Here is a 461373-nt window from a genome sequence, read left to right as displayed (position 1 = left end):
ATGGTGCCCGCCAGTGGCTTCATCGGCGGAGTAAGTCACCTTGCCCTGTTTGACGATGGCAATGCCGGTAGTGCCGCCGCCAATATCCACCACGCCTGCATTATCAAGCGCCAGCAGATCCGCCACCGCCGTCGGCTCATCCAGTACGTGGCTGACTTCTAACCCGGCAGACTCCAGCACGTTGATCGAAATACGCGGGTCGGTGCCTGGCGGAAACGAGGTCGCCGCGTGGGTAAAGCGGCAGCCGAGCTGCTGTTCAAGGGTGTCGAGATGGCGGCGCACGAGGGTGACGGCGCCGAAGAAATCCCAGACGATGCCGTCACGCACAACGTCGGCCCAGTCAAGGCACACCGCCACCGGCTGGGCGTTGCCGTCGACCACCATCGACACCACGTCGCAGGTGCCCAAATCGATGCCCAGCCACAGCGGTGTATCGCTGGCGGCGGGCGTCTGGTTACACAGGGCCGCCGCTTTTTGCAGTCTTGGGGTGAGCCAGAGTTGTTCGTCGTGCGCCATGAGTCATCCCTTATACAATGCGAAACGCATCCACCAGCACGCATCGACGCAGCCGCACAAAGGTACGCGCGCTGGTCACGCCTTCGCCGGTTGGCGTGGTGATGGTCATGGTGGTCCAGCCTTCTCCGCCCAATCCAAGCCCGGCAATGCACGGCCCGTTTTTGACGAAAATGCTGGTGTCAATGGCGTTCGCCATCTGGTTCATGTTGTCGATATTGCGCGAGTGCATCGCCGCCGTATGGTGGCAACCGCCTTCAAGTTGTACCGCCAGGGCGATGGCTTCTTCGACGTTGGCGACCCGTACCACCGGCAGTACCGGCATCATCATTTCAGTGACGGCAAACGGATGGTTAGCTGGCGTTTCCACAAACAGCAGGCGCGTTTGATCCGGGACGTTCAGGCCGATGGCTGCGGCGATCTTGCCCGCGTCACGACCGACCCAGTCACGGCTGACGGTGCCTTTACCGCGTTCATCGATATTCTTCAGTAGCACCGGCTGGAGCTGTTCGGCCTGAGCGGCGGTCAGTTTCACCGCGTGCTGACCTTCCATCAGACGCATCAGCTCGTCGGCGACGCTATCCACCACAATCAGCACTTTTTCGTCAGCACAGATGATGTTGTTATCAAACGACGCGCCTTTGACGATGGATTGTGCAGCGCGAGGCAGGTCGGCGGTCTCATCCACCACCACCGGGGGATTACCGGCACCAGCGGCAATCAGGCGTTTATTAGTATGTTTGCGCGCCGCGTCCACCACCGCTTCGCCGCCGGTCACCACCAGCAGGCCAATACCGGGATACTTGAACAGCCGCTGGGCGGTTTCGATATCCGGGTTCGCCACGGTGACCAGCAAATTTTCCGGGCCACCGGCGGCGACCACCGCCTGATTGAGGAGGGTGATTGCCCGCTGAGAGACCTTTTTCGCCGCCGGATGCGGAGCAAACACAACGCTGTTGCCTGCGGCAATCAGGCTGATGGCGTTATTAATCACCGTCGCCGCCGGATTGGTGGACGGCGTGACCGAGGCCACCACGCCCCACGGCGCATTTTCAATCAGCGTCAGGCCGTTATCGCCGGTCAGCACCTGCGGAGATAAACACTCGACGCCCGGCGTGCCGCGCGCCTGCGCCACGTTTTTAGCAAATTTATCGTCAACGCGTCCCATGCCGGTTTCGCTGACGGCAAGTTCCGCTAATTCTCGGGCGTGTTTTTCGCCCGCTTCGCGAATGGCATGAATGGCAAGCTGGCGCATCGCCACGCTCTTCAGCCCCTGCTGGGCCCGTTTTGCTGCCGCCACTGCGTCATCCAGGGAGGCAAAAACGCCCATCTCATGAACAGTACTGGCCGGCTGGCTGCTGTCTTTCATTTTCAGCAGTACCGCTTTCACCACCTGTTCAATATCCTGTTGATTCATGATGTTCAGTCCTATTTATGGAAAACCACTTTCCCGCCAGCCACCACTTCATCGACGATGCCAATGACGCACAGATCGACCGGTGATAATTCGCTGCGATGCGCCTGGCGTGCGGAACTGCCGCTGACCAGCAGTACCCACTCTCCGGTTCCCGCCCCGATACTGTCGATAGCGACGGCACACTGCCCGTCGGGGTTGCCCTGGGCATCGATCATTTCCACCATCAGCAATTTGTCATGCGCCAGTCCCTGATGGCGGACGGTACATACGATTTGTCCTGTGACGACTGCCAGTTTCATATCCGCCTCCATGGATTGCCCGTTGGGTCGTAGGCCTTGAATCTGCGCACCATCAGGCAATGGCGCGCATTCATGCCGGATGGCGACGCTGCGCGTCTTATCCGGCCTACCATCAAATGTTGCTGTCGCCTTTGAAGCTGATCGGGAACACTTCTTCCAGATCGCCGTGCGGGCGTGGAATCACGTGTACGGAGACCAGCTCGCCAATGCGCTGCGCCGCAGCGGCGCCAGCATCGGTTGCGGCTTTGCACGCCGCCACGTCGCCACGTACCATGGCCGTACACAGGCCACCGCCAATCTGCTTCACGCCGACCAGCTTCACGCGTGCGGCTTTTACCATCGCATCTGAGGCCTCAATCAGCGCAACCAGGCCCCGGGTTTCAATCATTCCTAATGCTTCCATCGTGTTTTCCTCTCATTAAAGGGGTCCAGAACGGGACCGTTCATTCAACCAGTGTGTGTAAGCTGCGTTCGCGGCTCACGTCAGCCTGGCGCGGCACGGCTGCCACCAACGCCAGTTCGATAATTTCCTGCACGCTACAGCCTCGGGAGAGGTCGTGAAGCGGCGCGGCAAGCCCCTGAATTAGCGGCCCAACAGCGCGATAGCCTCCCAGACGCTGAGCGATTTTGTAGCCAATATTGCCCGCCTCCAGCGACGGGAAAATCATCACGTTGGCGCGGCCTTGCAGCGGGCTGTCAGGCGCTTTTTGCGCGGCGACCTCCGGTACGAAAGCGGCGTCAAACTGCAATTCACCGTCCACAAGCAGTTGCGGCGCACGTTCGCGAACGAGCTCTGTCGCCTGCTGCACGTTGGCAACATTGGGGTGACGGGCGCTGCCGTTGCTTGAAAATGACAGCATCGCCACGTGCGGCTCTTCGCCGGTAATGGCCCGCCAGGTGTCGGCGCTGGCGATAGCGATATCCGCCAGCTGCGCCGCCGTCGGCTGCGGCACTACGCTGCAATCGGCGAACCCTAATGCCCGACCGGCATACTGCGGCAGCATCAGGAAAATAGACGACAATGTTTTGCATCCGGGTTGCAGGCCAATCACCCGCAGCCCTGCGCGCAGCACATTCGCCGTTGACGACAGGTTGCCTGCGATACACACATCAGCCTCACCGGCGCTCACCATGGCGGCAGCGAACATTAGCGGGTCGCTAAGCTTTTCCACTGCGTCCGGCGGCGTTTTTTCTCCGGCACGGGCAAGCCAGCGTTGCGCAAAACGCTGGCGCATACTCAGGTTGCTGTGTGGGTCGATGACCTGAATGCCATCCATCGCCATACGATGACTCAGGGCAAACTGACGCAGCGCAAACGGACTGGCGACCAGAACGGGGCGAGCCAGACCGCACTGTTGCAGGTAATGCGCCGCTTTCAGCACGCGTTCGTCCAGCGCATCGGGAAAGACGACTCTGGCGGGGGCGCGTACCGCCAGTTCGCGGGCGCGTTCAATGATCATGGCTTCTCTCCCAACCGTTGTTGAATTTGGGCGACCGTCAGCGGATGTTTCGCCACGCTCAAAATCATCATCACGTAAACCGTGCTGGAGAGTCGGTTCAGCGCCTGTAAAATGTCCGGGCGCAAGACCTCAAAACTACGGGTAATAAACACTTGTGCGGCGAGGGTTTCCGTTTCGCGGACTTTGGTTCGCAGGAGATTAAGCAGCGCCGCATCGCGACCGTGGCTGGCCTCCGGCACCAGGTGATCGTGGTCGAGATAGCGCAGCGGCTGGTGGGAAAGCCGATGCAGCTCATCCTCGTTCAGCCCGACGATAGACTGCGCCGCCAGCGGTTCATCTATAGCGTCGGCGCGCATAATGTTGCCCAGCCGCGACCGGATATCGAAAAGCCACGGCTGCCAGGGTTCCGCCAGTTCGATTTGTAGCCACACGGTCAGCGCGATGGCGCTGTCGAGCGCGGCGCGAAAGCCGAGGCGCGGGTCGCTTTTGGCGACCATTTTGTCCGCCGTCAGATGGGTCAGCGTATCGGGCTTTTTCACCACCGGCTGGCGGCACAGTTCACAGCAGGCCTGTGGGTGCGTATCGCTACTGGTTAAGCCATGTACCGGCTGCGGCTGCTGTTCGTCATCATCGACAAACAGCCGGCCTTGCTGATCCAGAAACTTAATGCGCAAGCGGCGGCTTTCCAGCAGTTCCCGGGCCGAGGGCGTCAGTCGTGCATCAGCGGGCAGATGGATTTCCGATCCTTCGCTGAGCGTATGATTCGCTCTGAGCCACGTTTCGGTGATGAAATCGTTCATACGGATTGCCAGTTCGCAGGCCAGGCGACGTACAGAAAGCGCACGGACGTTGGCGTGCCAAATTCAATGCTGGAGCCTTTAGGGATGAACATGACATCTCCGGCTTTGGCAATCATGGTTTCGCCTTCATGGCGTACGTGCAGTTCGCCCTCCAGCACCATGTCGATTTCGTCGTAGTTCAGCGTCCACGGGAAAAAGGCGTTGTCCCACTGCATAAACCCGGCAGCCATGCTGCTGCCGTCCTGCTCTGTAACCAGATCGGTTAAGCCGACGCAGTGCGGTTCGGCGCCGTCGAAGCGGCCAAATTTCACGCTGCTGCCGTTAATGACTTTCACGCCGCCTTTACCCGTGACGGAGGTAAAGCTCGGCTGCATCGTCCCCAGTTCCAGCGACTGCTTTTCCTTGAGCACTTTTTCCATCAGCTGCGCCACCAGGCTTTCAGTAAACTGCCCTTCCGGGAGCTGCGCGATGATGGCTTCCCGAATGCGCTGGCTTTCGCTTTTACACGCCTGCGCCGATGTGGATGCCGGGACGGACTCGTCGCATTCGGTAATCGTGAAGCCCAGTAGTTCCGCCACTTCGCGAGCCTCCGGGGTAATAATGCTGGCGCGCAGCACTACCGACATCGCCTGTTCGCCGCGGGCGTGGGCCGCACGAATATCGTTAGCTGTGATAAGTTTTTTCACCTGCCTCTTCCTCCTGTTCACTGAGAGCCGCCAGATAATCCACCAACTGCCGCACGCTTTGCGGGTCGTGGCCGTTGAGCTCGAAAATCGGCTCCCGGAATCCAATCTCGCAAAGCAACTGCCGCGTAGCGGCGACGTCGGCATCCGGCATGTCCGTTTTGCTGATAACGGCGATATGTCGTTTACGGGTTCCAACATCCAATAACCCGGCAGGTAAGCGACTTTCTTTATCGTTTGCCGCGTGGACATAAATCAGCGTGTCCACATCCTGCAACGTGGTAATTAAGGCGTGATACCAACGGGGATGGCTAAAATATTCACCCGGCGTATCTATATCGCCATGATCATTAAATTCCACGGCCTGTGTTTTTCTGGCGAGGAAATAATTTCCCCGTAACGCGTTAAAAAGCGTTGTCTTTCCGGCACCGACCGCGCCGACAAAAGCAATACGTTTCATTACCGCCACCAATTAACTTTTTGTTAACTCACACAGGGTAAAGTTTAATAATCGCCCCAACCCGCTGACCGTCTGTAATAGCGCTTCTTCTACTGCACCGACGGTGCCATAAATCACCAGCGCGCCGCTAAATCTGTCGAGAAAACCGATGTGTACATCCGCAGCCTTCATCGCTAAATCGCCAGCGATCATGGCCGTTTCCCCCGGCGTTAAGGTCATAATGCCAATCGCGCCAGCATCGGGAACGCCGATCTTTTTCGCCAGTTCTTCACCAGGGTGCGCAATGAGATGCGCCAGCGTGACCTGTTTGCCCGGCACAAATTCCTGAATAATGCGTTCTTTATTCATTGCTCACCGTCTCCACTGAAACTGCCGTCATCGTGGCAATTTTTTGTCGGAGTAAATAACAAAATTCGGCAAGGTGATGTAAAAGGTGAGGTAGATCACTAAGAGAAAGAAAATAAAAGGGACTTCTGTCGAAGGTGTTAACGATAAATATCGTGGTGCATCACATTTTCAGGCGTCATTCTGAATTTAAGCTTATTCCGCAATAAATACCCACCGGCTATTCTTTGTATTACTACTATTGATAAAAATAATGCGTATCACTCGATTTGTGCATAGTACAGATTCAGTGAAATAAGTAGGGGTAACACAATAGGTTCCAGAATATCCCCACACGAGCCTTTCATGCCATGGCGAAGCCCAGCGGCGCATAAAAAAAGCGCAGGAGAACCTGCGCCAGAAGAGAGAGTAATGTGTTATTAAAGCGGCGTGGTTTGCGCTTCAACTACCGCTAACGCCACCATATTCACGATACGGCGTACAGAGGCGATCGGCGTTAATACATGTACCGGTTTAGACACGCCCATCAGAACCGGGCCGACCGTGACGCCTTCGGAGCTGGAGACGCGTAGTAAGTTGTAACTAATGCGGGCGGCTTCCATATTCGGCATCACCAGAATATTGGCGGCTCCCTTCAGCGGGCTATCCGGCATCCGGTCATTACGAATACTTTCCACCAACGCTGCATCACCGTGCATCTCACCGTCAATCATCAGATCGGGCGCTCGTTCGCGTACCCGCTCAAGGGTTTCGCGCATTTTGCTGGCGGACAGCGAATTTGAGGAACCAAAGTTAGAGTGCGACAACAGCGCGACTTTCGGCTCAATACCAAAGCGGCGAACGGTTTCCGCCGCCATTACGGTGATCTCCGCCAACTGTTCCGGCGTGGGATCTTCGTTAACATAAGTATCGGCGATAAAAGTGTTGCCGCTTGGCAGCAGTAAGGCGTTCATCGCCCCTGCCGTATGCACGCCGTCACGGTAGCCAAAGACGGCTTTCACGACGCTGAAATGCTCATGGTAGTCGCCGATAGTGCCGCAGATCATCGCATCCGCTTCCCCACGCTGCACCATGATCGCGCCAATGGCCGTATGGTTGCCGATCATCGCACGCTGCGCCTGTTCCTGAGTTACCCCGCGACGCTTCATGATCTGGTAATACTCGCTCCAGTACTCTTTGAAGCGCGGATCGGATTCATTATTCACGATCTCGAAATCAACGCCCGCTTTGATCTGTAGCCCCAGTTTCTGGATACGCATTTCGATCACGCTCGGACGTCCGATCAGGATGGGTTTCGCCAGCCCCAGGGTGATCAACTCCTGGGTTGCGTGCAGCACGCGCGCCTCTTCCCCTTCCGGCAGCACTACACGCTTCGGATCTTTGCGTGCCTGCGAGAAGATCGGCTTCATGAACAGGTTGGTTTTGTAGACAAACTCGGTCAGTTTATCGATATAGGCATCAAAGTCAGCAATCGGGCGCGTCGCCACGCCGGAATCCATTGCCGCTTTCGCGACCGCCGGAGCGATTTTGACAATCAGACGCGGGTCAAACGGTTTCGGAATAATGTATTCCGGCCCAAAGCTCAGGTCCTGATCGCCATAGGCCGAGGCCACCACTTCGCTCTGTTCGGCGTGCGCCAGCTCGGCAATCGCACGGACCGCCGCCAGTTTCATCTCTTCGTTGATCGCCGTCGCGCCGACGTCCAGTGCGCCGCGGAAGATAAACGGGAAGCACAATACGTTGTTCACCTGGTTCGGATAGTCGGAACGACCGGTACAGATGATGGCGTCCGGACGCACTTCTTTCGCCAGCGGCGGCAGAATTTCCGGTTCCGGGTTGGCCAGCGCCAGAATCATTGGCGCGCGGGCCATTTTCTTCACCATCTCCTGAGTCAGCACTTTCGGGCCTGAACAGCCGAGGAAAATATCCGCGCCGTCAATGACCTCATCCAGCGTGCGCTTGCCGCTGTCGTCTACCGCATAGGCCGCTTTGGTCTCCGCCATATTCGGCTCACGGCCTTTGTAAATAACGCCCTTAGAGTCGCACACCACGATGTTGTGCTTTTGCATCCCCAACGCGACCAGCAGGTTCATACAAGCGATTGCCGCCGCCCCTGCGCCGGAGACGACCATCCGCACGTCGGAAATATTTTTCTCTACGACTCGCAGGCCATTAAGAATGGCGGCAGTACTGATGATCGCCGTTCCGTGCTGATCGTCATGGAAAACCGGGATGTTCATGCGCTCGCGCAGTTTCTGTTCAATATAGAAACATTCCGGCGCTTTAATGTCTTCGAGGTTAATGCCGCCAAAGGTCGGCTCCAGCGCCGCGACCACGTTGATAAATTTGTCCGGGTCAAGCTCATCGACTTCAATGTCAAACACATCAATGCCGGCGAATTTTTTAAACAGAACGCCTTTGCCTTCCATGACCGGCTTGCCGGCCAGCGCGCCAATGTTGCCTAACCCCAGCACCGCTGTACCGTTGGAAATGACCGCGACAAGGTTGCCGCGCGCGGTGTATTTGTAGGCTGCCAGCGGATCTTTTTCGATTTCCAGGCAGGGCGCCGCCACGCCTGGCGAGTAAGCCAACGCCAGATCGCGTTGGGTGGCAAGGGGCTTAGTCGGAGAAACCTGAATTTTACCGGGTACCGGAAATTCGTGGAAATCAAGGGCGCTTTGTTTTAACTGCTCATCCATCTTGTTGTTCCTTTCACGTATCGTTCAAAAAGTGACGCGGCCTGGTGCGCCGCACATTATCACCGTACTGCGCAACACAAACTTTGAAGGTCTGCAAACTATCACGACGCGGCGCAAGAGTTTGTTATCAACTTATAACGGCCATGTTACCTGCTTATACCAGCAATACCATGCCTGTCTGCTATGCTTTTTGGTTATGTAGTGTATCAATCTTTCAGAAGTGTGAATCAACACACTCATCTAACACTTTACTTTTCAAGGAGTATTTCCTATGAACCAGCTAGACGGCATCAAACAATTCACTACCGTCGTCGCCGACAGCGGCGACATCGAGTCCATCCGCCACTACCAGCCGCAGGATGCCACGACAAATCCCTCTTTACTGTTGAAAGCCGCCGGGCTTGAGCAGTATGGTCATTTGATTGAGGATGCGATTGCCTGGGGAAAAAAACACGGCGGTACGCAGGAACAGCAGGTTGCAGCAGCCAGCGATAAACTGGCGGTCAATTTTGGCGCGGAAATACTGAAAAGTATTCCCGGTCGCGTCTCCACTGAAGTCGACGCGCGGTTATCATTCGATAAAGAAAAAAGTATCGAGAAAGCGCGCCATCTGGTGGATCTCTACCAGCAGCAGGGTATTGATAAATCGCGCATTCTGATCAAGCTCGCCGCAACCTGGGAAGGTATCCGCGCCGCCGGGCAGCTCGAAAAAGAGGGCATTAATTGCAACCTGACGTTGTTGTTCTCTTTTGCCCAGGCGCGCGCCTGCGCCGAAGCGGGCGTCTATTTGATCTCTCCGTTCGTGGGCCGAATTTACGACTGGTATCAGGCGCGTAGTCCGCTGGAGCCGTATGTCGTGGAGGAAGATCCCGGCGTGAAATCGGTACGCAATATCTACGATTACTTTAAACAGCATCGCTATGAAACCATCGTGATGGGCGCAAGTTTCCGCCGTACTGAGCAAATCCTCGCGCTAACCGGCTGCGATCGACTGACTATCTCCCCTAATCTGCTTAAAGAGCTGAAAGAAAAAGAAGAACCGGTGATCCGTAAACTGGTGCCTTCCTCGCAGATGTTCCACCGTCCTACGCCAATGACGGAAGCGGAGTTCCGCTGGGAACATAATCAGGACGCGATGGCCGTAGAGAAGCTGTCGGAAGGTATCCGTCTTTTTGCTGTTGACCAGCGCAAACTGGAAGACCTGCTTGCCGCCAAACTATAAACCTTGCATGGAGTGATTTATGTCCCGTAAAGACCTTGCCAATGCGATTCGTGCGCTGAGCATGGATGCCGTTCAAAAAGCCAATTCCGGGCACCCCGGCGCGCCGATGGGGATGGCGGATATCGCTGAAGTGCTATGGAACGATTTTCTTAAACATAACCCCACCGATCCGACCTGGTATGACCGTGATCGTTTTATCCTTTCCAACGGTCACGCCTCCATGCTGCTCTATAGTCTGCTGCATTTAACCGGTTATGACCTGCCGCTGGAGGAGCTAAAAAACTTCCGTCAACTGCACTCCAAAACGCCAGGTCACCCGGAGATTGGCTATACGCCCGGCGTTGAAACCACCACCGGACCGCTGGGCCAGGGGCTGGCGAATGCCGTCGGGCTGGCGATTGCCGAGCGTACGTTAGGCGCACAGTTCAACCGGCAGGACCACGAGATTGTCGACCACTACACCTATGTCTTTATGGGCGACGGCTGTCTGATGGAGGGGATCTCGCATGAGGTGTGTTCGCTGGCTGGTACGCTGGGACTGGGCAAACTGATCGGCTTTTACGATCACAACGGCATCTCCATTGATGGCGAAACCGAAGGCTGGTTTACCGACGATACCGCCAAACGTTTTGAAGCCTACCACTGGCATGTCGTGCATGACATTGACGGGCACGATCCGGAAGCGGTGAAAAAAGCCATTCTCGAAGCCCAGAGTGTAAAAGATAAACCTTCGCTAATTATCTGTCGGACGGTGATAGGTTTTGGCTCGCCGAATAAAGCCGGGAAGGAGGAGTCGCACGGCGCGGCGCTGGGCGAAGAAGAGGTGGCGCTGACCCGCCAGAAGCTGGGATGGCATCATCCGGCGTTTGAGATCCCAAAAGAGATTTACCGCGCGTGGGATGGCCGTGAAAAAGGCGAGAAAGCGCAGCAGCAGTGGCAGGAAAAGTTTGCTGCTTATGAGAAGGCTTATCCTGAGCTGGCCGCAGAGTTTACCCGCCGGATGAGCGGCGGACTGCCGGAGACATGGGAATCCGCCACGCAAAAATTTATTAACGACTTGCAGGCTAATCCGGCCAAAATCGCCACCCGTAAAGCATCGCAAAATACGCTCAATGCCTACGGTCCCCTGTTGCCGGAACTGTTGGGCGGATCGGCGGATCTGGCACCGAGCAACCTGACTATCTGGAAAGGTTCGACCTCGTTGAAAGAGGATCCGGCAGGTAATTACATCCACTATGGCGTGCGCGAATTCGGCATGACCGCCATTGCCAACGGCATCGCCCACCACGGCGGCTTTGTACCGTATACCGCCACGTTTCTGATGTTTGTCGAATATGCCCGTAACGCGGCGCGTATGGCGGCCTTAATGAAAGCCCGGCAGATTATGGTCTATACCCACGACTCCATCGGTTTGGGCGAAGATGGCCCGACACACCAGGCCGTGGAACAACTGGCGAGCCTGCGCTTAACGCCAAACTTCAGCACCTGGCGTCCCTGCGATCAGGTTGAGGCGGCGGTCGGCTGGAAGCTGGCCATTGAACGTCAGCACGGGCCGACGGCGTTGATTCTCTCGCGGCAGAATCTGGCGCAGGTGGAACGCACGCCGGAACAGGTGAAAGCGATTGCCCGCGGCGGATATATTCTCAAAGATAGCGGCGGCAAGCCGGATATCATTCTGATCGCTACCGGATCGGAAATGGAAATTACCCTCCAGGCGGCGGAAAAATTGACTGGCGAGGGGCATAACGTTCGCGTGGTGTCGTTGCCTTCAACGGATATTTTCGATGCGCAGGACGAAGCATATCGCGAATCAGTGCTACCAGCGCACGTGACCGCCCGCGTCGCGGTGGAAGCCGGTATAGCCGACTACTGGTATAAATATGTTGGCCTAAAAGGCGCAATTATCGGCATGACGGGATACGGTGAATCCGCCCCGGCTGACAAACTGTTCCCGTATTTTGGCTTTACCGTGGAAAATATTGTAGAAAAAGCCCGCCGGGTGCTGAACATCAAAGGCTAAGGCGAGCGTTAGCAACACAGACTTTGCGCAGTCTGCAGACCTGTTCTGTAGGCTGTGCAAAATTACTTCGTAGACTCAGGCGCATCTGACTGCCCGATGACGACCTCATCAATGGATTTATGGCACATCAGGCAAAAGGCCTTTTTTTTATGCGCCTGTAATGTTGAATCCCACGCCGCTGATCCGCCTTCTTTATTCACTTTTTCTCTTATCGCCGCCAGCCGATCTATTTCATAATAAGCGCTCAGGCAGCCACAATGGGGGCATAATACGGGGCCATTATTTATTTTCATACTATTTCCTGCTGTGGTGAGGCTATCGGGTAAAGTAACAATCCTACCGTAACGTAGCAATCTCTATACCATAAATGAAACCTCAATAGGTGTATCCCTATTCTGAAAAGGGGATAACAACCAGGATTCAACGCGTGATCCACAGCGTAGGCCAGGCATCCGGCCCGTGCCAGTTATCGCAGCTCGGTTCTTCGGCATAACGCACCAGACGAAAACGATCGCCATCATAACGCCAGCGCGTCTGGATACCGCAGTCGGTTAACCCCCGCCCTTTCGCCAACGTCACCAGCTCGCGCGTTTTCTCGTCAAAGAAGGCGTTCATCAACTCCATGTCATTACTTTCGACGCCGCGATTAAACGGCAGCCGCAAACGTACGGCGCGCGAGGCGAGCGTTTTTTTGCGTGAAACTACCCAGGCGAGATCAATAGTGTTATAGGCGCCGGCTTCGCAGTTAACAATCAATAACGCTTTATCATCCGTCAACGCGCTGACCTGCGTCTCGCGACGCAGCGGGTCAAGCGAACAGCGAATGCCGTTTACCCGCCATGCTGCGTAGTCCAGCAGATCGTCGCGTTCTTCCTCACTCAGCGGTACGGGCGTTGGATTAATCACGGCGATCCCCTTTAATGCCGGTGCCGGGGGCACGCTGAGCGGCGGTTCGTTTCCTTTTTCAATCCAGGCGGTTTCGCTGCCCACACGTTTTTGTTGCGCGTCGATAAACAGTAATGCCGCTTTTAATCCCGCCAGCGAAAGCGTCTGAACGCCGTTTTTTAAGGTGATGGCCTGCGCATCCTGAATCGTCTGTAAAAATGCGGTGATGGTGGCAGGATCGCCGGTCATGAGATGCCAGGGCGACACGCGCCAGTGTGGACTGTTGAACGAAAGCGGTTTGCCATCCAGCAATAAGCGAGGCGCAATTGCGGCTTCTTTAGCATCGGGCGGCGCCAAACCGCCGCGGTCGATACGCAGTACCGCATCGGTACGCGCCCCGGCGCTGCGGCTTAATGTCATCACCAGCCCATGATGTTCGCCAGTATTGCGCGCTACGCAAAAATTTTGGTTATTACAGGTGACCTGCCAGTCGGAAAAAGTCCGTTGCGCTGGCGCAGCCCACAGTAGCTGGACCGGCAACAGGCCAAACAGACAAAAAAGAATAACGCGGTAGCGCATGAACGGAACAACCCCAGATTCAGAACAACACAGCTAAGGCGGTATCTTCCTTGCGCGCCTCAGGGTTCTCAATCAGATTTATCGGATTGGTCTTTTTTGTGTAAAGAAATATATTTCTTTTTTTTCAGTCCATTAGATGAGACGTCTGTAAATAGTTAAGCAATAACACGGTCTTACCGTCCCGAATCTCACCTGAGCGCACCATTTCCAGCGCCCGGGAAAACGGCAGTTCAAGCACCTCAATCTCTTCGTCCTCCACGCCGCCGCCGATGCTGGCACGCTCGCTATCATGATATTCGGCAATGAAGAAATGAATCAGCTCCGTGACGCCGCCTGGCGACATATAAAGCTCAAATATCTTGCGTACCTCACCAACGTCATACCCTGTCTCTTCAATGGCCTCTTTACGGATACAGACCTCCGGCTCGTCGTTATCAAGCAGGCCAGCGCAGGTTTCAATTAACATACCGTCTTGATTACCGTTGACCCATGTCGCCACGCGAAACTGACGAACCAGAACCACGGTTTTTTTAGTTGAGTTGTAAAGCAGAATGGTTGCGCCATTCCCGCGATCGTAAACCTCACGCTTGTGACGGATAACCTCGCCATTACGACGGGTCAGGTCATAGGTAATGTTGCGCAGAGTAAAATAATTATCAGAAAGAATTTTATCCTTAATAAGCGTAATGGTTTGCGACATGCTGGCTCCAGGGTGTAAAAAGAGCATTAATATTACGCCGTGAGGTCGGTTTTGTCTGCTGAAGGGTTAATCCTTAACGCCGACTGAACAGATGTACAGCCATATTTTTCTGTCACTGCCATGACCATATTCTGCTTCTCCGGGCCGCAAAGTCCATGCTCGCGATATGATTTGACGGCCGGAGTGAGACTGAGGGAATCATCATGAAATTTACTCTCGTTGCGACGGTTCTACTGACGTTTTCCCTTTCAGCTTTTGCCGTTGAGTATCCGGTATTGACCACCGCGAGCCCTGATCAGGTGGGATTTGATAGCCAAAAACTTCACCGACTTGATGGCTGGATTCAAAATCAAATTGATGCCGGATATCCCAGTATTAATCTTCTGGTGATAAAAGATAATCATATTGTTCTACAAAAAGCCTGGGGCTATGCCAAAAAATATGACGGTTCCACGCTGTTAGCCCATCCCATTCGGGCGACCACTAACACGATGTATGACCTGGCTTCAAACACAAAAATGTATGCCACTAACTTTGCATTGCAAAAACTGGTGTATGAAGGGAAAATAGATGTCAATGATTTGGTATCAAAATACATCCCCGGCTTTAAGGATATGCCTGGGGATAAAATAAAAGGCAAAGATAAACTCCGCATTATTGATATTCTTCATCACGTCGCGGGCTTTCCTGCCGACCCACAATATCCCAATAAAAACGTCGCCGGTAAATTATTTTCACAGAGTAAAAGCACTACTCTGGAGATGATTAAAAAGACGCCGCTGGAATATCAACCTGGATCAAAGCATATCTACAGCGACGTGGATTATATGATTCTTGGTTTTATCGTTGAATCGATAACGGCAATGCCATTAGATCGCTACGTCGAAACCACCATTTATAAACCGCTCGGATTAAAACATACCGTCTTTAACCCGCTGATGAAAGGCTTCACGCCGCCGCAAATCGCCGCAACGGAACTACATGGCAACACGCGTGACGGCGTGATTCATTTCCCCAATATTCGCACCGGTACACTATGGGGCCAGGTGCATGACGAAAAAGCCTGGTACTCAATGGGCGGCGTTTCAGGACACGCCGGACTGTTTTCTGACACCCATGATATGGCTGTGTTAATGCAAGTCATGCTCAATGGGGGCGGCTACGGTAACGTGAAGCTATTCGACGACAAAACGGTTGCGCAGTTTACTCGCCGCTCGCCAGAAGACGCTACCTTTGGTCTGGGGTGGCGCGTTAACGGCAACGCCTCAATGACCCCCACGTTCGGGGTATTAGCCAGTCCGCAAACGTATGGACATACCGGATGGACCGGAACGCTGACGTCTATCGATCCGGTTAATCATATGGCGATTGTGATTTTAGGTAACAGGCCGCACTCGCCGGTAGCAAATCCTAAAGTGAACCCGAATGTTTTTGTCAGTGGATTATTACCTGCGGCGACGTATGGCTGGATTGTTGACCAGATATATGGTTCCTTAAAATAAAAATTAAGAGCCTATCTCACCAGGCGTTATTGGCGCAGCCAGTTTGGACACGGACAGCGCGCAAAAACCGGAGCGTACACGTAGTACGTGAGGTTTGACTCGCTACGCTCGCCCTTCGGGCCGCCGCTAGCGGCGTTCAAAACGCTAACGCGTTTTGGCGAGCACTGCCCAGGGCCAAAATGACAAGTAAAATAGTCGTAATGGGATAGGCTCTAAGAAGGGATTCTGATAGCGTCCCTTCCTTCAATTTACACTCTATTTTCAATACTAAGATTGGCCTCATCAGGCCTGTTAAACGTCGCCCCGACGGGAAAATGTTTATCGCAGGGCGTCCAGCCCTGCGAGCGTCAACATTTCTGCAAACGGAGTAAGGTTAGCCAATAAGTTTAAGATTTTTTATCACTCAATCATTTAACCGTTCCAGGCCTTAACCGGCCTACAAATACGCTTATTTAGCTAACCAGTCGAGTATCCCCTGCGCGGCATGTCGGCCTTCTGCCATCGCCGTCACCACCAGATCGGCACCGCGCACCGCATCGCCGCCGGCGAAAATTTTCGGGTTGGACGTCTGGTAACGAAACTCGCTCTCGACGCTGGCGGCAATACGTCCCCAGTTATCCACCTTCACGCCATGCGATTCCAGCCACGACATACCATGCGGATGAAAACCAAACGCCATAATGACCGCATCCGCCGGCATCACGAACTCGCTGTCCGGTACAGGTACCGGACGGCGTCGCCCCTGACCATCCGGTTCGCCAAGCCGCGTACGCAAAAAGCGAATACCGCTGACGCGCCCGTGCGTATCCAGCACCAACTCAACCGGCTGAACGTTAAATTCAAAGTTCGCGCCCTCTTCCCGCGCGTTTTTCACCTCTTTTTTCGACCCCGGCATATTGGCCTCATCACGGCGATAAGCGCAGGTGACGTTGGCAGCGCCATGACGCAGCGCCGTACGTACGCAGTCCATTGCGGTGTCACCGCCGCCCAGCACAACCACGTTAAGGCCCGCAGTATCAATAAACGGCTCGTCAGGCAACGCCGGAAGCCCCATCACCTGTTTGGTATTGGCGATGAGGAATGGCAACGCATCATATACCCCCGGCGCGTCTTCATTCGGTAAATCAGCCTTCATGGAACGGTAGGTTCCTACCCCGACAAAGACGGCGTCATAACTCTCCAGCAGCGTCTCCAGAGAAATATCTTTCCCTACTTCGCAGTTAAGCTCGAAACGAATCCCCATCGCGCTGAAGATTTCCCGACGGCGCGCCAGCAGAGATTTATCCAGTTTGAAAGCCGGAATACCAAAGGTGAGCAAACCGCCGATTTCCGGGTGGCGATCGTAGACGGTGGCGCTTACGCCATGGCGCGCCAGCACGTCAGCGCAGGCAAGACCTGCCGGCCCCGCGCCGATAATCGCCACGCGCTTATCGCTCTTCTGTACGTCCGACAGGTCGGGACGCCAGCCTTTGCTCAGAGCGCGATCGGAGATATAGCGCTCAATGTTGCCGATGGTAACCGCGCCATACTCATCGCGGAGTGTACACGCGCCTTCGCATAGCCGGTCCTGCGGACAGACGCGCCCGGTAATTTCCGGCAGGCAGTTGGTCTGGTGGGAAAGCTCTACCGCCGCATCAATATCGCCGGCTTTCACCAGTTCGATCCACTGGGGAATATGGTTATGCAGAGGACAGGTCCATTCGCAGATACTGTGTTCCCCGCATGTGAGGCAGCGGGACGCTTCACGCTCCGCCTGCGCGGCGCGAAACGGCAGATAAATTTCCTCAAAGGTGGTTTTACGCGCTTCAATCGCCAGTTTATCCGGTTCGCCGCGTGGCGGCGTCGCCTGCATACGCTCGACTTTGCTGCTTGCTGTCCCACTGTGTTGTGTATCCACGGTATGCCAGGGGCGAATCTCCTGCCGGGCGGTACGCAGCCGTCGCGTTTTAGCCAGACGGGTCAACGAGTCTTCGGTGACCAGTTGCAGCGCATCCGCCGGGCAATTTTCCACGCAGGCCGGACCCTGTTCACGTCCCTGACACAGATCGCATTTATGCGCGCTGGCTTTGAACTGGTTTGGCGCGACGGGCGTCAATACCATCTGCATGGTGCCGAATGGGCAGGCGACGACGCAGGATTTACAGCCGATGCACTTCTGCGCATTGACCTGCACGCTGTTGTTAATATGCGCGATCGCGCCGTTCGGACAGCTACGGGCGCAGGGCGCATCTTCGCAATGGTGACATGTGACCGCGCTGCGCTGGTGCTGATGTTTGATGACAGTAATTCGGGGCTGATAGCGCTGTGACGTCAGGACATGTCGCTCATCATTGTGAGCCATTACGCAGGCGACCTCGCAGGCATGGCAGCCCAGACACTGCTGGCTATTGGCCATAATAAAACGATTCATGGCATCCTTCTGTTTTGGTTGTAAAAACCTTATTCTTTATATGAGCATTGTTATTAACTGACGAAGGCGGGGTCGGCAATGTTCATCTGCCCAGGAAGCACAACTATCTGTCCAGAACCTGTGGCAGATCAATTTATTTCAAAGCAAATGCAATTGCGATTCAGCTAAATGCGGGGAGTGCCAGCGTGACGGTTAAACGCCCGGTCTCAGCCAGTCTGGCTAAGGCTTTTTTCTATATTGTGCTGTTGTCTATTCTGTCCACCGGCAGCGCATTACTGACGCTGACCAGCAGTTTACGGGATGCCGAAGCGATCAATATCGCCGGTTCGCTACGAATGCAGAGCTATCGGCTGGGTTACGATCTGCAAAGCCGTAGCCCGCAGATTAATGCGCATCGTCAACTTTTCCAGCACGCGCTCAACTCGCCGGTACTGCAAAATCTCAACGCCTGGTATGTGCCGCAGGCGGTGAAAACTCGCTACGCGCGCCTGCACGCCAACTGGCTGGAGATGAATAGCCGCCTACAGGACGGCGACATTGCCTGGTATCAGATCAATATCAACAATTACGTCGATCAAATTGATCTCTTCGTTCTGGCGTTACAGCATTACGCCGAGCGTAAAGTCATGCTGGTCGTCGCCATATCGCTGGCGGGCGGTATCGGCATATTTACGCTGGTCTTTTTTACCCTACGGCGTATTCGCCAGCAGGTCGTTCGCCCGCTGAATCAACTGGTCACCGCCAGTCAGCGTATTGAACATGGTCAGTTCGCCCCGCTGCCGCTGGATACCAGCTTACCCAATGAGCTGGGATTATTGGCGAAAACGTTTAGTCAGATGTCGAGCGAGCTGCATAAACTTTACCGTTCGCTGGAAGCCTCGGTGGAAGAAAAAACGCACGATCTGCACGAAGCGCATCGCCGCCTGGAGGTGTTATACCAGTGCTCCCAGGCGCTGAATACCAGCCAAATCGATGTCCACTGTTTTCGCCATATTTTGCAAATTGTCCGTGAACATGACGCCGCCTGGTATCTGGAGTTAACCGTGGGCGATAACTGGCGGATTAGCGAAGGCACGCAAAGCCCCGACCTGCCGATGCAAATGCTGCCAGTGACGATGCAGGACACGGTCTATGGCGAACTCCACTGGCAAAGCCCCAACGTTAATGCCTCTACGCCGCTGCTGAACAGCGTCTCCACGATGCTGGGGCGTGGTTTGTACTTTAATCAGGCGCAAAAACACTTTCAGCAACTTTTGTTAATGGAAGAGCGCGCGACAATTGCCCGTGAGCTACACGATTCGCTGGCGCAGGTACTTTCTTATTTACGTATTCAGTTAACGCTTTTGAAGCGCGCCATTCCAGAAGATAACGCCGGCGCGCAAAGCATCATGGCGGATTTTTCCAGAGCGCTGAACGACGCCTACCGTCAGCTTCGCGAGCTACTCACCACGTTCCGTCTGACGTTACAGCAGGCCGATTTACCCTCCGCATTGCATGAGATGCTGGAAGATTTACAGAGTCAGACCCCAGCCAAACTCACGTTGGATTGCCGTTTACCCACGCTGGCACTGGATGCGCAAATGCAGGTGCATTTGTTGCAAATTGTGCGTGAAGCGGTCCTGAACGCCATTAAACACGCCAACGCGAGCGAAATCGCCGTGAGCTGCGTCACCGCGCCTGACGGCGATCATACTGTTTATATTCGCGATAATGGCATTGGTATCGGCGAACCGCATGAGCCTGCCGGACACTATGGTCTGAATATAATGCGTGAGCGCGCGGAGCGCCTTGGCGGCACGCTGAATTTTTCGCAACCCTCCGGCGGCGGCACACTGGTCAGTATCAGTTTTCGCTCCTCCAACAAGGAAGAGAGTCAGTTAACGTAAAGAACGGCAAATCGCCGGAAGGCCAGATGTCAGGCTTTCCGGCGTTGGCACAAAAAGTATGCTGTAAAAGCGCATGATAATTTACATTATCTCCTTTATTTCTCCACGTTTGGCTCGTAGCTTGCCGCTACAGTGAAGCAGTTCAAATCTATAACGATATGTAGAAACACGAGGTTCCCCTTTAATGGCGAATTTTTTTATCGATCGCCCCATTTTTGCCTGGGTGCTGGCTATCCTGTTGTGTCTGACAGGGGCGTTAGCCATTTTTTCTTTACCTGTTGAACAATATCCCGATCTGGCGCCGCCCAACGTACGTATTACCGCGAATTATCCGGGAGCGTCGGCGCAAACGCTGGAAAATACCGTAACCCAGGTTATTGAGCAGAATATGACGGGCCTCGATAATCTGATGTACATGTCATCACAAAGCAGCGGAACCGGACAGGCGACCATCACCCTGAGCTTTATTGCGGGAACCGATCCTGATGAGGCGGTTCAGCAGGTGCAAAACCAGTTACAGTCCGCGATGCGTAAACTGCCGCAGGCGGTACAGGATCAAGGCGTCACGGTACGCAAAACGGGCGATACCAATATTTTGACCATCGCTTTCGTCTCTACCGACGGTTCTATGGACAAGCAGGATATCGCCGACTACGTCGCCAGTAATATTCAGGACCCGCTCAGCCGCGTCAACGGCGTGGGCGATATTGACGCTTATGGTTCACAGTACTCTATGCGTATCTGGCTCGATCCGGCCAAATTGAATAGTTTTCAGATGACCACGAAAGACGTGACCGATGCAATTGAGTCGCAGAATGCGCAAATCGCCGTCGGGCAGCTTGGCGGTACGCCTTCGGTCGACAAGCAGGCGCTGAACGCCACCATTAATGCGCAGTCACTGCTGCAAACGCCGCAACAATTTCGCGATATCACCCTGCGCGTTAATCAGGACGGTTCCGAGGTCAAACTGGGCGATGTCGCCACCGTGGAGCTGGGGGCGGAAAAGTATGACTACCTCAGCCGTTTTAACGGCAATCCGGCTTCCGGTCTTGGGGTTAAGCTGGCTTCCGGCGCGAATGAAATGGCGACCGCGAAGCTGGTGCTGGATCGCCTCAACGAGCTGGCGCAGTACTTCCCTCACGGCCTGGAATACAAGATCGCGTATGAAACCACCTCCTTTGTTAAAGCCTCGATTATCGATGTGGTCAAAACGTTGCTGGAGGCTATCGCGCTGGTTTTCCTGGTGATGTACCTGTTCCTGCAAAACTTTCGCGCCACGCTGATTCCGACGATCGCCGTGCCGGTGGTATTAATGGGCACCTTCTCCGTGCTTTACGCGTTTGGCTACAGTATTAACACATTAACCATGTTCGCGATGGTGCTGGCGATCGGGCTCCTGGTCGACGATGCCATCGTGGTGGTGGAAAACGTCGAACGTATCATGAGCGAAGAAGGGCTCACGCCGCGTGAAGCGACGCGCAAATCCATGGGGCAGATCCAGGGGGCGCTGGTCGGTATTGCGATGGTGCTGTCTGCGGTATTCGTGCCGATGGCGTTCTTTGGCGGTACCACCGGGGCGATTTATCGTCAGTTTTCTATCACCATTGTCTCGGCAATGGTGCTGTCGGTGCTGGTCGCCATGATCCTGACACCGGCGCTGTGCGCAACGTTATTAAAACCGCTGCACAAAGGCGAACAACACGGGCAACGCGGATTTTTCGGCTGGTTTAACCGTACCTTCAATCGTAATGCCGAACGTTATGAGAAAGGCGTAGCGAAAATTTTGCATCGCAGCCTGCGCTGGATTCTGATTTATGTTCTGTTGCTTGGCGGCATGGTGTTCCTGTTTTTGCGTCTCCCCACCTCCTTTCTACCGCAAGAAGATCGGGGCATGTTCACTACGTCTATCCAGCTACCGAGCGGTTCTACGCAACAGCAGACCCTGAAAGTCGTTGAAAAGGTTGAAAACTATTACTTCACCCATGAGAAAGACAACATTATGTCGGTCTTCTCGACGGTAGGTTCCGGCCCTGGCGGGAATGGGCAAAACGTCGCGCGCATGTTTGTTCGCTTGAAAGACTGGGACGCGCGCGATCCCACCACCGGCTCCTCGTTCGCCATTATTGAGCGGGCGACAAAAGCGTTTAACCAGATTAAAGAAGCTCGCGTCTTCGCCAGCAGCCCGCCGGCAATTAGCGGTCTGGGCAGCTCCGCCGGTTTTGATATGGAATTACAGGATCACGCCGGAGCAGGCCATGACGCGCTGATGGCCGCACGAGATCAACTCATTGAGCTGGCCGGGAAAAACAGTTCCTTGACCCGCGTGCGCCACAACGGCCTGGACGACAGCCCGCAACTGCAAATTGATATTGACCAACGAAAAGCGCAGGCGCTGGGCGTATCGATTGACGATATCAACGACACCCTGCAAACAGCCTGGGGATCGAGCTACGTCAACGACTTTATGGACCGGGGCCGCGTGAAGAAGGTCTATGTTCAGGCCGCGGCGAAATATCGTATGTTGCCGGATGATATTAATCTTTGGTATGTCCGTAACAAAGACGGCGGCATGGTCCCCTTCTCCGCCTTCGCCACCTCGCGCTGGGAAACCGGATCGCCGCGTCTGGAACGCTATAACGGCTATTCGGCGGTAGAAATTGTCGGAGAGGCCGCGCCGGGGGTCAGTACCGGGACGGCGATGGATGTCATGGAGTCGTTGGTGCATCAGCTACCGGGCGGTTTTGGCCTGGAATGGACAGCCATGTCTTACCAGGAACGGCTCTCCGGCGCGCAGGCGCCTGCGCTGTACGCTATTTCGCTATTAGTCGTCTTCCTGTGTCTGGCGGCATTGTATGAAAGCTGGTCGGTGCCCTTCTCGGTGATGCTGGTTGTGCCGCTCGGCGTCATTGGCGCGCTACTCGCTACCTGGATGCGCGGGCTGGAAAACGATGTTTACTTCCAGGTGGGGCTGTTGACCGTTATCGGCCTCTCGGCGAAAAACGCGATTCTGATTGTGGAATTCGCTAACGAAATGAATCAGAAGGGACACGCGCTGTTAGACGCCACGCTGTACGCCAGCCGCCAGCGCCTGCGACCGATACTGATGACTTCGCTGGCGTTTATCTTTGGCGTATTGCCGATGGCCACCAGCACCGGGGCAGGCTCGGGTAGCCAACATGCTGTCGGAACCGGCGTGATGGGGGGAATGATCTCAGCAACCATTCTGGCTATCTTCTTTGTACCCCTGTTTTTCGTGCTGATACGTCGCCGCTTCCCGCTGAAGCCGCGCCCGGAATAAGCTCCCGGCCAGCCTGATACGAGGTGTCGGGCACAAAAAAGGCGACTTTCGTTGAGTCGCCTTTTCTTATCCCCTATGGGAGCGCGGTGCCTTCCAGGCATTTATTTACGAAGCATGACTTCGATAAAATCTTTCCAGTTCCCCAGTTCACGTTCAATCATAATAGCCTCTCTTATTATTATGGGTATTCTACGTAGTTAGCGGTATAGAGAGAAGTTCATTTAACCGATTGTTGCGATATCCTCTGGTTACGCTGTCTATGATATTACTATGGCGCTGTAGCCGTAAATTTTATGTGACTTACTGCAATATTTAGCAACATTAATACCTTTTCTACTACTTTATCAAATCGGGTTAAAAAACAATCAATTGCATGTGCGCAAAATAGGATTTGTCCCGCGAATTATAAACAAGCCACATTTGGAACGTTTTGGAATCATTATTCACATTCACTCAACAATGTTATATTGATTGCCGATCAGCGCTGGATAAATAACCATTAACAGCCACACTTATTATCCCGCAGACGATACTATTGATTATTTATTCGAATTTCGCGTTAAAGGATTCAATATGATTACCCTCTATGGCATTAAGAATTGCGACACGATCAAAAAAGCGCGCCGTTGGCTGGAGGAGCATGGCATTGATTATCGTTTTCACGATTACCGTGTGGATGGCATAGACCTCCCTCTTCTTAATACCTTTATTGCCGAACTCGGCTGGCAGCCTTTACTGAATACGCGCGGCACAACATGGCGCAAACTGGATGAAGGCGACCGCAGCGGGATTACCGATGCCGACTCCGCCGCTGCTCTCATGGTTGAACAGCCGGCAATCATCAAACGCCCATTGCTCTGCGCGCCCGGGAAGCCTATGCTGCTTGGTTTCAGTGAATCCCGTTATCAGCAGTTTTTTGATGAGGTGTAGTCTATGTCGTGCCCGGTTATTGAGCTGACACAGCAACTTATTCGTCGCCCCTCCCTGAGTCCGGATGACGCAGGCTGTCAGGCATTAATGATTGAACGCCTGCGTAAAATCGGTTTTACCATTGAGCATATGGATTTTGGCGACACGCAAAATTTTTGGGCATGGCGTGGGCGTGGCGAAACGCTGGCGTTCGCCGGGCATACTGACGTCGTACCGGCTGGCGATGTCGATCGCTGGATCAATCCGCCGTTTGAACCTACGATTCGCGACGGAATGTTGTTCGGTCGCGGCGCGGCGGATATGAAAGGTTCACTGGCGGCCATGGTGGTGGCTGCTGAACGTTTTGTTGCGCAGCATCCTCATCACCGGGGCCGTCTCGCATTTTTGATTACCTCTGATGAGGAAGCCAGCGCAAAAAATGGCACCGTAAAGGTGGTTGAAGCGCTGATGGCCCGTAACGAGCGGCTGGATTACTGTCTGGTCGGCGAACCTTCCAGTACTGAAATTGTGGGCGATGTCGTCAAAAACGGGCGTCGCGGTTCCCTCACCTGTAACCTCACTATTCATGGCGTTCAGGGGCACGTTGCCTATCCGCATCTGGCGGATAACCCTGTTCATCGCGCCGCGCCTTTTCTTAATGAACTGGTCGCTATCGAGTGGGATCGGGGCAATGACTTTTTCCCGGCCACCAGTATGCAGGTAGCCAATATCCAGGCAGGCACCGGCAGCAATAATGTCATTCCCGGCGAACTGTTCGTGCAGTTTAACTTCCGTTTCAGCACGGAACTGACCGATGAGATGATCAAAGAGCGGGTACATGCGCTGCTTGAGAAGCATCAGCTGCGTTATACCGTAGACTGGTGGCTTTCCGGCCAGCCGTTCCTGACCGCACGCGGCAAGCTGGTGGACGCGGTGGTAAACGCCATTGAGCACTATAATGAAATTAAACCGCAATTACTGACGACGGGCGGTACGTCCGACGGACGTTTTATCGCCCGTATGGGAGCGCAGGTGGTAGAACTGGGGCCGGTGAACGCCACCATTCATAAAATTAATGAATGTGTGAATGCCGCCGATCTCCAGCTACTGGCCCGTATGTATCAACGTATTATGGAACAGCTCGTCGCCTGATGAGCGTTCCGGTAAGAGGAAATAAGCATGGACTGGCTGGCAAAATATTGGTGGATTCTGGTATTGGTGTTTCTGGTAGGCGTACTGCTGAATGTGATCAAAGATCTCAAACGCATCGACCATAAGAAATTCCTTGCCAATAAACCTGAGCTGCCCCCGCATCGCGATTTTAACGATAAGTGGGACGATGAAGAAGACTGGCCGAAGAAAAATCAGCCGAAAAAGTAACCGGATAACATGCCGGACAGCTATCGCTATCCGGCATGCTCCCCACCGCCGGGCATTACGTCGCGCAAACGCTGCGTTCGTCCGGCATCCAGCGCAATCAGCGCCTGCGCCGCCTGCGCACGCTGCAACGCCAGCAGAGCTTTACGGCCTGAAATGCGTAGCCGGGCGCACAGTTCGGCATCGCTGGCTTTTTCCTCCAGCCGCCCTCTCAGCGCCGGTAATGGCAATGCGCTGTATTGCAGTAAACGATGCAGGCAACCTAACGATGTCAGTAGCGGGCGGTGCGCGAACGCAAAACCGACCAGCTCACGCCAGTCTTCACCATTAAGCGCCTGTTCGCGTAACGCCGCCAGCGGTATCGCCTCGCCGTTCCACTGCGTCAGGATATCCGCATCGCGGCGCAAACGTCGGTGTTCCTGCTGCGCCAGCCGTGTTCCCGCGTCGCTCAGCGGCAATAACGCCATCGCCGTATAGCAACCGCTGCTCGCCTCCCGATGGTTGCCCATCCGTACCAGTACAAAGCCGCAGCGTTGCCAGAAACGCCACAGCTCCGGCGTATAGCCGAAGCTGACGGAAAGATAATCACACTGCGCCGCCTGCATGCACGCGCAGGCAATCAACTGCTGACCGATGCCTTCACGCTGGCGAGCGGGGTGCACTGCGATACGGCTTACGCGACGCCCGACCAGCGTCGCGGCTAAAGGGTCGCTACCGTGCGCCGCCAGCGACTGCGCCACCAGATTTCCACGCGGACGCCGGAAACCGGCCCATACAGCCTGACTGAGTTCTGCGGATAACCCGCCCTCTTCGACCAGCCAGAGGGCGCCCGCCACACGGTTATTCGCCGTGGCCTGCAAGAAATGCTGTCCTGGCGCATCCATCATTCGGCGCAGATCCAGCGGCGAAGTACGATAGTGCGCCCCCGACAGTAACTGATACACAGCCCTCGGCAACGCGGGCGTCTCCCCCCAAGCCTGTTGGTAAAACGCCGAGATTGCTATCGCGCCATGTGGCGCCTGCGCAAACGCTTCATCGTCGAATATCAGCGCCTCGCTGACGATATTTTCCAGCGGGCATTCTGGCGCCCAGCGGACAGGCTGACGAAGCGTGAAGCGGTGAAGCTGCGGAAAACGGGCGCAAAACTTAAGTAAAAAACCTCGTCCGGTGCCTTCGTAGCCCTGAACGGTGGTGGTGAGTAGTATGCGGGGAAAGCGCGAAACCAGTTGCAGCAGCAGCGGCGCGGGGATTGCCGCCGCCTCGTCAACCACCAGCCAGTCGGCTCTTGCCCCGCTCGCCAGCAGCGCATCCGGCGCCATAAAGCAGAACCGCTCACCGGCAAACGCTGCCAGGATATCCGTTGCCGTTTTCGCCGGTGCGGTCACGATAGCCGTGCCCGCCATCCGGGAGATGAATTGCCCGGCCAGCGCCGATTTGCCGCGCCCACGGGGGGCAATCACCGTCGCCACGCCGGGCGGCATTTCACGTAAACGCGATAAGATAGCCGCCTGCTCCGGCTGCGGCTCGCCGGTGGCGGGTCGCCAGCGTTCACGGGAAGGATAAGATGGCCAGCAAAACGGCTGGCGCTGTCGCCAAAGCAGCGTTTGCGGATCGCGGGAAAGAGTCCGTTTAAGATGCTGTGCAAACTGCGGTGTGGGGATAGGCTGCGCGCAGTCGCTCCAGCGCAGTGAATCGATATCAGGCCTGCTTTCCCACGTCTCATACGGCGGCATCAGCAGAAGCAGCCAGCTTCCGGCCTGCAAGGTCCCGCTCAGGGCGGCAAACGCTGCGGCGTCAAAGCCCTGCCAGGCATCAAATATCGCATGACGGAATTCACGGCCCAGCAGCGTTTGTAACGCCTGTGGCGTACAGCGCGGCTGGGCGGGCGCGTCAGGCGCGACCCACAGCCAGTCACCGGGCAGCGCAGCGCGTATCGCCTCGGCCCGCTCCCGGCACCACGCCGCATCGCCGCTGATGACCAGTAAACGGCGAATGCCTTCCTGTGTCATTTGCGACGTTAACGCCTGTAGCGCATCGATATCAGACATCCCTGCCCCGGTTTATCAAAAGTTTTTGCCAAACGTATTACATTGCGCCGGGTCGCCGCTGTCAAAGCCACGCTTAAACCAGCTGTAGCGCTGTTCTGAGGTGCCGTGGGTAAAACTATCCGGCACGACGCGCCCCTGCCCCTGTTGCTGTAAGCGATCGTCGCCGATAGCCTGTGCGGCATTGAGCGCCTCTTCCAGATCGCCCGCCTCCAGTACGCCTTGCTGCTGCATACTGTGTCCCCACACGCCGGCAAAGCAATCCGCCTGTAGCTCCATGCGCACCGAAAGGCGATTCACCTCTGTTTGCGATGCGTTTTGCTGCAACTGGCGTACTTTCGGCTCAATACCTAACAGTTTTTGTACGTGGTGGCCGACTTCGTGGGCGATGACATAACCCTGAGCAAAATCACCGTCCGCGCCCAGCTTATTTTTCATATCATCGTAAAATGAGAGATCGATATAAACGGTGCCGTCCGCCGGGCAGTAAAACGGCCCCATCACGGACTGACCCGCACCACAGCCGGTGCGCGTCATACCACGGTACATCACCAGTTTTGGCTGCTGATAGCCGCGCCCCATTTTTTGAAAGAGTTGCCCCCAGGTATCTTCGGTCGTCGCCAGAATCACCGAGGTAAATTTTGCCGCTTCATCATCATTGGGGCTTATCGAACGCGTCGACTGCTGCTGCGAAATCGGCTGACCGGTCAACAGACCGGTTAAATCCACCCCATAGTACCCTGCGACCAACACCACCACCAACAGAATGATGCCGCCTTTTCCGCGCGGAAGACGAAAGCCTGGGCCACCCAGCGAGGGGCCGCCTGGCCGATTACGTCTGTCCTCTACATTGTTGCTTTCACGACGCCCTTGCCAGCGCATAATCACCTCATTCTCTCTTTGTTATACAGATGATCGTAGGCGGTCAGGCGCAGGATTACCACAGGTAAACGCTATCAGAATGAGGAAAGGATGATACCGGAGAGCGGTTGCCCCCCGGTCAGAAGCGGAATTAATCTAATTTCACGCCCAGGCGATGCGCGACGGCTTCATAGGCTTCAATCAGACCACCCAGACTCTGGCGGAAGCGGTCTTTGTCCATTTTGTCCAGCGTCTCTTTATCCCACAGGCGGCTGCCGTCCGGCGAAAACTCATCGCCCAGCACCACTTCGCCTTTATACAGGCCAAACTCCAGTTTGAAATCCACCAGGATAAGACCCGCGTCATCAAACAGTTTTTTCAGTACGTCGTTGGCTTTGTAGGTTAGCTCTTTCATACGCGCCAGATTTTCCTGACTTACCCAACCGAACGTTTCACAGTAGGAACTATTCACCATCGGGTCGTGCAGCGCGTCGTTTTTCAGGAACAGATCGAATATCGGCGGGTTAAGCTCCATGCCTTCTTCCACGCCCAGACGCTTGACCAGCGACCCTGCCGCACGGTTGCGCACCACACATTCAACCGGCACCATCTCTAGTTTCTTCACCAGACACTCGGTATCAGACAGCAAACGTTCCATCTGGGTCGGGATGCCCGCCTCGGCCAGTTTGGTCATAATGAAATGGTTGAATTTGTTATTTACCATGCCTTTGCGATCAAACTGTTCAATGCGCGCGCCATCCCCTGCTGACGTATCATTGCGGAATTCGAGCACCAACAGGTCCGGGTTTTCCGTGCTGTATACGGTTTTCGCTTTACCACGATACAACTCAGCTTGCTTTTGCATCTTTAACACTCCTGGGTGTGAATTAACGATAAGTATTCATTTCCTGCTACGCCTGCCGGAGACGTCGGCCTGTAATTGTGGTGCGAAATAGCGGTTAAATCGCGTTTTTGTACCGACGCACACGTTTGCGTATCTTATCAGAAAAAAGGGCCGGATTACTCCAGCCCTGTTAAATTACTTGTTGAACGCTGCCTGGAAGACGGCAACCAGCGCGTCGTTCTGGCTTTGCGTCAGAGTATGCCCCTTAGGATCGATAAACTGCAAGCTGCTGCGGTTATCTAAATCGCCGACCTGCAATTTATAGTCTCCGGATGCCAGGCCCGGGTCGCTAGCGCCCAGATCCCGCCAGTCGCTGTCAGACAACGGTTTGTACGTTACCGCCATGCTGCCCTGAGAGCGAGTGCTGTCGGTGACTTTCATGCCCACTTTTTCCAACGCGGCCGGGAGGCGTTGCCACACGAGGTTGAACGGACCGCGAACGACCAGCATAGGTAAACCGGTATCATCAGCGGCGCTCTGCACATCCATCGTTGCGGCGGAACGGTTCTGCGCGGCATTTGCCGCATCCGTAGCGGTCTTATCCAGACCGGCGGAAATGACGTTCATCATTTCAGTGCTATAGCGCTGCAGCGACGCCGCGTCAGCGACCGGCTTGCCAGCCTGTTCCAGATTAACCAGTTTTACCGTTACCGCCTGCTGATAGCCCTGCGGCTTCACCGAGATTTGATAACGTCCGCGATACTGTTCGTCTTCATCCAGGCGGTTCCAGTTCACCCAATCGGTCGTCAGGGTCTGGCTGGCATCGTCACGTTTTTCAATCGGATAATTTTTCGCCTGAATCACGCTGACGACTTGCGGCCACAGCGTGCTGCTCCGGCCATTCTCCACAAATAGCGTAGCGGTATCGCCAGAGAACTGGGTACGCGCGCCGCTCACTAACGCTAACGGCTGCGCTGGCGGACGGATATCCAACGCCTTACCAACCGCGCCGCTCCCCTTCGTGACCGGAATAACGTAGTCGCCGGTCGTTATCGGCAGGATCATTCCTGCCGGGGCGTGAAGTTCAGCAAGCGGCGCGGCATCCAGATAGGATTCATCGCCGCTTACCTGGCGCTTGTAGCGCGAATCGGAACTACAGGCAGCGAGCAGCAAAACAAGCGAAACACCCGCAACCTTCGCCAGGCGCGACTTTTGTACTGAGTAAGCCATCAAATCTCCCTAAACTTTACAGCAGGCCAGCATGCTGAAGCGCTGCTTTGACGATGTCACGACCATGGTCCGTGATAGGCGTCATTGGCAGGCGCAGCGTGTCGGTCGCCACAAGACCCAATGCCTTACATGCCCATTTCACCGGGATAGGATTGGGTTCGACAAATAGTTTGTTGTGTAACGGCATCAGACGCTGGTTGATAGCGCGCGCCTCGGCAAATTGCCCTTCCGCCGCCAGTTTGCACATGTCAGCCATCTCGCGCGCCGCTACGTTAGCCGTAACGGAAATCACGCCATGACCACCCAGTTGCATAAAGTCCAGCGCAGACGCGTCATCGCCGCTAAGCAGAATAAAATCGTCTGAAACCAGCTCTTTGATCTGGTGAACGCGGGTTAAGTTCCCTGTCGCCTCTTTGATAGCGATAATATTTTTTATTTCCGCCAGACGACCCACGGTTTCCGGCAACATGTCGCAGCCGGTACGGGACGGCACATTATACAGAATTTGCGGCAAGTCAGTGTGTTCCGCGATGGCTTTGAAATGCTGGAACAAACCTTCCTGCGTGGGGCGATTGTAGTACGGCGTCACCGTCAGGCAGCCAACAATGCCGCTATCGTTAAAACGCTGCGTCAGGCTAATCGCTTCCGCGGTCGCGTTTGCGCCCGTGCCGGCGATAACCGGAATACGTCCGTCAGCCAGTTCCAGCGTCATCATCACGACATCGCCATGTTCATCATGGCTTAGCGTGGCAGACTCGCCGGTGGTGCCAACCGAAACAATCGCCGAGGTACCGTTGGCGACATGATAATCAATGAGTTTTTTCAGGCAAGACCTACTGACGTTACCTTTCTCATCCATCGGCGTAACAAGCGCGACAATACTTCCCGTGAACATGGGCCATCCTCTGTGCAAACAAGTCCCTCAATGGTACGTTTGGTATGGCAATAAAAGCAAGCGACCAAAGCCGTTCTGATTGTTGTATGCAGGTTTTTTTTATGGTTTCCTTAAGATTACCTCACCGCTCAAAGGAATAACTGGTTTGACACCGTCATCACAACACTATTTGGTTATCACTGCGCTGGGCGCCGACAGGCCCGGTATTGTGAATACCATTACTCGCCATGTCAGCAGTTGCGGCTGTAATATCGAAGACAGCCGACTGGCGATGCTGGGCGATGAATTCACGTTTATTATGTTGTTGTCCGGCACGTGGAACGCGATTACCTTGATTGAATCGACATTGCCGTTAAAAGGCGCGGAGCTGGATCTGCTGATTGTGATGAAACGGACGTCCGACCGCCCCCGCCCGGCAATGCCCGCGACGGTATGGGTTCAGGTTGAGGTCGCCGACTCCCCGCATTTAATTGAGCGATTCACCGCGCTGTTTAATAGTCATGAAATGAATATTGCGGAGCTGGTCTCCCGCACACAGCCGGCTGAAGGTGATAAAGCTGCGCAATTATTTATTCAAATCACCGCACATAGCCCGGCGTCGCAAAATTCCGCAAATATTGAGCAAGCCTTTAAAGCACTATGTACAGAACTCAATGCGCAAGGCAGTATAAACGTCGTCAATTACTCACAACATGATGAACAGGATGGAGTTAAGTAATGAATCCACTGAAAGCCGGTGATATCGCACCGAAATTTAGCTTGCCGGATCAAGACGGGGAACAAGTAAATTTGACCGACTTCCAGGGACAGCGCGTTCTGGTTTATTTCTACCCAAAAGCCATGACACCCGGCTGTACCGTGCAGGCCTGCGGCTTACGCGATAACATGGACGAGCTCAAAAAAGCAGGCGTGGACGTGCTGGGCATCAGCACCGATAAACCTGAAAAACTCTCCCGTTTCGCTGAAAAAGAGCTGCTGAACTTTACCCTTTTGTCCGATGAAAACCATCAGGTGTGTGAACAGTTCGGCGTCTGGGGCGAAAAGTCGTTTATGGGCAAAACGTATGACGGCATTCACCGCATCAGCTTTTTGATTGACGCTGATGGTAAGATTGAACACGTCTTTAATGATTTTAAAACCAGCAATCACCATGATGTGGTGCTGAACTGGCTGAAAGAAAACGCGTAAAAGCCTCAGGCCGCGCTGATGTGCGGCCTGGAAAGGGAATGCGCCGTCAGGCTTGCCGCGCCAGACGCCATATCGCCGCCACATTGCGCGCCGACAGGCTCAGGTTATATTCCGCCTCGTGTAAGGCTTCCGGCAGCGTAACGATATGCGACAAAATCGACAGCGCCGCATCGATACCCTGCTGATACACAACGTGATGATCGTGTTGCAGCCCACCGGCGAGCGCGATAACCGGTTTATGATACCGCTTCGCCACTCTGGCGACGCCAATCGGCGTCTTGCCGCAAATACTTTGGCTGTCCAGCCGCCCTTCTCCGGTAATCACCAGATCGGCATCTTTAACCGCCTGCTCAAGCTGTAGCGTTTCCACAACAATCTCTACGCCGGCGCGTAATTCCGCATTGAGCAATCCTAAAAGCGCGGCGCCCATTCCACCTGCCGCGCCCGCGCCGGGAGCATTAATCACCTCACGCCCCGTAGCCTGATAAATATGTCGGCCCCAGTTTTCCAGCGCCGCGTCCAGGGTGTTCACCATTTCCGCTGTCGCCCCTTTTTGTGGGCCAAAGATGGCCGATGCGCCCTGGGGACCACACAGCGGATTGTTGACATCGCACGCCACGGTTATCGATACCTTACGCAGCAATGGGTGACAACCGGACAGATCGATAGAGGCCAGCGCCGCCAGCGCCTCGCCGCCCGGAGAAAGCGAGCGTCCCTGTTTATCGCGCAATATAACGCCAAGCGCCTGCATCATCCCCGCGCCGCCGTCATTCGTCGCGCTGCCGCCAATTCCCAGAATAATACGCTTTACGCCACGCTCCAGCGCCGCGACGATTAACTCGCCGGTGCCGTAGCTGGTGGTATTAAGCGGGTTGCGCAATTCAGGCGAAACGTGATGCAGCCCGGATGCCGCCGCCATTTCAATCACGGCGGTATCGCTATCGCCCAGCATTCCCCAGCGCGCGGCCACCGGCTGCCCAAGCGGGCCTTGTACCCACTGGTCAACATAACGCCCGCCGCTGGCTTCCACCATTGATTGTACGGTTCCTTCCCCGCCATCCGCCATGGGCACTTTAACGTAGTCGGCGTCAGGATAAATTTCGCGGAACCCCTTTTCTATCGCCTCAGCGACCGCCATTGCGGACAAACTTTCTTTAAATGAATCAGGAGCAATAACAATTTTCATAGGGATTATCCTGCAAAACCAAAGAAACCGAACATCAGAGTAGAAATAAAGGTAATGGCTAACCCCACCAGCGTTTCATACGGCATTAGCTTTAAACGTTCATGAATTTGCATATTGACGCTGCCGCCCGTCGCGTGGAAAAAGCTGCCGTGCGGCAGATGGTCCAGCACCGTGGCGCCCGCATGGATCATAGCGGCTCCCGCCAGGGCGGAAACGCCAAGTTCAAGTAACGTGGGAGAGAAAACGCCGGACGCCACCGCCGTTCCCGCTGTGGTTGAGGCCGTCGCCATTGACATCATGGCGCCAGACACGGGTGCCAGCAGCCAGGACGGCAATCCCGAAGCGGTGAGGCCATGAATCAGGACATCTTTAAGTTCGGAATTAGCGATAATGCCGGCCAGCGTACCGGTTCCCAGCAACATAATAGCGACAGGCGCCATACGCATCAGACCGGCGACCATGTACTGGTTACAGTGGCGCGCGCGTCCCATCAACAGCAGACCGACCAATCCCCCTACGGGCAGGGCAATTAACGGGTCAATGGAAATGCCGGCAAACGGACGGAGAGAAAGCAGGAAAATAGCGACCAGCGGCGCGCTAATCGCCACCAGAAAGCCGGGTCTGGCGACGGAGTCATCATGGTGAGTCACTTCATGATCGGCGACGCCCGCGCCTTTATTATTCAGCCGTTTCGCTAACAGATAGGCGATAATAAGCCCAACGATGCCCGGAACCACGCCCGCCAGCATAATAGAGGTAAGAGGAACATGAAACGCATCAGAGGCGGCAATAGCGTTCGGGTTGGGTGACATCACGTTACCCGCTTTGCCGCCGCCAACCATCGCCAGCAGAATAGCGCTTTTTGACAGGCCAGCATTACGCGCAATCGACAGCGCAATCGGCGCGACGGTAATCACCGCCACATCAATAAATACGCCGACGGCGGTCAAACATAGTGTGGCAATGGCTAATGCCAATAATGCCCGGGTTTCCCCCACTTTGCGGACAATCGTCTCAGCAATCGTATTCGCCGCCCCGGACTCAATTAATACGCCCGCCAGTACGCCTGCGGCCAGAATACGCAATACGGCATTAACGATGCCCTGCGCGCCTGACACCATCAGCGACACGGTTTGCAGAAGATCGGCGCCGCCAATCAAACCGCCGACCAGCGCGCCCGCCATCATGCCGTAGGCTGGCGACACTTTTCTTAAAATTAATACGATGGCCACAACCAATGCGGCAATGGCTCCCAGGGTGGATATCGACGTCATATACTGCGCCTCCTTTAACATGGAGCGCGCAGTATGGAAAAACCCGCCTAAAAATCCGCTGGAGCTTTCAACAAATTTCGATTCGACCTGGCAGCGGTAACTTGTCGGACGGTACAGATTCGGCCTGGAGCTCCATACCGATATAAAGCCAAAGCGTACTTTTTAACTCGTTGATTTTTATGTGTGTAATATCCTCACAGCGCTGTAAGCGATAGCGCAATGTATTCACATGAATATGCAATGCTTTGGCTGTTTGCGTCAGGTCACAATTATGTTCAAACCAGGTCCGCAGCGTCTGTTGCAATACGCCTTTCGCGTCATGTTGCGCCAGTTGCAGCCACAGACGCGATAGCTCCTGCACTTGCCAACTTTCAGACAGCCCGCTTAGCAGCGCGGGAAGCGCATGGTCATGATAAAAAATGTACTGGCTGCGCAGCTTTTGTCTTTTCGCCATCGCCTGCGTGGCTCTCGCAGTGAGCAAAGATCGGTGCAATCCCGTCTCGCCGGCAAAATAACCCCCAACCAAAATACGGCTAAAGCCCGATGATGCAGCCCATGATTTAAAAATCTGCAATTCGCCCATTTCCTGGCGGGTATTCCACTTTCCCTCTTTTAACGTGATAGGCTTAATAATGATTAATTCATTAAATTCGGTAAACGTCACCAAATGGTTGCGCGCGTGATTCTCGAAATAATCCATTACATTGCGCAGCGCTTCGCGATCCGGCTGGGAAAGTTCAATAATCAGCACCACTCTGGGAACCGCCAGATCAATGCCCAGATAGGCCGCCATGGAGCGCAACGACTCTGTTGAATTTTCTCGCAAAATCAATTGGTTGATCAGCTCTTCGCGATAGCGTTTATCCCACTGTCGCTGTTCGATCAGCACCATATGCTCGATCACCAGCTCCGCCGCCATTTTAACCAGCTCGGCATACGCGCGAACCTCCTCCGGCTCGCCGGTAATGCCGACCACGCCGATAAGCTGTTCATGAAAAGAGATGGGAAGATTAATGCCGGATCGCACGCCTTTTAGCTGATTGGCGGTAGCGGAATCAATTTCTACAATACGGTTTTCCTTCAGCGCCAGAATGGCCCCTTCGTGACGCTGGCGAAGCCGCGAAGGTTCGCCAGACGCGATAATGACGCCATGTTCATCCATGACGTTTACCGAGTAAGGAATAATTTTCATGGCTCGCTGTACAATTTGCCGCGCGGTATACCCTTTCAAGTAATGTTTTCTCAACACACTCATTCCCTGTTTCGTTATCGCTTTACATTAAAAAAGCAATCTCGCATCAATGATGTCACTTATTAACGAATTTCTCAGAAGAATGCTTAGGTTAAGTCACCAAATTTTGGCGGCTTTACAGCGAGAATTTTGTAGGTTCCGACAATAAAAATGCCGCAACACGGCGCGGCATTAAAAAAAGAGCGGCTTTCTAAGCGCTTGTCCCTCATCAGGCGTGCGCAAAATGGCGGCAGGGCACTATGATGTCGTTCACGCTTTACAACTTTTGTACAGACCGCTCAGGATGAGGCATCTGTCACCTGACCATCCGGCCAGGCATGGACAACGGCTTTAATCAGCGTCGCCAATGGAATGGCGAAAAACACTCCCCAGAAACCCCACAGACCGCCGAAAATCACCACTGACAGAATAATCACCAGCGGATGCAAATTCACCGCTTCGGAGAAAAGTACCGGTACCAGCAAATTGCCATCCAGCGCCTGAATAATCAGATAAACGGCAAAACAGCTCCAGAATTCCGTCCCCAGGCCAAACTGAAACAGCGCGACGCCCACCACCGGAATTGTCACCACAAAAGCGCCGATATAGGGGATCAGGACCGAAAAGCCCACCAGTACCGCCAGCAGTAGCGAATAATTGAGGCCAAACAGCAAAAAGCCCAGCCAGGTCGCCACGCCCACCACCACCATCTCCAGCACTTTTCCGCGGATATAGTTGGTGATCTGCTGATTCATCTCATTCCACACCTGCCCCGCCAGCCCGCGATTACGCGGCAGCACGCGGCGCACGGCATTTAGCATCTGCTCTTTATCTTTTACCAGGAAAAAGACCATCAGCGGCACCAGCACCAGATATACCGCCAGCGTCAGTAGCCCGACTAACGAAGCCAGCGAATACTTCACCACCGAATCGCCCATGTTAAGCATCCGGGTACGCATGTTTTCCGCCATCGCATCAATAATGCCCGCATCCATCAGCGCCGGATAGCGTCGCGGCAAGGTCGCGGCAAAATCGGACAGTTTATTCAGCATACCGGGCATATCACGAATCAGGTAAATACCCTGCTGCCAGGCAATCGGCATCACCACAAACGCCATTAATAACAGAATGCCGACAAAGAGGATAAGGACAATGGAGGCTGCCCAGCGCCGGGAACAGCCAATCGCCTGCAGGCGCGCCGTCGGCCACTCCAACAGGTAGGCCAGTACGATAGCGACCAGCAGCGGCGCTAACAGGCCGCTAAAGAAAAAGAGGATGCTAAAACCAGCCACCAGAATGACCAGCAAGGCAATCGCCTCCGGGTCGCTGAAGCGACGGCGATACCATTGCATTAACATTTCGAGCATAAAACCCTTCCCAGAACTCAACTGCGGGATTGTGATGCCGAATTGTATCGAAATGTCACAAAAAAGACTTCGCTTTTTATCGTTGATTCAGGAAACTAAAATAGTGAGTCTGTGCTCATCACAGTTACACTTATGAAGTGTCGGAGCGTGGAACGATATTTCACGACGTTGGTCAAAGGGCTATCTCAAAACAACAGGATAGAGGTTATGTTCAGGCAGTTGAAAAAAAACCTGGTGGCAACCCTCATTGCAGCATTGGCTCTCGGTCAGGTCGCGCCCGCATTTGCCGACCCTGCCGACACGCTGCCCGATATGGGAACCTCGGCAGGAAGCACGCTTTCTATCGGACAAGAGATGCAAATGGGCGACTTTTATGTGCGCCAGCTACGCGGCAGCGCGCCGTTAATCAACGATCCGCTGCTGGTGCAATACATTAACGCGCTGGGTATGCGTCTGGTCTCGCACGCCGACTCCGTCAAAACGCCCTTCCATTTTTTCTTGATCAATAATGACGAAATCAACGCGTTCGCGTTCTTTGGCGGCAATGTGGTGCTGCACTCGGCACTTTTTCGCTACGCGGATAACGAAAGCCAGCTAGCTTCAGTCATGGCGCATGAAATCTCCCACGTGACGCAGCGCCATCTGGCGCGCGCGATGGAAGATCAAAAGCGCAGCGCGCCGCTTACCTGGGTGGGCGCGCTGGGTTCCATTTTGCTGGCCATGGCCAGCCCACAGGCCGGTATGGCGGCGCTAACCGGTACTCTGGCGGGAACGCGCCAGGGAATGATAAGTTTCACCCAGCAAAATGAGCAAGAAGCCGACCGTATTGGTATTCAGGTACTGCAACGCGCCGGATTTGACCCACAGGCGATGCCCTCTTTCCTCGAAAAACTGCTCGACCAGGCGCGTTACTCCACGCGTCCGCCTGAAATTTTGCTCACTCACCCCTTACCGGAAAGCCGCCTTGCGGATGCCCGCAACCGTGCCAACCAGATGCGCCCGGTCGTGGTGCAATCTTCCGCTGACTTCTATCTCGCCAAAGCGCGCGCCCTGGGAATGTACAATTCCGGACGTAACCAGCTTACCAGCGACCTGCTGGATCAGTGGTCTAAAGGCAACGTGCGTCAGCAACATGCGGCGCAATATGGCCGGGCGTTGCAGGCGATGGAAGCGAGCAAATACGATGAAGCGCGCAAAACGTTGCAGCCGCTGTTAAGCGCGGAACCGAACAATGCCTGGTATCTTGACCTCGCCACCGATATTGACCTGGGGCAGAAAAGAGCCAACGACGCGATTAATCGCCTGAAAAATGCCCGCGATCTGCGCGTTAATCCTGTGCTGCAGTTAAACCTCGCCAATGCGTACCTCCAGGGAGGCCAGCCGAAAGCGGCGGAAACCATTCTGAATCGCTACACCTTTAGCCATAAAGATGACGGTAACGGCTGGGATCTGCTTGCTCAGGCCGAAGCCGCGCTGAACAACCGCGATCAGGAGCTGGCGGCGCGCGCTGAAAGTTATGCGCTGGCGGGACGACTGGATCAGGCAATTTCACTGCTCAGTAGCGCCAGCGCCCAGGCAAAACTGGGTAGCCAGCAACAGGCGCGTTACGATGCGCGTATCGACCAGCTGCGCCAGTTACAGGAACGCTTCAAGCCATACACGAAAATGTAATCGCCGTTTATTAGCCGGATGGCGTCACAAGGAGAACTCATGACCGACACGATTAAAATCTACCATAACCCGCGCTGCTCGAAGAGCCGCGACACGCTGAACCTGCTGAAATCTAACGGCGTGGAACCGGAAGTGGTGCTTTATCTGGATACGCCCGCCGATGCCGCCACCGTGCGGGAACTGCTGCGTATGTTGGGCATGTCCAGCGCGCGCGAACTGATGCGCCAGAAAGAAGATCTCTATAAGACGCTTCACCTGGCGGATAGCCAGCTGAGTGAAGAGGCGTTAATCCAGGCGCTGGTTGAACACCCTAAACTGATGGAGCGCCCCATTGTGGTGGCAAATGGTCAGGCGCGCATTGGCCGACCGCCTGAGCAGGTGCTGGACATCCTCGGTTAACCGTTGAACGCCGCCGTCGCGGCGTATTACAGTTTCAGGATCTCTTTGACAAACGGGATCGTCAGTTTTCGCTGGGCAGTGATCGACGCATGATCGAGCTGATCCAGCGTCATAAACAGCGTGCGCATTTCGCGATCAAGACGTTTGAGTAAAAACCGCCCGACATCTTCCGGCAGTTCAAACCCCCGTAACCGGGCGCGCAACTGTAGCGCCTGAAGTTTGTCTTCATCGGAAAGAGGCTGGAGTTTATAGATTTGCCCCCAGTCCAGACGGGAAGCGAGATCGGGCAAGCCCAGATTTAACTGTCTTGGCGGACGATCGCCGGTGATCAATAACCGCGTCTTACCGGACTCCAGAATGCGGTTATAGAGATCAAAGATCGCCATCTCCCACAGTTCATCGCCAGCAACACACTCAATGTTATCAATACACACCAGCGAGAGGTGTTCCATACCGTCGAGCACTTCCGGCACGAACCAGGTGCGTTTATCGAGCGGGACGTAGCCTACCGCATCTCCACGCTGCGACAGTTCAGCGCAGGCGGCGTGCAGCAAATGGCTGCGGCCCGCGCCTTCACGCGCCCAAAGGTAGATATATCCACTATGTTCCTGGCGCAACACGTTTTGTAACGCGGCCAGTAGAGAGGCGTTATCCCCCGGCCAGAAACTTGCGAAAGTTTCGTCGTCAGGAAGATAAAGTGGCAAAGAGAGCTGTGCCGGTGTGTTCAGAGATACCTCAACCCAGGATGACATAAAATCGCGCTGAGTTTACCACATAATTCCCTTGAGATAGAACCGGGCAGCATCGCTGCCCGGCAACCCGTTACTGATGCGGAGACTCCGCATCATTTGCCTCCAGTACCACTTCTTCCGGACGCAACAGGCTAATCAGTTTAAAAATCAGGCTCAGGCCAATCCCGACGATGGTCGCCAGCGCCATCCCTTTCAATTCTGCCGCGCCGATATGCACTTTCGCGCCGCTCACGCCGATGATCAAAATCACCGAGGTGAGGATCAAGTTTTGCGCTTTGTTGTAGTCGACTTTTGATTCGATCAATACGCGAATCCCCGACGCGCCGATGACGCCGTACAACAGCAGCGAGACGCCGCCCATCACGGGTAACGGGATAATCTGAATCGCCGCCGCCAGTTTGCCGACGCAGGAAAGCAGAATGGCGAAAATCGCCGCGCCGCCGATAACCCAGGTACTGTAAACGCGGGTGATCGCCATGACGCCAATATTTTCCCCATAGGTGGTATTCGGCGTGGAGCCGAAGAAACCGGAGACGATCGTCGACAGTCCGTTAGCGAACATCGAGCGGTGCAAACCGGGATCGCGCACCAGATCTTTTTTGACGATATTCGCCGTCACCACCAGATGACCGACATGCTCGGCGATCACGACCAACGCCGCGGGCAGAATCGTCAGGATCGCGAACCATTCAAAACGCGGCGTATAGAAAGTCGGTAGCGCAAACCAGTGCGCCTGGGCAATCGGCGTGGTATCGACCACCCCCAACGCGAATGACAGCGCATAGCCCGCCAGCACGCCGATCAAAATCGGAATGATCGCCAGGAAACCGCGAAACAGTACGGAGCCGAACACCGTCACCGCCAGCGTGACCATGGAGATGATAATTGTTTTCGTGTCCGGCGACTGCCCTTGCGCAGGCAGCAATCCGGCCATCCCCGCCGCGACGCCAGCCAGCTCCAGACCGATAACGGCAACGATTGCGCCCATTGCCGCAGGCGGGAACATCACATCCAGCCAGCCGGTGCCCGCTTTTTTAACGATGAAAGAAACCAGACAGAACAACACGCCGCACATAATAAAACCGCCCAGCGCCACTTCATAACCCAGCGGCAACAGCAGTAGTACCGGGGAAATAAAGGCAAAGCTCGATCCGAGGTAGGCCGGAATTTTACCTTTGCAGATAAAGAGATACAGCAGCGTTCCGATACCGTTAAACAACAGCACCGTCGCGGGGTTGATATGAAACAGAACTGGCACCAGCACGGTCGCGCCAAACATGGCGAAAAGGTGCTGTAAACTAAGCGGGATTGTCTGTAAAAGCGGCGGTCTTTCACTCACCCCGATAGCACGGCGCGTCATAGTGTTTTCCTCTAAGTGTGTTTGTTATGAGTTGTTTTATTCAAAAAAAAGCCGACTCTTAAAGTCGGCTTTTAATTATTTATTCACTTACTTGGTACCAAAAATCTTATCGCCGGCATCGCCAAGCCCCGGAATAATGTATCCGTGCTCGTTAAGCCCCTGATCGATAGAGGCGGTGTACAGTTCAACGTCCGGGTGCGCTTTTTCCAGCGCCGCAATGCCTTCCGGCGCGGCGACCAGCACCAGCACCTTAATGCTGCTACAGCCTGCTTTTTTCAGCAGGTCGATGGTCGCGATGACAGAACCGCCGGTCGCCAGCATCGGGTCGACGATCAGCGCCATGCGCTCATCAATGTTCGATACCAGTTTCTGGAAATAAGGTACTGGCTCAAGCGTCTCTTCGTTACGGTACATCCCGACTACGCTGATACGCGCGCTCGGTACATTTTCCAGAACGCCTTCCATCATGCCCAGACCCGCGCGCAGAATCGGCACAACGGTAATTTTTTTACCTTTGATCTGGTCGATTTCCACCGGGCCATTCCAGCCTTCGATGGTGACTTTTTCCGTTTCCAGGTCGGCTGTCGCTTCATACGTCAGCAGGCTGCCTACTTCTGAGGCGAGTTCACGAAAGCGTTTAGTGCTAATGTCGTTTTCACGCATCAGACCCAGCTTGTGTTTGACGAGTGGGTGTTTGACTTCCACGATCTTCATACTCTTCTCCTATCCTCAGATGACTGGCAACCACAAAAAAAATCGCCGGATTATACCGCTTTTCCTCTCTGACGCAACACAATGTATGCTTGACCTGGATCAACCAAAAGCGCTGATAGCGGAAAAGTGAGTATAAATCACTCACGTTGAAACAGGCGATAAAGGCTAACAACCGTTTGAATCTTAGCAATTTTAAGGATGAATGGCCTGTCCAGACCACCCGTCGTAAACCAAGTGCTGGATATCCTTTTCTTTTTTACCAACAGAGAAATTTTCAAGCAGCGACCGAAACCATGCCAAAAAAATCGCCCGGATATCCAGGGCGCAGACCACGCTCGCAAACGTTTGCTTTCCCTGTTAGAATTGCGCCGAATTTAACTTTTACCGCAAGAAAAAACGTGGGGAACCAGGCAGTGACCGATAAGACCTCTCTTAGCTATAAAGATGCCGGCGTCGATATTGATGCGGGTAACGCTCTGGTTGATCGAATCAAAGGCGTAGTGAAGAAAACTCGCCGCCCGGAGGTTATGGGCGGTCTGGGCGGTTTCGGTGCGCTGTGCGCGTTGCCGCAAAAATATCGTGAACCGGTACTGGTTTCCGGCACTGACGGCGTAGGCACCAAACTTCGCCTGGCGATGGACTTAAAGCGTCACGACGCTATCGGTATTGATCTGGTGGCGATGTGCGTAAACGATCTGGTCGTTCAGGGCGCGGAACCGCTGTTTTTCCTCGATTACTATGCCACGGGTAAACTGGATGTCGATACCGCCGCCAGCGTGATCAACGGTATTGCCGAAGGCTGCCTGCAATCCGGCTGCGCGCTGGTTGGCGGCGAGACGGCGGAAATGCCGGGCATGTATCACGGCGAAGATTACGATGTGGCGGGTTTCTGCGTCGGCGTAGTCGAAAAATCAGAAATCATCGACGGCTCCCGGGTTGCCGAAGGCGACGTGCTGATTGCGCTCGGCTCCAGCGGCCCGCACTCGAATGGATATTCGCTGGTGCGGAAAATTATTGACGTTAGCGGCTGCGACCCACAAACCACTCTGCTGGAAGGGAAGCCGCTGGCCGATCATCTGCTTGAACCGACCCGTATCTACGTAAAATCGGTTCTGGAACTGATTGAAAACGTCGATGTGCACGCTATCGCCCACCTCACCGGCGGCGGCTTTTGGGAAAATATTCCGCGCGTTCTGCCGGAGAATACCCAGGCGGTAATTAATGAGTCGTCCTGGCAGTGGCCCGCCATCTTTACCTGGCTGCAAACCGCCGGTAATGTCAGCCGACATGAAATGTACCGTACCTTTAACTGCGGCGTCGGCATGGTGATTGCGCTCTCCGCTCCGGAAGCGGACAAAGCGCTTGCTCTGCTAAACGAGAAAGGTGAAAACGCATGGAAAATCGGTATCATCAAAGCCTCTGATTCCGAACAGCGTGTGGTTATTGAATAATGAATATTGTGGTGCTGATTTCCGGCAATGGAAGCAATTTACAGGCGATTATCGATGCCTGCGAAGCGAAGAAAATTAAAGGCACCCTCAGGGCAGTATTCAGCAATAAGGCCGACGCGTTCGGCCTTGAACGCGCCAGAGAAGCCGGCATTCCGGCGCAAGCGCTGACTGCCGATCGGTTTGACAGCCGCGACGCCTTCGATCGCGAGTTGATTCGCAAGATAGACGCGTATGCGCCCGATGTGGTCGTGCTGGCCGGTTTTATGCGTATTCTGAGTCCGATGTTTGTCGCGCATTACTACGGGCGTCTGCTGAACATTCACCCTTCCCTGCTGCCAAAATATCCGGGGTTGCATACCCATCGCCAGGCGCTGGAAAACGGCGATGAGGAGCACGGTACCTCGGTGCATTTCGTGACAGACGAACTCGACGGCGGCCCGGTCATTCTCCAGGCGAAGGTGCCGGTTTTTGCCGACGACAGCGAAGATGATATCACCGCACGCGTACAGACTCAGGAACATGCGATTTATCCGCTGGTGATTGGCTGGTTTGCGCAGGGGCGTCTAAAGATGCGCGATAACGCCGCCTGGCTGGACGGGCGTCGTCTGCCGCCGCAAGGTTATGCGTCTGACGAATAATACGTCATCGGACAGGACTGCGTCTGCTTGCCGGATGGTGGCATAAATGCCTATCCGGCCTACTCTTTTCCCTTCCTTTATGCTATCAGTTTATTGTCATATTTTTCTGGCGCAGTTGGACATTAACGCGTAATGCTCGCCATAATCATCAGGCAGTGTCCCGTGAATAAAACGGAGTATAGGTAGTAATGGGTCAGGAAAAGCTATATATCGAGAAAGAACTGAGCTGGTTAGCATTTAACGAACGCGTGTTACAGGAAGCAGCGGATAAATCCAACCCGTTGATTGAGCGGATGCGGTTCCTGGGAATCTATTCTAATAACCTCGACGAGTTCTACAAAGTGCGTTTCGCTGAATTGAAACGACGCATTATTATCAGCGAAGAACAGGGTTCAAATTCTCATTCACGCCATTTGTTAGGCAAAATTCAGTCCCGCGTGTTGAAAGCAGACCAGGAGTTCGACGGCCTGTACAACGAATTACTGCTGGAAATGGCGCGTAATCAAATCTTTCTGATCAACGAGCGTCAGCTCTCGGTGAACCAACAAAGCTGGTTGCGCCACTATTTTAAGCACTATTTGCGCCAGCATATTACCCCGATTCTCATTAACCGGGAGACGGATCTTGTTCAGTTTTTAAAAGATGATTACACCTATCTGGCGGTGGAGATTATCCGCGGCGATACCATCAACTATGCGCTGCTGGAGATACCGTCCGACAAAGTCCCACGCTTCGTTAATCTGCCGCCGGAGACACCGCGCAGACGCAAGCCGATGATCCTTCTGGATAATATTCTGCGCTACTGCCTGGATGACATTTTTAAAGGGTTCTTCGACTATGACGCGCTTAATGCCTATTCGATGAAAATGACCCGCGATGCCGAATATGACCTGGTGCATGAGATGGAATCCAGTCTGATGGAGCTGATGTCTTCCAGCCTGAAGCAGCGCCTGACCGCTGAACCTGTGCGCTTTGTCTATCAACGCGATATGCCCGCCGCGCTGGTCGACGTGCTGCGGGAAAAACTGACGATCTCCCGGTATGACTCAATCGTACCCGGCGGGCGCTACCACAATTTTAAAGACTTTATTAATTTTCCGAATGTCGGTAAAGCCAACCTGGTCAATAAACCGTTACCGCGGTTACGCCATCTTTGGTTTGATAAAGAGAAGTTTCGTAACGGTTTTGACGCGATTCGTGAACGTGATGTGCTGCTCTATTATCCGTACCATACCTTCGAGCATGTACTGGAACTGCTACGCCAGGCGTCGTTTGACCCAAGCGTGCTGGCGATCAAAATCAATATTTATCGCGTAGCGAAAGACTCGCGCATTATTGACTCGATGATCCATGCCGCCCATAACGGCAAAAAAGTCACCGTGGTGGTGGAGTTGCAGGCGCGCTTCGATGAAGAGGCGAATATTCACTGGGCCAAGCGGTTAACCGAAGCGGGCGTCCATGTTATTTTCTCTGCGCCCGGGCTGAAAATTCACGCCAAACTCTTCCTCATCTCACGAAAAGAGGGCGATGACGTGGTGCGTTATGCGCATATCGGCACCGGTAACTTCAACGAAAAAACAGCGCGGCTGTATACCGATTATTCGCTGCTGACCGCCGATGCGCGCATTACCAATGAAGTGCGTCGGGTCTTTAATTTTATTGAAAACCCCTATCGCCCGGTCACTTTCGATTATTTGATGGTTTCTCCACAAAACTCACGGCGTCTGCTGTATGAGATGATCGATCGTGAAATCGCCAATGCCCAGCAAGGCTTACCGTCAGGGATTACGTTAAAGCTTAACAACCTGGTCGATAAAGGGTTGGTCGACAGGCTCTACGCCGCGTCGGGTTCGGGCGTCCAGGTCAATCTGCTGGTGCGCGGTATGTGTTCTCTTATTCCGCAGCTGGAAGGCATTAGCGATAATATTCGCGCGATTAGCATCGTGGATCGCTATCTGGAACACGATCGGGTTTATATTTTCGAAAACGGCGGTGATAAGCAAGTTTGGCTCTCTTCAGCTGACTGGATGACGCGTAATATTGACTACCGTATCGAAGTCGCTACGCCTATCCTCGACCCGCGGCTTAAACAACGCGTCCTGGATATCATTGACATTCTGTTTAGCGACACGGTAAAAGCGCGTTTTATCGATAAAGAACTCAGCAACCGCTACGTGCCGCGCGGCAATCGCCGTAAAGTTCAGGCGCAGCTGGCAATTTATGACTACATCAAATCACTCGAGCAACCAGACTAACGCTATGCCAATTTACGATAAATCCCCTCGCCCGCAGGAGTTCGCTGCGGTCGATCTCGGCTCAAACAGCTTTCATATGGTCATTGCCCGCGTGGTTGACGGCGCAATGCAGATTATCGGGCGCTTAAAACAGCGCGTCCATCTGGCGGACGGGCTGGGCGCAGATAACAAACTCAGCGAAGAAGCCATGGAACGGGGGCTTAGCTGTCTGTCGCTGTTTGCTGAACGCTTACAAGGTTTCTCCCCTTCCAGCGTCTGTATCGTAGGCACCCATACGTTACGTCAGGCGCAAAATGCCGCTGATTTTCTCAAACGCGCGGAAAAGGTTATTCCCTACCCGATAGAGATTATTTCCGGTAACGAAGAAGCGCGCCTGATTTTTATGGGCGTAGAACATACGCAGCCGGAAAAAGGCCGCAAGCTGGTGATCGATATCGGCGGCGGGTCAACAGAGCTGGTCATTGGCGAAAACTTCGAACCCAAGCTGGTTGAAAGCCGTCGTATGGGCTGCGTGAGCTTCGCGCAGCTCTACTTTCCCGGCGGCGTTATCAATAAAGAAAACTTCCAGCGCGCCCGAATGGCGGCGGCGCAAAAACTGGAAACCTTAACCTGGCAGTATCGTATTCAGGGTTGGAACGTGGCGATGGGCGCTTCCGGTACGATTAAGGCCGCTCATGAAGTTCTCCTGGCGCTGGGTGAGAAAGATGGCTTCATTACGCCGGAGCGCCTCGATAAACTGAAGTCAGAAGTGTTGAAGCACCGCTCCTTTAATGCGCTCAGCCTGCCGGGTCTGTCTGAAGAACGAAAAGCGGTCTTTGTGCCGGGCCTGGCGATTCTGTGCGGCGTTTTTGATGCTCTGGCTATCCGCGAGCTTCGCCTTTCCGACGGCGCGTTGCGCGAAGGCGTGCTGTATGAAATGGAAGGCCGCTTCCGCCATCAGGATGTTCGCAGCCGTACCGCAAAAAGTCTGGCCAATCAATACAACATTGACAGAGAACAGGCCAGACGCGTGCTGGAAACCACCATGCAGATGTACGAGCAGTGGCAGGCCCAGCAGCCAAAACTGGCGCATCCGCAGCTTGAAGCGTTGCTCCGTTGGGCGGCAATGCTGCATGAGGTTGGACTGAATATTAATCACAGCGGTTTACATCGCCATTCGGCTTATATTCTGCAACACAGCGATTTGCCCGGCTTTAATCAGGAGCAGCAAATGATGATGGCGACGCTGGTGCGTTATCATCGTAAAGCCATAAAACTGGATGATATGCCCCGCTTTACGCTGTTTAAGAAAAAACAGTATCTGCCGTTAATTCAGCTACTTCGGCTGGGCGTATTACTGAACAACCAGCGACAGGCGACCACCACGCCGCCGACGCTGCGGCTAACGACCGATGACAGCCACTGGACGTTATGTTTTCCGCATGACTGGTTCAGCCAGAATGCGCTGGTACTGCTTGATCTGGAAAAAGAACAGCAGTACTGGGAAGCGGTAACTGGCTGGCGTCTCAATATTGAGGAAGAAAGCTCGCCGGAGATCGCCGCGTAAATTGTGGATCAGACGCCGCGCCGCGGCGTCTGCCTTTACTGAATCTCAGATAATAGCTGCGGCTCGCCAATTAAATATCCCTGAAGATAGTCGATCCCCAACGACAGCACGACGCTTCGTATTTCTTCGCTCTCGACATACTCCGCGACGACCTGCATTTTTTTCATTCGCGCTAAATGACAAATAGAAGCCACGATCTGATAATCGAGACTGTTTGACACTATATTGCGAATAAAACTGCCGTCAATTTTAAGAATATCGGCGTTAACGTTTTTCAGCCGCGCATAGCTGGCGTAGCCTGTACCGAAATCATCAATCGCTATCTGACAGCCAAACTGCTGTAGCTGTCCCAGCGTCAATTGCGCCTGCTCAGCATTGGTGAGAGAGTTGCTTTCCGTTACCTCAAAAACCAGTTGCCAGGGTTCAACCTGATATTGTTTAAGCAGTTGCTTAACTTCTGCAGGAAAACGGGCGCGACATACCGATGTTGGCGACAGATTAATGGCAAAACGATGCGCGGGCATATATTCCCGGCTGGCCGCCATAAACCGCAGCGTGTTTTCAATCACCCAAAGATCGATAGCGGAAGACAAACCAAACTCATGCGCCACGGGTAAAAAATTGTCCGGGTTGATAACGTCGCCGTTGTCATCCCTGAGTCGCAGTAAAATTTCATGGTAAACGTCCCCACGAACACCAAAAATAGGCTGCGCCATCAGGAAAAAATGATCGTGCTCCAACGCCTGTTGCAGCCGATTCATCATTGCAATTCTGCCCTTCAAATCGCGCTGCAGGTGCATTGCGCCACGCCGCTGTAAATCCTCCGGCGCGTTAGTCGTCAACGAAAGATCGGAACTGGTGCTTAATTCGCCCAACAGCAGATAAAGGTGGCTAACCGGAGAACGCACGCAGCAGTAGCTCACGCCGACAGGCGGCTGTAGCGGCAGTCCGTCCCAGATAAACCGAAACTGCTTAATATGTTTATCCAGCGCTTCAATACGCTGCTGATGCGACTCTGTATTAAGACGCAGCACCAGGTCGTGCCCTGACATCTGGTAGACGCACTCATTTGAGGCCAACATCGGCGTAATCCAGTGAGAGAGCTTTTGCTTATACTGGATGCGTAGCATGACGCCATAATTTTTACCCAATAGCTCCAGACCCGGCACGTGTAAAAAACAGATCGTAGACCAGGGCGCATTTTGGAGCGTGCGGTTTAACGCACGTAAATTGGGAAGATGTACAACCGGGTCAAGATAGGCCAGCCGCCGTGCGCGACTACTCACTACGCGCTGGCGCGTGGCCAGCACAGACATATAATTAACAATAAAAGAAAAAACCAGATAGCTCGAAGAGGTAATCGCTAATTGCGTATCATAACCTGAATACCAGGGCATATAACGCTGATAATAATGAATTGACGTAATTAGCACGACGGCCCAGATAATTGAAATAAACTTATAGCCATAGCGCATCGCGCCCCACAGCATGACCGGCAATAATAACGAAAGCGTATAGTTGGTACTAAATATTGAACTATTATCAGTCAATGGCATACACAGTATAAACATTAGTGTAGTCAATACGGCCAGCCAAATAACGATCTCTTTTTTAGTGGCCTTGCTATCAATCTGTAGCTTTAATTGCTGATAATACCCCCGCAGGTGCAGCGGATTGCGGAGAGTACGAATAATAAAATAGCACAATGGCACGCCGATAAGGTTACCGACCAGTAACGCCTGGTAATTAATCAGCGTGTTGATATTAAAGGGCATTACCCCCATCAGGCTGGCTTTACTTTCGTACATGCCAACAAAAGCGGCAAACTGGTAGATGACCAGAAATAATGTTGCTGAACAAAATACCTGCCAGAACATTCGTTGAAACAACAGGTGGGCGTCGCCGTGGGAAACATTATTTCGCCGGGGGGAAAAGACACGATAGCCGCCCCAACTTAGCACGATAGTAATGATAAAGTGCATCGTCACAGAAAGGGTTTCATACAGCCCTGTCTGCGGGTATCTGCGCCAGAAGATAGCAAGCACAATACCCGGCAGTGCTGCCCAGCCGAAAAAGAGCATCAGACTAAGCATAAAAGCTAACGGCAGGTAAAAAAGAACCACATTTCCAGTGCTGGTAGGCGCATAAGTATTTGCGCTACTTAAAACAGGTAGTAAAATCGAAGGGAGAATGAGCGGTAGTCCCCACCATTTATCTCTGATATTTATATAAGTTTTATTTAGTTTCATAGATGCTCAGCAGAACCCCCCAATCCCAAAGGGGCGTTAACAGACAGGCATCCCACCTGACTTTAAATTGATGATGCGATATACATCACACGATAGTCATCGATTGTAATTATTAAACAAAAGTAACATTTGATTTAAGTCAATTATTACCTTTCTCCTGCAGCCTTTATTCGTCTTTTTATTCTTTGTTATCATTAATTTATTATTAATGTAAATACTAAAATTATCTTCCATAACAATATAAGATAAATCAACTGACGCAATTTTACATTAAGAGGAATTGACCATCGGTTCGCAGTATGCCTTAATGTAGAGTGAACGCAGGCTTGTTACGTTCTTCGCCTTGATAATACCCTTGAAGAACCCGGCCTGATCCCGCCCATATCGCTGGGCCAACGTTAAGGAACCCTTTGTGAGTCAGGCCAACAGTATGCGAAAACGACATCGATTTAACACTCGCATGACCCGTATCGTACTGCTTATCAGTTTTCTCTTCTTCTTTGGACGTTTCGTCTACTCTTCTATCGGCGCCTGGCAGCACCATCAGGATAAAAAAGAAGCGCAACAGTCATCGCTTTCTGTCACCACGCCGGGACAACGTTAAGCTGTTATCCGTTGGCGATATTATCGTCACAGGCTTACTGTGTTATCCAGAACTCTGTTTTCCCTTCCCTGGCTTAGCATGAACCGATAAAAACAAAGCATCGTACTATCTAATGCTTTGTTTTTTAGTCTAAAAAAACAATCAACTACAAGAAACGATAGTTTACTTTTTTTAAGATTAGTCTTAAATACATTCCTTTTTGCGTTATTACCTAAACAAGGAATTGTGATGAATTTTAAAAAAAATGCTTTGCCTCTGGTTTTGTTTGCCTCTTTTTCTCTTGCCGGATGCCAGTCCAATGCGGATGACTATGCCGCAGATGTTTACCAAACCGGGCAGTTAAACGCGAAGCAAGAAACAAAGACCGTCAATATTATCTCTGTTTTGCCAGCGAAAGTTGCCGTAGATAACACCGCCAATAAAAAAACCGCTCAGACCTTCGGCGCAATTCTTGGGGCTGTAGCGGGCGGCGTTACTGGTCATAACGTGGGTTCAGGTAGCGGTTTGGGTACTACTGCCGGCGCGGTTGGCGGCGGAGCCGTTGGCGCAGCGGCGGGTTCATTAGTTAAAGATAAAACGTTAGTTGAAGCTGTATCTTTGACTTACAAAGAAGGAACGAAGGTTTATACCTCCACCCAGGTTGGAAAAACGTGCCAATTTACCACCGGTCTGGCGATGGTGATATCGACCAAAGATAACGAAACGCGAATTCAACCCAATACGAAATGTCCTGAGAAAAGCTAACTATCAGGAGATTTTATGAAGAAAGTTATTTTAGCCACTGTTTTATTCACCCTAAGCGGCTCGGTTTTATCTTCTTCTTTGCAGGATCAGCTTGCGGCGGTAGCCCAGGCTGAACAGCAAGGAAAAAATGAAGAAAACAGACAACGTGATGCTCTGCAAGCCAAACGAGATCAAGAGGCTCAACAGGAAAGACAAAGGCAAGCCAATGCGGCCGCGGTTGCTAAGCAGCGAGCAAAAGCGGCAGAAGCTGAACGGAAAGCACGGCAAGCAAAATTGGCAGCGGAAGCCGCGCAAGATAAAGCGCGCGATCAAAGCTACGAAGATGAGCTTCGTCGTTTAGAAATTCAGAAACAAAAACTGGCGCTGGCCAGGGAAGAGGCCCGGGTAAAAAGAGAAAATGAATTCATCGATCAAGAGCTGAAAAGTAAAGCTGCCCAGACAGATGTTATTCAATCTCATGCTGATGCAAATAGAAATCTATCTGAAGGCGGTCGCGATCTGCTGCAAAGCGAAGGTAAAGCCCGTGAGAAAAAGGCAAGCGGCTGGTTTAACTGATTTCGCTAATCATTTGTGTATTAGCTCAGATTTGACCTGACACAACTATGGCACAGACCTAAACCTAATCTGACAGGCAGGTCTGTGCCAGCAGCAGGACCGGTTTGCCATTCATCACGATAAGCCGTCCCTGCTGGTTATAGCGGGTCACAGGAACGATTTTTAGCGGCTCATTCACATCCGCCTTTGTGAAGTTGCGTAAGGTATTTCGAATACGTAACACCCGTTCTTCCGGCGTAGTGAGGCCAAATTTCTCCTGCAGCATCACAATCGGTTGATGGAAGATATAAACCGTACGGGCTCGCTCTGCGTCGGTGGGTTCCTGACGGGGTTCTGCGGCAAGAGAATAAAACGAGATAATCGATAACATCGTCGAGATAATTGCGAGCACAAGCTTATTCATACCCACCACCGAGTAATGTGAAATTATCATTATTATTCAAGCAACCAGCCGAGCGGCAGATCTTGTATTTTCTGAGCATAGACCAGTAGTTCACATCTGCAATATCTTGCAATCTACGAAACCGTCATTGCTCAAAGCCCGTATTGACGCCATCCAACGCCGCGCCGAAAAAACGCATGATATAACCAAATGATGCATACGCAATAATTTCAGTAACTTATAAATAACCAATTATAAAGATTACATTTTTGCAGATTTGACTATTCTTAAATGGGTTCCCTTTTTGATGTCAGATCACCCCCACAATTACTACTCTGGAAGCCATTTTTACCTCTGATTATTCGTCCTACTCACTCAGGAAAGGTTTATGAAAGTTAAAGTCATCACCAGCGCGGTTTTGCTGGCACTTATGGTGTCTCAGCCCGCAACTGCAGTCGACGCCCCACAATCGCCGCTAATGAAACAACTCAATAATGGCAACTGGCTTCCTCAGGAAGAAGCACAGTCGCTCAGCGATGAACTTTACTATCAGGACGCGATCCAGGCCTATATTCAGACGTTGCCGCTGTTGAACACTATTGGCCTGCGCGATGGTTCAGAGGCGGCATTTGGCAAAGGCTATAATGTCCTGCCTATCTGGAAAGAGCGGATGGACAGCCGCGCCGTGGTGCCAACGCCGAACGGTGACGTTATCTATTCAATGAGCTACCTGGATCTGAAAGAAACCGGTCCGCTGGTCATCAAAGCGCCACCGAACGTGATTGGCATGTTTACCGACTTCTTCCAGAAAACCATTACCGATGTGGGCGCTATTGGTCCGGATCGTGCTCGTGGCGGGCTGTACCTGTTATTGCCCCCGGACTACGACGGGCCGGTGCCTCAGGGGTACTACGCGTTTAAATCCTCGACCTACAATGTGTTCCTGTTCTTCAGAACCATTATGGGCAAAGGTGACGGGAAGCCTGATCCGGTTCCGGCGGTGAAAAGCGCGGAAACAACGCGCGTCTATCCGCTGTGGGATGTTGAAAAAGAAGTCAAACCGATGCAGTTCCCGGACGCCAGCGGTAAGCGTGTCAATATGATGTACCCGACCGACGCCAGCTACTGGCAGAAACTGAAAACCTTCGTGGACTATGAGCCGTTGACGGCAATCCCAGAAGAAACACGCAGCGCGTTACTGAGCATTGGGATGGTGAAAGGCAAACCGTTCAACCCAACGGCGAAGCAGCAAGAGATGCTGAAAAAAGCCGTCGAGACCGCGCCACGCATGATCCTTGCGCGTCGCCAGGTGGGCCGGGACGATCAACGCCAATTGTATTACAAGGACCGCCAGTGGGAAAACTCATGGGCGGGAGCAACAGCGGAGTGGATGCAGTACGGCACGCTTGATGCCAATCAGCGCGCAGCATTTTTCCAGATTGCCTATTCCAGCGCCGCGGCAATGGTGATGCACACCACGGGGGCGGGGTCTAAGTATCCATATGCGGTCAAGGATAATACCGGCAAATTCCTAGATGGTGGCAATACCTACAAACTCCATCTGCCGCCAAACCCGCCAGCGGCGCTGTTCTGGGCGGTCACCGCTTATAACATTACCGACGGTACCATGCCGGAAACTGACCAGTTACTGCCGTCGACCAATGGCTATTACAACATACCCAAGAACAAAGATGGTTCTATCGACCTCTGGTTTGGGCCGAATAAACCAGAAGGCGTCGCCGACAGCGCGTTTATTAAAACCGTTTCTGGCCGTAATTTCCTCGTGGCATTACGACTTTATGGTACCGAAGACGGTTTCTATGACCAGACCTGGGTGCCGGACGATCTGGTTCAGACCAATAAATAACAGTGAGACATAAGATGAAAATGAAACACCTGGCGATGTTGACTGCTCTGACGCTCAGCGCCGGAGCCTTTGCCCAGAGCGCGCCACTGACGATCCCGCATCCGACCAAGTTTGATGAGCTGAAGCAACCGTCACCGGACGTCACGATGCCGGAGAGCTATGTGAAGGCCATTGCACAGCAGGCCTACCTCTGGGGCTGGCCGATGGTGAACCAGTTCAACCGCCGTGAAACCATCACCAAAGCGCCATACCCGGCGCTTAACGGTGGGATGGTTCCGGTTGCGCCGATGGGTCAACTCAGCATGCTCACCGACTACATCAAACCGGAAGAGACCTTCGTTACCTGCCCGAACCAGGACGTAGCCTACGGACTTGGCTTCTTTGAGCTGGATAAAGAGCCTGTCGTTATCCAGGTGCCGGATTTTGGCGACCGATTCTGGGTTTATGCCATCTATGATGCCCGTACCGATCAGATTGGTAATGTGGGTAAACCCTATGGAACGAAGCCAGGTTTCTATTTGCTCGTGGGTCCCAACTGGAAAGGTGAAACGCCAAAAGGCTTTAACGGCGTAATTCAGTCTTCGACAGAAATGGCGAACGTCATTCCCCGTATTCAGATGGATGATACGCCGGAAGATCGCAGGGCGATTCAAGCGCCCATCAAAGAAGTGATGACTTATCCGTTGAGTCAATTTGATGGCAAGATGAAATCCTATGAGTACTCCAAAATCCCGGCGATCGGTGATAAACCGGATGCCAGCGCCGGAGAAACGCCTTGGGTCGTTCCGGAAAAATTCTTTGACCAGTTCGCTAACGTGCTGGAAAAAGTACCGCCACTTCCGGGTGAAGAGGCCCTGTATGCGCAGTTCCGCCATCTGGTAGACGCTGGCAAGAAAAACCCGGAAATCCGTAAATGGATGGATGCCGCCGCTGTCGAGACGGACAAAACCGTCATCGCGGATTTCTTTAAATGGAAGAACAACGGTGTGCCTGCAGGCAACGGCTGGAACCGTTCAAAAAATAACGCCGAGTTTGGTGTGGATTACTACAACCGTACCGGTACGTCCAAATCCAATATGTTCGACAACAAGCCGGACGAAACGCAGTATTTCTACACCGACAATGATGCCACAGGTAAGCAGCTTTCAGGTGAGCATGACTACACGGTAACCTTCCCGAAAGGCGGGCTTCCGCCGGTGAAGGGCTTCTGGTCACTTACGCTCTACAACAGCAAGCATCTGTTCAGCCCAAATGAACTGAACCGTTATTCGCTGGGGACGAAAAATAAAAACCTGAAGTATAACGAAGACGGTTCACTGACCCTCTACGTGAGCAAAAAGCGCCCTTCTGAGGATAAAGTGAATAACTGGCTGCCGGCACCTGACGGCAACCTGTCACTCTATATCCGAGCATATTGGGGGGAGCAACCAATTCTGGATGGTACCTGGCAGCCGCCAAAAATTGAAACGGTTAAATAAGCCGCCTGTAGCCCTCTGTTTATGACTGGGGGCTTTTTTCCTCCTTCCGTTTAGCGCACATAAGGAACAACCATACTTAAATCTCCCACATTGCAGGAGAGTTGAGTATGAACACGTCACCGTGGAACAAAGACCGTATCATCGGCCAAAAAAGGTCACTTCAGATATCTCATATCTGGGGGATCCGAATCCGGCTTGAACAGGAAGGTAAAACGCGTGATTTAGCTCTGTTCAATATGGCCCTGGACAGTAAACTACCAGGCTGTGATCTGGTCAAACTCAAAGTATCTGATGTTGCATATGGTGGCTCTGTTTCAAAAACCGGTAGCCCTGTGCAATTTGAAATAACCAAAGGGACAAGAGAAGCTGTTGCTGCTTTGATAGATGCCTGGCAATTTTCATAGCAAAGACTTCTTGTTTCGGTCTCGAGTCGGAACTAATCAGCACATATCAACCCGGCAATACAACCGAATTTTTCATGGATGGGTAGAAAAGCCTGGTCTCGAAGCTTCGCTTTACGGCACACATTCCATGAGAAGAACAAAACCTCACCTGATCTACGAGAAAACCAAGAGTCTCTGGGTGATCCAACTACTGTGGGCCATAAGAAACGGGAAAGCGCTGTCCGATATTTGGGCATTGAAGCCGATGATGCGTTCGAAATCCCTGAATCAATTGAAGTATAGGGTCGTCAGGGCTGCAACAGCAGCTCTGTGCAGAAGCCGACCTTTCTAAAGCAATTATGTGTCAACAAAGTGGTTGAAGATCAGCGAATTAGTTCATCACAGGGATATTATGATAGATTGTTTGTCAGTTAGAAAGCAGCCTAACCAAACAACCAGGGAAAGGAGAGTAATCGGTATGACGATTTTAGTGACGGTGCAGGCTCAGCTCATTACTGGAGAAGCGCAGATAATAAAAAGCCAGGCTCCTGAGGGGATGCTGGCCGCCGTATTTGAAGATGACGGCCAGACCGGGTATTTCTACGCGCTCGATGAATCCGTTGAAGGAAACCCGATTCAGGATGCAGTGCATATCTACAATGTCGAGGATATTTCAGACGGTCACATTCCTTCTGACGTTAAAATCGGCTGGTCAGAAGACAGTCAGAAGTGCGTGCTCCTTATCAACGGATATCCGCATGGAGCATTCGATTTCGTGGGGAAAAATGGGTACTGCAGAAGCGGATTTCCTCCTCCAATAAACAAGGTATGGTCTGTGTCCGGCCATGAGTGGAGCGATTCGGTAGATGACTTTTTCCGGTGAGTTATGGTGGGCTTAACGCCTGCCGTTATTTTCTACCCATATTGATAATGTCACTCTGAAAGGAGCGGACAGTTTCATGGGCTCTCAGGAGGTAAACTATGTACTCCGAATGACTATATTTCGCTCGAAGCCGACTGTCAGATTTGATTGTGTGCTGCCAGTGAAACCCGCTATTGTGTCGATGTAGTGCTTTACCGTCAGGAGCTGTGCGCTACACAGAAAACTCATCTATGCACATAAATAAAAACCCTCTGCAAAAACAGAGGGTTAAATTTTCTTTTACCTGTTCATGAAAACACAGGAAGGGTTATCGGCTTATTCCCACTCAATGGTAGCCGGTGGTTTACCGCTAATGTCATACACCACACGGGAAATCCCGTTGACTTCATTGATAATGCGGTTGGAAACACGACCCAGGAAGTCATACGGCAGATGTGCCCAGTGCGCGGTCATAAAGTCGATGGTTTCGACGGCACGCAGAGAGACCACCCAATCGTACTTACGACCATCGCCCATGACGCCTACGGAACGGACCGGCAGGAAGACGGTGAACGCCTGACTAACTTTGTCGTACAGATCCGCCTTACGCAGTTCTTCAATGAAGATGGCGTCAGCACGGCGCAGCAGGTCGCAGTACTCTTTCTTCACTTCGCCCAGTACGCGTACGCCGAGGCCCGGCCCCGGGAACGGATGGCGATACAGCATGTCATACGGCAGGCCCAGCTCCAGACCAATCTTACGCACTTCGTCTTTGAACAGCTCTTTCAGCGGTTCAACCAGCCCCATCTTCATCTCTTTCGGCAGGCCGCCGACATTGTGGTGAGATTTGATGACGTGCGCTTTACCGGTTGCAGACGCCGCAGATTCGATAACGTCAGGGTAGATGGTGCCCTGCGCCAGCCATTTCACGTCTTCCAGTTTCAGCGCTTCTTCATCGAACACTTCCACAAAAACGCGACCGATGATCTTACGCTTGGCTTCCGGATCGTTCTCACCAGCCAACGCGGACAGGAAACGCTCTTCTGCCGGTACGTGAACGATATTCAGGCCAAAATGGTCGCCAAACATGTCCATCACCTGCTCGGCTTCGTTGAGGCGCAGCAGGCCGTTATCGACGAATACACAGGTCAGATTTTTACCGATCGCGCGGTGCAGCAGCATTGCGGTGACGGAGGAATCCACGCCGCCGGAGAGACCGAGGATTACTTTGTCGTCGCCCACCTGCTCGCGGATGCGGGCTACAGCGTCGTCGATGATCTTCGCCGGCGTCCACAGGGCTTCACACTGGCAGATATCGCGTACAAAACGCTCCAGCATACGCATACCCTGGCGGGTATGGGTCACTTCCGGGTGGAACTGTACGCCGTAGAAGCGTTTTTCTTCGTTGGCCATAATGGCGAACGGGCAGCTTTCGGTGCTGGCGACGGTCACGAAGTCGGACGGAATCGCCGTCACTTTATCGCCGTGGCTCATCCACACGTCCAGCAGCGGTTTGCCGTCGGCGGTCAGGGAATCTTCAATACCGCGAACCAGCGCGCTGTCGGTCAATACTTCGACCTGCGCGTAACCAAATTCACGCTCATTAGAACCTTCTACATGACCACCAAGCTGCATCGCCATAGTCTGCATCCCGTAGCAGACGCCAAATACCGGCACACCTGCTTCAAAGACATACTGCGGCGCGCGCGGGCTGTTTTCTTCGGTGGTGCTTTCCGGGCCGCCGGAAAGAATAATGCCGCTTGGGTTGAAGTCACGAATTTGCGCTTCTGTCACATCCCACGCCCACAGTTCGCAGTAAACACCCAGCTCACGCACGCGGCGTGCAACCAGTTGAGTGTACTGAGAACCGAAGTCCAGAATGAGGATGCGATGCTTATGAATGTTTTCCGTCATTGACGCTTATTCCGAGGCAAGTGAAACAGATTAAATAAATCGCCCGACGCGAAGGTCGGGCGAAGAAAATCAGGAGCCCAGACGGTAGTTCGGGGACTCTTTGGTGATGGTCACGTCGTGAACGTGGCTTTCCTGGATACCCGCACCGCTGATACGCACAAACTCCGCTTTAGTACGCAGTTCGTCGATGGTAGCACAACCGGTCAGCCCCATACAGGAGCGCAGGCCGCCCATCTGCTGGTGAATGATCTCTTTCAGGCGACCTTTATAGGCTACGCGGCCTTCGATACCTTCCGGCACCAGTTTGTCGGCGGCGTTGTCGCTCTGGAAGTAACGGTCGGAGGAACCTTTGGACATCGCGCCCAGCGAGCCCATGCCGCGGTAAGATTTGTACGAACGGCCCTGGTAGAGTTCGATTTCGCCCGGGGATTCTTCGGTACCGGCCAGCATAGAACCCACCATCACCGCGCTCGCGCCTGCGGCGATGGCTTTGGCGATGTCGCCGGAGAAACGGATACCGCCGTCAGCGATAACCGGAATTCCGGTGCCTTCCAGCGCTTCTACCGCGTCGGAAACAGCGGTGATCTGCGGAACGCCCACGCCAGTCACGATACGAGTCGTACAGATAGAGCCAGGGCCGATACCCACTTTCACCGCGCTGCAACCGGCTTCCGCCAGTGCGCGAGCGCCTGCGCCAGTGGCGACGTTGCCGCCGATGATTTGCAGGTCAGGATATTTAGCACGAGTTTCACGGATACGTTGCAACACGCCTTCAGAGTGACCGTGAGAGGAGTCGATCAGCAGTACGTCAACGCCTGCCGCCACCAGCGCGTCAACGCGCTCTTCGTTGCCCGCGCCTGCGCCGACCGCCGCGCCGACACGTAAACGGCCCTGCTCATCTTTACAGGAGTTTGGTTTACGTTCCGCTTTCTGGAAATCTTTTACGGTAATCATGCCAAGCAGATGGAAGTTATCATCAACGACCAGCGCTTTTTCTACGCGTTTTTCGTGCATTTTTGCCAGCACGACTTCACGGGCTTCGCCTTCACGAACGGTCACCAGACGCTCTTTCGGTGTCATGTAGACACTCACCGGCTGGTTCAGGTCAGTCACAAAACGCACGTCACGACCGGTGATGATACCCACCAGCTCGTTATCTTCAGTCACCACCGGATAGCCCGCGAAGCCATTACGCTCGGTCAGAGCTTTCACTTCATGCAACGTGGTGGTTGGCAGGACGGTCTGCGGGTCGGTCACTACGCCGGACTCGTGTTTCTTCACGCGGCGAACTTCTTCCGCCTGGCGCTCGATGGACATGTTTTTGTGGATAAAACCAATGCCGCCTTCCTGAGCCAGGGCAATTGCCAGGCGCGCTTCCGTCACGGTGTCCATCGCCGCAGAAAGCATAGGAATATTCAGACGAATAGTTTTCGTCAACTGCGTGCTGAGATCGGCAGTATTCGGCAAAACGGTGGAGTGAGCGGGAACAAGGAGGACGTCGTCAAACGTCAGGGCTTCTTTAGCGATACGTAGCATGGGCAATATCTCACCTGGGAGGTTAATAAATATTGCCGCGGCATTATACAGAACGTAATCGGTTGCATCTACATTTTTTTGCAAATAGTGCTTGCGATCCCCCGTGAGCAGGTTACTATCGATTGAATAACCTGCTGATTTAGAATTTGATCCCGCTCACATGTTATCCTCTCAAACTTCCTCAATTTTTACCGTAAGCCGCCTTAACCAGACGGTTCGTCTGCTGTTAGAACAGGAGATGGGACAGGTATGGATCAGCGGCGAGATTTCTAATTTCACACAGCCTGCGTCGGGCCACTGGTACTTTACGCTCAAAGACGATACCGCTCAAGTGCGCTGTGCGATGTTCCGTAACAGCAACCGCCGGGTGACGTTCCGCCCGCAGCACGGGCAGCAGGTGCTGGTACGCGCCAATATTACGCTGTACGAGCCGCGCGGCGATTATCAAATCATCGCCGAAAGTATGCAGCCCGCGGGCGAAGGCTTGTTGCAGCAGAAATATGAGCAGCTAAAAGCCAAACTGCAGGCCGAAGGGTTGTTCGATCAGCAGCATAAACAACCGTTGCCCTCCCCGGCCCACTGCGTGGGGGTGATCACCTCGAAAACCGGCGCGGCACTGCACGATATTCTCCACGTGCTAAAGCGTCGTGACCCATCCCTGCCCGTTATTATCTACCCGACTGCGGTCCAGGGCGACGACGCGCCGGGGCAGATTGTTCGTGCTATCGAACTGGCGAACGCGCGGGGCGAGTGTGATGTACTGATCGTCGGACGCGGCGGCGGTTCGCTGGAAGATTTGTGGAGTTTTAACGACGAACGCGTGGCGCGGGCGATTTTTGCCAGCCGCATTCCGGTAGTCAGCGCCGTCGGTCACGAAACGGACGTCACGATAGCTGATTTTGTCGCCGACCTGCGTGCGCCGACGCCATCAGCAGCGGCAGAAATTGTCAGCCGTAACCAGCAGGAGTTGTTGCGTCAGATCCAGTCCGCCCAGCAGCGTCTGGGCATGGCGATGGACTACTACCTCGCCAACCGCAGCCGTCGTTTCACGCAGATTTTTCACCGTCTGCAACAGCAACATCCGCAACTGCGTCTGGCCCGTCAGCAAACCGCCCTGGAACGTCTACGCCAACGGATGGGATTTGCGCTTGAGGCCAGGATTAAGCAGGCCACTCAGCGCCAACAGCGCGTAAGTCAACGCCTGAGCCAGCAAAATCCGCAGCCGCGAATTCACCGCGCGCAGTCGCGCATCCAACAGCTGGAATATCGTCTGACGGAGAATATCCGCTCACGGTTAAGCGAACAGCGCGAACGCTTTGGCAACGCGGTCACGCATCTGGAGGCGGTCAGCCCGTTAGCCACGCTGGCGCGCGGCTATACGGTTTCGACGACAACGGACGGCAAAGTGCTGAAAAAGATCAAACAGGTTAAAGCAGGCGATATTATGACCACGAGACTGGAGGACGGCTGGCTTGAAAGTGAAGTCAAATCCGTCACGCCGGGCACGTAATCCAACATTCCCCCACCCTTTGCAGCGCGATGTTGGGGTTCGACTTCGCCTCAGCCAACCTACGCGCCACATCGGATAAGGTGTAGCCATAATCTGACGATCAACCGGTTTGTCACTCGCCTCAAAACCGGGCAGAGAATACCTGCCCGGTTTTGTCACTAACTTACCAGTTATAGCGCAGATTGAGGCTACCGTTCAGATCGCCAAAATCATTGCTGCCAGTCTGCCCGGCAACCTGAGCGCGAACGCTCCACTGCTTATCGATATCTGCCTGCAGACCTACTTTCAGCTCCGCACGGTTAGCCGGAAGATCCTGTTTCACCGTAGCATCATCAAACGATACCGACACATCATCGCTGGTGTGCAGCCAGTTAGCTTCAGCAAACGGCTGGATAACCGTACGACTGCCCTTGTACAGCTTGCCGTCAACTCGCAGACCCAGGCGCGTTGTCCAACTGTCACTATCCTGACCGTCGATCCGGGTGCCGTAGTTATCCTTCACGCTATCCGCTGAGTAATTCTGCCAGACAACCTGCGCCTGCGGCGTCAGACTGACAGTATTGCCGTTACTCAGCGCAATATCGTAGCGATAACCGGTTTCCAGCGAGACAGCGTTAGCGGTTGAATCGTAAGATTCAGAACCCGCATCACCGCTCTCTACGCTGTTGTTGTAGAAACCATATTGGTACCAGCTGTCGACATACGCGCCGCTATGCGTTTGGGCATCGGCAAACCAGGTGGCATAGACGCCAAGGTTGTAGCCGTCTACGTTGCTGCTGCTGGTGAACTGGCTACCGTCCGCGCCACGGTTACCGGTGCTGTCGGTATCGGCGTTGATGTAGCTCGCCATGACGCCAACGGTAACGCTCTGCTGGCCGTTGCCCCAGGCCAGAATGTCGCCGCCTAACTGGAACTGGGAGTAGTTGCTGTCCATATCGATATTGCCGCTGACAGCCTCGGATTCCGCTTTACCCGCTTTGAAGCGCGCCCATACGCTACCATCGGCGTTACGATACTGGCTACCCTCGCGGTCATAGAGGGTCTGCATTTGCAGGTTGCGCGCCATCCACTGGTTGCCCATGTACGCGCCGATATCCGCACGGTACTGCGGTGCGACATCGCCGCCATCGTCCGGAGGCGTGACATCACTGCCGCTGTCGTCATCATCAGACTGTGCTTTTGACGCCAGATACCAGTCGTTGTCACTTTCATTCCAGTACAGACGGTAGGTATACAGACTGGCGTTAACTTCATTTTTTAACACAAACGCATCGCTTGTCGATGTGCCGCCAACATCCACCACTTCGATACCGTTAGTGGTCTGCGCCCCATTGCCGATGCCGTTGATGTACAGATCGGTGGTGCCGGAGGCATCGCCGGTAATGACTAACTTATCGGTCGCCGAATCATCGTCGCCCAGGACGGTATTCAGGTAAAGCGAGCCGCCGTTGCCGGTGTAATCGCCATCGACATAAAGCGTATTGCCAGGCGTGCTGGAGGAGCTGCCGCTGGCGAGCGTCCCCATGTTGATCAGATCGCCATTGAGGGTGAGGATGGCGCCAGTTTCCTCGCTGTCGCCGAAGACCAGCGTCCCTTCGTTGGTCACCTTACCGTTAACGGTCGTACCGTTGCTGCCGCCGAAGGTCGCCCCGGAGGCGACGTTCACCGCCTGCTGGCTGCCCATTTCGCCAATCGTACCGTCCCCGGACAGCCACAGTGTGCCTTCCTGTACGTTGGTATCGCCGCTATAGGTATTCGCGCCGCTCAGCGTCAGTTTACCCGCGCCCAGTTTGGTCAGCGATTTACCGTCCCAGTCGCCGTTGCCGGTTTTATCGCCCAGTACGCTGGTGACTTCAAAACTGTCGCCTGCGCCCAGGGTAAACGTGCCGTGTGCTGGCGTCGCTGACGTGGCGGTCGCATTCCAGCTCAGCCCTTCGGTAAGCAGATATTCTGACGCATCTTCAGGATTGATTGCCCCGATTACGGTCAGATAGTCCGGCTTGTCAGTAAGGTTCATCGTCAGGCTGGTAAAGTCGCCGCTGATATCGCTGTCCATATCCATCAGTTTAAAGGACTGGAACTCCGCGTCGGAGGCGCGCGCTTGCAGGCTGGCGTCGCTGACGACCAGATCGCCGCCAAGCGTGGCGCTGCCGCCGGTAATCAGCGGTTGCACTGAGTCACTATTCAGCTCAACGTTCAGCGTACTGCCATCTTGCTGAATTAACGCGCTGTCGCCGAGATCCAACGAGGTGCCGAGCGCCAGTTGGGTCGTCGCGCCGCTATGAGTGGTGATGCCGCCCACCGCGCTGACTTCACCATCTGCGTCCAGCACCAGCGTGGCGTTATTGTCGACCAGGCCGGTGCCCAGCGCCGTCGTACTGGCGGCGACCAACGTACCTTCATTGATGGTGGTGCCGCCGCTGTAGTCGTTGTCGCCGGAGAGGATCAGCGTGCCTGCGTCTTCTTTGGTCAGCGATTTACCGTCCCATGTGCTATTCGGATCAAGCGTGTCGTCAACGTCTGTCAGATTAGCCGCAACGTTAAAGCTGCCGTCAGGGTCGCTAAGGGTAAAGGTACCGTGAGCATCGGTAGAAGCGTTGTCTCTGTCCGCATACCAGGAGAGGGAGGCCGTCAGATCATAGTGGGTGTTGTCTGCTTCGTCGACTTTTCCGTCGATAGTCAGGAAGTCAACATCTTCTCTATTCATTCCCGCGACGGTCAGATTGTCGAAATCGCTGGTAATGGCGCTGTCGCTGTCAATCAGCGTGTAGGTGTATGCCTCAGGCGTCCAGCTGTCTGTAACGCTGCCGATGCCGGTGACGTTCAGCGTGCCGCCCAGCGTGACGCTGTCGGCGGTAATGGCGCTTTCACCGTTGGCCTTACTGAGGTCAATATTCAGCGTACTATCGGCTTGCTGAGTCAGCGAGTCGACGTTGAGCGTCGTACCTTTGGCCAGCTCAGTCGTTGCTCCAGACTGGGTTGTGACATTCGCAAGGTTGAATTCGCCCTCCGCGTCCAGCTTCAGCGTACCCGCGTTATCGACATCACCGCCGCCCAGCGCGTTAACGTTGGCGGCAATCAGCACACCGTCGTCAATAGTGGTGCCGCCGGAGTAAGTGTTATCGCCGCTTAACGTCAGCTCGCCCGTACCGGTTTTCACCAGCGAGCCGCTGCCGGAAAGCGTATTTTCCAGCTCGCCTTCGCCGACCTGAAGCACGCCGCTGTTGGCAATAACGCCAGTGCCCAGTGAATCCGCATGGTCAGCCGTCAGCGTACCGCCGGTAATAGTGGTGTCGCCGGAGTAAGTGTTATCGCCGGTCACGATCAGCTCATCGTTACCGGTTTTGACAATTTGGCCCCCGCCGGTCACGTTGTTATCCAGCGTGCCCTGGCTCAGCGCAAGCGTTGCGCTTTCTGTAATCGTCACATCGCCAGTACCGAGCGAGGCGGCGTCTTTGGCGGCCAGAATGCCGCCGTCAATTTCAGTGTCGCCGTAGTCGTTGCCAGTGTTGCTGAGGATCAGCGTGCCGTCGCCCTGTTTGGTTAGCTTGCTGCCATCCCAGTTGGGGGTCGCCGTGGTTTCATCCAGTTCGCTGGTGACGGTAAAGGTACTGCATGCATCAACGGTAAAAGTGCCATGCGCAGCGCGCGTAGAATTTGCGCCCGCGTACCAACTCAAGCCCGTAGACAACTCGTAGTTGGTATTATCATTCGCATCAACGCCCGCGTTGATCGTAAGGTAATCCGGCATAGCAGAGATATCGGCATCCAGCGTTACGCTGTCAAAATCGGTAGTGATCGCAGTTTGCGAATCAATCAGCGTGAACGCTCCTAAGTGTTCGTCGGTTTCGGGCGCGACAAAGGTGGCCGTTGAGCTAAGGTTCAGCGTCCCGTCCAACGTGACGTTGGTGGCTTTGATAATTGGCGAGCTGTTGGCGGTATCCAGCGTCGCGTTTATCTGGCTGCCGTCCTGCAAGGTCAGGGTATTGTCCACCGTCAGCAGCGTACCTGTCGAACCGCTCGCGTTGCCCAGCGTAATGCCGCCGTCGTTGGTCAGGTTGCCGACGGTTGACGGGTCGGTCATGTTCCACTGGCTGGTTTCGTCAAGCGTCAATGAACTGTTCAGGCCGTTGACGCTCCCTTGCAGTGAGGATTTTTCGGCCAGCGACAAGGACGATACTGTGCTCCCCGCGTCAATGTTGCCATTCAGCGTTGTGTTGTTGGCCTCTACGGTTGCCGCATTATCCAGTTTAATAGCCGTTTGGCCAGTCAATGTGCTGTCGGTTAATGTAATGGGCTTTTCTATCACCGTGTTTTTATCAACGTGCAGCGCGGCGGCGTCGTCTGAGGTCACGTCCGCATTGTTGACCGTCAGCCCGGAGTTATTGCTGTAAAAACTGCTGCCCCCCGTGGTCATCAAAATGCCATCGCCTTTGGCGATGATGGTGGCGCCGTCAATGTTGACGGAAGATTTAGCGCTTTTAATGCCGATATCTTCGGACGTAATGACCATCGAGTTTTTATTATCGCCGGAAATGGTTACCGTTGAGGCATTACCAGCCTCAATGGCTGCGCCTTTGGCATTATCGTGCATGACGGTAGAGTTCGTAATATCAAGAACGCCCTTGTTGGACGCGATAACAGTACTGTCTGTACCCGTGGAACTCACTGTACTATCGCTCACATTCAGGAAAGCGTTGCCTGTTGTGCTGCCAACCACGCGCAGTTGTCCCCTCGTGAGCGTGATTTCACTCCCGTCCGTGATGTTCAGCGTGCTGCCTTCTTGCGAAACTACATCGCTGCCGGTTTCCGCTGTTGCTGTTACCTTGATGTCGCTCAATGTCGCTTGCGACTCGCCGCTGAGCGTCATGATGCCATAATTGCCTCCGGCCAGGAGAGTCCCTCCCGTTAGCATTATGCTGCTCTGTCCTGATAGCTCGATACCCATAGCATATTCTCCCGACGTCGTGATTACCGCGTCGGTAAGATTAAGCATCGCGCCGTTAGTAAGCTTAACCGCCGTGGCGGCTGCATGGCTGCTACCGTCCGGGAGGAGAGCGCCGCCGCCGTCCGTTTCAATCACAACGCCCGTGCCTGTGCCTGAGGTTGGCTGCCAGCCCTGGTTCTGTGTGGGCAAACCTTCGAGGTACAGTGCCGTACCCTGGCCGGTACCTGAATAAGAAATTGGCGACGTTTCTGCGTTCAGGTCGTGGTCGACTCCGTCAATGTAGGACACCGAATTATCGGCCATAGCCAGCGGACTGGCGAACCCAAGCGCGGCAACAATTGCGAAGGCCAGCGCATTGTGTTTTGCACTAATTATCCATCCTGACTCAGGCTTTTCAATAGAAAGGGCGACTTCATTAGCGTGCGCCTGTATTTTAACTTTGCTGTGGCCTCGCGCCAGTTCTGAAGCCACGACATACATATTTCGCACGGCGCTCCAGACGATACTGTAGGTCCTGTTCAATTTTTAAATTTCCTTTTAATAACGTTCACGAAGCAAACTTGATTTTGATTGGCTGTAAATAGCTTTTAAATGGTGTATATAAATGAGATAAATAATAAATAACAAAAATATAGTTCTATGAATGATTACAATCATCTGTAACAATATATTATCAAAGACAGATTATTAACTAATTTCAAGGCCTATTTCAATGCCAGGTCAACCTTTGATTAATTCATAATTGATATAAATATATCTATCCATTTTATAAATATTTATATTATGAATGATATTTAATGGTTTCATATATTGAGATAAATAGATGCGTGAGGAAAAAGGTGTGATTATCATGCGACACCTGGTGTTATTGTAAATATACTCGTCATACTTCAAGTTGCATGTGCTGCGGCTGCGTTCCTGCAACTCGAATTATTTAGAGTATATGGGTAGCGCCAGATGCCGGGTTGCAGAAGCGAGACGGCGCTTTTACACACTCGCGGCAAACGGTGGTGACTCCAATTAGCAGAACATATACTTTTCAATGAATGTGTCGATTACTTTTTCATGAAGCTCAATGGAACATGAAAAGCAGATTTTTTTCGTGCCAGACGCTTAATACGTTAATCCACGCACGTCGCATAACCTGCTGAACTTGCCGGCTTAATGGCGCAGTTTTGATTCCTGGTATTCTCATCCACGCCGCAATACATGCCGCCGCTCGAGGTTGATTTAGATAAATAGGGATAGCCCTGCGTCGGCCAGCCTAACGAGCTAATGGAATGATACAGCGTCAACAGGTCGTTATTATCTGGTGCTTTGCTAAGGCTACCGCACTGCTTGGCAATATCCCATTTAGTGTTGTCCACCGTATGCGCCATCGCCCAGTACTCGTTATTTGTATGCACTCCGTTGGTAAATACTGGCGTCACGCCTGACAGCAGCTCAGCCTGAAGCCACGGACGATGCAGCGTTTTTCCGTTAACGGATGTCGTATCCGCCATATTTCCCCAGAACAACGCTTTATCCGTATCCGGACTGGTAAGTACCATAAAAATCACATCCAGTGATGCGTGAAGAGTCGTATTGTCCGTCAGTTTCACCGTGAGTGGCGTTTTCAACCCCAGGCTTTTATCCTGATTAAGCGTAAACGTTGCCGTACCGTCGCTGCCGGTAGTGCCGGTAAAGACAATCCCGGTGGTGGTCATACTTTGGCTGGCGCTTGCGGGTGTCAGCGCTTTAAGCATGAGATCGTCTGCTCCGGCATCCGCTGCCACGTCGCCATCCGTTACCACCGTACCTGCCCGATTTTTCGAATCGCCACGCGACAACGTAAAACCGACGTTGGCGACCGGGTTACCGCTGCTATCTTTTACCGTCACCGTTAACGGCATCGCGCCTCCCTTCTCCACTACCGCCGCGTTTTTCGCGCTGTCCATCGCCGTTGAGGTCAGCGTGATACTGGCAGGAGTAGAAGTATGCGGCTCGACCAGACACACCTGAGCGCCGGTGGCAGTCGATGAACTGGCGGTGCCTTTATCGCCGCTATTCAGGTTTATAAATTGGTAATATCCGGTATTCGGCGCACGATCCGCCGCCCACCAGGATTTGTTCCCCGCCACCGGCCAGCCGTAGTTTGTACCGATTGCGCCGTCAGGATTGTCGCCATACAACGTTTGCAGATCGCCTGACAACGGCTGGTATTCGACATCACAGCCGGTTGCGCCCGCTTTTTCAGTGTTCGCTGCGGTGACTAAGGGCCATGTTTCATTGTTAACCAGGTAAGTACCGCTATTCGACGTCATCTCCGCCGCCAGTAGCGGACGCCGGAACTTCACGCCCGCGCTGTTAGTCACGGTTTCCGGCATATGTCCCCAGTATTTGGCTTTCTCGCTGTCCGGGCTGGTAATGACGGTGAAAATGACGTCCATATCGCTAACTGTCAGCGGATCGTCGACAAGCATCGCCTGCAGCGGTGTTCTCAGGCCACGGGAGTCATCCTGCGTCACTTCGAGTTGCGCTTTACCATCCTCATCCGTAATGCCATACCAATAACTTGTGCACGAAGATACCGTGCAGTTAAACGTCATTGAGCCCGTAGACGGCGCAACCGATGTGAGTACCATGCCTCCGCCGGAACTGCCATCAACGACACCCGCCCGGTCTATCGAAAGCGTTCGTCCCAAACGGATAGCGGTATTGGGCTGCGGCGTACCAGAACCATCCCTCACAGTGACGGTCAACGGCAGACTCTCGCCCTTCTTCGCCACCGGAGCGCCTTTATCCGCATCCATGGCGCTGGAGGTGAGTTCTATCGACAAGTCCCGGCGCTTTGCCAGACAAAGCTGCGCCGTGGCGGTATTGGCTTTGGTTGTCAGCGTATTATTATCGCTGAGTCTGACATACTGGAACTGACTGTCTGAGTGCGTGGCATCCGGTACTGAGTTACCCGCCCCCCAATATTTTCCTGATGCCACCGGTAGGCCAAGCGTTGTCGTGAGTGCGCCATTGGGATAATCGGTATATAGCGTCTGTAAATCATTTACCGTCGGCAACCCCAGCCGATCGCACGGGCTGGCGGTGTCCTGATACATATTCGGATAACGGCTCCAGGTATACCAGGACTCGTTATTTTCCGTATAACCCGACGTGTCCGCCGTTGAAGAAAGTTCAGCGCGCAGCAGCGGTCGCTTAAATTCAACCCCCTTACTGTTGGTAAAGGTTTCCGGCATATGGCCCCAGTATTTGGCCTTATCGCTGTCCGGGCTGGTCACTACGGTAAAGATTGCGTCTTTACTGTCCGTCAGGTTGCTGCCGTCCATCGTGGCGGCGCTGATAGTGGTCTTTAAACCTGTGGTACTGTCCTGAGCCAGGGTAAATGTCACCTGACCCAGTTCATCAGTTTCCACGTACAGATATTTCGCGGAGGTATCCAGCAGGGATGTCGCAAGGCCGGACGGCATCACATTACGTAGCGTAATATCGTCTGTGGCGCCTGAAGCCGATGCGGCGCTGTTGGCGCGATTGTACGACGTTCCCCGGCTGATTTTCACCATCACGTTTTTCATCGGCTGGCCTGCGGCGTCTTTCACCGTGACGGTGGCGGCAATCTGCTCGCCCTTCTTCGCCTTTGCGATTCCGGTGGCTTCATCCTGGCCTGCCAGCGTCAGCGTCAGGCTGGCAGCGGCGCGGCGCGCCGAGACAAGACAGGTCTGCATGTAGTAAGCCGTGGTGCTGGTCGTCGTTTTGACATCATTGCCGTCGTTAAACAGGTTGACCGCCGCGTAGAGCGACTGCGCGCCGTCTGACGATATCACGTAATCCCCCGCCCACCAGTAGCGGCTGACGTTGTTGTTGCCCGAACTGGTCATCGGCCAGCCGTTACGGCTACGCATGGCATTATCAGGCCAGGTATTGTACAGCGTCTGGAGGTTGCTGACGCTGGGCAGATAATCGCGCCCGCAGCCGCCGCTGACGCCGTTCCAGGCTTTATCGACGGTTATCATGCCCCAGGTTTCGCCCTTGTCGTAGTAGCCGTTGGCGATGGTCAGCGTTTTGCCGGGCGTAGCGCTGAACTCGCTCGCCAGCAGCGGACGTTTGTACGCCACGCCGCTGCTGTCGGTTAACGTTTCCGCCATATGGCCCCAGTAGCTGGCCTTCGGGGTGTCCGGGCTGGTAACCACGGTGAAAATAACCGGCAATGGCGCGGTCGTTGCGGCGTTGCTGTGCTCTATCGACGCCATCAGCGGCGTTTTAAAGCCAGCGCCCCCGTCCTGGCTGATATCCAGCGTCAGCGTACCGTCCGCGCCGGTAGCGGTGTAATACTCAACGCCGCTGTTGCGCGCGTCGCTGTGGTTAATCTGTATGGCTGCCGCCTGCGAACCGTTAACCTCCTGATTCGCCCGCCCAATGCTGTCGCCGCGCGTAAAGATAACCGGCGTGTCCGCCACCGGGTTGCCCTGGGCATCCAGCGTGGTGATGGTGACCGGAATCGTCTCGCCGACCTTCGCTTTAGCGAAACCATCGCTGTCGTTATACTGCGGCGAAGTCAGCGTTATCTGCGTCGCCACCGGATGGGCGTTTTGCAGGCAGACAAAATAGAGTTTTTCATCCCACAGCAGCGAACCGATGCCGCCGTCGCGCAGATTAATCGACTTAACGTAGCGGTTTTCCGATGTCCTGCTTAAATCGGCGGTGCTGTCCTGGTAGTTTTTACCGTCCAGCGGCCAGCCCTGCTGGGTATTCATGGCGCCGCCTGGCCAGGTGTCGTACAGCGACTGGAGATCGGCAAGCGAGGGAACAAATCCCGCGCCGCAGGCATCTTTCGCCACCTCAAAATTCACGCTGCCCCAGGTTTCGTTATTTTCCGTATTGCTGCCGTGGGTAATACCGCTGGCGATTTCAGCCGATAACAGCGGGCGCTTAAATACCTCGCCGTTGGCCGCCGCTACCGTTTCCGGCATATGGCCCCACATTTTAGCCTTATCGCTGTCGGGGCTGGTGACCACGGTAAAAATGGTGTCGATACTGGCCGTCGCGCTGGCGTTATCGTACAGCGCCGCCGTAATCGCGACCTTCGTACCGTGGGTATCCGGGCGGGTGACGTTGATAATTTTGCTGCCGTCCTCGCCGGTCAGTTCGCCGATTTTGGTGGCGGTATCGTTGAGCGATTCACCGTCGATGACCACCGCAGAAACGATGCCGTCGCCGCTACCGGCGATATGTTTTTCCCCCTGGCGGGTATAGCCGTCGCCGCGACTGAGCACAAACGGCGCATCCGGGACCGGATTGCCGCTGGCGTCTTTCGCCGTCACCTTGAGCTGAAGGGTGTCGCCTTTTTTCACTTTCACCGCGTGCTCGCCGCCGACGTCATACCACAGCGACGTATCTACCGGTTCGATGGTAATTGAGGCGGCCGTGGGATTGACGCCAACCAGGCAACTCACAAAATCGGAAGCGTCGCCGGAAGCGGTTTTGTCGCCGGAGGCCAGCGATACCGTCTGCCACGAACTGGCGCTGGCGAAGGTGGAAGACCAGTAGTTATACGACGTCGGCCAGCCGGATACGGTGTGAATTTTATTGCCATCGTTCGCGGTATAGAGTGCGCTAAGCTGCTGATCTTGCGGCAGATGATTAACCTCGCAGCCTCCGGCGTCGGGGTTGTTCAGCGCATCGGCATGGGTAACGCGCGCCCAGGTTTCGTTATTCTGATCTTCGGTCCTGGTCGCGGCAGTCGCTTCCGCCGCCAGTTTTGGCCGCTGGAATTCCATATTGTCCACGGTGAGCGTATCCGCCATATGTCCCCACATATGCGCTTTTGGCGTGTCGGGGCTGGTGGGTACGGTGAATTTCACGCTGCGGTTGACGGGGGCGGTGATCAGCGAGTGGAGCGGCAGTACGGTCAGCGGCGTCAGCAAGCCGACGCCCTGCGGCTGTTCAATCACCAGCGTGGCGTTCCCCTCGGCATCGGTGATGCCCTGATACGTCATCGACGCCTGGGAGGAGCCAAACGAGGTTCCCCCCATGACCAACGTTCCGTCGCTGGAGTCGGTAAAACCGGTCGTCGCGTTGTCGCGATTTTTGCCATGCGACATGGTCACGGTAAACGCGGCGTTAGGCACAGTCAGTCCGTTCAGCGCGTTGACGGAGTGCACGTTCATCGTTACCTGTTCGCCCACTTTGGCGACCGCATTGCGTAACGACTCGTTGCCATCGAAGTAAACGTTCAGGATGGTCACCAGTTCGTTGCCGGAACAGGAAAGATAGTTCGGTTCAGCGCCGCTGAACATGCTGTCCGCGCCGGTCGCCAGGTTGACGTGCGCGGTGGTAGAGCCATCGGTATCCGCCGCGATATAGCTGTGTTTCTGCGTCGGCCAGCCGTAGGTCGTTTCCATCGCGTTGCCGGAATGGGCCGCATACAGCGTATCCAGCAGCAGTTGCCCCGGCACCTGGCCCGCGCCGCACTGGTTTGTCGCCGCCGTTACCGAGTTAAACGTGGCCCAGTATTCGTTATTCTCAAATTCAGAGCCGGTGTCCTGCGCGGCTTCGTCCGCCAGCAGCGGACGTTTGTAGATATTGCCCGCCTCCACCACGCCCTGCATATGGCCCCACATGCGCGCCTGCGCCACGTCCGGGCTGGTGACTACGGTAAAAATGACGTTCTGCGTCGCTTCCGTCCCGTCGAACAGCACCACGCGCACCGGGGTTAACACGCCCGCGCCCCGATCCTGGGTCAGCGCCAGCGAGAACTGGCCGTTGGCGTCGGTGACGCCGTGATAGTGACCGTCGCTGCCTTCCAGATTGGTGATGACGACCGGTTCATCCGACCACTGATGCGCCGCGTCAATATCGGCGTTCTTTTGATTCTGGCGATTCTGTTCGTCGCCCAGATAGACATTAAAGTAGCGATAGGGCAGCGGTTTGTTGGTGGCGCTGTCGGTCACGCTGATCTTCATATTGATCTCATCGCCAACCTCGACTTTCGCGGCATTGACCGTTGAATCAAAACTGTCGGCGCTAATCACTAACTTCGGCGTAACCTCCGGCGAGGCTTTATCCACGCAGCTTACCAGCGATTGCGTGGCGTCCGGCATTTGCGTAAGGCTGCGGCTGCGCATATCAATGCTGATATGGTCGGCGGCGATCGACCCCTGGGAGGAGGACCAGTACTCTTCATCTCCGGATGTCAGCCCCACCGGCCAGCCGAGGGTGGTGGATAAATCGCCGCGCTCAATTTTTAACCCTTCCAGTTGGCGCGCATCCGGCAGAATATCGCAGTGTTTATCCGCATTAGCCCAGTTGAACTGCGCCCAGCTTTCATTGTTGATACTGACGGCACGATCTTCGCCGTCGGTTTCCGCCGCCAGTTTGGGGCGGCTAAAGGTGTAGCTTTCGCCGTCCACCGTGGCGGTGGAATTGTCCGCCATATGGCCGTACATATTGGCGCTGCCGCTGTCCGGGCTGGTGAGGGTGGTAAAAATCACGTCCACGTCGGCTTTCAGCGCAGGCGCACCTGACGGGTGCGCCACCAGTGGGGTTTTTACCCCCGGACCGTTAGCCTGGGTGACGGTCACCGTCGCCACGCCTTCCGCATTGGTGGTGCCGTGATATTCGGTGGCGGTGGTGGTCAGTTCGGTATTGCCGACGCGTACCGGCACGGTATTGTTCACCACGCCCTGGCGATTCAGCGCATCGCCGCGGGTAATCACGAACGCGATATTGCCCGCAGGCTCGCCGTTACAGCCTTTGGTATTCACCGTCAGCGTGATGCTTTCACCGGCTTTGACCTTCGCGGCGTTGAGCGACTCGTCCAGATGATCGGCGGCGAGCGTTACCGGGTCGCCCACGGCGGGGGCAATATCCACCGCAATCTTTTGATTGAGTATCTCTACCGCGCTGTCATAAGGCACGCCGGTGCGGGTAAGCAGCCACAGCGGCGGTACGGCGGTTGAGGTATCCAGTTGCGGCCAGACTACCAGGTGGCGGCCCGCCATATTTTGCTCACAGAACGTCAGGTTTGCCGATGGCTGCGGAGACAGCGGCGTATCCGGCGTGGCGGCGTCGGCCCAGACCAGCGTGACGGAAGGTATCCTGTCGCTCTGCCAGACCAGCGGCGGATTGGCGAAAATATCGCCTTCGGTATCGTGCGGATTGGTTAAGGTCAGCGCGCTGCCGGCATCGCTGGTGCTGAACTGGCTGGGTTTCGCGGAGTAATCAACAGAATTAGCCGCATCAGAGCGCAACTGAACGCTGCCCTGATAGACCGGGATCGTCACACTATCGGCCTGAGGGGGAGTACCGTTAATAGCCGCAGTTTGCTCAGTGAGTTCCTGCCATGCGCCGCTGCTTCGCACGGCCTGCGCGAAGAAAGGCGTTAAAATAAAGGCGCATAACAGCAACCAGGATAAAAAACCGACACACTTTTTCGATTTCACTGACGTACCTGAGAAAAGTCCATTTCGTTGCAGCTCATTCCATTAATACAAGGAATTAAAAATGCATCGCGACCGGCACAACGCCAGCCGCAAGGGATACACAGGTTGGGCGCGCCTCACCCAACCTACTGCACCCGGCACGAGGCATAAGCAAAACCTTGACTTGAAAGCGTACAGTTTTCCGTATTGGTCGTTTCGTTAAATGAGCAATACTTACCGCCAACCATCGTTTGCGATGCATAATCATATGTATACGACGACGCCGGCGCAGCCGTAGGCCAGTGCAGGTCGCCAATGATGTTCTTCAGCGCCTTCAGATCGTCCAGCGTCGCGGCGTTTTCCAGCGAGCCGCAAAGATAAGGCAGCGATGTCGTAGCATGAATGGATGTTTCACCATAATCAATATAGTTCGCCGCCCAGGTTTCATTATTAAGCGGCCAGGTGCCTGGCGGCATTTTGGACATCTCTGTTTTCAGGAATGGGCGGCGCAGCGTAACGCCGTTAACCTCAACGGTATCCGGCATATGGCCCCAGTATGACGCATACGGTGTATCCGGGCTGGTTGGTACCGTAAAGATCGCATCGACGCTCGCCGTCTCGCCAGCCAGCTCCGAAAGCGTCGCCGTGATGGATGTTCTCAAACCCAGCGATTTATCCTGGTTTAACGTGAACCGCAACTTACCGTCATCGCCGGTGACGCCATACCATTTCGTGCTGGTTCCCCTCTGGTTATTAAACACCACTGCCGCACCCGCAGGCGATACCGGCGTCAGGGTCATGTCTGATAACGCGCCTTTGGACGCAACCGGCTCGCCAATCACACCGGCCTGAATGTATTTGCTATCCACCGTGCCACGCGAATAAGAGTAATCACGCGTCAGCATAACCGTCGCCCCCGCCTGCGGCTGCCCGGCGCCGTTAGTCACCGTTACCGTCATCGGTATCGCCTCGCCTGTTTTCGCCACCGCCGCCGATTTATCCGCGTTCCACACGTCCGTAGATAACGCAATCTTCATCTGTCGCGGTTCCGTCAGACAGAGCTGGTAATAGAAATTCCCCGGAGTTTCCAACGTGGTGCCGCCATTACCCGTATTGAGATCGGTAAATTGCCAGTAAATGGATTGATTTTTTACCAGGCTGTCGCCTGCCCACCATTTTTTCTTGATGGGTAATCCAATGTCGGTCGTGATCTTACCTTTGGGGTGATCGCGGTACAGCGACTGGAGATCATCCTGCGTGGCCATCTGATTTATCGGGCACGCGCCATAATTCCCGGTATTAAAATTATTCACCGTAAACCAGGTTTCATTGGTTTCGAAGTAACTCGACGTATGATTCTGCGATGAGAGTTCGCCATACAGCAGCGGGCGCATAAACTCCGCGCCGTTGCTGGCGGTGAAGGTTTCCGGCATATGGCCGTACATATTGGCCTTGTCGCTGTTCGGGCTGGTGATGACGGTAAACACTGCCGGCAGCGACGAGGTTACTGTCGGCGTATCATACAGGCTGGCAGTCACCACGCTTTTCACCCCGACTCCGCCAGGTTCGTCAAGCGAAAGGGCCAACGTACCGTTCGCCCCGGTCGCCCCATAAAGAACCGATGAACTGTAGGCAAACTCTTGCGTCGCGCCACCAGACTGCGTCATCGTCATGGTGTAGCTGTTGGTAAACGGGTAGTCAGCTTTACGCGGCGTCCCGGCGTCGCGCTTAAGCGAAAACGTCGTATAAGGCACCGGATTACCCGCCGCATCGGTGGTGGTGACGAGCAGTGGGATCGACTCACTGTTTTTAGCCTTCACCGCCTGAATAGTGTCATCCGTCGCCAGCGTGGAGGTGAGCGTAATTTGCGTAGCCTGCGTCTTCGGCGTCGTTGCGCAAATTTGGTATTGCCTGTCGTTCACACCGTCATTAACGACGCCCCGGCGCGAATCATCATCCAGATCGACAATGTAATAGGATCGGGGCTTTCCGCCGGTTAACGACCCGGAACTGGAACCGCTCCAGTAAGAACGGTTGATCGGCCAGCCCTGGGCGGTTTTTATCGTGCGGTTTGGGTATTTGCTGTAGAGCGAATCCAGCGCCTCGACGGAAGGGAAATAGCCCGCAGCGCAGTTAACAGCGGGGTCGGTTTTTGAACTGTCTGGCCCATAAAGCCCCGCCCAGATTTCGTTGTCTTCGGTATATTGCGCGGCACTTGCCTGATTGGCTAATTCAGCGTAGAGCTGTGGACGCTGATACTCCGCGCCATCCGCCGCCGTGAGCGACGGCAACATATGCCCCCACATGCGGGCAACGTCGACATCCGGGCTGGTGATGACGGTAAAGATGGTGTCAATGCTGGCGCTCACGGCGGCATTTTCATACAGCGCGGCGATAATGGCCGTTCGGGTGCCGTGTGTGTCCGGGCGGGTAACGCTGATGATGCGGGTGCCGTCAGCGCCGGTCAGCATCCCCATTTTGGTGGTGGTCCAGGCCAGGGATTCGCCATCGATCACCACGGGCGTGACGATGCCTTGCTGATCGTTGCCCTCACTGGCGGTGTACTTCTCGCCCCTGCGATCGTAACCGTCGCCGCGGGTGAGCACAAACGGCGCTTCCGGGATCGGGTTGCCGCTGGCGTCCTTCACCGTCACCTTCAGTTGCATCGTGTCGCCTTTTTTCGCTTTGACCGCGTGAACGCCGCTGCCATCGTACCACTGCGACGCATCCACCGGTTCAATGGTAATCGAGGCCGCCGCCGGGTTATCGCTGGCCAGACAGCTGGCGTAAATGGAGACGTTGGCGTTGGCGAATTCACTGCCGCTAAACAGCGAGATCAGTTTCCACGTGGTAGCGCTCTGGAAGGTCGAAGACCAGTAGTTAAGCAGCGTCGGCCAACCCTGGGTGCTTTTCATCACGCCGTCGCTGTTGGCGTTGTACAACGCCTCAAGCTGATCGATGCGCGGCAGGCGGTTCGCCGCGCAGCCGCCCTTATCCGGGTTGCCCGCCGCGTCAGGGTGCAGAACGCGCGCCCAGGTTTCGTTAGCCTCAGCCTGAGTACGTTCCGGCGTCACTTCATCCGCCAGCTTAGGCCGCTCAAAGGTCAGATCGCCGACGGTGATGGTATCAGCCATATGGCCCCACATTTTGGCTTTTGGCGTATCCGGGCTGGTGGCGACGGTAAACTTCACGCTGCGGGAAACGGGCGTGCTGATTAATGAATCGACGGGCGCAATGCTTAACGGCGTCAGCAGCCCTACTCCCTTCGGCTGGGTGAGGATAATGGTCGCATCGCCGTTGGCGTCGGTGATCCCATGATAAGCCTGCCCGGCAAGGTAGCCCACGTCATTAAACAGCATCTGGCCATTGCTGGTGTCGGTAAAACCGGTCGTCAGCCCGTCGCGCCGTTTGCCGTTCGCCATGGTGACGGTGAAGTCGGTATAGGCGATCGCCATGCCGTTGAGGGCGTTGCGCGAATGAATGTTCAGCTTAATCTGTTCACCCACTTTGGCAACCATATCGCTGTTTTTGGTCGCCGGGTCATCGTTGAAGTAGACGTCCAGCACCGCCACCATTTCGTTGGCCGAGCAGGTCAGGTAGTTCGGTTGATTGGTAAATTTACCGCTATCGCCGTTTTCAAGGTTGACGTGCGCCGTTCCCGAAGCGTCGCTGTCCGCGGCGATGTAATAGTCTTCGGTTGGCCAGCCGTGTTCGCTTTCCATCTTGCCGCCAGCATGTTCGCTGTATAAATGCGCCAGCGATGACTGATCCGGCACCTGGCCGATGCCGCACTGCGCGGTGGCTTTTTCCACTGAATTAAACGTCGCCCACTCTTCGTTGTTTTCGCTGAACTGACCGTCTTTGTGGCTGGTTTCCACCGCCAGCAGCGGGCGTCTATACAGGTTGCCCGCGTCCACCACGCCCTGCATATGGCCCCACATGTTGGCGCCGTCCACGTCCGGGCTGGTTATCACGGTGAAAATTACGCTAAAGGGCAACTCGACGCTGCCGCCTTCATCATCCGGCATCACGATGCGGATGGGCGTTTCTACGCCCAGGCCGCTGTCGTGTTTTAACGTCAGGTGTACCTGGCCGTTGGCGTCGGTCACACCGGTATAGTGTTCCGGCGACGAGGCGCGCATATCTTCGGTGTTGATTGTAACCCGTTGGTTATCCCACGCGTCCTGATGCTCTCCTTTGCGGTTTTTCGCTGGGTCAATGAACAGCTCCATATAGCGATAAGGCAGCGGCTTTTGCGTGTCGCGATCCACAACGGTCATCACTAAATCAATCGATTCCCCCACCTGTGCTTTATACGGCCCCTCTGGAGAGAGCGTCATCTGCGGATGCGCCGCAGGCTGGGCCTTATCCACACAACTGACCAGTAGCGTGTCGCTGTTGGCGGCCCTGACGACCGACGCGCTGTTCATATGCACGGCAGCGTGGTAGTCGTTTATCTGATCTTTGGTTGACGACCAGTATTCCGCATCGCCCGTCACCGGCCAGCCGGTGTACGTTGCCAACGCACTATGCTCATGCCTTAGCGCCACCAGTTGTTCGGCATCCGGCAGAATGTCGCAATGGTTATCCGCGCCACTCCAGGTAAACTGCGCCCAGGTTTCGTTGGTGTCCACAACGGTGCCGTCATTTCCGCTGGTTTCCGCCGCCAGTTTCGGGCGGGTGAAAGTGTAGGTCGTACCGTTCAGCGTCGCCGTGGCGTTCTCAAGCATATGACCGTACATGTTGGCCTTATCACTGTCAGGGCTGGTGATGGTAGTGAAAATGACGTCGACATTGTCGGTCAGCGTGGGATAGCTTTGCGAAGAGACGATGAGTCGTGTTTTTACCCCCGGACCTTGCTCTTGCGTCACCACCACCGTGGCGTTGCCCTGCCCGTCCGTTACACCGTGATATTCTGTTTGCGTAGTCGTTAACTCGGTATCGCCAACGCGCACCGGGTTAGCGTTATTGACCACGCCCTGGCGATTGATTGCATCCTCGCGGCGGATCACGAAGGCAGCATTCGGCGCTACGTCGCCATTACAGGCTTTGGTGGAGACAGTGAGGGTAATGCTCTCCCCCGCTTTGACTTTCGAGGCTGCAAAGTTGGCGTCAATATGATCGCCGCTCACAGAAACAGGATCGCTCACCGCCGGTTTGATATTCAGCGTCACTTTCGGGCTAAGTAGCGGAATGACCGCACTGTTCGGCACCCCGGTACGGGTATAAAGCCACAGTGCGGGAACGCTGTTCTCATCTTCCACCTGCGCCCAGGCAACCAGTTGCCGCCCGGCGAGGTTTTGGGCGCAAAAGGTCTGGTTAAGAATCGGCTGCGGCGAGAGCGGTGTATCCGGCGTGGCGGCATCGGCCCATACCAGGCTCATGGTCGGCGGTTCTTGATTTTCCCAGGCGATGGAGGGCGGATCGGTAAAGAGATCGCCTTCCGTATCGGTGGAGTTGACCGCACGCATCGAGGTTGAGGAGGCATCAGCGCTAAAATCGCGCGGCATGGCGGTAAACTCGATATCGTAGGTCTTGGTAGGGTCAAGCAGCATACTTCCCTGATACAGGGGAATAGTGGCACCGTCGGCCAGCGGCGCGGTGCCGTTAACCGCGCCGGTCGTCGAGTTCAGCTCTTGCCAGGTCCCGCCCTTCAATAACGCCTGCGCAGGCGCGATCGACACTGCAAACATGATCAGTAATGTCAGTAAGAAATGTACCACTTTATTCACTTGCCGATTCCTGTTCATGAGCGATAGCCACCCGTATTCATTCTCTGTCGTGATTCAACCCACTTTGCTTAGCGTGCAGCTAAGCAAAGTGCGCGGAAAATACCACTCCCCGCGGGGAGTGGTATGTTGAGGACAACTTATTTGCGTCTGTAGTCGATGGACAAACCAAAGCCCTGGACACCGTCGGAGCCCACGGTAACGCCGCCTTCCGCGCCCTCGAACGCCGTTTTCGCTTCGGCGTTGGTGACAGGGATGACAAGGTCTTTATCGTTCCAGCTTTCGTTGACGATACCGCCAGTACCGGTACCTGCAATTTTACTGGTGCCGACGAATTTCCAGCGGTAGTCGTACTGGCTGGTAACCTCTTCACCGGTATCGTATTTACCTGCCGTACCACCCTCTTTATCTTTCCACAACAGAACCTTATAAGTTGTGTTGGTTTTGAGCGGAGTAGAGGTACCCAGCAGGTTGGTGGTTGAGCCAGACTCGTAGATAACCACATGGACGTTTTCATCCACCACCGGACCTTCCGGAATATCGTCACCATCCGCACCACCGCCCGCATCGGTCGACAGGTCTTTCAACAGCAGTTCAGCTGCCACGGCAGGATCACCGGTGGTGGTGGTTGGCGTGATTTTGATACCGATATAGTGGTCGGCGTCACCCGCCTGAATTTCATAGGTATCGCTACCTTTGGTGCCAATCTCTTCGGGATTGCTACCATTCTGGTCGCTGTATCTCATCCACTGTACCGTCAATTTCGTGGCGGCGTTGTCGGTATCCAGGTCGCCTTCCGTATCGCCAATCGCCCAGTTCACCGTGACCTTATCGCCAACGTGGAACTGCTTATCGCCTTCGGTCACAATTTTACGATCGCCGCGATCGATAGTTACCGTTACGTGATCTTTATCGGTATCCGCAGTTTTATCCGCCGCACGGGTAATCCACGGCACCGTACCCTGAATGGTGCCCGTCTGTTCAGAGACAATCTGCCACTGCCCCGATTTCAGATTACCGTTTGCCGCCACCGCTGGCGCGGCGCAATACCCGGCAACTACTAATGCTAAAGCGACCTTCGTCAGCCGCCGTTTTACTGTTGCTTGCATTCAGACTCTCCTTTTTCTCAAAATTCAGCGGCTGGCTGGTCAGCCACAACGCTGACGCTATTTCTGGCTATACGTAACGCGTATGCCGTAACCCTGAACGCCATCTTCCTCATTGGCGGCAAACTTCTGCGCCGCCTCTTTATTGGTTACTGGCAGGACAAGATCTTCATTCATGGTGTTGGCCAGCGCGCCGGTATGTCCGTTTGTACTCTGCCCGGTAAACTCCCACTGGTAGTCGTACAGCGCCATCTCTTCTTCCGTGAGCTGCTCGGACATCTGAAAAACATTGTCTTTATTCTTGTCGCGCCACAGCAGGAAACGGTAGGTATTATTGACCGTAGGGTGCTTATCTTCTTTGCCGATAAGGTTGACAGGGTTGGCGGCTTTGACCTGATAAATCACCGCATTCAGCGCGCTCAGGTTGTCGCCGATAAAAGTGACATCAACGTAGTTACTGTCGCCATAGGCGTCTGCTTTCGCCTTCCAGCGGAAAGTGCCCGGCAGGGTGCTGGAAAGCGTCACCGTCCCCGCTTCTTTGTCACGGCTGGCAATAAACACGCAGGGGGTTTCCGTAGTGCAGGGCGTCTGGGCCAGGGTGACTTTTTTATCATTGCTGTCGTACAACACGGGCATCATGGTATCGTCCACCAGTTCGTTACCATTGCGATCCGTGGCGTCGCCAAAGGAATCGGTGATCAGGAGATCCATCACCACGCCGTCTTCGCCATCGGCCAGCGCGCTGGCTTCATGGCTGTGATCGCTGCGATCGGTATCGGCAATGTTGTCGACGATCAGTTCAATTTTGCGATCCTGCTGGACGGTGATTTCAACCACGCCGGAGTTCTGCTTATTGCCCTTTTCATCTTCCAGCGTCATGCGTACTTTCCAGGTGTTCAACGCGGTGCGCTGCTCTTCGGTATCGGCGTTAACCCAAGCAGGAAGCACCAGATTCCAGCGGTTGTTGTTACCTTCGGTTAACGCATCCGCTTTCACCACCGGCATCACCAGCGTACGGGCGGCGTTGTTTTTCGCCTGCCAGGAAGCAGAAATAATTTTGTAATGGTGGTTAATCAGCGCGTTGACCGTCCACTTACATTTCTCCAGCCCCACCGCGGCCTCAGGCGTATCTTCAATCACGCATTCCGGGTGTTCGTTGGTGGCGTCGGCCTTCAGCCACAACGTGACGTCCAGCGGATCTTTCTCGCGATATTCGAGAACGATGAAATTGTTACGATCGACAAAATCGGTGCGGCTGCCCATTAAGGAGTGCTGAATTTTAACGTTTTCCGGATCGAGCTGCGCCGCCAGCGGCGTGCCTATCTGGTAGTTCACGGTCGCGTTAACGCTAAAATCGTTACTATCGCCAGTACCGGCTTTGTAATCCGTACCAACCGTGACCAGCGGTACCGGCGTGTAATTTAGTCCGACGGTAACGGCATGAGGATCTTTTTGCAGGTTATCGGTGCCAAACAGCGCCACTTCATCGCCGTAGTACTGTTCATAAACTAATTTAGCGCCAAGCTGCGGATAAAACGGCAGCCAGCTTTCCATGCGGATATCCCAGCCGCGCGCGGGTCGTTCTTCATAAAAGTCGAAATCTTTGGAATCTTTCCAGTCAGAAAGAGGATGGTAATAGTTGCCGGAGAATTTCAGGTAATCCGTCCAGGCTTCGGTTCCCAGGCCTAATCGACGGTGACCGCGCGTAAAATCGTAGTCATAGAATGCGTTGCCGCCAAGCAGCCAGTTGCCGACGTTCTGGCGAACGCCAAGCCCAACGTTACCAATGGTGCGGTCTTCCTTACGCTGAGCCGAAATCTGGCTAAAGAAAAGCGTGCTCTGGTTATCATACCAGGGAATAAAATAATCCAGCGAACTGCCGTCCAGATCGCCGCCTTCGCCAATAGATAAACTGGTGCGCACTTTACCATAAGGCGAAAGCATACCTTCGAGATAGGATTGCGCAGAAGACGTGACTTGCCCTTGAATATAACCGCGCGCCTGGGATTCCAGCGCTTCCGGGGTGAGATTATCAAAGCCCTGGGTGGCGGAATTAATAAAGTAGTCAGCGCCCTGTTCTTTAAAGGTCTTTCCTTTATTTTCCTGTTCTTCTTTTTTCGCGGATTCGCTGGCTAAATCAGGCAGGGAGGAGTGGCTTTCATCATTTGCAGATACAGAGTTATCTGCGCCGGAAGCCGCAACTGATACTCCAGACACTAATAGCAAAACCAGAATGCGAATCCTTCGCACCATATGATATCCCTGTCGTTAAATAAACACGCCGCTATGAAAAGATATTATATGGATGATTCAGATGGAATCATAACTAACAGACCTAAATATATTCCTAAAAAGAAAAGTTTAATATGAAACAGAGTTATAATATTGATATAATAAATAAAAAAGAAGGCTATTATTTATTTCTAATATTAATTTTCGGAAATAATATTCCCTATAAATAGTTGAATAAATAAAAAGAATAAAATAGCTGCCGGGCAGGATACGATGCTGATATTACGGGAGTATCGAATAACGCTTTTGTCCTTAGCCGGATAAGACGTCGGCGCCTCTGCTCTGCGGCGCAACGTCGACAGCGATTTTATTGATCGGAAATGACGAAGTTAACCCGTTTTTTTGAAATTAAACCATGACCGTTCTGGCAAAAATAGTCCACTGCGCCGCAGGCTTTCAAAACCTGTAATGGCTGGCGGCAATCAGGACACATTGCCTGTAACGAGAAATCTTTAGCGCATGTTTCGCAATGCGCTGTATCGCCATTGCGCTCCAGCGCGTGATGGCAAACGGGGCAGGTTATTTCCATAACATTCTCCTCAGGCGCGTGACTCACTTTTACTTGAAAGGCCTGATAGCGCAGCGCTTGTCAGGCCTGGAATATTACTGAAAAAGCATTACTTGCTTTTCTTGATATGTTTCATCAGACGCTTACGTTTGCGCATTTGCGTTGGCGTCAGTGTGTTACGCTTGTTCGCATACGGGTTCTCCCCTTCTTTAAACTGAATGCGAATCGGCGTCCCCATCACTTCCAACGACTTGCGGAAGTAGTTCATCAGATAGCGCTTATAGGAGTCTGGCAGATCTTTTACCTGGTTGCCGTGAATCACCACAATCGGCGGGTTATAGCCGCCAGCGTGGGCATATTTCAGTTTCACACGGCGACCGCGCACCAGCGGCGGCTGATGATCTTCCACCGCCATCGTCATGATACGGGTCAGCATCGCAGTGCTCACCCGGCGAGTGGAACTGTCGTAAGCCTCGCGTACGGACTCAAACAGGTTGCCGACGCCGCTGCCGTGTAGCGCAGAGATAAAATGGACGCGGGCAAAATCAATAAAGCCCAGACGGAAATCCAGCGTCTCTTTCACCTGCTCTTTGACTTCCTGGCTCAGGCCATCCCATTTGTTGACTACGATAACGAGTGAGCGCCCACTATTGAGGATAAAGCCCAGCAGAGACAAATCCTGGTCGGAGATCCCCTCGCGCGCATCGATAACCAACAGTACGACGTTAGCGTCTTCAATCGCCTGCAACGTTTTAATCACCGAGAACTTTTCTACCGCATCGGTGATTTTTCCGCGCTTACGCACCCCCGCCGTGTCAATCAGCACGTATTCCCGTTCGTCGCGTTCCATCGGGATATAAATGCTGTCGCGAGTGGTGCCCGGCATGTCGTATACCACCACGCGCTCTTCGCCGAGAATACGGTTAGTGAGTGTGGACTTACCTACGTTCGGGCGACCAACAATCGCCAGCTTTATCGGCAGGCTTTGCGGGTCAAAATCATCTTCCGGCGCATCTTCGCCATTTTGTTCCGCCTCGAACTGCGCCCAGTATTCCGCGTCTTCATCCACCTCTTCCTGCGGCGCGACATCATCCATCCACGGCAGAAGCACATGTTCCAGCAGGCTCAATACGCCGCGACCATGTGAGGCGGCGATAGGGTAAATTTCGCCTAATCCCAGCGAGTAAAAATCGACAACCGCCTGATCGGGATCGAGACCATCCGTTTTATTCGCCACCAGGAAGGTCGGTTTTTCACGGGAACGCAGATGTTTGGCAATCGCTTCATCCGCCGGCATCAGGCCAGCGCGCGCATCTACCATGAATAACACCACATCCGCTTCTTCAATCGCCAGCAGCGACTGTTCCGCCATCCGCGTTTCGACGCCGTCTTCGGTGCCGTCAATACCGCCGGTGTCGATACAGATAAACTCGCGGCCTTCAACTTCCGCACGACCGTACTTACGGTCACGAGTCAGACCCGGGAAATCCGCAACCAGCGCATCTCGGGTGCGGGTCAGACGGTTAAATAGCGTGGATTTTCCGACGTTAGGGCGCCCGACAAGCGCGACCACAGGTACCATGTTTAAAGCCTCATTAAAAAAATCATCAGACAACGCGCGCATTTTGCGCCATTGTTAAAAACAGGAAAACGGCCCCTACACCAGGAGCCGTTTTTTAAAACGCACAACCGTGACGATTAACGCGTAATCGCGTAGACCGTACCGTCTTTGGCCTGGATGAGCAGTTTACCATCCGCCACCGTCGGTTCGGTCAGAAAACCGGAACTGTCTACTTTTTGTTGGGCCACAAAACGCCCGTCATCAACATCAATCCAGTGCAGATAACCTTCGCTATCGCCGACGACTAAATCACCATTATACAGTACCGGGGAGGTCAGCAAACGGTGCAGCAGATCGCTTTGCGTCCACAGCGTTACGCCGCCGTCAGTGGTCAGCGCCAGCACGCGATCGTTCTGATCGACCAGGTAGATACGGTCGCCGTCGACGATAAAGTCATTGACCGAACCCAGCTCGCGTTTCCACATAATCTGACCACTGCGCAGATCCAGCGCCGTTAAGTTACCATTATACGCCAACGCGTAAACGACGCCGTTTACCACAACCGGCGTGGTATCAACGTCGCTCAGACGGTCAATTTCCGTTGGGCCAGTGGCCTGGGAGATACGCTGTTGCCAAATCATCTGGCCTTGTTGCATCAACACGGCGCTGACGCGGCCATTATCACCACCAACAATAGCCGCGCCGAACGCGGTTGCCGGCGCAGATTCGCCGCGCAGTGATAGCGAAGGCATATCCAGGTTCACCGTCCATTTAATTGCGCCATCCGCCTGATTTAGCGCCTGCAACTGACCGTTGCTGGTATGGATAAGGACGATTCCATCACTGACAACCGGGCGAGACAACGCTTCGCCTGCGACCTTCGTCTGCCATGCTGTGGTACCGTCGCTGGTATTCAGCGCATAAACCTCGGCCTTTTCACTGCCGATATAGACGTGACCGCCCGCGACCGTGACGCCGCCGGACAACAGCGCGGACGAACGAGAGAACCAGCCGTCTTTCTCGCCCAGATTCACAGACCAGATCTCTTTGCCATCATCCGCATTGAGCGCTTTTACCACGCCCGCGCGATCGGCTGCATAGACCACGTTATCTGCCATTACCGGATGAAGGTTAGAATAAAATTCGCCAATTCCGTTACCGACAGAGGTACTCCAGACAGTGGTCGGGGTAAACTGGTTTTCAACCTGCGGTAATGGAGACATCTTGACGACATCTTCTTCGCCGCTAAACAGTGAACAGCCGCTGAGCAGGGTAACGGAAAGCAACCCTGGCAGAAGTAATTTACGCAATTGCATCGGGTCCCTCTCAGATGGACAAATTATTGATTTTCATCTGCATCATTTCGCTCAACGCCGGAGAAGCATCGCTATTGACGCCCGCTTCCCATGCGCTGCGCGCGCCTTTTTTATCACCCTTACTCAGCAACGCTTCGCCGCGCAAATCCGCGACAATGGCCGTCCATCCTTCGCCTTTAACGGCATCCAGAGTTTTCAGCGCGGCATCAGCTTGCTTAAGCTGTAACTGAACGCGAGCGAGACGCAGATTAATCACCGCTTTGAGATTTTCATCGCTGGTGGCCGCCAACCCCTGCTGCAACTGGGCTTCGGCTTTTTTAAGTTCATTCTTATCCACAAACTGCTGCGCCAGTTCCATAGACGCCAGCGCACCATAGGTATTTTTATTCTCAGCCGCGAATTTTTCAGCGGCCGGAATGCTATCCGGCTTATCGGCGCTTACCGCCGTCACCGCATTTTGATACGCCAGAGAAGCAGCACGCGCGGACTCCGTCTGATGGCTGCTCCAGTAACGCCAGCCAACCAGCGCGCCAACCCCTAAAATCACTCCGACAGCCAGCGCTTTGCCGTTTTCGGCAAAGAAGCGTTTAATCGCATCCACCTGGTCGTGTTCGTTCTCGTAAATTTCCACGCTGTCCTTCTCCTTAGCCCAATAAAGTGCGCAAATGCGCGGCGACGCTGTCCTGCGCCACTGCCGTTTGCTCACCGGAGCGCAAATCCTTCACTACAACAGTCCCATCGGCGACTTCAGATTCGCCAAGAACCAGTGCAATACGGGCGCCCCACTTATCGGCGCGGGCAAACTGTTTCTTAAAGTTGCCGCCGCCGTGGTTTGTCATTAGCTTCACGCCTGGCATTTCATCGCGCAGCCGCTCCGCCAGCGTCATTGCCGCAGACTGCGTTTGTGCGCCGGCAGCCACCAGGTATATATCGACAACAGGAGAGGCAATAAATTCCGGATTAACTGCCTGAACTAACAAAACAAGTCGTTCCAGGCCCATCGCAAAGCCCACTGCCGGGGTAGCGCGACCGCCCAGTTGTTCCACCAGACCGTCATAACGACCACCCGCACAGACGGTGCCTTGTGACCCCAGACTGTTTGTTACCCATTCAAATACGGTGCGGTTGTAGTAATCCAGACCGCGTACCAGACGCTGGTTGACGGTGTAGGCAATCCCCGCCGCGTCCAGCAATTTACACAGGCCGGCAAAGTGCTCGCGTGAATCGTCATCGAGATAGTCGCCGAGAGCGGGCGCGTCGTTGAGCAGCGCCTGCACGTCCGGATTTTTTGAATCCAGCACGCGCAGCGGATTGGTATACATGCGGCGTTTGCAGTCTTCGTCCAGCGTCTCTTGATGCTGTTCGAGGAACGCGACCAGCGCATCGCGATAGTTCGCACGCGCCTCTAACGAACCAATAGAGTTCAGCTCCAGGCTAACGTGTTCAGCGATGCCCAGCGCGCGCCACCAGCGGGCGGTCAGCATAATCAGCTCCGCGTCAATATCCGGGCCTTGTAAGCCGAAGACTTCGGCGCCTAGCTGATGGAACTGACGGTAGCGACCTTTTTGCGGACGCTCATGACGGAACATCGGGCCGATATACCACAAACGCTGTTCCTGATTGTACAGGAGACCATGTTCGATGCCGGCGCGTACACAGCCCGCCGTACCTTCAGGGCGCAATGTCAGGCTATCGCCGTTGCGATCCTCAAAGGTGTACATCTCTTTTTCAACCACGTCAGTAACTTCACCGATCGCGCGTTTGAATAACGGGGTCTGCTCTACAATCGGCAAGCGGATTTCACTGTAACCGTAGCTGCCGAGCACGTTTTTGAGTGTGCCTTCAATGCGCTGCCAGATGGCGGTTTCGCCAGGCAGATAATCGTTCATGCCGCGAATGGCTTGAATGTTTTTTGCCACGTTTATTCTCTTTCTGAATATAAAAATGAACCCTCAGCGCTTCCCCGAACGAACCGGGAGCCATGCGGGTTCAATCATACACGGGAAGCGCGCCGCTTCCCATCACGTTCTTATTTTTCAACCTGCAGCACGTCAATCCGACGCGCTTCATCAAGTTGACTTGCTTTCGCGCGAATACGGGATTCAAGCTGCGCGATCATATCGTCGTTATCGAGTCTGTCCTTACGCACGCCGTCTTCATACAGGCCGCTTTTCTTATTGCCGCCCGTCACGCCCAGCGTCGATACCAGCGCTTCGCCCGGTCCGTTCACTACGCAACCGATGATCGAGACGTCCATCGGGGTGATGATATCTTCCAGACGCTGCTCCAGCGCGTTCACCGTGCCGATAACGTCGAACTCCTGGCGAGAACAGGTCGGGCAGGCGATGAAATTGATGCCGCGCGCGCGAATGCGCAGCGACTTCAAAATATCGAAACCGACTTTGATCTCTTCCACCGGGTCGGCCGCCAACGATACGCGCAGCGTGTCGCCGATGCCTTCCGATAACAGCAGACCTAAACCGATCGCCGACTTGACTGCCCCGCTACGCGCGCCGCCCGCTTCGGTGATCCCCAGATGCAGCGGCTGATCGATCTGCTTGGCTAACAAACGATAAGACTCAACGGCAAGGAATACATCGGACGCTTTTACGCTCACTTTGAACTGATCAAAGTTGAGACGATCGAGATGATCGACATGGCGCATGGCTGATTCCAGCAGCGCCTGCGGCGTCGGCTCACCGTATTTTTCCTGCAGATCTTTTTCCAGCGATCCGGCATTTACGCCGATACGAATAGGGATGTTTTTGTCGCGCGCGCAGTCCACCACCATACGAATGCGCTCTTCGTTACCGATATTGCCGGGGTTGATACGCAAGCAGTCAACGCCGTATTCCGCTACTTTCAGCGCAATGCGGTAGTCGAAGTGAATATCGGCAACCAGCGGGACGTTAACCTGCTGTTTGATAAGCTTGAACGCTTCGGCGGCGTCCATGGTCGGTACAGAAACACGAACAATATCTGCGCCAACGCGTTCCAGCGCTTTGATCTGATTAACCGTCGCTTCCACGTCAGTGGTACGCGTGTTAGTCATCGACTGAACGGTGATGGGGGCGCCATCGCCAATCGGCACATTCCCAACGTAAATACGTGTCGATTTTCTACGTTGAATCGGAGCCTGGTTATGCATGAAAAATCTCCCGCGTTACCCGTCTGTTACTGCGCCGGTGTCGGTTCGGCATTAAGGGTCAGACGCGCAACCTGATTAGTTCTGATAAAGCGGCTCAGATCGACAGGTTTTCCTTGATACTGGATCTGCACCGCGGCCGGTGCGCCAATTTTAAGTTTATAAGGCGCCTGACCTGTTAGGTTTAAATTACCATCTTTACGCTGCATACCGCTAAACAGCTTCTTACCCGTGGCGTCAGTGACTTCGAGCCAGCAGTCAGCGGTAAAATTCATCACCAGCGCGTTCGGATCGGCAGCAGGCGCCGCTACGCCAGCCTGACTGGTCGGCAGCGCGGACGGCGTTTCCGTTGCCGCTGGCGCGGCAGATGTCGCAGCCGTATCGACATTCGCCTGCGAAGGCGCGACTACCGTATTTTGCGTTGCCGTTGACGCTGGCGTTTGCGTCGCCGCTGTCGAATCAACCGGCGTCGCAGGCGCCGGAGCCGTTTGCGCTGGCGTCGTATCCTGACTTGTCGCGTCACGGGTGTCCAGCGGTACATTTTGGCCGCTGTCTTTATCTGCGTTCAGTTCAGCCGTGCTTTGATCGGCCATTGTCGTGATCTCTTCCTGCTGCGCCTTATGGTTCTGCCACCACCAGGCGCCGGTCAGCCCTACGACCACAAACAGTACCAGCCAGGTAAAAGACATTAACCAGCCGTCACGTTTTTTGCGACGCTTTCCTAATGAGAAACTCTGCATCGGAGCGACTTTGGCGGCGCGCAGCGGGGCCTGTTTTTCCAGCCCCGGCAGCAGTTCCTCTTCTGGAACATGCACCAGACGCGCATATGAGCGGATATATCCGCGCAGGAAGGTTGAAGCAAGATCGGACGGCGCCTTATCTTCTTCAATATCGCGTACCGTAGAAACCTTCAGGCAAAGTCGCTCAGCGACAGCCTGCTGGCTGAGTCCGAGTTGTTCACGGGCATTGCGCAGACGAACGCCGGTGGTTTGTGCTTCATTTTGGTCGTGCGTGGCTTCAGTATTCATTCGCTACAGCTACAGGTACGTGTAAATTAGGATTCAGGCGCCGACGAGCCGTAATGCCCGCCCACACCGCGAAACATCAGGTTAGTTAACCTTAGTCAGACAGTATAAGCCTGTCAGGCCGCAGATGACAAAACCGCGTAAGACACAAGGCTAAACTCTTGTTGCACCGTTACATACTGCCTTAAAGTCGACAAAAACGCACCGTTATTATTGACCAGACAAGTACAACGCCAGACATTATTCAACTGACATTGCGCCACGGTATAATGAATGCACCGTGGCGCAACTGCTATCAAATAGCCTTGATGTCAATCACCTCTCCCTGCATACGCTTACGCAGGGTACGTTTAGTACGGTCAATCACATCGCCTGCCAACTGTCCGCATGCCGCATCAATGTCATCGCCACGCGTCTTGCGTACGATGGTCGTGAAACCATAACTCATCAAAACTTTAGAAAAGCGATCGATACGGCTGTTAGAGCTGCGGCCATACGGCGCGCCAGGGAACGGGTTCCACGGAATCAGATTAATCTTACAAGGCGTCTCTTTTAGTAGCTCCGCCAGTTGATGCGCGTGTTCAGTGCCGTCGTTGACGTGGTCAAGCATCACGTATTCAATCGTCACGCGCCCCTGATTGGCGTTGGATTTCTCCAGATAGCGGCGAACCGCGCCCAGGAACGTTTCGATATTGTATTTTTTGTTGATCGGGACGATTTCGTCGCGAATAGTGTCATTCGGCGCATGTAAGGAGATAGCCAGCGCGACATCTATCATATCGCCCAGCTTATCCAGCGCAGGCACCACGCCGGACGTTGAGAGCGTGACACGACGTTTGGACAGGCCGAAACCAAAGTCATCGAGCATAATTTCCATCGCCGGTACGACATTGGTCAGGTTAAGCAATGGCTCGCCCATTCCCATCATGACTACGTTGGTGATCGGACGCTGGCCGGTGACTTTGGCCGCGCCGACGATTTTCGCCGCACGCCAGACCTGACCGATAATTTCCGATACGCGCAGGTTGCGGTTAAAGCCCTGCTGCGCAGTTGAACAAAACTTGCACTCCAGCGCGCACCCTACCTGAGAAGAGACACACAGCGTAGCGCGGTCGTCTTCCGGGATATATACCGTTTCAACGCGCTGATCGCCGACAGCAATCGCCCACTTGATGGTGCCGTCTGAGGAACGCTGCTCTTCAACGACCTCCGGCGCGCGGATTTCCGCGACCTCTTTTAATTTGCCGCGCAACACTTTGTTGATGTCGGTCATCTCATCAAAATTATCGCAGCAATAGTGATACATCCATTTCATCACCTGATCGGCGCGGAAAGGCTTTTCACCTAAGTTTTTAAAAAACTCGCGCATCTGCTGACGGTTGAGATCCAGCAGGTTGATTTTTGTTTCGTTGTTAAGAACTACCGGGGTACTGCTTTCAGGTGTGACAATTTGTTCAGACATATGCTATTCCGGCCTCGTTATTACACGTTATGGCCCCTGGAGGGTTGAAAAAAGAAACGCCCCGGTAAGCTTACTGCTCGTCCGGGGGCGTTGCATTGTACAAATTCTGGCGTAAGGATGCCACGTCTGCACGCGGCATTAGCAAAAATAATATTTGAACCGATAATTTATCGCCAACGCATTTACAGCGTGAAAGACGAAGGAGATTAACGGGTGCGCGGGCACACTTCGCCTTCACCGAAGAAAAAGGCGATTTCGCGCTGCGCGGATTCCAGCGAATCCGAACCGTGGGTGCCGTTTTCAGTTAAGCTATCAGCGTAGTCGGCGCGCAGCGTACCCGCCAACGCGTTCGCCGGATTGGTGGCGCCAAGCAGATCGCGGTGACGCTGTACCGCATTTTCACTTTCCAGCACGGAGACCACGATAGGGCCAGAGGTCATGAACTCCACCAGACCGTCAAAGAACGGCTTGCCGTCGTGCTCAGCATAGAAGCCGCGCGCCTGCTCAACGGTCAGGTGCAGCATTTTAGTGCCAACAATTTTGAACCCTGCAGCTTCAAAGCGCGCAAAGATGCTGCCAATAACGTTTTTTGCCACCGCGTTGGGTTTAATGATGGAAAAAGTCCGTTCAATAGCCATGTTTACCTCTGAAATATGTTCTGTTGTTATGTCAGGCGCGGATTATAAAGAGCATCCCATCAATTGCCTATGGATGCAGGTAACATTTTTTTAAAATAAAATGAGCATTAGCAACAAAAGTTAAAGGCGCACAGCAAACTCAGGGGACTGACACAGCACGCAGTGCGTGTGTTCAGGCGTGAGAGCATGGAAAGTACGTTTGCAGCTTTCGCAGGTGAGCGTATACGCCGCACTATGCCGCGTTGAGGCGGGTTCCACGTCAAACCGCAGCCGCAGCGCCTGATGCGGACATACCGCCGCACAGCCGCCGCATCCCGTACAACGCGCCGCCGCTATCGTCAGGGTATTGTCGTCAAACTGGATAACATTTTCCGGGCAGCTTCGCCAGCAGGCGCCGCACATCCTGCACTCTTGCGGACTGATTTCGGGTACGCATTCGCTGAACGCGGAAAACGCCTGTCTGAGACGCCGTTTCCCCGGCTCGACGGCGCACGGGGTAATGGCGTCGCGCGGAACATGAAACAGAGTGCGCCGCGAGGCGTTAATCTCCGCGCCGACAACGTGTTTGAAAGACCAGCCCGGCTCGCCGTAGCGGCGCAGCGCTAAATTTAGCCCCGCCAGCGCCATCAGCCACTGCGCCGATCGCTCCACCGCAATATCAATAAAGCGAATACCGTACTGGCTGTGCCAGAGAAGCAGTTCATCGACCGTTGGCGCCTGTAGCGAAAACGGCCCCACCAACGTATCCCCCTGCACAAAGCGTTTAACCGGTTTGATACCGGTAATGGCGTCAACAGGACAGACAAACAGACAGTCGCCACAGGCTATGCAGCGCGTCGTATCTATGCTGACCTGCCCCTGCGCCAGCGAAAACGCCTGCGCCGGACAAACATCGGCGCAGGCGCGGCAGGAAGAAAAACGAAAGCGACGACGGACGCAGGCCTGCGTCACGTCTACCGCCGGATCGATCGTCAGGTTAACCATCAGCCAATACTAAAGAAGACGTAGCGCAGCATAATCTCGCCGATAAGCAGCAATACGCTGCCCGCCACCAGCGTCCCTCTGGCGTTTCGCAGACCGCCTGCGGCAAAGCAGAGCATTCCCGCCGCTGAGACACACCAGCCGAGAAGATAGACGTCACGCAACTGCGCCAGCGCCTGTAGCGGATGATGCGGGAAAGTGACGACCGTCGTATCCACCGCATTAATATCCGCCAGCCATAGCGGCTGCATGATCAGGCGAATCAGCACCATCAGTGCGACCACCACCACAGCGCAGCGCATTGCGGTGCCAGCGTTGCGCAGATAAGCCAGCGCAATGACTACCGAGCCGATAATGCCTGACGTGCCAAAGAACAGCGCCAGCGTGTTGCTATGCTGCCAGGTCGCCACCGAGGCATGGATATAAACCTGCGCCATGCAGAATACATCCACCAGCCCGAACGCTGCCGCCAGCGCCAGCAGCGGCTGCCAGCCTGGCTTTCGGAAAAACAGTAGCACAACCCCCAGTCCCAGCGCCGCCAGATAAAGGCTGGCAAAGACGATTTCGCGACTCAGCCACGAACTGGCGACATGACGTAACGCGTTTAGCGCATTCAGGGGATAGCCCATGTGCAGCGCTGAAGCAAGCAGCCCCACGCAGGCCAGCACAAACGCCCCCGCCATCGCGGGAAGCGCGCCGCGTGCAGGCACGCGTCCCTCTACGGCGTACTGGCGGCCCAACGCCAGCCACAGAGTCACCCCCACAGACCCTTGCAAACAGAGCGTAAAAATCAGCAGCGGTAACTCATGCATGGCGTTTACCCTCTTTTTCTGCGCCCTGATGCGCTTTTACAACCAGATTAGGCTTGGTTATGGATGAATCTGGCAGCCCGTTAACGTCGCATACGCTACCGTACTTCGCACGCAGTTCATCAATCGGGCCAAACTTGATGGCCTCCAGCGGACAGGTCGCGACACAGACGGGCGGTTCACCTTTCGCCAGTAAATCAACGCACATGTCGCACTTGGACATTTGGCCGGTCTGCTCGTTAAGCTGCGGCGCGCCGTAAGGGCAGGACCAGGCGCAATAGCCACAGCCGACGCATTTGTCGGTATCAACGCGCACGATGCCGTCGCCCGGACGTTTATGCATAGCGGTAGTCGGGCAATTTTTGGTGCAGACAGGGTCCGCACAGTGGTTGCAGGAAATGGAAAGCGTATAAGCAAATACATTATTGCTGACCCCGCCCTGCCCGGTCGGGATGAAACTTCCGCCCTTGACTTCATAGACGCGGCGGAAACGACGGCCTACTTCCAGATTGTTTTTGTCTTTGCAGGCCACCTGGCAGGCTTTACAACCGGAGCAGCGTGAGGAGTCGATGAAAAACCCCAGTTGTTTATCGCTCACCGGCGGGTAATGTGTAAACTGACTCATGCTTTAGCCACCTCCACCAGCATGGTTTGATGTGAATTTCCCTTCGCCAGCGCGGTAATACGGGCCGAGCTGAGGACGTTCGCACAGCCGCCTTTATCAATACCGTTCTCATCCGGCTGCCACCAGGCGCCAGCCTGCATTGCGACAACGCCGGGAATAATGCGCGGCGTCACTTCCGCCGGGATTTCGCAAATCCCGCGTGAGTTATGAATGCGCACCATGTCGCCATGCGTAATGCCGCGCTTTTGCGCATCCTGCGGGTTGATCCACAATGTCTGCTGCTGCACTTCAATCAGCCACGGATTAGCGTATTGCGTTGAGTTGGCGCGGTTTTTTCCTTTCCACGTAATTAACTGAAGCGGAAAATCTTTCGCCAGCGCATCCTCCGGGCCTTCATGCGCGGGAACGTAGTGCGATAACGCCGGGATTTCCGGATGCTGCATGTCGTACAGGCGCTTCGAGAAGATCTCTATTTTCCCTGACGGCGTCGGGAACGGATGATTTTCCGGATCGCGAATATTGTCTTCAAAGGCGATAAATGGCGCGCTTTTGAACAGATGCTGACGGGTCTTTTGCAGCGTGGCGAAATCCGGCAGATTTTCGTCCGGCATCGCCAGGCGCGTCTGTTCCCAGATGTGTTCAATCCACGCTTTCTCATCGCGCCCCTGGCTAAATTCATTCTCAATGTCTAATTTCGCCGCCACCTCACGTAGCCAGTCGTAGTCGGAGCGCCGCTCAAATTCAGGCTCGATCAGTTTTTCAGAGAGTATCAGGTAGCTTGCCGTGCCCCAGGTTTCACCGATGTTCCAGCGTTCCATAAAGCTGGTTTCCGGCAGCAGTAGATCAGCGTATTTCGCGCTCGGCGTCATAAACAGATCGCTGGCGACAATAAACTGGATCTTTGATTCATCCTCCAGTACGCGTACCGCCTGGTGCAGATCGGGGTTCTGATTCGCCAGATAGTTCCCGGCCAGCGAGAACAGAATACGGATGTTACTGTCCAGCTTATCGGCATCTTTCAGTCCAATATCCGGCGTCACTTTGCTGGCGTCGTCTGCGGCCTGCACCCAGTTCATCACCGAAATTTTGGCTTTTACCGGGTTATCCGGCATCTCCGGACCCACGGCGAATTTACGGTTAGCGCAGCCGCCATAACCCGCAGCCCAACCGCCTTTGATGCCGACATTACCGGTAATGGTCGCCAGTAGAGTCGAGCCGCGCGCGGTGCGCTCGCCGCAGTTGTGGCGCTGTGGTCCCCACCCCTGAATCAACGCGGCGGGTTTGGTATTCGCGTAATCACGCGCTAACTGGCGTATGGTTTGCGCCGGCACATGGGTGATCTTTTCCGCCCACTCGGGGGACTTAACGACACCGTCTTTGGCGCCGGTCAGATACGCCACCAGCGATTCGTTAGCCGGTACGCCTTCCGGCATTGAGTCTTCGTCAAAACCGATAGCGTAGCGCGCAATAAATGCGCGATCGTGCAGATTCTCGCTGATGATGACGTACATCATCGCGTCCATCAGCGCATTGTCGGTGGTGGGCAGCAGCGGGATCCACTGATCCGCCAGCGACGAAACGGTGTCGGAATAGCGCGGATCGACCACGATAAACCGCGTACCGTTCTGCTTCATCTTCTGCAAGAAATAGTTGGTATGACCAAAAATGGTCTCCGTCGGGTTATGGCCCCACAGAATCACCAGTTTGGTCTCCAAAAGCGTATCCAGCGAACTGCCGCTGGCGGCAATGCCGTAAGTATAAGGCGTTGCGGCCGCCGTGTTGCCCATACTCACAGAATGGTAGCTTTCGAGATAGCCGCCGGTCAGATTCAGCAGGCGACGCGCCATTTTATCGCCGGAAAAGGTGCCGCCGGAAACGGCAGTGCCAACATGAACATAGCGCGAAGCCGGGCCATATTTTTCAGTAATCGATTTTAAATTATCGGCGATTAAGGTTGTCGCTTCATCCCAGGAAATTCGCTCGAATTTTCCTTCACCGCGTTTTCCTACGCGCTTCATGGGATATTTAAGTCTGTCAGGATGATAAACAAATTTACGGTATGCGCGTCCACGAACACAGGCACGCATCACCGGCATTTGCGCATCCAGCGCATTATCCGGTCGCGTTGAAATTCGCGTCACGATACCTTCACTGACATGCGCCCGAATATCGCATTTGCCCCCGCAGTCAAAAGTGCTGCATGTCTGGACGACTTTTTCCGCAGGCCTGTTTTCAGTTGCCGTCACAGCGCGCGCCTGAGCGGTAGCTGGCGAGGAGACAAACGGTAACGCAATAAGCGCGGAGCTGGCCTGGATAAAATGGCGGCGAGAAATAGCGGGCTGTTCGCCATTTCCCTGGCTTTTTATATTTTTCATGATCCGACTCGTCAAATAAAAACCCATTCTCACGTTTTTAAGTGTTAGATCTCTTGATATTTATCAAGCTCCCTCATTAAGGGTAATTCCGGAAAATTAATAATTCTCATTAACTTTAAATTAAATGAAATTCATAATTTATTCTGAAGAGTTGTTAACGTATTAATTCAAAATTAACCGCTGCAACCTGACCGGACTCATCCATTACGACAAGTTGATAACGTCCAGCGATATTGAGTAATAAAGAAAGACGATTATTTTCGCCATTAACAGGCTCGCCATTTAAAAACCACCAGCGACGCCCTTTACCGCCGGTAGTCGAGACGGGCAGCGTGACGTTTTCCTGGCCTGGCAATTGCCTGATCACCGCGCCATCCCTCACTCCTGACAGCATTAACGGCGCGGCATCATTGCCCTGTAGCGGCGGACAGTGAGCGGACGCCGCGGGCAAGCGGGCGCTACGTCTTTCCGCAGGCGGCAGCCACGGCTCCAGCGGCCGCGGCCAGACGATAAACGTATGCGCACGCGCCTGCGGACAGTCGGCAGCGACACGCCGCCCCGTATCATCCAGCCAGACCGGGAAACGAATACCGTTGATGTCTTCCTGCTCAGGTAACAGCAGCGTGGGCGGCTGGCTGTCATCAAGCAGCCATGTCGCCAGTCGGCGGCGACAGTTGCTGTCTCCGGCAGGCAGAGTCTGTCCGCCCGGCCAGCAAATGACGCCGCGGCTTACCGTCTGCGGACGCGGATCTTCCGGCAGGCGTCCCGTATGCGCCAGTAACAGATTATTGACCTGGTTAAGCAATGGCACCGCGCTGGCAAAACCAAATTGCCCCACCACAGGCGTGCCGTCGGGCCTGCCTGTCCAGATACCGATGATATAGCGCGCGTTAACGCCAATAGCCCACGCATCGCGATAGCCGTAGCTGGTGCCGGTTTTCCACGCCAACGACACAATGCGTGGCAGCGCGTTATCCGGCAAGGGTTGCGCTTCATCCGCCATAATCCGTCGAATGATCCACGCCGCTCCCGGCGACATTAATGGTCTTTCCGACAGCGGATCGTCCGGCTGTAACCGTAGTTTCGCCGCTTTCCCATGACGAGCGAACGCGCTGTATGCCGCCGCCATCTCGTCAAGCCGCGCGCCCGCGCCACCCAGAATCAGCGAAAGATTGGGCGCCGCGCCAGCAGGCAAATATAGCGGCAGGCCGACGTTACGCAGTTTTGCCGCAAATCGTTTCGGCCCATAGGCTTCAAGCACCTGAACGGCAGGCAGATTCAGCGAGCGTACCAGCGCGTCGCTCATGCTGACCGGGCCGTGAAATCCGCTGTCGAAGTTTCCCGGGCGGTAATCTCCGGTGCGGCGCGGAACGTCCTGTAATAATGATGCGGGATGGATCAAGCCGTCATCCAGCGCCAGACCGTACACAAAGGGTTTAAGTACCGATCCCGGCGATCGGATCGCCGTTACCATGTCGACATGACCAAAACGACTGTCGTCATTAAGGTCTACCGATCCTACCCAACCGCGCACGCTCATATCGGTATGATCGACGACGATCATCGCCAACGAACTGCGTGCAGGCAACCGCCCTTTCCATGCCCGCGCCAGATCTTCCAGTTGCCGCTGCAACCCGGCGTCCAGCGTGGTCACAATTTTGTCGTTCTGGCTTTTACTCAACATCATTCGGGCAAAAAGCGGCGCCAGTTGCGGCATTTGACGCGGCGCCAGCCAGACCGGCTCTTCACGCGACTCGCGTACCGTTTCGGCAGGCCAGACGCCCTGCGCCGCCATCCGATCCAGCACTTTATTTCGTGCCGCTTCAGCTCTCGCTGGCCAGCGGTCGGGACGTAACCGGCTCGGCGCCTGCGGCAATACGGCCAGCAGCGCCGCGTCAGCGTAGCTCAGGCGCGCGGGCGGCTTGCCGAAGTAGGCCCAGCTTGCAGCGCCAATACCCTGTAGCGTGCCGCCGAACGGCGCGCGGTTCAGGTACAGCGTCAGGATATCGCGCTTGGACAAATGCCATTCAAGCTGGAGGGCGCGCCAAAGCTGGCGGATTTTACCGCCGAACGTGCGCGAATGTGGGTCCAGCAGTCTCGCCACCTGCATAGTCAGCGTACTGCCGCCGGAAATAACGCGCCCGGCGGTAAGATCCTGCCATGCCGCGCGCGCGACGGAGAAAGGGTTAACGCCAGGGTGCCGCCAGAACCAGCGATCTTCGTAATTGATTAGGGCCTCCAGGTAGCGGGGAGAGACCTCTTCAATCGTCACCGGATAACGCCAGATCCCCCCGGCGTCGGCAAAGCGCCACAGCGGCGTACCGTCATGGGCTACCACGACCCGCGCAGGATGGACCTCATTGAGCGGCAGCGGCCAAAGTTTATCCGCCGCCCATAACGCCAGAAGAATAAAAAGCGGCGCGCCCGCCAGCCACAGCCAGCGGCCACGTTTACCACGCCAACCGTTCATTTAAGGCGTCACAATCAGCAGCCCCTCGCTCGCGCCGGTTGCCCGCCACTGAGGCACGTACATCGATTCCACCTGCGGTTGCGCAAGCTGGTACGTCCCCGGCGTTACCGCGCGCGCCAGGTAGACCAGCGTCACGGGCTGGCCCTCATTGACAACGACGGCAGCCACAAACCGATCGTCGCGGAATTCCATATACTGAATATCCGCCTGCTGCATCTGATTAAGCAGATTTTGCACTTCGCTACCGCTCTCCGGCAGGCTGGCGCTGCTGTCAGCCAGATTCTGGTTTTCCAGCTCCAGTCCGGCCGGGAGCAGGTCCACCACCAGCGCATCCGGCACATTGCGATCGGCCACTACCGTTAACCAGACCAGCACCAGTTCGCCGCTACGCAACGAGGACAGCGATTTGCGCTGACCATCGGTCCCCAGTATTTGTCGTTCAATCTGCAAAACGTTGCTGGCAGGCTCAGGCGCAGATGAGGGATAGCCGCTGCTATCCAGACGCAACCATAGCGGCTGGCTACCGGTGTTCGTCACCTCAAGGGCGGCCAACTGGTCAGCATCCAGATTACGGGTCAGCGCCTTGTCGCCCGACAGCGGCTGCGCCTCTAACGAGGTCTGCGCCTGCCAGGCGCCCGCACTGGCCTGTCGCGAATGCGCGGCGAGGAACAAGGCATTGTTCTCCTGGGTAGAGAGCCAGCGCTGACCGAAGGCCTGCTCAGAAAGCGAGCTTAATAGCGCATTTTGCGCGTCCGGTCTGAGGTTGTTCTCTTCCAGTAGCGACAACATCAGAGCGTTATCGCGCAGAGAACTGCCGTAATCCGCTATCCATTGCCGTTCGTCCTGACGCGGCGTATTCAGAGCCAGCGTAATGGCCTCTTCGCCGCGTCTGGCATCACCCATCGTGTTTAACGCGATGCCCAATTGCATCAGCGGCAGTCCTGAAGCCGCCTGACTACGGCGCTCCCAGATTTCGCGCAGCGCGCCGAGCGGCGCTTTCTGCTGACGCGCCAGTACCAGCGCGGCGTAAGCCTGAGCGGCAAAAGTACTGGCCTGGGTATTATCGCTATAACGAATCAGCATCGTACCGGGATCCTGCAGATAGCGCAGCAGTCGCTCATTGCCCCGGTTAATGGCCTCCGGCGGGACGCTATATCCCTGCTCGCCCGCGCGAATGAGGAAATCCATCGCGTAGGCCGTTAGCCAGGGCTCTTCCGCCCCATTTTCATCCCATAGCGCAAAACCGCCGTTATCACGCTGCATCTGTAGTACCCGTGAGATGCCGATATCCACTGCGGCGCGCCGTTTTTCATCGCTATCGCCGGTAATACCGAGCGACTGCAATTGAGCGGCATTGGTATACAGCGCCGGGAATAACCCGCTGGTGGTTTGTTCCAGGCACCCGTACGGATATGCTTTCAGCTCGCGAATGTAGCGCGCCAGATTGAGCGGCGGTTTTCCGCTTAATAGCAGTTGTCCCTGTAACGTGGCTGGCGAGACGTTTGCCAGATGCTGCTCTGGTACATGCCAGCTCTCTCCCGGCGCCAGCGCAATGCCACTATTTACCGTTTGGGCAGGCCAGGCCGGACGCACGCCGATTTGCCACTGCTTATGCTGCGCGCCGAGGGTTTCTCCCGGCAGATTCAGACCGCTAATGGTCGCCTGGATTTCGCCTTCGCCCAAACCTTCCAGCGCGCGTACCGGAACGAATAAGGTGGTGCGCACGCCCGGCGCCAGGTTGACCGGTTGCGGCTGCTGGCTAAGCAGTTCCAGTAACCCACTGGCGGCGAGCGCAATATTCAGCGTCTGCGGGCGGTCGGTCAGATTGGTGACGTCCAGCACCAGTCGCGAAACATCCCCTCCCGCCAGAAAACGCGGCATATTCAGCTCGGCAATCACTGGCGCGGCGACAACAACTTTGCTTTCGCCGCGACCAAAATCGTCCGCTGTCCATGCCTGCGCCATAACCCGCAGTTCGCCGTTAAAGTCGCCAATCGGCAGCGTTACGACCCCTTCGCCCTGCTCATTGAGCGTGATCGGCTGCGCCTGCTGCGCGATGATATTGACATGGTTTACCGGCGGTTTTCCGCCGCGCTTAAGGTCGTCGCCATCGCCGCCAAAACGCAACGCCGCCAGCCGCCCCTGCCCTTCAATGACCTGGCCGTAAATATCGTAGATATCCGCACCGTAGCGTTTTTGACCGAAGAACGCCTGCCACGGGTCCGGCGTCGCGTAATCGGTGATATTCAATACGCCGCTATCGACCGCGGAGACCAGCACGTTGATCTGTTTTGGCATTTCGCCGTGTTTAACGCTGGCTTTCACCCTGACGGTGAGCGGCTGATTCGGGCGCATTTTAGCCGGGCTTTCCAGCGCCAGATCGAGGCGGCGGTTTTCATCCCCCAGCGGTAGGTGTAGTAACCCTACGGCGCGTTTTGGCGTCGCGGAACGAGATTTATCGCCGGGACGCACCACCAGCGTACTGAGATAGAGATCGTGGCGATTCCAGGTTTTATCCACCGGAATCGTGAGCTCCAGACCTTGTGCCGGCACATCGATCGCCTGCCACCACAGCGGACCATCGCTGGACTCCACCATCGCATAACCTTTACCGGCGACCGGCGCGGCGATATGCAATTTCATGGTATCGCCTGGACGATAATTCGCTTTATCCAGTTTGAGGGTGACGCGATCCGGACGCGCCGCGCCGCTACCGTCGCTGTTATCCTGCCAGCTATAGCCGGCCCAGAAACGAACGCTGCTGACCGTCTCATTCGGCGCTTTGACCTCCAGACGGTACGCGCCCCATTCCACCGGGAAGCTGACTTTTCCGGTTTCATCCGCGTTCAGATCCAGCGTCTGCTCGCCCTCTACCAGATCTTTTTGATCAAACTGCGACTGCCAGCCTTCGCTTTCCGACCAGTTCCAGTAATAGTCGCGACGCTCGCGGATGAGCCGCACCTGTAAACCAGACACCGCTTTTTTCTCGCCCTGCGCGTTGGCGTAAACAATATCGAATGCGGCGTTGCTGTCTTCGTCGACAATCGGTTGATTAACGGTGGTATCCATACGGTAGTCGTATACCGCTTTGGCGGCGAACTGTGGACGAATTCCCGGTAACGTATCGGCAGGCCAAATCGCCTGCTCTACGCGACGAGTGACCGGACGACCGCCAGACTCCAGCAGGCTGGCCTGTAGAATTACCTGCAGCGGCGAATGCGCTTCTTGCCACTGGCTGGCAGCACTCACTTCACCACGTCCGCCTTTATCCAACGTCAGTTGAACTTCGTCCAGGCTGCGCGCAAGATTCTCTTCGGCAATATTGCCGAACTGGAAGCCAGGCAACGCCGCGACAGCGTCGCGCAGGGGACGCAGGAAAAGTTGCCCTTGCAGGGTATTGCCGTTAGCAGGCGCGCCATACAAGTAATAGCCGACAACGGAGAATTTCACCTCATCCGCAGGCGACAGCGGTGTTTTTTGCGCCGTCAGGTTGAGCGCCATCCGCTCCGGCATAAAGTCTTCCACGTGGAAATCCCAACTCCGCAGCAAATTATCGCCGGTGTTGGCGCGGACATGCCACAAGCCAGTCGGCGCGTTGATATCCAGCGGATAATTCAAACGGTATAGCCCGTTTTCCGGCTGGCTGACGACGGTACGCATCACCTGTCCGTCTGGTTTTACCACTTCCAGCTTAACGGGTTGATCGGGCAGCGTTTTACCGTCGCTATCGCGCAGTAATCCGTTGAGGATAACCGTTTCGCCCGGTCGGTAGAGATCGCGCGGGCCGAACATAAAGAACTGCTTGCTGTAGCCGGGCGCGCCAGCGACATTAAATTCCGACAGATCCAGAGCCGGAAGCGTGAGATCGAGCAGCGTAGTCTGCTCCTCTTTACGCGCCAGTAATAGCGCCGCCGCTTTATCAGCTTCCAGTTGCACATGTCCCTGCGCGTCGCTCGTCGCCTGCGCCAGCGTCTGACCTTTATCATTCAGAAGAACGATCTCAATTCCCGACTGCGCCGCGCCGTTTTCCAGGCTTTGCGTAAAGATATCCAGCCGATTATGGTAACGGTGCGCGGACACGCCGATATCGCTAAGGGTAAACAACGTAGCGGCATTACTATAGTTGTAGTGTCCAGCCTGATTCATTACCGCCACATATACGCCCGCCTGTTGCAGCGGCTTAATATCGCTTAATGGCAGCAGCAGTTTCTCACGCGTATTGCGCGCCGGATTAAGATCAAAACGACCGGTATAAACCAAATCCGCCATTTTCAGCAGATTGTCGGACTCCCAGTTAGAGAGAGAACTACGGTACTCCCACTGGCTGACAAATGACGCCAGCGATCCGGGCTTAACGCGGAAAAAGTTCACATCAACGTGGTTGACGTTAAGCGCCATGACCGGCAGTCCTTCCGCGATTTTCCCCGGTAGCAGCGATCCCCGGCTGGCAAAGCCGACGCTGGGCTGGACATCACGCGTGGTAATCGTTTTTTCATAAGACTTGCCGAAGGTGGCGTTATTCAGCGCTTTAACGGCGGGATCAACCGTGACCACCAGCACGCGTTCAGGTTCCAGATGACGTAACCTTAGCTCTTTTAAATTTGGCGCCAGCTCCCATGCGCCGTCAACGCTGCCGCTTTTCTTATCAACCACGTGAACCACACGGGAGAAATCCTGTTCAGGATCTAAAGGAATTGAAAACGTCAGCACCAGCGTCGCCGCGCCGTCGAGCTGCGCTTCGGAGGCGTCTAATAGCGTGAGCGCTTTGCCCTGGCTTTGCTGCGCCAACTTCTGTAGCTGTGCCGGGTCTTGCGCGGGCGAGGGCTGCGCTACGGCTGGCGCTTCGCTTTTAGTCGTCGGGGCGGTTTTATCGTTGTTATCGCATCCCGCCAGCGCCAGCATGATCATGCAGGCCACCACGCGTAAATGTTTCATCTTTCATCCCTGGCCTTAACGGCCTGTCAGCAACGGTTGATGAGATATTATGCGCGAGAAATTTTATTGTGTAAGTCCGTATTACTGTGATGATGCGAAAATTTTACGCAGAAATGTGGTTTCGCCAGCCAAAACAGCCTCTTCTACTTGTCCCTTTTCGGGAAACGTCCGACAATTTGATCATAATCAGGTAACAATGGAGATGCCCATGACCACCGCCTTTTTTGTCGCCGCCGACTGGCTTGCCGAACATATTGATGATCCGGAAATACAGATTCTTGACGCCCGTATGGCGCCGCCGGGACAGGAACATCGTGATATGGCGGGCGAATATCGCGCCGGACATATTCCCGGCGCGCTGTTTTTTGATATTGAAGCTCTTTCCGATCGCGCATCGCCGCTGCCGCATATGATGCCGCGCCCGGAAGCGTTTGCGGTGGCCATGCGTGAACTGGGTGTTCGCCAGGATAAACACCTGGTCATATACGATGAAGGCAATCTGTTCTCCGCTCCGCGGGCATGGTGGATGCTACGCACGTTCGGTGCCGAGAAAGTGTCCATTCTGGCGGGCGGACTGGCGGGCTGGCAGCGTGACGAATGGCTATTGCGCGAAGGCGAAGAAGCGCATGAAGGAGGCGAGTTTGAGGCGAAATTCGCGCCGCAAGCCGTGGTGCGTCTCACCGACGTATTGCTGGCAAGTCATGAAAAAACCGCGCAAATCGTTGATGCGCGTCCGGCGGCGCGTTTTAACGCTCAGGCTGATGAACCGCGTCCGGGGCTGAGGCGCGGACACATTCCTGGCGCGCTAAACGTCCCGTGGACGGAACTGGTGTATGAGGGCGAATTAAAAACCACTGACGAACTGAATGAGGTTTTTTTCAGCCACGGCGTGAGTTTCGACAGACCGATTATCGCCAGTTGCGGTTCCGGCGTGACGGCCGCGGTCGTGGTGCTGGCGCTCGCCACGCTGGATGTGCCTGACGTCACGCTTTACGACGGCGCGTGGAGCGAATGGGGCGCGCGTACCGATTTACCGGTTGAACCCGCTTAATATCTGCCATGCCGGATGGCGCTCACGCTTATCCGGCCTACCGTTCTGGCTGATTTAAAACGAATCTACATAAATTCTGTTTAAGCAGGTCACAAAAAAACCGCTCAATTGAGCGGTTTTTTTGTGCTGGTCCGGTTCGCGGCCTTTCCAGCAGGCTTTGTTGCCATAGCAACGCAGGCACACCACAGTAGGTAAATACTCCCTTTTAAGGAGAGCAAAGTCAAGTTAATTCACGACGAAACTATTCAGCATTTGAGGTATTATCTTTCCCGGCCCCCTCCGCCGTCTCGCAAACGGGCGCTGGCTTCAGGAGAGGATGTTCCATGGCCGTAAGCGCAGGCACACCACAGTGCCTGCTATCACGGCATTATCGCCAGCGGTACTGCCGTGATGCGGTCTTCGCAAGGACCGCAACATGGAGGTACGATGCTTTTGTGTCGTGCTTCTTGTTTCTGGCACGTTGTGTCTTCACGCAGACAGAAGCTACCCAGGTAATTCTGTTCCCGTAACGCTCAACGTCCAGAGCAGGTAAGCCAGGAGGCCGCCCTGTTGGGCGGCTTTCTTTTCTTCAGATGATGCGATTCTGTTTAAAATCGCGCAGGAACCCGCCCCAGCGGCGCTCGTAGAACGGTGCGATATGCTCGGTGATAAAGTGGCTGATACCCTGCTCGCCCTTCCTCACCTGACAAATATCGATCGGTTCGTCACCCGGTAACGTGTCGGTCGCCACATTGCCCGCTGCGTGAATGATCTCTTCAATATCGCCGTCAGCCTCAATGCCAATCAGTAGATTGGGTTGGGCGTCCGCATGTTCTTTAATCGCGCAGAGAAATGCGCGTTTCACCGGTTTGATGGTTTTAAACAGCGTAGTGAGGGAATCAATCATCTGCGACGGCGGCTCGGCCACTTCGGATAAAATAAGCGACTCGCCGCCTTCCAGCACTTCCTGCGTACTTAATGGACTGCCTTCCTCAGCGAGAAGCAGGCTGATTTCACGCGGCATAAACTCTTTGCCGGTCGGCAATTTAGCGTTGAGGAATAACGTTTCGCCAAGCGTCATTTCAAACAGCGTGCGCGCCGGCATCACCACAAACGCCTGTTCGTCTTCCACGGCCTGCTGCAGCGCCTCCAGAGAAGTAAAGAAGGGAATGACGGTCGTGCCGTCTTCTTTTTCCCAGTGCTGCAAATCCAGAGCGCTGTCTTCCACAATCGCCTCGCCTTCGGCAGCGCTGCCCGGCACCCAGACGGTGGACTCCAGTAAGGTACGGAAAAATGCCGGACGATGCGCGGGCTCAGTCGCCGCTTTCTCCAGCAAGATTTCTAATTCATTTTTAGTTTCGGACATAGGAATCACAAATTATGTATATGGGTTGTAGGCCTGATAAGACGCACGGCGTCGCCATCAGGCAAAATGCCGGGTGGCGCTTCGCTTACCCGGCCTACAAAAACACCGTTCAGGCGGTCAGCAGATTCGCGATGGTGCGCACACCCAGACCGGTTGCCCCGGCAGCCCACTGCTCAACCGGCGCTTTGCGATAAGTGGCGGAACAGTCAATGTGCAGCCAGCCTTCGCGGTAATTTTCAACAAAGTGCGACAGAAAACCCGCAGCGGTGCTTGCCCCAGCGGGATACGCCGCGCTGCCGGTGTTGTTCAGTTCCGCAAAGTTAGACGGCAGCTGGTTACGGTGGAACTCCGCCAGCGGCAGACGCCAGAACGGTTCATTCTCTTGCGCCGCGCTGGTCAGCAAGCGCCCCGCCAGCGTATCGTCAAAACTGAATAGCGCATGGTAGTCGTTACCCAGCGCCGTTTTCGCCGCGCCGGTTAACGTCGCCATATCAATGATTAGCTGCGGGTGTTGCGCGCTGGCGTCAATCAGGCCATCCGCCAGCACCAGTCGCCCTTCCGCATCGGTATTCATGACTTCGACATTCTTGCCATTACGGTAGCGAATAATGTCGCCCAGTTTAAACGCATTGCCGCTGATCAGATTATCGGCGCAGCACAGGAACAGTTTTACGCGTTTATTCAGCCCACGGGTAATGGCGAACGCCAGCGCGCCTGTTACTGTCGCCGCGCCGCCCATATCGGATTTCATTGAGTCCATAAAAGCGCTTTGTTTGATACTGTAGCCGCCGGAGTCAAAGGTAATACCTTTACCGACCAGGCAGGCATAAACCGGCGCATCTTTGTCTCCCGTCGGGTTGTAATCCAGCGCCAGCAGCACCGGCGGACGCTCAGAACCACGGCCTACGGTATGCAACCCCATATAGTTCTGCTCGCGCAGATCTTCGCCTTTGGTGATACGGTAAGTGACGCTATCGCACGCGACGCTACACAGCAGATCCACCGAGCGCTGCGCCAGTTGCTCCGGCCCAAGCTCTTCCGCCGGAGCATTAATGGTGTCGCGCACCCAGTCAATAATAGTCAGGCGGTTATCCAGCTCCTGACGTTGGGCATCGTCTAAATCCGGCCACATTACGGTACGGACGCCTTTTGGTCCTTTGTAACCCGCCCAGAATGCCCAACAACGCTCGGTATCCCATCCTTCGCCTGTCAGCGCGACCTGTTTTATTCCCAGGCCGTCGATTTTACGCGCCGCACGCTGGATCAACCCCAGATCGTCTTTACCGTTAAGATGCAAGGTAATACCGTCGTTATTAATACTGTAAGTGGCTTTATCGCCCCAGCGCGCATCGGCAGGCTGCGTGGAAAGCGTAATTTTCATGGCTTCTGTCATTGTTATTTTCCTTATTAGCAAACGGGCCGCCGTAGGGCAGCCCGTTATTTGACTTACTCTGCTTCATCCAACCAGACTAGCAGAATCGCCTCCAGAATTTTTTCATTGGATGCGTTAGGGTCGTCGTCAAAATCGTCCATTTCGCAGATCCACTGATGCAGATCGGTGAAACGAACGGTTTTAGGATCGACATCAGGATATGCGTCGTATAACGCTTCGCCGATCTCGCGGCTATCGGTCCACTTGAGTCCCATACTACCCTCTGTTAATGCTCACGCGCATGGTTGATTGTGTAACGTGGAATTTCGATAACCAGATCGTCGTCGGTAACGCGGGCCTGGCAGCTCAGTCGACTTTCCGGCTCCAGCCCCCACGCTTTATCCAGCATATCGTCTTCTTCTTCCGAACTTTCCGGCAAGGAGTCGAAGCCTTCACGTACAATACAGTGACAGGTGGTGCAGGCGCACGATTTCTCACAGGCGTGTTCAATCTCGATGCCGTTGCGCAGCGCAACGTCAAGAATGGTTTCACCGGTCTCAGCTTCCAGAACTGCGCCATCCGGACAAAGATCCTGATGAGGCAGAATAACAATCTTCGGCATGTTAAACCTCGTCTACGGAATGGCCTTTCAACGCGCGACGAACCGACTGGTCCATGCGGCGAGCGGCAAATTCCTGGGTTTGTTTATCTACGTTTTTAATGGCTTGTTCTATGGCGTCAACATCATCGCCTTGTGCGACCGCGCTTAAATGTGCGGCGGCATCATCAATGCATTGACGTTCTGCGGCGCTTAGCAGCGCGGCGTCGGCAGTTAGCGCGCCGGTCAAACTTTCCAGCACGCGCGCGGCTTCGACTTTTTGCTCCGCCAGCATACGCGCTTTCACGTCCTGCTCGGCAAAACTCATGGAATCCTTGATCATCGAGGCGATTTCGCTATCGGTCAGGCCATAGGAAGGTTTGACCTGAATGGAGGCCTCGACGCCGGTGGATTTTTCCATTGCGGTGACGCTCAACAGGCCATCGGCGTCTACCTGGAAGGTCACGCGAATATGCGCCCCGCCCGCCGGCAGCGGCGGAATCCCGCGCAGCGCAAAGCGCGCCAGCGAACGGCAGTCCTGCACCAGTTCGCGTTCGCCCTGCATCACATGGATAGACATCGCGGTCTGACCGTCTTTGAAGGTGGTGAAATCCTGCGCGCGCGCCACCGGGATAGTGGTGTTGCGCGGAATGACTTTTTCCACCAGGCCGCCCATCGTTTCCAGCCCAAGAGAGAGTGGAATCACGTCCAGCAGCAGCATTTCGCTGTCCGGCTTGTTGCCGACCAGAATATCGGCCTGAATCGCTGCGCCGATAGCGACCACTTTATCCGGGTCGATAGCGGTTAACGGCGTGCGGCCAAAAAATTCGCCCACCCGCTCACGAACCAGCGGTACACGGGTCGAACCGCCGACCATGACCACTTCCAGAACGTCCTGGGGCTCAACGCCGGCATCTTTCAATGCGCGACGGCAGGCCAATAGCGTGCGCTTAACCAGCGCGGAAATGAGATCGTTAAACTGCTCGCGAGTGATCTCCCCCTGCCAGCCCGCAACGTTAACGCGAACGGTATCGGCATCGCTTAAGGCGATTTTCGCCGCAATCGCGGCATCCAGCAGTTCGCGCTGAACGCGATTGTCGCTACGATCGGCAATTCCCGCCTGCTCACGAATATAGTCCGCCAGCAGATGGTCAAAGTCGTCGCCGCCGAGCGCAGAATCACCGCCCGTCGCCAGCACTTCAAACACCCCGCGGCTCAGGCGTAAAATAGAGATATCGAAGGTACCGCCGCCGAGATCGTAAACAGCAATAACGCCTTCTTTGCCTGAGTCCAGACCGTAGGCAATCGCCGCCGCCGTCGGTTCGTTGAGCAGGCGCAGTACATGCAGGCCCGCCAGCCGCGCGGCGTCTTTCGTCCCCTGACGTTGGGCATCATCGAAATAGGCGGGAACGGTAATCACCACGCCATCCAGCTCGCCGGAGAGCGATTCGCTAGCCCGCGCGGCCAGCGCTTTGAGAATATCAGCCGATACGCGTACCGGATTGAGCAATCCAGCCGCCGTGTCAATCATCGGCAGCCCATTAACGCTTGCCTTAAACCGGTAAGGCAGATGCTGATAGCGCGCCTGGATATCCGCCAGCGAGCGTCCCATCATGCGTTTCACAGAGCTGATAGTGTTGGCCGTATCCTGCGCGGCATTGTCACGCGCAGCGTAACCGACCGTATGGCCCTGCTGCTGATAGTGAACCACTGAAGGCAACAGGTGGCGCCCTTCGTGGTCAGGCAGAGTTTCCGCCTGGCCGCTGCGAACCGTCGCAACCAGAGAGTTGGTAGTGCCTAAGTCGATGCCCGCCGCCAGACGACGCTGATGCGGCGCGGCGCTCAGACCAGGCTCACTAATTTGTAATAAGGCCATGTTAGATTCCAGTTAAAAATCGAGCAGCTTTTCTTCGAGTTGTTCTGCGCTGCTTCGCAGTTTATCGAGAAACCGCAGTTTGCGCACCGTATCCGCCGCCGCGTCCCACGCGGCGTTGTCCAACTGTTCCACCATTTGCTGAAGACGAGCATCAAACATCTTTTGTACGCGTTTGATGAAGCTTTCCAGCCGCACGTCGTCTTTTGATTGTTCGATATCGTCCAGCTCTTCGCGAAGCGTGAGTTGTTCCATCAGAAACGCGGTGTCGCGTACCGTATGTTGCTCGCTGGCCAGATCGAACCCGTGTAAGGAAAGCAGATACTCCGCGCGCGTCAAAGGGTGACGCAGCGTTTGCCAGGCCTGGTTGATCGTGGCGGATTGCTGGACGGCGGCAAGCTGCTGCGCCTGAGTGCCGTTGGCAAATTTGTCAGGGTGATACTGGCGTTGCAGATCCTGAAAACGAAGGCTCAGCGCCTGGGTGTCAATCTGATAACGGGCTGGTAAGCCAAAGAGGGTGAAGTAATCCATAACATTCTCAGGGATAGCCTGTCAGAACAAACCCCACACGCAGGCGACCACGGTGGGGTTATACCTTCTTACTTCGCGCCGCAGATGCGTTGTCTGCGCGGGTTCCCCCAGACACTGACTCAAATAAGCGCCTGGGGATTCACTCGCTTGCCGCTTTTCTGCAGCACGAATGCTCGGTATAACAGCGGAACACGGTTACACGTGGAAGCTTTCGCCGCAACCACACTCATCTTTCACATTCGGGTTGGAGAATTTAAACCCTTCGTTCAGACCTTCTTTTACGAAGTCCAGCTGTGTACCGTCCAGAAATTGCAGGCTCTTGCCGTCAACCACTACCTTAACGCCTTTGTCTTCAAACACGGTGTCTTCCGCCGTTGGCTCGTCAACAAATTCCAGTACATAAGCCATACCTGAGCAGCCGGAGGTTCTCACGCCCAGACGCAGACCAAACCCTTTACCACGGTTGGCCAGGAAGGTATTAACTCGCGCTGCTGCACTGTCGCTAAGTGTAATCGACATAACAAAACCTCAATGTTAACGTTCTATTTTATTTCGCTTCGCGTTTGCTTTTGTAATCCGCAATAGCGGCTTTAATCGCGTCTTCCGCCAGAATAGAGCAGTGAATTTTCACCGGCGGCAGTTCCAGTTCGTCTGCAATGTCGGTGTTTTTAATCGCCTGCGCTTCGTCCAGGGATTTCCCTTTCACCCACTCCGTTACCAGAGAACTGGAAGCGATAGCGGAACCGCAGCCGTAAGTCTTGAAGCGCGCGTCTTCAATGATACCTTCATCGTTAACTTTAATCTGCAACTTCATGACGTCGCCGCAGGCCGGAGCGCCAACCATGCCGCTTCCCACGTTATCGTCGTTGTTGTCAAACGACCCTACGTTACGCGGGTTCTCATAGTGATCGATTACTTTTTCGCTGTAAGCCATTATAAATTCTCCTGATTCCGATACCGATTAATGATGTGCCCATTCGATGCTGTTCAGATCCACACCCTGCTTGTACATTTCCCACAGTGGAGAAAGGTCACGCAGACGGCCAATGGATTTACGAACCAGATCAATGGTGTAGTCGATCTCTTCTTCAGTGGTAAAACGACCTAAAGAGAAACGGATAGAGCTATGCGCCAGCTCGTCATTCATGCCCAACGCGCGCAGCACGTAGGACGGTTCCAGACTGGCGGAGGTGCAGGCGGAACCGGAAGAGACCGCCAGGTCTTTCAGCGCCATGATCAGCGACTCGCCTTCAACGTAGTTAAAGCTCACGTTGAGAATGTTTGGCGCGCCCTGCTCAAGGTCGCCGTTCAGGTAAACTTCTTCAATATCTTTGATGCCGTTCCAAAGACGGTTACGCAGACCGCGCAGACGGGCCATTTCGGTCTCCATCTCTTCTTTCGCGATACGGTAAGCTTCGCCCATGCCGACGATCTGGTGAACAGGCAGAGTACCAGAGCGCATACCGCGCTCGTGCCCGCCGCCATGCATCTGCGCTTCAATGCGAATACGCGGCTTACGACGCACATACAGCGCGCCAATGCCTTTCGGACCATAAATTTTATGACCGGAGAAGGACATCAGATCCACTTTCAGTTGGCTCAGGTCGATAGGCAGTTTGCCCACGCTCTGGGTGGCGTCAACGTGGTAGATGATACCGCGCACGCGGCACATTTCGCCGATGGTCGCGATATCCTGCACCACGCCGATTTCGTTGTTCACGTGCATGATGGAAACCAGAATGGTGTCGTCACGCATCGCTGCTTCGAGCTCGTTGAGATCGATGATGCCGTTGCGCTGCGGCGCCAGGTAGGTCACTTCAAACCCCTCGCGCTCAAGCTGACGGCAGGTGTCCAGCACCGCTTTGTGCTCGGTCTTGCTGGTGATGATGTGCTTGCCTTTTTTCTGATAAAAGTTGGCAGCGCCTTTGATCGCCAGGTTATCAGACTCCGTCGCCCCTGAGGTAAAGACGATTTCACGCGGGTCAGCGCCGACCAGTTCAGCAATCTGGTTACGGGCGATATCTACCGCCTCTTCAGCCTGCCAGCCGAAACGGTGTGAACGAGACGCCGGGTTCCCAAAGGTTCCGTCCAGGGTCAGAAACTGCATCATTTTCTCGGCAACACGCGGGTCCACCGGCGTGGTTGCGGAGTAGTCGAGATAAATCGGTAATTTCATTGCTCTTAAACTCCGTACATCACTCAATGCAAGGAATCAGGCAACCGGCTGGATGTACGACCGTGTTGACGGGACGTCCGCGTCCCGGCCTGATTCTGAATTCTTTTTTACGCTTCATCCTTCAGACGACCGCGGCATTCACCGCATGAGGCCGCCAGAAGAGATGGCGTAATATTTTAATTAAGCGCGTAATTTAACGTCGATAGCGTCCTGCGCACGACCGCTGGCGCGCGGCGCGTCATGCGTGTGCTGGCGACCAGACACATCCAGAACTTCCTGGTTATTCACCAGCTCGCCTAAAGTAATATTGTTGAGAAAACCGGTCAGACGATCGCTTAAATCACGCCACAGCGCATGGGTCAGGCATTTATCGCCGCCCTGGCAGCCGCCTTTGCCCTGGCAACGGGTCGCGTCAACGGATTCATCAACCGCGCTGATCACTTCGCCGACCGCGATACTGCCAGCATCTTTACCCAGCAGATAACCGCCGCCCGGCCCGCGTACGCTGGAAACCAGACCGTTTTTACGTAAACGGGAAAATAGCTGTTCCAGATAAGAAAGGGAAATCCCCTGACGTTCAGAAATATCAGCCAACGGTACCGGGCCCGCTTCGGAGTTGAGCGCAACGTCTAACATTGCGGTCACGGCATAACGCCCTTTAGATGTCAGTCTCATGTCTTACTTAACCTCAAACTCGCCCCTGCCCGGGGTTTTTTATTGTAAAATGGGGGTATTGCATAGCAGGGACAAGTCTGACATTCCCGAGTAATTTGGTCAACTATTTACTTGAGTAAATTAGTCAGGTATTTAGCGTTCCGTGCGGTATTAACGCGGTTACTTGCCTTTATTCTGCTGCTCAATAGACGCCAGAATCCCACGCAGAATATTCAACTCCTGGCTTTCCGGGCGGGCGCGGGTAAACAGACGGCGCAATTTATTCATCACCTGCCCCGGATGGTTTTCGCGAATAAAGCCAGTGGAGAGCAACGTCTGCTCCAGATGGCCGTAGAAACGTTCAAGATCGTCCACCAGCGGATACGGCGTCTCTTCATGATCTGCCGCGTCGCCGTTTTCCTGCGTCGCCAGCCAGGCCATGCGGACTTCATACGCGATGACCTGTACCGCCATCGCCAGATTCAACGAGCTGTACTCCGGGTTAGCGGCAATCGCGACGTGATAATGGCATTTTTGCAACTCATCGTTAGTCAGCCCGACACGCTCACGACCAAAAACCAGCGCAACCGGCGTATTTGCTGCTTCCGCCACGCTTTTTAAGCCGCACTCGCGCGGATCAAGCATCGGCCACGGCAGAGTGCGGGAACGGGCGCTGGTGCCGACCACCAGGCTACAGCCAGCTAACGCTTCATCCAGCGTATCGACGATCTGCGCATTACCGATCACATCGCTGGCACCTGCCGCCAGGGCGATGGCCTGGGAGTCCGGTTTCACCAGCGGGTTTACCAGCCACAGGTTAGTTAAGCCCATGGTTTTCATAGCGCGAGCCACAGAGCCCATATTGCCGGTGTGAGAGGTTTCCACCAGCACAATTCGAATGTTTTGCAGCATTGTCTTTCTTCAGCTAAAGATTATTCTGACATCTTACCATAAAACCAAGACAGATTCCGATCTCGCTGCTATACTCTGCGCCGTTTTCCCGTTCTTTAACATCCAGTGAGAGAGACCGATGCATCCGATGCTGACCATCGCCGTGCGCGCAGCGCGCAAGGCGGGTAATGTAATTGCCAAAAACTATGAAACTCCGGACGCTGTAGAAGCGAGCCAAAAAGGCAGTAACGATTTTGTGACCAATGTAGATAAAGCCGCTGAAGCGGTAATTATCGACACCATTCGCAAATCTTACCCGCAACACACTATTATCACCGAAGAAAGCGGTGAGCACGTTGGCACAGATCAGGATGTTCAATGGGTTATCGATCCGCTGGATGGCACCACCAACTTCATCAAACGTCTGCCACACTTCGCTGTTTCCATTGCTGTACGCATTAAAGGCCGTACTGAAGTGGCTGTCGTGTACGATCCGATGCGTAACGAACTGTTCACCGCCACCCGCGGTCAGGGCGCGCAGCTGAACGGCTACCGTCTGCGCGGCAGTACCGCTCGCGATCTGGACGGCACTATCCTCGCTACCGGCTTCCCGTTCAAAGCCAAACAATACGCGACCACCTACATTAATATTATCGGCAAGCTGTTCACCGAATGCGCCGATTTCCGCCGCACCGGTTCCGCCGCGCTGGATCTGGCCTATGTGGCTGCAGGTCGTGTCGATGGTTTCTTTGAAATTGGCCTTCGTCCGTGGGATTTCGCCGCGGGCGAACTGCTGGTTCGTGAAGCGGGCGGTATCGTCAGCGATTTCACCGGCGGTCATAACTACATGATGACCGGTAATATCGTGGCGGGGAATCCGCGCGTCGTTAAAGCCATGCTGGCGAATATGCGCGACGAACTGAGCGATGCGCTGAAGCGCTAAGTCTCTTCGGCGGATGGGGCCACTCATCCGCCGTGCCTTTTCAGGCGTTTTTCCTAAACACAGCCTCATCGCTTTACTTGCCTGCATGTTTTTGTACGATCGCTCCCTGTTCCGCTATTGGCATAAAGCGGCAAGGAAGCGAACATGACCCTTCAACATACCCGACGCATCGTCAAATCCCTTTTTATTCTGTTTATCATTGTGGTCTGTATTTACCTGCTACCCCGCGTAGCGATCAATGCCTTTTATTACCCGGACAATAAAGTCTATGGACCAACCCCTGCCGAAGCTGAATCCATTACCTTTACCGCCAAAGATGGCACGCATCTGCACGGCTGGTTTATTCCCACTGCTTTCGGCAGGCCGGAAAACGCCGTCGCGACGGTGATTCATGTCCATGGCAACGCCGGAAATATGTCGGCGCACTGGCCGTTAGTCAGTTGGCTGCCAGAACGCAACGTAAACCTGTTTATGTTTGATTACCGTGGTTTTGGCGAATCTGAGGGTACCCCATCACAAGAGGGGCTACTGGACGATACGAAAAGCGCGATAGATTATGTGCGGCATCGCGCCGACGTTAACCCCGAGCGCCTGGTACTGCTGGGACAGAGCCTGGGCGGCAATAATGTACTGGCCGCCGTAGGCCACTGCGTAGGTTGCGCAAATATGCGCTACGCCGACCAGGCGGGCATACGTGCGATTATCCTCGACTCAACGTTTTTATCCTATTCCTCCATCGCCAACCAGATGATCCCGGGCAGCGGCTATTTGCTTGATGACCGCTATAGCGCGGATCGCAATATCGCCAGCGTCAGCCCCATTCCGGTATTGATTCTTCATGGCACGGCAGACCATGTTATTCCCTGGCAGGACAGTGAGAAATTGTATGCCCTCGCCCGGGAGCCCAAACAAAAAATCTTCATTCCTGGCGGCGATCACATTGATGCTTTTTCCGGGCGTTATGAAAACCTTTACCGCGATGCAATGATTAATTTTATTCAGACCGCGCTATCCGCTAAATAGCGCGACGCTGTATATATGCATATTTTATGATTAAGAATATATTTATTATACCGATAGTAAAAACCATTTTTTCCCGTTAGCGAAGGCGGTGGATTAGCGCTAGCGTAACAGTAATATTCAACTGATTTTTATAACAATTTATTTTCATTTGTTTTTCCTGAATATTACTGTGGAGTATGTGATGGCTATCAAAATTACGCCTGACGAGTTTAGTCTGCTTATCCAGCGATTAAACAAAAAATGGCGCGTGTTTGCCCCGTCCGCAGAGTTTCGCGGCGGACGTTTTTCCGACACTGACAACATTATTTATCAACGAATTAGCGGCTGGCGCGATCTCATCTGGCACGAGAAATCGCACATGTCGCCGAATACCATTATTGCCCCTATCACCGAAACGCTCTTTTATTTCGATAAAGACACCATTCAAATTGCCGAGACAGACACCTCCCCGATAATCGTCTTTGCCCGCGCCTGCGACATTAACGCCATGTCGCGGCTGGATTATATGTATTTATCAAATGGGAATAATTCCGATTACAGTTATCAACTGCTACGGGAGCATATTCGTTTCGTCCTTATTGAGTGTGAAGAAAGCTTCGAAAATTGTTTCTGCGTCTCAATGGGTACTAATAAAACTGACTGTTATAGCGCCGCTATGCGTTTTAGCGATGAAGGCGCGCTTGTCAGCATCCGCGATCCCTTTATCGAGGCGGCGATACAAGGGCTGGGGCAGGAGGCTGACTATACCCCCTCTTTCGTCAGCGAAAACCGGGAAACCGTCGTCACGCCGGACAGCGTTTGCCGCGATCCGCAAAAAATTCGCGATATTCTCACCCGCCATCCGCTATGGGACGCCTACGACAGCCGCTGCATCAGTTGTGGTCGCTGCACTACCGGGTGCCCAACCTGTACCTGCTATAGCGTCTTTGACGTCGCCTATGATGAAAATCCGCAGCGCGGCGAACGCCGCCGCCAGTGGGCAAGCTGCATGGTGCCGGGCTTTAGCGACATGGCCGGCGGTCATGGTTTTCGCGAAAAACCCGGCGAGCGTCTGCGCTACCGCGCCCTGCATAAGGTCAATGACTACAAAGCGCGCAACGGCATTGAACATATGTGCGTCGGCTGCGGCCGCTGCGACGATCGCTGCCCGCAATACATCAAATTTTCTTTGATTATCAACAAAATGACCGCTGCCGTTCGGCAGGCGCTGGCAGAGGAGGCATAACGCATGTCACATTGTTCCTGTCATGATAAACCGCAGCACAGTTTGCTGCCTGCGGCGTACCGCATCCTCAGTATTACTCGCCACACGCCGCTGGAGTGGAATTTCCGCGTGGCCGTCGATTTTCCCGCGCACTGGGGGCAATTTGTTGAGGTGTCGCTGCCGCGCGTCGGCGAAGCGCCCATCTCCGTTTCCGACTATGGCGACGGCTGGATAGATCTGCTGATTCGTAATGTCGGAAAAGTGACCAGCGCCCTCTTTACGCTGAAAGAAGGCGACAACGTGTGGCTACGCGGCTGCTATGGCAATGGCTATCCGGTCGATACGCTGCGCCATAAACCCTTACTGGTTGTCGCAGGCGGCACGGGCGTCGCGCCGGTGAAAGGCTTAATGCGCTATTTCGTTGAGAATCCCCAGGAAATTGGTCAACTGGATATGATTCTCGGCTATAAAAATCGCGATTGCGTGCTGTACAAAGAAGAAATGGCGACGTGGCGCGGCAAACATAATCTGGTGCTCACGCTGGATGAAGGCGAGGCTGATGACCGTTACCAGATTGGTCGGGTGACCGATCGGCTTGCCGACATGACGCTTAGCGATATCGACACCATGCAGGCCATCGTCGTTGGGCCGCCAATAATGATTACCTTTACCGTAAAAATGCTGCTGCAAAAAGGGCTCAAGCCGGAGCAAATTTGGGTGGACTACGAACGCCGGATGGCCTGCTCCGTCGGGAAGTGCGGCCACTGCCGTATGGGCGAAGTGTATGTCTGCACCGACGGCCCGATATTTAACTACGCCGTCGCGCAACGTTTTGCCGATTAAAGGAGAACATCATGAGCATTGATATTGATATCATTAAAGCCCGTGCGAAAAACGAATATCGCCTGTCAAAAGTGCGCGGCGAAGCCATGATCAGCGTCCGCATTCCCGGCGGTATTTTGCCCGCGCATTTGCTAACGGTGGCGCGTGACATCGCCGAAACCTGGGGCAACGGACAAATTCACCTCACTACCCGCCAGAAGCTGGCGATGCCGGGTATCCGTTACGAAGATATCGACAACGTGAACGCCGCGCTGGAGCCGTTTCTTCGCGAGATTGAAATAGAACTGTGCGACGTCCAGGTTGAGGATACCAAAGCGGGCTATCTCGCTATTGGCGGGCGAAATATTGTCGCCTGTCAGGGGAACCGCATTTGCCAGAAAGCCAACACTGACACGACCGGTCTGTCCCGTCGTCTTGAAAAACTGGTCTATCCCAGCCCTTATCATCTCAAAACGGTCATCGTCGGCTGTCCGAATGATTGCGCGAAGGCGTCAATGGCCGATCTGGGGATTATTGGCGTGGCGAAAATGCGCTTCACTGCCGATCGCTGTATCGGTTGCGGCGCCTGCGTGAAGGCCTGTAGTCACCACGCGGTAGGCTGCCTGGCGCTGAAGAACGGCAAAGCGGTCAAAGAAGAGTCCGCCTGTATCGGCTGCGGCGAGTGCGTGCTGGCCTGTCCGACGCTGGCCTGGCAACGTAAGCCGGATCAGCTCTGGCAAGTCCGTCTGGGCGGACGCACCAGTAAAAAGACGCCGCGCGTCGGCAAGCTCTTCCTCAACTGGGTGACTGAAGATGTGATAAAGCAGGTGATCGTTAACCTGTATGAATTTGAAAAAGAGATGCTCGGCGGAAAACCGATCTATCTACATATGGGCCATCTGATCGACAAAGGCGGCTACCTGCGTTTTAAAGAACGGGTACTGCGCGGCGTTCAGCTCAATCCGGAAGCGATGGTCGCCGAACGCATTTACTGGGCCGAAGACGAATCCGTCGCGCGGATGCATCTCAAACCCGCCGGGCACTAATCAACCACGCCATGGCCGCAGCCCGCCCACAGGCTGCGGCACGCTAAACCACATGACCAGCGCCGCGACAAGCAGTATGACCCCTCCGGCCAGCGCCAGCGTTGACCAGCCTACCTGCCGCCATAACGCCGGCGCTTTGTTTCCACTGAGCTTCACCGCCAGAGCACGAAAAGTGTGTACCAGCAGCGCCAGCGAGGTAATCGTTAGCGAGGTTCCCGCCGCCATCGCCAGTACCGACGCCATTCCCCAGCTAAAAACGCCAATCACTTTACTGAATAACAGCACCATTATCGCGCCGGAACAGGGCCGCATCCCCATAGACAGTACGATCATGAGTCGCGCGCGCCAGTCATCGCCGCTATGCAATTGTTCCTGCGTCGGTAAATGCTGATGTCCGCAGCCGCATTTTTCATGGTGAACATGGCGCGGCGTAAAAGCGATAAAGACAGGTTTACGTAGCAGCGCGCGTAACCTTTTTATGGCCCGCCAGCACAGCAAGATGCCCAGGCCGCCAACTAACGCATAGCTCCCCTTTTCCAGCCAGAAGCCGCTCAGATGGAGCTGCCTGGCCGGAAGTTGCAATACGGTCAGCACGCCCACCACCAACCCGATAGCCACGAACCCCTGTAATAACGCGGCGGCGAGGGTTAACACGATACTCGATTTCAGCTTCGAAGGATGCGTCGCCAGCCATGTCGCGATCACCACTTTGCCGTGTCCCGGCCCCAGCGCATGAAGCACGCCATACATAAAACTCAGCAGAAGCAACGATCTGCCCGCCCGCTCAGGATGCGTCGACACCGCGTTAAGCAGCGCGCTCAACTGCTGATTTACGTCCCGCTGCCAAAGAGCGCTTTTCAACATCACCTGCGGCCAGGCCTGCCATATCCACAGACCGCCAACCAGCATCAGCAGCAGGAATAACGCCAATGGCCACAGCGAGAGCCAGCGCCACCCCGGAGTGCGTTGAGAAAAAATTACTGACATTGCAAGGTCACCGTTTGGGCAAACTGTTTACCTAAATCCATATCCTCCGGCGGCGCGTCCTCTTTATCCAGCGACTGGGCGAAACGTAGCGTCTCTTCGCCGGGCGCAGGAGTATAAACCTGAATCCGACACTTTTCGCGCAGCGGTTCCGGCATCGTGATATCGCTGTCCTGGTCATAATGCATATCGACATAATAAGAGGGATCAAACGTTGAAAAGGTATAAGTCTGTCCGCTTAACGGCTGCGGTTCAGCCAGCGGTAGCGTAAAGGTCAATACCGCCTGATGCACGTCACGCGTCATACCGTATTCTGTCGGCCTGTTTTTAAACTTCACTTTCGCGCCATTGCGCCACACTTCTGTAAAGTAGTGCTGCCCAAGTACGTTAGCCATCACTTCCGCCGCCAACTTTTTCCATATTTCTGACCCCGGAGCCGCGTTTCCGGCGTCATACAGCAGATCTGCGGATGTCAGCGCGTCCATTGTCCAGCGCATTTTTAACGCCACAAATTGCTCATTTTCACTGACCACCTGCGTTTGCAGACGGATGAAGCTGTGCGGATGCGCCGCCGCCACGAAAGATAAAACGGCAAGAAATAGTGTTAAGGCGCTGCGTTTCACTGACTTCATCTGTTCCTCGCGATAAAAATTCTGTGACGCTCCTCAGCATTCCTGACCTAAAAGCACGCTTATCACATTTTTCACACGCAAACTTTAGCTATCCTTACCAGACAAACTAACGGGAGACCTGACAGATGATGCCGACAATTGCCCCACCATCTGTACTTTCCGCTCCCCAGCGCCGCTGTCAGGTATTGCTGACGCTTTTCCAGCCGGAGCCAATTGCCACGGTGGAAATCTTCAGCGCGCTTAATGGCGTTGATGATGATACTGCCCGTGAGGATATCACTGAGACAAGCCTGGAGATCCAGCGCTATCATCGCCTTGCCATCACAACATGCCAGAACGGTTGCTATCGGATCGAAGGTACAGCACTCGATCAGCGCCTTTGCCTTTTACACTGGCTCAGGCGCGGCCTGCGTTTATGCCCGACCTTCGTCACGCAACAGTTTACCCCGGCCTTAAAAAACGCGCTAAAGCAGCGCGGTATCGCGCGTCCGCTGTATGACGATATTAATCTGCACGCGCTCATCAATCTGTGCGCCCGCCGGTTGCAAAAACCATTTGAACATCGCGACGTGCAGTTCCTGCGTCTCTTTTTACAGTATTGTCTGCTACAACACCATGCTGGCATCACCCCGGAATTCAACCCTGTACAGCAGATTTGGGCGCAGTCGTGCGCGGAATATCCACTCGCCCAGGAAATTGGTCGTCACTGGCAGCGCCACGTGATGCAGGCCGCACCGCTCAATGAAGCGCTGTTTATGGCGTTACTGTTTTCAATGATTCGCCTCCCCGACCCGATTCGCGACACGCATCAACGGGCGCAGCAACTGCGACTGGAGGTGGCGCGGCTGGTGCTGCGCTTTCGAGAAAAAGGGAACGTACGCTTCAGCGACGAACAAGGGCTTAACGATCAGCTGTATGTCCATCTCGCCCAGGCGCTGAACCGAAGTTTATTCACGATTGGCATCGATAATACGCTTCCGGAAGAGTTCAACCGTCTTTATCCGCGTCTGGTTCGTACCACACGTGAGGCGCTAGCCGGATTTGAAGCCGAATATGGTGTCCACTTTTCCGAGGAAGAGACGGGGCTGGTGGCAGTGATTTTCGGCGCCTGGCTGATGCAGGATAACGATTTGCATGAGAGACAGATCGTATTGTTAGCGGATAAAAATGATGCGCTGGAGACGCATATTGAGCAGCAACTGCGTGAACTGACCCTGTTGCCGCTGAATATCAGACGGATATCGCTCCAGGCGTTTCAAAAAGAGGGATGCCCGCGCGGCGTAGCGCTGATTGTTACCCCTTACGCCACGCCGCTACCGCTCTTCTCACCGCCGTTAATTCATGCGGATCGCGCCCTCACAGAGCACCAACAGCAGCAGATCCGCAAGATCCTGGAATCATGACGCGGCAACCACTTTGGGCCGAAGAAAGATAGCGGGCAATGCCACCAGCGCCATAATCCAGAATACGCCGCCGCCCAGATGTTGATACAGAAAACCGGCAAATACTGTCATAATCGCGATGCTGCCGCCCATCGCCACAGCGGAATAGACGGCCTGCAAACGAATCACCTCGCTTCCCTGACGCGCAGCGATATAACGCATGGCGGCCAGATGGCAAACGGTAAACGTGCCACAGTGCAGGATTTGTATCACAATCAGCCACGGCAGCGCCGTACTCCAGCCCATCAGCCCCCAGCGTACCACCCCGCACACAGCAGAAAGCAATAGCAAGTCGCGGGCGCTAAACCGGCGGAATAGCTTTTTACTCAGGGCGAAAATGATCACTTCCGCCACCACGCCCAACGACCATAAATAGCCGACCGCCGATGCTGAATAGCCAGCCCCCTGCCAGTAGATGGCGCTAAAACCATAGTAGGCGGCGTGCGCCCCTTGCAGCAAACAGACGCAGGCGAGAAAACGCCAACTTTGTGCCACCAGCGTACGCCAGGCGGGCCAGCCTGCGCTCTCCTGCTGACGGCTTTCCCCTTGCGGCGGCACGCTGGGACGTAACAACATACCCAGCAACATCGAGGCGACGCCGAGCGTCAGTAGCGCCAGAATCGCCTGGTAATCGTATAAACTCACCAGCTTACCGGTCAGCGCCGACCCTATCACGAAGGCGATGGACCCCCACAGCCGCACCCGACCATAGTCCAGGGTAATTTGCTTTTGCCAGGTATTGGCCAGCGCATCGGTCAGCGGCACCAGTGGTGAAAAGAAGAGGTTAAACCCAACCATCACCACCATTAGCCACGCGACATGCGTTCCTGCCCAAAATGCCAGCGCAAATACCAGCGTCAGCAATGCCAGTACGCGCAGCGCGGAGATCAACCGCGAAGGATCGCTTACGCGAGGCGCAATGAGCAGACTACCGAGAAAACGCGCGACCAGACCCACGCCCAGCAGAAGACCGATGGTTTCCGGCGTTAGCCCAAGACCTTTGAGCCAGACGCTCCAGAAGGGCAGAAAAATACCGTAACTAAAGAAGTAGGTGAAATAACTGAGCGCCAGCCAGCGCGTGGAATGCAATGCCATGATTCCCTCCCGTTTGGAGGCGATAGTCTGGCGGTAAACGGTTGCGCTGGCAAGGGTAACATAAGATTAACAAGCGGAGGGAGAAGTTCAAACGGCAACGCCGCCGGATAATGACTTCCGGCGGCGTCACGTTATGGCGCATAAGTAATGCCCGACAGACGCAGCGCCATCGGGCCATTTTCACAACATAAGCGCTTACGCGTAAACCGGGAAGCGGGCGCAGATATCCAGTACTTTCGCTTTCACGCGTTCAATGGTGGCTTCATCATTGATGTTGTCCAGCACGTCGCACATCCAGCCAGCCAGCTCTTTCACTTCCGCTTCTTTGAAGCCGCGACGAGTAACCGCCGGGGAACCGATACGGATACCGGAGGTCACGAACGGGCTCTTCGGATCGTTCGGCACGCTGTTTTTGTTCACGGTGATGTTAGCACGGCCCAGCGCGGCGTCAGCTTCTTTACCGGTCAGGTTTTTATCCACCAGGTCCAGCAGGAACAGGTGGTTCTCAGTGCCGCCAGACACCACTTTGTAGCCGCGGTTCAGGAACACTTCCACCATCGCTTTGGCGTTTTTCGCCACCTGCTGCTGGTAGACTTTGAACTCCGGCTCCATCGCTTCTTTCAGCGCTACCGCTTTACCGGCGATCACGTGCATCAGCGGGCCGCCCTGCGCGCTTGGGAAGACGGCAGAGTTCAGTTTTTTGTACAGCTCTTCGTCGCCGCCCTTCGCCAGGATCAGGCCGCCGCGCGGACCCGCCAGGGTTTTGTGGGTGGTGGTGGTGACCACATGCGCATGGGGAACCGGGTTCGGGTAAACGCCTGCGGCAATCAGGCCCGCCACGTGCGCCATGTCGACAAACAGGTATGCGCCGATGCTGTCAGCGATTTCACGCATTTTTGCCCAGTCAACCACGCCAGAGTAGGCAGAGAAGCCACCGATAATCATCTTCGGCTTGTGCTCTTTGGCCAGCTTCGCCATCTCGTCATAGTCAATTTTACCGGACTCATCGATACCGTAAGGTACGATGTTGTACAGTTTACCGGAGAAGTTAACCGGGGAGCCGTGAGTCAGGTGGCCGCCCTGCGCCAGGTTCATACCCAGAACGGTATCGCCCGGCTGCAGCAGCGCGGTGTAAACAGCGAAGTTAGCCTGAGAACCGGAGTGCGGCTGCACGTTAGCGTAGTCGGCGCCGAACAGTTCTTTCGCGCGGTCGATAGCCAGTTGCTCTACAATATCAACGTATTCGCAACCGCCGTAGTAGCGCTTGCCCGGATAACCTTCAGCGTATTTGTTGGTCAGCTGAGACCCCTGCGCCTGCATCACGCGCGGGCTGGTGTAGTTTTCGGAGGCGATCAGTTCGATGTGCTCTTCCTGACGTACTTTTTCCTGCTCCATAGCCTGCCACAACTCGGCATCATAATCGGCAATGTTCATTTCACGCTTTAACATCCGCATCTCCTGACTCAGCTAACAATAAAATTTGTGCCTGAAAAGGCAGTCCGTGGGACTTCGGCCAACAGTATAACCGAATCATTCTTCGATAACAGGTCTTGACAAAGGTTTTTACGCAAACGATTACCTATGCGTCAGATAAGGGTTTCCTGAACGAGAGCCTGACGAATTTCAACGGATTTCTTTTCAGCTTTGTGATGCAGATTTTTCACGTTGTTACCTCCATAACGTAAAGCAGAGAAGAACCATTTACAATGCAAGGGTATTTTTATAAGATGCATTTGATATACATCATTAGATTTTCACATAAAGGAAGCACGTATGCTTGACGCACAAACCATCGCTACAGTAAAGGCCACCATTCCCCTGCTGGTTGAAACAGGACCGAAACTGACCGCCCACTTCTACGACCGTATGTTTACGCATAATCCGGAGCTCAAAGAAATCTTCAATATGAGCAACCAGCGTAACGGCGATCAGCGCGAAGCCCTGTTTAATGCTATCGCGGCCTACGCCAGCAATATCGAAAATTTACCGGCGTTGCTGCCGGCGGTAGAAAAAATCGCGCAGAAGCACACCAGCTTCCAGATTAAGCCGGAGCAGTACAACATCGTCGGGACGCATCTGCTGGCGACGCTGGACGAAATGTTCAACCCGGGCCAGGAGGTGCTGGACGCGTGGGGCAAAGCCTATGGCGTACTGGCTAACGTCTTTATTCATCGGGAAGCCGAGATTTATCACGAGAACGCCAGCAAAGACGGCGGCTGGGAAGGCACGCGCCCCTTCCGCATCGTTGCGAAAATCCCACGTAGCGCACTGATCACCAGCTTTGAGTTTGAACCGGTCGACGGCGGTACGGTGGCGGAATACCGTCCCGGGCAGTATCTGGGTGTCTGGCTGAAGCCGGAAGGTTTTGCGCATCAGGAGATCCGCCAATATTCACTGACCCGTAAACCCGATGGCAAAGGGTACCGTATTGCCGTGAAGCGTGAAGACGGCGGCCAGGTATCAAACTGGTTACACCACCACGCCAGCGTGGGCGATGTGGTACATCTGGCTGCGCCGGCAGGTGACTTCTTTATGAATGTCGCCGCTGGTACCCCCGTTTCGCTGATTTCCGCTGGCGTCGGCCAGACGCCGATGTTGGCGATGCTCGATACGCTGGCGAAAGGACAGCATACCGCGCAGGTGAACTGGTTCCACGCGGCGGAGAACGGCGACGTTCATGCGTTTGCCGACGAAGTGAGCGAGCTGGGCCGTACACTGCCGCGTTTCACTGCCCATACCTGGTACCGCGAGCCGACCGAGGCCGATCGCGCCCAACGCCTCTTCGACAGCGAAGGGCTGATGGATTTAAGCAAACTGGAAGCCGCGATCAGCGATCCGGCAATGCAGTTCTATCTTTGCGGCCCGGTAGGCTTTATGCAGTTTGCCGCAAAACAACTGGTTTCACTTGGCGTGAATAACGAAAACATTCATTACGAATGTTTCGGCCCGCATAAAGTGCTGTAATTGCAAGAAATCCTCTGAAAAAACGGGCGTTATCGTTAAGGCGAACGCCCGTTTTCCTCCCCGTTCCCCTGCTTATTACACTGCTTTTTATGCCTTTCTTTTACAAAAAAGGGGAATAAAAAAAGTCTGTGCAAATCGTGTTATTATTAACGTTTGACTTAGCTCGTTAGGGCATCTTTTTATGCAGCAACCTGTTGTACGCATTGGAGAGTGGCTGGTTACACCTTCTGTTAATCAGATCAGTCGTCAGGGACGCCAGATTACTCTTGAACCACGGCTGATCGATCTTCTGATGTATTTTGCGCATCATCCGGATGAAGTGTTAAGCCGGGATAACATTATTGATCATGTCTGGATGCGCACCATCGTGACCAACCATGTTGTCACCCAAAGCATTTCTGAACTACGCAAATCATTAAGAGATGGCGGAGACAGCAATGCTGAATACATCGTTACCGTACCTAAACGCGGCTATAAGCTGACGGCGCCGGTTATCTGGTGCGAAGAAAATAGCGATGAGATCGATAATTCATCAACGTCGCCGCCGCCGCCGCCGATCGCAGCAACGAAAGCAGAACCGGCAGAGGGGGCTACTGCCGCTACGCCTGTGCCGCCCGCCTCTTTGCAAACGCCGACTAAAAAGGCGAAAAAGCCGCGTATCGCCGCTTTCTGGACGTGGGTAATGTTCCTACTCTCGCTGGCGACGCTGGTGGTGTTTATCGTGATGTCGGTGGTAGATCATAATGCCGCGGTAACAAAAACGCGGTTATTACTTAACCCACGAGATATAGATGTTCGTTTTGAAGGCGGCAATTCCTGTAATAACTGGGTCTCGCAGGAGTCCTACGCCATCGGTCTGGGCGGCTTAATCACCGACCTGCTGAACACCTACTCGACCTTTATGGTGCACGATAAAACCAATTACCGGGTTAATGAGCCAAGCAGCTCCGGTAAGACGTTAACCATTCAGTTTGTCAATCAGCGCCACTATCGGGCGCAGCAGTGCTTTATGTCTGTGGTGCTCATTGATAACGCCGATGGTTCAACCATGCTGGATAAGCGTTATTTCGTCACCAATACTAACCAGTTGTCCATCCAGGATGATCTGTTTAATAGTCTGTCTTTCGTTTTAACACAGCCCTGGCCTAATCGTATGCGAGAACAACTGGCCCTGTTCAGAACGCCGCAAAATACCGCGCTGATGCGTTTTTATGAGGCGCGCCAGCTTATTCTGAGCGGCGATGCGCAGGCGCTAGGTAAAGCCAGCGATATTCTGAATGGCATTATTAAGGAAACGCCTGATTTCAACTATGCCTATGAATATAAAGTGCTGGTAGATGTATTACGGCAATCACAGCAGCCGTTTGATAAAGAACAAGTGGCCGCACTGAACGAAGAGTTTAAAAAAATAGATCAAATTCCGGGCGTTGAGAAAACGTCTGTTTATTATAAAATCAAGACCGTCGATCTGTTAGGCAAAGGTGATATCGATGCAGCGTATGAGGAAATCAATAAAAGCATCGAGCTTGAAATGTCGTGGTTTAACTATGTCCTGTTGGGGAAAGTTTACGAAATGAAAGGTGAGAATCGTCTGGCCGCTGATGCCTATCTGACCGCCTTTAATTTACGTCCAGGTGAAAACACACTGTACTGGATCGAAAATGGCGTATTTCAGACATCCGTTCAGAAAATTGTCCCTTATCTGAATAGTTTTCTGGCAGAAGATTAAATTTAACGCTGAACCATGACAAATAAAAGCGAAAAGATATTAAATTTTTCGCTTTTATTTTGTGAAAAACATGTTGCCAAAAATAGCTTATGTTAATTTTGGCAACATGTTCATCGCAAAGAAATGTAAATATAACTCTTTGTAATTAAACAATGTTTATCCTTTCATGATATTTTCCATGATATTTATATGTTAATTCAAAAAAATCAATCTATCAGTTTTTTCATGTTTGTGTTTATTTCACTTTTTCTTTAGGACTTATCTCAACCCATTCGTTAATCTTGTCGACAGTTGAACGGGCACGCAGCATATATGAAGCATAAGCCCGGTTCTTAAAAATACAGCTCAGGAGAAATGAACATGAGTTCTGTCAAAAAGATCGGGCTATTTGCCTGTACTGGCGTCGTTGCCGGTAATATGATGGGGAGCGGGATTGCATTATTACCCGCCAACCTTGCCAGTATTGGTGGCATTGCCATCTGGGGCTGGGTAATTTCTATTATTGGGGCAATGTCGCTGGCTTATGTTTATGCGAGGCTGGCAACCAAAAACCCTCAACAGGGTGGCCCTATCGCTTATGCTGGGGAAATATCTCCGGCGTTTGGTTTCCAGACCGGCGTTCTTTATTATCACGCAAACTGGATTGGTAACTTAGCCATCGGTATTACCGCTGTTTCTTATCTTTCTACATTCTTCCCGGCATTAAATAATCCAATACCGGCAGGTATTGCCTGTATTGCTATCGTCTGGCTGTTCACCTTTATTAATATGCTGGGCGGGGCCTGGGTCAGCCGCTTAACAACGATTGGCCTATTCCTGGTGCTGATCCCGGTAGTCTTGACCGCAGTCGCCGGCTGGCATTGGTTCGATATCGCGACCTATCACGCGAACTGGAACACGTCTACGACGACCGACTCTCACGCCATTGTTAAAAGTATTCTGCTCTGCCTGTGGGCGTTCGTTGGCGTTGAGTCTGCCGCCGTCAGCACCGGCATGGTGAAAAACCCGAAACGCACCGTACCTCTGGCAACCATGCTGGGTACCGCGCTGGCAGGCATCATCTATATCGCTGCGACTCAGGTTATCGCCGGGATGTTCCCAGCTTCCGTTATGGCCTCTTCCGGCGCGCCGTTCGCTATCAGTACCTCCACGATTCTGGGTGGCTGGGCTGCGCCGCTGGTTTCCGCCTTTACCGCTTTCGCCTGCCTGACGTCTCTGGGCTCCTGGATGATGCTGGTCGGCCAGGCTGGGGTTCGCGCCGCCAACGACGGCAACTTCCCGAAAATTTACGGTGAAATGGATAAAAACGGTATTCCGAAAAAAGGTCTGCTGTTGGCTGCTGTGAAAATGACGGCGCTGATGATTCTGATCACCATCATGAACTCCAGCGGCGGTAAAGCGTCCGACCTGTTCGGCGAACTGACCGGGATTGCCGTACTGCTTACCATGCTGCCGTACTTCTACTCCTGTGTTGACCTGATTCGCTTCGAAGGGTTCAACATCCGTAACTCGGTAAGCCTGATTTGTTCTGTACTGGGCTGCGCATTTTGCTTCATCGCACTGATGGGCGCCAGCTCCTTCGAACTCTCCGGCACCTTTATCGTCAGTCTGATCATCCTGATGTTCTACGGTCGCAAAATGCACCAGCGCCAGAACAACGACAGCGACAACAATACGGCTGAAGCGCTTTAACCGCTAACTCCTTTTTCTCAAAGCCCCTTTCGTCACCTGCTATAGCGTAGCGGGAGGGGCCCACTTTACCAGGAACAAGACTATGAACGTTATTGCTATCATGAACCACATGGGCGTCTACTTTAAAGAAGAGCCTATTCGTGAACTGCATCGTGCACTGGAAGGTTTAAATTTCCGTATCGTCTATCCAAACGACCGAGAAGACCTGCTGAAGCTGATTGAAAATAACTCCCGCCTTTGCGGCGTCATTTTCGACTGGGATAAATATAACCTTGAGCTTTGCGAAGAGATTAGCAAGCTGAACGAGTATATGCCGCTGTACGCCTTCGCCAACAGCTACTCTACGCTGGACGTCAGCCTCAACGATCTGAGAATGCAGGTTCGCTTCTTTGAATATGCTTTAGGCGCCGCAGCCGATATCGCGGCGAAAATTCGCCAGAATACCGATGAATACATCGACAATATTCTGCCGCCGCTGACAAAAGCGTTGTTCAAATATGTGCGCGAAGGGAAATATACTTTCTGTACGCCTGGCCACATGGGCGGGACCGCTTTCCAGAAAAGCCCCGTCGGCAGCATCTTTTATGATTTCTTCGGCCCGAACACGATGAAATCCGATATTTCGATTTCCGTTTCCGAACTGGGTTCGCTGCTGGACCACTCCGGCCCGCATAAAGAAGCGGAAGAGTATATCGCCCGCGTCTTTAACGCCGAACGTAGCTACATGGTGACGAACGGCACCTCTACGGCGAACAAAATCGTCGGTATGTACTCCGCGCCGGCAGGCAGCACGGTACTGATTGACCGTAACTGCCATAAATCGCTGACCCATCTGATGATGATGAGCGACATTACGCCGATTTATTTCCGCCCAACCCGTAACGCCTACGGTATTCTTGGCGGTATTCCGCAAAGCGAGTTCCAGCACGCCACTATCGCTAAACGGGTAAAAGAGACGCCTAACGCAACCTGGCCGGTCCATGCTGTTATTACTAACTCAACCTATGACGGTTTGTTGTATAACACTGACTACATCAAGAAAACTCTGGATGTGAAGTCCATTCATTTTGACTCCGCCTGGGTGCCTTATACCAATTTCTCCCCTATTTATCAGGGTAAATGCGGTATGAGCGGCGACCGTGTAGAAGGCAAAATCATTTATGAAACCCAGTCCACGCATAAACTGCTGGCGGCGTTTTCACAGGCATCCATGATTCATGTTAAAGGCGACATTAACGAAGAAACCTTTAACGAAGCCTACATGATGCATACCACCACTTCTCCGCACTACGGTATCGTAGCGTCTACTGAAACCGCAGCGGCGATGATGAAAGGTAATGCGGGTAAACGCCTGATTAACGGTTCTATTGAACGTGCGATTAAATTCCGTAAAGAAATTAAACGCCTGAAAAGCGAATCCGACGGCTGGTTCTTTGACGTATGGCAGCCGGAACATATCGATGGGGCTGAGTGCTGGCCGCTGCGTTCAGATAGCGCATGGCATGGCTTCAAAAATATCGATAACGAACACATGTACCTCGACCCGATCAAAGTCACTATCCTGACGCCGGGGATGAAAAAAGACGGTACGATGGATGAGTTCGGTATTCCGGCAAGTCTGGTCGCCAAATATCTCGATGAACGTGGCATCATCGTAGAAAAAACCGGTCCATACAACCTGCTGTTCCTGTTCAGCATTGGTATCGACAAAACCAAAGCTCTGAGCCTGCTGCGCGCGCTCACTGAATTTAAACGCGCCTTTGACCTGAACCTGCGCGTCAAAAACATTCTGCCAGCACTGTACCGCGAAGCGCCTGAGTTTTATGAAAATATGCGCATCCAGGAACTGGCGCAGAATATTCATAAACTGGTCGAACATCATAATCTGCCGGACTTAATGTACCGTGCGTTTGAAGTGCTGCCGAAAATGGTGATGACGCCGTATACTGCGTTCCAGAAAGAGCTGCATGGCGAAACGGAAGAGGTGTATCTTGAAGAGATGGTTGGACGCGTCAACGCCAACATGATCCTTCCTTACCCTCCGGGAGTGCCGCTGGTGATGCCTGGTGAAATGATCACCGAGGAAAGCCGTCCGGTACTGGAATTCCTGCAAATGCTGTGCGAAATCGGCGCTCACTATCCGGGCTTCGAAACCGATATCCACGGCGCCTATCGTCAGGCAGACGGACGTTACACCGTTAAGGTGCTGAAAGAAAATACGAAATAAGTACCAAAGGGAAGTGGCTTGCCACTTCCCTTTTTTCACGCAGCAAGGAGACTTTATGAAAACACCCTCACAACCGCGCGCGATTTTTTACATCGTGGCGATTCAAATTTGGGAATACTTCAGCTTTTACGGCATGCGTGCCTTACTCATCCTCTATCTTACCCACCAGCTTGGTTTTAATGACAGCCACGCGATCAACCTCTTCAGCGCCTACGCCTCTTTAGTTTACGTTACCCCTATTCTTGGCGGCTGGCTTGCCGACCGCCTGCTTGGCAACCGCATGGCGGTTATCACCGGCGCCTTATTGATGACGCTGGGTCATGTGGTATTGGGCTTAGAATCTGATTCAACGCTGAGTTTATATGCGGCGCTGGCCATTATTATCTGCGGCTACGGCTTGTTTAAATCCAATATTAGCTGTCTGCTGGGCGAACTTTACGCCCCTGATGACAACCGCCGCGACGGGGGATTCTCGCTGCTCTACGCCGCCGGGAATATTGGATCGATAGCCGCGCCGATCGCCTGTGGTCTGGCGGCACAGTGGTATGGCTGGCATGTCGGCTTTGCGCTGGCGGGCGTGGGAATGTTCATCGGCCTGCTCATCTTTTTAAGCGGTCATCGCCACTTTCAGCAGACGCGCGGTGTTAATCGCCCCGCGCTGCGGGCGGTTAAATTCGCCCTTCCAACCTGGGGTTGGCTGGTATTAATGCTGTGTATCGCGCCGGTATTCTTCACCCTCCTGCTGGAAAATAACTGGTCTGGCTATGTGCTGGCCATTGTCTGCGTCTTCGCGGCGCAACTCATCGCCCGTATTATGGTTAAATTTCCCGAACACCGTCGCGCCTTGTGGCAAATCGTTCTGTTAATGATCACCGGCACTCTCTTCTGGGTTCTGGCGCAGCAGGGCGGAAGTTCGATCAGTTTATTCATCGACCGTTTTGTCAACCGCCACTGGCTAAACATGACCGTCCCCACCGCATTGTTCCAGTCGGTCAATGCGATTGCGGTGATGGCGGCGGGCGTGGTGCTGGCGTGGCTGAGCAGCCCGAAAGAGAGCGCCCGCTCGGTGCTGCGCGTCTGGCTTAAATTTGCCGTGGGGCTGGTATTAATGGGCGGCGGTTTTATGCTGTTGGCGCTAAACGCGCATCAGGCCCGGTTAGACGGGCAGGCATCAATGGGAATGATGATCGCAGGGCTGGCGCTGATGGGCTTTGCGGAGCTGTTTATTGATCCGGTCGCGATGGCGCAAATTACCCGCCTCAACCTGCCTGGCGTCACGGGCGTACTGACCGGTATTTATATGCTGGCGACCGGCGCGGTCGCTAACTGGCTGGCTGGCGTCGTCGCGCAACAAACCACGGAATCGCAAATTAGTGATACGGCGGTAGCCGCCTACGGACACTTTTTCTCGCAAATGGGCGAGTGGACGCTAAGTTGCGTGGCGCTGATCGTCGCCATTGTCGGCCTGAGATGGGTTTGCACCCGGACTACATCGGCGCTACCGCAGGGCGATTAAACGGTGGTTCGCTGCCCACAAGGAGGAGACGGGCAGCGAATCGGCACATCAGATAGCCGCGTCGTCTTCTTCGCCAGTACGGATACGAATAACACGGGCAACATCAAAGACAAAAATCTTACCGTCGCCGATTTTCCCCGTCTGCGCGGTACGAATGATGGTGTCAACACAGGTATCCACGATGTCGTCAGGCACAACGATTTCAATTTTTACCTTTGGCAGAAAATCCACCATATATTCCGCGCCGCGATACAGCTCGGTGTGGCCTTTTTGACGGCCAAAGCCTTTGACTTCAGTTACCGTCATCCCGGTAATACCTACCTCGGCCAGCGCTTCACGGACATCGTCCAGCTTGAAGGGTTTAATAATCGCATCAATCTTTTTCATGCTATTCCTTGAAAAGGTCGCCTGTGTTTTGATCGGTTAAACGTAACATATTTCGCGCTACTTTACGGCATGAAAACTACTCTTTGAAATCATTCGCATCCAGTTCGTGACGGGAGAGTAGCTTATAGAATTCCGTGCGGTTGCGCCCCGCCATCCTTGCCGCGTGCGTCACGTTACCTTTGGTAATTTGCAGTAACTTGCGCAGATAGTTCAGTTCAAATTGGTTTCGCGCTTCGGCAAAAGTTGGCAGCGCGGTGTTTTCGCCTTCCAGCGCCTGTTCGACCAACGCATCGCTGATCACCGGCGAAGAGGTTAACGCCACGCATTGTTCAATGACGTTGACCAGTTGGCGCACGTTGCCCGGCCAGCTTGCCGTCATCAGCCGTTTCATTGCATCAGTAGAAAAGGCGCGAACAAACGGTTTATGCCGCTGTGCCGACTGTCTGAGCAGATGATTAGCCAGCAGCGGAATATCTTCGGTACGCTCCGCCAGCGCCGGAATTTTCAGACTCACGACATTCAGCCGGTAGTACAAATCTTCACGAAATTCGCCCCGCGCCATCGCCTTCGGCAGATCGCGGTGCGTCGCGGAAATAATTCGCACGTCTATATCAATATCGCGATTGCTGCCCAGCGGCCTGACTTTGCGCTCCTGTAACACCCGCAGCAGCTTCACCTGTAACGGCGCGGGCATATCGCCAATTTCATCCAGAAACAGCGTGCCGCCTTCCGCCGCCTGGAACAACCCTTCACGATTGCTCACTGCGCCGGTAAAGGCGCCGCGCGCATGGCCGAATAATTCGGACTCCAGCAACTGTTCCGGCAACGCGCCGCAGTTGATGGCGACAAACGGCTTGTTATTGCGCGGGCTGGCATTATGAATCGCCTGTGCGAAAATCTCTTTTCCGGTACCGCTTTGTCCGTTAATCAATACGCTGACATCCGACTGCGCGACCATGCGCGCCTGTTCAAGCAGTCGCAGCATCAGCGGGCTACGGGTAACGATAGCGTTGCGCCAGCTATCGTCCGTCGCGGGAGCGGACTGCTCCAGCGCTTCATCTATCGCTTTATATAACGCGTCTCTGTCGATCGGCTTTGTCAAAAAGCTGAATACGCCCTTCTGGGTAGCGGCCACCGCATCCGGAATGGAACCATGCGCCGTCAGAATGATAACCGGCATTCCCGGCTGTACTTTCTGAATTTCTGTGAACAGTTGCATACCATCCATTTCATCCATGCGCAGGTCGCTTATTACCAGATCCACTTTTTCCCGATGCAGTACCCGCAGTCCTTCCTGACCGCTCTCTGCGGTCACGACACTGTATCCTTCACTGGTCAGGCGCATACCGAGCAATTTCAGTAATCCGGGATCGTCATCGACCAGCAACAGGTGCGCCGGTTTACGGCTTATCATGGCGTTACCTCATCTTGTGACGGCGACGGCGCCGCGCCATCTTCAGACGTCGCGGGTTTGTCATTCGTATGCGGCGTATCGGCGTTGTAATTCCCTGCCGGTTTTCGTGTCGAAAGCTGGCGCTCAATATCGGTTAAACTCTCCAGCTTACGGGTGGTAAGATCGAGCTGCGTTTGCAAGGCCTGTTGCTGCTGGCGCAGCGCATCCAGCTCACTATCTGACGTTTGCTGGAGTTTACTATAACGCTGACGTTCGGCAGAAAGCGCTAATTGCAGCGCCTGACCGTCATGCCAGATTTGGTAGACGGGCCGTACCTGAGCCGGTATTTGCGCGCTTAACGCCTCCAGACGGGTCACTATGGCGCGCCGCTCCGGCGGCGTAATTTTTGCATCCGCCAGTAAGATCCCGCGCCTGAAGGCATTCTGCCAGTTATCATCCGTCAACGCGCGCGCCTCTGCGCGCGACTGAACCGGCATCAGACGATCGGCGCAGTCAATCGTGCGTAGCCAGTACAGCGGATTCGTCTCTACCGCCTGCCCGCGTAGCGACCAGATATCCGCGCACGCCGTCGGGAGATAATCCGCCAGTTGATAATGGGGGAGCGTGTCCTGCGCTGCGCTATCGGGCAGTTGCTGTGAAGCATGGGGAACACATGCGGTCAGCGCCAGACACGATATGCCCACCGGTATTCCCCACCGCAAAAGGCATCGTTTAATAGTTTGGACTAAAACGTGTGACATACGCACCAGGCTTAAATTCATATTAGTGTTTGTCAGATGCAGGCAATGGCAGCGAGATGCGAAAACAGACTTCCTGCGCTTTGTCATCCACCAGTTGGATCTCTCCCTGCATTCGGCGAATACAATCTCTGGCGATACTCAGCCCTAACCCACTGCCTTTTACCGCCCCTTTTCGCTGGTGGCTTCCCTGGAAAAAAGGCTCAAAAATCATTTCTCTTTCGGTTTGCGGAATCGGCTCGCCGCTATTAACCACATCGATATAAACCGTGGAGCCCTGAGAGCGACTACGGATACAAATGTTACCGGATTCAGCGCCATAGTGCACCGCGTTGGAATAGAGATTATCCAGCACACTCATCAGCAACATGGGCTCTGCTATGCAGCGTTCGGCCTCCAGGTCGACATCGGTATGCATCATTTTAGCGCGGGCAGGCAAACTGTGGGCGGAAACCACCATATCCACAAGCGGCGCGATATCGACCGCTTCCAGCTCTGTGGCACTGTCTACCAGTTTCCGGTTGTAATCAAGCAATTGCTCAATCAATTTTTGTAAATTACGACTGCTGTCATCCAGAATATCGACCACCTCTTTTTGCTCCGGCGTCAGCGGCCCAACCACCTGATCGGCCAGCAGCTCTGTCCCCTCGCGCATACTGGCCAGCGGGGTTTTCAGCTCATGGGACAGGTGACGTAGAAACTGATGGCGCTGGGATTCCAGCCACGCCAGACGCTCACTCAGCCAGATAATGCGCTGCCCCACCGATCGTAATTCACGCGGACCGGTAAAGGTGACGGTATTCCCCAAAGAACGGCCTTCGCCCAGGCGATTAATCATCCGTTCAATTCCTTTCACCGGCCCGATAATCATGCGGGTAAAAAGTAGCACCATCGCCAGGCTCACCAGAAATAGCACCAGCGCCTGCCAGCCGAAAAATTGTCCGCGCTCGGCGATTTCTTGTTGTAACTGCTGCCCGCGCGAGTAAACCACAGTACGCGTCGCCTGCACCATTTCCGTATTCGCGTTGGCAAAGGCCTCCAGACGCGCGGCCGCTGCCGCTTCCGGGCCGCTATCTTTACACTGCAATTGCGCCAGCGCGTTTAAATCCTGGCGTAACGCCTGATACAACTTATCATCCGGCAAGACGCCGGCATGGGCGTCCAGCATATCGCTATAGCGCTTACGCTGGCTTTGATACACTTTTGCCAGCGTCGGATCGTCAAGCACACAATACTGTCGGTAGCTTCGCTCCATCTCCAGCGCGACGTTGGTCATCGCCTCGCTGCGCCGGGCGTCAATAAGCGTGCTGCGGTTAGTCACCGCAGCCTGATCGCTTAACGCGTTAAGGCTTTGCCACGCCTGCCAGGCCAGAACCAGCAACGGCAGCAGGATTAGCAAAAAGGCCAGCATGACCAATTGTCGTAAAGAACGGGGGAAAACAGACCAGCGCTTCAACGTGTCGCTCACATAAAAGAAGAATAAAAAAGATGCTAACCGAGGGGAGCGCCAGATACAACAAAGCCGGGCTAAACCCGGCTTTGTTATGGAATAAGGCGGTGCCTAACTCGACGTTTCGCCCGGAGGTTGATAAAGCTACGCTATTATCAGAAGTTGGACGGCAGGCACCTTGTTGTGCGTCATTCGAAGTTTATGTAGCGCGTCCCTAAGGGGCTGACATAAGAAGGTGAATGAGCCACTGGTTACCATTATGCAGTAATTGTGCCAACATTCAAAATACTTTGTTAACACAATGATAGATATGAAAAATATCGTTATTCATGCTCAAAATGGCTCTGCCTGTTTTTTGCCCTTTCTGTCGCCAATCAGCAACACCTGCAACACCTAAAAATAAAACAATTTAAAATCAAATAGTTAAACGTCTCTTTTTGGCGACAACCTATCCCCCACTCATGTCGGGATTTCCCGACACTTTAATCTTGCGGCATAAGCGCTAGTTTATTGCCGGATGGCGGCGTAAACGCCTTATCCGGCCTACCGCTTGACGTTCAAGACGATAGCTACAACCGCGCTTCCCCGTGGGCCTGATAAGCGCCGTCTACAAAAAAGCCCCTCGTGAAGAGGGGCTTAGTGGCTATCGGGCTAATTAACCAAGCTGCTTACGCGCATTACGGAAGATACGCATCCACGGGCTATCCTCGCCCCAGCTTTCCGGGTGCCAGGAGTTGGCGACGGTGCGGAATACGCGTTCCGGATGCGGCATCATAATCGTCACCCGACCGTTTTCGGTAGTCACCGCCGTGATGCCGTTCGGCGAACCGTTCGGGTTAGCCGGATAGGTTTCGGTCACCTTACCAAAGTTATCAACGTAGCGCAGAGCGACCAGGCCTTTGCTCTCAAGCGCGGCAAGATGCGCATCGTCACGCACCTCAACGCGCCCTTCCCCATGGGAAACCGCAATCGGCATCTGTGAGCCTACCATTCCTTGCAGCAGCAGCGATGGGCTTTGCGTCACTTCCACCAGGCTGAAGCGGGCTTCGAAGCGGTCAGAATGGTTACGTACAAAACGCGGCCACAGTTCGCTGCCCGGGATCAGCTCGCGCAGATTCGACATCATCTGGCAACCGTTGCACACGCCCAGCGCCAGCGTCTGCGGACGATGGAAGAAGGTTTCGAATTCGTCGCGCACCCGATGGTTAAACAGAATGGATTTCGCCCAGCCTTCACCCGCCCCCAGCACGTCGCCGTAGGAAAAGCCGCCGCAAGCCACCAGCGCGTGGAAGTTACCCAGACCGATACGACCGCCCAGCAGGTCGCTCATATGGACGTCAATCGCGTCAAAGCCCGCACGATGGAACGCCGCCGCCATCTCCACGTGAGAGTTCACCCCCTGCTCGCGCAGTACAGCGACTTTCGGTCGTGCGCCTGTCGCAATGTACGGCGCGGCGATATCTTCATTAATATCAAACGACAGCTTCACGTTGAGGCCCGGATCGGCATCATTCGCTTTCTCCTCGTGTTCCTGGTCTGCACATTGCGGATTGTCGCGCAGACGCTGCATCTGCCAGGTGGTTTCCGCCCACCAGACACGCAGCGTAGTGCGGCTTTCGCTGAATACCGTCTGGTCATTAGCGGTAATCACAAAGCGATCGCCAGCCAGAGCCTGACCAAGGTAGTGGACGCAGTCAGCAAGGCCGTACTGCGCCAACAGCGCTTCTACCGCGTCTCTGTCTTCAGCGCGTACCTGAATCACGCCGCCCAGCTCCTCGTTGAACAGTGCGGCCAGATGGTCATCGCCCAGCGCAGCGATATCGACCTGCACGCCGCAGTGGCCGGCAAAGGCCATCTCGGCCAGCGTCACCAGCAGACCGCCGTCGGAACGGTCGTGCCAGGCCAGTAATTTACGCGCAGCGACCAGCGCCTGCATGGCGTCATAGAAGCCTTTCAGTTGCGCGACGTCACGCACGTCCGCGGGTTTGTCGCCAAGCTGACGATAGACCTGCGCCAGCGCCGTTGCGCCCAGCGCGTTGTGGCCCTTGCCAAGATCGATCAGCAGCAAGGCGTTATCTTCCGTTGACAGCTGCGGCGTAAGGGTGTGACGCACGTCTTCCACGCGGGCAAACGCGGAAATCACCAGCGACAGCGGCGAGGTCATTTCGCGCTGTTCGTTGCCTTCCTGCCAGCGGGTTTTCATCGACATCGAATCTTTGCCCACCGGGATCGTCAGGCCAAGCTGCGGACAGAGTTCCTCTCCCACCGCTTTAACCGCGTCATACAAACCGGCATCTTCGCCAGGATGACCGGCTGCCGCCATCCAGTTAGCGGAAAGTTTGATGCGCTTGATATCGCCAATCTGCGTCGCGGCAATGTTAGTCAACGCTTCACCGACGGCCAGACGGGCGGAGGCGGCAAAGTCCAGCAGCGCCACCGGCGCGCGCTCGCCAATCGACATCGCTTCGCCGTAGTAGCTGTCGAGGCTGGCGGTAGTGACCGCGCAGTCAGCCACCGGGACCTGCCACGGGCCAACCATCTGGTCACGCGCCACCATACCGGTGACGGTACGGTCGCCAATAGTGACAAGGAAGGTTTTTTCCGCCACGGTCGGCAGATGCAGAACACGCTTTACCGCGTCGGTAATCGTGATATCCGCGCGGTTCAGCGCATCGCCTTTCGCCTTCAATGTTTGCACATCGCGGGTCATTTTCGGCGTTTTGCCCAGCAGGACATCCAGCGGTAGGTCGATCGGCTGATTGTCGAAATGGTTATCATGCAACGAGAGATGCTGTTCTTCGGTAGCGTCGCCAATGACCGCATACGGCGCGCGTTCGCGCTTACACAGTTCGTCGAACAGCGGCAACTGGTCAGCCGCGACCGCCAGCACATAGCGCTCCTGGGATTCGTTACACCAGATTTCCAGCGGGCTCATGCCCGGCTCGTCGCTAAGAATGTCGCGCAGTTCGAACTTCCCGCCGCGCCCGCCGTCGCTCACCAGCTCCGGCATCGCATTGGAGAGACCGCCCGCGCCCACATCATGGATAAACAGGATTGGGTTGGCGTCGCCCAACTGCCAGCAGCGGTCGATCACCTCCTGGCAGCGGCGTTCCATTTCCGGGTTGTCGCGCTGTACGGAAGCAAAGTCGAGGTCAGCGTCAGATTGGCCGGAAGCCATTGACGATGCCGCGCCGCCGCCGAGGCCTATATTCATCGCCGGGCCGCCAAGGACGATCAGCTTCGCGCCGACGACGATCTCGCCTTTCTGCACGTGATCGGCGCGGATATTACCGATCCCGCCCGCCAGCATGATCGGCTTATGGTAGCCGCGCAGCTCTTCGCCGTTGTGGCTGTTCACTTTCTCTTCATAAGTACGGAAGTAACCGGTCAGCGCCGGGCGACCAAATTCGTTGTTAAACGCCGCGCCGCCCAGCGGACCTTCGGTCATGATATCCAGCGCGGTGACAATACGTTCCGGCTTGCCAAAATCCTCTTCCCACGGCTGTTCAAAGCCCGGAATACGCAGGTTGGAAACGGAGAAGCCCACCAGCCCGGCTTTTGGTTTCGCGCCACGCCCGGTGGCGCCTTCATCACGAATTTCGCCGCCGGAACCGGTCGCCGCCCCCGGCCACGGAGAGATGGCGGTTGGGTGGTTATGCGTTTCGACCTTCATCAAAATGTGCGCGGGCTCCTGATGAAAATCGTAACGGCCGGTATTGTGGTCGGCGAAGTAGCGCCCCACCGCAGATCCTTCCATCACCGCGGCATTGTCTTTATAGGCAGAGAGCACATAGTCCGGCGTGGTTTCGAAGGTGTTTTTAATCATTTTAAACAGCGACTTCGGCTGCGGTTTACCGTCGATAATCCAGTCGGCGTTAAAAATCTTGTGGCGGCAGTGCTCGGAGTTCGCCTGGGCGAACATGTACAATTCGATATCGTTCGGGTTGCGCCCCAGTTTGGTAAACGCCTCCTGCAAATAGTCGATTTCATCTTCCGCCAGCGCCAGACCGAGACGCAGGTTGGCGTCAATTAACGCCTGACGGCCTTCTCCCAGCAGATCGACACTGGAAACCGGCGCAGGCTGATGGTGGATAAACAGTTTTTCCGCATCGGTTAAAGAAGAGAACACCGTCTCCATCATACGGTCGTGCAGCTCTGCGGCCACTTGTCGCCACTGTTCCGCCGTCAACGTCGAAGCCTCGATATAGTACGCTACGCCGCGCTCCAGCCGATCAACCTGTTGCAGGCCGCAGTTGTGGGCGATATCCGTTGCTTTTGAAGACCAGGGGGAGATGGTACCAGGACGCGGTGTGACCAACAGGAGTTTACCCGCCGGCGTATGGCTGCTAAGCGCCGGGCCGTATTGCAGCAGACGGGTAAGCTGCGCCTGCTCGCTATCATTTAACGGGGCGTTCAGGTCAGCAAAATGGACATACTCAGCGTATATATTGTGGACCTGGAGGTTGGCAGCCTGAAAGCGCGCCAGCAGTTTATTGATACGGAATGCAGACAGTGCAGGCGAACCACGCAGAATTTCCATCATAAGTCTCTCGTCTTCTAAGCTTTGGTGTGCGCAAGGGGGGAAACGGCCGTCATTATAAAGAATCTGACGCGCCGACGAAACCGTTTGCGTATAAATAAAATCACCGCTTTTTCTTGTCATACGGTGCGGCTATCGTTGCGAATAAGTTGCCAACTGGCGCATTGTTACGCAAAATGCCGCTCATTAATGACTTATCTATTGCAGCAAAACATCTTTTTCAGCCCGAGGCAACGCACGATCCAGAGAATTAACTAATTGAAAAAATTAAAGATTAATTATCTGTTCATCGGCATATTGACGCTGCTGCTGGCAGCAGCCCTTTGGCCCTCAATCCCCTGGTTCGGTAAAACCGAAAACCATATCGCCGCGATTCAAGCCCGGGGGGTACTGCGCGTCAGTACGATCGACTCGCCATTAACCTATTCCGTTATCAACGGTAAAAAATATGGTCTGGACTATGAACTGGCGCAGCAGTTCGCCAACTATCTCGGCGTGAAGCTGAAAGTGACGGTGCGCCAGAATATCAGCCAGTTGTTTGACGATCTGGATAACGACAATGCCGACCTGCTCGCGGCTGGGCTGGTCTACGACAGCGCGCGCGTTAAAAACTATCAGCCCGGCCCCATGTATTACTCGGTTTCGCAACAGCTCGTCTACCGGGTCGGACAATATCGCCCACGCTCGCTGGCGACCGTTAACGAGAATCAGCTTACCATTGCGCCAGGGCACGTCGTGGTCAATGATTTACAGCGTTTAAAAGAGACAAAGTTTCCCGACCTGAGCTGGAAGGTGGATGATAAAAAAGGCTCGACGACGCTGCTGGAAGAGGTCATCAGCGGCAAACTGGATTACACCATTGCCGATTCAGTGGCGATCAGTCTGTTTCAGCGCGTTCATCCCGAACTGGCCGTGGCGCTGGATGTCACGGATGAACAGCCCGTGACCTGGTTTAGCCGACTGGACGACGATAATACGCTCTCCGCCGCGCTGCTCGATTTTTTCAATTCGATCAATGAAGACGGTTCTCTGGCGCGGATCGAAGAGAAATATCTGGGGCATGGCGATGATTTCGACTACGTTGATACCCGCTCTTTCCTGCGAGCGGTGGATAACGTCCTGCCGGAGCTGGAACCGTTATTTAAAAAATATGCCAAAGAGATAGACTGGCGCCTGCTGGCGGCGATTTCTTATCAGGAATCACACTGGGACCCGCTGGCGACCTCGCCAACCGGCGTGCGCGGCCTGATGATGCTGACTAAAAATACCGCCCAAAGTCTGGGGCTGACCGACCGTACCGATGCGGAGCAAAGCATCAGCGGCGGCGCTCGCTATCTTGAAGATATGATGGCTAAAGTTCCCGAAACCGTTCCGGAAGACGAGCGTATCTGGTTTGCTTTAGCCGCCTACAATATGGGTTATGCGCACATGCTCGACGCCAGATCGCTGACGGTAAAAACCAAAGGCAATCCGGATAGCTGGACCGATGTGAAGCAGCGTTTGCCGCTGTTAAGCCAAAAACCGTATTACAGTAAGCTAACCTACGGTTACGCGCGTGGACATGAGGCTTATGCTTATGTGGAAAATATCCGTAAATACCAGATAAGTTTAGTGGGGTATTTGCAGGAAAAAGAAAAGCAGGAAGCGGAAGCCATGAAACTGGCGCAGGATTACCCGGCGGTGTCGCCGGAGGAGCTGAATAAAGCGCCCTTCCCCCTCCTGTCGTTTTTATCGCAGTCATCAGGCTACCTGACGCATTCGCCGTCTTTACTGTTTACGCCGCAGAAGAAAGAAGAAAAATAGCGTGATGGTCTTATCGGATGGCGACGCGTAACCTCTTATCCGGCATTGCGCTATACTGTCGGCCCCGCGCCTTGCGCACGGTCGGCTTTCTTCAGGGCTTTAATTTCCTGACGACGCATACGGAAAAAATCACTGAGCAGCGTCGCACATTCATCGCGCAGCACCCCTTCAATAATGTCGACCCGGTGATTCATTCCCGGATGGTGCAGCACATCAATTAGCGATCCGGCCGCGCCGGTTTTTGCATCGCGCGCGCCAAAGACAACGCGTCCAATGCGGCTATGCACCATAGCGCCTGCGCACATCACACAGGGTTCCAGCGTGACATACAGCGTGGTATCCAGTAACCGATAATTCTGCAATACCAGACCGCCCTGACGCAGCGCCATTATTTCAGCATGCGCAGTAGGATCGTGGCGGCCAATGGGTCGATTCCAGCCTTCGCCAATGACGCGATGGTTATGCACCAATACCGCGCCAACCGGAACCTCGCGTTCGTCCCAGGCGCGTTTCGCCAGCGTCAGCGCGTGGCGCATCCAGTATTCGTGATCTAATTCGACATCAGACAAAGAGATAACTCCGGTAATGAAAGCGGGCGGCATTATACACAGACGCTATGCGTTTCACTATTCGAGCTGCTGCAACTCGCCGTGCGGCGTCACCCGCCAGCGATGCTGGCAAAAATAAAGCAGCGGGTTATCCTGTTTGCTGTCGCTGTAGCCGCTATAAAGACGCAGCGGCGTACCGATTTTACGTTCCAGTTGCGCGACTTTTTCATGGCCCAGACAGCGCACGGTTAATACCCAGCCGCCATACCGTCGCGCCATCTGGCTGGCGATGAGGTTAACGCGCGGCAACCACGGCGTATCAAAATAGACTTGCTCTACCAATGATTGCGGAGAACCGGTAATAAGCCAGATATCCGCGTCAGAGCTCAATAGATAGGTGGTCAGACGCTCCTGTACAACCGGAAATGCCGTGACGTTAGCGCGAAACCAACGGACAAAATCCGCCTGATGCGCCTGCAAACGCGTTTCGCTATGGCCAAAAGTACAGCCCCACAACAACAGACTCATCGGCCAGCGGGCCGCACGCCCTTTTACCAGTAAACCGATACCGATAATGGGTAACAACGGCAGTACGAGCAGCGCATTTAGCGGCTGACGGCGCAGCAAATAACGCAGAAAACTGCCGAACATATCCTGTTGATGTAACGTTCCATCCAAATCAAAAAAGACGACACGACGCTCGTGGCTGACCAAACCTTACTCCTCTGGATCATTGAACCCCAGCAGCCAGGTAAAAATAAACCCGGCAATTACCGCTATTAAATAGCCTAACAGATAGAACAGGACTTTTCCGGCAACAATTGTTAATGCCAGCGGCAAACCGGAAATACCAAAGGTAATTACCGTCGCCACTTTCCAGTAGCTGATCAACGCCCCGCCTACCGCGCCGCCAAGACAAGCGCCAATAAATGGCTTACCCAATGGCAGCGTGACGCCAAAAATCAGCGGCTCGCCAATTCCCAGCAGTCCGACCGGAAGCGCGCCTTTAATCACCTTTTTGAGTCGCGCATTGCGGGTTTTCATCAGTACGGCAATGGCCGCGCCTATCTGACCAACGCCCGCCATCGCCAGGATGGGAAACAACGCGTTATAGCCGTGCGCTTGTACCAGCTCCACATGAATAGGCACCAGTCCCTGATGTAGCCCGGTCAGTACCAACGGCAGGAAGGTTCCGGCTAACACCGCGCCCACCAGAAAACCGCCGCGATCGATAGCCCAGGACGCGCCGTGAGCGATAGCGTCTGAAATCCAGCCGCCAAGCGGTTGCAGAGCGACAATCGCTACCGCGCCGGTGATAACAGTCGTCAATAAAGGGTTAAGAATTAACTCTAGCGACCCCGGCAGCAGCTTACGGAACTGGCGCTCAATCCAGCACATTAACGCCACCACCAGCAGGACGGCGATGACGCCGCCCCGTCCCGGCTGAAGCGCCTCGCCAAAGAGCGTAATCTGCGCCAGTTGCGGGCTGGAAAGGATCCCCGCCATCACGCCGCCTAACGCCTGCGATCCGCCAAAGACTTTCGCGGTATTGACGCCAACCAGAATGTTCATGATAGCGAATACCGCGCTGCCAAATATCCCCATCAGGCCCAGCAGGTTAGGATAGTGGACGGCAACGTCGCCGACGATATCCGGACGTTTAAGAATGTTGATAATGCCGGTAATCAAGCCGGATGCGATAAAGGCGGGGATAAGCGGAATAAAAACATTCGCCAGCTTACGCAACGCATCGCTCATCGGCGCTTTATACTTCGCTTTCACCTCGGATTTGGTACGCGCCATAGCGTCGTCCGGCTTTACACCACCTGCGGCAATCTGCACGCGCATCGCATCAACCACCTGCGCAGCCTTCCCCGGCCCAACGATCAGCTGATGTTGCTCCCCTTGCTTTACGTATCCACTGACGCCAGGCAACGCTTTTAAGCGCGGAATATCCAGTTGGCTGTCGTCCTGTACCTCCACCCTGACTCGCGTCATACAGTTTTCCAGGCGCAGAATATTTTGCTCTCCGCCGATACCACGTAAAATGTCGCTGGCGAGCGCTGCCGTCTTATCCATACACACCTCTTTAGTGTTCTAACGCCGCCCTTAAAAAGCCCTGATGAGCAGCGAGTTTTTCCCTGGCGGCTGCAGCATCCAGCCCCGTAAGCGCCATCAAAATGGCGGGCTTAACCTCAAAATCGGTCTGTTTCAGCAACGTTTCCGCCTCTTCACGACCTATCCCGGTCGCTTCAACGACCATCCGACACGCACGATCGACCAGTTTGACGTTGGTGGCTTTCATATCCACCATCAGGTTTTGATAGACCTTGCCGAACTTCACCATCGCGCCGGTAGAAATCATATTGAGCACCATTTTCTGCGCGGTGCCGGATTTCAGCCGCGTGGAGCCGGTAAGCGCTTCCGGCCCGACAACGGGCGAAATAGCGATATTAGCCTCCCGCGCAATAGGCGAATCTGGATTACAGGAGACGGCAACAGTGGTACAACCGGACTGTCGCGCATAGCGCAGGCCGCCAATCACATAGGGTGTACGACCCGACGCCGCGAGCCCCACGACCAGATCCTGTTCTTGCAGATTTAGTGCGACAAGATCGTCTTCGCCTGCCTGTTGGCTGTCTTCCGCGCCTTCGACCGCTTTCAACAACGCGCCCGGCCCGCCGGCAATCAGTCCGACGACCAGACCGTGCGGAACGCCAAACGTCGGGGGGCATTCTGAGGCATCCAGTACGCCAAGCCGACCACTGGTGCCCGCGCCCATATAGATGATACGTCCGCCAGACTTCAGCGCCGCCGCAGCGGCATCCACCGCACGCGCAACGTCAGGCAGAGTGGCTTTTACTGCTTCCGCTACCAGCGTATCCTGTTCATTAAAACGCTTAACTAATTCAGGAGTAGGCAACGCATCCAGATCCATCGTTTGCGGGTTACGGGTTTCAGACACTAAGGTACCAAGATTCATTTTTGTCCCTCTGGAATTTTTAATTCATAATAAGCGTCCATGATGGAATAGAATATTCCCCCGGGCGAGTGAAATTTCGTTTTGTCGTCGCCATCACGTTTCGCAGGAGCTGCCCATGAACTGTTTGATTCGTATTCGCCAGCGTTATCCGGATCTCGCGCAAAGCGACAGGAAACTGGCGGATTATCTGCTCGCGCAACCGGATACGGCGCGGCATCTGAGCTCGCAGCAACTGGCGGCTGAAGCGGGCGTCAGCCAATCCAGCGTAGTCAAGTTCGCGCAAAAACTGGGGTTTAAAGGGTTTCCGGCGTTGAAACTGGCTCTCAGCGAAGCGTTGGCCAGCAATCCTAATCCGCATTCCGTTCCCGTTCATAACCAGATTCGCGGCGACGATCCGATGCGTCTGGTCGGGGAAAAATTAATTAAAGAAAATGTGGCGGCGATGCACGCCACGCTGGACGTTAACAGTGAAGAAAAGCTGTTAGAAAGCGTCACGATGCTGCGCCACGCCCGCCGTATTGTGATCACCGGGATTGGCGCCTCTGGGCTGGTGGCGCAAAATTTTGCCTGGAAGCTACTGAAGATTGGCATTAACGCGGTGGTTGAGCGCGATATGCACGCCCTGCTGGCGACGGTGCAGGCGCTGGCGCCGGAGGATCTGCTGCTGGCGATCTCTTATTCCGGGGAGCGGCGCGAGCTGAACCTGGCGGCGGACGAAACATTACGCGCAGGCGCGAAAATCCTGGCCATTACCGGTTTTTCTCCCAACGCCTTGCAGCAGCGCGCCACCCGCTGTCTGTATACGATTGCCGAAGAGCAAGCGACGCGTAGCGCCGCTATCTCCTCGACACATGCGCAAATGATGTTGACCGACTTACTGTTTATGGCGCTGGTACAACAGGATTTAGAGCGGGCGCCGGAGCGTATTCGCCATAGCGAGGCGCTGGTAAAAAAACTGGTTTGAAAATGGCTCTTCCGCCTCATGCAGAAGAGCTATCAAGTTTATTGCGCTTCTTTAGCGTGAATCAATTGCGTCAGGAGTGTGTTAACCGGTACGGCAATATTGTTCTGAGCGCCGATTCGCGCAATCGCACCATTTAAATAGTCGATTTCAGTCAGTCGGCCTTTATGTAAATCCTGATGCATAGAAGGATAGTGGTGGCCGCTCTCACGCGGATCGAACACTTTCTTCACCGTATTCATCACCATTTGCTCAGTCAACGGAATATTCTGGCTGGCAGCAACTAACACAAACTCATCAACTACCGCTTGCGCTAAATCTAAAGCACCAGGCCGCTGACCAAATCCGCCGACATTACAATCCAGTAGCGCACAATAGGTGTTCATTACGCTATTAAAGGCTGCTTTCTTCCAGATCGATAATAATACGTCAGGGCTTATTTCAGCATTCAATCCAGCGCTATTAAGGGTGGCAATGACCTTAGCCTCTTGAGCCGCATCCTGGCTGGCAATCGGCTGCAGTTCAATCGTTCCGGTACCGGTGGCCATAATATGCCCAGCCCCCTCCAGTTCGCTGGACCATAACGTCACACCCGCATAGATTTTCTGCCGATCGACATATTTCTCCAGCGTTTCGATATTTCCCAGGCCGTTAGATAAAATCATCACTACTTTCGCGGCTGGCAGTAATGGCTTGATACGCTGTAACATGCTATCCAGCTGCATTGCTTTGGTAAACAGAATAACCAGCTCAAACTCCCCCTGGGATTCATCAGCCAACATAGCAGGGATGGGGTAATACTTCTGAGTCGTTTCCGTTTCGACAAACAACCCCTTGCTACGAATAGCGTCGACATGCTCCTGCCAGCTATCGATAAGCGTCACGTCGTGCCCGGCCTCCAGCAGCATATAGCCAAAACGACATCCCATAGCGCCTGCACCTGCGATTGCAATTTTCATTTTTATTTCCTTATTATCTGATTAATGAATTTTGGCTAAAACCGTTGCGACATATTTTTTCGTTATCAGGGTCAACACGACTCCAATAAGCAATAGCACCGTGGTCAAAATAAATACCGTATCGTAGCTTCCGGTATATTTTGCAATAGCGGACGTGACGTAAGGAGCAATAACCGCACCGACGGCAAAACCAAAATACATAAAGCCGTAGTTTAGTCCCTGGTTACGCATACCAAAATTCTGGCTGGTCAAGCCAGGGAAGATAACTAATATACCGGCATAAGCAAAGCCCACGCCCAGAGCGCTGAAATAGAATACCGAAGTATTGCCATTGAAGAAAAATAACAGCAGCATACACAAGCAAGTAAAGAGGTAAACAATAACCAGCGTATTATAGCCGCCTAATTTATCGGTTAACCCTCCCCAGAACAGGCGACCGATCGAGTTAAATATCGATACCAGGCTAACGACTAATGCACCGGACAGTAAACCGTACTGCGTCATACCAATTTGCGCAGAGCTTGAGCTAATTACCATCCCAGAGAACACGCCCAGCGCCAGAATCATAAACAGCAGCCAGAAGCGCAGATCTTTCAGCATGTGCCGATAGTCTTTATCCAGTGGCGACGCTTTAATTCCTCCACTATCTTTTGCTGGCGCGCTACGAATAAAGAACTGGACGATAAAAATAACCACCAGATAAACAATGCCCAGATATAACAACGCCCGACTAACATCGTGAGTTTGCGCCATAAAATATTCGGCCAGGCGGGTGCAAAGTAGCGTCCCGACGCCAACACCCGCCAGTACGATACCGCTAGCCAGACCGCGACGGTCAGGGAAAAATTTCAGAATATTATTAAGATTACCCGTAAAAGCCAGGCCCGATCCCAACCCGGCAATGACACCGTAGGTTAAAAATAGCATGGGCAAATTATCCACAAAGCCGGACAAGATAAAACCTAAAGAAAACAGGATACCGCCGATAACTATCGCCTGCTTTCCTTTACCGTTGTCGATCATTCTCCCGCCCCAAATCATCGGTAAAGGAATGATCCCCATATTGATAGAGAATGCTAACGCCAGCGTAGCCGGATCCCAGTGATATTGCGCCATGAGTGGTGTTTTGAAATAGCTAAATGCGTAGACGCCCCCGAGCACAAAATTGATGCACACGTGAGCGGCAAGCATTCCCCAGCGGTTGATTGATGCCGACATAATTTTCCCTTTTTAAAATGCACTGATCACAGTTTAAAAAAAGCAAAATAGGCAAACAATTTGGTATTTTTTATAATCGTTATAACAAAACCCAATCGATTGGCATTAAATTTTAATGAATATCAAACAACTACATTCCTTCCTGATATTGTGTGATGAATTACATTATAGTCGGGCAGCCAGTCGCCTGTTTATCACTCAGCCATCATTAAGTCAGCAAATCAAACAACTTGAGTCATCACTTAAAACAATATTATTTAAGCGAAAAGGTAGAGGAATTAAATTAACAAAAGCAGGCATTATTTTGCAACGACATGCTAACAAAATAATGCTGGATTTAAAAAATGCCGAAAATGAACTTCTTCCCTACCAGGATCAACAGCGCGATACTATTTCAATCGGGGTGTCAGGCAGCTACCTGGTCCTGCCCGCTTTTCGCAACTTTATGGCACACCATCCGGAAATATCTTTAAATGTTAAAGAGTTCTCAACTGAGCAAACCATTAAAAAGCTGACGGATAGCGCCGTTGATATTGGCATTGTTTATCGAACAGCGCTCCCTGCCCAGCTAAGCTCGACCATGCTGTTTGAAGATGAAATTATCGCTGCAATCCCACTTTCTCATCCTCTGGCGACACGCGAACGTCTGCAGCTAAAAGATTTAAACGACCAGCCCATTATCGTGCTTAATGACTCTCTGCTATTAAGAGGGATCATCACCACTGAATTTAATAACCGCAAAGTCGTTCCTAACGTCATCTGCGAACTGGATAACCACTACTCATGCCTTGAGTATGCCGAAGCGCAGATTGGCATCGCATTTATTACCCGCTCGCTAACCCATTTATCGACACCCAAAAATGTTCGCCTGGTTTCACTGGGCATCCCCGCATTCTTTATTCCTGTCATGCTGGTGCACAGTAATGACCTTTCACTGGATAACGCAACCATCTGCCTGCTCAAGCAGATCAAAAATTTTTACACTGTAGATAACAAATCAGCGCCAGAAAAGAGCTGGCCCGAGCAGAAAATAGGCGTATAATGCCCGCCCGATTTGTGTTGTTTCTGAGAATTTCCTGATGGCGCTGTTAATCACCAAAAAATGTATCAATTGCGATATGTGCGAGCCGGAGTGCCCGAATGAGGCGATTTCAATGGGCGACAGCATTTATGAGATTAACAGCGACAAATGCACCGAGTGTGTAGGCCATTACGAAACGCCGACCTGTCAGAAAGTCTGCCCAATCCCCAATACGATTTTGCAGGATCCCGCCCATGTCGAAAGCGAAGAACAGTTGTGGGATAAGTTTGTTCTGATGCATCACGCAGATAAACTGTAAGCGGGTTAACGCACTTCCAACGCAACAATGCCTGATGGCGCTATGCTTATCAGGCCGACAATATATCGGCCTGTAGGTCAGATAACGTGTTTACGCCGCCATCCGGCAAATCTAACTTTCCAGAATGACCGTAGCGCAGGCGTAATGGCGTTCATCGGCCAACGTGACATGCATGTGCGCCACACCGAGTTTTTCCGCCAGCGTTAACGCCTCGCCCCACAGCCGCAAACGTGGTTTTCCCAGCTCATCGTTAAACACTTCGAACTGATTAAACGCCAGACCGTTGCGGATGCCGGTGCCAAAAGCTTTCGCTGCCGCCTCTTTGACCGCAAAACGCTTGGCGAGAAAACGCACCGGCTGCTGATGCGTCTCCCAGATAGCCCACTCGTTGTCACTGAGCACACGCCTTGCCAGACGTTCGCCGGAACGGGAGATCACTGCCTCAATGCGGGCAATCTCTACAATATCCGTTCCCAGGCCGAGAATCGCCATTAGCCGCGCGCTTCCAGCATCAAACGTTTCATTTCAGCCACCGCCTCTTTCAGGCCCGTCATCACCGCCCGACCAATAATGGCATGACCGATATTAAGTTCGTGCATTTCCGGCAGCGCGGCAATAGCTTTGACGTTATGGTAGGTCAGGCCATGACCCGCATTTACTTTTAGCCCCAGGCGAGCCGCCAGGGTCGCGGCGCTGGCAATACGCGCCAGCTCTTTTGCCTGTTCCGCATCGGTTTCTGCGTTGGCGTAGCAGCCGGTATGGATTTCGATAAACGGCGCGCCGACTTCCGCCGCCGCGTTGATTTGCGTTTCATCGGCATCGATAAAGAGCGAAACCTGGATGCCAGCCGCCGCCAGGCGCGCACAGGCATCACGCATTTTATCGCGCTGTCCGGCCACATCCAGGCCGCCTTCGGTGGTGACTTCCTGGCGTTTTTCCGGCACCAGACAACAGAAATGCGGCCTGGTTTCTACGGCGATCGCCAGCATCTCTTCGGTCACCGCCATCTCCAGATTCATACGCGTATGCAGCGTCTGACGCAGAATGCGCACATCGCGATCGGTAATGTGGCGACGATCTTCGCGCAGGTGTACGGTAATGCCGTCCGCGCCTGCCTGTTCAGCAATAAACGCCGCCTGTACCGGATCCGGATAGTCGGTGCCGCGCGCATTACGTAACGTGGCAATGTGGTCAATATTGACGCCTAACAGTAATTCAGCCATGACAATCCTCGTTAATCTTTCTTCGTTTTTACTGTGCGTTTGGGCATAAATTGCCGGAACAGCTCCCGGCTTTTTAACGGTTTTCCCCCAAGATACGGCTTTAATGCCATACGGGTAAAGCGTTTAGCGGCACGCAGGGTATCTACATCCGGAAATTCCCGCGCCTCCAGCGCTTTCAGGTGCCGTCCGGTAAAGGTGTTGTTATCAATGACGACGCTGGCGAAAAAGCCTTTTTCTTCGCGGTAACGGTAGGTCATGGTGTCATCCACCCGTTCGCCGCTGCCTGCACAGTGGGTGAAATTGACGCCATACCCCAGATGTCCCAGCAACGCCAGTTCGAAACGTCGCAACGCCGGTTCAGGCGAGCCGGTGGTTCCCGCCAGCGCCTGAATACAGTTCAGATAATCAAAAAAGAGTTCGGAGAAGCGCGTTTCATATTCCAGTACGCGAGAGAGGAGTTCGTTGATATACAGGCCGCTATAGAGCGTAATACCGCTTAACGGCAGCGCCAGAGAAACTGCCTCGGCGCTGCGCAGGGTTTTCACCTCGCCGCGTCCGCTGTAGCGTAGCAATAACGGCGTAAAAGGCTGCAATGCGCCTTTCAGATTGGAACGTTTAGATCGCGCGCCTTTGGCGACAAGGCGCACGCGCCCCGATTCTTCCGTGAAGACGTCCAGCATCAGGCTGGTTTCGCTCCAGGGGCGACTGTGCAGGACAAATGCGCGCTGCCACCCTTCCACGCTGTGTTAACTCACAGATCGTCTACGTAACCGAGACTGCGCAGAGCGCGTTCGTCATCGGCCCAGCCGGATTTCACTTTCACCCACAATTCCAGGTGTACCGGCGCTTCGAACATCTCCTGCATGTCTTTACGCGCTTCAATACCAATGGTTTTGATCTTGGCGCCTTTGTTGCCAATCACCATCTTCTTCTGCCCTTCGCGCTCGACGAGGATCAGCCCGTTGATATCATAGCCGCCGCGTTCGTTGGTAACAAAACGTTCAATCTCAACGGTAACGGAATACGGCAGCTCGGCGCCGAGAAAACGCATCAGCTTTTCACGGATGATTTCAGACGCCATAAAGCGCTGAGAGCGATCGGTGATGTAATCTTCCGGGAAGTGATGAATAGCTTCCGGTAAATGTTTACGCACGATACCGGCAATGGTATCGACGTTCATACCCGTTTCAGCAGAGATCGGTACGATATCAAGAAAGTTCATCTGGCTTGCCAGGAACTGGAGGTGCGGCAGCAAATCGGCTTTTTCCTGCACGTTATCCACCTTGTTAACGGCGAGAATAACCGGCGCTTTGCCATCGCGCAGTTTGTTCAGGACCATTTCGTCGTCCGGCGTCCAACGGGTGCCCTCCACAACGAAAATCACCAGCTCAACGTCGCCAATCGAACTGCTCGCTGCCTTATTCATCAAACGGTTAATGGCGCGCTTTTCTTCCATATGCAGACCCGGGGTATCGACATAGATTGCCTGATACGGGCCTTCGGTATGAATACCGACAATGCGGTGGCGCGTGGTCTGCGCTTTACGGGAAGTGATCGAAATCTTCTGCCCGAGCAGTTTGTTCAGCAAGGTGGATTTGCCAACGTTCGGACGTCCGACGATGGCAATAAATCCGCAGTAAGTTTTGTCGGTGCTCATTCCAACTCCAGTTTTTTCAGCGCCTGTTCGGCGGCAGCCTGCTCCGCCTTACGACGGCTGGAACCCGTGCCAACCACCGGTTCGCTCAGGCCGCTGACCTGGCAGTGGATAGTAAATTCCTGATCGTGCGCCTCGCCGCGTACCTGCACAACCAGGTAAGATGGCAGCGGCAGATGGCGACCCTGCAAATACTCCTGCAAGCGCGTTTTAGGATCTTTTTGTTTATCGCCCGGACTTATCTCATCCAGACGGGTTTTATACCAGTTAAGGATTAACTGCTCGACGGTCTGGATATTGCTATCGAGAAATACTCCGCCGATTAACGCTTCAACGGTGTCCGCCAGAATGGACTCTCGACGGAATCCGCCGCTTTTTAATTCGCCCGGCCCTAAACGCAGGCACTCGCCTAAATCAAATTCACGGGCTAATTCCGCCAGCGTATTACCACGTACCAACGTGGCGCGCATACGGCTCATATCTCCCTCATCCACCCGTGGAAAACGGTGATAAAGCGCGTTAGCGATAACGAAGCTCAGGATTGAATCGCCTAAAAACTCCAGGCGTTCGTTATGTTTACTGCTGGCGCTGCGGTGAGTTAATGCCTGCTGCAACAGCTCCTGATGATTAAAAGTGTAGCCCAGCTTCCGTTGAAGCCGATTAATTACGATGGGGTTCATGCGATACCAATAAATGAATGCGTCAACAATCCAGCACACGAAACAGACCTGATACACGTCATCTGTCCTGCCGCATCGCTGCAGCGGAAAGAAGGTTGTCTATAACCAACGCTGTTTCGTGTGCCGTGGCGACCAAACGGCGCCAACCTAAAACTTCGGGGGAATATTCTATACACAACGACAGGGGATGTCGTTAGTCTGAGGGAATTTATCCAGGAAATAATTCACGCTGCCGCTAAAAAGACGGCAGCGTGAACGATCATTTCGTCACAGTTAGTGAATACCGCCGATACGACTCAGGCGTACGCCTGTCGGCCACTCCCCTTCCTGCTTGTCAAAGCTCATCCAGATAGCGACCGCTTTACCGACCAGATTCGCTTCCGGAACAAATCCCCAGTAACGGCTATCCGCACTGTTATCGCGGTTGTCGCCCATCATGAAATATTGTCCCGGTGGTACAACCCAGGTCGCCAGCGGTTGTCCTGGCTGTTGGTAATACATGCCCAACTGATCCTGAGCTATCGGCACCATCAGGATGCGGTGGGTCACATCGCCTAACGTCTCTTTACGTTCAGTCAGGCGAATGCCGTTTTCTTTTGTCTCGTTTAGCGGAACCTCAAAGAAACCGCTGGTCGCTTCTCCGCCGTTACGGCGGGCAAAGGTCTGTACAAAATCGCTCGGCTCAACGTTAGAGTAGGTAACCGGCAGCGCATTTTCGCACGCCTGACCGGAGCTACAGCCAGGCTGAATCGTCACCTCTTTCGCAACCGGATCATAAGTGATTTTATCGCCCGGCAAACCGACGGCGCGTTTGATGTAATCTAACTTAGGATCTTCCGGATATTTAAATACCACAATATCCCCGCGCTTTGGATGACCGGTCTCAATCAGGGTTTTCTGGTAGATCGGATCTTTAATGCCGTAGGCAAATTTTTCCACCAGAATAAAATCGCCGATAAGCAGTGTCGGCATCATTGAGCCTGACGGGATCTGAAAGGGTTCATAAAGAAATGAACGAACGATCAGAACGATCGCCAGAACCGGGAAAACCGACGCCCCGGTCTCCAGCCAGCCTGGTTTAGGCGCCACTTTATTGAGCGTAGCGTTATCCAGCGCATCTCCCGACGCCGTTTGCGCAGCAGCCTGGCGCGCCCGACGTTTTGGCGCGAAAACAAACTTATCAACGCACCATAAAATGCCCGTCACCAGTGTGGCTATCACCAGAATCAGGGCAAACATGTTCGCCATGCCAACTCCTTAGGGATTATTTATTGTCTTTACCGACATGCAGAATGGCGAGGAACGCCTCCTGAGGCAGCTCGACGTTACCGATCTGCTTCATGCGTTTCTTACCTTCTTTCTGTTTCTGCAGCAGTTTTTTCTTACGACTGATATCACCGCCGTAGCACTTCGCCAGCACGTTTTTACGTAACTGTTTTACCGTCGAACGGGCAATAATATGCGTACCAATCGCCGCCTGAATCGCGATATCAAACTGCTGGCGTGGGATCAAATCTTTCATCTTCTCCACCAGCTCGCGACCACGGCTTTGCGAGTTATCGCGGTGCGTGATCAGCGCCAGCGCATCGACACGCTCGTTGTTGATTAACACATCAACACGCACCATATCGGAAGCCTGGAAGCGCTTGAAGTTATAATCCAGAGACGCATAGCCGCGCGACGTCGATTTCAGACGGTCAAAGAAGTCGAGCACCACTTCCGCCATCGGGATTTCATAGGTCAACGCGACCTGGTTACCGTGATACACCATGTTAGTTTGTACGCCGCGTTTCTCAATACACAGCGTAATAACGTTACCTAAATAGGCTTGTGGTAACAGCATATGACATTCGGCGATAGGCTCGCGCAGTTCATAAATGTTATTCAACGGCGGCAGCTTGGAGGGGCTATCAACATAGATAGTCTCTTTCGCCGTTGTTTCTACTTCATAAACCACGGTCGGCGCAGTGGTGATCAGATCCAGATCGTATTCGCGTTCCAGACGCTCCTGAATGATCTCCATGTGCAACAGGCCGAGGAAGCCGCAGCGGAAACCAAAACCCAGCGCCGAGGAGCTTTCCGGTTCATAAAACAGTGAGGCATCGTTCAGGCTCAGCTTGCCGAGCGCGTCGCGGAAACTTTCATAATCGTCGGAGCTGACCGGGAACAGACCTGCATAGACCTGCGGTTTCACCTTCTTAAAGCCCGGCAACGCTTTTTCCGCTGGGTTACGCGCTGAGGTTAAGGTATCGCCAACCGGCGCACCGAGGATATCTTTAATGGCGCAGACCAGCCAGCCTACTTCGCCGCACTTCAGCTCGGTACGATCAACCTGTTTCGGCGTGAAGATCCCCAGGCGGTCAGCGTTGTAGGTCTGCCCGGTACTCATCACTTTAATTTTGTCGCCTTTACGCATGGTGCCGTTTTTAATACGCACCAGCGATACCACGCCCAGGTAGTTATCGAACCAGGAGTCAATAATCAGCGCCTGCAGCGGGCCGTCCGGATCGCCTTGCGGCGGCGGGATATCGCGCACCAGGCGTTCCAGAACATCCGTCACGCCGACACCCGTTTTGGCGGAGCAGCGTACCGCGTCCGTCGCATCGATACCGACAATGTCTTCGATTTCTTCCGCCACACGCTCCGGATCGGCGGCCGGCAGGTCAATCTTGTTAAGCACCGGCACCACTTCAAGATCCATTTCCATCGCGGTGTAGCAGTTCGCCAACGTTTGCGCTTCTACGCCCTGGCCGGCATCCACCACCAGCAGCGCGCCCTCGCAGGCGGCTAACGAACGGGAAACTTCATAGGAAAAGTCAACGTGTCCCGGCGTGTCGATAAAGTTCAGTTGATAAGTTTCACCATCAGACGCTTTAAAATCCAGCGTCACACTCTGGGCTTTAATAGTAATACCGCGCTCACGCTCAAGATCCATCGAATCAAGTACCTGAGCTTCCATTTCACGGTCAGACAGGCCACCGCAGATTTGGATAATACGGTCAGACAGCGTCGATTTACCGTGGTCAATGTGAGCAATGATCGAAAAGTTACGTATGTTCTTCATAGAGATAAATTATTATGCCTTACGCCTGGTTGACCAGACTTTAGAGGTCGCTGTTCTGAGCTTAACGTCTGTTTTAACTGAAACGCCGCATTCTACACTACAACGCTAAGGCGAGGAAATGTTCATAGTGTAAGGAGAACGGGAACTGGAAAACGCCTCGCTTTTTTCCTGTAAAACACCGCAACGCAGGAAAAGCGCATGCTTATCGGGACAACAACCCAACGCGGCAGGTGTACCGTTGGGCAAAACGTTTACTGGCGCGTTTCGATTGAGGTAGTTTCGACGCGAACAAGGTCCGGCGGGAGGGCAACGTTTAAAATCACCGGCTGCCAGGCGTCGCGCTCCGCCAGTTTTCGGGAATAGCCGCGGGCAACCAGAAAACCGCCCACGCCGCCCAACACGGCCCCGCTTAATGCGGCAAGGTCAGATCCAAACAGCATCTGAAAAAGCGCCGCACAAAGAAATAGCCCCGCTAAAGGCGACATATAGACCAGCATCGCCGAACCTAAAAGGCTTTTTTCGGCGATGCCCAACTCGACTTTCTGCCCCGGCGCCAGCGGCTCCGCGCTTGGCACAACAATGGTATGCGTGGTTTGCGGCCCTAATTTATTCAGCACGCGACTGCCGCATCCCGCACGGGAGGCGCAGCTGCTGCATGACGCTTTAACGTCGCAGCTCACCACCGCCTGACCATTCTGCCAGGAGACAACGGTTGCCCACTCTTTAATCATTGTACTGCCCTGAATTTGATACTGTCGGCAATGCGCTTCGCCGTTTGCGGCGGAAGCTCGCCGACAATGGTGATTTCCGCGTTGTCGCGAACGCTGCTATAAACCGTTCGGCGCCCGGTGCGCAGCATCTGATCGCTGCTGTTTTGCGTCGCCCGGTTCACATTGACGGAAAAGCTAAACAGACCGTCAGAATAAAGCCGCGATTCGATAGGCAGGTTATCCATCGTCGGCAACGGACGACGGCTGCTGGAAACTTCGCTAAAGCCTTGCGGCACCCAGGATGGACTCCAGTTAAATTTCGTTTTTTCGCCACCGGGAACAGAAAGCAGCGGCGGCAGATTCGCCTTCGCCAGCGCCTGCATGTTGCTGCCGATATCCTGACTCACCGTGAACGCAATAACGCGGAACTGCTCCAGCGTCTCGCCATCGCGATCCAGCAGATCAACGCGCATCGGTAGTTTGGTGTCCATGTCCATCCAGACGATATAGCTGTAACGCGTACCATCGCGCGCCACAACGCGGATAACTTCGCACAATCTGTCTGCGATACGGGTGCGTCCGACAGAAATAAAGTCGTAGTAAGGCGCCAGGCGCTTGAAGTCGGTGTAAATCAGGGAAGGCAGAGAATCGACAATATAATCACCGTTCAGGGTGAACGGCTCAAGGCCCGGTTCAAAATAACTGATTTCATTACCACGCTGTACGACCTCCCGGCGGGGACCGTCCAACTGTAGCAATTGCGCAAGCGGGCGACTATCCAGGCGTGCGTGTCGATAACGCAGAGATTCAACGCCTTGTTTCGTGATGCTGACGAATGACAGCTCGTAATTCAGTGACTGACTGGCGATGTTCATCTGCTGCAATAACGCCCCGGACGCAGGGTCGGCCGAGGCGTTTGCTGAGAAGAACAGGCTAGCCGCCACAAGGGACATGGCAAACCAAAGTTGCTTCATTACTGCGATTGCGTTCCTAAAGTTTGGATTCCTGGCACCTGTACCGCGGCTTGCTGGGTTTGCGCCTGCTCAAACTGAAGCTGTTCGGAGTGCAGTCGGCGCTGCAGTTCATAGTCCTGCAACATGGCATTAATGCGACGACGCTGCTCCTGTACCTGCTGTTGCTGACTGCCGACAGGCGCTGCTTCAGAAGGCACTCCCAGACTTACCGGGCTGGCTTTCCCCATCATAGGCAGGGTATTGAAAACCGGCGTTTCAGGTTGTTGGGATGTTTCAGATTGCCCATTATAGTGCTGGACACCGACGATAACTGCAAGTGAAACGCACGCCGCCACGCCCATTTGGGTAAGCTGCGCCGCCCACGGACGCACTTTTTTCCAGAACGGCATTTTCTGCCATTGCTGCGGAGCGGGTTGGGCCTCAGGGATTAATGGCGACACCTGACGTACTGGCTCGTTTTCAATAGCGGCCATCACGCGAGCGGATATATCGAAATGGAGAACGTCAGGCGTATCCCCCCGCATTGAATCGCGGATCAGGTGATAACTCTCCCAGGTTTTCTGCATTTCCGGGTCGTGCGTAAGCGCTTTGAGCAGCTCACTATCCAACGTTTCGCCATCCATCAAAGCGGAAAGTTTTTCTTTCTGCATGCCTAATACCTTTTCCAGTATCCCGCTATCGTCAACGCCTGATAAGCGGTTGAACTTTATTATCAATAGCTTCCCGCGCCCGGAAGATACGTGAACGCACCGTTCCCACCGGACAATCCATGATAGCCGCTATCTCTTCATAGCTCAGGCCATCCAGCTCCCGTAAGGTGATTGCCATACGTAAATCTTCCGGGAGGGACTCAATAGTTCGGAAAACTATCTGTCTCAGTTCTTCTGACAACATTAAGTTCTCAGGGTTCGAAATTTCTTTCAGCGCGCCGCCGCTTTCAAAGTTTTCTGCTTCAATCGCGTCTACATCACTGGAAGGCGGACGACGCCCCTGCGCAACCAGGTAGTTCTTCGCGGTATTGACCGCAATGCGATACAACCAGGTATAAAAAGCGCTATCCCCCCGGAAAGAATCCAGCGCGCGATAGGCCTTAATAAATGATTCCTGTACAACATCGGGAACGTCGCCCGATGGCACATAGCGGGAAACCAGACTCGCCACTTTATGCTGGTAGCGCACTACCAGTAAGTTAAAGGCTTTCTGATCTCCCTTCTGGACCCGTTCAACCAGGACCTGGTCCGTTAACTGCTCGCTCATCCGAGGTAATGTCTCCCCAAACCAAATTTCCACGCGCTTTCGAAACGCCACTCCATAAGCCGCACTATGAGCAAGCAACAGGTTAGAGTGTCTATGTTTCGTAAAGTTCCGTTACGCATTTGTTTTTGTTTGTCATGTTGTAGACAGGTCTTATCTTCCATTATAAGTCTACAGATGCTGAACAACGCACTATCTGTACAGAAATGCCCATTTCGTCGTTTGCAGAGTAACCTAACAGCATCTTTATTTCACTACAAAATCCGACGCTAACACCCTGCCCTATAAAATATTTTTTGCCGTTTATCTCTCGCCGTATTTTTATTTTATGTTTAATAAGCACAACACCAGCGAAATCATCACGTGCTTTTTAGCGCCATATAGTGCTAATCTGCCGCAACCGTGTTTAGTAAATTAAACAAAAACCATGATGACAACTCCTGAACTGTCCTGTGATGTGTTAATTATCGGCAGCGGCGCGGCCGGACTCTCGCTGGCGCTGCGTCTGGCTGAAAAACATAAGGTTATCGTCCTGAGTAAAGGGCCGGTGAGCGAGGGCTCCACGTTTTATGCGCAGGGCGGTATTGCCGCCGTGTTTGATGAAACCGACAGTATTGCGTCGCATGTCGAAGATACGCTGATTGCCGGCGCCGGAATTTGCGATCGCCACGCGGTGGAGTTTGTCGCCAGCAACGCTCGTACCTGCGTGCAGTGGCTTATCGATCAGGGCGTGCTGTTTGATACGCATGTCCAGCCAAACGGCAAGGAGAGCTATCATCTCACGCGTGAAGGCGGCCATAGCCATCGCCGTATCCTTCATGCCGCTGACGCTACCGGAAAGGAAGTCGAAACCACGTTGGTCAGTCGGGCGCAAAATCATCCTAATATTCAGGTGCTGGAACGCAGCAACGCCGTTGATTTAATTATCTCCGATAAAATGGGTCTGCCAGGGCCTCGCCGGGTCGTCGGCGCCTGGATCTGGAATCGCAATAAAGAGTGGGTTGAAACCTGTCATGCGAAGTCGGTGGTGCTGGCGACCGGCGGCGCCTCAAAGGTTTATCAATACACCACTAACCCGGATATTTCCTCCGGCGACGGTATCGCGATGGCCTGGCGCGCAGGCTGTCGGGTCGCTAATCTGGAATTTAACCAGTTTCATCCCACCGCCCTTTATCACCCGCAGGCGCGTAATTTTCTCCTTACCGAAGCGCTGCGCGGCGAAGGCGCATACCTTAAACGTCCGGACGGTTCACGGTTTATGCCGGACGTTGACGAACGCGGGGAACTGGCGCCGCGCGATATTGTCGCCCGCGCTATTGACCATGAGATGAAACGACTCGGCGCAGACTGTATGTTTCTTGATATCAGCCACAAGCCTGACGATTTTGTCCGCCAGCACTTCCCGATGATCTATGCGAAACTGCTCGATTTGGGTATGGATTTAACCAAAGAACCGATTCCCGTTGTTCCTGCCGCACACTATACCTGCGGCGGCGTGGTCGTCGATGATTATGGTCGTACCGATGTAGACGGCTTATATGCCATTGGCGAAGTCAGTTACACCGGCCTGCACGGCGCTAACCGTATGGCGTCCAACTCGTTGCTGGAATGCTTAGTGTACGGCTGGTCCGCAGCAATGGATATCGACAGGCGAATGCCTTCTGTCCACAGCGTTGACGCCCTTCCCGCCTGGGATGAAAGTCGCGTGGAGAACGCCGATGAGCGGGTGGTGATTCAGCATAACTGGCATGAACTGCGCCTGCTGATGTGGGACTATGTGGGCATTGTGCGCACGACGAAACGGCTGGAGCGCGCCCTACGGCGTATTACTATGTTGCAACAAGAGATTGACGAGTATTACGCCAACTTTCGCGTCTCGAATAATTTACTGGAGCTGCGCAATCTGGTGCAAGTGGCCGAACTGATTGTGCGTTGCGCGATGATGCGTAAAGAGAGCCGGGGGCTGCACTTTACGCTGGATTATCCGCAACCACTGGCTGAATCAGGCCCATCGATCCTTTCGCCGTTAACGCCTCACATAAACAGATAAAATGCCTGGGTCAGCGCCGTATAACTTTCAGAATAATGCTGGTCTGACCCGCGAATTACTAATCTGTCGCTAAAGCACTCCCCGGCTTGCGGGGAGAATGCGAGCAAAACCCGGTGCGGCAAGCGCGCTTCGTTTTCCGCAACGTCAGTACGTAATCGCAAATGCCATCCCATGTTGAGCGCTTGCTGCGTAAAAGCGTTACCTATTTGTTCCGGCAAGACTACGCAAAAAAAGCCATCTTCGGTAATACAATCCGCCGCAATAGCCAATAACGTCTGGTGATCCAGCGTAGCGGTGTAACGCGCCTGCTCCCGCTGCGGCGTGGCGCATTCCACACCGGGTTCGTAATAAGGCGGGTTGCTGATAATAAGATCAAAGCGTACCGTCTGGCGAGGCGCCCAACGCTGAATATCGTCAGTATGCACCGTTATTCGATGCGGCCAGGGAGAGTGAGCAACGTTTTCCTGCGCTTGCATGGCAGCCCCGGCATCCAGTTCCACGGCGTCAATAGGCACATTGTCATCCGTCCGCTGCGCCAACATTAACGCCAGCAGACCGCTTCCAGTACCGATATCCAGAATTCGCTTTACATCCGCGACCGGCGCCCACGCCCCAAGTAAAATACCGTCAGTTCCCACTTTCATCGCACACCGATCGTGTGCGACAAAAAACTGTTTAAACGTAAATCCGTTACGACGAAGAACGGAGCCAGACTGAGACATGTAAAAACAACCTTGCAAAAAACGGCGACAGCGCCGGGTGAAAACAATACCTGAGAAGGGATATCCATACAAACAGATGAAGATTGTGGCCGTAACGTCTATAATCAGCGCCCCACACAGAGGTAGAACATGACTGTAACGACTTTTTCCGAACTTGAACTCGACGAAAGCCTGCTGGATGCCCTCCAGGATAAAGGTTTCACTCGCCCGACCGCCATTCAGGCTGCCGCCATTCCGCCTGCGCTCGATGGCCGTGATGTACTCGGTTCTGCGCCGACAGGCACCGGTAAAACGGCGGCATATCTGCTGCCGGCGTTGCAGCACCTGCTCGACTTTCCGCGTAAAAAATCGGGGCCGCCGCGCATTCTGATCCTGACGCCAACCCGCGAACTGGCAATGCAGGTTGCCGATCACGCTCGTGAACTGGCTAAGCATACTCATCTGGATATCGCCACGATTACCGGCGGCGTGGCCTATATGAACCATGCTGAAGTGTTTAGCGAAAACCAGGATATCGTGGTCGCCACGACGGGCCGTCTGCTGCAATATATAAAAGAAGAGAACTTTGACTGCCGGGCGGTTGAAACACTGATTCTTGACGAAGCTGACCGGATGCTCGACATGGGCTTCGCTCAGGACATTGAACATATCGCTGGTGAGACCCGCTGGCGTAAACAGACGATGCTGTTCTCCGCCACGCTGGAAGGCGATGCGATTAAAGATTTTGCTGAGCGCCTGCTGGAAGACCCAGTTGAGGTTTCCGCCAATCCGTCAACCCGCGAGCGTAAGAAAATTCACCAGTGGTACTACCGTGCCGACAATTTCGAACATAAAGTTGCGCTGTTGAAGCACCTGCTAAAACAAGACGATGCAACCCGTTCTATCGTGTTTGTACGTAAACGTGAACGCGTCCATGAACTGGCTGAAACGCTGCGTCTGGCAGGGATCAACAATTGCTATCTTGAAGGCGAGATGGCGCAGATCAAACGTAACGAAGGTATTAAGCGTCTCACCGACGGTCGCGTTAACGTGCTGGTCGCGACCGACGTCGCGGCACGCGGGATTGATATTCCTGACGTCAGCCACGTCATTAACTTCGACATGCCGCGCAGTGGCGATACCTATCTGCATCGCATTGGTCGTACAGGCCGTGCTGGCCGCAAAGGCACTGCAATCTCGCTGGTAGAAGCCCACGACCATCTGTTGCTGCTGAAAATCGGTCGCTACATCGAAGAGCCGCTAAAAGCGCGCGTCATTGATGAGCTTCGCCCGACCACGCGTGCGCCCAGCGAAAAGCTGACCGGCAAACCGTCGAAAAAAGTGCTGGCGAAACGCGCCGAGAAGAAAAAAGAGAAAGAAAAAGAGAAGCCGCGCGTGAAGAAACGTCACCGCGATACAAAAAATATCGGTAAGCGCCGCAAGCCAAGCGGTACGAAGATGCAGGAGCAATCCAGCGAAGAGTGATGATAATGCCGGGTTCGTTAACCCGGCATTTTTTTATCTTCCACGGTAAAACACGCCTCCATACACTGCATAAATATCTGCATTGCCGGGCTGACCGCTTTCCCGGCATGATGGGCGCACAGCGCCATGATCGATAGCGACGGCGCGCCAAACGGCAGCTCTTTCAACTGACCGGTACTAAGTTCTCGTTCAACGGTAAAACGTGGTAAAAAGCTGATGCCCAGGTTAGCAGCCACACACTGTTTAATGCTTTCAATACTCCACAGTTCAATGGTGTTTTCCAGCGTAATCCGCCTCTGCCGTAGCGTACTTTCAAACAGCTGGCGGAAGACACATTGCGGTTCATTGATGATGAAGCTACAGGGAATATGCTGATCTGGCTGCGTAAAATCAGCATCCTGTAGCAGTGGAGAGGCCACCAGCGCCAGCGACTGCTCCCCCAGTTGCTGCATCGTGAGCGCATCATCATTACCTACGCGATAAAAAACGCCCAGATCGACCTCGTCATTCAGCAACGCATCACGTATTACATAGCAATTCAGCGACTGTAGCGACAATCTGACATTCGGCGCTCGCAGCTTAAATCGTTGTAAAACCTGCGGCATTTTGTACGCCAGTAAGGTTTCACCTGTCGCCACGCGCAGCTCTCCGCCGGGTTCCGCATCCTGTCTTGCGGCTTCACGAATCGACTCCATCACACGCGTCAGTTCATGGATATGCGGCATCAGCTTTTTCCCCTCATTGGTCAGGCACATTCGGCGCCCTATTTTCTCGAACAGTTGCAGGGAAAACTCACGTTCAAGCTGTTGAATATGAAAAGTTACCGTCGACTGAGTACAGCACAGCTTTTGCGAAGCCCGCAGAAACGAGCCCTCTTCCACTACCGTTTTCAGCGTAATAAACCGACGCAGATCCATAACCACCAACCTATCGAAAATCTCGAATTCAGAATTAAAAAACATTCATTTTTTTAAATATTTCATATCGGGTACTGTCTGCTAAAACAGAGGAGATGACAAGTGACACCGATGCTTTTAAGCGCTTTCTGGACTTATACATTAATCACCGCCCTTACCCCCGGCCCTAACAATATTCTCGCGCTTAGCGCAGCAACTGCACATGGTTTTCGGCAGAGTATTCGTGTACTGGCAGGTATGAGTCTGGGATTTTTGGTCGTCATGCTGCTGTGCGCTGGGATCGCGTTTTCCCTTGCGGTTATCGATCCGGCAATCATTCATTTACTCAGTTGGGTGGGGGCTGCGTATATCCTGTGGCTGGCGTGGAAAATTGCCACCAGTCCAGCGGCGGATGAGAATGTCAGACCAAAACCGGTTGGCTTTTGGGTAAGCTTTGGCCTGCAGTTTGTGAACGTCAAAATTATTCTGTACGGCATTACCGCTCTGTCTACATTTGTTTTACCGCAAACGCAGGCGCTGAATTGGGTCATCGGCGTCAGTATATTGCTGGCATTGATCGGCACGTTCGGTAATGTGTGTTGGGCGCTGGCGGGATATCTGTTTCAGCGGGCGTTTCGCCATTATGGTCGCCAGTTAAATATCATTCTGGCGTTACTGCTGGTGTACTGCGCGGTGCGGATTTTTTACTGACACAAATAAAACAAAAGCGGAAAAGGCCCGGCCTCTTCCGCTTGTTATTACCGGATAAGCCTTACAGGCTTTCGGTAAAGGTACGAGCGATAACGTCGCGCTGCTGTTCCGGCGTCAGGGAGTTAAAACGCACCGCATAACCAGAAACACGAATAGTCAGCTGCGGGTATTTTTCCGGATGCTTAACCGCGTCTTCCAGAGTTTCACGACGCAGAACGTTAACGTTCAGATGCTGACCGCCTTCAACGCGTACTTCCGGTTTAACTTCCATCGGAATTTCACGGTATTCAATCTCGCCCAGTTTGCTGACAGCCACAACTTCATCTTCAGCAAAGCCGGATTTTGCAACGATGCAGCGCGCTTCGCCTTTTTCGCTGTCCAGCAGCCAGAAGGAATTCAGCAGGTCGTCGTTAGCGGCTTTAGTAATCTGGATACCTGTAATCATGTGATGCCTCCCCAGGCAAAATTATTTGATTTCGGTCGGCCTAATCCCGGCCAATTGGTAAAACCATTGTTGCTTGAGTGTATATATACCCTTCGATCACCCTTCATTCTTTGATTTAAATCAATAAAAACCACACCATAAAAAGGGTAATGAAGGGAATTTATTGTTTTACATCAACTTACACCATTCAGACCTATAAACTTTTTACATAAATTTTCAACTATCTTTTGTAGGTAACCGTTTTTGTAGCACGCAGGATTTTGCACTGCAGAAAGAAGCAGTTAAGCTAAGGGAACTGGAAATTCGCAGGAGAGCGAGATGGCGACTGAGTTAACCTGGCACGATGTGCTGGCTGATGAGAAACAGCAACCTTACTTTATCAATACGCTTCACACTGTTGCTGGCGAGCGTCAGTCGGGTATCACGGTCTACCCGCCGCAAAAAGATGTGTTTAACGCCTTTCGCTTCACGGAACTGGGCGACGTTAAGGTGGTGATCCTGGGACAAGATCCTTACCACGGCCCCGGCCAGGCACATGGTCTGGCGTTTTCCGTGCGTCCTGGGATCGCTCCCCCGCCGTCATTAGTGAATATGTACAAAGAGCTGGAAGCCTCCATTCCCGGCTTTGTTCGCCCCGCGCACGGTTATCTGGAAAGCTGGGCACGCCAGGGCGTACTGTTACTGAATACGGTGCTCACGGTACGGGCAGGCCAGGCGCACTCTCATGCCAGCCTGGGGTGGGAAACCTTTACGGATAAAGTGATAAGCCTGATTAACCAACACCGCGAAGGGGTTGTCTTCCTGCTGTGGGGCTCGCACGCCCAGAAGAAAGGCGCGATTATTGATCCACAGCGCCACCATATTCTGAAAGCCCCGCATCCCTCGCCACTCTCTGCGCACCGCGGATTTTTTGGCTGTAACCATTTTGCGCTAACGAACCAATGGCTGGAACAACACGGCGAGAAAACTATCGACTGGACGCCAGTATTACCGGCTGAGAGTGAATAACGTTGGCGACTCGCCGTTTTATCGCCCGGATAACGGCGCGAAAGCGCCTTGTCTGACCGGGCGGTAGGAAGTACATCATTGGCCCGGCGCGCGTTGCGTCACCGGGCTGCAGCCCTTACGCTTTATTCTGTCGCCACCACTCGGCGAGCAGTACGCCTGTCGCAACCGACACATTCAGGCTTTCCACGTTCCCGGTGCCGTTAATTTTCACGCACAGATCGTCGGGTTCGCGCGCCGCTTCCGGCAGGTAGTCATATTCACGGCCTAAGACCAGCACCATCTTTTCCGGCAGGGTCGTACTAAAGAGCGCCTGACCGCGATCGCTGGACGTCGTCACCACGGTGTACCCCGCCTGACGAAAATCATCCAGTACGTCAACAATGCTTTCACCAGTGATCGGCTGGACATGCTCCGCCCCGCCTTCCGCGGTACGAATCGCCGCGCCGGACTCCAGCAACGCCGCATCCTGTACCACCACGCCTTTCACGCCGAAGTGCGCGCAGCTACGCATCATGCCGCCCAGATTATGCGGGTTAGCGACATCTTCCAACGCCAGCACGCAGTCTTGATCCGCCGCCTGCTTTACCCATTGCTTAACGGTCGTACCGTTACGCTTTTTAATCAGGAAGCAAACGCCGCCGTGGTGCTCGGTGCCGGAAGCTTTTGCCAGTTCGGCTTCATCCACCACATGGTAGGCTTTACGATTCGCCGCCATCCAGCGCAAGGCTTCTTTAAAGCGCGGGGTCACGCTTTGGATAAACCAGGCGCGAACGATAGCATCCGGGCGGCTCTGGAATAGCGCCTGGCAGGCATTTTCGCCGTAGACGCGCGTCTCTTCCGCACGCTGGCGACGCAAAACTTCAGGGTCGATAAAACTTTTACCGCTAATACCACCATGATCGACTTTCTCAGGCGTTTCATCGCCTGGCGCGCGGGACACGGTGCGCCACGGCGAAGTTTCATGTTTACGGTCACGGCTCTGATTATTTCGCTCATCACGGGCGGGGCGACGTCCACCGTCAGTGCGAGACTTTGCTGGGCGGCCTCCCCCTTTCCCGGTACGCGGGTTATGGGTGCGTTTATCAGAGTCATCATCACTACGGACATACATCACTTTGACTTTGCCGCTTTTGTTTTTTAATTCATCGTTCATGCTTTTCTCCACCAGCGCAGCGCGAAGCGCGAAGATTACCCGATGTGCATCCGGTTAGCCATGATTTCGTTTAAAAGCTTGCGACTATTGTACTCATTGAATAAAACACATTGTTGTTTAGCACAGACTCCTCGATAATATGTAACATTATAGAAACATCCCGCGCGTAGCGGGACGTCTTCCGACGTATTCAGAGGTTAGCTATGAACACCGTTTGTACCCATTGTCAGGCCATTAACCGCATCCCCGACGATCGGCTTCAGGATGCGGCAAAATGTGGACGCTGCGGTCATGAGTTGTTTGACGGAGAAGTCATTAATGCGACCGGCGAAACGCTGGACAAACTGTTGAAGGACGATCTTCCAGTGGTGATCGACTTTTGGGCCCCCTGGTGCGGCCCTTGCCGTAACTTTGCGCCAATCTTCGAGGATGTCGCAGAAGAGCGCAGCGGTAAAGTCCGTTTCGTCAAAGTAAATACCGAGGCGGAACGGGAACTCAGCGCCCGTTTCGGTATTCGCAGCATCCCGACGATTATGATTTTTAAACATGGACAGGTGGTCGATATGCTTAATGGCGCAGTGCCTAAAGCGCCTTTCGACAGCTGGCTGAACGAAGCGCTGTAAACGCCACGGGGCGCATCTTGTGCCCCGTTTTCACCTCTGCCACAATAGCGTTTTTCTCCGCAAACGCTTTCTATGACCAATAACGCTGTCCTTCAGTTACGCGCCGAACGGCTTGCGCGCGCTACACGCCCTTTTCTTGCCAGAGGCAATCGGGTTCGCCGCTGTCAACGCTGCCTGCTGCCGCTAAAATCTTGCCTGTGTGATACGTTAACGCCTTCTCAGGCGAAAAGCCGTTTTTGTCTGGTCATGTTTGACACTGAACCGATGAAACCCAGCAATACCGGCCGGCTGATAGCCGATATTTTGCCGGATACCGCGGCGTTTCAGTGGTCGCGTACCGAGCCGCCGCAGGCGTTGCTGGAGCTGGTACGGCATCCGGATTATCAGCCGATAGTGGTCTTTCCTGCGTCCTACGCTGGCGAAGCGCGCGAGGTCATTTCCACCCCGCCCGCCGGGAAACCGCCGCTGTTTATTATGCTGGACGGCACCTGGCCCGAAGCACGTAAAATGTTTCGTAAAAGCCCTTATCTGGATCATCTGCCGGTCATTTCCGTCGATTTATCGCGTCTTTCAGCTTATCGTCTGCGTGAAATCCATGCCGAAGGGCAATATTGTACCGCCGAAGTCGCCATAGCGTTGTTAGATCTGGCGGGAGATACCGAGGCGGCAACCAGTTTAGGTGAACATTTTACCCGTTTTAAAACGCGCTATCTGGCAGGAAAAACGCAACATCCGGGAAACGTCACAGCATAAAATAGCGAAAGCGTTTAAAATTATCCGGTCACTTCTGTGTAAGGGAAACCGGTATGAGCCAGCAAGGACTGGAAGCGCTACTGCGACCAAAATCGATCGCGGTGATTGGCGCATCAATGAAGCCCCACCGCGCGGGTTACCTGATGATGCGTAACTTGTTGGCGGGCGGATTCAATGGCCCCGTCCTTCCCGTGACGCCCGCCTGGAAAGCCGTTTTAGGCGTCATGGCCTGGCCGGATATCGCCAGTCTTCCTTTCACCCCCGATCTGGCTATTTTATGCACTAACGCCAGCCGTAACCTGGCGTTAGTGGACGCGCTTGGCGCGAAAGGGTGTAAAACGTGCATTATCCTTTCTGCTCCCACGTCGCAACATGAAGAACTTCTTGCCTGTGCCCGGCATTATAAAATGCGTCTGCTGGGTCCAAACAGTCTTGGGCTCCTCGCGCCGTGGCAAGGGCTGAATGCCAGCTTTTCTCCCGTCCCGATTAAACAGGGCAAGCTCGCTTTTATTTCCCAGTCTGCCGCCGTTTCCAATACTATTCTTGACTGGGCGCAACAGCGTGAAATGGGCTTTTCCTACTTTATCGCGCTGGGCGATAGCCTGGATATTGATGTCGATGAACTACTGGACTATCTGGCGCGCGATAGCAAGACCAGCGCAATTTTGCTCTATCTGGAACAGTTAAGCGACGCCCGCCGTTTTGTTTCCGCCGCCCGTAGCGCTTCACGTAACAAACCGATTCTGGTGATTAAAAGCGGCCGAAGCCCGGCAGCCCAGCGTTTACTTAATACCAGCGCGGGAATGGACCCTGCGTGGGATGCGGCCATCCAGCGCGCAGGCCTGCTGCGAGTCCAGGATACGCACGAGCTTTTTTCCGCCGTCGAAACACTAAGCCATATGCGTCCGCTACGCGGCGACAGACTGATGATCATCAGCAATGGCGCCGCGCCTGCCGCGCTGGCGTTAGATGAGTTGTGGTCGCGTAACGGCAAACTGGCGACGTTGAGCGAAGAGACCTGCCTGCAATTACGGCAGGCGCTTCCCGCGCACATTGATATTGCCAATCCGCTGGATCTGTGTGATGACGCCAGCAGCGAACATTACGTCAAAACGCTGGATATCCTGCTCGCCAGTCAGGATTTTGACGCGCTTATGGTTATCCACTCTCCCAGCGCTGCCGCGCCGGGTACGGAAAGCGCCCATGCCCTGATCGAGACGATTAAGCGCCACCCCAGAGGCAAGTTTGTTACGCTGCTGACAAACTGGTGCGGCGAGTTCTCGTCTCAGGAAGCAAGACGGCTATTCAGCGAAGCCGGATTACCAACCTACCGCACGCCGGAAGGCACGATTACCGCGTTTATGCATATGGTGGAATACCGGCGTAACCAGAAGCAACTGCGGGAAACGCCAGCGTTGCCGAGTAACCTGACGTCCAATACCGCTGAGGCGCATAATCTGTTACAGCGGGCGATTGCGGAAGGCGCCACCTCACTGGATACCCATGAAGTACAGCCGATTTTACACGCCTATGGGCTGCATACGCTCCCAACCTGGATTGCCAGCGACAGCGCTGAAGCGGTGCATATCGCCGAACAGATAGGCTATCCGGTAGCTCTCAAGCTGCGCTCGCCCGACATTCCGCATAAATCTGAAGTTCAGGGGGTCATGCTTTACCTGCGGACCGCAAGCGAGGTACAACAGGCCGCGAACGCCATTTTCGATCGTGTAAAGATGGCCTGGCCGCAGGCGCGGATTCACGGTTTGCTGGTACAAAGTATGGCTAACCGCGCCGGCGCGCAGGAGCTGCGTGTGGTGGTCGAGCACGATCCGGTGTTTGGTCCTTTGATTATGTTGGGTGAAGGCGGTGTAGAGTGGCGTCCGGAAGAGCAGGCGGTCGTCGCGCTGCCGCCGCTCAACATGAATCTGGCGCGCTATCTGGTAATTCAGGGCATTAAACAGCGGAAAATTCGCGCCCGTAGCGCGCTGCGTCCGCTGGATATTGTCGGTTTAAGCCAGCTGCTGGTCCAGGTTTCAAACCTGATTGTCGACTGTCCGGAAATTCAGCGTCTGGATATCCATCCGCTGCTGGCTTCCGCCAGTGAGTTTACCGCGCTGGATGTGACGCTGGATATTGCCCCGTTTGATGGCGATAACGAAAGTCGACTTGCGGTACGCCCCTATCCCCACCAGCTCGAAGAGTGGGTGGAGATGAAAAACGGCGATCGCTGCCTGTTCCGTCCGATCCTGCCGGAAGATGAGCCCCAACTGCGACAATTCATCGCCCAGGTCACCAAAGAGGATCTTTACTACCGTTATTTCAGCGAGATCAACGAATTCACCCATGAAGATTTAGCCAACATGACGCAGATCGACTACGATCGAGAAATGGCCTTTGTGGCCGTGAGGCGGATGGACAACGCTGAAGAGATCCTCGGCGTAACGCGCGCGATCTCCGATCCTGACAACGTAGATGCCGAATTTGCCGTATTGGTGCGTTCAGATCTCAAAGGGTTGGGTTTAGGACGCCGTTTAATGGAGAAATTGATTGCCTATACTCGCGATCACGGATTGAAGCGGCTGAACGGTATTACGATGCCGAACAATCGCGGCATGGTCGCGTTGGCCAGAAAACTGGGATTTCAGGTCGATATCCAGCTCGAAGAGGGCATCGTGGGATTGACGCTGAATCTGGCCAAATGTGATGAATCGTGAGTAATGTACTGGAAATGTTGACCACTTTAACGGGTACTGATGTTATTATTGCTCGCTTATGTCGTCTGCATAGCACAGAGGACCCTTCAATGAACAGAGAAGAAATGCACTGTGATGTTGTCAAAATTTAAGCGTAATAAACATCAACAACACCTTGCCCAACTCCCTAAGATTTCTCAGTCAGTTGATGATGTAGATTTCTTTTATACTCCTGCTACTTTTCGGGAGACACTGCTGGAGAAAATCGCCAGCGCGACGCAGCGTATTTGTATCGTTGCCCTGTATCTGGAACAGGACGATGGGGGTAAAGGTATACTCGACGCGCTCTATGCGGCTAAACGGCAGCGTCCTGAACTGGACGTGAGGGTGCTGGTCGACTGGCATCGCGCGCAACGCGGGCGCATTGGCGCAGCAGCCTCGAATACCAATGCAGACTGGTATTGCCGACTGGCGCAGGAAAACCCCGGCATTGATGTCCCGGTTTACGGCGTACCGATTAATACGCGAGAAGCGCTTGGCGTACTGCATTTTAAAGGCTTTATCATTGATGATAGCGTCCTGTACAGCGGCGCCAGCCTGAACGATGTCTATCTCCATCAGCATGACAAATATCGCTACGATCGCTACCAGCTGATTCGCAATCGGCAAATGGCAGACATCATGTTTGACTGGGTGACGCAAAATCTGATGAATGGCCGTGGTGTGAATCGTCTGGATAATACCCAGCGTCCGAAAAGCCCGGAGATTAAAAACGATATCCGCTTATACCGTCAGGAGCTGCGTGATGCGTCATATCATTTTCAGGGTGACGCTAATGACGAGCAACTCTCCGTTACGCCGCTGGTCGGGCTTGGCAAATCCAGTCTGCTGAACAAAACCATTTTCCATCTCATGCCCTGTGCGGAGCATAAGCTCACCATTTGTACCCCTTACTTCAATCTACCAGCGGTACTGGTGCGGAATATTATTCAGCTACTGCGCGACGGAAAGAAAGTCGAAATCATTGTTGGCGATAAAACCGCGAATGATTTTTACATTCCGGAAGATGAACCGTTCAAGATCATTGGCGCGTTACCCTATCTCTATGAGATTAACCTGCGCCGCTTCCTGAGCCGTTTACAGTATTACGTCAATACCGATCAGCTTGTGGTGCGTCTGTGGAAAGATGACGACAATACCTATCATTTGAAAGGGATGTGGGTAGATGATAAATGGATGCTACTCACCGGCAACAATCTGAATCCTCGCGCCTGGCGTCTGGATCTGGAAAACGCCATTCTGATCCACGATCCTAAGCAAGAGCTTGCCCCTCAGCGGGAAAAAGAGCTGGAACTTATCCGAACGCACACAACCATCGTAAAACATTATCGTGACCTGCAGAGCATTGCCGACTATCCGATAAAAGTGCGTAAATTGATTCGCCGTCTGCGCCGGATCCGCATCGACAGATTAATTAGCCGTATCCTGTAATCGAAGCCCCGTCCTGTACGGGGTTTTCTCTTAGGAGTGAACTGGTGCGCGTGTTGATTCCTTTTACGGTGTTGTTTCTCTCCGGGTGCAGCCATCTGGCTAACGACCGCTGGAGCGGTCAGGATAAAGCCCAGCATTTTATGGCATCAGCGATGCTATCGGCAGCCGGTAATGAGTATGCGCGTCGCCAGGGAGTAAGCCCTGACCGCAGCGCAGCGATAGGGCTGATGTTTTCTTTGAGTCTCGGAGCCTCAAAAGAACTCTGGGACAGCCGCCCGGAAGGCAGCGGCTGGAGCTGGAAAGATTTTGTCTGGGATGTCGCTGGCGCGACAACCGGTTACGCTATCTGGCAAATGGCGCAATACTAAAGGCGCAAGCCCTTTCCTTTACGGTGCAACATCAGCGAAACCAGGAAAGCCAGAACGGCCATCGCGGTAACATACCAGAAGAATGAACTCTCCATACCGACAGATTTTAGCGACAGCGCGACATATTCCGCAGAGCCGCCAAATAACGCGTTTGCTACCGCGTAAGATAAACCGACGCCCAGGGCGCGAACCTGCGCCGGAAACATCTCCGCTTTCAGGATCCCGCTAATCGAGGTATAGAAACTCACAATCAATAGCGCGCACATCACTAAAGCAAATGCGGCATAAGGCGACGTCACATTCTGCAACGCGGAGAGAATTGGAACGGTGAAAAGCGTCGCGAGCGCGCCAAAACATAGCATAGAAGTGCGCCTGCCAATCTTATCGGATAACGCGCCGAATAACGGCTGCACCAACATGAAAACACACAGCGCGACCGTCATAATGCCGCTGGCGACATTGGCATGCATACCTGCTGTATTTACCAGATATTTCTGCATATAGGTGGTGAAAGTATAAAAGCACAGCGAGCCTGCCGCGGTGAAACCAAGCACCATCAAAAAGGCTTTGCGATTACGCCACAAACCTTTCAACGAACCGGCTTCTTTTAACGCGCGAGTCTCATGCTTCGAGGTTTCATCCAGCTGGCGACGTAGCCATAATGCCACAACCGCCAGCACGGCGCCCAACGCAAAGGGAATACGCCATCCCCAGGCACGAAGCTCAGCATCCTCCAGAACCTGCTGCAAAATCACAACGACCAGCAATGCCAGTAGTTGGCCACCGATAAGCGTAACGTACTGAAACGAGGCGAAAAATCCCTTACGACCTTCAAGCGCAACTTCACTCATATATGTCGCGCTGGTCCCATACTCTCCCCCTACCGAGAGCCCCTGAAATAACCTTGCAATAAGTAGCAGCGCCGGTGCCCAGGTGCCGATGGTATCGTAACCAGGTAAGCAGGCAATCACCAGCGACCCCATGCACATCATGCACACCGAAATCAACATTGAGGCTTTGCGCCCGCGTCGATCGGCAATGCGTCCAAACAGCCAACCACCGATAGGTCGCATTAAAAAACCGGCGGCAAAGACGCCTGCCGTTTGCAAAAGCTGAGTGGTGGTATTACCAGAAGGAAAGAAGATATGTGCAAAATAGAGCGAGCAGAAAGAGTAGACGTAGAAATCAAACCATTCCACTAAGTTTCCGGAAGATGCCCCCACGATAGCCCATATGCGTCGCCGCATCTCCGGAGCCTCAGCGTTGTTTTTATCTATACGCTGAATAATTTCTGCCATACTGTTCTCCTTGTTGCCAGGCTTAATCGGCCTTTTATTTTGGAGATTCAGATTACGCGAGACCAAAAAGTAAATAAAGTGTTAATTATTTGTTTGCTAATTTTTATCCCCACCGTGCCTGATGCTGGCGTTTCCGTTTCAGATAGTCTTCGTCCTGACGAATTTTATCCCACCAACCTTTGAAAACCGTTGCCGCCGCGGCCTTAATAGGATCATTACCCCGTGTATTCAGGCTGCCGTCTTCTGCATACTTTTTACCGCCTTTATAGTTAGCGTATCGCCTGGCGCGGGTGTATCCCATCTGAATAAATTTACGCGCCATGTCCATACCAACGAAATCATCCTGCTGCCGGTAAGCTTCGAACAACTGGTAGATCTGCTCTGCGGATTTCATCGCCGATGCTTCATCTTTATAGCGCCAGAAAGGAAGAATTTCGCTTTTGTAGGGTTCAACCAGTAGCACCCCCTGCTCGCCTCGTCCAACCTGATACAATTCAGGCTGCTGGCGGAAGTCGATGCTGGAAAAGTCTTGCTGGTAGTTAAAAGGTTTGATAGCCAATGAAAATCCTCACTGCTTATATAAGCACGTGTAAAGGATAGTTCATCGTTAACGATTGGGTGGGTTGTGCTCTTATCGGTTCTACAAGAACACCAGCTTCGTAGGCGGGATAATTCCTGTGGGCCGAATAAGGCGGAGCCGCCATCCGGCAGAAACAGACAAAAACAAAAGGCCCTGTCTTCCGACAGGGCCTTTTGTTTTATTTGATGCCTGGCAGTTCCCTACTCTCGCATGGGGAGACCCCACACTACCATCGGCGCTACGGCGTTTCACTTCTGAGTTCGGCATGGGGTCAGGTGGGACCACCGCGCTAATGCCGCCAGGCAAATTCTTTTATGCTCAGTACGCAATTCTTTATCACATCAGCGGCGTTGCCTGCGCTCGCAAAGTCAGTCACATACTTCTGTATGCTCCTTCCTTTCCTTCGCTTGCCGCCTTGCTGCTGCGCAAATTATTGCGTACTCAACTCTGAATCAGTGCTGAAAATCATCTCTCAACCGCCAAAACATCTTCGGCGTTGTAAGGTTAAGCCTCACGGTTCATTAGTACCGGTTAGCTCAACGCATCGCTGCGCTTACACACCCGGCCTATCAACGTCGTCGTCTTCAACGTTCCTTCAGGAGACTCTAAGTCTCAGGGAGAACTCATCTCGGGGCAAGTTTCGTGCTTAGATGCTTTCAGCACTTATCTCTTCCGCATTTAGCTACCGGGCAGTGCCATTGGCATGACAACCCGAACACCAGTGATGCGTCCACTCCGGTCCTCTCGTACTAGGAGCAGCCCCCCTCAGTTCTCCAGCGCCCACGGCAGATAGGGACCGAACTGTCTCACGACGTTCTAAACCCAGCTCGCGTACCACTTTAAATGGCGAACAGCCATACCCTTGGGACCTACTTCAGCCCCAGGATGTGATGAGCCGACATCGAGGTGCCAAACACCGCCGTCGATATGAACTCTTGGGCGGTATCAGCCTGTTATCCCCGGAGTACCTTTTATCCGTTGAGCGATGGCCCTTCCATTCAGAACCACCGGATCACTATGACCTGCTTTCGCACCTGCTCGCGCCGTCACGCTCGCAGTCAAGCTGGCTTATGCCATTGCACTAACCTCCTGATGTCCGACCAGGATTAGCCAACCTTCGTGCTCCTCCGTTACTCTTTAGGAGGAGACCGCCCCAGTCAAACTACCCACCAGACACTGTCCGCAACCCGGATCACGGGTCCACGTTAGAACATCAAACATTAAAGGGTGGTATTTCAAGGTCGGCTCCATGCAGACTGGCGTCCACACTTCAAAGCCTCCCACCTATCCTACACATCAAGGCTCAATGTTCAGTGTCAAGCTATAGTAAAGGTTCACGGGGTCTTTCCGTCTTGCCGCGGGTACACTGCATCTTCACAGCGAGTTCAATTTCACTGAGTCTCGGGTGGAGACAGCCTGGCCATCATTACGCCATTCGTGCAGGTCGGAACTTACCCGACAAGGAATTTCGCTACCTTAGGACCGTTATAGTTACGGCCGCCGTTTACCGGGGCTTCGATCAGGAGCTTCGCTTGCGCTGACCCCATCAATTAACCTTCCGGCACCGGGCAGGCGTCACACCGTATACGTCCACTTTCGTGTTTGCACAGTGCTGTGTTTTTAATAAACAGTTGCAGCCAGCTGGTATCTTCGACTGACTTCAGCTCCATGAGTAAATCACTTCACCTACGTGTCAGCGTGCCTTCTCCCGAAGTTACGGCACCATTTTGCCTAGTTCCTTCACCCGAGTTCTCTCAAGCGCCTTGGTATTCTCTACCTGACCACCTGTGTCGGTTTGGGGTACGATTTGATGTTACCTGATGCTTAGAGGCTTTTCCTGGAAGCAGGGCATTTGTTGCTTCAGCACCGTAGTGCCTCGTCGTCACGCCTCAGCCTTGATTTTCCGGATTTGCCTGGAAAACCAGCCTACACGCTTAAACCGGGACAACCGTCGCCCGGCCAACATAGCCTTCTCCGTCCCCCCTTCGCAGTAACACCAAGTACGGGAATATTAACCCGTTTCCCATCGACTACGCCTTTCGGCCTCGCCTTAGGGGTCGACTCACCCTGCCCCGATTAACGTTGGACAGGAACCCTTGGTCTTCCGGCGAGCGGGCTTTTCACCCGCTTTATCGTTACTTATGTCAGCATTCGCACTTCTGATACCTCCAGCAACCCTCACAGGCCACCTTCGCAGGCTTACAGAACGCTCCCCTACCCAACAACACCTGAGTGTCGCTGCCGCAGCTTCGGTGCATGGTTTAGCCCCGTTACATCTTCCGCGCAGGCCGACTCGACCAGTGAGCTATTACGCTTTCTTTAAATGATGGCTGCTTCTAAGCCAACATCCTGGCTGTCTGGGCCTTCCCACATCGTTTCCCACTTAACCATGACTTTGGGACCTTAGCTGGCGGTCTGGGTTGTTTCCCTCTTCACGACGGACGTTAGCACCCGCCGTGTGTCTCCCGTGATAACATTCTCCGGTATTCGCAGTTTGCATCGGGTTGGTAAGCCGGGATGGCCCCCTAGCCGAAACAGTGCTCTACCCCCGGAGATGAATTCACGAGGCGCTACCTAAATAGCTTTCGGGGAGAACCAGCTATCTCCCGGTTTGATTGGCCTTTCACCCCCAGCCACAGGTCATCCGCTAATTTTTCAACATTAGTCGGTTCGGTCCTCCAGTTAGTGTTACCCAACCTTCAACCTGCCCATGGCTAGATCACCGGGTTTCGGGTCTATACCCTGCAACTTAACGCCCGGTTAAGACTCGGTTTCCCTCCGGCTCCCCTATTCGGTTAACCTTGCTACAGAATATAAGTCGCTGACCCATTATACAAAAGGTACGCAGTCACCCCACCACTAAGCCCCCTCTGCTTCTTTTGAGGTTGAACGTCGCTTTCGCTCCGTTAACCGTATCCTCAGCAAAGGATGCGTATGTGGAGTTCACCACTGGCTTAGTGGTGGGGCTCCCACTGCTTGTACGTACACGGTTTCAGGTTCTTTTTCACTCCCCTCGCCGGGGTTCTTTTCGCCTTTCCCTCACGGTACTGGTTCACTATCGGTCAGTCAGGAGTATTTAGCCTTGGAGGATGGTCCCCCCATATTCAGACAGGATACCACGTGTCCCGCCCTACTCATCGAGCTCACAGCACATGCGCTTTTGTGTACGGGGCTGTCACCCTGTATCGCGCGCCTTTCCAGACGCTTCCACTAACACACATGCTGATTCAGGCTCTGGGCTCCTCCCCGTTCGCTCGCCGCTACTGGGGGAATCTCGGTTGATTTCTTTTCCTCGGGGTACTTAGATGTTTCAGTTCCCCCGGTTCGCCTCATTAACCTATGGATTCAGTTAATGATAGTGTGACGAGTCACACTGGGTTTCCCCATTCGGGTATCGCCGGTTATAACGGTTCATATCACCTTACCGGCGCTTATCGCAGATTAGCACGCCCTTCATCGCCTCTGACTGCCAGGGCATCCACCGTGTACGCTTAGTCGCTTAACCTCACAACCCGAAGATGTTTCTTACGATTCATCATCGTGTTGCGAAAATTTGAGAGACTCACGAACAACTTTCGTTGTTCTGTGTTTCAATTTTCAGCTTGATCCAGATTTTTAAAGAGCAAATATCTCAAACGTGACTCGTAAGTCAGTTTTGAGATACTGATGGCAACGCCTTTCACACATTACCGCGCAAGTGGCGTCCCCTAGGGGATTCGAACCCCTGTTACCGCCGTGAAAGGGCGGTGTCCTGGGCCTCTAGACGAAGGGGACACTGAAGTCTCAATCGCAAGACGCCTTGCTATTCACTTTTCATCAGACAATCTGTGTGAGCACTTCAAAGACCGTTTCTTTAAGGTAAGGAGGTGATCCAACCGCAGGTTCCCCTACGGTTACCTTGTTACGACTTCACCCCAGTCATGAATCACAAAGTGGTAAGCGCCCTCCCGAAGGTTAAGCTACCTACTTCTTTTGCAACCCACTCCCATGGTGTGACGGGCGGTGTGTACAAGGCCCGGGAACGTATTCACCGTGGCATTCTGATCCACGATTACTAGCGATTCCGACTTCATGGAGTCGAGTTGCAGACTCCAATCCGGACTACGACGCACTTTATGAGGTCCGCTTGCTCTCGCGAGGTCGCTTCTCTTTGTATGCGCCATTGTAGCACGTGTGTAGCCCTGGTCGTAAGGGCCATGATGACTTGACGTCATCCCCACCTTCCTCCAGTTTATCACTGGCAGTCTCCTTTGAGTTCCCGGCCGGACCGCTGGCAACAAAGGATAAGGGTTGCGCTCGTTGCGGGACTTAACCCAACATTTCACAACACGAGCTGACGACAGCCATGCAGCACCTGTCTCACAGTTCCCGAAGGCACCAATCCATCTCTGGAAAGTTCTGTGGATGTCAAGACCAGGTAAGGTTCTTCGCGTTGCATCGAATTAAACCACATGCTCCACCGCTTGTGCGGGCCCCCGTCAATTCATTTGAGTTTTAACCTTGCGGCCGTACTCCCCAGGCGGTCTACTTAACGCGTTAGCTCCGGAAGCCACGCCTCAAGGGCACAACCTCCAAGTAGACATCGTTTACGGCGTGGACTACCAGGGTATCTAATCCTGTTTGCTCCCCACGCTTTCGCACCTGAGCGTCAGTCTTTGTCCAGGGGGCCGCCTTCGCCACCGGTATTCCTCCAGATCTCTACGCATTTCACCGCTACACCTGGAATTCTACCCCCCTCTACAAGACTCAAGCCTGCCAGTTTCGAATGCAGTTCCCAGGTTGAGCCCGGGGATTTCACATCCGACTTGACAGACCGCCTGCGTGCGCTTTACGCCCAGTAATTCCGATTAACGCTTGCACCCTCCGTATTACCGCGGCTGCTGGCACGGAGTTAGCCGGTGCTTCTTCTGCGGGTAACGTCAATTGCTGCGGTTATTAACCACAACACCTTCCTCCCCGCTGAAAGTACTTTACAACCCGAAGGCCTTCTTCATACACGCGGCATGGCTGCATCAGGCTTGCGCCCATTGTGCAATATTCCCCACTGCTGCCTCCCGTAGGAGTCTGGACCGTGTCTCAGTTCCAGTGTGGCTGGTCATCCTCTCAGACCAGCTAGGGATCGTCGCCTTGGTGAGCCGTTACCTCACCAACAAGCTAATCCCATCTGGGCACATCTGATGGCAAGAGGCCCGAAGGTCCCCCTCTTTGGTCTTGCGACGTTATGCGGTATTAGCCACCGTTTCCAGTAGTTATCCCCCTCCATCAGGCAGTTTCCCAGACATTACTCACCCGTCCGCCACTCGTCAGCAAAGCAGCAAGCTGCTTCCTGTTACCGTTCGACTTGCATGTGTTAGGCCTGCCGCCAGCGTTCAATCTGAGCCATGATCAAACTCTTCAATTTAAAAGTTTGATGCTCAAAGAATTAAACTTCGTAATGAATTACGTGTTCACTCTTGAGACTTGGTATTCATTTTTCGTCCGAGGACGTTAAGAATCCGTATCTTCGAGTGCCCACACAGATTGTCTGATAAATTGTTAAAGAGCAGGTGCGACGCGGCTTTCAGCTCACCGTCGCGAGGTGGCGTATATTACGCTTTCCTCTTTTTGAGTCAAGCCTTTATTTTCGCTTTCCTCACAGACTTCTTAACGAAGCCTTTCTGACCAGGCGGCCTGTATGCCGTTGTTCCGTGTCAGTGGTGGCGCATTATAGGGAGTTATTAGAGCCTGACAAGACCTAAATGCAAAAAAAAGCTCAACCGTTCACTTTTCAAACAACATTTGAACCAAAAGCCTATTTTCGCCTGGTTTTTAAACAAAAACGAGCCCGTCAGGGCCCGTTTTATTCAAATTTGTGACTTACTGCACTGCCACAATACGATCATCATTGGCTTCAAGGCGAATCACTTTGCCAGGAACCAGTTCACCAGACAGGATTTGCTGCGCCAGTGGGTTTTCGATCTGCTGTTGAATAGCACGTTTTAACGGACGCGCCCCGTAGACCGGATCGTAACCGTTGGCGCTCAACAGTTTCAGCGCCTCGTCGGAGATATGGATTTCATAACCACGTTCTTCCAGACGTTTGTACAGACGCTGCAGCTGGATCTGAGCAATAGAAGCGATGTGTTGTTCACCTAACGGATGGAATACCACAACTTCATCAATACGGTTGATAAATTCCGGACGGAAGTTTTGGCTAACCACACCCAGCACCATCTCTTTCATTCGACCGTAATCCAGTTCGCCAAAGCGCTCCTGAATGAGATCGGAACCGAGGTTAGAAGTCATAATGACCACCGTATTACGGAAGTCGACCGTTCTCCCCTGCCCGTCAGTCAGTCGACCGTCGTCCAGCACCTGCAACAGAATGTTGAATACATCCGGATGCGCTTTTTCCACTTCATCCAACAAGATGACGGAATAAGGGCGACGGCGCACCGCTTCCGTCAAATAACCGCCTTCTTCATAGCCGACATATCCCGGAGGCGCCCCGACCAAACGAGACACGGAGTGTTTCTCCATAAACTCAGACATGTCGATACGCACCATCGCGTCGTCGCTGTCAAACATAAAGTTAGCCAGCGCTTTACACAGTTCGGTTTTACCGACCCCCGTCGGCCCAAGGAACAAGAAGGAACCAATCGGACGATTCGGATCGGACAGCCCCGCGCGGCTACGACGTATGGCGTTCGATACTGCTTCAACGGCTTCATTCTGCCCGATCACACGGCTGTGTAACTCTTGTTCCATACGCAACAGTTTTTCACGTTCGCCTTCCAGCATTCTGGCGACCGGAATACCGGTCCAGCGCGCCAGCACTTCGGCAATTTCCGCATCCGTTACTTTGTTACGTAACAGACGCATGGTTTTACCTTCCGACTGGGTCGCGGCTTCCAACTGTTTTTCCAGCTCCGGAATTTTGCCGTACTGCAGTTCAGACATTCGCGCCAGATCGCCCACACGACGCGCCTGCTCAATGGCGATCTTCGCCTGCTCCAGCTCCGCTTTAATAGTTTGCGTACCAGAGAGCGACGCTTTTTCCGCTTTCCACTCTTCTTCTAACTCAGAGTACTGGCGCTCTTTATCGTCCAGTTCTTCATTCAGCATATCGAGACGTTTTTTACTCGCCTCGTCAGACTCTTTCATCAACGCCTGCTGTTCCAGTTTGAGCTGAATAATGCGGCGGTCGAGCCTGTCCAGCTCCTCCGGCTTAGAGTCAATCTGCATACGAATGCTGGATGCCGCTTCATCGATGAGGTCGATAGCTTTATCCGGCAACTGACGGTCGGCGATATAGCGGTGAGACAATGTTGCCGCCGCCACAATCGCCGGGTCAGTGATCTGCACATGGTGGTGCAGCTCGTAACGTTCTTTCAGGCCACGCAGAATAGCAATGGTGTCTTCCACTGAAGGTTCTGCGACAAACACTTTTTGAAAACGACGTTCCAGCGCCGCGTCTTTTTCAATGTACTGACGGTATTCATCCAGCGTGGTGGCGCCCACACAGTGCAGTTCACCACGCGCCAGCGCCGGTTTCAGCATATTCCCGGCGTCCATTGCGCCATCGGCCTTACCTGCGCCAACCATGGTGTGCAGCTCGTCAATAAACAGAATGACGTTGCCTTCCTGTTTCGCCAGATCGTTCAGCACGCCTTTCAGACGCTCTTCAAATTCGCCGCGATATTTCGCTCCGGCCACCAGTGCGCCCATATCCAGCGCCAGTACGCGGCGACCTTTTAAGCCTTCAGGGACTTCACCATTAATAATGCGCTGCGCCAGCCCTTCAACAATTGCCGTTTTACCGACCCCTGGCTCACCGATTAACACTGGGTTGTTTTTAGTACGACGTTGCAGCACCTGAATGGTGCGGCGAATTTCTTCATCACGACCGATAACCGGATCGAGCTTGCCCTGTTCGGCGCGCTCGGTCAGATCGACGGTATATTTTTTCAAGGCCTGACGTTGGTCTTCAGCCCCTTGATCGTTCACGCTTTCACCTCCGCGCATCTGTTCAATTGCCTGAGTGATATTGGCCGTGGTCGCACCGGCTGATTTCAGCAGATCGGTTAACGTGCCGCGAGACTCAAGCGCCGCCAGAACAAACAGCTCTGACGAAATAAAATTGTCCCCCCGTTTTTGCGCCAGCTTGTCGCAAAGGTTCAGTACGCGTACCAGTTCCGAAGAAGGCTGTACGTCGCCGCCGGTGCCTTCCACCTGCGGTAAACGGCTCAGCGCCTGATCGATAGCGGTGCGCAACTGGCCAGCATTAATGCCGGCGGAGGTTAATAAAGGACGTATCGATCCCCCTTCCTGGTTCAGCAAGGCGCTCATTAAATGAAGTGGTTCGATGAATTGATTGTCGTGCCCCAGCGCAAGCGACTGGGCATCGGCAAGAGCAAGCTGGAATTTATTAGTAAGACGATCCAGACGCATAACTCCTCCCATAACAGGTCAAAATTGCTACTGGAGATTAAATGAGGTCATCCCTCAATTATTCAAGGTGAATGACCTGAATTATGTGAAAAGAAAGTTACCCGTACCGGATCGTCTTGATTCTTTAGGTTATATCAGCCAAATAAAACTTGCCATACGACCTGTCGTCTTGTCGCGACGATAAGAGAAGAAAGTCTCACTTTCGCTAAAGGTGCAGCGATCCCCGCCATAGACATGTTCAACGCCGGTATTCGCCAGACGTTGGCGTGCAAGCTGATAAATATCCGCCAGAAATTTTTCCCCGTGCGGCAAAAATGCGCTATCGGCTTGCGCATCTTTTGCTAAAAATGCGTCACGCACTTCCGGCCCCACTTCAAACGCGGTCGGGCCGATCGCCGGACCTAACCAGGCGATGATATTTTCTGGTTTGTCAGCAAAGCAGGTGACAGTTTCCTCCAGTACGCCTTCACATAATCCGCGCCAGCCCGCATGAGCCGCCGCCACTTCTGTTCCCTCACGGTTACAGAATAGCACAGGCAGGCAGTCTGCCGTCATTACCGCGCAGACGGTTCCTGGCGTATTGCTGTAAGACGCATCCGCACGTTTGGAGGCATAAGGTTCCCCGGTAAGCCTCAACACATTTTTACCGTGAACCTGTTCAAGCCAGACAGGTTTCGAAGGCAGATTGCCCGCCGCAAACAGACGCTTGCGGTTCTCTTCAACATGCTCCGGGTTATCGCCGCAATGCGCGCCCAGATTCAGCGAGTCGTAAGGCGGTAAACTCACCCCGCCAATACGGGTAGAACTACAGGCTGCGACGCCTTTCGGCAGCGGCCACTGCGGGACAATCAGTGCATTCATAACCAGTCCACATCATCTTTATGATCTTCGAAATCGGCGCGCATCGCATCGATAAGGTCCACCATATCTTGGGGAATCGGCGCGTGCCACTCCATTTCGATACCCGATACAGGATGGTAGAGACGCAGCATCGTTGCATGAAGCGCCTGGCGGTCAAACTTACGCAGCGTGGAAATAAACTCTTCCGATGCGCCTTTCGGTGGACGTGGACGACCACCGTAGACCTGATCGCCCACTAACGGATGCGTAATATGCGCCATATGCACGCGGATCTGGTGCGTACGCCCGGTCTCCAGACGCAACCTAAGACGCGTGTGCACACGGAAATGTTCCATAATGCGGTAGTGGGTCACCGCCGGTTTGCCCATAGGATGCACCGACATATGGGTACGTTTGGTCGGGTGACGACTGATGGGTTCATTCACCGTTCCTCCCGCCGTCATATGTCCGATCGCGACCGCTTCATATTCGCGGGTGATCTCGCGCAGCTGCAAAGACTCCACCAGGCGCGTTTGCGCCGGAACGGTTTTGGCCACCACCATCAGCCCCGTCGTGTCCTTATCCAGACGATGCACAATGCCCGCGCGCGGAACATCCGCAATCGGCGGATAATAATGTAGCAACGCGTTCAGTACCGTACCGTCCGGGTTACCCGCGCCAGGATGTACCACCAGATCGCGTGGTTTGTTGATAACCAGAATATCGTCATCTTCATAAACAATATCTAACGGGATATCCTGCGCTTCAAAACGAATCTCTTCGTCGATCTCCGCATCAATAGCCACCCGCTCGCCGCCTAACACTTTTTCTTTTGGCTTATCGCAAAGTTGACCATTGACCAACACGCGCTGATTCAAAATCCATTCTTTTATACGCGAACGTGAATAATCCGGGAACATTTCGGCCAAAGCCTGATCTAAGCGTTGACCGAGTTGGTTTTCGGAGACCGTTGCGGTGAGTTGTACTCGTTGTGCCATATACAGCTTCTTCGTTTAACGTTGGGTTTTACGGCTTTGCCGTTTAATATAGTGTGCTATTGTAGCTGGTCTTAACCGGGAGCAGGAACAGAGAATCTCCCGTAAAACATTTTGAGGAAAGTCAAAACGTCATGACGCGCATGAAATATCTGGTGGCAGCAGCCACGTTGAGCCTGTTTCTGGCGGGTTGCTCGGGTTCAAAGGAAGAGGTGCCCGATAATCCGCCGAATGAAATCTACGCGACTGCTCAGCAAAAGCTGCAGGACGGTAACTGGAAACAGGCAATAACGCAATTGGAAGCGTTAGATAATCGTTATCCATTCGGACCGTATTCTCAGCAGGTGCAGTTGGATCTTATCTACGCCTATTACAAAAACGCCGATTTGCCGCTAGCGCAGGCCGCCATCGATCGTTTTATGCGTCTTAATCCAACGCACCCTAATATTGACTATGTCATGTACATGCGCGGCCTGACGAACATGGCGCTGGATGATAGCGCGCTGCAAGGTTTCTTTGGCGTCGATCGCAGCGATCGCGATCCGCAACATGCTCGGGCGGCGTTCAATGACTTTTCGAAACTGGTACGCAGCTATCCTAATAGCCAGTACACCACCGATGCCACTAAGCGTCTGGTATTCCTGAAAGACCGTCTGGCGAAATATGAATATTCCGTCGCAGAGTACTATACCGCGCGCGGCGCATGGGTTGCGGTCGTAAACCGGGTAGAAGGTATGCTACGCAATTATCCTGATACGCAGGCCACGCGCGATGCGTTGCCGCTGATGGAAAACGCCTATCGTCAGATGCAGCTGAATGCGCAGGCTGACAAAGTCGCGAAAATTATTGCCGCTAACAGCAAAAACACCTGAAGCAATACCAACAAGCAAAACGGCAGCCTTCCGGCTGCCGTTTTTTTATTCGGTATCTGATGCAACAGAAATGATTTCACTGCAACGCATCCAGTCAAATATGGCCTGCTTTCAGGCATTCCTCAAGTAAAAGATCGCTTCTTCCTGCGATGCCTCACAAAAAGTTCGCCTTGACAAAAAGTGACAAAATAATGTGATTTACATCACACATTTTGACATTAAGAACGGTATGCTGGAATCACCAAGACGGGAAAGACAAGAGGTAAAATTTATGACAATGAACATTACCAGTAAACAAATGGAAATTACTCCGGCAATCCGCCAACATGTCGCAGACCGTCTCGCCAAACTGGAAAAATGGCAAACTCACCTGATTAATCCTCATATCATTCTGTCTAAAGAGCCACAGGGCTTTATTGCTGACGCCACCATTAATACACCGAACGGACATCTGGTCGCCAGCGCAAAACACGAAGATATGTATACCGCTATTAATGAATTGATCAACAAGCTGGAACGGCAGCTCAATAAAGTGCAGCACAAAGGCGAAGCCCGTCGTGCCACCGCATCGGTGAAAGATGCCAGCTTCGTCGAAGCAGAAGAAGAGTAGTCCCTTACATTGAGTGTATCGCCAACGCGCCTTCGGGCGCGTTTTTTGTTGACAGGATTAAAACAGTACGAGTACTGTACTTACGTACACAAAGGAAACAGTTATGAAGCTAACCCGGTTTTTCTTCGCATTCTTTTTTATCTTCCCCTGACCGGGAGGCGTTTCGTCATGTGATAAAGAATGCGAAGACGAACAAGAAGGCCTCCCCCACCGGGAGGCCTTTTTTATTGATAACAAAAAAGGCAACACTATGACATCGGAAAACCCATTACTGGCGCTGCGAGATAAAATCAGCGCCTTAGACGAAGAGTTACTGGCCTTACTGGCAAAACGACGCGCGCTGGCGATTGAAGTGGGACAAGCAAAACTACTGTCGCATCGTCCGGTTCGGGATATCGATCGTGAACGCGCGCTGCTGGACAGGCTCATCCATCTCGGTAAAGCCCACCATCTCGACGCACACTACATTACCCGTCTGTTCCAGCTTATCATTGAAGACTCCGTGCTTACTCAGCAGGCGCTGCTGCAACAACATCTGAATAATACTCACCCTCATTCGGCACGTATTGCGTTTCTTGGGCCGAAAGGCTCCTATTCTCATCTCGCGGCGCGCCAGTATGCCGCACGTCATTTTGAGCAATTTATTGAGAGCGGTTGCGCAAAATTCACCGATATTTTTCATCAGGTCGAAACCGGCCAGGCCGATTACGCCGTGGTTCCGATAGAGAACACCAGCTCCGGCGCTATCAACGATGTGTACGACTTATTGCAACACACCAGTCTGTCAATTGTCGGTGAGATGACCGTCACTATCGATCACTGCGTGCTGGTTTCCGGCGCTACGGATCTGAATACCATCGAAACGGTGTACAGCCATCCGCAGCCGTTCCAGCAGTGCAGTAAATTTTTGAGCCGCTATCCGCACTGGAAAATCGACTATACCGAGAGTACGTCGGCCGCGATGGAAAAAGTCGCGCAGGCGAACTCTCCGCGCGTCGCGGCGCTCGGCAGCGAGGCAGGCGGCATGTTGCACGGTTTACAGGTGCTGGAACGCATCGCCGCAAACCAGACGCAGAATATCACCCGCTTTCTGGTACTGGCGCGCAAAGCCATCAACGTTTCCGATCAGGTTCCGGCAAAAACCACTCTGTTAATCGCCACCGGGCAGCAGGCTGGCGCGCTGGTCGAAGCGCTGCTGGTGCTGCGTAACCACAATCTCATCATGACGAAACTGGAGTCGCGCCCCATTCACGGCAATCCGTGGGAAGAGATGTTTTATCTCGATATTCAGGCGAACCTGGAGTCGCAGGTAATGCAAAGCGCGCTAAAAGAGCTGGGCGAGATCACGCGCTCAATGAAAGTGCTTGGCTGCTATCCCAGCGAAAACGTCGTGCCGGTAGAACCTGCCTGACGTTCAATAAAACGGCTTTTCTTCATCCCTGCGACGGCTACCTGCAGGGTGAAGATGGCGCCGGAGAGCGGATAATCCGCCACTTCCTGAGCAGACATATTTTCTCTGGTAGTTGTAATAAACAGCGTTTTCATATCTGCGCCGCCAAAGCAAACCATCGTCGGACAACGTACCGGCAACCGGTACTCTTCCAGCTGCTCTCCTTGCGGTGAGAAACGCGCCACGCGCCAGCCGTCAAACATCGCGCTCCAGTAGCACCCTTCACTATCCATCGCCGCGCCGTCGGGAAGTCCTTCTCCTTCGCCAAAATGGCGAAAAAGTTCACGCTTGCCCGGTTCGCCATGCTTATCAAGTAACGTGCGGTATATCACGCCATTCGGCGTATCGGAGGTATACATCCACTGGTTATCCGGGCTGAACGCCAGGCCGTTGTGTCCCTGGATATCGCACTGGATCACTTTTGCCGTCAGGTCATGATCGATCCGCATCAGCAACGCGCCATTATAGTCACCTGGCGCCCAGAACGTTCCGGCATAAAAACGTCCATCGCCATCAGTGCCGCCATCGTTGAAACGCGCCAGTTTCGTATTAGAGGGATTGTCGCAAACCTTACGCTGCAATAATCCATTTTTATCGGCCAGCCAGATAGCATGACGCATGGCCACAATAAATCCGCCCTGCTCACGCAAGGCAAAACAGCCCACTTCTTCCGGAAACGCCAGCACGCTATGCGTCCCGCTCGCCGAATGGTAACGATGGATCTCCTGTTCCAGGATATCGGTCCAATACAGCGCGCTTTCATCCTCGCTCCATGTGGGGCATTCTGGTAGATGTCCGACATAATCAAATAAAACGTGCGGTGTAGTCATAACGGTTCCTTAAACGAAAAAAGCCAGCAAAGCTGGCTTTTAGTATAGATGTCATCATTATGGTCGGCTGTCATTCGCCTGACGCAATAACACACGGCTTTCATTCTGGAAGCGTCTGGCATAATCGCCAAACCAGTGTTCAACTTTGCGAAAACTGTCGATAAAAGCCTGCTTATCGCCCTGTTCCAGTAACCCGATCGCATCGCCAAAACGTTTATAGTAACGCTTGATAAGCGCCAGATTGCGCTCCGACGACATAATAATGTCCGCATACAGTTGCGGGTCCTGGGCGAACAGACGCCCGACCATCGCCAGCTCCAGTCGATAAATCGGCGATGATAGCGCCAGAAGCTGCTCAAGCTGGACGTTCTCTTCCGCCAGATGCAGCCCATAAGCGAAGGTAGCAAAGTGGCGCAACGCCTGGATAAAAGCCATGTTCTGATCGTGCTCGACAGCGCTAATTCGGTGCAACCGCGCGCCCCACACCTGGATTTGCTCAAGGAACCACTGATACGCTTCCGGTTGACGCCCGTCACACCAGACCACCACCTGCTTCGCCAGGCTCCCGCTGTCCGGACCAAACATCGGATGCAAGCCCAACACGGGGCCATCATGGGCCGCCAACATTGCCTGCAACGGACCGCTTTTCACCGATGCCAGATCGACCAGAATACAGTCGGACGGCAGGGGCGGCAGTTGCGCTATGACCTGTTCAGTAACATGAATCGGCACGCTGACGATCACCATTCCGGCATCGGCGACAATGTCCCCGGCGCGCGGCCAGTCCTGTTGTTCCAGAATACGGACCTGATAGCCCGACAGCGTGAGCATTTTTTCAAACAGACGCCCCATCTGTCCGCCGCCACCCACAATGACGACCGGACGCAGAGAAGGACAAAGCGTTTTGAACCCCTTATCATTTTCGCTGGAGTAAGATTCACGCATTACCCGGCGCAGGACATCTTCAATGAGATCGGGCGGGACACCGATCGCTTCTGCTTCCGCCCGTCGTGAAGCCAGCATAGAGGCCTCACGCTCCGGCACGTAAATAGGCAGGCCAAAACGGCTTTTCACCTCGCCGACTTTGGCTACCAGTTCCAGGCGCTTAGCCAGTAAATTCAACAACGCTTTATCGACATCATCTATTTGATCGCGTAATGCGGTCAATTCAGCAACCATAACAACCTCTTATGCGACGCGCACCGCCAGCTGGCCGCTCAAATCTTTATGAATTTCACGTAACAGGGCATCGGTCATCTCCCAGCTAATACAAGCATCGGTGACGGAAACGCCATACTTCATTTCGCTGCGCGGCTGTTCGGAAGACTGATTACCCTCATGAATATTACTTTCAATCATTAAGCCAATGATTGAACGATTGCCATCTTTAATCTGCGCAACCACAGATTCGGCAACGGCTGGCTGGCGGCGATAATCTTTATTGGAGTTACCATGACTGCAATCTACCATCAGCGAAGGACGTAGTCCCGCCTGTTCCATCTCTTTTTCACACTGAGCGACATCTGCCGGGCTATAGTTTGGCGCTTTGCCGCCACGCAGAATTACATGGCCATGCGGATTTCCCTGGGTTTGCAATAACGCAACCTGACCGGCCTGGTTAATGCCAACAAAACGATGAGGTTGCGCAGCGGCGCGCATGGCGTTAATCGCTGTCGCCAGGCTGCCATCCGTGCCGTTTTTAAAGCCGACCGGCATAGAAAGACCAGACGCCATTTCGCGGTGGGTTTGCGATTCGGTTGTGCGCGCGCCTATCGCCGACCAGCTAAACAGATCGCCCAGGTATTGCGGGCTGTTCGGATCCAACGCTTCGGTCGCCAATGGCAACCCCATATTCACCAGTTCCACCAGTAGCTGACGCGCTATTTTCAACCCGGCTTCCACATCAAATGAGCCATCCATGTGAGGATCGTTAATCAGCCCTTTCCAGCCGACGGTAGTCCGCGGCTTTTCAAAATAGACGCGCATTACCAGATAGAGGCTATCGCTGACCTCTGCGGCAAGGGCTTTAAATCGACGGGCATATTCCAGAGCGGTTTCAGGATCGTGAATAGAACAAGGACCGCATACCACCAACAGACGCGGATCGCGCCCGGCAATAATGTCAGAAATGATTCCCCGGGACTGCGCTATCTGCGCTTCCTGCGCCAGACTCAACGGAAAGGCCGCTTTAAGCTGCTCCGGCGTCATTAATACCTGTTCATCGGTGATACGTACGTTATTCAGCGCGTCTTTTTGCATGATGGCGATCCTGTCTTTTCTTGTTTGCGATAGTTGATCCTCCACGAGGATGTTTAAACCATACCACAAAAAGTAAAGATTTCAATCCATATTACGTAAAATAAACTTTACACCATGCAAAATAGTCGATTAAACCCCTTTATTTTGTATCAAAAACTTTACACAACAAGTGAATTATTTTATTCCCAGCCTCAGAAAAGCGGTAAAATGAGCGATGCTCGCTATTTTTTGATTATTTTTTCTCCGCACACATATTTTTACTTTCTGATATAGGGTGATTAATACCATAATCACAAGAATTTAATATCAGGGACGCCAATTAAATTATTCATATTATCAATAAGACATAATGACGATATGGCAAAATAATGTTATTTTGCTACAAACAATCACGGATGTATTTTAATGCTTTACGACTGAAGATGGTGGGGACTTGTTAATGCGTTTTTCTCACCGATTTATCCTTCTGTTATCGCTATTATTAGCCAGCTTGCCTCTGTATGCTCAACGCGTCACGGAAGAAGAGAAATCCGTACGCGCCATCGTCTCCGGTATCGTCAGTTATACACACTGGCCGGCGTTATCCGGGCCGCCAAGGCTATGCATATTTTCATCTGCGCGTTTTGTCAGGGTACTTAGCGAAGAGGCTGACTGGGCTTTCCCTTATCAACCGCTTGTCATCCGTACCACACAAGAAGCCCTGAGCGCCCGCTGTGATGGTTTTTACTTTGGCAATGAATCGCCAGCTTATCAGGTGGAGTTAACGCGTCATTATCCAGTTAATGCTTTGTTATTAATTGCCGAGCAAAACACCGAATGTATTATTGGCAGCGCATTTTGTCTGATCATTAACAATGATGAAGTCAAATTTTCCGTCAACCTGGACTCCCTCTCGCATAGCGGCGTGAGAGTAAATCCAGAAGTATTAATGCTTGCACGGAATCAAAAGCATGAATAAGGAATTTTCTCTGTCCAGACCAACATTTAAACGCACACTTCGGCGGATTAGTATAATCAGCGTGCTGCTTACGATGACATTGATCTGGCTATTAATTTGCGTTGCGTCTGTCCTTACGCTCAAACAGTATGCGCAAAAGAATCTCGATTTGACCGCCGCCACAATGGCCCATAGCCTTGAAGCGGCACTGGTATTTTCCGATAACGCGGCCGCAGCGGAAACGCTCGCCACACTGGGACGCCAGGGACAATTTTCAGCGGCGGAGGTCCGCGATAAAAATGGCCGTACTATCGCCTCATGGCGCTATGATGCGCGAGCCGCAGACGATAAGCTCATCGGCTTAATTAGCCACTGGCTTTTTCCATTGCCGGTATCGCAACCCGTCTGGCACAACGGAAGGGCCATCGGCGAAGTACGGCTTGTCGCCCGCGACAGCCTTATTGGTCATTTTATCTGGCTATCGCTGGCAGTGCTGACAGGATGTATTCTGCTGGCATCCGGCATTGCCCTGCTGCTCACGCGTTATTTACACAATGGCGTTGTGGATGCGCTGCAAAATATTACTGAAGTTGTACACGACGTTCGCACTAACCGAAATTTTTCACGCCGGGTACCTGATGAGCGTATTGCGGAATTTCACCTGTTTGCGCAGGATTTCAATAGCCTTCTGGATGAGATGGAAGAATGGCAGCTACGGCTTCAGGCTAAAAATGCCCAGTTACTACGTACCGCGCTGCACGATCCGCTGACGGGGCTTGCCAATCGCGCGGCATTTCGCAGCTGTATTAACGCGCTGATGAAGGACAATTCCGCTCGTAGCAGTTCGGCATTGTTATTTCTGGATGGCGATAACTTTAAATATATTAATGATACCTGGGGACATGCGGCAGGCGACCGCGTACTTATAGAGGTTGCCAAAAGATTAGCGGAATTCGGTGGTAGCCGTTATCAAACTTACCGACTCGGCGGCGATGAATTTGCGATGGTGCTTTACGATGTACATTCGGAATATGAAGTACAACGTATTTGCGCAGCGCTATCCCAGGCATTTAATCGACCTTTTGAACTGCATAACGGCCAGCGAATAACGATGACCATGAGTATTGGCTTTGCGCTGACATGGGAACATGCCACTGCCGAAAAACTACAAGAACTGGCCGATCGAAATATGTATCAGGCTAAACACCGGCGTGCGGAACGCTCGCTAAACTAAGGAACGGGCCTGGCCGTTTCTGATTCAGCGTTGATACCACTGACCCGGCCTAATCATGTAACCGTCTATGGCGTGGAGCAACCCATAAAAAAGGGGCCAGCGTAATGCCAGCCCCTTCTTTTCTACAAGCTTTCGGATGTTGCGAAAGCGCGTTCTTAGTTAAGACGCTCTTTGATACGAGCCGCTTTACCAGTACGCTCACGCAGGTAGTACAGTTTAGCTTTACGAACAGCACCACGACGTTTAACAGCAATGCTGTCAACTACCGGAGAGTGAGTCTGGAAGACACGCTCAACGCCTTCGCCGTTGGAAATTTTACGAACAGTGAATGCAGAGTGCAGACCGCGGTTACGAATAGCGATAACCACGCCCTCGAATGCCTGCAGACGTTTCTTGGTACCTTCAACAACCCATACTTTCACTTCCACGGTATCGCCCGGACGGAAGGAAGGTACGTTCTGCTTCATCTGCTCTTGTTCAAGTTGCTTAATAATGTTGCTCATAATTTAATCTCTTATCCTGGGTAAACTGATATTCGGGGGCCTATGCCATCCCATCATGTTTATGCTGCTGTTGTGCGTGTTCTGTTTTGAACTCCGCCAGCAACCTTGCTTGCTCTTCAGTCAGAGCCAGGTTTTCCAGAAGTTCAGGTCTTCTAAGCCAGGTTCGGCCCAGCGACTGTTTCAAACGCCAGCGACGTATCTCGGCATGGTTTCCCGACAGCAATACTGGCGGTACTTCCATCCCCTCTAACACTTCAGGGCGCGTATAGTGCGGACAATCCAGCAACCCATCAGCAAACGAATCTTCGATTGCTGATGCTTCATGCCCCAGAACTCCCGGTATAAACCGGGCGACGGAGTCAATCAGCGTCATTGCCGGTAGTTCGCCACCGCTGAGAACGTAATCGCCAATTGACCATTCTTCGTCAATTTCGGTCTGAATTACGCGCTCATCTACGCCTTCGTAGCGACCACACACCAGAATAAGTTTCTGATTCGTGGCCAGCTCGCTAACGCCCGCTTGATCAAGCTTGCGTCCCTGAGGCGACAGATAAATCACTTTAGCGCCTTCACCTGCCGCGGCTTTTGCTGCGTGAATGGCGTCCCGCAAGGGTTGCACCATCATTAACATCCCCGGTCCGCCGCCGTAAGGACGATCGTCCACGGTACGGTGCCGGTCATGCGTGAAGTCGCGAGGACTCCAGCTTTGGATGTTCAGCAGGCCTTTTTTTACTGCCCGGCCAGTTACCCCGTAATCGGTAATTGCGCGGAACATTTCAGGAAACAGGCTAACGATGCCAATAAACACAAGCCAATCCCCATAACGCCATTTATTACCGTTTATTCGGTGGTTTAAAAACCAGGATCCCAGTCTACTTCGATAGTACGAGTAGCGAGATCGACTTTCTTGATAACCTGCCCATCGAGGAACGGTACTAGTCGTTCCTTGATACCAAATGCATCTTTCAGGTTCGCCTTAATGACGAGAACGTCATTCGACCCGGTTTCCATCATGTCGATAACTTTACCGAGATCGTAGCCTTCAGCGGTGACTACCTGGCAACCCATCAGGTCTTTCCAGTAGTAGTCTCCCTCCTCAAGCGCAGGAAGTTGCGAGGAATCCACGACAATTTCGCAATTCGTCAGAAGATTCGCGGCATCTCGATCGTCAACGCCTTTCAGCTTGATGATCAGATCCTGATTGTGGTGCTTCCAGCTTTCCAGCTGTACCTGCTGCCACTGACCCGCCTTCTGGATAAACCAGGGCTGATAGTCAAAAATGCTTTCGGCGTCTTCAGTGGAGGAAAACACTCTGAGCCAACCACGGATACCGTATGAAGAACCCATTTTCCCCAGTACAACCGGTTCAGCGGGTACTTGTGCGGCGAGTTGCTTGCTCATCATGACCACCGTGACAGATTAAGCTGCTTTTTTTACTTCTTTGATCAGCGCCGCAACGCGATCGGAAATGGTTGCGCCCTGGCCAACCCAGTGAGCGATGCGATCCAGATCCAGGCGGGTGCCTTCTTCTTTTTCGCTAGCGATTGGGTTGAAGAAACCAACGCGCTCAATGAAGCGACCGTTGCGTGCATTACGGCTGTCGGTGACAACAACCTGGTAGAACGGACGCTTTTTAGCGCCGTGACGAGCTAAACGAATAGTTACCATAACATCCTCTTGTGTGAATAAAACAACCGGGCCCCATCGAGGAACGGAGCCCGGCGTCATATTAAAAGCCCGAAAATTTTACTGATTTCTGGGAAAAAAGCAATCAACATGTGATGAAGCTTGATTCCAGGGCGTGACCGTTGCAGCCAGTTTGGCGTCGGCGTGCGCGCAGAAAGCGGAGCGTACACGCAGTACGTGAGCATTTCGAGCACACTCCGGCGTCAAAATGGCAAATAAGGTAGCCCGATATATTTATCTACCCGGGAAGCCTGGCGGCATCATCCCCTTCATACTCCGCATCATCTTCGCCATCCCGCCCTTCTTCATTTTCTTCATCATGCGCTGCATGTCGTCGAACTGTTTCAGAAGGCGGTTAACGTCCTGCACCTGCATCCCACAGCCTTGTGCGATACGGCGTTTACGGGAACCTTTGATGATTTCCGGCTTCGCGCGCTCTTTCAGCGTCATCGAATTGATGATCGCCTCCATACGCACCAGCACTTTGTCATCCATTTGCGATTTAACGTTGTCCGGAATCTGCCCCATGCCCGGTAATTTGCCCATCAGACTGGCCATACCGCCCATGTTTTTCATCTGTTTGAGCTGTTCCAGGAAGTCGTTCAGGTCGAAACCGTCGCCTTTCTTCAGTTTGGTCGCCAGCTTTTCAGCCTGTGCGCGGTCAACTTTGCTTTCGATATCTTCGATAAGAGACAGTACGTCGCCCATGCCGAGAATACGTGAGGCGATACGATCCGGGTGGAACGGCTCCAGCGCGTCGGTTTTCTCGCCGACACCGAGGAATTTAATCGGCTTGCCGGTGATATGACGAATAGAGAGCGCCGCACCGCCACGCGCATCACCATCGACCTTGGTCAGCACCACGCCGGTTAACGGCAGCGCTTCGTTAAAGGCTTTTGCGGTATTCGCGGCATCCTGACCGGTCATCGCATCGACGACAAACAGCGTTTCTACTGGCTTGATAGAAGCGTGGACCTGTTTGATTTCGTCCATCATCGCTTCGTCAACGTGCAGACGACCGGCGGTATCCACCAGCAGCACGTCGTAGAATTTGAGCTTCGCTTCTTTCAGCGCGGCGTTGACGATATCAACCGGTTTCTGGCCGACATCAGACGGGAAGAAATCCACGCCAACCTGTTCAGCCAGCGTTTCGAGCTGTTTGATCGCCGCCGGGCGATAGACGTCGGCAGAGACGACCAGCACTTTCTTCTTGTGCTTCTCGCGCAAGAATTTACCCAGCTTACCGACGCTGGTGGTTTTACCCGCCCCCTGCAGACCCGCCATCAATACTACGGCTGGCGGCTGCGCAGCTAAATTCAGCGTCTGGTTCTCTTCGCCCATCGCCGCAACCAGTTCGCTACGGACAATCTTGACGAACTCCTGCCCAGGGGTCAGGCTCTTGTTAACTTCATGACCAACCGCTTTCTCTTTTACGCGATTGATGAACTCACGCACTACCGGCAGCGCAACGTCAGCCTCCAGCAGCGCCATGCGCACTTCGCGCAGCGTCTCTTTAACGTTGTCTTCAGTAAGGCGCCCACGGCCACTGATATTGCGCAGCGTGCGCGACAAACGATCGGTTAAATTATCAAACATTGTCTCTCGCCTGGGGTGGAAACGGTTGGTCGCCGCAGCGACACAGTTACAGAATTTCGCCACAGTATACCATGAAGCCGTCTTTGTTGTTATGCAACGGTTGGAGCTGCGGTCACGTAACGCTATACTGCTTCTCTTTCTCACTGGTCAACTGTCGACACAACTATGCCCGTTTTTGCTTTACTTGCCCTTGTCGCCTACTCCTTCAGCCTCGCGCTGATCGTTCCCGGACTGTTGCAAAAAAACAGCGGCTGGCGGCGTATGGCTATTCTTTCTGCGGTCATCGCTCTGGTGTGCCATGCTGTCGCGCTGGAATCGCGTATTCTGCCCGGCGGCGACAGTGGACAAAACCTGAGCCTGCTGAATGTCGGTTCGCTGGTCAGCCTGATGATCTGCACGGTAATGACCATTGTCGCGTCGCGTAATCGCGGCTGGCTACTTCTGCCCATTGTCTATGCTTTTGCGCTGATTAACCTGGCCTTCGCCACGTTCATGCCTAATGAATATATTACGCATCTGGAAGCGACCCCAGGCATGATGGTGCACATCGGTCTGTCGCTTTTCTCTTACGCGACGCTGATAATCGCCGCTCTGTATGCGCTACAGCTGGCGTGGATCGACTATCAGTTGAAGAACAAAAAGCTGGCGTTTAGTAATGAAATGCCGCCATTGATGAGCATTGAGCGCAAAATGTTTCATATCACGCAGATTGGCGTCGTACTGCTGACCCTTACTCTGTGTACCGGCCTGTTTTACATGCATAACCTGTTCAGTACTGAAAATATTGATAAAGCCGTGCTCTCTATCGTGGCATGGTTTGTCTATATCGTTCTGCTGTGGGGGCATTACCATGAAGGCTGGCGGGGTCGGCGGGTCGTGTGGTTTAACGTCGCAGGCGCGGGTATTCTGACGCTGGCCTATTTTGGTAGCCGCATATTACAGCAATTTGTAAGCTAAGCTTTTAAAGGAGTTTCCCCTGGAACACATCTCCACCACCACGCTGATTATCATATTAATCATCATGGTGGTCATCTCGGCCTATTTTTCCGGTTCCGAAACTGGAATGATGACGCTAAACCGTTACCGTTTACGCCATATGGCGAAGCAAGGTAATCGCTCGGCAAAACGGGTAGAAAAATTACTGCGTAAACCCGACCGACTGATAAGCCTGGTGCTGATCGGCAATAACCTGGTCAACATTCTTGCCTCGGCGCTCGGCACGATTGTGGGTATGCGGCTTTACGGCGACGCCGGCGTGGCTATCGCCACTGGGGTACTGACGTTTGTCGTGTTAGTTTTTGCCGAAGTCCTGCCCAAAACTATCGCCGCGCTCTATCCGGAAAAAGTGGCCTATCCCAGCAGCTTCCTGCTGGCGCCGTTACAGATACTGATGATGCCGCTGGTGTGGTTACTTAACACCATCACCCGCCTGCTGATGCGTCTGATGGGAATTAAAACGGACATCGTGGTCAGCGGGTCGTTAAGCAAAGAGGAATTACGCACTATCGTGCATGAATCCCGTTCGCAAATCTCTCGCCGCAATCAGGATATGCTGCTATCGGTCCTCGACCTGGAAAAGGTCAGCGTGGATGACATCATGGTACCGCGTAATGAAATTATCGGGATCGATATCAATGACGACTGGAAGTCTATCGAGCGGCAGCTCACCCACTCCCCGCACGGACGCATTGTGCTCTATCGCGATTCGCTGGATGACGCCATCAGTATGCTGCGCGTGCGTGAAGCCTGGCGGTTAATGGCTGAGAAAAAAGAGTTCACCAAAGAGATGATGCTGCGCGCCGCCGATGAAATCTATTACGTCCCGGAAGGTACGCCGCTCAGTACGCAACTGATCAAATTTCAGCGCAATAAAAAGAAAGTCGGACTGGTCGTCAACGAATATGGCGATATCCAGGGGCTGGTCACCGTGGAAGATATTCTCGAGGAGATCGTTGGCGACTTCACCACATCGATGTCGCCGACACTGGCGGAAGAGGTCACGCCGCAAAACGACGGTTCGGTCATTATTGACGGTACCGCCAACGTCCGGGAAATCAATAAAGCGTTTAACTGGCACCTGCCGGAAGATGACGCGCGCACCGTCAACGGGGTGATTCTGGAGGCGCTGGAGGAAATTCCGGTTGCTGGCACGCGCGTGCGCATTGAGCAGTACGATATCGATATTCTCGATGTACAGGAAAATATGATTAAGCAGGTAAAGGTTGTACCGGTAAAACCGCTGCGCGAGAGTATTCTTGAATAACCCTCCTCCTTTCTTAAAACGGCAGCCAATGGTTTGCCGTTTTCCTTGTTAATTAAGATTTTATTCATTCATCTCCTCTCCGGAATAGTGACACAATAAAAGCTTATTAATGGAAAGGAAAACCATACTATGTACGATGATTACGTTGTTGAATGGGATCTGGCGTTTGCTGAATATTTAAAAAAGCTGGCCAGCATATTCTTAAAGGAAACGCCAGATTTATGGCCCAATATCGTCTCCCGCCTCGCCAGCGATCCTGCCAGTTTTGAAGACGACGAGGACGATGACTACGGGATAGTGGAAGTGCTTGATTGCAGTGGCGGTGATTTAGACAATCGTGCGTTGTTACAGGCATTCATGCAGGTTCTACGTACTGAAGGCGTTATTGAAGAAATCGATTACAAGGGGGAGGGTGAAGAAGGTCTGCTCGCCACTTTTGCGGCCAATCGTTATTATGACCTGACAAAAGATTTTGCCAGTACAGATGAACTAAAAACGCGACTACTGGCACTCACCAGATATGATGAAATAGGCAAGGTCTGCAAAAAAGGCGACCGTTACGTCGATGAGATATTTGAGCGCATTCAAAGCCAGCTCAACGAACGTGGCTTTCAGATAGCCAGTCTCAATGAAAGCACTGATGCCTATAATATATTTGTTTTACCTATGGATGAGTACGAACAAATAGCTGACTTCGACACTCCATGGCTCGAAGTACAGGATTTTTTAAGCTAAAAAAATGGCCGACTTTACATCGGCCATCAGACTTTTACTTCGCCTTCGCTACCGTCACCATCGCCGCGCGAATGGTACGACCGTTCAGCGTATAGCCTTTCTGCATAATACCCAGCACATTGCCTGCCGGAACCTCTTCCGACTCCACCATCGCAATCGCCTGATGCACGTTCGGGTCCAGCGGCACGTTGGTCTCAGCAATCACTTCCACGCCGAACTTACGCACCACATCCAGCATAGACTTCAGCGTCAGCTCAATCCCTTCGACCATTGCCGCCATATCCGGATTGGCTTTGTCTGCGACTTCCAGCGCGCGATCCAGGCTATCGATTACCGGCAGCAATTCGTTGACGAACTTCTCGAGAGCGAATTTATGCGCTTTTTCGATGTCCTGTTCAGTACGACGGCGCAGGTTTTCCATTTCCGCTTTGATGCGCAACACGGTGTCGCGTTCGCGAGTCTGGGCTTCTGCAAGCTGAACTTCCAGATTCGCAATTTTTTCATCGCGCGGATCCACCTGCTCAGCAGAATCGTTTGGTTCAACTGCCTCAACCTCTTCGTGCTGATCCATGATAATTTCTTCCGGGGCTTGCCCCTCAGGCGTTTTCTGTTCTTTACTACTCATGAATTTCTCCGCGTTTTTTTCGCATTCATCTCGCTAACTTCGCTTATTATGGGGATCAGATTCAGGGTTTCAAGGGAAGTACTCACATTGTCATCAATCTTCGCTACAAGGACCTCAGAAAAATGAATAATCATTTCAAGTGTATCGGCATTGTGGGGCATCCGCGTCATCCCACCGCACTCACGACACATGAAATGCTCTACCGTTGGCTATGCGATCAGGGTTATGAGGTCATTGTGGAGCAACAAATCGCCCACGAATTACAGCTAAAAAATGTGCCAACCGGCACGCTGGCGGAAATTGGTCAACAGGCGGATCTGGCGGTAGTCGTGGGCGGCGACGGCAATATGCTTGGCGCAGCGCGTACGCTGGCGCGTTATGACATCAATGTGATTGGCATTAACCGCGGTAATCTTGGCTTCCTGACCGATCTCGATCCGGACAACGCCCTGCAACAATTATCTGATGTGCTGGAAGGGCGCTATATCTCCGAAAAACGTTTTCTGCTGGAAGCGCAGGTCTGCCAACAGGACCGCCAGAAGCGTATCAGCACAGCCATTAATGAAGTGGTGCTGCATCCGGGAAAAGTGGCGCATATGATCGAGTTCGAGGTTTATATTGATGAAACCTTCGCTTTTTCACAGCGATCTGATGGTCTGATCATTTCTACGCCGACAGGCTCCACCGCCTATTCGCTCTCCGCAGGCGGCCCTATTCTGACCCCTTCACTGGATGCAATCACCCTGGTGCCGATGTTCCCGCATACCTTGTCGGCGCGCCCGTTAGTCATTAACAGCAGTAGCACGATTCGTCTGCGTTTTTCGCATCGCCGTAGCGATCTGGAAATTAGCTGCGACAGCCAGATAGCGCTGCCTATTCAGGAAGGAGAAGATGTGCTGATTCGCCGCTGCGACTACCACCTCAACCTGATACATCCCAAAGACTATAGCTATTTCAATACATTAAGCACAAAACTCGGTTGGTCAAAAAAATTATTCTAATTTTACGTTAGCCTCTTTACTGTATAAAAAACCAGTTTATACTGTATTTAATTACAGTCATGGTTTTTCATACAGGAAAACAGCTATGTTGGCGCAACTGACCATCAGCAATTTTGCTATCGTTCGTGAGCTTGAGATCGATTTTCAGAGCGGAATGACCGTCATTACTGGTGAAACCGGCGCGGGTAAATCTATTGCGATTGATGCCCTGGGTCTGTGTCTGGGCGGTCGCGCTGAGGCCGATATGGTCCGTACCGGAGCGACCCGCGCCGATTTGTGTGCCCGCTTTGCGCTGAAAGACACGCCTGCGGCATTGCGCTGGCTGGAAGAAAACCAGCTTGAAGAAGGTCGCGAATGCTTACTTCGCCGCGTTATCAGCAGCGATGGCCGCTCACGGGGCTTTATTAACGGCACCGCTGTGCCCCTGTCTCAATTACGCGAGCTCGGTCAGTTGCTGATTCAAATTCATGGTCAACATGCGCACCAGCAGCTTACCAAACCCGAACAGCAAAAATCGCTGCTGGATAGCTATGCCAACGAAGCCGCTTTAGCGCAGCAGATGGCTGCCCGCTACCAATTATGGCATCAAAGCTGCCGCGATCTCGCCCATCACCAGCAACAAAGCCAGGAACGCGCCGCGCGCGCGGAACTGCTGCAATATCAGTTAAAAGAGTTGAACGACTTTAACCCGCAGGCCGGCGAATTCGAGCAAATTGACGAAGAATACAAACGGCTGGCCAACAGCGGGCAGTTGCTTACGACCAGCCAGAACGCTCTGGCGCTACTCGCGGACGGCGAAGACGTTAACCTGCAAAGCCAGTTATATAGCGCAAAACAACTGGTTAGCGAGCTGGTGAGTATGGACAGCAAGCTTTCCGGCATCCTGGATATGCTGGAAGAAGCCACTATTCAACTCACCGAAGCCAGCGATGAATTACGCCATTATTGCGAGCGTCTGGATTTAGACCCCAATCGCCTGTTTGAACTTGAACAGCGCATCGCTAAACAAATTTCGCTGGCGCGAAAACATCACGTCAGCCCGGAAGCGCTGCCGCAGCTTTATCAGTCACTGCTCGAAGAACAGCAGCAGCTCGACGATCAGGCCGATTCGCTGGAAACGCTGACGCTGGCGGTTAATAAGCATCACCAACAAGCGCTGGAAACGGCGCAAGCGCTGCATCAACAGCGTCAGTTTTACGCCCAGGAGCTGGGGCAGTTGATCACTGAAAGTATGCATTTACTTTCAATGCCGCACGGTCTGTTTACTATCGACGTGAAATTTGATGAGCATCATCTGAGCAACGACGGCGCCGATCGCGTGGAGTTTAAAGTGACGACAAACCCAGGTCAGCCGCTGCAACCTATCGCTAAAGTCGCGTCTGGCGGTGAACTGTCGCGCATTGCGTTGGCTATTCAGGTGATTACCGCGCGCAAAATGGAAACGCCGGCGCTGATTTTTGACGAGGTCGATGTTGGCATCAGCGGCCCAACCGCCGCCGTGGTCGGTAAACTCCTGCGTCAGCTTGGCGAATCCACTCAGGTGATGTGCGTCACTCACCTGCCACAGGTAGCCGGGTGCGGTCACCAGCACTTCTTTGTCAGTAAAGAAACAGACGGGGCAATGACCGAAACACATATGCAACCTTTGGATAAACGTGCGCGTTTACAGGAACTGGCCCGCCTGTTGGGAGGAAGTGAAGTTACGCGTAATACGCTGGCAAACGCAAAAGAACTGCTGGCGGCGTAAACTTTTTTATCTCCCGAAGGTCTGAGTTCACAACAAAAACGCCGTAAGACCCGACAGCAAAAGGTTTTAAAGTGATGAAAGGTCTATTATCATCGGCATATTAATATGAGCCACGTACTGCTCAGGCCCGAAAAGGAACCCAATCACTATGCGCTGTAAAACGCTGACTGCTGCCGCAGCAGTACTCCTGATGTTGACCGCAGGCTGTTCCACTCTGGAGCGAGTGGTTTACCGACCTGACATCAATCAGGGGAACTATCTTACACCTACGGATGTCGCCAAAGTGCGTGTTGGTATGACGCAACAACAGGTTGCGTATGCTTTAGGCACGCCGATGATGACCGATCCTTTTGGTACGAACACCTGGTTTTATGTCTTCCGCCAGCAGCCAGGACATGAGAACGTGACGCAGCAGACTCTGACGCTCACCTTTAACAGCAGCGGCGTGTTAACCAATATTGATAACAAACCGGCGTTGACGAAGTAATTTTGTGATACCGCCTGATGAGGTTACGTTCATCAGGCCTGCAAACCTCTCCCCACCATTTGGTACGAATTTGCCTGATGGCGCTACGTTCATCTGGCTTACAGGCACACCTGTGCTTCAGGTGTGGTACGGCTTTCACACCGTTATCCGGCAAGGTTAATTATCTGCCAGCCGATTTTTCGGCGCGCTGGCGGCGTAATGCTTTTGGATCGGCGATTAAGGGACGGTAAATTTCAACCCGATCGCCATCCTGCACCGTATCGGTGAGTTTTACCGGACGACTATAGATGCCCACTTTATTTTTCGCCAGATCGATATCTGTGCGCAACTCCAGCAAGCCGGAAGCGCGAATCGCCTCTTCGACCGTCGCGCCCTCCTCCAGCGTTACGCGCTGCAAATACTGCTTTTCCGGCAGCGCATAAGCCACTTCAACCACAAGTTTATCCGGCACGGTAAACCTCTTTGGCGCGAACCGTAAACGCCTGCACCATGTTGGACGCTAACTCTTTGAATACACGACCAAACGCCAGCTCAATGAGTTTATTGGTAAACTCAAAATCAAGCTGAAACTCAATACGGCACGCCTCGGGGCTGAGCGGGGTAAATTTCCAGCCGCCGATCAGCTTTTTAAAGGGGCCATCCACCAGATGCATCAGAATGCTCTGGTTACGCGTTAGCTGATTACGCGTCGTAAACGTCTTGCTGATACCCGCCTTCGACACGTCAACAGCCGCCGTCATCTGTGCTGGCGATGACTCCAGGACGCGACTACCAACACACCCAGGCAAAAACTGGGGATACGATTGCACGTCATTCACTAACTGATACATCTGTTCCGCACTGTAGGGGACTAAAGCAGTCCGACTAATCTGAGGCATAGCAATTCCCATCAACATAAATCGTGTAAATAATACCACTTATCAGCGAGTAAAAAAAATGCTGTCCCCAACCGTCATGCCTTAATTGTGCGTGCATAGCCCAACTCATGCTAAGATAGATTTTTGCACCTCATCAGGACGTAATGGGGTGTTTTCGATATCAGATTACCTATGAATTCACGACACTTATGACGAAGAAAAAAGCACATAAACCGGGCTCAGCCACCATCGCGCTGAATAAGCGCGCCCGGCACGAATACTTTATCGAAGAAGAGTTCGAGGCTGGTCTCGCCCTGCAAGGCTGGGAAGTAAAATCCCTGCGCGCAGGAAAAGCCAATATCGGCGACAGTTACGTTATCCTCAAAGATGGCGAGGCCTGGCTGTTTGGCGCAAACTTTACGCCGATGGCGGTCGCCTCGACACATGTCGTATGCGACCCAACCCGAACCCGCAAACTGTTGTTAAATCAGCGTGAGCTTGATTCGCTGTATGGCCGTATTAATCGTGAAGGTTATACTGTCGTCGCGCTTTCTCTGTACTGGAAAAATGCCTGGTGCAAAGTGAAGATCGGCGTGGCGAAAGGTAAAAAACAACATGATAAACGTTCCGATCTTAAAGAACGTGAGTGGCAACTGGATAAAGCACGCATTATGAAAAATGCAGGCCGATAATAGACATTTTTTGTGACCAGCTTCTCAGTATGAAGCTGGTCAATATTCATATCTCATGCATGCCTCGAAAATATATTCTCTGTGTCTGACGCTTATCAATAGCAATAAATACCACAACAAGAATATATTCTTTGTTTAAAAAATTTTTATAGCCTAATAACACAATACTTCAAATGATTTTTATAAAATTTAATAATGCTGAATACCTTCACAAAAGGTATTGTTTTTATGTTAAAAAAGAAAAAGACGAAGAAATTAAAATTCATTATAAAACATAAAGATAAATAAAAAATCATCATGCGTTGTTAGCCCACCCACCTCTCCTTAACACAAACTCCGTTATATTTCAGACGCACTAACATCTTTATCAATAGATCTTAATTTGCAGAAAGATTTTTTTCTGACTATATCATCTAATACGAAAGCACTAGTCAGGCACAAAAAACAAAGGGTTATTCGGCGAGAAAACCAGACCTTCACCTACGCTCATAAAAAAGAATATGGCTACGGAAATTCATCTCTCACGATGAACGGGAAGGCTCGTCTACGCATTTTGCCCTGAACGTCGTGCCCGTTAATTAATACACAGAGCAAATCCATCAGGAGCTAATTTATGCGTCTACTCGCCGTGGTTTCGAAATTGACTGGCGTCTCCACCACTGTGGAATCCTCAGCGGTCACTCTTAACGCCCCGTCAATTGTTAAATTATCAGTGGCCCGGGAGGAAATTAGTCAACTTACGCGCATTAATCAGGATCTGGTGGTGACGCTCCATTCCGGCGAAACGATCACGATTAAAAACTTTTACGTTACCAACGATCTGGGCGCAAGCCAGCTGGTACTGGCGGAAAATGATGGCACGTTATGGTGGGTAGAAAATCCGCAAGCCGGGCTACATTTTGAACAAATCGCTGATATTAATGAGCTGCTGGTCACTTCCGGCACTTCCCATGAAGCAGGCGGCGCCGTTTGGCCGTGGGTACTGGCTGGCGCGGTGGCGGCTGGCGGCATTGCCGCTATCGCGTCTTCCGGCGGCGGCGATTCCCACCATCATTCGGATGGCGATAATCCGCCCCCCGATAACACCAATCCTGACGGTAATCCCCCTGATAACAGCAATCCCGGCGGCAGTAACCCTAACGGCAATACTCCAGGTAGCAGTAATCCTGTAGATACTACCCCGCCTCTCGCTCCCGGCAAGTTGCTGATTTCAGCGGACGGAAAAACGGTGAGCGGCGAGGCCGAAGCGGGCAGTACCATTACCATCAAAGATCCTTCAGGTAACGTCGTTGGCGAGGGCAAAGCGGATAGCGACGGTAAATTTAGTATTGATCTAACAGCGCCACAGATTAGCGGCGAACAACTTACCGTGACCGCGACTGACGATGCCGGCAATACCGGCCCATCCGCAACCATTGATGCGCCCAACATTCCTCTCCCCGATACACCAGCTATCACCGCCGCTATCGATGATGCCGCTCCCCTCACCGGCACGCTGAGCAATAACCAGTTTACGAACGACAATACCCCCACTCTGGAGGGAACCGGCAGCGCAGGCACAGTCATCCATATTTACGCCAATGGTCAGGAAATAGGCTCCACAACGGTTGATAGCAGCGGAAGCTGGCATTTTGCCATTACCAGCGCGCTAGCGGATGGGGAAAATCATTTCACCGCCATTGCGACTAACGTTAAAGGCGAAAGTAGCGAATCAGCCCGCTTTTCGCTGACTATCGACACACTCAGCCCCGATGCCCCACGCGTTGAACTGATTGCCGATAACACCGGTTTGCTCACCGGGCCGCTACAGAATAATGACCGGACTGACGAGGCAAAACCGCTATTTTCCGGGCAGGGAGAGGCTGGCAATACCATCACGATTAAAGAGGGTTCAACCGTTATCGGCAGCGCTACCGTAGACGAAAATGGGCGCTGGACCTTTACGCCGACTACACCGTTAAGCGATGGCGAACATACCTTTACCGTCGAACAAAGCGACAAAGCCGGAAACGTGAGCCGCGTGACGACAACGCCTACTATCATTGTGGACACCACGCCGCCTGACGCCGCTATCATTGATAATGTCGCGAAAGACGGCACAACCGTTAGCGGTACCGCTGAAGCTGGCAGTACCGTGTCGATCTATGACCCGGCGGGAAATTACCTGGGCTCCACGATTACCGGAGAAAATAACCACTTCAGCATCACGCTGAATCCGGCTCAGACCCACGGCGAGCGTCTGGAAGCGCGTATTCAGGACGCCGTTGGTAACATCGGCCCCGCCACGGAGTTTACCGCTTCTGACTCACAGTATCCTGCCCAGCCGACTATCCTTACCGTGACGGATGACGCTGGCACCGTTACCGGGCTGCTGAAAAATGGCGATGCCACAGATGATAACCGCCCAACCCTCAGCGGTACTGCTGAACCAGGCAGTACGATATCGATTAACGATAATGGCTTTCCTGTACCGACCTTTCCGCCCATTGTCGCTGACGCTGACGGCAAATGGAGCTTTACCCCCTCGCTGGCACTTGCCGATGGCAACCATGTCTTTACCGCTACCGCGACCAACAATCGCGGCACCAGCGGGCAGTCCGTCTCCTTTACCATTGATATCGACACGCAGCCGCCGGTGCTGGAAGGCCTGGCGGTTAGCGACGTCGGCGACAGACTTACCGGCACTACGGAAGCTGGCAGTACTGTGGTTATCAAAGACAGCCTGGGAAATACGCTCGGTAGTGGAACGGCAGGCGACGACGGCACCTTCTCAATAGGTATTAGCCCGGCGAAAATTAACGGCGAAACATTAAGCATTAGCGTTACCGATAAAGCCGCGAATAGCGGTCCGGTAGAAACGCTGAACGCGCCGGATAAAACTGCGCCTGCGGCACCGAACGGTCTTATCGTGGCGACCGACGGTCTGTCCGTAAGCGGTCAGGCGGAAGCCGGGGCAACGGTCACTATCCGTGACAGTAGCAACACCGTACTTGGCAGCGCCGTCGCTAACGGCAACGGACAATTTATCGTTCCGCTGAATACGGCGCAGACTAACGGCCAGGCGCTTATCGCTACCGCCACCGATGTTGCGAAAAACGAAAGCGCCGCCGCGACGGTTATCGCGCCGGACAGTACCGCGCCGGAAATGCCGAAAAACGTGGTAATTAGTGAGGATGGCACCAGTATTAGCGGCACCGCCGAACCGGGTAGCGCCATTACGATCGCCACGCCGGACGGCACGCCGCTTGGCAGCGGCAAAGCAGATGGCGAAGGTCATTTTACCCTTCCCCTCGTCCCCGCACAGACCAACGGCGAACAGGTTACCGTCACCGCCACCGACAGCGCCAACAACGTTAGCCCGCCAACCACAGCGCAAGCGCCCGATATCACCGCCCCGGATAAGCCCATTATCACTCAGGTGCTGGACGATGTTGAAAGCTTCACCGGGCCGCTGGTTAACGGACAAACCACCAATGACAACCGCCCCACCCTTAGCGGTACGGCGGAGGCTGGCGCGCGTGTCGAAATTTTTGATAACGGTGTTTCGCTGGGACTCGCCACGCTACAGCCCAACGGCACCTGGACGTTTACGCCGTCGCAAAATTTAGGTGAAGGCGCGCATCGACTGACCGTAATCGCAACCGACGCTAAAGGCAATGCCAGTCCGGCCGCGTCATTCGACCTGGTGGTCGATACGCAATCGCCGCAGCAACCGGTAATCACCTTCATTACAGATGATGCGCCGGGTATTCTCGGTAGCGTCGCGCATCTGGGGCTCACTAACGACAGCACGCCAACGATTAACGGTACAGGTGAACCGGGTTCCACAGTACACCTGTATCAGAATGGCGCACGGATAGCGGATATTATCGTCGGTAATTCCGGCGTCTGGAGCTACGCCTACACCACGGCCTCGCCACTGGCGGACGACACCTACACCTTTACCGTGACGGCCAGCGACAGTAACGGCAACACCACGCCTTTTTCGACCGATTTTACGATTACCATTGATACCCAGGCCCCTGCCGCCCCCGGCGTTATCGGCGTAACTGACGGCGACGGAAATACGATTGATACCAATCAGATTACCCAGGAATCCCAGCCCCGGTTGAGCGGTAGCGGCACCGCAGGCGACACAATCATCCTTTACGATAACGGCAATGCCATAGGTCAGGCGCTGGTCGGCACGGACGGGCGCTGGCAGTTTACGCCGCCTGCCGCGCTGGGCGACGGCGACCACCTTCTGACCGCTCGCGCCAACGATCCGGCGGGGAACGAAAGTCCCGAATCCCTCAGCTTTACCCTGCGCGTCGATACCCAGGCGCCGGATGCGCCGCAGATCGTGTCAGCCGCCATCACAGGCGGAGAAGGCGAGGTGCTACTGGCAAACGGCAGTATTACCAATCAGCGTATGCCGACCCTCAGCGGCACCGGCGAACCCGGCGCCATCATCACCCTGTACAATAACGGCGTAGAACTGGCTACCGTCCAGGTCAATCCACAGGGTAGCTGGACCTATCCGCTAACCCGTAATCTGAGCGAAGGGTTAAACATCCTGACGGCCACCGCCACGGATGCCGCAGGCAATAGTAGCCCCACCTCCAGCGTTTTCTCCGTTACCCTTGATACCCAGCCTCCAGCGCAGCCTGACGCGCCGCTAATCAGCGATAACGTCGCGCCGATTATCGGCAACATCGGCAATAATGGCGCAACGAACGATACCACGCCGACCTTCAGCGGCACGGGAGAGATCGGCAGCACGATAATTCTCTACAATAATGGCAGTGAAATTGGTCGCACAACGGTAGGCGATAACGGAAGCTGGAGCTTTACGCCTGCGGCACTGACGCCAGAAACCTATACCATTACCGTCACGGAAACCGATATAGCGGGCAATATCAGTCCACCTTCCGCCTCAGTCACTTTTACGCTAGACACCACTGCGCCCGCCAATCCAGTTATCACTTTTGCCGAAGATAACGTCGGCGAAGTCCAGGATACTATTGTCAGCGGCGCAACCACTGACGACAATACACCGGTCATTCACGGCACTGGCGACATCGGCAGCGTGATCACGCTCTATAACGGCAGTAGTGTCGTGGGCGTAGTCACCGTCGATGAGACCGGCACTTGGACGCTGCCGGTGACCAGCGCGTTGCCGGATGGCATCTACACCCTGACCGCCATTGCCGCCGACGCCGCCGGAAACAGCAGCGGCGTATCGAACAGCTTTACCTTCACCGTCGATACCGTTCCGTTGCAGCCGCCCGTCGTCAATGAAATCCTCGACGATGTTGCGCCAGTGACCGGGCCATTAACCGATGGCGCCTTTACTAACGATCGGACGCTGACTATCAACGGCAGCGGCGAAAACGGCAGCACCGTCACGATTTACGACAATGGCGTGGCAATCGGTACGGCGCTCGTCACCGACGGGGGCTGGACATTCAATACGCCCGAATTGTCAGAAGCCAGCCATGCGCTAACCTTCAGCGCGACTGACGATGCTGGAAATACCACGGCGCAAACCCAACCGATCACCATTACTGTGGATATCACCGCCCCGCCCGCGCCAACGATCCAGACGGTGGACGACGATGGCACGCGCGTCGCCGGACTTGCCGATCCTTACGCTACCGTTGAAATTCATCATGCCGATGGCACCCTGGTCGGCAGCGCTGTCGCTAATGGCACCGGTGAATTCGTCGTTACGCTCAGTCCGGCGCAAACCGATGGCGGTACGCTGACGGCAATTGCTATCGATCGCGCGGGGAATAACGGCCCGGCTACGAATTTTCCCGCTTCCGACAGCGGTCTGCCCGCCGTCCCGGCCATCACGGCGATTGAAGATGATGTCGGGAGCGTACAGGGGAATATTGCGGCGGGCGGCGCCACGGACGACACCACGCCGACGCTGCGCGGCACTACGGATATCGGCTCTACCGTTGAAATTTTCATTGATGGCGATTCGGCAGGCTTTGCCACCGTTGACGCCAGCGGGAACTGGATCTTTGAGATTGCGACGCCATTAAGCGAAAGCACACATTACTTCACCGTCCAGGCAACCAATGCGAATGGCCAGGGCGGCCTGTCCGCACCGGTCGGGATCACTGTCGATCTTAGCGCGCCGGCGCAACCGGTTATTACCAGCGCAACGGATGATGTCCCCGGCATGACCGGTACGCTGGATAACGGCGCGCTCACCAATGATTCACGCCCGACGCTCAACGGAACGGGAGAAGCAGGCGCCACCATCCGCATTCTGGATAACGGCGTAGAAATCGGTTCCGCTACGGTAGATCAAAGCGGCAACTGGCGCTTCACCCCGAACGCGCCGCTGGAGAGCAACGCGCACATCTTTACCGCCGTAGCGACCGATCCCGTCGGCAATAGCGGCCAGCCTTCGGACGGTTTTACGCTGAACATTGACGCGCAGGCGCCAGATGTGCCGGTTATCACGTCCGTGATTGACGATAACAATCAACCGACCGTTCCGGTGTTACCGGGGCAATCCACCGACGATCGGCAGCCAATACTGAACGGAACTGGCGAACCTGGCGCGACAATCACCATTTTTGATAACGGTACGCCGCTTGGCACGGCTCAGGTAGGCGAAAACGGTAGCTGGACCTTCCCGGTGCCCCGCAATTTGTCAGAGGGAAGCCATAATCTGACGGTTAGCGCTACCGATCCGGCGGGCAATACCAGCGCGGTCTCCGCGCCGTGGACGATCGTGGTCGATATTACGCCTCCGGCGATCCCGGTTCTCACCTCCGTCGTGGATGACCAGCCCGGTATTACCGGCAACCTGGTAAGCGGGCAGCTAACGAACGATGCGACGCCCGCCCTGAACGGGCGCGGAGAGGCAGGCGCGACGATTAATGTCTATCTTGACGGCAATCCAGCGTCCATCGGTACCACGACGGTGAATAGCGACGGCACATGGAGTTTCACGCCGCAGACGCCGCTTGCAAACGGTAGCCACACGTTCACCCTTAGCGCCACCGATCCGGCGGGTAATAGCAGCGCGGTGTCCAGCGGATTTGTGCTGACGATTGACGCCACACCGCCCGCCGCGCCGGTTATCGCCAGCGTGGCAGACAATACGGCTCCGGTGACGGGCATCGTCCCCAACGGCGGCTCGACGAACGAAACCCGACCAACACTCTCGGGTACCGGTGAGGCGGGTACAACCATCTCGATTTATAATGGCAGCACGCTGGTCGGCACGGCGCAAGTTCAGGCCAACGGTAGCTGGAGCTTTACACCGTCTACCTCGCTGGGCGCGGGCGTCTGGAACCTGACGGCGATAGCAACCGATGCGGCAGGCAATACCAGCTCCGCGTCCGAAATACGCTCGTTTACTATTGATACCACGGCTCCCGCCGCGCCTGTTATTGATACGGTCTACGACGGTACGGGCCCCATTACCGGCAATCTGAGTTCAGGGCAGATCACAGACGAGGCGCGCCCTGTCATTAGCGGCACCCGTGAAGCCAACACAACTATTCGTCTTTACGATAACGGCACGCTGCTGGCTGAAATTCCCGCCGACAATAGCAGTAGCTGGCGCTACACGCCCGATGCCTCTCTGGCGACGGGCAACCATGTAATTACCGTCATTGCCGTTGATGCCGCAGGCAACGCCAGTCCCGTTTCAGACAGCGTTAATTTCGTCGTCGATACCACGCCGCCGCTGACGCCGGTAATCACATCAGTCAGTGACGATCAGGCGCCAGGCCTCGGCACGATCGCGAACGGCCAAAATACCAACGATCCTACGCCAACCTTCAGCGGCACCGCAGAAGCCGGCGCCACGATCACGCTCTATGAAAATGGTACGGTCATTGGCACGACAACGGCTCAACCTGACGGCGCGTGGAGCGTCTCCACCTCAACGCTGGCAAGCGGAACACACGTCATCACCGCCGTCGCCACCGATGCCGCAGGAAACAGCAGCCCGAACAGTACGGCTTTCACCCTGACGGTCGATACCACCGCGCCGCAAACGCCAATCCTGACGTCCGTGGTGGATGACGTCGCGGGTGGGGTCACAGGAAATCTCGCTAATGGTCAGATAACCAATGATAACCGCCCCACGCTGAACGGCACTGCCGAAGCGGGCAGCGTGATCAGTATCTATGATGGCAACACTCTGCTTGGCGTCACCTCGGCTAACGCGGGCGGCGCGTGGAGCTTCACGCCGACGACAGGGTTAAACGATGGCACGCGCACATTAACAGTGACCGCCACCGACCCGGCAGGCAACGTTAGCCCGGCCACCAGCGGTTTTACTATCGTGGTCGATACCCTTGCGCCAACGGTTCCGCTTATAACCAGCATCGTTGATGATGTCCCGAACAACACCGGCGCCATTGGCAATGGACAATCGACCAATGACACACAGCCGACGCTCAACGGTACCGCGGAAGCCAACAGCGCGGTAAGCATCTTCGATAATGGCGCGCTGGTCGCGACCGTGAACGCCAATGCCAGCGGCAACTGGAGCTGGACGCCAACCGCCGCGCTCGGCCAGGGAAGTCACGCCTATAGCGTTAGCGCCGCCGATGCGGCTGGCAACGTTAGCGCCGCTTCGCCATCGACAACGATTATCGTGGATACCATTGCGCCCGGCGCGCCCGGCAACCTGGTCATCAATGCTACCGGTAATCGGGTGACGGGCACCGCGGAAGCAGGCAGTACAGTGACGATTACCTCTGAGACTGGTGTGGTACTGGGAACCGCCACCGCCGACGGTACAGGCAGCTTCACCGCCACACTCACGCCCGCGCAGACCAATGGTCAGCCGCTACTGGCATTTGCCCAGGATAAAGCAGGCAACACTGGCATTGCCGCCGGATTTACCGCGCCCGATACGCGCGTGCCGGAAGCACCGATCATCACCAACGTAGTGGATGATGTGGGTATTTATACCGGCGCTATCGCCAACGGTCAGGTCACTAATGACGCACAACCCACATTGAATGGTACCGCTCAGGCGGGCGCCACGGTGAGCATTTATAACAACGGGGCGCTGCTCGGCACCACCACGGCGAACGCCAGCGGAAACTGGAGCTTTACCCCGACAGGCAATTTGACCGAAGGCAGCCACGCCTTCACCGCCACCGCGACTAACGCCAACGGTACAGGCAGCGTCTCCACCGCCGCGACGGTGATTGTCGATACGCTGGCGCCCGGTACGCCGTCAGGTACGCTCAGCGCCGATGGCGGTTCACTTTCCGGACAGGCTGAGGCAAACAGCACCGTAACCGTCACGCTGGCGGGGGGCGTGACGCTCACCACCACCGCCGGCAGCAACGGCGCATGGTCTCTCACCTTGCCGACAAAACAAATTGAAGGTCAACTCATTAACGTGACGGCCACTGACGCTGCGGGTAACGCCTCCGACACGTTAGGCATTACCGCGCCGGTTCTGCCGCTGGCGGCAAGGGATAACATCACCAGCCTTGATCTGACCTCGACCGCCGTCACCAGCACGCAAAACTATTCGGATTACGGCCTGCTGCTGGTTGGCGCGCTTGGCAATGTCGCCTCGGTTTTGGGTAACGATACCGCTCAGGTTGAGTTCACCATTGCTGAAGGTGGTACGGGCGACGTCACCATCGATGCCGCCGCAACGGGAATCGTGCTTTCGCTGCTCAGTACTCAGGAGATTGTGGTACAGCGCTACGACACCAGCCTCGGCGCCTGGACGACGATCGTCAACACCGCCGTTGGCGACTTCGCGAATTTGCTTACCCTGACCGGGAGCGGCGTTACTCTGAACCTGAGCGGCCTGGGCGAAGGCCAGTACCGGGTACTCACTTATAACACCAGTCTGCTCGCTACCGGGTCATATACCAGCCTGGATGTCGATGTACACCAGACCAGCGCAGGTATTATTAGCGGGCCAACCATCAGTACCGGCAACGTCATGGCTGATGATACCGCGCCGACGGGCACCACGGTCACCGCCATCACCAACGCCAACGGCGTCAGTACGCCGGTCGGCGCGGGCGGCGTGGATATCCAGGGGCAATACGGCACGCTGCACATTAATCAGGATGGCAGTTACACCTACACGCTGACTAAGCCCACGGCAGGATACGGACATAAAGAGAGCTTCACCTACACCATTACCCAGAATGGCGTCGGTAGCAGCGCCGCGCAACTGGTTATCAATCTGGGTCCCGCGCCTGTACCGGGCAGCGTGATAGCGACAGACAATAACGCCTCTCTGGTCTTTGATACTCACGTTAGCTACGTCAACAACGGTCCCTCGACACAAAGCGGCGTCACGGTATTAAGCGTCGGACTTGGTAATGTACTGAACGCGAATCTGCTTGATGATATGACTAATCCGATCATCTTTAACGTTGAAGAAGGCGCTACGCGAACCATGACGTTACAGGGAACCGTCGGCGGCGTCTCACTGGTTTCCACGTTCGATCTGTACGTTTATCGCTTCAACGATGCCATTCAGCAATATGAGCAGTTTCGGGTGCAAAAGGGCTGGATTAACACCCTGCTGTTAGCCGGACAGTCCCAGCCGCTGACCCTGACGTTGCCTGGCGGCGAATACCTGTTCGTGCTGAATACCGCCAGCGGCATTAGCGTCCTCACTGGCTATACGCTGGCGATTTCCCAGGACCACACCTATGCCGTTGACAGTATCACCGCCAACACCACCGGCAACGTACTGACCAATGATGTCGCCCCTACGGACGCCCTCCTCACTGAAGTAAACGGCGTGGCGATTGCGGCGACCGGCACGACGGAGGTAAACGGGCTGTATGGCTCGCTCATCATTGACGCAAGAGGCAACTATACCTACACGCTGAAGAATGGCGTCGGCGCCGACAGCATTAAAACGCCGGACAGCTTTATCTATACGGTCAAAGCGCCAAACGGCGATACCGATACGGCCTCGCTCAATATCACGCCAACCGCCAGGGCGCTGGATGCGATTAATGATGTCAGCGATACCCTTAGCGTCGCCACGCTTCAGGATACCTCTGCCTGGCTGGACTCCAGCGTCGGCAGCGCCAGTTGGGGGCTACTCGGCAAATCGGGCAGCGGGAGCGGCACCTTTGACGTTGCAACGGGCACCGTACTTAAAGGCGCGTCACTGGTCTTTGATGTCTCCACGCTCATTACGCTGGGCAATCTGAATATTAGCTGGGCCATTCAGGAGAACGGGACCGTCATACGCAACGGAACCGTTCCGGTGGCGAATATCACGCTGGGCAGCGCGACGGTGACCGTCAACCTGAGCGGCCTGGAGCTGGATGCCGGAACGTACACGCTTAACTTTACCGGCACCAATACCCTGGCCGGGGCGGCGACGATCACGCCACGCGTCATCGGCACCACCGTCGATCTGGATAATTTTGAAACGTCCGGAACGCATACCGTTCTCGGCAATATTTTTGACGGCAGCGATGCGGCGGGGGCGATGGATCAGCTTAATACGGTGAATACCCGCCTGAGCATTAGCGGGTATAACGGCAGCGCCGCCACGCTGGACGCCGCGGCGAATACCACCAGCGCCACGATTCAGGGACATTACGGCACATTGCAAATTAACCTCGATGGCGCTTACACCTACACCCTGAATAATGGCGTCGCGATGTCGTCCATCACCAGTAAAGAGGTCTTTACCTATCAACTGGATGACAAGATGGGTCATACGGATAGCGCCACATTGACCATTGATATGGCGCCGCAAATCGTCAGTACCAACCAAAACGATGTTCTCATCGGCTCCGCCTATGGCGATACGCTGATTTACCACCTGTTAAACGGCGCGGACGCGACCGGCGGCAATGGCGCCGATCGCTGGCAAAACTTCTCCACCGCGCAGGGCGACAAGATCGATATCCACGAACTGCTGACCGGCTGGGATCATCAGGCGGCGACGCTGGGTAACTTTGTTCAGGTTCATACCAGCGGCGCCAATACGGTGATATCCGTCGATCGCGACGGCGTCGGCAGCGCGTTTAAATCAACCGACCTTGTCACTCTGGAGAATGTGCAGCTCACGCTAAATGATCTTTTGCAAAACAACCACCTGATAACCGGCGGTTGATAAAAAAGCCCCGAACGCCACGACGTTCGGGGCAACAAGCGGTGATATTTAAAAGGGATAAACTATGGGAAGAGTCGCGCCTGTCGCCATCGTACTGGCATTTGCTTTGTTTCATCACCAGCCCCGGGGCGCAGAAGCGCCGCCAATTATTACATCCGAAGGATTAGCAACGGACCAGATGCTTCCTTCGCTGGATGGCTCCGCCGCTGAGTTGCCGCTCAGCGCCGCCGCGCCGGGCAACCTGACGCTCAATGACGCGGTCAATCGCGCCGTTAACTGGCATCCTTCTATTCGCGAAGCCGTCGGCAAACTGCTCGCACAGAATGAACAAATAGAGGTCGCCAAATCGAAATATTATCCGCAAGTCAGCGCTGGCGTGAACAATGGGTACAGCAATACCTACACCGATCACGGGTATAGCCCCTCGCTGGTGCTGTCGGTATCGCAAATGCTTTATGACTTCGGCAAAGTGGCAAGCCAGGTTCGCGCCGAAACCGCAGGCGCAGCGCAGCAACAGGCCAATGTGTTGCTCAGTATTGATACCGTCGCGCACGAAACCGCCAACGCCATTGTACAAACGCAGAGCTGGCAGCAAATGGTAGAAGCGGCGGAAGAACAGCTCGTCGCGCTGGACAGCATCGGTAAACTTATCCGGCAGCGCAGCGATGAGGGCGCTACGTCGCTATCTGACGTAGTGCAAACCGAAGCCAGAATCGAATCCGCCCGCTCGCAACTGGCTCAGTATCAGGCCAATCTCGACAGTGCGAAAGCCTCACTGATGAGCTGGCTGGGCTGGAATTCGCTTAACGGCATCAATAATGACTTCCCGGCGAAACTTGCTCGCAGCTGTGAGACGGCAACTCCCGACGATCGGCTGGTGCCTGCGGTACTGGCCGCCTGGGCGCAGGCCAACGTTGCGCGGGCGAATCTGGACTATGCCAGCGCGCAAATGACGCCGACAATTTCGCTCGAACCTTCCGTTCAACATTATCTTAATGATAAATATCCCAGTCATGAAGTGCTGGATAAAACCCAGTATTCCACCTGGGTGAAAGTTGAGATGCCGCTTTATCAGGGCGGAGGGCTGACTGCCCGACGCAACGCCGCCAGCCATGCGGTAGACGCGGCTCAGTCGACCATTCAGCGCACCCGGCTTGATGTCCGCCAGAAACTAATGGAGGCACGCAGCCAGGCAATGAGTCTTGCCAGCGCGTTACAAATCCTTCGTCGGCAACAGCAGCTTAGCGAACGCACGCGCGAACTGTATCAGCAGCAATACCTTGACCTCGGTTCCCGCCCGCTGCTCGACGTGCTTAATGCGGAGCAAGAGGTTTACCAGGCGCGTTTTGCCGAACTGCAAACGGAAAGCCAGTTGCATCAGTTGCAACTGAACTGTCTGTATAACACCGGCGCGCTTCGTCAGGCGTTCGCGTTAAATCATCGCAGCATTCAATCCGTGGAGATCCAGCCATGACCCGCGCCGCCCCCGATGTAGAAGAGGTACTCAGTGAGCGCGCGCTAAGCCAATGGGCGCAGGCCATCAGCTATGTCGCCGGTCATTATCGCGTTGCCTGTTCTCCCGGTTCAATTCAGGCCAACGCCCCGTGGTTTAGGGGTAAAAGCAGAACGACCGCCTTAACGCAGCTCGCGCGGCAGGCGGGTTTATCCTTTCATGCGCCGGACATAGACAAAACGGCATTTAGTCAGTGGCGATTGCCGTTGGTTGTCGAGCTCCGGGACGGGCAGTTATTGGTCATCGAGCATGTTAATGGCGAAGATGCGGTAGACGTTTTTGTGATTGAAGAAGAGGGCCAGCGTAACCGCCTGACGCTCAGCGAGTTATTGCCGGAGATCCTCTATGTTGCCGCGCTACGCCCGCTATCGGCGCTCAAGGATAGCCGCGTCGACCGCTATATCTCCCGCTTTAAACCCGACTGGATGCGCGAGCTGGTTCTGCAGGATATGCGCCCTTATTTACCAGTAATGGTCGCCGCCTTTCTGATTAACGTGCTGTCGCTGGCCGGGATTGTGTTCTCTATGCAGGTTTACGATCGGGTGATCCCCGCTCAGTCATATCCTACCCTGTACGTTCTCTCCTTCGGCGTACTGGTAGCGGTGCTGTTCGGTTTTCTGCTGCGTGAAGCGCGTACGCACATTATGGATGTGCTCGGTAAACGCGCCGATATGCGCATTTCCGATCGGGTATTCGGTCATGCGTTAAGGCTGCGCAACAGCGCTATCCCCCGTTCCACTGGCAGTTTTATCTCGCAGTTACGCGAACTGGAGCAGATCCGCGAGATGATTACCTCTTCAACGCTGGCGACCATTGTCGATCTGCCTTTCTTTTTCCTGTTTATGGTAGTCCTGGCGATTATTGCCCCACCGCTGGCATGGATAGCGCCCGTGGCGGCGCTGCTGATGATCCTGCCGGGCGTCGCACTGCAAAAAAAACTGGCTGTCCTCGCCAACCAGGCCGCCCACGAAGCGACGCTACGCAATGCAGTCTTGGTCGAAAGCGTTCAGGGACTGGAAGATATTAAACTGATGCAGGCGGAGAACCGCTTTCTTCAGCAGTGGAATAGCTATATCCGTATCACCGGCGAGTCGGGTCTACGCACCCGCAAACTCACGCAAGGGCTTATCAGTTGGGGGATGTCGGTACAAAGTCTGGTGTATGCCGCAGTGATTATGTTCGGCGCGCCGATGGTCATTGAAGGCAGTATGACTACCGGCACCGTGGTCGCCGCGTCGATGCTCGGCTCGCGGATGATCGCGCCAATGGCTAACCTGTGCGGCGTGCTGGCGCGCTGGCAGCAGGTGAAAGCGGCGAAGATGGGTCTCGACAACATTATGCAACTGCCCACCGAGACACAGCATGACGATAGCCTGATACACCGCGACATCCTCCACGGGCATTACCTCTTTGAAAACGCTCAGTTTCGTTACCATAACGACGATCAACGCATACCGTTGCGCCTCGTGCGTCTGGAGATCATGCCAGGCGAGCGGATTGCGATACTGGGGCGTAACGGTGCGGGTAAATCCACACTTTTACAGGCGATGGCGGGTGGCCTGGAGATGATTCAGGGAGATGCCCGGCTTGATAATCTCAGCTTGTCGCACATCGATATGGCGGATTTACGCCGCAACATCGGCTTTCTTAGCCAGAACGCGCGGCTTTTCTTCGGCACCCTACGAGAGAACCTGACGCTCGGCGCGCCGCACGCCAACGATGAACAGATTTTTGACGCGCTCGAAGTCAGCGGCGGCGCCGTCTTCGTCAGGCGGCTGGCAAAAGGGTTGGATCATCCCATTATGGAGGGCGGTAACGGCCTGTCCGGCGGGCAGCGTCAGTCCCTGTTGCTGGCGAGAATGCTGCTGCGCTCCCCCAATATTGTGCTACTTGACGAACCCAGCGCCTCGCTGGACGAGCATACGGAGCGAGAGTTTATTCAGCGGTTACATCAGTGGCTTGGCAACCGTACCCTGGTCGTCGCGACGCACCGGGTACCAATACTGGAGCTGGTTGAGCGTGTCATTGTCCTGAAAGAAGGACAACTGGTGATGGATGCGCCAAAAGCGCAGGCGCTTAACGCGGATCGGATGCAAAGTCACCGTCGGGAGTGGAAAAATGAAAATCAATCAGCATGATGCCGCGATGGACGATTTCGATATTCAGCGTGAACGGGCGTTTTCCGGCGCGAGTCGTATTGTTCTGATCTGCTCACTGTTATTTCTCATTCTCGGCATCTGGGCGTGGTTTGGCCGGCTGGATGAGGTTTCCACCGGCAACGGGAAAGTGATCCCCAGTTCACGCGAACAGGTTCTGCAGTCGCTGGATGGCGGCATTCTGGCGCAGTTGACGGTGCGGGAAGGCGACAGAGTTCAGGCTAACCAGATTGTCGCCCGGCTTGATCCGACGCGTCTGGCGTCCAATGTTGGTGAAAGTGCGGCAAAATATCGCGCTTCACTCGCCTCCAGCGCACGGTTAACTGCGGAAGTCAGCGACTTACCTCTCGCCTTTCCCGCTGAGCTGAACGGCTGGCCGGATCTGATTGCCGCAGAGACGCGTCTCTATAAAAGCCGCCGCGCGCAGCTGGCCGATACCGAAGCCGAGCTACGGGATGCGCTGGCGTCGGTTAATAAAGAGCTGACCATTACCCAGCGGCTGGAGAAAAGCGGCGCGGCCAGTCATGTTGAAGTGCTACGCCTGCAACGACAAAAAAGCGATTTAGGCTTAAAAATTACCGATCTGCGCTCACAATATTATGTGCAGGCACGCGAAGCGTTATCGAAAGCGAACGCTGAGGTCGATATGCTCTCCGCCATTTTAAAAGGACGCGAGGATTCCGTCACCCGCCTTACCGTGCGTTCGCCGGTACGCGGCATTGTTAAAAATATCCAGGTCACGACGATTGGCGGCGTGATCCCGCCTAACGGCGAGATGATGGAGATAGTGCCGGTAGACGATCGTCTGCTGATTGAAACCCGCCTTTCGCCGCGTGATATCGCCTTTATTCATCCCGGCCAACGCGCATTGGTTAAAATTACTGCTTACGATTACGCCATTTACGGCGGGCTTGACGGCGTGGTGGAGACCATTTCACCGGACACCATTCAGGATAAAGTGAAACCGGAAATTTTCTACTATCGCGTGTTTATCCGCACCCACCAGGACTATCTACAAAATAAATCAGGACGCCGTTTTTCGATTGTTCCAGGCATGATCGCCACGGTGGATATCAAAACCGGTGAAAAAACCATTGTCGACTATTTAATCAAACCGTTTAATCGCGCGAAAGAAGCGCTGCGCGAGCGGTAAATCGTTGAAGATAAGAAGATACGGGGGCTGGTCACGCGTGTCACAAGTCTGTTATACTTACCTTACACATTGGGGCTGATTCTGGATTCGACGGGATTTGCGAAACCCAAGGTGCATGCCGAGGGGCGGTTGGCCTCGTAAAAAGCCGCAAAAAAATAGTCGCAAACGACGAAACCTACGCTTTAGCAGCTTAATAACCTGCTTAGAGCCCTCTCTCCCTAGCCTCCGCTCTTAGGACGGGGATCAAGAGAGGTCAAACCCAAAAGAGATCGCGCGGATGCCCTGCCTGGGGTTGAAGCGTTAAAACGAATCAGGCTAGTCTGGTAGTGGCGTGTCCGTCCGCAGGTGCCAGGCGAATGTAAAGACTGACTAAGCATGTAGTACCGAGGATGTAGGAATTTCGGACGCGGGTTCAACTCCCGCCAGCTCCACCAAATAAAACAAGGGGTTACGTGAAAACGTAGCCCCTTTTTCTTTGGTAGTGGCGGCAAAATGGCGACAGCGTGTCGGACTGGCGGCAACAAAAAACCCGCCATTAAAGCGGGTTCTGTTCAGAAACTCATGTGGCCTTGACCACCTTTTCCCGGATGTGGTGGCGCAGAAGAAATTAGATTCGGTTTTATAATGTGCCGTACAAACGTTTCATGAGTAACGAACGTACAGCCACAATTTATATTTTGGCACTGGTTGTAACGTTCTTTTGTCGTAGCTGATACCTGAAAGCTGCTTCTGGTATGTGCTGCATGACCGCACTCTGGACAGTTCATCATTGCTGTTATCCCACCACTTTTGCCGTAATCGCAATAATGATACATCATCATTCAATATTAAGAACTAATTATTCGATTTCAAGACCATCAATCTTTACTTCAAGCTCTATGCTGGTCGTAAATCCATTATCCGGGCTGACAGAATGCGTCAGGGTAGTAATGGTCCATTCTGCATCATCAATCGGCTGCTTAAATCCCGTCACCTTCACCGGCATTTCCGTATAGAGATCAGCCCGCCCCTCAGCGAGCTGCAGGGAAAATGAAGCAACCCCGCGCTGCAGGCGCTCCCACTGCATTTTTGCTGCGCGCTCTGCATTGCTCCGGTTGGCGTAGGTACGATTAAGAACCAACACGTTTTCATCCGTTCCCACCAGATAATCACCCTGTTTTGCTTCCGGCACTTTGGGGGTGGTGGCTTTCTTTCGACGACGCTTAACACGGGTTGTCTCTTTTTTCCTGGGTTCACGCGTATGCAACCAGCTGGCAATAACACCGGTATAGGCACCACGATCAGCAAGGGTGAACCGATGACCGTCACCGGCTTTGCGCGTGATGGTGATAACCGGCAGCTGCTTGCCGCTTGCCGTTCTTCCCTGTCCCTGCCGAATAAACAGCAAGTTCCCGTCTTTAACGGAAGCAATCGCCCCATACTGTCTCGCCAGTTTCATCAGAAAACTTGCATCGCTTTCATTGGTCTGGTCCATATGATCCAGCGCCTTATTCGTCAGGTCTTGACCCAGCGCCACTTTGAGGTTGTGCCGGGCGGCGATTTCCTTTACCACCTCCCCCACCGTTGTCTGATGCCATGATTTTTCGCGCCGTGTATTGAGGGTTTCACGAAAATCTGCGCTACGCGCCCTGATGGTCAGCCGGTCAGGGGCTCCGCTGTGTTCAATTTCATCTACGGTAAAAGCCCCTTTAGGGAAAAGTGGCTGGCCTTTCCAGCCCAACGCCAGCTGAATCACAGCCCCACGTCGCGGCAGGGCGATCAGCCCGTCGGCGTCGTCCAGCTCCAGATCAAGCTGGTCCGCTTCAAAGCCCCGGTTATCCGTCAGTGTCAGACTCATCAGGCGCGCGTCCATCACCGTCGTCACGTCTTTGCCTTCGATGGAGATACTGAAAGCCGGGCTTTTGCTGTTCAGATTCAGGAGATCAGAATTAACGTTCACTGCAGCAATCCTCCAACCGTGTTTTTAATCCCCCCAATAGCAGATGCTGCGGAGTCCTGCAGGTTGCTGAGCTGGTCACTCAGGCTCCCGAACATGTCAGAGAGCGACTCATCAACCCGTTTGAGGGTGATCGTAAACTCAATGCGCCTGGGCATTCCGCTGGCAAAAAACTCCGTCTTTGTCTGGCTCAGACTCTCAATAACAAACATGCCGTAAATGGTTCCACTACCTTCAATCAAAGGCCATGCCTTGCCCAGTTCAGCCATTTGTTCAAGCGCCAGTAATGACAGTCTGCCGCCGGTCACTTCCGGCAGCAGAACCCCGGACAGTGTCAGTGAATCGTTATCCGGGCCAAGAAACTGCGTTGACGGACGGCGGTTCACCCGGCTGTTGGCGGCGTGTCGCCAGCTGCGCTGATACTGCAGTTCCTGATAAGGGACAGTGCGCAGCATAAATACATATAAACCCAGTACCATCATCATGATTCATACCCCCCCTGATCGCTGAAATTGCTGCGTGCTTTTGCCCTGGCCCGGCGCTCCCGTTCGTCAAGCTGGCGTGCCACTTCACGGGCAATTTCCTGCGCGTTCTGCCCAGGCTGAGCGACAATATGAATGGGCGCATTTATCTCATAACGAATAACCGGCGGCGGGCTATCTGCCTTAGCAAGCGGGGGCTGGTATGCCCTCGCAGGCAAACTGAACGGATGAAGCGGAGCCGCTTCTGCAGGTGTCGCAGCTCCCCCCATCACGCCAGCAACGACAGAGGCCAGCGCAGCAGTACGCCGCCTGCTGGTAACATTTGCCGGTCCGTTCACAATTTCAGGGCCATTTTCTCCGACAATGCCAAACTGCCCGCGTGGAATGATCCCGCCCGTGTCGTACATCCCCGCGTAAGCCGGGAACCCGCCTGGCGGCAGCACCACTTTGCCGTCACTGTTCACTGTGGCGGACTGCTGCTGCGTAACCTGCGCAGGTAGTTTCGCCTTTGCCGCCTCCTTACTGACAATACCGAGCTTTTCCAGCAGCCATGACACACCGGATTTAAGTGACTCAAGTGGGTGCATCACCATATTCAGACCTTCCGCCAGCGCCTCACCAAACCGACGCCCCATTGCAGCTGCGCTGTTCAGTTCTTCGGAAGTGGATTTAACCGGGGTAAGTAAATCATTGAACCAGCCCCACAAGGCCTGCACCCTGTCACCAATCCACTGAAACACGGGTCTGAGCGGCTCAAAGGCGGCGCTGATGGGCGCAGCAGCGGCTCTGAACCCTTCCACCACGCCCCCCAGAAATGCACTAATGGGCTGCCAGTATTTCCAGATAACCAGCGCCACGCCTGCCAGTGCAGCCACAACCAGCCCTACAGGACTGAGCAGCGCCCCCAGCAGGCTACCAACAGCAAATAATGCCACGCGCAGCAAAGCCAGCGGACCAGAGATCAACAGACGCAGCACGCTACCTGTACGTGTGGCAGCGGCGGCTGCAGAAGGTAACGCTTTAACTGACAGCATGGACAGGCCAAACCGGATAACCGCCAGCGGTCCCAGCACAGCAGCCACCGCCACTGCCAGCGCCCCCAACCCAACAGTAATGGCTGCCGTAGCTGCCGCCACTTTCATCAGCGTGCCAGCCAGCACGGGATTCTGCTCAACCCAGCGACGCAACGCCCCGGTCACGCGCTTAACCATGCCCATAATATCCATCAGCGGCTGGCGCAGCGTTTCCCCCAGGCTGCTGAAAGCGTTTTGCGCGCCCGTCTTAACCAGCAACCACTGCGCAGACAATGAATCCTTGTTAATGTCGGATTCTTTCTGCATGGAGCCATTAGCACCACTGCCTGATGTGAGTTTCAGCTGGCGCTGCAGCTCCGGCAGGTTGTTAGCCAGCTTTGCCGCATCATCGCCAAACTCTTTGCCAAAAATCATTGTCATGGCTGACAGGCGTTTATCCTGCGGCAGATTGTTGACCTTCTCCAGAACCCGCTGAATTGTGCCCATGGCATCGGTGGTCATCTGCTTTTCAATCTCCGCCGGATTGAGTTGCAACAGATTCATGCCTTCAAAAAATCGTTTACTTTGCATGGTGGCAATGGACAGTTCACGCACCATGGCATTAGAGGCGCTGGCGGCGATTTCCGGGGCAGCCCCAAGAGAAAGGAATGTTGAACCCAGCGCCGCGGCCTTTCGGAAGTCAAGGCGGTCAGCCACGCCCCCCATACGCTGCAGGACGTTGATAATGTCCCCACCCTTTGACATGGCGTTATCGTCCAGGTAGTTCAGCGCATCGCCCAGTTGTTCAATATTGCGCGTCGGAACTTTATAGAGCTGCGCGATTTTCCCCAGCCCTTCTGCCAGTTCATCTGCGGGCAGCTCAAAGGCCGTTGCCGCTTTTGCCGCCGTGTATGCAAAAGCCAGCAGGTCACGTTTCTGCTCTTCGTAAGGATCGTCCTGATTGGTCACCCCCATGCGAGCACCACCTTCAACCAGCGCGGCATAGTCTATAGCGCCGTTCTCCATCGGCAGCTGTTCGCTGGCGGCCTTGATGGCATCCTGCATGTCATAAAACTGTTTTGTGCGGTTGCCATTATCGTCCCGTAGCCTGTTTACCTGCTTTGCCACGCCTTTCATGGCATCTTCCATGCTGGCGTAGCTCTTAACTGCCGCCACAACAGGTGCGCCCATTGCCACCCCCGCAGCCGTAGTGGTAGCCCCTGCCCCGGCGATGCGATCCCGCACCTCAAGACGGCGTGAATACTGATCGCGGACGGCGTTCATTCGCGCCTGCTGTTCGCCCAGGCGTTTAAGGGATTTCTGCTGCCGGTCCAGGGCCTGCCGGGTTTCGTCGGCATTCTGCCGCAGTTCCCGCTGCGCACTACTGAGCTTTTTCGTGTCCAGCCCGGCTTCATTGAGCGCAAGACGCTGGCGCTGCACCGACTGACGTAGACCGTTATATTTGCTCTGTAACTCCGTAACGCGGTTTTTTGCCTGCTCAAGCAACCGTGCCTGCGCCGCCGTCGGGCGGTTGGTGGCAGAGAATTGCGTGGCAAGTTTTGCAGCTTCTTCGCGTGCGGCTTTCAGGCTGTTACCGGTGACTGCCAGCTGCGCGCTGGCCTTGCGGAAACCGTCAATGCGGCCCGCCTGAGCATCTAATTCTTTTAAACGGGCGCGGCTTTGCTGAATCGCTGTAGCCAGCTCTTTTGAGCTGGCCTGCGCGGATCGAAATGGGCGGGTGAGCTTGTCAACCGCATTAAGAATCACCTGCAGACGCAGGTTATTGTCACTCATCGCTGGCCCCGCTTCGCTGAATTGCCTTATGCCGCCACGCCAGCACCTCAGTCAGCGGCATAACGTCAGTGATGGATGGCGACCAGTGAAAGATGGTGGCGATGTCCGCCACAAGATCATCAATCGTCAGGCTGTCGGTAAACCGGCAAGCACCGACTTCTTCAACAAAAAAGTCACCACCTCTACCGACAGCGCGGTGAGATCGGCGGGGTCCAGCTCTGCCATTTCCTGCGCGGTCAGCGTCGGGGTGGAGATTCGTGGGATCACAGTCATCATTGCGCCCACGTCCATATCCATAATGGCCTGCAGACGGGTGCCACGCAGTGCGCCGGACTGAGGCTTGCGCAGCACAATTTCGGTAATTTCAGCTTTACCGCGCATGATGGGGGTATCCAGTTTTACGGTCTTTTCAGTCAGCTTGTCGCTCATGTTCGTATCCTGTTAATGAAATACTGGCGCGGCTGCCCGCGCCGTTAAGGTTAATCAGAGGCCGAGGGCATTACGGTGTGCTTCCATCAGGTCCACGCCGCCAACGATTTCTACCATGTTGACCAGATCGACCTCATAGAGCACCTCACCATTAATGGTCAGCTTCGCGTAGCTGTTGGTACTGCTGACTTTGGTGGTGCTGCTCTCGCCGGTTTTCCACTCGCCGGAATCCACTTCTTTATGGCGCCCGCGCACAACTAGCTCAAGGGCCTGCACTTCGCCGGTATCGTCACGCTGAATGGAACCGGTGAAACGCAGCTGGATGCCGTCAACGGTTGCCTTGCCCATCTGCTTGAATAACAGCAGCTCGGTACCGCCGATTGAAAATTCCGTGTCCAGTGCACCGTCATCCAGCCCCATGTCCACATCCACTGCGCCCGGCATACCGCCGCCGCGATACTTCTCAAACTTGCGGGTAAATTTCGGCAGGGTCAGAGACTCAACGATCCCCTGCCAGTTGTTCCCGTCGTTGAACAGGTTCAGGTGTTTTAACTTGCGTGGTAAAGCCATGATTCCCCCTTATGCAGCGACACGGCTGGCAAAATCGACCAGGTAACGATCGGTGATGCGCTGGCGCAGCATCAGGTTTTCAAGCGGAGGCACCGGGGTGTAGTCATAATCGATGGTCAGTTTCCCGGCTTTAAGGGTGTCTTTATCGTTAACAGACTCATCCAGCCAGCAGTCACCACCAATCAGGTATCCCTGGTTGACCAGACTGCGCATCTTGGCGCGTAGTCCTTCAATAATGTCGCGGGCCAGCGACGGATTAAGCACGCCATCCACCGCCCACATGTGCGCCTCCGCCATAGTGTCAGCCAGCACCTGCGCCGTGCGGGTGTAGTTCTCAAAGGCAAACAGCGGATCGTCACTGAGACAACGGGAACCCCAGAAGCGGAAGCCGTCTTTGCGGATCAATGTGGTGACGTCATTTTTGTTCAGCAGTCCCGCATCGGTTGCCGGGTCCTGCAGATCCCAGAACACATCAGCGGAAATGCCGGTGACACCGTTCACACCCACATTGGACAGGGTTTTATGCCAGCCGATCTGCTCGTCGATTTTGGCACGCAGGCCGAGCGCACGGGCGGAGGCGTAAGCCGTCGCGTCTGCTTTCAGCACGGTGTCAAAGTTGATGAAGTCAGGCCAGATCAGCATTCCCTCGCGCTGACTGAAATTCTCGCGATAGGCAATAGCTTCCTCCACCGTTTTGCAGCCATTAGCAGCAAGGTAGGCAAACCCGCGCAAGCTTTGCGCCACGCCCAGCAGTTCAGTAGCAACGGCCTGAGTGTCATGTCCTGGCACCCCAAGAATGCGCGGCTTGACACCGAGCTGTGACTGCGCCGACAGTAGCGCTTTCATGCCCGTTTTCTTACCGTCAGAAGTTACGCCGCCGATAATATTGGAGGTGGTTTCCGCTTCGGTTTCGCCCTGCGCCACACGCACAACGACAGTCACGGGTTTTGCCTGATCTGCAATCGCGTCCAGCGAGCGGGCCAGCGTGCCGGACTCCCCCGCTTTACCGCTGGCGGTGAGCACATCAGTCAGCAGGACCGGCTTATTGAGGGGGAACACGGACGCATCAGCATCATCGCCGGTGCAGACCATGCCCACGATGGCAGTGCTCACCGTGGTAATAGGTCGGGTGCCCTCGTTGATTTCAACAACGCGCACCCCGTGGTGGTAATCCTGAGCCATAAGGCAGTCTCTCCGGTTGACAGGGATACCTTATGTTCTGGTTGATACGCACGCGGCGCACGCGATATACGTTGTACAGGAGATGGCACAATGGAAGGGATAAAAAGACCCCGCTAACGCAGGGACGGAGTTACTTTTTCGGATACACAGGCCAGTTAATATTTGGCGCAGCAGTTAAATCCATTCGTCTTAGTTTCGTACGATATTCACGCAGTGCTGAAAGTTCCAGCAGTTCTGTCGCCGTAATATCGCTATCGTCCTGAGCTTCCATAAGCTGATTGATTTTTATCGTGACCGCAGCCATACGCCTGTCGCGATCTGCCGTCGCTAAAGCAACATAATCAGTCTGAACAGGGGCGATAGTGCCGTTGCTGTAGGTGAAATTACCTGGCTGGAAATCATCAGGAATATCAGTATCAGCAAATTCCACAACAGAGCAATTCAGTGGAAATAGCTTTGTCACATCTTTATCTGCAGAAATAATCAGTCCTGTTTTGTCATACTGGATTTTCAGTGTACCGGAGTGGAATAATTTTTGTAATATATACCAGTCAATACCTGCTTCATCATTGATAAACTGGATGCTGCAGTTCTCTGATAATTCCTGCTGAACGGGTGTTAATTCCGTTGTTTTAGTGAAATTTTTAAAATGTTTCATTTTTATGCCCCCACCGTATACCACTGACCATTCACTTTAAGCTGTAACAAGCGTCGTTGGATCCTGTCTGGTGTTTCGTTCGAGTCTCCATTCTCAACACCTGTAATGACGTAACCTAATTGGTCTGCAAATCCGGGCGAACGATATACGTTTCCATGCTCAACGGCACCGAATCGAATTGACTGAACATACCCACTTAGCATGTCAGTTGTAGCAAGGAATACACCATAACCATCATCATGAAGCATAAATGGCTTTGTTTTGTCGTTCTGGTACACACCGACCATGGTGATGTATTGTCGTAACGGTCTGCCTGCAATATACGCACTCAACCAGCCAGGCCCGCTGCCTGTGCCCCATATATCGCCGTAAACATCGCCGTTTTTGTTGAATATCGCATTTCCGGCCTGCAAATTTTCAGCAGCTGCGATAACACCGAGTCGGGTGCTGATATATGCCCGGATAGCCAGGTCTTCTGAGTTCTGAAATCCGATACCATTCCATGACTTAATGTTCAGATTGTTACCATTAAAACCTGCACCATCAACGTCACCTTTAGCCATCCCACCAGTGCCATCCCCAACTGTAACCAGGGTATCACCACGCATATTTGGTGCAGAAATACCCCCCGTAAAGGCGCCTCCCTCCAGCATCGCCACTTGACGCCATGAGGTAATACCCGCTCCTGTGCCGTGACCAAACAATACGTTATTGCCACTGACTGCAAGAACATCCACAACAGTGGTCGGACTTATCACCTCGCTAAGGGTAATAATTTGCCAGAAACTTACCTGGTCTGGCGCATCAGGTGCCTGATGTGCGCGCATAAACTGACAGCCTGTAGCCGCTCTGGCACCAATTGATGTTCGGTCAATTGCGTCACTGACAAACGTTCCCGCAAGGAATCGCCCGTCACCTTTTAAAAGTGCGTCTTTTAAACCGAGGTATTGGAGAATCCCTGCATTGTCTTTTCCACTCAGATTCGTCAGCGTGGTATCGAGAGGTTGTTTTCCTGCCAGCGCATTCATCACTGTTGTCGCAAAGTTTGGATCATTCCCCAGCGCAGCAGCCAGTTCATTTAATGTATCCAGCGCCGCTGGCGATGACGCAACCAGTGCTGCTATCGCTGCCTGAACAAATGCCGTATTAGCAATCTGGCTGCTGTTATTTCCTGCCGCTGGCGTTGGCGCTCTTGGTGTACCTGTGAACGACGGGCTAACTTTAGGCGCGTACTGCGTATGTGGATCTACTGCAGCAAGATGTTTTGCCATCAGGTCGTCTACATATACCTTCAGCTCCAGCGCCTTATCATCCGCATATTTACGGGTTGCCAGCACTACTGCAGGGTCAATTTTCAGGGTGATGTTATCGGTGCTGCTGGTAATCAGTACCATGCGCACGGTCTGCGTACGTCCGCTCCCTTCTACCAGCTTCGGCTTGTAGCTCTCCGGGCAGTTACCCACAGCGATCAGCGCACCGGTTTCATCAAACAGGCCGACTTCACGAATCCACCACCCGCCCTCATTTTCCGGGATCACCTGCTCAGCAATAATCTGGCTGCTGTTCTGCGGGTCGATATACAGCATATTCAGCGCTGCGCGGCGCTCCTCAGCAACTAATGCGGTCTGTTGCGCGTTGGGTGTGGGCAGCACACCACCACCGCTACCCACCGCCATATGGGTAATTTTCAACGGGACACCGAGCGCGGCGGCGCTTGCCAGTTTCGCCGCGCCGATCTCCGTCAGCAGGGTATAAAATTTTGCGCTCATGGATTCACTCTCATCGTGTCAATAACATGGACTGCCCCGCCTTCATGTGCGGTGCCGCCGGAAACAATCGTTTCATTGATATACGGATACACCGTGATTTCTTCGCCAAGGTAGCTGGCAGCGCCAACCCAGTAAGGGCCGCTGGTCTGCATATTAATAGACATACCTGTCATGTGGCGGCTGCATGGCTTGGCATCGCTTATCAGGCGCTCCAGCTCCAGAAAGGTGTCTTCGGTGATACCATGATCCTGTACGCCAATATCCAGACGGAACGTCCCCGGCGTTTCGCCAGTCTGCCACCACTCAATGATGCGGATCAGGAAGCCGAACGGCTCCACCACGCGCCGCACGGCGCTGGTTGTCCCCTTGTGCTGATGGATATAAAAAGCGTCCTGCACAACGCGGCGCTTGACGCTTTCTGTCCAGCTCTCATCCCAGCGGTCAACAGAAAACGCCCAGGCCAGATAAGGCAGGAATCTGATCGGGCAGGTTGCCGGGTTCCACAAATCACGCAGCGATACCTGCAGATCGGAAATCCCGCTGCAGGTCTGCGCCAGTCGGCGCTCAAGCGGCGACGAACCCGGCGGCAACAGACTATTCATCCGTGCCCCCGTTGGTAACGCTCCATTCAGTACAGGATGCCGCCTGCGTCTTATCCAGCACCACATCCTCCAGAGGGGACGTTAGCTCCACACGCTGGACGCCCTCCACGTGCAGCGCGGCATAAATGGCGCTGCGGCGGATATCACGTCCCAGCCTCGTCTGACTGGCGATGTACTTCTGCAGGCTGGCTTTTGCCGCCGCCATAACAGGCTCCGCTTCCGGCCCCGGATAAAGAAAAATGGTAGCCTCCACCCGGTACGGTATGATCTCCGCACTACGAACCGTCAGACGGTCAGCCACCGGGCGTACACTCTCACTGTTCAGGGCTTTTTCAACCACATCCAGCAGGTCTTTTACTGCTGTACCGTCACCCTCCCGGCTCAGCACGGTAAGTACCACCTCTGCAGGAGCCGGACTGGTTGCGCTGGCATCTGCCACACGTCCGTCCGCACTTCTGGCGTGAAATTCATAGGCTCCCGTCGGGCCAGCAACGGACAGTCCCTCAAATGCTGCAGGGATGCGCTGGCGCAGCGCCTCATCATCTTCCATCACTGCGGCGACCGGCGGTACTGCATCATTATCAGCAGGCACTACCGTCAGACGTTTCACGTTGCAGTTGGCTGCCAGCTGCTCAAGATCATTTCCTATCGAATAGGCCACCATGACCGCCTGCGCAGCCTCGTTAATACGCTGGCGCAGCAGGATTTCGCGGTATGTGCTTTCCTGCAGCAGCTTGGTGACGGGTTCAGATTCCAGCGCCAGTGTGCGCCGCACCGCGTCCTGTTCATCCGCCGGATAAAGGAGCACAAAAGCGGCCTTGCGCTCAGCCAGCAGCGTCTCAAAATCCGGCACGTCCACTATCTGCGGCGCAGGCAACTGGGAAAGGTCAATTACTGCCATTGTCTGCTCCTGTTGATATGGAAAGGGAAACCGGCGCGCCGTTGTTGCGCTGCCCGGTAAGCTCAACCACCATGGAGCCATCAAAATTGCTGCTGATGGTGATGGAGTCCAGCGTGAGGCGCGGCTCCCAGCGGTTCAGCGCCACATAGACCGCAGACATAATCTGCAGGCGTAGCGCCGGGTTCTGCGGCTGGTCAATCAGTGCAGACAGCAGGGAGCCATATTCTCTGCGGGCAAGACGGCTGCCCTGCGGCGTCAGCAGAATATCCCGTACCGACTGGCGCAGATGGTCTGTATCTGCAATGGCCTGCCCGTCATTCCTGCTCATACCGATATACAACGTCATACCGGACCTCCCGATGTATCCCCGCCTGACTTAACGCCAGTGTGACCGTGTTTATCCATCACGACCCCGTTAGAACTCATTGCGCCGCCGCCCTGGGTGACGCCGCCGTTGATCACCACCTCGCTGTTAATGCGTGTTGTGTCAGCCTCCACCACAAACTCACCGGTTTTTAGGGTGATATTGTCCGCCGCCTCGATCACCATGGATTTGATACCCCGGACATGCCACCGCCCGGTGGCGGGTTCGTACTCAAACCAGCCCCCGTCCGGGTACTCCGTCACGCAGCCGCCCACAGAATCCGACGGTGGCGGAAACTGATTGGAGTAGATAGCGGGCAGCACAAAAGCGGTTTCCAGATTGCCGCCCATGCTCAGCACCACCACCTGCTCATCCGGCGACGGACACCACCATGTACGGGCACCACCGGCGCGCAGCGTCAGCCAGTTAATCCAGTTTGTTTCAAGCTCGCCCACTTTCACCCGGCACAGCCAGTTTTCCCGATCCACTTCGGTCACAATGCCGGTGCGGATGAGGTTGGTGATAAGGCGCATGATTTCGGTCAGTTGTTCGTTCATGTGGAGAGCATGATAGAAACAGCAAATGAGAAGTAGCATTGATATTTGTATGAGGCTTCATACAAAAAACTAGAAAGTTCAGATAAGCAGATATACATTATATAGACTTATCTCATTGACACTGGACTGGATATCAGAATGGAACATCTAAAGCAACTACTAAAAAAGACTGATTTTGTCGAGAAATATGGCGTTGGAAACGCGCACCTATTATGGTCCCTAGGTCTATACTTGGACGAATCAGACTTTGATAAATTAGCCTCAGATGGTTTAACTGATGGTGGTAATGATAAAAAAATAGATTTTATTACTGTAATAAATTCAACACTATTTATTGCGCAAGGTTATTACTGCAACCAAGAAGCTTTGAAAATCGTTGCGCCCGCGAATAAAGCATCCGATCTCAACACTGCTTTAGCATGGATAACTTCAGGTTCTGGTCAATCTCCTAATGAAAAATTAAGAGCGAAAATTGCCGAGGTCAGAAAACTTATTGATGATAATGAAATAGAAGCTGTAGAGCTTTTATATATTCACAATTGCGCTGAGTCAGAACAGGTAAGAGTTGAATTAGAAACATGTCGTGACTATCTGGCAGGTCGCTTTACTGATAAAGAAATCGAAGTAACGTACAAAGAATTGGGTGTATATAGTCTTGAAAAATTATATATAGCACTTTCTCAGCAAATCGTTGTGAAAGACGATATAGTTTTTGATGGTATTCTTGTCGATTCAGTACAAGGAGACGGATGGACTTCCCATGTAGGGTTCGCTAATGGCAGTTGGCTGAACTCTCTTTTCAAAACACATGGTGCTGAACTATTCTCAGCTAACTACCGCGGTTTTATGGGGCTAAGCAAAAGAAGAAAAATAAACTCATCAATTAGAAGTACAGCCGAAACCACTCCTAAAGATTTTTTTGTTTTTAATAATGGCGTATCAATTCTTACAACGAAATTCAAAAAGAATAAAAATGAAGGAATTTTAGAAGGCATATCGATCATCAACGGAGCGCAAACCACTGGCTCTATAGGCTCTGTGCAAGATATACAAAAACTTGATGGGTTGAAAGTATTATGTAAAGTTATTGAGTGCAATGATGCTGATAAAGTAAAAAAAATAGTTCAGTTCAATAACACTCAAAATCATATAACGACTTGGGATCATTATTCAAATAGTCCAGAACAAAAACAAGTAGGAGAGGAGTTTTCAACCTTAGGTTATAGTTATTCTTTAAAACGAGGCTTTGAGAACACCAGTTCTTTATTTGGCATTGAGTCAGTTGCACAACCCTTAGTAGCTCTACATGGCGATTACGCCAGCGCAAATAGAGGCAAAAACTATGTTTTTGATACTAAGACTGCTTATGACAATGCATTTCATGAATCAAAAGCTCAACATATTTTATGTGCATACACTATTTCGAAAGCAATAGAAAAAGTTAAGGCACAGATTAAAAATAAAGAAAACAAAATAAAATCTGATGAGGATAACTTACTATTCTTACAAAACCTTAAATCTCGTTTCTTTTTGATTGCTATAGTAGGCGAAATTCTTGAGGAATTAACAGACAAGCCATTGAATAAGAAATTTGTTAAATACAAATATAATACATCCCTTGCAGCAAACAATTCGTTAGACGACTTAATTAACTTATGGACGCCAGTAATCGCTGCTATACTGCCATTTGTCATTAGATTTGCTGGTCAAGATCTAACCACATACTTATCTGAAACAGAAAATCCTTTGCATACTGTCGCTACAGAAGTTAAAAACACTTTAAGCTCCTTAAAAGCATTTCAGCCTATAGAACCGTTAAGAGTCTTAGCTGAAAACTTAGAATAAATATTTTTGGGCGGTTTTAAAACGCCGCCCAACCATTTATATATGAATTATTATTTTAACCACTCTACTAAGACATCATAAATTTGTTTTTCAACCTTATCGTTATTACCAAGTAATCGCCTCTCCTCATATCGAATCCAAGGCCCCTTGTGGCTTACACGATCACGCAGTCCGTAATGGTGAACACGAGCAATGCGCTGCACCTTACCTGCAAACTGCACGCTGGCAGAATCCACGTTGGCTGCAGTTTTCAGGTATTTCGCCGTGCGCAGCTTCGAAAACATCTGCCGCTTGATACGCCCCTTTTTGGTTCGGGCCGTAACTTTTCGCGGCTCGTACCCGCTGCCATCAGGATTACGCTGCAGCCGAATATTGTTTTGCTGGTTCCGGCGTAATTCCTGCGCCAGTTCGCGCATCATACGCTGGCGTTCGGTAGGCTCCAGATTTGCCAGCAATGCCGTCAGCCAGTCATCCACCCTGTGCAGTTCATCCACGTTTCACCGTCCACATTTCTTCTGGTTCGTCAGGTTCTGGCTCCGCCTCAACTGTCGAGATTCCACCTTCGGTACTGACCAGTACACGCTCCGTCAGTTGCAGATTCAGACTGATATCGCATACATCATTGCGCAGAATGTCTACTTCAAAGGTGAACAGTTTTTCTCGCAACTCCGGATTGTTGATGGCGTCCGGCTGGTTATCTCTGAGCCACAGCAACACGGGAGCCATCAGCAGATTCTGGTCGCCGCTGAAATCCTCGATCACCACGTTCAGGGTGTATCGGTATTCCCATGACATAGAGCTGGCACCGGTTGCCACCAGTGAGCCGTTATCAACGAAAAGGTGCAGCTTGTCCGGGTTATTGCGGACATACGTTACCGCTTTATTCAGGGCGCTGCGCAGGGACTGCGGTTTGTTCACTGTTTCGCTCCTGACACGCAACTATCGTGTCTACTTTGTCAGCACAGGCCGACCAGGCGGCCTCTGTTTCATCCAGCGCCGCATTCAGATCACCGTTACTGCGCGGCGCTGACCTTTCCAGACGGCACTGCGTCACTCTGGGACAGCCATTCACGGTAAGCTGCACCTCCGGCAAGGGCCGGACGTTCGCGCAGCCTGATAATGTCAGTTGGCAAAGGAGCGTCAGCCCAGCGGCGTAAATCCTCGTTTTCACGTTTCAGTTCCTCGATCCGGCGCTGGCGGCTTCGCAGCAGTGCGGTGGTCTGTTCCGCTGCCGCATAAAGCCGCGTCTGTTCCCGGCTGTTGGTTTCGGTCAGAATGGACAGACCAATCAACTGACTGTTTTTCTTCGTCAGTTCCTGCCCTTTCGTTTCCAGTTCACGCCCCTGTGTCTCGATGGTGTGACTGGCATTGTTAAGCCGCCACGACTGCCAGCCCAGCGCCGCAAAAACCAGCGCCAGCACTACCGCCAGCAAGCGCGTCATGCCCCAATTCCTTTCAGACACCAGGCCAGTTCCCGCGCGCGGCGATTCTCCAGACCTTTATTTTTCACACCGTTAACGTAAATCCAACGCGGTAGCTGGTTGCATGCCTGCCACCACTGCTGGCGATTGATATATGACACCATGGTTGACCTGCAGATCGCGCCGGTCCCTACATTGAAACCAATACTCACCAGCGCATCGTAGACATGCTGTGGGGGCTTAACCGTCAGGCAGGCATCCAGCCTTTTTTCAGTCAGTAGTACATTGTTTATTAACCCCTGCGCCGCCTGCCGTTCCGTGATGGTTTTCCCCGGCACCACACCGGAAGTATTGCCGATCCCGTCAGTCCACACGCCTGCACTGCACTGATACGGCTGCAGGCGGCATCCCTCGTAATCGGCAATCAGTTTCAGCCCCTCGACGGAGGTATGAAGCGACTGGAAACCGGGCAGCGTGGCGGCGATAGCCAGCACCGCCCCGACAAGGCAGCGCTTAACGATTGAAGGATTCATATTCCCCCCGCGAAATTTTGCCGCCACGTAACAATTTGAAAGACTGGTGTTTGTAGTACCAGTTGATAGCCAGCATCAGCACACCAATCAGTACGCCGCCAACCGTTGACGCATCCTTGAGCGACAGATCGCCCAGCCATGCCAGCAGTACGGCGATGCAGTAAGTGATAAAGGCGCTGATTCGTTCAAGCGTCATAATTCAGTCCCATAGCTGGACGGTCTGCGCCGTGGTTGACGCCGTAATGTCCGGCAGCTCCACCTTCAGCCCGTGCGGTAAAAATGGGCCGTACTCTGCCAGCCCCGGATTTGCCTTCAGAACCTGCTCAGTGACCCCCTGCGTGCGCCCGTAATGACGCCAGCAAAGCGCGTCCACCGTGTCATACTGATGCGCTCGCACTTTCATCAGATAAGCTCCACCGTACAGTGCGGTGCATCCTGCACCCGGCTGATAGCCCAGCGGGCATCACGCCACAGATCACCACTGGCTTCCGCCAGTTCCTCCCCTCGCTTCACACCTGACGCCGTGGCGTCATAGTCCTGATAACGCTCATTGAGCACAGCGCGCGCCCAGCAAAAAACGGCGTTGTGGTAGTGCCGGATACGCTCGCTTTTACCATCCAGCATGTCCGCCGGAACCTCAGCCAGTGTCCGCCAGCCCAGCAACTGCTGGCGGTTGCGGAAATCGTACAGCTCAGCGTTAACCTCAGAAATAGCCGTCAGTACAACCTGCTTTAAACGCGGCTGCGTCACCGTGCCGTCAGTGCGCATCACACTGCGAAATTCCGACAGGTCCACATCAGGCCAGAACGGCGTATTTTTGATGACCTCCGCCTGTTCCGGTGCCTGTTCGGGCGCAACAAACTTCATGCGGCTTTCTCCTGAATAAGTGGGCGGTGGACGGAATTTTGATGTGGCAGTGCCTTTCGCCATCCCGTGCCGCCCGTGCGCGGGGCACGTTCTTTAGCGACTGTCATTGCGCAGTCTGCGCTCCAGTTGCTGCTTTTCTTTTTTCACACCGCAGCGGGGATCAAGCTGCAGCGCATGGTTAAGGTGATTCAGGGCAGACGCCGGGTTGCTTTCGCTCAGTACAGCACCGATGGCTTTATGCAGGCGCGCCCGCGACTGGTCCGGCATATCCAGATCGGTGGTCAGGTCCAGCGTCTGCAGAAGCAGATCGGCATCAAAACCGGCAGCGGCAAGCAGAGCGCTTTGCGCCGCGTCTGCCATTTCTTCTGCCAGCACGGTCTGCACGTTACGGTTGCCCAGTGGCATCACCCAGCCATGGCGCAGCGCATGGCGCCCGATTTCGAGCGCACCGGCATAATCACCGGCGTCGATACGCCACAGCATCACGTACATCAGCACGTCATCCTGCTGCGCACCTCCGGCAGCCAGCACGCCCTCCGCCCAGGCGGAATATTTCGGCAGCAGTTCCACCTTGATTTCCGCCTTTTTCACCGTGGACTGGACGCCCTTGAGGCGGCGGCGGTCTTCTGCCAGCTGCAGCAGCATCAGGTCATAGCCCGACGCATGGCGAACACTGCCGCCCTCACGGGTGGCCTGTTCAGCCTGAATGCGCAGGCGGTGCTGCCGTGCGGGACTCAGGCTCATGCGTTATTCCCCACTTTCCGGTGCGGCAGGCGCGCTGAAATCACCGATTTCGATGTTTTCTACCAGCGCCGCGCAGCGGTAGTCCTCGACCACATACGCCTCGTTGACGGACTCAAAGTTTTCAATCCGGTCACGTTTCGGGTTGTCGATAACAGAACGGCGGCGGGTATCTTCCTGCCAGTAGATGGACAGGTTATCCAGACGGGTGATCAGCAGGGCATTTGCCGGGAAATAAGGCGCACGCACGGCCTGCAGGCCGCCCATACGTTTCTGGCTGATGATCAGATCGGCGGCAATTTTCTCGCTGTTGTCCTGCTCTTTGTTGACCAGCGGGAAATACTTGTCAGACAGCAGTTCACGTCCGCAGACGACAACCAGATCGTCATCATCCTGATAAACCGCGTCGATCAGCTCGTTGACGGCATCCATCACCACGGCGTCCAGGTTGGCATAGTCGCCGCCCTTGCCCACTTTGACCGTGCCTGCAGTCGTTGCACCGTCTTTTGTGGTGCTGCCCATAACATGATCCGGCGCGTCTTCGCGGATTTTCTGTAACCAGCCTTTATTGACGTCCTGCAGCAGCGGGTTTTCAGCACGATTTGAGGTTTTGGCGCGCTTCACGCCGTTAAAGCCGATCATGATGCGGTCCAGCGCCTGACGCTTGACGATGGCGTTGCGGATACGCACCTGGAAGTCCTGGAACTTGGCCCACAGGTCCAGTTTTGCGTAGGTCAGCACCGTATCAAAGTTGGTCTGTTCGCATTTGTATTCCACGTCTTCCATCAGCGTCGGATCGGTAGGCTCGCGCTCTTTGGTGGTGGTATCGGTGGTTCCGGCAATGGTGCTGCCAACGCCCAGCCCCAGCAACTGTCCTGACTGTTCAGTGACCGGCGTGATGTTAATCAGCGTCAGGAAAGCGGCGGACTGCTGGATCTGGTCTTCCAGCGTCTGCTGCACGGACGGCTCCACGGTAAACTTGCTGGAGAGTTCTTCAACCTCCACACTGTTCAGGCGCGCCAACTGCTGCAGGTAAGCGTTAAAGGCAAAGCGGGTTTTCTTTTTCATCGGGTTTTATGCTCCATCAGCAATTGGTCAGGGTGCCTGCCGGTGCGTCACCGCCCGGCGCGCGCTGGCGGTAGTCTTTACGGCTGTCTTCGCTGCTAAGCTTCTGCTCTAGCTCGGCAAAGGCGGCCAGCTGTTCCTGCAGGGAGGACTCCAGCTCAGAAAGGCGCTTGTCCTGTTCGGACAGGGATTTATCAGTGCGCTCGCTCAGGTTCTGCTGCTCGGAGGCGACCAGTTCCACGGCTTTATGCACATCGGAGAAACGCGCCTCATCGGTCTGCTCTTTTTTGGTGAACAGCGCGGTGACGCGGGCAAAGAGGGACGGCTTTTCGTCCTGGACCTCTTCCAGTTCGATCAGCGTTTCGACAGCTTCCGAAAACAGGTTTTCAGGGTTCTGCTTACGGTTTGCCAGCGGATTATGTGCGGCGCTGGCGCTGAAAGCCAGCATTTCGGTGCCAAGGCTCGCAGGATCGTCCGTCGCACCCAGCCCCACAAGGTAGGCTTTGCCGGTGTCGGCAAACTTCGTGCTGACCTCCATGGAGGTGAAAAGCTTCTGGCCTTTTTTCACCAGTTCCACCAGGGCGTCAGTGGGTTCGATATCGGCATAAAGTGCCATCTTGCCCGCCAGCGGGCCGTCCTGGATTTCTTCTGCAACCAGCCCCGTCACCCTGCCATAGCGGTTAAAAGTGCTCTCCGGCAGATAAGATTTGATGTGCTCAAGGTTAATCAGCGCGGTATAGACCGTCGGGTTGTAGCTGGCAGCCATCTGTACCAGCCATTCACGCTGGATCTCGCGCCCGTCAGTGGTGGCACCTTCCACCCCGATGCGGAAACGCTTTGCTTTCACTGTCATGAGCCGTGCTCCGTTAGAAATAACTTACTGGAGCCTTATGTTTGCGGTGATAGGGGGAGTGAGACAACGCGCTGTATTTGTACGGTAAACCACACAAACCGCAGCCGGGGAAAGCCGCCATCCAAGGCCGTATGTTTGGGCCATGAACACGACACTGACCCCCGCAGACCTCGATCCCCGTAGGCAGGCCATGCTGCTGTACTTTCAGGGATACCGCGTAGCCCGCATTGCTGAAATGCTGGGCGAAAAAGTTGCAACCGTTCACAGCTGGAAAAAACGCGACAAGTGGGGCGACTATGGGCCGCTGGATCAGATGCAGCTCACCACCGCCGCACGCTACTGCCAGCTCATTATGAAGGAGCATAAAGAAGGGAAAGATTTCAAAGAAATTGACCTGCTGGCGCGCCAGTCGGAGCGCCACGCGCGGATCGGCAAGTTTAACAATGGTGGCAACGAAGCCGACTTAAACCCTAACGTCGCCAACCGCAACAAAGGCCCACGCCGTCAGCCGGAAAAGAATGTTTTCACTGATGAACAGATCGAAAAGCTGGAAGAAGTCTTCCACGCCTCTATGTTCGACTATCAGCGTCACTGGTTTGAAGCAGGGAAAACAAACCGCATCCGCAACCTGCTCAAGTCGCGCCAGATTGGCGCCACGTTTTATTTTGCCCGTGAAGCCCTTATTGATGCCCTGCTGACCGGACGCAACCAGATTTTCCTTTCTGCCAGTAAGGCACAGGCACACGTCTTTAAGCAGTACATCATCGACTTTGCAAAAGAAGTGGATGTTGAGCTAAAAGGCGATCCCATGGTGCTACCCAATGGCGCAGCATTGTACTTCCTCGGCACCAACGCCCGCACGGCGCAGAGCTACCACGGCAACCTGTATCTTGATGAATATTTCTGGATACCGAAATTCCAGGAACTACGCAAGGTGGCCTCCGGCATGGCCATTCACAAGAAATGGCGACAAACCTACTTTTCCACGCCGTCCAGCCTGACCCACAGCGCCTATCCGTTCTGGTCCGGCGCGCTGTTTAACCGGGGCCGAGCCAAAGCGGACAAGGTGGATATTGACCTGACCCACAGCAACCTGGCCCCCGGCCTGCTGTGTGCAGACGGGCAATATCGCCAGATCGTCACCGTGGAGGATGCGGTGCGCGGCGGCTGTAACCTGTTCGACCTCGACCAGCTGCGCATGGAGTACAGCCCGGACGAATACCAGAACCTGCTGATGTGCGAATTTATTGACGATCTGGCGTCAGTATTCCCGCTCAGCGAGCTGCAGGCGTGCATGGTGGACAGCTGGGAAGTCTGGACCGATTTTCAGGCTCTGGCGCTGCGCCCGTTTGGCTGGCGCGAAGTGTGGATCGGTTATGACCCGGCAAAAGGTACGCAGAACGGTGACAGCGCAGGCTGCGTGGTTATGGCACCGCCAACTGTACCTGGCGGGAAGTTCCGAATTCTGGAGCGTCATCAGTGGCGCGGGATGGACTTTCGCGCCCAGGCTGATGCTATCAAAAAACTGACGCAGCAGTACAACGTGACCTATATCGGCATCGACTCGACCGGCGTCGGGCACGGTGTTTATGAGAACGTAAAAGCGTTCTTTCCTGCCGTGCGGGAGTTTGTCTACAACCCTAACGTCAAAAATGCCCTGGTGCTCAAGGCGTACGACATTATCAGCCACCGCCGTCTGGAGTTTGACGCTGGGCACACCGACATTGCGCAGTCCTTTATGGCTATCCGCCGCGCCACCACCGCCAGCGGCAACCGTCCAACCTATGAAGCCAGCCGCAGCGAAGAGGCCAGCCACGCAGATTTGGCCTGGGCAACGATGCATGCACTGTTTAACGAACCGCTGCAGGGCGAATCCGCCAATACCAGCAACATTGTGGAGATTTTTTGATGAGTGAGCTCGAAGCCTTAACCAGCACAACGCCAACAGAAGATATGGCGCCTAAAAACGCAGACGTAACTGCCGAGGCTTTCAGCTTTGGTGATCCAATCCCGGTGCTGGACCGCCGCGAGCTGCTGGACTATGTGGAATGCGTGCAGATGGACCGCTGGTATGAACCGCCGGTCAGCTTTGACGGGCTGGCGCGAACCTACCGTGCCGCAGTGCATCACAGCTCTCCCATTGCGGTAAAACGCAACATTCTGACCAGCACCTTTATCCCGCATCCACTTCTTAGCCAGCAGGCGTTCAGCCGGTTTGTGCAGGACTATCTGGTATTCGGTAATGCCTATCTGGAGAAGCGCACCAACCGACTCGGCGGCATTCTGTCGCTGGAGCCATCACTGGCGAAATACACCCGCCGCGGGATCGATTTAGACACCTACTGGTTTGTGCAATACGGCCTAACCACGCACCCCTACGAGTTCACCAAAGGCAGCATCTTTCACCTGATGGAGCCGGATTTAAACCAGGAGATTTACGGTCTGCCGGAATATCTGTCAGCTATCCCTTCCGCCCTGCTGAATGAGTCCGCAACACTGTTCCGCCGGAAGTACTACATTAACGGTAGCCACGCAGGCTTCATCATGTACATGACTGACGCCGCGCAGAACCAGGAGGACGTGAACAACATCCGCCAGGCAATGAAAAGCGCCAAAGGGCCGGGCAACTTCCGCAACCTGTTTATGTACTCGCCCAACGGTAAAAAGGACGGTATCCAAATCATTCCACTTTCGGAGGTTGCAGCTAAGGATGAGTTTTTGAACATCAAGAACGTGAGCCGCGATGACATGATGGCAGCACACCGCGTTCCGCCGCAGATGATGGGGATTATGCCGAGTAATGTTGGGGGGTTTGGGGATGTGGAGAAGGCAGCGAAAGTATTTGTACGCAATGAACTATTGCCTTTACAGAAGCGTCTAACTGAACTTAATTCTTGGCTAAACGATGAAGTAATTAAATTTGAAGCATATTCATATGATATAACCTAGATAACATAAAGGTTGAATTTAAAGACCATCTTATTCATATTTAAAACATAATAATTAAATCTCTCGCTAAGCCTGAAAATTCAAGCTTAGCGAACTCTGCACTTTACAAACCTTTTTCCATACCCTGAATATAAGCAGCAATCTTGGTTTTAGTCTTTGCGTCTTTGAAGTACCTATTAAATGAAAATGAAGCATCATCACGCTGGGCTTTTTCGACCATTGCACTTATATATTTTATCGCGGCAGGAACAAACGTAATTGCTTTTTGATAATTCAATCTATCAACGCCTTTAGCATCACAGATTTGTCCTACCGCAAATAACACATGATAAGCACCATCAATTAAAAACATATGCGCAGAATTGAACTTCTCCTCTTTCCTGATAGAGGATTGCAATAATTTCTTCTTATTTTCAATAACTGAAAGTACTTTGATAGAAGCCAAAAGCTCATCAGCCATTAATTCATCTGTAAATACAGTTTCATAAAGATCTGAGAAAATCCTCCCCCTATCCTTTTTAGCTACTTCAGGTAAATCTAGCGAATAAGCTAAATGAGCTTGTCCGGCACTCAAAGCATCAACTCTGACACTTTTAGGCTGGTTCGAATGCTGCCCATCCTTTCTATCATAAAAAAGCCCCATGCCCTCAAAAGCTTCCTCTAATTTTTTCTGAATATCATCATTTGAACGAAGGTCTCGACTTTTAATTGGAGTTTGACTGTTCGTTGACTCAGCAATAGCCAGACTAACTGGTTGAGATTTAGTTTCAATTATCCTTACTAATATTAAAACATCTTCCAGTCTTTCTTCGGAATTTAAGCTAGCTTCAAATAATGCATTAGATGTCTGCCCTCCATTCACGATTTGGATATTTTTTAATTCTACCAATGGAGCTCTTTTCCCTTTTATATAAGAAAAAGAGTCACAAGTTACAGTAATTCCATTATTCAAATACCAAAATAATGGGCTGCGATCTGATAATGCAGTTTCAATTATGCGTCTGTTTATTTTATTTGTTCGACTTAAATAAACTCTTACATTATCATTAAAAATTTCTTTCCTAACCTCCTTTGGATTTTCAGGGTTTGTAATTATCCTTACAATTTCAGAAGCTTCAACAGTACATATTAACCCTCTAATACTGCCATCGGTACGGTCAAAATAGTCCTTATCCACTATCTGTAACTGCTCATCAATAACGCTATTCTTTCTTTCAACAAAATAATTAACAATAGTGTCCAAACTATGATGGTGAACATTGAAATATTTATATTTACTTAATGACGCATTGGCTCTTTCTTTTTCTCCGTTCTGCATTTCCATTGTGTTACCACAAAAGTGAACTTCAATGGAAGGATTACTTTTCTCAAGTGCAGCCCAAATTTCTTTAATTTTATTCCATAATATCGGATTGCAAGTTTTCTCGAGAGATTTATTTAAATCCAACAAGTCATCAAAGAATGACACTAACTTATCGATTTCATTGCTGGGAAAATTCTTTTTAGTATTCTCAAAGGTATCAGCATATTTAAACTGAAATATATGGATAGAATTCCTGCCATCACGGTCATCGACATAAACAGCATCAACACCTCTATCCATTGAACCATCAGTTATGGCATCTTCAGCTTCTTCATCAGATACATTTAGTAACGTTGCCACCATCAAAATTGGAAAAGCTTTTTGTGGTTTATCGATTCCATTCTCAGGATCCAAGTATGCTTGTACTTTGTGATGAAGTGTATTCCAATCTAACAAATTAGCCATCGAATCACTCTTACTTTTGGGATAATAGAAGTTAAAGAAATTTTACTGATTTTATACCCTGTGATTCGTATGGAGCAACTGAAACAATATTTGTTTATACAATTATACATATCAGCGCGCGCTCGTATCCCCGCCACGCCTGCCCGCTTTCTGTAGTGGTTTTCATGCACCTGCATGATCTACGCAGAAGCCCACCAATTCTGGCGGGCCTTAGCAAAAACGATCCTCAAACGATTATGCGATCTCATGCGGCATAGACATGCATGACATGGAAATCGGTAGAACAGTGAAACGAGTCATAGCACATCAGCCATCTTATATGCACTAGCGTCAGCTCTTTCGGGTAACTGATTCCATCTTAAAGCGAACAGGATTTTCAAGTTTCAACATGAGGATCCGTACAGGTTTTCTCAGACCAGTAGCTTGCACAGCACACCTTGGCACATGATATGGCTACGGGTTTGTCATGCCAGATAATCCTGTTAGGATTAGTCTTGTTTGTTTACGATTGGGATAGGGATATGAAGAAATTAACTGGCGTAATTGTTCTTGCACTGCTGCTTACTGCTTGTGACAAACCGAAGATCGATGCATCAAGCGATCAGTCGATGAAAGAGTCCATTCAAAAGGTAAGAGAGTCCTTACCTGCAGATAAAAAAGCTCAGTTTGATGATGCGGTTAAAGTCGTTGCCTTTAGCCAAATCAACATGAGAGAGCTAATGCAAGCTGGAGCGTCTTCTGGGGACGTTTACGAAACAAAAATTAAGACAGCGCTGGAAGGTAAAACTGGTGATGAGGTTATAAATTACGCAGAAACTATTCGCCTTGAGCGTGAGAGGAGGGAGAGAGAACAGGCTCTGCAAGAAATAAAAGAACTGGAAGCCAAACAAACCTCGGCGGCACAGGCAGCTGAAAAAATGAAAGCCTTCAAGGTCGAACGCTCCCGTTTTTATTTCCAGAAAGAGGATTACGGCAATGACCAACCAATTCTGGATATTAGCGTTGAAAACGGAACAGACAAAGCGGTTGCTAGAGTATTCTTTAAAGGAGTTATTGCAAGCCCTGGAAGAAGCGTCCCTTGGTTCTCTGACGTCTTCAACTATAAAATTTCTGGAGGTCTGGAACCAAGTGAGAAAGCCAACTGGAAATTAGCCCCTAACAGGTACTCTGATTGGGGAAAACTTGAGGTTCCGGCTGATGCAGTATTTACCGTCACAGTCACTGGCCTTGAAGACGCAGATGGAAAATCGATCTATGGTGACGCCGAGTTTTCAGAACGCGATGCTGATAGACTGAATCAACTTAGAGAAAAGTACCTTTCTAAATAAGGTCGTAATTAAAGCTGATACAGCATAGTCCCTGAGAATATATCTTGGGGACTACTAGGCACTCGTAAGTAATCCTTAATTAAATAATACCAAACGCTTAGAAAGATACCATGAAAAATATAACTCTCCCCTTTACGTTAGTAGCAATCATCATAGCTCTGGCTGGATGTGCTTTTCCGGATAAAGACGGCGACTTCGGAGCTTATGTCCATGCCTGTCAGCAATACGCATACGGAAAATCCTATGCCTTTGAGCATAGAGACTTCGCGTATAAAGTCTGCAAGGATGCGGCTAAACTATGGGGTGATGAAGTTCCTAGCTATGTCATTAGGCAGATCCAATTACATCCTGAAATACCTGCCGATGAAATTAAATATGCTGCGATGGCAGGCTCACTGGGGAACAACTAAATCGACGTATGTGAAAGGGGCCTTATGCCCCTTTTGGATTATCCAATCAAGGGCCATCAGGACACTGATCAACTGGTTACATCCATAGACCTGCTGTATTCATGGCTGCGAATTTTTGCCATCAGTTCGTCTGTCAGTTCGGATACCCACTGGATAGCCAGCCGCTTCTCTTCGTCGCTGCACTCACTAGCCGCCACAAGCTTGATAAAAAAATCAATGCGCTGGAGCTTCAACGACTCCAAAAGATAGTCCTGCATCTTCCCTCCTTTCACTGCTACGGAACACAATGCTGTATATATAACCACTGTTTATAATTACAGTATATTAGGAAGCTAGAAATGTAAAACTCTTTTTATCTGTCAATTAGATAGCCCTGACACCGATCAATAACCGCATAAATTATTAACCCGCGTCAGCCGTACCATTGCCGCCATCTATCATCTTCCTGCAACCGCTGGTTACGGTAAAAAATACGCAACCCAGCCCCGGATGGAATACTGCCGCCACGCAGAAGCAAATCAATCTCCGATGCACTACCTTCAAACCCTCTGGCAGTCAGTTCTGCCTTAAGCTGCAGGCGCTGCTGCTCCGAAATATTCTGTTTGTATACTGTTTTCCGCTTCGGTTTTACCAGTCTCAACCTGGCGGTAAGTTCCCGCCGTTCCTTCTGGCCCATATTGTGGAGATAATCCTGCAGTTCCTTCTCATTCATGGTTTTAATATCGGGCAGATCTCCCCCTGATTTGTTCGTATTTTCAACAGGGGGACAGTTATTGCCACGAGTCCAAGGGGCGCAAGCGCCCTGGTCGGCTGTCGCCTCCTGAACGTCAACGGCCTTACGAACCTTTTTCCACTTCATCGCGTGCGTGCAAATCTTGCCCTCTATAATCGGGGACCAGATGCCATAGATACGGATACCGTGATCGCCGTAGGCGCTCGGTTCGTCGTTAAGCTCATAAGCCGTACGGACAAGGTGATGTTTGCGGGGAACCAGTACACCGCCCTGCTTCATGATGTAAGTGGCAAAGCAACCCGCATCTGCAGCTGCCAGTACCGCATCCAGACGCGGGTTATCCAGTACCGGTGCACCCGCTTTGCGCTCGCCCTGCACTCTCGCCGCCTGACCAGCCAGCAAGCGCAGCTCACGGTATGCCTGACGCCCCGGAATACCAAAGAAACGGAATTGCTGGACACGGTGCAGTGACGCCCAGGCACAGACATGCTCGGCGCTGTCACGCAATGATCTGCCGGTTTCTTTGCTGATTTCTTTAGCCAGCCCGCGCCCGTCGATGTTTTTACTAATGTATTTGGCGATGTAGCTGGTCGGTGTACCCTTGCGCGGGTTGATTAGCTCGGACTTGAAGCGCGGGCCGGTATTGGTGCCCAGTTCCTCGCGGTCTTCACGGATGGCGAACTTACGCAGCAGCGCGGTGATGGAACGACGGTCTTTTTTGCGCATAAAGCACAGAAGATGCCAGTGCACGGTGCCGTCATGGTGCGGCTCTGCAACGCGGACGCCGTACCAGCGCAACCCGGCCTTGTGCATGGCCTTGCGGAAAGCGGCGAACGTATCAACCAGATAATCACTGCTCTGCCGAACAGTGGCACAGGTCCACTTCGGATTAGGTCTGCCGTTGTTGAGGGTTGCGTGGAAGCGTGACGGGCAGGTGATGGTATAGAACACCGCGCAGTCTCCGCGCATTTCCGCTATCAGTTCCAGCCCCTTAACACAGGCCATCATTTCATTACGGCGGTGTGCCGGGTTGCTGTTGCTGGCGTTCACCACATCTTCCATGTCCAGCGTGTCGCCGTCTTCATTGACCAGCTCATGCGAGCGGAAGAACTCCAGCGATTTTCGGCGCTGCTCGCGTTTGTGGATCACAGCTTCATAGCTGACATACGGGGACGCTTTCTTGTTTACCAGGCAGACGGCGCGCAGCTGTTCCTCCCGCCACTCGCAGCGCATCTGCCACAATTTGCGATACCACCAGTCCGCGCACAACATACGCGCCAGCGATGGTGGGATCAGTTCATAAGGCACCGGCTTGCGGCGGTACTTTTTGCGGCGTAGCTTCTCAAACGCTGGCGGGATGACCTCAAGGCGCATGGCTTCTGCAGCAACCCTTTCCCATGCCTGGCGGATTTCTTCTGGTTTTACATCATCGCTGACGAACAGATCACCGCAGGACGCATCGAGACACATGCTCATATGTGCCGCAACCAGCGTGGATAGGCGTTTGACCTGATCCTGATTCATTTCAGGGAGTACCAGCAGCCCCTCCAGCCCGTCGTGGCTCGCCATGAACCGGAAAGACGCAGACACCTGGCTGTCACGCACGCGCTCCAGCCGCTCAAGACACGGCCTGATTGTTTCGCGCAGGTAGCGGGAATAAGCTTTTGCTCTGCCCAGGCTATGGAAATATTTAATCCGTTCAAGTAGCGGCTTGCTGATATGCGCCGGTTGGGCGCCCACATCGGCAATAATGACCAGATCGGGATTAAAACGCTGCTGCTCACGCGCCGTTTTGGCATGGCTAATCAGCCGATCCTGCTCCATTTCACGCTGGACAGGATCACGGGATTCATTGAAGAAATAGCGTTCCCAGACCTCATCGCTCAGCCTCTCACGGCGCAACTGCTCCTGCTCGTTATCCGCAGCGTAAAGAGCGATCAGGTTTGAAAGCGCAGACTCCGGCGCAACTTCCGCCGTGTCCAGATACGGGTTAACCGCTTTTTTTGGGGTATTCCATGGAAAGGCTGCGGCGGCCTCATTCGAGCCGCCGGTGGTTTGTACATAATGTAATGTGATTTTACTCACTGCCACGCCCGCACCTCAGTTTCCACCGAGATATCAGGACCAGACGCCAAATCAACACCAAACCAGCATGCTGATTTTGTGGCGATGATTTCTACTTCAGTTTTACTATCACCGGCAGCCACGCCCATGCTGCGCTTAGAGGTTATACGATGGCGAGTAAAATCACGATAAAGCGAACGGGTCAGAGACGTATCGCTGTTGGACACGATAACCGGATGACCTTCTGATGACCGGTGTTCAAGAATAGACGCCAGATGGAACTGATCATTCTCTGTAAAACCAGCTGTGTGATATCCGTTAAACGTGCCGTCATATGGTGGATCGCAATAGACAACATCACCCGTTTGCAGCAGTGCCAGTGTCTCGTCATAGCTGGCGCAGATAAACGTTGCGCGTTTTGCTTTTTCTGCAAATGCACGTATTTCGTTTTCAGGGAAGTACGGCTTTTTATAATTACCGTAAGGAACATTAAAATAACCGTCCAAGTTATAGCGACACAGTCCGCGATAACCATGGCGATTTAAATATAAGAAATACAATGCCCGTTCAATTGCGCCACCATGGCGCAAGTTAAACTCCTGTCTCGTCTTATAATATGCCTCTGGATCATTACGGGCTTCAAAAAGATATCTGCCCTCTTTGATGAAGTATTCAACATCATTCTTAATCACCTGATAGAGATTAATCAGGTCTGGATTAATATCCGCGACAAGATAATGAGGATAGTCTGTCTCTATCATCACAGCGCATGAACCCGCGAAAGGTTCAACCAGTCGCGGGCCTGCTGGGAGGTGTTTTTTCAGTTCTGCCATGATGGCGGTTTTATTACCCGCCCATTTCAGGATGGTGCTCATACAGCACCTCCGTTGTAGTGTTTGCCTTTCAGCTCTGCGATTTCCTGACAGGTGATGCAGCACTGCACGCCCGGAATGGCGCGGCGGCGTGCTGGCGGGATCGGTGCATCGCAATCAATGCAGAGAACACGGGAAACGCCCGGCGTTTTATTGCGGGCGGTATGGATGTGGCGCTGGCGTTCTTCTTCAACGCGCTGCTGTACGAGGTCCATTGAATCAGCCATCAGTGGATCTCCTGCGCTTCGTTCTGAATCTTCACCGCTTCTTGACGCAGCAGCTCAGCCGCTTCCGTGTGGTTAAGCTGACGTGACACGATATGGGCAGCCAAAGAGTCCAGACGTGCTGCCATCAAATCAGCGCGTCCACGGCGTTCTTCCATGCGCGCATCAGTCAGCAACTGATTAAGGCCAGCATCATCTGGTCCGGTTTTAGTGATACGGGTTTCAATATTTCGCATTGTTGTTTCTCCTGAATTTGGGCAATAAGAAGCCCGGCGGGTTTACGCCATTAATTTCTGTTGTGGGTTAATTCGGCATGGTTAGCCGTTTTGGAAATAAGCTCACCACTGCACGAAAATGATTCATTGCTTTAATCAGTTCCCGCTTTTCGTCAGTAGTCAGATCACTAATATTGACGCTATGACGTTCTGCTGGAATCTTTGCCATATAGAATATGGCTGCCAGTGCCCTCTCATTTTGTTTATTGTTAACATCCCTTTGGTCGCGCATATCTTCAATGAACCTTTCAAGCTCCGACTCAATATTCAGGCCGAACACTTTTGCGCGTAATTCAGCAATATGATTCAACCCATCCAGGCGTTTGCCGGGGCTTAATGGAACTGTCGCCACCGGGCCATCAATAGCCATTCCCCCTCCTATCTCGTCGTACATATACCTATTTGAAGTTGTGCCGGGAATTTTTTCACACGCCCGGCGCGTGCCTTAGTGGTAGACTATTTGCGCCAACAATCACCTACCCCTCGAAGGAGAAACCTGATGTCAGACTCTGACAACTTCCATGTATTGCCTCGTCCTGCCCCTGCACCTAAGCCAGAACCGGGGCAAGATAAAAAATAGGAATCCGGCATGACTAAACAAAGCTCCGAATATTTCCAGTTGCATTACTGCTATTACCTTGAGCTTATGACAGCGACACTTCACGGTAGGGCTGACAAATTGATGACTGCTATTCAGATTATTAGCGGTACTGCTGTCATAGCCGATACCGGGCTGGAATGGGTATTCGCTTTGCCCGTTGTTGTAATCGCAACAATTCAACTTGTGTGGCAACCCGCAATTATTTCCGAGCGTGCTAGCGTACAAAGCCGTCAGTACGGTGAATTGCTTTATGCTGGGGATGAATTGACCCCGGAGCTGATTGCACAAAAATTGAAAACACTGCATCACTCTGATTCCGCACCTTTCGGTTCTTTGTTAAATCCAGCCTACAAAAGAGCAGCTATTGCATGTGGTCGGTCTGACGACACTAAGCTCAGCTTCCAGGAAAAGCTTTTCGCCTGGTTTGCAGGATGCCTGCCACGTTAAAACTTAGACGTTGTAGCAATCTCTTTTTACCTATTCCCCGGACAGCCTGCTGCCGGGGAGACAGTTCAATACATGGATGCCACTTTTTTCCGCAAGGTAAATAAATCCAGCCGTGACCGTAGTGCATTGCTGGGCTTTGCTTAACGAGAAGTGATGCAAAAGATGGTTCTCTAGTCAGCATAGCCACCTCAGATCAGACCGAATGAAGCGCCGAGGCCCGTCACGCTATCCACCGCGCTTGCCATCACCGGGTTAGCCTGCAAACGTGCCTGTATGGAAACGGCAGCCAGTGCCATTAGGCGAGTAACAGAGTTGATGCTACTGATAACATCGCGGCGGCCTGCAGTAGTTTTCACATCACCCGATACAGCACCGGCAGCAATACGTCCGATTTCAGCAGTAGCGCTCATGACGTAATGTGGCAACTTCTCTTTTGCCACTTCGTTCATCGGTACGCATGGCAGGCAGTGAATCTGAGCCAAAAAACCGTCAACGAGCGTAGAGTCCTCAGTAAGATCGGTAAGCAGCCAGATCTCCGACGGCGTGAGCTGATGCGGTTGTTCCGGGTTCAGCTTGTTACGCAGCGTCTGGACTTTCATTCCCGCGCGTTCTGCCAGCTTCGCCATGTTGTGACGCAGCGCGAAAACCCGGCAGGCTTCGTCAAAGTGTGGATGTTTGGAAATCTTATAATCAAACATGCAAGCCCCTTAGAAAGTTCTCATAATCGAACTTACTAACCAACAATGACGCGGAAGTTGGAATGACCAAGAGACTCACGAACCTGGTCGGTTTTGTACATCAGGTACCGCAGGCTTACACGTCCTTTATTTTTTTCTTTCTTCACCATGTACTTAGCAAGCTGACCATGGTGAATTTTTTGATACACAGAGCCACGGGAGATACCTTCCCACTCCGCGAACTCAGCAGGCGTTGCCATCTCTTTTGGTACACGAATTGAAATATCAGTACTCATAGTGCAGTATCTCTTAGTTTGGGTTCGTTTTATCTTGTTTTATGTGGTTTGGTTTTGCTTTTCAAACCATGAATGGATATTAAGATCACTTTTTATATACGTCAAGAGGTTTGATTATGAGTTTAATCAAGGCGGGGAATGATAGTGGTGGGCGCGATGCGATTAACAGGCTTATTAAGGCTTACAATTTCAGCTCACGACAGCAGCTCTGCGAACATCTGGAAGTATCAAAAAGCACTATGGCTAACAGATACTTAAGGGATAGTTTCCCTGCTGAATGGGTAATTCAATGCGCTCTTGAAACAGGAATTTCCCTTCTATGGCTGGCTACGGGACAAGGAGATATGTATGCGTGTGAGAACGAAGAAAGAAATCTCAAAAACGAAACCTCCGTCACGGTAAGACCACTTTCTAAAATTGTTGCTCCTAGCATCAAACATGTTGAACTGAAGAACGGTGAACTGCAGCCAAGTGATGAAATTCTTCTTGATAGCAGACTGCTCGATGGTGACTCATCCAACTCTTTATTTGTAAAAACAGCTACTGATAGCTTTGTTGTGGATACGTCTGTTAAACAAGTCAGTAATGGCTTCTGGTTAGTCGATATGGACGGAGTTAAAAGCATCGTCAAAATCGCTCGCGTTCCAGGCAACAAAATTGTAGTTCACCAAGATGAAACATCATTTGAATGCTCGGTCGACGACATTGAAGCTATCGGGCGTGCAGTCAAAGTAATCAAGAGCCTCTAACTTATGAGCATCAGAAAACAGCCTAACGGAAAATGGTTGTGTGAATGCTACCCGAACGGACGGGATGGCAAACGTGTACGCAAGCAATTTGCGACTAAAGGCGAGGCCATAGCATTCGAAAACCACACCATGGATGAGGTGAACAAAAAACCGTGGCTGGGGGAGAAGGAAGATCGGCGGCATTTGTCAGAAGTGATTGATCAGTGGCATTCACTTTATGGGCAGACGCTGGCAGACCCCAAACGCCTGATGGCAAAACTCAGCATTATTTGTAATGGCTTGGGCGATCCCATTGCCTCAGAGTTAACCGCAGGCGATTTTACGAAATACAGGGAAGCACGGTTAAAAGGTGAAGTAAAAAATGAAGATGGCGTGCTTATGTCGCCAGTTAAGCCCCGTACGGTAAACCTTGAACAACGTAACCTATCATCTGTTTTTGGCACACTGAAAAAGCTGGGCCACTGGTCAGCACCCAACCCGCTCGCTGGGCTACCAACATTCAAAATCGCAGAGGGCGAACTGGCGTTCCTGGCACCGGAAGAAATTAAACGTCTACTGGATGCCTGTGCTGATTCTCAGAGTCCCAGTTTGCTGATGATTGCAAAAGTATGCCTGGCAACTGGCGCCCGATGGAGTGAAGCTGAAAACCTGCAGGGCCATCAGCTATCAAAATACCGCATCACTTATACCAAGACGAAGGGCAAGAAAAACCGTACCGTGCCAATATCTCAGGATCTGTATGACGAACTCCCCAAAAACAGAGGGAAGCTATTCACGCCATGCAGAAAAGCTTTTGAGCGTGCAGTAAAAAGAGCTGGTATTGAGCTACCAGAAGGCCAATGTACCCACGTGCTGCGCCATACCTTCGCCAGCCACTTTATGATGAACGGCGGAAACATACTGGTACTGCGCGATATTCTGGGCCACGCAGATATAAAAATGACGATGGTTTACGCTCACTTTGCCCCTGACCACCTCGAAGACGCAGTGACAAAAAACCCGCTTCACAACCTCAATTGGAAACGCTAATTTATGGCGGCATTTTGGCGGCAGGGCATTAAAAATGCGTAAAACGGACGAACACTGAATAATACTAACTCGCTGTTTTTAAACGCAATACACTGTTTTTACTATACTAAAAATGGTATGTAGGAATTTCGGACGCGGGTTCAACTCCCGCCAGCTCCACCAAATGATGATCCGGATACGTCCGGTGAAGTACAGAAATCCCGCACGACACAAGCCCTGCGGGCTTTTTTGTGTCTGTCGTTGTCCGAGGGCATCCGGCTAAATCCGATGATTATTGGTATACGTTTAGGTATACGATAGGATGTATACCTAAACGCGTATACCAATTCATGAAGGAGCGGCCACAGTGGCACGGACAACACGCCCCCTGACCAACACCGAAGTTCTGCGTACTAAGGCGTTAGAGAAGGATCTAACGCTACATGATGGTGATGGGCTTTTCCTGATAGTGAAAACCAGTGGGAAAAAGCTCTGGCGTTTCCGTTATCAACGTCCGGCAACAAAGCAGCGGACAATGATGGGACTCGGTGCCTTCCCCGCCCTTTCACTTGCTGATGCCCGAGGATTAAGAGCGGATTATCTTGCCTTATTAGCCAACGGAATTGACCCACAAATTCAAGCTGAAGCCGTAGAGGAAGAGCAAAAAATCGCTCTGGACAGTATTTTTTCGACAGTCGCCGCTAACTGGTTCCAGCTCAAAAGCAAAAGCGTTACTCCTGATTACGCAAAAGACATTTGGCGTTCACTGCAGAAAGATGTATTCCCTGCCATCGGTGAGATCCCTGTTCAGCAAATCAAAGCCCGTACATTGGTTGAAGCGCTTGAACCAATCAAAGCTCGTGGGGCGCTTGAGACTGTACGTCGACTGGTGCAGCGTATTAACGAGATAATGATTTATGCCGTAAACACTGGTCTGATTGATGCCAACCCTGCATCTGGTATTGGTATGGCATTTGAGAAGCCTAAAAAGCAAAACATGCCGACACTGCGGCCAGAAGAATTGCCGAAACTGATGCGTTCTTTAATCATGTCAAATCTGTCTGTTTCGACTCGCTGTCTTATTGAATGGCAACTCCTGACTCTTGTGCGCCCTTCTGAGGCCTCCGGTGCCAGGTGGACAGAGATCGATCTCGATACAAAGCTCTGGACGATTCCAGCCGAACGAATGAAGGCCAAGCGTGAGCACGTTGTTCCTCTATCTCCTCAGGCATTAGATATTCTAGAGGTTATGAAGCCTATTAGCGCACATCGAGAATATGTTTTTCCGAGTAGGAATAATCCAAAGCAGCCAATGAATAGCCAGACAGCTAATGCAGCCTTAAAGCGGATTGGATATGGGCAAAAATTAGTTGCTCATGGCTTGAGATCTATTGCAAGCACAGCAATGAATGAGGCTGGTTTTAACTCAGACGTTATCGAAACTGCACTTTCTCATGTTGACAAAGACGAAGTCCGCCGAGCATATAATCGTGCTTTGTACATTGAGCAACGTAAGGAACTCTTATCTTGGTGGGGTGCAATAATTACGAGTTCTAAATGACAATATTTAGCGAATATATTATTATTTAAGGCTTTCAATCATGAAAGCCTTCTGTAGCGACTATAGGCTCATCTAGCAAATATTGTTTTGCAACATACAACGGAAAGAAATCAGAGGTGTAAAACTTATAAATATCCCATTGAACATAAAACCACAATAATAATAAAGAAAATATCGAGACTATATTCACTGCAGATATATGAAAACTCCAAAGTATACAAAACAAAAGAGAAAAAATAATCTCGGAGTTAATTACCTTAACACGAAGACAAGCCTTTTTATCTGTTATTTTGTTATCTATCTCCTTGATGAGAAAGAAATCATAGGCATCATTTCTTTTTAAACTCTTATATTTTTCATGAATTTTTGCAATATACCCATTAGAATTACCGATTAAAATCAATCGATTGAAAATAGAAAAATTTATTTTTTTATGCGAACTATTCAAAATCAAAGAAATGATGAGAGCTTGCATTAGTTGCAACATTGAAAGCCCTGACAACACGCCGCCCTGAAAATCAAAGACTTCCTTAAGCGATGTTTGGTTCAGAATATTGTAAATATCAACATTACCATTTTGATAAGTTAGCATAAAGAAAATTACCATGAACAATATCAAAAAACGATGTAGAGGATACTTACTAGTAAGATCCTCTATATATTTTTCTTGGACTTTTTTTGCTAACTCATCCATTAATACACCTGTATAAAATATACATCTCCGCAAGCTGGATCAAAAGCACCATATTCTATATAAGGCGCACCCAAAAACACCATTTCTTTTTCACCTTGAAAATAAGGGAAAACTTCTTGAAAATCTTCCTTTGAGGCAAATCTCAGCGTGCTTACCGAGTTATTAAAATTATTCTTCATTTTAGCAGAAAGATATTGTAAGTCCATCTCGGTGACTTTCACTCGATAAATTACGGGGTCTCCCAATTTCTTTCTTGTTATAACTCTATGGAAATCATTAGCTTTAGCTCTATTGAATTCAAATACCTCTGTGCGATCTGCTGTCAACGATATTTCTAACGAGCTATCACCAGAGTGATTCGATCTAATAATTGCCAGCATTTGATCTATGTCTCTTACAATAGCCCGATCACCATACCGCCGATTAACTGCCGGATCAGGATTTTCTAAAAGTTTTTGATAATCACGTGGAAGAACTTTTTGAGCAGCGATTTGCGCACGTTTAGTTTCCAAACTTTTACTGATAGTGTCAGCATTTTCAAGACCTGCTTGCTGTGCTTCTACTACAGCATTATTTATTGCATTTGAAACCCTTTCGACAACTTTTTTTGTAATTTCTTTCTTTGAGAAGAAGTCAATAATGTATCCGCCTTCTCTAGGAGGCTGTACCAACATTTCAACATCTTTATAGTAGTCATGGTGCATCTTGGCATATTTCCAAAGATTACCATGCCTTATGTCAAGATAAGCCCGGTCTAAGGCACTTTGCAAGTGACCTAAACTTTTAGAAAGAGTTCTTAGAGATACTTGGTGATCAGGTGCAATATCGCCATCAAAATGCAATTCAACAATCGCCACTTCACTTTGCTCCATGTGAAAAAACAATTCATCAAGAATAACATTTTATGTTCATACGAAGCCTAGATCTACCTCTTAAAACTAACTACCAATGATCAAACTGAATGCGATTGGAGAAAACTTTACTACAAATTTTTTATGTAATGTCGCGCGCAATGCTCTCCCCGCCACGCCTGCCCGCTTAATGGGCCGCTTTTAATGCAGGTGCAAAGATGGTCTCAGGCCGCGCCACGACTGGCGCTGGTCTGGCATGCCGGAGCGAGAAAACGCATGCAAAACCATGCACCTTATGGATGCATGGCTTATTTGGTTAAAAATAGCGGGATTTACAGGGATTTTTTGACAGTCTACTGCGCGGCCAGTCCGGCGCGTCGACGGGCGTAAATCATGTTCTGTGCAGGGGTGAATTTTTCACGATTATCATCCCGCGAAGGCGCATCAGGCCTGTATCCTATGGCCGTTAAAATATCTTTATCCTGTGCAGAATAATTAATTTCATTTCCTGCGGTCAGCCAGACGGAAAGGGCTTCACGGAGATATGCCATCGAACGGTCAAGCGCGCGGTTTTTTATCATCGCGGGCTGGTTTTTAATCCCCATCAGCTCCGGTGCCAGTGCGGCGGCCAGCTCCGCTCCGTTCTGCTGCATAAAATCATGCAGCCGGTTACGGATGCTGATGCGCTGCACCTCCTCATGCGAGAAGATGTAGCGACCGGCGGCCTGATTAACTTCCCATTTTTTTACGTCAATCAGGTCACGCAGCGTCTGTAATCTGCGGGAGCCTGATGCATTGTCATCCAGCAATAATTCCTGATATTCCTGCATTGCGGCGGCCAGTTCGCTTTTACGGTTCAGCCACGCGGTTTTGTTCGTCTGACAGGCGTCACAGGCCTGCTGTAACGTCAGAGTGGTCACGGGTTGTTTCTCCTTATTAATGGCGGAACGGCGAGCTGTAGCAGCCTTTTACCCGACGGGGTGCAACGGGGGCTGTCGGCACCGGCGCGGTTTTCTCATCGACGCCCGGCGAGCGTATCACTTCAAAAATCGACTCATGCGTTTTAAATGTCGCCGAGCAGTGTACATTCTGGCACTGCAGGTAACTCTCTTTGACGCTGTCAGACATATAGCGGCTGGTGCGAACGTGTGCCGCTGTGCGGCAGAAAGGGCAGCGCATCATGACAGTAACCCCCGTGCCTTAAGGTCAGACTCACGTTTTTTCATTTTCTCAAACCATACCTGACGCTGGCCGGGCGTAACCGCAACATCATGCTCCATATGTGGCAGCGTGGAGGATGAGAGCCCTGTTTTAAACAGCACCGGTTCATCGGTCAGACGGATATTGCAGCCATTCACGGCCTGTTCAAGCCACGCTTTCACCTGCTGCATAACGGCCTGCTCTGGCTGGATATAGCCCTGATGGCCGGCGGTATTGGCAAGCGGGTTATTCAGTACCAGTATGTTGAGTTTCATTGCCCTGACCAGCGCGCTACAGGTTTCACGCAGGGCAGCATTTAGCTCATGCTCTGCGTACTGGCTGAGGACGCTGTGATGTGCCTGACGATACGCTTTGGCCGTCCGGTCACACGCTCCTTTAAGGCTGTCCAGCTCAAAAGACAGTACCTCGTTCATGCTGTCACATTCCTGCGCCAGTTCCCGCCGTGCCACGCGCGCCAGATGGCGTTGTTTCAGCTCGTCGGTAATGACAGCACCACCGGCACGAAAGGCGGCGCGCCATGCGCCGGAATCATTGCCGTTTTCCTGCTCCAGCTCCTTTTTTTGTGCTTTCACCTGGCTGATGGCCGCCGTGGTTTCATCCATGCGTCGGGCATTAATGAGATGTTCCTCTCTGGCCGTCTCAAGCCGTTCCATCGCGGGTTTAAGGTAGTCGGGAATAACAGCGGTATGAGTCATGTCGGGTCTCCTCTTCGTTTCAATCTGAGGAGATTCTGCCGCGCCGGACACAACAACACGATTCATTGCCGTTGTGGCAAAAATGGCACAAACAGACCTTAAAACCCGGCTGGCCAGAGAAAGGTCTCAGGAAAACCTTACTCACTGTTTGTTTTTTTACTTATAACTATTCACTACTGTTCACTGAAAAGAAAAAGATAAGTAATACAGTCAGATAAAGGGTGAACAGTTGAGGGTGTAACTGTTCACCGACTGTTCACTACTGTTCACCGCTACCGGCAATCTCCCTCCGAATGATTCATTGTTTTTTTATTTTTATTTTCTGTAATTAATAGAAGAATCCAATCAGCCGGATTTTATGAGCGTCTCAGCGCGTCGTGTGCCGATTATTTTTCGCCTTTTCATTTCACTGCTCAAATAACAGACAAAACCGCTCCACGACACAACATGCACCTGTTGCACTGGAGAAAAATATTCACAAAATAAAGAGCTACCCGAAGCCGGACGGACACGACCGGCGCTGTATGGATTGTTACGAGGTGGCTTAATGCAAACTGCTTTTTCTTCTCCGTCTTCTGCTCCAGCGGCTCCCCTGATGCCGGTATCTGATGCCACTCAGGAGCGATTTTTACGCCTGCCTGAAGTGATGCATCTGTGCGGTCTGTCCCGCTCCACGCTTTACGATCTCATTAAGAAAAATGCCTTTCCGCAGCAGATAACCCTCGGTGGTAAAAATGTTGCTTGGCTGCAATCCGAAGTCACCGCATGGATGGCCGACCGTATTGCACAACGCAAGCGGGGATATGACGCATGATGCGACCTGTTCAGCAAAAAGCCCCTTTTTCTGGCTTGCATCTTTTGTATGTTTCCTGGTACAGTTTTGCTGTTGCCGCAAAATCGGCAACCGGGCGTGAGAACCCGAGCAATCCATCGGCGATACCAGACGCGCCATGCGTCTTTTTTTGTGTCGCAATCAACGCCACAGAGCACCAGATAATGGTGTGGTGTGCGGACATTCGTGCAGGTGTGACTTTCCGTCGCCTGCCCGTATTCGTACATTATGTCATCATGTCAATGGTAGCTCAGGCGGGGCAGCCCTCGGGCTGGCCGGTATTCGATGGAGCCGGTATTCTCACCCCCGTCTGGGCTATCGCCACTGAGCGTGAGAACTCCGGCGATAGCAATTATCAGCTATCCATCGGAGGTTGCCTTATGGCTACAACCCTCACCCCGTCTCACCATGAATTTATTTTTGTGTTTGCGGCCGTTCGCCGCACTGAGCGTAAACCACATATCTGCATGCTCCGCACCGTTGCCGGTGACGAGCGCACCGCACGCAGTTCCCTTGTCCGCGACTATGTCCTTTCTCTTTCCGCCCGTCTGCCGCTTGCGGAGGTGTCACATGCACACTGAAAACAGCATTCAGACCGTCTCAGCGCGTCGTGATGACCTTAACACTCTTCGCGAGCACCTCAGCATTGAGGCATACCATAAACTCAACCGCGCCAGCACTATAACGCAGTTTGTCGGGCTTGATTTGGGGCAACGTGAATTAACCGGCCTGCATCAGCTTTGTATGCCACATATTTTCAGCTATCTGCACGATGACATCAGTTTTGTTCTGGAGGAACTGAAAGGCAAAGGCCTGTGCCGTGACTTTCTCACTCAGCAAGGCCTGCGGGAGGAAGAAGACCATGTTTGATTTTCCTCAGCCCGGTGAGATTTATCGCTGCACAGGCTTCCCTGATGTGGTCGTGGTCGGCGTTCTGGCCGCTGGCATTCCATGGGATATGCCGTACCGTTGCCCGGCGCTGGCCTGGAATCCGTACCGCCGGACGTACAGCATTCTTGTCCGTACAGAAAATGATGACCATTTTACGGAAATACCGCTCGGTCGTTTTTTGCAGGAATTTACCTGTGTGAAACCAGATCTGTTTAAACGCTGCCGCGAAAATCGTTATGCCGTACTGAAAGAAGTCACTTTCGACCCTGAATTACAGAAGTGGCGGGCGAAAAATATCGATATTTACCAGAAAGATATAACGACTCCCAAGCGAACAGTACCAGCGGCGCGTAAATGGCGGGATATTCCGCGAGCGGATCCAGAAATAAAACCGGATAACAGTTACCGCCATTATCTGTAATTAAAAAACGACATTCCCAAAATTAAATGTGCGTATTCGCGCAGGGATACGCACACCTGCAGGAGAAGAAATTATGCCTGTTTACAGTACGGAACGGCCGCAGAATAAACACCAGCCCGCCATCAGCCGGGCAGACCTCGAATGTCTGGAACATATGCGCAACGTCGGCCTGCTCGTCGGCGATCTGATGCAGGTGCAGGACTGCGCCACCGTTCGCCGTGACCCGGTGCAGCAGTTACAGCTCACCTCCGTGATTTACCTTATGACCGCCCAGCTCGACGGCGTGGTCGAGCGCTGCAATCAGCACTGGCTGACCGGGGAGGGCAATGTATGAAAAAACCATTACCACCCGTATTACGCGCCGCGCTGTATCGTCGCGCCGTGGCCTGTGCCTGGCTGACCCTGTGCGAACGTCAGCACCGCTACCCGCAACTCACCCTCGACACACTGGAAAGCGCCATTGCTGCCGAGCTGGAGGGCTTCTATCTGCGCCAGCACGGCGAGGAAAAAGGCCGCCAGATTGCCTGTGCACTGCTGGAAGATTTAATGGAAGCCGGACCACTCAAGGCCGCGCCGTCGCTGTCCTTTCTCGGGCTCGCCGTGATGAATGAACTTTGCGCCCGTCATATCACCGCACCGGTACTGCACTGAGGGAGAAAATAACGATGAAAATGAACGTAACGGAAACCGTAAAACAGGCCTGTGGCCACTGGCCGAACATTCTCCCTGCGCTGGGTGTGAAGGTGATTAAAAACCGCCATCAGTCCTGCCCGGTGTGTGGCGGCTCTGACCGTTTCCGCTTTGACGATAAAGAGGGGCGCGGGACGTGGTTCTGCAATCAGTGTGGCGCAGGTGACGGGCTTAAGCTGGTAGAGAAAGTGTTTGGCGTGACCCCGTCAGAAGCTGCCGGGAAGGTGAACGCCGTGACCGGCAATCTGTCGCCGGTTGCCCCGGAAGTGATTGCGGCCGCAGAGGCTGAAACGGAGGCCGACCGCAAAGCGGCGACCGCGCTGGCTGTCAGGCTCATGGAGAAAACCCGACCGACCACCGGCAACGCCTACCTCACCCGCAAGGGTTTCCCCGCTCTGGAATGTCTGACGCTCACCGTCATGCATAAAACCGGCGGCGTGACGTTCCGCGCCGGGGATGTGGTTGTCCCGCTGTCTGACGATACCGGCGCACTGGTTAACCTTCAGTTTATCAATGCTGATGGTCTCAAACGCACCTTGAAAGGCGGTCAGGTCAAAGGGGCATGTCATATCATCGAAGGGAAAAAACAGGCCGGAAAACGCCTGTGGATTGCGGAAGGTTATGCGACCGCGCTCACCGTGCATCACCTGACCGGGGAAACCGTCATGGTGGCGCTGTCCTCCGTGAACCTCCTTTCTCTGGCGAGCCTTACCCGTCAGAAGTCCCCGGCCTGTCAGATTGTGCTGGCCGCCGACCGTGACCTGAACGGCGACGGCCAGAGCAAAGCCGCTGCGGCCGCAGATGCCTGTGAGGGCATTGTTGCCCTGCCGCCGGTGTTCGGTGACTGGAATGATGCGTTTATGCAGAAAGGTGAAGAGGCCACGCGGAAAGCCATTTATGACGCTATCCGGCCACCGGCGCAAAGTCCGTTTGATACCATGAGCGAAGCGGAATTTACCGCCATGAGCGCCAGCGACAAGGCCTTGCGGGTGCATGAGCATTACGGCGAAGCGCTGGCGGTGGATGCGAACGGCCAGCTCCTGTCCCGCTATGAAAACGGCATCTGGAAAAATATCCCTGCCGCCACTTTTTCACGGAATGTGGCTGATTTATTCCAGCGCTTACGCGCCCCGTTCTCGTCGGGGAAAATCGCCTCAGTGGTGGAGACCCTGAAACTGATTATTCCGCAGCAGGACGCACCGGCGCGCCGTCTGATTGGTTTTCGTAACGGGGTACTCGATACCGCCACCGGCACTTTCAGCCCGCATCATAAATCGCACTGGCTGCGCACGCTATGTGATGTTGATTTCACCCCACCGGTGGAGGGCGAAACGCTGGAAACCCACGCCCCTTATTTCTGGCGCTGGCTTGACCGCGCTGCCGGTAGCAAACCGGAAAAACGCGATGTGATTCTGGCCGCGCTGTTTATGGTTCTGGCGAACCGTTACGACTGGCAGCTCTTTCTCGAAGTCACCGGCCCCGGCGGGAGCGGAAAAAGTATTCTGGCCGAAATTGCGACCATGCTTGCCGGGGAAGATAACGCCACGTCGGCTACCATCGAAACGCTGGAATCACCACGTGAGCGCGCGGCGCTGATTGGCTTCTCGCTGATACGGCTGCCTGACCAGGAAAAATGGAGCGGTGACGGTGCAGGACTTAAGGCCATCACAGGCGGTGATGCGGTATCGGTCGACCCGAAATACAAGGATGCGTACTCCACCCATATTCCGGCGGTGATTCTGGCCGTGAACAATAACCCGATGCGATTTACCGACCGTAGCGGCGGTGTTTCCCGTCGCCGGGTGATCCTGCATTTCCCGGAACAGATTGCCCCGGAAGAGCGCGACCCGCAGCTCAAGAACAAAATCGCCCGCGAGCTGGCCGTGATTGTACGCCAGCTAATGCAGAAGTTCAGCGATCCGATGATCGCCCGCACACTGCTCCAGTCACAGCAGAACTCCGACGAGGCGCTCAGTATTAAACGCGACGCCGACCCGACATTTGATTTTTGTGGTTACCTTGAAGCACTGCCGGAGCCTGAGGGGATGTATATTGGCAATGCCAACATCATTCCGCGTCAGCCGCGCCTGTATCTGTATCATGCCTATCTGGCGTATATGGAAGCCCACGGCTACAGGAATACCCTGAGCCTTACCATGTTCGGTAAAGGACTGCCAGCCATGCTGAAAGAATACGGGCTAAGTTATGAGAAGCGCCGGAAAAATCAGGGCATACAGACCAATCTCGCGCTAAGAGAAGAAAGCAACGCCGACTGGCTGCCAAAATGCGATGACCCCATAGCGAAATAACCTGACCTGACCGGCAATTGCCGGTCTTTTTTTACCTGCAAAACGGCAAAAGTGAACAGTAAAGTGTTCACTGTTCACCAACCATTCACCGTGTAACGTAATGATTTCAATAAACAAAAATACACAGTGAACAGTGTGAACAGTTTTTCTAAAAAAAAAGTTTTTTTCTTGATGTGATCTATCCAAAAACAGGTTCACTTAACCACAGGAAGCGCTGCAACAAATCTCCATTGGTATACGCTTAGGTATACCAATGAAAGTTGAATTGGATAAAGTCACATAATAACAGATAGTTACGTGAATTATTCAGACTCCGCCAGCCCACCAAATAATGATCCGGATACGTCCGGTGAAGTACAGAAAGCCCGTACGGCACAAGCCCTGCGGGCTTTTTTACATCTATTGCCGCCTGGTGAGGATTGCTGAGAGCCTCACGGGCATTGACGTCAAATGACGCAATGGGTGACAGGGCAAAACGCCAAAAGTCTCACCAATAACTCCCGAAAGAATTGGAATACGAGAGTCAAAGAAAATGGAACTCCAGCCTGGCTGGGGCAAAGCTCTCAGTCAGGCTGTCGAACATAAAGATAAGCAGTTGCCCGTGAGACGCCAGGATGTTGGGCTACAGTATCCATAGATTTGCAAAAATTCAGCAGACCTTCTTTGCGAAGCTTTAATGATCAATTCTTTTCTGTCAGCTGCTTTAAGCGTCCTGGCCGTAGTGGCACGAGCAGCGGCGAAACTATCTATGCGCTGTCGAATGGTCTCTGTTCCTCCAGGATCAATATTTTCTCACGGAATTTTTTATTACCGTATGCGTTATTCAGCGTAGTCCGAAGACGTGATCCTGCTCACCCAGTCAAACATAACTTGCATATGATTGCCATTGGGTTTCCTCACACCAACCTGACACGCATTTACGCCTGTCGTTTTGCCAGTCAAAACCTGTCCATACTTCATATAGATTTTGATACCGACTCCCTGTTTATAGCACTTATTGCAAATCGAGAAATAATCTCTTCTTGATGGAGTATCTTGCTGAAGATTAAATTCGTCAGCCGGCACCAGCGAAAGATTAAAAGCGTCATTACCTGATAATTCTTCAAGAATTGCCAGAGACTCTAATTTAACTTCAATGCGCTTATTTCCTTTAGGTTTATCCGAAGCCAGAATCAAATTTTCCCTCGGATTAAACTTCGCAATGTAGCCTGTGATTATCCGGGCATTATTACTCACCAATCGAACAGGGATATCATTAAAACGTAGAAATTGAACTCGACGAGCAAGCATAGAATAATCCCGCGGCCATATTTCAGCCTCTCGCCCGTAGGAAATATCATTTACAGCCATACATTCCATAAAGATATATTCATCTATGCTGAATGAAAAAGCCCCGAATTCACGGGGCTGAATAAAACGAAATAAATTAACGTAACAGAGACAGCACGTTCTGCGGGACCTGGTTAGCCTGCGCCAGAACGGAAGTACCAGCCTGCTGCAGAATCTGCGCGCGAGACATGTTGGAGACTTCAGTCGCATAGTCGGAATCTTCGATACGGCTACGCGCTTCAGACAGGTTGTTTACGGTATTGCCCAGGTTGGTGATAGCGGAGTTGAAACGGTTCTGTACCGCACCCAGGTCAGAGCGCAGCGCATCCACCTGCGCCAGCGCGGCATCAATTTTCTGCAGCGGGTTTTCGGTGGTTTTAGCGGCTGCTTCAGCCAGCTCTGGTTGTGCTTTGAAATCATGACCAGCGGCTTTGCTGGCATTATAGGTTTTACCGTCGATAGTAACGACTTCGGTTTTACCGTCTACGCCACCCAGTTGGTTAGCCGCTGTTTTGGTAGTGCCGTCAGCAGCGGTATAACTTGTGGTTTTAGCTTTAATTGCTCCTGTCGCTTCATCGTAATCTGCGGCGTAATACTTATCGCCAGCTTTAAGCGCATAACCGCCTTCAATTGTCTTACCATTTTTATCGGTATAAGACATTTTGACCAACTCAGCGCCATTAGCATCGGTAGCGTCAACGCCGCCAGCAATTAAGGCATTTTTAGCATCTGCGGAAACAACTGCCGGTGTATCTTTTAACTCCTGTACTTCTGTTTTAGTTGTCGCACCAGCAGGCATTGTGGTTTTAGTTGCGCCAGCCGCAAGGGTTACTGTACCGTCAGTAGCAACGTTAACTTCATAATCGCCATTTTTGTCGAGATCAGCACCAGTAAAGCCACCAATAGTAACAAAGTACTTGTTATTATCTGCGTCAAATTTAACCGCACTACCTGTTACACTAGGTGCACCATTCGTACCACCCGTAGCCGCTTTAATAGCTGCATCATCAAGACCCGATACATCCAGTGTAGTACCATTATTGGCATAAGCTTTCGTTGTTACTGCTGTATCTTTCACATCATACGCTTTCTACACGTTCAGTGAATCCAGACCCAGGGTCTGAGAGTTGATCTGCTTCAGATCGATATCGATAGTTTCACCATCGTTGGCACCAACCTGGATGGTCAGGGTGTTGTCCTGCGCCAGGACTTTCACGCCGTTGAACTGAGTCTGGCCGGATACACGGTCGATTTCGTTCAGGCGCTGGGTGATTTCAGCCTGGATGGAGTCGAGGTCAGACTGGGAGTTGGTGCTGTTAGCAGACTGAACCGCCAGTTCACGCACACGCTGCAGGTTGTTGTTGATTTCGTTCAGCGCGCCTTCAGTGGTCTGCGCAATGGAGATACCGTCGTTAGCGTTACGGGAGGCCTGAGTCAGACCTTTGATGTTCGCGGTAAAACGGTTAGCAATCGCCTGACCTGCCGCATCGTCTTTCGCGCTGTTGATACGCAGACCAGAAGACAGACGCTCGATAGCGGTGCCCAGTGCGGACTGGGATTTGTTCAGGTTATTCTGGGTCAGCAGCGACAGACTGTTAGTGTTGATTACTTGTGCCATAAAATTTTCCTTTTGGAAGGTTTTTGATAAAGCAATCTCCCATGAGAAAAGCGACTAAAATTCTTCTTTATCTGATGTAAAGGAGAAAATCATGGCTACTATTGGGTATATTCGGGTGTCAACAATTGACCAAAATATCGATTTACAGCGTAATGCGCTTACTAGTGCAAATTGTGACCGCATTTTTGAGGACCGTATCAGTGGCAAGATTGCAAACCGCCCCGGCCTGAAACGAGCGCTAAAGTATGTAAATAAAGGCGATACTCTTGTCGTCTGGAAATTAGACAGACTGGGCCGCAGCGTGAAAAACCTGGTGGCGTTAATATCAGAATTACATGAACGTGGAGCTCACTTCCATTCTTTAACCGATAGTATTGATACCAGTAGCGCGATGGGGCGATTCTTTTTTCATGTAATGTCAGCACTGGCCGAGATGGAGCGAGAATTAATTGTCGAGCGAACCCTTGCCGGACTGGCTGCCGCCAGAGCGCAAGGACGACTGGGAGGGCGCCCTCGGGCGATCAATAGACATGAACAGGAACAGATTAGCCGGCTATTAGAGAAAGGCCATCCTCGGCAGCAATTAGCTATTATTTTTGGTATTGGCGTATCCACCTTATACAGATACTTTCCGGCAAATCGTATAAAAAACGAATGAATTAAAATAAAAATCACAACAGGATGGATATAACATTTTTGTAATACAGACGTATGGCATGAATAAACCGAAAGGGTATACGAAAAAGACAGCATCTAATAAAAAAGAGAAAAAATTCAACGCATTAACATATATAGTATAACACACTCACGATAAAGCCTATGTTATATCCAGCTATAGACGACATCGCTCAAAACACTACCAGACGCAGTGTTCACATAGAAAGGCTTTTTAATCAAACTGTTAGATGTAAGCATTTACGGATAGAAAAAGTAGTAAAGTTTATGCCTTAAGTGTCGATAACCTGGATGACACAGGTAAGCCTGGCATAACATTGGTTATCAAAAACCTTGGTTTTCAAGAACCAATAAATCGTGTGGCTGATGCGCTATAAAAATCGCAGAGCGGTGACGATATTCCGCATAAGGAGCTGTTCGTTCGCAACATTCGAACGGTGACGTTAAAGCCGGTTTCATTGGCTAATGAAGACGAAGGGGACAAAATTACTACAGAGTTGATACCACAGAGATAGTCCAGGCTCGCAGGTGATACGGGATTTAACGCCGGAAAGTCTGCACAGAACACGATCTGCCGCCGGACACCATTAAATTGCCCCGCAACGCGTTATCAATACTACTACCTACGCTTCCCGTTACCTTGTTGTCGGTACGTTTACCTCAGTGTCTGAAAGGTTATTTGCAAAGTTATCATTAATAATCCACGGGCGTCTGGTATGCGAATCCAGTTCCCCAATCCTGGCGCTTTGCCTGTGCGACCATACGCGCGTAAATAAGCCTGAAACCAAACTTCACCGCTTAACGCTCTCCTCTTTCCCGATTTTTACGCAAAAAATCATCACATGATCAAGTGTCGTATTAGTTATTGCATTTTACAAATGATATTGGTAATTATTATCATTCTCATTAACGACTTGTTCGATTTATGACGTGGAGAGAGAGGATTTCTCATGCGTATTCTGTTTGTCGGTCCACCACTGTATGGACTGCTATACCCTGTGCTGTCCCTGGCGCAAGCGTTTCGTGTTAATGGCCATGAAGTGCTGATTGCAAGCGGTGGAAAATTTGCACAGAAAGCAGCCGAAGCTGGGTTGGTGGTATTTGACGCTGCGCCTGGTTTCGATTCGGAAGCGGGTTATCGCCGTCAGGAGGCATTACGAAAAGAAAATAACATTGGAACAAAAATGGGGAACTTCTCATTCTTCAGCGAAGAGATGACTGACCCGCTGGTCGCGTTCGCCGGGCAGTGGCGACCAGATCTCATCGTCTACCCTCCCCTTGGGGTCGTTGGACCACTGATTGCCGCTAAGTATGACATTCCGGTAGTGATGCAAACCGTCGGCTTCGGTCATACGCCCTGGCACATCAAAGGCGTGACGAAATCACTTTCTAACGCCTACCGCCGCCATGGGGTCAGCGCGCCACCAAGAGATCTGGCGTGGATAGACGTCACACCGCCCAGCATGAGCATACTGCAAAATGACGGAGAGCCGGTTATCTCCATGCAATACGTCCCGTATAACGGCGGCGCCGTCTGGGAAGAATGGTGGGAACGTACACCTGATCGCAAGCGTCTTCTGGTCAGCCTCGGCACCGTCAAACCGATGGTGGATGGCCTGGATCTGATTTCCTGGGTAATGGATTCTGCCGGCGAAGTAGATGCCGAAATCATCCTGCATCTTCCGGCAAACGCCCGCTCGGATTTACGTTCACTGCCGCCGAATGTCCGTCTGGTCGACTGGCTTCCGATGGGCGTTTTCCTTAACGGTGCCGACGGTTTTATCCACCATGGCGGCGCAGGCAACACCCTGACGGCGCTGCATGCCGGCATTCCGCAGATAGTCTTTGGTCAGGGTGCCGACAGACCCGTCAATGCCCGCGCCGTGGTCGAGCGCGGATGCGGAATTATTCCCGGTAAGAGCGGGCTTACGAGCAGCATGATCAATACCTTCCTCGGTAATCGCGCGCTTCGCGAGGCGTCGCAGGAGGTCGCGGCGGAAATGGCGGCCCAGCCTTGCCCGACCGAGGTGGCAAAAAAACTGATCGCCATGCTGCAACACAGCTAACCGCGGCAGCGCAATGACAATGTGGCGGCTGAACCCAGCGTGTGTCGCCATATCTCATCTTTCACCGATAAGGAGGCTTAATGCCCGCGACTCATTCCCCCATGCCCGCTCGTGCCTGGATAGTTCGCCTTGCCCGCGTGTGTTGGGAACGTAAAACACTGAGCATCATTGTCATCGTAGCATCAGTATCGACTATTTTACTGGCTGCGCTGACGCCGCTAATAACGCGTCAGGCCGTCAATGACGCGATAGCAGGCGATACGACCCACCTGCCGTTACTTGCCTGCGGCCTGCTATTAATTGCCCTTTTTGATTTTATCGGGAATTACGTGCGCCGCGGCTATGCCGGGGAACTCTCGCTGTGGGTTCAGCATACGTTACGTAGCCGTGCGTTCGACAGTATTCAAAAACTGGACGGCGCAGGCCAGGACGCCTTGCGTACCGGGCAGGTCATTTCGCGTACCAACAGCGATCTTCAACAGGTACACACCTTGCTACAGATGTGTCCGGTGCCGCTGGCGGTGCTCACTTACTATGTGGCCGGTATCGCGGTGATGCTATGGATGTCGCCATCCATGACGCTTATCGTGATTTGCGTACTGGCCGCCCTTGCTATTACCGCCCTGCGCGCCCGTCGCCGTGTTTTCGCGCAAACGGGGCTTGCCTCAGACCGGCTGGCGCACATGACGGAACATATGCGCGAAGTATTGGAACAGATCTCAGTGGTGAAGTCCTGCGTGGCGGAGTTACGCGAAACGCGTTGGCTCGATGGTCAGTCGCGGCAGATGGTGCGGGTACGCATCGGTGCCGCTATCTCGCAGGCGATGCCGGGCGCAACCATGCTGGCGCTACCGGTGATAGGGCAGATCGTCCTGCTGTGCTATGGCGGCTGGTCGGTAATGAATGGGCGCATCGATCTGGGAACCTTCGTTGCGTTCGCGAGTTTTCTCGCTATGCTGACCGGCCCCACCCGCGTACTGGCATCGTTTTTGGTTATTGCACAGCGCACACAGGCGTCGGTAGAGCGCGTCTTCGCGCTTATCGACACGCGTTCTCGCATGGAAGACGGTACTGAGTCGGTTGAGGGTCAGATTATTGGGCTGGACGTGGAGAAGATGAGTTTCCACTACGACAACGGTAACCGTATCCTCAATGAGATCTCCTTTTCCATTCACGCCGGTGAAACCGTGGCAGTGGTTGGCGCATCCGGCTCCGGGAAATCAACATTGCTGATGTTGCTGGCGCGCTTTTACGATCCCACCTCCGGCGGGGTGTGGCTCAACACCACTGCGGGTCAACAGAATATTCGCGACCTGAAACTGACGGCGCTTCGTCGTCGCGTTGGCGTAGTGTTTGAAGACGCGTTTCTGTTTGCCGGTACGGTGGCGGAAAACATCGCCTATGGGCACCCGCAAGCGACTCAGGACGACATTCGACGCGCCGCCGATGCCGCAGGCGCCAGCGGGTTCATCAATGCGCTACCGCAGGGGTTCAACACCCGACTGGCCGAACGCGGAAGCAACCTCTCCGGCGGCCAACGCCAGCGTATTGCGCTAGCCCGGGCACTGATTACCGCGCCGGAACTGCTGATTCTCGATGACACCACCTCGGCGGTCGATGCCGGTACTGAAGCGGAAATTAACACGGCTCTTGGTCGTTATGCCGATAATGAGCATATGCTGCTGGTGATTGCACGTCGCCGTTCAACACTGCAGTTAGCCGATCGGATCGTCGTGCTGGATAAAGGCCGCGTCGTGGATATCGGTACCCAGGCGGAGCTGGATGCAAGGTGTCCGACGTTTCGCTCGCTGATGAGCGGCGAGGGGGATTTTCTCGCCCTCGCCCCGGCGGAACAACGTGCGCTATGGCCAACAACGCAGGCGGCAAAATCCGACGACGCGCATGAGCGCCAGACACCCGCCGGAAAAGGTTTTGTCGACCGGATGACGCGCGTTCCGGAACGCGCCGTACAGATGGCGCTGGCAGGCCACGGGCGTCAAGTCTCATCGTTGCTGACGCCAGTAGCCTGGATGTTCGTCATCGCCGCCCTGCTTATCGCGCTTGATTCCGCCGCAGGCGTTGGCGTGCTGGTGCTTTTGCAGCGCGGTATTGACTCAGGCGTTGCCGCAGGGGATATGTCGACTATTGGCATATGCGCCCTGCTCGCGCTGTGCCTGGTGGCGATCGGTTGGTGCTGCTATGCGCTGCAAACGATCTTCGCCGCCCGCGCGGCAGAGTCGGTACAGCATACGGTACGCTTACGCAGCTTCAGCCACCTGCTACGCCTGAGTCTTCCCTGGCACGAGAAGCACATCGACTCGCGTCTTACTCGCATGACCGTCGACGTTGATTCACTCGCCCGATTTCTGCAAAACGGTCTTGCCAGCGCGGCCACCAGCATCGTGACGATGGTCGCTATCGCCGCGGCAATGTTCTGGCTTGACCCCATTCTTGCGTTAACGGCATTAAGCGCCGTGCCTGTAGTGGTGCTGGCGACGTGGATTTACCGCCGTTTGAGCTCGCCTGCCTACGCCCAAGCACGGCTGGAAATTGGTAAGGTGAACAGTACGCTTCAGGAAAAGGTCTCCGGTATGCGGGTAGTACAGTCACACGGCCAACAACAGCAGGAAGCCGCCAGGCTACGGGCGTTATCAGACAACTTCCGCGCCACCCGCGTGCGGGCGCAAAAATACCTTGCCGTTTATTTTCCGTTCCTGACCTTCTGCACCGAGGCTGCCTATGCCGCCGTGCTTTTAATCGGAGCGACCCGGGTCGCCGAAGGCGAAATGACGCCCGGGATACTGGCGGCGTTCTTCCTGCTATTGGGACAATTTTATGGCCCGGTACAGCAGTTGTCAGGCATTGTTGATTCCTGGCAGCAGGCGACCGCCAGCGGCAAACATATCAATGCGCTATTGGCGACTGAGGAAACGGAGAATATTGAACCGTCATCCATAACGCCTGGCACTGGCGGCGCGCTACGTCTGGAGGCATTGACATTCCGCTATCCCGAAAAAACGCAACCTGTGCTTGATAAGCTCTCGCTCACCATTCCGCCAGGAACGGTAGTCGCGGTGGTCGGACGTAGCGGCGCCGGCAAATCGACGCTGATCAAGCTGCTGGCCGGGCTCTACTCTCCCGGCAGCGGGCAAATCCGTGTCGGTGAGCGCCTAATTGATGCCGCGTCGCTTAGTGATTATCGTCGCCAGACGGGGCTGGTCACTCAGGATGTCGCATTATTTAGCGGCGATATTGCCGAAAATATCCGCTATTCGCGGCCAGACAGCAGCGACACGGAGGTGGAGATCGCGGCGCGACGGGCGGGACTCTTTGAAACTGTGCAACATCTGCCGCTGGGGTTTCGTACTCCGGTCAATAACGGCGGCACGGATCTGTCCGCGGGCCAGCGTCAGTTGATTGCCCTCGCCCGCGCCCAACTGGCGCAGGCGCACATTCTGCTGCTCGACGAGGCGACAGCGCGTATCGACCGCAGCGCCGAGGAGCGCTTAATAACCTCGCTTACCGGAGTGACGCATACCGAGAAACGCATCGCGCTTATCGTCGCGCACCGACTGACCACCGCTCGCCGCTGCGATGTTATTGTCGTAATCGATAAAGGATGTATCGCTGAATATGGCAGCCATGAGCAGTTGATAGCGGCTCATAGCCTGTATGCTCGTCTGTGGCGGGACAGCGTCGGCCAGACACGCGATACGAAAGGAGAGGTCACAGGATAGTTTTTATCGCCACGATTTACGCAAAAGAAAGCCCGCAAGCGGCTGTTCCTGTAACAGCCGCTTTAGCTATTGATACTGACCGAAATATAAATGAGATGGAATACAGAAAATGAGACTGAGCCCGCCCGTCGCTCCTGTCGCTATACAGACCGCTACGCGCCTTCGCCGCCAACTCGCCGCCGGAAGCCAGGTTGACGCTTCTCACTTCTGGCGAGAAGCAAACTCGCTCGCGCTGCCGCTGGTGACAGCCATTAACGACGCAGACGATGAACGGGAAGTCACCTTCCTGTGGCGTGCCGCCTCTCCTCTGCGGGGGGTTTATGTCCGCCTGAACCGTGTCACCGATAAAGATAACGTGGCGAAAGGTATGATGACGCAACTGCCCACAACGGATATCTGGCATCTGACGCTTCGCTTACCGGCATCCTACTGCGGTTCCTATACGATGGTCGAAATACCACCGGAAACCCCGGACGAGACGGTGTTGCAGCTTGGAAGCCGTTTCGCCTCCCTTGTCGGGAAGGCGGACCCGCTGAACAGCACGCCGGGAATAAATGTTCGGGGCAATGCGCAGGAATCCGTTCTGGCGCTGGATCACGCCCCGGCACAGGAGGAGTGGTCAGGCTGTCGCGCTTACGCCGGGCAGCTTTTCACCTCAGAACATCGGCTCGCCGGACAACGTCGCCGTGTGCGGCTGTATCTTCCTGACGTTCCTGTCGTACAACCGCTGGGCTTACTGGTACTCACGGATGGCGAGATCTGGTTCGACCATCTTGGGGTAAGTGCCGCCATTGACGCTGCCATCCGCAGCGGACACATCGCGCCGGTGGCCGTACTCGGCATTGATAACATCAATGCGCGTGAACGCGTCGCAATCCTCGGCGGTCGCCGCGAGCTGGTGCTCGACATTGCCGAACGCCTGCTGCCAACCCTTCGCGCCAAATACCCGGAACGGCGGTGGGCGGACCGTACACAAACGGTGCTGGCAGGGCAAAGCCTCGGCGGCGTGACCGCGCTGATGGCGGCCCGCCACGCGCCAGAGAGCTTCGGCCTGGTGCTGAGCCACTCCCCCTCAATGTGGTGGACGCCGGACAACCGCAATCGCCCGGACCATTTCAGCGCAGAAGAGCGTTCATGGGTCAGCGAACATGTGTTATCCGCGCCCTCGCCAGCCGTACGTACGCATCTGTGCGTGGGATCGCTGGAAGGTTCGACGGTCCCGCAGGTCAAACAGTTGCATGAAAAATTGCGCACCGCCGGCGTCGAAAGCCATTGCAGCGTGTACACCGGCGGTCACGATTATGCCTGGTGGCGCGGCGCGCTGATTGACGGATTACGTCTACTACCCCGATAAAACTTCACCTGCCAAAAAGGAATCACATCCGATGTATGGTCGCCAGTACCACAACAAGTGCTATCGCATGGCGCTATTTTTAGTGAGTTTTTGTTCTAGCGCGCTGAGTTATGCGCAGCCGGATATGCAGCCATTAGGGCCGAATATCGCTGATAAAGGTTCGGGATATTACCATTTTAGGGTCAATGACTTTCAATCTGCCGATGGCGCAAGACATTACCGGGTATGGACCGCTATTCCCAATAAAGCCGCCCCGCCGTCGGGTTATCCTGTCTTATATATGTTGGACGGCAACGCAGTGATGGACAGGCTGCCGGAGGCGTTGCTCAAACAACTGGCAGACCACTCGCCGCCGGTGATTGTGGCGATTGGCTATCAGACTAACCTGCCGTTTGATCTTAACGGCAGAGCTTATGACTATACGCCGGCGCCGGGAATCGATCGCGAAGGCAGTGAAAATAACCCGCGTTTTCATCGTAAAACCGGCGGCGGGCCAGCGTTCCGCCAGCTACTGGAGAGACATATCGCGCCGCAGGTGGAACAAGGAATAACCATCAACCCCGAACGGCGCGGGGTATGGGGACATTCTTATGGCGGCCTGTTCGTTTTGGACTCCTGGCTGTCGTCATCCTTCTTTCATATCTATTACAGCGCCAGCCCGTCACTCAGCAGGGATAACTTTGCTCTGTTGAATCGCCTTACGACAGTGAAGCCGTCGCCGTTCTGCCATAAAAAACTCATCATAATGGAAGGTTCAGCGTCGAATGGGGATAGCAGGCAACGCCAGATGGCCGAGCTCCTGCAAAAAGTTCAGGAGACCGTGAGAACGCTTGAGAACAACGGCGTTAACGCGGCCCTGCAGCATTACCCGGGCCTGGGCCACGGGCCCATGTTTAACGCCTCTTTTCGCAGTGCATTGCTGGATATCAGTCGCGAACCGGCAAGCCAAAAACCACGCTGCCATTAACCCGCCGCCAGAATATGCCCGCCAGCGGCGGGCATAATCCATCAAAACGAGGCCGTCACACCGGCATAATAAGCCCGACCCGGTTCGTTATAGGTATTTGCCCCTTCGGCGGAGCGATAGATCTGTTTATCGAAGATATTGCTGATACCGACATTAAGACGCAGGTTCTTGTTGATATCGTAATTAACGTTAGCGCCGACCAGTGAGTAAGCCCCCAGCGCTTTCCCGGACAATCCTTTGGTCTCTTCACTACGCGACTCCGCATGTGTTCGCGGTTTTTGCTTGCCGTATAACGTCCAGTTGACGTTAGCGGAGAGCGCGCTGGTAATAGTCCAGTCGAGGAAGGTATTCACCGTATATTTCGGGATTATCGATAAGGGATTGCCGGTATCTTTTTGCTCAGAAGCGATCATATAAGTCGCATTGGTATTCCAGTTCAGACGGTCCGGCATCAGCGGAACAGCCATGCTGGCTTCAATACCTTCAATCAGCGCTTTACCGCCGTTCTGCCATTGCAATACATAAGCGCCAGATGCGCTTCTGCCAATAATTTTATCACCTGCGACAATCTTATTCTGATAATCGTTACGGAAATACGTGACGCTTGCGTGGTAATCGTCTACGGTAAATTCCAGCCCAATCTCTTTATTAATGCTAATTTCAGGATCGAGGTTCTTATTACCGACCAGGTAACAGCCGCCCGACGTAATATCTTTTGGACAACCGTTTCCTTTCGAATAGAGTAAATACCCCTCACTGGTTTGATACAAGTTCGGTGCCTTAAAGGCACGGGCAATACCGGCTTTCACCTTGACGTATTCACCTAACTCCTGGGAAAGGTTAAGACTGGGACTAAAATTACTCCCGGATTCGCTCAAATAGTCAAAACGCAGACCCGGAATAATATTGGTACCGGCCATGGGTTCGATATTATCTTCAACGTACAGCGCACTGATTTCCGATTTATTTTTGCTGCTACGGTTAGCCGCCGAACCGGATATCCCGGCGATATTGCTATCCTTAACCGTCAGACTGGTAGAGGAAGGATCGTTCAGTTCATCGCGGTTCCACTCCGCGCCGACGGTGAGCGTTTGCTCAAATAGCCATATCACCGGGACATTCACCTCGCCGCTGGTGCGATACGAGGTCAGGCGGTTAGTGGTGAACGTCTGGTCGTTGGTAATACGCCCCTCGCCGCCGCCGGAGAGCCCCTCATTCATGCGGGTATTATCGGTTTTTTCATAGTAGAACCCCAGGCGGCTTTGCCCCCAGTCCCAGATGCCGTTATGAGTTAGACCGTAATTCTGCCGGTACAGGCGATTGGTCTCCCGCCCGGACTGCGCGAGACTTTTAGTAACCGCGTTCGAAGTACTGTTTTGCGTATCGCCGGCATAGATATTCCCCTGCCGACTGTATCCCGCTTCAAAATCAAGGATTTGCTGCGGGGTCATTTTCCATGAGAAGACGCTATTAATATCTTTATTGGTGACCCCCTCCCGTCCGGCGGCATTTTTGGTACCGGCGGAGGAGTTAATATCCCAGCTGTCGGCATCGGTTCTGTTGAGATTACCGTACAGGCGCATCGTCAACGTATCACCAGCCAACGGGCCGCTAAGGCTAAAGTTACCCCGCCGGGTGTCACCTTCTTTGCTGCTTTCCGGCTGGTTGGTATAGAGCGACAGCGAGCCGTGCCAGTCGTTAGTCGGACGTTTGGTGATGATATTCACCACCCCGCCAGCGGCACCGGAGCCATAGCGCGCGGCGGCGGGCCCACGGATCACTTCAATACGTTCTACCATCTCCGGCGGTACCCAGTTCGTATCGCCACGGGTGTCGCGTTCTCCGCGCCAGCTATAGCGAACCGAATTTCGCGACGTCACCGGCACGCCGTCAATCAGCACTAAGGTATTTTCCGGCCCCATACCACGAATATCAATTTGTCGGTTATTTCCGCGCGTCCCCGAGGCGCTATTGCCGGTAAGATTAACCCCAGGCATCTTACGAATAATATCGGCAAGATCGTTAACGGGAGGATTCTTTTGAATATCGTCACGAGTAATAATCGAAACGCCCGGCTGTTGCTTTAATACTTGCTCGGCGGTGGATTCAACCACCATCGTTTCGCCGTTGTCGTCAGTAGATTCTGCTGCTGATAATGGACTATTAACCCCTGTAGAAACCACGGTTATTAACCAGATGAACTTCTTAACTCTCATACCCATTCCCTAAATAATGTCTAAAGTAGCGCTGTTGCCCTCAAGCTCACATCCTTGCCAGGTTACGTCTATATAGTAATTATTATCATATGCTAATAATAATAATTATCATTCAATTAAGGAAAAGGCAATCTTTCGACCACAAAAATCTGGTAATAAAAAAACGGAAACGGGATTTTGCAATATGACTCTCTGTCCGGGCTCCGCTTTGCCAGTAAATCCGGGAAGGGGGCAGAATGCGCCTACTGAACGGAGGTTTTACAAAACAGAAATAGATAAAATAAAACTATTTTTCAGATCGTTAATCACAAGAAACACCCAGGTAAGATGGTATAGCACGGTTCAGGGTTCACCGCCGCTTCCCTGCCGACGGCGAACCATTCTTACAGTTTGCTAGCGACTTTCCGTCTGGGTAATGGTGGGATCGGATACGATTGTAGTCATTCGATATATGACGATGAAAGTGATGTTGGCGCCAAAATACAAAGCGCCTGGTAATATTTATCAGGCGCTTTGCAGACTGAAAACCATCAAACATCGGTTTCTCGTTCCCCAGGATCTACCGGGAAAAATGGCAACCCACAGTTAGTGGATTTTACTGTCGGGTCTTGCCAGGGATGTTGTGTTACCCCCAGATCTTTTAAAAGACCTCGTAACAGCACTAACTCGCTGGGTGTCATTTTTTGCTTTGATTCACCCCCTTTAGGTGGACGAATATCCTCCTGACTAGTACATGTAACACAATAACCTTTTAACTCTATCCATTTAGGCGCGGGGGGGCCCTTAGGATCGGGAGGCGTCGGGCTGGCAACGCACGAACAGGCACTTATACATCCAGGCATAACGTTTTCCTTTTCAAACAATTCACTTTAGTTGGAAGTTCTACTTGAGAAAATAGAAATAGTTATTCAGATATTTTTACCGTCGCATACTCCTGTAATAATAAAAGATACTTTAAATAATTTACTCCCAGCTACTATTCAGTAGCAGATTGTTATTCTTACATTGCTTTTATTTCAGATTTACGTCAAATAGGGCTAAATATTTTCACTATAAAATACGTTAAAAAGTGTTTGTGTACTCGTAGACATTGTGGCGTCTTCAGTACGCAAATCGGTTAGTGTACAATCTTTAAAACAGGTATTGTTTAAATTAGCCTCAGCCAAATCAGCCCCGTCCAGGTTCGTAGAAATGAAACTAGCCTTTCGCAGGTTTGCCCGGGTTAAGACAGCGCCTTCCATAATTGCAGCCATTATAGTAGCACCCTGTAATGTCGCACCGCTCATATCAGCACGTATAAGGGTTGCGCCTGAAAGATTAGTGTGATCCATATTTGCACCGGAGCAATTACATTCTATCATGCTACAGCCTAACAGACTCGCGTGTTGTAAATTGGCGCCAGTAAGATTAGCGTGATCGAGGGTAGCGCCACACATAATGCTATCTTCCAGACAGGCGTTCTTGAAATTACTGTCGCCTAGTGATGTTCCCGATAGATTTGCGCCCTTAAAATTTGCACCTTCACAATCCGCCATAAACAGCACTGCCCCCTCTAAATTTGCGCCGCTTAAGTCTGCGTCACATAAATTTTCTGCCGTCAGATTTGCTCCGGTAAGGACAGCGCCTTTAAGATTCATGCCTCCCTGGGCAGTTAATATTACAGAATCCTGAGGGAGAGAAAATTCGCATCTGAATAGTAAAGCTCGGCATATTTTTTCAAAAGAGGCAAGCGGAATTTCTCTTGTCTCAGAATGGTCGCCTTTACTGACTCGTACAATAACTTGTCCAGCTTCGTTATTCTCACCAGGAAGATTAAATTCGACACGACACCCATCCATATCATCCAGGATGATGTTTTCTGGCAACGGAGCACCTCTGTCAGGCATTGTACTTTTCAATGTCTCAGCCATAGTCTCTATCAATTCCTGATATTGTGTTTCATTTCTCCGACGTATCCCACCACAGGTAAAAAAGTTAATGATATATTCCAGAATGGTTTTGGGAGAGGTGGCTTGCCGCATAGCAGCAGAAGTCCCCGCGCCAAAAGCAGATGTAGCCATACCAGCCAGACTATCGAGTGAACGCTCCATAATATTTTCTCCCAGAGAGAGCAACACAGTATATGATAAAATTTATCATATAGATTTGCATTTAGAGATAAGGTGAATACCCCCTTTGCGTCTGGTTACATAATCACGCATCACGACGCTTTGCTGTCTGACTTACACAATACCAGCCAAATAAATATATTGGCTTATACTCGTCATACTTCAAGTTGCATGTGCTGCGGCTGCGTTCCCTCACCCCAGTCACTTACTTTAGTAAGCTCCTGGGGATTCGCTCGCTTGCCGCCTTCCTGCAACTCGAATTATTTAGAGTATAAACATTATTTAAAATAATAAACACGGCATTCGTTTTAATACTACGTTCAGGACTCATCCCACTCATTAGCAGAAAACCTATTAAAAAGCGTGTTCAGGCGTTTTATTGCTGCCATTGATAAACTGTTTAACAACATCGTCTGTACAGGCCTTCTTCGTTGCCTTTACGTTTAACTCAATCAGGCTACCGTCTCGGTTATAAGTCTATCGAGTAGTAGGGACGTAGTATGACGATGCAGCAAAGTGATATGGAAAGATATAATCCATTATTAATGTTAAAAGAAGTCATGGCGCAGACGCCTTATCGCCATAAACGCTGGGGAGAGCGTAAGTTTCGCTATAAATTTGTATTACGTTGCCTTATTAACCCCGTAACGACAATTAAATACTTCAATGAATTATGCCATCTGTCTCAGCCCAGAACGCTGATCATTCATCGTCCCCTATTGCCGGCAAAAATCCAGCGGCCCTATTTGTATACCGGGCTTAGCATACGTTGCCGGGCAAGAGCTATTCTGGAACACTACCAGTTCGTTCAGTCCTTTCCGGAAAGTAAAATTAAAAAGATCCTTCTGTCCGAGGAACAAATCTTACTCGCTCACCTGGAAGGAAAAAACGGTGCTCTGGTAGATATCTACTGCGGTCCCTGTGGCTATGACAGAGAAGGTGAGCTGACATTAACGCTGTGCTTCAATGATACGCCGTTGGCACGTTTATCATTTTCCTTTATCCGCCATGAAGGGAAGCAAATAGCGCTGGTTGCCGGGTTACAAGGGCCCAGTAAACATATCGGCCCACAAGTCATACGTAACGCCACCAAAGATTGTTACGGTCTCTTTCCTAAACGGATGCTGTATGAAGCATTTGCGACATTGATGCAGGCCTGTAATGTCGACGAGATTTATGCGGTAAGTGAAAACAACCATGTTTATCGTCAACTCAGGTACTTATTCCAGAAGAAAAAAACTTTTGTGGCCAGCTATAGTGAATTCTGGGAGTCGCTAAACGGCGTTAAGAAAGGTGCCTTATATCATCTGCCATCACAGGTGATGCGTAAAGCGCCTGAAAGTATCCCCAGCAAAAAACGCGCAGAGTATCGGAAACGCTATCATATTCTGGATACAATAATACAAGAGGTTAACAGCCTCTCCCGGTAGAACTATTTCATACGCGGATGTGCAGATCCTGCTACCGTTCAGCGGATCTCTTTGAAATCTGTATCGCTACTGGATGGTTAAATACAGAATGGCTTGCGAGTGAAAAGCGCGGCATTAAACCGTCGCTTTCACTCATGCTATGATCAACATCTTAATCTTATTCCCTTCACCATAACGTCATCGATTAGCATGTTAACCATTAAATACAAGCTAAACATTTGTCACATTTTTATTTGGTTAAGCAAAAAAATAATACAAAATAGAATTTTCAGTAAGCCAAGTCAGGAGTTTTGGTGAAAATACAAGAAGTTAAGCGTATATTAACCCGCTGGCAGCCGTCTTCCTTTACCCTATACCGGGAGGTGTTTGCGCAATACGGCGGTAGTATCAATATGCACCCAGATATTGTTGATTATTTTATGAAGCGCCATAACTGGCATTTTAAATTCTTCCACTATGAAGAAGATGATAAGATTAAAGGCGCCTACTTTATTTGTAATGATCAGAATATTGGCATCCTGACGCGCAGAACCTTCCCGCTATCGTCAGACGAGATACTTATTCCGATGGCACCAGATTTACGCTGCTTCTTACCCGATCGTACTAACCGACTTTCGGCGTTACATCAGCCACAAATACGCAATGCCATATGGAAACTCACCAGAAAAAAACAAAATTGTCTGGTCAAAGAAGCGTTCTCTTCTAAGTTTGAAAAAACACGCCGTAATGAATATCAGCGATTTCTTAAAAAAGGCGGAAGTGTAAAAAGCGTTGCTGATTGTTCTTCTGATGAACTGACTCATATTTTTATCGAGTTATTTCGGTCTCGTTTCGGCAACACTTCATCCTGCTATCCCGCTGATAACCTTGCCAACTTTTTTAGTCAACTGCATCACCTTCTGTTTGGGCATATTCTTTATATTGAAGGGATACCCTGTGCATTTGATATCGTACTGAAATCTGAAAGCCAGATGAACGTCTACTTTGACGTATCTAATGGTGCAATTAAAAATGAGTGCAGGCCACTCAGTCCCGGCAGCATACTAATGTGGCTAAATATTAGCCGCGCCAGAAATTACTGCCAGGAAAGACAAAAAAAATTACTTTTTTCCATCGGCATACTAAAGCCTGAATGGGAATATAAGCGCATGTGGTCGACCCCCTATTTTACCGGGAAATCGATTTGCTAAAAAGAAAGCCTGGACGTAAATATGTTTTTTACGTCCAGATTTTTCATAAATCCTGATGAACTGATAAAAAACTAAAATTTAATCAGAATTTAAAAAATAAGTTAACCACCATATAATCATAATGACAATTACTCGAAATTCACTTACACTATACTCGGTTTTATGGAATTGATTAACACGGTATGTTACAGATAACGTGCTAAAAAGCGTGCAGCGGTTATACATTTTCATATGTGTGTGTCATTAACCTGGCGTCAGGAACAGATGATGATGACAACCACCATTTTATCTCTTCTGGCCTGGCATACCGTCAGTAGATTAAAGGTGTAGCCTTGCTTTATGGCATTACAAAAATGCGGGTGGGGTCTATGCTCAATGCATACGTTATTTGTAACAACGCTCTTGTGCATAAACAATACGTTATTGTCAACAGCACTGAACGGGTACAGTGGTTCTTGCTGACAACAGGCTTAAAGATCGCCTTAACACGGGATACCTGATAACTGGATTATATTATGACACATGCAGACTGGCTGATTCTTGGGTATACAACTGTTATTATTATTTTTGGTATTGTATGTTATATCGGATTGCTTAAATTGATAACGAAAGGCAAGCATGAAAAATAACGCACTTACCGGGAAGAATATACTCTCAGGAGATAAAATGCTTCGGCAATGATATGACACCACTGCCGAAATGTTATTTTTACAGAAATCAATCAGGTATTGAGGGTGATTTTATCATAGCCGCGCCAGCGATAATTCAACAACGAGAGCAGCCAGAATAGCACAAAAGCGCCCACTACCCAGAAGCCCACATTCCCCATATGATCGTTAAGCGTGCTTACGGTCTGCCAAAATGTTCCGCTTAACTGTAACGCATCATCAATCAACCCCAGCGCCTCAAGCCCGCCAATCGCCAGCGCGACAATGACAGATGCGGCGGTAATGGTCATATTATAATAAAGCTTACGTAATGGATGCGAGAAAGCCCAACCGTAAGCGCCGACCATGACAAAGTTATCCAGGGAATCCACCAGCGCCATCCCGGCGGTAAACAGCACAGGAAAAATCATCATCGACCAGAGAGATAGCCCCTGGTTAGCTGCTGAAGCGGAAATGCCCAGCAACCCAACCTCGGTTGCGGTATCAAATCCCAGACCAAACAGAAAACCGACAAAATACATATGCCAACTGGAAGTGACCAAACGAAACGTACGCTGAAATATACGCGTCATCAGCCCGCCAGGTATCGCCTCGTCATGCGCCCTCACTGACTCGCCGCGGGTAACCGAGCGAAATTGCCGCCAGACGTTGAACAAAATAAACAGGTTAAGCAGGGCCATCGCCAGCAGAAAAAAAGCGGAAACAGCCGTACCAATCAACGAACCATATTGATGCAAAACATCAATACGATCGCGAAATGCCATCGACGTCACAACAATCGCCAGACATGCCAGAACGACAATGGTCGAATGACCCAATGAAAAAAACGCCCCCACGCCTAAAGGCGTTTTACCCTGCTGCATCAGTTTACGGGTGACGGTATCGATGGCTGCGATATGATCGGCATCAACCGCATGACGCAGCCCAAAGCTATACGCCAGTATGGCTGCGCTTAGCATGACGGCATGGTGATGAAAAACACAGAACGCCCAAATCCAGGCCAGGATGTTAACCCCAACAAGAAAGACGGTTAATGCTATTCCCCGTCGTTTAGTATGATTATTCATGCCCCTGAACCCACTATATTTTTAATTAACGCTACGGTTTGTAGGGGAAATGTATGATCATTTGATTAAAACGTCACACCTCAAGATGCGACTTTTTGTAAACGTGCTTTACCGCTGACACATTTGTGCGCATTACTGCGGAACAAGGCTTAAAAAGCGTATCCGAACGTATAACCCTCCCAACGCTTCGCTACGGGAAAAATGGGGATGAGTACGGTGCAGGCGTGCGATATCATTGACCAAAGCCAGACCAATGCCCGCCCCGGCCACATTTCCTACATTATCGAGCCGGTGGAACGGCTGTAGCGCCAGATGGATGTGTTCATCATCAATACCGGGGCCGCTATCTTCGACAACCAGCGTCACGGCATCACTATCCCGTTCAAGCCGCGCGGTGACGATGCCTTGCTCAGGCGTGTATTTCAGCGCATTATCCAGCAAGTTTCCGCACAGCTCGCTAAGCAGTACCTCATCCCCCTCGATCCACATCGCTTCCTGTTCGCCTTCGTAGCCCAGGTCGATATGTTTACTCCGCGCCTGCGCCAGGCGGGTAAAACAGCCGCTCTGTACGATATCGTACAGATTCACCGGGGAAAAACGCCGCTCGCCCTGCTCTTTATGCTTTACCGCAGAAAGTTGCAACAATCTTTCCGTGAGCTGAATGGTGCTATCCAGCGTTACGCTCATCGCCTGCAGACTTTCGTACCAGTGATGAGGGTGCTGGCTGGCTAACGCCACCGCCGCCTGCGTTTTTAACACCGCCAGCGGCGTTTTTAACTGGTGAGAAGCATCGGCGCTAAAGCGTTCCTGCCGGGAGAGGATGCCGCGGAGCCTGTCAATGTAGCGATTAAACGCCACGATTAACAAGCGTGTTTCCGACCACGGCAGCAGTTCCGGCAGCGGCGTTAGCAGACCCGGTTCGCGGCGTACCATTAATGACGAAAGTTGACGCATAGGGCGCAGGATCCGGCGTAATAACCAGCCAACCAGCACCAGGGTCAGCAACACCAGCAGCCCCTGTGAGATCCAGGAAGAGAACAGCAGTTGGCCCGCCAGATAACGACGGGACTGCAGCGTCTCTGCGACATAAATCTCCGCCATGCCGATAATGCCGCCTTCGTTGATCGGCTGTAGCAAACGCGCCACGCGGATCGCCTCGCCGCGATACTCGGTATGATAGAACCACGCCAGCGCCGGATAAAGCCGGGTACGAGGCGTAGCAGGCGGCATGGCGGGCAGATCGTCATAACCGGAAATGACCTTTCCGGAAGGGTCGACGACTTTGTAATAGAGTCGATCATTCATATTAAGCTCGAAGCTATCCAGCACCACCCAGGGCACGTTAACTTCCAGATGGTTATTGCGCACCACCAGCCGTTCCGATACCGTTCGCGCCGAGGAGAGCAACGTACGGTCATAAGCCTGAGTGGCGGCCTGTAGCGCATTGACATAACTGTTAAACGCCGATAGCCCCCATAGCAGAATCAGCGGCAACCCCAGGAACAGTAAGAGTTGCAGGTATAACGATTGCGGCTTAACCCACTTCATCGCCGCGCTCCAGCACATAACCCAGGCCGCGCAGCGTCGTAATTCGTACATCGCTTCCCTGGAGTTTTTTACGCAGTCGATGAATATAAAGTTCGATGCTTTCAGGGCTTACCTCATCGTTCAGGCTGAACACCTGTTCAAAAAGCTGCTGACGCGAAACTGGTCGCGTTCGTCGGTACATCAATACGGTTAAGAGCGCCTGCTCACGCGGCGTCAGCGCTAACGGCTGTCCCTGTAACAGAAAATACCCTTCATCATGAAAGATCAATTCACCCAGTTGCTGAACTTCATGAACCTGCCCAGCGCTGCGTCGGAGCAAGGCCCGTAAACGGGCATCCAGCTCCTCCAGTTCAAAGGGTTTCGGCAGATAGTCATCGGCGCCGACGTTGAGACCTTTTACGCGATCCGCCACCGCGCTTCGCGCCGTGAGCAGCAAAACGGGCAAGGTCTGACCGCGTTTACGCAGCCGTTGCACCACCTCCAGTCCATCCATTCCCGGCATATTGATATCCAGCACCGCCAGCGCGTACATTTCACTGTGCAGAAGATGGTCAGCCGCCAGGCCGTCAAATACGCAGTCCACGGCAAAGCCGTTTTGCACCAGCGCTTTCTCCAGCCAGTGAGCCAGCTCACGGTTATCTTCCGCCAATAAGAGACGCATATCACATCCTGTAAAGTTTCTGCCGCATTGAAAGGGAATTGAAAGGTTATTGTTTTAACAATCACGCAACCGAACTGCTACATGTCGGCTCACATAATCACAAAAATCTTCTTCCGAACCTGAAAAATCCGGACGTCCGGCGTGAGGATAAAAAATGAAAAAACAATTACTTCGTACCCTTACTGCAAGCATTTTATTAATGAGTACCTCTGTTCTGGCGCAGGAGGCGCCGTCGCGAACGGAATGTATCGCACCAGCCAAACCTGGCGGCGGTTTCGACCTTACCTGTAAGCTGATTCAGGTGAGTTTGCTGGAGACTGGCGCTATCGAGAAACCCATGCGGGTAACGTATATGCCCGGCGGCGTCGGCGCTGTGGCCTATAACGCGATAGTCGCCCAACGCCCTGGCGAACCCGGGACTGTGGTCGCCTTTTCCGGCGGTTCGCTGCTCAACCTGTCGCAGGGGAAATTTGGTCGCTACGGCGTGGATGATGTGCGCTGGCTGGCAAGCGTGGGCACTGATTACGGCATGATCGCCGTGCGTGCGGATTCCCCGTGGAAAACGCTGAAAGATCTGATGACGGCGATGGAAAAAGATCCCAACAGCGTGGTCATTGGCGCTGGCGCCTCTATTGGCAGCCAGGACTGGATGAAGTCGGCGTTGCTGGCGCAAAAGGCGAACGTCGACCCGCACAAGATGCGCTACGTTGCCTTTGAGGGCGGCGGCGAGCCGGTGACGGCATTAATGGGCAACCATGTTCAGGTTGTCTCCGGCGATCTCAGTGAAATGGTGCCTTATCTGGGCGGCGACAAAATCCGCGTGCTTGCCGTCTTTTCAGAAAATCGTCTGCCGGGCCAGCTTGCCAATATCCCTACCGCTAAAGAACAGGGCTACGACCTGGTGTGGCCGATTATTCGCGGCTTCTACGTCGGGCCCAAAGTCAGCGATGCCGATTACCAGTGGTGGGTGGATACCTTCAAGAAGCTTCAGCAAACCGACGAGTTTAAAAAGCAGCGCGATCTGCGCGGCCTGTTTGAGTTCGACATGACCGGCCAGCAGCTCGATGACTACGTGAAAAAACAGGTTACTGATTACCGTGAACAGGCGAAAGCCTTCGGACTCGCGAAATAATCGCGGAGGCAATGATGAGCGATCGTATCTTTGCGGGTATCTGGCTGTTGCTCTGTATTGCCGGGCTATTCATCGCCTGGCAGATCCAAAGCGAATACAGCTATGAACCCGTCGGCCCCCGCCCTTTTCCGCTGGGGATTATCGGCCTGATGGCGCTCTGCGCGCTGGCGCTGTTATTGCGCCATCCCGACACGGTGAGCTGGCCGCGCCGCCATGTTCTGCAAAAGCTAGTTACCATGATCATCATCCTGTTGATGTATGCCTGGGGATTCGAATGGCTGGGTTTTCCCATCGCCACCGCGCTTCTCACCATGGTTATCGGGATGCTGTTCGGCGCCACGATTCCAGCGGCGGGTATCTCCGGCGCGGTATTAGGCATTCTGCTGTGGTATGCCTTTGACCGGCTGCTTGATGTCACCTTACCTCTCGGCGCCTGGCTGAGTTAACGGAGCAACGATGGATACCTGGATATATCTTTCTCAGGGCTTTGCGGTGGCGATGACGCCGGAAAACCTGGTTATCGCGTTGATTGGCTGCTTCGTGGGCACGATCGTCGGTCTGCTGCCGGGCCTGGGACCGATCAACGGCGTGGCAATTTTACTGCCGCTGGCCTTTGCGTTGCATCTGCCTGCGGAGTCGGCGCTAATTCTGCTGGCGACGGTGTACATTGGCTGTGAGTATGGCGGCAGGATCTCCTCCATATTGCTCAACGTCCCCGGCGATGCGGCGGCGATCATGACGGCGCTGGACGGTTACCCGATGGCGCAGCAAGGGAAAGGCGGCGTAGCGCTGTCGATTTCCGCAGTAAGCTCATTTTTCGGTTCATTAATCGCTATCGGCGGCATCATTCTGTTCGCCCCTTTACTGGCGCAATGGTCGCTGGCCTTTGGTCCGGCGGAATATTTCGCCTTAATGGTTTTTGCCATCGCCTGTCTTGGCAGCATGATGGCGCAAAACCCGCTTAAATCATTTCTGGCAGCGCTGATCGGTCTTGGCCTTGCGACCGTCGGCGTGGACGCCAACACCGGGGTTTATCGCTTTACCTTTGACAGCGTTCATCTTTCCGACGGCGTACAGTTTATCGTCGTGGTGATCGGCCTGTTCTCGGTATCAGAAATACTTTTAATGCTGGAACATACCAGCAGCGGGCAAACAATGGTCCGCAAAACGGGTCGAATGTTGTTCAACCTGAAAGAAGGCGCGCAGTGTATCGGCACCACCCTGCGTTCTTCGGTAATCGGCTTTTTTGTCGGCGTATTGCCCGGCGCCGGGGCGACCATCGCCAGCGCCATTACCTATATGACCGAGAAAAAACTCAGCGGCAACAGCGATAGCTTCGGCAAAGGTGATATTCGCGGCGTCGCGGCGCCGGAGGCGGCAAACAACGCCTCTGCCTGCGGCTCCTTCATCCCGATGCTGACGCTGGGCGTTCCCGGTTCCGGCACTACGGCAGTGATGATGGGGGCGCTGACGCTGTACAACATCACGCCAGGCCCGGCGATGTTCACCGAACAGCCGGATATCGTCTGGGGACTCATCGCTGCGCTGCTGATTGCGAACGTGATGCTGCTGATCATGAATATCCCGTTGATCGGTCTGTTTACCCGTATGCTCACCATTCCGCTGTGGTTCCTGGTACCCGCCATCGCTGCCGTATCGGCGGTAGGGGTGTATGCGGTACACAGCACCACCTTCGATCTGGTGCTGATGGTCGCGCTCGGCGTGTTAGGGTACATTTTACGTAAAATGCACTTCCCCATGTCGCCGCTGATCCTGGGATTCGTACTGGGGGAAATGCTGGAGCAGAACCTGCGCCGCGCACTCTCCATCAGTAACGGCAATATGGCGATTTTGTGGCAAAGCGGCGTTGCCAAAGCCCTGCTGATCATGGCGATCATGGTCATTGTCGTACCGCCAGTGTTACGTCTGATCCGTAAACACAGCCGTAAACCGCAGGTTGACGCCGGTTAATTGACTGCTGAAATACATTGTACTTGTCCGGCCTACGCGCTCATTTGCCAGGCCGGGCAACCCCGCCAGCATCACTCTCCCATAACTCGCTCATTTTACCCCCCTTCTTGCCGTTGTCAGGCTCGTGGCGCCGTTAACCTCACCTTTCGCATTGTTAAATATTTGTTGTTTTTGATCACAATAATTAAACAAAAGCGGTTATTTCATACGCGTTCCTGAAAAATGTCGATATTTTTAATTTATGGCTACGAAATGAGCATCGCCATGTCTCCCTGACCATCTACCGAGAGGAATGATTCTGATGAATGCACTGACTGCCGTAAAAGCGAACACAGATGATTTAGCCCAACGCCATACTGGTTTCACCCTTGCCCCTTCGGCGCAGTCGCCGCGCCTGCTGGCGTTAACGTTTACGGCGGATACCACAAGACAATTTCTCCATCAGGTTGCGCAGTGGCCGGTGCAGGCGCTGGAATACAAATCTTTCTTACGTTTTAAAATCGGCAAGATCCTCGACGATCTGTGCGGCAATCAGCTACAACCTCTGTTGATCAAAACGCTCCTCAACCGTGCACAAGGCGCGCTGTTGATCAGCGCCGAAGGGATCGATGATGTCGCACAGGCAGAAGAGATGGTCAAACTGGCGACGGCGGTGGCGCATCTTATTGGTCGCTCCAACTACGATGCGATGAGCGGCCAGTATTACGCGCGTTTCGTGGTCAAAAACGTCGACAACTCCGACAGTTATCTGCGCCAGCCCCACCGCGTAATGGAACTGCACAATGACGGTACCTATGTTGAGGAGGTGACCGACTACGTGCTGATGATGAAAATCGACGAACAAAATATGGAAGGCGGTAACTCGCTGCTGCTGCACCTTGATGACTGGGAACATCTGGAGTCGTTTTTTACCCATCCGCTGGCGCGTCGCGTCATGCGCTGGGCGGCGCCGCCAAGCAAAAATGTTAGCCATGACGTCTGGCACCCGGTGTTTGATGTCGACCAACAAGGCCGCCCGGTCATGCGTTATATCGACCAGTTCGTCCAGCCAAAAGACTTTGAAGAAGGCGTCTGGCTCAGCGAGCTTTCAGACGCGCTGGAAACCAGTCAAAACATCCTCTCCGTACCGGTACCGGTCGGCAAATTCCTGCTGATTAACAATCTGTTCTGGCTACATGGACGCGATCGTTTTACGCCGCATCCTGACTTGCGTCGCGAACTGATGCGCCAGCGCGGTTACTTCGCCTACGCCGCCAGCCATTATCAAACTCACCAATAAGCGCCACGGCGAAGGAATTACGCGGATGTATGATTTTGTGATTATCGGCGGCGGCATTATCGGCATGTCGACCGCCATGCAACTTATTGATGTCTACGCGGATGCGCGCATCGCGTTGCTGGAAAAAGAGTCCGCGCCAGCCTGCCACCAGACCGGGCATAACAGCGGCGTGATCCATGCCGGGGTGTACTACACGCCCGGCAGCCTCAAAGCGCGGTTTTGTCTGGCAGGCAATCAGGCGACCAAAACCTTTTGCGATCAAAACAACATCCGCTACGACACCTGCGGCAAAATGTTGGTCGCCACCTCGGAGCTGGAAATGGCGCGGATGCGCGCGCTATGGGAGCGGACGGCGGCCAACGGCTTAGAGCGCGAGTGGTTAAGCGCGGCGGAGCTGCGTGAACGCGAACCCAATATCATTGGCCTGGGCGGGATTTTTGTCCCTTCCAGCGGGATTGTCAGCTATCGCGATGTCGCGACGGCCATGGCGAACCGCTTTCAGGCCAAAGGCGGCGAGATCATCTACCATGCCGAGGTCAGCGCGCTAACAGAACATGCCGCTGGCGTTGTCATTCGCACCTCGCAAGGTCGGGAAATCGAAACCGCTACGCTTATCGGCTGTGCAGGACTGATGGCGGATCGGCTGGTCAAAATGCTGGGCGTGGAGCCCGGTTTTATTATCTGCCCTTTCCGCGGCGAGTACTTTCGTCTGGCCCCGCGACACAACCGGATCGTTAACCATTTGATCTACCCGATCCCCGATCCGGCAATGCCGTTTCTCGGCGTCCATCTTACCCGCATGATCGACGGCAGCGTTACGGTCGGGCCGAATGCGGTGCTGGCGCTTAAACGCGAAGGCTACCGTAAGCGCGACGTTTCCTTCACCGACACCCTGGAGATTTTCCGCTCCGCCGGCATTCGCCGCGTACTGCAAAACCATCTGCTTTCCGGACTGGGCGAGATGAAAAACTCGCTGTGCAAAAGCGGCTATTTGCGGCGAGTACAAAAGTATTGCCCCAGCCTGACCGTCAACGATCTCCAGCCCTGGCCGGCAGGCGTGCGGGCGCAGGCGGTTTCGCCGGACGGCAAACTGATTGATGATTTTCTGTTTGTCACGACGCCGCGTTCCATTCACACCTGTAACGCCCCCTCCCCGGCGGCGACATCCGCGATACCTATCGGCGCGCATATCGTCAGCAAAGTTCAGGCGCTACGCGCAAGCCAGAGCAACCCCGGACGTACGCTGCGTGCGGCACGCAGCGTGGACGCATTACACGCCGCATTTACCCGTTAACCCTTCAGACAGGAAGCAATTATGCAACTTAACGACTCTACCCTGTTCCGCCAGCAGGCCTTTATCGATGGCGACTGGCGCGACGCGCGCGGCGGCGATGTCATCCCCGTGAGCAACCCCGCCAACGGGAAACCGCTCGGCAATGTGCCCAAAATGGGGGCGGAAGAGACGCGCGACGCCATCAACGCCGCCAATCGCGCCCTGCCCGCCTGGCGCGCGCTCACCGCCAAAGAGCGAGCCAATATCCTGCGTCGCTGGTTCAATCTGATGATGGAACATCAGGACGATTTGGCGCGTCTGATGACGCTGGAACAGGGCAAACCGCTGGCGGAAGCGAAAGGCGAAATTAGCTACGCCGCCTCGTTTATTGAATGGTTCGCCGAAGAGGGGAAACGTATCTATGGCGACACGATTCCAGGTCATCAGGCCGATAAACGGCTGCTGGTGATTAAGCAGCCCATCGGCGTCACCGCCGCGATTACCCCGTGGAACTTTCCCTCGGCAATGATCACCCGTAAAGCCGGCCCCGCGCTGGCCGCAGGCTGCACAATGGTACTCAAACCCGCCAGCCAGACGCCGTTTTCCGCGCTGGCGCTGGCGGAACTGGCCCGGCGCGCCGGAATTCCCGCAGGCGTATTTAACGTCGTTACCGGTTCGGCAGGCGATATCGGCGGCGAGCTGACCAGCAACCCGCTGGTACGCAAACTGTCGTTTACCGGCTCGACGGAGATTGGCCGCCAGCTAATGGAACAATGCGCCAAAGACATTAAAAAAGTGTCGCTGGAGTTGGGCGGCAATGCGCCGTTTATCGTCTTTGACGATGCCGATCTGGATAAAGCCGTCGAAGGCGCGCTGGCTTCGAAGTTTCGCAACGCCGGGCAGACCTGTGTCTGCGCCAATAGATTGTATGTTCAGGACGGCGTTTACGATCGTTTTGCGGAAAAACTCAACCAGGCGGTAAATAAGCTCGCGGTCGGCGACGGTCTGCAAGCCGACGTTGCTATCGGGCCGCTGATTGATGAAAAAGCCGTGGCGAAAGTCCAGGAGCATATCGCCGATGCGCTGGAAAAAGGCGCCCGCGTCATCACGGGCGGTGAAGCGCACAAATTGGGCGGCAACTTCTTTCAACCGACCATTCTGGCGGATGTTCCTGATAACGCGAAAGTCGCCAAAGAAGAGACATTCGGGCCGCTCGCGCCTCTGTTCCGCTTCAGCGACGAGGCGGATGTCATCAGGCAGGCTAACGATACCGAGTTCGGCCTGGCAGCCTATTTTTATGCACGCGATTTAAGCCGCGTTTTCCGCGTCGGCGAAGCGCTGGAATACGGCATCGTCGGTATTAATACCGGCATTATCTCCAACGAAGTCGCGCCTTTCGGCGGTATTAAGGCCTCCGGATTAGGCCGTGAAGGTTCCAAATACGGCATCGAAGATTATTTAGAAATCAAATATATGTGCATCGGCCTTTAACAGGAGAGTCGCTAATGAATACCAATAACGCTTTAATGCAGCGCCGTCATAACGCCGTTCCTCGCGGCGTGGGCCAGATTCACCCGATTTTCGCCGAGCGGGCGGAAAATTGTCGGGTCTGGGATGTCGAAGGCCGTGAGTATCTCGATTTCGCGGGCGGCATTGCCGTCCTGAACACTGGTCATTTACATCCGGGCATTGTTTCAGCGGTCGAAGCGCAGTTGAAGAAATTGTCGCATACCTGTTTTCAGGTGCTGGCCTATGAACCGTACCTGGCGTTGTGCGAACGCATGAACCAGAAGGTACCGGGCGATTTCGCCAAAAAAACGTTGCTGGTCACGACCGGTTCAGAAGCGGTTGAAAACGCCGTGAAAATCGCCCGCGCGGCGACAAAACGCAGCGGTGCTATCGCGTTTAGCGGCGCTTACCACGGTCGTACCCACTACACGCTCTCTCTGACCGGGAAAGTACACCCGTACTCTGCTGGTATGGGATTGATGCCAGGCCACGTCTACCGCGCGCTTTATCCTTGCCCGCTTCACAACATCAGCGATGACGACGCGATCGCCAGCATTGAACGCATCTTTAAAAATGATGCCGCGCCGGAAGATATCGCCGCCATTATTATTGAGCCGGTACAGGGCGAAGGCGGATTTTACGCCACCTCTCCCGCGTTTATGCAGCGACTGCGCGCGCTATGCGACCAACACGGCATTATGTTGATTGCCGACGAAGTGCAAAGCGGCGCGGGCCGGACCGGTACGCTGTTCGCCATGGAACAGATGGGCGTTGCGGCAGATATTACCACGTTTGCGAAATCGATCGCCGGCGGCTTTCCGCTGGCAGGCGTTACCGGCCGGGCAGACGTGATGGACGCTATCGCGCCGGGCGGTCTGGGCGGCACCTATGCCGGAAACCCGATTGCCTGCGCCGCCGCGCTGGCGGTACTGGACATTTTCGAGCAGGAAAATCTACTGCAAAAGGCAAATACGCTTGGCAAAACGCTGCGCGATGGCCTGATGGAGATAGCGGAAACGCACCGTGAGATTGGCGACGTGCGCGGACTGGGCGCCATGATCGCCATTGAGTTGTTCGAAAATGGCGACCCCGGCAAACCGAACGCGACTCTGACCGCCGACATTGTGGCCCGCGCCCGCGAGAAAGGGTTAATTCTGCTCTCCTGCGGTCCTTACTACAACATCTTGCGCATCCTCGTTCCACTCACTATTGAGGCCTCGCAGATTCGGCAAGGCCTGGAGATTATCGCCCAGTGCTTTGATGAGGCGAAACAAGCGTAATGTCCAATAAGCAGCGTCGGATGGCGACGTAACTGTCTTATCCGGCCTACAAAAACCGTTTCGATTGTAGGCCGAATAATTAAGCCAGGCGCCATCCGGTAAACGAGCGCAATAACAATAAAGAGGTTTTAGGATGGGGCAATTGTCAGAATCACATGCATTAGGGGGCGGGCTGAAATCACGCCACGTCACCATGTTATCGATCGCCGGCGTCATCGGTGCCAGCCTGTTTGTCGGCTCCAGCGTGGCGATTGCGGAGGCCGGCCCTGCGGTACTGCTGGCCTATCTGTTCGCAGGATTTTTAGTCGTCATGATTATGCGAATGCTGGCTGAAATGGCCGTCGCCACGCCGGATACCGGTTCTTTTTCCACCTATGCGGATAAAGCGATCGGCCCCTGGGCCGGGTATACCATCGGCTGGTTATACTGGTGGTTTTGGGTGCTGGTTATTCCGCTGGAGGCCAATATTGCCGCCATTATTCTGAATTCATGGATACCGGGTATTCCGGTGTGGCTATTTTCATTAGTGATTACGCTTGCCTTAACTGGAAGCAATTTATTGAGCGTCAAAAATTACGGCGAATTCGAATTCTGGCTGGCGCTATGTAAAGTGATTGCTATCCTGGCGTTTATCGCGCTGGGCGCGACGGCGATTAGCGGTTTTTATCCATATGCCGAGGTAAGCGGTATCTCCCGGCTATGGGATCACGGCGGTTTTATGCCTAACGGCTTCGGCGCGGTGTTAAGCGCCATGTTGATCACCATGTTCTCTTTTATGGGCGCGGAAATCGTCACTATTGCTGCCGCGGAATCCGATACGCCGGATAAACATATCGTACGCGCCACCAATTCTGTTATCTGGCGAATTTCCATCTTTTACCTGTGTTCCATTTTTGTGGTGGTGGCGCTGATCCCGTGGAATATGCCGGGTCTGAAAAGCGTAGGTTCGTACCGTTCGGTACTGGAGCTGCTTCATATTCCGCACGCAAAATTCATTATGGACTGCGTGATTTTGTTGTCGGTGACCAGTTGTCTGAACTCCGCATTATATACCGCCTCCCGGATGCTCTATTCCCTTAGCCGCCGCGGCGATGCGCCTGCGATAATGGGAAAAACTAACCGTAGCAAAACGCCCTGGGTGGCGGTTCTCCTCTCTACCGGCGCGGCGTTTTTAACCGTTGTCGTCAATTATTACGCCCCGGCAAAAGTGTTTAAATTTCTTATCGACAGTTCCGGCGCCATCGCGCTGTTGGTCTATCTGGTGATTGCGATTTCGCAATTGCGGATGCGTAAAATTCTGCTGGCGCAGGGCGGAGAAATTAAGTTGAAAATGTGGCTTTATCCGTGGCTCACCTGGCTGGTTATCGGCTTTATCTGCTTTGTCCTGGTGGTGATGCTGTTTCGACCGGCACAACAACTAGAAGTCATTTCGACGGGGCTGTTAGGGCTGGGCATAATAGGTACTGTACCCATTATGTCTCGCTGGAAAAAACTGATAAGGTGGCAAAAAGCCCCCCTGCAAAACCTACGTTAGTTATTCCCGGCGTCAGCCGGGAAGCTTCTCAGGAGTAAAAGATGACCGCCCTTTCCCAACCGACGGCCATAGATGGCTATCGCTGGCTTAAAAATGACATTATTCGCGGCACTTATCAGCCGGATGAGAAACTGCGGATGAGTTTATTAACCGCCCGCTATGCGCTCGGCGTAGGGCCGCTGCGCGAGGCGCTGTCGCAACTGGTGGCGGAACGGCTGGTCACCGTGGTGAATCAAAAAGGCTATCGCGTGGCATCCATGTCAGAGGCGGAACTCCTCGATATTTTTGACGCGCGCGCCAATATGGAAGCGATGCTGGTACGCCTGGCGATTGAACGCGGCGATGATGCGTGGGAGGCGGAGATCCTGGCGCGAGCGCATATGCTCAGTAAACTGGAAGCCAGCGATGCCAGTGAACATATGCTCGATGAATGGGACCAGCGCCACCAGGCGTTCCATTCCGCCATTGTCGCCGGGTGCGGCTCCCACTATCTGCTACAGATGCGTGAACGCTTATTTGACCTGGCGGCCCGCTACCGCTTTATTTGGTTACGTGAAACCGTTCTGTCCGTCGAGATGCTGGAAGATAAACATATTCAGCATCACACGCTAACCGAAGCGATACTGGCGCGCGAGGCGGCACGCGCCAGCGAATTAATGCGTCAGCATTTGCTGACGCCGATTCCCATTATTCGCCAGGCGATGGCAGGAAAAATGTAGCCTGGCGCGGCCTGATAGCCATTATTCTTCAGGAATACGCAACACTTGTCCCGGATATATTTTTTCCGGGCTTTTCAGCATCGGTTTATTTGCCTCGAAGATTTTATTATACAGATTGGCGTTACCATACACTTGCTTTGAAATAGCGCTCAGGGTGTCGCCTGATTTTACGGTATAAAACTGACTTTCAGCCGCTGGCGTCGTGGTTTTAACCTGATCGTCAACGCTGCTAATCCCGGCGATATTCCCCACGGCAACCAGAATTTTTTCTTTTGCCTCCTGACTCAGCCCATCACCCGTCACTGTCGCTTTTCCATCCGCAATTTGCACATTCACTTTGTCAGCGTCGGGTATTCCCGTTTTATTTAAATGTTCCTGGACTTTTTTCGCCTGATCGTCCTTATCATGATTAGCGGTTACCGCGTCCCAGAGTTTTTCACCTGCATCTTTTACAAAATTGAAAAGTCCCATATTCACCTCGCTTGTCAAAAATACACACAAAGAAAAGTGTAGCAGAGGGAATGAGGTTATCCTGATAAGCGGCGCTTATGCGCCGCCGGTGGCCGGTAATTAATGACGCATCTGAACCCAAAATGCGTGGATAAGCCCCGGAATATATCCGAGTAATGTCAGCAGGATATTAAGGATAAATGCCCAACCGAACCCTTTTCCTAAAAGTACGCCGAGCGGAGGCAAAATAATCGTAAATACAATTCTCCAGAAACCCATATACACTCCATACAAGCAAAATTAGTCATTGTTTAAAAAGAGATTTTATCTCTAAGCATAGTCAGTTTACCTGAGCCTGCCAGTCGCGCGCCGCGCTTTTACCCTCCTTTACGCTTTTTACGCTGGCATCAGGTTGACGTTTATTTTAGAATTAACTAAATTTAGAAAATGCTTAAATAACTATGACAGAGCTTGAACAACTTCAGGCCAGCGCAGAACAGGCGGCGGCCCTGCTCAAAGCGATGAGCCACCCAAAAAGATTACTGATTTTATGTATGCTTTGCGGTTCGCCAAAAACCAGCGCAGGCGAACTGGCGCGCATTACCGGGCTAAGCCCCTCCGCGACATCGCAACATCTGGCGCGGATGCGGGAAGAAGGGCTGATTGATAGTCAACGCGATGCCCAGCGCATTCACTATTTCATTAAAAATAAGGCGGTTAATACGATTATCGCCACGTTAAAGAATCTCTATTGTCCATAAGGAGGCACGATGTCCATTGGGATAGTTTCCCCCCGTGAGGCGCAAGCGCTGATAGCGCAAGGCGCGAAACTGATTGATGTGCGCGACGCCGATGAATATCTGCGCGAGCATATTCCACATGCGCAACTGGCGCCGCTCTCCCGGCTTGAACAGGGCGATTTGCCCGCCAACCTGCGAGCGGAACAGATTATTTTTCACTGTCAGTCAGGTAAACGAACCAGCAGCAATGCAGCAAAACTACAGGCCATTGCCGCCCCTGCTCAGGTCAGTCTACTGGAAGGCGGTATCGACGGATGGAAAGCGGCAGGATTGCCCGTCACAGAAGACAAATCGCAACCGTTGCCACTGATGCGTCAGGTGCAAATCGCCGCCGGCGGGTTGACGTTGCTTGGGGTGATTCTGGGCTATACGGTCCACGGCGGCTTTTTCCTCATTAGCGGTTTTGTCGGGGCCGGGTTAATGCTGGCAGGCATGACCGGCTTCTGCGGAATGGCGCGACTACTGGAAAAAATGCCCTGGAATACCCGTACTCATTAAGCGGTACCTTCACCACGCGTCGGTAAGTGTGTAGTAGACTGAAGGCGGGTTTATAGCATTGTTCAACAGGAGGGCGTGATGTTCACACCAGGCGATTTTGTACAGCCCCGAATGGGGGGGCCGAAACTGAAAGTGATTGAAGTCAACGAGGATCATATTGTCGCGGTACAGGCCAGCAATGAGCAGGGCGAAAAATTGATCCTCAAAGCGGAAGATGTCACCCCCTATTGCGAAGAGGGCGATTTTGGCGTGTGCTGATTTATCAGAATGAGCATGGCGCAACGTTCCCTGAGTCCCGGTTAATAGAGACAGGAAACGAAGCGCCATCCGTTAAAGGTTATCCGTGATTAGATTAAGAAATCATCCAGAGATTTCCCCGCCGCCAGCGCCTGGGCAATCGGTTTAGGCGTACGACCTTGTCCGGTCCAGGTTTTTTCTTCGCCATTGAAATCAGTAAAACGATATTTTGCCGGACGCGGCTGGCGCTTTTTAGCAGAACGCGGCATTGCTGAATCCATGGCAAATAACTCTTCCGGGTTAATACCGTCTGCTTTCATCAGCTCCAGAAAGGCATTAATTTTCTCCTGCTTCTCGGCAAGCTGGCGTTGCTGCAATTCTTCTTCTTCGCGTCTTTCTTTAGTGACAACCCTGAATTTTTCGAGCATTTCTTCAAGAACGTCAATGGAGAATTCGCGAGCCATAGCACGCAGCGTGCGGATATTATTTAAGTTCTGTAACATCAAATTCATATCAATAAAAACCTTTTAACGCAGAAAACAAAAAACTATTACAGGCGGTATTGTATGCGATTATTGATTATATTTCCAGATCCTAAAGTTCATACAGATATACTCAGTATAACTCCATTAATTATATTAATCTGTTAACCAGAAGGTTATATTCATTACCCCCTGTGTATTTCAGGTTATTCTGCCTACGGTATATCTGTAGGTTTCCCGTTCAGCTGTTTATACCCTTCATACTTCAAGTTGCTTATGTGTTGGCTACGGATTACCCGGCCCATCCATGGGCCTCGCCCTGACGGGCCGTCGCACGCGACGTTCAAATCTGCTCCCGGCAGATTTGCCGCTCACCCCAGTCACATCGTTATCTATGCTCCTGGTGACTCACTCTCTTGCCGCCTTTAAGCAATTCGAAATCCATAGAATATATAGCGTATTGCGTATCTCAGTAGCCACGGTGACCCTCACGGTGGCTGACCTTATACAGAAGTGAATATTTCATCATAATAAGAGATTAACCATTCAAAAATTATCATCAGAGCTTTATGCTAAAAATCACCCTGCAATAGCTATGATTATGCTGAGAAAAGTAGAACGCGTGCCGTTAGCCGAGAATAGATCGCATCTGACAACATTTGGAATGTGGCTGAAAATCGCCAGAAAAACAATGCATTATAATACATTGATTTAAAAGTAATTAATGACTAACAACAACGAAAATCTCGCCGCGAGCAAAAAACACACAATCGTAGAGTATTTTATCGACAAAAAGCCTATAAATAAAAATATTACACTAGTTGATAGTTATTATATAGGGATATACTCTATGCAAAGACAAAAGTGCTTTATGATTTCACTACCAACCATCACTTCATTCTGATCGATACGCTACAAGGAGCATTAACATGTTCTCTCCACAGTCACGCTTGCGTCATGCCGTAGCAGACACGTTTGCGATGGTTGTTTACTGTTCTGTTGTGAACATGTTGATCGAGATATTCCTCTCCGGAATGAGCTTTGAGCAGTCGCTTTCTTCCAGGCTGGTGGCGATACCTGTCAACATTTTGATTGCATGGCCATACGGCGTTTACCGCGATCTGATTATGCGCGTCGCGCGTAAGGCAAGCCCGGCGGGATGGGCCAAAAACCTGGCGGATGTATTGGCTTATGTCACCTTTCAGTCACCCGTTTATATTATCATCTTGCTGACCGTCGGCGCCGGCTGGCATCAGATAGTGGCCGCCGTGAGTTCAAACATTGTTGTTTCAATGTTAATGGGCGCGGTTTATGGCTACTTCCTGGATTATTGTCGTCGCCTGTTTAAAGTGAGCAGCTATCATCAGGCTAAGGCATAAGTTAACGTCGCGACTGGCATTGCCAGTCGCGCTTTTAGTCGCTTTTTTCGTCGCCAAAAAGCCCGTTCAGATAACGTTCTAACGCTATTCGGGAGCTAAAGCCGTGGGGAATACCGTAATGTTCGTGGGTCTCGCCGCCTAAATAGAGCGGAAAATTTTGGTAGTGATCGCAGGTTTTAATATCCGAAGCCGGGTCAGCCAGTGATGAGCTACGGTCTTTTAATCTGGGGTGAATGATCAGCGCGGTACGCCCCATACGCGCCTCGCGGTTAACATAAACATAATTCTCGCCGCGTCGATAACCATACGTCTTATTCGTCACCACATCGACGGTAAACCCTGCCTTTTCCAGTACCCGCGCCACCTCGTCAGGTCGTAAATACATATTTTATCCTCATTCTCTTTTACTGCGGGCTTACCTTACCCGATAGCGCGTTATCAACGCTTTCAGAAAAGTCCAGAAACGCATGATATCGCCGTAACAAGCCTCAGCAGGTAAAAATATGAACTACACTGAAAGCTACATCGAAATCAATGGAGGATCATATGCTTAACAAACCGAACCGAAACGACGTCGATGATGGTGTTCAGGATATTCAGAATGATGTCAATCGATTAGCCGACAGTCTGGAAGATGTCCTTAAATCCTGGGGAAGCGATGCGAAAGACGAAGCCGAGGCTGCGCGACGTAAAGCACAGGCGTTGTTGAAAGAGACCCGGGCGCGGATGCAGGGTCGTACTCGCGTAAAACAAGCCGCCTGTGATGCGATGGGGTGCGCGGATACGTTTGTGCGTGAAAAACCCTGGTGTAGCGTAGGAACCGCCGCAGCGGTAGGGATTTTTATCGGGGCGCTGCTCAGCCTGCGTCGCTAACGACGTGCGCTGCCGGATGGCGACATACTTTATTGGGCCTGCATCATTGCCGCAGGCCCAGGTCGCGCCATTCGGCGAAACGGTTACTGTATCGCCTGTCGAAGCTGCCATGCGACCTGTTTCGCCATGCCAGCGGAAGTAATATTGGTAAACGACAGTAAAATGCCCCCCTTTCCTGACGAAACCACTCGCCAACGGCTTAGCGCCTGTACCGCCAGTCCGGCCTGATTCGCTTTCGCTACCTGCGCTTTATCATCGCCTTCAACCTCAATAACCAATTGAATACCGCCTTTCTGTAATGTCACGACAAATCCCTGTTCTGCCAGCGCCTCTTCAATCCATAACCGTCGCTGAGCATAATGTTGACGCATCTTTTTCAGATGCCGCCAGAAATGGCCATCACGGATAAAATCAGCCAGCGTGTGCTGCCATAACAACGGTACGCTACAGGGCATCAGCGACGCCTGCTGGCGGAAATGCTCAATCTGCTTTATCGGCACCACCAGCCAGGCGGTACGTAATGCCGGAAAGAGCGACTTACTGAACGTTCCGGCGTAAATCACTCGCTGCGGGGCATCCAGACTCTTGAGCGGCGGAAGTGGTTTACCGTGATAACGAAATTCGCTGTCGTAATCATCTTCAATAATCCAGGCCTGCACATTCGCCGCCCATGCCAGAAGTTGCCGTCGGCGAGTTAACGACAGAGCTACCCCCAAAGGACTTTGATGGGCGGGCGTCACCAATGCAAAGCGCCCCTGCGGGCAATCCCGCATCCCCGCCGCGACATTCAGCCCATCGGCATCGACCGGAATCGGCGCCAGCGTAATCCCCTCCTGCGTTATCACCGGGCGAATTAACGGAAAGCCGGGATCTTCCACCCACATGCTGTCTCCCGGCACAGACAATGTACGCAGGATCAGCCGCATAGAATCCGCATATCCGGAGGTAATAAGTACCTGTTCCGGCAGGCATTCAATGCTACGCGAAACCCGCAGGTAATCGACTATCGCCTGGCGCAAAATCGCCTCGCCGCAGACGTCGCCTAATGCCAGATCGAAGCGCGTCTGCGTGCGCAACCGACGCCCCATCACTCGCGCCCACTTCTCGCGCGGAAAGAGATCCAGCGCCGGTAACCCCATCTGAAAGGGTTTCGGTTCCGGACTTTCTCCGGCAAAAACAGCGGGTATCGGCGGCGCCGTCTCAAACCGTAGAGCGTTGCTCACAAACGTGCCTGCCTGGCCACGTCGCTCCAGCCAGCCCTGCGCCACCAGCTCGCCATAGGCATTTTCCACCGTGGCGCGAGAAACGCCCAGTTCCTGCGCCCACGTCCGACTGGACGGCAAACGCGTTCCGGGCGCGAGTTCTCCTTGCTCAATGGCCGTTTTTAACTGACGAGCGATGTGTTGATAGCGCGGCATATGGTCTGCTTTTTCTGTAAAAATATGGCTCTCTTTTACAGACCATTATAGTGCTACAGTGCTCGTCATCAACACGAGGAGAAACATGATGACGACGTTACGCCAACCCTATTATGAACTGAGCCCGGAGGTTTACAGCGCTCTGGTGCAGGCGAAAAACGCGCTGGAAAAGAGCACGCTTGACCCCACGCTGATGGAGCTGATTTACCTGCGTGTTTCGCAAATAAATGGCTGTGCATTTTGCCTGGAGATGCACAGCAAAGCGCTGCGTAAGGCTGGCGTGAATCAAGCTAAATTAGATGCGCTGGCAGGATGGCGGGTAAGCCACCATTTCAGCGAGCAAGAGTGCGCGGCGTTAGCCTGGGCGGAATCGGTGACGCACATTGCTGAAACCCACGCCGAAGATAATGTTTACTTGCCGCTGCTCGATCATTTCAGCGCGCGTCAAATCAGCGATCTGACCTTCGCCATCGGTTTAATGAACTGCTTTAACCGTCTGGCGATCGGTATGCGAATGTGACGCATTGTTGCCGGATGGCGCTGATGTCAGCCAACTCTGTTATGCGTGAACCTGCAGGCCGGATCGGGCGTTCACGCCGCCATCCGGCAAAAATTAGCCATGCCGCCCCTACCCCGCTGCGTTCATCAGCGGCGTTAGAATTAATCGAAAATTCCCATATCTTGTATGGTTGAATCTTAATTCAACTACATCTAGTATTTCCTGTATCAACATCCGACAATCCGACGCGTTTCATCGCGCCGTTTTCTCATTTTAAATGGAAATACGAATCATGAGCATTACTATTTACACTCGCAATAACTGTGTTCAGTGCCACGCCACAAAGCGGGCGATGGAAAGCCGTGGATTTGAATTTGAGATGGTGAACGTCGATCTGGTGCCGGATGCAGCGGATACGCTCCGGGCGCAAGGATTTCGTCAATTACCGGTAGTGATGGCGGGCGATTTGAGCTGGTCTGGCTTCCGCCCGGACATGATTAACCGTCTGCACCCGATACCCCACGCGGCAAACGCATGAGCGCGCTCGTCTACTTCTCCAGCAGCTCTGAAAATACGCACCGTTTTATGCAGCGTCTGGGGCTGCCTGCCACGCGTATTCCGCTCAATGAACGGGAGCGAATTCAGGTAGACGAACCGTACATTCTGGTTGTGCCGTCATACGGCGGCGGCGGGATGGCCGGTGCGGTGCCGCGACAGGTGATCCGCTTTTTAAATGATGAACACAACCGGGCGCGCATTCGCGGCGTTATCGCCTCCGGTAATCGCAATTTCGGCGATGCCTGGGGATGCGCTGGCGATGTGATAGCACAAAAATGCGGCGTCCCCTGGCTGTACCGCTTTGAGCTCATGGGCACACAACGCGACATCGATAACGTCCGAAAAGGAGTAAATGAATTTTGGCAACAACTACCCCGGAGCGCGTAATGCAGGAAACCATGGATTACCACGCCCTGAACGCGATGCTGAATCTTTATGATAAAGCAGGCCATATTCAGTTCGACAAGGACCAGCAGGCGATCGACGCCTTCTTTGCCGCCCATGTCCGCCCGCATTCCGTGACGTTTGCCAGCCAGCATGAACGTCTGGAGACGCTGGTTCGGGAAGGGTATTACGATGACGCCGTCCTCGCGCGTTACGACCGCGCCTTCGTCCTCCGCCTGTTCGAGCACGCCCACGCCAGCGGCTTTCGCTTCCAGACGTTTCTTGGCGCCTGGAAGTTCTATACCAGTTACACGCTGAAAACCTTCGACGGCAAACGTTATCTGGAACACTTTGAAGATCGGGTGACAATGGTGGCGTTGACGCTGGCGCAGGGTGACGAAACGCTGGCCACCCAACTGACCGATGAAATGCTTTCTGGTCGCTTTCAGCCTGCTACCCCGACTTTTTTAAATTGCGGTAAACAGCAGCGTGGGGAACTGGTCTCCTGCTTCCTGCTCCGTATCGAAGACAATATGGAGTCGATCGGGCGAGCGGTGAATTCGGCGCTGCAACTCTCCAAACGCGGCGGCGGCGTCGCGTTTTTACTCTCCAATCTGCGCGAGGCGGGCGCGCCGATCAAACGCATTGAGAATCAATCTTCCGGCGTGATCCCGGTGATGAAAATGCTGGAAGACGCATTTTCGTATGCCAACCAGCTTGGCGCGCGCCAGGGGGCCGGCGCGGTTTATCTCCATGCGCACCACCCGGATATTCTGCGTTTTCTGGATACCAAACGGGAAAATGCTGACGAAAAAATCCGGATCAAAACGCTCTCTCTCGGCGTGGTGATCCCGGATATCACCTTCCGGCTGGCGAAAGAAAACGCGCAAATGGCGCTCTTTTCGCCCTATGACGTACAACGACGCTACGGCAAACCGTTTGGCGATATCGCCATTAGCGAACGGTACGATGAATTAATTGCCGATCCGCACGTGCGTAAAACCTATATTAACGCCCGTGACTTTTTTCAAACACTGGCGGAGATTCAGTTCGAATCCGGGTATCCCTACATCATGTTTGAAGATACGGTAAACCGCGCGAATCCCATTGCTGGTCGCATTAATATGAGCAATCTGTGCTCGGAAATTTTACAGGTCAATAGCGCCTCCCGTTACGACGATAACCTTGACTATACCCACATCGGGCATGACATCTCCTGCAATCTCGGCTCGCTGAATATCGCTCACGTCATGGATTCACCGGACATTGGTCGTACCGTAGAAACCGCTATTCGCGGCCTGACGGCGGTGTCGGACATGAGCCATATACGCAGCGTGCCCTCAATAGCCGCCGGTAATGCCGCCTCTCATGCCATCGGTCTGGGCCAGATGAATCTGCATGGCTATCTGGCGAGAGAAGGCATTGCCTACGGTTCGCCGGAGGCGTTGGATTTCACCAATTTCTATTTTTACACCATTACCTGGCATGCCGTGCATACTTCAATGCGGCTGGCCCGCGAACGCGGCAAAACCTTCGCCGGATTTGCGCAGTCGCGCTATGCCAGCGGCGACTATTTTACGCAGTATTTACAGGACGACTGGCAACCGAAAACGGCGAAAGTCAGGGCGCTATTTGCCCGCAGCGGCATTACGCTGCCCACACGAGAAATGTGGCTAAAGCTGCGCGACGATGTGATGCGCTATGGCATCTATAACCAAAATTTGCAGGCGGTGCCGCCGACCGGTTCGATTTCTTACATTAATCATGCGACTTCCAGCATTCATCCGATTGTGGCCAAAATTGAGATTCGCAAAGAGGGCAAAACCGGGCGTGTGTATTACCCCGCGCCGTTTATGACCAATGAAAATCTGGACATGTATCAGGATGCCTACGATATCGGTCCGGAAAAAATTATTGATACCTATGCCGAGGCCACGCGCCACGTCGATCAAGGACTGTCGCTCACCCTGTTTTTCCCCGATACCGCCACGACCCGCGATATCAACAAAGCGCAGATCTATGCCTGGCGAAAAGGTATTAAGTCACTGTATTACATCCGGCTTCGCCAGTTGGCGCTGGAAGGTACTGAAATTGAAGGCTGCGTATCCTGCGCGCTATAAGGAAAGCCATATGAAATTATCTCGTATTAGCGCCATCAACTGGAACAAGATCCAGGACGACAAAGATCTGGAGGTGTGGAACCGGCTGACCAGTAACTTCTGGCTGCCGGAAAAAGTGCCGTTGTCGAATGATATTCCGGCCTGGCAGACGCTAAGCGCCGCCGAACAGCAGCTCACCATTCGCGTGTTTACGGGTCTTACGCTGCTCGACACTATCCAGAACATCGCAGGCGCGCCGTCGTTAATGGCAGATGCCATCACGCCGCATGAAGAGGCAGTACTGTCGAACATCAGCTTTATGGAAGCGGTACACGCCCGCTCTTACAGTTCTATTTTTTCCACGCTGTGCCAGACGAAAGAGGTTGATGCCGCCTACGCCTGGAGCGAAGAAAACCCGCCGCTTCAGCGTAAGGCGCAGATTATTTTGGCTCATTACGTCAGCGATGAACCGCTAAAGAAAAAGATTGCCAGCGTCTTTTTAGAGTCTTTTCTGTTCTATTCCGGCTTCTGGCTGCCGATGTATTTCTCCAGCCGCGGTAAGCTCACGAACACTGCCGACCTGATTCGTTTAATCATTCGCGATGAAGCGGTTCACGGTTATTATATTGGCTATAAGTATCAGATAGCGCTACAAAAACTATCGGCAATCGAGCGTGAAGAGTTAAAGCTTTTCGCGCTGGATTTGTTGATGGAACTGTACGACAACGAAATCCGCTACACAGAAGCGTTATATGCGGAAACCGGCTGGGTTAACGACGTCAAAGCCTTCTTGTGCTACAACGCCAATAAAGCCTTAATGAACCTGGGTTATGAGGCGTTATTTCCGCCGGAGATGGCAGACGTGAATCCCGCAATCCTTGCCGCGCTCTCGCCGAATGCCGACGAAAACCATGATTTCTTTTCCGGCTCAGGTTCATCTTATGTGATGGGGAAAACAGTCGAAACCGAAGACGAAGACTGGAATTTTTAACCTTACGGGCATGGGAAATAACGTTACATTCCCCATGCCTTTATTTCAAGCAATAGCGGGTTAAATCGCGCAAATATTACAACATGTCCTACACTCAATACGAGTGAGATTATTCACCTGGATTCCCCCAATTCAGGTGGATTTTTGCTGGTTGTCCCAAAAAATATCTCTCCCTCTCCATTCGCGTTCAGCCCTTATATCATGGGAAATCACAGCCGATAGAACCTCGCAATATTCATGCCAGAAGCAAATTCAGGGTTGTCTCAGATTCTGAGTATGTTAGGGTAGAAAAAGGTAACTATTTCTATCAGGTAACATATCGACATAAGTAAATAACAGGAATCATTCTATTGCATGGCAATTAAATTAGAAGTGAAGAATCTGTATAAAATATTTGGAGAGCATCCGCAGCGTGCCTTCAAATATATTGAAAAGGGACTATCGAAAGAGCAAATACTGGAAAAAACGGGGCTATCGCTTGGCGTTAAAGACGCCAGTCTGGCCATTGAAGAAGGCGAGATATTTGTCATCATGGGATTATCCGGCTCGGGTAAATCCACAATGGTACGCCTTCTCAATCGCCTGATTGAACCCACCCGCGGACAGGTACTGATTGACGGCGTTGATATTGCCAAAATATCAGACGCTGAGCTTCGCGAGGTGCGCAGGAAAAAGATTGCGATGGTCTTCCAGTCATTTGCGCTCATGCCGCATATGACCGTGCTGGATAATACGGCATTCGGTATGGAATTAGCGGGCATCGCGGCGCAAGAGCGTCGCGAAAAAGCGCTGGACGCCTTGCGTCAGGTGGGGCTTGAGAATTACGCTCACGCCTACCCGGATGAACTTTCCGGTGGGATGCGTCAGCGTGTTGGGCTTGCCCGCGCGCTGGCAATCAACCCTGATATCTTATTAATGGATGAAGCATTTTCCGCCCTCGATCCATTAATTCGTACCGAAATGCAGGATGAGCTGGTGAAATTACAGGCGAAACATCAGCGCACCATTGTCTTTATTTCCCACGATCTTGATGAGGCTATGCGTATTGGCGACAGGATTGCCATTATGCAAAATGGCGAGGTCGTACAGGTTGGTACGCCGGATGAGATCCTGAATAATCCGGCAAATGATTATGTCCGCACGTTCTTCCGTGGCGTGGATATTAGCCAGGTCTTTAGCGCCAAAGATATTGCCCGTCGCAGTCCGGTCGGATTAATTCGTAAAACGCCAGGTTTTGGTCCCCGTTCGGCACTGAAATTATTACAGGATGAAGACCGTGAATATGGTTACGTCATTGAGCGTGGCAATAAATTCGTGGGCGTCGTGTCCATCGACTCATTAAAAGCGGCATTAAGCCAGGCGCAAGGGATTGAAGCGGCGCTTATCGACGACCCTTTAGTCGTTGATGCGCAAACCCCACTCAGCGAGTTGCTCTCTCACGTCGGCCAGGCGCCCTGCGCGGTGCCGGTTGTCGATGAAGAACACCAGTATGTTGGCATTATTTCAAAACGTATGTTGCTACAGGCTTTAGATCGCGAGGGGGGTAACAATGGCTGATCAAACGAATCCGTGGGATACCGCACAGGTGGCCGATACGACGACGCAAACGGCTGATGCCTGGGGAACACCGGCAGGCGTAGCCACGGACGGCGGCAGTACCGACTGGTTGAACAGCGCGCCCGCGCCAGCCCCTGAACACTTTTCTCTTCTGGACCCGTTCCATAAGACGCTGATCCCGCTGGATAGCTGGGTCACAGAGGGAATCGACTGGGTCGTCACCCATTTCCGTCCCCTTTTTCAGGGGATTCGTGTGCCGGTGGATTACATTCTTAACGGCTTTCAGCAACTGCTGCTGGGAATGCCCGCCCCTGTGGCGATTATTCTCTTTGCGCTGATTGCCTGGCAGGTTTCCGGCGTGGGCATGGGGATCGCAACGCTGATATCGCTGATCGCGATCGGCGCGATCGGTGCCTGGTCGCAGGCGATGATTACCCTGGCGCTGGTGTTGACCGCCCTGTTGTTCTGCGTCGTGATCGGATTACCGATGGGAATCTGGCTGGCGCGCAGCCCGCGCGCAGCCAAAATAGTTCGTCCGCTGCTGGATGCGATGCAGACCACGCCCGCGTTTGTCTATCTGGTGCCGATTGTCATGTTATTCGGCATCGGTAACGTGCCGGGCGTGGTGGTGACGATTATTTTTGCTCTACCGCCGATTATACGCCTGACGATCCTGGGCATTAACCAGGTGCCTGCCGACTTAATTGAAGCGTCGCGCTCGTTCGGCGCCAGCCCGCGCCAAATGTTGTTCAAAGTGCAACTACCGCTGGCGATGCCCACCATTATGGCAGGCGTTAATCAGACGCTGATGCTGGCTCTCTCAATGGTCGTCATCGCCTCGATGATTGCGGTCGGCGGGCTTGGCCAGATGGTATTACGCGGCATTGGTCGTCTTGATATGGGGCTGGCAACCGTGGGCGGCGTCGGCATTGTGATTCTCGCCATCATTCTGGACCGTCTGACGCAGGCCGTCGGGCGCGACTCGCGTAGCCGCGGTAACCGTCGCTGGTATACCACCGGTCCTGTTGGGCTAATCACCCGCCCTTTCGTTAAGTAACTCTCCTGACGCCCGGTGACATTGCGCTTACCGGGCTTACAACTCCCTACCATAATTAAAGGAACAACGATGCGACATACTGTGATATTTGCCTCAGCGTTTGCCACCCTTGTCACCGCCAGCGCTTTCGCTGCCGACCTGCCTGGCAAAGGCATTACCGTCCAACCAATCCAAAGCACGATTTCTGAAGAGTCCTTCCAGACGTTACTGGTCAGCCGGGCGCTGGAAAAGTTGGGTTATACCGTAAATAAGCCGAGTGAAGTCGATTACAACGTAGGCTATACCTCCATCGCCTCTGGCGATGCGACGTTTACCGCCGTGAACTGGCAGCCGCTGCATGATGATATGTATGCCGCAGCAGGCGGAGACAAAAAGTTTTACCGCGAGGGTGTCTTCGTCTCCGGCGCTGCGCAGGGCTATCTGATCGATAAAAAAACCGCCGAGCAGTACAACATCACCAATATCGCTCAGCTAAAAGATCCGAAAATCGCCAAAATCTTCGATACCAATGGCGACGGCAAAGCGGACATGATGGGCTGCTCGCCGGGCTGGGGCTGCGAAGCCGTGATCAATCACCAGAATAAAGCGTTTGATCTGCAAAAAACCGTTGAGGTCAGCCACGGTAACTATGCGGCGATGATGGCTGATACCATTACCCGTTTTAAAGAAGGCAAGCCGGTGCTGTATTACACCTGGACCCCGTACTGGGTGAGCGACGTAATGAAGCCGGGTAAAGATGTCGTCTGGCTACAGGTGCCGTTCTCCTCCCTGCCGGGCGAACAGAAAAATATTGATACTAAACTGCCGAACGGCGCGAACTATGGGTTCCCGGTTAATACCATGCATATTGTCGCCAATAAGGCATGGGCGGAGAAAAACCCGGCGGCGGCGAAACTGTTCGCCATCATGAAGCTGCCGCTGGCGGATATCAACGCGCAGAACGCCATGATGCATGCCGGTAAATCGTCTGAAGCCGATGTTCAGGGCCATGTGGACGGCTGGATCAACGCCCACCAGCAGCAGTTTGACGGCTGGGTGAAAGAAGCGCTGGCCGCGCAGAAATAAGATCGTTTTTTATGCCGGATAAGGCGCAGTTCATGCGCCGCTATCCGGCCAACGCAATCTCTCCTCAAAGCGCACGATTCATCACGTCACCGTTCCCCTTTATTCATCAACATCCGCTATGATTGTTTTCCCAGGAAATAATTATCTGAATCACGATTACCATCATGACGAAACCCACCCATGGGCTTAGCCCGGCGCTGATCGTTTTAATGTCTGTGGCCACGGGTCTGGCGGTCGCCAGCAACTACTACGCCCAGCCGCTGCTTGATACCATCGCGCATCACTTTTCGCTTTCCGCCAGCTCCGCAGGGTTTATCGTTACCGCCGCGCAGTTGGGCTATGCCGCTGGCCTGTTGTTTCTGGTGCCGCTCGGCGACATGTTTGAACGCCGAACGCTGATTGTCTCCATGACGTTGCTGGCGGCTGGCGGAATGCTGATCACCGCCAGCAGTCAGTCGCTTAGCATGATGATACTCGGAACGACCTTAACCGGACTGTTCTCCGTGGTGGCGCAGATTCTGGTTCCGCTGGCCGCCACGCTTGCGACGCCCGCCACCCGCGGTAAAGTGGTCGGCACCATTATGAGCGGCCTGTTGCTGGGGATCCTGCTGGCGCGAACGGTCGCCGGACTGCTGGCAAACCTCGGCGGTTGGCGCACCGTATTTTGGGTAGCGTCGGCGCTGATGGCGCTGATGGCCGTCGCGTTGTGGCGCGGACTGCCAAAGCTCAAATCCGACACCCATCTTAACTACCCGCAACTGTTGGGTTCTGTATTCAGCCTGTTTATTCACGATAAGCTGCTGCGTACCCGCGCGCTGCTGGGCTGTCTGACCTTTGCTAATTTCAGCATCCTCTGGACATCAATGGCCTTTTTGCTCGCCGCGCCGCCGTTTAGCTATTCCGAGGGAATGATTGGCCTGTTTGGCCTGGCGGGGGCCGCCGGCGCTTTAGGCGCGCGTCCGGCTGGCGGATTTGCCGATAAAGGTAAATCTCACCTCACCACCACGTTCGGCTTACTGCTGCTGTTACTCTCCTGGCTGGCTATCTGGCTTGGGCACACCTCGGTACTGGCGCTGATTATTGGCATTCTGGTACTGGACCTCACCGTTCAGGGGGTACATATCACCAATCAGACGGTCATCTATCGTTTGCATCCGGATGCGCGTAACCGGCTCACCGCCGGCTATATGACCAGCTACTTTATCGGTGGCGCTGCAGGGTCGCTGATTTCCGCCTCCGCCTGGCAACATGCCGGCTGGGCCGGCGTTTGTCTGGCGGGTGTCACGGTAGCCTTACTTAATTTACTGGTCTGGTGGCGAGGTTTTCACCGACAGGAAGCCGTAAATTAAGCGGATAGTGAGCGTTTACCTTTGTTTAAGCTCCTTAGGGTGTTAAGGAGCTCCCCAGTCTGTTAAGGTTATGCTATTCATTTATCATGGTTATTTTTATACCGGTGAAGAATAATATAATTCTATGGAAAGCCCTGCATCCCCATCTGCTCCCAGGCCAATAGCGCCCGTTCAAGGATTCGAAGGTCGTTCACCGATAGCTATCCGTGATATTCCGGTGGCTTTTGCATCGGGTTGTAAGGCCGTTTACCCGGCTTTCGCCCCTCCCGCTTATCGTTCTCTCCTGATTTTTTCATGCAGGCACTCACGCTTTTCTCGTCATTCCTGGATTTGCCGCAGGCGGCGCTTTACCGGGCCCAATGTTCCCGCTGGCGTCTCAGTCTGCGTATCATTGGTTGCTTTATAGCCTGAAAGAATGATTTTGTATTAATAATACATTTACTTTATTTGTCACTGTCGTTACTATATCGGCTGAAATTAATGAGGTCATGCCCAAATGGATAGTTCGTTTACGCCCATTGAACAAATGCTAAAATTTCGCGCCAGCCGTCACGAAGACTTTCCTTACCAGGAAATTCTTTTGACTCGTCTTTGTATGCACATGCAAGGCAAGCTCCTGGAAAACCGCAATAAAATGCTGAAGGCTCAAGGGATTAACGAGACGTTGTTTATGGCGTTGATTACGCTGGAGTCTCAGGAAAACCACAGTATTCAGCCGTCTGAATTAAGCTGCGCGCTGGGTTCATCTCGCACCAATGCGACACGCATTGCAGATGAGCTGGAAAAACGCGGCTGGATTGAGCGTCGTGAGAGCGATAACGACCGCCGTTGCCTGCATCTGCAATTAACGGAGAAAGGCCAGGCATTTTTGCAAGAAGTGCTTCCACCTCAGCATCATTGTCTGCATCAACTCTGGTCATCACTTAGCACAGCCGAAAAAGATCAACTTGAGCACATCACTCGTAAACTCCTGACGCGTCTTGATCAAATGGAGCAGGAAGGCACTGTTCTTGAGGCGCTGCGCTAAAGCGCCGACCCGCTCAAAAATCCAGATTAATAACAGGAAAGCGGACAGGCCGGCACGCGTTACTGCTGGCCTTTCTGACAACAGGTCGGCTCAGCCGATGTGAATAATAAGATCGTGGAGAACAACATGAGCGCAAATGCGGAGATCCAAACCCCGCAGCAACCGGCTAAGAAGAAAGGCAAACGCAAAACAGCGCTGCTACTTCTTACCTTGCTCTTTGTTATTATTGCCGTGGCATATGGAATTTATTGGTTTTTAGTATTGCGTCATATTGAAGAGACAGATGATGCTTACGTGGCAGGGAACCAGGTTCAAATCATGGCGCAGGTGTCAGGCAGCGTGACGAAAGTCTGGGCTGATAACACCGACTTTGTAAAAGAGGGCGATGTTCTGGTCACGCTCGATCAGACTGACGCCAAACAAGCGTTTGAAAAAGCCAAAACAGCGCTGGCCTCCAGCGTGCGCCAGACGCACCAGTTGATGATTAACAGCAAGCAGTTGCAGGCGAATATCGACGTGCAAAAAACCGCCCTGGCGCAAGCGCAAAGCGACCTTAACCGTCGTGTGCCGCTGGGTAATGCCAATCTTATTGGCCGTGAAGAGCTGCAACACGCCCGCGATGCCGTCGCCAGCGCGCAGGCACAGCTGGATGTCGCCATTCAACAGTACAATGCCAACCAGGCAATGATTCTCAACAGTAATCTGGAAGATCAGCCTGCGGTTCAACAAGCGGCGACCGAAGTGCGTAACGCCTGGCTGGCGCTGGAGCGTACTCGCATCGTCAGCCCAATGACTGGTTATGTCTCTCGCCGCGCCGTCCAGCCTGGCGCGCAAATCAGCCCCACCACGCCGCTGATGGCCGTGGTGCCTGCAACCGATCTGTGGGTGGACGCTAACTTTAAAGAGACCCAATTAGCGAACATGCGCATTGGGCAGCCAGTGACGGTGATTACTGATATTTATGGCGACGACGTAAAATACACCGGTAAAGTCGTCGGTCTGGATATGGGAACAGGCAGCGCCTTCTCCCTGCTGCCCGCGCAAAATGCGACGGGTAACTGGATTAAAGTGGTTCAACGTCTGCCGGTACGCGTCGAACTGGACGCCCGCCAGTTAGAACAACATCCGCTGCGTATTGGTTTATCGACGCTGGTCACCGTGGATACCGCTAATCGCGACGGTCAGGTACTGGCCAGCCAGGTACGAACGACGCCGGTTGCCGAAAGTAACGCACGCGAAATTAATCTCGCGCCGGTCAATAAACTGATCGACGACATCGTACAGGCTAACGCGGGTTAATCCTGAGGTGCGTGTGATGCAACAGCAAAAACCGCTGGAGGGCGCGCAGCTCGTCATCATGACGATCGCGCTGTCGCTGGCGACATTCATGCAGGTGCTGGACTCCACCATTGCCAACGTGGCGATTCCGACCATCGCCGGGAACCTGGGTTCTTCCCTAAGCCAGGGGACATGGGTTATCACCTCTTTCGGGGTGGCGAACGCTATCTCGATTCCCTTAACCGGCTGGCTGGCGAAACGTTTTGGCGAAGTCAAACTGTTCATGTGGTCGACGGTCGCCTTTGCCGCAGCCTCCTGGGCCTGTGGCGTATCCAGCAGCCTGAATATGCTGATCTTCTTCCGCGTGGTGCAGGGCGTGGTCGCCGGGCCGCTGATTCCGCTCTCGCAAAGCCTGTTGCTGAATAACTATCCGCCTGCAAAGCGCTCCATTGCGCTGGCGCTCTGGTCAATGACCGTCATTGTCGCGCCGATTTGCGGCCCGATTCTGGGGGGCTACATCAGTGATAATTACCACTGGGGATGGATTTTCTTCATCAACGTGCCGATTGGCATCGCCGTCGTCCTGATGACGTTACACACGCTGCGCGGGCGTGAAACGCATACCGAACGGCGACGTATTGACGCCGTCGGGCTGGCGTTACTGGTGATTGGCATCGGCAGCCTGCAAATTATGCTCGACCGCGGTAAAGAACTGGACTGGTTCTCCTCGCAGGAAATTATCATCCTGACCGTGGTCGCCGTCATCGCCATCAGTTTCCTGATCGTCTGGGAACTGACCGACGATCACCCTATCGTCGATCTTTCTCTTTTTAAATCGCGTAACTTCACGATTGGCTGCTTGTGCATCAGCCTTGCCTATATGCTCTATTTCGGCGCCATTGTTCTACTGCCGCAGCTTTTGCAAGAGGTGTACGGCTATACCGCAACGTGGGCAGGTCTGGCGTCGGCGCCAGTCGGTATTATTCCGGTAATTTTGTCGCCGATTATCGGACGCTTCGCGCATAAACTGGATATGCGCAGGCTGGTCACGTTCAGCTTCATTATGTACGCCGTCTGTTTTTACTGGCGCGCCTGGACGTTCGAACCGGGTATGGATTTCGGCGCTTCCGCATGGCCGCAGTTTATTCAGGGATTTGCCGTCGCCTGCTTCTTCATGCCGCTGACCACCATTACGCTCTCCGGGTTACCGCCCGAACGGCTGGCGGCGGCATCAAGCCTGTCGAACTTCACGCGAACGCTGGCAGGTTCAATTGGCACCTCGATTACCACCACTATGTGGACCGATCGTGAGTCGCTACACCATGCTCAGCTCACGGAGTCGATTACGGCGTATAATCCAAACGCTCAGGCTATGTACGATAAACTGGAAGGCTTAGGGATGACGCACCAACAGGCGTCAGGCTGGATAGCCCAGCAAATCACGAATCAGGGGCTGATTATTTCCGCCAACGAAATCTTCTGGATGTCGGCGGGGATCTTCCTGGTGCTGCTCGGCCTGGTGTGGTTCGCCAAACCGCCCTTCGGTGCGGGCGGCGGCGGCGGCGCGCACTAACTATCTGATAAAAGGGATCTGCGGATCCCTTTTTTAGTAGACCAACAATCAGAAGAAATATTTGAATCTCAGACGCCCGCCGTAACGCGCATCTTCACTGTTATCGCCATTATTCGGATTGGCCTCTACCCATGAAGCATAGGCACCGAGGTAGATGTTAAAGTTTTTCATATCCATCACGTTGGGGAATAAATATGAGGCATGAATAGTGTGAATGTCATAATTGCCGGGATCGGTAATCCAGCAATCGTCCTCACAAACGGCATCGATATTGGTAGCATTGAAGGCTTCGATTTTGTTATGCGCATAGATATAACCCAGTTCAAATCGATGCCACAGCGCATTCACCCCAGCGGTAAAATCTGTCTCATCGGTCGCATCCATATAGGCGGTATTCAGGTTAATCACTGCGCCATCTTCCGGGTCAGTTTTTTGACCATTCCAGGTCATGGTAAAACCATAGCCCGTACGATCTGACTGATCGATCCACTTCCCATTCTCATAATAGCCATAGGCGTTGTTAACGACGTTACTTTCCATCGCTATCGCCGTTGAAAAACGCCCGTTTTGCCAGGCGATAACCGGACGGACGTAAGCCACGTTTTTATCGTTGCTAAAATCCATTCCATGGTACTGCTTCTCGGTATATAACGTACTGCCATTTTCCAGCAATGTGTTAACTTCGAAATACCAGTTGTCGATGGTTTTACTCAGCAGGAAGTTACCCCCACTGTCGCTACGTCCCCGTCCTTCTTTCATCATATAGATATAGCCGTAACCGTCACTGTAAAGATCGTTCGCTGTATTCCCCGAATATTCAATAAACGTATCCTGATTCAGCGGGAACATATCGTAGGCTTCAAAACGACCAACCTTAATTTTCCAGTCATTCTCACGACCAAAGAAGAAAACGGCATCATCAAGGTTCATTTTTCCGGTCAGGTCCGCCAGAGGCTGTACAGAGAATCCGGCAAAATTACCGTTGTCCAGCCGCTGGTAGCCATCAAAGCCCAGCAACAGGCGTCCGTTAATATCCCAGCGTTCATTGGTTCCTGATGCCCAATCTTTATTCGCTGACGTTCTCATCGAGGTCAGGCTACCGGAACGGCTTGCCGCATCCATATTAAATTCGACATCGCCATAGAACTTAATATCGCTGAATCCGGATAAGGTCAGCTTCGGCGGCGTTTTATCTGCTGCAATGGGCTCGGCGGACTGGACATTCACCGTCGGCGTAGCGGCGACCTGCTGCTGTTTCAGCGAGCGAATTTGCGCCTCGGCATCGGATGCCCGTTTTTCAGCATTAACAACACGTTGCTCCAGTTCAGCCAGACGCTGCTCAATAGTGATATTATTCGCTGCCCAAAGGTTATGAGAAAAGCAAGCACCGATCATCAGCGCCAAATATTTAGCCTTCATTTTTTATCCCTTAAGTTTGATGTATACCAGATAAGATTTGCTAAAAACCCCATCGACCGGCTATTAGTAGAGTCTTGTTATTACCTGGATATCTGGCGCATTCCATTATGTTTTTCTATTAATTATTTATGATTTTTAGTTTATGTGATCAATACACTCTGGCATCGTGAGTTATCCGCCTTTTCTGTTTGCCAGATCACATTTTATTATTTAACAGGCCAGGCATTACTTAATTTAAAACGTATTCTCGCCGCAAATATAATAAACGCAAATTATATTAAGCAATAAAAAACCCCGGCCATAAACCGGGGTTAATTTAAATACTGGAACCGCTTACCAATAAGACTAAATATGCAGTTCCTGCAGTTTTTCTTTCGGTAGCGCCAGCTCTTTATTGCTGTTCACGCGTACATCACGCTCCAGAATATGACGGGCAATGTCCTGCGCTTCACTGAGCGAGTGCATCTGATACGTACCGCACTGGTAAACGTTCAGCTCCGGGATCTGGTTTTGATCCTGCACTTTCAGCACATCCGCCATCGCCGCTTTCCACGCGTCGGCAACACGCTGCTCGTCCGGCGTGCCAATCAGGCTCATGTAGAAACCGGTACGGCAGCCCATCGGCGAGATATCGATAATCTCAACGCCGTTACCGTTGAGGTGGTCGCGCATAAAGCCAGCAAACAGATGCTCAAGCGTATGAATCCCTTTTTCCGGCATCACTTCTTTGTTCGGAATGCAAAAACGCAGATCAAACACGGTGATTGCGTCGCCATGCGGGGTGTTCATCGTTTTTGCAACCCGGACCGCCGGCGCTTGCATCCGGGTATGATCGACTGCGAAGCTATCTAATAATGGCATTTAGTCACCTCCGATAATTTTTTAAAAATAAACTGAACTCTTTGTTCCGGGGCGAGTCTGAGTATATGAAAGACGCGCATTTGTTATCATCATCCCTGTTTTCAGCGATGAAATTTTGGCCACTCCGTGAGTGGCCTTTTTCTTTTGGGTCAGGCGTGTTTCGCAAGCCACGCGGCAAACGGCTCGGTATCCGCCGCCTCAATCTCCTGCTGACGACGTACTGAAGCGTCACGTTCAGCAATAAACTCTTCTTCCTGTAAAATCTCCAGCGGCTCTTCGCGTAACAGATTACGGTAAGCCTCACCGAACGCTTTCCCGGTGCCGCCAATGCCTTCATCAATCATAGACCGTAGGATCCGGGCGGAGAATGTCAGTTCAGGATTATCAAAGCAGGCGACCAACTCATCACACACCTTTTGATACTCCTCTCCCCCGTGGATACTGTCCAGCGTTTGCGCCACACGTTTCAGATCGCGGAAGAGATCTTTCCCTACTTTGGGCAGCGGGAACTGCGCAGTTTCACAGCCAATGCCTAACGTCAGGCCCGGCTTACGCCCTTCCAGAATAACGCGATTCCAGTTTGTACGCGTACATAACAGCTCATCGCTACTCATTTCCGGCGCATCGGCCAATACGCACCAGACCATAAACAGATCGAGGAAGCGCACCTGTTGCTCGTCTACGCCGATCGGTGAGAACGGGTTAATATCGAGAGAACGAACTTCAATATACTCAATACCACCACGCAGAAGCGCGTCAGAAGGCGATTCGCCGCTGCGCGTCACGCGCTTGGGACGAATGGGCGCGTACAGCTCATTTTCAATTTGCAGAACGTTGCTGTTAATCTGTAGCCGCTTACCGTCTTTTTCCACACCAATCCGCGCGTACTCCTCGGAAGGGGTTTTAATCGCGCGCTTCAGACCTGCCACATACTCATGCAAATCGTTAAACGTAATTCCGAGATTGCTTTGCGACTTATTGGTATAACCCAAATCGCTCAGACGTAGCGACGTCGCGTACGGCAGGTAGTACATGCCGCAGTCCGTTTTTTCAAACGGTAATGTGGTTGGCTTTCCTTGCAGGAAAGAGGAACAAATGGCCGGAGACGCGCCAAACAGATAGGGGATGACCCAGCCAAAACGGTAATAGTTGCGAATCAGACGAAAATAGCCGGCAGAAATTTTTTCTTTTGCCGCTTCGCCTTCCGTAACGCCGCATTTCGCCTGCCAGAACGCCATCGGTAATGAAAAATTGTAATGTACGCCGGAGATGGTTTGCATCAAGGCGCCATAACGATTTTTCAGCCCTTCGCGATAGAGCGTCTTAAAGCGCCCGGTATTTGATGTGCCGTACTGCGCCAGCTCTATGTCCTGCCCTTCCGCAATATAGCAGGGCATACTTAATGGCCACATCCGCTCATCGCCCAGTTTCCTGGCCGTATACCGATGGAGATCGCGCATAAAAGTGAGCATATGCTGGATATCGCCATCGACTGGCGTAATAAACTCCAGTAGGGCTTCCGCAAAATCCGTGGTAATCCATTTATGGGTCAGCGCTGAACCTAACGCTTCAGGATGACCTGTTGTCGCCAGCGTGCCATCAGCATTGACACGCAGCGTTTCGCGCTCTAACCCGCGCTGTATCCCCTTTAACGCCTGAGGATGTTTTTCCAGCCAGGCCAGAGCCTGTGATACGTCCGGGATCAAATTGACCTCCCGCCTGTCCAAATCGTTTTAATAAGCATAACTGTAATGGCGGCCATACATGCCAAACCTACAATTATTACCACCACATCATGCCCTGAACCGTCGCCGCTGCGAGCGCAACATAGCGCAGCGCCTTACCAAGACACAAAAAAAAGATCGTCCGCCCCCACGGGATGCGCATCCATCCCGCTAACAGGCACAACAAATCACCGATGACCGGCATCCAGCTTAATAATAGTGTGGCTGCGCCATAACGCTTTAGCCAGCCAGTCGCTTTTTCCTGCCAGCGCGACGTTTTGCGCAGCGGAAAGAAACGCCCAAGAATAACGTTAGTTACCCCTCCAAGGCTATTACCCATTGTTGCTGTTAAGACTAAGACCCAGGGATGACTGACGCCGGAGACCAGCATAGCAACCAAAACCACCTCAGAATTACCGGGTAACAGCGTTGCGCTGAGAAAACTACTGGCAAACAGAGACAGGAGCGACAGTCCGTCACTCACAATAGTCGAACATCCACGGCATCCATTCCCGCCGTCCGCGCCGCCTGTAAACCAAAATCGGCATCTTCAAATACCACGCACTGCGTCGGCATGACGCCCATCCGCTGGGCGCACAGTAGGAAGGTGTCAGGCGCGGGTTTGTGATGCTGTACGTGATCTGCCGCCACAACCGCATCAAAATAACGACGCAGCTCCAGATGCGCTAACAAGGCTTCCGCGATAGCGCTTTCGCTACCGGTACCGACCGACATGGGGCGCCGCCCATGCCACGCTTTAACCACCTCAACCAGCGGCAGCGGTTCTACGCAGTCCAGCAGGATGCTTTTTACCGCGTCGGTTTTCTCACGCGCCAGTGACAGGGGATCAAGATCGGCATGGTTAAGCTCAATGATTGACTGGGCGATAAGCCAGGTTGGCGAACCGTTAAGCGCGACCATTGCCTGTTCATCAAAACGAAGACCATAGCGCCCCAAAACCTCACGCCACGCTTTGCGATGCGTGGGTTCGGTATCCAGGAGAGTACCGTCCATATCAAAAATCAAACCAGCATAACGTGCGTACATCGTGTTCTCGCAAACCGAATAACCAGACAGTACTTTATCGCAATTGGTTGATTTTGTCGCTAATAGAGATGAAGAGGTATATTCAGGATAAGGGGAAAAGCGATTGCAGGGCAGTGACGTATCCGGGAGGATTATTCGCCTTATGGGCCGTTGCTGACGCAACGTTATCCTTCTGATGCCAGCGGTGATTACCGCTATCTTATCTGCATCTTCATCGCTGAAAGTATGGAGAATAAAGTATGGAGAATATGGTGCATCCGGGAGGATTCGAACCTCCGACCGCTCGGTTCGTAGCCGAGTACTCTATCCAGCTGAGCTACGGATGCATTGGAAATGATGTTTACTACAAGATTTGATGTCGCATTTACTGCCACACTAAATAAAATGGTGCATCCGGGAGGATTACTCGCCTTACGGCTCGCCCTTCGGGCCGTTGCTGATGCAACGTTATCCTTCCTGGTGCCAGCGGTGATTACCGCTATCTTATCCGTATCTTCATCACTGAAAGTACGGGGAATATGGTGCATCCGGGAGGATTCGAACCTCCGACCGCTCGGTTCGTAGCCGAGTACTCTATCCAGCTGAGCTACGGATGCATCGGAAAACTTGCTTTACTGCCGATATTGATACCGCGGTGAAAGCCGTATCAAGTAAGAGATGGTGCATCCGGGAGGATTCGAACCTCCGACCGCTCGGTTCGTAGCCGAGTACTCTATCCAGCTGAGCTACGGATGCATCGGGAAACTTACTTTACTGCAGATTTTGATACCGCGGGAAAGCCGTATCAAGTAAGAGATGGTGCATCCGGGAGGATTCGAACCTCCGACCGCTCGGTTCGTAGCCGAGTACTCTATCCAGCTGAGCTACGGATGCAAATGGCGGTGAGGCGGGGATTCGAACCCCGGATGCAGCTTTTGACCGCATACTCCCTTAGCAGGGGAGCGCCTTCAGCCTCTCGGCCACCTCACCACACGCCTCTTACGAGTGCTTCGAAGAACTTGTTCTGCTCATCGTCGCTGCGTGGCGCACATATTACTTTCTGGGACTTATAAGTCAAACAATTTTTCCAGAGCTTTTATCGTTTGCACACTTCACGCTCAATTAGTCTGTAAAAAAGCCAAAAAGAGTGTTTTATCAACAGATAATTTGATGACACGCTGGCCGCCAAAAGCGCACCATATCAACAGTGGGGTTGAAAAAAGTCATGAAGGGACAACGAGGGCGAGCGAGAAGAGAGGCTGCGTCTCACCCGAAAAGTGAGACGCGAAAACCTTAGTAACTGGACTGCTGGGATTTTTCAGCCTGGATACGCTGGTAGATCTCTTCACGATGGACAGAAACTTCTTTCGGGGCGTTCACGCCGATACGCACCTGGTTGCCCTTCACCCCTAAAACTGTCACGGTGACCTCATCGCCAATCATGAGGGTCTCACCAACTCGACGAGTCAGAATCAGCATTCTTTGCTCCTTGAAAGATTAAAAGAGTCGGGTCTCTCTGTATCCCGGCATTATCCATCATATAACGCCAAAAAGTAAGCGATGACAAACACCTTAGGTGTAAGCAGTCATGGCATTACATTCTGTTAAACCTAAGTTTAGCCGATATACAAAACTTCAACCTGACTTTATCGTTGTCGATAGCGTTGACGTAAACGCCGCAGCACGGGCTGCGGCGCCAACGAACGCTTATAATTATTGCAATTTTGCGCTGACCCAGCCTTGTACACTGGCTAACGCTGCAGGCAGAGCTGCCGCATCCGTACCACCGGCTTGCGCCATGTCCGGACGACCGCCACCCTTACCGCCCACCTGCTGAGCGACCATACCAATCAATTCCCCTGCTTTAACCCGGTCGGTCACATCCTTCGACACGCCCGCAATCAGAGAAACCTTACCTTCAACAACCGTTGCCAGTACGATAACGGTAGACCCCAGTTGATTTTTCAGATCATCAACCATGGTTCGCAGCATTTTCGGCTCAATACCAGCAAGCTCGCTGACCAGGAGCTTCACGCCGTTGAGATCGACCGCTTTACTGGAAAGATTTGCACTCTCCTGCGCTGCGGCCTGGTCCTTCAACTGCTGCAACTCTTTTTCCAGCTGACGTGTACGTTCCAGCACGGCACGCACTTTGTCGCCCAGATTCTGGCTGTCGCCCTTCAGCAGATGCGCAATATCGTTTAAGCGATCGCTTTGCGCGTGAACGGTGGCCATAGCGCCTTCACCGGTTACCGCCTCAATACGACGAATGCCCGCTGCGGTGCCGGACTCAGAGATAATACGGAATAGACCGATATCACCGGTACGACTGGCGTGAGTACCGCCGCACAGTTCGGTAGAGAAATCGCCCATGCTCAGAACGCGTACACGTTCGTCATATTTCTCGCCAAACAGCGCCATGGCCCCTTTCGCCTTCGCCGCGTCGAGATCCATGATGTTCGTTTCAATCGGCAGGTTGCGGCGAATTTGCGCATTCACCAAATCTTCAACCTGACGAATCTCCGACGGCTTCATCGCTTCATTGTGCGAGAAGTCGAAGCGCAGCACTTTATCGCTAACCAGCGAACCTTTCTGCGCAACGTGTGTCCCAAGCACCTGGCGCAACGCCGCGTGCATCAGGTGCGTGGCGGAGTGGTTCAGACGGATACGTGCGCGGCGCGCTTCATCTACATCAGCCTGTACCGCATCGCCCACTTTCAGAGCGCCCGCAGACAATTTGCCGAGGTGACCAATCGCCTGACCATATTTTTGCGTGTCGTCCACAGCGAAAGTAAATCCAGCGCCTTTCAGCTCGCCTTTATCGCCAACCTGACCGCCTGATTCCGCATAGAATGGGGTCTGATCCAGCACGACAACTGCTTCCTGTCCCGCGTTAATCGCTTCAACCGCTTTACCATCGACAAACAGCGCAGTCACTTTGCCGTTCAGTTCCAGATGGTCATAGCCTTTAAATTCAGAAGCGCTATCAACGCGGATCATCGCGTTGTAGTCCGCGCCAAAACCGCTAGCTTCGCGCGCGCGACGGCGTTGCTCTTCCATGGCTGCTTCAAAACCGGCTTCGTCGACTTTGATATTGCGCTCACGGCAGACGTCCGCCGTTAAATCGACCGGGAAACCATAAGTATCATACAGACGGAAAGCGGTTTCGCCGTCCAGGGTATCACCCTGCAATTTCGCCAGTTCTTCATCCAGCAGCGCCAGACCGCGCTCCAGCGTACGGGCGAACTGCTCTTCTTCCGTTTTCAGAACCTGCTCGACCTGCGCCTGCTGACGTTTCAACTCTTCGCCTGCGGAGCCCATTACCTCAATTAGCGGCCCAACCAGCTTGTAGAAGAAGGTCTCTTTCGCGCCCAGCATGTTGCCGTGACGAACCGCGCGACGAATAATGCGACGCAGCACATAGCCACGGTTTTCATTCGACGGCAGCACGCCATCGGCAACCAGGAATGCGCAAGAACGGATGTGGTCGGCGATAACGCGCAGCGATTTATTACCCAGATCGGTGGCGCCGGTGACTTTCGCTACCGCTTCAATCAACGTGCGGAACAGGTCGATATCATAGTTAGAGTTAACGTGTTGCAGTACCGCGGCAATACGCTCCAGCCCCATACCGGTATCTACAGACGGTTTCGGCAATGGTTCCATAGTCCCGTCAGCCTGACGGTTGAACTGCATAAAGACGATGTTCCAGATCTCAATATAGCGATCGCCGTCTTCTTCCGGGCTTCCCGGGGGGCCGCCCCAGATGTGGTCGCCATGATCGTAGAAGATTTCGGTGCACGGACCGCAGGGACCGGTATCGCCCATCTGCCAGAAGTTATCCGATGCGTATGGCGCGCCTTTATTGTCGCCAATACGGATAATACGCTCGCGCGGGATGCCGACTTCTTTTTCCCAGATCTCATAGGCTTCGTCGTCGGTTTCATAGACGGTGACCCATAAACGCTCTTTTGGCAGAGCAAACCAGTTTTCACCGGTCAGTAATTCCCATGCGAACTGAATGGCGTCGTGTTTGAAGTAATCGCCGAAGCTGAAGTTGCCCAGCATTTCGAAGAAAGTATGGTGACGTGCAGTGTATCCGACGTTTTCCAGATCGTTGTGTTTACCCCCCGCGCGTACGCAACGCTGGGAAGTGGTTGCACGGGAATAATTACGTTTATCGAGCCCAAGGAAAACATCCTTGAACTGGTTCATCCCGGCATTGGTAAACAACAGAGTGGGGTCATTGTTAGGCACCAGGGAACTGCTGGCAACTACCTGATGCCCTTTACTATGGAAAAAGTCGAGAAACGCCTGACGGATCTCAGCGGTGCTCTTGCTCATAATTATCCTGAAATCAAGCTACACTTCATCCTTCAGGCCGCCTCTGCGTTGGCTGCGAGTTTCCCGGTCACGCGTTCCCGAGGCTCACTTGCCGCTTTGATGCGGCTTGAATGATTTTGTGTATTTAAGGAATATTCGTCGCAGACGCTGTTCGCCGTTAAGCAACCCGCGTCCAGACGGAAAAAGTGGGAATAAGATAAGTTTTCTTTACCGGGAAGTAAAATCCCGTATGCGCTCAATCTGCAAAATTTCGCCATATTTGCTGGATATCGTCCATCAGATACCCGCGATAGAGCAAAAAGCGCTGTACCTTAACCTTTTCTGAAAAGTTTGAAGGGAGCGGCTCGCCATATTTGCGAATGGCCTGTTCACGTGCCATTTCACTCCAGTCAATTTCACATTCTCGCATTGCTTTTTCAGTCGATTCACGGGAAATGCCTTTCTGATTCAACTCCTGGCGAATACGCGCCGGGCCATAGCCTTTGCGGCTACGACTGGCGATAAAGCGCATCACGAAGCGCTCGTCATCAAGATAGCGATGTTCGTGGCACCAGGCGATCACGCGTTCATAATCGTCTGCCGTCGCATCAATCTCTTCCGGCCCATTTTTGCCCATCACCGGCGCGGAGAGTTTACGCCGTAATTCCTGCTCGCTGTGATCGCGGACAGCAAGAATACGTACCGCACGATCAAGGAGACGAGCATAAGCGGGACGGCGCGATGTGGGTTCACTCATAAAAAACCTTAACAGGGAGAAATGCCAAAAGGGCCGCATAAATGCAGCCCTTGATGGTAATTTAACGTTTTGCTGAATGGCGGCTTCGTTTTGTCCGACCCACCATCACCTGATGATTAAAAATCTTCGTTGGTTTCTGCAACGCCTTCGCTATCGTCAACGGCGAAATCGGGCGTGGCATTCTGATTACTTAACAGTAATTCACGAACCCTTTTCTCGATCTCTTTCGCTGTCGCCGGGTTCTCTTTCAGCCAGGTAGTCGCGTTCGCTTTGCCCTGGCCAATCTTCTCGCCGTTGTAGCTGTACCATGCGCCCGCTTTCTCGATCAGCTTCTCTTTCACGCCCAGGTCAACCAGTTCGCCATAGAAGTTGATGCCTTCGCCGTAGAGGATCTGGAACTCGGCCTGCTTAAACGGCGCGGCGATTTTGTTTTTCACCACTTTCACACGCGTTTCGCTACCCACGACATTATCGCCCTCTTTCACCGCGCCAATACGACGGATATCAAGACGAACAGAGGCGTAGAATTTCAGCGCGTTACCGCCAGTAGTGGTTTCCGGGTTACCGAACATCACGCCAATCTTCATACGGATCTGGTTAATGAAAATCAACAGCGTGTTGGACTGTTTCAGGTTCCCCGCCAGCTTACGCATCGCCTGGCTCATCATACGCGCCGCTAGGCCCATGTGAGAGTCGCCGATTTCGCCTTCGATTTCCGCTTTCGGCGTTAGCGCCGCTACGGAGTCGACCACAATGACGTCCACCGCGCCTGAACGCGCCAGCGCGTCACAGATTTCCAGCGCCTGCTCGCCGGTATCCGGCTGAGAACAGAGCAGGTTATCGATATCGACGCCCAGCTTGCGTGCGTAAACAGGGTCAAGCGCGTGTTCCGCATCGATAAACGCACAGGTTTTACCTTCACGCTGCGCAGCGGCAATCACCTGTAGCGTCAGGGTCGTTTTACCGGAAGATTCCGGCCCGTAAATTTCGACGATACGCCCCATCGGCAGACCGCCCGCACCGAGTGCGATGTCCAGTGAAAGCGAACCGGTGGAGATAGTTTCCACATCCATAGAACGGTCTTCACCCAGACGCATGATGGAGCCTTTACCAAATTGCTTTTCAATTTGGCCCAGTGCTGCCGCCAACGCTTTCTGTTTGTTTTCGTCGATAGCCATTATTACTCCTGTCATGCAACTTGGTATTGAACCGGATAGTGAATTCGTACTGCTGAAGCAATTATACTGTATGCTCATACAGTATCAAGTGTTTTGTAGAAATTGTTGCCACAGGGTTTGTAGCGCGTACGTCGTCGCCTGTCGACGCACCGATTCACGGTCGCCGCTGAAGCATTCCCGACGCGTAATCCCTTCTCCACTGACGCTGGCGAAAGCAAACCACACCGTACCAACCGGCTTTTCTTCACTGCCGCCATCCGGCCCGGCAATTCCGCTAATAGCGACAGCAAAATCGGCGCGAGCGGCCTTCAGCGCCCCGATCGCCATTTCGACCACTACGGGTTCGCTGACCGCGCCATGCTGCGCCAGAGTCTCTTCACGCACGCCAATCATCTGCGCTTTGGCTTCATTACTATAGGTGACAAAGCCGCGTTCAAACCAGGCGGAGCTTCCGGCGATGTCGGTAATGGCTTTCGCCAGCCAGCCGCCGGTACAGGACTCTGCTGTCGTTACGGTCGCCCCGCGCGCTTTTAACGCCAGCCCGACCTGCTCGCTAAGCCGCATCAGTTCACTGTCAGTCATCATGACCTCTGTCAGTTAGAAATCTTGCCGCACAAGATAGCACTTTCTCACCAGAGATGGGGACGAGCAGTCGATTTTACGAGTCGGATTCCGAAAAAATGCCAGCAGGTTATTTATGCAGAATGAAAGAGGTAGCACATGACTAAATAGCAGTACCATGTTGCTAAATTTACACGCACGGAGACAAAGCAAGGATGTCACTCAAAAAAACGGAAAGCACACAGCACAAACTGAAACAAACCTGTCAACTACGGCTGTGGTTAATTGTGGGTGGAGTATGTTCATTAGGAATGGGAGTACTGAATATATTGTCGTCAGGCTATTTTGAACCGTATGATGGCGGTCAAATTATCTTAGGCCTGGGATGTCTGGGATATAGTCTGGCACTATCAAAGAAGATATCCCACTTGCAGGCAGAGAATCAGCCCAAAAAGCCATAATAATAGCGGAGGGGGTGCTCCCCTCCCTAAGCGTAAATTAGCGCACCCGCGCCAGCGCTACCGCCTGGCCCAGTTGCCAAACCGCCATCGCATAATGCGTGCTGTGGTTATATCGGGTAATGGTGTAGAAGTTCGGCAGGCCGTACCAGTACTGGTAGCCCGTACCGATATCCAGACGCAGCAGGCTGGCTTCCTGATGATTGCCCAACGATTGCTGCGGCGTTAAGCCTGCGGCGGCAAGCTGAGAGAGGCTATATTTTGTTTTGAAACCATTCGCCAGCCCAGGCGCCTGACCATTCGCCGGCACCGCAACCGTATCGCCTTTCACCCAACCATGCGCCTTGAAGTAGTTCGCCACGCTGCCGATGGCATCAACCGGGTCCCAAAGGTTGATGTGATTGTCGCCATTGAAATCGACCGCATATTCTTTATAGGAAGATGGCATAAACTGGCCGTAGCCCATCGCGCCCGCAAAGGAACCTTTCAGATTGAGCGGATCGTCTTGCTCATCGCGCGCCATGAGCAGGAAGGTTTCCAGCTCGCCGGAGAAATATTCCGCCCGACGCGGATAGTTAAATGACAGCGTCGCCAGCGCGTCCAGAATCCGCGTTTTCCCCATGATACGTCCCCAGCGGGTTTCCACGCCGATAATCCCCACGATGATTTCCGGCGGTACGCCGTATACCTGCCAGGCGCGGTTCAGCGCGTCTTCATACTGATTCCAGAACGCGACGCCGTTTTGCACGTTATCCGGCGTAATAAATTGTTTGCGGTAGCGCAACCAGGCGCCATTTGGTCCAGCGGGCGGCTGAGTGGTCGGCGCTTGTCTGTCCATCAGACGCAGGACGTAATCCAGTCTTTTAGACTGCGAGAGGATCTCCTGCAGTTGCTGACGGTCGAAACCGTGTTTACTGACCATTTTATCAATGAACTGCTGCGCATTAGGGTTGTTGGCGAAGTCGCCGCCCATTTGCATGACGTTATGCTGCGGCTCAAGCAGGAAGCCGCCGGAAGGCGTGCCCGTCGTCGCTTGAGTCTCGGAAGATTTTGGCTTGCTGCTACAGGCAGCAAGCAATACGCAAAGTGGAAGTAACGCTACATAACGACGCTTGAACATGAGACATCCATTAAACAAATTCAGCCAGGGAGAAGTATGGTAAAGCATCCCCCGCCGCACAAGGAAGCGGCACAAGAGAATAAAATCACCTTTCTCCTCTTTTCAATTTGTATCTGCTCCCCCACCCCACAAACTTTCAAGTTAAAATATTTTTCTTTTATTTTGCGATCACAATAACACTTTTGAATCTTTCAACATGATTAAAATGAACAGGAAATTAGCAAGAAAACTAAAAACCCTACAGGAGAGAACAATGATCGAAACCATTACACATGGTGCGGAGTGGTTCATCGGGTTATTCCAGAAAGGCGGAGAGGTGTTTACCGGTATGGTGACAGGTATTCTTCCGCTACTGATAAGCCTGCTGGTTATCATGAATGCGCTCATCAATTTTATCGGCCAGCAGCGTATTGAGCGTTTTGCCCAACGTTGCGCCGGAAATCCGCTATCTCGTTACCTGCTTTTACCGTGTATCGGGACATTTGTTTTTTGTAATCCGATGACCCTGAGTCTGGGACGCTTTATGCCGGAGAAGTACAAGCCGAGCTATTACGCGGCGGCCTCCTATAGCTGTCACTCCATGAACGGTCTGTTTCCGCATATCAATCCCGGCGAACTGTTTGTTTATCTGGGTATCGCCAGCGGACTCACCACGTTAGGGCTTCCTCTCGGCCCGCTCGCAGTGAGCTATCTGCTGGTAGGTCTGGTGACGAACTTCTTCCGCGGTTGGGTAACCGATCTCACCACCGCTATTTTTGAGAAAAAAATGGGGATTCAACTTGAGCAGAAAGTTCATCTGACAGGAGCGGTATCATGACACGGGTTCGTATTGAGAAAGGCGCCGGCGGCTGGGGCGGCCCGCTTGAACTGGACGTTACGCCAGGCAAAAAGATCGTCTATATCACAGCCGGTACGCGCCCGGCGATCGTCGACAAACTGGCGCAACTAACAGGCTGGCAAGCGGTGGACGGCTTTAAAGAAGGCGAACCGCCGGAAGCGGAAATCGGCGCGGCCATTATCGACTGCGGCGGTACGCTGCGCTGCGGTATCTATCCGAAACGCCGGATTCCAACCATTAATATTCACTCGACGGGTAAGTCCGGCCCACTGGCGCAGTATATTGTTGAGGATATTTATGTCTCCGGCGTAAAAGAAGAAAACATTACTCTTGTCGGCGAAACGCCTGACAGTCCCCAGCCTGCCAAAACGACATTAGGACGTGACTACGACACCAGCAAAAAAATCACCGAGCAGAGCGACGGGCTGCTGGCAAAAGTTGGTATGGGAATGGGCTCCGCCGTGGCGGTACTGTTCCAGTCCGGTCGCGACACCATTGATACGGTCCTGAAAACAATCCTGCCGTTTATGGCGTTCGTTTCGGCGCTGATCGGCATCATTATGGCCTCAGGTCTTGGCGACTGGATCGCCCACGGTCTGGCGCCATTAGCCAGCCATCCACTGGGGCTGGTGACGCTGGCATTGATCTGCTCTTTCCCACTGCTGTCGCCCTTTCTCGGCCCTGGCGCGGTTATCGCTCAGGTCATTGGCGTCCTGATTGGCGTTCAGATAGGCCTGGGCAATATCCCCCCGCATCTGGCGCTTCCTGCCCTGTTCGCGATTAACGCGCAGGCGGCCTGCGACTTTATCCCGGTCGGCCTGTCGCTGGCAGAAGCGAAACAAGACACCGTTCGCGTCGGCGTACCTTCCGTGCTGGTCGGACGCTTCCTGACTGGCGCGCCCACGGTACTTATCGCCTGGTTTGTTTCCGGCTTTATCTATCAATAAGAGGTTCAGACATGAGCGTGATTTATCAAACCACCATCACCCGTATCGGCCAGAGCGCGAAGGAGGCGCTCGGCGAACAGATGCTGATTACGTTTCGGGAAGGCGCGCCGGCGGATATCGAAGAATTTTGCTTCATCCATTGTCATGGCGAACTGACCGGCGCGCTGCAGCCTGGCGCGCGGTGTGAATTGGGCCAACATTGCTATCCGGTCACGGCGGTCGGCAGCGTAGCCGAGCAAAACCTGCGTGAACTGGGGCATATCACTTTGCGCTTCGATGGTCTGCGCGAAGCGGAATTTCCCGGCACCGTACACGTTGCGGGGCCTGTACCGGACGATATCGCGCCGGGCTGTATTTTGACGTTTGTCGCTTAAGGAGAAAAAACATGAATCAAGTTGCCGTTGTCATTGGCGGAGGCCAGACCCTGGGGGCATTCCTTTGCCGTGGGCTTGCAGAAGAAGGATACCGCGTGGCGGTCGTTGATATTCAAAGCGATAAAGCCGCGAATGTCGCCCAGGAAATTAACGCCGATTTTGGCGAAGGTATGGCGTACGGTTTTGGCGCCGACGCTACCAGCGAGCAGAGCGTGCTGGCGCTGTCCCGCGGCGTAGACGAGATTTTCGGGCGCGCCGATCTGCTGGTTTACAGCGCGGGTATCGCCAAAGCGGCGTTTATCAGCGATTTCCAGTTGGGCGATTTTGACCGCTCGCTACAGGTGAATCTGGTGGGCTATTTCCTCTGCGCCCGTGAGTTTTCCCGCCTGATGATCCGCGACGGCATTCAGGGGCGCATTATTCAGATTAACTCTAAATCCGGCAAAGTGGGCAGTAAACACAACTCCGGCTACAGCGCGGCGAAATTCGGCGGCGTGGGGTTAACCCAGTCTCTGGCGCTGGATCTGGCGGAATACGGCATTACCGTACACTCGTTGATGCTCGGCAACCTTTTGAAATCGCCAATGTTCCAGTCACTGCTGCCGCAATACGCCACTAAACTGGGCATTAAGCCCGACGAGGTGGAACAGTATTACATTGATAAGGTACCACTCAAACGCGGGTGTGATTATCAGGATGTGCTGAACATGCTGTTATTTTATGCCAGCCCGAAAGCGTCTTATTGCACCGGGCAGTCGATCAACGTAACCGGCGGTCAAGTGATGTTCTGACCGTGAATTGCCGGATGGCGCCGTAGGCCGGATAAGACGGTTACGCCGCCATCAGGCAAAACAACAGGAGCACATTATGGTTTCCACTCTGATTACCGTCGCCGTTATCGCCTGGTGCGCGCAACTGGCGCTGGGCGGCTGGCAGATTTCCCGCTTTAATCGGGCTTTCGATAAACTTAGCCAACAGGGGCGGGTCGGCGTCGGGCGCTCCGGCGGGCGTTTTAAGCCCCGGGTGGTGGTTGCTGTGGCGCTGGACGAACAGCAGCGGGTGACGGACACTTTATTGATGAAAGGCCTTACGGTATTCGCCAGACCGGTTAAAATTGCCGCAATGCAAGGAAAACATTTGCATGAATTACAGCCTGATGTGATCTTTCCCCATGATTCGCTCGCGCAGAATGCACTATCATTGGCGCTTAAACTGAAACATGGGTAATTTCGTTGTGAATGCGTATAGCTTGCGAAATTATCATTTTGCAACCAATACCCTAAATAATTCGAGTTGCAGGAAGGCGGCGACGCAGTGAATCCCAGGAGCGTACATCAGTACGTGACCGGGGTGAGCGAGGAAAGCCAACGCACATGCAGCGTGAAGTATGACGGGTAAATACATAAGTCAGGGTAATCACGCCTATGAAACCTCGTCAGCGTCAGGCCGCGATTCTGGAGCACCTGCAAAAACAGGGAAAATGCTCGGTTGAAGAACTGGCCCAGTACTTTGACACGACAGGCACCACTATCCGTAAAGATCTGGTCATTCTGGAAAATGCCGGAACCGTCATCCGCACCTATGGCGGCGTGGTGTTGAATAAAGAAGAGTCCGATCCGCCTATTGATCACAAAACGCTTATCAACACCCACAAAAAAGCGCTGATAGCCGCAGCCGCTGTGAAATATATCCATGATGGCGATTCCATTATTCTGGACGCCGGAAGTACCGTGTTACAGATGGTGCCGTTGCTTTCGCGTTTTAGCAACATCACGGTGATGACCAACAGCCTCCATATTGTTAACGCGCTATCGGAACTGGACAACGAACAAACTATCCTGATGCCCGGCGGCACCTTCCGTAAAAAATCGGCGTCGTTTCACGGTCAACTGGCGGAAAACGCCTTTGAGCAATTCAGCTTTGATAAACTTTTCATGGGAACTGACGGTATTGACCTGAACGTCGGTGTGACCACGTTCAATGAGGTTTACACCGTCAGTAACGCAATGTGCAATGCAGCACGCGAGGTGATTCTGATGGCGGACTCCTCAAAATTTGGTCGTAAAAGCCCCAATGTGGTGTGCAGTCTGGAAACCGTCGACAAACTGATCACGGACGCGGGGATCGATCCGGCATTTCGTCAGGCGCTGGAAGCAAAAGGGATTGAAGTAATCATAACCGGAGAAAGCAATGAGTGATGCACTACTAAACGCGGGCCGTCAGACCTTAATGCTGGAGCTACAGGAAGCCAGCCGTCTGCCGGAGCGTCTGGGCGATGATTTTGTCCGCGCCGCCAATATCATTATTCACTGTGAAGGCAAAGTGATCGTTTCCGGCATTGGTAAGTCAGGCCATATTGGTAAAAAAATCGCCGCGACGCTTGCCAGTACCGGTACTCCCGCTTTTTTTGTTCATCCGGCGGAAGCACTGCATGGCGATCTGGGGATGATTGAAAGCCGCGACGTGATGTTATTTATCTCCTATTCCGGCGGCGCAAAAGAACTCGACCTCATCATCCCGCGTCTGGAAGATAAATCCGTCGCGCTGCTGGCGATGACCGGTAAACCTCACTCTCCGCTGGGGCGAGCGGCAAAAGCCGTTCTGGATATTTCCGTCGAGCGTGAAGCCTGCCCGATGCATCTGGCGCCGACGTCCAGTACCGTCAATACGCTAATGATGGGCGATGCGCTGGCGATGGCGGTCATGCAGGCGCGCGGTTTTAACGAAGAAGATTTCGCCCGTTCGCATCCGGCTGGCGCACTGGGCGCGCGTTTGCTCAATAATGTGCATCACCTGATGCGCCAGGGCGATGCAATACCGCAGGTGATGCTCGCCACCAGCGTGATGGATGCCATGCTGGAACTTAGCCGTACCGGACTGGGGCTGGTGGCGGTTTGCGATGAGCAACATGTTGTGAAAGGCGTCTTTACCGACGGCGACCTGCGTCGCTGGCTGGTGGGCGGCGGCGCGCTCACCACGCCGGTAAGCGAAGCCATGACGCCCAACGGTATTACGCTCCAGGCGCAAAGCCGCGCCATTGACGCCAAAGAGATCCTGATGAAACGCAAAATTACCGCCGCGCCAGTGGTCGATGAAAACGGCAAACTCACCGGCGCCATTAACCTGCAGGATTTCTACCAGGCAGGGATTATCTAATCCTTCAGTCCCAGACGCTTCGCCAGCCGATGCAGGTTGGCGACGTCGGTTTCCAGCGCCCGCGCGCTGGCCGCCCAGTTATGATTATTTTGCGCCAGCGCCTGGCGAATCATCTCTCGCTGGAAGTTCTCCGTCGATTCGCGCAAATTGCGGCAGGTTGGCAGCGCCAGAAAGCTTTCCGCAGGCGGCGCGGGTAAAACGTCCTCTGACAAGGCAAAATGCTGCGCCTCCAGTATCACCTCATCCCCTGCCCGAGTCGCTCTCGCCAGCACAACCGCACGGTGAATGGCATGTTCCAGCTCCCGGACGTTGCCCGGCCAGCCATAGTTGAGCAAATGGCGGCGCGCGTCGGGACTCAGCACCACGCGGGACAGCCCCAGCCGCAGTCGGCACTGCTCGCAAAAATAGCCCGCCAGCAGCACCACATCATCGCCACGCTCGCGCAGCGGCGGCACAAAGAGCGGAAAAACGCTCAGGCGATGGAACAGATCGGCGCGAAAACGCCCCGCCAGCACCTCTTCACGCAGGTCACGGTTGGTCGCCGCCAACACCCGCACATCCACGCGCAGGCTACGATCGTCGCCGACGCGCTGAATATCGCCATACTGCAACACGCGAAGTAGCTTGGCCTGTAGCGCCAGCGACAGTTCGCCAATCTCATCCAGAAACAGCGTACCGTTATCTGCCATTTCGAACTTACCGCTACGATTACTGATAGCCCCGGTAAAAGCCCCTTTTACATGACCAAACAACTCGCTCTCCGCCACGCTTTCCGGCAGCGCGGCGCAGTTGAGATAGACCAGCGGATTGACCGCTCTGGGGGAGCCCTGGTGAATAGCTTTCGCCACCAGCTCTTTACCGGTCCCCGTTTCACCGCCGATCAGCACGTTAAGATCGGAGCCCGCCACAATCTCGATCTCTTTTTTCAACTGCGTCATCGCAGGCGACAGGCCGATCATGTGCGTCTCTTTTATCGGTTCAAACACGCCTGACGACCCCGGCAGCATGTTCTGGCTTTCCAGTTGTTCAATTAACAGCGCATTACTCAATGCCCCGGCGGCCAGCGCGGCGACAAGCCGTAGTTCTTCATCGCTAAATACCTCGAACTGCTCCGGCGTCATAGCATCAAGGGTCAGCGCACCGATGAGGTTCTGTCCGGCAAACAGCGGCAGACCAACACAGGCGTGGACTTTCAGGCTTTCCTGTCCGGGAATTAACCCGTCATACGGATCGGGCAAATCGCTATCAGCCGGAAAACGCACCACGTCCCCCGCGCGGGCGATGGCTTCCAGGCGCGGATGCCCTTCCAGGGTAAAACGTCTGCCGAGGACGTCCTGCGCCAGGCCATCAATCGCCAGTGGAATAAATTGTCGTGATTCATAACGCAACAGCGCCGAGGCGTCGCACGCCAGCACCTGACGCAGCGTAGTAATCAGCCGCTGAAAACGATCCTGATGCCCAATACCGCGTTGTAACTCAATGGCGATGCCCGCCAATACCTCCACGGAAAAACTCATGGTTACCTCATTGTCATTTTGACAATCTATAGTGTCATATTGACAGCATCATTTATAGTCTTTTTGACTATATCAAAAATACAAACTTATTATAAATTCATATAAATCAATAAGATGTAAAGTTGGCACACTACCTGCAATAAGCAAAACAACTTTTTGCAAACGTTGAATGAATTGAGGTGGTTATGTCTATCCTGGTTAAAAATAATATTCATTGGGTTGGCCAGCGCGACTGGGAAGTTCGTGATTTTCACGGCACTGAATACAAAACGCTGCGAGGCAGCAGCTATAACAGCTATCTCATTCGTGAAGAAAAGAATGTGCTGATCGATACCGTCGATCATAAGTTTAGCCGTGAGTTTGTGCAAAACCTGCGCAGTGAAATCGACCTCGCGGACATCGACTACATCATCATTAACCATGCCGAAGAAGACCATGCAGGCGCGCTGACCGAACTGATGGCGCAGATCCCGGACACGCCTATCTACTGTACCGCCAACGCCATTGATTCTATCAACGGCCATCACCATCACCCGGAATGGAATTTTAAGGTGGTGAAAACCGGCGATACGCTGGATATCGGCAACGGCAAGCAGTTGATCTTCGTGGAAACGCCGATGCTGCACTGGCCGGACAGCATGATGACCTATATGACCGGCGACGCGGTGTTATTCAGCAACGACGCCTTTGGTCAGCACTACTGCGACGAGCGTCTGTTCAATGATGAAGTGGACCAAACCGAACTGTTTGAACAATGCCAGCGCTACTACGCCAATATCCTGACGCCGTTCAGCCGTCTGGTAACGCCAAAAATTACCGAAATCCTCGGCTTCAACCTGCCGGTGGATATGATTGCCACCTCACACGGCGTGGTATGGCGCGACAACCCAACGCAAATCGTGGAACTGTATCTGAAATGGGCGGCAGATTATCAGGAAGATCGTATCACTATTTTCTACGATACCATGTCGAACAATACTCGCATGATGGCGGATGCCATCGCACAGGGTATCAATGAAGTGGACCCGAACGTGGCGGTCAAAATCTTTAACGTCGCCCGCAGCGATAAAAATGAAATACTGACCAATGTCTTCCGTTCGAAAGGCGTGCTGGTCGGCACTTCTACCATGAACAACGTGATGATGCCGAAAATCGCTGGTCTGGTGGAAGAGATTACCGGCCTGCGCTTTCGCAACAAACGCGCCAGCGCCTTCGGTTCTCATGGCTGGAGCGGCGGCGCGGTGGATCGACTGTCCACGCGCTTACAGGATGCCGGTTTTGAAATGTCCCTGAGTCTGAAAGCAAAATGGCGTCCGGATCTGGATGCGCTGGAGCTGTGCCGTCAGCACGGTCGCGACATCGCGCGTCAGTGGGCGCTTGCTCCGCTGCCGGAAACCACACAGAAAACCACGCCAGCCGAAGAAACCACAACCTGCGCCGCCGCAGACCTCGGCCCTAAAATGCAATGCAGCGTATGCCAGTGGATTTACGACCCTGCGCAGGGCGAGCCGTTGCAGGATGTCGCGCCGGGTACGCCGTGGAGCGACGTGCCGGATAACTTCCTGTGCCCGGAATGTTCATTAGGTAAAGACGTGTTCGACGTACTGGCGACGGAGGCAAAATGAGTCGGGGAATCATCATTATTGGGTCGGGCTTCGCCGCCCGCCAGCTCGTCAAAAATATTCGTAAACAAGATGCGCATGTGCCGTTAACTCTGATTGCGGCGGACAGCATGGATGAGTACAACAAGCCCGATCTCAGCCACGTTATCAGCCAGTCGCAGCGCGCCGATGATCTCACCCGCCAGTTAGCGGGGGAATTTGCTGAACAGTTTAATCTGCGACTGTTCCCGCATACCTGGGTTGCTGACATTGATGCCGATGCCCATGTGGTGAAAAGTCAGGATAAGCAGTGGCAGTACGACAAGCTGGTACTGGCGACCGGGGCGACAGCCTTTGTACCGCCGATTACAGGACGTGAGTTAATGCTTACTTTGAATAGCCAGCAGGAGTACCGCGCCTGTGAGACACAACTGCGCGACGCGCAGCGAGTGCTGATTGTCGGCGGCGGTCTCATTGGCAGTGAATTAGCGATGGATTTCTGCCGCGCCGGGAAAACGGTAACGTTGATGGATAACGCCGCCAGCCTTCTCGCCTCACTGATGCCACCGGAAGTGAGCAGTCGCTTACAGCATCACCTGACCGATATAGGGGTGCATCTGCTGCTGAAATCGCAGTTGCAAAAACTGGAGAAAACCGAAGCCGGTATCCGCGCTACGCTGGTAAGCCAGCATAGTATTGAGGTCGATGCGGTGATTGCCGCCACCGGCTTACGCCCGGAAACCGCTCTGGCGCGCCGCGCCGGGGTAGCCGTCAACCGCGGCGTCTGCGTGGATAGCTATCTACAGACCAGTCACCCGGATATTTATGCGATCGGCGACTGCGCGGAGATCAACGGTCAGGTGCTGCCCTTCCTGCAACCGATCCAGTTAAGTGCGATGTACCTGGCGAAAAATCTGCTCGGCGGCAACGCGCCGCTGAAGCTACCGGCGATGCTGGTCAAAGTCAAAACGCCGGAACTGCCGCTGCATCTGGCGGGAGAAACTCAGCGCCGCGATTTGAGCTGGCAGATTACCGCAGAATCTGACGGTATGATTGCCAAAGGCATGAGTGGAGAAGGCCAACTACGCGCCTTTGTGGTGAGTGAAGACCGCATGAAAGAGGCCTTTGCACTGCTGAAAACGTTGTCCGTATAAGCCTGTGATGCCGGATGGCGCCGCTTCGCGTCTTATCCGGGCTACGAGTGAGCATCTGTTTACAGGCCGAATAAGGCGCAGCCGCCATCTGGCACCCTACACTTCCCTTAATGCTCGCGCTGCGGCAATCACGCCCTGTCCAAACGACAGCCCGCCGTCGCCCGCTGGTAACCGCTGCGGAAATAACAATTTAAAATCAGAAAGATAAAAGGCAAGACGCGCGCGCAGTAAGCGGTTGTGTATCACCCCGCCGCTGAAGACCAGAGTGGTTATCCCCCGCGCCGTAGCCTGCTGGCGCATTAGCGTGGCAAACCCGCACGCCAGCGCATCATGAAAAGCCCAGGCGCGTTGCGCGGGCGTGGCCTGCCAGTTCAACCATTGCCGCCAGAAAACAGCGACGTCCAGTTGAGCGCCGTTAAGCGGCATCGTTACCGGATGCTCAACGTTAGCGCATTGAGAGGCCAGCGCCTCCAGCGCGCAGGCGGCCTCGCCCTCATAGCTAAGCGATGCTGGCGCGCAGCGAAGCGCGGCAGCCACCGCGTCAAACAACCTCCCGCAGGAAGAGGCCAACGGGGCATTGACGCCGCGCTCAATGGCACGCGCCAGGACACTCCAGTTTTGCTGTTGCAGCCCCGCTGTCTCCGGGTAATCCTGCCAGTCCGACACAAAGCGCAGGCACTGCGCTAACAGATTACGCCACGGCTGTTTGGCAGCCAGATCGCCTCCCGGCAGCGCCACGGCGGGTAAACCACCTAAATGTTCGCATTCGCGATAATTGACCCGCAAACATTCTCCGCCCCATAGCGCGCCATTCTCACCCATGCCGATACCGTCTACCGTCAGGGCAATCACCTCTCCGCCGTCCAGCGGCCAACCATGCTCGGCCAGGCAAGCCGCCGCATGGGCATGATGGTGTAACACCGTCTCTGTCGGCAGACGCATCTCACTGGCCCACTGACTGGAAACATAGCCCGGATGCGCATCACAGACGATACGCTCTGGCGTAAAATCGTAGATTGACTGGATCAGACGCAATGCCTCGCGCCACTGCGCCTGGATACCGTCATCGCTGAGATCGCCCAAATGTTGGCTGACAACCGCCTGTTCGCCGCGTACCAGACAGAACGTGTTTTTCAGATCCGCGCCCAGACAAAGTATCGGCGGCACATCGCGAAATCCGGGCGGCAACGCAATCGCGTCCGGCACGTATCCCCGCGAACGACGCAGCATTTCGCCGCTGTCGCGCACGACAGAGTCGTCCATGCGCTGTACAATGTCGCGATTGTGCAACAGAAAACCATCGGCAATATCGTGTAAATCGTCCAGCGCCTGTTCGTTGGTGATGGCGGGCGGTTTGCCGCTCAGGTTGCCGGATGTCATCACCAGCGGGTAATTGAGCGCCTGCAACAAGAGATGTTGCAATGGGTTGGCTGGCAGCATCACACCCACTTCCGTAAGTCCTGGCGCGATGCCTTCACCCAGCGAAGGCACATACTGCTTATCCACCAGCACAATCGGGGCCGCTGGCGTGGTCAGCAGCGAACGCGCCGCGCTCGGCAGCGTTTGCGCCGTGGGCAACATCACCGCCAATGGTTTCGCCGGGCGATGTTTACGCGCCCGCAGCATCGCCACTGCGTTATCGTTGCGCGCATCGCAGGCCAGATGAAAACCACCCAGCCCTTTAACGGCAATAATGCCCCCGGCGTTCAGTTGGGCGACCGCCGCCTGCAAAGCCGCCTCTTTTTCCGCTCGTTCATGTTGGCTCCGCCACTCAAGATGCGGCCCGCATGACGGACAGGCAACGGGCTGGGCATGAAAACGGCGATCGTACGGATCGCGGTATTCGCTGTCGCATTCCGGACACAAGGGAAACGCCGCCATCACCGTAAATGGTCGGTCATAGGGCATAGCACGAATAATGGTGAAGCGTGGTCCGCAGTGGGTGCAATTGATGAAAGGATAACGGTAGCGCCGCTCGCCTGGGGTATTCATCTCGGCAAGACATGCCGGGCAGGTCGCCGCATCCGGCACGATTTGCGTGTTCATCGAACCGCCTGCGCTCTGACGAATGGTAAAATCCGTCGGTGCGCGCTCCCATATCAACGACGCGTGTTCAACGCTGTCAATCCGCGCCAGCGGCGGGCAATCCTGATAAAGCGCGGCAATAAATTGCGACGGCTCTTCCAGTAGCCGAACGACGACGCCGTCGCCGTCATTACACACGTCGCCGTGTAATCGCAACTGCTGCGCCAGCTGCCAGACAAAAGGACGAAAACCGACGCCCTGTACTTTGCCCCGAATGCGTAGCTGTACGCCGGAAGGTGTGTCTATCGCCATCTTATTTTCCCGCCATCATCGAACCCGGATGCCTGATGGCGCGACGCTTATCAGGCCTACAACCGCACGGACCGTAGACCGGATAAGGCATTGATACCGCCATCCGGCAATGCTTTGTGGCGTATTCTACGCGCAATCGCAGAAATCAGAAAAGCAGCGATGCCGTTGAATCCAGCGCCGCACGACGGCGTTTTTCCGCGCTCAGCTGTTCAAGCTTATTGCGGTCCACGCAGATGAGGGCGTGCGTTGGGCAAGCGGCCATACAGGCCGGACCGGCTTCACGGTGGTGACACAGATCGCACTTGTTGGCTTCGGCTTTTTCGGCACGCACGTTCAGCCCCGCGCCGCTATTGCGAACCACCGGACGTACCACCACTTCCATGGCGCCGTAAGGACATGCCACTACGCAAGTTTTACAGCCAATGCAGCGTTCCTGCATCACATGAACAAAACCTTTGTCACGGCTGATGGCGCCATTCGGGCAAACGTTGGCGCACGGAGCGTCTTCACACTGGCGACACAGCGTTGCCGTGGAAACATTCACGCCTTTGATGACATGGATACGAGGTAAAAAGGTTTCAGGGGTCAGCGATGCGCAATCCTGATTTTCCTGATGGGATACGACGCAAGCCACTTCACAGGTACGGCAACCAATGCACTTACTCGCGTCTGCAATGATGAAACGGTTCATCAAATTCTCCAGCAATAACAGATGATGTGCCGATATATACACGAATCGTGCCAATTTTTATTTCATTGTTATTTAAGAATATTATTTCTATTTTCGTGAGCATTTACGTGTCATCGTCACAAGTGTCGATGACACGTAATGTCGCCAGTGGTGGTCAAGATTTGCAGTGATAGCCAGCCAACTCTGCACCGCAACTGGCATCAATCCTGATTAACGCCTGGCAATACGTTACCGCGTATTAAACAGAGCTGCGTAAGGGAAAGATCGTCCGTTTGCGGATTCCTTCCGGCAATAGGTTTGATAATTAATTTACGGCCAGGATAGTGATTAAAACGGGTCAGCGCCGGATAACTCAACCGGCCAAACCAGCCGTGTACGCGCTGCCAGCGGGCGTCCTTCACCTGATATAAATTGGTTATCCAGTAGCCTGAGTCAAACTGCATATCCAACAGTTGCGTGCGCCCATTGCCCTGTAAATCAAGCAAATCATCGACGCCAGTATCGGTCGCGGTATAAAACCCCCACGGTTCAAAGACGCAGGGGCGGCCATTCTTGAGAAAGGTGAAAATGATGTATTGCGCGCTCGGCGCCAGGCCCAACCCAGGATTGCCCAACCAGATAACCAGGTCCTGAATGCCGTTACGATCGAGGTCAGCGCGATAAAATTGCGCATTACCCGCCAAATTAATCAGCCTTCCCACCGGGACAACCCACGAATTACCGGCTCTGTCTTTTCCGCTAATCCGCCATTCGTTATCTTTTTTCGGCTCCGGCAGTAGCGTCACGCCACTGACTCCGACCTGGCGAAAATGCCAGGTCTGGTCGGGCGATACAGAATAAGGCAGGGTCAACAGCGGCTTCAGCGCACGCTTTTGCGCATATTCACCGTCGCTCATCGGCAGGTAACCGACAAAATCGGTGGCCAGCGCGCGCACGGCGAGGCAGAGAAATAGCAGTCCGCTCCATACGATAATCTTCACGTCCTTCTTACAACCGTTGCCGGGTAACTCAAATTCTCCCTAAATATGTGCGCATTTTACGCCTCCGGCGCTTCCAGCGCGGCAAATCCGCCGTTTCCCTGCCATCCTTCCAGGCGCTGATAGACGATGTTTACCGCGTCCTTAATCGGTTGAGTCATCGGATAATAAAACCCGACGATATCCGGCTGGATACCAAGAAAAATCACCTCGCCGACATCCTCTTTGAGCTGATCGACCAGGTAGTTCAGCGGCATATTGTGGGTGGTCATCATAAACATTTCGGCGATATCATCCGGATCGATAATGCGGATCTCGCCCGGATTAAGTCCCATGTCGGTGGCGTCGACAATCAACAGACGCTGCGGGCGCAGTTCGCGAATCGCCACAATGTCGTTTTCCGGCACGCTGCCGCCATCAATCACCACCCAATTACCCTTCGGCTGCGCCGCGCACATTTCCGCCAGTAGCGGGCCTGCGCCGTCGTCGCCCATCATGCTGTTGCCGACACAGAGTAAAACGTCAGTCACGAAGCCTCCTCACCATCAGGTAGATGGCGCTTTCCTGATGAATGTCATGCAGCATACTGAGCATCAGTTTGCTCCATTCTTGCTGCTGCGGGGTCTGCGCGGCGCGCGCCTCATCAAACGCGCGCGCCAGCATTTGCACATGGTTGAAATCGATGACGATCTCGCCATACTTCGGCACGCCTTCCATTTTACGCCGGGCATCGCTACCGGCTTCCAGGGTGGCGATCCACGCCAGATACTCATCCCATGGGCAGGTGAGCGCGGCCTCCAGACAATCGATAACCCCCAGGTGGTGACCAATCGCCAGGCTGTAATAGACAACCTGCTGCGCCTCGGCGGGCGTCGCATCGTTCTCATCAATAAACTTACGGCTCAGTTGACTGAACACCACCTGTTCGCTCATCGGATACGCGCCTCTTCAACAACATGATTGAGATGGGTGACAATTTCGGTTAAACGCGGATCGTTTTCCGCTTCCAGCCAACGCGCCACTTGCTGCTCGCCCTGCCCCAACTGTGTCAGGTAATCATCAGCGATCTGACGACCATAGCGATAACCCGCCAGCCGGCGCGCCGCGCGATCCACCTTCACGCGCAGCGGCTGCACCATATCCGGATGCAGGATCTCTGCGGGCTGCTCGTCCAGCTCACCCGGCGCGCGGGCGTGGATTTTCTGCTCCAGCAGGCCAAGCGCCATTGCAAATCCGTACAGCGTGGCGGCAGGCGTTGGCGGGCACCCCGGAATGTACACATCCACCGGGACGATTTTGTCGGTACCGCCCCAAACGCAGTACAGATCATGGAAGATGCCGCCGCTGTTGCCGCAGGCGCCGTAAGAGATACAGATTTTCGGGTCCGGCGCCGACTGCCAGGCGCGCAGCGCCGGAGAGCGCATGGCGCGGGTCACCGCGCCGGTAAACAGCAGAATATCGGCATGACGCGGCGACGGTACTACTTTGATGCCGAAACGCTCGGCATCAAACAGCGGCGACAGCGTCGCAAAGATTTCGATTTCACAGCCGTTACAGCCGCCGCAGTCCACGCGGTAAACGTATGCCGAACGCTTAATATTTTTCAGTAGAGACGCCTTCATGCTGGCGATGGATTCATCCACCGTCATCGGTACCGGAATGCCGTTGGCGTCACGCGGGCCTAATAAATTGCTCATTAGCTGACCTCTTTCATATGGCGAGTCAGTTCAATACGGTCGGACGGCACCAGGCATTTCTGACGCTTACAGTCCGGGCAGGTCTCAAAGCTTTCGCGGTGGTTTTCCGCGCGGCTGTCGCCGTTGTGCGCAAGCAGCGCAATGGCGTAGTCAATCTCTTTCTGTACCGCGAAAGGACGATTGCACACGCGGCAGTTGCACAGCGCAAAGCGGGACTGTTGCAGGAAATCTTCTTTCTTCCACACCGCCAGTTCGTACTCTTGCGACAGTTTAATCGCCGCCGTCGGGCACACCTCTTCGCAGCGACCGCAGAAGATACAACGGCCAAGATTGAACTGCCACGCCAGCTCATTGGTTGCAAGATCGGTTTCCACCGTCAGCGCGTTCGACGGGCAGGCATTAACGCAGGCGGCGCAGCCGATGCACTGCTGCGGATTATGTTCCGGCTTGCCGCGGAAGTTTTTATCAACCGCAATCGGCTCCAGCGGATAAGACGAGGTCGCCGTGCCGGTTTTGATAACTTTTTTGATAAAGGTAAACATGGCGATTCCTTATTTCAGCGGCGAGTTTTTACGCTCAATGCTGTAGCGCTCAAGTTCTTTGTACGGCACGACTTTGCTCTTCTTCTTACGCACATCGACCACGGTCATCCGGTCGGTACAGGAGTAGCACGGGTCGAGGCTGCCGATAATCAGCGGCGCGTCGGAGACGGTGTTGCCGCGCAGCATATAGCGCAGCGTCGGCCAGTTGGCGTAGGTCGCCGCACGACAGCGCCAGCGGTAAAGCTTTTGGTTGTCGCCGGTCATGCTCCAGTGGATATCGTCACCACGCGGCGCTTCGGCAAAGCCGAGCGCAAAACGGTGCGGAATATAGGTAAAGCCTTCCACCATCAGCGGGCCGCCCGGCAGATTATCCAGACCGAAATCGATCATATTCAGCGAGGTGTAAACTTCGTTGATACGGACTTTCAGACGAGAAATCACATCGCAGCCCTGCTCGCTGTGCACTTCCATCGGCAGCAGGCCATAGCCCACAAACGGGTGGTCGGCGCGGGTGTCGCGGGCGTGACCGCTGGCGCGCACCATCGGGCCGACATTACTGAAGTCACGGGCAATTTCCGGGTCCAGACGGCCGATACCCACGGTACGCTGTTCCATATTCGGCGTGCTCAGCAGCATGTCCACCAGCTCCTGCACGTCACGACGCATCTGCTGCGCCAGTTGACGGGTCTGGATCATGTCCTCTTTGAGCAGATCGCGGCGAATCCCGCCGATCAGGTTCAGTCCGTAAGTTTTGCGCGCGCCGGTAAGGATCTCTGCCATTTTCATGGAGGTTTCACGCACGCGGAAGAACTGCATAAAGCCGGAGTCAAAACCGGTAAAGTGGCAGGCGAGGCCTAGGTTCAGCAGGTGCGAGTGCAGGCGTTCCACTTCCAGCAGAATAGCGCGGATCATCTGCGCACGTTCCGGCACCTGAATGCCCATCGCGTTTTCCACGGAAGTGGTGTAGGCGGTGCTGTGGGCGAAGCCGCAGATACCACACACGCGATCCGACAGGAACGTCACTTCGTTATAACCCATACGGGTTTCCGCCAGTTTTTCCATGCCGCGGTGGACATAGAACAGACGGTAGTCGGCGTCGATGATGTTCTCGCCGTCAACAAACAGACGGAAGTGTCCCGGCTCATCGGAGGTCACGTGCAGCGGGCCAATCGGCACCACGTTATTTTTCTTGTCACCCAGCTCGTTAATGAACTCGTAGGTTTCCGCATCGGTGGTCGGCGCCGGGCGCTGACGATAATCCATACTGTCTTTACGCAGCGGATAGAGTTCATCCGGCCAGTCGTCCGGCAGCACCAGACGGCGCTCGTCCGGCAGACCGACCGGGATTAAACCGTACATGTCGCGTACTTCGCGCTCACCCCACACGGCAGCCGGCACGCGCGGCGTAACGGATGGGAATTCCAGCTTATTGGCATCCACTTCAACGCGGACGGTGATCCAGCACTTGGTGCCCTGCTCCATCGACAGCACGTAATAAACGGCATAGTGGCCGCACAACTGGCGTTCGTCATTACCGAACAGCACCGACAACCACCCACCCTGCTGGTAGTAAAGAAACTCCACCACTTCCGGCAGATAGTTCACTTTTACCGTAATAGTCAGCTGATCTTTGGTCTGCCAGGCTTCGTCCAGCACGACGCCCGGAAAGGCCTGGTGCAGCGCCGCAAGGTATTGTTGACCTAATTTTTCTTCAGACATGCTCAAACTCTCTTAAATCACGCCGCCAGCAAGGAGACGAAGGCTAAAAACGCAAACCCAAAACCGGCCCAGGTCACGCGTGAAGTGGCGCAAAAACGCAGTCGCGCCATGCTGTTTTCAAACAGGGCGATCACCAGTACGCCGACAATCAGCTTGACGACGGCAATCACCAGCGCCAGCAACAGTCCGCCTGCGCTGAAGGTTTCCATCTGTCCCCACGGCAGAAACACGCCGACGAACATTTGCAACACCACCAGTTGTTTAAGGCTGATGCCCCATTTCAGCACCGCAAAGCCGCTACCGCTGTATTCGGTCAACGGCCCTTCCTGCAACTCCTGCTCCGCTTCCGCCAGGTCGAACGGCAGCTTGCCCATTTCGATAAAGGTGGCGAAGGCGCAGGCGCACAGCGCCAGAATCAGCGGAATACTGCGCGCGACAGGCCAGTGATAAATGGTATCGGCGATATTGCTGATATGAGTTGAACCCGCCACCTGCGCGGCGACCCACAGACCCAGCAGCAGAATCGGCTCCACCAGCACCCCGAGCATCGCTTCACGGCTGGCGCCGATCGCGGTGAACGGGCTGCCGGTATCCAGGCCTGCAATAGAGAAGAAGAAGCGCGCAATCGCGAACAGGTAAATCAGGGTGATTAAATCACCCAGTTGCGGCAACGGAGATCCAACGGTGACAACCGGCAGCGCGGTGGCGATAGTCAGCATCACGCCGACCATCACAAACGGCGTCAGGCGAAAAACCCAGCCGGAATCCGCAGGCGCAATACTCTGACGACCGAGCAGTTTGATAATGTCGCGGTACTCCTGCAACACACCCGGCCCTCGGCGATTGTGTAGACGGGCGCGCGCCACGCGAGTAATACCGGACAGCAATGGCGCAACGGCAAATAGCACCAGCGCCTGAATTAACGGATAAAACACACTCATTTTCAGGCTCCTCGTGAAACCACAATCACCACCAGCACCGCCAGCTCAATCAGCGCCAGACGACGGAACAGCACCGCGGCCGCCGCGTTCTGCCAGCCCGGCACCAGCGATACCGGGTTCAGCCATTTACGCAGTTTGAGTACCGGGGCAAAGGCCTCTTTCACCGGCATGGCAAAACCGTGCGCGGTAATCACCATCGACTGCTCATGGTCGTAGCCGCACACCCAGGCCGCGCCGCGAGAACGCGACGGCAGACGGTTGCCTTTGAACATCGCCATAATGATGAACGGCAGTAGCGGACAGGCGACCAACAGCAGCGTGATCATCGGCTGCGATACGGTGGTGTGCGCGGTTTCCAGCGGCAACGGTACCGCAGTGGAAATCATCGGCAGCAGCCACGGCGCGGCAACCCCGCCCAGTACGCAGCAAATCGCCAATGCCACCACGCTGACGCCCATCAGGATCGGCGCGCAGCTGGCATTTTCAGCTTCCTTCGTGCGCGGCGCGCCAAGGAACGTCACGCCGTAAACTTTCGCCATACACATCACCGCCAGCGCGCCGGTAATCGCCAGGCCAACCGCCAGCAGCGGTCCTAACAGACGACCAACAAACGCGCCGCTGTTGCCCAGTTTGAAGAAGGACTGGTAAATCACCCACTCGCCGGCAAAGCCGTTCAGCGGCGGCAGCGCCGCCATCGCCATCAGACCGACCAGCATGGCGATAGAAATAACCGGCATCCGTTTACCAATACCGCCCAGTTTTTCGATATCGCGATGACCGGTACGGAACCAGATGCTACCCGCGCCCAGAAACAGCACGCTTTTAAACAGGCTATGGTTCAGCAGGTGATAGAGCCCGCCGGTCAGACCCAGCGCGATCAGTACCGGCTGATTGAGAGCAATCCCGGTAACGCCTGCGCCCAGACCGAGCAGAATGATGCCGATATTCTCCAGCGTGTGATAGGCCAGCAGACGCTGAATGTTATGCTCCATCAGCGCGTACAAACCACCGACAAAGGCGGTGATCATCCCAAGTACCAACAGCGCCACGCCCCACCACAGCGGCGCATTGCCGCCAAGCAGAGATAGCGTGAGAATGCCCAGCAGCCCGATTTTCATCACCACGGTCGAGAACAGCGCGGCGGCGGGAGCGCTGGCGTTGGCGTGCGCCTGCGGCACCCAACCGTGTAGCGGGATAATCCCGGCCAGCAGACCAAAACCGATAACGCCGAGCAGCCAGATATCGGAGCCCAGCGGCAGTTGCTGAGCGCGTTGATCCAGCACCCCCAGATCCAGCGTGCCGTAGCGCTGCCACACCAGCCAACAGGCGATTGCCAGCAGCAGCGTACCGAGACGGCCCAGCGCAAACCACAGTTTGCCCTCTTTGCTACCGCCGGTGAGGAACACGGCGCAGAGCGCCATGATTTCCGCCATCACCACCATCGTCCCCAGATTACTGGCGACCACGGCGCAGACGGCTGCCGCCATCAGCAGGTTGATCAACAGTCCGTTGGCTTTTACCTGTGGATGGCGATGCCAGTCGATATTGAACAGGCTGACGAACAGGCCGCACAGCCCCAGCGTAATCAGCCAGATAGCATTCAGCGGCGTAATTTGCAGCATGTGGCCGGTAAACGGCATCACGCCGCTCACCGTAACGGCGCTGGTCAGTGCGGTGAACCCCGCGCCAGCCGTACACAGGCTGCCGACCGCGCCGCCGATACCGGCAATCCAGCCGCTCAGCGCTTTATGAAACGAAAACAGAAACGCCAGAACGGCGGCGGCGGCAAACCACGCGACGCCGCTAGTAATCAGTGAAAGTGAACTCATTATGCATCCCCACTCTGAGCCTGCTGAAACAAGGTGAGATCGCCAAAATCGGTATTAAACGTCAGCTCACGTTTACGTTTGCTGGCGCGGGCGATATCCGTGTTCTCCACCAGGTGTAGCGCTTTAGTCGGGCACATCCGCACACAGGCCGGGCCTTGCTCGTCAAAGCTGCACAGGTCGCATTTCACCGCGATAGCGCGTACGCCCGGCACCCAGTCGAGCAACGTACTGACGCGCGCAGGCGCTGGCGGCGCTGGCGGCGCTTTCGGCGTATTGGCGTTCGCCGGAATATGCAGCGGACGGCTGCCGGAAAACTCAATAGCGCCAAACGGACAGGCAATACCGCACAGTTTACAGCTCACGCACAGGCTTTCATTAAGCTGGACAGCGCCGTCAACGCGATTAATCGCGTTAACCGGGCATACCGTGGCGCATGGCGCATCTTCACAGTGGTGACAAAGCTGCGGCGCAGATTCTTTTTCATTCAGCATCACTTTCAGGCGCGGCATTGACTGCAGGCCATGCTGGCGATGCGTCTCTGAACAGGCGGCCTCACAGGTGTGGCAGCCGATACAGAGAGTGGAGTCAGCAATTACAAAACGATTCACCAGGCATTCCTCAGGTGATTGTCATTTTTGACGAAAACATGCCGTTGAAATGTCATTTTCGACACTTATCGACACGCCCATCCCCAAAACATTCATGACATGGCGCAACGCCACATCGCGAATCAAAGCGGGCAACGCCTCAGGCTTATACCGCCGGGCTGTTTCCCTTTACCAATTGACGCAAATTAACCGGCGAGTTGGTTTCTACAGCGGTATAGAGGCTGTCGTAAACGCTGGCGATTTTTTCCAGATAGTGCTCCAGCACCTGCTCGCGATCGCGGTTGTTAACCCGTTCGTCAACCTTGCCGTCGATATCGAGCTGCGCCTGTGCAATCAATTGTTTATCTTCGCCATCTTTGGTTTCAACGTAGTACTCAATGGTGTGGCTGTTAAAACCATCCGCCAACGCGACGTAAATACGAAAGTGCTCAAACAGGACAAAGCAAAGATCCCTTTCCGGCGCGCAGCTCATTGCGTGATGCAGGCGCGCTTTCGAGAGGGTGATCCCCTGAACCAGCGAATTGCAGTAAATATGCCACTGGTCCTGTAGGCGACGATGCCGTTGCGCGATGTAATCGGCCTTTTCGCTTATTTCCCAAATAGTCATGTCAGGTTACCCGTTTAACAGAGATGCCTGCGTTAAGCATTTTCCATGCCAATTTTTAACTTATTGTTTTTAATGGCAGACGCGCACAGTAACTGCCGTTTCGACGCGGTGACGACATGTCATTTCGTCATCGTCGACATTAAACTGCCAGGGGATAAAAATATTGGCATAAATATTGCTTTACAGGGGCAACCACTACGGGAGGCGATATGCACGAAATCACCCTCTGCCAACGGGCACTGGAATTGATTGAACAACAGGCTTCAGCATACGGTGCAAAACGTGTGACAGCCGTCTGGATCAAAATTGGCGCATTTTCTTGCGTGGAAACCAGCGCTCTTTCCTTTTGTTTTGATCTGGTATGCCGCGGCACGATAGCAGAAGGTTGTAAACTGCACCTCGAAGAACAGGAAGCCGAATGCTGGTGTGAGCATTGTCAACAATATGTCACGTTGTTAACCCACCGTGTACGTCGTTGTCCGCAATGTCATAGCGATACGCTGCGAATTGTGGCCGATGACGGCTTACAAATTCGGCGCATAGAGATTGATGAAACTGAAGATTAATGCCGGATAGGCGCTCGCGTCGCCATCCGGCAGAAAGCCTGTAACAAGAAAAAGATCAGGAGTAAGCGATGTGTACGACTTGCGGTTGCGCTGAAGGCAACCTTTATATAGAAGGCGATGAACATAATCCGCACTCAGCGTTTCGTAGCGCGCCCTTTGCCCCAGCGGCTCGCCCGGCGCTGAATATTACCGGCATTAAAAAGCCTGACTTTGCCCCAAGTCAGACCGCAGAAGGCGATCTGCATTACGGCCACGGCGAAGCCGGAACCCACGCGCCTGGTATGAGTCAGCGGCGGATGCTGGAGGTTGAAATCGACGTGCTGGACAAAAATAATCGTCTGGCTGAGCGCAACCGCGCCCGTTTCGCCGCCCGCCAGCAACTGGTGCTCAACCTGGTGTCCAGCCCCGGGTCCGGTAAAACCACCCTGCTGACCGAAACGCTGATGAAATTGAAAGACCGTGTACCGTGCGCGGTGATTGAAGGCGACCAACAGACAGTGAACGACGCCGCCCGCATCCGCGCTACCGGCACGCCCGCCATTCAGGTCAACACCGGTAAAGGCTGCCATCTTGACGCGCAAATGATCGCCGACGCCGCGCCGCGCCTGCCGCTGGATGACCACGGTATTCTGTTTATCGAAAACGTCGGTAATCTTGTCTGCCCGGCCAGCTTCGATCTGGGCGAAAAGCATAAAGTCGCAGTGCTTTCCGTGACCGAAGGTGAAGATAAGCCGCTGAAATATCCCCATATGTTTGCCGCTGCGTCGCTCATGCTGCTCAATAAAGTCGATCTGCTGCCCTACCTCAATTTTGACGTTGAGAAGTGCATCGCCAGCGCGCGTGAAGTGAACCCGGAGATTGAAATTATCCTGATTTCCGCCACCAGCGGCGAAGGCATGGATCAGTGGCTGGCCTGGCTGGAGGCGCAGCGATGTGCATAGGCGTGCCGGGTCAAATCCGCGCCATTGACGGCAATCAGGCAAAAGTTGACGTCTGCGGCATTCAGCGCGACGTCGATCTCACATTAGTTGGCAGTTGTGATGAAAACGGTCAGCCGCGTCTGGGTCAGTGGGTGCTGGTTCATGTCGGATTCGCCATGAGCGTCATTAACGAAGCGGAAGCGCGCGACACGCTCGACGCGCTACAAAATATGTTTGATGTTGAGCCGGACGTCGGCGCACTGCTGTATGGTGAGGAGAGATAATGCGTTTTGTTGACGAGTACCGTGCGCCGGAACAGGTAATGCAGCTCATTGAACACCTGCGTGAACGCGCCGCCCTTCTTCCTTACACTGCCGAACGTCCGTTGCGCATTATGGAAGTCTGCGGGGGTCATACCCACGCGATTTTTAAATTTGGTCTCGATCAGTTACTGCCCGAAAACGTGGAGTTTATTCACGGCCCCGGTTGTCCGGTCTGCGTGCTGCCGATGGGACGCATCGACAGTTGCGTGGAAATCGCCAGCCATCCGGAGGTGATTTTCTGCACCTTTGGCGATGCCATGCGCGTGCCGGGGAAACAGGGGTCTCTGTTGCAGGCTAAAGCGCGCGGCGCGGATGTCCGTATTGTTTACTCTCCGATGGACGCGCTGAAGCTGGCGCAGGATAACCCGACCCGCAAAGTGGTATTTTTCGGGCTGGGCTTTGAAACCACCATGCCGACCACCGCCATCACGCTGCAGCAGGCAAAACAGCGTGACGTGCGAAACTTCTACTTTTTCTGCCAGCACATTACGCTGATCCCGACGCTGCGTAGCTTACTGGAGCAGCCGGACAACGGCATTGACGCCTTTCTTGCGCCAGGCCACGTCAGCATGGTCATCGGCACCGAGGCGTACCAGTTTATCGCCGCCGATTTTAATCGCCCGCTGGTGGTGGCTGGATTCGAACCGCTTGATCTACTGCAAGGCGTGGTCATGCTGGTTGAGCAGAAAATAGCGGCCCTAAGCCAGGTTGAAAACCAATACCGTCGCGTGGTGCCGGATGCCGGAAACATGCTGGCGCAGCAGGCCATCGCCGATGTGTTCTGCGTTAATGGCGATAGCGAGTGGCGCGGTCTGGGCGTGATTGAATCCTCCGGCGTCCACCTGACGCCAGAGTATCAGCGCTTTGACGCCGAAGCGCATTTCCGCCCAGCGCCGCAGCAGGTCTATGACGATCCGCGCGCCCGCTGCGGCGAAGTGCTGACCGGCAGATGCAAGCCGCATCAGTGCCCGCTATTTGGTAAAACATGTAATCCAGAGACCGCGTTTGGCGCGCTGATGGTCTCTTCCGAAGGCGCATGCGCCGCCTGGTATCAGTATCGTCAGCAGGAGTGTGAAGTTTGAACAATATACAACTCGCCCACGGTAGCGGCGGCCAGGCTATGCAACAGTTGATTAATAGCCTGTTTATGGAGGCCTTTGCCAACCCGTGGCTGGCGGAACAAGAAGATCAGGCGCGTCTGGAGCTGGCGCAACTGACGGCGGAGGGAGACCGTCTGGCGTTTTCTACCGATAGCTATGTGATCGATCCGCTCTTTTTCCCCGGCGGCAATATCGGCAAACTGGCGATTTGCGGTACGGCGAACGACGTAGCGGTGAGCGGCGCGATCCCCCGCTATCTCTCCTGCGGCTTTATCCTTGAAGAAGGGCTGCCGATGGATACGTTAAAAAGCGTGGTCAATAGCATGGCGGCGACCGCGCGGGAAGCGGGTATCGCCATTGTAACCGGCGACACCAAAGTTGTGCAGCGCGGCGCGGCGGATAAATTGTTTATCAACACTGCCGGCATGGGGGCGATTCCCGCCGATATTCACTGGGGCGCGCAAACGCTGAGCGTTGGCGATGTGCTGTTAGTCAGCGGTACGCTTGGCGATCACGGCGCCACTATCCTCAACCTGCGTGAGCAACTGGGGCTGGATGGCGAGCTGGCGAGCGACTGCGCAGTATTAACGCCGCTTATTCAGACGCTGCGTCATATTGACGGAGTGAAGGCATTGCGTGACGCCACGCGCGGCGGCGTGAATGCGGTCGCCCATGAGTTTGCGGCGTCCTGCGGTTACGGTATTGAATTGTCCGAATCCGCACTGCCGCTCAAACCTGCCGTGCGCGGCGTCTGCGAGCTGTTGGGGCTGGATGCCCTGAACTTTGCCAACGAAGGAAAACTGGTGATTGCCGTTGAACGGCAGGCCGCAGATCGGGCGTTGGCGGCATTACGCGCGCATCCGCTGGGACGTGATGCGGCGCTGATTGGCGAAGTCGTGGAACGCAAAGGCGTTCGCTTAGCCGGACTCTATGGCGTGAAGCGAACCCTTGATTTGCCACACGCCGAACCATTACCTCGTATATGCTAGCAGCCTGTTGGCAGCATACTGTAGGCCGGATAAGACGCATTTGCGTCGACATCCGGCATTAACGCTGCATTAACGCCTGATGGCGCTTTGCTTATCAGGCCTACGGAGTGTGTGACCAGCGAGTTTGCGGTCAGCCATCCGGCAATAACTTACGACTTATACCTATAATTCATTTACCGTTTTCGCACCGTTTTGCGGTATTTTCCTGGAAAAGCAACATGTCGTATACACCCATGAGCGATCTTGGACAGCAAGGCTTGTTCGATATCACTCGTACCTTATTGCAGCAGCCCGATTTGGCGTCGCTCAGTGAAGCGCTTTCGCAACTGGTAAAGCGCTCAGCGCTCGCCGACAGCGCCGGCATTGTGCTATGGCAGGCGCAGTCGCAACGCGCACAATATTATGCGACGCGAGAAAATGGCCGTCCTGTTGAATATGAAGATGAAACCGTACTGGCGCACGGCCCGGTACGTCGCATCCTTTCTCGCCCCGATGCATTGCACTGTAATTTCCATGAGTTTACCGAAACCTGGCCGCAGCTTGCCGCGAGCGGCCTCTACCCTGAATTTGGTCATTACTGTCTGCTTCCTTTAGCCGCGGAGGGCCGTATTTTCGGCGGCTGCGAATTCATCCGTCAGGAAGATCGCCCCTGGAGTGAAAAGGAATATGACCGTCTGCATACGTTTACCCAAATTGTCGGCGTGGTCGCCGAGCAAATTCAAAACCGGGTAAACAATAACGTCGATTATGATCTGTTGTGCCGCGAACGCGATAACTTCCGTATTCTGGTTGCGATTACCAACGCCGTCCTGTCGCGTCTGGATATTGATGAGCTGGTAAGCGAAGTCGCAAAAGAGATCCACCACTATTTCAATATCGACGCAATCAGCATCGTGTTGCGCAGCCATCGCAAAAATAAGCTGAATATCTACTCCACCCACTACCTTGATGAGCATCATCCGGCGCACGAACAGAGCGAAGTCGACGAAGCCGGCACGCTCACGGAGCGCGTCTTTAAAAGTAAAGAGATGCTGCTTATCAACCTCAACGAACGCGATCCGCTTGCTCCCTACGAACGCATGCTGTTCGATACCTGGGGCAATCAGATCCAGACGCTTTGCCTGCTGCCGTTGATGTCCGGCAAGACGATGCTTGGCGTGCTCAAACTGGCCCAGTGCGAAGAAAAAGTGTTTACCACCGCCAACCTCAAGCTGCTGCGTCAGATTGCCGAACGGGTAGCCATTGCCGTGGATAATGCGCTGGCCTATCAGGAAATCCACCGCCTGAAGGAACGCCTGGTCGACGAAAACCTGGCGCTCACGGAGCAGCTTAATAACGTCGACAGCGAGTTTGGCGAGATCATCGGGCGCAGCGAAGCGATGTACAACGTGCTAAAGCAGGTTGAGATGGTGGCGCAGAGCGACAGTACCGTACTGATTCTGGGCGAAACGGGAACCGGTAAAGAGTTGATTGCCCGCGCCATTCACAACCTGAGCGGACGTAGCGGGCGCAGGATGGTAAAGATGAACTGCGCCGCGATGCCGGCGGGGCTGCTGGAAAGCGATTTGTTTGGTCATGAGCGCGGCGCGTTTACCGGCGCCAGCGCGCAGCGGATTGGCCGTTTCGAGCTGGCGGATAAAAGCTCGCTGTTTCTGGATGAAGTGGGCGACATGCCGCTGGAGCTACAGCCTAAGCTGCTGCGCGTCCTTCAGGAGCAAGAGTTTGAACGTCTCGGCAGCAATAAACTGATCCAGACCGACGTGCGGCTGATCGCCGCGACTAACCGCGATCTGAAAAAAATGGTCGCCGATCGCGAATTCCGTAACGATCTCTACTATCGGCTGAATGTATTTCCGATCCAGCTTCCTCCGTTACGCGAACGTCCGGAAGATATACCACTACTGGTCAAAGCGTTCACCTTCAAAATCGCCCGCCGAATGGGGCGTAATATCGACAGCATTCCCGCCGAAACACTGCGCACGCTCAGCAGCATGGAATGGCCGGGGAACGTTCGCGAGCTGGAGAATGTCGTCGAGCGCGCCGTGCTGCTGACGCGCGGCAATGTGCTACAACTGTCGCTGCCGGATATTACCGCCGTAACGCCCGATACCTCGCCTGTTGCAACTGAAAGCGCCAAAGAAGGCGAAGATGAATATCAGCTTATTATACGCGTGCTGAAAGAGACCAATGGCGTAGTGGCTGGACCAAAAGGCGCGGCGCAGCGTCTGGGGCTTAAACGAACCACCCTGCTGTCGCGTATGAAGCGATTGGGTATTGATAAAGACGCGTTAGCGTAACGGGTTGCCGGATCTGATCCGGCCTGGAGATGATGCGCGCCGTAGGCCTGGCGCTTCCCCTTCACTTCTTGCGCTGATATTTTTCCGGCAATTCCGGAACGGGGCGCTTATCGTCGATAAGGTGCCGCACGGTCAGGACAGGGTGTCGCCAAAGCATTCGCGGACCTGCCCAACGCATAATCTGCTTCATCTCCTCGCGTTTAGCCGGCTGATAGCAGTGCACCGGGCACTGCTTACAGGCGGGTTTTTCCTCGCCAAATACGCATTTATCAAGACGTTTTTGCGCGTAGGCGAACAGCGCGTCGTAATGCCCCTGCACCGCTGACGCCTGTGGGCACTGGCTTTCATACAGCGCGATCATTTTTTTGATCGTCAGTTTTTCACGAGCGATACGTTTACCAGGCATCGTGCTCTCTCCGAACATTAAGATGTATTTATTTTACACCTTATCCCTCTTTAGCACTATCACTGCATATCGTCGCCATTTCGCAAATAAGAATTATTTTCATTTATTCATACCTTGTGCTATATAACATAGCAAAGGCTATATTCGATGATTAATTAACCACATTGTTGCGAGGGATACTATGACGAATCTACATCGTCTGAAAACACTCCTGATTGCCGGTATTGTTGCAATACTCGCGCTATCGCCAGCCTATGCAAAAGAGAAATTTAAAGTCATCACCACGTTTACCGTTATTGCCGACATGGCGAAAAACGTGGCGGGCGACGCAGCGGAAGTCAGCTCAATTACCAAGCCCGGCGCTGAAATCCATGAGTATCAGCCAACGCCCGGCGATATTAAACGAGCGCAGGGGGCACAGCTTATCCTCGCGAATGGTCTGAACCTGGAGCGATGGTTCGCCCGCTTTTATCAGCACCTTTCCGGCGTGCCGGAAGTCGTCGTCTCCACCGGTGTCAAACCGATGGGCATTACCGAAGGCCCGTATAACGGTAAACCGAACCCGCACGCCTGGATGTCGGCAGAAAACGCGCTGATTTATGTCGATAACATTCGCGACGCCCTGGTGAAGTACGATCCGGATAATGCGCAGATCTATAAGCAAAACGCCGAACGCTATAAAGCGAAAATTCGCCAGATGGCCGATCCGTTGCGTGCCGAGCTGGAAAAAATTCCCGCCGATCAGCGCTGGCTGGTCACCAGTGAAGGCGCGTTCTCTTACCTGGCGCGCGATAATGACATGAAAGAGCTTTATCTCTGGCCAATTAACGCCGATCAACAGGGGACGCCAAAACAGGTGCGTAAAGTGATTGATACCATTAAAAAGCACCATATTCCCGCCATCTTTAGCGAGAGTACGGTTTCCGATAAACCGGCCCGTCAGGTCGCGCGTGAATCCGGCGCGCATTATGGCGGCGTGCTGTATGTCGATTCTCTGAGCGCCGCTGACGGTCCTGTGCCAACCTATCTGGATCTGCTGCGCGTCACGACCGAAACCATCGTCAACGGCATTAACGACGGACTGAGGAGTCAACAATGAGTCAATGTGCGATTACCGTTGATCAGGTCACGGTGACGTATCGCAACGGTCATACCGCCCTACGGGACGCCACTTTTCAGGTGCCTGGCGGTTCAATCGCCGCGCTGGTAGGCGTAAATGGTTCCGGTAAGTCTACGTTATTTAAAGCGTTAATGGGCTTTGTGCATCTTGCGCAGGGCGATATCACTATCCTGCAACAGTCAGTCAACAAGGCGCTGAAAAAAAACCTCATTGCTTATGTTCCGCAATCGGAAGAAGTGGACTGGTCATTTCCGGTGCTGGTAGAAGATGTGGTGATGATGGGACGCTACGGCCATATGGGCTGGCTACGCCGTCCCACTGCGCATGATCACGCCTGTGTTGACGCCGCGCTGGCGCGGGTGGATATGCAGGAATATCGTCACAGGCAGATTGGCGAGCTGTCCGGTGGGCAGAAAAAACGTGTGTTTCTTGCCAGGGCCATCGCTCAGGATGGACAAGTAATCCTGCTGGATGAACCTTTTACCGGCGTGGATGTAAAAACCGAAGCGCGAATCATCGATCTACTGCGGGAACTGCGCGATGAAGGCCGCACGATGCTGGTCTCAACGCATAATCTCGGCTCCGTCACCGAGTTTTGCGACTATACGGTAATGATTAAAGGAACCGTACTAGCCAGCGGCCCTACCGAAACCACGTTTACCGCCGCGAATCTGGAACAGGCGTTTAGCGGCGTTCTACGTCATATCGCGCTAAGCGGAGGTGAAGAGCACATCATCACCGATGACGAGCGCCCCTTTATTTCCCGGCGCGTGGCCAGCGGAGGAAAATCGTCATGAACTGGCTTGTTGAGCCGTTTGGCTACCAGTATATGCTCAACGCGATGTGGGTCTCCGCGATGGTGGGCGGTCTGTGCGCGTTTCTCTCCTGCTATTTGATGCTCAAAGGCTGGTCGCTCATTGGCGATGCGCTATCTCACTCTATTGTGCCTGGCGTCGCTGGCGCCTGGATGTTAGGGCTGCCCTTCTCGCTCGGCGCGTTTCTTTCCGGCGGACTGGCGGCAGGCAGTATGCTCTTTCTTAACCAACGCTCACGCCTGAAAGAAGACGCGATTATCGGGCTTATCTTCTCCTCTTTTTTTGGCGTCGGCCTTTTTATGGTGTCGCTCAATCCGATGTCGGTGAATATCCAGACGATTATTCTCGGCAACGTGCTGGCTATCGCGCCAGCGGATATTGCGCAACTGGCGATTATCGGCGCGGTCTCGCTGACTATTCTGCTGTTAAAATGGAAAGATTTAATGGTCGTCTTTTTCGATGAAACTCATGCGCGTTCTATCGGGCTTAATCCGGGTCGACTAAAGCTGTTGTTTTTCACTCTGTTGTCCGTCTCCACCGTGGCGGCCCTGCAAACCGTTGGGGCGTTCCTGGTGATCTGTCTCGTCGTCACGCCGGGCGCGACGGCCTGGTTACTCACCGACCGTTTTCCACGTCTGCTCATGATTGCCGTCGTGATTGGCAGCCTGACCAGTTTTCTGGGCGCATGGCTTAGCTACTGGCTGGATGGCGCCACGGGTGGAATTATTGTCGTCATGCAAACCTTACTGTTCATCACAGCCTTTATTTTCGCCCCGAAACACGGTCTGTTAGCCAACCGTCGACGCGCCCGCCTGCAGAAGGAGCCGACATGTTCTTAACAACGTTACTGGAACCCTTTCAGTTTGATTTTATGGTGAACGCCCTTATGGTTTCGGTCATTGTGGCGATTCCCTGCGCCTTACTGTCCGTGTTTTTAGTGTTAAAAGGCTGGGCGTTAATGGGCGACGCAATGAGTCATGCGGTATTCCCCGGGGTCGTGCTGGCATATATTGTGGGGATCCCCCTGGCGATTGGCGCTTTCATTGCCGGATTATTTTGCGCTATCGCGACCGGCTATCTGGACGATAACAGCCGCATCAAACGTGATACGGTGATGGGCATCGTCTTTTCCGGGATGTTTGGCGCAGGTCTGGTGCTCTATGTTTCTATTCAATCGGAAGTGCATCTGGATCACATCCTGTTTGGGGATATGCTGGGCGTATCGCTGGGGGATATCGTACAAACGTCGGTTATTGCACTGGGTATTGCGTTAATCATAGGGCTGAAATGGAAAGATCTCCTGCTACACGCTTTTGACCCGCACCAGGCGAAAGCCAGCGGGCTAAATACGACGCTACTGCATTATGGCCTGCTATGTATGATTGCGCTGACTATCGTCGCCACGCTGAAATCGGTGGGCATTATTCTGTCGATTTCATTGCTTATCGCCCCCGGCGCAATTGCCATTTTGCTGACGCGACGCTTTGCGCGCGCGCTGGGATTAGCGGTGAGTCTGTCAGTTATTACCGCTTTTGCGGGCGTCTATCTGTCTTTTTATCTTGATAGCGCGCCAGCGCCGACCATCGTGGTATTATTTGCCATCGTGTTTATTGCGGTATTTATTTACGCAACATGGCGCGACAGGCGTAATGAAATCGTACCAGAGGCGCAAGGTTAACACTTTTTTGCCTGCTATTCAGGAAACATACAGTCATAATATAGAGTAGTCTTATGGCGCTGGAAGGATTACCTCTGGCAGGCAACCTTATAACTTCATTACGGTTTAAGTAAAGACTTATATTCAGCTATCCTTTTTTTATGAGCGGATATAGAGAGTTTTTTATCGTTTAGCATAACGGCATTGTTATCGAATCGCTCATAAAGCGTTTCATTCTTTTTGTTTACTATACTGCTTCCCGCCGCCGGATTGGCCTGCACATATTCATTTAATCGTTGTACGCCTTGAGTATGTTTGTAAAAACTCACCGGCAGATAGCGGTCTGCTTTATCGGACGGGAGAAAAGGTTCTTCACCACACAGACGTTCACAAATATTATCTTCATGAATTTTTACTAAGTTCATAAATTCAAGATGAAGTTTTTTGGCGAGCGCCAGGCTAAAAATACCGCATTCAGAAGAGCTTCGTTGAATGTCCAGCTCGACCATAGCAAAATAACAATCAGGCAATTGTTCACGTTCAAGAGCTGCTTTGGTCCTCAATGCCAGTAAAGCAGGTCCAAAAGCGCTACACGCTGCTGGTTCGAACAAAATCACCGATGTCTTTCCGTCCATAACTCTAAAATCGACGACTGAAACATGGATACCTGAACTTCCCATATTTACGATAAATCGGGCAGATTCAACGCCTTCCATTCTGGTCTCCTTTATAGAGGAAACAAGCTCATGGACTGACATAACAAATTTAAGATTTAACTCTGGATACTTCTTATTGGCCTGTGCAACAAGAAAAGGCATCATTTCGAGATCGGTTTCCTCGTAACTGATATGAATCCAGCTGCCATCTATAATTTCACTTTCCAGACGCTCAACAATACAGGTCAATGCTTCGGTGTTTAGCTCCCCGCTGACGTCAGACTGAGGCGATAAACTCGCCCCCATATTACGAGTCGTAGGACTTAGCATACTTTTCCCTCCACATGATAGCTCCTGCACCGAAAATATCATCTTTAACTTTTCAGATTCAATATATTGCCTGCAAAAATATGCCTCAATGATTGAGCCAGGCTACCAACCACCTCCGGATGATTATATATAAGAATTACTACTCAAAAAATCTTTTTTATAATAAAAGCTCAACACATGGTCATAAATGATAAAAAATATTTTAATTCATTCCTACCGCAATCGGTAACGCGCAATTATCGTCAGGTACAGCAGGGTTATGTGCAAAAGCAGTGCGCTGTAAATGCGCGTCTAGTTTCAGTCCCCGGAACAGCGATAGCGGTGAAGAGTCCATCCCCAAACGATACATAACCTTCTTACGATAAATACTAACGGTTTTTGTTCCCAGACCAAATTTTTTCGCCAGTTCAATTGCTGGATGTCCGGAGGATAATAATATCAGCAGCGCATATTTCGCCTGAGTGACGCCGGGAGGTAGATTCCACCAGGCGTATTGATTGATATTAAACAATACCTCTTCCGGCGTCTCGCCGGCATTAAAAGCATACGTAGCAGCCACGGTTTTCTTTTGTGGCCTGTGGCAGAAACGCAGCCAGGCTTCCGGAAGACGGAGCTTCTCTCGATCCGAGCGGATAGCGCAGGATAGTTCGTCTTTTAAAACATAATCCATAACGCCAAAATATTGCAGCACACAGCGATCGATATAATACAAGCGATCTGCCATTACCAAAACTTTACGGTTCTGCAACCGCGCCTGCAACGCATGAAAAAGATAAACATGCTCATGCGGGTTCAAAGCTAAAATCAGCCCGGCGTCCGGCATATCGGATAGAGAATGCAAAAGTGCAGTTAATGAGTTACACGTTTTAACGCACTTTTCCGGATATTTTTGCTTAAAAATAGACTGAAGGGCATAACAATTAGTCCAGTTAATACCGTATATAATTACATTTCTCATTTATTTATCCTTTTTTGAAAACTGACCACAGCTTCGGTAATGATTTTTCTTCCTGGGCGACTACTGCGCAAGTAGATAACGCCTTCTTACTACAAAGGTAATAAGACCAGATACGTTATTACATGCGCAATGTCGTTACCGAAATGAATTCCTTTTACAAATCTGATAATGATTAAATTTGCTGTTTTACTTTACAGTAATCTCTTAGAGTACAACGATTGCCCGGCGCCTGGTGGCCATGTATGTCTGACAATGAACGCTTTCGATTCCCTTTCATTAACTACATATCACTGGTGTAGCGATACTGAAATATACACTACGATTAAAAAAATATTTGGTATCTGTAACGCAAACAGATAGTAACGTTTAAAATAATTTCACAAATCAATGGTTCATCGTACGCATAAAGCTAAGCGGTGTAATCTTAAAATGCCGTTTAAAAATAGCGATAAAATAAGAAGGCGTATCATAGCCACACATCGTCGCGACTTGTGAAATATTTCCAGCCCCCATACGTAATAATTTTATAGCCTGATTCATACGAGCATCCAGGTATATTTTGCTAAAACTCACCTCTTCAGCGGCCAGTTTTCGCTTCAGACTTGATACGCTCATAAACAGCTTTCCTGCCACCTCAGCCTGTGACCATTTGCGGGTGAGATCGCTGATAATAATGTTATAAACTTTCTCTTTTGTCGTAATTTTTATTGCTCGCTCAAGGAAATCAAACCCACCGGGCTTACGTACAAATGCCGATATAAGATACATCAATGAGAAATATGAATAATCATGATCATCAATACTCACATTACTACAAACCCGTGGACATGCCACACCATGCAAAATAGAGTCAAAAGTATCACTCATCCCTGGCAACAAGTCCGCATGAAAAAAATACTTTGGTTTCGTTTTTAATGATAGCTCTCGATCATTATAGTTTCTTGTACTGTAAAAAACTTTGTAGAATTTTTGCATTAAGTCATAGGAAACTTCCAGTGAAGAAAAATCAATATGCCCTTCTATTTCGCTCATACTAAGCGTGATTGTTTGATCTTTTTCCAATAAAAATAAACACGGCGCAGATTGTTCGATGAACTCCCCAAATTCGTTTTCAATTCGCAAACTACCTTTATTAAGTTTAAACAATAAGCAGTTTGCGACATAATAGTCTCTTACGTCAGCTAATCCATTTATTAATGGAAATTTGTTCGGCTGTTGAAGGTGATTATTGCTAATGGCCTCAACTGATTTATTCATTGAAGGCAATACCATATTTTATCCTGTGTGCTATAAGGAACTCAAAATCGTTATATTCTTATAAACAAATAATTAAAACTCACAGAGATGATTTAAATCCGATTTTTTTATTATTATAGCCAATAATTACATTCCAACGCGCGTTCATTTCGTCACAAAAAGATACTCTTACAAACTTTATGCACAATTTTGTAATGGAAGCTTACAATATTAATATAATCATTTCAGAATAAAACGCCTGGCAGATACCTTAATAATCCATATACATCAATAAGATAGACACACTGACATGGTGCATTTTCTGCATTATTTGCTGATATATACACCATACCTTATCACAAATCGCCAGCAATGGGGGGTTCACCAGTCAATTGCCTCTTTGTTTTCCCCGCCCGATAAAATAATCTCCTGCATCCAGGAGGTCATTTGTGACTGTGCATTCATTGTACCAACTAATACCCCGTTTAAAGCCTCATATAAATGGGTGCCCGGTTCAACTTTTGCTAACATGTTTTGTAGCATGGCTGTTTGCTGCTCAAAAGAAACAAAAGCCGAATCACCACTTTTAGGATCTTTGAAGGCATTCATCTCTTGATAAATGCTATCTTTAAGCGTTTCAGAAGAGGCTGACTCAGGAAGCGCCAAAAGTTGTTGGTAGAATGCATCATAAAGATCAACGTCGCCGCCATTGCTTAAAGGCGCGCTATCCACATTATTCAGCATAGCGGCCCTGGCACTCAACGAAACCACACCCGTCGCTTCAGTATCCGCTGTCGGGACCAAATAAGAAGTCGGAATCGTACCCGGTATCACCTTATAACCTCCATTTTACAATGCTTGCGTTTTTGTCTTCCATTCATCAATAAGTGCGTTAATGGCGTTATCAGAAATTGTCCGGCAGTCTTGTGGAAGTTCATCAAGATGATGCTTAATGACGCCTACTGCCGTTTCAACAAATTGTTCAGGTGAAAATTCTGCGATCTGATCGCCGCAACTCATGATAAAGCGCTGTTCCTGATGATATTTAAGATTAAAAGTGCCTGGCCAGTTCTCCATAAGCAACACCATCAGTTTTTGGTGATCTTTTTTCGCATTAACTGGCAGTGTTAAAAAAAGTTGCCCCTCCGGCTTATCGAAATCCCTCAGCCACTCATCCAGGACGGTTAAAAGCGTTTCGGGATGATCGACCGCAGCTGAAAATAACTCGCGGGCATAAATCTGTATTTTTTCCATCCACTTCCAGGCCATTGTCTGATTATCAGTAAGATAAGCGGCGACCTGCTGTAACGCGTCTATCATTCCCTGCTCGTAACCTTCCTGATAGGCGTACATCCGCAAGGTCTTTGCCTCTTCTTCCGCCTCTCGCAAAATACGCTTAGCCCGTTGATGCGCCTGCTGTTCTAATCTTTCAATAGAGAAATAACGTTCCAGCGTTTTACGCTTTATCAGTATCCCCTCAACAGGAGAAAGCGGGGACGGAATTGGGATATTTTTGAGCATATTGTAAGGCCAGTAGCAAAATTGACATTTCTACAGCATCCTGCTTCGATGCCTCCTCAATAAATGGAGGAAAAAGCAAAGGAAAACGCTGTGCTAAAGATTCAGGTAAAAATTCATTCAGGGCATTTAACTGTGCATACCCGACGCTAAGTAAAAACCGGTGATTCGGCGCCTTATTGCAGACAGATAAACTTGTTCCCTGATGCATTGCCAAAAATGCTTGCGCCCAATCCGGCAGGCCAAGCAAGGCTCCCTGCCTTGCCAGATCGGCTCTCAGTTTATGGCAACCGAGTAAATACGCTACTTGCGGCAGTCGGCGCCACTGACGCAGCCACAGCTGCGTCAGTGAGTTTTGAATACACTCCTTTTCTCCGTTCTTAAGCCGCCATGCCGCCAGTATTAACTCATTTGCCGCCGCCCTGGCGGCGGGTCTGACAATCATTTCCGGCGCTATCTGCAACCGCTGAGGATGGATATACGATAACGGATCAAAAATGATTCTTTGCCAGATAATGGGTAATGGCTGCCTATTCATTTGACGATTTCGCCTTATCATCAACCGTTATGCCTTTCTTATTGCGGGCATAATGGTTTTTGTAATACCAGACGCCAAAGCCTGCTGACATCACGGATAACAAAATAATCAACACAATCCAACTGGTTGCAAAAGAATTACGTTTTACTGGTGTGCCGGGAGCCTGTAATTGGGCATCAGAACGTTCTGACAACACAACAGAAATGTTGTCATAATCCACATCGGCAAAACTATTCTTTAAGAAACGCTTGATATCGCTGATCTGATGCGCAAGCGGCGAACCTCGTTCATATACGGCTAATGCCGACAGATGAACAGGTTTTGGCGGACGGCCATTTTCACCAGCATCAATATCATAACTAATATGGACCCTGGCGGAGAGCACGCCCTCCATCGTCTGTAATGACTGTTCCAGTCGCTGTTCAATAGCCGAATATAACCTGGCCTTTTCAGCTCGCGGAGACGATACCAGCGAATCCGCCGGGAACATCTGCGCTATTTCCACCCGTGGCCGGGGAGGAAGCTGATAAGTTTTAATCCAGTACACCGCAGCGGTAAAATCAGGCTCAGCAACGGTAATGCTATAGCCCAATTTTCCGCTATCAATTTTATTCGCCTCTATATTGTGCATTTGCAGAACGGCAATGACCTCATTAGCCTGTTCCTGGTCCAGTCCTTTTAAAAGATCCTTATCCTTACAGCCGGCAAGGGTCATTACCAGCAGAAAGGTATATAGATATCGACGAATCATGAGCGTAATAGCGTTTCAACAGCCCCGACTCCTTTACGAGTAAGGGTACTTACCATAGAAACATACAGGTTATAATCTGAAATCATCTCTTGCGAAATAGCCAGCTCTTTAGGATCCGTCACCAGATTAGGGTCCTCAATCCTGTTGGTAATCGTCTGTTTATCCACAGCCGTGGCAATCGCCGAACCAGAAAAAGCCTGGAGTAGCCGGTCATCCAGCGAGACAATGTCCGTCTCCATAGACCTGATATTGACCGCCTGCCCTATAACGGCATTCTCAGGGACAATAGTTGCAATCGACATAATCCACCTTATAACTGATTAACGGAAGTTCTGAATAATGGCAGCATCAATATCCTTAAAGACTTTTACCGTGTTCGATTGCGCGTTACGGTACAAGTTATATTCCGAGAGCTTACTCTGATACGCCGCTAGTAGCGCCGGATCGGAGGGTTTTGCTGCTAATTTATCCAGCGCCTCTGTTACCTGCGTTTGTAGATTATCAACGCCCGTATCAAATTTTGCTGAAACTTCATCCAGATAGCCTGACCAAGGTGTTGGCATAATGACTTCCTTATTTGCGTTAAATTAAAGTGGGCTTGGGAAATACCAATGGCCTGGGCTCATTTTGATATAACCTTCCGCCCCGTACTGAAATGAGCGCCCCTTGAGCCAGTCATCTTTTAATTCGATCGCAAACTGCACATAGCGTCCTCCCCATGTGCGGTAATAGCTATCGACAAATTGACGGGCTCTGAGTATTTCTACATCATCGAGCGCCCCCTGAATAACAAACGTTACGCCCCCCTTATGATTCCTGCGGGAATAAGGTAACGCCTGCTGTTTTAGCCCCGCTTCCGCCTGGCCTGCGGCGGTAACATCGTCCATCAACGTGATGTTAACCGAATCCGCGTAAGGCATTAGCGCTCTCAGCTTTTGACTTAACACCTCGAGCTCTTTCTTGCTCATCGTGTTTCGCTGGCGGCTTAGCCAGAAAACGGGTTTACGCGGCTCATCGAAATGAAGCCGATAATAAGCCAGCTGCGGATAATAGGTATCCAGCCAGGTAGAGATACGCTTATTTTCTTCGTTTTCGTTAATCACTCGCGCATTTTTATCATAATCGCCCCTCGCTAAAACCTGACGAGCCCACAGCGTATCTCTTTCATTTTGCGCAGCGACATAGAGCATTTTGTCCCGTCCTGGCAACACCTGAAAGCGCTCCTTCTCCTGCCCCAATAACGAATCGAGCTCTGCGGCCTGCCGCTGCGGCGAGTTAAGTATCCATAACGTCCCCACCGTCCCAATTCCCAATATAAAAAACCCGGCCAGTGCTGCTACAATTCCGTTTTTAAAACGTGGCTCGTTCTTTTTTGCAGACGTTTCTAACTTCTCAGGCTGCTCGGGCACCCACGGCTCGCTTTCCGGGCGAATCAGGATAAGCAATTCACCGACCTGTATTGGCGTATTTAATTGCACCGAACGAGATTCAGAATTTCCTTCTTTCAGCTCATGGAGTATAATTTCGGTCGCATCCGTATCCACCTGGATTTCAAAATTTACTCCGCCATGGTCCAACGGGATAAAAAAGCTATCGGCAGGTATATCAGGGAGTTGGCCTGAAGCAGTGAGCGCATCACTCTGACCTACCACAAAGAGTGTTCGGCCTGTCAGCAATGGAAACTCACAGCCGTTCAGTGAGCTGTTAAGTAATCGAACTATGTATGGCCCTGGGCTTGTTATCGTCTTCTCTTTTGATGTTTCCATATATACTGTTAGCGATGTCTGTCGTTCTCGATAGCAGCAGATTACCGCACAGGACACAGGGATTCCTGATGAAAATAGAATGAAAAGTGAGAAATAAAATCAATTTATTCTGTATAATGCGTCTCAACACATATTAAAAGAACCATCATCCCCATTGGGACTTAAACTACTGTAGATAAATTACCCAAATTTGGGTTCTTTTGGTGTAACAATCAGACCATTGCCAACACACGCTAATAAAGAGCATTTACAACTCAGATTTTTTCAGTAGGATACCAGTAAGGAACATTAAAATAACATCAACAAAGGGATAATATGGAAAATGTAACCTTTGTAAGTAATAGTCATCAGCGTCCTGCCGCAGATAACTTACAGAAATTAAAATCACTTTTGACAAATACCCGGCAGCAAATTAAAAGTCAGACTCAGCAGGTTACCATCAAAAATCTTTATGTAAGCAGTTTCACTTTAGTTTGCTTTCGGAGCGGTAAACTGACGATTAGCAATAATCACGATACGATTTACTGTGACGAACCTGGGATGTTGGTGCTCAAAAAAGAGCAGGTAGTTAACGTGACGCTTGAAGAGGTCAATGGCCACATGGATTTCGATATACTCGAGATACCGACGCAACGACTTGGCGCTCTCTATGCACTTATCCCAAACGAGCAGCAAACAAAAATGGCGGTACCCACAGAGAAAGCGCAGAAAATCTTCTATACGCCTGACTTTCCTGCCAGAAGAGAGGTATTTGAACATCTGAAAACGGCGTTCTCCTGTACGAAGGATACAAGCAAAGGTTGCAGTAACTGTAACAACAAGAGTTGTATTGAAAATGAAGAGTTAATTCCTTATTTTCTGCTGTTCCTGCTTACTGCTTTTCTCCGACTCCCGGAGAGTTATGAGATCATCCTTAGCTCGGCTCAGATAACGTTAAAGGAGCGCGTTTACAACATTATATCTTCGTCACCCAGTAGACAGTGGAAGCTTACGGATGTTGCCGATCATATATTTATGAGTACGTCAACGCTCAAACGGAAACTTGCAGAAGAAGGTACCAGCTTTAGCGACATCTACTTATCGGCAAGAATGAATCAGGCAGCAAAACTTTTACGCATAGGCAACCATAATGTTAATGCTGTAGCATTAAAATGTGGTTATGACAGCACGTCCTACTTCATTCAATGTTTCAAAAAATATTTTAAAACTACGCCATCGACACTCATAAAAATGGCGAACCATTAACATTTTTTGTATCTGTCATTCAAGTAAAGATTTTTATTAAAATTGTAATAATTTAAAATTCAGACTGCGCATTAACACGCTATATCAGAATGGGAGGCTATTCAATATCATTGTTCTGTCCGGAAGACAGCTTATACTGATATCTCTGGTAATTTAAAGTAAGGCTGATTATATAACACGATTTTTGTGAACTTGTCATCGCTATGATGACTGGTAAACCGATATTGCCTTATTCACAGCGTAAGAATTCGTCCAGATGACACTATCTCCTTCCGGCTTTAACCCTGTGGATTAAGGCCGGCATTTTATTCCTATATATACATCATCCGTTCCCTCTGAGAACTATTTGCCTGAACGGTCTACACCGAAACAGTCACGCTTGTTAGCTTTCTGCCAGGCATACCTCTTCTCTTCCTCCTGATATCGATATAATGCCTGGGGGCCAGCCTGAGGATGATACTGCTCATAACCCCCCTGCCTTTTTGACGCTATAGCTGAAGGGAGGAAAGAAAAGACGATATCATTATTTTGCAAAAAAATATAAAAATAAGCGCACCATTAAAAACAGTCTTTCATTTATATTTTGGCACCTAAGACAAATTACACTCTTAAACTTTCAACGAATGGTCATTTAGTGGAAATCTTCGAGAAAAATGGTTCTGATGGTGTAATTATCAGACCATTAACCATGAAGATATAATAAGCAGCATTTACACCCAAAAAAAATGCAGTAAGATAGCTACAAAACTAATCTCTATTGCAATGAGGCCAAGTTAAATATGTAAATATTTAGATGCCCGGCGCTGACTCTCTGCACCAGGATATACGACAGCGTCCATTCGATAATCACGGTTAGTTATAACAATATTATTACCAACATGTCAGTTATTTAAAGCACAGGCATAAGCTAAATAATCAAATGTTAAAAACATATAAACCCGAGCCCGTACAATATGACATTAAGCTCATAATAAAAGCTCAACCTGACCGTTAGTACTAACAGCAGAATTACTGAAACAGTAGATTCTATCCTAACGACTTGTATTAGCTATTATAACTTTTCACCCTGTAAGAGAATACACTATTATCATGCCACATTTTAATCCTGTTCCTGTATCGAATAAAAAATTCGTCTTTGATGATTTCATACTCAACATGGACGGCTCCCTGCTACGCTCAGAAAAGAAAGTCAATATTCCGCCAAAAGAATATGCCGTTCTGGTCATCCTGCTCGAAGCCGCCGGCGAGATTGTGAGTAAAAACACCTTACTGGACCAGGTATGGGGCGACGCGGAAGTTAACGAAGAATCTCTTACCCGCTGTATTTATGCCTTACGACGTATTCTGTCGGAAGATAAAGAGCATCGTTACATTGAAACACTGTACGGACAGGGCTATCGGTTTAATCGTCCGGTCGTAGTGGTGTCTCCGCCAGCGCCGCAACCTACGACTCATACATTAGCGATACTTCCTTTTCAGATGCAGGATCAGGTTCAATCCGAGAGTCTGCATTACTCTATTGTGAAGGGATTATCGCAGTATGCGCCCTTTGGCCTGAGCGTGCTGCCGGTGACCATTACGAAGAACTGCCGCAGTGTTAAGGATATACTTGAGCTCATGGATCAATTACGCCCCGATTATTATATCTCCGGGCAGATGATACCCGATGGCAATGATAATATTGTACAGATCGAGATAGTTCGGGTTAAAGGTTATCACCTGCTGCACCAGGAAAGCATTAAGTTGATAGAACACCAACCCGCTTCTCTCTTGCAAAACAAAATTGCTAATCTTTTGCTCAGATGTATTCCCGGGCTTCGCTGGGACACAAAGCAGGTTAGCGAGCTAAATTCGATTGACAGTACTATGGTTTACTTACGCGGTAAGCATGAGTTAAATCAATATACCCCCTATAGCTTACAGCAAGCGCTTAAATTGCTGACTCAATGCGTTAACATGTCGCCAAACAGCATTGCGCCTTACTGTGCGCTGGCAGAATGCTACCTCAGCATGGCGCAAATGGGGATTTTTGATAAACAAAACGCCATGATCAAAGCTAAAGAACATGCGATTAAGGCGACAGAGCTGGACCACAATAATCCACAAGCTTTAGGATTACTGGGGCTAATTAATACGATTCATTCAGAATACATCGTCGGGAGTTTGCTATTCAAACAAGCTAACTTACTTTCGCCCATTTCTGCAGATATTAAATATTATTATGGCTGGAATCTTTTCATGGCTGGTCAGTTGGAGGAGGCCTTACAAACGATTAATGAGTGTTTAAAATTGGATCCAACGCGTGCAGCCGCAGGGATCACTAAGCTGTGGATTACCTATTATCATACTGGTATTGATGATGCTATACGTTTAGGCGATGAATTACGCTCACAACACCTGCAGGATAATCCAATATTATTAAGTATGCAGGTTATGTTTCTTTCGCTTAAAGGTAAACATGAACTGGCACGAAAATTAACTAAAGAAATATCCACGCAGGAAATAACAGGGCTTATTGCTGTTAATCTTCTTTATGCTGAATACTGTCAGAATAGTGAGCGAGCCTTACCGACGATAAGAGAATTTCTGGAAAGTGAACAGCGTATAGATAATAATCCGGGATTATTACCGTTAGTGCTGGTTGCCCACGGCGAAGCTATTGCCGAGAAAATGTGGAATAAATTTAAAAACGAAGACAATATTTGGTTCAAAAGATGGAAACAGGATCCCCGCTTGATTAAATTACGGTAAAATCTGAGAGAGGAGATATGCATTATTTTTTTATCATCGTAATCTGGTTGCTTAGCATAAATACTGCATGGGCTGATTGCTGGCTTCAGGCTGAAAAAATGTTCAATATTGAATCCGAACTACTTTACGCTATCGCCCAGCAGGAATCGGCGATGAAACCAGGCGCCATTGGTTATAACCGAGATGGTTCAACCGATCTTGGCCTGATGCAAATTAACAGCTTCCATATGAAAAGGCTGAAAAAAATGGGGATTAGTGAAAAACAGTTGTTACAGGACCCCTGCATTTCTGTCATTGTGGGCGCATCCATTTTATCAGATATGATGAAAATCTACGGTTATAGCTGGGAGGCCGTTGGCGCTTATAATGCCGGGACGTCACCAAAACGATCGGATATAAGGAAGCGTTATGCTAAAAAAATTTGGGAGAATTACAGAAAATTAAAAGGGATGTCAGCAGAAGAGAAAAACAAAAGACTTTCTATCGCGGTAAACAAATAATTATACAGAAATAGCTTACTTTCAGATAGTTCTAAAAGTAAGCTATGTTTTTATCAGCTTGCCGTCGTCATAAGCAACTGGGCTTGCATTGCTTTTAGTTGTACAAACTGTGAGGCGTCTTCCAGCATTCTATTGTTCCGTGAATCCCGGAAATCTGCACGTACCTGCTCCAGATTACTATGAGGATTATCCTTAAGTACAAGAGCCGCCGCCATCGTTCCGGTTCTCCCCACTCCGCCCAGACAATGAATCATCGGTAAATGCTTATCTGATGAACTACGCCCCGGCGCGCCATTTTGGTTACTATTTTTCACCCTATCCGCCAGGTATTCTAACTGATCAGTAGACGGTAACGGCTGGTGATCTGGCCAATTTTTCACATGCAATACCGGGATTGTATACTGCTTTTCCCCGCAGGACAGGTGCATATTGTATTGGTCTATCGCTCCTCCCTGACTGGCTGAGCTCACTTTTTGGCTGTTGGTATGCACCTCGCCAAAAGTGTAGCTCCCTCTGAAATAGGCTGGTAATTGTTTTGCCTGCATCTGATCTTCCGACGTTAACACCACCAGGCACGAGCATTCTTTTTCAAGAAGCATTTTCATATGCGCTTCCAGCGCGTCCGGCGTATTTTTTGGGTACGAACCGGCTAATGCCACAGGCTTACCGTCAAAAGTTAACGTATTCACTGGCACAGGCATTCCATCGCTCAGTTTCACTTGGGTTTGCTGATTAATTGGAATGCTGCTGACCGCAAACCGTGCCAGGCCCAGTGTCGGTCCGCTCATCGTCTGTGGCATTGGCGCGCCGGCTTTTATTTTCTCAAGTTCAGCTGTAACGTTTTTCAGTTCTTTAGCAATAACGTGAATTTTTTTTACAGCCTGGGTTAATTCATGGGTAGAGGCTTTATCAATCCACCTCTCAACCACTCCCCCACAGGTTCCCCATTGTGAGAACCTGTCTGCTCCTATCTGAATATTTTTTAACGTTGTAACATAATCATTAAGTTGTTTAGCCTCTGGAATTTTATTTAAATTCTGTAAATTCGTCATTAATGAACGTAGCGGGCCGTTACCTGAAGCCATCTCCTGGAAGTTTTCTCGCAGGCTATTTCCATCCATTTGTTCCAGTTGCGGTATTGTTCTCTTAAGTCCTTTTAGCGCGATATCGAGTAAAGGTTGCTTACTTTCTGCTCCAACATCGTTATTTTTTTCTGCCACTTTTGTATCGCCGCCTTTTATGACTAAAGCGGCATTCATGACACCAACATTATCCTTGCTCTTAATAAGGTTTATAAACCCTTCGTCAGCAGCTTTTACACACTCCGTGATCTGCACTGCTAAACGTTGGGTAAGGGGTTTGTTCATATTTATACGGGACATTAACAGTGCGTTATTGACCGCTGTTTCCCCATATTTTTCCGTTAGTGCCTGGAGAAATGTTTGTAAAATTTTCTGATCCTGTCCCTTGATGTTTTCCGTATGTTTTTGCACCACTTCAGTGTTTTTAAATAACGGCATTTTTCCAAGCCAGGTTAATACTTTTGACGAAAATTTTTCAGGCGCAACATATGCCTTATCCGTATTTTCCTTAGCAATATAAAGTCGGGCATCATTCGACACACCAACTTTTGAAAACGAAGACAACGTTAAATTATTCAATTTTCTCTCCTCATACTTTAGCATATTCCTGCAGTATGTTTTTGAGCGCTTCCTGCTGATTCACAAATGACTCAAGCTGCGATATAATATGGTAAGTATTTGTCAGATCGGTAATTGCATGTATAAACAACAACGTCTCAGCAGCCTCAATATACGCTAACGTACCTTCATTATTCGCAGCCAGTTCACCATTAATCACCATAATCTGCCGCCAGATAGAATCGCCACAAACAGGCGATAACGGTATAATCATACCGTTCAATAACCAGATATCATCTTTAGCTTCAATAGACGTAAAAATATCGCTATCGAGTAGTAATAAGCACTGATTGTTGTCGTCAAAAGTGAGCGGTAAACCCAATTTCTCACCAATATTAGCGATAATATCCTGGTGTGCTTGCAATTTACTTTCCTCTTGAATTATATCTTTTATAAGATTGCTTCTTCAAATTTAATCTGGTTACACAATGTCTTGATACTTTTTCGCGCCCATCGCCGGGCGCAATATTTCTCTCCTTTAATCCAGTAGAATAGCCATTCACTACGCATCGGAACACATATCAGCAGCTCCTTCGGATCATTTTCAACATGACGTAACTTGCCTTTAATAACAAAACGCGGACTGTCAGCAATATCATCATATATTGCAGCCATACCTGAACCGGGTACTACGTGTGTGATGATTTTCATAACAATTAATCTTGTTCAATTGTTGTCGAGCGAGAGAAAAATACTACACCCTGGACTCAAGACTTTTTTTAACAACACGGCATATATCCGCAAAGGTCGTCATATCAGGAAGATCGTTTTCATTGCAACTAATGTCAAACTCCTCACTAAGACCAAATACAATATCAATTAAATCCAATGAGTCAGCATAAAGATCCTCAACCAGATGGGTCTGACCATTGATACTATCAACATCAACGGCAATACAGGAGGTGATCACTTTTTTGACTCTTGCTTCAATATCCATATTCATCGCATCTTTCCCGGTTAATTAACGCTGCATGTGCAAGCCATCAACGGTAGTAATAACCCGATCTACGCCAGGTTTATTCAGGTATGACTCGTAAGCCGGGCCAGCTCGCCAGCTACCGTCTCCGATAAGGCCGTCCAGCACATTACTTAACACATAGTCAGTTTCCCCTTTTTGCCTGGTCAACCCCGCCTCTCTGGCAAACTGCAGTGCAATCTCAGCCAGTTTTTCTTTTTGTGGATGATGAGTAATGACCTCTTTAAGCGTATCCATTTTCGCTTTCAATTCTGGGTGCTTGTCAATATCGCTACATTGCGCTTTCAACGCTGCACTCTTTATCGTGTCATTGGGTAATATTTCCGCACGCAAGCCGTCAAACGCTCTGCGTACAGGGAACGGTGTGGAGGTATCCGGCTCCAGGGCTTTACGTATCACACCCAAAAACGCCTCACGGGCGTTGAAATGCATTGAATGCATATTCGTAACGCTCGGTACTGTTGAGAGGAAACTATTTTGCTTAAACTTCAAACCAGAAAATGGGCCAGTCTTATCTGTCTGGCTATTATCATTATCGGTCGTACCGGCTTTATTACCTGTAATTACCGTCGAGTCTGATTGTAAGGTATCGATTTTAACATTCTCAATGCCAGCCAGTTGACTGGCAAGCGGCTTCACATTCACAATCTCTGCCGTCTGGCTTTGCTGTTTATTATCATCAACGCCGTGCACCGTGGCCTGTACCGGCTTGCCGATAATGCTCTTGCTGGTTACGCCATCAACTTCATCAAAAGAGGTTGTTTCACCCGTAGTGCCCTTTTCTGACGTGACCACCTTTCCATCTTTACTTTCGGATGAAGAGTTGGTCACAGCCTCTGCCGTCGCATGAGCCGTGATGTCAATTTTACCTGCGATGCCATGGTCAATTGCCCCTGTGTTGGCGCTGTGTGCCGTCTCCGTTTGATGCGTAGTCGAATCCACACGCGAATGACTATGACTTACGTTGCTGCTGTTAGTCGAATGGTGTGACTCGCCATGGCGTTGGCTGTTATCAATAAATGTTCGGCTATTATCAATCGTCTTCCGGCTATTATCATGGTTGCTATTATCGATATGGCGCTGGCTATTATCGACATGGCTTCGGCTATTGTTAATATGCTTACTGTTATCCACGCTATGGTTACTGCTATCAATATTAATATTGATATTAATACCCGTAGGTTCTGCTTTTTTCCCACCATCAGGTACTGGTCCAGCCGCAGGTTCCGGAATTTTAGGGTCAGGCAGTTTATCTGCAGGAATTTGTGCAAAAACATTACGTAGCAGCAGGGGTATCAACGTTTGCATTTCAAGGTGCCGGGCTTCCCGTCCTACGCTGGTACCCTGCTCTTGCGTTAATTTTTGGTGGCACATATCAAGCGCCTTAACCGCCTTCGCCGCCGCGGCGTCAACAAGCTGCGTAAGATTGCTACGGGTTAACGGATCTAACGTACAGCCAAAGTTATGTTCAATGCAGCTGGCAATATAGGGCATCACCTCCTGCATAACAAGATTCGTCGATAATTTACTTAATTCACCGCCAGTGTTATTTTTGATGATATCTAACAGCTGCTTTTCCAGGTTTTCCAGCTTCGCTTCCGCTTTCTTTGTTTCTGGCAGCCATGGCCCAAAAGCTGACTTTTCTTTCAGGCCATCTTTTATGATTTGCGTGGTATACTCTGCCCCCACCTTCATTAGTAGCGTCTTCGCCTCAGGAGAATCACTGGTGGCGTTGAGCGCTGAACGAAAGAGCCCGGCAAATTCCATTATCGCTTTCTTACCGGCGACATTATTTGAATTGGTGAAAATTTCTTTTAACGCCTCAGCGTCTTTCCCGCATTTAAACAACGCATCCAGACTCGCCTGTTTGATCAGCGCGGGAAAATCTTCCAGTTGCGGGCCTTTAATTTCCCCTGACAGCGTCGCTGTGGCACTTTCTCTGACTGCGGAAAGATTCGCCGCAAGATTCGTGGCCTGCGTTTTGATCTCGGTCTGCATACCTGGCATCATGACGGGGGGCTGAGTTCTTACACTTGTAACCATTATTAATATCCTCTTCTATTATCCTTGCAGGAAGCTTTTGGCGGTTTCCAGGCTGCTACTTATCGTACTGCTCAGCACTTTTACCAGGTTGTCGTACAATGAATTGGCATTGCTGTATTTTTGCGTCAGCGTCTGTAATGTGGTTTTCAGATTTTCTTCCTGTGCTTTAAAACCCGACTGCCAGGCTTGATATTTGGCGTTATCCAGTTCAAGGGCTGAACCCGATCCTATTCCATTAAGATCGCTAACCATTTTGCTCAGTGGCCCCGTATCTACCAGTACGACATAACCAGAACCAGACGCCTTTAGACAGCTGTCCGGTAAATTCAATTCTTTAATCCACTGCTCAGCTTCCGCTTTCGTTGCTGTTGTCACTCCGCTGCCAGTTTGCGAGGGAAATAAAATCGTATTTTTATTTATTTGAGTGTATTTATTAATTAAACTACTTATTTCACTTTTAAGTGAGTCAACATTTAGCTTAATGGTATTTCCATCCTTACCAGGCGATAACCAGCCTCCCATTTTGGAAAGAATATCACTGAAGGCCTGATAAAAATCGGTATAGACTGCGACAACGTTTTCATAAACGCCCAGATAGCTGTCACCTATCGCCGATATATTTTGGGAAACCATATCCCAAATCTCAGCATCAGAAATGGTTGTTCTCGGCTGCGCCATAGGCGAAGCGCTAAATAAGGCCGACGTCGGCGCAGAAAACGCGCTCCGCAGGTTCTCATTTTGTTCTGCGGATAATGACACGCCAGACTTCGCCAGCGCATTCAGGCTGCTGGTCAACTGCTGGCGCGCCAGCGTGCGCTCGTCATTATTCTCTTCAGAGATCGGTGGCGTTGACTGCAGCGTCTGCTGTGCCTGCTGGATTTTAGTAGCCGCCTGCGATAATGAAATGATATCTGTGCCGCGATGTTCTGTGGTAGACGGTACCACGGCAGTCTCGACGTGCTCGCTCGCCGAGGGAGTCTGCGGCCGTTCGGCAACGATCCCCGGATGAGGAGAAGCGGAATAATTTTGAATATTAAGCATAATATCCCCAGTTCGCCATCAGGAGCGCGATTAAATCCCCCCCATGATGGCGTATAGATGACCTTTCAGATTAAGCGCGAATATTGCCTGCGATAGCAGCAAGTGCGGATGCTTTCGACTGGTTAATGCTCTCCATTGTTTTCAGCATTTCCTGAATCAGGCTGGTCGATTTACGTGAACTTTCACGGGCTTCGTCCGATGCGGTGCTGGCAACACGGTTATTCACCTGGCTAATTTGCTGCTCAGAACGTTCCTGAGTAGCGGCGTACTGCCCGGACGCCCCTGCAATACCACCGACCGTGACCGAGTTCTTCATAATCAGATCGCCCGTCATCTGCATCTTGCGCGCATCAATTCGGGTCATATCCATGGTATTCTGCTCAAGACGAATATCGGATTCGACAGACTCAAGACGTTTCGACAGAATAGCCTGATGTTCAGGGGAGATTTGTTTATTACTGTCTTTAATACCCAGACTTTCCGTGGCGCTGGTTCCGGCATTAGATTTAAGCGTCGCATCATTAAGATTTTTCGTCGCATCGGTACCGGTTTTCTTCATATTTAACGATTTCAGAGAATCGACGCCTTCAGCACCGAGTTTGACGCTATTCTGCCCGTTCAGCACGTTTTTAATACTGTGGCTTTCAGTGGTCAGTTTATCGATCTTCGCGGCATTATGTTTAAGCGCGCCTCTTTCATTCTGCAGCCCCTTATATTCCAGTTTGGCGCCCACGCCAGTGATCCCCAACTGAAGCGCGCTCTGGGAAATACTACCGGACAACGCATTCATCCCTTCGCGCATCATGGAGCTTGCCGTCGTTTTAGCTGCATCAAAACTGACTAATGACAACTTACCAGACAGTTTGCTATCAGCCTGGTTCAACGTCAGCATTAACGTATTCGCGGCAGCCAACAGCGCAACGGCACTGGAAGACATTCCGCTAATATCAAAAAACTTTCCGACTTCTGCCTGCTGCTCGCGTAACTGGGTTTGCACAACCTCATTCGCTTTAGTCGTGACATTATTTGCCAGGGCATTCAAATCCTGATTCATGTCGGTATTTTGAATACTGGCTTTTAAAAAGGACGTGATCGTTCCGGGGGTTTGCGTTAATACCCCTGGCGCAGGCGCGCTCAGTGTAGGACTCAACCCCAGGTCACTGACTTTACTGCTGCTAATACCAATACTATTCAGAATATCTTTAGCGCTAACGGATTGCGAAGCTGTCTGTGAACTATTCTCAACAGAATGATTATTTAAATAAGCGGCGGGATTTATTCCCACATTACTAATTAACATATTTTTCTCCCTTTATTTTGGCAGTTTTTATGCGCGACTCTGGCGCAGAATAAAACGCGAAGCATCCGCATTTTGCTGTACCGCAGAAGACATGGCTTTTTGCAGTTCCGCCGTTACCTTCTGGTTTTCACCAAATATTTCTACGGATTGTTTAAGCCACTGCTGAATCTGATCCATGGCAAAACGGGCGAGCATAAAATCAGCAAGCGCCTCGCTGGCATTTTTAATAAATACGCCCTCGGCAACACCACCGGCTGACTGGGCTGCGGTATTCGTGACTTCCATGCCCAACGCCACTTTATTTAGGGTATTACCTACCAGCTCTTTACTTAAGGCATTCGTTTGCAGGCCCATCTTGCTACCCACATTACCCAGACCGCTAGTAATACGTTGCATCCCCTGGGTAAAGAGTTTGCTGCCGTTTTGTGCCAACTGTTTCAGCACGTTAGGCACCAACTTCTTAATCGTTTCGCCCATCATTTTGCTCAGCGCGTTACCCAGTTTCGCCGCCGCGCCTTTCCCGACAACTGCGACCACCACAATGACCGCTACCATGGCAATAGCGGCGACAATCGCACCAACAATGCTGCCGGCCATCTCTGCCGTTTTCTTATCGACGCCTAATCCTTCCAGCGCTTTGGTAATCGCCTTGCCAATCAGCTCCATTAACGGCTTCAGCACATGCTCCATAATCGGGTTTAGCGCCTGCTGAATAAACGACACCCCCGTCGCCGCCTTCACAATTTCATCGGCCACCATTACCGCAAGTCCCACCGCAGCCAGCGCCAGACTCGCCCCACCGGTAAAAACAGCGGCCACAACGCTGACAATGGTTAGCAGCGCGCCGAGGACTTTCCCGATACATCCCATAATGCGGTTCGTTTCCTCGGCTTTGCGCGTCTCTTCCTGGAATTCAGCCGATTTCTTTTCCATCTCCGCCTGACGCCCTTCCTGCAAGGCGTTGAAAAGCGCAAGATCGTTTTGCAGGCTTTCTTCCGTATTTTTGCCCACAATCTCAATAAACATGGCCATGAGCATAGTGAGGCGGGCGACATTTGACAGATTATCCTGCTCACCCTGGGAAACCTGATTCTGAGAGGCGGCATTAGCCGTTCCCTGGAATTTGGTCAGAATGTTATCCGCTTTCTCGGCTTTCGCTTTGGCGTCTGTGCCTGCTTTAACCGTCGCATCCGTGGCCTTATCTAAGGCCTCTTTCGCCTCTGTCGCTTCTTTTCCGGCCTGTTCTACCGCGGCTTCAGCTTGTGCATAGCCGGGGTCAGCCGGGTCCAGCGATTGCAATTTATTTTGCGCCTGCGTCAGTTTTTTGGCCGCAGCGTCATAAACACTCTTGGCGGTATCCGTCTTTTTGATGCTGGCTTCATAGAGATCCGTCGCCTCCTGAGCCTCTCCCAGAGCCGTCTGGAATTCTTTCGATACCTGAATCCCCATCTCTTTTTGTGACTCAATCATCGCCTGCCATACCGCCAGACGAGACTCCAGTTGAGACAGCGAAACATCGCCCAGTAGGGTCATTAACTTGCCAAGCAGTAATGTCAATTGCCCTTCGCTGGAGAGTTTTTCCCGGGCGGCGTCCGTAGGCGGCTTTAGACCCACCGTATTAATAGCGCTCTCGCCGGACTTTGTTCCGGCTTTAAGGTCGCCCGCTTTCGTTGCCACCACATCTTTAAAAGCTTTATCCGCCGCTTTTAAAAAGTCCGTGTTCTTACGAACGCCTTCAAAAGCCGCCTCAGCGAGGCGCGGATTTTGGGTATATCCGCTACGGCTAATGCTACTTGCGTCATTTACCATAATTATTCCTTTTCTTGTTCACTGTGCTGCTCTGTCTCCGCCGTTTTTAGCGCCTCCAGATAGACCAACGCTTTTGCCCGCAGAGACTCATCTTCAGTACGTTCATTGACAAGTTCAAAACACTGTCTGGCTTTTGCCGCCTTACGCATTAATAATTGACACTGCCCGGTAAAAAAAACGGGGCGATAATCATTTTTAAGTAACGTAAACGCTACTGCATAAAGGTCACATGCTTTCTGAAATTGTTTTTTCAGTTGGCATACCGCCGCCAGTCCCATGGTGTAATCGGGATTGTAAAAATCATAAATGCATAAGAAACGAAAGAACGTCTCAGCTTCATCCAGTCGTCCCTGGTTATAAAACTCATAAGCATGAGCATATAAACCGTCCATCATATCTTGAGGGATCCCGTGAACGTCTTTTAGCGTGGCGCCTTCACTAACGGCATCCCAAATCATTTCCGCAACACGTTCTTCGCTGACATTATTTTGATAATCCATTACTTACTCCTGTTATCTGTCACCGACTTTGTAGAACTTAACGACTGCGTTTATCTGATGCAGTTATTAAACCCCGACGGTGGTTAGTGAACATTCAAAAAACGCCCAATGAATACATCGCTACTGCTTTACGCGGCTCAATGTCGTACTTCATTTTCTTGTGGCTGAATAACGTCTTTGCCCGCGTTTTCTACCTCTTCCAGCCAAACCAGAAGACGTAAAACTTCATCAATTTCTTCCAGACTCACCAGATCATAACGGCGATGGGTTTTGAAAAGACTGCGCGCCAGTTTGATATCGACGATCACAGGTACGCCAACCTTCTCCGCATAGGCGCGGACGGCCAGTGCGCGCTGATTCGTTTCATACACCGAGATCATCGGAATCGGCATCAGTTCGGGTTTAAAATAAATCCCGATCGTAATATGCGTGGGGTTGGCAACAATCAGGCGTGAGTTTTCAATATCGGATTTCACCTGTTCAGACAGAATTTCCATATGAACTTCACGTCTTTTAGATTTAACCTCTGGGTTCCCTTCCTGCTCCTTCATTTCACGCTTCACTTCTTCCTTATCCATTTTCATATCTTTCATGGTCAGGAAATATTCCGCAATAGCATCCAATAATAAGACAATCAATGCGCAAGCAAGGCAAGTTAATACCAACGCGAGAAGAAGCTCACGCCAAATGACGGCAATACCTACAATATTGCCATTTAGCTGAGAAAAGATTTCAACCTTATATTTCTTCCAGCAAATGATGGCGGCCACCACAAAGGATGAGAGATACAGTAGGGTTTTGACCGTATCTTTAACCGTTCGCATACTAAAAAGTTTTTTCGCCCCTTCTACCGGGTTTAACGCCGATAAATTAGGTTTTAATGCTTCTGTCGCCAGCACAAAACCGGCCTGTAATAACGCCGGTAATGCGGAACACACTAAGCAGAGCAGCATAAATGGAATCAGATATTTTAACCCTATCCCAAAAACGGCCAAACTGTAGTCAGCCATGCTCTGATCAAAATTATCCGCAATAATGATCTTAATTATCCCCATAAACTCATTAAATGAGCCATACGACACCAGATAGGCAATTCCTCCCAGCGTCAGGCAGGCGATAATGAGATCTTTACTTTTAAATGATTGGCCTTTTTTAGCGGAGTCTTCCAGCCGTTTTTTAGTCGGTTTTTCTGTTTTATTCGAGGACATGCGTCGCCCCTCGCTCGTAAAACCAACTGCTTAATCCTGTGGCCTGGAAAGAGAGTCGCAGTACATTGTCCGGTAGCACCGGAGAGAAATAAAGCAGCATAATTAAAACGGCAATGCCGCTTTTTACCGTCAGTGAAATCGCAAAGGCGTTCATTTGCGGAGCAAAGCGCGACAATAAACCCAGGAATACTTCTGACAGCAACAGCACTAATACCACCGGACTGGCCAGAACCAAGGCGTTTTGAGCCACCTGATTAATAAACGTTAATAGCGGCGGTAATGAAGGCGTGCACTCGTTCATCGGATCGCATAGCTGATAGCTTTTATTTAACACGTCAACCATCGTGACCAGACCGCCGTTTTGTAAATAAACGACAGCGGCAAACATATTCAGGAAATTAGCCATTTCCGAGGTATCAATGCCGTTTGCCGGATCGATACTGCTACTTAGCGTTGCCCCTCGCTGGTTATCGATAATACAACCCAGTGCATGCATAACCCAAAAAGGCCATGACAGCAGACAGCCCAGCATGACGCCTACCGCCGCTTCTTGCAGAACTAACGGGATCATCGCCACCGATAAAAACGGCGGCGCCTCGTTCAATGCATGCGGCCATACTCCCAATGTCACCAGGATGATAATGGCGTTTCTCGGCGCGCCGCTTAATACCCCGCTATTCAAAAACGGCAGGAAGAAAAAAATCGGCGCCACGCGAGCAAACCCTAGTGCCGCAGACGCAACCAGGTGATGAATTTCAAAGTACAACGCGTAAAACATTTTTTACCCCTTAGCCAACGCCAGGAATATCACCTGACGCCCGTAAGAGAGTAAAACTTCGCCATACCAGCCAGACAGTAAAAACAAGCACAAACACACGCCAAGTAATTTAATGCCAAAAGGCAGCGTCTGTTCCTGTAATTGCGTTACCGTCTGGAATAACCCTACCAGGAGGCCGATAATCGTTGCGACAATCGTCGGCCACCCTGACAGGATCAAAACAAGATAGAGCGCCTTATTACCTGCAAACACTAAATCATCCATTTAACTATCCCGTCTCGTAATGATGTCATGTTGCAATGTCCATATACTGTAAAATCAATCCCTTAGACAGTAATGTCCAGCCATCAAGCGCGACAAAAAGCACCAGCTTAATAGGTGTAGATATCGTCACCGGACTCATCATCATCATCCCCAGCGCCAGTAGCACGCTGGATACCACCAGGTCGACGACAACAAAGGGCAAATAGAGATAAAAACCAATTTTAAACGCGCTTTTTATTTCGCTCAGCGCATAAGCAGGTAATAACGCAAATATTGATGGTTTTTCAATTTCATCTTTGTCACGCTTTACCGTCTCGGTCTCTTCTCCATACTGACGCTTCAGTTGCGCGTTTTCAAAAAACTGAACTAACTCGCGATCTGAATATTTGATCAGATAATCGCGATAACCATCCAGACCTTCATCAACGTGCTTACTTAATGACGAAATATCATTAAAGGTGACATCTTCGTCCTCAAAATAGACGTAGGCATCATGCATTATGGGCCACATAACAAACATAGAAAGCAGCAATGCGACGCCGTTAAGCGTCATATTTGAAGGTATCTGCTGCAATCCCAGGGCGTTACGCACCATGACAAATACAATAGAAAATTTAACGAAACAGGTTCCTGACGCAATAATAAATGGCAACAGGGTGGAAAATGCCAGTAAGGCAATTAATGAGATATCATTCCCCATTACCAGACTCGCTCAGCCATTCATGGATCTCAACGCCTAAGGTGTCATTCATCTGTACCAGTTCGCCATTACCCAGCAAAACACCATTCGCCATAATTTCAACGTTAAGTTCAGCATTGGTCGGCAGTGATAATAGCTGCTGCTGCCCCATGGTTTCGAGTTCGGCGAGGGTAACGTTCTTACGATACAAAACAAATTCCAGTTTGACGGGCAATTGGTTCAAGCCAGGCAGAGTTTCTGCAGTTTCAGTTGTATTATTTTCTTCTTCGATATGTTGAATATCTAACGTTTCCACAATAATTCCCCCTTCAACACGGTTGAAATGACCTAACTTTTTCGCGTAGCAATAAACTTCCGCACGGGAAGTACGAATCAGGAGTACATCTCCGATCCCGATTCGGCCCAGCAACGAACGCTGCGTATCACTGCTACCGATTACAAAGCGCAACGGCCAACGCAGCATTTTCGGCCTGCCGCCCCCGACTGCAGGCAGTTCAGGAAGATATTCAAACCACAGGCCGCCCCGATCGCTCATAATGTGCAACAATTTCCCTTCCGGCAGCGCACTTCCCGGCACGGGGTTCTCTACGCATAAACGCCGACAGGACAAATGCGGCACGGGCAACTCAAACGGTCGCTCTGTTGCAGCAAGCCAGGGAACGACCAGGTGCTCAGCGCCAGCAGAAACCGCCGCCCCCGCCAGAGCGGGAGAGACATGCTCAAGCCAGTCCCCAGGTTTAATCCACGCCGACCACCGTTTTTCTGCATCGCTCAACCGAACCCACATTCCCTGTCGCGTCGGATATTCCAGCGTAGCTTCCTGGCCATGGCGCTGGCATTCTGTCGCGGTTTGCGCCAATAGCCATTCGCGACGATCAATCTGTCTCACACGCAATGACATCAGGCGTCATCCTCCTCGCCAGATTGCTGTCTGTGCTGTTGCTGCTGCGGATTTTGTTGATCGTCTCGCGTCAGGTGCCAGCGCTGGGGATTACCGTTTTGCCATTGATCATGCAAACGATGTTCAACCTGCGTATTTGACGGTATTAACGAAAACTCCCCTGCTTGCCGCGCCTGAATATTGACGGAATAGTCATTTCCCCAGCGCTGAAAACGGTAAGTCAGCGAGCTATCCTCCCCTTTCACGCCATCGGCAGTGGGAAAAATAGTCATCATCGGCTTTGATTGCGCCGCTAAAGGCATTTTTTCATCGCCGCCGGTTAATTGGCTAAGATCGGCGATAGTGGTTGGTTGCAGCGGAAGCTGAGAAACATCTTTAACCTTTTTATGATCTTTATCGTCAGGCTTACCGGTATTGGCTGCGGCCATTCGGGCAGGTGCGACATCCCGCGCCAGCGGCGCGCCCTCTTTACGAACGCCTTCGCCCGCGATGGCTTTATTATCCCCAGGCAATGCCTTGATATTATCGTCAGAGATTCCCGTGGCGTTATCGGCTACTTCACTAACGGATTCCACAGCTTTTAAATCAGCAGATAATTTTTTACCGCTTACGTTTTCTAACGGCCTATTTTTAGACGATAGCAACGCTGCGGATTTATCTACTTTGGCCTCCGCAGAGATCAAACCGACAGATTTTTCAGCAGTGACTTTCAACAGTTTTTCAGCAATCCTGAGTTCGCCTTTTCCGTTATGATGCAGACCAGAAACATTACCATTGTGATGTTCTGATTTCGCTGGCGCGCCATGTCGCCATGCCGCCAGCAATACCGGTAAAGCCGTTTCTTTATGCATTACGAAAGCATCGCCATAGTCGCGATCTTTTTTATGATCGGAATATTCTGTCTTATGTTTTTCCACCGCTTTTTTTAATGCTTCTGATAAACCGCCAACCTCATCCTGCTGCGGCAGTAAAATGTTCCCGGATGAACTGACAGCTGACACATCGCCCATTAAATTATCTCCTCTGACTCGGCCTCTTCCTGCTGTATCTCTCGCTGGATATAGTGTCTTTTCTGACGGATTATCCAGCGTTGATAGTTCCCTTCTTTGCGCAACCAATATTTACTTTTTTTCTGAAACTCTTCCCTTTTCTTTTCCAGCTCGCTCCGTTTTTCCTGAATTTGTATAATCTGGAGTTCTAAATCTTTTATCTGCCGGCGAACAATAGACTGCTTACGTAATAACGTATAAATTTCCTCACGACTGAGCTGTCTGTTTTCTGCACGCAGCGTATCTAATAACAATTTCAGACCCGCTATTTGTTCAAGGATCGCCTCCTCCTCGGCCTGCAGCCCGCGGTCCTCATCCTGATAGCGAAGTAATATCGACTCACACTGTGAATGAAATACCGTACAGCGCCGCTGCAATACTTTAATTCTGGTCAGCGAATGCATTCATACCGCTCAACGTGTCATCAAAGGATGAATACTGCGCTACCGGCTGGCATAACCAGGCTTTCAGGCTATCCCGCATCTGCATCGCCCGATCGTTATCGATATTTTCGCCAGGACGATATTCTCCCAAGTCAATGAAAAGCTGGAGCTCTTCCAGACGCGTCATTAATTTACGCACGGCAGATGCCTGTTCAGCATGTGTCGGCGTCGTGACTTGTCCAAAAACGCGGCTTACGCTTTTCAGTACATCGATTGCCGGGTAATGTCCCTGCCCGGCCAGCTTTCTGCTCAGATACAGGTGACCGTCAAGGATAGAGCGAATTTCATCCGCCATCGGGTCCGCCTCTTCCTCGCTTTCCAGCAGTACCGTATAAAAGGCAGTAATGCTTCCCTCGCTGGTCGCCCCGGGGCGTTCCAGCAAGCGGGGCAAATTATCGAATACGGAGGCGGGATAACCTCGACGGGCCGGACGCTCTCCCGACGCCAGTGCCACATCTCGCAAAGCACGCGCATAACGGGTCATGGAATCGATAAAAAGCACGACCCGTTTTCCCTGGTCGCGAAAATATTCCGCTACGGTTGTCGCCAGTTGCGCCGCATTGCAGCGATCGACCGAGGGGAAATCGGAAGTGGCAAAAACCAGCACGCATTTTTCTTTCTTATGCGAAGCGCGCAACATATCCACGAATTCAGTGACCTCGCGGCCTCGTTCACCGATAAGACCAATAACAAAAACATCCGCCTCCGTTTGCTCGATCAGCATATGCATCAGCATGGTCTTACCGCATCCTGCGGAGGCAAAAATGCCCATTCGCTGGCCTACGCCACAGGTCAATAACCCGTCAATCGCGCGCACACCGGTAATCAGCGGTTCACGGACGCCAACGCGCGAAGCGTAAGAAGGCGGTGCGACATCAATAACGCGTTCTTCGCTAATCGGCGCCACTTCAGGGGTAAAACGCTCAACGATTTTCCCTGTCGGATCCAACACCGCGCCTAATACCGAGTATCCCACCCACGCCGATAACGCACGTCCAGTGGGATAAAGCACGACATCGCGGCTCAGCCCCTGGGCATTGCCGATAAGGCTCAGCACGGTGCGTTCCCGCTGTAAGCCAACCACCTGCGCACGTGCAACAACCTGTTTTTGGTGCCAGCCACGGCGTATTTCACACAGCTCGCCAATGGCCACATCGCGCAATTCCGCCTCAATAATTGGGCCGGTTATTTTTTGTGGGTAGGCCAGATATTGCAGTAAACGAGGTGTTTTCATCTCATTAGCGACCGACTAAAAACTTCCAGATAGTTGTAAAACCCATTCAAGGCATTAGAGAACTTTTCACCGTCAGATAAAAAATCCGGATGCACTAAGGCTTTAAGCGTTAGCTCCCCATTCTGCTCCCCCAGTAGTAATTGCCCGCCGCGGACAAACTGGCATCCTTCCATTATGGTCATTACGATTTCATAAGCCCGCTGTTGTAATACCACCATGCTGTCAGCACCCAATTGCGCCCAGATCCATACATCATCGTCCTTGACGCTGATACAGATACTTGGCAATGCAAATAAATCCAGAACAATTGTTGAATGGCTATCTATTCCTCCGATGAGTGAAGGATCGCAACCACTTACTTCCAGTGCGGAACGAACTAATTCAGCGATATCCAAATGTTGCATAGATCTTTTCCTTAATTAAGCCCTTATATTGTTTTTATAACATTCACTGACTTGCTATCTGCTATCTCACCGAAAGATAAAACCTCCAGATCCGGAAAACGACCTTCAATCATTTTCTTAATAAATCGACGGACATCGACAGACGTAAGGAGGACAAGATCTTTATGTGCAATCAATAAATCATCCAACTTAAGTGTAATGAGATCCATCAAATTAGCGGAGGCTTCCGGGTCAAGGCTGAGGAAGGTACTGCCAGAGGTCTGACGGATCCCTTTGCGAATAACATCCTCAACTTCAGCAGATACCATTACTGCTCGTAATTCGCCGCCATTGGCGAATTTATGGCAAATATAACGCGCCATTGCCCCACGAATATGCTCCACAAGGTTAATGACATCTTTTTCTCTTGGCGCCCACAATGCGAGCGCTTCCATAATTAATTTCATATTACGCACGGAAACACGTTCGCTTAACAAACGCTGCAAAACTTCAGATATACGTTGTACCGTGGCATGTCTGAGCACTTCTTTAAGTAAATCAGGAAATTTCGCTTCCAGTTGGTCCAGCATATGTTTTGTTTCCTGAATACCGAAATATTCATTGACGTTGCGCGCCAGCGTCACCGCCAGACAGTGGTAAAGCTCATCAAGCGCGTTCCGCAACACATAGCCAAGCTCCCGCAGTTTCTCCCCCTCTTCATGCGTTACCCAGAAATACTGACTGCTACCTTGCTGATGGATTGTTGGATTAATGCCAAAGGAAACAACTTCATCGGAATAATTTACCACTCGCATCAAATCAAAATAGACCGTAAATTGTTCAACACGGATCTCATTAATCAACAATACGATGCTGTTATCGTCCAGACCCTCGCCATCGCGTAACAATACTTCCGGCAGGCGCACGCCATAATCAATAAAGAACTGACTACGTAGACGCTCCGCAAGTTGAGCTTTTTCCAGATCTTCACGCCGGCTCTTCGGCACAAGTAATATCAACGGTACGGTTTCTGTAGAGACTTTATCGAGATCGCCAATCAGTCCCAACGACGACCCTTCTTTTTCCTCAATACTGAGCGGCTGCTCGCCTTTGCTGGTTTTAGGTTTGGCGGCGCTACGTTTTGCTTCACGGAATTTAAAATAGAAGAGTACGCTTAAAACCACCGATAAAATAACAAATACCGGCAGCGGGAATCCCGGCAGAGTTCCCATTGAAATGGTCAAAATAGCCGTAACAACCAATACAAATGGGTTGTTCAACAGCTGCGTCATGATATTCCGCCCCATATTATCGCTATCGCCATTTACGCGAGTCACGATAAAACCGGCACTAATCGCAATCAACAATGCGGGGATCTGGGCGACAAGACCATCACCAATGGTCAGCATGGTATAAGTAGACAGAGCGGAGGACAAATCCATACCATGGCGGGTCATCCCCACCGAAATACCGCCAATAAAGTTCACAAAGATAATAATGATGCCGGCAATAGCGTCACCTTTGATAAACTTCATCGCACCGTCAAAGGAACCGTAAAGCTGGCTTTCCCTTTCCAGTACACTTCGCCGTTCGCGCGCGGCATCCGCATCAATAATACCGGCCTTCAAATCGGCATCAATACTCATCTGTTTACCGGGCATACCATCCAGAGAAAATCGGGCCGCGACTTCCGCGACGCGTTCTGAACCTTTGGTAATAACGATAAACTGGACCACGGTGACAATAGAGAAGACAACAAAACCCACCGCCAGGCTATCGCCAATAACGAATTGCCCGAACGTGGCGATAATTTCACCGGCATCGGCTTCAATCAAGATAAGACGGCTGGTACTGATCGATAATGCCAGACGAAAGAGCGTGGTAATTAACAGTACCGCAGGAAACGTTGAAAAACTGAGGATTCTGTCAATGTAGAACGACCCCATAAACACCAATATCGCCAGTACGATATTCAGTGCGATCAGGAAATCAACCAGATAGGTAGGTAATGGAATGACGAACATAGAAATGATCATCACCATTAGTACCAGAATCAGTAATTCAGGTCGTAAACGAGCACTGTTAAGTAGAGAAAGCAGCACTATAGGTATCCTGTTAATATTAAATTAAGACAGCTTTTCAATAGTACGACGCTGTTCTGCCATTTCATGCTTGTAGGCAATATCGGTCATACTACGTAACGCCATTAACAATTCTTCCTGCCAATATTCTTCATAAAAGAGTGAAGAGGGTATGGCTTTACATACTTGATAAAATATCTGCAAAAAGGATGCATGTTCCTTATGACTAAGCAATAACGCATTCAAACCTATAATATCGGCTAACAGCGAATCCACTTCATGTGGCTGTTGCAATAGTGAAAGCATCAGTAGTAGCCACGACGACTCCTCCGCATTAAACGCTTTGGTAAACGAATACGACAACAATGTACTCACAAACAGTAGGTCAGCGGAGCGCAACATTTTAAGTTGCGTCAGGCGTCGTAAAAGCTGGCCAAACTCCAGACGCGAACAGCTGGCGTCATTCGCGTCAATATCGGTTAATAGCGAACCCTCGATAAAATCCAGTACCACCAGTCGACGTTGATAGCCATAACTGGCTATCCAGTCAGAGTAAATCTCCACTTCATGTGATTCACTCTGGATAAATTGCCGATAGCTGGCGCGCAATAAGCCTGGTTTTAACGATAATGTTTTCCCAAAAAGCCGGGCCTTCAACGCACAATTAATCCCTGCCTTGAGGGTCTTCGGATCGGTTTGCTCTTCAACGTGCTTAAGTAACGACTCCAGCTTTTTCCGCACGATCTCTTCCAGATCTTTACGACGAAGCAATTCGCGTAACACAAGGACTAAATCACTGGGGTCAGGAAATAAGCTACGCGCCTGACGTAAAAAATCTTCTAACGCGCCGCCATGTACGCTAATTAGCTTTAATATTTGCTTCGCCTTCGGTAAAGCCTCATCCTCCAGCACGCGTTCAAAACTATTAGATAAATTACTGGATTTTTTTTCATAATCGCGACGGTTACGAAATTGCGCCAGCGCCGCTGACATTTCGTCCGTCGACTGGACAAATTTTTGTACTTCCGCCCCTGGAGATGAATCCTCTGCGGCCTGTTGTATTTCCGCCTGTTGCGCATCAGTATGCTGGGTCGCATCCTGGTGAGATGTCTGCCGGGACAATATTCTGGAAAATGAAATACCGGAGGTTGAGCCAGGAATCATTTAATTGCCTCCTGACCTCTATCCAGATAAACACGAACCCATTTCTGTAACTTATCGTCCCCACTCCAGGCACCGCTTTGTTTCAGAATATTGTTTACCGATTCGCTGGCATCCGGCGTTAACGGGTCGACAATTTCTTTTGGTTCAATCATGAATACACGAACAACATTACTTTTATTCTTACTGGAATAACGAAACAGGCTACCAATAAGCGGTAATTTGCCTAAAAACGGAATACTTTGGACAGTATCGGTATTTGCATCCCGTGTATAACCACCGACCAGCAAACTTTTTCCGTGCGGAACTCTCGCAATAGTGCTAATTAACGTTCGTCCGACTTCGGGTAACGCATCTACGGAGGTGGTAGTATCGGATTGCGGCGTCTTATCGTTACCATCTTCAATGTCCAGCGACATTTCTATCTGACCATCTGCGGAAAAACGGGGCAGCACTCGGATCATTGTTCCGTATGTTACATGCTCAAGCGCCACATTACGTTCCCCAATCAGCTTGGTGTAAAACGTTCTGTTGTTATCAAAAATAGCGGGAACATTTTCCTGAGTCAGTAATACCGGGCGCGAAACCACCGTCGCCTGTTTCTTCTCTTCTAACGCATTTACCGCGGCGATGAATCGACTGCCATCGAGGGTACTTATTGAAGCCTGGTTTAATGACACGCCAAGTTTGTCCCCAATAGTAATGCTGCCGCTCCATGAAGTGCCCAAACGCTCCAGATCGCTTTTATTAAGATCGACAATCCACAGGGATAATTCTACGTGACGTTTGGCGACATCCAGCGCTTTAACCAGCATTTCGATAAAATGCACCTGCTCAGCCGTTCCTTTTACTAACAAACTGTTGGTATCCGGATAGGCCACGATTTTAATATTGCCCGCCGCGGCATTTTGCTTTAAAGCTTCCTGCAGACTCATGCCACCGGCATAATTTGCTGCTTTACCTTTTTCTCCATTCGCTGAAAACGCTGGCATCGCCGGAGGTTCGCTACTGACAATATTACCTAAGGGTTGCTCTTCTCCCTGCAATAACCTTTCAATCGCCGTAGCAATACCGGGGATAACCATTTTCTGATCGCGCAGATTGTAGGTACGATCGCCCACGAAGGTATTGTTCAGACGCATCACCCCTATTTTCTGGCGTCCCAGCTCAATACCATCGTTTTGCTTGTCCATCATGGTGGCGGCGTTGACCACCATATCAACATAGACGGGTGGCCCTGAAACATAGAATGTTCCTTTACGGTTATCGCCACGTAGCGGGTAATTTTTGTTATATAAACCTGAGCGTTTTAGAAAATTGTTGAACTCATTGAGTGAGACGTTGCGTAAAGAAACCACGGCATTGCGCATTTCACTGGCGTCATAAATATAGATAGCCTGCCCATCGAAATACCAAATCAGCCCCAGTTGTAGGGAAAGCTTCTCCAGTAATGCGTTAGGATCGTGAAACTCAAAGTTGCCCGTAATTTTTTTTCGTGCCGCCATTTTGCTAACAATGACAGGCTCCTTTAGCTGTAGCGCCATTGCATCGAAAAATGTCCGCAGGCTATCGTCTTTCGCAACAAACCCACTTCCCGTTACAGGTATTTTTTCACTAGAATAACCAGGTGCAACCAGAACAAGCGCGGCACATGCCAGCACTCTGGCCAAAAGAATATGTGTCTTCATTTGTCTGCCAATTGAATAATATTTGATAATTTCCGCGGCGAAACGCCGATCAGCTCTTTGATCTCACTAGAAAAATGTGAAGGCGATGAGTAACCATGATTAACGGCTAATTGGGTGATGTTCTCGCGGCCTTCTACACTATTCAGCAACGATTGCGCCATACGCCAGTTTCGTAATTCACTCTTCGCTTTTCCGCCCAACGCTCTGCTGCACAAACGACGAAAATGGGTATAAGAAACGCCATAGTCTTCTCCCAGCATTCTCATCGTGTTGCCGCTGGTTGACTGAGCGAGTAAATAGCCAACCAACCAGTAACTCTCGCTTTTTCGTAACAGCGCCAGTACCTTATTGAAGGCCGGAGAAGGCGTAATAATTTGCTGCAAAAACCAGTACTCGCAGCGTTTACGATCTTGCCAAATAGCGCGAAACTCAGGACTCAGCAAAACCCATTTATCGGATTCAGCATATGTCGTGTCCACTAATCCTGCGCCATCGATAAATGCCAGTAATTTGCTGAGTACTTCAATTTTTAACGGTCGAAAAACCACGTCTCCTGATACTGGTGCGACAACAGCCTGCTCGCAAAAAAGCAGCGCGCCTTCCTGAATCAGGCAGTTTTCATTGTGTCGGCCTTCAGAAAATGACATATGCAGCTTTTGCGCGGAACACGTCTGTATAAACCATGCTTCCGGGCTGCGGATTTTCCGCTTCTCTCCTTCTTTAAGTACTTCCTGCGTATTTAGCATAGTTGTCAGCACCAGTTAAAAATCATTTTAATATGTAAACAATACCGGGAGCGGGTGGCAAAAACCTGATGCAATCATTATGAAACTGATGCCACCCGCTAATTAAATTGGCCCACTTGCACAGCGCTTGATAATTTAAAATAGAAAATCAGCTCATAGTGTATAAATTCTGGCTTATTATTCTGCAGCAGCAAAAAATCAAATATTGTCATCGGGATGAAGAATTAATTATTTATATCAGGAGTTTTTTTTGCTAGCATTCCTGAAACGCATTCGCCCCCTTATAACTATTGTCAGATAACGTTCTGACGGTTGTGTAAAAACATTGTGCCTCATTCTTCTGTAGTTGGAGTTAATATGAAAAAATTTTATAGCTGTCTTCCTGTCTTTTTACTGATTGGCTGTGCCCAGGTGCCCCTCCCTTCCTCCGTGAGCAAACCTGTACCGCAACCTGGCGCTCAGAAAGAGCAACTGGCCAACGCAAATAGTATTGATGAGTGTCAGTCTCTTCCGTATGTGCCGTCAGACCTTGCGAAGAATAAATCATTATCAAACCAGAACGCTGATAATTCCGCATCAAAAAATAGCGCAATCAGCTCAAGCATTTTTTGCGAAAAATATAAACAAACCAAAGAACAGGCGCTCACCTTCTTCCAGGAACATCCACAATACATGCGTTCGAAAGAAGATGAAGAGCAACTCATGACCGAATTTAAAAAAGTTTTGCTTGAACCCGGAAGTAAGAATTTAAGCATATATCAGACGTTACTTGCTGCCCATGAAAGACTGCAAGCCTTATAAGGCTATATCACCGTTGGCTGAACTCATCATGATATAATTAAGACCATATTTTGCATTGCCACTTAATATCAATATAATTATTATAGCTATGGTCACTTTTACGGTTGGCCATTTGTCTCTTACGTTGCATTTATCAATCTGCTTTTGATACAGCAGCACCTCGCTGCTGCTTTTTTTATTTGCGATAAAGAACGGCCTCCCAGACTTGGGAAATAGCCGAAACTTATACTGACAAACTATCATCTCGTATATCGCGGTAAACTAACATCCCCCTCTTGCCCCACATGTTGGCATTCTTACGATACCCCATCCACTTTTCGCGAATAACGTTCTTTTTACCTGTGACAGCGTATTGACTACCAGGCTAGTATAGCGGCAGAAACGTCCCGATGTCTGGAATGAATGGCAAACAGTCTATAAGGTGATTGAATGGATACGACAGAAGAACTAAACGGAACCTACTTCTACCACGGACAATCGAACCTGTCAGCAGGTGAACTATTTGATGTAATTTTCCTTGAGCAATTTTGTGATGAACCTGGGATTGGCATTGAGTCAGGTGCTGCTATCCTCGCCGGGCAACCGTGGTTAAAAACCAGAACGAAACCGGGAGAGGCAATCAAAGGGACAAGTGTTATCTCCAGGTATGGGAGAATGCTTTTACGAAATGCACAAACTCCTTTCGGTATTAGAGTTCCTACACCCGTTGGTATAAGAATGCGAAAAACAAATAATCTTGCCGCAGTCATAGCACGATATGTTCCATGGTTAGGTTGGGTTGGTCTTGTGAATTCAATTTACCAGGTATCAAGGAGAACTCAGGCAAAATACAACCTAATAGCACGCCCTAAAGATCGTATACAATGGACATCCTTTTGATGGACACAATTCAGCAAGAGGTGTTAACACTCTTCCGTGAAGAGATTCCCGGATATTTAGACAGCAATTGGAAAGAAATCCCTTTAGAACTTGATTCTGATTTATTTGAAGCTCCAGGCGATGACCTGCATGAAGCTTTGGATAAATTTGAAAAAAAATTTAATGTAGATTTATCACAAGTTAAATGGTCGTGTTATTTTCCTTGGGAGAATACTCCACTGCTTACACGATGGCTTAAATTAAAACGGGAAGATATAGAACGAACTCGTAAGCCTTTAACAATCAGAATGTTTTCTGAATCAGCGAAAGCTGGGAAATGGCTTTATGATTAATGAAAAATATGTCGAATTAAACAGGAGTTAATTACTATGAATTTTGTTATTTGGCGCAGTATCATTAAACGATCAACCCCTTTCCTTGTTGCTGTCGTTTAAAACGCTTTATGCTACTTTATCTGCATCTGGTAGGTTATGACAACATGAGGCTTGGTTGAATAATTCAGAATCGGCCAACGATAAGGATACAGGACTCCCACCGGAGCACTCGTTATACGAGCCTGACGCTGGTCGGCATTGCCAACAACGTCATCCAGTTCAGCGCCTTGAGCATCGCCATCGCTTCACCCACCTGCGCGTCATAGTTCCGCAGACTCAGATAGCCGCCCAGCAAGGTTTTAATACGAAACATCGCTGTTTCCACTACTGAACGACGGTGATAGCCCACTTTCTTTTCCAGACCTCATTGCTGCCGCTCCGATGTTGATTCGCCACCGCGTGGTTACGCTCATGGTACTACTTGTCCGGCCAGTATCGCGCACCGCTTCGTGGCGGGATTAGCGGCCTGATTTTTTTCCTCAATAACACATCATGGCAATAGCGCGTGTCATAAGCGCCGTCAGCCGAGGCTTCCCTGATTTTACAGTGAGTCTGGCTAATCAGCCCCGGCAGTGCCTGCGTATCCGTCGTGCCGCTGAGCGAGAAAGTATGCCTTTGCAATTAATCAGTAAAGTGTTGCGCGAGAAATCGTGCATCTTTCAAGCACATCGTCTACTTTAATTAACCGATTCATAAAATATATATTATCTGTTGATTTCTAGCTTGTAGGTTATTTTAATAACTGTGTATTTTAAAGAATAAAAATTAATATCACCCTACTTCTTTGTTATAATACCAGCCTCCAAAGTTGTGCTATAGGAACATCATGGAATTAATTCGTTATGCTGACATCAACAGCGATCTCTATCGCCACATTTGGGTCGTTGGTGATATTCATGGATGTTACTCCTTATTGTTAACCAGACTGGCTCAATTAAATTTCTCTCCTGATACCGATCTCTTGATCTCCACTGGAGATAACATTGATCGAGGAAAAGAAAACCTTGAAACACTGAGACTGTTAAATACCTCATGGTTTATTTCTGTAGTGGGTAATCATGAAGCTATGGCACTTGACGCTTTTGAAACACAGGATGGCAATTTCTGGTATGTAAACGGTGGTTACTGGTACGACTCGGTCACCGAAAAAGACAGGCAAGAAGCCACTGAACTATTACTAACTTTTAAGCAGCGTCCTCACATCATACAGGTTGAAACGTCCTCAAAGAAGTACGTGATTGCCCATGCCGATTATCCAGATGACAGCTACGATTATGAGAAGCAAGTTGATATTGATAGCGTTCTATGGTCACGCGATCGTCTGCTTGGTTCGTTACAGGGGAATATCCATCCAATACGCGGTGCGGATACTTTCATCTTCGGCCATATGATTGTTGACTACACAACAACATTCGCCAATCAAATCTACATTGACACCGGTTCTTTCTGTTCAGGCAATCTGTCTTTTTTTAAAATAAAGTAATCTGGAAATAGAATTATATAATATTAACCCTCCCTGCATTATGGGCAATGATATAGCCTTCAATAAGTACCATTGCCCATTCGTAATAGCGTCTAAATTTCGCGTTTTTCTGCCCATATCATCATTAAGATCGCAGATCAAAAAACGAAGCCGTAATCCGACGCAGGTAGTTACTCGATCGCCTGAGAAGAGTAAAGATCGCACAGCTCAAGATACCTATCGGAAGAAAGCGCAATAACCGTGGTGGCGAAATGGATCGGCTTACCTTCATGCAACACAATCTTGATAGCTGTGGCCGTCGGGATGAAGTTAATGCTCTGTGAATGCCAGGTGTTTTTCGTCCATAAAGCAACCAGCTTTTGATGTTGAATCGAACATATCAAAATCAGGCAATTACACAATTTTAATTACAGTCTCATTTTGAGTTCGGAAGCATCCGTTTCCCTCTTAATTTTGTTGGGATTTCTCTTTGTTGCGAGCATGGTCTGAACTAATTGCCTGGTTACTTGCCTTGTTTCGTCAATATTTGGAAAATCGAACACATTTCCAACTTTTACTTTCAAGACAGAACTTGGCTTCCTACCCTCACTGACATTACGATCTGACGAGGCTACTCTTCGCTGGATTACGTAGGTTTTTTTCGTCAAACTGGCTTTTACCCCGAAACCAGCAGGAGCTTCTCTGTGGTCATCGAAAACAATGTAGAGTTTTTGAGCTGGGTTAGCTTCGAAAACGATTTTTCCAGAGCGACTGAGCGCAGACTTAACATTGATACTTAACTTGTTGATAATGAAAGGCTGGCTGAGAGTTGTTTTCAAAGTATCACCCCTGTTGTAGTCCAGGAATGATGAGAATGTAACCTGTCACATTTTAGGCTACAGGTGAGCTACAAATTTATGGGTTTATGTGAGTTTATAAGGGTTTTCCCCGGGGCCACATGAGCACTTGAAAGAATAAAAAACGAGTAAAATCAATATGAATGAGTCATTTGATAAGGACTTCTCCAACCACACACCGATGATGCAGCAGTATCTCAAGCTGAAAGCCCAGCATCCGGAGATCCTGCTCTTTTATCGTATGGGAGACTTTTACGAGCTGTTTTATGACGACGCAAAGCGTGCGTCGCAGTTGCTCGATATTTCGCTGACCAAACGCGGCGCATCGGCTGGCGAACCTATCCCTATGGCGGGTATCCCGCACCACGCCGTAGAAAACTACCTCGCGAAACTGGTCAATCAGGGCGAATCCGTCGCTATTTGCGAACAGATTGGCGATCCGGCCACCAGCAAAGGTCCCGTTGAACGTAAGGTCGTGCGTATCGTTACGCCTGGCACTATCAGTGATGAAGCCCTGCTACAGGAGCGTCAGGATAACCTGCTGGCGGCTATCTGGCAGGATGGTAAAGGCTACGGTTACGCCACGCTGGATATCAGCTCCGGGCGCTTTCGTCTGAGCGAACCCGCCGACCGTGAAACGATGGCCGCAGAGTTGCAGCGCACCAATCCCGCCGAACTGTTGTATGCCGAAGATTTTGCTGAAATGGCGTTAATAGAGGGACGCCGGGGTCTGCGCCGTCGCCCGCTGTGGGAGTTTGAGATTGATACCGCCCGCCAGCAGCTAAATCTGCAATTCGGTACGCGGGATCTGGTCGGTTTCGGCGTCGAAAATGCCTCGCGTGGATTATGTGCGGCAGGCTGCCTGTTACAGTACGTAAAAGATACCCAGCGCACCTCCCTGCCGCATATTCGTTCCATTACGATGGAACGCCAGCAGGACAGCATCATTATGGATGCCGCCACCCGCCGCAATCTGGAAATTACCCAGAACCTGGCCGGCGGCGTCGAAAATACCCTCGCCGCGGTGCTTGACTGTACCGTGACGCCAATGGGTAGCCGAATGCTTAAACGCTGGCTGCATATGCCGGTACGAAATACCGACATATTGCGTGAACGCCAGCAGACCATCGGCGCCTTGCAGGACACCGTCAGCGAACTGCAACCGGTGCTGCGTCAGGTCGGCGATCTGGAGCGTATCCTTGCGCGTCTGGCGCTGCGCACCGCGCGTCCGCGCGATCTCGCCCGAATGCGTCACGCCTTCCAGCAGCTGCCGGAGTTGCACGCTCAGCTTGAAACCGTTGACAGCGCGCCGGTACAGGCGTTGCGTAAAAAAATGGGCGATTTCGCCGAGCTGCGCGACCTCCTGGAACGCGCCATTATTGACGCGCCGCCGGTACTGGTCCGCGACGGCGGCGTTATTGCGCCCGGCTACCATGAAGAGCTGGACGAATGGCGCGCGCTGGCGGACGGCGCCACCGATTATCTCGATCGTCTGGAAATTCGCGAGCGCGAGCGTACCGGGCTGGATACGCTGAAAGTCGGCTATAACGCGGTACATGGTTATTACATTCAGATTAGCCGTGGTCAAAGCCATCTGGCGCCCATCAATTATGTGCGTCGCCAGACGCTGAAAAATGCCGAACGCTACATTATTCCTGAGCTTAAAGAGTACGAAGATAAAGTTCTGACCTCGAAAGGCAAAGCGCTGGCGCTGGAAAAACAGCTATATGACGAATTGTTTGATCTGCTGTTGCCGCATCTGGCCGATTTACAGCAGAGCGCCAACGCGCTGGCGGAACTGGATGTGCTGGTTAACCTGGCCGAACGCGCCTGGACGCTGAATTACACCTGCCCGACATTTACCGATAAACCCGGTATCCGTATTACCGAAGGTCGCCACCCGGTGGTTGAACAGGTACTGAATGAGCCGTTTATCGCTAACCCGCTCAATCTGTCGCCGCAGCGCCGGATGTTGATCATTACCGGCCCCAATATGGGCGGTAAAAGTACCTATATGCGACAAACGGCATTGATCGCCCTGCTGGCCTATATCGGCAGTTACGTTCCGGCGCAAAACGTGGAAATCGGCCCCATCGACCGTATTTTTACCCGCGTCGGCGCAGCGGACGACCTGGCTTCCGGGCGTTCGACCTTTATGGTGGAGATGACCGAAACCGCGAACATTCTGCATAATGCCACGGAAAACAGTCTGGTATTGATGGATGAAATCGGGCGCGGTACCTCCACGTATGACGGGCTGTCGTTGGCCTGGGCCTGCGCGGAGAATCTCGCGAATAAGATTAAAGCGTTAACGCTGTTCGCTACCCACTACTTCGAGCTGACCCAATTACCGGAGAAAATGGAAGGCGTGGCGAACGTCCACCTGGATGCGCTGGAACACGGCGATACTATCGCGTTTATGCACAGCGTGCAGGACGGCGCGGCAAGTAAGAGCTATGGCCTGGCGGTCGCGGCGCTTGCGGGCGTCCCTAAAGAAGTCATCAAACGCGCGCGCCAAAAACTCCGCGAGCTGGAAAGCATCTCGCCCAATGCGGCGGCAACGCAGGTGGACGGCACGCAAATGTCGTTGCTTGCGGCCCCGGAGGAGACATCGCCTGCCGTTGAAGCGCTGGAGAATCTCGATCCGGACTCCCTGACGCCACGCCAGGCGCTGGAGTGGATCTATCGGCTGAAAAGTCTGGTGTAAACGTGTCGGGCCCGATAGCGGCGCGTTATCGGGCCCACGCGCCGGAACAGGCTTTTCAGGCTGTGACTGTCGTTTCATGTAAATGACGCCAGACTATCCGTCCTCTTTCCCTTTTTAAAATGACCGTCGACCAGCGTACCGTCTCAGCCTGGCCCGGCAGTTGCTGTCGCTCACGATAACGCAGCGCGGCGCCTTCCGGCCACTCCGCCACAAGGTCAATATGCTCAACCACGATAACCAGCCCCGGGCGACACCCGCGCTGCGCCTGGAAAAAAGCGCCGAGCGCCGGATAATCCAGACAAACACCGCCTGGCGTTATCATCGTAAAATCAGCAGCGAAACGCGCTATCAACGCCTCCAGGCTACCCATCCCCTTACTAAGCCAGCTCTCAATCGCCGCATGGGCGTGAATAATTTCATCTTTATATGGATTCATGATCTTTCCTTTTTCAGGCACAGAAGTGCCTGTCTATTGTTTAGACAGACAGCGTAAATAAGGGGCAGCAGGGTGATACCGGCGGCGGCAATAAAGGTCCAGCGATAAGCAACCTCAAGCGACATAACGCGCTGGAGCGCATTTAACAGCAGCGTCAACAGCGTCGCGCCAAGGAAAAAGCTGATCTGACGATTAAGATTCCATAGCGCGCTGGCGTCAGGCATGTCCCGGCGAGCAATAGTCAGGAAAGCGCCACTCTGCGCGGTACTGCTGCACAAACTGCCGCCAGCGCCCATTAAGGCGAATATCATCATCAGTACACGGTGCGATGTCGCAGGCGTAACGTTAGTTAAAAGCAGTATCCCTGCGGCCTGAAGAAGACAGCCGACGATAATCAGCGGACGCGGCCCAAGCCGATTGAAGTAACGTGCGGTAAGCATAATGGCGACAAATGAAGCGATCGACCAGGGGAGCATCAGCGACCCCGCCGCCGCAGGCGATAACTGCGCGACGTTCTGTAGATAAAACATCCCGACCACGCTGATACCAATGAACATACCCGGCACACACAGATAGACGATCATGGCAAAACGCAGCAGCTTGTCCATCAACAACGGCAGATGGAGCAATCTTGCTGACGCCATTGTCGTCGGCGCGGCGTTCAGCCAACGATAAGCGAGCAATAAAGTGAGAACGGCCACCGGCAGCGTGGCAAAGAATATCCAGCGCCAGCCCCACGTTTCCACCAGCAGCCCGCCAATCGCAGGCGAACATGCCGGCGCCAGTAGCGCCACCATCATGACAACCGATGACACGCCAGCGCGTTCATGCGGTTTAAACTGTTGCCAGGTTAACGCCTGACCAACCGGGATCAATAAGCCACCGCCCGCCCCCTGCACAATACGCCAGAAAACAAGGCTGTGTAAGGAATCGGCAAAACCTGCGGCAGCGGCGGCAACGCTAAACAGGATGAGCGAAAATATGATCAGCCGTCGAGCGCCAAGATAACGCGCAAGAAACGCGCTAAACGGAATGATCAGCGTTAATCCTGCGATATAACCGTTACTCACCCATGCCAGCGCCGATATGGACGTATGCAGATCCACGGACATCGCAGGAAAAGCCACGCTGGCAATAAACAGATTAATCAGATCAAGAAAGAAGCCGAGCAGGTAAACCACTGCCACTTTACTGCGATACGTCATTATGCATCCTCCGTCAGAGGCGCTAATGTAGCCGTCCGGAGAAAGCCAGATAAGTCCGCGCTTCAACGATATACTGTCAAAATAATTTTGACAGTAAAGGAGCTCGCCATGCTCAATTTGCAGCGTATGTCGCTGTTTATCGCCGTGGTAGATAGCGGCAGCTTCACGGCGGCGGCGGCCGCATCGGGCCAAACAAAAGCGGTAGTGAGTTTTAATATTCGGCAGCTTGAAAAAGAGCTTGGCGTAACGTTACTGCTACGTTCCACCCGACGACTGACGCTCACAGACGCCGGCGTCCTCTTTTACCAAAAAGGCGTGAATTTACTCAATGCAGCGAAAAATTTGCAGGATGAAGTGCGTGCCAGCCATAGTGGGCTGGGCGGCGAGTTACGTATTACCACTACGCCCGAGTTTGGCGAACAGGTGGTCATTCCGGTACTGGCGCAGTTTAGTCAGCGCCATCCCGATCTCCGTATTCGGCATATGTCCTCATCACATCATGCCGATTTAATTGCCGAGCGCTTTGATGTGGCGATTCGGCTTGGCTCGCTGGCGGACTCCCGCTATCGCGCCGCGCTGATATCCCGCTTTACCATTCTGCCGGTCGCCGCGCCGCAGTGGCTCGCCCGCCACCCCGTGTCGTCACTGGAGTCGTTGGCCCATGCGGAATGGATTATTCATGAGCGATTACCTACGCCGCTACGGTGGACAGTAACGAATAATCATGGCCAACACTCACGCCTGGAGATAAGCAAAGCCGGCAAAATTTCTGTCGACAGCGCGCGCTCGCTGATGGCCTTCGCTCTCGCGGGAAGCGGCGTCGCATTACTGCCGCAATGGTTAGTCAACACCGCACTGGAGGATGGAACGTTAATTCACGTGTTACCCGACTATCATTTTCCCCGTCAGGGCATTTATGCCGTTTACCCCGACGCCCGCCATGTATCGACAAAAGTACGCGCATTTATTGATTTTTTACGTTCGCAATGGGATTGCGGGGAGCACGCCCCATCATCGTAGCCAGTCCGGGAGCATTGCGCTCCCGGACGGATAATACCGTCTTAATCCTTAACTACCAGCTTGTCTTTGATCCCCTGCGCCTGCCAACGCACCCACAGCATAATTGCCGCCAGAACGACGATCGGCAGTAACGGATCGAGCCAACTGCCGCCGGAACCAAACAGCAGGTTAATCAGCGCCACGCCGGTGCCGCCAATCGCCCAGGCAATGGTCGTCGGTACAGACCAAACCACCATCTGCTGTTTGACATCAGAGACGCCCATCATGCGGTTAACCACCCAGAACAGGCTATCGTTGAAGTAGCCGAAGAACAGCGACCCCATCGTTGCGGCCTGAGCGGCAAGCAACATATTGATGCCGGGGATCTGCGCCAGGATCGGCGCGGAAATCGAGGCGGCAGTGATCATCGCCACCGTCCCCGATCCCTGAATCAGGCGTACCAGCGTCGCCACGATAAACGGGATCAGGATCGGCGAGATCGGCAGGTTGGCAACCTGCTCCGCCAGCTGTTGCCCCGCGCCGCTGTCGCGCAGGATCGCGCCCAACGCGCCGCCAGCGCCCGTGACCAGTAAGATAATCCCGGCGCTTTGCAAGCCCTCTTCCAGACGCTCTGCGGTGGTATGTTTATCCATGCGCGGCACCAGCGTATACACCGCCAGCAGAACGCTGATGGCCAACGCGATCACTGGACTTCCCACAAAGTTGATTGCCTGTACCACCGGATGCGTCGCCAGGCCGGACCATCCTTCTACAGTGGCGAGGGTGGAACAGATAGCCTTCAGGAAGATCAGCACGATCGGCACCACAATAGGCAGCAGAGAGAGCGTCAGGCTCGGCAGATCCTTTTGCTCTTTCTCTTTATTGTACTGCTCCAGCGCGGCATTGACTTCATCGGCGTTCAGCGTGCGCGGCACGAAATCAGGGTAGCGTTTATCCAGCCACTGCGCATAGAACACAATGCCGATCACACAGGGCACCGCCAGCGCCATCCCGGTCAATAACATTGCGCCGATGTCGACGTTAAAAATCCCGGCTACCCCCAGCGGGCCTGGCGTGGGAGGTACCGTATGGTGAGTGACCACCAGCCCGCCCGCCAGCGCGACGCCCAGCGTCAGTAGCGAACGTTTACCGCTTTTCGCCAGCGCTTTCGCCACCGGATAAAGAATGACAAAAGCGGAATCGACGAAAATGGGAATGCTGACAATATAACCCGTGATCGCCAGCGCCCACTCTTCACGGCGTTTCCCCAGCCATTTGATAAAGCTCCAGGCGATACGCTCCGCCGCGCCGGAAACCTCCAGCAAGCGCCCCATCATTACGCCGAGACCAATCACCAGGCCAATGCTGCCCAGCGTCGTACCGAATCCGCTGGTGATGACAGAGAGCGTTTTATCAATGCCCATTCCCCCCAACAGACCGGCGATACAGGCCGCCGCCAGCATCGCGATCAGCGCATGAACACGGGTGCGTAACACCAGCCATACCAGAACGAAAACGGCAACGATCAGGCCGATAATTGGGGTCGGTAAACTTGTCATGACCTCCCCTCCATATCATCTTGTCGAAAGCGTTCGATAATGTCATCGAAGCGTTTATCGGCGACAAAACCTAACGCCAGCGCACGCTGGTTATCGATACGTCCCGGCCAGGAGGCGACAATTTTCTCGACGCCTTCGTCGCGCTGATGCGTAACCCGATCGCGCGCCGCCTGACCGCCCGCCTGACGCAACGTTTCCAGCATCTCGCCCACGGTTACGCTGATCCCCGGTAAGTTGATGCTGCTCGCCTCGCCAGGCGCGGGTAACGTTGCGGCCAGCGACAGGTTATGGATCACCGTCGCCGGGCTGGAAATCCACAGCCGCAAACTTTCCGACACCGGGCAGATGGTCGTCTCGCCCTGCAACGGTTCACGAATAATCGCACTGACAAAAGAAGAAGCGGCGCGGTTTGGTTTACCCGGGCGAACACAGATCGTCGGCAAACGCAGCGCCAGCCCATCCACATAGCCTTTGCGGGTATAGTCGTTGACCAACAGTTCACAGGCAGCCTTCTGCGCGCCATAAGACGAGCGCGGCGTGAGCGCGGTGGTATCGGTGACGCATTCCGGCAGCGTACCGCCATAAACGGCAAGCGAGCTGGAGAAGACAAAACGAATTTTCTGCGGTTGCCGACGACACGCCTCAAGTAACTGGCGGGTAAGATCCAGGTTAACTTTCCATCCCAGATCGAAATCGTCTTCCGCATGGCTGCTGACAATCGCAGCGAGATGATAAACAACAGAGGTATTAGCGGTAATCACATTCTCCAGCACGCCCGGCTGGGTTAAGTCAGCCTCCAGACAGCGTAAACGTGGGGAGTCTGATAACCGCGCAGGCATTTTTAAATCAACAAGAAGCAGTTCGTTAAACGCCAGCGATGAGTTTAATAAGGCGCTTGCGAGTTTCTGGCCTAAAAAGCCGCCCCCGCCAGTAATGATAATCTGCATCCGGATGTCCTCTTTATTGTTGTGTAGGGTAGTTCAGGGTTAGCGCCAGGCGTTAAACCAGCCAAGCCCGTCCTGCGTGGTATTCCGTGGTTGGTATTCGCAGCCTATCCAGCCGCGATAACCTACGTCATCGAACAGCCGGAACAGCCACGGGTAGTTGATCTCACCATCATCCGGTTCATGTCTGTCCGGTAGCGAGGCGATTTGTACATGGGCATAGCGGCCCGCGTACTCGCGAATCAGGTGACTCAAATTGCCATCCACTTTTTGCGCGTGGAAAGTGTCGAGCTGGATGAACACATTCGGACGGTCAACCTCTTCTGCGATGCCCAGCGCCTGATATTGGCTGGAAAAGAGGTAGCCGGGTTTAACGCCAGGACTCAGCGCTTCGATCAAAATACGTTTATCGTGGGCGGCAAACCGGTCGGCGGCATAACGCAAATTATCGATAAACGTGGCGCGATAACGTGCGCCATCAGCGCCATCCGGCACTACACCCGCCATGATGTGAACCTGCTCGCATTCCAGCGCCAGAGCGTATTCCAGAGCCAGATCGATATCGGCGCGCGCGTCGTGTTCGCGCCCCGGTAGCGCGGCACGTCCCCACTCGCCCGCCGCGGTATCACCCGCCGAAGTATTAAACAGCGCCAGCGTCAGATCATGACGCGATAGCTGGGCTTTAATCTCGCTGGCGGCAAAGCCGTAGGGGAACAGAAACTCAACGGCCTGAAAACCGGCTTCGGCAGCAGCGGCAAAACGCTCGATAAACGGCACTTCGGTAAACATCATCGACAAATTGGCGGCAAAACGCGGCATCGGGTTATCTCCTTAACTGCGCAATTTCTTCGGTGGTTAAATAACGAATCGGGCGTTCGCCAAGGATAAAAATCAGCTTTGCCGTCTCTTCCAGCTCCTCGGTATTATTAGCGGCTTCCTGCAAATTCTCCCCGCACACGACCGGCCCATGATTAGCCAGTAAAAAGGCCTGATGCCGGGCCGCCAGCGCAGCCAAATCGCGAGCAATTCGGTCATCCCCCGGGCGATAGTAGGGAACCAGCGGAATGTCTCCCATCCGCATCACCACATAGGGGGTAAACGGGCGAATCACATTTTGCGGGTCCAGCCCTTCGAGACAGGAAAGCGCCGTTGACCAGGTGCTGTGCAGATGTACCACGGCCTTGCAGCAAGGATTATTGCGATACAACGCCAGATGAAAACGCACCTCTTTAGACGGTTTATCGCCGCTGAGCCATTCGCCCTGCGGGTCCACTTTGGATAGCCGCTGCGGGTCGAGATTACCCAGACACGAACCGGTGGGCGTCGCCAGAATATTGCCGTCCGGCAGTAACAGCGAGAGGTTGCCTGCCGAGCCGGTGGCATAGCCGCGCTGGAAAAACGAGGCGGCTATCCTGACCATCTCTTCTCGCAAAGCGTGCTCTTCTTTTGCCAGTATCGTCATACCTGAAACTCCCTTTGAGCGCGGATGAAAAAGGATTCATCGCCAAAATTACCTGACTTTAGCGCCAGCGAGACTGGCGCATGGAGCGCGTTGACCCACGGCACGCCGGGTGAAATGCACGGTCCGATGTGAAAACCGGTAATACCGAGGCTTTGCGTCACCACGCCCGAGGTTTCGCCGCCCGCCACGATAAACCGGGTGATACCGCCTTCCGCTAAGCGAGCGGCCAGCAGGGAAAAGAGCGCCTCTACCGCATGGCTGGCTTCAGTAGCGCCATATTGCTGCTGGATGGCGGCCAGCGCCTGCGTGGAGGCGGTGGCGCTAATCATTGGCGCCAGTTCGCTGTCCTGACTGAGCACCCACTGCGCCAGCGCTTCAGCGTAGGCCTCGCGCGTCTCGGATGACAGGCAGCGCGCCACATCAACGTCGCGTGTGGGAGCATGTTGTCGATAGAAGGCCACCTGCTGATTCGTCATTTGCGAACAGGAACCGGAAAGCACCACCGCGCGACCGCTCAGCGGATAGCCTGCGGAACGGGCCTGAGAAACGCCGTGCTTCGCCCACTGACGCGCCAGCCCCATTGCCATCCCGGAACCGCCGGTCACCAGCAGGGCATCACGCAAAACCTCGCCCTGAATTTCCAGGTGCCGCTCATTGAGCGCGTCAAGTACCGCGTAGCGATATCCTTCCTGCTGTAAACGCGACAGCGCCGCACGGGTCGCGGCAACGCCTTCATCAAGCGTCTGAGCCGGAATAACGCCGCAGCGCCCTTGCGCCTGCGCTTCCATCAGACGCGGCAGGTAGCTGTCGGTCATCGGATTGATAGGGTGGTGGCGCATACCGGACTCCGCCAGCAAGTGGTTCATGACAAACAGATAGCCCTGATAAACCGTGCGTCCGTTAACCGGCAGCGCGGGAGAAATCACGGTAAATAAGGTATCCAGCGCCACCATCAGCGCATCGGTGACCGGGCCGATATTGCCTTCGGCGGTACTATCGAAAGTCGAGCAATATTTGAAATAGACTTGCTGGCAGCCCTGTTTTTTCAGCCATACCAGCGCCGCCAGCGATTGTTTTATCGCCTCTTGCGCCGGGCATGAGCGGGTTTTCAGGCTGATAACCACCGCGTCGCATCCTTCCGGTTGCGTCCCGGTTGGGACATCATTGATCTGCACTGTCGGCATCCCGTTTTCGACCAGAAAACTGGCGATGTCGGTCGCGCCGGTAAAATCATCGGCAATGACGCCAATTTTTAACATGACGGCTCCTCAGGCGTGACGCCAGGCAGAGTAATCCCCGAGAAAATTTTGATCACAGCGCTGTCATCCTCTTTGCCATAACCGGCGTTACTGGCGCTGGTGAACATATTTAACGCCGTAGAGGCCAGCGGTAAGGGGAAGCGCAGCGCTTTCGCCGTGTCGGCAACCAGCCCCAAATCTTTGACAAAAATGTCGACGGCCGAACGCGGGGTATAGTCGCCGTCAACGACATGCTGCATACGGTTTTCGAACATCCAGGAGTTGCCGGCGGCATGGGTCACGACGTCATACATCACGTCCAGAGGAATACCGGCCCGCGCGGCCAGCGCCATCGCTTCGGCCGCCGCCGCAATATGCACGCCAGCCAGCAGTTGATGAATGATTTTGACGGTTGAACCTGCGCCCGGCGTATCGCTGATGCGATAAACGTTGCTGGCAACGGCCTCCAGCACAGGCTTCAGGCGGGTAAACGCCGCCTCGCTCCCGGAGGCCATCACCGTCATTTCGCCCTGCGCCGCTTTTACCGCGCCGCCGGAAACCGGCGCATCCAGCATGTTAAGATTCAATGCCGTCAACGCCGCGGCGATCTCTTGCGCGTCGGCGCTTGAGATCGTGGACGAAACCATCACCGCGCTTCCGGGTTTCATCAGATGGGCGGCGCCATCCTCACCGAATAACACCTGTCTGACCTGGGCGGCATTGACGACCAGAATGACTAACGCATCCACGACGCCGGCGAACTCCCTGGCGCTGGCGGCAGCCCCACAAGCCCCTTCAGCAAGAAGATTCGCGCACGCTTGCGGGTTAAGATCGGCCCCCCATGTGGAAAGCCCGGCGCGCAGGCATGAACGCGCAGCGCCCATTCCCATTGAGCCAAGCCCCACAATGCCGACATGAAAATCAGTTCCTGTTGTCATTATCACTCCATGTTAATTTACGTGATATTATGTTTTGTTATGTGAATATAGGCGTTTTTGTAAACAATTGCGGTGAGTTGTTTCACAAAAAATAACAAAATGTGTTATTTTTTGTGAAGGCAATCCTCATAGAACTTCACACGCTGTGACGAGAAATCGCGTAAAATCGCGACAGGACTAAAGAAAGGAGCAGACGTTGATACCTACTGAGCGTCGACAAATCATTCTTGATATGGTGGCGGAGAAAGGCATCGTCAGTATCGCTGAGCTGACCGAGCGCATGCATGTATCCCACATGACTATCCGCCGTGATTTACAAAAACTGGAGCAGCAAGGCGCGGTAATCCAGGTCTCTGGCGGCGTGCAATCATCGACTCGCGTGGCGCACGAGCCCTCGCATCAGATCAAAACCGAACTGGCGACGCCGCAGAAAGCGGCGATTGGCAAACTGGCCGCCAGCCTGGTACAGCCAGAAAGCTGTATCTACCTTGATGCAGGTACTACCACGCTGGCGATTGCCAGGCAGCTGGTTACGATGAATAAACTTACGGTGGTGACGAATGATTTCGTTATCGCCGATTACCTGATGGACAATAGCGATTGCACAATTATTCACACTGGCGGGGCGGTATGCCGGGAAAACCGGTCGTGCGTCGGTGAAGCCGCGGCGACGCTCTTGCGCGGGTTGATGATTGACCAGGCCTTTATTTCCGCCTCTTCCTGGAGCGTGCGCGGTATTTCAACGCCGGCAGAAGATAAAGTCACGGTGAAACGGGCCGTCGCCAGCGCCAGCCGCCAAAAAATTCTGGTGTGCGACGCGACCAAATACGGCCAGGTCGCTACATGGCTGGCGTTACCGCTGGCGGAATTCAACCAAATCGTCACCGATGACGGCCTGCCGGAAAGCGCAATTCGGGCGCTGGCCAAAGTGGATATCTCACTGCTGATGGCCAAACAATAGCGAAGCGGCGCAAGCCGCTTACGTCATCATCTTGCGTACCAGTTGCGTAAACTGTTCGCGTTCTTCAGCGCTCAGTCGCCCCAAAAATTCATCGTCAACGCGATCCCCCAGTGGTATCGCGGCGGCGAGCAACGTTTGGCCCTGAACGGTGAGATAGACAAAACGCCGGCGTTTATCCAGCGGATCGTTTTCTCGCTTTACCAGCCCACGATTTTCCATCCGGCTTAACATCTCCGCCAGCGTCGCTTTAGTGCTAACCGCCGCTTCGGTCAGATCGACCTGTTCAATACCCGGATGTTCAGCAATAACGCGCATCACCGCATATTGAGGTTTGGTGAGCTCCGGTAGTTCATGCTGCCAGCGTGCGGTATGTTGCTGAAAAAGTTGGCGTAACAGATGAAACGCGGTGTTTCGTAACTCCATGAGCGCTCCGGATAAATTAACTTTTTCTATCATAACGACTTATGCACGGTTTTTTAATGACGAATGCTTTAGCTAAACGTGCGCAGGCGTCGGGAGCGATCTTGTCGTAAAGGCCGTGTGGGCGTATTTTGATCAAAATGTTCGTATACGAACGATATTTGAGGTAAGAAATGAGATTGATTGTGGGGATGACCGGTGCGACCGGCGCGCCGCTTGGCGTCGAGCTACTCCAGGCATTGCGGGCGATACCTGATGTTGAAACGCATCTGGTGATGTCAAAGTGGGCGAAAACCACTATTGAACTGGAGACGCCCTACACGCCCGCTGAGGTAGCCGCCCTGGCAGATTATTGTCATAGCCCGGCCGATCAGGCGGCGACCATTTCCTCCGGCTCATTTCGTACCGACGGCATGATTATTATCCCCTGCAGTATGAAAACACTGGCGGGAGTTCGCGCCGGCTATGCCGAGGGGCTGGTGGGACGCGCTGCCGATGTCGTGTTGAAAGAGGGTCGCAAGCTGGTGCTTGTACCGCGGGAAATGCCGCTCAGCACGATTCATCTGGAAAACATGCTTGCGCTTTCTCGTATGGGGGTGGCGATAGTGCCGCCCATGCCCGCGTTCTACAACCTGCCGCAAACCGTTGACGATATTATCCAGCACATCGTAGCGCGCGTTCTCGACCAGTTTGGTCTGGAGCATACGCGCGCGCGTCGCTGGCAAGGACTGCGACAGGCAGCAAATTTTTCACAGGAGAATGGATAATGGCATTTGATGATTTGCGCAGTTTTTTACATGCGCTGGATCAGCAGGGACAACTGCTGAAAATCAGCGAGGAAGTGAATGCGGAGCCGGATCTCGCCGCCGCTGCCAACGCAACGGGACGAATCGGCGATGGCGCGCCCGCGCTGTGGTTTGACAATATTCGTGGTTTTACCGACGCCCGCGTGGCGATGAATACCATCGGTTCCTGGCAGAACCATGCCATCTCACTGGGTTTGCCGCCTAACACGCCGGTTAAAAAACAGATCGATGAATTTATTCGCCGCTGGGACAATTTTCCGGTAGCACCGGAACGACGGGCGAATCCGGGCTGGGCGGAAAATACCGTCGACGGCGACGCAATCAACCTGTTTGATATCCTGCCGCTGTTTCGTCTGAACGACGGCGACGGCGGATTCTATCTGGATAAAGCCTGTGTGGTATCACGCGATCCGCTCGATCCCGATAACTTCGGCAAGCAGAATGTCGGTATCTACCGTATGGAAGTTAAAGGCAAGCGTAAGCTGGGTCTGCAACCAGTGCCGATGCATGATATCGCATTGCACCTGCACAAAGCTGAAGAGCGTGGCGAAGATCTGCCGATTGCGATCACGTTGGGTAACGATCCGATCATTACCCTGATGGGCGCAACGCCGCTGAAATACGATCAGTCAGAGTATGAAATGGCAGGCGCGCTGCGTGAAAGCCCCTATCCTATCGCCACCGCGCCGCTGACCGGTTTTGATGTGCCGTGGGGATCTGAAGTCATTCTTGAAGGGGTCATCGAAAGCCGTAAACGTGAAATTGAAGGACCGTTCGGCGAATTTACCGGCCACTATTCCGGCGGTCGCAACATGACCGTGGTGCGTATCGATAAGGTCTCTTACCGCAGCAAACCCATTTTTGAATCGCTCTATTTGGGGATGCCGTGGACGGAAATCGACTACCTGATGGGGCCGGCGACCTGCGTGCCACTGTATCAACAGTTGAAAGCCGAATTTCCGGAAGTGCAGGCGGTAAACGCCATGTACACCCACGGCCTGCTGGCCATCATCTCAACCAAAAAACGCTACGGCGGCTTTGCCCGTGCGGTGGGCCTGCGAGCGATGACGACGCCGCACGGTCTGGGATATGTGAAGATGGTGATCATGGTCGATGAAGATGTCGATCCATTCAATCTGCCACAGGTGATGTGGGCGTTGTCGTCGAAAGTGAATCCGGCAGGCGATCTGGTACAGCTACCGAATATGTCCGTCCTGGAACTGGATCCGGGCTCAAGCCCGGCGGGGATTACCGACAAGCTGATCATTGACGCCACCACGCCGGTTGCGCCAGATAACCGTGGTCACTATAGCCAGCCGGTTGTTGATTTACCGGAAACTAAAGCCTGGGCTGAAAAGCTGACCGCCATGCTGGCCAACCGTAAATAAGGAGCAACCGATGATTTGTCCACGCTGTGCCGATGCACATATTGAACTCATGGCGACTTCGCCGGTAAAAGGAGTCTGGACGGTATATCAGTGTCAGCATTGTCTGTATACCTGGCGCGATACCGAACCGTTACGCCGTACCAGCCGCGAACACTATCCACAAGCGTTTCGCATGACGCAAAAAGATATTGATGACGCGCCAATGGTGCCGAGTATCCCGCCGTTGCTGGCAGAAGACAAACGGTAAAAAAAAGGCCAGTCTGTCGACTGGCCTTTTTTTGACAAGGGTACTTACTCGCGGAACAGCGCTTCGATATTCAGCCCCTGCGTCTGCAGAATTTCGCGCAGACGGCGCAGGCCTTCAACCTGAATCTGACGAACACGTTCACGCGTAAGACCGATTTCACGGCCTACATCTTCCAGTGTCGCAGCTTCATATCCCAGCAGACCGAAACGGCGCGCCAGCACTTCACGCTGTTTGGCGTTCAGTTCGAACAACCATTTGACGATGCTCTGTTTCATATCGTCATCTTGCGTGGTGTCTTCCGGACCGTTCTCTTTTTCATCGGCCAGGATGTCCAGCAACGCTTTTTCGGAATCACCGCCCAGCGGGGTGTCTACCGAGGTAATGCGCTCGTTGAGACGAAGCATACGGCTGACGTCATCAACCGGTTTATCCAGTTGCTCTGCAATTTCTTCCGCACTCGGTTCGTGGTCCAGTTTATGCGACAACTCACGTGCGGTGCGCAGGTATACGTTCAGCTCTTTAACAATGTGAATCGGCAAGCGAATCGTACGGGTTTGGTTCATAATCGCCCGTTCGATTGTCTGGCGAATCCACCAGGTTGCGTATGTTGAGAAGCGGAACCCGCGTTCCGGGTCAAACTTCTCGACTGCACGGATAAGCCCCAGGTTGCCCTCTTCAATCAGGTCCAGCAACGCCAGTCCACGATTGCCATAACGGCGGGCAATTTTTACCACCAGACGCAGGTTACTCTCAATCATGCGACGGCGAGAAGCGACATCTCCACGCAGTGCGCGACGCGCAAAATAGACTTCTTCTTCGGCTGTTAACAGTGGTGAATACCCAATCTCACCAAGGTAAAGCTGAGTCGCGTCCAACACACGCTGTGTGGCCCCTTGCGATAACAGCTCTTCTTCAGCCAGGTCGTTATCACTGGGTTCCTCTTCACTCAAGGCTTTTTCGTCAAAAGCCTCTACTCCGTTCTCATCAAATTCCGCGTCTTCATTTAAATCATGAACTTTCAGCGTATTCTGACTCATAAGGTGGCTCCTACCCGTGATCCCTTGACGGAACTAGCAAGTCAAAGCCTGGTTCCGCCGCTTTATCGCTGCGGTAAATAACGCAGCGGGTTTACGGATTTCCCCTTGTAACGAATTTCAAAATGCAAGCGTGTAGAGCTGGTGCCGGTGCTACCCATAGTAGCGATTTTTTGCCCCGCCTTAACTTCCTGTTGTTCCCGGACCAGCATCGTATCATTATGGGCGTAGGCACTCAGGTAATCATCGTTATGTTTGATGATAATAAGATTACCGTAACCACGCAGCGCGTTACCGGCATATACGACGCGCCCATCAGCGGTTGCGACGATAGCCTGTCCCTTACTGCCTGCAATGTCGATCCCTTTATTGCCCCCTTCGGAAGCGCCAAAGTTTTCGATCACTTTGCCATCCGTCGGCCAGCGCCATGCGGAAATCGGCGCGCTGGTTGACGTACTGCTTGCATTTGGTTCGGTCGTGCTTACCGTTGGTGCCGTTACAGGCGCTGTGACAACCGTCCCAGCAGGCTTGTTGTTTGGCAACATTTTGTTAGCACTTTGTTCACCTGAGCCCTCAGAATACGTAATTGTTGGTTGAGACGCAACTGCAACGGTGGAATTTTGTGCAGACCTGGTCACAACTCCTTGCTGTGCTGCATCCGCCTGGGTGATCGCATTTCCGCCAGTAATTGGCGTACCGGATGCGTTACCAACTTGCAAAGTTTGCCCTACATTCAGGCTATACGGGGCAGGAATACTGTTTCTCTGGGCCAGATCGCGGAAATCGTTCCCGGTAATCCAGGCGATGTAAAAAAGCGTATCACCCTTTTTCACGGTGTAAGTACTGCCACCCGTATAGCTACCTTTCGGAATATTCCCATACTGGCGATTGTATACGATTCGCCCATTTTCCATCTGCACGGGCTGTTCCGCGACCGGTTGAGTTTGCATGGGCTGCGTTACAGGACGCTGAACGGGTTGAATTTGCGGCGCTTGTTGCGTCGTCGCGCCCATTTTTGGCGGCGGTGTGATCAACATCCCGGAATTGGTATTTGATGACGAACCACTGTCCACAGACGTAACCGGCGCCGGAGGGTTTGACGAACTGGTACAACCTGCCAGCCATAGTGAAACCAGTGATAGTGCCGCAATGCGACTAACGGTGAATTTTGGGCTTCCCGCGCTCATTTATCCCCCAGGAAAAAATTTGGTTAACAACCAGTGACGTAAGAACCGTGCAACGCATTAAGTGAACACGGGAAAATGTGTTCACGATACGCTTAACCCACCGGGAATAACCAGGAAAACTCCAGGTATTCGTTTCGGCTTCATCAGGCGTAATAGTGGGTGTTTGCAGGGCAAACTAGGCCAGCTCTCCCTTGACTAACGGGACGAAGCGAACGGCCTCCACGGTATCGATAATAAATTCGCCGCCCCGGCGACGCACGCGTTTCAAAAACTGCTGCTCATCGCCCACGGGCAGAACAAGAATGCCGCCTTCATCCAACTGTGCCATGAGCGCGGTAGGAATTTCCGGCGGCGCGGCCGTCACAATGATAGCGTCAAACGGCGCACGCGCCTGCCAGCCTTGCCAGCCATCGCCATGACGGGTAGAAACATTATGTAAATCGAGCTGCTTCAGGCGGCGACGCGCCTGCCATTGCAGCCCCTTAATCCGCTCAACGGAGCAAACGTGATGTACCAGATGCGCCAGAATCGCCGTCTGATAGCCGGAACCGGTGCCAATTTCCAGCACCCTGGATTGCGGTGTCAGTTCGAGCAGCTCCGTCATTCGCGCCACCATATAGGGCTGCGAAATCGTCTGACCCTGGCCTATCGGCAAAGCGATATTTTCCCAGGCCTTATGTTCAAACGCTTCATCAATAAATTTCTCGCGCGGCACTGCAGCAAGCGCATTAAGCACCTGCTCATCTCTGATACCCTGCGCGCGCAATTGTTCAAGAAGAGCCTGTACACGTCCACTTACCATTGCGTGCCAACTCCCACGCTGTCTAACCAGTCTGAAACCACATCATGCGCGCTGTGCGCGGTTAAATCCACATGCAACGGCGTGACGGAGACGTAGCCTTCATCCACCGCCGCGAAATCGGTATCCGGCCCGGCATCGTATTTATCGCCCGGCGGGCCAATCCAGTACAATGTATTACCGCGCGGATCTTCCTGCGGGATCACTTTATCCGCTGGATGGCGGCTACCACAGCGAGTCACGCGGATGCCTTTAACCTGCGCTAACGGTAGATCCGGGACATTCACGTTGAGAATACGCCCGGTACGCAACGGCTCCCGGCTTAACCCTCGCAAAAGCGCGCAAGTCACGGCTGCAGCCGTATCATAATGTTGATAGCCGTTAAGGGAGACCGCTAATGCCGGAAAGCCGAGATGACGACCTTCCATCGCCGCGGCGACAGTACCGGAATAGATCACATCATCACCCAGATTCGGACCCGCGTTAATACCGGAAACGACAATATCCGGACGCGGACGCATTAAGGCATTAACGCCCAGATAGACGCAATCGGTCGGCGTCCCCATCTGTACGGCGATATCGCCATTATCAAAGGTAAAAGTACGAAGCGAAGATTCCAGCGTGAGGGAATTAGACGCGCCGCTGCGGTTACGATCCGGGGCTACGACCTGTACATCAGCAAACTCACGCAGCGCTTTCGCCAGCGTTTGTATACCGGGCGCGTGAACCCCGTCATCGTTACTCAGCAATATGCGCATAATCACCCATTGTGTTGATCAGTTCCCTTACTACGCTGGTGGCAAAACTGCCTGCGGGCAGCCAGAAACGTAACTCGACGGTAACGTCATCCCACCAGTTCCAGCTTAATTGTTGCGGATAAAGCAGCATCGCTCTGCGCGACGCCTCTACTTTTTCGCGCAGCAACAGCGATTGCAACACCGTTTCCTGAGCAATGGCATCTTGCTCAAACGCCAACGCCGCACGCTGTGTTCCCCACTCTCCGCTGCCCGGCAACGACGCTGTAATCATCAGCTCTTTTTCGTCTACCCGGCGCTGCAATTCAGGCAGTTCTTCAGATGTCGCGACGAACCAGCTTCCACGCCCCGCTAATTGTAGCGCATCGCCGTCAACAACTTGATTAAAGTCTGGTTTCTTCAGCCGCTGGTGAACAATTTGATTAAACAACGCGCTACGTGCCGCCGACAACCAAAAACTGCGTTTATTGCGATCGCGCACCGGCGCGTTACTTTGCGCCCAGCGCAGCGCGCCCTGCACGTTGCTGCCGCCAATGCCGAATCGTTGTGCGCCAAAATAGTTCGGCACGCCGCCGTCGCGAATCGCCTGCAATCGTGTTTCGACATCGCGGCGATCGCTTATTTCACGCAATACCAGCGTAAAGGCATTGCCTTTCAGCGCGCCTAAACGCAGCTTACGCTTGTGACGCGCGTATTCCAGCACTTTACAACCTTCCAGCTGAAAGGCGCTGAAATCGGGCATCTCTTTCCCCGGCACGCGCGCGCACAGCCACTGCTCGGTAACGGCGTGTTTATCTTTTTGCCCGGCAAAGCTCACTTCGCGAGCGTGAATTTTCAGGAATTTCGCCAGCGCGTCAGCGACAAAACGGGTATTGCAACCGTTTTTCAAAATACGCAGCAGAATGTGCTCGCCTTCACCATCCGGCGTAAAGCCTAAATCTTCAACCACCACAAAATCTTCCGGATTCGCTTTCAGCAATCCGCTACCTTGTGGTTTTCCGTGCAGCCAGGTGAGATTGTCAAACTCTGTCATTTCGCCGCCTTCATCAGCAACGCGACCGCTTCGCAGGCAATGCCTTCTCCGCGTCCGGTAAATCCGAGCTTTTCCGTCGTCGTCGCCTTCACGTTAACGTCATCCATATGGCAGCCGAGATCTTCGGCGATAAAGACGCGCATTTGCGGAATATGCGGCAGCATTTTCGGCGCCTGCGCAATAATGGTGACATCTACGTTGCCGAGGGTGTACCCCTTCGCCTGAATACGACGCCAGGCTTCACGCAGTAGTTCGCGGCTATCCGCTCCCTTAAATGCCGGATCGGTATCCGGGAAGAGCTTGCCGATATCGCCAAGCGCCGCCGCGCCCAGCAGCGCATCGGTCAGCGCATGTAACGCCACATCGCCATCGGAATGCGCCAATAGCCCTTTTTCATAAGGGATACGCACGCCGCCAATAATAATCGGCCCTTCTCCGCCAAACGCGTGTACGTCAAAACCGTGTCCAATTCGCATTATGCTTTCTCCTGGTGGATGGTTCGGGTCAGATAAAATTCCGCCAGCGCCAGATCTTCCGGACGGGTGACCTTGATGTTATCCGCGCGACCTTCTACCAGCGCCGGATGAAAACCACAATATTCCAGCGCTGACGCTTCGTCGGTGATGGTCGCGCCTTCATTCAGCGCACGCGTCAGACAATCGTGCAAGAGTTCGCGGGGGAAAAACTGCGGGGTGAGCGCGTGCCATAAATCGGCGCGCTCTACGGTATGGGCAATAGCGTTTTTCCCTGGTTCGCCGCGTTTCATGGTGTCGCGCACCGGACTGGCGAGGATACCGCCGACCCGGCTGTTTTCGCTAATGGTCAGCAACCGCGCAAGGTCATCCTGATGCAAACAGGGTCTTGCCGCGTCGTGCACCAGCACCCACTGCGCCTCTGCAACGGCCTGTAACCCGGCCAAAACGGAATCAGCGCGTTCGTTGCCGCCATCCACAACGGTGATTTGCGGATGATTCGCCAGCGGAAGTTGGGCAAAGCGATGATCGCCAGGGCTGATAGCAATAACAACGCGTGTCACCCGAGGATGCGCCAGCAGCGCATGAACTGAGTGCTCCAGAATGGTTTTATTACCGATTGAGAGATACTGCTTAGGACATTCTGTTTGCATTCGGCGGCCAAATCCGGCAGCCGGCACCACGGCGCAAACGTCCAATAAAGTGGCTGCCATGTTAAATCCCTGGATGGTTTATCGATGAGTTTGCCCCGCCGTTGCCGCGCGTTTTGAGGCGTCAGGCACCAGACGATAGAAGGTTTCGCCCGGTTTGGTCATGCTAAGTTCGTTGCGCGCGCGCTCCTCAATCGCTTCCTGGCCGCCATTGAGATCGTCAATTTCGGCAAAAAGCTGATCGTTACGCGCTTTAAGTTTGGCGTTTGTCGCCTGCTGCGCGACCACATCATCGTTGACGCGGCTATAGTCATGTATGCCGTTCTTACCGAACCACAGCGAGTACTGTAGCCAGACCAGTAAAGCCAGCAACAGCAGCGTTAGTTTACCCATCCTGCCCCCTGAAAAACGGCATCATCATCCCATAACGTCCTCTGTGACTCCACATTCAGGACGGGATTGCCGCGACAACGCCGGCAAATGTACCACATTTGCCGGATGTTACGTATACCCGAGTAAGGAGAACATAATCTCATTGTTGGTTACGGTTTGAATTATGACCGGAGGCGCACTGATAACCCGTCTACCCTAATAGCCATATAAATAACGCGCCGAACAGCGCGCCTACGGCCAGTAGAGTAAACATGATGCTAAAAAGTATTTTGCCCTTTACCAGCAGATGCAACGCAATGCCGATAATCACCGATACCGGCATTAACGCGAGGAAAAAGGGCCAGGTATAGAGGAAAAAAAACAGCGTGTTAGGGCCATAAAGCAGAAAAGGGATCCCCAACGCCAACAGCCATGACACAAAGCCGACCACCGCCCCCGGAAATGCACTGGTGGCGTCATCGTCGACCATGAAGGCGTCTGACCTTGTGAAAGTAATGTTATGGCTATTACGCATATTAAATCCTGTAACCTTGACCATACCGGGCATACAAGCCCGGTGGTGTCTCAGGATCTGATAATATCGCGCCGTCTCAGCAGGTCTAATAATTGGGAAACCAAATTTGTTACTAATTGTTCACCATTAAGATGAACCTGGGGCGAGTCAGGCGCTTCGTAAATGGCGTCGATACCGGTAAAGTTACGCAACTCGCCCGCGCGCGCTTTTTTATACAACCCCTTAGGATCGCGCTGTTCACAGATAGCCAGCGGCGTATTGACATAAATCTCGATAAAACGATCGTGGCCGACGCGCTCTTTTACCAGTTGCCGCTCGGCGCGGTGCGGAGAAATAAATGCCGTCAAAACAATCAGGCCAGCGTCCGCCATCAGACTGGCCACTTCGCCTACCCGCCGGATATTTTCCTGGCGATCGGCATCGCTAAAGCCTAAATCACGGCACAAACCGTGGCGCACATTATCGCCATCCAACAGGTAGGTACTGACGCCACGCTGATGTAACGCCTCTTCCAGCGCGCCGGCCACCGTTGATTTTCCCGAACCGGAGAGTCCGGTAAACCACAGCACCACGCCACGGTGGCCGTGGAGCTGTTCACGGGCGGCGACAGTAACGGGATGAGAATGCCAGACCACGTTCTCATCATGCAGCGCCATGTTTATCTCCCAGCAAATCGCGGGCGTCCCAGTGCGGAAAATGACGGCGTACCAGCGCATTCAGCTCCAGCTCAAACGCACTGTATTCCACGGGTGGCGTCGCTCCGCGTTCGTCCAGTTCCCGCACCATGCCAGCGCCCACGGTAACGTTAGAAAGCCGGTCGATAAAAATCAGTCCGCCCGTCACCGGATTTTGCTGATAAATATCCAGCGCGAGCGGCTCATCGAATGTCATCTCTACCAGACCAATACCGTTTAACGGCAGGCTCTCGACGTCTCGTTGGGTCAGATTGTTGATATCAATCTGATAGCGAATAGCCTCGATACGCGCGCGGGTTTTCTTACCCGCAAGTTTAACGTCGTAGCTTTGGCCCGGCGCCAGCGGCTGTTCCGCCATCCATACCACATCGATCGCGGCGTGCCGCGCAGGTGCCAGCGTCTCGTTTGCCGCCAGCAGCAGATCGCCGCGGCTAATATCAATGTCGTCGTTGAGTACCAGGGTAATGGCTTCGCCCGCACAGGCTTCTTCTTTATCGCCATCAAAAGTGACGATACGCGCCACGCTGGATTCCACGCCGGACGGCAGCACTTTAATGCGCTCTCCGACTTTGACGCTACCAGACGCCAGAGTGCCGGCGTATCCCCGAAAATCAAGGTTCGGGCGATTGACATATTGTACCGGAAAGCGCATCGGCTGACGGTCTACCGCACGCTGTATGTCTACCGTTTCCAGGACTTCCAGCAGCGTCGGACCGCTGTACCAGCGCATATTCGCGCTCTGCGCGGCGACATTATCCCCTTCCAGCGCCGAAAGCGGGACAAAGCGAATATCCAGATCGCCCGGCAACTGTTCAGCAAAGGTCAGATAATCTTCACGAATACGGGCGAAGGTCTCTTCGCGGTAGTCAACGAGATCCATTTTGTTGATTGCCACCACCAGATGTTTGATCCCCAACAGAGTGGAGATAAAGCTATGGCGACGCGTCTGATCCAGCACGCCTTTACGCGCGTCGATCAGTAGGATCGCCAGATCGCAGGTGGACGCCCCGGTCGCCATATTACGGGTATATTGTTCATGGCCCGGCGTGTCGGCGATAATAAATTTTCGTTTTTCCGTGGAGAAATAGCGGTACGCGACGTCAATAGTAATGCCCTGCTCACGCTCAGCCTGCAGCCCATCTACCAGCAGCGCCAGATCGAGTTTTTCTCCCTGCGTGCCATGACGTTTACTGTCATTATGCAGAGAAGAGAGCTGATCTTCATAAATTTGCAGGGTATCGTGCAGCAAACGACCTATCAGCGTACTTTTACCGTCATCAACGCTGCCACAGGTTAAAAAACGCAACAGGCTTTTGTGCTGTTGGGCAATCATCCAGGCTTCGACGCCGCCTTCATTGGCGATTTGTTGGGCAAGTATGGTGTTCATGGCGGCTCCTTAGAAATACCCCTGACGTTTTTTAAGCTCCATCGACCCCGCCTGATCGCGGTCAATCATCCTTCCCTGGCGCTCGCTGGTGGTAGAAACCAGCATCTCTTCGATAATTTCCGGCAGCGTTTGCGCGTGGGATTCCACCGCCCCGGTGAGCGGCCAACAGCCAAGTGTACGGAAGCGCACCATCCTTTTTTTGATGACTTCGCCAGGCTGGAGATCGATACGATCGTCATCCACCATCATCAACATGCCGTCACGTTCCAGAACCGGGCGTTCAGCAGCCAAATACAGCGGCACGATGTCGATGTTTTCCAGCCAGATGTATTGCCAGATATCCTGCTCTGTCCAGTTGGAGAGAGGGAAGACGCGTATACTTTCGCCTTTATTAATCTGACCGTTATAGTTACGCCACAACTCTGGACGCTGATTTTTCGGGTCCCAGCGATGGAAACGGTCACGAAAGGAGTAAATACGTTCTTTCGCGCGGGATTTTTCCTCATCGCGCCGTGCGCCGCCGAACGCGGCATCAAAACCGTACTTATTCAGCGCCTGCTTTAACCCTTCGGTTTTCATAATGTCGGTGTGTTTAGCGCTACCGTGAACGAACGGATTGATGCCCATCGCCACGCCTTCCGGATTTTTATGTACCAGCAATTCGCAGCCGTATGCGTTGGCGGTACGATCGCGAAAGGCGTACATCTCACGGAATTTCCAACCGGTATCAACGTGCAATAGCGGGAACGGCAACGTACCCGGATAAAACGCCTTACGCGCCAGATGCAGCATGACGCTGGAGTCTTTACCAATGGAGTACAGCATGACCGGATTAGCGAATTCCGCTGCCACTTCACGGATAATGTGGATACTTTCCGCCTCCAGTTGCCGCAGGTGGGTGAGTCGTTTTTGATCCATAACCGTTCCTTTGCAATACCGTTTTTTGCTAAACATTTCGATTACACGACTATAGGGAGCGCAGGAGAGTGAATGAAATGACGAATTGGAATGAGTAGTTCCTCAAAGGAATAACGCGGCCCAAAAACCAATATCAAAAAATGCTTAACGTACCGGATTGCCAGCATTTAGGAGCAAATGAAATTGTATTAACACGATCGCGGTTTCATACTAGCCACGTAAAATTTTGTTCTGTATTTAAGGACTCATTATGTTTTCCGCAACGCGCCGCTTTGCCGTCATTCTGGCGCTCGGCGTAGGCTTTATCCTTCCTGCACAAGCAGCATCACCAGAGCCTGGTGAAATAGCGAATACTCAGGCACGACATATCGCCACCTTTTTTCCCGGGAGAATGACTGGCTCCCCCGCCGAGATGTTATCTGCCGATTATTTACGCCAACAATTTACCCAGATGGGATACCAAAGCGATATTCGAACGTTTAATAGCCGATTTATTTATACTACGAAGGATAATCGCAAAAACTGGCATAACGTGACGGGCAGTACGGTCATCGCCGCCCATGAAGGGCGCGTGCCGCAACAGATCATTATTATGGCGCATCTGGATACCTACGCTCCGCAGAGCGACGCTGATGTCGATGCCAATCTGGGCGGTTTAACGTTACAAGGAATGGATGATAATGCCGCGGGATTAGGCGTTATGCTGGAACTGGCGGCGCGCCTGAAAGATATACCGACCCATTATGGGATTCGTTTTATCGCCACCAGCGGGGAAGAAGAGGGAAAGCTAGGCGCGGAAAATTTACTCAAACGAATGAGTGACGCTGAGAAGAAAAATACGCTGCTGGTCATTAATCTCGATAACCTGATTGTTGGCGACAAGCTCTATTTTAATAGCGGGAAAAATACGCCGGAAGCGGTGCGTACACTGACCCGCGATCGGGCATTAGCGATTGCGCGCCGTTATGGTATCGCCGCCAACACCAATCCGGGACGCAATCCATCCTACCCCAAAGGAACGGGTTGCTGTAATGATGCGGAGGTTTTCGATAAAGCGGGAATATCGGTGCTTTCTGTTGAGGCGACGAACTGGAATCTGGGTAAAAAAGACGGATACCAGCAACGCGTGAAAAATGCATCCTTCCCGAACGGTAATAGCTGGCACGACGTACGGCTTGATAATCAACAGTATATTGACAAGGCGCTGCCAGGGCGAATTGAGCGCCGTAGCCGCGATGTAGTGCGGATAATGCTGCCGTTGGTAAAAGAGCTGGCGAAGGCGGAAAAAACGTCCTGATATGCTGGTGAAACGTGTTTATCCCCGCTGACGCGGGGAACACTTTTCAGCCCTTGTCGACTGCGGAACGCCCCTCGGTTTATCCCCGCTGGCGCGGGGAACACTGAGTCATTTGTGTTCTCAATCTCTACGTCTGCGGTTCATCCCCGCTGACGCGGGGAACACCCGGCAGCGCCGCCAATTAAGCCTCCGCCCATCGGTTTATCCCCGCTGGCGCGGGGAACACTGAGTCGGCCTCTCCTTTTCCTGTTATTGCCGCGGTTTATCCCCGCTGGCGCGGGGAACACTTTGTGCTCAACTCAGAGAGCCGCACTGTCACCGGTTTATCCCCGCTGGCGCGGGGAACACCTGTTCTCAAGCGCCGTTTTAGCCATATCGGCCGGTTTATCCCCGCTGGCGCGGGGAACACGTTCCGTACTGCAGTGGTGAATTATCAGTAATCGGTTTATCCCCGCTGGCGCGGGGAACACACTAAAACTATATATTTGTTCTAAAAGCCCTTTTTTACTACCTAACAAACTACCAACGGTAAGATAACAATTCCTTATTATTAAAGAACATTCAACTTATTGATTTTCAACAGGAAGAAAAGAAACTAATCTAAGTCCATCCAAATCTACCGGAATACGTCGGTTTTCACCCCATGTCTGAAACTCAAATCCCGATTCCGTGTTAGTCGCCCAGGCCATGACGGCATTCCCGCAACCGCCAAGCTGTGTGATCTGTTGCCAAATCATTTCCCGAATACGCTTCGAGGTATCACCAACATAAACACCTGCACGAACCTCGAGTAACCAGACGGCAAGACGTCCCCGCAGGCGCGGCGGTACGTTTTCCGTGACCACAACCACCATACTCATCAACCATGCCCCCGATGGCCGCTATCCCCCAAGGATTCAGGTTCCGGTATTGCTGGCGGCAGCATATCCGGCGCAGGCTGAGGCGGTTCAATTTCACCGGCAGCGAGCACCTCTTCGATCAGTGGGATCAACTTTCCGGTCAGCTTCGAACTGCGAAAAATATCACGGCAGGCCAGGCGCACTTCTTTATCTGGTTCCGCCGGGTGACGAGCGGCGATCTCAAATGCTTTGGGCACCACCGATTCAAATTTGATGATATCGGCAATGTCATAAACAAAAGAAAGCGGCTTACCGCTATGGATAAAACCGATAGCCGGCGCATATCCCGCCGCCAGGATAGCCGCTTCTGAAATCCCGTACAGGCACGATGTTGCCGCGCTAATACATCGGTTGACGACATCCCCCTTCTCCCAGTCTTTCGGATCATAGTTACGACCATGCCATTTCACGCCATACTGCTTCGCCAGTAATGCATAGGTCGCCCGCACACGGGATCCTTCAATACCGCGCAGTTGCTCAACGGAGCGACGGGCGGGCGGCGGTTCGCGAAAACGCAGTTCATACATTTTGCGCACCACCTTCAGCCGCAGATCGTCATCTAACGCCAGCTTTGCCTGATAAAGCAACTTATCGGCTCGTGCGCCGCCGGGTTGTCCGGAGGAATAGACCCGCACTCCCGCCTCGCCCACCCATACCAGCAGCGTTCCTACCGTCGATGCCAGACGCACAGCCGCATGGGAAACCCGCGTTCCCGGTTCCAGCATGATGCAGGCAACCGAACCAACAGGAATATGCGTGCGGATTCCTGTTTTATCGATCAGCACGAATGCCCCATCCAGCACGTCGATCTGACCGTACTGGAGGAAGATCATCGAGGTTCGATCTTTTAACGGGATCGGGTTGAGCGGTACGAACGTCACGCGTCCTCTCCGGGTTTGATCATCATCATTCCGCAGCCAAACGCCCGGCTTTTACCGTACCCCTGCGCCAGACGTTGCAGGAAAAGCGCGGGATCGTTAATCACCAGCACGCCGGTATAGTCCACGCTGCTAAACTGAATCATCTGCCGGGATTTCTCGCGACGTATCTGCTGCTGCCGGTAAGCATCAACGCTCGCCTCGCGTAGGGTAAAGCCATTTTGCTCCCCCTGGCGCACCAGCCATTCCAACGCCGCCTGCTGCTGATAAGACCAAATATCCTGGCTATCGCCCTGCGTTTTACGCTGGCGTTTCGCCTCCATCAGCAAATCGTGACGCTTACCGTTTTTGCAAATTGTCGGATTGGCGCGCAGGTTAAACCGCAGCGTCTGCCCCGCGCTCAGCGTTGGCGCAAACGGGCGAGTCTGCACGTCAAAAATCGCGCTGGCGGCAGGCTGTTCCTGCGAGAGGACAAAAAAGCGAAACGCGCCCTGTAACTCTTCGCGGCGATACAGAAACTGCCGTTCCTTGCCGCCGGGAAAGAGATCCCATAACCACTGGTGCATCACGTACTCACCGCGCTCCACCAGATGCAAGAGTTGTGCTGGCGAAAGCTCGCTGGTGTGCAGCGTTATTCTTGAGAGATACACGCGTCCTCCTTGCTGAGCCACGGCCCCTGATTCACGCTACGTTCACCGAACAGCCATTGCTGGCGGCTCAATGGCATGTCGCGACGACGTAAAATTTTGTTCGCCGTTAAGCCATCGTGTTCACCTTCCCACCAGCATTCGTTCTGTAGCCTGGGAAGAGGTAGTCTCAGCGCATTAAATTTATCCTGGTACTGACGATACGCTTCGCGCAGGGCATCCGGCGCGCGTCCTTCCAGCAGTTGCGGCGCAAGCGGCAACGCCAGAGGGTGACTTTTGCGCCCCAGATACAGCGGGAACACAGGATGTTGTAACGCCGCCTGAAGCTGCGCCAACGTGTAAGGCGCGTCCGGCGTCGCGCTGACAGCAATCATCCACCAAGCGTCGGTGTAGTAGTCGCGTCGGGAAATCAGCGCGCTCAGTAATTCAGGATCCTGCAACTCTTCACGGCGGCTGAAGTAACGTGCCTTACGTACCTCTTTCGGCATCTGCACCGTGTGATAATCCCGCGCCCAGCGCGGGTTGCCACTGGCGCACAGCAAAAATTGGTAATGACGATTGAAGGCGTTTAGCCGTTCCTCCTCATCGCGGCGAATTCCCAGCGCCGCAGCTAATAACCCCAACAGCGCCGAGCGCGAGGGTAGCTCATGGCTGTGGCGCACTTCGCCTGGCGCATCCACGCCCCAGGAGGCCATCGGCCCGTGAAGCTGAAAAACCAGATATTGGCTCATAAGCCGCCCCTTACGCGCAGATGAAGTCAAGCACGTCTTTCATGCTTCCCTGCTGATTCATCACGTCGAAACTGGCGGTATCAGTCCGCTGGCCATAAACCTTATTCATATTCTTATGCAGCGATGTAATACGCTTAACCGCAACGTTCAATTGGTCTGTACCGTTGATCGGTTCATAAAACGCAGCCGCCAGTGAACGTGGTTGGTCGGTGCCTTTTTCGGCCAGCGCCCACGAGGCATAGGCACGGCTGGCAAAGCTGTTCTGTTTGCCGGTCGGCGACACTTTCAGCGCCGCTTCAGTAAAGGCGCGCAGCGTTTTGTTTGCCAGTTCTTCATTGCCGTTCAGGTTTTTCACCAGCAGATCTTTGTCGATGCAGATATAGGTGTAAAACAGCGCGGAGCCAAAGCCGGTTTCGCCGAGATGGCCTGCACCTGCATCTTCTGCCGATGCCTGGCGTAGGTCATCCACAGCAGTAAAGAAATCGTCTTCGACGATCGTTTCGCTGACGCCGAAGGCGTGGCCGACCTGGCAGGCGGCTTCAACGTTAAAATCAGTTTTCTCCGCTAACATCCGGCCAAACATGGCAATATCGACGGCCATGCGATCTTTACGTAGCAGTGCAAGCTCTTCCTCTTTTGGCGCGCGTTTTTCTTCTGCCAGACGGTGCGCCAGCGCTTTCACAGCCTCAAACTCAGCTGGGCTGATATGCACCAGTTGCCCGGTTTCAGCATTCGTCAACTCATCTTTGGGTTTCTTTTCCGCCTTTACCTTGCCAAAATAGTTAGCGATGTTCTTGACGTACTCAACCGCTTTTTTGGCGTCAATGCCGCTTTCAACGAGGATCTGCGCCGCTTCGCGCGCAATACGTCCGCTACGAATACCGATATTCCCGGCAAGCGCCTGCTCAAACAGTTCCGAGGTACGCCAGGCACGTTTCAGGCTCTGAGAGGAGATACGCAGACGCGTCGCGCCGCCAAGCACCACGGTTTTTGGCGCGCCGGTATCGTCACGGTTGAGGTTGGCGGCAGGATAAGCGGTTAATAAATGGAGTTGAATAAACGTTGTCATAAAGATATCCCTGTTAATCTTGTTCGTTATCGCCAGCCTGGTAGTATTCCAGCGCCCAGCGGATACGGAGAAATTCGGTTGGCCGCTGCTGGCGGCGATGGTGGTTCAGCAAGTCATTCTGCTCCTGGCACCAGCAGAAAATATCGTCTGCAAGAGAAAACAGGTTGACCGAACCATCTAACAGCTTCACCGCACGCCGTAACTGGCGCAGCAGTTCATCCGGCGTTTTTACCGCTAATAGGTGGGAGAAGCGTAATTTTGACATCACCGGAGTGTCGCCACCTTTCTTCTGTCCAAGCTGCGCAGCAAAACTCTTTTGCTCATCAATAAATTTGATATGTGCAGCCAGTGCCGCTGTGATTGCCAATGCAGTAACATGCCAGGGTGCCTTGTTTTTCCACAACGAATGCGTCTGCATTAACAGCAAATGAAATCCCTCAGACAAGCAGGCCTCATTCACCGTTTTACTGCGCCGCAAGCTGGCCCGTGCACCCCGCTTCTCCTGCAAATCCTCATGCCATTTGCGCAGCGTGGCTTTGTGATCCTCTTGCACAATACTCATTCAGCAGCCTCCTGCTTCTTTGCTTTGGCGGCTTTCGCGCTTTGCTTTTCCGCCGATGAGGTAAAATATTTTTTGCGCGCCTTCATGATGCGCTCCAGATCGCTGCTCTCGTAGGGGTTGGTAAAGACGTGATCATCGAAGTAACAACGGGTAAACAGCCAAAGTTCTCTTTGCCATTTATTCAGCCTTTCGTCCGGCTTGTGGCCGTTTTCCAGATCGTGGATCAGATTGAGAAAGCGCCCCTGCGTCAGGTTCCAGAAATCAATGTCGATAAAACTGAAATCACCGCGGGCGCCCTTCGCATTGGCGAACCACGCTTCTTTTAGCGCACTGCGCAGCAGGCTGAGGAGTCGGGTAGCAGTTTGTATTGCTTTACGTAAATCAGGGATCAGACCTTCCGTCATCAGCAACGGAAAGTGGTGCTCATACCAACAGCGGATTTTCATTTTTTTGGAATCGGCACCAAATCCCCACAAGCCTACTTTGATATTCCTGAGCTCTCGGGCATTAAACACTTTGATCACCTGTGCCGGATATTCGGTATTCTTTTCCGTCGGGTTTTCTTGACTTAGTCCCAGCCAATCTCGCCAAAGAAGTCCACCAGGTTGGGTTATAACAGGTTCAAATCCCTTACTATTCTTTATTTGCAGGCGATGTGGTGTTAATGGGTGCCGCCAGCGGTCATAATTAACGCCATAATTCTTGACCAACATCTGGATTAGCAGCTCATCGCTATTATTACCGCAGATATTGCACACTCCCTGACGTATTGTCGCGAAATCCAGACGGATACGGCGTGGCATCCCCCAGTATGCTTGTAATTTATTTACCTGCTCATCTGTTGTAATAGTATGAGCTGGTGGCTCGCTGGTACGTGTTGCGGCAAGCCAGGGAAATACAGCCGCATCATAGACGACAGGCAAAGGCAGATCCGCAGCATCCTGCGGCATCACGTTGAGCCACAGCTTGCGCCAGAGCGGCGTTTGCCGCTCTCCCTGATATTCCTGCAATTCAATCAATGTAGTCAGCGGCCCGCCGCCGCGCAGCCCAGTGCGGTAGCCTTGTCCGCCGGAAGGAGCGTTAAGCTGCATAGAAAACAACGCCAACGCGGCACAATGCGGGCAAAAACATTCCATTACGCCACGTTTGATAAAATGATCTGTATTTAACTCAGTAGTTTGAATACCTGGTGTTTCCGGTAATAGCGAAGCTATAGTTATTTTATTGTCGGGTAATTCTTCAAAATCCTGCATAAAAGACGGCGTTTCCGCGCCAAACTGAAAAGCGTGTTCTAACGGTGCTAATGCCTTATGGAGCGCATCGGCATGCAATCCATCAAACCAGATATCCTCCCAGTTTTTGTATCTTTTCGGCGCGATACTGCATTGCAGCAATCCCAACAGAAACTGCCAGGCCGCTCCCTGCAAATCTGCTCGCGTTGCGGCGATATCCACCACGTTTTCATCTGCCAGATTGACAGGAGCCAGTTTGCCCGTGGAACCGTCTTTGAAACGGACGGGGAGCCAGGGCGTTGTTAAAAGCGAAAAATTGTCCATATCTATATTCGTTATTCCCCCATCATGCCAATCAATCCCTCATTCGCCGAATAACCACAAGCGGCACAATCCGTCACCACAATCACCGTGGCAAAATCCTTATCCTGATGCTGTTGCGCACACCACTTACGCAGGGGTTCGCCATCTAATTTTTCAAACTCGTCTTTATGTTTATCCCACCAGCTCTGACGTACCCGCAGCACGCTCATCTCCCAGGCATGTTCACCGCTGGCATAAGGGGTTACGACGCCATCCACGATTTTCGCCAGCCACAGCGTGACAGACTCTTCCGCCAACCGCGTTGACATTTTCTCCGGTAGAGAATCGCTAATTTCAGCACAATAGCCCGGCGCAAAGTTAAGCAGCATCTGTCTGGCAAATGCCCGGTCGCAATAAAATTTGCCTTTCTGCAATTGCTCGGTTTTTGCAAATCCAACCGGCATGTTGACGTCCTCGCCGTAGACCGACTCAATCAACAATCGGGCAGATTGCGGCATCCGAATCGTCCCCTGCTCACGTAATATGCGCTGCGTCAGCCACATGCGCCCATGATCGGGATAGACATAGGCGCTGTTACGCATGGCGCTGGATAACCAGTTCTCTCGCGGCGCGTCATCCCACTCCGGAGCAAGAATGCGCAGCACTGGCGTCTCTCGCTCATCCTGCCCACTCTTTTTCACCAGACCGTTACGATCGCGAATATGACGCTGTAGTCGACCGGCCCGCTGAATTAATAAATCCACCGGCGCTAAATCAGAGATCATCTCATCGCAGTCAATATCCAGACTTTGTTCGATTACCTGCGTGGCGATAATGACCTTACCGGCACGTTGCGCGCCGCTCTGTTTGCCAAAGAGATTCAGCGTCTGTGACTCAATCCGCTGACGATCGTGAAAAGCAAAGCGACTATGGAAGAGTAAAAGGTTTTCCGTGGCGACGACCTTACTCAGTTGAAGCTGGCGATAGATACGAATCGCATCATCAACGGAGTTACGTATCCAGGCGATACAGTTTCCTTTTTCCACTGCTTCACCTATACGTTCAAGACACGCCTCTTCACTATGTAGCCAGCCAATATCTACGCTACGTTCAACCTCTTTGCGTGTATCAACCCGCTGAGAAATCAACTCTGTTTGTGTGACCTGAGTCAGCCAGGGATAATCGTCATGGCCTAGCAACGGCGCCTGCACACTACGCCTCACCCCACGGGAAAATGCCGCCACCAGCTTATCTCGCTGCTGCTGCGATAGCGTCGCAGATAACAGAATAGTGGCGTTGCCATTACTGGCCTGCCGTTCAATCAAACCTTCAAGTATTCTGGACATCCATGCATCACAGGCATGGATCTCATCAGCCAGTAAAATCTTGTTGCTAAGACCCAGTAACCGCAGGTTGTTATGTTTAAATGGCATTACCGCCATCATCGCCTGATCCAACGTGCCTACGCCAACCTCCGCCAACAACGCTTTTTTATTGCTGTCGGCAAACCAGGCGGCGCATCCCTGACTATCAGGCTGCGCTTCATCGGGTTCTTCCGTACCGGAAAGAGTGACCGACCATATTGACTGATTGAAACGATCCATTAAGCGACGCGCGCTATGCGCCAGAATCAGGCTGGGACGGGAGTCCGGCTGATACAGCGCCAGCCAGGTGTTCGCCATACGTTCAAACATCGCGTTGGCTGTCGCCATTGTCGGCAGTCCAAAATAGAGTCCCTGCGCTTTACCTGCCGCCATCAGTCGATGAGCTAATATGAGCGCCGCCTCTGTTTTTCCGGCCCCGGTGACATCTTCAAGAATAAAGAGTTGGGCGCCATCCACGTTGATATCCAGCTCTAGCGCCTTTTGTTGTAACGGTGTGGGATGCTGAATAAAAGGGAAAAGCGTTTCTATGCCCGTAAAGGCAGACACATTCGCCGCTGAGGGAAATAGCGTGATGGCAGTTTGTGCTTTAGCGAGAGCTTGCTGCCAGTAGGTATCAACAGGCATTTTTTCCGCAGTACGCGGAAAATAACGGCTGGCAGAACCAGTCCAGTCAGCCAGTACAACCGCAGCGGAAATAAACCAGGAAAGTTGCTGAAATTGGTCGATACCCTCATCTTCATCCCAGGATTCAGGCAAAGTAATTAAAGGAAAGAGCGCTTTTATTCTCAGAAGAAAATCTCTTGCCGCGTCTTTATCCTGCTGGCGAAAATGGTCCAGCTCCTGGATTGCCTCTGGAGGGCGTCCATGATGACCTGTAGTGACTGGCATCCAAAGCGCCATAACGCGCTTACTTTTACGAACTGAAAGCGAAGAAGGAGGAAACAATTCAGGGCATTCACTTAGCCAGGAGTTCCACAACACGTATCCCAGCGTGGTATGCGCGATTTTTTCATAATGCCGTGTAGGCTCATTAAAGATGTTTAAAGCCTCATGACGGTATAGTTGCTGGAAGGAATGAGCAAATTTTCCAATATCATGCCAACATAAAATCCAGGCAAAAAATTGCGCCGCCTGCTCCTTATCCTGGATGCCTAATTTTTTTAGATAGTGGTCAATAAAATAAATATTATTTATCACCATCCAGTAACCCACAGCCGCAACATCTAAAGAATGCCAGCAAAGCAAATGGTAATCATCACCGCCGTCAATTTCTCCTCGTCGAGACTTTCCCCAATAGTGATATATCGACACGTAAACTCCAGCATGTGGATAATAAAAGCACTCTACGCCTTTTTAATGGTCTTTTTTGTTGATATATCTCACAAAAATCGCATACCATGAGATTATATTTAAATATACTTACTCAAGTTTATATATTCTTCGGAAATATTTATTTCACGAATAATTATTATAAATTTTTCCGCCCTTGTCTTCTGGAAGAGGCGATCAAAGAGGCTTCGTCCAATGCCCCCTGCATGAGGCAAAATTTAAAAAAACGACCATTTGCGGCGAATCATCTACCTTTTGTCTGAATTATCGTCACCACAAAGGATTACCAACCATAAATGTGCTGTATTAATAATGTCGTTCAAATTCTCTCCTGTAGTAAACTTTATCTGTTTAATAAAAAAGAGAGAATTGAACGATATATTTTACTCCGGATATTGAATAATATAAATTTGAAGGAAAATATTATGCCAGTCACTTTAAGCTTCGGTAATCATCAAAATTATACGCTTAATGAAAGTCGGCTTGCTCATCTGTTAAGCGCAGATAAAGAAAAAGCAATCCATATGGGGGGCTGGGATAAAGTCCAGGATCATTTTAGAGCGGAAAAAAAGGACCATGCGCTGGAAGTGTTACACTCCATCATTCACGGGCAGGGCCGTGGTGAACCTGGAGAGATGGAAGTTAACGTAGAGGATATAAATAAAATTTACGCCTTTAAACGGCTACAACATCTGGCCTGCCCGGCTCATCAGGATCTGTTTACTATCAAGTTGGACGCTTCTCAGACACAATTTTTACTTATGGTCGGCGACACGGTGATCAGCCAAAGCAATATTAAGGACATCCTCAATATATCAGATGATGCAGTGATAGAATCTATGAGTAGAGAGGAGAGACAGTTATTTTTACAAATATGCGAGGTGATTGGTGCGAAGATGACCTGGCACCCGGAATTACTTCAGGAGTCGATTTCAACTCTACGAAAAGAAGTGACGGGCAATGCACAAATCAAAGCGGCGGTTTATGAGATGATGCGTCCCGCAGAGGCTCCAGACCACCCGCTTGTCGAATGGCAGGACTCACTTACTGCAGATGAAAAATCGATGCTGGCCTGTATTAATGCCGGTAACTTTGAGCCTACGACTCAGTTTTGCAAAATAGGTTATCAGGAGGTACAAGGTGAAGTCGCTTTTAGCATGATGCATCCGTGCATCTCCTATTTACTACACAGCTATTCACCGTTTGCAGAGTTTAAACCAACAAATTCTGGTTTTTTAAAAAAACTTAATCAGGATTATAACGACTATCATGCAAAAAAAATGTTTATTGATGTAATTCTTGAAAAACTATATCTAACCCATGAACGTTCTTTGCACATTGGTAAAGATGGGTGCAGTCGTAATATATTACTGACATAAAGATAGTCAGTAATATAACCAATTTAAAATCCGGCTGCCTGCCGGATTTTTCATAGCAGCAAGTATAATCATACCGCGTAAGGACAATTACCCTTCATGCAGCCCGCACTCACGTTTCAGTCCGAAGAAGCGTGTCTCTTCTTCCGCCATGCCCGGCTCCCACTTGCGGGTAGTATGTGTATCGCCCACCGACAGATAGCCCTGATCCCACAGCGGATGGTATTTCAGACCATGCTTTTGCAGATACTGGTAAACCGTGCGGTTATCCCAGTCGATAATCGGTAGCACTTTAAACACGCCGCGCTGGATAGCGAGAACAGGTAAATGCGCGCGGCTGCCGGACTGCTCGCGACGCAGACCCGCAAACCACGTCTGCGCTTTCAGCTCTTTTAGCGCCCGGTTCATCGGCTCGACTTTGTTGATGTCATTGTATTTCTCAATACCTTCTACGCCCTGCTCCCACAGCTTGCCGTAGCGCGCTTCCTGCCAGGCCGGACTTTCGCCCGCGCGGTAAACTTTCAGGTTGAGTTTGAGTTTGTCCGTTAACTCATCAATAAACTGATAGGTTTCCGGGAACAAATAGCCGGTATCGGTGAGGATCACCGGGATATCCGGGCGAATCTGGTTCACCAGGTGCAGGCTCACCGCCGCCTGGATGCCAAAGCTTGAGGAGAGCACGTATTCGCTGGGCAGATTTTCCAGCGCCCAGGCCACGCGTTCTTCGGCAGTTAGCGTTTCCAGTTGGGCGTTGGTTTCCGCCAACGCCAGTACGCGATCGACTTTTGGCAGTTCATTCAATGCGTTGAGATCGAGTTGGGACATAAGTTCCTCACTGTTTGCCTTGCCTGATGGCGCTGCGCTTATCAGGCCTACACAGACGCCATCCGGCAATTCAGGTTATTCCCAGAAATCACGCGCGGGATCGAGCACCGGGCGAATGATGCCCGCACGCACCGTAAAGTCGCCGAAGCCTTCACCCGCTTCACGCTCTTTCGCCCAGCGCCCAATCAGTTCATCCAGCGAAGCCAGAATATCCGGCTCGGTGATATTTTCTTGATACATCCGTGGGATACGTGTCCCAATACGGTTGCCACCAAGATGCAGGTTATAACGACCCGGCGCTTTCCCTACTAAGCCAATTTCCGCCAGCATCGCGCGACCACAGCCGTTCGGGCAGCCGGTCACGCGCATCACGATATGCTCATCAGGAATGCCGTGTTTTTCCAGAATCGCCTCCACTTTGTCCGTGAACGACGGCAGGAAACGCTCGGCTTCCGCCATTGCCAGCGGGCAGGTCGGGAACGATACACAGGCCATTGAGTTTTCACGCTGCGCGCTCACGGCATTCATCAACCCGTGGTCGCGCGCCAGCGTCTCGATTTTCACTTTCTGGCTTTCCGGCACGCTGGCAATAATCAGGTTCTGGTTAGCGGTAATACGGAACTCGCCCTGATGAATCTTCGCGATCTCCAGCAGGCCGGTTTTCAGCGGGCGCCCCGGATAATCCAGGATACGACCATTTTCAATAAACAGCGTCAGGTGCCAGTTGTTGTCGATCCCTTTCACCCAACCGATACGATCGCCGCGACCGGTAAACTCATACGGGCGGATCGGCTCAAATTTGATCCCCGCGCGACGCTCGACTTCCGCTTTAAACGTCTCCAGTCCCACGCGCTCAAGGGTGTATTTGGTTTTGGCGTTTTTCCTGTCGGTACGGTTACCCCAGTCGCGCTGCGTCGTCACTACCGCTTCCGCCACCGCCAGGGTGTGCTCCAGCGGTAGATAGCCAAACTCGCTCGCGGTACGGGCATAGGTTTTCTTATTACCATGCTCAATAGACAGACCGCCGCCCACCAGCAGGTTAAAGCCGACCAGCTTGCCGTTTTCGGCAATCGCCACAAAGTTCATGTCGTTGGCGTGCAGATCGATATCGTTTTGTGGCGGGATCACTACCGTGGTTTTGAACTTACGCGGCAGATAGGTCTGCCCGAGGATCGGCTCTTCATCGGTGGTCGCTACCTTCTCCTGATCGAGCCAGATCTCCGCATAGGCGCGAGTGCGCGGCAGCAGATGTTCAGAGATCTTCTTCGCCCATTCGTAGGCTTCCGCGTGCAACTGCGATTCGTACGGGTTGGAGGTGCACAGCACGTTACGGTTCATGTCGTTGGCGGTCGCCAGCGCGTCCAGACCGACCGAATGCAGCATCTGGTGCACCGGCTTGACGTTCTTCTTCAGAATGCCATGGAACTGGAAGGTCTGGCGGTTGGTCAGACGGATACTGCCATAAATCGTGTTATCCGCCGCGAATTTATCGATCGCCTGCCATTGCGCCGTAGTAATCACCCCGCCCGGCAGGCGGCAGCGCAGCAGCATGGCGTGGCGCGGCTCCAGCTTCTGCGCCGCACGCTCGGCGCGAATATCGCGGTCATCCTGCTGATACATGCCATGAAAGCGTATTAGCAGGAAGTTGTCGCCTTTAAAACCGCCGGTGAGACCGTCGTTCAGATCTTCCGCAATGGTACCGCGCAGGTAGTTGCTTTCCAGCTTCATGCGCTCGGCATCGGACAGTTTACCTTCGACCACCAGTGGGCCTGGATGTTTTTCGCTCATTAGTAGACATCTCGCTGATAACGGCGCTCGACGCGCAGCTCACTTAAAAATTCATCCGCCGCTTCGATGTCCATTGCACCGAATTCAGCAATCACTTCCAGCAATGCTTTTTCGACATCTGCGGCCATACGCCTGGCGTCGCCGCAGACATAAATGTGGGCACCGTCATTGATCCAGCGCCACAGCTCCGCGCCCTGTTCGCGCAGTTTGTCTTGTACGTAGATTTTTTCTTTTTGATCGCGGGACCAGGCCAGATCGATCCGGTTCAGCACGCCTTCTTTCACGTAACGCTGCCATTCAACCTGATAAAGGAAGTCTTCGGTGAAGTGCGGGTTACCGAAGAACAGCCAGTTCTTGCCTTCCGCACCGTCGGCGGCGCGTTGCTGCATAAAGGCGCGGAACGGCGCGATACCCGTACCTGGGCCAATCATAATCACCGGCGTTTCCGGGTTAGCAGGCAGGCGGAAGTTATCGTTATGCTCAATAAAGACGCGAACTTCGCCCTCTTCTTCCACGCGGTCAGCGAGGAAGCTGGAAGCGCCACCGGCGCGGGCGCGGCCTTCAATGTCATAACGAACCACGCCAACGGTGATATGCACTTCGCTCTCCACTTCAGCCTGTGCGGAGGCGATGGAGTACAGACGCGGCGTTAGCGGACGCAGCAGGTCGATTAGCGCCTGAGCATCCAGCTGCGCCGGAGAGAAACGCACCATATCAACGATCGGCGTGGTGGCGGCATACTGTTGAAGCAGGGCTTTATCGCCCACCAGCGGCAACAGCGACTCACTGCGCGTCAGGGTCGCGTAGTTCTCAACAATGTTGGCGGTATTCACCGTCAGCTCGAAGTGCCACTCCAGCGCTTCGGCGAGCGGCAGGGTTTTACCGTCAACCGTCACCGGCTCATCGCCTTTCAACCACAGCAACTCAACCAGCTCTTTCACCAGATCCGGATCGTTCTGATACCAGACGCCCAGCGCATCGCCCGGCTGATAGCGCAGGCCGGAGTCGCCTAAATCAATCTCAATATGGCGCACATCTTTTTCTGAATCGCGACCGGTGATTTTCTGATTCACGGCGAGGGTCGCGGTCAGCGGCGCGTCTTTGGTATAGGGGCTGGTGTGGATGTCGTTTACCGCGCCAGTAGCGACGGATTGCGAAGGTGCCGCGACAGGTGCGCGGGACTTCAGAACATCAACCACGCGGGCGCGCCATTCGCTGGCAGCGGCCTGATATTCAACGTCAGCATCGACACGGTCGAGCAGACGTTCACCGCCCAGTTCCGCCAGTTTGCTGTCAAAATCTTTTCCGGACTGGCAGAAAAATTCATAAGAGGTGTCGCCGAGGCTAAACACGGCAAAAGCGGTGTTTTCCAGTTTCGGCGCTTTTTTCGAGAACAGGAACTTATGCAGCGCGACGGCCTCTTCCGGCGGCTCGCCTTCTCCCTGGGTGGACGTCACTATCACCAGCAGTTTTTCACTGGCAATCTGTTTGAATTTGTAGTCGCCGGCGTTCACCAGTGTCACATTAAGGTTGGCCGCCAGCAGATCATCACGCAGCGCTTCCGCCACACGACGCGCGTTGCCGGTTTGCGAAGCGGAGATAAGCGTAACCCCCGGCATCTTCCCCTCAGGAGCAGGCGTGACGGCAACAGTGCCTGAGCGCGGGTTCAGTACGCCCCAAAAATAGCCGGAGACCCAGGCAAGCTGTTCGGGAGTAAGGTCGGTTGTCGCGGCCTGAAGGCGCGCCAGTTGCTCCGGATTAAGCGGAAGCAACCCAGTCAGTGGAGCCGGTGTCGTCATGCGTCGTTATGTTCCAGTAAGCAAAGCGGATCTACACACAAAATCATTCAAGTTCGCCGTAAGCTGAGCGCGCCCCAGGAGCGTACATAAATACGTGACTAGGGTGAGTAAACGCAGTCAACACAGATGCGGCTTGAAGGATGAAGTGTATAAGCGATAAATCCCAAACTAAGGATAAGGGTAACGGTGAGAGGAATAACAATTAAAGAAGGGTTGGAAATAACAAATAACCAAATGAACTAACCTGTTTTAGTTATCGTTATTAACGCCAAAATCGATTTTATAATTAATTGATAATTATTAAATTTTCTGGAAATTCTTAAATTAATTGCCCGTCACAAGGCGGAGAATGGTTTTAGTTAATGATAAAAAATGCGCTTTCCGGTACCCTACGGCGGTTTTTTTATTGCCTGAGAGTTCATCATGTCCACCACGTTGTATAAAGATTTCACCTTTGAAGCCGCTCACCGCCTGCCTCACGTGCCTGAAGGGCATAAGTGCGGCCGCCTGCACGGACACTCGTTTATGGTGCGTCTCGAAATTACCGGTGAAGTCGATCCGCATACCGGTTGGATTATGGATTTCGCGGATCTCAAAGCGGCGTTTAAACCTACTTACGATCGTCTTGATCACTACTATCTGAATGATATTCCAGGGCTGTCCAATCCCACCAGCGAAGTGCTGGCAAAATGGATTTGGGATCAGGTTAAGCCCGTCGTGCCGCTACTGAGCGCCGTGATGGTGAAAGAGACCTGTACAGCCGGCTGCGTCTATCGCGGCGAATAAGGTTTATTAACGCGTGGGCTGGATGGCAAATTGATTCCAGCCTATTCACACGACGTTTTATCAGTGAAAACATTGTCCAGCGCGGTGTTAAAAGCGCAGCACATCACCAGTTGCAGGTGCGGTTATTTCCGGTAGCCACAACCGCCCCCAGACCCCTGTACAGTGACAACCGCATAGTTTTTCAGGTTTTTGTTCTTGCAGAAAGCGCCTGACTCGCCACATCGTGAACGGTGATGCGCAGCGGAGATGAAATCCGCCGACAAGCGCGTAAATCCGCTTTATACCGGTAATGTTCTGACAGTGCCGGACAATATTTGCGATCCCCCGATGCCCGCATCCCGTAATGATGACTAATCCTTTTGCCGATTGGTAAATCAGTACGCCCTCATCCAAAATAGAGTCCGGCTCCGCATTGTGGCCGCCAAAAATGCCGTAGGCTTCAGGCGCGACCACCGGTATTTCCCCTGACCAGATAAAGTTTTCGCCAATCGGCAGGGGGTCACGCGTGTACATCATTCGGTAGCGTGAATAGTCCACCTCACATGACAATTTTTTTATTTTTCGGGTAATACCGAGAAAAGTCATTGCCGCATAACGTTCACGCGCAATATCGGGATGGCAGATGATTCGACTGTTATCAGGAAGCCACGGCACGCCGCCGCAATGATCGTAATGACCATGCGAAAGCACCACAGCAGACACATCGGACAGGTCGATCCCCATCGCCGACGCGTTTTGCATAAAACTGTCATCAGGGCCGGTATCGAACAAGATCGACGTAGACTCATCCTCGACCAACAGGCTTAATCCTGGCCGGGCCTTCAATGATTTATCCGCTCCAGCTCCCTTATGATTTTCGAGCAATACCCTGATCCTTAACGCCATGGCCTTCTCCTGTATAAAAGCCTCCCCGGGAAAACGCGGCCTTTTTACTTTACAGGTTTGTAGCAGCCATTACTGGTACACAGATTATGATTATGCAACGGCTATCCCCGCTGACGCGGGGAACACACGGCAACGGATGCGACCGCCAGCGCGATCCCCGGTTTATCCCCGCTGGCGCGGGGAACACAGGCCGCAGCAGGTGATCAAAATACGTATCTGCGGTTTATCCCCGCTGGCGCGGGGAACACTTCGTGCCTCTTCCCACGCGTTACGAAGGCCGCGGTTTATCCCCGCTGGCGCGGGGAACACTTTTCGCCAGTGTCGGACGCCTCCGGCAAACTCGGTTTATCCCCGCTGGCGCGGGGAACACTTAGTATTTGTAGCGGTTTTCCGGAGAAAACGCGGTTTATCCCCGCTGGCGCGGGGAACACACTAAACGTATATCATTGTTTATAAACTACTTTTTGTCAGCACCACATTCCACCAACATAATCGCAACAATTTAAATTATTAAAGAACAGCTAATTTGCTGATTTTGATGCAAAAAAGTTCATAGAATGATTTTTTCTTTAAATTTACCAAAATAGCGTGATCCGTGCATCGCTATGGAAAAATTTATCAGCGCTTTTATACACTCATCGAAATTCACATAGAGAAAATAAACAATGCAAGGTAATGGATGAGTCACAGACGGCATCGGCAGGCCGTCTGTAAGATTAGTAATGCATCAGGCAATATTTAAATATTTATGTGTTTGCATCGACAAACGCCAGTTACGTGCAATACAAGTTTCAATACACAGACGCGTCGCGTCTTCTTTCTGGCTAATGGGCTGCAAAGCAATCACGCGCGGTTTATCATCGCTCAACGTGGCTAACAGTTCATCCAGCGCCTCAATATCACGAACTCGCCCAACGGGATGCTTGATTTCATTGGCGCGCTCCAGCGCCTGGGAAAGCACGTCATATCCCCCGCGCATATTCACTTTTGGTGAAACCGTGACCCAGGTATTGGGCGTACAGCGCACTTCGTGCGTCCCGCTGGTTTCAATCTGACAACTAAAACCACTCTTTTCAAGCAGATCGGTGAGCGGCATGAGGTCGTGAATGCAGGGTTCGCCACCGGTGATGACAACGTGACGCGCGGTATAGTCCTGACGATTAATCACCGCCAGCAGATCTTCACTGCTCGCAGCACCCCATTTGTCGCTCTCTTTGGTTTTTGCCAGAATGCTGAACAGAGACACTTCCCGATCGCTCAGTTTATCCCAGGTATGCTTGGTATCACACCAGGCACAGCCGACCGGACATCCCTGTAAACGAATAAAAATAGCGGGGACGCCGGTAAAATAACCCTCGCCTTGTAGGGTCTGGAACATCTCGTTAATCGGGTACTGCATAGCGTTCTCTGTTAAGGGGATAATCGTTAATTATTGCAGATTTCGTCTGCCCGGTCATGCACAGCGGCTGCGCTATTGAACAGATACAAAAAAACCCGCCGAAGCGGGTTTATACGTTAAGAGGTAAAAGCAGGATTACGCCTGGCCTTTGATCTCTTTACGACCGTTGTACGGTGCTTTTTCGCCCAGAGCTTCTTCGATACGAATCAGCTGGTTGTATTTAGCAACACGGTCAGAACGGCTCATAGAACCGGTTTTGATCTGGCCTGCAGCGGTACCAACAGCCAGGTCAGCAATGGTAGCGTCTTCAGTTTCGCCAGAACGGTGAGAGATGACAGCAGTGTAGCCAGCGTCTTTCGCCATCTTGATTGCAGCCAGAGTTTCGGTCAGAGAACCGATCTGGTTGAATTTGATCAGGATGGAGTTAGCGATACCTTTCTCGATGCCTTCTTTCAGGATTTTGGTGTTGGTTACGAACAGGTCGTCACCAACCAGCTGGATTTTGTCGCCCAGTACTTTGGTCTGGTATGCAAAACCGTCCCAGTCAGACTCGTCCAGACCATCTTCGATGGAAACGATCGGGTACTGTTTGGTCAGTTCTTCCAGGAAGTGGGTGAATTCTTCGGAGGTGAACGCTTTGTTGCCTTCGCCAGCCAGAACGTATTTACCGTCTTTGTAGAATTCAGATGCTGCGCAGTCCATCGCCAGGGTGATGTCTTTACCCAGCTCGTAACCAGCCGCTTTAACCGCTTCAGCGATAACAGCCAGTGCTTCCGCGTTGGAGCCCAGGTTCGGCGCATAGCCGCCTTCGTCACCCACAGCGGTGTTCATGCCTTTGCCTTTCAGCACTTTTGCCAGGTGATGGAAAACTTCAGAACCCATACGGATGGCTTCTTTAACCGTTTTCGCGCCAACCGGCTGGATCATGAATTCCTGGATGTCGACGTTGTTGTCAGCGTGCTCGCCGCCGTTGATGATGTTCATCATCGGAACCGGCATGGAGTATTTGCCCGGAGTGCCGTTCAGTTCAGCAATGTGCTCGTACAGCGGCATACCTTTAGCGGCAGCAGCAGCTTTGGCGTTAGCCAGAGAGACAGCCAGAATGGCGTTTGCACCGAAGTTAGATTTGTTTTCAGTACCGTCCAGGTCGATCATGATTTTGTCGATGCCAGCCTGGTCTTTAGCGTCTTTGCCAAAAATAGCCTGAGCGATCGGGCCGTTAACCGCGCCAACAGCTTTGGTTACGCCTTTACCCAGGAAACGGGATTTGTCGCCATCGCGCAGCTCCAGCGCTTCGCGGGAACCAGTAGAAGCACCTGACGGAGCTGCCGCCATACCTACGAAACCACCTTCCAGGTGTACTTCAGCTTCAACAGTCGGGTTACCACGGGAGTCGATGATTTCACGACCGATGACTTTAACGATTTTGGACATTAGGTTTTCCTCAAGTCACTAGTTAAACTAAAACTTCAGACAAACGGTGCACCGCTTAGGGTGCACCGCTGTTCTAACTTTTTTACTTCGCCTGACGTTTCTGATGCTCGCTGGCGGCTTTAACAAAGCCGGCGAACAACGGATGTCCATCACGCGGCGTGGAAGTAAATTCCGGATGGAACTGACAGGCCACGAACCACGGATGATTCGGTACCTCAATGATCTCGACTAACTGATCATCACCGGAACGGCCTGCGACACGCAGACCCGCTGCTTCAATTTGTTTCAACAACATATTGTTGACTTCGTAACGATGGCGATGACGTTCAACAATCGTCGACGCGCCGTACAACTGACGTACCAGACTGTCATCGCTAAGTTGGCACTGCTGCGCACCCAGGCGCATGGTGCCACCCAGATCGCTCTTCTCGCTACGGACTTCAACGTTACCGTCTTCATCGCGCCACTCGGTAATTAACGCCACAACCGGGTACTTACAGTCTGGCACAAATTCCGTTGAGTTGGCGTTGTCCATGCCGGCCACGTTACGAGCGAACTCAATCAACGCAACCTGCATCCCCAGGCAAATGCCCAGATAAGGAATATTGTTTTCACGCGCATAGCGCGCAGTGGCGATTTTACCTTCAACGCCACGATAGCCGAAGCCGCCGGGGATCAGGATAGCGTCCAAATCTTTCAGAATTTCGACGCCGCGCGTTTCAACATCTTGCGAATCGATCAATTTGATGTTGACGGTAACGCGGTTTTTCAGACCACCGTGTTTCAGCGCTTCGATCACCGACTTATAGGCATCCGGCAGTTCAATATATTTGCCGACCATGCCGATAGTCACTTCGCCTGCCGGGTTCGCTTCTTCGTAAATGACCTGTTCCCATTCAGACAGGTTAGCTTCCGGACAGTTCAAGCTGAATCGTTTACAAATATAATCATCAAGCCCCTGAGATTTCAACAGGCCCGGAATTTTATAAATGGAATCGACATCTTTCATTGAAATAACGGCTTTTTCCGGCACATTACAGAACAATGCAATTTTTGCACGCTCGTTGGCAGGAACCGCACGGTCGGAACGACAAATCAGAATATCGGGCTGAATACCGATAGACAGCAGCTCTTTCACGGAGTGCTGAGTCGGTTTAGTTTTCACTTCGCCCGCAGCCGCCAGGTAAGGTACCAGCGTCAGGTGCATAAACAGCGCGTGTTCACGACCGATATCTACCGCCAATTGACGAATCGCCTCAAGAAACGGCAGCGATTCGATATCACCGACGGTACCGCCGATTTCCACCAGTACCACATCGTGGCCTTCGCCGCCTTCCAGCACGCGCTCTTTAATCGCGTTAGTGATGTGAGGGATTACCTGTACGGTTGCGCCCAGATAGTCGCCACGGCGTTCTTTACGCAGAACGTCGGAGTAGATACGGCCAGTCGTGAAGTTGTTGCGGCGAGACATCTTGGTGCGGATGAAACGCTCGTAGTGCCCCAGGTCCAGGTCGGTTTCAGCGCCGTCTTCAGTAACGAACACTTCCCCGTGTTGGATTGGGCTCATAGTACCCGGATCAACGTTGATGTACGGATCCAGTTTCATGATGGTCACGTTGAGACCACGGGCTTCCAGAATGGCTGCGAGGGAGGCTGCGGCAATGCCTTTACCCAGAGAGGATACGACCCCGCCGGTCACAAAAATATAGTTCGTTGTCATGCGGAACCTGAGAAGTTAGGTTTAAAAGACGATGGAATAACCAGGACGGGAAAGCAGTATACCCGAACATGACCTACGCCACAAACTTTCATTATTCCTCCTCTTCGTCAGGCTGACATTCACACAGGGAGGGAGAAAATAGCCCCTTTGAGGTAAATGTTTTTGACGTAAATCAAGCGCTTGTTATTTAAAAAATCACACAAATCGCTCTTGACCGCCTAAAACCTTTAGAGATCAATTTCCTGGCGTTTTACTTCCTGCCAAACTTCTTCCATTGTTTCCAGGTCCACCCCGGTCATTTCCAGGCCTCTGGCTGCGACAATACGTTCAACTTCGCGAAAACGACGTTCAAATTTATCGTTCGCTTTTTGCAAAGCGAGCTCCGCTTTCGTACCTAAATGACGCGCCATGTTGACCGTGGCAAAGAGCAAATCGCCCATTTCCTCTTCCAGTTTAGCCTGATCAACAACCGCCTGCCGCGCCTCGAACATCACCTCATCGATCTCTTCATAGACCTTATCGACGACCGGTCCCAGCGTCGTCCAGTCAAAGCCCACGTTTGAACACCGTTTCTGGATTTTTTGCGCGCGCATTAAGGCCGGTAAGCTGCGCGGAATATCGTCCAGCGCGGAATGCTGCGCTTTTTGCGCGCGCTCTTCCGTTTTGATTTGCTCCCAGCGAACTAATGCTTCTTCGCTATTATCCGCGGAAAGCTCGCCAAAAACATGCGGATGGCGGCGCTCCAGCTTGTCGCTGATGGCAGCGCAGATATCATTAAAATCGAAGCGGCCTTCTTCCTGCGCCATCTGCGCGTAAAACACCACCTGGAACAACAGGTCGCCCAGTTCGCCGCGCAAATCGTCAAAATCCTCACGCGCAATAGCATCCAGTACTTCATAGGTTTCTTCCAGCGTATAAGGCGCGATGCTGGCGAAGGTCTGCTCTTTATCCCACGGGCAGCCGTTTTCCGGGTCACGCAGGCGCTGCATGAGGGTGAGAAGACGGTCAATTTGATGGTTAGTTGTCATGGTTTTTAATCGGTTGTAAATACTAGCGACAATTGTAACGTATTATTCTTAACCATTCACGCACAGAGACACTACGGCAACGCCTATATAATAAAATATATTGTTAACAGGTGTTGAACGCTACCTCTCCCGTATAATTTTAAAATTATTAATCGATACACAACAATATAATAATCATATAACTAACTTATTAAAAAAACAGATATTTGTACCAGGCATTATAAATAACATCAATTAAGCAAAAAAAATTATGCAAACGCTATAAGCCCCCCCCAAAGAGCCTTCCCTTTCAAAAAAATAAATTATTTCACTTTTACGGAAAAACGAGTAGCATGCACGCCAGTTTAATATCCAAAAAAGACCACTTTTTTTGTTTTTTCTGGAACATACATGAAATAAACATATTGAAAGTATTACATATAATATTTTATGAGCCTGTACGATCATTCAGCCCTTAAGAATACACTCATAAAAATGTAGAAATATAATATTTTTATTATGACCTATTTTTTACCCAAAGCCCGCAGCATGGCTCTATGCCGCATATCCCTTGGTATACGCGTACAAAATGCTGCCATAAAATACGTTAATTAAGGATAACACGATGAAGTCATCTCATTTTTGTAAACTGGCAGTAACTGCATCTTTAGTTATGGGAATTGTCTCCGGCGCTCAAGCCGCGGGTAGCAACACAGCAAAGGTTACTTTCCTTGGTAATATTGTTGATTCCCCCTGCTCAATCACACTTGTTTTTTAGATAAAAAGGCTATAACCAATTTACATGCTTACCAGCATCCTGATTCTGGCTCAGAATACGTATCACGATAACTTCCGTAACTGATTGTATAAAATAGATAATATGCCTTTCAAACGGTAAGGCATAAATGTATTCACCCAGTTCAGGTCGAGGCGTGCCAATGTTATTGGCACTCATGATGCTGAATATTTCTGATAGATGATTAATATATCGATCGGCCTGTATTTCGCCAAAATACAGCCAGCCGTAATGCCAGATATTTTCCAGATCTTCACTGGCCTTTGGCGTTAATTTTACCGTTCTCATCGGGTTTGATCATCCCTGTTTTGACCTTCCGTAAAAAGGCGTCCTTTTCCCAGGCCTGGGGCTCTCCGCTGTTCAGACCTTCAGCCAGAAGTTCACGTAACGCCTGAAGTCGTGACTCGGCCTGTTTTTCCCTCAGCAGACGAAGAGACTCTCTGATCACTTCACTTTGTGTTCTGTAATCACCTGATTCTATGAGCGATTCAATAAACTCGCGCAGTTCATCGCCAAGATCAACGGTCATTGTTCTGGCCATAACAGCCTCCACTGTAAGTATAAATCTTACATAAGAGTACACCGGAAATGAAATGTACGTCAAAAACATACCCCATATCTCATGCTTATGGGGTTGGTTAATGCGGCTTTGCTGAACGAGTAGCAAAGCCGCTACATTATTACTGTCTGGGGTTTACCCCCCGTGCAAACGACGGGCATCAATCACATCCGGCACCTGGTTCAGCTTACCGAGCACGCGGCCCAGCACCTGCAGGTTGTAGATCTCGATGGTCATATCAATGGTGGCGATCTGCTGCTTAATGTCGCTGCGGCTGGCGACGCCCAGCACGTTGACTTTTTCGTTAGCCAGAATGGTGGTGATATCACGCAATAAACCGCTGCGATCGTTGGCCTGGACGCGCACCACCAGCGAATATCCCGCCGAGTAGCTTTCGCCCCATACCGCCTCTACGATCCGCTCCGGCGCATGTGAGCGCAGTTCCGCCAACTGTTCGCAATCGGCCCGGTGCACGGAAATCCCCCGCCCCTGAGTAATGAAGCCGACAATTTCATCCCCCGGAATCGGCTGGCAGCAGCGGGCAATGTGGTGCATCAAATTACCCACGCCTTCTACCACCACGCGCCCGTCGTCTTTACGACGATTTTGCGGCGCGTATGTTTTTTGCTGAAGCTGTTTCAGCGCCGCTGCATCCTGCTCCTCTGCACTCGGCTTATTGAACTGCGATTGCAGGAAATTCACCATCTGATTAAGACGGATATCGCCGCCGCCTATCGCCGCCAGCAACTCTTCCAGCTCATTAAAGTTGTAGCGCGGCAGCAGATGTTTCTCGGCCTCTTTCAGGCTAATCCCCAAATGCGCCAGCTCATCGTCGAGGATCTGCCGTCCAGCCAGGATATTTTTGTCACGGTCCTGTTTACGGAACCAGGCGTGAATTTTCGAGCGTCCGCGGCTGGTCGTCACATAGCCCAGGTTTGGATTCAGCCAGTCGCGGCTGGGATTCGGCTGCTTCTGAGTGATAATTTCAACCTGATCCCCCATCTGCAACTGATAGGTGAATGGCACAATACGCCCACCAATTTTCGCGCCGATGCAGCGGTGCCCGACATCGCTGTGGATGTGGTAAGCAAAATCGAGCGGCGTAGATCCGGCAGGCAAGTCAACCACGTCGCCTTTTGGCGTAAAAACGTAGACCCGATCGTCAAACACCTGGCTGCGCACTTCATCCAGCATTTCGCCGGAATCCGCCATCTCTTCCTGCCAGGCGATCAGCTTACGCAGCCACGCAATTCTGTCTTCATGGCCGGAACGCACGCCGCCGGACGCGGCGCCTTCTTTATACTTCCAGTGCGCCGCCACGCCCAGTTCGGCGTCTTCATGCATCTGTTTGGTACGGATCTGGATCTCAACGGTTTTACCGCCCGGCCCCAGGACCACGGTGTGGATAGACTGGTAACCGTTCGGTTTCGGGTTAGCGACATAATCATCGAATTCATCCGGCAGGTGGCGATAGTGCGTATGCACTATCCCCAACGCGGCATAGCAGTCCTGCAGACGTTCAGCGACAATACGCACGGCGCGCACGTCAAAGAGTTCATCAAACGCCAGATGCTTTTTCTGCATTTTGCGCCAGATGCTATAAATATGTTTTGGTCGTCCGTAGACTTCCGCCTGCACGCCTTCGTTTTTCATTTCGGCGCGCAGATGTCCAACAAACTCTTCGATGTAATGTTCGCGATCGAGACGGCGCTCATGCAGCAGTTTGGCGATGCGTTTGTATTCCGCCGGATGCAGGTAGCGGAAACAGTAGTCTTCCAGTTCCCACTTCAGTTGCCCGATGCCCAGACGATTAGCGAGCGGCGCATAGATGTTGGTACATTCTTTCGCCGCCAGCACGCGCTCATCTTCCGGCGCCTCTTTCACTTCGCGCAAATGAGCGATTCGCTCGGCCAGTTTGATCACCACGCAGCGGAAATCATCCACCATCGCCAATAACATTCGACGGACGTTATCAACCTGCTCCGAAGAAACAGAGTCGTTATGAGTGGCGTTTAGCTGACGGATCGCCGCCATATCGCGCACGCCATGAATCAGGGTCACGATAGATTTGCCGACGCTTTCGCGCAGTACATCTTCGCTGACTACGTTGGCGTCGGCCAGAGGGAACAGTAGCGCCGCCCGCAGCGTGTCGATATCCATACTCAGCGTGGAAAGAATTTCTACCATCTCCACGCCACGCCACAGCAACAGATCCGCATCCGGATGTCCTTGTGTCTGTTGCAGGCAATACGCCCAGGTTTCGGCTAAGCGCTCACACGACTGCTGGCTGGAAATTCCCAGGCTTGCGATCCACTTCTTCGGATCAAATTCACCAGCTTTATTAATATGTGCACTTCTTACCGCGACCAT

Annotated in this window: 412 protein-coding genes, 6 tRNA genes, 3 rRNA genes, 1 other RNA gene, 9 pseudogenes, 2 CRISPR repeat arrays and 1 other annotated feature (1 of these 434 running past the window's edge); of the genes and pseudogenes, 157 read left to right on the top strand and 274 right to left on the bottom strand. The window is 52.7% G+C overall.

Annotated features, from left to right (window positions below):
- The 10 genes from eutJ to maeB all read right to left on the bottom strand — a co-directional run.
- Nucleotides 1-516, bottom strand: partial view of an ethanolamine utilization protein EutJ gene (gene eutJ, locus LCS67_RS06540; RefSeq protein ID WP_000929669.1) — the 5' portion only. 324 nt of this gene lie to the left of the window's left edge; the window shows 516 of its 840 coding nt (coding positions 1-516); its start codon is at nt 514-516; its stop codon lies off the left edge, out of view.
- Nucleotides 517-526: 10 nt separating this feature from the next.
- A complete protein-coding gene (locus LCS67_RS06535) occupies nt 527-1930 on the bottom strand; it encodes an aldehyde dehydrogenase family protein (protein ID WP_001075640.1) in 1404 nt (467 codons plus the stop codon).
- An 11-nt stretch (nt 1931-1941) separates the two neighbouring features.
- On the bottom strand, nt 1942-2229 hold the full coding sequence (gene eutN, locus LCS67_RS06530) for an ethanolamine utilization microcompartment protein EutN (RefSeq protein ID WP_001522340.1): 288 nt from the start codon (nt 2227-2229) through the stop codon (nt 1942-1944).
- Between the two features lie 112 nt (nt 2230-2341).
- Nucleotides 2342-2632, bottom strand: a complete 291-nt coding sequence (gene eutM, locus LCS67_RS06525; protein WP_000387716.1) for an ethanolamine utilization microcompartment protein EutM — start codon at nt 2630-2632, stop codon at nt 2342-2344.
- Between the two features lie 40 nt (nt 2633-2672).
- Nucleotides 2673-3689: a phosphate acetyltransferase gene (gene pta / locus LCS67_RS06520; protein WP_000582917.1), complete on the bottom strand. Its 1017-nt coding sequence runs from the start codon at nt 3687-3689 to the stop codon at nt 2673-2675.
- Nucleotides 3686-4489 (bottom strand): ethanolamine utilization cob(I)yrinic acid a,c-diamide adenosyltransferase EutT, encoded by an 804-nt coding sequence (eutT, locus tag LCS67_RS06515; protein ID WP_000997661.1) that lies wholly within the window; start codon nt 4487-4489, stop codon nt 3686-3688. Before eutT ends, pta begins: the two co-directional genes overlap by 4 nt.
- Nucleotides 4486-5175, bottom strand: a complete 690-nt coding sequence (gene eutQ, locus LCS67_RS06510) for an ethanolamine utilization acetate kinase EutQ (RefSeq protein WP_000733869.1) — start codon at nt 5173-5175, stop codon at nt 4486-4488. Before eutQ ends, eutT begins: the two co-directional genes overlap by 4 nt.
- On the bottom strand, nt 5153-5632 hold the full coding sequence (gene eutP, locus LCS67_RS06505; RefSeq protein ID WP_000820747.1) for an ethanolamine utilization acetate kinase EutP: 480 nt from the start codon (nt 5630-5632) through the stop codon (nt 5153-5155). Before eutP ends, eutQ begins: the two co-directional genes overlap by 23 nt.
- A gap of 12 nt (nt 5633-5644) precedes the next feature.
- On the bottom strand, nt 5645-5980 hold the full coding sequence (gene eutS, locus LCS67_RS06500; RefSeq protein ID WP_001031445.1) for an ethanolamine utilization microcompartment protein EutS: 336 nt from the start codon (nt 5978-5980) through the stop codon (nt 5645-5647).
- A gap of 416 nt (nt 5981-6396) precedes the next feature.
- Complete coding sequence (maeB, locus tag LCS67_RS06495; RefSeq protein WP_000344300.1) at nt 6397-8676, bottom strand: NADP-dependent oxaloacetate-decarboxylating malate dehydrogenase; 2280 nt, start codon at nt 8674-8676, stop codon at nt 6397-6399.
- Nucleotides 8677-8947: 271 nt separating this feature from the next.
- Between maeB and tal the strand changes: the two genes are divergently transcribed.
- Nucleotides 8948-9898 carry a transaldolase gene (gene tal, locus LCS67_RS06490; RefSeq protein WP_001072443.1) on the top strand — a complete coding sequence of 317 codons (951 nt, stop codon included), beginning with the start codon at nt 8948-8950 and terminating at the stop codon, nt 9896-9898.
- 19 nt (nt 9899-9917) lie between these two features.
- Nucleotides 9918-11918, top strand: coding sequence for a transketolase (gene tkt / locus LCS67_RS06485; protein WP_080183967.1), 2001 nt, complete (start codon nt 9918-9920; stop codon nt 11916-11918).
- A 62-nt stretch (nt 11919-11980) separates the two neighbouring features.
- Here the strand turns inward: tkt and LCS67_RS06480 are convergent, their stop codons facing one another.
- From LCS67_RS06480 to nudK, 3 genes are all read right to left on the bottom strand, one after another.
- Nucleotides 11981-12211, bottom strand: coding sequence for a hypothetical protein (locus LCS67_RS06480; protein WP_000700635.1), 231 nt, complete (start codon nt 12209-12211; stop codon nt 11981-11983).
- Nucleotides 12212-12338: 127 nt separating this feature from the next.
- Nucleotides 12339-13382: a DUF1176 domain-containing protein gene (locus tag LCS67_RS06475; protein WP_001270668.1), complete on the bottom strand. Its 1044-nt coding sequence runs from the start codon at nt 13380-13382 to the stop codon at nt 12339-12341.
- 124 nt (nt 13383-13506) lie between these two features.
- A complete protein-coding gene (nudK, locus tag LCS67_RS06470; protein ID WP_000084037.1) occupies nt 13507-14082 on the bottom strand; it encodes a GDP-mannose pyrophosphatase NudK in 576 nt (191 codons plus the stop codon).
- Nucleotides 14083-14285: 203 nt separating this feature from the next.
- Between nudK and pbp4b the strand changes: the two genes are divergently transcribed.
- Nucleotides 14286-15584: a penicillin binding protein PBP4B gene (gene pbp4b, locus LCS67_RS06465; RefSeq protein ID WP_000673297.1), complete on the top strand. Its 1299-nt coding sequence runs from the start codon at nt 14286-14288 to the stop codon at nt 15582-15584.
- Nucleotides 15585-16032: 448 nt separating this feature from the next.
- On the opposite strand, the gene aegA is transcribed toward pbp4b, so the two are convergent.
- Nucleotides 16033-17994: a formate-dependent uric acid utilization protein AegA gene (gene aegA / locus LCS67_RS06460; RefSeq protein ID WP_001078949.1), complete on the bottom strand. Its 1962-nt coding sequence runs from the start codon at nt 17992-17994 to the stop codon at nt 16033-16035.
- Nucleotides 17995-18179: 185 nt separating this feature from the next.
- Between aegA and narQ the strand changes: the two genes are divergently transcribed.
- A complete protein-coding gene (gene narQ, locus LCS67_RS06455) occupies nt 18180-19880 on the top strand; it encodes a nitrate/nitrite two-component system sensor histidine kinase NarQ (protein ID WP_000216809.1) in 1701 nt (566 codons plus the stop codon).
- Nucleotides 19881-20064: 184 nt separating this feature from the next.
- Nucleotides 20065-23178: a multidrug efflux RND transporter permease AcrD gene (acrD, locus tag LCS67_RS06450; protein ID WP_001263076.1), complete on the top strand. Its 3114-nt coding sequence runs from the start codon at nt 20065-20067 to the stop codon at nt 23176-23178.
- A 101-nt stretch (nt 23179-23279) separates the two neighbouring features.
- Here acrD and ypfM read toward each other — a convergent pair whose 3' ends face one another.
- A complete protein-coding gene (gene ypfM / locus LCS67_RS06445; protein ID WP_001386977.1) occupies nt 23280-23339 on the bottom strand; it encodes a protein YpfM in 60 nt (19 codons plus the stop codon).
- 412 nt (nt 23340-23751) lie between these two features.
- Here ypfM and LCS67_RS06440 point away from each other — a divergent pair, with 412 nt between their 5' ends.
- The 3 genes from LCS67_RS06440 to LCS67_RS06430 are packed head-to-tail and all read left to right on the top strand — an operon-like array spanning nt 23752 to nt 25467.
- Complete coding sequence (locus LCS67_RS06440) at nt 23752-24108, top strand: ArsC family reductase (protein ID WP_000631923.1); 357 nt, start codon at nt 23752-23754, stop codon at nt 24106-24108.
- A 3-nt stretch (nt 24109-24111) separates the two neighbouring features.
- Nucleotides 24112-25239, top strand: coding sequence for a succinyl-diaminopimelate desuccinylase (dapE, locus tag LCS67_RS06435; RefSeq protein ID WP_001277825.1), 1128 nt, complete (start codon nt 24112-24114; stop codon nt 25237-25239).
- 27 nt (nt 25240-25266) lie between these two features.
- Nucleotides 25267-25467 carry a YpfN family protein gene (locus LCS67_RS06430; RefSeq protein ID WP_000383843.1) on the top strand — a complete coding sequence of 67 codons (201 nt, stop codon included), beginning with the start codon at nt 25267-25269 and terminating at the stop codon, nt 25465-25467.
- A 26-nt stretch (nt 25468-25493) separates the two neighbouring features.
- Here the strand turns inward: LCS67_RS06430 and tmcA are convergent, their stop codons facing one another.
- From tmcA to dapA, 5 genes are all read right to left on the bottom strand, one after another.
- Nucleotides 25494-27512 carry a tRNA cytosine(34) acetyltransferase TmcA gene (gene tmcA, locus LCS67_RS06425; protein ID WP_001279818.1) on the bottom strand — a complete coding sequence of 673 codons (2019 nt, stop codon included), beginning with the start codon at nt 27510-27512 and terminating at the stop codon, nt 25494-25496.
- Between the two features lie 15 nt (nt 27513-27527).
- The gene (locus tag LCS67_RS06420) at nt 27528-28391 is read right to left on the bottom strand and encodes a neutral zinc metallopeptidase (RefSeq protein ID WP_001267519.1); all 864 of its coding nucleotides are present in this window, start codon (nt 28389-28391) and stop codon (nt 27528-27530) included.
- Nucleotides 28392-28521: 130 nt separating this feature from the next.
- A complete protein-coding gene (purC, locus tag LCS67_RS06415) occupies nt 28522-29235 on the bottom strand; it encodes a phosphoribosylaminoimidazolesuccinocarboxamide synthase (RefSeq protein WP_001171630.1) in 714 nt (237 codons plus the stop codon).
- Between the two features lie 174 nt (nt 29236-29409).
- Nucleotides 29410-30444, bottom strand: a complete 1035-nt coding sequence (gene bamC / locus LCS67_RS06410) for an outer membrane protein assembly factor BamC (RefSeq protein ID WP_080183772.1) — start codon at nt 30442-30444, stop codon at nt 29410-29412.
- Between the two features lie 16 nt (nt 30445-30460).
- Complete coding sequence (gene dapA, locus LCS67_RS06405) at nt 30461-31339, bottom strand: 4-hydroxy-tetrahydrodipicolinate synthase (protein WP_000494020.1); 879 nt, start codon at nt 31337-31339, stop codon at nt 30461-30463.
- 145 nt (nt 31340-31484) lie between these two features.
- On the opposite strand from dapA, the gene LCS67_RS06400 reads away from it, so the two are divergent.
- Both LCS67_RS06400 and bcp read left to right on the top strand, forming a co-directional pair.
- Nucleotides 31485-32057, top strand: a complete 573-nt coding sequence (locus LCS67_RS06400) for a glycine cleavage system transcriptional repressor (RefSeq protein WP_000189061.1) — start codon at nt 31485-31487, stop codon at nt 32055-32057.
- Nucleotides 32057-32527, top strand: coding sequence for a thioredoxin-dependent thiol peroxidase (gene bcp / locus LCS67_RS06395; protein ID WP_001068686.1), 471 nt, complete (start codon nt 32057-32059; stop codon nt 32525-32527). Before LCS67_RS06400 ends, bcp begins: the two co-directional genes overlap by 1 nt.
- 46 nt (nt 32528-32573) lie before the next feature.
- Here bcp and LCS67_RS06390 read toward each other — a convergent pair whose 3' ends face one another.
- The 4 genes from LCS67_RS06390 to LCS67_RS06375 all read right to left on the bottom strand — a co-directional run bounded on the left by LCS67_RS06390 (nt 32574) and on the right by LCS67_RS06375 (nt 37585).
- Entirely contained in the window at nt 32574-33713 is a 1140-nt protein-coding gene (locus tag LCS67_RS06390; protein WP_000706377.1) for a glycerate kinase, read from the bottom strand.
- Nucleotides 33714-33718: 5 nt separating this feature from the next.
- A complete protein-coding gene (locus LCS67_RS06385; protein WP_000200859.1) occupies nt 33719-34987 on the bottom strand; it encodes a GntP family permease in 1269 nt (422 codons plus the stop codon).
- Between the two features lie 67 nt (nt 34988-35054).
- Nucleotides 35055-36242 (bottom strand): sugar diacid recognition domain-containing protein, encoded by a 1188-nt coding sequence (locus LCS67_RS06380; protein WP_001533732.1) that lies wholly within the window; start codon nt 36240-36242, stop codon nt 35055-35057.
- A gap of 275 nt (nt 36243-36517) precedes the next feature.
- On the bottom strand, nt 36518-37585 hold the full coding sequence (locus LCS67_RS06375) for an AI-2E family transporter (protein ID WP_000892056.1): 1068 nt from the start codon (nt 37583-37585) through the stop codon (nt 36518-36520).
- Nucleotides 37586-37792: 207 nt separating this feature from the next.
- Between LCS67_RS06375 and bepA the strand changes: the two genes are divergently transcribed.
- Entirely contained in the window at nt 37793-39256 is a 1464-nt protein-coding gene (gene bepA / locus LCS67_RS06370) for a beta-barrel assembly-enhancing protease (RefSeq protein WP_000489631.1), read from the top strand.
- Nucleotides 39257-39295: 39 nt separating this feature from the next.
- On the top strand, nt 39296-39655 hold the full coding sequence (gene arsC, locus LCS67_RS06365; protein WP_000132650.1) for an arsenate reductase (glutaredoxin): 360 nt from the start codon (nt 39296-39298) through the stop codon (nt 39653-39655).
- A gap of 26 nt (nt 39656-39681) precedes the next feature.
- Here arsC and LCS67_RS06360 read toward each other — a convergent pair whose 3' ends face one another.
- The 3 genes from LCS67_RS06360 to upp form a co-directional block, all read right to left on the bottom strand.
- Nucleotides 39682-40383 carry a DnaA inactivator Hda gene (locus LCS67_RS06360; RefSeq protein ID WP_061835882.1) on the bottom strand — a complete coding sequence of 234 codons (702 nt, stop codon included), beginning with the start codon at nt 40381-40383 and terminating at the stop codon, nt 39682-39684.
- A 94-nt stretch (nt 40384-40477) separates the two neighbouring features.
- A complete protein-coding gene (uraA, locus tag LCS67_RS06355) occupies nt 40478-41767 on the bottom strand; it encodes a uracil permease (RefSeq protein ID WP_000198346.1) in 1290 nt (429 codons plus the stop codon).
- A gap of 87 nt (nt 41768-41854) precedes the next feature.
- A complete protein-coding gene (upp, locus tag LCS67_RS06350; protein WP_000706208.1) occupies nt 41855-42481 on the bottom strand; it encodes a uracil phosphoribosyltransferase in 627 nt (208 codons plus the stop codon).
- Nucleotides 42482-42894: 413 nt separating this feature from the next.
- Here upp and purM point away from each other — a divergent pair, with 413 nt between their 5' ends.
- The 4 genes from purM to ppx all read left to right on the top strand — a co-directional run bounded on the left by purM (nt 42895) and on the right by ppx (nt 48371).
- On the top strand, nt 42895-43932 hold the full coding sequence (gene purM, locus LCS67_RS06345; protein ID WP_000130477.1) for a phosphoribosylformylglycinamidine cyclo-ligase: 1038 nt from the start codon (nt 42895-42897) through the stop codon (nt 43930-43932).
- Nucleotides 43932-44570, top strand: a complete 639-nt coding sequence (purN, locus tag LCS67_RS06340; protein ID WP_001028588.1) for a phosphoribosylglycinamide formyltransferase — start codon at nt 43932-43934, stop codon at nt 44568-44570. Before purM ends, purN begins: the two co-directional genes overlap by 1 nt.
- A 188-nt stretch (nt 44571-44758) precedes the next feature.
- Nucleotides 44759-46825, top strand: a complete 2067-nt coding sequence (ppk1, locus tag LCS67_RS06335; RefSeq protein ID WP_000529555.1) for a polyphosphate kinase 1 — start codon at nt 44759-44761, stop codon at nt 46823-46825.
- Nucleotides 46826-46829: 4 nt separating this feature from the next.
- Nucleotides 46830-48371 carry an exopolyphosphatase gene (gene ppx, locus LCS67_RS06330; protein WP_001123324.1) on the top strand — a complete coding sequence of 514 codons (1542 nt, stop codon included), beginning with the start codon at nt 46830-46832 and terminating at the stop codon, nt 48369-48371.
- A 35-nt stretch (nt 48372-48406) separates the two neighbouring features.
- Here the strand turns inward: ppx and LCS67_RS06325 are convergent, their stop codons facing one another.
- Both LCS67_RS06325 and LCS67_RS06320 read right to left on the bottom strand, forming a co-directional pair.
- Nucleotides 48407-50620, bottom strand: a complete 2214-nt coding sequence (locus LCS67_RS06325; protein WP_000773662.1) for a sensor domain-containing phosphodiesterase — start codon at nt 50618-50620, stop codon at nt 48407-48409.
- A 96-nt stretch (nt 50621-50716) separates the two neighbouring features.
- On the bottom strand, nt 50717-50854 hold the full coding sequence (locus LCS67_RS06320) for a hypothetical protein (RefSeq protein ID WP_001581698.1): 138 nt from the start codon (nt 50852-50854) through the stop codon (nt 50717-50719).
- A 178-nt stretch (nt 50855-51032) separates the two neighbouring features.
- On the opposite strand from LCS67_RS06320, the gene LCS67_RS06315 reads away from it, so the two are divergent.
- The 3 genes from LCS67_RS06315 (at nt 51033) to LCS67_RS06305 (ending at nt 52523) form a co-directional block, all read left to right on the top strand.
- On the top strand, nt 51033-51224 hold the full coding sequence (locus LCS67_RS06315) for a YfgG family protein (RefSeq protein ID WP_000075924.1): 192 nt from the start codon (nt 51033-51035) through the stop codon (nt 51222-51224).
- 228 nt (nt 51225-51452) lie between these two features.
- On the top strand, nt 51453-51968 hold the full coding sequence (locus LCS67_RS06310; protein ID WP_001009636.1) for a glycine zipper 2TM domain-containing protein: 516 nt from the start codon (nt 51453-51455) through the stop codon (nt 51966-51968).
- A 15-nt stretch (nt 51969-51983) separates the two neighbouring features.
- Nucleotides 51984-52523 carry a DUF5384 family protein gene (locus LCS67_RS06305; protein WP_000755795.1) on the top strand — a complete coding sequence of 180 codons (540 nt, stop codon included), beginning with the start codon at nt 51984-51986 and terminating at the stop codon, nt 52521-52523.
- Between the two features lie 67 nt (nt 52524-52590).
- Here LCS67_RS06305 and LCS67_RS06300 read toward each other — a convergent pair.
- Nucleotides 52591-52926, bottom strand: a pseudogene (locus LCS67_RS06300) (ATPase); the annotation flags it as partial.
- A 367-nt stretch (nt 52927-53293) separates the two neighbouring features.
- On the opposite strand from LCS67_RS06300, the gene LCS67_RS06295 reads away from it, so the two are divergent.
- The 4 genes and pseudogenes from LCS67_RS06295 (at nt 53294) to LCS67_RS06280 (ending at nt 57516) form a co-directional block, all read left to right on the top strand.
- Nucleotides 53294-54772 carry a DUF1254 domain-containing protein gene (locus LCS67_RS06295; RefSeq protein WP_000865511.1) on the top strand — a complete coding sequence of 493 codons (1479 nt, stop codon included), beginning with the start codon at nt 53294-53296 and terminating at the stop codon, nt 54770-54772.
- Nucleotides 54773-54786: 14 nt separating this feature from the next.
- Nucleotides 54787-56250 carry a DUF1254 domain-containing protein gene (locus LCS67_RS06290; RefSeq protein ID WP_000782340.1) on the top strand — a complete coding sequence of 488 codons (1464 nt, stop codon included), beginning with the start codon at nt 54787-54789 and terminating at the stop codon, nt 56248-56250.
- A 107-nt stretch (nt 56251-56357) separates the two neighbouring features.
- A pseudogene (locus LCS67_RS06285) lies at nt 56358-56936 on the top strand (tyrosine-type recombinase/integrase).
- Between the two features lie 175 nt (nt 56937-57111).
- Complete coding sequence (locus LCS67_RS06280) at nt 57112-57516, top strand: DUF2251 domain-containing protein (RefSeq protein WP_000154266.1); 405 nt, start codon at nt 57112-57114, stop codon at nt 57514-57516.
- Nucleotides 57517-57831: 315 nt separating this feature from the next.
- Here LCS67_RS06280 and guaA read toward each other — a convergent pair whose 3' ends face one another.
- Together guaA and guaB are read right to left on the bottom strand one after the other, a co-directional pair.
- A complete protein-coding gene (gene guaA, locus LCS67_RS06275; RefSeq protein WP_000138296.1) occupies nt 57832-59409 on the bottom strand; it encodes a glutamine-hydrolyzing GMP synthase in 1578 nt (525 codons plus the stop codon).
- 69 nt (nt 59410-59478) lie between these two features.
- Nucleotides 59479-60945 (bottom strand): IMP dehydrogenase, encoded by a 1467-nt coding sequence (gene guaB, locus LCS67_RS06270; protein WP_000944174.1) that lies wholly within the window; start codon nt 60943-60945, stop codon nt 59479-59481.
- 160 nt (nt 60946-61105) lie between these two features.
- Here guaB and xseA point away from each other — a divergent pair, with 160 nt between their 5' ends.
- Nucleotides 61106-62455, top strand: coding sequence for an exodeoxyribonuclease VII large subunit (xseA, locus tag LCS67_RS06265; RefSeq protein ID WP_000953169.1), 1350 nt, complete (start codon nt 61106-61108; stop codon nt 62453-62455).
- Nucleotides 62456-62618: 163 nt separating this feature from the next.
- Here the strand turns inward: xseA and LCS67_RS06260 are convergent, their stop codons facing one another.
- From LCS67_RS06260 to LCS67_RS06160, 21 genes are all read right to left on the bottom strand, one after another.
- Entirely contained in the window at nt 62619-67925 is a 5307-nt protein-coding gene (locus LCS67_RS06260; RefSeq protein WP_001612736.1) for a fibronectin-binding autotransporter adhesin ShdA, read from the bottom strand.
- A gap of 498 nt (nt 67926-68423) precedes the next feature.
- Nucleotides 68424-68498: an IS1 family transposase gene (locus LCS67_RS22795; RefSeq protein WP_076728224.1), complete on the bottom strand. Its 75-nt coding sequence runs from the start codon at nt 68496-68498 to the stop codon at nt 68424-68426.
- A gap of 26 nt (nt 68499-68524) precedes the next feature.
- Nucleotides 68525-75835: a DUF823/DUF824 repeat adhesin RatB gene (ratB, locus tag LCS67_RS06250; RefSeq protein WP_100521908.1), complete on the bottom strand. Its 7311-nt coding sequence runs from the start codon at nt 75833-75835 to the stop codon at nt 68525-68527.
- Between the two features lie 125 nt (nt 75836-75960).
- Complete coding sequence (ratA, locus tag LCS67_RS06245) at nt 75961-81564, bottom strand: DUF823/DUF824 repeat adhesin RatA (RefSeq protein WP_071646155.1); 5604 nt, start codon at nt 81562-81564, stop codon at nt 75961-75963.
- Nucleotides 81565-81683: 119 nt separating this feature from the next.
- Nucleotides 81684-82652 carry a SinI family autotransporter-associated protein gene (locus tag LCS67_RS06240; protein WP_001149056.1) on the bottom strand — a complete coding sequence of 323 codons (969 nt, stop codon included), beginning with the start codon at nt 82650-82652 and terminating at the stop codon, nt 81684-81686.
- 57 nt (nt 82653-82709) lie between these two features.
- Nucleotides 82710-84902, bottom strand: coding sequence for an intimin-like inverse autotransporter SinH (sinH, locus tag LCS67_RS06235; protein ID WP_023136459.1), 2193 nt, complete (start codon nt 84900-84902; stop codon nt 82710-82712).
- 346 nt (nt 84903-85248) lie between these two features.
- Nucleotides 85249-85470 carry a zinc ribbon domain-containing protein gene (locus tag LCS67_RS06230; RefSeq protein ID WP_000406469.1) on the bottom strand — a complete coding sequence of 74 codons (222 nt, stop codon included), beginning with the start codon at nt 85468-85470 and terminating at the stop codon, nt 85249-85251.
- Between the two features lie 88 nt (nt 85471-85558).
- A complete protein-coding gene (gene der / locus LCS67_RS06225; protein WP_024151663.1) occupies nt 85559-87031 on the bottom strand; it encodes a ribosome biogenesis GTPase Der in 1473 nt (490 codons plus the stop codon).
- A 116-nt stretch (nt 87032-87147) separates the two neighbouring features.
- Nucleotides 87148-88326: an outer membrane protein assembly factor BamB gene (bamB, locus tag LCS67_RS06220; protein ID WP_001177071.1), complete on the bottom strand. Its 1179-nt coding sequence runs from the start codon at nt 88324-88326 to the stop codon at nt 87148-87150.
- Nucleotides 88327-88336: 10 nt separating this feature from the next.
- The gene (locus LCS67_RS06215; RefSeq protein ID WP_000409190.1) at nt 88337-88957 is read right to left on the bottom strand and encodes a YfgM family protein; all 621 of its coding nucleotides are present in this window, start codon (nt 88955-88957) and stop codon (nt 88337-88339) included.
- A gap of 13 nt (nt 88958-88970) precedes the next feature.
- On the bottom strand, nt 88971-90245 hold the full coding sequence (hisS, locus tag LCS67_RS06210) for a histidine--tRNA ligase (RefSeq protein WP_001107141.1): 1275 nt from the start codon (nt 90243-90245) through the stop codon (nt 88971-88973).
- A gap of 110 nt (nt 90246-90355) precedes the next feature.
- The gene (gene ispG, locus LCS67_RS06205) at nt 90356-91474 is read right to left on the bottom strand and encodes a flavodoxin-dependent (E)-4-hydroxy-3-methylbut-2-enyl-diphosphate synthase (RefSeq protein WP_000551832.1); all 1119 of its coding nucleotides are present in this window, start codon (nt 91472-91474) and stop codon (nt 90356-90358) included.
- A gap of 26 nt (nt 91475-91500) precedes the next feature.
- Nucleotides 91501-92499 (bottom strand): cytoskeleton protein RodZ, encoded by a 999-nt coding sequence (gene rodZ / locus LCS67_RS06200; protein WP_001090886.1) that lies wholly within the window; start codon nt 92497-92499, stop codon nt 91501-91503.
- Nucleotides 92500-92791: 292 nt separating this feature from the next.
- Nucleotides 92792-93958, bottom strand: a complete 1167-nt coding sequence (locus LCS67_RS06195) for a bifunctional tRNA (adenosine(37)-C2)-methyltransferase TrmG/ribosomal RNA large subunit methyltransferase RlmN (protein WP_000003206.1) — start codon at nt 93956-93958, stop codon at nt 92792-92794.
- Between the two features lie 206 nt (nt 93959-94164).
- Nucleotides 94165-94596 (bottom strand): nucleoside-diphosphate kinase, encoded by a 432-nt coding sequence (gene ndk, locus LCS67_RS06190; RefSeq protein WP_000963846.1) that lies wholly within the window; start codon nt 94594-94596, stop codon nt 94165-94167.
- 120 nt (nt 94597-94716) lie between these two features.
- A complete protein-coding gene (locus LCS67_RS06185) occupies nt 94717-95580 on the bottom strand; it encodes a 4Fe-4S binding protein (protein WP_000247781.1) in 864 nt (287 codons plus the stop codon).
- A complete protein-coding gene (locus LCS67_RS06180; RefSeq protein WP_000544885.1) occupies nt 95580-96389 on the bottom strand; it encodes a dimethyl sulfoxide reductase anchor subunit family protein in 810 nt (269 codons plus the stop codon). Before LCS67_RS06180 ends, LCS67_RS06185 begins: the two co-directional genes overlap by 1 nt.
- Nucleotides 96382-97011: a DMSO/selenate family reductase complex B subunit gene (locus tag LCS67_RS06175; RefSeq protein WP_000077436.1), complete on the bottom strand. Its 630-nt coding sequence runs from the start codon at nt 97009-97011 to the stop codon at nt 96382-96384. The genes LCS67_RS06180 and LCS67_RS06175 overlap by 8 nt, the downstream gene beginning before the upstream one ends.
- On the bottom strand, nt 97008-99386 hold the full coding sequence (locus LCS67_RS06170; RefSeq protein ID WP_053258926.1) for a DMSO/selenate family reductase complex A subunit: 2379 nt from the start codon (nt 99384-99386) through the stop codon (nt 97008-97010). Before LCS67_RS06170 ends, LCS67_RS06175 begins: the two co-directional genes overlap by 4 nt.
- 154 nt (nt 99387-99540) lie before the next feature.
- Nucleotides 99541-101856 carry a peptidoglycan glycosyltransferase PbpC gene (gene pbpC / locus LCS67_RS06165; protein ID WP_080183799.1) on the bottom strand — a complete coding sequence of 772 codons (2316 nt, stop codon included), beginning with the start codon at nt 101854-101856 and terminating at the stop codon, nt 99541-99543.
- A complete protein-coding gene (locus LCS67_RS06160) occupies nt 101857-106791 on the bottom strand; it encodes an alpha-2-macroglobulin family protein (protein WP_080183800.1) in 4935 nt (1644 codons plus the stop codon). It lies immediately after the preceding gene.
- A gap of 208 nt (nt 106792-106999) precedes the next feature.
- On the opposite strand from LCS67_RS06160, the gene sseA reads away from it, so the two are divergent.
- Both sseA and timP read left to right on the top strand, forming a co-directional pair.
- A complete protein-coding gene (sseA, locus tag LCS67_RS06155) occupies nt 107000-107842 on the top strand; it encodes a 3-mercaptopyruvate sulfurtransferase (RefSeq protein ID WP_000205241.1) in 843 nt (280 codons plus the stop codon).
- A gap of 415 nt (nt 107843-108257) precedes the next feature.
- Nucleotides 108258-108374: a small toxic inner membrane protein TimP gene (timP, locus tag LCS67_RS22790; protein WP_350406992.1), complete on the top strand. Its 117-nt coding sequence runs from the start codon at nt 108258-108260 to the stop codon at nt 108372-108374.
- A 36-nt stretch (nt 108375-108410) separates the two neighbouring features.
- Here timP and sseB read toward each other — a convergent pair whose 3' ends face one another.
- The 11 genes from sseB to trmJ form a co-directional block, all read right to left on the bottom strand.
- A complete protein-coding gene (gene sseB / locus LCS67_RS06150; protein WP_001522413.1) occupies nt 108411-109187 on the bottom strand; it encodes an enhanced serine sensitivity protein SseB in 777 nt (258 codons plus the stop codon).
- 109 nt (nt 109188-109296) lie between these two features.
- The gene (gene pepB, locus LCS67_RS06145) at nt 109297-110580 is read right to left on the bottom strand and encodes an aminopeptidase PepB (protein ID WP_000133546.1); all 1284 of its coding nucleotides are present in this window, start codon (nt 110578-110580) and stop codon (nt 109297-109299) included.
- A gap of 53 nt (nt 110581-110633) precedes the next feature.
- On the bottom strand, nt 110634-110834 hold the full coding sequence (gene iscX, locus LCS67_RS06140; protein WP_000523623.1) for a Fe-S cluster assembly protein IscX: 201 nt from the start codon (nt 110832-110834) through the stop codon (nt 110634-110636).
- An 11-nt stretch (nt 110835-110845) separates the two neighbouring features.
- A complete protein-coding gene (gene fdx / locus LCS67_RS06135; RefSeq protein ID WP_001124466.1) occupies nt 110846-111181 on the bottom strand; it encodes an ISC system 2Fe-2S type ferredoxin in 336 nt (111 codons plus the stop codon).
- 1 nt (nt 111182) lies between these two features.
- Nucleotides 111183-113033: a Fe-S protein assembly chaperone HscA gene (gene hscA, locus LCS67_RS06130; RefSeq protein WP_031568472.1), complete on the bottom strand. Its 1851-nt coding sequence runs from the start codon at nt 113031-113033 to the stop codon at nt 111183-111185.
- 12 nt (nt 113034-113045) lie between these two features.
- Nucleotides 113046-113561: a co-chaperone HscB gene (gene hscB, locus LCS67_RS06125; protein ID WP_000384398.1), complete on the bottom strand. Its 516-nt coding sequence runs from the start codon at nt 113559-113561 to the stop codon at nt 113046-113048.
- Between the two features lie 195 nt (nt 113562-113756).
- Complete coding sequence (gene iscA / locus LCS67_RS06120; RefSeq protein WP_000028952.1) at nt 113757-114080, bottom strand: iron-sulfur cluster assembly protein IscA; 324 nt, start codon at nt 114078-114080, stop codon at nt 113757-113759.
- A 28-nt stretch (nt 114081-114108) separates the two neighbouring features.
- A complete protein-coding gene (gene iscU / locus LCS67_RS06115) occupies nt 114109-114495 on the bottom strand; it encodes a Fe-S cluster assembly scaffold IscU (RefSeq protein ID WP_000331704.1) in 387 nt (128 codons plus the stop codon).
- 27 nt (nt 114496-114522) lie between these two features.
- Nucleotides 114523-115737, bottom strand: coding sequence for a cysteine desulfurase (gene iscS / locus LCS67_RS06110; RefSeq protein WP_000775267.1), 1215 nt, complete (start codon nt 115735-115737; stop codon nt 114523-114525).
- A gap of 180 nt (nt 115738-115917) precedes the next feature.
- Nucleotides 115918-116412 (bottom strand): Fe-S cluster assembly transcriptional regulator IscR, encoded by a 495-nt coding sequence (iscR, locus tag LCS67_RS06105; protein ID WP_001241346.1) that lies wholly within the window; start codon nt 116410-116412, stop codon nt 115918-115920.
- Nucleotides 116413-116571: 159 nt separating this feature from the next.
- Nucleotides 116572-117303 (bottom strand): tRNA (cytosine(32)/uridine(32)-2'-O)-methyltransferase TrmJ, encoded by a 732-nt coding sequence (gene trmJ, locus LCS67_RS06100; RefSeq protein ID WP_000940032.1) that lies wholly within the window; start codon nt 117301-117303, stop codon nt 116572-116574.
- A gap of 118 nt (nt 117304-117421) precedes the next feature.
- Here trmJ and suhB point away from each other — a divergent pair, with 118 nt between their 5' ends.
- The 5 genes from suhB to asrC all read left to right on the top strand — a co-directional run bounded on the left by suhB (nt 117422) and on the right by asrC (nt 122320).
- Nucleotides 117422-118225 (top strand): inositol-1-monophosphatase, encoded by an 804-nt coding sequence (gene suhB, locus LCS67_RS06095; RefSeq protein WP_000553467.1) that lies wholly within the window; start codon nt 117422-117424, stop codon nt 118223-118225.
- Nucleotides 118226-118369: 144 nt separating this feature from the next.
- Nucleotides 118370-119248 carry an alpha/beta hydrolase gene (locus tag LCS67_RS06090; protein WP_023218659.1) on the top strand — a complete coding sequence of 293 codons (879 nt, stop codon included), beginning with the start codon at nt 118370-118372 and terminating at the stop codon, nt 119246-119248.
- Between the two features lie 181 nt (nt 119249-119429).
- Entirely contained in the window at nt 119430-120473 is a 1044-nt protein-coding gene (gene asrA / locus LCS67_RS06085; protein WP_000985214.1) for an anaerobic sulfite reductase subunit AsrA, read from the top strand.
- Between the two features lie 3 nt (nt 120474-120476).
- Nucleotides 120477-121295: an anaerobic sulfite reductase subunit AsrB gene (asrB, locus tag LCS67_RS06080; protein ID WP_000017587.1), complete on the top strand. Its 819-nt coding sequence runs from the start codon at nt 120477-120479 to the stop codon at nt 121293-121295.
- 11 nt (nt 121296-121306) lie between these two features.
- Nucleotides 121307-122320: a sulfite reductase subunit C gene (gene asrC, locus LCS67_RS06075; RefSeq protein WP_000020685.1), complete on the top strand. Its 1014-nt coding sequence runs from the start codon at nt 121307-121309 to the stop codon at nt 122318-122320.
- On the opposite strand, the gene LCS67_RS06070 is transcribed toward asrC, so the two are convergent.
- Both LCS67_RS06070 and LCS67_RS06065 read right to left on the bottom strand, forming a co-directional pair.
- Nucleotides 122321-123307 carry a nickel/cobalt transporter gene (locus LCS67_RS06070; protein WP_000111031.1) on the bottom strand — a complete coding sequence of 329 codons (987 nt, stop codon included), beginning with the start codon at nt 123305-123307 and terminating at the stop codon, nt 122321-122323. It lies immediately after the preceding gene.
- Nucleotides 123298-123936, bottom strand: a complete 639-nt coding sequence (locus LCS67_RS06065) for a DUF1007 family protein (protein ID WP_000843763.1) — start codon at nt 123934-123936, stop codon at nt 123298-123300. Before LCS67_RS06065 ends, LCS67_RS06070 begins: the two co-directional genes overlap by 10 nt.
- A gap of 125 nt (nt 123937-124061) precedes the next feature.
- Here LCS67_RS06065 and csiE point away from each other — a divergent pair, with 125 nt between their 5' ends.
- Nucleotides 124062-125339, top strand: coding sequence for a stationary phase inducible protein CsiE (gene csiE / locus LCS67_RS06060; protein ID WP_000982966.1), 1278 nt, complete (start codon nt 124062-124064; stop codon nt 125337-125339).
- Here csiE and LCS67_RS06055 read toward each other — a convergent pair.
- Both LCS67_RS06055 and glyA read right to left on the bottom strand, forming a co-directional pair.
- Nucleotides 125334-126473 carry a 3-phenylpropionate MFS transporter gene (locus tag LCS67_RS06055; protein ID WP_001173729.1) on the bottom strand — a complete coding sequence of 380 codons (1140 nt, stop codon included), beginning with the start codon at nt 126471-126473 and terminating at the stop codon, nt 125334-125336. The two genes, csiE and LCS67_RS06055, sit on opposite strands and share 6 nt — an antisense overlap.
- A 195-nt stretch (nt 126474-126668) precedes the next feature.
- Entirely contained in the window at nt 126669-127922 is a 1254-nt protein-coding gene (gene glyA / locus LCS67_RS06050; RefSeq protein ID WP_000919173.1) for a serine hydroxymethyltransferase, read from the bottom strand.
- A gap of 324 nt (nt 127923-128246) precedes the next feature.
- Between glyA and hmpA the strand changes: the two genes are divergently transcribed.
- The 5 genes from hmpA (at nt 128247) to dtpD (ending at nt 136601) form a co-directional block, all read left to right on the top strand.
- Nucleotides 128247-129437, top strand: a complete 1191-nt coding sequence (gene hmpA / locus LCS67_RS06045) for an NO-inducible flavohemoprotein (RefSeq protein WP_000883141.1) — start codon at nt 128247-128249, stop codon at nt 129435-129437.
- Nucleotides 129438-129618: 181 nt separating this feature from the next.
- On the top strand, nt 129619-131166 hold the full coding sequence (gene cadC / locus LCS67_RS06040) for a lysine decarboxylation/transport transcriptional activator CadC (protein ID WP_031568451.1): 1548 nt from the start codon (nt 129619-129621) through the stop codon (nt 131164-131166).
- 360 nt (nt 131167-131526) lie between these two features.
- Entirely contained in the window at nt 131527-132858 is a 1332-nt protein-coding gene (gene cadB / locus LCS67_RS06035) for a cadaverine/lysine antiporter (RefSeq protein WP_000100008.1), read from the top strand.
- Between the two features lie 82 nt (nt 132859-132940).
- Nucleotides 132941-135085 (top strand): lysine decarboxylase CadA, encoded by a 2145-nt coding sequence (gene cadA / locus LCS67_RS06030; RefSeq protein ID WP_001100652.1) that lies wholly within the window; start codon nt 132941-132943, stop codon nt 135083-135085.
- Nucleotides 135086-135140: 55 nt separating this feature from the next.
- Nucleotides 135141-136601, top strand: coding sequence for a dipeptide permease DtpD (gene dtpD / locus LCS67_RS06025; protein ID WP_100521907.1), 1461 nt, complete (start codon nt 135141-135143; stop codon nt 136599-136601).
- A 48-nt stretch (nt 136602-136649) separates the two neighbouring features.
- On the opposite strand, the gene glnB is transcribed toward dtpD, so the two are convergent.
- The 5 genes from glnB to purL form a co-directional block, all read right to left on the bottom strand.
- Complete coding sequence (gene glnB, locus LCS67_RS06020; protein ID WP_000717694.1) at nt 136650-136988, bottom strand: nitrogen regulatory protein P-II; 339 nt, start codon at nt 136986-136988, stop codon at nt 136650-136652.
- A 76-nt stretch (nt 136989-137064) separates the two neighbouring features.
- A complete protein-coding gene (gene glrR / locus LCS67_RS06015; protein ID WP_024131152.1) occupies nt 137065-138399 on the bottom strand; it encodes a two-component system response regulator GlrR in 1335 nt (444 codons plus the stop codon).
- Nucleotides 138399-139163 (bottom strand): two-component system QseEF-associated lipoprotein QseG, encoded by a 765-nt coding sequence (gene qseG / locus LCS67_RS06010; protein ID WP_001054246.1) that lies wholly within the window; start codon nt 139161-139163, stop codon nt 138399-138401. Before qseG ends, glrR begins: the two co-directional genes overlap by 1 nt.
- 1 nt (nt 139164) lies before the next feature.
- Complete coding sequence (qseE, locus tag LCS67_RS06005; protein WP_001676035.1) at nt 139165-140595, bottom strand: two component system sensor histidine kinase QseE/GlrK; 1431 nt, start codon at nt 140593-140595, stop codon at nt 139165-139167.
- A gap of 649 nt (nt 140596-141244) precedes the next feature.
- Entirely contained in the window at nt 141245-145132 is a 3888-nt protein-coding gene (gene purL / locus LCS67_RS06000) for a phosphoribosylformylglycinamidine synthase (RefSeq protein WP_000970052.1), read from the bottom strand.
- 21 nt (nt 145133-145153) lie between these two features.
- Between purL and LCS67_RS05995 the strand changes: the two genes are divergently transcribed.
- Together LCS67_RS05995 and mltF are read left to right on the top strand one after the other, a co-directional pair.
- Nucleotides 145154-145387, top strand: coding sequence for a hypothetical protein (locus LCS67_RS05995; RefSeq protein ID WP_001543559.1), 234 nt, complete (start codon nt 145154-145156; stop codon nt 145385-145387).
- Nucleotides 145388-146932: a membrane-bound lytic murein transglycosylase MltF gene (gene mltF / locus LCS67_RS05990; protein ID WP_000734243.1), complete on the top strand. Its 1545-nt coding sequence runs from the start codon at nt 145388-145390 to the stop codon at nt 146930-146932.
- Nucleotides 146933-146982: 50 nt separating this feature from the next.
- Here the strand turns inward: mltF and tadA are convergent, their stop codons facing one another.
- Genes tadA through murQ form a run of 4 tightly spaced genes read right to left on the bottom strand, consistent with a single transcriptional unit; the run spans nt 146983 to nt 150463 of the window.
- Nucleotides 146983-147534, bottom strand: coding sequence for a tRNA adenosine(34) deaminase TadA (gene tadA / locus LCS67_RS05985; protein ID WP_001134560.1), 552 nt, complete (start codon nt 147532-147534; stop codon nt 146983-146985).
- 24 nt (nt 147535-147558) lie between these two features.
- Nucleotides 147559-148194 carry a phosphatidylglycerophosphatase C gene (yfhb, locus tag LCS67_RS05980; RefSeq protein ID WP_000253558.1) on the bottom strand — a complete coding sequence of 212 codons (636 nt, stop codon included), beginning with the start codon at nt 148192-148194 and terminating at the stop codon, nt 147559-147561.
- A gap of 3 nt (nt 148195-148197) precedes the next feature.
- A complete protein-coding gene (locus LCS67_RS05975; protein WP_000361667.1) occupies nt 148198-149559 on the bottom strand; it encodes a PTS transporter subunit EIIC in 1362 nt (453 codons plus the stop codon).
- Between the two features lie 10 nt (nt 149560-149569).
- Nucleotides 149570-150463 carry an N-acetylmuramic acid 6-phosphate etherase gene (gene murQ / locus LCS67_RS05970; protein ID WP_001048531.1) on the bottom strand — a complete coding sequence of 298 codons (894 nt, stop codon included), beginning with the start codon at nt 150461-150463 and terminating at the stop codon, nt 149570-149572.
- 115 nt (nt 150464-150578) lie between these two features.
- Here murQ and LCS67_RS05965 point away from each other — a divergent pair, with 115 nt between their 5' ends.
- Nucleotides 150579-151427 (top strand): MurR/RpiR family transcriptional regulator, encoded by an 849-nt coding sequence (locus LCS67_RS05965; RefSeq protein WP_000995703.1) that lies wholly within the window; start codon nt 150579-150581, stop codon nt 151425-151427.
- 38 nt (nt 151428-151465) lie between these two features.
- Here LCS67_RS05965 and LCS67_RS05960 read toward each other — a convergent pair whose 3' ends face one another.
- Complete coding sequence (locus tag LCS67_RS05960; RefSeq protein ID WP_000684034.1) at nt 151466-152383, bottom strand: oxidoreductase; 918 nt, start codon at nt 152381-152383, stop codon at nt 151466-151468.
- A 21-nt stretch (nt 152384-152404) separates the two neighbouring features.
- Nucleotides 152405-153601 (bottom strand): OFA family MFS transporter, encoded by a 1197-nt coding sequence (locus tag LCS67_RS05955; protein WP_001276363.1) that lies wholly within the window; start codon nt 153599-153601, stop codon nt 152405-152407.
- A gap of 115 nt (nt 153602-153716) precedes the next feature.
- On the opposite strand from LCS67_RS05955, the gene LCS67_RS05950 reads away from it, so the two are divergent.
- Nucleotides 153717-154643 (top strand): LysR family transcriptional regulator, encoded by a 927-nt coding sequence (locus LCS67_RS05950; RefSeq protein ID WP_001022476.1) that lies wholly within the window; start codon nt 153717-153719, stop codon nt 154641-154643.
- A gap of 37 nt (nt 154644-154680) precedes the next feature.
- Complete coding sequence (locus LCS67_RS05945) at nt 154681-154941, top strand: YfhL family 4Fe-4S dicluster ferredoxin (RefSeq protein WP_001196290.1); 261 nt, start codon at nt 154681-154683, stop codon at nt 154939-154941.
- Nucleotides 154942-155052: 111 nt separating this feature from the next.
- Here LCS67_RS05945 and acpS read toward each other — a convergent pair whose 3' ends face one another.
- The 12 genes from acpS to rseD all read right to left on the bottom strand — a co-directional run bounded on the left by acpS (nt 155053) and on the right by rseD (nt 164664).
- Nucleotides 155053-155433: a holo-ACP synthase gene (gene acpS / locus LCS67_RS05940; protein ID WP_000986043.1), complete on the bottom strand. Its 381-nt coding sequence runs from the start codon at nt 155431-155433 to the stop codon at nt 155053-155055.
- The gene (gene pdxJ, locus LCS67_RS05935) at nt 155433-156164 is read right to left on the bottom strand and encodes a pyridoxine 5'-phosphate synthase (protein ID WP_000818972.1); all 732 of its coding nucleotides are present in this window, start codon (nt 156162-156164) and stop codon (nt 155433-155435) included. Before pdxJ ends, acpS begins: the two co-directional genes overlap by 1 nt.
- Nucleotides 156165-156175: 11 nt before the next feature.
- Entirely contained in the window at nt 156176-156904 is a 729-nt protein-coding gene (gene recO, locus LCS67_RS05930) for a DNA repair protein RecO (RefSeq protein ID WP_000399380.1), read from the bottom strand.
- Between the two features lie 11 nt (nt 156905-156915).
- Entirely contained in the window at nt 156916-157821 is a 906-nt protein-coding gene (gene era, locus LCS67_RS05925) for a GTPase Era (protein WP_000102230.1), read from the bottom strand.
- Complete coding sequence (rnc, locus tag LCS67_RS05920; protein ID WP_001068341.1) at nt 157818-158498, bottom strand: ribonuclease III; 681 nt, start codon at nt 158496-158498, stop codon at nt 157818-157820. Before rnc ends, era begins: the two co-directional genes overlap by 4 nt.
- 273 nt (nt 158499-158771) lie before the next feature.
- Entirely contained in the window at nt 158772-159746 is a 975-nt protein-coding gene (gene lepB, locus LCS67_RS05915; RefSeq protein ID WP_000002559.1) for a signal peptidase I, read from the bottom strand.
- Between the two features lie 16 nt (nt 159747-159762).
- Nucleotides 159763-161562 (bottom strand): translation elongation factor 4, encoded by a 1800-nt coding sequence (gene lepA / locus LCS67_RS05910; protein WP_000790154.1) that lies wholly within the window; start codon nt 161560-161562, stop codon nt 159763-159765.
- A gap of 251 nt (nt 161563-161813) precedes the next feature.
- Nucleotides 161814-162293, bottom strand: a complete 480-nt coding sequence (gene rseC, locus LCS67_RS05905) for a SoxR-reducing system protein RseC (RefSeq protein ID WP_000589089.1) — start codon at nt 162291-162293, stop codon at nt 161814-161816.
- Nucleotides 162290-163246, bottom strand: a complete 957-nt coding sequence (rseB, locus tag LCS67_RS05900; protein ID WP_000812019.1) for a sigma-E factor regulatory protein RseB — start codon at nt 163244-163246, stop codon at nt 162290-162292. The genes rseC and rseB overlap by 4 nt, the downstream gene beginning before the upstream one ends.
- A complete protein-coding gene (gene rseA, locus LCS67_RS05895; RefSeq protein WP_001168374.1) occupies nt 163246-163896 on the bottom strand; it encodes an anti-sigma-E factor RseA in 651 nt (216 codons plus the stop codon). The genes rseB and rseA overlap by 1 nt, the downstream gene beginning before the upstream one ends.
- 31 nt (nt 163897-163927) lie before the next feature.
- Nucleotides 163928-164503 (bottom strand): RNA polymerase sigma factor RpoE, encoded by a 576-nt coding sequence (gene rpoE, locus LCS67_RS05890; protein WP_000003307.1) that lies wholly within the window; start codon nt 164501-164503, stop codon nt 163928-163930.
- The gene (gene rseD / locus LCS67_RS05885; RefSeq protein ID WP_014344135.1) at nt 164500-164664 is read right to left on the bottom strand and encodes a rpoE leader peptide RseD; all 165 of its coding nucleotides are present in this window, start codon (nt 164662-164664) and stop codon (nt 164500-164502) included. The genes rpoE and rseD overlap by 4 nt, the downstream gene beginning before the upstream one ends.
- 263 nt (nt 164665-164927) lie before the next feature.
- On the opposite strand from rseD, the gene nadB reads away from it, so the two are divergent.
- Complete coding sequence (gene nadB / locus LCS67_RS05880) at nt 164928-166550, top strand: L-aspartate oxidase (protein ID WP_024148538.1); 1623 nt, start codon at nt 164928-164930, stop codon at nt 166548-166550.
- Here nadB and trmN read toward each other — a convergent pair.
- Nucleotides 166535-167272: a tRNA(1)(Val) (adenine(37)-N(6))-methyltransferase TrmN gene (gene trmN / locus LCS67_RS05875; protein ID WP_000083343.1), complete on the bottom strand. Its 738-nt coding sequence runs from the start codon at nt 167270-167272 to the stop codon at nt 166535-166537. The genes nadB and trmN overlap by 16 nt on opposite strands.
- 129 nt (nt 167273-167401) lie before the next feature.
- On the opposite strand from trmN, the gene srmB reads away from it, so the two are divergent.
- Nucleotides 167402-168736 carry an ATP-dependent RNA helicase SrmB gene (gene srmB / locus LCS67_RS05870; RefSeq protein ID WP_000219174.1) on the top strand — a complete coding sequence of 445 codons (1335 nt, stop codon included), beginning with the start codon at nt 167402-167404 and terminating at the stop codon, nt 168734-168736.
- Nucleotides 168737-168753: 17 nt separating this feature from the next.
- Here srmB and LCS67_RS05865 read toward each other — a convergent pair whose 3' ends face one another.
- On the bottom strand, nt 168754-169653 hold the full coding sequence (locus LCS67_RS05865) for a LysR family transcriptional regulator (RefSeq protein WP_000365861.1): 900 nt from the start codon (nt 169651-169653) through the stop codon (nt 168754-168756).
- 102 nt (nt 169654-169755) lie between these two features.
- On the opposite strand from LCS67_RS05865, the gene eamB reads away from it, so the two are divergent.
- Nucleotides 169756-170343 (top strand): cysteine/O-acetylserine transporter, encoded by a 588-nt coding sequence (eamB, locus tag LCS67_RS05860; protein ID WP_000188416.1) that lies wholly within the window; start codon nt 169756-169758, stop codon nt 170341-170343.
- A gap of 61 nt (nt 170344-170404) precedes the next feature.
- Here the strand turns inward: eamB and grcA are convergent, their stop codons facing one another.
- The gene (gene grcA / locus LCS67_RS05855; protein WP_000627811.1) at nt 170405-170788 is read right to left on the bottom strand and encodes an autonomous glycyl radical cofactor GrcA; all 384 of its coding nucleotides are present in this window, start codon (nt 170786-170788) and stop codon (nt 170405-170407) included.
- Nucleotides 170789-171106: 318 nt separating this feature from the next.
- Between grcA and ung the strand changes: the two genes are divergently transcribed.
- Nucleotides 171107-171796 carry a uracil-DNA glycosylase gene (gene ung / locus LCS67_RS05850; protein ID WP_000179978.1) on the top strand — a complete coding sequence of 230 codons (690 nt, stop codon included), beginning with the start codon at nt 171107-171109 and terminating at the stop codon, nt 171794-171796.
- Between the two features lie 115 nt (nt 171797-171911).
- Here the strand turns inward: ung and LCS67_RS05845 are convergent, their stop codons facing one another.
- Nucleotides 171912-172949 carry a tRNA/rRNA methyltransferase gene (locus LCS67_RS05845; RefSeq protein ID WP_000997368.1) on the bottom strand — a complete coding sequence of 346 codons (1038 nt, stop codon included), beginning with the start codon at nt 172947-172949 and terminating at the stop codon, nt 171912-171914.
- 203 nt (nt 172950-173152) lie between these two features.
- On the opposite strand from LCS67_RS05845, the gene trxC reads away from it, so the two are divergent.
- The 5 genes from trxC to LCS67_RS05815 all read left to right on the top strand — a co-directional run bounded on the left by trxC (nt 173153) and on the right by LCS67_RS05815 (nt 178877).
- Nucleotides 173153-173572 (top strand): thioredoxin TrxC, encoded by a 420-nt coding sequence (gene trxC, locus LCS67_RS05840; protein WP_001098732.1) that lies wholly within the window; start codon nt 173153-173155, stop codon nt 173570-173572.
- A 72-nt stretch (nt 173573-173644) separates the two neighbouring features.
- On the top strand, nt 173645-174325 hold the full coding sequence (gene tapT / locus LCS67_RS05835) for a tRNA-uridine aminocarboxypropyltransferase (protein WP_000183647.1): 681 nt from the start codon (nt 173645-173647) through the stop codon (nt 174323-174325).
- A gap of 53 nt (nt 174326-174378) precedes the next feature.
- The gene (pat, locus tag LCS67_RS05830) at nt 174379-177039 is read left to right on the top strand and encodes a protein lysine acetyltransferase (RefSeq protein WP_000082660.1); all 2661 of its coding nucleotides are present in this window, start codon (nt 174379-174381) and stop codon (nt 177037-177039) included.
- Nucleotides 177040-177153: 114 nt separating this feature from the next.
- Nucleotides 177154-178509 (top strand): CDP-diacylglycerol--serine O-phosphatidyltransferase, encoded by a 1356-nt coding sequence (pssA, locus tag LCS67_RS05820; RefSeq protein WP_000949286.1) that lies wholly within the window; start codon nt 177154-177156, stop codon nt 178507-178509.
- A 44-nt stretch (nt 178510-178553) separates the two neighbouring features.
- Nucleotides 178554-178877 (top strand): YfiM family lipoprotein, encoded by a 324-nt coding sequence (locus tag LCS67_RS05815; protein ID WP_001264480.1) that lies wholly within the window; start codon nt 178554-178556, stop codon nt 178875-178877.
- On the opposite strand, the gene LCS67_RS05810 is transcribed toward LCS67_RS05815, so the two are convergent.
- The 9 genes from LCS67_RS05810 to rluD all read right to left on the bottom strand — a co-directional run bounded on the left by LCS67_RS05810 (nt 178874) and on the right by rluD (nt 191023).
- Nucleotides 178874-180175, bottom strand: coding sequence for an MFS transporter (locus tag LCS67_RS05810; RefSeq protein ID WP_000807818.1), 1302 nt, complete (start codon nt 180173-180175; stop codon nt 178874-178876). The genes LCS67_RS05815 and LCS67_RS05810 overlap by 4 nt on opposite strands.
- Before the next feature lie 103 nt (nt 180176-180278).
- Entirely contained in the window at nt 180279-180734 is a 456-nt protein-coding gene (locus tag LCS67_RS05805) for a DUF4385 domain-containing protein (RefSeq protein WP_000985653.1), read from the bottom strand.
- Nucleotides 180735-180942: 208 nt separating this feature from the next.
- Nucleotides 180943-181058: ribosomal RNA gene (gene rrf, locus LCS67_RS05800) — 5S ribosomal RNA — on the bottom strand.
- Between the two features lie 197 nt (nt 181059-181255).
- Nucleotides 181256-184260 (bottom strand): 23S ribosomal RNA (locus LCS67_RS05795).
- 193 nt (nt 184261-184453) lie between these two features.
- A tRNA-Glu gene (locus LCS67_RS05790) sits at nt 184454-184529 on the bottom strand.
- Nucleotides 184530-184614: 85 nt separating this feature from the next.
- Nucleotides 184615-186156: ribosomal RNA gene (locus tag LCS67_RS05785) — 16S ribosomal RNA — on the bottom strand.
- Together the 16S, 23S and 5S rRNA genes with 1 tRNA gene alongside form the textbook arrangement of a ribosomal RNA operon.
- Before the next feature lie 455 nt (nt 186157-186611).
- On the bottom strand, nt 186612-189185 hold the full coding sequence (gene clpB, locus LCS67_RS05780; protein ID WP_001235092.1) for an ATP-dependent chaperone ClpB: 2574 nt from the start codon (nt 189183-189185) through the stop codon (nt 186612-186614).
- A gap of 129 nt (nt 189186-189314) precedes the next feature.
- Entirely contained in the window at nt 189315-190046 is a 732-nt protein-coding gene (yfiH, locus tag LCS67_RS05775) for a purine nucleoside phosphorylase YfiH (RefSeq protein ID WP_000992639.1), read from the bottom strand.
- Entirely contained in the window at nt 190043-191023 is a 981-nt protein-coding gene (gene rluD / locus LCS67_RS05770; protein ID WP_000079130.1) for a 23S rRNA pseudouridine(1911/1915/1917) synthase RluD, read from the bottom strand. The genes yfiH and rluD overlap by 4 nt, the downstream gene beginning before the upstream one ends.
- A 131-nt stretch (nt 191024-191154) precedes the next feature.
- On the opposite strand from rluD, the gene bamD reads away from it, so the two are divergent.
- From bamD to pheA, 4 genes are all read left to right on the top strand, one after another.
- Nucleotides 191155-191892 (top strand): outer membrane protein assembly factor BamD, encoded by a 738-nt coding sequence (bamD, locus tag LCS67_RS05765; protein ID WP_000197660.1) that lies wholly within the window; start codon nt 191155-191157, stop codon nt 191890-191892.
- 271 nt (nt 191893-192163) lie between these two features.
- Nucleotides 192164-192502 carry a ribosome-associated translation inhibitor RaiA gene (raiA, locus tag LCS67_RS05760; RefSeq protein WP_000178449.1) on the top strand — a complete coding sequence of 113 codons (339 nt, stop codon included), beginning with the start codon at nt 192164-192166 and terminating at the stop codon, nt 192500-192502.
- A 102-nt stretch (nt 192503-192604) separates the two neighbouring features.
- Nucleotides 192605-192730: a sequence feature (Phe leader region), on the top strand.
- Nucleotides 192606-192653 (top strand): pheA operon leader peptide PheL, encoded by a 48-nt coding sequence (gene pheL, locus LCS67_RS05755; protein WP_010989056.1) that lies wholly within the window; start codon nt 192606-192608, stop codon nt 192651-192653. (Overlaps the previous feature by 48 nt.)
- Nucleotides 192731-192752: 22 nt before the next feature.
- Nucleotides 192753-193913, top strand: a complete 1161-nt coding sequence (gene pheA, locus LCS67_RS05750) for a bifunctional chorismate mutase/prephenate dehydratase (protein ID WP_000200080.1) — start codon at nt 192753-192755, stop codon at nt 193911-193913.
- Here the strand turns inward: pheA and LCS67_RS05745 are convergent.
- From LCS67_RS05745 to aroF, 3 genes are read right to left on the bottom strand one after another with little or no spacing between them, the layout of a single operon-like run.
- Nucleotides 193874-194782, bottom strand: a complete 909-nt coding sequence (locus LCS67_RS05745) for an SMP-30/gluconolactonase/LRE family protein (RefSeq protein WP_031571256.1) — start codon at nt 194780-194782, stop codon at nt 193874-193876. The genes pheA and LCS67_RS05745 overlap by 40 nt on opposite strands.
- 57 nt (nt 194783-194839) lie before the next feature.
- Entirely contained in the window at nt 194840-195961 is a 1122-nt protein-coding gene (gene tyrA / locus LCS67_RS05740) for a bifunctional chorismate mutase/prephenate dehydrogenase (protein ID WP_000225187.1), read from the bottom strand.
- 9 nt (nt 195962-195970) lie between these two features.
- The gene (gene aroF / locus LCS67_RS05735) at nt 195971-197041 is read right to left on the bottom strand and encodes a 3-deoxy-7-phosphoheptulonate synthase AroF (RefSeq protein WP_001168062.1); all 1071 of its coding nucleotides are present in this window, start codon (nt 197039-197041) and stop codon (nt 195971-195973) included.
- Nucleotides 197042-197480: 439 nt separating this feature from the next.
- On the opposite strand from aroF, the gene LCS67_RS05730 reads away from it, so the two are divergent.
- Together LCS67_RS05730 and dgcN are read left to right on the top strand one after the other, a co-directional pair.
- Nucleotides 197481-197999, top strand: a complete 519-nt coding sequence (locus LCS67_RS05730) for a YfiR family protein (protein WP_001212379.1) — start codon at nt 197481-197483, stop codon at nt 197997-197999.
- Nucleotides 197992-199212 carry a diguanylate cyclase DgcN gene (dgcN, locus tag LCS67_RS05725; RefSeq protein ID WP_080069128.1) on the top strand — a complete coding sequence of 407 codons (1221 nt, stop codon included), beginning with the start codon at nt 197992-197994 and terminating at the stop codon, nt 199210-199212. Before LCS67_RS05730 ends, dgcN begins: the two co-directional genes overlap by 8 nt.
- 155 nt (nt 199213-199367) lie before the next feature.
- On the opposite strand, the gene rplS is transcribed toward dgcN, so the two are convergent.
- The 5 genes from rplS to ffh all read right to left on the bottom strand — a co-directional run bounded on the left by rplS (nt 199368) and on the right by ffh (nt 202997).
- On the bottom strand, nt 199368-199715 hold the full coding sequence (gene rplS, locus LCS67_RS05720) for a 50S ribosomal protein L19 (RefSeq protein WP_000065257.1): 348 nt from the start codon (nt 199713-199715) through the stop codon (nt 199368-199370).
- A gap of 40 nt (nt 199716-199755) precedes the next feature.
- The gene (gene trmD, locus LCS67_RS05715; protein WP_000469807.1) at nt 199756-200523 is read right to left on the bottom strand and encodes a tRNA (guanosine(37)-N1)-methyltransferase TrmD; all 768 of its coding nucleotides are present in this window, start codon (nt 200521-200523) and stop codon (nt 199756-199758) included.
- 44 nt (nt 200524-200567) lie between these two features.
- A complete protein-coding gene (gene rimM / locus LCS67_RS05710; protein WP_000043266.1) occupies nt 200568-201116 on the bottom strand; it encodes a ribosome maturation factor RimM in 549 nt (182 codons plus the stop codon).
- An 18-nt stretch (nt 201117-201134) separates the two neighbouring features.
- On the bottom strand, nt 201135-201383 hold the full coding sequence (gene rpsP / locus LCS67_RS05705) for a 30S ribosomal protein S16 (protein WP_000256453.1): 249 nt from the start codon (nt 201381-201383) through the stop codon (nt 201135-201137).
- Nucleotides 201384-201635: 252 nt separating this feature from the next.
- Nucleotides 201636-202997, bottom strand: coding sequence for a signal recognition particle protein (gene ffh / locus LCS67_RS05700; protein ID WP_000460052.1), 1362 nt, complete (start codon nt 202995-202997; stop codon nt 201636-201638).
- Between the two features lie 165 nt (nt 202998-203162).
- Between ffh and LCS67_RS05695 the strand changes: the two genes are divergently transcribed.
- From LCS67_RS05695 to LCS67_RS05685, 3 genes are all read left to right on the top strand, one after another.
- A complete protein-coding gene (locus LCS67_RS05695) occupies nt 203163-203954 on the top strand; it encodes an inner membrane protein YpjD (RefSeq protein WP_001537507.1) in 792 nt (263 codons plus the stop codon).
- Between the two features lie 19 nt (nt 203955-203973).
- Nucleotides 203974-205260, top strand: coding sequence for an HlyC/CorC family transporter (locus LCS67_RS05690; protein WP_127908301.1), 1287 nt, complete (start codon nt 203974-203976; stop codon nt 205258-205260).
- A 129-nt stretch (nt 205261-205389) separates the two neighbouring features.
- Nucleotides 205390-205995 carry a hypothetical protein gene (locus tag LCS67_RS05685; protein ID WP_023208252.1) on the top strand — a complete coding sequence of 202 codons (606 nt, stop codon included), beginning with the start codon at nt 205390-205392 and terminating at the stop codon, nt 205993-205995.
- A gap of 34 nt (nt 205996-206029) precedes the next feature.
- Here the strand turns inward: LCS67_RS05685 and grpE are convergent, their stop codons facing one another.
- Nucleotides 206030-206620, bottom strand: a complete 591-nt coding sequence (gene grpE, locus LCS67_RS05680; RefSeq protein WP_001518875.1) for a nucleotide exchange factor GrpE — start codon at nt 206618-206620, stop codon at nt 206030-206032.
- 122 nt (nt 206621-206742) lie between these two features.
- On the opposite strand from grpE, the gene nadK reads away from it, so the two are divergent.
- The 3 genes from nadK (at nt 206743) to bamE (ending at nt 209855) form a co-directional block, all read left to right on the top strand.
- Nucleotides 206743-207621, top strand: a complete 879-nt coding sequence (gene nadK, locus LCS67_RS05675) for an NAD(+) kinase (RefSeq protein ID WP_001059155.1) — start codon at nt 206743-206745, stop codon at nt 207619-207621.
- Nucleotides 207622-207706: 85 nt separating this feature from the next.
- The gene (gene recN, locus LCS67_RS05670) at nt 207707-209368 is read left to right on the top strand and encodes a DNA repair protein RecN (RefSeq protein ID WP_001528556.1); all 1662 of its coding nucleotides are present in this window, start codon (nt 207707-207709) and stop codon (nt 209366-209368) included.
- Nucleotides 209369-209516: 148 nt separating this feature from the next.
- Complete coding sequence (bamE, locus tag LCS67_RS05665) at nt 209517-209855, top strand: outer membrane protein assembly factor BamE (protein WP_001203445.1); 339 nt, start codon at nt 209517-209519, stop codon at nt 209853-209855.
- A 160-nt stretch (nt 209856-210015) separates the two neighbouring features.
- On the opposite strand, the gene LCS67_RS05660 is transcribed toward bamE, so the two are convergent.
- Together LCS67_RS05660 and LCS67_RS05655 are read right to left on the bottom strand one after the other, a co-directional pair.
- Entirely contained in the window at nt 210016-210306 is a 291-nt protein-coding gene (locus LCS67_RS05660; protein ID WP_001112990.1) for an RnfH family protein, read from the bottom strand.
- On the bottom strand, nt 210296-210733 hold the full coding sequence (locus LCS67_RS05655; protein WP_001543334.1) for a type II toxin-antitoxin system RatA family toxin: 438 nt from the start codon (nt 210731-210733) through the stop codon (nt 210296-210298). The genes LCS67_RS05660 and LCS67_RS05655 overlap by 11 nt, the downstream gene beginning before the upstream one ends.
- Before the next feature lie 188 nt (nt 210734-210921).
- Between LCS67_RS05655 and smpB the strand changes: the two genes are divergently transcribed.
- From smpB to ssrA, 6 genes are all read left to right on the top strand, one after another.
- Nucleotides 210922-211404 carry an SsrA-binding protein SmpB gene (smpB, locus tag LCS67_RS05650; RefSeq protein WP_001518569.1) on the top strand — a complete coding sequence of 161 codons (483 nt, stop codon included), beginning with the start codon at nt 210922-210924 and terminating at the stop codon, nt 211402-211404.
- Nucleotides 211405-212017: 613 nt separating this feature from the next.
- Entirely contained in the window at nt 212018-223492 is an 11475-nt protein-coding gene (gene bapA / locus LCS67_RS05645; protein WP_225090903.1) for a biofilm-associated protein BapA, read from the top strand.
- Nucleotides 223493-223556: 64 nt separating this feature from the next.
- Nucleotides 223557-224966, top strand: coding sequence for a TolC family outer membrane protein (locus LCS67_RS05640; protein WP_001528538.1), 1410 nt, complete (start codon nt 223557-223559; stop codon nt 224964-224966).
- Nucleotides 224963-227143, top strand: a complete 2181-nt coding sequence (locus tag LCS67_RS05635; protein WP_031571223.1) for a type I secretion system permease/ATPase — start codon at nt 224963-224965, stop codon at nt 227141-227143. Before LCS67_RS05640 ends, LCS67_RS05635 begins: the two co-directional genes overlap by 4 nt.
- A 7-nt stretch (nt 227144-227150) precedes the next feature.
- Entirely contained in the window at nt 227151-228314 is a 1164-nt protein-coding gene (locus LCS67_RS05630; protein ID WP_072101562.1) for an HlyD family type I secretion periplasmic adaptor subunit, read from the top strand.
- Nucleotides 228315-228385: 71 nt separating this feature from the next.
- Nucleotides 228386-228748, top strand: a transfer-messenger RNA (tmRNA) gene (gene ssrA, locus LCS67_RS05625).
- A 117-nt stretch (nt 228749-228865) separates the two neighbouring features.
- Here the strand turns inward: ssrA and LCS67_RS05620 are convergent.
- From LCS67_RS05620 to LCS67_RS05555, 14 genes are all read right to left on the bottom strand, one after another.
- Nucleotides 228866-229084, bottom strand: coding sequence for an ogr/Delta-like zinc finger family protein (locus tag LCS67_RS05620; protein WP_000980498.1), 219 nt, complete (start codon nt 229082-229084; stop codon nt 228866-228868).
- Nucleotides 229085-229152: 68 nt separating this feature from the next.
- Nucleotides 229153-230253, bottom strand: coding sequence for a phage late control D family protein (locus LCS67_RS05615; protein WP_094965340.1), 1101 nt, complete (start codon nt 230251-230253; stop codon nt 229153-229155).
- Nucleotides 230250-230735: a phage tail protein gene (locus tag LCS67_RS05610; RefSeq protein ID WP_000980409.1), complete on the bottom strand. Its 486-nt coding sequence runs from the start codon at nt 230733-230735 to the stop codon at nt 230250-230252. The genes LCS67_RS05615 and LCS67_RS05610 overlap by 4 nt, the downstream gene beginning before the upstream one ends.
- Nucleotides 230732-233539, bottom strand: a complete 2808-nt coding sequence (locus LCS67_RS05605) for a phage tail tape measure protein (protein WP_094965341.1) — start codon at nt 233537-233539, stop codon at nt 230732-230734. Before LCS67_RS05605 ends, LCS67_RS05610 begins: the two co-directional genes overlap by 4 nt.
- Entirely contained in the window at nt 233532-233651 is a 120-nt protein-coding gene (locus tag LCS67_RS05600; RefSeq protein WP_000763316.1) for a GpE family phage tail protein, read from the bottom strand. The genes LCS67_RS05605 and LCS67_RS05600 overlap by 8 nt, the downstream gene beginning before the upstream one ends.
- A 14-nt stretch (nt 233652-233665) precedes the next feature.
- Nucleotides 233666-233968 (bottom strand): phage tail assembly protein, encoded by a 303-nt coding sequence (locus LCS67_RS05595; RefSeq protein WP_001280962.1) that lies wholly within the window; start codon nt 233966-233968, stop codon nt 233666-233668.
- A 54-nt stretch (nt 233969-234022) separates the two neighbouring features.
- On the bottom strand, nt 234023-234538 hold the full coding sequence (locus LCS67_RS05590; protein WP_001207647.1) for a phage major tail tube protein: 516 nt from the start codon (nt 234536-234538) through the stop codon (nt 234023-234025).
- 9 nt (nt 234539-234547) lie between these two features.
- Nucleotides 234548-235720, bottom strand: coding sequence for a phage tail sheath protein (locus tag LCS67_RS05585; RefSeq protein WP_000046109.1), 1173 nt, complete (start codon nt 235718-235720; stop codon nt 234548-234550).
- A gap of 130 nt (nt 235721-235850) precedes the next feature.
- Entirely contained in the window at nt 235851-236378 is a 528-nt protein-coding gene (locus LCS67_RS05580) for a tail fiber assembly protein (protein ID WP_000680168.1), read from the bottom strand.
- A gap of 2 nt (nt 236379-236380) precedes the next feature.
- Nucleotides 236381-238147, bottom strand: coding sequence for a phage tail protein (locus LCS67_RS05575; RefSeq protein WP_094965342.1), 1767 nt, complete (start codon nt 238145-238147; stop codon nt 236381-236383).
- Nucleotides 238144-238749 carry a phage tail protein I gene (locus LCS67_RS05570; RefSeq protein WP_063328732.1) on the bottom strand — a complete coding sequence of 202 codons (606 nt, stop codon included), beginning with the start codon at nt 238747-238749 and terminating at the stop codon, nt 238144-238146. Before LCS67_RS05570 ends, LCS67_RS05575 begins: the two co-directional genes overlap by 4 nt.
- Complete coding sequence (locus tag LCS67_RS05565) at nt 238742-239650, bottom strand: baseplate assembly protein (protein ID WP_000268275.1); 909 nt, start codon at nt 239648-239650, stop codon at nt 238742-238744. Before LCS67_RS05565 ends, LCS67_RS05570 begins: the two co-directional genes overlap by 8 nt.
- Nucleotides 239637-239996, bottom strand: a complete 360-nt coding sequence (locus tag LCS67_RS05560) for a GPW/gp25 family protein (RefSeq protein WP_000177401.1) — start codon at nt 239994-239996, stop codon at nt 239637-239639. The genes LCS67_RS05565 and LCS67_RS05560 overlap by 14 nt, the downstream gene beginning before the upstream one ends.
- Nucleotides 239993-240571, bottom strand: coding sequence for a phage baseplate assembly protein V (locus LCS67_RS05555; RefSeq protein WP_063328731.1), 579 nt, complete (start codon nt 240569-240571; stop codon nt 239993-239995). The genes LCS67_RS05560 and LCS67_RS05555 overlap by 4 nt, the downstream gene beginning before the upstream one ends.
- 138 nt (nt 240572-240709) lie before the next feature.
- Here LCS67_RS05555 and LCS67_RS05550 point away from each other — a divergent pair, with 138 nt between their 5' ends.
- Nucleotides 240710-242416, top strand: a complete 1707-nt coding sequence (locus LCS67_RS05550; protein WP_023184683.1) for an AIPR family protein — start codon at nt 240710-240712, stop codon at nt 242414-242416.
- Nucleotides 242417-242466: 50 nt separating this feature from the next.
- Here the strand turns inward: LCS67_RS05550 and LCS67_RS05545 are convergent, their stop codons facing one another.
- The 11 genes from LCS67_RS05545 to LCS67_RS05495 form a co-directional block, all read right to left on the bottom strand.
- A complete protein-coding gene (locus LCS67_RS05545; RefSeq protein ID WP_063328730.1) occupies nt 242467-242910 on the bottom strand; it encodes a phage virion morphogenesis protein in 444 nt (147 codons plus the stop codon).
- Nucleotides 242903-243334 (bottom strand): phage tail protein, encoded by a 432-nt coding sequence (locus LCS67_RS05540; RefSeq protein ID WP_063328729.1) that lies wholly within the window; start codon nt 243332-243334, stop codon nt 242903-242905. Before LCS67_RS05540 ends, LCS67_RS05545 begins: the two co-directional genes overlap by 8 nt.
- Nucleotides 243297-243542, bottom strand: coding sequence for an Rz1-like lysis system protein LysC (gene lysC / locus LCS67_RS05535; RefSeq protein WP_223617445.1), 246 nt, complete (start codon nt 243540-243542; stop codon nt 243297-243299). Before lysC ends, LCS67_RS05540 begins: the two co-directional genes overlap by 38 nt.
- Nucleotides 243430-243858: an Rz-like lysis system protein LysB gene (gene lysB / locus LCS67_RS05530; protein ID WP_063328728.1), complete on the bottom strand. Its 429-nt coding sequence runs from the start codon at nt 243856-243858 to the stop codon at nt 243430-243432. The genes lysC and lysB overlap by 113 nt, the downstream gene beginning before the upstream one ends.
- Entirely contained in the window at nt 243855-244370 is a 516-nt protein-coding gene (locus LCS67_RS05525; RefSeq protein ID WP_063328727.1) for a lysozyme, read from the bottom strand. The genes lysB and LCS67_RS05525 overlap by 4 nt, the downstream gene beginning before the upstream one ends.
- Entirely contained in the window at nt 244351-244566 is a 216-nt protein-coding gene (locus LCS67_RS05520) for an HP1 family phage holin (RefSeq protein WP_000171565.1), read from the bottom strand. Before LCS67_RS05520 ends, LCS67_RS05525 begins: the two co-directional genes overlap by 20 nt.
- A gap of 3 nt (nt 244567-244569) precedes the next feature.
- A complete protein-coding gene (locus LCS67_RS05515; RefSeq protein ID WP_063328726.1) occupies nt 244570-244773 on the bottom strand; it encodes a tail protein X in 204 nt (67 codons plus the stop codon).
- On the bottom strand, nt 244773-245237 hold the full coding sequence (locus LCS67_RS05510) for a head completion/stabilization protein (protein WP_063328725.1): 465 nt from the start codon (nt 245235-245237) through the stop codon (nt 244773-244775). Before LCS67_RS05510 ends, LCS67_RS05515 begins: the two co-directional genes overlap by 1 nt.
- A gap of 93 nt (nt 245238-245330) precedes the next feature.
- Nucleotides 245331-245981: a phage terminase small subunit gene (gene gpM, locus LCS67_RS05505; RefSeq protein ID WP_063328724.1), complete on the bottom strand. Its 651-nt coding sequence runs from the start codon at nt 245979-245981 to the stop codon at nt 245331-245333.
- Nucleotides 245982-245984: 3 nt separating this feature from the next.
- Nucleotides 245985-247046, bottom strand: a complete 1062-nt coding sequence (locus tag LCS67_RS05500; protein ID WP_063328723.1) for a phage major capsid protein, P2 family — start codon at nt 247044-247046, stop codon at nt 245985-245987.
- A gap of 16 nt (nt 247047-247062) precedes the next feature.
- Nucleotides 247063-247896: a GPO family capsid scaffolding protein gene (locus LCS67_RS05495; RefSeq protein ID WP_000216276.1), complete on the bottom strand. Its 834-nt coding sequence runs from the start codon at nt 247894-247896 to the stop codon at nt 247063-247065.
- A gap of 142 nt (nt 247897-248038) precedes the next feature.
- Here LCS67_RS05495 and LCS67_RS05490 point away from each other — a divergent pair, with 142 nt between their 5' ends.
- Complete coding sequence (locus LCS67_RS05490) at nt 248039-249805, top strand: terminase ATPase subunit family protein (RefSeq protein ID WP_063328722.1); 1767 nt, start codon at nt 248039-248041, stop codon at nt 249803-249805.
- A complete protein-coding gene (locus LCS67_RS05485) occupies nt 249805-250845 on the top strand; it encodes a phage portal protein (RefSeq protein WP_063328721.1) in 1041 nt (346 codons plus the stop codon). The genes LCS67_RS05490 and LCS67_RS05485 overlap by 1 nt, the downstream gene beginning before the upstream one ends.
- 103 nt (nt 250846-250948) lie before the next feature.
- Here LCS67_RS05485 and LCS67_RS05480 read toward each other — a convergent pair whose 3' ends face one another.
- Nucleotides 250949-252613: an AIPR family protein gene (locus LCS67_RS05480; RefSeq protein ID WP_001284991.1), complete on the bottom strand. Its 1665-nt coding sequence runs from the start codon at nt 252611-252613 to the stop codon at nt 250949-250951.
- Between the two features lie 521 nt (nt 252614-253134).
- On the opposite strand from LCS67_RS05480, the gene LCS67_RS05475 reads away from it, so the two are divergent.
- Nucleotides 253135-253941 carry a DUF6694 family lipoprotein gene (locus LCS67_RS05475; protein ID WP_065317527.1) on the top strand — a complete coding sequence of 269 codons (807 nt, stop codon included), beginning with the start codon at nt 253135-253137 and terminating at the stop codon, nt 253939-253941.
- A 110-nt stretch (nt 253942-254051) separates the two neighbouring features.
- Complete coding sequence (locus LCS67_RS05470) at nt 254052-254351, top strand: hypothetical protein (RefSeq protein ID WP_000790439.1); 300 nt, start codon at nt 254052-254054, stop codon at nt 254349-254351.
- A 68-nt stretch (nt 254352-254419) separates the two neighbouring features.
- On the opposite strand, the gene LCS67_RS05465 is transcribed toward LCS67_RS05470, so the two are convergent.
- The 6 genes from LCS67_RS05465 to LCS67_RS05440 form a co-directional block, all read right to left on the bottom strand.
- Nucleotides 254420-254608, bottom strand: coding sequence for a hypothetical protein (locus LCS67_RS05465; protein ID WP_001154444.1), 189 nt, complete (start codon nt 254606-254608; stop codon nt 254420-254422).
- A gap of 155 nt (nt 254609-254763) precedes the next feature.
- Nucleotides 254764-257175, bottom strand: a complete 2412-nt coding sequence (locus LCS67_RS05460; RefSeq protein WP_100521898.1) for a replication endonuclease — start codon at nt 257173-257175, stop codon at nt 254764-254766.
- The gene (locus LCS67_RS05455; RefSeq protein WP_094965344.1) at nt 257166-258023 is read right to left on the bottom strand and encodes a DNA adenine methylase; all 858 of its coding nucleotides are present in this window, start codon (nt 258021-258023) and stop codon (nt 257166-257168) included. The genes LCS67_RS05460 and LCS67_RS05455 overlap by 10 nt, the downstream gene beginning before the upstream one ends.
- Nucleotides 258020-258247: a TraR/DksA family transcriptional regulator gene (locus LCS67_RS05450; protein ID WP_000785509.1), complete on the bottom strand. Its 228-nt coding sequence runs from the start codon at nt 258245-258247 to the stop codon at nt 258020-258022. Before LCS67_RS05450 ends, LCS67_RS05455 begins: the two co-directional genes overlap by 4 nt.
- Nucleotides 258247-258480 (bottom strand): DUF2732 domain-containing protein, encoded by a 234-nt coding sequence (locus LCS67_RS05445; protein ID WP_001244234.1) that lies wholly within the window; start codon nt 258478-258480, stop codon nt 258247-258249. The genes LCS67_RS05450 and LCS67_RS05445 overlap by 1 nt, the downstream gene beginning before the upstream one ends.
- Before the next feature lie 67 nt (nt 258481-258547).
- Nucleotides 258548-258889: a DUF5347 domain-containing protein gene (locus tag LCS67_RS05440; RefSeq protein WP_000963195.1), complete on the bottom strand. Its 342-nt coding sequence runs from the start codon at nt 258887-258889 to the stop codon at nt 258548-258550.
- Nucleotides 258890-259108: 219 nt separating this feature from the next.
- On the opposite strand from LCS67_RS05440, the gene LCS67_RS05435 reads away from it, so the two are divergent.
- Nucleotides 259109-259567 (top strand): hypothetical protein, encoded by a 459-nt coding sequence (locus LCS67_RS05435; protein ID WP_000166366.1) that lies wholly within the window; start codon nt 259109-259111, stop codon nt 259565-259567.
- On the opposite strand, the gene LCS67_RS05430 is transcribed toward LCS67_RS05435, so the two are convergent.
- The 3 genes from LCS67_RS05430 to LCS67_RS05420 are packed head-to-tail and all read right to left on the bottom strand — an operon-like array spanning nt 259515 to nt 260540.
- Complete coding sequence (locus LCS67_RS05430; protein WP_000957775.1) at nt 259515-259748, bottom strand: phage filamentation protein Fil family protein; 234 nt, start codon at nt 259746-259748, stop codon at nt 259515-259517. The genes LCS67_RS05435 and LCS67_RS05430 overlap by 53 nt on opposite strands.
- Nucleotides 259749-259755: 7 nt before the next feature.
- Entirely contained in the window at nt 259756-260265 is a 510-nt protein-coding gene (locus tag LCS67_RS05425; RefSeq protein ID WP_100521899.1) for a phage regulatory CII family protein, read from the bottom strand.
- Between the two features lie 35 nt (nt 260266-260300).
- Nucleotides 260301-260540: a hypothetical protein gene (locus LCS67_RS05420; RefSeq protein WP_000102104.1), complete on the bottom strand. Its 240-nt coding sequence runs from the start codon at nt 260538-260540 to the stop codon at nt 260301-260303.
- Between the two features lie 116 nt (nt 260541-260656).
- On the opposite strand from LCS67_RS05420, the gene LCS67_RS05415 reads away from it, so the two are divergent.
- The 3 genes from LCS67_RS05415 (at nt 260657) to LCS67_RS05405 (ending at nt 263858) form a co-directional block, all read left to right on the top strand.
- Entirely contained in the window at nt 260657-261289 is a 633-nt protein-coding gene (locus tag LCS67_RS05415) for a helix-turn-helix domain-containing protein (RefSeq protein WP_000052560.1), read from the top strand.
- A 3-nt stretch (nt 261290-261292) separates the two neighbouring features.
- Entirely contained in the window at nt 261293-262318 is a 1026-nt protein-coding gene (locus LCS67_RS05410) for a site-specific integrase (protein WP_001536726.1), read from the top strand.
- 346 nt (nt 262319-262664) lie between these two features.
- Entirely contained in the window at nt 262665-263858 is a 1194-nt protein-coding gene (locus LCS67_RS05405) for an integrase domain-containing protein (protein WP_000124725.1), read from the top strand.
- Nucleotides 263859-263892: 34 nt separating this feature from the next.
- Here the strand turns inward: LCS67_RS05405 and LCS67_RS05400 are convergent, their stop codons facing one another.
- From LCS67_RS05400 to LCS67_RS05380, 5 genes are all read right to left on the bottom strand, one after another.
- Nucleotides 263893-264552: a hypothetical protein gene (locus LCS67_RS05400; RefSeq protein ID WP_023198740.1), complete on the bottom strand. Its 660-nt coding sequence runs from the start codon at nt 264550-264552 to the stop codon at nt 263893-263895.
- A complete protein-coding gene (locus LCS67_RS05395) occupies nt 264552-265409 on the bottom strand; it encodes a hypothetical protein (protein WP_001018882.1) in 858 nt (285 codons plus the stop codon). The genes LCS67_RS05400 and LCS67_RS05395 overlap by 1 nt, the downstream gene beginning before the upstream one ends.
- 347 nt (nt 265410-265756) lie before the next feature.
- Nucleotides 265757-266323 (bottom strand): phage polarity suppression protein, encoded by a 567-nt coding sequence (locus tag LCS67_RS05390; RefSeq protein WP_000210076.1) that lies wholly within the window; start codon nt 266321-266323, stop codon nt 265757-265759.
- A gap of 16 nt (nt 266324-266339) precedes the next feature.
- Complete coding sequence (locus LCS67_RS05385) at nt 266340-266585, bottom strand: ogr/Delta-like zinc finger family protein (RefSeq protein WP_000984203.1); 246 nt, start codon at nt 266583-266585, stop codon at nt 266340-266342.
- Complete coding sequence (locus LCS67_RS05380; protein WP_000149859.1) at nt 266582-267319, bottom strand: hypothetical protein; 738 nt, start codon at nt 267317-267319, stop codon at nt 266582-266584. Before LCS67_RS05380 ends, LCS67_RS05385 begins: the two co-directional genes overlap by 4 nt.
- Before the next feature lie 547 nt (nt 267320-267866).
- Between LCS67_RS05380 and LCS67_RS05375 the strand changes: the two genes are divergently transcribed.
- The 7 genes from LCS67_RS05375 (at nt 267867) to LCS67_RS05345 (ending at nt 272462) form a co-directional block, all read left to right on the top strand.
- Nucleotides 267867-268133 carry a helix-turn-helix transcriptional regulator gene (locus tag LCS67_RS05375; protein WP_001750322.1) on the top strand — a complete coding sequence of 89 codons (267 nt, stop codon included), beginning with the start codon at nt 267867-267869 and terminating at the stop codon, nt 268131-268133.
- A complete protein-coding gene (locus LCS67_RS05370; RefSeq protein WP_000986181.1) occupies nt 268130-268732 on the top strand; it encodes a host cell division inhibitor Icd-like protein in 603 nt (200 codons plus the stop codon). Before LCS67_RS05375 ends, LCS67_RS05370 begins: the two co-directional genes overlap by 4 nt.
- On the top strand, nt 268722-269021 hold the full coding sequence (locus tag LCS67_RS05365) for a hypothetical protein (RefSeq protein WP_000556707.1): 300 nt from the start codon (nt 268722-268724) through the stop codon (nt 269019-269021). The genes LCS67_RS05370 and LCS67_RS05365 overlap by 11 nt, the downstream gene beginning before the upstream one ends.
- Nucleotides 269014-269463, top strand: coding sequence for a hypothetical protein (locus LCS67_RS05360; RefSeq protein ID WP_000459283.1), 450 nt, complete (start codon nt 269014-269016; stop codon nt 269461-269463). Before LCS67_RS05365 ends, LCS67_RS05360 begins: the two co-directional genes overlap by 8 nt.
- A 73-nt stretch (nt 269464-269536) precedes the next feature.
- Entirely contained in the window at nt 269537-269797 is a 261-nt protein-coding gene (locus LCS67_RS05355) for a hypothetical protein (RefSeq protein ID WP_001145746.1), read from the top strand.
- Nucleotides 269794-270114 (top strand): DUF5375 domain-containing protein, encoded by a 321-nt coding sequence (locus LCS67_RS05350; protein WP_000743152.1) that lies wholly within the window; start codon nt 269794-269796, stop codon nt 270112-270114. Before LCS67_RS05355 ends, LCS67_RS05350 begins: the two co-directional genes overlap by 4 nt.
- Nucleotides 270115-270128: 14 nt before the next feature.
- The gene (locus tag LCS67_RS05345) at nt 270129-272462 is read left to right on the top strand and encodes a primase-helicase zinc-binding domain-containing protein (RefSeq protein WP_023198743.1); all 2334 of its coding nucleotides are present in this window, start codon (nt 270129-270131) and stop codon (nt 272460-272462) included.
- A 563-nt stretch (nt 272463-273025) separates the two neighbouring features.
- Here LCS67_RS05345 and LCS67_RS05340 read toward each other — a convergent pair.
- From LCS67_RS05340 to LCS67_RS05330, 3 genes and pseudogenes are all read right to left on the bottom strand, one after another.
- Nucleotides 273026-273254: pseudogene (locus tag LCS67_RS05340) on the bottom strand (helix-turn-helix domain-containing protein); the annotation flags it as partial.
- Nucleotides 273255-273281: 27 nt separating this feature from the next.
- Entirely contained in the window at nt 273282-273821 is a 540-nt protein-coding gene (gene fljA, locus LCS67_RS05335; protein WP_000388998.1) for a phase 1 flagellin gene repressor FljA, read from the bottom strand.
- A 67-nt stretch (nt 273822-273888) separates the two neighbouring features.
- Nucleotides 273889-275409, bottom strand: a pseudogene (locus LCS67_RS05330) (FliC/FljB family flagellin).
- Nucleotides 275410-275500: 91 nt separating this feature from the next.
- Here LCS67_RS05330 and hin point away from each other — a divergent pair.
- The 5 genes from hin to LCS67_RS05305 all read left to right on the top strand — a co-directional run bounded on the left by hin (nt 275501) and on the right by LCS67_RS05305 (nt 284208).
- On the top strand, nt 275501-276067 hold the full coding sequence (hin, locus tag LCS67_RS05325; RefSeq protein WP_000190918.1) for a flagellar phase variation DNA invertase Hin: 567 nt from the start codon (nt 275501-275503) through the stop codon (nt 276065-276067).
- A gap of 967 nt (nt 276068-277034) precedes the next feature.
- Nucleotides 277035-278150: a salmochelin biosynthesis C-glycosyltransferase IroB gene (iroB, locus tag LCS67_RS05320; RefSeq protein WP_001221111.1), complete on the top strand. Its 1116-nt coding sequence runs from the start codon at nt 277035-277037 to the stop codon at nt 278148-278150.
- A gap of 80 nt (nt 278151-278230) precedes the next feature.
- Entirely contained in the window at nt 278231-281887 is a 3657-nt protein-coding gene (iroC, locus tag LCS67_RS05315) for a salmochelin/enterobactin export ABC transporter IroC (protein WP_080097260.1), read from the top strand.
- A gap of 109 nt (nt 281888-281996) precedes the next feature.
- Nucleotides 281997-283241: an esterase family protein gene (locus LCS67_RS05310; RefSeq protein ID WP_001528721.1), complete on the top strand. Its 1245-nt coding sequence runs from the start codon at nt 281997-281999 to the stop codon at nt 283239-283241.
- Nucleotides 283242-283272: 31 nt separating this feature from the next.
- The gene (locus tag LCS67_RS05305; protein WP_031571333.1) at nt 283273-284208 is read left to right on the top strand and encodes an alpha/beta hydrolase; all 936 of its coding nucleotides are present in this window, start codon (nt 283273-283275) and stop codon (nt 284206-284208) included.
- A 41-nt stretch (nt 284209-284249) separates the two neighbouring features.
- Here LCS67_RS05305 and LCS67_RS05300 read toward each other — a convergent pair whose 3' ends face one another.
- The 3 genes from LCS67_RS05300 to pipB2 all read right to left on the bottom strand — a co-directional run bounded on the left by LCS67_RS05300 (nt 284250) and on the right by pipB2 (nt 288514).
- Entirely contained in the window at nt 284250-286424 is a 2175-nt protein-coding gene (locus LCS67_RS05300) for a TonB-dependent siderophore receptor (protein ID WP_001747679.1), read from the bottom strand.
- A gap of 530 nt (nt 286425-286954) precedes the next feature.
- The gene (locus LCS67_RS05295; protein ID WP_077463764.1) at nt 286955-287287 is read right to left on the bottom strand and encodes a hypothetical protein; all 333 of its coding nucleotides are present in this window, start codon (nt 287285-287287) and stop codon (nt 286955-286957) included.
- Nucleotides 287288-287461: 174 nt separating this feature from the next.
- Nucleotides 287462-288514 (bottom strand): SPI-2 type III secretion system effector PipB2, encoded by a 1053-nt coding sequence (pipB2, locus tag LCS67_RS05290; RefSeq protein WP_000442272.1) that lies wholly within the window; start codon nt 288512-288514, stop codon nt 287462-287464.
- A 518-nt stretch (nt 288515-289032) separates the two neighbouring features.
- On the opposite strand from pipB2, the gene LCS67_RS05285 reads away from it, so the two are divergent.
- The gene (locus LCS67_RS05285) at nt 289033-289962 is read left to right on the top strand and encodes a VirK family antimicrobial peptide resistance protein (protein WP_000178742.1); all 930 of its coding nucleotides are present in this window, start codon (nt 289033-289035) and stop codon (nt 289960-289962) included.
- A 293-nt stretch (nt 289963-290255) separates the two neighbouring features.
- The gene (locus tag LCS67_RS05280) at nt 290256-291152 is read left to right on the top strand and encodes an antimicrobial resistance protein Mig-14 (protein WP_000701508.1); all 897 of its coding nucleotides are present in this window, start codon (nt 290256-290258) and stop codon (nt 291150-291152) included.
- 721 nt (nt 291153-291873) lie between these two features.
- On the opposite strand, the gene LCS67_RS05275 is transcribed toward LCS67_RS05280, so the two are convergent.
- The 3 genes from LCS67_RS05275 to tctD all read right to left on the bottom strand — a co-directional run bounded on the left by LCS67_RS05275 (nt 291874) and on the right by tctD (nt 295096).
- The gene (locus LCS67_RS05275) at nt 291874-292887 is read right to left on the bottom strand and encodes a HoxN/HupN/NixA family nickel/cobalt transporter (protein WP_001059351.1); all 1014 of its coding nucleotides are present in this window, start codon (nt 292885-292887) and stop codon (nt 291874-291876) included.
- 132 nt (nt 292888-293019) lie between these two features.
- Nucleotides 293020-294435 (bottom strand): sensor histidine kinase, encoded by a 1416-nt coding sequence (locus tag LCS67_RS05270; RefSeq protein ID WP_000872335.1) that lies wholly within the window; start codon nt 294433-294435, stop codon nt 293020-293022.
- Nucleotides 294422-295096 carry a transcriptional regulator TctD gene (tctD, locus tag LCS67_RS05265; protein WP_001237934.1) on the bottom strand — a complete coding sequence of 225 codons (675 nt, stop codon included), beginning with the start codon at nt 295094-295096 and terminating at the stop codon, nt 294422-294424. The genes LCS67_RS05270 and tctD overlap by 14 nt, the downstream gene beginning before the upstream one ends.
- 154 nt (nt 295097-295250) lie before the next feature.
- On the opposite strand from tctD, the gene LCS67_RS05260 reads away from it, so the two are divergent.
- The 9 genes from LCS67_RS05260 to csiR all read left to right on the top strand — a co-directional run bounded on the left by LCS67_RS05260 (nt 295251) and on the right by csiR (nt 305793).
- The gene (locus tag LCS67_RS05260) at nt 295251-296228 is read left to right on the top strand and encodes a Bug family tripartite tricarboxylate transporter substrate binding protein (protein ID WP_000744413.1); all 978 of its coding nucleotides are present in this window, start codon (nt 295251-295253) and stop codon (nt 296226-296228) included.
- An 11-nt stretch (nt 296229-296239) separates the two neighbouring features.
- Nucleotides 296240-296674 (top strand): tripartite tricarboxylate transporter TctB family protein, encoded by a 435-nt coding sequence (locus LCS67_RS05255; RefSeq protein ID WP_077905333.1) that lies wholly within the window; start codon nt 296240-296242, stop codon nt 296672-296674.
- A 10-nt stretch (nt 296675-296684) separates the two neighbouring features.
- Nucleotides 296685-298199, top strand: coding sequence for a tripartite tricarboxylate transporter permease (locus LCS67_RS05250; protein WP_000382034.1), 1515 nt, complete (start codon nt 296685-296687; stop codon nt 298197-298199).
- A gap of 301 nt (nt 298200-298500) precedes the next feature.
- Nucleotides 298501-299478 (top strand): glutarate dioxygenase GlaH, encoded by a 978-nt coding sequence (gene glaH, locus LCS67_RS05245; RefSeq protein WP_000993100.1) that lies wholly within the window; start codon nt 298501-298503, stop codon nt 299476-299478.
- Between the two features lie 25 nt (nt 299479-299503).
- Nucleotides 299504-300772 (top strand): L-2-hydroxyglutarate oxidase, encoded by a 1269-nt coding sequence (gene lhgO, locus LCS67_RS05240; protein ID WP_031571315.1) that lies wholly within the window; start codon nt 299504-299506, stop codon nt 300770-300772.
- Between the two features lie 21 nt (nt 300773-300793).
- Nucleotides 300794-302242, top strand: coding sequence for an NADP-dependent succinate-semialdehyde dehydrogenase (gene gabD, locus LCS67_RS05235; RefSeq protein ID WP_001176532.1), 1449 nt, complete (start codon nt 300794-300796; stop codon nt 302240-302242).
- Between the two features lie 14 nt (nt 302243-302256).
- On the top strand, nt 302257-303540 hold the full coding sequence (gabT, locus tag LCS67_RS05230) for a 4-aminobutyrate--2-oxoglutarate transaminase (protein WP_031571310.1): 1284 nt from the start codon (nt 302257-302259) through the stop codon (nt 303538-303540).
- A 133-nt stretch (nt 303541-303673) separates the two neighbouring features.
- The gene (gabP, locus tag LCS67_RS05225) at nt 303674-305074 is read left to right on the top strand and encodes a GABA permease (RefSeq protein ID WP_000531275.1); all 1401 of its coding nucleotides are present in this window, start codon (nt 303674-303676) and stop codon (nt 305072-305074) included.
- A gap of 41 nt (nt 305075-305115) precedes the next feature.
- Nucleotides 305116-305793: a DNA-binding transcriptional regulator CsiR gene (csiR, locus tag LCS67_RS05220; protein WP_000126152.1), complete on the top strand. Its 678-nt coding sequence runs from the start codon at nt 305116-305118 to the stop codon at nt 305791-305793.
- Nucleotides 305794-305814: 21 nt separating this feature from the next.
- Here the strand turns inward: csiR and lysM are convergent, their stop codons facing one another.
- Nucleotides 305815-306264 (bottom strand): peptidoglycan-binding protein LysM, encoded by a 450-nt coding sequence (gene lysM, locus LCS67_RS05215; protein ID WP_000522406.1) that lies wholly within the window; start codon nt 306262-306264, stop codon nt 305815-305817.
- 99 nt (nt 306265-306363) lie between these two features.
- The gene (locus LCS67_RS05210) at nt 306364-306522 is read right to left on the bottom strand and encodes a YqaE/Pmp3 family membrane protein (RefSeq protein WP_000508175.1); all 159 of its coding nucleotides are present in this window, start codon (nt 306520-306522) and stop codon (nt 306364-306366) included.
- Between the two features lie 182 nt (nt 306523-306704).
- On the opposite strand from LCS67_RS05210, the gene LCS67_RS05205 reads away from it, so the two are divergent.
- From LCS67_RS05205 to LCS67_RS05195, 3 genes are all read left to right on the top strand, one after another.
- On the top strand, nt 306705-307004 hold the full coding sequence (locus LCS67_RS05205) for an ArsR/SmtB family transcription factor (protein WP_000137434.1): 300 nt from the start codon (nt 306705-306707) through the stop codon (nt 307002-307004).
- Nucleotides 307005-307013: 9 nt separating this feature from the next.
- Nucleotides 307014-307541 (top strand): rhodanese family protein, encoded by a 528-nt coding sequence (locus LCS67_RS05200; protein ID WP_000022011.1) that lies wholly within the window; start codon nt 307014-307016, stop codon nt 307539-307541.
- Between the two features lie 78 nt (nt 307542-307619).
- Entirely contained in the window at nt 307620-307799 is a 180-nt protein-coding gene (locus LCS67_RS05195) for a hypothetical protein (RefSeq protein ID WP_000494935.1), read from the top strand.
- An 89-nt stretch (nt 307800-307888) separates the two neighbouring features.
- Here LCS67_RS05195 and stpA read toward each other — a convergent pair whose 3' ends face one another.
- Entirely contained in the window at nt 307889-308290 is a 402-nt protein-coding gene (gene stpA / locus LCS67_RS05190) for a DNA-binding protein StpA (RefSeq protein WP_001051100.1), read from the bottom strand.
- An 899-nt stretch (nt 308291-309189) separates the two neighbouring features.
- On the opposite strand from stpA, the gene alaE reads away from it, so the two are divergent.
- The gene (gene alaE / locus LCS67_RS05185) at nt 309190-309639 is read left to right on the top strand and encodes an L-alanine exporter AlaE (RefSeq protein WP_000492669.1); all 450 of its coding nucleotides are present in this window, start codon (nt 309190-309192) and stop codon (nt 309637-309639) included.
- Nucleotides 309640-309673: 34 nt separating this feature from the next.
- Here the strand turns inward: alaE and LCS67_RS05180 are convergent, their stop codons facing one another.
- The gene (locus LCS67_RS05180) at nt 309674-310024 is read right to left on the bottom strand and encodes a DUF2002 family protein (protein WP_000281304.1); all 351 of its coding nucleotides are present in this window, start codon (nt 310022-310024) and stop codon (nt 309674-309676) included.
- Nucleotides 310025-310185: 161 nt separating this feature from the next.
- Between LCS67_RS05180 and LCS67_RS05175 the strand changes: the two genes are divergently transcribed.
- Nucleotides 310186-310512 (top strand): DUF883 domain-containing protein, encoded by a 327-nt coding sequence (locus tag LCS67_RS05175; RefSeq protein WP_001519557.1) that lies wholly within the window; start codon nt 310186-310188, stop codon nt 310510-310512.
- 83 nt (nt 310513-310595) lie between these two features.
- On the opposite strand, the gene LCS67_RS05170 is transcribed toward LCS67_RS05175, so the two are convergent.
- Complete coding sequence (locus LCS67_RS05170) at nt 310596-311930, bottom strand: PLP-dependent aminotransferase family protein (protein ID WP_001138477.1); 1335 nt, start codon at nt 311928-311930, stop codon at nt 310596-310598.
- Nucleotides 311931-312018: 88 nt separating this feature from the next.
- Between LCS67_RS05170 and LCS67_RS05165 the strand changes: the two genes are divergently transcribed.
- The 12 genes from LCS67_RS05165 (at nt 312019) to emrB (ending at nt 325367) form a co-directional block, all read left to right on the top strand.
- Entirely contained in the window at nt 312019-312450 is a 432-nt protein-coding gene (locus LCS67_RS05165; protein ID WP_000209816.1) for a carboxymuconolactone decarboxylase family protein, read from the top strand.
- A gap of 271 nt (nt 312451-312721) precedes the next feature.
- Entirely contained in the window at nt 312722-312967 is a 246-nt protein-coding gene (nrdH, locus tag LCS67_RS05160; protein ID WP_000028869.1) for a glutaredoxin-like protein NrdH, read from the top strand.
- Nucleotides 312964-313374: a class Ib ribonucleoside-diphosphate reductase assembly flavoprotein NrdI gene (nrdI, locus tag LCS67_RS05155; protein ID WP_001275401.1), complete on the top strand. Its 411-nt coding sequence runs from the start codon at nt 312964-312966 to the stop codon at nt 313372-313374. Before nrdH ends, nrdI begins: the two co-directional genes overlap by 4 nt.
- Entirely contained in the window at nt 313347-315491 is a 2145-nt protein-coding gene (nrdE, locus tag LCS67_RS05150; RefSeq protein WP_024138323.1) for a class 1b ribonucleoside-diphosphate reductase subunit alpha, read from the top strand. The genes nrdI and nrdE overlap by 28 nt, the downstream gene beginning before the upstream one ends.
- 10 nt (nt 315492-315501) lie before the next feature.
- On the top strand, nt 315502-316461 hold the full coding sequence (nrdF, locus tag LCS67_RS05145; protein ID WP_000777903.1) for a class 1b ribonucleoside-diphosphate reductase subunit beta: 960 nt from the start codon (nt 315502-315504) through the stop codon (nt 316459-316461).
- A 354-nt stretch (nt 316462-316815) separates the two neighbouring features.
- Nucleotides 316816-318018 (top strand): glycine betaine/L-proline ABC transporter ATP-binding protein ProV, encoded by a 1203-nt coding sequence (proV, locus tag LCS67_RS05140; protein WP_000985529.1) that lies wholly within the window; start codon nt 316816-316818, stop codon nt 318016-318018.
- A complete protein-coding gene (gene proW / locus LCS67_RS05135) occupies nt 318011-319075 on the top strand; it encodes a glycine betaine/L-proline ABC transporter permease ProW (protein ID WP_000775021.1) in 1065 nt (354 codons plus the stop codon). The genes proV and proW overlap by 8 nt, the downstream gene beginning before the upstream one ends.
- A 69-nt stretch (nt 319076-319144) precedes the next feature.
- A complete protein-coding gene (gene proX / locus LCS67_RS05130; RefSeq protein ID WP_001216613.1) occupies nt 319145-320140 on the top strand; it encodes a glycine betaine/L-proline ABC transporter substrate-binding protein ProX in 996 nt (331 codons plus the stop codon).
- 164 nt (nt 320141-320304) lie between these two features.
- Nucleotides 320305-321489 (top strand): MFS transporter, encoded by a 1185-nt coding sequence (locus tag LCS67_RS05125; protein WP_000165775.1) that lies wholly within the window; start codon nt 320305-320307, stop codon nt 321487-321489.
- 496 nt (nt 321490-321985) lie between these two features.
- The gene (mprA, locus tag LCS67_RS05120; protein ID WP_000378431.1) at nt 321986-322516 is read left to right on the top strand and encodes a transcriptional repressor MprA; all 531 of its coding nucleotides are present in this window, start codon (nt 321986-321988) and stop codon (nt 322514-322516) included.
- A gap of 126 nt (nt 322517-322642) precedes the next feature.
- Nucleotides 322643-323815, top strand: a complete 1173-nt coding sequence (emrA, locus tag LCS67_RS05115; protein ID WP_001275603.1) for a multidrug efflux MFS transporter periplasmic adaptor subunit EmrA — start codon at nt 322643-322645, stop codon at nt 323813-323815.
- Between the two features lie 16 nt (nt 323816-323831).
- Entirely contained in the window at nt 323832-325367 is a 1536-nt protein-coding gene (gene emrB, locus LCS67_RS05110; protein ID WP_023253897.1) for a multidrug efflux MFS transporter permease subunit EmrB, read from the top strand.
- Nucleotides 325368-325415: 48 nt separating this feature from the next.
- Here the strand turns inward: emrB and LCS67_RS05105 are convergent, their stop codons facing one another.
- The 15 genes from LCS67_RS05105 to pncC all read right to left on the bottom strand — a co-directional run bounded on the left by LCS67_RS05105 (nt 325416) and on the right by pncC (nt 337237).
- Nucleotides 325416-326786 (bottom strand): carbohydrate porin, encoded by a 1371-nt coding sequence (locus LCS67_RS05105; protein WP_000645132.1) that lies wholly within the window; start codon nt 326784-326786, stop codon nt 325416-325418.
- Nucleotides 326787-327131: 345 nt separating this feature from the next.
- A complete protein-coding gene (gene luxS, locus LCS67_RS05100) occupies nt 327132-327647 on the bottom strand; it encodes an S-ribosylhomocysteine lyase (RefSeq protein WP_001130194.1) in 516 nt (171 codons plus the stop codon).
- A 149-nt stretch (nt 327648-327796) separates the two neighbouring features.
- The gene (gene gshA / locus LCS67_RS05095) at nt 327797-329353 is read right to left on the bottom strand and encodes a glutamate--cysteine ligase (protein WP_000611821.1); all 1557 of its coding nucleotides are present in this window, start codon (nt 329351-329353) and stop codon (nt 327797-327799) included.
- 76 nt (nt 329354-329429) lie between these two features.
- Nucleotides 329430-329855, bottom strand: a complete 426-nt coding sequence (locus tag LCS67_RS05090) for a YqaA family protein (RefSeq protein WP_001279499.1) — start codon at nt 329853-329855, stop codon at nt 329430-329432.
- Nucleotides 329852-330418, bottom strand: coding sequence for a fructose-1-phosphate/6-phosphogluconate phosphatase (gene yqaB, locus LCS67_RS05085; protein WP_000271288.1), 567 nt, complete (start codon nt 330416-330418; stop codon nt 329852-329854). Before yqaB ends, LCS67_RS05090 begins: the two co-directional genes overlap by 4 nt.
- 249 nt (nt 330419-330667) lie before the next feature.
- Nucleotides 330668-330744 (bottom strand) — tRNA-Arg (locus LCS67_RS05080).
- Nucleotides 330745-330937: 193 nt separating this feature from the next.
- A tRNA-Arg gene (locus tag LCS67_RS05075) sits at nt 330938-331014 on the bottom strand.
- Nucleotides 331015-331076: 62 nt separating this feature from the next.
- Nucleotides 331077-331153: transfer RNA gene (locus LCS67_RS05070), tRNA-Arg, on the bottom strand.
- Between the two features lie 61 nt (nt 331154-331214).
- Nucleotides 331215-331291, bottom strand: a tRNA-Arg gene (locus LCS67_RS05065).
- Nucleotides 331292-331294: 3 nt separating this feature from the next.
- Nucleotides 331295-331387, bottom strand: a tRNA-Ser gene (locus LCS67_RS05060).
- A gap of 303 nt (nt 331388-331690) precedes the next feature.
- Nucleotides 331691-331876 carry a carbon storage regulator CsrA gene (gene csrA, locus LCS67_RS05055; RefSeq protein WP_000906486.1) on the bottom strand — a complete coding sequence of 62 codons (186 nt, stop codon included), beginning with the start codon at nt 331874-331876 and terminating at the stop codon, nt 331691-331693.
- Between the two features lie 234 nt (nt 331877-332110).
- Entirely contained in the window at nt 332111-334741 is a 2631-nt protein-coding gene (gene alaS / locus LCS67_RS05050; protein ID WP_000047228.1) for an alanine--tRNA ligase, read from the bottom strand.
- 235 nt (nt 334742-334976) lie between these two features.
- Nucleotides 334977-335477: a recombination regulator RecX gene (recX, locus tag LCS67_RS05045; protein ID WP_001294867.1), complete on the bottom strand. Its 501-nt coding sequence runs from the start codon at nt 335475-335477 to the stop codon at nt 334977-334979.
- Between the two features lie 116 nt (nt 335478-335593).
- The gene (gene recA, locus LCS67_RS05040) at nt 335594-336655 is read right to left on the bottom strand and encodes a recombinase RecA (protein ID WP_000963150.1); all 1062 of its coding nucleotides are present in this window, start codon (nt 336653-336655) and stop codon (nt 335594-335596) included.
- Between the two features lie 84 nt (nt 336656-336739).
- The gene (pncC, locus tag LCS67_RS05035) at nt 336740-337237 is read right to left on the bottom strand and encodes a nicotinamide-nucleotide amidase (protein ID WP_000132239.1); all 498 of its coding nucleotides are present in this window, start codon (nt 337235-337237) and stop codon (nt 336740-336742) included.
- Between the two features lie 194 nt (nt 337238-337431).
- On the opposite strand from pncC, the gene LCS67_RS05030 reads away from it, so the two are divergent.
- Entirely contained in the window at nt 337432-337677 is a 246-nt protein-coding gene (locus LCS67_RS05030) for a hypothetical protein (RefSeq protein WP_001519391.1), read from the top strand.
- 37 nt (nt 337678-337714) lie between these two features.
- Here LCS67_RS05030 and mltB read toward each other — a convergent pair whose 3' ends face one another.
- Entirely contained in the window at nt 337715-338794 is a 1080-nt protein-coding gene (gene mltB, locus LCS67_RS05025) for a lytic murein transglycosylase B (RefSeq protein WP_000476811.1), read from the bottom strand.
- Nucleotides 338795-339047: 253 nt separating this feature from the next.
- Here mltB and srlA point away from each other — a divergent pair, with 253 nt between their 5' ends.
- The 7 genes from srlA to gutQ all read left to right on the top strand — a co-directional run bounded on the left by srlA (nt 339048) and on the right by gutQ (nt 344109).
- A complete protein-coding gene (gene srlA / locus LCS67_RS05020; RefSeq protein WP_000573333.1) occupies nt 339048-339611 on the top strand; it encodes a PTS glucitol/sorbitol transporter subunit IIC in 564 nt (187 codons plus the stop codon).
- Complete coding sequence (locus LCS67_RS05015) at nt 339608-340579, top strand: PTS glucitol/sorbitol transporter subunit IIB (RefSeq protein ID WP_000199042.1); 972 nt, start codon at nt 339608-339610, stop codon at nt 340577-340579. The genes srlA and LCS67_RS05015 overlap by 4 nt, the downstream gene beginning before the upstream one ends.
- A gap of 11 nt (nt 340580-340590) precedes the next feature.
- Nucleotides 340591-340953: a PTS glucitol/sorbitol transporter subunit IIA gene (gene srlB, locus LCS67_RS05010; protein WP_000111553.1), complete on the top strand. Its 363-nt coding sequence runs from the start codon at nt 340591-340593 to the stop codon at nt 340951-340953.
- A gap of 11 nt (nt 340954-340964) precedes the next feature.
- Nucleotides 340965-341744, top strand: coding sequence for a sorbitol-6-phosphate dehydrogenase (srlD, locus tag LCS67_RS05005; protein WP_001077368.1), 780 nt, complete (start codon nt 340965-340967; stop codon nt 341742-341744).
- A gap of 76 nt (nt 341745-341820) precedes the next feature.
- Nucleotides 341821-342180: a transcriptional regulator GutM gene (gutM, locus tag LCS67_RS05000; RefSeq protein WP_000255198.1), complete on the top strand. Its 360-nt coding sequence runs from the start codon at nt 341821-341823 to the stop codon at nt 342178-342180.
- Nucleotides 342181-342377: 197 nt separating this feature from the next.
- Entirely contained in the window at nt 342378-343151 is a 774-nt protein-coding gene (srlR, locus tag LCS67_RS04995; protein ID WP_000804536.1) for a glucitol operon DNA-binding transcriptional repressor SrlR, read from the top strand.
- Nucleotides 343144-344109, top strand: a complete 966-nt coding sequence (gutQ, locus tag LCS67_RS04990; RefSeq protein ID WP_001278204.1) for an arabinose-5-phosphate isomerase GutQ — start codon at nt 343144-343146, stop codon at nt 344107-344109. The genes srlR and gutQ overlap by 8 nt, the downstream gene beginning before the upstream one ends.
- Here gutQ and norR read toward each other — a convergent pair.
- Nucleotides 344106-345626, bottom strand: a complete 1521-nt coding sequence (gene norR, locus LCS67_RS04985) for a nitric oxide reductase transcriptional regulator NorR (protein ID WP_000010808.1) — start codon at nt 345624-345626, stop codon at nt 344106-344108. The two genes, gutQ and norR, sit on opposite strands and share 4 nt — an antisense overlap.
- Before the next feature lie 185 nt (nt 345627-345811).
- Here norR and norV point away from each other — a divergent pair, with 185 nt between their 5' ends.
- A complete protein-coding gene (gene norV / locus LCS67_RS04980) occupies nt 345812-347251 on the top strand; it encodes an anaerobic nitric oxide reductase flavorubredoxin (protein WP_031569444.1) in 1440 nt (479 codons plus the stop codon).
- Nucleotides 347248-348381 (top strand): NADH:flavorubredoxin reductase NorW, encoded by a 1134-nt coding sequence (gene norW / locus LCS67_RS04975; RefSeq protein WP_031569447.1) that lies wholly within the window; start codon nt 347248-347250, stop codon nt 348379-348381. Before norV ends, norW begins: the two co-directional genes overlap by 4 nt.
- Before the next feature lie 96 nt (nt 348382-348477).
- Here norW and hypF read toward each other — a convergent pair whose 3' ends face one another.
- The 12 genes from hypF to hycA all read right to left on the bottom strand — a co-directional run bounded on the left by hypF (nt 348478) and on the right by hycA (nt 360329).
- Nucleotides 348478-350718: a carbamoyltransferase HypF gene (gene hypF, locus LCS67_RS04970; RefSeq protein ID WP_031569450.1), complete on the bottom strand. Its 2241-nt coding sequence runs from the start codon at nt 350716-350718 to the stop codon at nt 348478-348480.
- Nucleotides 350719-350863: 145 nt separating this feature from the next.
- Nucleotides 350864-351409 carry an electron transport protein HydN gene (gene hydN, locus LCS67_RS04965; RefSeq protein ID WP_001078791.1) on the bottom strand — a complete coding sequence of 182 codons (546 nt, stop codon included), beginning with the start codon at nt 351407-351409 and terminating at the stop codon, nt 350864-350866.
- 200 nt (nt 351410-351609) lie between these two features.
- Entirely contained in the window at nt 351610-352389 is a 780-nt protein-coding gene (locus tag LCS67_RS04960; protein WP_000692485.1) for a hypothetical protein, read from the bottom strand.
- Nucleotides 352390-352445: 56 nt separating this feature from the next.
- Nucleotides 352446-352916: a hydrogenase maturation peptidase HycI gene (hycI, locus tag LCS67_RS04955; RefSeq protein ID WP_000132993.1), complete on the bottom strand. Its 471-nt coding sequence runs from the start codon at nt 352914-352916 to the stop codon at nt 352446-352448.
- The gene (locus tag LCS67_RS04950; RefSeq protein WP_000003725.1) at nt 352909-353319 is read right to left on the bottom strand and encodes a formate hydrogenlyase maturation HycH family protein; all 411 of its coding nucleotides are present in this window, start codon (nt 353317-353319) and stop codon (nt 352909-352911) included. Before LCS67_RS04950 ends, hycI begins: the two co-directional genes overlap by 8 nt.
- Nucleotides 353316-354083 (bottom strand): formate hydrogenlyase subunit HycG, encoded by a 768-nt coding sequence (gene hycG, locus LCS67_RS04945; RefSeq protein WP_000067422.1) that lies wholly within the window; start codon nt 354081-354083, stop codon nt 353316-353318. Before hycG ends, LCS67_RS04950 begins: the two co-directional genes overlap by 4 nt.
- Complete coding sequence (gene hycF, locus LCS67_RS04940) at nt 354083-354625, bottom strand: formate hydrogenlyase subunit HycF (RefSeq protein WP_000493767.1); 543 nt, start codon at nt 354623-354625, stop codon at nt 354083-354085. The genes hycG and hycF overlap by 1 nt, the downstream gene beginning before the upstream one ends.
- A 9-nt stretch (nt 354626-354634) precedes the next feature.
- Complete coding sequence (gene hycE / locus LCS67_RS04935; protein WP_001288155.1) at nt 354635-356344, bottom strand: formate hydrogenlyase subunit HycE; 1710 nt, start codon at nt 356342-356344, stop codon at nt 354635-354637.
- Between the two features lie 17 nt (nt 356345-356361).
- Nucleotides 356362-357285, bottom strand: a complete 924-nt coding sequence (locus LCS67_RS04930; RefSeq protein ID WP_000110563.1) for a respiratory chain complex I subunit 1 family protein — start codon at nt 357283-357285, stop codon at nt 356362-356364.
- Between the two features lie 2 nt (nt 357286-357287).
- Nucleotides 357288-359114 carry a formate hydrogenlyase subunit 3 gene (gene hycC / locus LCS67_RS04925; RefSeq protein WP_000097046.1) on the bottom strand — a complete coding sequence of 609 codons (1827 nt, stop codon included), beginning with the start codon at nt 359112-359114 and terminating at the stop codon, nt 357288-357290.
- Complete coding sequence (gene hycB / locus LCS67_RS04920) at nt 359114-359722, bottom strand: formate hydrogenlyase subunit HycB (protein WP_001079164.1); 609 nt, start codon at nt 359720-359722, stop codon at nt 359114-359116. The genes hycC and hycB overlap by 1 nt, the downstream gene beginning before the upstream one ends.
- A 145-nt stretch (nt 359723-359867) precedes the next feature.
- Nucleotides 359868-360329 carry a formate hydrogenlyase regulator HycA gene (gene hycA, locus LCS67_RS04915; RefSeq protein ID WP_000158075.1) on the bottom strand — a complete coding sequence of 154 codons (462 nt, stop codon included), beginning with the start codon at nt 360327-360329 and terminating at the stop codon, nt 359868-359870.
- 209 nt (nt 360330-360538) lie between these two features.
- Here hycA and hypA point away from each other — a divergent pair, with 209 nt between their 5' ends.
- From hypA to flhA, 6 genes are all read left to right on the top strand, one after another.
- Nucleotides 360539-360895 (top strand): hydrogenase maturation nickel metallochaperone HypA, encoded by a 357-nt coding sequence (hypA, locus tag LCS67_RS04910; protein ID WP_000544461.1) that lies wholly within the window; start codon nt 360539-360541, stop codon nt 360893-360895.
- Between the two features lie 68 nt (nt 360896-360963).
- Nucleotides 360964-361836 (top strand): hydrogenase nickel incorporation protein HypB, encoded by an 873-nt coding sequence (gene hypB / locus LCS67_RS04905; protein WP_000337631.1) that lies wholly within the window; start codon nt 360964-360966, stop codon nt 361834-361836.
- Nucleotides 361827-362099 carry a hydrogenase 3 maturation protein HypC gene (hypC, locus tag LCS67_RS04900; protein ID WP_000334871.1) on the top strand — a complete coding sequence of 91 codons (273 nt, stop codon included), beginning with the start codon at nt 361827-361829 and terminating at the stop codon, nt 362097-362099. Before hypB ends, hypC begins: the two co-directional genes overlap by 10 nt.
- On the top strand, nt 362099-363220 hold the full coding sequence (gene hypD / locus LCS67_RS04895) for a hydrogenase formation protein HypD (RefSeq protein ID WP_001212962.1): 1122 nt from the start codon (nt 362099-362101) through the stop codon (nt 363218-363220). The genes hypC and hypD overlap by 1 nt, the downstream gene beginning before the upstream one ends.
- Nucleotides 363217-364227, top strand: coding sequence for a hydrogenase expression/formation protein HypE (hypE, locus tag LCS67_RS04890; protein WP_001059950.1), 1011 nt, complete (start codon nt 363217-363219; stop codon nt 364225-364227). Before hypD ends, hypE begins: the two co-directional genes overlap by 4 nt.
- A gap of 218 nt (nt 364228-364445) precedes the next feature.
- The gene (flhA, locus tag LCS67_RS04885; protein WP_000122692.1) at nt 364446-366524 is read left to right on the top strand and encodes a formate hydrogenlyase transcriptional activator FlhA; all 2079 of its coding nucleotides are present in this window, start codon (nt 364446-364448) and stop codon (nt 366522-366524) included.
- Between the two features lie 61 nt (nt 366525-366585).
- Here the strand turns inward: flhA and LCS67_RS04880 are convergent, their stop codons facing one another.
- Nucleotides 366586-366930: a nitrous oxide-stimulated promoter family protein gene (locus LCS67_RS04880; protein ID WP_001117938.1), complete on the bottom strand. Its 345-nt coding sequence runs from the start codon at nt 366928-366930 to the stop codon at nt 366586-366588.
- A gap of 181 nt (nt 366931-367111) precedes the next feature.
- Between LCS67_RS04880 and sitA the strand changes: the two genes are divergently transcribed.
- Genes sitA through sitD form a run of 4 tightly spaced genes read left to right on the top strand, consistent with a single transcriptional unit; the run spans nt 367112 to nt 370543 of the window.
- Complete coding sequence (gene sitA, locus LCS67_RS04875) at nt 367112-368029, top strand: iron/manganese ABC transporter substrate-binding protein SitA (protein ID WP_000182930.1); 918 nt, start codon at nt 367112-367114, stop codon at nt 368027-368029.
- The gene (gene sitB, locus LCS67_RS04870; protein WP_000076058.1) at nt 368026-368847 is read left to right on the top strand and encodes an iron/manganese ABC transporter ATP-binding protein SitB; all 822 of its coding nucleotides are present in this window, start codon (nt 368026-368028) and stop codon (nt 368845-368847) included. The genes sitA and sitB overlap by 4 nt, the downstream gene beginning before the upstream one ends.
- Complete coding sequence (sitC, locus tag LCS67_RS04865; RefSeq protein ID WP_001104336.1) at nt 368844-369704, top strand: iron/manganese ABC transporter permease subunit SitC; 861 nt, start codon at nt 368844-368846, stop codon at nt 369702-369704. Before sitB ends, sitC begins: the two co-directional genes overlap by 4 nt.
- Nucleotides 369695-370543 carry an iron/manganese ABC transporter permease subunit SitD gene (gene sitD, locus LCS67_RS04860; RefSeq protein WP_000480209.1) on the top strand — a complete coding sequence of 283 codons (849 nt, stop codon included), beginning with the start codon at nt 369695-369697 and terminating at the stop codon, nt 370541-370543. Before sitC ends, sitD begins: the two co-directional genes overlap by 10 nt.
- 98 nt (nt 370544-370641) lie before the next feature.
- On the opposite strand, the gene avrA is transcribed toward sitD, so the two are convergent.
- From avrA to prgH, 10 genes are all read right to left on the bottom strand, one after another.
- A complete protein-coding gene (gene avrA, locus LCS67_RS04855) occupies nt 370642-371550 on the bottom strand; it encodes a type III secretion system YopJ family effector AvrA (protein ID WP_079963666.1) in 909 nt (302 codons plus the stop codon).
- A 160-nt stretch (nt 371551-371710) separates the two neighbouring features.
- Nucleotides 371711-372466, bottom strand: coding sequence for a transcriptional regulator SprB (gene sprB / locus LCS67_RS04850; RefSeq protein ID WP_001246661.1), 756 nt, complete (start codon nt 372464-372466; stop codon nt 371711-371713).
- Nucleotides 372467-372850: 384 nt separating this feature from the next.
- Nucleotides 372851-373738 (bottom strand): invasion transcriptional regulator HilC, encoded by an 888-nt coding sequence (gene hilC, locus LCS67_RS04845; RefSeq protein ID WP_000243998.1) that lies wholly within the window; start codon nt 373736-373738, stop codon nt 372851-372853.
- Between the two features lie 345 nt (nt 373739-374083).
- Nucleotides 374084-374536, bottom strand: a complete 453-nt coding sequence (locus LCS67_RS04840; RefSeq protein ID WP_000612176.1) for a type III secretion system effector protein OrgC — start codon at nt 374534-374536, stop codon at nt 374084-374086.
- A 15-nt stretch (nt 374537-374551) separates the two neighbouring features.
- Complete coding sequence (gene orgB, locus LCS67_RS04835) at nt 374552-375223, bottom strand: type III secretion system linker protein OrgB (protein ID WP_000916655.1); 672 nt, start codon at nt 375221-375223, stop codon at nt 374552-374554.
- Nucleotides 375180-375779: an oxygen-regulated invasion protein OrgA gene (gene orgA, locus LCS67_RS04830; RefSeq protein WP_077916024.1), complete on the bottom strand. Its 600-nt coding sequence runs from the start codon at nt 375777-375779 to the stop codon at nt 375180-375182. Before orgA ends, orgB begins: the two co-directional genes overlap by 44 nt.
- Nucleotides 375751-376509 carry a type III secretion system inner membrane ring lipoprotein PrgK gene (gene prgK, locus LCS67_RS04825; protein WP_000621240.1) on the bottom strand — a complete coding sequence of 253 codons (759 nt, stop codon included), beginning with the start codon at nt 376507-376509 and terminating at the stop codon, nt 375751-375753. The genes orgA and prgK overlap by 29 nt, the downstream gene beginning before the upstream one ends.
- A complete protein-coding gene (prgJ, locus tag LCS67_RS04820) occupies nt 376506-376811 on the bottom strand; it encodes a type III secretion system inner rod protein PrgJ (protein ID WP_000020431.1) in 306 nt (101 codons plus the stop codon). Before prgJ ends, prgK begins: the two co-directional genes overlap by 4 nt.
- Nucleotides 376812-376829: 18 nt before the next feature.
- The gene (gene prgI / locus LCS67_RS04815) at nt 376830-377072 is read right to left on the bottom strand and encodes a type III secretion system needle filament protein PrgI (protein WP_001143113.1); all 243 of its coding nucleotides are present in this window, start codon (nt 377070-377072) and stop codon (nt 376830-376832) included.
- Nucleotides 377073-377096: 24 nt separating this feature from the next.
- Nucleotides 377097-378275 carry a type III secretion system inner membrane ring protein PrgH gene (prgH, locus tag LCS67_RS04810; protein WP_000450196.1) on the bottom strand — a complete coding sequence of 393 codons (1179 nt, stop codon included), beginning with the start codon at nt 378273-378275 and terminating at the stop codon, nt 377097-377099.
- 315 nt (nt 378276-378590) lie between these two features.
- Here prgH and hilD point away from each other — a divergent pair, with 315 nt between their 5' ends.
- The 3 genes from hilD (at nt 378591) to iagB (ending at nt 382771) form a co-directional block, all read left to right on the top strand.
- Nucleotides 378591-379520 carry a transcriptional regulator HilD gene (gene hilD, locus LCS67_RS04805; RefSeq protein WP_100521884.1) on the top strand — a complete coding sequence of 310 codons (930 nt, stop codon included), beginning with the start codon at nt 378591-378593 and terminating at the stop codon, nt 379518-379520.
- Nucleotides 379521-380609: 1089 nt separating this feature from the next.
- Nucleotides 380610-382271 (top strand): transcriptional regulator HilA, encoded by a 1662-nt coding sequence (gene hilA, locus LCS67_RS04800; RefSeq protein ID WP_001120090.1) that lies wholly within the window; start codon nt 380610-380612, stop codon nt 382269-382271.
- Nucleotides 382272-382288: 17 nt separating this feature from the next.
- Nucleotides 382289-382771, top strand: coding sequence for an SPI-1 type III secretion system invasion protein IagB (iagB, locus tag LCS67_RS04795; protein ID WP_000558932.1), 483 nt, complete (start codon nt 382289-382291; stop codon nt 382769-382771).
- A gap of 53 nt (nt 382772-382824) precedes the next feature.
- Here the strand turns inward: iagB and sptP are convergent, their stop codons facing one another.
- From sptP to invF, 22 genes are all read right to left on the bottom strand, one after another.
- A complete protein-coding gene (gene sptP / locus LCS67_RS04790; protein WP_000922291.1) occupies nt 382825-384456 on the bottom strand; it encodes an SPI-1 type III secretion system effector GTPase-activating protein SptP in 1632 nt (543 codons plus the stop codon).
- Entirely contained in the window at nt 384443-384835 is a 393-nt protein-coding gene (gene sicP, locus LCS67_RS04785; RefSeq protein WP_001147854.1) for a chaperone SicP, read from the bottom strand. The genes sptP and sicP overlap by 14 nt, the downstream gene beginning before the upstream one ends.
- Before the next feature lie 26 nt (nt 384836-384861).
- Nucleotides 384862-385122, bottom strand: coding sequence for a hypothetical protein (locus tag LCS67_RS04780; protein ID WP_000692251.1), 261 nt, complete (start codon nt 385120-385122; stop codon nt 384862-384864).
- Nucleotides 385123-385165: 43 nt separating this feature from the next.
- Nucleotides 385166-385414 (bottom strand): acyl carrier protein, encoded by a 249-nt coding sequence (locus tag LCS67_RS04775; protein ID WP_001055579.1) that lies wholly within the window; start codon nt 385412-385414, stop codon nt 385166-385168.
- An 18-nt stretch (nt 385415-385432) separates the two neighbouring features.
- On the bottom strand, nt 385433-387490 hold the full coding sequence (sipA, locus tag LCS67_RS04770) for an SPI-1 type III secretion system effector SipA (protein WP_080183687.1): 2058 nt from the start codon (nt 387488-387490) through the stop codon (nt 385433-385435).
- An 18-nt stretch (nt 387491-387508) separates the two neighbouring features.
- Nucleotides 387509-388531, bottom strand: coding sequence for an SPI-1 type III secretion system needle tip complex protein SipD (gene sipD, locus LCS67_RS04765; RefSeq protein ID WP_000932250.1), 1023 nt, complete (start codon nt 388529-388531; stop codon nt 387509-387511).
- 70 nt (nt 388532-388601) lie between these two features.
- Complete coding sequence (gene sipC / locus LCS67_RS04760; RefSeq protein WP_000909019.1) at nt 388602-389831, bottom strand: SPI-1 type III secretion system needle tip complex protein SipC; 1230 nt, start codon at nt 389829-389831, stop codon at nt 388602-388604.
- A gap of 27 nt (nt 389832-389858) precedes the next feature.
- Nucleotides 389859-391640: an SPI-1 type III secretion system needle tip complex protein SipB gene (gene sipB, locus LCS67_RS04755; RefSeq protein WP_000245782.1), complete on the bottom strand. Its 1782-nt coding sequence runs from the start codon at nt 391638-391640 to the stop codon at nt 389859-389861.
- A gap of 2 nt (nt 391641-391642) precedes the next feature.
- Nucleotides 391643-392140, bottom strand: coding sequence for a SycD/LcrH family type III secretion system chaperone SicA (gene sicA, locus LCS67_RS04750; RefSeq protein WP_000386309.1), 498 nt, complete (start codon nt 392138-392140; stop codon nt 391643-391645).
- 137 nt (nt 392141-392277) lie between these two features.
- Complete coding sequence (gene spaS, locus LCS67_RS04745; protein ID WP_000097719.1) at nt 392278-393348, bottom strand: SPI-1 type III secretion system export apparatus protein SpaS; 1071 nt, start codon at nt 393346-393348, stop codon at nt 392278-392280.
- Nucleotides 393335-394126: an SPI-1 type III secretion system export apparatus protein SpaR gene (spaR, locus tag LCS67_RS04740; RefSeq protein ID WP_023214354.1), complete on the bottom strand. Its 792-nt coding sequence runs from the start codon at nt 394124-394126 to the stop codon at nt 393335-393337. The genes spaS and spaR overlap by 14 nt, the downstream gene beginning before the upstream one ends.
- A gap of 3 nt (nt 394127-394129) precedes the next feature.
- Nucleotides 394130-394390 carry an SPI-1 type III secretion system export apparatus protein SpaQ gene (gene spaQ, locus LCS67_RS04735; protein WP_000342503.1) on the bottom strand — a complete coding sequence of 87 codons (261 nt, stop codon included), beginning with the start codon at nt 394388-394390 and terminating at the stop codon, nt 394130-394132.
- Nucleotides 394391-394415: 25 nt separating this feature from the next.
- Nucleotides 394416-395090, bottom strand: a complete 675-nt coding sequence (spaP, locus tag LCS67_RS04730) for an SPI-1 type III secretion system export apparatus protein SpaP (RefSeq protein ID WP_000526016.1) — start codon at nt 395088-395090, stop codon at nt 394416-394418.
- Complete coding sequence (spaO, locus tag LCS67_RS04725) at nt 395080-395991, bottom strand: SPI-1 type III secretion system protein SpaO (protein WP_000058727.1); 912 nt, start codon at nt 395989-395991, stop codon at nt 395080-395082. Before spaO ends, spaP begins: the two co-directional genes overlap by 11 nt.
- The gene (spaN, locus tag LCS67_RS04720) at nt 395991-397001 is read right to left on the bottom strand and encodes an SPI-1 type III secretion system protein SpaN (protein ID WP_000503095.1); all 1011 of its coding nucleotides are present in this window, start codon (nt 396999-397001) and stop codon (nt 395991-395993) included. Before spaN ends, spaO begins: the two co-directional genes overlap by 1 nt.
- Complete coding sequence (gene spaM, locus LCS67_RS04715; protein ID WP_000555884.1) at nt 397001-397444, bottom strand: SPI-1 type III secretion system protein SpaM; 444 nt, start codon at nt 397442-397444, stop codon at nt 397001-397003. Before spaM ends, spaN begins: the two co-directional genes overlap by 1 nt.
- Complete coding sequence (gene invC / locus LCS67_RS04710) at nt 397422-398717, bottom strand: SctN family type III secretion system ATPase InvC (RefSeq protein WP_000856766.1); 1296 nt, start codon at nt 398715-398717, stop codon at nt 397422-397424. The genes spaM and invC overlap by 23 nt, the downstream gene beginning before the upstream one ends.
- Nucleotides 398714-399121 (bottom strand): SPI-1 type III secretion system chaperone SpaK, encoded by a 408-nt coding sequence (spaK, locus tag LCS67_RS04705; protein ID WP_001164070.1) that lies wholly within the window; start codon nt 399119-399121, stop codon nt 398714-398716. Before spaK ends, invC begins: the two co-directional genes overlap by 4 nt.
- 23 nt (nt 399122-399144) lie before the next feature.
- The gene (invA, locus tag LCS67_RS04700) at nt 399145-401202 is read right to left on the bottom strand and encodes a type III secretion system export apparatus protein InvA (protein ID WP_000927219.1); all 2058 of its coding nucleotides are present in this window, start codon (nt 401200-401202) and stop codon (nt 399145-399147) included.
- 24 nt (nt 401203-401226) lie between these two features.
- A complete protein-coding gene (invE, locus tag LCS67_RS04695; RefSeq protein ID WP_000612171.1) occupies nt 401227-402345 on the bottom strand; it encodes a type III secretion system gatekeeper InvE in 1119 nt (372 codons plus the stop codon).
- Nucleotides 402342-404030, bottom strand: coding sequence for a type III secretion system outer membrane ring protein InvG (invG, locus tag LCS67_RS04690; RefSeq protein WP_000848099.1), 1689 nt, complete (start codon nt 404028-404030; stop codon nt 402342-402344). Before invG ends, invE begins: the two co-directional genes overlap by 4 nt.
- Nucleotides 404027-404677: a type III secretion system transcriptional activator InvF gene (gene invF, locus LCS67_RS04685; RefSeq protein ID WP_077916025.1), complete on the bottom strand. Its 651-nt coding sequence runs from the start codon at nt 404675-404677 to the stop codon at nt 404027-404029. Before invF ends, invG begins: the two co-directional genes overlap by 4 nt.
- A gap of 456 nt (nt 404678-405133) precedes the next feature.
- On the opposite strand from invF, the gene invH reads away from it, so the two are divergent.
- From invH to LCS67_RS04665, 4 genes and pseudogenes are all read left to right on the top strand, one after another.
- The gene (invH, locus tag LCS67_RS04680; RefSeq protein ID WP_023136972.1) at nt 405134-405577 is read left to right on the top strand and encodes an SPI-1 type III secretion system invasion lipoprotein InvH; all 444 of its coding nucleotides are present in this window, start codon (nt 405134-405136) and stop codon (nt 405575-405577) included.
- 429 nt (nt 405578-406006) lie between these two features.
- A complete protein-coding gene (locus LCS67_RS04675) occupies nt 406007-406456 on the top strand; it encodes an STM2901 family protein (protein WP_000381614.1) in 450 nt (149 codons plus the stop codon).
- Nucleotides 406441-406788 carry a DUF1493 family protein gene (locus LCS67_RS04670; RefSeq protein ID WP_023220797.1) on the top strand — a complete coding sequence of 116 codons (348 nt, stop codon included), beginning with the start codon at nt 406441-406443 and terminating at the stop codon, nt 406786-406788. The genes LCS67_RS04675 and LCS67_RS04670 overlap by 16 nt, the downstream gene beginning before the upstream one ends.
- Before the next feature lie 49 nt (nt 406789-406837).
- Nucleotides 406838-406930 (top strand): annotated as a pseudogene (locus LCS67_RS04665) (GNAT family N-acetyltransferase); the annotation flags it as partial.
- 72 nt (nt 406931-407002) lie between these two features.
- Here the strand turns inward: LCS67_RS04665 and LCS67_RS04660 are convergent.
- Nucleotides 407003-407433, bottom strand: a pseudogene (locus tag LCS67_RS04660) (transposase); the annotation flags it as partial.
- 223 nt (nt 407434-407656) lie between these two features.
- On the opposite strand from LCS67_RS04660, the gene pphB reads away from it, so the two are divergent.
- Nucleotides 407657-408313 carry a protein-serine/threonine phosphatase gene (gene pphB, locus LCS67_RS04655; protein ID WP_000420460.1) on the top strand — a complete coding sequence of 219 codons (657 nt, stop codon included), beginning with the start codon at nt 407657-407659 and terminating at the stop codon, nt 408311-408313.
- Between the two features lie 170 nt (nt 408314-408483).
- On the opposite strand, the pseudogene LCS67_RS04650 reads toward pphB, so the two are convergent.
- Together LCS67_RS04650 and LCS67_RS04645 are read right to left on the bottom strand one after the other, a co-directional pair.
- A pseudogene (locus LCS67_RS04650) lies at nt 408484-408606 on the bottom strand (cytoplasmic protein); the annotation flags it as partial.
- Between the two features lie 126 nt (nt 408607-408732).
- Nucleotides 408733-409131 (bottom strand): annotated as a pseudogene (locus LCS67_RS04645) (cytoplasmic protein); the annotation flags it as partial.
- A 157-nt stretch (nt 409132-409288) separates the two neighbouring features.
- Between LCS67_RS04645 and mutS the strand changes: the two are divergent.
- Entirely contained in the window at nt 409289-411856 is a 2568-nt protein-coding gene (mutS, locus tag LCS67_RS04640; protein WP_001005807.1) for a DNA mismatch repair protein MutS, read from the top strand.
- 55 nt (nt 411857-411911) lie between these two features.
- Here mutS and LCS67_RS04635 read toward each other — a convergent pair whose 3' ends face one another.
- Both LCS67_RS04635 and LCS67_RS04630 read right to left on the bottom strand, forming a co-directional pair.
- Nucleotides 411912-412292 carry a DUF4440 domain-containing protein gene (locus tag LCS67_RS04635; RefSeq protein WP_001070466.1) on the bottom strand — a complete coding sequence of 127 codons (381 nt, stop codon included), beginning with the start codon at nt 412290-412292 and terminating at the stop codon, nt 411912-411914.
- On the bottom strand, nt 412289-413497 hold the full coding sequence (locus LCS67_RS04630; RefSeq protein WP_000222387.1) for an MFS transporter: 1209 nt from the start codon (nt 413495-413497) through the stop codon (nt 412289-412291). The genes LCS67_RS04635 and LCS67_RS04630 overlap by 4 nt, the downstream gene beginning before the upstream one ends.
- 87 nt (nt 413498-413584) lie before the next feature.
- On the opposite strand from LCS67_RS04630, the gene LCS67_RS04625 reads away from it, so the two are divergent.
- Nucleotides 413585-414517 (top strand): LysR family transcriptional regulator, encoded by a 933-nt coding sequence (locus LCS67_RS04625; RefSeq protein WP_000216299.1) that lies wholly within the window; start codon nt 413585-413587, stop codon nt 414515-414517.
- Between the two features lie 41 nt (nt 414518-414558).
- Here LCS67_RS04625 and LCS67_RS04620 read toward each other — a convergent pair whose 3' ends face one another.
- Genes LCS67_RS04620 through ltnD form a run of 6 tightly spaced genes read right to left on the bottom strand, consistent with a single transcriptional unit; the run spans nt 414559 to nt 420637 of the window.
- The gene (locus LCS67_RS04620; protein WP_000202725.1) at nt 414559-416055 is read right to left on the bottom strand and encodes a GntP family permease; all 1497 of its coding nucleotides are present in this window, start codon (nt 416053-416055) and stop codon (nt 414559-414561) included.
- Nucleotides 416052-417002, bottom strand: coding sequence for a D-erythronate dehydrogenase (denD, locus tag LCS67_RS04615; protein WP_001165727.1), 951 nt, complete (start codon nt 417000-417002; stop codon nt 416052-416054). The genes LCS67_RS04620 and denD overlap by 4 nt, the downstream gene beginning before the upstream one ends.
- Before the next feature lie 39 nt (nt 417003-417041).
- Nucleotides 417042-417818 (bottom strand): HPr family phosphocarrier protein, encoded by a 777-nt coding sequence (locus LCS67_RS04610; RefSeq protein ID WP_001136899.1) that lies wholly within the window; start codon nt 417816-417818, stop codon nt 417042-417044.
- A 4-nt stretch (nt 417819-417822) separates the two neighbouring features.
- Nucleotides 417823-418461 carry an aldolase gene (locus tag LCS67_RS04605; protein WP_000153636.1) on the bottom strand — a complete coding sequence of 213 codons (639 nt, stop codon included), beginning with the start codon at nt 418459-418461 and terminating at the stop codon, nt 417823-417825.
- On the bottom strand, nt 418458-419720 hold the full coding sequence (gene otnK / locus LCS67_RS04600) for a 3-oxo-tetronate kinase (protein ID WP_000912482.1): 1263 nt from the start codon (nt 419718-419720) through the stop codon (nt 418458-418460). The genes LCS67_RS04605 and otnK overlap by 4 nt, the downstream gene beginning before the upstream one ends.
- Nucleotides 419714-420637 carry an L-threonate dehydrogenase gene (gene ltnD, locus LCS67_RS04595; RefSeq protein ID WP_031569601.1) on the bottom strand — a complete coding sequence of 308 codons (924 nt, stop codon included), beginning with the start codon at nt 420635-420637 and terminating at the stop codon, nt 419714-419716. Before ltnD ends, otnK begins: the two co-directional genes overlap by 7 nt.
- 196 nt (nt 420638-420833) lie before the next feature.
- Between ltnD and ygbI the strand changes: the two genes are divergently transcribed.
- Entirely contained in the window at nt 420834-421598 is a 765-nt protein-coding gene (gene ygbI / locus LCS67_RS04590) for a DNA-binding transcriptional repressor YgbI (RefSeq protein WP_000613179.1), read from the top strand.
- 18 nt (nt 421599-421616) lie between these two features.
- Here ygbI and LCS67_RS04585 read toward each other — a convergent pair whose 3' ends face one another.
- Nucleotides 421617-422021, bottom strand: a complete 405-nt coding sequence (locus LCS67_RS04585) for a MarR family winged helix-turn-helix transcriptional regulator (protein WP_000423338.1) — start codon at nt 422019-422021, stop codon at nt 421617-421619.
- Nucleotides 422022-422191: 170 nt separating this feature from the next.
- Here LCS67_RS04585 and LCS67_RS04580 point away from each other — a divergent pair, with 170 nt between their 5' ends.
- The 3 genes from LCS67_RS04580 to LCS67_RS04570 are packed head-to-tail and all read left to right on the top strand — an operon-like array spanning nt 422192 to nt 424459.
- On the top strand, nt 422192-422785 hold the full coding sequence (locus LCS67_RS04580; protein WP_001237180.1) for a non-oxidative hydroxyarylic acid decarboxylases subunit B: 594 nt from the start codon (nt 422192-422194) through the stop codon (nt 422783-422785).
- Complete coding sequence (locus LCS67_RS04575; RefSeq protein ID WP_000863168.1) at nt 422785-424212, top strand: non-oxidative hydroxyarylic acid decarboxylases subunit C; 1428 nt, start codon at nt 422785-422787, stop codon at nt 424210-424212. The genes LCS67_RS04580 and LCS67_RS04575 overlap by 1 nt, the downstream gene beginning before the upstream one ends.
- A 10-nt stretch (nt 424213-424222) precedes the next feature.
- Nucleotides 424223-424459 (top strand): non-oxidative hydroxyarylic acid decarboxylases subunit D, encoded by a 237-nt coding sequence (locus tag LCS67_RS04570; RefSeq protein ID WP_000562964.1) that lies wholly within the window; start codon nt 424223-424225, stop codon nt 424457-424459.
- Between the two features lie 44 nt (nt 424460-424503).
- Here the strand turns inward: LCS67_RS04570 and rpoS are convergent, their stop codons facing one another.
- Nucleotides 424504-425496: an RNA polymerase sigma factor RpoS gene (rpoS, locus tag LCS67_RS04565; RefSeq protein WP_000081498.1), complete on the bottom strand. Its 993-nt coding sequence runs from the start codon at nt 425494-425496 to the stop codon at nt 424504-424506.
- A gap of 62 nt (nt 425497-425558) precedes the next feature.
- Nucleotides 425559-426629, bottom strand: coding sequence for a murein hydrolase activator NlpD (gene nlpD / locus LCS67_RS04560; protein ID WP_223617444.1), 1071 nt, complete (start codon nt 426627-426629; stop codon nt 425559-425561).
- Here nlpD and LCS67_RS04555 point away from each other — a divergent pair.
- Nucleotides 426559-426717, top strand: coding sequence for a peptidase (locus tag LCS67_RS04555; RefSeq protein WP_223148970.1), 159 nt, complete (start codon nt 426559-426561; stop codon nt 426715-426717). The two genes, nlpD and LCS67_RS04555, sit on opposite strands and share 71 nt — an antisense overlap.
- Nucleotides 426718-426855: 138 nt before the next feature.
- Here LCS67_RS04555 and LCS67_RS04550 read toward each other — a convergent pair whose 3' ends face one another.
- The 10 genes from LCS67_RS04550 to cysD all read right to left on the bottom strand — a co-directional run bounded on the left by LCS67_RS04550 (nt 426856) and on the right by cysD (nt 434297).
- Entirely contained in the window at nt 426856-427482 is a 627-nt protein-coding gene (locus LCS67_RS04550; protein WP_000253545.1) for a protein-L-isoaspartate(D-aspartate) O-methyltransferase, read from the bottom strand.
- Nucleotides 427476-428237, bottom strand: a complete 762-nt coding sequence (surE, locus tag LCS67_RS04545) for a 5'/3'-nucleotidase SurE (protein ID WP_001221538.1) — start codon at nt 428235-428237, stop codon at nt 427476-427478. The genes LCS67_RS04550 and surE overlap by 7 nt, the downstream gene beginning before the upstream one ends.
- Nucleotides 428218-429267, bottom strand: coding sequence for a tRNA pseudouridine(13) synthase TruD (gene truD, locus LCS67_RS04540; protein ID WP_000134248.1), 1050 nt, complete (start codon nt 429265-429267; stop codon nt 428218-428220). The genes surE and truD overlap by 20 nt, the downstream gene beginning before the upstream one ends.
- A complete protein-coding gene (gene ispF / locus LCS67_RS04535; RefSeq protein ID WP_001219244.1) occupies nt 429264-429743 on the bottom strand; it encodes a 2-C-methyl-D-erythritol 2,4-cyclodiphosphate synthase in 480 nt (159 codons plus the stop codon). Before ispF ends, truD begins: the two co-directional genes overlap by 4 nt.
- Nucleotides 429743-430453 carry a 2-C-methyl-D-erythritol 4-phosphate cytidylyltransferase gene (ispD, locus tag LCS67_RS04530; protein WP_000741648.1) on the bottom strand — a complete coding sequence of 237 codons (711 nt, stop codon included), beginning with the start codon at nt 430451-430453 and terminating at the stop codon, nt 429743-429745. Before ispD ends, ispF begins: the two co-directional genes overlap by 1 nt.
- Before the next feature lie 18 nt (nt 430454-430471).
- The gene (gene ftsB, locus LCS67_RS04525) at nt 430472-430783 is read right to left on the bottom strand and encodes a cell division protein FtsB (protein ID WP_000517480.1); all 312 of its coding nucleotides are present in this window, start codon (nt 430781-430783) and stop codon (nt 430472-430474) included.
- Between the two features lie 190 nt (nt 430784-430973).
- On the bottom strand, nt 430974-431297 hold the full coding sequence (locus tag LCS67_RS04520) for a DUF3561 family protein (protein ID WP_001537530.1): 324 nt from the start codon (nt 431295-431297) through the stop codon (nt 430974-430976).
- Between the two features lie 50 nt (nt 431298-431347).
- Nucleotides 431348-431953 (bottom strand): adenylyl-sulfate kinase, encoded by a 606-nt coding sequence (gene cysC, locus LCS67_RS04515; protein WP_001173663.1) that lies wholly within the window; start codon nt 431951-431953, stop codon nt 431348-431350.
- Complete coding sequence (gene cysN / locus LCS67_RS04510) at nt 431940-433379, bottom strand: sulfate adenylyltransferase subunit CysN (protein ID WP_001092256.1); 1440 nt, start codon at nt 433377-433379, stop codon at nt 431940-431942. Before cysN ends, cysC begins: the two co-directional genes overlap by 14 nt.
- A gap of 9 nt (nt 433380-433388) precedes the next feature.
- The gene (gene cysD / locus LCS67_RS04505; protein WP_000372384.1) at nt 433389-434297 is read right to left on the bottom strand and encodes a sulfate adenylyltransferase subunit CysD; all 909 of its coding nucleotides are present in this window, start codon (nt 434295-434297) and stop codon (nt 433389-433391) included.
- Between the two features lie 250 nt (nt 434298-434547).
- On the opposite strand from cysD, the gene LCS67_RS04500 reads away from it, so the two are divergent.
- Nucleotides 434548-435594 carry an aminopeptidase gene (locus tag LCS67_RS04500; protein WP_000490474.1) on the top strand — a complete coding sequence of 349 codons (1047 nt, stop codon included), beginning with the start codon at nt 434548-434550 and terminating at the stop codon, nt 435592-435594.
- Between the two features lie 14 nt (nt 435595-435608).
- A CRISPR array of direct repeats spans nt 435609-436064; the repeat unit is 29 nt; unit sequence CGGTTTATCCCCGCTGGCGCGGGGAACAC.
- A gap of 96 nt (nt 436065-436160) precedes the next feature.
- On the opposite strand, the gene cas2e is transcribed toward LCS67_RS04500, so the two are convergent.
- From cas2e to LCS67_RS04460, 8 genes are read right to left on the bottom strand one after another with little or no spacing between them, the layout of a single operon-like run.
- The gene (cas2e, locus tag LCS67_RS04495) at nt 436161-436454 is read right to left on the bottom strand and encodes a type I-E CRISPR-associated endoribonuclease Cas2e (protein WP_023204590.1); all 294 of its coding nucleotides are present in this window, start codon (nt 436452-436454) and stop codon (nt 436161-436163) included.
- Complete coding sequence (gene cas1e / locus LCS67_RS04490; protein WP_000144832.1) at nt 436454-437374, bottom strand: type I-E CRISPR-associated endonuclease Cas1e; 921 nt, start codon at nt 437372-437374, stop codon at nt 436454-436456. The genes cas2e and cas1e overlap by 1 nt, the downstream gene beginning before the upstream one ends.
- Nucleotides 437371-438021, bottom strand: a complete 651-nt coding sequence (cas6e, locus tag LCS67_RS04485) for a type I-E CRISPR-associated protein Cas6/Cse3/CasE (protein WP_000281480.1) — start codon at nt 438019-438021, stop codon at nt 437371-437373. Before cas6e ends, cas1e begins: the two co-directional genes overlap by 4 nt.
- Nucleotides 438003-438749 (bottom strand): type I-E CRISPR-associated protein Cas5/CasD, encoded by a 747-nt coding sequence (gene cas5e, locus LCS67_RS04480; protein WP_000085108.1) that lies wholly within the window; start codon nt 438747-438749, stop codon nt 438003-438005. Before cas5e ends, cas6e begins: the two co-directional genes overlap by 19 nt.
- A 10-nt stretch (nt 438750-438759) precedes the next feature.
- A complete protein-coding gene (gene cas7e / locus LCS67_RS04475; RefSeq protein ID WP_031569632.1) occupies nt 438760-439818 on the bottom strand; it encodes a type I-E CRISPR-associated protein Cas7/Cse4/CasC in 1059 nt (352 codons plus the stop codon).
- Between the two features lie 13 nt (nt 439819-439831).
- Entirely contained in the window at nt 439832-440380 is a 549-nt protein-coding gene (gene casB / locus LCS67_RS04470) for a type I-E CRISPR-associated protein Cse2/CasB (protein ID WP_000029527.1), read from the bottom strand.
- A complete protein-coding gene (gene casA / locus LCS67_RS04465; protein WP_031569635.1) occupies nt 440377-441936 on the bottom strand; it encodes a type I-E CRISPR-associated protein Cse1/CasA in 1560 nt (519 codons plus the stop codon). The genes casB and casA overlap by 4 nt, the downstream gene beginning before the upstream one ends.
- Before the next feature lie 11 nt (nt 441937-441947).
- Nucleotides 441948-444611 carry a CRISPR-associated helicase/endonuclease Cas3 gene (locus LCS67_RS04460; RefSeq protein ID WP_031569639.1) on the bottom strand — a complete coding sequence of 888 codons (2664 nt, stop codon included), beginning with the start codon at nt 444609-444611 and terminating at the stop codon, nt 441948-441950.
- A 443-nt stretch (nt 444612-445054) separates the two neighbouring features.
- Between LCS67_RS04460 and sopD the strand changes: the two genes are divergently transcribed.
- Nucleotides 445055-446008, top strand: a complete 954-nt coding sequence (sopD, locus tag LCS67_RS04455) for an SPI-1 type III secretion system effector SopD (RefSeq protein ID WP_015406308.1) — start codon at nt 445055-445057, stop codon at nt 446006-446008.
- A gap of 87 nt (nt 446009-446095) precedes the next feature.
- Here sopD and cysH read toward each other — a convergent pair whose 3' ends face one another.
- From cysH to cysJ, 3 genes are all read right to left on the bottom strand, one after another.
- The gene (gene cysH, locus LCS67_RS04450) at nt 446096-446830 is read right to left on the bottom strand and encodes a phosphoadenosine phosphosulfate reductase (protein WP_000080395.1); all 735 of its coding nucleotides are present in this window, start codon (nt 446828-446830) and stop codon (nt 446096-446098) included.
- Between the two features lie 75 nt (nt 446831-446905).
- The gene (cysI, locus tag LCS67_RS04445; protein WP_001290646.1) at nt 446906-448618 is read right to left on the bottom strand and encodes an assimilatory sulfite reductase (NADPH) hemoprotein subunit; all 1713 of its coding nucleotides are present in this window, start codon (nt 448616-448618) and stop codon (nt 446906-446908) included.
- Nucleotides 448618-450417 carry an NADPH-dependent assimilatory sulfite reductase flavoprotein subunit gene (cysJ, locus tag LCS67_RS04440; protein WP_000210928.1) on the bottom strand — a complete coding sequence of 600 codons (1800 nt, stop codon included), beginning with the start codon at nt 450415-450417 and terminating at the stop codon, nt 448618-448620. Before cysJ ends, cysI begins: the two co-directional genes overlap by 1 nt.
- Nucleotides 450418-450840: 423 nt before the next feature.
- On the opposite strand from cysJ, the gene queD reads away from it, so the two are divergent.
- The gene (gene queD, locus LCS67_RS04435) at nt 450841-451203 is read left to right on the top strand and encodes a 6-carboxytetrahydropterin synthase QueD (RefSeq protein ID WP_000108313.1); all 363 of its coding nucleotides are present in this window, start codon (nt 450841-450843) and stop codon (nt 451201-451203) included.
- A gap of 87 nt (nt 451204-451290) precedes the next feature.
- On the opposite strand, the gene LCS67_RS04430 is transcribed toward queD, so the two are convergent.
- From LCS67_RS04430 to mazG, 5 genes are all read right to left on the bottom strand, one after another.
- The gene (locus LCS67_RS04430) at nt 451291-452088 is read right to left on the bottom strand and encodes an MBL fold metallo-hydrolase (protein WP_001207993.1); all 798 of its coding nucleotides are present in this window, start codon (nt 452086-452088) and stop codon (nt 451291-451293) included.
- 97 nt (nt 452089-452185) lie between these two features.
- Nucleotides 452186-452519: direct repeats of the CRISPR family, unit length 29 nt; unit sequence CGGTTTATCCCCGCTGGCGCGGGGAACAC.
- A 296-nt stretch (nt 452520-452815) separates the two neighbouring features.
- Nucleotides 452816-453487 carry a 7-carboxy-7-deazaguanine synthase QueE gene (gene queE / locus LCS67_RS04425; RefSeq protein ID WP_001199956.1) on the bottom strand — a complete coding sequence of 224 codons (672 nt, stop codon included), beginning with the start codon at nt 453485-453487 and terminating at the stop codon, nt 452816-452818.
- A gap of 135 nt (nt 453488-453622) precedes the next feature.
- Complete coding sequence (gene eno, locus LCS67_RS04420; protein ID WP_000036731.1) at nt 453623-454921, bottom strand: phosphopyruvate hydratase; 1299 nt, start codon at nt 454919-454921, stop codon at nt 453623-453625.
- 82 nt (nt 454922-455003) lie between these two features.
- Nucleotides 455004-456641, bottom strand: a complete 1638-nt coding sequence (gene pyrG, locus LCS67_RS04415) for a glutamine hydrolyzing CTP synthase (protein ID WP_000210864.1) — start codon at nt 456639-456641, stop codon at nt 455004-455006.
- Between the two features lie 227 nt (nt 456642-456868).
- Entirely contained in the window at nt 456869-457669 is an 801-nt protein-coding gene (gene mazG / locus LCS67_RS04410) for a nucleoside triphosphate pyrophosphohydrolase (protein WP_000210451.1), read from the bottom strand.
- Between the two features lie 604 nt (nt 457670-458273).
- Between mazG and LCS67_RS04405 the strand changes: the two are divergent.
- Nucleotides 458274-458417 (top strand): annotated as a pseudogene (locus LCS67_RS04405) (fimbrial protein SteA); the annotation flags it as partial.
- A gap of 18 nt (nt 458418-458435) precedes the next feature.
- Here LCS67_RS04405 and LCS67_RS04400 read toward each other — a convergent pair.
- The 3 genes from LCS67_RS04400 to relA all read right to left on the bottom strand — a co-directional run bounded on the left by LCS67_RS04400 (nt 458436) and on the right by relA (nt 461373).
- Nucleotides 458436-458732: a type II toxin-antitoxin system RelE/ParE family toxin gene (locus LCS67_RS04400; RefSeq protein ID WP_001261199.1), complete on the bottom strand. Its 297-nt coding sequence runs from the start codon at nt 458730-458732 to the stop codon at nt 458436-458438.
- Nucleotides 458698-459054 (bottom strand): type II toxin-antitoxin system ParD family antitoxin, encoded by a 357-nt coding sequence (locus LCS67_RS04395; protein WP_000480218.1) that lies wholly within the window; start codon nt 459052-459054, stop codon nt 458698-458700. The genes LCS67_RS04400 and LCS67_RS04395 overlap by 35 nt, the downstream gene beginning before the upstream one ends.
- Before the next feature lie 84 nt (nt 459055-459138).
- Nucleotides 459139-461373, bottom strand: a complete 2235-nt coding sequence (gene relA, locus LCS67_RS04390) for a GTP diphosphokinase (RefSeq protein ID WP_000226841.1) — start codon at nt 461371-461373, stop codon at nt 459139-459141.

Origin of the sequence: Salmonella sp. A7 (assembly GCF_020181675.1) — a bacterium.
In the GTDB taxonomy this organism is placed as follows: Bacteria; Pseudomonadota; Gammaproteobacteria; order Enterobacterales; family Enterobacteriaceae; genus Salmonella; species Salmonella enterica.
This window is presented reverse-complemented; position numbering and strand designations above follow the sequence as displayed.

Bases quoted from the DNA above. Each gene is read 5' to 3' on its own strand.
- hypA (WP_000544461.1), top strand. From the start codon at position 360,539: ATGCACGAAATCACCCTCTGCCAACGGGCACTGGAATTGATTGAACAA.
- LCS67_RS06420 (WP_001267519.1), bottom strand. From the start codon at position 28,391: ATGCGCTGGCAAGGGCGTCGTGAAAGCAACAATGTAGAGGACAGACGT.
- LCS67_RS04575 (WP_000863168.1), top strand. From the start codon at position 422,785: ATGGCATTTGATGATTTGCGCAGTTTTTTACATGCGCTGGATCAGCAG.
- csrA (WP_000906486.1), bottom strand. From the start codon at position 331,876: ATGCTGATTCTGACTCGTCGAGTTGGTGAGACCCTCATGATTGGCGAT.
- LCS67_RS06430 (WP_000383843.1), top strand. From the start codon at position 25,267: ATGGACTGGCTGGCAAAATATTGGTGGATTCTGGTATTGGTGTTTCTG.
- hycA (WP_000158075.1), bottom strand. From the start codon at position 360,329: ATGACTATTTGGGAAATAAGCGAAAAGGCCGATTACATCGCGCAACGG.
- pbpC (WP_080183799.1), bottom strand. From the start codon at position 101,856: ATGAACGGTTGGCGTGGTAAACGTGGCCGCTGGCTGTGGCTGGCGGGC.
- srlB (WP_000111553.1), top strand. From the start codon at position 340,591: ATGAGCGTGATTTATCAAACCACCATCACCCGTATCGGCCAGAGCGCG.
- upp (WP_000706208.1), bottom strand. From the start codon at position 42,481: ATGAAGATCGTGGAAGTCAAACACCCACTCGTCAAACACAAGCTGGGT.
- LCS67_RS05550 (WP_023184683.1), top strand. From the start codon at position 240,710: ATGGAACATCTAAAGCAACTACTAAAAAAGACTGATTTTGTCGAGAAA.
- ndk (WP_000963846.1), bottom strand. From the start codon at position 94,596: ATGGCTATTGAACGGACTTTTTCCATCATTAAACCCAACGCGGTGGCA.
- LCS67_RS05630 (WP_072101562.1), top strand. From the start codon at position 227,151: ATGGACGATTTCGATATTCAGCGTGAACGGGCGTTTTCCGGCGCGAGT.
- iscU (WP_000331704.1), bottom strand. From the start codon at position 114,495: ATGGCTTACAGCGAAAAAGTAATCGATCACTATGAGAACCCGCGTAAC.
- LCS67_RS05510 (WP_063328725.1), bottom strand. From the start codon at position 245,237: ATGAAGTTTGTTGCGCCCGAACAGGCACCGGAACAGGCGGAGGTCATC.
- pbp4b (WP_000673297.1), top strand. From the start codon at position 14,286: ATGAAATTTACTCTCGTTGCGACGGTTCTACTGACGTTTTCCCTTTCA.
- LCS67_RS05015 (WP_000199042.1), top strand. From the start codon at position 339,608: ATGACACGGGTTCGTATTGAGAAAGGCGCCGGCGGCTGGGGCGGCCCG.
- LCS67_RS05170 (WP_001138477.1), bottom strand. From the start codon at position 311,930: ATGCCGCGCTATCAACACATCGCTCGTCAGTTAAAAACGGCCATTGAG.
- mprA (WP_000378431.1), top strand. From the start codon at position 321,986: ATGGATAGTTCGTTTACGCCCATTGAACAAATGCTAAAATTTCGCGCC.
- LCS67_RS05560 (WP_000177401.1), bottom strand. From the start codon at position 239,996: ATGACGTTGTATATCGGTATGAGCAGGAATGACGGGCAGGCCATTGCA.
- rseC (WP_000589089.1), bottom strand. From the start codon at position 162,293: ATGATTAAAGAGTGGGCAACCGTTGTCTCCTGGCAGAATGGTCAGGCG.
- dtpD (WP_100521907.1), top strand. From the start codon at position 135,141: ATGAAAACACCCTCACAACCGCGCGCGATTTTTTACATCGTGGCGATT.
- spaN (WP_000503095.1), bottom strand. From the start codon at position 397,001: ATGGGCGATGTGTCAGCTGTCAGTTCATCCGGGAACATTTTACTGCCG.
- dgcN (WP_080069128.1), top strand. From the start codon at position 197,992: ATGAATAAGGAATTTTCTCTGTCCAGACCAACATTTAAACGCACACTT.
- sipC (WP_000909019.1), bottom strand. From the start codon at position 389,831: ATGTTAATTAGTAATGTGGGAATAAATCCCGCCGCTTATTTAAATAAT.
- LCS67_RS05575 (WP_094965342.1), bottom strand. From the start codon at position 238,147: ATGAGCGCAAAATTTTATACCCTGCTGACGGAGATCGGCGCGGCGAAA.
- pssA (WP_000949286.1), top strand. From the start codon at position 177,154: ATGTTGTCAAAATTTAAGCGTAATAAACATCAACAACACCTTGCCCAA.
- sicA (WP_000386309.1), bottom strand. From the start codon at position 392,140: ATGGATTATCAAAATAATGTCAGCGAAGAACGTGTTGCGGAAATGATT.
- bamE (WP_001203445.1), top strand. From the start codon at position 209,517: ATGCGCTGTAAAACGCTGACTGCTGCCGCAGCAGTACTCCTGATGTTG.
- sinH (WP_023136459.1), bottom strand. From the start codon at position 84,902: ATGGTGCGAAGGATTCGCATTCTGGTTTTGCTATTAGTGTCTGGAGTA.
- gabD (WP_001176532.1), top strand. From the start codon at position 300,794: ATGCAACTTAACGACTCTACCCTGTTCCGCCAGCAGGCCTTTATCGAT.
- prgK (WP_000621240.1), bottom strand. From the start codon at position 376,509: ATGATTCGTCGATATCTATATACCTTTCTGCTGGTAATGACCCTTGCC.
- bamD (WP_000197660.1), top strand. From the start codon at position 191,155: ATGACGCGCATGAAATATCTGGTGGCAGCAGCCACGTTGAGCCTGTTT.
- bcp (WP_001068686.1), top strand. From the start codon at position 32,057: ATGAATCCACTGAAAGCCGGTGATATCGCACCGAAATTTAGCTTGCCG.
- suhB (WP_000553467.1), top strand. From the start codon at position 117,422: ATGCATCCGATGCTGACCATCGCCGTGCGCGCAGCGCGCAAGGCGGGT.
- tkt (WP_080183967.1), top strand. From the start codon at position 9,918: ATGTCCCGTAAAGACCTTGCCAATGCGATTCGTGCGCTGAGCATGGAT.
- hilC (WP_000243998.1), bottom strand. From the start codon at position 373,738: ATGGTATTGCCTTCAATGAATAAATCAGTTGAGGCCATTAGCAATAAT.
- LCS67_RS06180 (WP_000544885.1), bottom strand. From the start codon at position 96,389: ATGCATGAGTTACCGCTGCTGATTTTTACGCTCTGTTTGCAAGGGTCT.
- nrdI (WP_001275401.1), top strand. From the start codon at position 312,964: ATGAGCGCGCTCGTCTACTTCTCCAGCAGCTCTGAAAATACGCACCGT.
- queD (WP_000108313.1), top strand. From the start codon at position 450,841: ATGTCCACCACGTTGTATAAAGATTTCACCTTTGAAGCCGCTCACCGC.
- LCS67_RS05865 (WP_000365861.1), bottom strand. From the start codon at position 169,653: ATGGATCTGCGTCGGTTTATTACGCTGAAAACGGTAGTGGAAGAGGGC.
- maeB (WP_000344300.1), bottom strand. From the start codon at position 8,676: ATGGATGAGCAGTTAAAACAAAGCGCCCTTGATTTCCACGAATTTCCG.
- tyrA (WP_000225187.1), bottom strand. From the start codon at position 195,961: ATGGTTGCTGAATTGACCGCATTACGCGATCAAATAGATGATGTCGAT.
- norW (WP_031569447.1), top strand. From the start codon at position 347,248: ATGAGTCGGGGAATCATCATTATTGGGTCGGGCTTCGCCGCCCGCCAG.
- guaA (WP_000138296.1), bottom strand. From the start codon at position 59,409: ATGACGGAAAACATTCATAAGCATCGCATCCTCATTCTGGACTTCGGT.
- LCS67_RS05495 (WP_000216276.1), bottom strand. From the start codon at position 247,896: ATGACAGTGAAAGCAAAGCGTTTCCGCATCGGGGTGGAAGGTGCCACC.
- sitC (WP_001104336.1), top strand. From the start codon at position 368,844: ATGAACTGGCTTGTTGAGCCGTTTGGCTACCAGTATATGCTCAACGCG.
- ispG (WP_000551832.1), bottom strand. From the start codon at position 91,474: ATGCATAACCAGGCTCCGATTCAACGTAGAAAATCGACACGTATTTAC.
- LCS67_RS05285 (WP_000178742.1), top strand. From the start codon at position 289,033: ATGACGATGCAGCAAAGTGATATGGAAAGATATAATCCATTATTAATG.
- iagB (WP_000558932.1), top strand. From the start codon at position 382,289: ATGCATTATTTTTTTATCATCGTAATCTGGTTGCTTAGCATAAATACT.
- purL (WP_000970052.1), bottom strand. From the start codon at position 145,132: ATGATGGAAATTCTGCGTGGTTCGCCTGCACTGTCTGCATTCCGTATC.
- LCS67_RS05365 (WP_000556707.1), top strand. From the start codon at position 268,722: ATGCACACTGAAAACAGCATTCAGACCGTCTCAGCGCGTCGTGATGAC.
- LCS67_RS05945 (WP_001196290.1), top strand. From the start codon at position 154,681: ATGGCGCTGTTAATCACCAAAAAATGTATCAATTGCGATATGTGCGAG.
- orgA (WP_077916024.1), bottom strand. From the start codon at position 375,779: ATGATAAGGCGAAATCGTCAAATGAATAGGCAGCCATTACCCATTATC.
- tmcA (WP_001279818.1), bottom strand. From the start codon at position 27,512: ATGTCTGATATCGATGCGCTACAGGCGTTAACGTCGCAAATGACACAG.
- LCS67_RS06090 (WP_023218659.1), top strand. From the start codon at position 118,370: ATGACCCTTCAACATACCCGACGCATCGTCAAATCCCTTTTTATTCTG.
- spaK (WP_001164070.1), bottom strand. From the start codon at position 399,121: ATGCAACATTTGGATATCGCTGAATTAGTTCGTTCCGCACTGGAAGTA.
- LCS67_RS05385 (WP_000984203.1), bottom strand. From the start codon at position 266,585: ATGATGCGCTGCCCTTTCTGCCGCACAGCGGCACACGTTCGCACCAGC.
- LCS67_RS05745 (WP_031571256.1), bottom strand. From the start codon at position 194,782: ATGACTACACCGCACGTTTTATTTGATTATGTCGGACATCTACCAGAA.
- prgJ (WP_000020431.1), bottom strand. From the start codon at position 376,811: ATGTCGATTGCAACTATTGTCCCTGAGAATGCCGTTATAGGGCAGGCG.
- LCS67_RS05165 (WP_000209816.1), top strand. From the start codon at position 312,019: ATGACGACGTTACGCCAACCCTATTATGAACTGAGCCCGGAGGTTTAC.
- LCS67_RS04630 (WP_000222387.1), bottom strand. From the start codon at position 413,497: ATGACGTATCGCAGTAAAGTGGCAGTGGTTTACCTGCTCGGCTTCTTT.
- LCS67_RS06160 (WP_080183800.1), bottom strand. From the start codon at position 106,791: ATGAAACATTTACGCGTGGTGGCCTGCATGATCATGCTGGCGCTGGCG.
- hypF (WP_031569450.1), bottom strand. From the start codon at position 350,718: ATGGCGATAGACACACCTTCCGGCGTACAGCTACGCATTCGGGGCAAA.
- aegA (WP_001078949.1), bottom strand. From the start codon at position 17,994: ATGAATCGTTTTATTATGGCCAATAGCCAGCAGTGTCTGGGCTGCCAT.
- yfiH (WP_000992639.1), bottom strand. From the start codon at position 190,046: ATGAATGCACTGATTGTCCCGCAGTGGCCGCTGCCGAAAGGCGTCGCA.
- LCS67_RS06390 (WP_000706377.1), bottom strand. From the start codon at position 33,713: ATGAAAATTGTTATTGCTCCTGATTCATTTAAAGAAAGTTTGTCCGCA.
- LCS67_RS04780 (WP_000692251.1), bottom strand. From the start codon at position 385,122: ATGAAAATCATCACACACGTAGTACCCGGTTCAGGTATGGCTGCAATA.
- gabP (WP_000531275.1), top strand. From the start codon at position 303,674: ATGGGGCAATTGTCAGAATCACATGCATTAGGGGGCGGGCTGAAATCA.
- orgB (WP_000916655.1), bottom strand. From the start codon at position 375,223: ATGCTCAAAAATATCCCAATTCCGTCCCCGCTTTCTCCTGTTGAGGGG.
- lysM (WP_000522406.1), bottom strand. From the start codon at position 306,264: ATGGGACTTTTCAATTTTGTAAAAGATGCAGGTGAAAAACTCTGGGAC.
- pepB (WP_000133546.1), bottom strand. From the start codon at position 110,580: ATGACAGAAGCCATGAAAATTACGCTTTCCACGCAGCCTGCCGATGCG.
- LCS67_RS05470 (WP_000790439.1), top strand. From the start codon at position 254,052: ATGAAAAATATAACTCTCCCCTTTACGTTAGTAGCAATCATCATAGCT.
- LCS67_RS06480 (WP_000700635.1), bottom strand. From the start codon at position 12,211: ATGAAAATAAATAATGGCCCCGTATTATGCCCCCATTGTGGCTGCCTG.
- rluD (WP_000079130.1), bottom strand. From the start codon at position 191,023: ATGGCACAACGAGTACAACTCACCGCAACGGTCTCCGAAAACCAACTC.
- sipD (WP_000932250.1), bottom strand. From the start codon at position 388,531: ATGCTTAATATTCAAAATTATTCCGCTTCTCCTCATCCGGGGATCGTT.
- mutS (WP_001005807.1), top strand. From the start codon at position 409,289: ATGAATGAGTCATTTGATAAGGACTTCTCCAACCACACACCGATGATG.
- hin (WP_000190918.1), top strand. From the start codon at position 275,501: ATGGCTACTATTGGGTATATTCGGGTGTCAACAATTGACCAAAATATC.
- gutQ (WP_001278204.1), top strand. From the start codon at position 343,144: ATGAGTGATGCACTACTAAACGCGGGCCGTCAGACCTTAATGCTGGAG.
- invE (WP_000612171.1), bottom strand. From the start codon at position 402,345: ATGATTCCTGGCTCAACCTCCGGTATTTCATTTTCCAGAATATTGTCC.
- spaQ (WP_000342503.1), bottom strand. From the start codon at position 394,390: ATGGATGATTTAGTGTTTGCAGGTAATAAGGCGCTCTATCTTGTTTTG.
- LCS67_RS05480 (WP_001284991.1), bottom strand. From the start codon at position 252,613: ATGGCTAATTTGTTAGATTGGAATACACTTCATCACAAAGTACAAGCA.
- eutP (WP_000820747.1), bottom strand. From the start codon at position 5,632: ATGAAACGTATTGCTTTTGTCGGCGCGGTCGGTGCCGGAAAGACAACG.
- hypB (WP_000337631.1), top strand. From the start codon at position 360,964: ATGTGTACGACTTGCGGTTGCGCTGAAGGCAACCTTTATATAGAAGGC.
- LCS67_RS06375 (WP_000892056.1), bottom strand. From the start codon at position 37,585: ATGCTCGAAATGTTAATGCAATGGTATCGCCGTCGCTTCAGCGACCCG.
- LCS67_RS05685 (WP_023208252.1), top strand. From the start codon at position 205,390: ATGTACGATGATTACGTTGTTGAATGGGATCTGGCGTTTGCTGAATAT.
- recN (WP_001528556.1), top strand. From the start codon at position 207,707: ATGTTGGCGCAACTGACCATCAGCAATTTTGCTATCGTTCGTGAGCTT.
- LCS67_RS05810 (WP_000807818.1), bottom strand. From the start codon at position 180,175: ATGGCAGAAATTATTCAGCGTATAGATAAAAACAACGCTGAGGCTCCG.
- eutM (WP_000387716.1), bottom strand. From the start codon at position 2,632: ATGGAAGCATTAGGAATGATTGAAACCCGGGGCCTGGTTGCGCTGATT.
- LCS67_RS06195 (WP_000003206.1), bottom strand. From the start codon at position 93,958: ATGTCTGAACAAATTGTCACACCTGAAAGCAGTACCCCGGTAGTTCTT.
- glaH (WP_000993100.1), top strand. From the start codon at position 298,501: ATGAATGCACTGACTGCCGTAAAAGCGAACACAGATGATTTAGCCCAA.
- iroB (WP_001221111.1), top strand. From the start codon at position 277,035: ATGCGTATTCTGTTTGTCGGTCCACCACTGTATGGACTGCTATACCCT.
- csiR (WP_000126152.1), top strand. From the start codon at position 305,116: ATGACCGCCCTTTCCCAACCGACGGCCATAGATGGCTATCGCTGGCTT.
- LCS67_RS06380 (WP_001533732.1), bottom strand. From the start codon at position 36,242: ATGAGTGTGTTGAGAAAACATTACTTGAAAGGGTATACCGCGCGGCAA.
- eno (WP_000036731.1), bottom strand. From the start codon at position 454,921: ATGTCCAAAATCGTTAAAGTCATCGGTCGTGAAATCATCGACTCCCGT.
- iroC (WP_080097260.1), top strand. From the start codon at position 278,231: ATGCCCGCGACTCATTCCCCCATGCCCGCTCGTGCCTGGATAGTTCGC.
- proV (WP_000985529.1), top strand. From the start codon at position 316,816: ATGGCAATTAAATTAGAAGTGAAGAATCTGTATAAAATATTTGGAGAG.
- pta (WP_000582917.1), bottom strand. From the start codon at position 3,689: ATGATCATTGAACGCGCCCGCGAACTGGCGGTACGCGCCCCCGCCAGA.
- LCS67_RS04585 (WP_000423338.1), bottom strand. From the start codon at position 422,021: ATGGAGTTACGAAACACCGCGTTTCATCTGTTACGCCAACTTTTTCAG.
- cysD (WP_000372384.1), bottom strand. From the start codon at position 434,297: ATGGATCAAAAACGACTCACCCACCTGCGGCAACTGGAGGCGGAAAGT.
- sitA (WP_000182930.1), top strand. From the start codon at position 367,112: ATGACGAATCTACATCGTCTGAAAACACTCCTGATTGCCGGTATTGTT.
- LCS67_RS05430 (WP_000957775.1), bottom strand. From the start codon at position 259,748: ATGCTGACTAGAGAACCATCTTTTGCATCACTTCTCGTTAAGCAAAGC.
- rseA (WP_001168374.1), bottom strand. From the start codon at position 163,896: ATGCAGAAAGAAAAACTTTCCGCTTTGATGGATGGCGAAACGTTGGAT.
- LCS67_RS06230 (WP_000406469.1), bottom strand. From the start codon at position 85,470: ATGGAAATAACCTGCCCCGTTTGCCATCACGCGCTGGAGCGCAATGGC.
- LCS67_RS05525 (WP_063328727.1), bottom strand. From the start codon at position 244,370: ATGAATCCTTCAATCGTTAAGCGCTGCCTTGTCGGGGCGGTGCTGGCT.
- gpM (WP_063328724.1), bottom strand. From the start codon at position 245,981: ATGAGCCTGAGTCCCGCACGGCAGCACCGCCTGCGCATTCAGGCTGAA.
- LCS67_RS05300 (WP_001747679.1), bottom strand. From the start codon at position 286,424: ATGAGAGTTAAGAAGTTCATCTGGTTAATAACCGTGGTTTCTACAGGG.
- glnB (WP_000717694.1), bottom strand. From the start codon at position 136,988: ATGAAAAAGATTGATGCGATTATTAAACCCTTCAAGCTGGACGATGTC.
- cysN (WP_001092256.1), bottom strand. From the start codon at position 433,379: ATGAACACCATACTTGCCCAACAAATCGCCAATGAAGGCGGCGTCGAA.
- LCS67_RS06325 (WP_000773662.1), bottom strand. From the start codon at position 50,620: ATGAAACTAAATAAAACTTATATAAATATCAGAGATAAATGGTGGGGA.
- LCS67_RS05610 (WP_000980409.1), bottom strand. From the start codon at position 230,735: ATGATGATGGTACTGGGTTTATATGTATTTATGCTGCGCACTGTCCCT.
- LCS67_RS05570 (WP_063328732.1), bottom strand. From the start codon at position 238,749: ATGAATAGTCTGTTGCCGCCGGGTTCGTCGCCGCTTGAGCGCCGACTG.
- LCS67_RS04880 (WP_001117938.1), bottom strand. From the start codon at position 366,930: ATGCCTGGTAAACGTATCGCTCGTGAAAAACTGACGATCAAAAAAATG.
- cas7e (WP_031569632.1), bottom strand. From the start codon at position 439,818: ATGACAACGTTTATTCAACTCCATTTATTAACCGCTTATCCTGCCGCC.
- srlR (WP_000804536.1), top strand. From the start codon at position 342,378: ATGAAACCTCGTCAGCGTCAGGCCGCGATTCTGGAGCACCTGCAAAAA.
- sitD (WP_000480209.1), top strand. From the start codon at position 369,695: ATGTTCTTAACAACGTTACTGGAACCCTTTCAGTTTGATTTTATGGTG.
- LCS67_RS05475 (WP_065317527.1), top strand. From the start codon at position 253,135: ATGAAGAAATTAACTGGCGTAATTGTTCTTGCACTGCTGCTTACTGCT.
- sipA (WP_080183687.1), bottom strand. From the start codon at position 387,490: ATGGTTACAAGTGTAAGAACTCAGCCCCCCGTCATGATGCCAGGTATG.
- LCS67_RS06295 (WP_000865511.1), top strand. From the start codon at position 53,294: ATGAAAGTTAAAGTCATCACCAGCGCGGTTTTGCTGGCACTTATGGTG.
- iscR (WP_001241346.1), bottom strand. From the start codon at position 116,412: ATGAGACTGACATCTAAAGGGCGTTATGCCGTGACCGCAATGTTAGAC.
- LCS67_RS04950 (WP_000003725.1), bottom strand. From the start codon at position 353,319: ATGAGCGAACAGGTGGTGTTCAGTCAACTGAGCCGTAAGTTTATTGAT.
- rseD (WP_014344135.1), bottom strand. From the start codon at position 164,664: ATGGAAGATAAGACCTGTCTACAACATGACAAACAAAAACAAATGCGT.
- trmN (WP_000083343.1), bottom strand. From the start codon at position 167,272: ATGTCTCAGTCTGGCTCCGTTCTTCGTCGTAACGGATTTACGTTTAAA.
- ispD (WP_000741648.1), bottom strand. From the start codon at position 430,453: ATGGCAGCCACTTTATTGGACGTTTGCGCCGTGGTGCCGGCTGCCGGA.
- LCS67_RS05380 (WP_000149859.1), bottom strand. From the start codon at position 267,319: ATGACTCATACCGCTGTTATTCCCGACTACCTTAAACCCGCGATGGAA.
- LCS67_RS05415 (WP_000052560.1), top strand. From the start codon at position 260,657: ATGAGTTTAATCAAGGCGGGGAATGATAGTGGTGGGCGCGATGCGATT.
- LCS67_RS05595 (WP_001280962.1), bottom strand. From the start codon at position 233,968: ATGAGCGACAAGCTGACTGAAAAGACCGTAAAACTGGATACCCCCATC.
- cysI (WP_001290646.1), bottom strand. From the start codon at position 448,618: ATGAGCGAAAAACATCCAGGCCCACTGGTGGTCGAAGGTAAACTGTCC.
- LCS67_RS05275 (WP_001059351.1), bottom strand. From the start codon at position 292,887: ATGAATAATCATACTAAACGACGGGGAATAGCATTAACCGTCTTTCTT.
- hscA (WP_031568472.1), bottom strand. From the start codon at position 113,033: ATGGCCTTATTACAAATTAGTGAGCCTGGTCTGAGCGCCGCGCCGCAT.
- ltnD (WP_031569601.1), bottom strand. From the start codon at position 420,637: ATGACAACAGGAACTGATTTTCATGTCGGCATTGTGGGGCTTGGCTCA.
- sseB (WP_001522413.1), bottom strand. From the start codon at position 109,187: ATGTCCGAAACTAAAAATGAATTAGAAATCTTGCTGGAGAAAGCGGCG.
- raiA (WP_000178449.1), top strand. From the start codon at position 192,164: ATGACAATGAACATTACCAGTAAACAAATGGAAATTACTCCGGCAATC.
- LCS67_RS04620 (WP_000202725.1), bottom strand. From the start codon at position 416,055: ATGACAAGTTTACCGACCCCAATTATCGGCCTGATCGTTGCCGTTTTC.
- rpoS (WP_000081498.1), bottom strand. From the start codon at position 425,496: ATGAGTCAGAATACGCTGAAAGTTCATGATTTAAATGAAGACGCGGAA.
- LCS67_RS04400 (WP_001261199.1), bottom strand. From the start codon at position 458,732: ATGAGAACGGTAAAATTAACGCCAAAGGCCAGTGAAGATCTGGAAAAT.
- LCS67_RS04670 (WP_023220797.1), top strand. From the start codon at position 406,441: ATGGACATCCTTTTGATGGACACAATTCAGCAAGAGGTGTTAACACTC.
- spaR (WP_023214354.1), bottom strand. From the start codon at position 394,126: ATGTTTTACGCGTTGTACTTTGAAATTCATCACCTGGTTGCGTCTGCG.
- uraA (WP_000198346.1), bottom strand. From the start codon at position 41,767: ATGACGCGCCGTGCTATCGGGGTGAGTGAAAGACCGCCGCTTTTACAG.
- lepA (WP_000790154.1), bottom strand. From the start codon at position 161,562: ATGAAGAACATACGTAACTTTTCGATCATTGCTCACATTGACCACGGT.
- truD (WP_000134248.1), bottom strand. From the start codon at position 429,267: ATGACAGAGTTTGACAATCTCACCTGGCTGCACGGAAAACCACAAGGT.
- gabT (WP_031571310.1), top strand. From the start codon at position 302,257: ATGAATACCAATAACGCTTTAATGCAGCGCCGTCATAACGCCGTTCCT.
- hypD (WP_001212962.1), top strand. From the start codon at position 362,099: ATGCGTTTTGTTGACGAGTACCGTGCGCCGGAACAGGTAATGCAGCTC.
- LCS67_RS05175 (WP_001519557.1), top strand. From the start codon at position 310,186: ATGCTTAACAAACCGAACCGAAACGACGTCGATGATGGTGTTCAGGAT.
- LCS67_RS05950 (WP_001022476.1), top strand. From the start codon at position 153,717: ATGAATATCAAACAACTACATTCCTTCCTGATATTGTGTGATGAATTA.
- eutS (WP_001031445.1), bottom strand. From the start codon at position 5,980: ATGAATAAAGAACGCATTATTCAGGAATTTGTGCCGGGCAAACAGGTC.
- hycF (WP_000493767.1), bottom strand. From the start codon at position 354,625: ATGTTTACCTTTATCAAAAAAGTTATCAAAACCGGCACGGCGACCTCG.
- LCS67_RS05520 (WP_000171565.1), bottom strand. From the start codon at position 244,566: ATGACGCTTGAACGAATCAGCGCCTTTATCACTTACTGCATCGCCGTA.
- recX (WP_001294867.1), bottom strand. From the start codon at position 335,477: ATGAGTGAACCCACATCGCGCCGTCCCGCTTATGCTCGTCTCCTTGAT.
- pipB2 (WP_000442272.1), bottom strand. From the start codon at position 288,514: ATGGAGCGTTCACTCGATAGTCTGGCTGGTATGGCTACATCTGCTTTT.
- tctD (WP_001237934.1), bottom strand. From the start codon at position 295,096: ATGCGTCTCTTATTGGCGGAAGATAACCGTGAGCTGGCTCACTGGCTG.
- LCS67_RS05250 (WP_000382034.1), top strand. From the start codon at position 296,685: ATGGATACCTGGATATATCTTTCTCAGGGCTTTGCGGTGGCGATGACG.
- nadB (WP_024148538.1), top strand. From the start codon at position 164,928: ATGATGACAACTCCTGAACTGTCCTGTGATGTGTTAATTATCGGCAGC.
- cysJ (WP_000210928.1), bottom strand. From the start codon at position 450,417: ATGACGACACCGGCTCCACTGACTGGGTTGCTTCCGCTTAATCCGGAG.
- fljA (WP_000388998.1), bottom strand. From the start codon at position 273,821: ATGGAATGTATGGCTGTAAATGATATTTCCTACGGGCGAGAGGCTGAA.
- rpsP (WP_000256453.1), bottom strand. From the start codon at position 201,383: ATGGTAACTATTCGTTTAGCTCGTCACGGCGCTAAAAAGCGTCCGTTC.
- iscX (WP_000523623.1), bottom strand. From the start codon at position 110,834: ATGGGACTCAAGTGGACCGATAGCCGCGAGATCGGCGAAGCGTTATAC.
- norR (WP_000010808.1), bottom strand. From the start codon at position 345,626: ATGAGTTTTTCCGTGGAGGTATTGGCGGGCATCGCCATTGAGTTACAA.
- LCS67_RS06385 (WP_000200859.1), bottom strand. From the start codon at position 34,987: ATGACGTCGATATCCACCCTGGGAGCCATTGCCGCATTGGTTGTGGCC.
- LCS67_RS06240 (WP_001149056.1), bottom strand. From the start codon at position 82,652: ATGCAAGCAACAGTAAAACGGCGGCTGACGAAGGTCGCTTTAGCATTA.
- hycE (WP_001288155.1), bottom strand. From the start codon at position 356,344: ATGTCTGAAGAAAAATTAGGTCAACAATACCTTGCGGCGCTGCACCAG.
- LCS67_RS04395 (WP_000480218.1), bottom strand. From the start codon at position 459,054: ATGTTTTTGACGTACATTTCATTTCCGGTGTACTCTTATGTAAGATTT.
- relA (WP_000226841.1), bottom strand. From the start codon at position 461,373: ATGGTCGCGGTAAGAAGTGCACATATTAATAAAGCTGGTGAATTTGAT.
- csiE (WP_000982966.1), top strand. From the start codon at position 124,062: ATGATGCCGACAATTGCCCCACCATCTGTACTTTCCGCTCCCCAGCGC.
- LCS67_RS05410 (WP_001536726.1), top strand. From the start codon at position 261,293: ATGAGCATCAGAAAACAGCCTAACGGAAAATGGTTGTGTGAATGCTAC.
- srlA (WP_000573333.1), top strand. From the start codon at position 339,048: ATGATCGAAACCATTACACATGGTGCGGAGTGGTTCATCGGGTTATTC.
- hilA (WP_001120090.1), top strand. From the start codon at position 380,610: ATGCCACATTTTAATCCTGTTCCTGTATCGAATAAAAAATTCGTCTTT.
- pphB (WP_000420460.1), top strand. From the start codon at position 407,657: ATGGAATTAATTCGTTATGCTGACATCAACAGCGATCTCTATCGCCAC.
- hilD (WP_100521884.1), top strand. From the start codon at position 378,591: ATGGAAAATGTAACCTTTGTAAGTAATAGTCATCAGCGTCCTGCCGCA.
- LCS67_RS06280 (WP_000154266.1), top strand. From the start codon at position 57,112: ATGACGATTTTAGTGACGGTGCAGGCTCAGCTCATTACTGGAGAAGCG.
- eutT (WP_000997661.1), bottom strand. From the start codon at position 4,489: ATGAACGATTTCATCACCGAAACGTGGCTCAGAGCGAATCATACGCTC.
- fdx (WP_001124466.1), bottom strand. From the start codon at position 111,181: ATGCCGAAGATTGTTATTCTGCCTCATCAGGATCTTTGTCCGGATGGC.
- prgI (WP_001143113.1), bottom strand. From the start codon at position 377,072: ATGCCAACACCTTGGTCAGGCTATCTGGATGAAGTTTCAGCAAAATTT.
- der (WP_024151663.1), bottom strand. From the start codon at position 87,031: ATGGTACCTGTGGTCGCGCTTGTCGGGCGCCCTAACGTCGGAAAATCC.
- LCS67_RS05515 (WP_063328726.1), bottom strand. From the start codon at position 244,773: ATGAAAGTGCGAGCGCATCAGTATGACACGGTGGACGCGCTTTGCTGG.
- pat (WP_000082660.1), top strand. From the start codon at position 174,379: ATGAGCCAGCAAGGACTGGAAGCGCTACTGCGACCAAAATCGATCGCG.
- LCS67_RS05310 (WP_001528721.1), top strand. From the start codon at position 281,997: ATGAGACTGAGCCCGCCCGTCGCTCCTGTCGCTATACAGACCGCTACG.
- LCS67_RS06175 (WP_000077436.1), bottom strand. From the start codon at position 97,011: ATGAGTCAGTTTACACATTACCCGCCGGTGAGCGATAAACAACTGGGG.
- otnK (WP_000912482.1), bottom strand. From the start codon at position 419,720: ATGTTAAAAATTGGCGTCATTGCCGATGATTTTACCGGCGCGACCGAC.
- ung (WP_000179978.1), top strand. From the start codon at position 171,107: ATGGCGACTGAGTTAACCTGGCACGATGTGCTGGCTGATGAGAAACAG.
- tal (WP_001072443.1), top strand. From the start codon at position 8,948: ATGAACCAGCTAGACGGCATCAAACAATTCACTACCGTCGTCGCCGAC.
- prgH (WP_000450196.1), bottom strand. From the start codon at position 378,275: ATGGAAACATCAAAAGAGAAGACGATAACAAGCCCAGGGCCATACATA.
- emrA (WP_001275603.1), top strand. From the start codon at position 322,643: ATGAGCGCAAATGCGGAGATCCAAACCCCGCAGCAACCGGCTAAGAAG.
- glyA (WP_000919173.1), bottom strand. From the start codon at position 127,922: ATGTTAAAGCGTGAAATGAACATTGCCGATTATGATGCCGAGTTGTGG.
- alaE (WP_000492669.1), top strand. From the start codon at position 309,190: ATGTTCTCTCCACAGTCACGCTTGCGTCATGCCGTAGCAGACACGTTT.
- spaM (WP_000555884.1), bottom strand. From the start codon at position 397,444: ATGCATTCGCTGACCAGAATTAAAGTATTGCAGCGGCGCTGTACGGTA.
- LCS67_RS05955 (WP_001276363.1), bottom strand. From the start codon at position 153,601: ATGTCGGCATCAATCAACCGCTGGGGAATGCTTGCCGCTCACGTGTGC.
- sopD (WP_015406308.1), top strand. From the start codon at position 445,055: ATGCCAGTCACTTTAAGCTTCGGTAATCATCAAAATTATACGCTTAAT.
- LCS67_RS05125 (WP_000165775.1), top strand. From the start codon at position 320,305: ATGACGAAACCCACCCATGGGCTTAGCCCGGCGCTGATCGTTTTAATG.
- LCS67_RS04605 (WP_000153636.1), bottom strand. From the start codon at position 418,461: ATGACGATACTGGCAAAAGAAGAGCACGCTTTGCGAGAAGAGATGGTC.
- sprB (WP_001246661.1), bottom strand. From the start codon at position 372,466: ATGAGAAATGTAATTATATACGGTATTAACTGGACTAATTGTTATGCC.
- spaP (WP_000526016.1), bottom strand. From the start codon at position 395,090: ATGGGGAATGATATCTCATTAATTGCCTTACTGGCATTTTCCACCCTG.
- LCS67_RS04635 (WP_001070466.1), bottom strand. From the start codon at position 412,292: ATGAATCCATATAAAGATGAAATTATTCACGCCCATGCGGCGATTGAG.
- LCS67_RS05565 (WP_000268275.1), bottom strand. From the start codon at position 239,650: ATGGCAGTAATTGACCTTTCCCAGTTGCCTGCGCCGCAGATAGTGGAC.
- lhgO (WP_031571315.1), top strand. From the start codon at position 299,504: ATGTATGATTTTGTGATTATCGGCGGCGGCATTATCGGCATGTCGACC.
- nrdH (WP_000028869.1), top strand. From the start codon at position 312,722: ATGAGCATTACTATTTACACTCGCAATAACTGTGTTCAGTGCCACGCC.
- LCS67_RS05640 (WP_001528538.1), top strand. From the start codon at position 223,557: ATGGGAAGAGTCGCGCCTGTCGCCATCGTACTGGCATTTGCTTTGTTT.
- casA (WP_031569635.1), bottom strand. From the start codon at position 441,936: ATGGACAATTTTTCGCTTTTAACAACGCCCTGGCTCCCCGTCCGTTTC.
- arsC (WP_000132650.1), top strand. From the start codon at position 39,296: ATGACCGACACGATTAAAATCTACCATAACCCGCGCTGCTCGAAGAGC.
- cadC (WP_031568451.1), top strand. From the start codon at position 129,619: ATGCAGCAACCTGTTGTACGCATTGGAGAGTGGCTGGTTACACCTTCT.
- LCS67_RS05030 (WP_001519391.1), top strand. From the start codon at position 337,432: ATGTCACTCAAAAAAACGGAAAGCACACAGCACAAACTGAAACAAACC.
- tapT (WP_000183647.1), top strand. From the start codon at position 173,645: ATGACCAATAACGCTGTCCTTCAGTTACGCGCCGAACGGCTTGCGCGC.
- trxC (WP_001098732.1), top strand. From the start codon at position 173,153: ATGAACACCGTTTGTACCCATTGTCAGGCCATTAACCGCATCCCCGAC.
- LCS67_RS06065 (WP_000843763.1), bottom strand. From the start codon at position 123,936: ATGAAGTCAGTGAAACGCAGCGCCTTAACACTATTTCTTGCCGTTTTA.
- aroF (WP_001168062.1), bottom strand. From the start codon at position 197,041: ATGCAAAAAGACGCGCTGAATAACGTACGTATCACCGATGAACAGGTA.
- LCS67_RS05635 (WP_031571223.1), top strand. From the start codon at position 224,963: ATGACCCGCGCCGCCCCCGATGTAGAAGAGGTACTCAGTGAGCGCGCG.
- LCS67_RS06305 (WP_000755795.1), top strand. From the start codon at position 51,984: ATGAAGAAAGTTATTTTAGCCACTGTTTTATTCACCCTAAGCGGCTCG.
- purN (WP_001028588.1), top strand. From the start codon at position 43,932: ATGAATATTGTGGTGCTGATTTCCGGCAATGGAAGCAATTTACAGGCG.
- mazG (WP_000210451.1), bottom strand. From the start codon at position 457,669: ATGACAACTAACCATCAAATTGACCGTCTTCTCACCCTCATGCAGCGC.
- denD (WP_001165727.1), bottom strand. From the start codon at position 417,002: ATGCAGATTATCATTACTGGCGGGGGCGGCTTTTTAGGCCAGAAACTC.
- surE (WP_001221538.1), bottom strand. From the start codon at position 428,237: ATGCGCATATTGCTGAGTAACGATGACGGGGTTCACGCGCCCGGTATA.
- LCS67_RS05420 (WP_000102104.1), bottom strand. From the start codon at position 260,540: ATGAGTACTGATATTTCAATTCGTGTACCAAAAGAGATGGCAACGCCT.
- cysC (WP_001173663.1), bottom strand. From the start codon at position 431,953: ATGGCGCTGCATGATGAGAACGTGGTCTGGCATTCTCATCCCGTTACT.
- LCS67_RS04675 (WP_000381614.1), top strand. From the start codon at position 406,007: ATGGATACGACAGAAGAACTAAACGGAACCTACTTCTACCACGGACAA.
- LCS67_RS06290 (WP_000782340.1), top strand. From the start codon at position 54,787: ATGAAAATGAAACACCTGGCGATGTTGACTGCTCTGACGCTCAGCGCC.
- rseB (WP_000812019.1), bottom strand. From the start codon at position 163,246: ATGAAGCAACTTTGGTTTGCCATGTCCCTTGTGGCGGCTAGCCTGTTC.
- srlD (WP_001077368.1), top strand. From the start codon at position 340,965: ATGAATCAAGTTGCCGTTGTCATTGGCGGAGGCCAGACCCTGGGGGCA.
- LCS67_RS05350 (WP_000743152.1), top strand. From the start codon at position 269,794: ATGAAAAAACCATTACCACCCGTATTACGCGCCGCGCTGTATCGTCGC.
- hycC (WP_000097046.1), bottom strand. From the start codon at position 359,114: ATGAGTTCACTTTCACTGATTACTAGCGGCGTCGCGTGGTTTGCCGCC.
- grpE (WP_001518875.1), bottom strand. From the start codon at position 206,620: ATGAGTAGTAAAGAACAGAAAACGCCTGAGGGGCAAGCCCCGGAAGAA.
- ftsB (WP_000517480.1), bottom strand. From the start codon at position 430,783: ATGGGTAAACTAACGCTGCTGTTGCTGGCTTTACTGGTCTGGCTACAG.
- timP (WP_350406992.1), top strand. From the start codon at position 108,258: ATGGAGGTACGATGCTTTTGTGTCGTGCTTCTTGTTTCTGGCACGTTG.
- tadA (WP_001134560.1), bottom strand. From the start codon at position 147,534: ATGCCGCCCGCTTTCATTACCGGAGTTATCTCTTTGTCTGATGTCGAA.
- nudK (WP_000084037.1), bottom strand. From the start codon at position 14,082: ATGTCGCAAACCATTACGCTTATTAAGGATAAAATTCTTTCTGATAAT.
- murQ (WP_001048531.1), bottom strand. From the start codon at position 150,463: ATGAATCTTGGTACCTTAGTGTCTGAAACCCGTAACCCGCAAACGATG.
- eutN (WP_001522340.1), bottom strand. From the start codon at position 2,229: ATGAAACTGGCAGTCGTCACAGGACAAATCGTATGTACCGTCCGCCAT.
- sseA (WP_000205241.1), top strand. From the start codon at position 107,000: ATGACCACCGCCTTTTTTGTCGCCGCCGACTGGCTTGCCGAACATATT.
- bapA (WP_225090903.1), top strand. From the start codon at position 212,018: ATGCGTCTACTCGCCGTGGTTTCGAAATTGACTGGCGTCTCCACCACT.
- LCS67_RS05655 (WP_001543334.1), bottom strand. From the start codon at position 210,733: ATGCCTCAGATTAGTCGGACTGCTTTAGTCCCCTACAGTGCGGAACAG.
- invC (WP_000856766.1), bottom strand. From the start codon at position 398,717: ATGAAAACACCTCGTTTACTGCAATATCTGGCCTACCCACAAAAAATA.
- ppk1 (WP_000529555.1), top strand. From the start codon at position 44,759: ATGGGTCAGGAAAAGCTATATATCGAGAAAGAACTGAGCTGGTTAGCA.
- LCS67_RS04775 (WP_001055579.1), bottom strand. From the start codon at position 385,414: ATGAATATGGATATTGAAGCAAGAGTCAAAAAAGTGATCACCTCCTGT.
- rimM (WP_000043266.1), bottom strand. From the start codon at position 201,116: ATGAGCAAGCAACTCGCCGCACAAGTACCCGCTGAACCGGTTGTACTG.
- ffh (WP_000460052.1), bottom strand. From the start codon at position 202,997: ATGTTTGATAATTTAACCGATCGTTTGTCGCGCACGCTGCGCAATATC.
- cysH (WP_000080395.1), bottom strand. From the start codon at position 446,830: ATGTCCCAACTCGATCTCAACGCATTGAATGAACTGCCAAAAGTCGAT.
- LCS67_RS06170 (WP_053258926.1), bottom strand. From the start codon at position 99,386: ATGAAAAATATAAAAAGCCAGGGAAATGGCGAACAGCCCGCTATTTCT.
- LCS67_RS05555 (WP_063328731.1), bottom strand. From the start codon at position 240,571: ATGAACGAACAACTGACCGAAATCATGCGCCTTATCACCAACCTCATC.
- LCS67_RS05500 (WP_063328723.1), bottom strand. From the start codon at position 247,046: ATGAAAAAGAAAACCCGCTTTGCCTTTAACGCTTACCTGCAGCAGTTG.
- LCS67_RS05960 (WP_000684034.1), bottom strand. From the start codon at position 152,383: ATGAAAATTGCAATCGCAGGTGCAGGCGCTATGGGATGTCGTTTTGGC.
- LCS67_RS05590 (WP_001207647.1), bottom strand. From the start codon at position 234,538: ATGGCTTTACCACGCAAGTTAAAACACCTGAACCTGTTCAACGACGGG.
- rplS (WP_000065257.1), bottom strand. From the start codon at position 199,715: ATGAGCAACATTATTAAGCAACTTGAACAAGAGCAGATGAAGCAGAAC.
- spaO (WP_000058727.1), bottom strand. From the start codon at position 395,991: ATGTCATTGCGTGTGAGACAGATTGATCGTCGCGAATGGCTATTGGCG.
- guaB (WP_000944174.1), bottom strand. From the start codon at position 60,945: ATGCTACGTATCGCTAAAGAAGCCCTGACGTTTGACGACGTCCTCCTT.
- LCS67_RS05580 (WP_000680168.1), bottom strand. From the start codon at position 236,378: ATGAAACATTTTAAAAATTTCACTAAAACAACGGAATTAACACCCGTT.
- srmB (WP_000219174.1), top strand. From the start codon at position 167,402: ATGACTGTAACGACTTTTTCCGAACTTGAACTCGACGAAAGCCTGCTG.
- LCS67_RS05730 (WP_001212379.1), top strand. From the start codon at position 197,481: ATGCGTTTTTCTCACCGATTTATCCTTCTGTTATCGCTATTATTAGCC.
- pheA (WP_000200080.1), top strand. From the start codon at position 192,753: ATGACATCGGAAAACCCATTACTGGCGCTGCGAGATAAAATCAGCGCC.
- luxS (WP_001130194.1), bottom strand. From the start codon at position 327,647: ATGCCATTATTAGATAGCTTCGCAGTCGATCATACCCGGATGCAAGCG.
- LCS67_RS04500 (WP_000490474.1), top strand. From the start codon at position 434,548: ATGTTTTCCGCAACGCGCCGCTTTGCCGTCATTCTGGCGCTCGGCGTA.
- sitB (WP_000076058.1), top strand. From the start codon at position 368,026: ATGAGTCAATGTGCGATTACCGTTGATCAGGTCACGGTGACGTATCGC.
- LCS67_RS06185 (WP_000247781.1), bottom strand. From the start codon at position 95,580: ATGGTTAACCTGACGATCGATCCGGCGGTAGACGTGACGCAGGCCTGC.
- dapA (WP_000494020.1), bottom strand. From the start codon at position 31,339: ATGTTCACGGGAAGTATTGTCGCGCTTGTTACGCCGATGGATGAGAAA.
- LCS67_RS05255 (WP_077905333.1), top strand. From the start codon at position 296,240: ATGATGAGCGATCGTATCTTTGCGGGTATCTGGCTGTTGCTCTGTATT.
- xseA (WP_000953169.1), top strand. From the start codon at position 61,106: ATGTTATCCTCTCAAACTTCCTCAATTTTTACCGTAAGCCGCCTTAAC.
- LCS67_RS04550 (WP_000253545.1), bottom strand. From the start codon at position 427,482: ATGGTAAGTGGACGTGTACAGGCTCTTCTTGAACAATTGCGCGCGCAG.
- LCS67_RS04580 (WP_001237180.1), top strand. From the start codon at position 422,192: ATGAGATTGATTGTGGGGATGACCGGTGCGACCGGCGCGCCGCTTGGC.
- LCS67_RS05845 (WP_000997368.1), bottom strand. From the start codon at position 172,949: ATGAACGATGAATTAAAAAACAAAAGCGGCAAAGTCAAAGTGATGTAT.
- acrD (WP_001263076.1), top strand. From the start codon at position 20,065: ATGGCGAATTTTTTTATCGATCGCCCCATTTTTGCCTGGGTGCTGGCT.
- nadK (WP_001059155.1), top strand. From the start codon at position 206,743: ATGAATAATCATTTCAAGTGTATCGGCATTGTGGGGCATCCGCGTCAT.
- hscB (WP_000384398.1), bottom strand. From the start codon at position 113,561: ATGGATTACTTCACCCTCTTTGGCTTACCAGCCCGTTATCAGATTGAC.
- LCS67_RS05490 (WP_063328722.1), top strand. From the start codon at position 248,039: ATGAACACGACACTGACCCCCGCAGACCTCGATCCCCGTAGGCAGGCC.
- hydN (WP_001078791.1), bottom strand. From the start codon at position 351,409: ATGAACCGTTTCATCATTGCAGACGCGAGTAAGTGCATTGGTTGCCGT.
- bamB (WP_001177071.1), bottom strand. From the start codon at position 88,326: ATGCAATTGCGTAAATTACTTCTGCCAGGGTTGCTTTCCGTTACCCTG.
- ratA (WP_071646155.1), bottom strand. From the start codon at position 81,564: ATGAACAGGAATCGGCAAGTGAATAAAGTGGTACATTTCTTACTGACA.
- LCS67_RS05375 (WP_001750322.1), top strand. From the start codon at position 267,867: ATGCAAACTGCTTTTTCTTCTCCGTCTTCTGCTCCAGCGGCTCCCCTG.
- invF (WP_077916025.1), bottom strand. From the start codon at position 404,677: ATGTCATTTTCTGAAGGCCGACACAATGAAAACTGCCTGATTCAGGAA.
- rnc (WP_001068341.1), bottom strand. From the start codon at position 158,498: ATGAACCCCATCGTAATTAATCGGCTTCAACGGAAGCTGGGCTACACT.
- invG (WP_000848099.1), bottom strand. From the start codon at position 404,030: ATGAAGACACATATTCTTTTGGCCAGAGTGCTGGCATGTGCCGCGCTT.
- LCS67_RS05450 (WP_000785509.1), bottom strand. From the start codon at position 258,247: ATGGCTGATTCAATGGACCTCGTACAGCAGCGCGTTGAAGAAGAACGC.
- alaS (WP_000047228.1), bottom strand. From the start codon at position 334,741: ATGAGCAAGAGCACCGCTGAGATCCGTCAGGCGTTTCTCGACTTTTTC.
- LCS67_RS05965 (WP_000995703.1), top strand. From the start codon at position 150,579: ATGAACTGTTTGATTCGTATTCGCCAGCGTTATCCGGATCTCGCGCAA.
- LCS67_RS05605 (WP_094965341.1), bottom strand. From the start codon at position 233,539: ATGAGTGACAATAACCTGCGTCTGCAGGTGATTCTTAATGCGGTTGAC.
- LCS67_RS05695 (WP_001537507.1), top strand. From the start codon at position 203,163: ATGCCCGTTTTTGCTTTACTTGCCCTTGTCGCCTACTCCTTCAGCCTC.
- queE (WP_001199956.1), bottom strand. From the start codon at position 453,487: ATGCAGTACCCGATTAACGAGATGTTCCAGACCCTACAAGGCGAGGGT.
- clpB (WP_001235092.1), bottom strand. From the start codon at position 189,185: ATGCGTCTGGATCGTCTTACTAATAAATTCCAGCTTGCTCTTGCCGAT.
- LCS67_RS05455 (WP_094965344.1), bottom strand. From the start codon at position 258,023: ATGAGCACCATCCTGAAATGGGCGGGTAATAAAACCGCCATCATGGCA.
- emrB (WP_023253897.1), top strand. From the start codon at position 323,832: ATGCAACAGCAAAAACCGCTGGAGGGCGCGCAGCTCGTCATCATGACG.
- LCS67_RS05465 (WP_001154444.1), bottom strand. From the start codon at position 254,608: ATGCAGGACTATCTTTTGGAGTCGTTGAAGCTCCAGCGCATTGATTTT.
- gutM (WP_000255198.1), top strand. From the start codon at position 341,821: ATGGTTTCCACTCTGATTACCGTCGCCGTTATCGCCTGGTGCGCGCAA.
- LCS67_RS05445 (WP_001244234.1), bottom strand. From the start codon at position 258,480: ATGCGAAATATTGAAACCCGTATCACTAAAACCGGACCAGATGATGCT.
- avrA (WP_079963666.1), bottom strand. From the start codon at position 371,550: ATGATATTTTCGGTGCAGGAGCTATCATGTGGAGGGAAAAGTATGCTA.
- LCS67_RS05180 (WP_000281304.1), bottom strand. From the start codon at position 310,024: ATGTATTTACGACCTGACGAGGTGGCGCGGGTACTGGAAAAGGCAGGG.
- cadB (WP_000100008.1), top strand. From the start codon at position 131,527: ATGAGTTCTGTCAAAAAGATCGGGCTATTTGCCTGTACTGGCGTCGTT.
- pncC (WP_000132239.1), bottom strand. From the start codon at position 337,237: ATGACTGACAGTGAACTGATGCGGCTTAGCGAGCAGGTCGGGCTGGCG.
- rodZ (WP_001090886.1), bottom strand. From the start codon at position 92,499: ATGAATACTGAAGCCACGCACGACCAAAATGAAGCACAAACCACCGGC.
- LCS67_RS05620 (WP_000980498.1), bottom strand. From the start codon at position 229,084: ATGATGAACTGTCCAGAGTGCGGTCATGCAGCACATACCAGAAGCAGC.
- LCS67_RS06475 (WP_001270668.1), bottom strand. From the start codon at position 13,382: ATGCGCTACCGCGTTATTCTTTTTTGTCTGTTTGGCCTGTTGCCGGTC.
- LCS67_RS05105 (WP_000645132.1), bottom strand. From the start codon at position 326,786: ATGAAGGCTAAATATTTGGCGCTGATGATCGGTGCTTGCTTTTCTCAT.
- proW (WP_000775021.1), top strand. From the start codon at position 318,011: ATGGCTGATCAAACGAATCCGTGGGATACCGCACAGGTGGCCGATACG.
- nrdF (WP_000777903.1), top strand. From the start codon at position 315,502: ATGAAATTATCTCGTATTAGCGCCATCAACTGGAACAAGATCCAGGAC.
- LCS67_RS05270 (WP_000872335.1), bottom strand. From the start codon at position 294,435: ATGAAGTGGGTTAAGCCGCAATCGTTATACCTGCAACTCTTACTGTTC.
- rpoE (WP_000003307.1), bottom strand. From the start codon at position 164,503: ATGAGCGAGCAGTTAACGGACCAGGTCCTGGTTGAACGGGTCCAGAAG.
- LCS67_RS05345 (WP_023198743.1), top strand. From the start codon at position 270,129: ATGAAAATGAACGTAACGGAAACCGTAAAACAGGCCTGTGGCCACTGG.
- LCS67_RS05305 (WP_031571333.1), top strand. From the start codon at position 283,273: ATGTATGGTCGCCAGTACCACAACAAGTGCTATCGCATGGCGCTATTT.
- asrC (WP_000020685.1), top strand. From the start codon at position 121,307: ATGAGCATTGATATTGATATCATTAAAGCCCGTGCGAAAAACGAATAT.
- LCS67_RS05400 (WP_023198740.1), bottom strand. From the start codon at position 264,552: ATGGATGAGTTAGCAAAAAAAGTCCAAGAAAAATATATAGAGGATCTT.
- LCS67_RS05205 (WP_000137434.1), top strand. From the start codon at position 306,705: ATGACAGAGCTTGAACAACTTCAGGCCAGCGCAGAACAGGCGGCGGCC.
- LCS67_RS06535 (WP_001075640.1), bottom strand. From the start codon at position 1,930: ATGAATCAACAGGATATTGAACAGGTGGTGAAAGCGGTACTGCTGAAA.
- grcA (WP_000627811.1), bottom strand. From the start codon at position 170,788: ATGATTACAGGTATCCAGATTACTAAAGCCGCTAACGACGACCTGCTG.
- LCS67_RS04570 (WP_000562964.1), top strand. From the start codon at position 424,223: ATGATTTGTCCACGCTGTGCCGATGCACATATTGAACTCATGGCGACT.
- LCS67_RS04430 (WP_001207993.1), bottom strand. From the start codon at position 452,088: ATGGCGTTAAGGATCAGGGTATTGCTCGAAAATCATAAGGGAGCTGGA.
- cas2e (WP_023204590.1), bottom strand. From the start codon at position 436,454: ATGAGTATGGTGGTTGTGGTCACGGAAAACGTACCGCCGCGCCTGCGG.
- LCS67_RS05440 (WP_000963195.1), bottom strand. From the start codon at position 258,889: ATGGCTATTGATGGCCCGGTGGCGACAGTTCCATTAAGCCCCGGCAAA.
- mltB (WP_000476811.1), bottom strand. From the start codon at position 338,794: ATGTTCAAGCGTCGTTATGTAGCGTTACTTCCACTTTGCGTATTGCTT.
- LCS67_RS05210 (WP_000508175.1), bottom strand. From the start codon at position 306,522: ATGGGTTTCTGGAGAATTGTATTTACGATTATTTTGCCTCCGCTCGGC.
- hypC (WP_000334871.1), top strand. From the start codon at position 361,827: ATGTGCATAGGCGTGCCGGGTCAAATCCGCGCCATTGACGGCAATCAG.
- proX (WP_001216613.1), top strand. From the start codon at position 319,145: ATGCGACATACTGTGATATTTGCCTCAGCGTTTGCCACCCTTGTCACC.
- LCS67_RS04610 (WP_001136899.1), bottom strand. From the start codon at position 417,818: ATGCCGCGTTTTGCCGCCAATTTGTCGATGATGTTTACCGAAGTGCCG.
- smpB (WP_001518569.1), top strand. From the start codon at position 210,922: ATGACGAAGAAAAAAGCACATAAACCGGGCTCAGCCACCATCGCGCTG.
- hmpA (WP_000883141.1), top strand. From the start codon at position 128,247: ATGCTTGACGCACAAACCATCGCTACAGTAAAGGCCACCATTCCCCTG.
- LCS67_RS04520 (WP_001537530.1), bottom strand. From the start codon at position 431,297: ATGCGTAATAGCCATAACATTACTTTCACAAGGTCAGACGCCTTCATG.
- LCS67_RS05195 (WP_000494935.1), top strand. From the start codon at position 307,620: ATGTTCACACCAGGCGATTTTGTACAGCCCCGAATGGGGGGGCCGAAA.
- cadA (WP_001100652.1), top strand. From the start codon at position 132,941: ATGAACGTTATTGCTATCATGAACCACATGGGCGTCTACTTTAAAGAA.
- pdxJ (WP_000818972.1), bottom strand. From the start codon at position 156,164: ATGGCTGAATTACTGTTAGGCGTCAATATTGACCACATTGCCACGTTA.
- LCS67_RS05370 (WP_000986181.1), top strand. From the start codon at position 268,130: ATGATGCGACCTGTTCAGCAAAAAGCCCCTTTTTCTGGCTTGCATCTT.
- LCS67_RS05200 (WP_000022011.1), top strand. From the start codon at position 307,014: ATGTCCATTGGGATAGTTTCCCCCCGTGAGGCGCAAGCGCTGATAGCG.
- recA (WP_000963150.1), bottom strand. From the start codon at position 336,655: ATGGCTATCGACGAAAACAAACAGAAAGCGTTGGCGGCAGCACTGGGC.
- acpS (WP_000986043.1), bottom strand. From the start codon at position 155,433: ATGGCGATTCTCGGCCTGGGAACGGATATTGTAGAGATTGCCCGCATT.
- hycG (WP_000067422.1), bottom strand. From the start codon at position 354,083: ATGAGCAATTTATTAGGCCCGCGTGACGCCAACGGCATTCCGGTACCG.
- sptP (WP_000922291.1), bottom strand. From the start codon at position 384,456: ATGCTAAAGTATGAGGAGAGAAAATTGAATAATTTAACGTTGTCTTCG.
- LCS67_RS06320 (WP_001581698.1), bottom strand. From the start codon at position 50,854: ATGGAAGATAATTTTAGTATTTACATTAATAATAAATTAATGATAACA.
- ppx (WP_001123324.1), top strand. From the start codon at position 46,830: ATGCCAATTTACGATAAATCCCCTCGCCCGCAGGAGTTCGCTGCGGTC.
- ispF (WP_001219244.1), bottom strand. From the start codon at position 429,743: ATGCGAATTGGACACGGTTTTGACGTACACGCGTTTGGCGGAGAAGGG.
- LCS67_RS05260 (WP_000744413.1), top strand. From the start codon at position 295,251: ATGAAAAAACAATTACTTCGTACCCTTACTGCAAGCATTTTATTAATG.
- pyrG (WP_000210864.1), bottom strand. From the start codon at position 456,641: ATGACAACGAACTATATTTTTGTGACCGGCGGGGTCGTATCCTCTCTG.
- lepB (WP_000002559.1), bottom strand. From the start codon at position 159,746: ATGGCGAACATGTTTGCCCTGATTCTGGTGATAGCCACACTGGTGACG.
- lysB (WP_063328728.1), bottom strand. From the start codon at position 243,858: ATGACGCGCTTGCTGGCGGTAGTGCTGGCGCTGGTTTTTGCGGCGCTG.
- flhA (WP_000122692.1), top strand. From the start codon at position 364,446: ATGTCGTATACACCCATGAGCGATCTTGGACAGCAAGGCTTGTTCGAT.
- asrA (WP_000985214.1), top strand. From the start codon at position 119,430: ATGGCTATCAAAATTACGCCTGACGAGTTTAGTCTGCTTATCCAGCGA.
- trmJ (WP_000940032.1), bottom strand. From the start codon at position 117,303: ATGCTGCAAAACATTCGAATTGTGCTGGTGGAAACCTCTCACACCGGC.
- casB (WP_000029527.1), bottom strand. From the start codon at position 440,380: ATGAGTATTGTGCAAGAGGATCACAAAGCCACGCTGCGCAAATGGCAT.
- LCS67_RS06440 (WP_000631923.1), top strand. From the start codon at position 23,752: ATGATTACCCTCTATGGCATTAAGAATTGCGACACGATCAAAAAAGCG.
- dapE (WP_001277825.1), top strand. From the start codon at position 24,112: ATGTCGTGCCCGGTTATTGAGCTGACACAGCAACTTATTCGTCGCCCC.
- LCS67_RS06055 (WP_001173729.1), bottom strand. From the start codon at position 126,473: ATGGCATTGCATTCCACGCGCTGGCTGGCGCTCAGTTATTTCACCTAC.
- LCS67_RS05425 (WP_100521899.1), bottom strand. From the start codon at position 260,265: ATGTTTGATTATAAGATTTCCAAACATCCACACTTTGACGAAGCCTGC.
- LCS67_RS05485 (WP_063328721.1), top strand. From the start codon at position 249,805: ATGAGTGAGCTCGAAGCCTTAACCAGCACAACGCCAACAGAAGATATG.
- qseG (WP_001054246.1), bottom strand. From the start codon at position 139,163: ATGAATTTAAGCCTGGTGCGTATGTCACACGTTTTAGTCCAAACTATT.
- stpA (WP_001051100.1), bottom strand. From the start codon at position 308,290: ATGAATTTGATGTTACAGAACTTAAATAATATCCGCACGCTGCGTGCT.
- cas5e (WP_000085108.1), bottom strand. From the start codon at position 438,749: ATGAGCCAATATCTGGTTTTTCAGCTTCACGGGCCGATGGCCTCCTGG.
- LCS67_RS05355 (WP_001145746.1), top strand. From the start codon at position 269,537: ATGCCTGTTTACAGTACGGAACGGCCGCAGAATAAACACCAGCCCGCC.
- LCS67_RS05975 (WP_000361667.1), bottom strand. From the start codon at position 149,559: ATGGATAAGACGGCAGCGCTCGCCAGCGACATTTTACGTGGTATCGGC.
- norV (WP_031569444.1), top strand. From the start codon at position 345,812: ATGTCTATCCTGGTTAAAAATAATATTCATTGGGTTGGCCAGCGCGAC.
- iscS (WP_000775267.1), bottom strand. From the start codon at position 115,737: ATGAAATTACCGATTTATCTCGACTACTCCGCAACCACGCCGGTGGAC.
- LCS67_RS05435 (WP_000166366.1), top strand. From the start codon at position 259,109: ATGACTAAACAAAGCTCCGAATATTTCCAGTTGCATTACTGCTATTAC.
- asrB (WP_000017587.1), top strand. From the start codon at position 120,477: ATGTCACATTGTTCCTGTCATGATAAACCGCAGCACAGTTTGCTGCCT.
- spaS (WP_000097719.1), bottom strand. From the start codon at position 393,348: ATGTCCTCGAATAAAACAGAAAAACCGACTAAAAAACGGCTGGAAGAC.
- invH (WP_023136972.1), top strand. From the start codon at position 405,134: ATGAAAAAATTTTATAGCTGTCTTCCTGTCTTTTTACTGATTGGCTGT.
- yqaB (WP_000271288.1), bottom strand. From the start codon at position 330,418: ATGTACGCACGTTATGCTGGTTTGATTTTTGATATGGACGGTACTCTC.
- LCS67_RS05585 (WP_000046109.1), bottom strand. From the start codon at position 235,720: ATGGCTCAGGATTACCACCACGGGGTGCGCGTTGTTGAAATCAACGAG.
- bepA (WP_000489631.1), top strand. From the start codon at position 37,793: ATGTTCAGGCAGTTGAAAAAAAACCTGGTGGCAACCCTCATTGCAGCA.
- bamC (WP_080183772.1), bottom strand. From the start codon at position 30,444: ATGGCTTACTCAGTACAAAAGTCGCGCCTGGCGAAGGTTGCGGGTGTT.
- iscA (WP_000028952.1), bottom strand. From the start codon at position 114,080: ATGTCGATTACACTTAGCGACAGTGCAGCAGCGCGAGTTAATACCTTC.
- sipB (WP_000245782.1), bottom strand. From the start codon at position 391,640: ATGGTAAATGACGCAAGTAGCATTAGCCGTAGCGGATATACCCAAAAT.
- era (WP_000102230.1), bottom strand. From the start codon at position 157,821: ATGAGCACCGACAAAACTTACTGCGGATTTATTGCCATCGTCGGACGT.
- LCS67_RS04930 (WP_000110563.1), bottom strand. From the start codon at position 357,285: ATGAGTGTGTTTTATCCGTTAATTCAGGCGCTGGTGCTATTTGCCGTT.
- LCS67_RS06310 (WP_001009636.1), top strand. From the start codon at position 51,453: ATGAATTTTAAAAAAAATGCTTTGCCTCTGGTTTTGTTTGCCTCTTTT.
- LCS67_RS06070 (WP_000111031.1), bottom strand. From the start codon at position 123,307: ATGTCAGTAATTTTTTCTCAACGCACTCCGGGGTGGCGCTGGCTCTCG.
- purC (WP_001171630.1), bottom strand. From the start codon at position 29,235: ATGCAAAAGCAAGCTGAGTTGTATCGTGGTAAAGCGAAAACCGTATAC.
- LCS67_RS05360 (WP_000459283.1), top strand. From the start codon at position 269,014: ATGTTTGATTTTCCTCAGCCCGGTGAGATTTATCGCTGCACAGGCTTC.